The following is a 452038-nucleotide window of genomic DNA, read 5'->3' as shown; positions in this document are numbered from 1 at the left end:
CCGCCGAGCTACACGCCGTTCGGAAAGATCGACGCGGCCGGCCTCCAGGTGGTCAAGGACGTGGCCGCCGCCGGTGTCACGGGCGGCGCCACGGACGGTGCCCCGAAGAAGGCCGTCACCGTCGAGAAGGCGACCGTCGCGAAGAAGTGAGCCGGGCGTCCGCACGCACGCGTGAACGTGAATCTCGGTCGCGCTGAGTGCGGACAGCCGGGCCGCCGTTCGCCTAGATTGGCGTTGTGCAGCGTTGGGCCGTCGGCCGCGCTGCGGAAGGCGGGCGAGGCCCGCCGGGAAACTGTGGACGATGCCCGGGGGGTACGACCCCGCGACGGCATCATGGTGAGGAGGCGCTGTGAGCAGCGACCCGTGGGGCCGCGTCGACGAGACGGGCACCGTGTACGTGCGGACGGCCGAGGGCGAGAAGGTCGTCGGATCGTGGCAGGCCGGCACCCCTGAGGAGGCCCTGGCCTACTTCGAGCGCAAGTACGAGGGCTTGGTTGTCGAGATCGGCCTCCTCGAGAAGCGGGTGAGGACCACCGACCTCTCGGCGAAGGACGCCACCGCGGCGATCGAGCACATCCGGCAGCAGGTCGACGAGCACCACGCCGTCGGCGACCTGGCCGCGCTCGCGACCCGCCTGGACAAGCTCGTCGAGACGGTCGACTCGCGCCGCGAGGAGCGCAAGGCCCAGAAGGCCAAGCAGACCGACGAGGCGCGCACCGCCAAGGAGAAGCTCGTCACGGAGGCCGAGGAGCTGGCCCAGAGCGAGCAGTGGCGCTCCGCGGGCGAGCGGCTGCGGGCCCTCGTGGACACCTGGAAGGGCCTCCCCCGGCTCGACCGCAAGTCCGACGACGAGCTGTGGCACCGCTTCTCGCACGCCCGCTCGGCGTTCTCGAAGCGCCGCAAGGCCCACTTCGCCTCGCTGGACGCCCAGCGGGAGGACGCTCGCAAGGCCAAGGAGCGTCTGGTCGCCGAGGCGGAGTCGCTGTCGAACTCCACCGACTGGGGCACCACGGCGGCCCGCTACCGCGACCTGATGACGGAGTGGAAGGCGGCCGGCCGCGCCCAGCGCGAGCACGAGGACGACCTGTGGAACCGCTTCCGCGGCGCCCAGGACGTCTTCTTCGCGGCGCGCGGCGAGGTCTTCGCCGAGCGGGACGCGGAGCAGACCGAGAACCTCAAGCTGAAGGAGGAGCTCGCGACCGAGGCCGAGAAGCTGCTGCCGGTGTCGGATCTGAAGGCGGCCCGCGCGGCCTTCCGTTCCCTCAACGAGCGGTGGGAGGCCATCGGCCACGTGCCGCGTGACGCCCGTCCCAAGGTCGAGGGCCGGATGCACACGGTGGAGCGGGCGATCCAGGAGGCCGAGGAGGCCGAGTGGCGCCGGACGAACCCGGAGGCACGCGCGCGTGCCGCGGGTCTGACCGGCCAGCTCCAGGACGCGGTCGAGAAGCTGCGCAAGCAGATCGACGCGGCCCGTGCCGCCGGCAACGACGCCAAGGCCGACAAGCTCGCCCGTGAGCTGGAGGGCCGCCAGGCCCTGCTCGACCAGGCCATGAAGGGCCTGGAGGAGTTCGGCGGCTGATCCGCGGATACGAGAGGCGGCTCCGGTACGTACGTACCGGAGCCGCCTCTCGTATCCGCTGTTACGGCCTGCGGGCCGAGGTCACGCGGTAGACGTCGTAGACGCCCTCCACGCCCCGTACGGCCTTCAGGACGTGGCCCAGGTGCTTCGGGTCGCCCATCTCGAAGGTGAAGCGCGAGGTGGCCACCCGGTCGCGGGAGGTCTGGACGGCCGCCGAGAGGATGTTCACGTGCTGGTCCGAGAGGACCCGGGTGACGTCCGAGAGCAGCCGCGAGCGGTCCAGGGCCTCGACCTGGATGGCGACGAGGAAGACCGAGGACTGGGTGGGCGCCCACTCGACCTCCAGGATCCGCTCCGGCTCCCGGGAGAGCGACTCCACGTTGACGCAGTCGCTGCGGTGAACCGATACGCCACTGCCGCGGGTGACGAAGCCGATGATCGGGTCGCCGGGCACGGGGGTGCAGCAGCGGGCCAGCTTCACCCAGACGTCCTCGACGCCCTTGACGACGACACCGGGGTCGGCGCTGGAGCGGCGCTTGGAACGGCCGCGGCTGGGCGGTGCGACCTCTTCGATGTCCTCGGTGGCCGCGTCCTCGCCGCCGAGCGCCTGCACCAGCTTCTGCACGATGGACTGGGCGGTGACGTGGCCCTCGCCGATCGCCGCGTACAGCGAGGAGATGTCGGTGTAGCGCAGCTCGTGGGCGAGGGTGACGAGGGAGTCGCCGGTGAGGATCCGCTGGATCGGCAGGTTCTGCTTGCGCATGGCCCGCGCGATGGCGTCCTTGCCCTGCTCGATGGCCTCGTCGCGGCGCTCCTTGGAGAACCAGGCGCGGATCTTGTTGCGGGCGCGCGGGGACTTGACGAAGCCCAGCCAGTCGCGGGAGGGCCCGGCGCCTGCGGCCTTGGAGGTGAAGACCTCGACCAGGTCGCCGTTGTCGAGGGTCGATTCGAGCGGTACGAGCCGCCCGTTGACCCGCGCCCCTATGGTGCGGTGGCCGACCTCGGTGTGGACGGCGTACGAGAAGTCGACGGGGGTGGCCCCCGCCGGCAGCGCGATGACGTCGCCCTTGGGCGTGAAGACGAACACCTCGTTGCGGGAGAGGTCGAAGCGCAGGGACTCCAGGAACTCGCTGGGGTCCTCGGTCTCCTTCTGCCAGTCGAGGAGCTGGCGCAGCCACGCCATGTCGTTGAGGTGGTCGTCCTTGCCGGTCCTCTTCGGGACGTCGGCGCGGACCTTGGAGGCACCGGCGACGGCCTCCTGCTTGTACTTCCAGTGCGCGGCGATGCCGTACTCGGCGCGCCGGTGCATGTCGAAGGTGCGGATCTGCAGCTCGACGGGCTTGCCGTTGGGTCCGATGACCGTCGTGTGGAGCGACTGGTACATGTTGAACTTCGGCATCGCGATGTAGTCCTTGAACCGGCCGGGGACCGGGTTCCATCGCGCGTGGACGGTGCCGAGGGCGGCGTAGCAGTCCCTCACGGTGTCGACGAGGACACGGATGCCCACCAGGTCGTAGATCTCCGCGAAGTCACGGCCGCGGACGATCATCTTCTGGTAGACGCTGTAGTAGTGCTTGGGGCGGCCGGTGACGGTCGCCTTGATCCGGGCGGCGCGCAGGTCGGTCTGGACCTCGTCGGTCACTATGGCGAGGTACTCGTCCCGCTTGGGGGCGCGCTCGGCGACGAGCCGGACGATCTCGTCGTACATCTTGGGGTAGAGGATCGCGAAGGCGAGGTCCTCCAGCTCCCACTTGATGGTGTTCATGCCCAGGCGGTGGGCCAGGGGCGCGTAGATCTCCAGGGTCTCGCGGGCCTTCTTCTCCTGCTTCTCCCGCTTGAGGTAGCGCATGGTGCGCATGTTGTGCAGGCGGTCGGCGAGCTTGATGACCAGGACGCGCGGGTCCTTGGCCATGGCGACGACCATCTTGCGGACGGTCTCGGCCTGCGCGGCCTCGCCGAACCTGACCTTGTCGAGCTTGGTGACGCCGTCGACGAGCAGGGTGACCTGGTCGCCGAAGTCACGGCGCAGGTCCTCCAGGCCGTACTCGGTGTCCTCGACGGTGTCGTGGAGGAGCCCGGCCATCAGGGTCGCCGGGTCCATACCGAGCTCGGCGAGGATGGTGGTGACGGCGAGGGGGTGCGTGATGTACGGGTCGCCGCTCTTGCGCTTCTGGCCGCGGTGCCAGCGCTCGGCGACCTGGTAGGCCCGCTCGACCTGGCGCAAAGTCGCCGTTTCGATCTTCGGGTCGTTGGATCGGACGATCCGCAGCAGCGGTTCGAGGACCGGGTTGTACGGGGAGGAGCGCTGCACGCCGAGCCGGGCCAGGCGGGCGCGGACGCGGTTGGACGAGCCGCCCGAGCGTGCGGGGGCGGCGGGCGCGGGCCGCGCGGGCGCGGGGGCCTCGGAGGCCGGTGCGGGCGTGGGCGCGGCAGGCGGGGGCCCGGTCTCCGCAGGCTTGTTCTGGGGCGTGCCCGTCCCCGGCGCGGCCTTTTCGGCCTTCGGGTCGGGCTGCGCGGCGGAGAGTGACTGGGCCTCGTCTGGCAAGAGCGCTCCTCTGGGGTCCCCCCGGACGCAGTCTGGGGGAGGTACCGGGTCCCCCGGTCAGGCCCGGAAAGGCCATGGTATCGAGCCACGCGTCGCGGTGCGCACGCGGTGGCCACTCGCCCCGGGAGAGCGGGGGTCGCGCGGCCCGCGACCCCCGCCACCGGCCGGCCGTCAGTTCCAGCGGAGCAGGGAGGGCCCGCCCTTCACCTGGATCTCCTTGGTCGCGGCGACATTGCCCCAGTGGATCTTGAGGGAGCCGCTCTTCCCGCACAGGGGGTCGGACCAGAACTCCTTGCGCCGGGCGTCGAAGCCCTTGGCGCGGATACAGATGCTGCCGCCCCGGTAGACCTTCCAGGCGTAGCCCATCTTCATGCCCTCGGCACCGAAGTGGCCGCAGGCGTCACTTGCCTTCGTCCACTTCAGGGGCGCGCTTCCGGCGTTCTTCCAACCGACGCACGAATCGGCCGCGGCCCCGGGGGCCGCCGCGGGGGCCTGTGCCGGGCGGCCCGCGCTCGCGGGGTTCACGGCGGTCCCGAGCGCGGCGAGCGCGATCAGGGAGACGACTCCGGCGACGGTCTTCCGCGACATGTCCATACGACTTCCTCCTGGCAGCGTGACAACGTCCGGGAACGACGAAGGGCGCCTCGGGAGGTCCCGGGCGCCCGTCGCCGTATCCCTCGACCGTTATCGGGCGGGAGATCGTCGGACTTGAAGCATCACACTCGGATGAGTGCCGTGAGCGGCGCCCCGTTCAGGGCGGGCTCCAGTCGGGCGCGGCCCGGCAGGAAGCCCAGCTCCATGAGGACCGCGACGCCCGCCACCTCGGCGCCCGCGCGGCGGATCAGCTCGATCGAGGCCTCGGCCGTCCCGCCGGTGGCGAGGACGTCGTCGATGACCATGACGCGGTCGCCCGCGGCCAGGTCCTCGGCGTGCACCTCGATCTCGGCGGTGCCGTACTCCAGCTCGTACGCCTGCTTCAGCGTGGCTCCGGGGAGCTTGCCGGCCTTGCGGACCGGGATGAAGCCCAGGCCCGCTCGGACGGCCACCGGGGCGGCCAGGATGAAGCCGCGCGCCTCAAGGCCGACGATCTTCGTCGCGCCGTGCGCGGTGCACAGCGCGGCGAGGGCGTCGGTGAGCGCCGTGAACGCCTCCGGGTCCGCGAGCAGCGGCGTGATGTCCTTGAACAGCACGCCCGGCTTCGGGTAGTCCGGTACGTCGCGGATACGGCTGAGCAGGAGGTCGCTGACGTCCTGGGCCTCGGCGGTCATCCTCGCTGCTCCGAGGAGCGGCCGCGACGGCTCGCCCGCGGGCCGACGACGGCGATCTCGTTGTCGTCGACGGACCGGTCGTCCGACCCGTCGTACGACTCGCCCTTGGCGGCCGCACCGGCCCGCTTCGCCATGATGCGCTTCTTGAGTGCCCTGATCGCCGGCTCGCGCTCCTTGAGGTCGGCGACGAGCGGGGTGGCGATGAAGATCGACGAGTACGCACCGGCGGCGAGACCGACGAACAGCGACAGCGAGATGTCGTTGAGCATGCCGGCGCCGAGGACGCCACCACCGATGAAGAGCAGGCCGGCGACCGGCAGCAGCGCGACGACGGTGGTGTTGATCGAACGGACCAGGGTGCCGTTGATCGAGCGGTTGGCCAGCTCGCTGTACGTGAAGCGGGTCTGCTTCGTGATGTCCTTCGTCTGTTCCTTGAGGGAGTCGAAGACGACGACTGTGTCGTACAGCGAGTAACCGAGGATCGTCAGCAGACCGATGACCGTACCGACGGTGACCTCGAAGCCGACCAGCGAGTAGATGCCGACCGTGATCGTGAGGTCGTGGATCAGCGCGATGAGCGCCGCGACCGCCATTCTCCACTCGAAGGCGATGGCCAGATAGATCACCACGAGGATCATGAAGATCCCCAGACCGGTCCAGGCCTTGGTGGCGATCTGCTCACCCCAGCTGGGGCCGACGAGCTCGGCCGCGATCTTGTCCTCGGCGACGTTCAGGTCCTTGGCGAGCTCCGAGCGGACCTGGTCGGACTGCGCGGTGTCGAGGCCGCCGACCTGGATGCGCAGGGAGCCGTTGCCGAGCTGCTGGACGATCGCGTCGTGGCCGGAGGCCTCTTCCGCGTACTCCTGGGCCTGGCTGACGGAGACTTCCGACTTCGGGGTGGTGAAGACGGCACCGCCCTGGAACTCGATGCCCATGTTGAGGCCGCGGACGGCCAGGGCGACGATGGCGGTGATGGTGATCAGGATGGACAGGCCATACCAGATCTTGCGGTTGCCGATGAAGTCGTAGCCGACCTCACCGCGGTGGAGCCGGGCGCCGAGATCGCCGAGCTTCGACATCTCACGCCTCCTTCGGGTCGACAGGGCCAGCGGCAGAGGCATTGGCACGACGGGTGCGGCGCAGCGGCGGCTTGGCGCCGAGTCGCTTCGGGTCCAGGCCGGACCAGGCGTGGCCGTCGCCGAAGAACTTGGTCCGCGCGAGGAGCGTCATGACCGGCTTGGTGAAGAGGAACACCACGACGACGTCGAGCAGGGTGGTCAGGCCGAGCGTGAACGCGAAGCCCTGGACCTTGCCGACGGTGACGAGGAAGAGCACGGCCGCGGCCAGGAACGACACGAAGTCGGAGACCAGGATGGTGCGGCGGGCGCGCGGCCAGGCGCGCTCGACGGCCGGGCGGAGCGTGCGGCCCTCGCGGAGCTCGTCGCGGATGCGCTCGAAGTACACGATGAACGAGTCCGCGGTGATACCGATGGCGACGATGGCGCCACAGACGGCCGGCAGGTTCAGCGCGAAGCCGATGGCCGGGCCGAGCAGGGCCATGATCACGTAGGTGAGGAGCGCGGAGACGCCGAGGCTGAGGATGGCGATCAGCGACAGGCCGCGGTAGTAGGCCACCAGGTAGATGATGACCAGAGCCAGGCCGATGGCGCCGGCGATCAGACCGGCCTCCAGCTGGTCACCACCGAGCGCGGCGGTGACGGTGTCGACGCTCTGCGTCTCGAAGGAGAGCGGCAGGGCACCGTACGACAGGATGTTGCCGAGGTCCTGGGCGGACTGCTGGTTGAAGCTGCCGGAGATCTGCGCGCTTGCGCTCAGCGTGGTCTGGACGCGGGGCGCCGAGACGACCTCGCCGTCCAGGACGATCGCGAACTGGTTCTGCGGCTCGGTCTGCTGCGAGAGCTTGCTGGTGATCGACTGGAACTTCTTCGAGCCGGCGCTCGTGAACTCCATGTCCACGATCCACTGGCCGGTCCGCTGGTCGATCGCGGCCTTGGCGTCGTCGACGTCCTTGCCCTCGACCTCGGCCGGGCCGAGGAGGTACTTCTCCCACTCGCCGATCGCGTTCGTGCCGCAGGCCACGGCCGGGTCGGTGGGCTTGACGCCCTCGCCGGCGGCCGTCCGCTGCTTGGGGTCGAGGCAGTTCAGGGTGGTGAACTTCTGCTGGAGCGCCGCGGTGGCGGCGTCGGGCGTCTGGTTCGCCTTGGGGGTCTCCGAGGCCTTGGGGGTCGCGGAGGGGGTGGAGCTCCCGGTGGGCGTGGGCTTCGGGGCCTTGAGGGCCTCGGTGAGCGCACGGCCCTGGGTGGAGGCGGTGGCCGTGGCCGTCGGGGTGGCCGACTTCTCGCCCACCGTCGCGCCGGAGGCGGAGGAGGACGGCTTCGGCGAGGCCGACGGGGAGCCGGAGGAGCTGGCGCTCGGCGCCGGCTGCGGCGCGGCGGCCGCGACGGCGAGAACGGGCCGGAAGTAGAGCTGGGCGGTGGTACCGACCTGCTCCCGGGCCTGCTTCTCGTTCGTCCCGCGAGGGATGTTCACGATGATGTTCTCGCGGCCCTGCGTCTGGACCTCGGCCTCGGAGACACCGAGACCGTTGACACGGCGCTCGATGATGCCGACGGCGGTGTTCATGTTGGTCTCGTTGACCGCCGACTCCTGGCCCGGCTCAGCCTTGGCCTTGAGCGTGATCGACGTACCGCCGGCGAGGTCGATGCCCAGGCGCGGGGTGGTGTGCCCCGACCAGAACATGCCGCCGGTGAGCGCGACCATGGCGATCAGGATGAGTGCCAGGGCGCGGCCCGGCCGGCTCTGTCCCCCCGCCGGCCTTCGGCCCTTCTTCGGTGCTGCCACCTGTCGTATCTCCCTGTCCAACCGTCTCGCGCCGGGTATGCGTGAGACGGCCACGAAGTGTGTGTGGGGACCTGCCCCCGCAGACGTGGAACCGTTCCGGGGACCGCGCGCGCCGGTGGGCGTGCGCGGTGTCCCCGGCCGCGACTACTTCGCGTCGGCCTCGCCGTCGGCCTTGCCGTCCTTCTGCCCCTCGGCCGCGGCGTCGGCCGCGTCCGCCTTCTTCGTCAGGTCGGCCTTCGGCGCGTCCTCGACCTCGGTGGCCTCCGCGGCCTCGGCGGCCTCGGTCAGCGACGAGGCGTCGTCCGGGACGACGGTGTCGGAGTCCGAGTCCTCATCGTCACCGTGGACGATGCGGTTGTACTCGGAGTCCTCGAGGACGGCGCCGATCGCGTTCTTCGCGTAGACGGCGTGGACGCCGGGCGCGACCTCGAGGAGGACGGTCTCGTCGCCGATCTCCTTGACGGTGGCGTACATCCCCCCGATCGTCCGTACGCCGGTGCCGGGCTGCATCTCGTTGCGCATCTGCGCCGCCGCCTGCTGCTTCTTCTTGGCAGAGCGGGTCATCAGGAACATGGCCCCGATGAGGACGATGAAGGGGAGGAGGGTCACGATGCTCACGGGACGGGTTTCCTTCGCACGGTCGCGGAGAACCCGCGGCCTGATCTTCGGGGGTGGGCGCGCCGACCAGAAAGGGCGGCATCGGCGGAGTCTAGGCGAGTCCGCATCGATGGAACAACGTCCAGCATCGCACCCTGGTTCCTGTCCGGGCGAGTGTCAGCACCGTCACGCCCCGAAGAGCCCCTGTTGTCCCATTCCCGTGCCGTTCCCTGCGCTCCCCGGGCCCGCAGCCTGCGGCGGAACGAGTCCGAGGTGCGCCCATGCCGCGGGAGTCGCGACCCGACCACGGGGCGTACGGGCCAGCAGACCTTCCCTTACGAGGAAGGGTTCGGCGACCTCCTCGACGGTCTCGCGCTCCTCCCCCACCGCGACCGCGAGGGTGGAGAGGCCGACCGGGCCGCCGCCGAAAAGCTTGAGCAGGGCCTCCAGGACGGCACGGTCGAGCCGGTCGAGGCCGCGGCCGTCGACCTCGTACACGCTGAGGGCCGCCTCCGCGATCTCCCTGGTGATGTTTCCGTCGGCCCTGACCTGCGCGTAGTCGCGGACGCGGCGCAGCAGACGGTTGGCGATACGGGGGGTGCCGCGGGACCGGCCGGCGATCTCGGCGGCGCCCGCCGGGTCGATCTCGACGTCGAGGAGTCCGGCGGAGCGGTGGATCACCCGTTGGAGCTCGGCCGGGTCGTAGAACTCCATGTGCCCGGTGAAGCCGAAGCGGTCGCGCAGCGGCGGCGGCAGGAGTCCGGCCCGGGTGGTGGCGCCGACCAGGGTGAACGGCGGGAGTTCGAGCGGGATCGCGGTGGCGCCGGGGCCCTTGCCGACGATGACGTCGACGCGGAAGTCCTCCATCGCCATGTAGAGCATCTCCTCGGCGGGCCGGGACATGCGGTGGATCTCGTCGAGGAAGAGGATCTCGCCCTCCTGGAGGGAGGAGAGGATCGCGGCGAGGTCTCCGGCGTGCTGGATGGCGGGGCCCGAGGTGATGCGGATCGGCGCGTTCATCTCCGCGGCGATGATCATCGAGAGGGTGGTCTTGCCGAGGCCGGGGGCGCCGGAGAGCAGTACGTGGTCGGCGGTGGCGCCGCGCTGGCGGGCGGCCTTGAGGACCAGGTCGAGCTGCTGGCGCACCTTCTCCTGGCCGACGAACTCACTGAGGTCCTTGGGCCGCAGCGCCGCCTCGACGGCCTGGTCGTCCCCCTCGGCGGAGGCCCCGACGATACGTGCCTCGTCGTCGCCGGTGGTCTCGTCGTCCCAGTTCACGGATGTTCTGCCTTCTCGGGTGGTGGTGCGGTGGTGAGGTTCGGCCCCGCCGGCGTGTGAGGTGCGGGGCCGGGGCGAGCCCCGGCCTCGGGAAGGCGCGGGGGGAGGTCCCCGCGCGGTGGTTCGGCGTCAGCGCGCGCGGTTCAGGGACTGCAGGGCCGCGCGCAGCAGCTGCGGCACCGGCGCCGAGCCGCCCGCGGCGATCGCTTCCTCGGCCTGCGGGGCCACCGCGGCCACCGCCTCCTCCGCCTCGCGCGACGCGTAGCCGAGGCCGATGAGGGCGGCGGACAGCTGCTCCGTCCACGGCGCGGGCCCTGCGGCCGCCGCGCGCTGGGCTCCGACCATGCCGCTGCTGCCGAGCGGCGCGCCGAGCTTGTCCTTCAGTTCGAGGAGGAGTTTCTGTGCGCCCTTCTTGCCGATGCCGGGGACGGCCATGAGGGCCTTCTCGTCACCGGTGGACACGGCGATGCGCAGCGCGTCCGGGCTGTGCACGCCGAGCATGGCCTGCGCGAGGCGGGGCCCGACGCCGCTGGCCGTCTGGAGGAGCTCGAAGACCTGCCGCTCGTCGTCGTCGGCGAAGCCGTACAGGGTGAGGGAGTCCTCGCGGACGACGAGGGAGGTGGCGAGCCGGGCGTCCTCGCCGATCCGCAGTCCCGCGAGGGTCCCCGGGGTGCACTGGACGGCCATGCCCACGCCGCCGACCTCGATGACGGCCGTGGTGGGGGCGAGCGCGGCGACCGGGCCGCTGACGAAGGCGATCATCGGGTTCGGCCTTTCACTGCGGCCGCCTGCCGGGCGACCGCCTGCTGGAGACGGTTCTCGGCGACGGCCTGCTGGAGACGGTTCTGGGCGGGTGCCCGCCAGATGTGACAGATGGCGAGGGCGAGGGCGTCGGCGGCGTCGGCGGGCTTCGGCGGCGCGGAGAGCCGGAGCAGCCGGGTCACCATGGCTCCGACCTGCGCCTTGTCGGCGCGACCGCTGCCGGTGACGGCGGCCTTGACCTCACTGGGGGTGTGCAGGGCGACGGGGATGCCGCGGCGCGAGGCGCACAGCATGGCGACGGCACTGGCCTGGGCGGTGCCCATCACCGTACGCACGTTGTGCTGGCTGAACACCCGCTCCACGGCGACGAGTTCGGGCGAGAAGCGGTCGAGCCACTCCTCGATGCCGCGCTCGATGCCGACGAGGCGCACACCGATGTCGTCGTCCGCGGCCGTCCGCACCACGCCCACGCCGAGCATGGTGAGAGGCCGTCCGGCGACGCCCTCGACGACGCCGACGCCGCACCGGGTCAGACCCGGGTCCACCCCGAGAACACGCACGCCGCACCCCCTCCTCGCTCACCTGTTTGTGCAGGCTATCCGCTGCCACCGACAACGCCGCACGAACGACAGCGGGCCGACGGGGGTGTGTCCCCGTCGGCCCGCTGCGGAACCGCCTCGGTCGACGACCGCGATCAACGACCGCGATCAGGCGTCGACCTTCTCCATGACCTCGTCGCTGACGTCGAAGTTGGCGAAGACGTTCTGCACGTCGTCGCTGTCCTCCAGCGCGTCGATCAGCTTGAACATCTTGCGCGCGCCGTCCTCGTCGAGCTCCACCTGCATGGTCGGCACGAAGCTGGACTCGGCGGAGTCGTAGTCGATACCGGCCTCCTGGAGGGCGGTGCGGACCGCGACCAGGTCGGTGGCCTCGCTGATGATCTCGAAGGACTCACCGAGGTCGTTGACCTCCTCCGCACCGGCTTCGAGCACCGTCTCCAGGACGTCGTCCTCGGACAGCTCGCCCTTGGGGAGCACGACGACGCCCTTGCGGTTGAACAGGTACGAGACCGAGCCCGGGTCGGCCATGGAGCCGCCGTTGCGGGTCATGGCCACGCGCACGTCGGAGGCGGCGCGGTTGCGGTTGTCGGTGAGGCACTCGATGAGCACCGCGACACCGTTCGGGCCGTAACCCTCGTACATGATCGTGGCGTAGTCGGCGCCGCCGGCCTCGAGACCCGCTCCGCGCTTGAGCGCGGAGTCGATGTTCTTGTTCGGGACCGACTGCTTCTTCGCCTTCTGGACGGCGTCGAACAGCGTCGGGTTACCGTCCAGGTCGGCGCCGCCCGTGCGGGCCGCGACCTCGATGTTCTTGATCAGCTTCGCGAAGAGCTTGCCGCGCTTGGCGTCGATCACGGCCTTCTTGTGCTTCGTCGTAGCCCATTTAGAGTGGCCGGACATCTGCCTGTCTCCTTCGCGTAACCCATTTCTGAACGAACCCCAGAGATCCTACCGGGATCGGATCAGCGTGCCGCGCGCACCATGTCGACGAACAGGGCGTGAATCCGGTGATCCCCGGTGAGTTCGGGGTGGAACGAGGTCGCCAGCACCCGGCCCTGCCGCACGGCGACGATGTGACCCTCGTGCTCGGCGAGGATCTCGACCTCGGCGCCGACCGACTCCACCCAGGGGGCCCGGATGAAGACGCCCTCGACGGGGCCGTCCTCGATGCCCGCGACGGTGACGCCGGCCTCGAAGGACTCGTTCTGTCGCCCGAAGGCGTTACGGCGGACGATCATGTCGATGCCGCCGAAGGTCTCCTGGCCCGAGCGCGGGTCGAGGATCTTCTCGGCGAGCATGATCAGACCGGCGCAGGTGCCGTAGACCGGCAGGCCGGCGGCGATGCGCTCGCGCAGCGGCTCCGCCATGCCGAACAGCTCGGCCAGCTTGGAGATGGTGGTGGACTCCCCGCCGGGGATGACCAGACCGTCGATCTCGGCCAGCTCTTCGGGGCGCCGGACCGGCCTGGCCACGGCGTCAGCCGCGGCCAGGGCGATCAGGTGCTCCCGTACGTCGCCCTGGAGTGCCAGGACACCGATCACGGGTGTGCTCATGAGTGATTACCAGCCGCGGTTGGCGTAGCGCTCGGACTCGGGGAGGGTGTCGCAGTTGATGCCGACCATGGCCTCGCCCAGGTTGCGGGAGGCGTCCGCGATGATCTTCGGGTCGTCGTAGAAGGTGGTGGCCTTCACGATGGCGGCGGCGCGCTTGGCCGGGTCGCCCGACTTGAAGATGCCGGAGCCGACGAAGACGCCCTCGGCGCCGAGCTGGCGCATGAGCGCGGCGTCGGCGGGGGTGGCGACGCCACCGGCGGAGAAGAGCACCACGGGGAGCTTGCCGAGCTCGGCGACCTCCTTGACGAGCTCGTACGGGGCGCGCAGGTCCTTGGCGGCGGCGAACAGCTCGTTGTTGTCGAAGCCGCGCAGGCGGGCGATCTCGTTCTTGATCTGGCGCAGGTGGCGGACGGCCTCGACGACGTTGCCGGTGCCGGCCTCGCCCTTGGAGCGGATCATGGCCGCGCCCTCGGCGATGCGGCGCAGGGCCTCGCCCAGGTTGGTGGCACCACAGACGAAGGGGGTCGTGAAGGCCCACTTGTCGGAGTGGTTGACCTCGTCGGCCGGGGTGAGGACCTCGGACTCGTCGATGTAGTCGACACCGAGGGACTGCAGGACCTGGGCCTCGACGAAGTGGCCGATGCGGGACTTGGCCATGACCGGGATGGACACCGCGCCGATGATCTCTTCGATCATGTTCGGGTCGGACATGCGGGCCACGCCGCCGTCCTTGCGGATGTCCGCGGGGACCCGCTCCAGGGCCATGACGGCCACGGCGCCGGCGTCCTCGGCGATCTTCGCCTGCTCGGCGTTGACCACGTCCATGATCACGCCGCCCTTGAGCTGCTCGGCCATGCCGCGCTTCACACGGGCGGTGCCGGTCTCGGGGGACTGGGGGGAAACGGAAGGCGTGGTGGACACGGGGACCTCACTCGTGACAACGGGGGTTGACGACTAGGTTGAGGAAACAGTCCACCTGCGGTCCACAGCAAGGGCCAATGTGGACCCGGTGGATCGTTTTCGCAGGCTATGGGCGTCAGGCCGGACGATCAGCAAGGGCCACCGGCGGCTCGTCGTCCATTTCGAAGGCCAGCGGGAACGGCGCGTGGCCCGCGAGCCGGAACCAGCGGACCTTGCGGTGACGCCGCAGCGCGCGGGCGGCGCGTACCGCGTCGTTGTGGAAACGCCGGGCCATCGGCACCCGCCGGACCGATGCCGCCAGTTCTTCCGCGGCCTCCACGCCACCGGGAGCCTCCCGTACGAGCTCCACCTGCTCGGGCTCGCCGAACACGACCCGCAGGGCCTGGCTCAACTCGCTCTCGGCGACCTCACGATGGTCCTCCTCGGCCTGCCGTGCGGCGTGCGCGGCCTCGTACAGCACGATCGAGGCGGCCGGATCGAGGACACCGGAGGTCGCCAGCTCCTGGGTGACCGAGGCCCGGCGCAACAGCTGAGCGTCGAGGGCCGCGCGGGCGGCGTCGATACGGGAGTGCAGCCGGTCGAGCCGTCCGGCGGTCCAGCTGAGATAGACGCCGATGAGAATCAGCGCGACGACGGTCCAGATCAGGGTTTCGGTCACGGGCGGAAAGGCTACCGGGGCGGTGGCAGCACCCCTTCCCAAAGGTCACGGTCATGGGCGAACAGGACACGCGCGGGTCGGCCCGCGGCGAGTTCGGCGAGCCGGTCGAGCCAGGGTCGGTACGGCGTCCCGAACTCGGCCGCGAAGTCGTACGCCTGCCCGGCGAGGACGGTCACCCGGTCGCCGTGGTCGAGGAGGAGCGACTGGTGGCCTTCGGTGTGCCCCGGTGTCGGCACGATCAGTACGCCGGGGGCTATCTCGTGCTCGCCGTCGATCTCCTCGTACCGGACGCCCGGGAGGAGCGAATCGATGGTGTACCCGCCGGCGCGGGCGGTGGCGAGCTCGGTGCGCTGGACGAGGACGGGGGTGGCGGGGAAGCGCTGGTTGCCGCCGATGTGGTCGAAGTGGAGGTGGCAGTTGACGACGAGGTCCACGTCCGCGGGGCCGACCGTGAGGGGGTGCCGGACGGGCCGGTAATGGGCGTCCGTCTCCGGGGACCCGGTCCCCATGCCGGTGTCGAAGAGCAGGCTCCCGCGGGCGTGCCGCACGAGATACCCGAGGACGGGCTCCACGCGTGGGTGGGGGCCGCCCCACTCGTCGGCGGGACGGGTGAAGTACCCCAGGTCGAGCCGGGTGACAAGGATCATGGCGCCAGCCTGCCCGAACGCGCCCTCCACAACCCCCCGTTGCGCACACACGTCCGAACGCAGCCCCCGCCCGGCTCCTCGCGGCGGGAACGGCGCCCCCTGCCGGGCGGGGGCTGCGTTCGGACGGGGTCGGGCAACGGCCCGCACGGCGCGGGTGGGCGCGGCCCGCACGGTGCGGGGCGCAGGCTCTACAGGCCCAGCCTTGCGCGTAGGCCCACTCGTTCGTCCGTGTCCACCGCCGCCGCGCCGTCCGTGACCGTCTCGTAGACCGCGAGGATGTCCGCGCCGACCGTGGTCCAGTCGAAGCGGCGCACATGGGCGGAGCCCCGGGCGCTGAGGCCAGCACGCCGGTCCTCGTCGCCGAGGAGCCGGATCGCCGCGTCCGCGAGCGCGTCCGCGTCCTCGTTGGTGAAGAGGTCGCCCGCCGCCCCCTGGTCGAGGACCTGGGCGAAGGCGTCCAGGTCGGAGGCGAGGACCGGCGCGCCGGCGGACAGCGCCTCGACGAGGATGATGCCGAAGCTCTCGCCGCCGGTGTTGGGGGCCACGTACACGTCGACGCTGCGCAGCAGCCGCGCCTTGTCCTCGTCGCTGACCATGCCGAGGAACTCCACCCGGGAGCGCATCTCGCGCGGCAGCGAGGCCACCGCCTCCTGCTCGTCCCCGCGCCCGGCGACCAGGAGCCGCGCACCGGGGCGCTCGTTGAGGATCCTGGGCAGCGCCCGCATGAGGACGGGCAGGCCCTTCCTGGGCTCGTCGATCCGGCCGATGAAACCGAGGGTCTCGCCCTGCCACTCCTTCTTCGGCTCGGCGCGTGCGAAGAAGTCCACGTCGACCCCGTTGGGGATGACGACGGCGTCTCCGCCGAGGTGCTCGACGAGGGTGCGGCGCGCGTACTCGCTCACCGCGATGCGGGCGCTGATCTTCTCCAGGGCCGGCTGGAGGATCGGATACGCGGCGATCATGGCCCGCGAGCGCGGGTTCGACGTGTGGAAGGTGGCCACGATCGGCCCCTGTGCCGCCCAGCAGGTGAGCAGCCCCAGCGACGGCGAGGTCGGCTCGTGGATGTGGACGACGTCGAAGGTGCCGTCGTGCAGCCAGCGGCGCACCCGCGCGGCGGAGAGGAAGCCGAAGCTGAGCCGGGCCACCGAGCCGTTGTACGACACGGGGACGGCCCGGCCCGCGGAGACGACGTACGGCGGCAGCGGGGTCTCGTCGTCGGCGGGCGCGAGGACGGAGACCTCGTGGCCGAGCCGGATGAGGTGCTCGGCGAGGTCGCGGATGTGGAACTGGACACCACCCGGCACGTCCCACGAGTACGGGCAGACGATCCCGATCTTCACTCGCCGCGCTCCCCGCCCCGCTCGGCGCCCGCGGTCCCGACACCGTCGGTCGCGGCGCCCGCGGTCCCGACACCGTCGGTCGCGGCGCCCGCGGTCCCGACACCGTCGGTCGCGGCACCCGCGGTCTCCGCGCCCGGGGTCCCGGCGACCGCGCCGGTGTCCGGGCGTTCCTCCAGGTCCGAGAGCCACAGTCGTTGCAGCATGTGCCAGTCCTCCGGGTGGTCCGCGATGCCGCCGGCGAAGACGTCTGCCAGCGCCTGTGTCATCACGGACGTCTTCTCGGCCCGTGTACCTGACTCGGGTACGTCGACGGGTCCGTGGATCCGCCCCTTCATGACCGGCGTGTCGTCGTACCAGAGCGTCACCGGGAGGAGCAGCGCGCCCGTCTGCTGGGCGAGGATCGCGGGTCCCGCCGGCATCCGCGCGGTGTCCCCGAAGAAGGTCACCTCGGTGCCGGAGGCCGACAGGTCGCGGTCGGCGACCAGGCAGACCAGGCCGCCCGCCCGCAGGCGCCGCGCCAGCGTGCCGAAGGCGGAGCCGCCGACGTGCGGCAGGACCTCCATGCCGAGGGACTCGCGGTAGGCGACGAAGCGGTCGTACAGCGTCTCCGGCTTGAGCCGCTCCGCGACCGTCGTGAACGGCACGCCGAGTGAGCGGGTCACCCACACGCCCGCGAGGTCCCAGTTCGCCAGGTGCGGCAGGGCCAGGACGACCCCGCGTCCGGAGGCGAGGGCCTCCCGCAGGTGGTGGACGTCCTTGATGTCTATCCCGCGCTCGACCCGCTCCTTGCTCCAGGTCGGCAGCCGGAAGGACTCCATCCAGTACCGCATGTACGAGCGCATGCCGGCCTTCGACAGCTCGGCGAGCCGCTCGGGCGTGGCGTCCGGCACCACGCGCGCGAGGTTGGCCTCAAGGCGCAGGACGCTCTTCCCGCGCCGCTTCCACGCGAAGTCGGCGATCCGCCGGCCGAGGCCCGCCGCCACCGGCTCGGGCAGCTTCTTGACCGTCGCCCAGCCGGCTCCGTACAGCCCGTCGCTCAGCCTGTCCTTCAGCGTGCTCATGTCGCCGCCCCGTTCCCCCCGGCCGCGGCGGCGTCCGCCTCGGCCGATTCCCGTCGTACGGTCACCACGCGCTGACCCAGGGTGACGGCGCTGCCGACGGCCACGATCCACAGGGCGATCGGCAGCAGGACCTCGACCCCGGGGACGCCGAACGTGTGGAGCCCGGCGAGGCCGGCGGCGACCAGCGAGATCACCAGGCGCTCGGCGCGTTCGATCAGACCGTTGACGGCGACGGGCAGGCCAATCGATTCACCACGTGCCTTCGTGTACGACACGACCTGACCGCTCGCCAGGCAGAAGATCGCCACTGCGCACAGCACGTTGTCGTCGCCCTTGCCCGCGTACCAGAGCGCGAAGCCGCCGAAGATCGCGCCGTCGGCGACCCGGTCGAGCGTCGAGTCGAGGAAGGCGCCCCAGCGGCTGGAGATCCCCGCCTGCCGGGCCATGTTGCCGTCGACGAGGTCGGAGAAGACGAAGAGGGTGATGACGATGGTGCCCCAGAAGAATTCCCCGCGGGGGAAGAAGACCAGCGCACCGGCCATCACTCCCGCCGTGCCGATGAGCGTGACCGCGTCGGGGCTGACGCCCCTGCGGAGCAGAAACGCGGCGAACGGTGTGAGGACACGCGTAAAAAATGCACGCGCGTACTTGTTCAGCATGGCCTTCCCGAGGTTCGGTGGGCCGCGCGGCCCCTACGACCACCGGCTCACCCATCGTAGTCACGCGCGCCCCGGCGTACGGGCGGGCACCCGCCCCGCCGCGTCGGCGTCCCTCCGAGGGCCCTCCCGAGTAGGACGTTTGGGCGTGTCGGGGCGCCGGAGAGGGCCTCGACAAGGCCCGCCGGCGTACGACGTATGGACGCCTCCTTGCGTCGGTGCAAAGCTCGAAGGACCACCGCGGGCATCCGCCGGAGCCGTACCGCGACACACCACTCCCCCGCGCCCGCGTCCCGCAGCGTCGTGCGAGCAGTCGGGAGGAACACATCATGGGTGACAAGGCGAACGCGGCAGCCGGAGCCGCCGGCAGGGCTTTGACGGCCGACCGGCCCACGGCCGTACGGAACGTGGTGCTGGTCGGCCACAGCGGATCGGGCAAGACGACCCTGGTCGAGGCACTCGCGCAGACCGCCGGGGCGCTCAACCGGGCGGGCCGGGTCGAGGACGGCGGCACCGTCTCCGACTACGACGAGATCGAGCACCGCCAGCATCGCTCCGTACAGCTCTCCCTCGTCCCGGTCGGCTGGGACGGGTACAAGATCAACCTCCTCGACACCCCCGGGTACGCCGACTTCGTCGGGGAGCTGAGGGCCGGTCTGCGTGCGGCGGACGCGGCCCTCTTCGTCGTCTCGGCGGCCCAGGAGGCCGACGCCGTCGCCGCCTCCACCCGGATGATCTGGGAGGAATGCGCCGCCGTCGGGATGCCCCGCGCCATCGTCGTGACCCACCTCGACACCGCCCGCACCGACTTCGGCGAACTGACCGCCGTCTGCGCCTCCCTCTTCGGCCACGACGACCCGGACGCCGTCCTCCCCCTCTACCTGCCGGTGCGCGGCGACGAGGGTGCCGACGGGCACGCGCCCGCGACCGGTCTGGTCGGTCTGCTCTCGGAGCGGATCTTCGACTACTCCACGGGGGTACGGAAGGAGAGCCCGCCCGACGAGGACCAGCGGGAACTCATCGCGGAGGCCCGAGCCCGGCTGATCGAGGGGATCATCGCCGAGAGCGAGGACGAGACCCTCATGGACCGCTACCTGGGCGGCGAGCCGATCGATGTGAAGACGCTCGTCGACGACCTGGAGAAGGCCGTCGCCCGGGGCGCCTTCCATCCGGTGCTCGCGGCCGCGCCCGCCGCCGACGGCGGTACGCAGGGCCTCGGCACCCTCGAACTCCTCGAACTCATCACCGGCGGCTTCCCCTCCCCCCTGGAGCACGAGCCGCCCGCCGTGACCACCCCGGACGGCCGGCCCCGGCCCCCGATCACCTGCGATCCCGAGGGCCCCCTGGTCGCCGAGGTCGTGAAGACCGCCGCCGACCCCTATGTGGGCCGGGTCTCCCTGGTCCGGGTCTTCTCCGGCACCCTGCGCCCCGACGAGACCGTGCACATCTCGGGTCACGGCCTCGCCGACCGGGGCCACGAGGACCACGATGTCGACGAACGCATCGGCGGTCTCACCTCTCCGTTCGGCAAGCAGCAGCGGCCCATGTCCCACTGCATCGCCGGGGACCTGGCCTGTGTGGCCCGGCTGGGGCGCGCCGAGACGGGCGACACGATCTCCGCGAAGGACGATCCGCTGCTGATCGAGCCGTGGACGATGCCGGAGCCGTTGCTCCCGCTCGCCGTCCAGGCCCACGGGAAGGCTGACGAGGACCGGCTCTCGCAGGGCCTGGCGCGGTTGGTCGCCGAGGACCCGACGCTGCGTCTCGAACAGAACCAGGACACCCGGCAGGTGGTCCTGTGGTGCCTGGGCGAGGCCCACCAGGACGTCGTCCTCGAACGCCTCCGGGGCCGGTACGGGGTCCAGGTGGACGCCGTGCCGTACAAGGTGTCGCTGCGCGAGACCTTCGGCGGCGCCTCGGCCGGCCGCGGCCGGCACGTCAAGCAGTCCGGCGGCCACGGCCAGTACGCCATCTGTGAGATCGACGTGGAGCCGCTCCCGCCGGGCAGCGGCATCGAGTTCGTCGACAAGGTGGTCGGCGGGGCGGTCCCCCGCCAGTTCATCCCCTCGGTCGAGAAGGGCGTACGGGCGCAGGCCGCGCGGGGGGTCGCCGCGGGCTATCCGCTCGTCGACATCCGGGTGACGCTGCGGGACGGCAAGGCCCACTCGGTGGACTCCTCGGACGCCGCCTTCCAGACGGCCGGGGCGCTCGCGCTGCGCGAGGCGGCGGCCGAGGTCGCCGTCCACCTCCTGGAGCCGGTCGCCGAGGTCCAGGTCCTGGTCCCCGACGAGTACGTCGGTCCCGTGATGAGCGATCTGTCGGGGCGGCGCGGCCGGGTCGTCGGCACCGACCAGGCCGGACCGGGGCGGACTCTGGTCAGGGCCGAGGTACCGGAGATCGAGATCGGGCGGTACGCGATCGATCTGCGGTCCGTTTCGCACGGCACCGGCCGGTTCGACCGTACGTACGCCCGGCACGAGCCGATGCCGCCGCATCTCGCCGAGAAGATCCGTGAACAGGCCTGAAACAGCGCCTGATTGACGGAGTGACAGCTGTTCCCGTTCGCCCGGCGCATGCCGGGCGAACGTCATTCGGCCGTCGGCATCCACAGGCGGTGACGCAGACGACGGTCCCCGGTTACGCTGTGGTGCCCAGCTCAGAAGGTGTGCGGGGCGCGGCAGTTGGGAACAGCCCGCACAGATACTCGCGCGCGATGGGGGCGGCAGTGGCGATCGATGGCTTCGGACCCGGGGCGCAGGTCCCCCTCACGGGCTCCGGCGGTGGCACGGGGGCGACGAACGCGCTCGCGTCCGCCGCGTACCGGGACAGCCCGCTCAAGACGATTCAGGAGGCCGACAACGACCTCTACAAGACGGCCGTCAAGGGCGGGAAGTGGGAGAAGCTCTTCCGTCCCGACCTCGGTGAGGCCTTCTCCCGCGCCGTCCAGGTCCGCATGCTCGGCGGTGGCCGCAAGGCCCTGATCCAGTCCTTCGGCGCGGAACCGCAGCCGGTGGTCGAGCACGCGCTCGCGGCCACCCACATCCGTCGGCAGCGCGATGCCCGGCTGACCATGGTCACCTTCGTCTTCGGTGTCCTCTTCCTGCCCGGTCTGCTGCTCTGGCTCGGCGTCGTCCACCTTCGCCGGATGGCCGCCGGCTCCGAGAACAAGCGGACCAGCGTGGTCGGCTCGGCCCTCCTGTGGGCGGCAGGCATCTTCGCCGTGCTCGTCCTGCTCAAGCTGCCCTTCGACGGGATCCTGCCGAACTATCTGCGGGCGATGATCGTGGCGCCGGTCGTCGGCTGGTTCCTCGCCCGCCGGATCTGCGAGAGGTCCGCGGTCGACCTGCGGGAGCGCTGGGCCGCCCTGCTCAGCGGCGGCGGCGTCGGCCCCCAGGTGCCGAAGTCCGTTCCCCACGACCCCGCCGAGAAGTCGGCGGAGGAGCTCCGGCTGAACCTGGAGAAGCTCTCCGCCGAGCAGCAGTCCAACATCGCCTTCTACGCCGGTGGCAAGGGAATCCTCGGTCTGGGCACCCGCTGGGGCAGCTGGACGCTCGCCGAGGAACTCGTCCCCCAGGCCGGCCGGGAGATCCACGACTTCCGCGCCTGGGACGTCGTCCGCAAGATCCACGACCAGCTCGCGCTCCTGGAGCGCGGTTCCCTCAAGACCGGCTTCCCGAAGCCGACGGTCAAGCACTGGATCGTCTCCGCGGTCGGCGAGGGCGCCGACGAGGTCACCCGCCCCGAGGGCGACAACATCGTCCACTTCCAGGTCAAGCCGCACGAGATACAGCGCATCTGCAACGACCAGCAGTTCGGCGCGGGCAACCGCCACTACCTCGGCGTGCAGTTCACCCTCTGGGACGGGAACCTCGTCCTCACGATGATGGTGACGGTGACCTCGCTCCATCACACGCTCCGGGTCGAGGTCACCGGCCACGCGCTGGGTCCCGTCCACGGCCTCTTCACCACGAAGCCGAAGGCGAAGACCAAGGAGGTCTCCAAGACCGTCCGCTTCTGGGAGACGAAGGAGATCCAGCAGCCGCTCCTCGAAACCGACGACATCGTCCGGCTCGCGGTGCGCGCCCCGCTCACCTGGTACCCGCCGGTCCTGGAGTTCCTCGGCGGCAAGATGGTCCTGCCCGAGCCCTTCGGGCTGCGGCACGTCTGGGCCGGTCCGCTCTGGAAGAACCGGTTCATGGCCGACGACGCCATACGGATGGCGACGCCGGTGCTCCGGGCGGTCCACTCCGCGACCGTCAAGATGCTCGACGACCACGGCGTGGACACCGAGCGCTTCACCAACCGCTCGCTGTTCCTCAGCGGCGCCGTCCAGGACCCGGGCCCGAAGAAGGCCGACGTCTACGACGCGTGACGGGCCGTACGGCGAAGGGCCCGGGTCCACCACGGTGGCCCGGGCCCTTCGCCGTACGGATCAGATACCGGACGGCCAGGCGTCGGCCAGCATCTTCCGGGTGTCCGCGAGGAGCTGCGGCAGTACCTTGGTGTGACCGACGACCGGCATGAAGTTCGTGTCCCCGCCCCAGCGCGGCACCACGTGCTGGTGCAGGTGCGCGGCGATCCCGGCACCGGCGACGGCGCCCTGGTTCATGCCGATGTTGAAGCCGTGCGCACCGGAGGCGGCCCGCAGCGCGACCATCGCGCGCTTGGTGAAGTCGGCCAGTTCCGCCGTCTCCGCCGCGTCCAGGTCCGTGTAGTCGGCGACGTGACGGTAGGGGACGACCATGAGGTGACCGCCGTTGTACGGGTACAGGTTGAGGACCGTGTACACGCTCTGGCCCCGGGCGATCACCAGCCCGTCCTCGTCCGACTTCGACGGAATCGAGCAGAACGGACAGCCGTCCTCGGCGCCCGGTCCGGTCGGCTTGTTCTCGCCCTGGATGTACGCCATCCGATGAGGCGTCCACAGGCGCTGGAACGCGTCCCGCGTCCCCACTCCGATCTGCTGCTCCGGCTCAGTCGTCATGCTGTGCAGCATATTGCGTCGCCCGTTCGGAACGTGTCGTCGGGGCGGAAGATCCATGCAGCGGCCATGCTGATCCGATGAGCGACAGGTCACCGAAACCGCCCCGGCAGGAGCGCTGGGACCGCCGCATGGAGGTGCCGCTCGCCGTGGCGTCCGCCACCTTCCTGGCGGGCTACGCGATCGTCGTCCTCGGCCACGGCACCCTCTCCCAGGCCTGGCTCGACCTCTGTCTCGCGGTCGCCCTCGCCTCCTGGGCCGTGTTCGTCGTGGACTACGCGGTACGGCTCCGGCTCAGCGGCCTGGGTCCGCTCCGCTTCCTGCGCACCCATCTCCTCGACACGGTGGTCGTGCTCCTGCCGCTGCTGCGGCCGGTGCGGATGGTCAGCATCTACGACCGCGTCCAGCGCCGCCACGACAAGCCGCGGCTCGGCCTCTACGCGCGCGTGATGACCTACTCGGGACTCACCGTGGCCCTGCTGGGCTTCGCGGGCGCGCTCACGGTCTACCGCTACGAGCGGGACGCCCCGGGCGCCACGATCCGCACCTTCGGGGACTCCGTCTGGTGGGCGTGCGAGACGCTCGCCACGGTGGGGTACGGGGACGTGACACCGGTGACCCCGATCGGCCGGGTGACGGCGGTGGGCGTGATGGCCTGCGGCCTCGCGCTGCTCGGCGCGGTGACGGGTTCGTTCTCGTCCTGGCTGATCCAGGCGTTCCGGCGGGAGGACGAGCAGGGCGACGAGCGGAGGCCCCCGGGGGATTCCCCGGGGGCCTCCTGAGCGGCTCCGGCCGACGGTTCGGACGACCTCAGCTCGACGGCTCGGCTCGGACGACGCTCACCGCGGCGGCTCAGCCCGACGACGCGGGCCGTCAGACCTGGACGCGGTCCTCGACGATCTTGGCGATCTTGGCGATGGCCTCGTCGGCGGGGATGCCGTTCTCCTGCGAACCGTCGCGGTAGCGGAAGGAGACGGCGCCGGCGGCCATGTCCTCGTCACCCGCGATGATCATGAACGGGACCTTCTGCTTCTGCGCGTTCCGGATCTTCTTCTGCATCCGGTCCGAGGAGGAGTCGACGTCCACCCGCAGGCCCTGCTTCTTCGCCTTGGCGGCGAAGTCGTGCAGGTAGTCGACGTGCGCGTCGCCGATCGGGATGCCGGTCGCCTGGACGGGCGCCAGCCACGGCGGCATCGCACCCGCGTAGTGCTCCAGGAGCACCGCGAAGAAGCGCTCGATCGAGCCGAACAGCGCGCGGTGGATCATGACCGGGCGCTGCTTGGTGCCGTCCGGCGCGGTGTACTCCAGGTCGAAGCGCTCCGGCAGGTTGAAGTCGAGCTGCACGGTCGACATCTGCCAGGTGCGGCCGATGGCGTCGCGCGCCTGCACCGAGATCTTCGGGCCGTAGAACGCGGCGCCGCCCGGGTCGGGGGTCAGCGGGAGGCCCTGCTTCTCGGCGACCTGCTGGAGGACCGCGGTGGCCTCCTCCCAGATCTCGTCCGAGCCGACGAACTTCTCCGGGTCCTTGGTGGACAGCTCCAGGTAGAAGTCGGTCAGACCGTAGTCGCGGAGCAGGTTCAGGACGAAGGTGAGGGTCTTGTCGAGCTCCTCCGCCATCTGCTCCTTGGTGCAGTAGATGTGCGCGTCGTCCTGGGTGAAGCCGCGGGCGCGGGTCAGGCCGTGCACGACGCCGGACTTCTCGTACCGGTACACGGTGCCGAACTCGAAGAGGCGCAGCGGAAGTTCACGGTACGACCGGCCGCGCGCGTCGAAGATCAGGTTGTGCATCGGGCAGTTCATGGGCTTGAGGTAGTAGTCCACGCCCTCGTCGAGCTGCATGGGGGGGTACATGCCCTCGGCGTACCAGTCGAGGTGGCCCGACTTCTCGAACAGCTTGCCCTTGGTGGCGTGCGGCGAGTAGACGAACTCGTAGCCCTCCTCCTCGTGGCGCTTGCGCGAGTAGTCCTCCATGACCCGGCGGATGATGCCGCCCTTGGGGTGGAAGACGGCGAGGCCGGAGCCGATCTCGTCCGGGATGGAGAAGAGGTCCAGCTCGTTTCCGAGCTTGCGGTGGTCGCGCTTCTCGGCCTCGGCGAGGAAGTCGAGGTGGGCCTTCAGCTCTTCCTTCGACGGCCAGGCGGTGCCGTAGATGCGCTGGAGCATCGGGTTCTTCTCGCTGCCGCGCCAGTAGGCGGCGGCGTTGCGCATCAGCTTGAACGCCGGGATGTTCCGGGTGGTGGGCAGGTGCGGACCGCGGCAGAGGTCCTTCCAGCACAGGTCGCCGGTCTTGGCGTCGAGGTTGTCGTAGATGGTCAGCTCGCCGCCGCCCACCTCGACGTTGGCGCCGTCGTCGGTCGACGCGGAGCCCTTGATGCCGATGAGCTCCAGCTTGTACGGCTCGTCCGCCAGCTCGGCGCGGGCGTCCTCGTCGGTCACCACGCGGCGGGCGAAGCGCTGGCCGCGCTTCTGGATCTCCTGCATCTTCTTCTCGATGACCTTGAGGTCCTCGGGAGTGAAGGGCTTCTCGACGTCGAAGTCGTAGTAGAAGCCGTCCCGGACCGGCGGGCCGATGCCCAGCTTGGCCTCGGGGAAGAGCTCCTGCACGGCCTGGGCCATGACGTGCGCGGTCGAGTGACGCAGGATGTCGAGACCGTCCGGGGAGGAGATCTCGACGCCCTCGACGACGTCGCCGTCGGAGAGCTCGTACGACAGGTCCTTCAGGTCGCCGCCGACACGGGCGGCGATGATGGTGCGGTCGTCGGCGAACAGGGCGCCGGCGGTGGTGCCCGCGCTCACCGCCCTCTCCTCTGCTTCCGAGGCGGACTGGACGGTCACACGGACTTCAGACACGGGTACTCCGTACATAGGGGCGCCAGCAGACACGAGGTGCCGGCGCCGGCGATGCGCGACAGAGACGAGGTGCCGCGCACCGCTGATCCTACCGAGGGGACCGACCCGCCCGCGAAAGGGTTTCCCCCAGGTCGTGCCGGGTCCGGTGCTATCCCTCGTCCGGACCGCACGCCTCCTCGAAGAAGTCCGCGTCCTCGATGCTCCCCTGGAGGGACTTCATCAACCGGTCCCGTTCCGTCTCGTCGACCTGGACGGGTACGACCCCGGACGCGTCGGTGAGGCGGCGGAAGCCACCCCGGCTCTCCAGGCGGCCCACCACCCGGATCGGGAGCCCGACGAGATGGGCGTGCCCGGCGGTGCGGTACGCCTCCTCGTCCAGACGGACACGGACGTGCGGGACCTCGGCGCCGCCGAGCACCCGGAGGCGTACGGTGCCCTCGCCGCGCGGCCCGGAGCGGCGCATGCGGACGACGGCGCCGGTGAGCCGGACCGGCACGGACGGCTCGTCGGTCAGGTAGCGGGCACTCGCCTCGCGCAGGGCCGGAAGGTCGCCCGGTGAGAACTCGACCGGTTCGGGCCGGGCGGCGCAGCCCGCGGGCGCCCCGGCGGAGGGGGCCCACTCCAGGGCGATCCGGGCGCCCTCGGTGCCGCGGACGAGGGCGACGAGGGCCTCGGTGAGTTCTCGGCTGACCCCCGCCTCGACGGCGGCGTCGAAGGCCTCCATGCCGCCGGTGGCCCGCTGGTAGTCGGTGGCCTCCCGGGCCGCGTGGAGCGCGTGGTAGAGCCGGACGGCGATCGGGCGGCCCGGTTCGACGGGCAGGAAGGCGGTGAGGCCGCGCCCGCCGGGTGCCGCGCCGACGACGACGGTCTCCAGGGAGGTCTGGGCGGGGCGCCGGTGCCTGGCCCCGTAGTAGCCGGCCCGGCCGCGTACGGCGAGGGCGCCGGCGAGGAGCAGTTGGCGGGCGGCGGACCTGAGCTGTTCCTGCACGGTCCAGGGGACGGTGCCGGCCGGGCCCGGGGGCACGTCCCGCCACCAGCGGATCTCGTCGCTGGGCACGGCGAGGCCGGTGAGGACCTCGCGGGCGGAGGGCGTGGCGCTGTGGGCGAGGGCGGTGAGCGCCTCGCCGAGCAGGTCCTCGCAGTCCGGGAAGGCGCGGCTCTCCGGGACGAGGAGGCTGGTGCCGGTGCCGCTGCCGGGCGGGGTCCAGCGGCTGTAGCGGCCGGCCGCGCCGCCGCGCCGCCGCCACCCGTGGCGGGCGAGGAGGGCGCCGAGGACGCGCGGGTCGACCCTGCCCGGGTCGGGCGCGCCCTGGCTGTCGGCCCAGGGGCCGGTGGGCGGACCGGGGACGCCGGTCCACGGTCCCGGGGTCTCGCCGGGCGCCGGGTGGGGCCGGTAGGGCGGCGGAACGGCGACGGGGCCGTGTCCGGCCCCGCCCCCTTCGTCCCCGAACCTCGGTTCGTCGATCGGTCGGTGCATCAAGGTCTCCCTCCCACGCCGACCCGGGTCATGATCTCGCAGAGCGCCCGGTCGTCGAAGATCCGTGTCGTCGGTATGCGCACGGTGGTCCGGCGCTGTCCGGTGACCGGGTGTCCGGCCAGGTTGATCCAGTAGCAGCAGTGCCGCAGGTCGAGCCGGTCGTGACTCGCTCTCAGCCAGTCGTCCTGTGACCTCGGGACGAGCATCACGACGAGGATCTTGTGTACGGACACCGGGGTCCTGGCGAGTTTCACCAGGTGGTCGTTGTCGAGGGTGAACGAGAACGCCGCGGACGTGCTTCCGGCCTGGCGCGGCGGTACCTGGTAGGTGCACTTGAGCTGCACCTTGATGGTCACTTCGTCGTCGACGGCGTGGCCGGGAGAGCCGTGGCTCACGTGCCAGTCGATGCCGTTGTCCGGAAAGGGCTGGGACAGCGAGCAGCCGGCCGCGGCGGCGACGGCGTGCAGGTATCCCACCTGGAGGGTCTCCATGCAGGCGGTGGTGGCGAGTGAGCCGCGCGTCGGTGCCAGCCGCTGGGGCGGCAGCCCTCCCGACTCGGGCTGGGCGAGCGCCATGTCGATTTCCTTCCCCGTCCCTTGTGTTGTGACCGGTCCGCGTACGGCGCAAACAGTCCGGGTATCACCGTTTCGGGGCAGGGGGTTGGCCATCTGCCGCACGTGTGCAGGGAGTTCAGGGATGACGATGCACTGGTACGAAGGGCCCCTGGCCGCTTTCGACACGGAGACCACAGGAGTCGACGTCGAGGGCGACCGGATCGTGTCCGCCGCCCTCGTCGTACAGGACACGGCCGGGGCACGTCCGCGGGTGACGCGGTGGCTGGTCAATCCGGGCATACCGGTGCCCGAGGGAGCCACCGCCGTGCACGGCCTGACGGACGATCACCTCCAGCGGAACGGCCGGTGGCCGGCTCCGGTGATGGAGGAGCTGGCGCGCGCACTGGCCGAGCAGATCGCGGCGGGGCGTCCGCTGGTGGTGATGAACGCGCCGTTCGATCTGACGATCCTCGACCGCGAGCTGCGCAGACACCGGGCGTCCACGCTCGGCGACTACCTGGCGAGCACCCCGCTGTGCGTCCTCGACCCGCGGGTCCTGGACAAGCATCTGGACCGCTACCGGAAGGGCCGTCGGACGCTGACGGACCTGTGCGCGCACTACGAGGTGGAGCTGGCGGGGGCGCACGACGCGGCGGCGGACGCGACGGCGGCGCTCGATGTCGTACGGGCCGTGGCGCGGCGGTTCTCGTCCCGGCTCGAACGGCTGACGCCGGCGGAGCTCCACACCCTGCAGTCGGTGTGGCACGCGGCGCAGGCGCGGGGGCTCCAGGCGTGGTTCACCCGGCAGGGGACGCCGGAGACGGTGGACCCGTCGTGGCCGCTGCGGCCGGAACTGGGCACGGCGGCCTGAACTCGGCAGGGCGGCCCGACACATGACAGAGGCCGGTCCGTCTTTCGACGGACCGGCCTCTACCCGGTGGGCGATACTGGGATCGAACCAGTGACCCCTTCGGTGTGAACGAAGTGCTCTCCCGCTGAGCTAATCGCCCGGGAACGGGTTGAACCATACAGGCCTTCGCGCCCTTCGTTCAAACCCGTCGCAGGTGGGTGGCGAGTCCGCGTCTCCCCCCGCGCATCATCAGGGCGTGGTTGGCACGGAACACGGGCCGTCCGGGGACGGCGAGGACGCGCAGCAGACGGGCGCGGACCTCGACCTCCTGCTCGTACAGGGCGCGGGTGCCGGCGCCGTCCGGGACGAGGGTCCAGCGGGCCCAGCCCTCCAGGTCGCCGCCGAGCCCGACCTCCAGGACCCGGGCCGCGGGGTCGCGGCGCAGGGCGCGGGCGGTGACGACGATGTCGTACGGGAGCAGGGAGCGGAAGCGGGCGGTGCCGGTGATGTCGTCGACGGGGACGACCTCGCGGACCTGGGGCCACCAGCGGGGGTACTCCTCGGCGCGTGCGAGCACGGCGTAGACGGCGTCGGGCGGGGCGGCGAGCCGCCAGACGCTGCGGAAGCGGTACCGGCACCAGTCCATGCCCCCAGTGTGGACGTACTCAGACCGCCGGAGCCGGAAGATGAGTACCCGGACGCATTCCCGCCGGCTGTGGCCGGAGCCACACTCCTGGCATGAACAACTCCCTGCCGCCCGCGGACGAGCTGGTGCTCGTCGACCGTGAGCTGGCCCAACTCGACGCACGCCGGTCCCAGTTGCTGACCCGGCGCGCCTGGCTGGTCCAGGTGCTGTACGCGCCGGCCACCTCGGTGGCGCCGCGGCCCCGCCCGCCGGTGGCGGACTCGACGCCGCGGAGCGCGCAGAACGTCCTGCTGACGCTCGGCGGCACCCTGCTGACCATCGCGGCGGTGGCGTTCACCCTGGTGAGCTGGGGCTCGATGGGAATCGGCGGCCGCGCGGCGGTCCTGTTCGCGGTCACCTCGGCAGCCCTGGCGGCCCCGGTGGCGCTGCTGCGCCGGAGCCTGGTGTCGACGGCCGAGTCGGTGGCGGCGCTCGGGCTGGCCCTGATGGTGCTCGACGCGTACGCGCTGCACCGGGTGGCGCTGCCGGAGACGGACGGCCTCGGGTACACGGCGGTGGCCGCCGGAGTCCTCGCGGGCGCGTGGACGGCGTACGGCTCGGTCCTGTCCCGGCTGCGGATCCCGCTGCCGGCCGCCGTGGTCGCCGGGCAGCTCCCGCTGCCGCTGGGCGTGCTCGCGGCCGGGGGCGGACCGACGGCCTTCGCGTGGGCGGCGCTCGTCACGGCCGCGGCCGACGGGGCGATCGTGCTGTGGACCCGGCCGGTGGCGGTCCGGATCACGGCGGCAACCGGTGCGACGGCGCTGGGCGGCTGGGCGCTCCTGACGGGCGGCCGGCTCTCGCTCACCTCGCCGTGGAGCGGCGCGCCGCTGCTCCTGGCCGGTGCGGCGGTGACGCTGTACGTGGCCCGGCGGACGCCCGCGCTCGCGGTGGCGGCCTCGGCGATCGCGGGCCTGGCGACGGTGACGGCGCTGGGCGGCCTGCTGCGTGCGGCGGTGCCGACGGACTGGACGGTGCCGGCGTACGTGCTGTGCGGGCTGGCCCTGGCGTCGGTGTGGCGCGTGGGAGCGGCTTCGGCTTCGGCTTCGGCTTCGGCTTCGGCTTCGGCTTCGGCTTCGGCTTCGGGATCAGGCCACACCTCGGACTCCACCGTGTCGCGACTGCTGCCGAACGGCGTCCGGCTGGGGCTTGCCGGTGCGGGGGCCGGAGTGGCCGCGCTCGGGGTCGTCTGGGCGTTGCCGCCGGTGGCGATGGGGCTCCTGGGGCCGGTGGCCCGGACGACCGAGGTCTGGTCGGGCGAACACGCCGAACGCGCGCTGACCTCGTACCCGGGGACGGCCGTCCTGGTCCTGGCGGTGGCCGCCGCCGTCCTCGCGGCGCTCCCCCGGCTGTGGGCCCGCTGCGGGGCGCTCGCCCTGGCCTGGGCGCTCCTGACCGCCCTGCCGGTCTCCCTCGGCCTGCCGTACGCGGCGACGCTCACCCTGCAGCTCCTGACGACCGCGGCGGCGCTGGCGTGCGCCGTCCGCCCGAGGCCGCTGACCCGCGGCCTGCCTCGCCCCGGGACCGGGACGGCCGGAACGGCCGACGCCCCCGGCGCACCGGCGGCGGACAAGCCCGCCGCAGACGCCCCGGCCGCCGAGACGACCTCCGCCCCTTCCGGTCCGCCCACGCCCGGCGCCCCCTGGCCCGGCTGGGCACCCTCTCGGCCCCGCCCTCAGGCTCGCGCCACGGAGCCCGGGACCGTCCTCGGCCTGCTCGCGTACGCCGGCGGTCTGGCCTCGACCCTGAGCGCGGTGGCGCTCGCCCTGGACGTCCGGGGGGCCACGTTCACCGCGCTCGGGATGATGCTCGGGCTCTTCACGGCGGTCGCCTGGCTCGGTACGGACGTACGCCGGACGGTTTCGGCCTGCGGAGCCGTGCTCGCGGCGACGGGACTCGTGTTCGCGGTGGCCGCCGCCGGGGGGTTCGAGGACCACTGGACGGCGCTGGCCCTGCTGCTCGTCCCGGCGGCCACGGCGGTCGTCGGCGCGAAGGCCCGCCCGGTGGCCCTGGCGGTCGAGATCACCGGCGGGACCGTGGGACTGCTCGCCCTCGGGATCGCGGCGTCCCGGCCGGCGTTCCTGGCGCTCGCCCTGGCCCTCGGCGGGGTGATCGCGGCGGCGACGGCGGTGCGGCCCGAGCGGCGGCGGTTCGCCTCGTGGACGGCGGCGGTGCTGTTCCTGCTGGCCACCTGGGTGCGGCTCGCGGTGTGGGAGGTCACGACCCCGGAGGCGTACACGCTGCCCGTGACCGTGCCCGCCCTCGTCGTCGGGTTCCTGCGGCGGCGCCGGGACCCGGAGGCCTCGTCCTGGACGGCGTACGGCCCCGGTCTCGCGGCGACGCTCCTGCCGAGCCTCGTGGCGGCCTGGACGGACCCGGAGTGGCCGCGCCCGCTGGCGCTCGGCGTCGCGGCCCTGGCGGTGACGCTGCTCGGCGCCCGCTTCCGGCTCCAGGCGCTCCTGGTCCTCGGCGGCACGGTGCTCGCCCTGGACGGGCTGCACGAGCTGGCCCCCTACGTGGTGCAGGTGGTGGGCGCGCTGCCGCGCTGGCTGCCGCCGGCCCTCGCCGGGCTCCTGCTGCTCGCGGCGGGCGCCACCTACGAGCAGCGGCTGCGGGACGCCCGGCGCCTCAGGGACCGGGTCGCACGGATGCGGTGATCCACCGCGCGGTAACACGCCGAAGGCCCGAGACGGTGTTCCGTCTCGGGCCTTCGGACCGGGTGGTGGGCGATACTGGGTTCGAACCAGTGACCCCTTCGGTGTGAACGAAGTGCTCTCCCACTGAGCTAATCGCCCGGCGCACCGCAAACATTACCGCATGTCAGCGGCGCTCCCGAACCACCCGAGGGTCACTCGTCGATCTTCCACGGCATGACGAAGCCGAACTTCCAGAGGTAGACACCCAGCAGTGCGGCGATGATCACCAGACCGATGGTGGTGAGGATGATGTTCCGGCGGCGGACCTTGGGGTCGAGGGCACGCTGGGCGGCCTCGGTGACCTTGCGCTTGGTCCAGCGGAGCACGAGCTGGGCCCAGACGAACTCGGTCGCCCAGATCGCCATGCCGCCGAAGATGACCAGCCAGCCGGGCCCCGGGAGCGGCAGCATGACCACTCCGGCGCCGACCACGGCGAGTCCCACGATGAAGACGCCGACCTGCCAGCTCAGATGCAGGCCTCGCCGGGACTTGATGAACTCCGGTGCGCGGGATCCCAGTTCGGCATCTTGGCCGTCTGCGGACTCCCCGGTGCGCTCGTCACTCTCCGCATTCATGGCTCCCAACTTACCGGACGCGGAGCCGCCACCGGAATGGCGGTATTACCCCAGGTCACACGCGCCCATACGAGCTACCTGAACGATCACAAAACCGACAGAGGGGTTTACAACGGCACTGGAGGTGGCATGTCGATTTCGCCGACGTGCGAATCCCCGAGCGCACACTGAGCGAAAGGCCCTGGCGCTTATGAACACCACGGTCAGCTGCGAGCTGCACCTGCGCCTCGTTGTGTCGAGCGAGTCCTCACTGCCTGTACCCGCGGGCCTGCGGTATGACACGGCCGATCCCTATGCCGTGCACGCCACCTTCCACACCGGAGCCGAGGAGACGGTCGAGTGGGTCTTCGCCCGCGACCTTCTCGCCGAGGGGCTGCACCGGCCCACCGGCACGGGCGACGTCCGCGTCTGGCCATCCCGTAGTCACGGTCAGGGAGTCGTCTGCATCGCGTTGAGTTCTCCCGAGGGAGAAGCCCTGCTCGAGGCCCCGGCGAGGGCCCTGGAGTCGTTCCTGAAGCGGACCGACGCCGCGGTGCCGCCGGGCACCGAGCACCGGCACTTCGACCTCGATACGGAGCTCTCCCACATCCTGGCCGACAGCTGAGCCAGGCCGAGAGCCGCACAGCGCCGTCCGACTCGGGGCGACGGCGCCGCGCGGGCAGTCACATAGGCACGACACCGGCGCTCCCCACCGCGCAGCCGGCGCGGTGGTGGGCGCCGTTGTCCTTTTCCCGGTCGCGCTAAAGTCAGCGCCATTCCGCGGGCGCCCGCCCGCGGCCGGCCAGGGAGCGAATCGTGCTGATCCCTCACGACACCCGGATCGCCCTCGACACCGTCGTCGATCTGATGAACACCGCGCCCCAGGGCGACCGCGCCGACGAGCTCGCGGACATCCCGGGGCTGGCGACCTTCGTCCACGCCCACAAGATCAGCGGCGTGGGCGAGCTGGGCCCCGACGACCTGCGGGCCGTGCGCGAGGTGCGCGAGAAGTTCGCGGCGGTCTTCTCGGCCCCCGAGGCCCGAATCGCGGCCCCACTGATCAACCAGCTGGTGGCGGGTGCGGGCACCACGCCCCAGCTCACCGACCACGACGGCTACGACTGGCACGTGCACTACTTCGCGCCGGGCGCCTCGGTGGCGGACCACCTCGCGGCCGACTGCGGCATGGCGCTGGCGTTCATCGTGGTGGCGGGCGAGCAGGAGCGGCTTCGGCGCTGCGAGGCGCCGGACTGCGGCCGGGCCTTCGTCGACCTGTCCCGCAACCGCTCGCGCCGCTACTGCGACAGCCGCACCTGCGGCAACCGGCTGCACGTGGCCGCCTACCGGGCGCGCCGCAAGGAGGCCGCGGGCTGAGCCGGGGTCCGGGACCATAGCCGGGGCCTGGTTCGGGTTGGGGGTCCGTGTCGTCACAGCACGAAGAGATCGTGCACCGCGGCCATGAGCAGCAGACACCCGATCACCCCGAGAAAGATCATCAGCGGGGGCTGGGAGAGCGCGAACAGACAACCGCGCGGCTCTTCGGCAGGGGCATCGGCGGCGGGGACGGTCTCCCGCGAGGTATCCAGCATCTCGGGGGGATGATGGCGCACGCGGGACGCGGGAAATCCCGCAACACGCCCCACGACAGAGGGCGTTCATCCCTTCCCGTGGATCATGGGAAGGGGAAACCGCCAGAAGCGATCAGATTCCGTGCTTCTTCAGAATCGCCTCGATGTCGCTGAAGTCGTCGCCGGGGGTCTTGCCGGCCTCCGGCTTCGCCGTCACGGCACGCGAGGGCGACGACGCCGCCGGAGCCACGGCACTCGGTTCGGCCCCGCCGGTGGTCTCCTTGCGGCCGCCACGGCGCCGCTCCACGGCCCGGGTGGACAGGAAGAGCAGCCAGGCGACACCGAGGACACCGAAGCCGGCCCAGGCGACCGGACTGAACGCCGTGTCCGCGATCCATTCGACGGCACCCGTCATCACCAGACCGAGCGGCACCAGGGCGTAGGCCGCGATCCGGGCGGCGGACAGGAATCGCTTCCGGTACGCCATGATCGCGGCGATGCCCAGGCCCGCCGCGGACACCGCAGAGCAAATGGTCTCGGCGATCATGCGGTCCTCCAGGTCCCGGGTGATAAGTCCCTTCCATCCTGCACCGCCGACGCCGTCGGGGGCCATGCCCCGGGCCCGGTCTCAGGGAGATCTCCGGGTCACCCCCTCCGGATCTCCTCCCCAGGTCCCGGTGGGGAGACGCCCGCCCCTCCCCGTGAGGGAGACTGCTGTCATGAGTGACTCCACCACCGCACCCGCCTCCCCCGTCGTCCTGGAGGCGTGGTTCGACCTCCAGTGCCCCGACTGCTTCCAGGCTCTCGACGACGTCCGCGCGCTCCGCGAGAAGTACGGCGACCGGCTCGACGTACAGCTGCGCCACTTCCCGCTCGCGAAGCACAAGCACGCGTACGCGGCCGCGCAGGCCGCCGAGGAGGCCGTCGGGCAGGGCAAGGGCTGGCCGTACGCGGAGGCGCTGCTCGCCAGGACCGCGGAGCTGGGCGAGCGCGGCGAGTCGGTGCTCATGGAGGTCGCCACCGAACTCGGTCTGGACGCCGAGGAGTTCGACACCGCCCTGATCGACGGCCGGCACCTCCTGACCGTCGACGCGGACGAGGCCGAGGGCAAGGCGATCAAGGTCACCGGCACGCCGACCTATGTCATCGACGGCGAGCGTCTGGACGGCGGCCAGAGCCAGGACGGCCTGCGCGAGCGCATCGAGGAGATCGCCGACCGCCTCCTGAAGGCCTGACCGCCGGACCGCCTGCTCGACCGGGCCCGGGGCCTGATCGGCAGGACACCCCGGGCCGGCCCGATCCGACGGGAAATGCCGGACAGGCCCTGGAGAGTGTCCGCCAGGCGGGACATTCCGGACACGGCCTAGCGCAGTTCCTTCGCGCTGTTGACGTAGGTCGTGCGGTAGCCCAGCGACTCGTAGAGCCGGATCGCCGGGGTGTTGCCCGCGAAGACGTGCAGTCCGAGCAGGGTCTCCCCGGTCTCCCGCGCGACCCGCTCGGCGAGCAGCATGAGCGCCCGGCCGTAGCCGCGCCCGCGGTTCTCCTCGCCGACCTCGATGTCGTACACGAAGGCGGCCCACTGCCCCGGTTCCAGTTCGATCCGGCCGGTCCACAGGAAGCCGGCGGGCCGTCCGTCCCGGACGACCACGTGGATCGCCGTGCCGGGGGTGGCCAGGCCCTCGGGGAGGTACTTGGCGTGGCTGCTCTCGGCCTTGGCGCGCGCCTGCTCCTCGGGGACGCCGCGGTCGATCCAGCTCTGCGCGAAGCCCTGCTTGGCCCGCGCCACCCACGCCACGTACTCGGTCTCGGTCATCGGCCGGACCTCGACGCCCTCCGGCAGGACCGGCGGCTCGTCAGACAGCTCCTTGACCATGTTCCTGCTGCGCTCGGTGTAGCCGAGCGAGCGGGCCATCCGCAGCGCCGCCTCGGCGTCGGCGGGGACCGAGATCTGCACCTCGGCGCAGCCCCAGCCCCGCAGCACCTCCTCGGAGGCGAGCGCGGCGACCGTGCCCCGTCCCCGTCCCCGGTCCGGCGCGTCGACCCGGAGCCGGCCGATCGCACCGGAGGCGGCGCCGAAGCCCGGGTCGGTGGAGAGGTGGACGGAACCGACCCGGCGGCTGTTCACGCACACGTCGTAGGTGCGGGAACGGCCGCCGTCGGGCGTCTGCTGAAGCGGCTCGGCCGGCCGCAGAGTGGTGGTCATCAGTGGTGTTCTACCCACCCGGGGGCCGTCCGTCATCAGGTTTTACGGGAGGCGCGGATCCCGGTCCCGTGCGGCGTTCTCGTCGAAGATCCGCATGGCCTTGGCGGTGACCGGGCCGGGCGCCGACGACAGCTCGCGCCCGTCGACGCGGTGCACGGCCTGGACGTCGCGGAGGGTCGAGGTCAGGAAGATCTCCTCGGCGCTCTCCAGGACGTCCAGCGGCAGGTCGGTCTCCCGCGCGCCGGTCCACTCGACGGCGAGGGCGCGGGTGATGCCGGCGAGGCAGCCGGAGGAGACGGGCGGGGTGAGGATCCGGCCGTCGACCACGACGAAGACGTTGGAGCCGGTGCCCTCGCAGAGCTGTCCGACGGTGTTGGCGAACAGCGCCTCGGTGGCGCCCTGCTCGCGCGCCCGGGCGAGGGCGACCACGTTCTCGGCGTACGAGGTGGTCTTGAGTCCGGTGAGGGCACCGCGCTCGTTGCGGGTCCAGGGCACGGTGATCACGGCGGTGGAGTCGGCCCGGCGGCCGGTCTCCCCGAGACCCACGACCAGGCTGGTCCCCGCGTCGCCGCGCTCCGAGCCGAGCGGGGAGAGGCCGCCGGTGTACGTGATGCGGAGCCGGCCGAGCTCCATCGGGTTCGCTCCGATGACGGCGGCGCAGGCGCGGCGGACCTCGTCGAGGTCCGGGTCGGGCAGGCCGAGACCGCGGGCGGAACGGGTGAGGCGCTCCAGGTGGAGGGTGAGAGCAAACGTTTCTCCCCGCTCGACCTTGACCGTCTCGAAGATGCCGTCGCCGACGGTCAGTCCGTGGTCCAGCACGGAGACCAGGGCGGTCTCCGCGTCGTGCAGCCCGCCGTTGACCCAGAGTTTCATCGAGAAATGGCCTTTCCACTCGCCTCAAGGGCGCCTGACTCGTAGGCGCCCGACGCTATCGCGACCAGCCGGGCCGCCTTGAGCTCGGTCTCCTGCCACTCGCGCTCCGGGTCGGAGCCCCAGGTGATCCCGGCGCCGGTGCCGAAGCGGAGCACGTTCTCAGGGCGGTCGATCCAGAAGGTCCGTATGCCGACGGCCAGCTCGGCGGTGTCCGCGTCGGCGTCCACCCAGCCGATGCCTCCGCAGTACGGACCGCGGGGGGCGGTCTCCAGGGCCTCGATGATCCGCAGCGCGCTGGACTTGGGTGCTCCGGTGACGGAGCCGGGCGGGAACGTGGCGTCGAGCAGCTCGGGCCAGCCGGCGTCCTCGCGCAGCAGACCGGTGACCGTGGAGACTAGGTGGACGAGGCCGGGGTGCTCCTCCAGCGCGCAGAGGGCGGGGACGGCGACGGAGCCGGTCTCGCTGACGCGTCCGAGGTCGTTGCGGACCAGGTCGACGATCATCACGTTCTCCGCGTGGTCCTTGGGGAGGAGATCGGCGGCGGTGCGACCGGTCCCCTTGATGGGGCCGGAGGTGATCAGGGCCCCTTCCTTGCGGAGGTAGAGCTCGGGGGAAGCGGTGGCGATCTCCACTCCGTGCGCGGGCAGGCGGATCGTTCCGGCGTACGGGGCGGGGTTGCCTCGGGCGAGGAGCGCGGTGAGGGCGTCGACGTCGGCGGCGGCCGGGTCCGGCAGCGGCGCGGTCAGCACCCGGCAGAGGTTCGCCTGGTAGACCTCGCCGCGCGCGATGTGCTCGCGCACGCGCCGGACACCCGCGGTGTACGCGGCGCGGTCGAGGGAGGACGTCCAGTCACCGGCTGCGGGGCCGAGCCAGCCGCCGGGGACGGGCGAGGGGACGGGGTCGGGCCGCACGTCGCCGAAGCGCGCGCAGGTCAGACGCCCCTCGAAGTCCGCGCAGACGGCCCAGAAGCCGGCGGAGTCCAGGGCTTCGGGGTCGTGGGTGACGTCCCGGAGGTCGGTCGCGAGGAGGCCGCCGAAGCGGGCCAGCGGAGCAAGGTCGTGCACGCATCGAGTCTAGGTCCGCCGGAGGGGGGACACCGGGGGCGCGTGCACGGGGGCTCCCCGCGACCTCGGGGACACGGCGAGTGAACGTGGCGCGAACCCTCCGGGACGCCGTGCCGGGCGCCCGGATCGGCGCGCAGGTCAGCACGCTGCGGAAACGCGTTTTTGTGCTGGCCCAGGAATCCGCTAGAGTTCAACACGTCGCCGGGACGCGCAAGCGAAACGGAAACGACAAGCGGACGTGGCTCAGTTGGTAGAGCATCACCTTGCCAAGGTGAGGGTCGCGAGTTCGAATCTCGTCGTCCGCTCGATGTGGGGGATCTTCCCGAACCCCTGTATTCACTCCTGGTGGAGTGGCCGAGAGGCGAGGCAACGGCCTGCAAAGCCGTCTACACGGGTTCAAATCCCGTCTCCACCTCCAAGCGCGATTAGCTCAGCGGGAGAGCGCTTCCCTGACACGGAAGAGGTCACTGGTTCAATCCCAGTATCGCGCACGCAGAACAACCGAAGATCCGGTCCGTACGGACCGTCCCGCGCGATTAGCTCAGCGGGAGAGCGCTTCCCTGACACGGAAGAGGTCACTGGTTCAATCCCAGTATCGCGCACGCAGCACCCAGTACCTCCGGGTACGACGTGTGCACCACCCGCGCGATTAGCTCAGCGGGAGAGCGCTTCCCTGACACGGAAGAGGTCACTGGTTCAATCCCAGTATCGCGCACCACCAAGAAGCCCCCGGCCGCATCTCGCGGACCGGGGGCTTCCTCGTACACCGGCACATGCGCCGGTTCGTGCACCGGGCGGGAGACCCGGTGCACCTCCGGTCAGGAGGAGAAGAGCATCCGGCCGAAGCCGCGCTGGCGGTAGTGACCGCCGCCGTGGTGACCGCCGTGGTGCGGGGCGCCCCAGGCGGGAGCGGCGGGGGCGGGCTGCGCCGGGTAGGCCTGCGGGGCCGGCGGGGCGGGCGGCGCCTGCTGGACCCACTGGGACTCCAGGCGGGTCAGGGACTCCAGCTCGCCGTAGTCCAGGAATATCCCGCGGCAGCCGCTGCACTGCTCGATCTGGACGCCGTTGCGGTTGTACGTGTGCATGGCCGCATGACACTTCGGACACTGCATGCTCGGCTCAACTCCCTGACTTCGCCGTTCGAATGGTCCTTCACCTTACGTGGACGCCGAAGGGGCGGAGTCGGTTCGATGTCCGGCGATACGGGCGCAGGTGTCGATCATCACGTCCTCCACCTCGTCGAGCGGCCGGCCCTCCCCCGTCGACTTCGCGAGGGCCAGGGCCGCCGTCTGGACCGTCAGGGCGCGGGCGGGCACGTCGAGTCGGACCCACGGATCGGCGCCCACGGCCGGGCCGCCCGCCTCCACGTACGCGCCGAGGAAACGGGACCAGACCTCCGGGGGCAGGATGCCGGCGGCGAACCAGGCGGCGGGGCGGGCCAGATCCCATGCCGGGTCCCCGAGACCCAGGTCGTCCACGTCGATGAGACGCCAGGGGCCGTCGAGCCGGGAGCCGGTGTCTCGGACCAGTTGGCCGAGGTGGAAGTCGCCGTGGCAGAGGAGGCGGGTCCCCTGGGCGGGATTGCCGGCGCCCGGCCGTCGGGCGTCGCCGGGGACGGATCGCCACGCGGCGAGGACGGTCGCGGTGGCCGGGTGGTCCGGGGCCGCGCGGAGCATCCGGTCCACGGCGAGGGCCGCCTTGACCGGGGCCCGCATCTCCGGGAGCCGGTCCGCCGACCCGGGCGGAGGCGGGGTGCCGTGGAGGAGCGCCAGGAGCCGCGCGGCCTCCTCCCAGGGGGCGGCGTCGGGGTCCACCGGGTCGACGGGCGGGCCGTACGGCCAGAGGGTGACGGGACGGCCGTCGAGCTCGGCGGGCACGGTCGCGGGTGCCGGGAGCGGCGGGAGGAACACACCGGAGACCGCCGGGTGCGCCGCGAGGGCCAGCCGTGCGCGGTGCGCCTCGGGGTCGGTGCCGGGGGCGTGCGCCTTGGCGACCAGTCCACCGTGGCGCACGACGGTCCCGTCGTCCCGGTCGGCGAGCACCCCGACCAGGGCACTGGGACAACGGCAAGGGGCGCCGGGGCGGTGAGCGGCGGCGTGTGCGACGGCCGCGAGTCGGGCCGGCGGGAGCCGGGCGGGGCGGTCGTCCGTGCGGGGCGGGGCGGTGGGGTCCACGCCCGGAGCGTACGGGGTGGGAACGCGCGAAGGCCGGTCAGCTCCCCAGCTGACCGGCCCCACGCTGCCGTCCGCCGCACCCCCGTCCCCACGGGGTTGAAGGCCGGATGTCCTGACCCGGGCCGCTCTCCCGGGTCCGGAGCGCCTCTCAGCGCCCCAGCATCACGCCCACGGACGACGCCTGTGTGGCCACCGCGTCCCAGCCGCCGAAGGCGAACAGGAGCAGGGCCGCGAGAGGGAGGACCATGGCGGTGGCCACCAAGGGGTGCCGTCGGCTCGAAGGCCGGGCGCTCGTCCGCGATGCCGTGAAAGCCATGGTTCCTCTCCTGTCGTGAATGGCGCGGCGGGTGCTTGACCTCGGGGGACGAGTGCTGCACCCGCCGCTTGACATCAACATTAGGGAGCGCGGGGCGGCTGGACGTCATGCCCGCGTACCGACTTGCGGGCCTCCCGGAGGATGACGCCCGACCGTACGGCGTACTCCCCTGGGTGGAGACGGAGTCTCGGAACCCGGGGTCTTCCCTGAGGGGTTCCATGAGGGCCGGCGGAGGGGCGGCCCGGACGTGACTTCGCTCACTTCGCGGGGCGTCGCGCGAACGCCCTGGTCCCGGGGCCTCTCGGGACGCCTCCGGGCCCCTCTGAGCCGGCTATCGACAGATCGTCAACTGGGTTGTTGGGGCGGGTGGTTGGAAGGCCTCCACCGTGATCGTCTCCGTCGCTCGTACCCCTCAGCACTGACAATCGATCCCGGTGCGAGGGCGCGGCCTATGAGCACGTACGGGCGCCCTTACGTAAGCTGTGCCACGTCGAACGGACGAGGGGACGGACATGGCGATGATGCGGCTCCGGCGCGAGGATCCGCGGATCGTCGGGTCGTTCCGACTCCACCGCAGGCTGGGGGCCGGCGGGATGGGAGTCGTGTACCTGGGGTCCGACCGGCGCGGCCAGCGGGTCGCGCTCAAGGTGATCCGGCCCGACCTGGCCGAGGACCAGGAGTTCCGGTCCCGGTTCGCCCGCGAGGTGTCGGCCGCCCGGCGGATCCGCGGGGGCTGTACGGCCCGGCTGGTGGCCGCCGACCTGGAGGCCGAGCGCCCCTGGTTCGCCACCCAGTACGTGCCCGGCCCCTCGCTGCACGACCGGGTCGCCGAGGAGGGCTCGCTGCGCGCCGCCGACGTGGCCTCGATCGGGGCCGCCCTCTCGGAAGGCCTCGTCGCCGTCCACGAGGCCGGGGTCGTGCACCGGGACCTCAAGCCCTCGAACATCCTGCTCTCCCCCAAGGGCCCCCGCATCATCGACTTCGGCATCGCCTGGGCCACCGGGGCCAGCACCCTGACCCATGTCGGTACGGCCGTCGGCTCGCCCGGCTTCCTCGCCCCCGAGCAGGTGCGCGGCGCCGCCGTCACCCCCGCCACCGACGTGTTCTCCCTCGGTGCCACCCTGGCGTACGCGGCCATGTCCGACTCCCCCTTCGGGCACGGCAGTTCCGAGGTCATGCTCTACCGGGTCGTGCACGAGGAGCCGCAGTTGCACGGGGTGCCCGACGCGCTGGCGCCGCTCATCCGGGCCTGCCTGGCGAAGGACCCCGAGGACCGTCCCAGCACCCTTCAGCTGTCGATGCGGCTCAAGGAGATCGCGGCGCGCGAGGCGCAGGGGCTGCCGGTGTCGCGGCCGCCCGTACAGCGGGAACGGGCCGAGGAGCGGAACACCGTACGGCCGACCGAGCGGTACACCGAGCGGGACGTGCCCGGTCGTGGGCCCGAGCGGGGTGCGGAGCGGGGCGGTGAGCGGGCCACGGAGCGCGGCGCCGACCGGGGTACCGAGCGGGACCGCGGCGGGCGCGGGCCCGGACCGGCCTCCCGGCCCTCCGGCGGGCCGCGGACCGGTGGCCGTCCGGCGACCAGGCCGGGTGCCCGCTCGACGTCCACGGGCCGCCGCCCCGCCAACCCGCGGCTGCTGCGGCAGCGGCTCTTCGTCTTCGTGGTGGTGACGCTGGTGGTCGCCCTGGGCATCGCCGCCGCCCAGGCCCTTCAGGGGTAGGTCGGGTCCGGAAAGGACTGCCGTCCGCCCGCGGGCCGGGCGGAACCTTCCCGATACGACCACCCCGGCGGGTGGGCACCGGGCTTGAGCCGGTGCCGGTGGGGACCTCTCAGGACTGCGGGCGGCCCGTCGCCACCGCGTAGAAGGCCACCGCCGCCGCCGCGCCCACGTTCAGCGAGTCGACGCCGTGGGCCATCGGAATACGGACCCACTCGTCCGCGGCGCGCAGCGCCTGCGTGGACAGGCCGTCGCCCTCCGCACCCAGCATCAGGGCCACCCGCTCCATGCGGTGCGGCGCGGCCTCGTCGATCGACATCGCCTTCTCGGCCGGCGTCAGCGCGAGGAGCTTGAAGCCCGCCTCCCGTACCGCCTCCAGGCCACGCGGCCAGGTGTCGAGACGGGCGTACGGGACGGAGAACACCGCGCCCATCGACACCTTCACCGAGCGCCGGTACAGCGGGTCCGCGCAGTCCGGCGACAGCAGCACGGCGTCCATGCCGAGGGCCGCCGCGCTGCGGAAGATCGCACCGATGTTGGTGTGGTCGTTCACCGACTCCATCACGACCACCCGGCGGGCGTCGACGAGCAGTTCGGCGGCGTCCGGGAGCGGCTTGCGCTGCATGGAGGCGAGGGCGCCACGGTGCACGTGGTAGCCGGTGACGCGTTCCGCGAGGTCCGGCTGGATCGCGTACACCGGCGCCGGGACCTCGTCGATGACGTCCCGCATCACATCGACCCACTTGGCGGAGAGCAGCATCGACCGCATCTCGTACCCCGCCTGCCGGGCCCGGCGGATGACCTTCTCGCCCTCCGCGATGAACAGGCCCTCGGCCGGCTCCCTTCTGCGGCGGAGTTCGACATCGGTCAGACCGGTGTAGTCGCGCAGGCGCGGGTCGTCGGGGTCGTCGATCGTGATGAGTTCGGCCACGAGGTGATACTGCCTTGTCCGGGGTGTGGTGCCAATGTGTGTGCGGCCGTGCGTCGGCCGCCGCGTCGCCCGCTCCTGAGCGGTGTCACCTGACCAGGCGGTCCGGGCCTTCCGTCACCACGTCGCCGATCACGATGACCGCCGGCGGGCGGACCTCCTGGGCCTTGACGGTCTCCGCGACCGTCGCCAGCGTCGCGTCCACCCGGCGCTGGGAGGCCGTCGTGCCCTCCTGGACCAGGGCGAGCGGCGTCTCCGGGTTCTTGCCGTGGGCGATCAGCGCCTCGGCGATCTTCCCGATCTTGTCCACGCCCATCAGGATCACGAGCGTGCCGGTGAGCTTCGCGAGCGACGCCCAGTCGACCAGCGAACGCGGGTCCTCCGGGGCCACGTGCCCGCTGACCACCGTGAACTCGTGCGCCACGCCCCGGTGCGTCACCGGGATGCCCGCCGCGCCCGGGACCGAGATCGAGCTGGAGATGCCCGGCACCACCGTGCAGGCGATGCCCTCGACGGCGAGCGCCTGCGCCTCCTCCATGCCCCGGCCGAAGACGAACGGGTCGCCGCCCTTGAGCCGTACGACGGACCTGCCGGCCTTGGCGTGCTCGATCAGCGCGTTGTTGATGGCCTCCTGGGCCATGAACCGGCCGTACGGGATCTTCGCCGCGTCGATCACCTCGACGTGCGGGGGCAGCTCGTCCAGGAGGTCGCGGGGGCCGAGCCGGTCGGCGATGACCACGTCCGCCTCGGCGAGCAGCCGGCGGCCGCGCACCGTGATCAGGTCCGGGTCGCCGGGGCCGCCGCCGACCAGGGCGACGAAGGGGGTACGCGCGCGGTGCTGCGGGGCGGCGATCGAGCCGTCCCGCAGTCCCTCGACGATCGCGTCGCGCACGGTGGCGGAACGGCGCGGGTCGTGGCCGGTGAGCACGGCGACGGTCACGCCCTCGCTGCGGCCGGTCGCCGGGGTCCAGGCGGTGGCCGCCTCGGCGTCGTCGGAGCGTACGCACCAGGTCCTGGTCCGCTCGGCCTCCGCGGAGGCGGCGGCGTTCGAGGCCGGGTCGGTCGTGGCGACCAGGGCGTACCAGGCGTCGGCGAGGTCACCGTCCTCGTACCGCCGCTTGGTCCAGGTGATCTCGCCGGCCTCGGCCATCGCCTCGACCGAGGGGGTCGCGGAGGGGGAGATCAGCGTGATGTCGGCGCCCGCGGCGATCAGCGCGGGGAGCCGGCGCTGGGCGACCTGGCCGCCGCCGAGGACGACTACGCGGCGGCCGGCCAGGCGCAGGCCGACGGGGTAGGCGGGGTGCGTCGTCGGCTGGGCGGTGTGATCGGCGTGCTCGGCCATGGGTGAGCGGCTCCTCGGAGGGCGGGTGCTGGCCGCTGCTGCGGTGAAGCGGCTGGTGGGGCCACGATATCGGTGGCGGTGCTCCGTCACGTTGTGACGGATCTCCCGGGGGCTGAGCCGGGTTGCTCGGTTGAGCCTCGGGGGCTTCCCGTGGGGCCTGTGCCCGGTGGGCCCCGTGCGTGGGGGCCGCTCCGGGACCGTTTTCGGGACCGCATGATTCACGGCGCGTGCTGCGGCTTGAGACTGCGGCCTTCTTCTACGCGCCGCACATCGCGCTTCACGTCCCGAACACGGTCCCTGCGCGTCCCCCACTTCCGTGCGTGGGTGGGGGACGCGCCCGGGTGCTACTTCTCGGTGACGCCCGCCGAGTCGAACGTGGCCACCTCGTGCATCGCGCGGGCCGCGCTCTGCACCAGCGGGAGGGCGAGCAGTGCGCCCGTGCCCTCGCCGAGGCGGAGGTCCAGGTCGACCAGGGGGCGCAGGCCCAGCTTGTTGAGCGCGGCCACATGGCCCGGCTCGGCACTGCGGTGACCGGCGATGCAGGCCGCGAGCGACTCCGGTGCGATCGCCCGGGCCACCAGGGCCGCCGCGCCGGTGGACACGCCGTCGAGGATGACCGGGGTACGCAGGGAGGCCGCGCCCAGGATCAGGCCGACGAGGGCCGCGTGCTCCAGGCCGCCGATCGCCGACAGGACGCCGATCGGGTCCGCCGGGTCCGGCTTGTGCAGGTCGAGGGCACGACGGACGACGTCCACCTTGCGGGCGTGCGTCTCGTCGTTGATGCCCGTGCCGCGGCCGGTGACCTCGGTCGGGTCGACGCCCGTGTAGACCGAGATCAGGGCGGCGGACGCGGTGGTGTTCGCGATGCCCATCTCGCCCGTGAGCAGGGCCTTGTTGCCGGCGGCGACCAGGTCCCTCGCCGTTTCGATGCCCACCTCGATCGCCGCCAGCACCTCGTCGCGGGTCATCGCGAGACCCGTGGTGAAGTCGGCGGTGCCGGGGCGGACCTTGCGGGGCAGGAGACCGGGGGTGGCCGGGAGTTCGGAGGCCACGCCCACGTCGATGACGCAGACCTCCGCGCCCACCTGGTTGGCGAAGGCGTTGCAGACCGCTCCCCCGCCGAGGAAGTTGGCCACCATCTGGCCGGTGACCTCCTGCGGCCAGGGAGTCACGCCCTGGGCGTGGACGCCGTGGTCGCCCGCGAAGATCGCGACGGCCGCCGGCTCCGGGATCGGCGGCGGGCACACCCGGGAGAGTCCGGAGAGCTGCGCCGCGATGATCTCCAGCATGCCGAGCGCACCGGCGGGCTTGGTCATCCGCTTCTGGCGCTCCCACGCCTCGCCGAGCGCCTTGGCGTCCAGCGGGCGGATGTTGGCGATGGTCTCCTGGAGCAGGTCGTGCGGCTCCTCGCCGGGCAGGGCACGGCGGCCGTACGTCTCCTCGTGGACGACCCAGGCCAGCGGGCGCCGCTTGGACCAGCCCGCCTGCATCAGCTCGGGCTCCTCGGGGAACTCGTCGACGTAGCCGACGCAGAGGTACGCGACCACTTCGAGGTGCTCGGGGAGGCCCAGGGTGCGGACCATCTCGCGCTCGTCGAAGAAGCTGACCCAGCCGACGCCGAGGCCCTCGGCGCGGGCGGCGAGCCAGAGGTTCTCGACGGCGAGCGCCGAGGAGTACGGGGCCATCTGCGGCTGCGTGTAGCGGCCGAGGGTGTGGCGGCCGCCGCGCGTGGGGTCGGCCGTCACGACGATGTTGACCGGGGTGTCGAGGATGGCCTCGATCTTCAGTTCCTTGAACTGCTTCGCCCGGGCCTTCGGCAGCGACTTGGCGTAGGCCTCGCGCTGTCGCTGGGCCAGCTCGTGCATCGTCTGCCGGGTCTCGGCGGAGCGGATGACGACGAAGTCCCAGGGCTGCGAGTGGCCGACGCTGGGGGCCGTGTGGGCGGCCTCCAGGACGCGGAGCAGCACCTCGTGCGGGATCGGGTCGGAGCGGAAGCCGTTGCGGATGTCGCGGCGCTCGCGCATCACGCGGAGGACGGCCTCGCGCTCGGCGTCGTCGTAGCCGGGGGCCGGGGCCGAGTTCGTGGCCTGGTCCGCGTCGTCGTCTTCGCCTTCGTCTTCGTCTGTGGTGGCCGGGGTCGTCTCCACCTCAAGGGCGGGGGCGGCTTCCGTGGTGGCTGCGTCATCCTGGAGCGCCTCAGGGGCGTCCGTGGGAGCGTCCGTCTGTGCGTCCGTGGATGCGACGGGCTCTTCCGCCTCGGCCTGCGGTGCCTCGACGGCGGGGACCGCCTCGGCCTCCGGCGTCTGCTCGGGCAGGGCGTCGGGGGCGTCTTCCTCCGGGACGAACGGGATCTCCTCGGCGACCGCCTCCACGGGGGCCTCCTCCGGGAGCTGCTCCGTGAGGATCTGCTCCTCGGCGGGCTGCTCCTCGGCGGCCTGCCCCTCGGGGATCTGCTCCTCCGCCACGGCGGACGGCTCGGCCGGGGCCTCGGGGGCGGCTTCGGCGGCGGGCTCCGTGGGCTCGTCCGGCTGCGGCTCGGCCACCGGGGCCTGCTCTGCCTCGGGGGCCTGCTCGGCTTCCGGGGCGTGCTCGGCCTCAGGTACGGCGACGGGCTCTTCGGGCTCCGCCGTCGCGGGCTCGGGGGCCTCGGCCGTCGGCTCGCCCTCACGCGGGGCGGGGACGGTGACCTGGGCTTCGGGCGTCTCCACCGGGGCCTCGGGTGCGGGCTCCGTGACCGCGACCTGGGCCTCGGGGGCCGTCTCGGGCTCGCCCGGCTCGTCCTGCTCGGGCGCGGGAGCCGCCTCGGGCGCCGGGATCGGGGCCAGGTGGGGGGTCGTCGGGACATTGCCCTCGACCTGGACGAACTGCCCGCTCTGCGGGACGACCGTTTCTGCGGGGAACGCGGCGGCCTGCGGGGCCACGGGCTCCTCCGGCTGCGGGGCCCACGGCTCGGGGCTCTGCGGCGCGAGCTGCTGATCCTGCGCGATCTCGAAGTACTCGGGGCCGGTGGTGGGCGGGCCCGGGTTACGCACCGGCATCGGCGCGGGGCCGGTGGCCACGAGCGACTCGGGGACGGGTGCGGGCAGCGGAGCCGGGGCGGGCGCCGCGGCGGGGCCGCGGTCGGCCAGCGAGAGCACGACACCGCCGGCCTCGGGCACGGCCGGACCCATGTGCAGCGGGCGGCGCGCGGGCTGCGGGGCGGGGGCCGGGGCGGGCGGGGGCACCCGGACGCCGCCGAGGTCGACGGAGCCGGAGTCGCGGCCCGCGGCCTCGTGCGCGCCGGTGTCGAGGATGCCGGGCTCGTAGCCGTGGTCGGTGTGCGTCGCCGGCTCCTGCGGGGCCACGGGGACGCCGTGGGCGGGGGTGCCGGTGAGCTGGTCCAGCGGAACGCCGTGGGCGGGGGTGCCCGTCGTCTGGTCCACCGGGACGCCGTGCGCCGGAGTGCCGGTCGCCTGGTCCAGGGGGACGCCGTGCGCCGGGGTGCCCAGCGGTACGCCCTGCGGCGGGGTCTGGTGCTGGGGGGCCGTGAGGACGTCGGCGAGGGCGACGGAGTCCAGCGGTGCCGTCAGCGGGTCCGGCAGGGGGTCGGTGAGCGGGTCACTCATCGCCGGCGCCTCCTGGTGCGGGGCGGCCGGGTGCGGCGCGCCCTGATGGGGTACCGACTGGTTCGGGACCATGGGTGCCGCCGGCTGCGGCACGGCGACCGGCGGTGCGGGCGCGATGCCCGGCGGGTGCTCGCTCCAGGCGCCCTGGGCGCCCGGCATCAGGAGCAGGTCGTCGTCCTCGGTGGTGTGCTCGGAGGGGTCCAGGAAGGTGTACGCGCCCGGTGCGGGGATGCCCGGCTGCTCGACCATGCCTGCGTTCTCCGGCAGCCCCTCGCCCGGGACCTGGCCGGTGTCCGTCATGCGTACCCCTCGCCCATCGCTTGTGCTCCTTCAGACCTGCGCCCATCGACAAGAACGAGCGCGTGCGCCGCGCGGCACGAAGGACACGCGGACACCCACACATTGTCGCGGCCCCGGGCCTCCGTGGCATGGAGATTCGCCACGGTGCGCTGTGGACTGCGCCACGTCGCGCGGTCCCCCCTTGTCGCGTACCACGTCAGCGGCGCAATGTGGCCACCAATTCAGGACATTGACGAACGAAGCGCCGAACATCCGGATGCGGTACAACAATCGGCCAGCCTACCTGGCCCGGCGGGCGGCCTGGTCACGGGTGGGGTGGCCCCCCTAGGCGTGGGGGGTGTCGGTCCTGCGGCCGGAGAGCAGGAAGACGACCGAACGCTCGCGTTCCGACCAGTCGTGCGGGTCGAGCCCGACGGTCTGGAGGAGGAGGGTCTCGACGGTGTAGCCGCCGTCGGCGAGGGCGGTGCCGATCGCCTCGGCCTCGTCGCGGGTGGAGGCGTGGGCGACGATGCGCTCGGGACGCCGGTCGGTGCAGGCTGTGACGACGGGAACCCCGCCGGCCGCGATCCGTACGACATCGGGTTCGGGCAGGTTCTCCAGGACGTGCGGGGCCCGGCCGGGGACGGTCTGGAGAGGTACGCCGTGGCGGCGGGCGGCCTGCTCGGTGCGGGTGCAGGCGGCCGGGTCGATGTCCACGGCGATGACGGCGGCGCCGAAGCGGGCGGCCTCGACGGCGAAGGCGCCGCCCGCACAGCCGATGTCCCAGACGAGGTCGCCGGTGCGGGGCCCGAGGCGGGCGAGCTGGGCGGCACGCAGGGACGGGTCCTCGCCCGCGCCGGTCCGGGCACCGCCCGCGGCCGGGTCGTACTCCGCCGCGGGCAGGCCCCAGCCGCGGACCGGGGGCGCCGCCGGGTCCTGGCCCATCAGCCAGGGGGCGGCGGGGGTGCCGCCCGCGGTGCCGCCGATGACGAGGACGACGTTCGGGTCGCGCCAGACGTGGTCGGCGGCCTTGTCGGAGGTGAGGACGGAAACCTGTTCGCGGTCGGTGCCGAGTTCCTCGCAGACGACGAAGGTGCGGTGGACGCCGTCGAGGAGGAGCGCGAGTTCGGCGGGTCCCGCGCCCGGCGAGGTGAGGACGGCGACCTTGGGGTGGGCGCGGCAGACGTTGACGGCGCGGCGCAGGGTGCGCTGGTGGGCGACGACGATCCGGGCGTCCTCCCAGGGCATCCCGGCACGGGCGAAGGCGGCGGCGACGGAGGAGACGGCGGGGACGACCTCGACTTCGAGGCCGTGTTCGGGGGCGCGCAGGGTGCGGACGACGCCGAAGAAGCCGGGGTCTCCGTCGGCGAGGACGACGGCGGTGCCGCGGTGGCCGGCGATGCGGCGGGCGGCGAGGTCGACGCTGCCGAGGCGGATGCGTTCGGCGCCGGGCGGGACCTCGGGCAGCGCCAGGTGATGGGCGGCGCCCGCCACCAGGGTGGCGGCGGAGAGCGCGGACCGGGCCGCCGCGGTGAGGGGCGAGCCGTCCCAGCCGATCACCGTGACGCGGTCGGCCATTCGTCGTCTCCTGGTGTCGTCGCAGGTCGGGGGCGTGCCGAGCGTACCCCGGGTGGCGGTCCGGGGCTCAGCTCCAGTCGGTGTACGAGGAGTATCCGGCCTCGGCCATCTGGTCGGCGACGCCGTCGAGGTCCTCGGGGAGGAGGCCCCACACGATGTAGTCGGTGCGCAGCTCGGTCCAGCTGCCGTCCTCGGTGCGGGTGCGGGCTATGCAGGCGTTGCGCAGGACGCCCTCGCTGATGCAGCCGATCTTCTGGGCGACCTGCTGGGAGGCGGTGTTGTCGGCGGCGGTGCGCAGTTCGAGGCGCTCGAACTTCTGGTCGCCGAAGAGCCACTGGGCGGTGGCGAGGGCGGCTTCGGAGGCGTATCCCTCGCCGCGGGCCCAGGGGGCGACGATGTAGGAGATCTCGGTGGAGCGGACCTTCCAGTCCGTCTTGGCCAGTTGGACGATGCCGACCAGGCGCTGGGTGAGGAACTCGGTGACGGCGAGGTCGATGCCCCGGCCCGCGGCGCGTTCGGCGGGCGCGTACTCGGTGATCCAGCGGCGGGCGGCGGCCTCGGTGTAGGGCTGGGGCACCGCGGTCCAGGCGCCGACGAGTTCGTCGTTCATCATCTCGGCGAGGGCGGGGGCGTCCCCCTCCTCGAGCGCGCGCAGCACCAACCGGTCCGTGTTGATGGAGATGTCCGGAAAGGTGGTAGTCATGCGCAGCTCCATGCCGTGGACCGTCCGAATCGACCGTGAACGCACAGCATGCAGCATGCGGGCGCCGGTGCGCATGGCCGGGTCGGTGTCGGGTGGGGGGTGTGGCGAAGGCCCCGCGCACCGGACGGGGTGCGGGGGCCTTCTCCTCAAGGACTGTACGGGGGAACCGGTCTGACGGTCCCTCGGACTCCGGAGCCTACTTGGTGGCGCCGAAGGCCGGGATGACCGAGCCCTTGTAGGTGTCCTCGATGTACTTCTTCACCTCGGGCGAGTTGAGGAGCTCGGCGAGCTTCTGCACGCGGGCGTCCTTCTCGTTGCCCTCCTTGACGGCGAGGAAGTTGGCGTACGGGTTGCCTTCGGCCTTCTCCAGGGCGATGGCGTCCTTCGCCGGCGAGAGCTTGGCCTCGATGGCGTAGTTGCCGTTGATGACGGCGGCGTCCACGTCGTTCAGGGCGCGGGGCACGGTGGCGGCCTCCAGCTCCTTGAACTCCAGGCCCTTCTTGTCGGTGATGTCGGAGATCTTGGCGTTGGTGCCGACACCCGGCTTGATGGTGATCAGGCCGTTCTCGGCGAGCAGCTGGAGCGCGCGGCCGCCGTTGGTGGTGTCGTTGGGGACGGCGATGGTCTGGCCCGCCTTGATGTCCTTCACCGACTTGATGTTCTTGGAGTACAGGCCCAGCGGCTCCAGGTGGACGTTGACCACCGGGACGATGTGGGTGTTGTTCTTCTTGTTGAAGTCGTCGAGGTACGGCTTGTGCTGGAAGAAGTTGGCGTCGACCTGGCCGGTCTCGGTGGCGGTGTTCGGCAGGACGTAGTCCGTGAACTCCTTCACCTCCAGCTTCAGGCCGGCCTTCTCGGCCAGGTTGTCCTTGACGTAGTTGAGGATGTCGGCGTGCGGCGTCGGGGACGCGGCGACGACGAGGGCCTTGGAGGCGTCTCCGGAGCCGGCCGAGTCCTTGGACCCGGGGTCCGAGGAGGTGCCGCAGGCGCTGAGGCCGAGGGCGAGGGCGGCTGCGGTGGCGATACCGGCGGTGAGCTTGATGTTCTTACGCACGAAGAGTGCCTCTTTCCGGTGGAGCGGTGGTCGCCTGGACAACAAGTCCGGGCTGTTCTTCGAAGGACGAAGTCTGGGGTGGCCGGGGGGCGTTACGCGGTACGGCCCCGGCGGGCGAGGAGTCGTACGACTCCGTCGCCGATGAGCTGGACGACGGTCACGATCAGGACCAGGACGACCACGGTGACGAGCATGAACGTGGTGTCGAAGCGCTGGTATCCGTAGGTGACGGCCTTGGAGCCGAGGCCCTCGCCGCCGACCGCGCCGGCCATCGCGGAGTAGCCGATGAGGACGATGACCGTGGTGGTGACGCCCGAGATCAGCGAGGGCAGGGCCTGCGGGAGCAGCACCTTGCGGACGATGGTGGGGATGCCGCCGCCCATGGACTGGACGGCTTCGACGAGCCCGTGGTCGACCTCGCGGATCGAGGTCTCGACGAGGCGCGCGAAGAAGGGGATGGCGCCGATGGCGAGGGGCACGATCATCGCGGTCGGGCCGATGAAGGTGCCGACGACGAGGGTGGTGAACGGGATCAGGGCGATCAGCAGGATGATGAACGGCAGCGAACGCCCGATGTTCACGATCGCACCGACGACCTTGTTCACCGGCAGGTTCTGCAGCAGTCCGCCCTTGTCCGTGAGGACGAGGAGGATGCCGAGCGGCAGGCCGCCGAGCACGGTGACGACGGTGGCCCAGAGGACCATGTAGAGGGTGTCGACGGTGCCCTGCTCCAGCAGTGGCTGCATCTCGGACCAGGTCACTTGGCACCTTCCTTCACGAGCAGGGTCGCCGCGTCCTGGACAACCGTTTCTTCGGTGAGCGTCTCCTCGACGACCTCGACCTGGAGGCCCTGCTCGCGCAGGAAGCCGACCGGGACGACGTTGTCCTCGTACCGCCCGGGCAGCTCGATCCGCATCCGGCCGATCTGCTTGCCGCCGACGGTGTCCATCGCCGCCCCGAGGATCGAGATGTCGATGTTGTACGTGCGGGAGAGCTGCGAGATGACGGGCTGGGTCGCGGCGTCGCCGTGGAAGGTGACGTCGACGACCGTGCGGTCGGGGCCGGTGTGGGCGCCGCTGACCGGGAAGAGCTCGGCCGCCAGCTGGGAGCCGGGGGTGGCGAGCAGTTCGCCGACGGTGCCGGACTCGACGACGCGGCCGTGCTGCATGAGCGCGGCGGAGTCGCAGATCGTCTTCACGACGTCCATCTCGTGGGTGATGAGCAGGACGGTGAGGCCGAGCTGCTGGTTGAGGTCGCGCAGCAGCTGGAGGATGGAGCGGGTGGTCTCCGGGTCGAGGGCGCTGGTGGCCTCGTCGGAGAGCAGGACCTTGGGCTTGCCGGCGAGGGCGCGGGCGATGCCGACGCGCTGCTTCTGACCGCCGGAGAGCTGGCCGGGGTAGGACTTGGCCTTGTCGGCGAGGCCGACCAGGTCGAGGAGTTCGAGGGCGCGGCGGGAGCGCTCGGCACCGGAGACGCCCAGGATCTCCAGGGGAAGTTCGATGTTGTCCTTCACCGTGCGGGAGGACAACAGGTTGAAGTGCTGGAAGACCATGCCGATGCTGCTGCGCGCCCGGCGCAGGTCCTTGCCCGCCCGGCGGCCCTTGCCGGCGAGTGCGGTGAGGTCGACGCCGTCGACGGTCACGGTGCCGGAGGTGGGACGCTCCAGGAGGTTGACGCAGCGGATGAGCGAGGACTTGCCGGCGCCGCTCTGGCCGATCACGCCGAACACCTCGCCCTCGCGGACGTGGAGGTCGACACCGTCCAGAGCGGTGACCTGGCGGCCGCGCGACTCGTAGACCTTGGTCAGGCCCGAAGTGGTGATCACAGGGGTTTCCGTCACTGTCGAGTGCGCGACGCGGGGTCCGTCGTGCACGGGGCATTCGTCTTCGGACAGTCAGGCGCACGGAGGCCGCTCCGGCCGGGTGGCCGGGAGTCTCGGCGGTGCGCGGGGCGGGCACGGTCCATCGCCGGAAGGCGGGAGGAACGGCACAGCCGTCGGTCTCGCTTCGGGGCGCGAGACTCAGGCGGGGGCCCTCAGAAGGCGCACATTCGACACATACAACGAGCACCGGGCGTGGGGATCGCCTCGGTCGCAAGGGTGCGGCTGCTCGTCGTGGTCATGTCTGCAAGTAAAGCATGCGCAGGTGCGAACGAAAGGGGGCTGTCCGAATAGCGGACGGCATTGAGACGTCATGCGGACACTTCGGAGGCCCTCGTTCCGCTCGCTCTCCCTGTGTAGCCTGCGGGGACGCGCACCCTCACCGGGACCCGTGGGGGTCCGGCGGGGACGTCACGGACGCCGGCTGTGGCCAAGGCCACGGTCCGCGCGCGTGGCCGCGGCGGCGGCGCGGGGGGCGAGCGCATCGGGCCTTTCGGACCGTAATACCCTCGGGCGCATGCTTGACGCCCTGACGGTCGCGGTCTCCGTGGCCGCGCTCGCCCTCGCCGCCTGGTGCGGCTACGCCGCCTTCCGTGACCAGTCGACCAAGGACTGGCACTTCATCGGCATGGCCGTGGTGTCCTTCCTCGTCCTGGTCCAGCTGATCGTCGGGATCGTGCAGCTGACGCGCGGCGAGAAGGCCGAGGAGGGCGCGACGATCTTCGTCGCCTATCTGCTCGGGGCCCTGTGCGCGGTGCCCATCGCCGGGTTCATGTCGCTCGCGGAGCGCAGCCGGTGGGGTTCGGCCACGGTGGCCGCCGGCGCGGTCGTCCTGGCCGTGCTCGAAGTGCGTCTCTACGACATCTGGACGGTGGGCTGACCATGACCGAGACGCAGGAAAAGGCCGCACGGGGCGCGAAGACCCGTCTCGTCACGGGCCCCGGCATCCTGCTGGTCTGGCTGTACGGCGTGATGTCGGTCGGCGCGGTCTCCCGCTCGATCTACCAGATCGCCACCGAGTTCGACCGGGCGCCGCTCGCGTACGCCCTGTCGGCGGTGGCCGCCGTCGTCTACGCCTTCATCACCTACACCCTGGTGCGGGGCGGGGAGACGGCCCGCAGGGCGGCGCTGGTGTGCTGCGCCGCCGAGCTCGCGGGCGTGCTGATCGTCGGGACCTGGACGCTGGTCGAGCCGTCCGCCTTCCCGGACGCGACGGTCTGGTCGGACTACGGCTACGGCTATCTCTTCATTCCGGTCCTGCTTCCGCTGACCGGCATCTGGTGGCTGCGCCGGTCGCGGACCCTCACCGCCGCCTGAGTCAGGCGGCGGCCTTCTCCAGGGTCACCAGGGTGAGCCTGGGGCCGAGCTCGCGGGTGGCGACCTGCGCGTACCCCTTGCTGCGGTAGAGGCGCAGGTTGCCCTCGCTGCGGTGGCCGGTGAAGAGCTGGAAGCGCTTGGCGGACGGGGCGGGGAGCTGCTCCGCAGCGGACGCGAAGTGGCGCTCGATGCCGTCGAGGAGCCGGCCGCCGAGGCCGTGGCGCTGCATGCGCGGGTGCACGATCAGCTTGGCGATCCGTACCGTGCCGTCCTCGTCGAGCCGGGCCCGTACGGAGGCGACGACCTCGTCACCGAGCCGGGCCACCAGACCGTGCCCCTCGGCCAGTTCGGCGCGCAGGGCGTCGAGCGACTGGGTGAGCGGTTCGATGGACCAGTCCCCGTAGAGCTCCGCCTCGCTCTGGTAGCAGAGGTACTGCAGCTTCAGGATGTGCTCCGCGTCCTGCGCATCCGCCGCTGAGATGGTCACACTCAGGCCCATGTGTGCACGCCTCCCGCTCATCTGGTCGATCATCGGTTTACCGCACCCTTCCCCGTCGGCCGGGGGCGGGAACCTCTGCAGCCAGCATTCTGCGCAGGCATCCCAGGCAACGGGAACGCATCGGCCCCAGACTGCCCTGTGAGATACCCAACTCTCCTGCGATTTCCCGGTACGTGGGGTCCTCGGGATCGAGCATCGCGGTCAGCACCCGGGGGCAGCGGCCGGGCGTCCTGGTGACGGCGGCGCGCAGGGTGCGGCTGCCCTCGGCGACCATCAGCGAGTGTTCCGGGGAGCCGTGGGGCCCGGAGCCGCCCGGATCCTGGGCGGGTTCGTCCCGGTAGGGGCGCTCGCGGTCGCTGGTCCTGCGGGCACGGCGGGCCTCCGCGCGGACGGCGCGGCGCAGCCATTCGGCGGGGCGCTCGGGGGCGGCCCCCGTCTCCTTGAGCTGCTCCAGGAGACGGAGCCAGACGGCCTGTTCCAGGTCGCCCGGGTCGACTCCGGCGGCCGGCGCCTCGGCGTCCGACTCGGCGGCGAGCAGCGGGGCGAGGGCGGCGAGGAGCCCGGGGGTGGCGGTGTCGTCGACGGCGGGGGCGGCGGTGTCGTCGAGGGTCGTGGTGCCGGAGGTGGTGGTGCCGGGGGCGGTGATGCCGGGGGTGGTCATGAACCGCACGATGCCGGGGCACGCGGGCGTGGTTGCGGTACGGGGCGTAAACCACCCGGGAGGAGGTCGTGCGGGCCCGATGGCCGGACCCGCACGGGTGTCCGGACTCAGCCGCGGGCGGTGAAGTCCGCCGCGCCCAGCAGGGCGGTGTCCGGGTTGTCGGAGAAGATGCCGTCGATCCCCGTCTCCAGGTACCGCTTCAGGGCCCCGAAGGAGTCCCCGTACGCCGTCGGGTCCGTGCCCCTGCGGAAGTCCGCGGGCAGGAAGGAGTTCTCGTTGCGGTGGGTGTACGGGTGGAGGATCAGGCCCTCCGCGTGCGCGTCGCGGACCAGGGTGGTCGGGTCGCCGAGGCGGCCGCTCGCGTCCTTGGGGATCACCAGGTCGAGGGTGGGTCCGATGCCCTTGGCGTACGAGGCGATCCAGCGCAGGCCCTCGGGCGTGACCAGGTCGGCGACCGTGCGCGGGTCCCCTGCCTGGACGAAGTCCCAGGGGCGGCTGCTCGCGCCGGAGAGCAGCACCACTCCCGGCGAGTCCACCAGCTTCGCGAGCCGCTGGATGCTGCCGGGCTCGAAGGACTGGAGGAAGACCGGGGAGTTCGCGCGGTGGCGGCCGTACCGGCGCAGCAGCTTGGCGAGGCGCTCCTCCAGGCCCAGGCCGAGGGAGCGGAAGTACGTGGGGTGCTTGGTCTCGACGTGCAGCCAGATCTCGCGGCCCCGGCGACGGCCCTCCTCCTCGGCCCAGCGCAGCACCTCCTCGAAGGTGGGGATCGTCCAGCGGCCGTCGTAGAGGGTGTTCTCCTGGCGGACGGCCGGAATGCGCTCCTTGGCCCGGAGGGACTTGAGCTCGGCGAGCGTGAAGTCCTCGGTGAACCAGCCGGTGAGGGAGACGCCGTCGACGCTCTTGGTGGTCTTCCGGGAGGCGAACTCGGGGTGGTCGGCGACGTCGGTCGTGCCGGTGATGTCGTTCTCGTGGCGGCAGACGAGGTGCCCGTCCTTGGTGGGGACGAGGTCCTGCTCGATGACGTGGGCCCCGAGGTCCAGGGCGTGCCGGTAGGAGCCGAGGGTGTGCTCGGGGCGGTAGCCGCTGGCGCCGCGGTGGGCGATGACGGTGGGGACGGGCAGGGAGCGGTAGCCGCGGCCGTGACCGTGACTCCGGCCCGACGCCGCGGACGGGACCTCGGCGGTCCCCGACGCCGCCGCCTGTGCCACGCCGCTGCCCGCGGCGAGGGCCGTGGAGGCGCCGAGGACGGTGGCGCCCGCCGCTCCGAGAACCGTGCGCCGGGCCGGGATCCGGCGTTCGCCCTGGGTCATGTGGTGTCCTCCTGTGTCATGTCCCGCACCTGTCGACGGGTGCCCCCGACGCTAGGCATCGGGGCCCTACGGGCGGCAGACCTACGCCGAACATGGCGGAAACACACGTCAACACTGCGTATCCACTCGGTGAACCCGATGTGCGCACGGGCGTGACCCGCGAGTATCGTCGCCAGCTGCACCGTCAGCTCGACTGACCCGCGTCCCACCGGAGGAACCGTTGTCCCGTCTCGCGATCATCAAGGCAGTGCTCGGGCCGGTCATGCGCCTGATGTTCCGCCCCCGCGTGGAGGGCGCCGAGAACATCCCGGGGACCGGTCCCGTCATCCTCGCGGGCAACCACCTGACCTTCATCGACTCGATGATCATGCCGATCTGCCTGGACCGTCCGGTCCACTTCATCGGCAAGGACGAGTACGTGACGGGCAAGGGCGTCAAGGGCCGGGCGATGGCCTGGTTCTTCACCAGCGTCGGCATGATCCCGGTGGACCGGGACGGCGGCCGCGGCGGTGTGGCGGCCCTGATGACCGGCCGTCGGGTCCTCGAAGAGGGCAAGATCTTCTCGATCTACCCGGAGGGCACTCGCTCCCCCGACGGCCGGCTGTACCGGGGCCGTACGGGCATCGCGCGACTCACCCTGATGACGGGCGCGCCGGTGATCCCGTTCGCGATGATCGGCACCGACAAGATCCAGCCGGGCGGCGCGGGCTTCCCGCGTCCGGGCAAGGTGACGGTCCGCTTCGGCGAGGCGATGGAGTTCTCGCGGTACGACGGGATGGACCGCGACCGCTATGTGCTGCGGGCGGTGACGGACTCGGTGATGGCCGAGGTCATGCGGCTCTCCGGGCAGGAGTACGTGGACATGTACGCCACGAAGGCGAAGGCCGCGTAGTCCCCCGGGCCGCGCAGTTCCCGGGGCCGCCCGGCCCCGCGCACACGTGACGGTGCCCCGTACGGCCGCTCGGCCGTACGGGGCACCGTCATGTCCGCCGGGCGTCAGTGCTCGACGCCGTCCTCCAGCTTCTGGCCCCTGAGCAGGAACCAGGCCGCGACCGCCGTCGCGAGGAGGACCGCCGCGCCGACGCCCGCCGCGATCCGCAGGCCGTCGACGAAGGCCTCCTGGGCGGCCGACACCAGGGCCGTCGCCGTGTCCGGGGCGAGGGCGCCGGACGCCTCGACCGCGCCGCCGAGCGACTCGTGCGCGGCGGACGCGATCTCGGAGGGGACATCGGCCGGGGTGGCGAAGTCCCGGTAGACACCGGTGACGATCGAACCGAGGACGGCGATGCCGAGCGCCGCACCCAGTTCGTATGCGGTCTCGGAGACCGCGGAGGCGGATCCGGCCTGTTCCTTCGGGACGCTGGAGAGGATCACGTCGGCGGTGACGGTGAAGGCGAAGCCCGCACCCACACCCACGACGAGCAGGGCCGCACCGAGCAGCGGGTAGCCGGTGTGCTGGTCGAGCGTCGTCAGGACGGCGAGCGAGAGGCCGACCGCCGCGAGACCGCCGGCCACCACGGACCGTACGGAGAAGCGACGGGCCACCAGACCCGCGATCAGACCGGCCGTGACCGCGCCGACCGCTGCCGGGAGTTCGGCGAGTCCGGCCTCCAGGGGCTGCCGGCCCTGGACCAGCTGGAAGAACTGGGACAGGAAGAACACCAGGCCGGAGAGGCCCAGGATGGTCAGCAGGTCGGCGAGCACGGCGCCCGAGAAACCGCGGTGACGGAACAGGCGCATGTCCAGGAGCGGCGCGGGCAGGGTCAGCTGCCTGCGGACGAACCAGGTCAGGGCCGCGGCTCCGAGGAGGGCGGCGACGCCCGCGTCGAGGGAGATGCCGTGCGAGGCCAGTTCCTTGATCGCGTAGACGATGCCGATCAGGCCGACGAGGGAGAGGGCGACGCTCGGCAGGTCCCAGGGGCCCGGGTTCGGGTTCTTGGACTCGGGGATCAGCTTGATGCCGACGAGAACGAGGACCGCCATGACGGGCAGGTTGATGAGGAAGACCGAGCCCCACCAGAAGTGCTCCAGGAGGAACCCGCCGACGACCGGTCCGACGGCTGCGCCGGCCGAGGCCATGGCACCCCAGATGCCGATGGCGAGGCTGCGCTCGCGCGGGTCGTGGAAGAGGTTCCGGATGAGCGCCAGGGTGGACGGCATCAGGGTCGCACCGGCGACACCGAGCAGGGCGCGGGCCACGATCATCATCTCGGGGCTGGTCGCGTAGGCGTTGAGCACGGAGACGGCGCCGAAGGCGGTGGCACCGATCAGGAGCAGCTTCTTGCGGCCGATGCGGTCGCCGAGGCTGCCCATGGAGACCAGGAGTCCGGCGATGACGAAGGAGTAGACGTCGCCGATCCAGAGGAGCTGGGTGCCGGAGGGCTTCAGGTCCTCGGAGAGGAAGGGGGTGGCGAGGCCGAGCACCGTGGCGTCGACCGCCACGAGGAGGACGGCCAGGACGAGAACGGAGAGGGCGAGCCACCGGCCGGGGCGGTGCACGCCCTCGGTATGGCCCGCGGTCTTGAGGGTGCTGGTGGTCACTTCTCCACGCTCCTGCGCGCTCCGCCGAGCAGCAGCTCGGCGATCATGTACTGGAATTCCTTGGCGGCGACCCGGCCGTCCTGCACGGCCCAGGCGCCGGAACCGACGAGCCCGTAGAAGGCCTCGGTGAGCCAGGCGGGGGTCAGGTCGATCCGGAAGACGCCCCGTTCCTGTCCGCGCCGGAAGAGCGCGGAGACCCGGGCGTCGAGGCGGGACCAGCCCTCGTTGAGCTGGTCGCCCTCGAAGAGCTGGTTCTCGGTGTAGAGGAACGACAGCAGGGGGGCGACGTCCTCGACCTCGGCGACGAGCCGTCGTACGGCCTCGTCCTCGGGCCCTTCGTCGAGCGCGGCCCGGTCGAGGGCCGCCTCCATCTCCTGCAGCCCGAGCTCTTCGAGCGCCCGCACCAGGGCGTCCCGCCCGGCGAAGTGCCGGTGCAGCGTGGCACGGCCGATACCGGCGGCGCGGGCGACCTCGTCCAACGTGGCGGTCGCCTTGCGGGTGAGCAGGGCGGCGGCTGCGTGGAGCACCTGGGTGCGATCGACTGACATGAGACGACCATACACCGAATGAGACATCAATGTCTCATTAGATAAATCAACGCCTCACCAGGGCGGGGACGGAATGCTGTGAACATGACGAAGCCACTGCTGCTGATCGATGTCGACGGGCCACTGAATCCGTACGCGGCGCAGCGCGAGCGACGTCCGGAGGGGTACGCCACCCATCGGATGCGGCCGGGCGGCTGGTTCGAGACGAAGCCGCTGCGGGTGTGGCTGAATCCCGCACACGGGGGCGAGCTGCTCGCACTGGCCGAGGTGTACGAGCTGGTCTGGGCGACGACCTGGAAGGGCGAGGCGAACGACTGGATCGGGCCGCACCTCGGACTGCCCGAACTGCCGTACATCGACTGGCCCCAGATGCACGGAAAGGCCCCTCGCGGGACCTTCTGGAAGACGCAGTACATCCTGGAGTACGCGGCCGGGCGGCCGTTCGCCTGGGTCGACGACGACATCACCGCGTACGACCACGAGTACGTGGAGCGGAACCACCTCGCCGCCGCCCTGTTGCTGCACGTCGACCCCCGGATCGGGCTGATCCGGCCGGACTTCGACGCGCTCGCGGACTGGGCGGCGGCGCTGTGACCCTCTGAGAGGTGGGGCTACTTCTTGGCGGTGGCCCAGGCGTGCTGGATCACCAGGTCGGCCTTGACCTCGACGAGCTGGGTGGCGACCGCCGAGGGGGCGGTGCCGCCGCGGCCGTTGCGGGAGGCGAGGGCGCCGGGGACGTTGAGGACCGTGCGGACCTCGGGGGTGAGGTGCTCGGAGATCTTGGCGAACTGCTCGTCCGTCAGCTCGTCCAGCTCCTTGCCCTCGGACTCGGCGACCTTCACGCACTCGCCGGCCACCTCGTGCGCCACCCGGAACGGCACGCCCTGCTTGACCAGCCACTCGGCGATGTCGGTCGCGAGCGAGAAGCCGGCCGGGGCCAGCTCCTCCATGCGCTCCCGGTTGACGGTCAGCGTGGCCATCATGCCGGTGAAGGCGGGCAGCAGGACCTCCAGCTGATCGCAGGAGTCGAAGACCGGCTCCTTGTCCTCCTGGAGGTCGCGGTTGTAGGCGAGCGGGAGCGCCTTGAGCGTGGCGAGGAGGCCGGTGAGGTTGCCGATGAGGCGGCCGGACTTGCCCCGGGCGAGCTCGGCGATGTCCGGGTTCTTCTTCTGCGGCATGATCGACGAGCCGGTGGAGAAGGCGTCGTGGAGGGTCACGAAGGAGAACTCCTTCGTGTTCCAGATGATGATCTCCTCCGCGATCCGCGAGAGGTTGATGCCGATCATCGCGGTGATGAAGGCGAACTCGGCGACGAAGTCACGGGAGGCCGTGCCGTCGATGGAGTTGCCGACCGACCCGCGCTCGAAGCCCAGGTCCTTGGCGACCGCCTCCGGGTCGAGCCCGAGGGAGGAACCGGCGAGGGCGCCGGAGCCGTACGGGGAGACCGCCGTACGGGTGTCCCACTGCCGCAGCCGCTCGGCGTCCCGGGAGAGGGACTGGACGTGGGCCAGGACGTGGTGGGCGAAGAGCACCGGCTGGGCGTGCTGGAGGTGCGTACGGCCGGGCATGGCGACGTCCGGGTGCGCCTCGGCGAGGCCGACGAGGGCGTCCTGGAGCTCCGCGACGAGACCGCCGATGATCCGGGCGTGGTCGCGCAGGTACATCCGGAAGAGGGTGGCGACCTGGTCGTTGCGGGACCGGCCGGCGCGCAGCTTGCCGCCGAGGTCCGGGCCGACGCGCTCCAGGAGACCGCGCTCCAGGGCGGTGTGGACGTCCTCGTCCGCGATGGTGCCGACGAGGGTGCCGTCGGCGACGTCCGCCTCCAGCCGGTCGAGACCGGCGAGCATGCGGGTCAGCTCGTCCTCGGTGAGCAGCCCGGCCTTGTGCAGCACGCGCGCGTGGGCACGGGAACCGGCGATGTCGTACGGCGCGAGACGCCAGTCGAAGTGGACCGACGCGGACAGCTTCGCCAGGGCCTCGGCGGGGCCGTCGGCGAACCGTCCGCCCCAGAGCCGGACGTCACCGTTGTTGCTGCTCACAGCTGCTGCTCCTCGGGAGAGTGGGTACTACCGCCACCGCCTCGTCCCGGAGGCGGGACGGGAGGTGACCTGTTCAACGGGGGCGGGTCACGCCAGGTTCGCCGGCGCGGCCGGCGACATCCTGACGTAGGCATAACTATGCAATCCACCGTATGGTTTGTCAACGCGCTGCTCCGGGGCCGGAGGGAGGACCGGGGACTGCGCGCCGAGTGCCGCACGCCGCCGATCAGCCGCGTCGCGCGCGCGTGGTGCACGGCGCGGCCCCTAGCCTCGCGCCCATGCGCACCACGCTCCCCCGCACCCTTCTCGTTCTCGGCGCCGCCCTGATGTCCCTCGGCGCCGCGCCCAGCCCCGTACCGCTGCCCGCGGGCATGGCCGACACCGGTGGCGGCTCGCAGCTGATCACCGCCGTGGCCGCCGGTGCCGGCTCCACCACGGGCACCCTGACCTGGTGGGACCGGCGCGGCGGCCGGTGGGTGGAGGCGGGCTCCGCGCCGGCCCGGTTCGGGGCGAAGGGGCTCGTCGAGGGCGAGCGGCGCCGGCAGGGCACGAACACCACGCCCACCGGGCTCTACCGACTGCCGTACGCCTTCGGGATCGAGCCCGCGCCCGCGGGGACCTCGTACCGCTACGCGCGCGTGACCGAACGGTCCTGGTGGTGCCAGGACGACGACTCCCGCGCGTACAACCGCTGGGTCGAGGGGCTGCCCCGGGACTGCCGGCCCGCCGAGGCCGAGCACCTGGTCGCGTACCGACGCCAGTACGCGTACGGGCTCGTCATCGGTTTCAACTACGACCGACCGGTACGCGGGCGCGGGGCCGGGATCTTTCTGCACGTCGACGGGGCTGGGGCGACCGCCGGTTGCGTCTCCGTACCGGCGGACGCGATGCGCGCGGTGCTCGCCTGGGCGGACCCCGCGCGCCGACCGCACATCGCCGTCGGAACGCGGGGCGGTCCGACGGCGATCACGCGCCACTGAGCTCGCGACGGCGTCACGGGCAAGGCCGCTGTCAGTCCCCGGTGCGATCATGGTGTTCTGCTGTGATGGGGGGAAGCGGATGGCAGAGCATCGCACCGCACTGTTGATCGCCGTGGCGTCCGCGCCGGAAGCGGCGCATCGGTTCGAGGCCCTGGAAGAGGCGGTCGCGGCCGACCAGCGGGAGCTCGAGGCGGCGCTGCGCGCCTCGGGCTATGCCGTGGTGACCCTGTGGAACGCGACCCGTGCCGACATCAGCACGAAGATCCACGAGGTGTCGCGCGACGTGCCGCCGGACGGGACCCTCCTCGTCCACTTCTCCGGGCACGGCGTCCGGATCGGGGACACCGACTACCTGGTCCCCTTCGACGCCCGGGCCCCGCGGGACGACACCTGGCATCAGCCGTACGTCGACACGCTCTTACCCGCCGACATCAGCCCGTCCCTGTCCGTGTGCGCGGCGGGGACCGTGCTCTGGCTGATCGACGCGTGCCGGAGCGATCCCGACGCGGCCCGGCCGCTCTTCGCCAGCAGCATCCTCAAAGGGCAGCCGTCGGGCCGGTTCGTGCTGATGACCTCGTGCGCCGCGGGTCAACGGTCCGGCTGCACCCCGGAGGGCAGCTTCTTCACCCTCGCGCTCGCCGAAGCCCTCGGCCCGCTGACCCGGGCACGGACGACCGAAGAGGTCTACGAGGCCACGAAGCGGCAGACCCTGCGCCTGGCTCATCGGCACCGACGGGAACGCCAGGAGCCCCAGGTGCGCTACGGCTCCGAGATGGAGGCCGAGGCCCGGGCCACCGTGATCTGCGAAGGCCGGCCGCTCCTGGAGGCCTGGCGTGCGGCCGCCCGGGACACCGAGGTGTGGCACCGGGTCGCCCGAAGCGACCCGGAGCGGATCGAGGAGCTCCGGGAACAGCTGGCGGCCCTCGCCGAATCGTGTGCCGCGGTGGTCCATCAGGCCCGCGCGCGGATGCCCGACCCGTGGGCCGACGACTCGTATCCCGTACGCCTCCTCCTCCATCGCCTTCCCGGTCTGTTGCCCGCCCCCGCGGAACTGTCCGAGGTCGAGGCCGCCGCCCTCGTCGCCGCTCCGTTCCTCCACGAGGCCGCCTGGGCGCGACGGCTCAGCCAGGCGCGCGATGTCGAGCCGTACGGGGTGCACCGCCAGGAGGACGGCGACGCGCGCCGACGCCACTACGAACAGGTCGCCGAGCACCATCCCCACATCGCGCGCAAGCTGACCGATTCCTGGTTGGGGGGCAAGCACGAGGAAGCGGTCGACATCGCGCTCTGGCTGGTGCACCGGTGGATCACGGAGCTCTTCGAGACGGACGAGGAGCCCGTCCCCGACACGGAAGCCGGGGCCCTGGCCTCCGCGCTCATGAACGGAACCCCGGGCGGCGACCGGGTGGGCGTCCTGGCCCGGGCCCTGCGTACGGTCGCCGCCGGCATCGCCCTGGGCGCACCCGAGGAAGCGGCCGCGCCGGAGAAGCCGGCCAGGATCCTGCTGCCCGCCGGTCATCAGACGCTTCGGGTGCGGGAGATCGCGGCCCTGTTGCGGCTCGCGGCCGTGCTCTCCCTGGATGTCCGCGCCCTGCCCGACGTGGTGGCCGAGCATCTGGCCGTCTCGGATCCCGTGACACCGGCGGACCTCATCGACGCCGCTCGCACGGCGGCCTGGGACCGGGACGCCCGCGGTCTGCACCTGGACCTCGCGTGCGCGCACCCGGCGACGCACGCGGCGTTCGCCGCCACCGTGGAGCAGGCGGACGAACTCGCCCGTACGCTGCGGGAGTCCGCGCATCATCTGCCGCCCGGACAGGCGGCACTCCTCGACGGGGTGCCGGAGCGGGTGACGGACCGTTCGCTGCGACCGCGCTCGGACAGCGGCGACGCCGCCTACGACGTGCCCCTGCTCCGGTTCAGCCTGGCGCAGACGGAGGTGCGCGACCTCCTCATGGGCGAGCGGCTGTACGACGACGAACCGGCTCTCGCCCTGCGCGAGCTGTACCAGAACGCCATGGACGCCTGCCGCTACCGGGCGATGCGCTGGCGGTATCTGAGCGGCCGAGGCTGCGAGCCCGCGGCATGGCAGGGCCGCATCTCCATCGAGGCGGGCGAGGACGAGCGCGGCCCCTTCGTCGAGTGCCGGGACAACGGCGTGGGCATGGACGTGGAACAGCTCACGAACACGTTCACGCAGGCCGGGCGCCGCTTCGGACAGACACGCTCGTTCCGCCGCGAGCAGGCGGCCTGGCTGCGGCACGACCGGGAACTGCGCCTCTACCCCAACAGCCGTTTCGGTATCGGCGTCTTCAGCTACTTCATGCTGGCCGACGAGATGTCGATCGTCACCCGGCCGGTCAGCCCGGAGGGCAGCCTCGCCCACCGGGCGCTGAGGGTCGACATCTCCAGCAGCGGCAGCCTGTTCCGTGTCCAGGAGTCCGGCTCCGCCGAGTCCGGGCTGCCGGAAGGTGGCACACGGGTTCGCCTGTACCTCCGAGGCGCCTCCGTCGCAACCGGCCTCTCGTGCGTGGCGACGCTCCGCAGACACGTCCTCGTCAGCGAGTTCGATCTGCGTGTGCGCGACGCGTCGGGGCACAGCCATCATTGGCTGCCGGGGCAGCTGCAGTTCGACGCCGGCCACGGCGGAACGGTGGAGGCCGTTCCCGGTGTGCTGTGGTGGGTGCCGGGAAGGGGAGCGGTGCTCTGCGACGGGATCGTCACCGACCAGGCGCCGTTCGGCCATGTGCTCAACCTGTCCGGGAGGCACGCCGGGGACCTGAGCATCAACCGCAAGAAGCTGACGTCCTACGACCGTCGTTGGGCCGCCTCCGCATACCGCGACGGAGCGGAGAGACTGGCGGGCTGGCCGGGGCTGACGTTCGACTGGCTCTGGTCACTGGAGTCGAACCACCCTTCGGCGGCAGGCCAGATCTGGGAGGCGTGGCGTGGCAGGGGCCTGCGGGTGAAGAGGCAACCCTGGGAGCCCGATGCCTCCCTCGACACCACGGGCTGGTTCACCTGGGACGCGCACATCCTGCAGCGAGAACCGGCGCCCTACCGGAACAAGGACCGCTGGGCCTACACGCGCGCATGGCGTGCCGCGGCCCTGGACGAGCCGTCCCTCTCCCGGGACGAAGCGGTGCCCGCATCCCTCGCCGGTTACCCGATACCCGCACCCGGGTGGGCGACTGTCGTGTCCACGATGACCCGTGACTGGCGCACCGCGGTCCAGGCCGCCCAGTACCGTGGAGTCCCGGTGGCGGCCGTGCTGCGCACCGCCCGAGCGTTGCGGGTGGCCCATGCACGGCTCGCGCCTCCCCCGGTCCTGAGCGCGGACGGTCTCGACTGGACTCCGGACCGGACTGACGCGGAGATCATGAAGGGGCTGCTGGGGGACGAGTCGGACGTGTGGTCGGCGCCGAAGGAGAACGACTACCGGCACGCGCCGGACGACTTCGGTGGCCTCGTACGAGCCTCGTACGCCGGGTACCGGCCTCTCGGCGAGCTGACGGACCACTGCACCAGGTACGCCCCGTTCCTCAGGCACCCGTTGCCCACGGTTCCACCCCACCACCGGGACCATGTGTGCGACAAGAACGACCTCGACATGCTCTACGTCGAGGAGCACGGAACGTGGCGCCGTACCCGATGGCCCTGGGACGTGGTACGGGCGGCACGGGGACTCGGTACGGACCCGCTCGCGCTGCGGGACCGGATGGCCGGCTTCGCCTGGCTGGGGTGGACGGTCCCCTCCGCCGAGGAGGTCGAACGATGGAGCGAGGTACCGCACGACATCGGCCCCGTGCTGGAGAGTTATGTCCGGGAGGACGCCGACGGGACGGTGGAACTCACCTGGGCGGCGACGGTCGAATGCGCCGAGCGCAGGGAGACGACGCTGCGTTCGGCGGAGAGGGAACTGGCCCGCTGGGTCGCGTACCTGGGCTGGCGTCACCATCGCCGCTACCGCGGCAAGGCCTCGAAGGGACTCGCCCTGGAAACGGAGGCCTCCCGCATCCTCGCCCCCGCACCGGCTTCGGGCATCCGGCCGGAGCTCGGCCTGACCCTACGGGACCTGGCCTACCTGCGACCGCACTCCGTCGACTGGGCGGAACTCTCGTACATCATCGAGGATCTGGCGAAGGCCGGCTTCGAGGTGCCGCCGGCGGGAGCTCTGATGAGGGCCTGGGACGGGCTGTCGCTGGCGGAGCAGTGCCTGTTCTCGGGCCAGGATCCGTCCTTCGTCGGTGCCGACTATCCGGTGCTCCCCACCGAGGACGTTCTCTTCTCGGCGAGCGTCATGCTGAGGACGTCCCTCGGCAGCACGTGGAAGAAGGCCCGCCGCGAGGCGAAGAAGGCCGGCCTGACCGTTCCCCCGCTCCCCGAGGGCCTGGCCGGGCTTCGGCCCGGCCGGGAGGCGAGCTGGGCTCTGCTCGACCACGGCGTCGAGGACGAGGACGGTTCGTTCCACGGCGAGTGGTTCGAGCCACCCCGATGGACCCCGCTGACAGGTGCCCGCCTGGCCCGCTACGCGCAATCCCTGCGCATCGGTGTCCGCGAGGCCTACCGACGTCTGGATCCCCTGCGCGCGCTCGGCGCACTCGTACCGGCGTTGACCGACGCCGAGGTGGTCGGCCTTCCCGAGCGGGTACCCACGGGCGCGGACATCGCCGCCCTGAGCTCGGAACATCATGTCTCTCCCGAGGGAGAACCGCTCTGCCCGCTCGATCTCCTGAGCATCGCCGCCCGGCTCGGAGAGCCCATAGGCAGCACGTGGCAGCGTCTCGTGCCCTATCTTCCGCTGCAGGCCTCGTGGGGATCCCGGCCGCCACACCTGTCGGAGGTGTCCGAAGCGGTGCCCCTCTGGCAGGACCTGATCGCGCTGTCCGTACACGGGGACGGCATGCTGCCCGCGCTGCACGGCCGGGTCGACGCGGACCGGATCGCCTTCGCGGCTCGCGCCACGGGCGAGAGCGAGGCCTGGACGGCGGAGCGCCTCCGGCTGTACGCACCACTCTTCGCACTCGAACCCGACTCCCCGGAAGGAGAGGACGACGGTGACTGAATCCCGTACGGCCGCTCACGACGCCGAACTCCCGTATGCCGAGACATCGCTCGGGGAGCTGTCGCTCGCCCTCGCCCAGCACATCGCGTCCGACGGCCGCACCCTCTCGGTCTCCGGGGTGTGTCCGCGCTGCGCCGGACCCACGGTCTCGGAGTACGCGTACGGCCTTCCCGGAATCGGCACCAAGGCACCCTGGCCCTTCCGCGACCGACGGGCCGAGGACAGCCCCGATGTCGTGGGCAGCGAGGTCCACTTCTGCGAGTGCGGTCACCCCCATCCGTCGATGCCCCCGGACGCCGCGTTCATCGGGTGCGGAGCCAGTTGGCGTGTGAGAACGGCAGAGACAGGAGACACGCCGTCATGACCGATCGCTCGGACCGGCGTTGGGCGGAACTCGCACGTGAGCTGGAGTTCAGTCAGTTGCCGGAGCTGCGCCGGCAGGCCGAGGGCTGGCGGACCGGACTGACCGGGCTGACGGCGCTCCTCGGCGTGCTCACCGTCGTCAAGGGTCAGGATCAGCTGTCGGGTCTCCCCGGGGACACGGCCCGCTGGGCGGCCTCCCTGGTGCTCGCGGCCTTCGTCGTGCTGGTCTGGGGAACCCTGCTCGCCGTGAGGGCTGCTCATGGCCGCCCCGAGAAGGAGATGGTGCTGGGCGGGCAGGCGCTGCGCCGTTGGACCTCGGACGAGGTGCGGCGCGTCGGACATCGGCTCCGCTGGGCCGCCGTGTGCTGTGTGTCCGGTCTCGCGCTGGCGGTCACCGCGACCGCCGTGATCTGGTCGGCGACCCCGTCACCCGCGTCGTCCATGGTCCGGCTCAGCACCCCGTACGAGGAGCTGTGCGGGGAACTGGTGGGAGCCGATCCGCGGGGGTTCGCCCTACGGACGGGACGGGGCACGGCCAAGACCCTGCGCGTGGTGCCGCACACGTCTCTGGTGACCCTGACACCGGTCAGCGCCTGCTGACCGGTGCCTCTGTCGGGGTTCGAGCACGGGCCTCGGCGGTCCTGCCGAGTCCCGCTCCCCTGCCGCGTACCGCCGGCTACTTCTGCGCCAGCTTCAGCAGGTGGTCCGCGAGTGCCTGGCCGCCCGCCGGGTCGCGGCTGATGAGCAGCAGGGTGTCGTCTCCCGCGATCGTGCCGAGGATCGCGCGGAGTTCGGCCTGGTCGATGGCCGACGCGAGGAACTGGGCGGCGCCCGGCGGGGTCCGCAGGACCACCAGGTTGGCGGACGCCTCGGCGGAGATCAGCAGTTCGCCGGAGAGGCGCCGCATGCGCTCCTCCTTGGCGGACTCGCCCAACGGGGCCTGCGGGGTGCGGAATCCGCCCTCGCTCGGCACCGCGTAGATCAGCTCGCCGCCGGTGTTGCGGATCTTCACCGCGCCCAGCTCGTCGAGGTCGCGGGAGAGCGTCGCCTGGGTGACGCTCAGCCCGTCGTCCGCGAGGAGCTTGGCGAGCTGGCTCTGCGAGCGCACCGGCTGCCTGTTGAGGATGTCGACGATCCTGCGGTGGCGTGCGGTGCGGGTCTGCGGAACGGACGGCCCGCCGTGCTCATTTTCCTGCGCGTCGGTCATCGTCGTCTCATTCTCCGGTTCGTCCTTGCCCGTTCGCCACGTCGAGGACTCCGGGCAGGGCCTGGAGGAAGGCGTCCGCCTCGGCGTCGGTGAGGACCAGCGGAGGCATGATCCGTACGACATCGGGGGCGGGCGCGTTCACCAGGAGGCCGGCGTCCTGAGCCGCCTGCTGCACCTGGGGTGCGAGGGACTCCGTGAGCACGATACCCAGCAGGAGGCCCGCACCACGGACGTGGGAGACCAGCGGGTGGCCCAGACCCTCGATTCCCTGCCGCAGCCGCTCCCCGACCGCCTTCACGTGGTCGAGGGCCGCGTCGGCGCCGAGGGTGTCGAGAACGGCGAGTCCGGCGGCGCAGGCGACCGGGTTGCCGCCGAAGGTGGTGCCGTGGTGACCGGGCCCGAAGAGGTCCGCGGCAGGGCCGAAGGCGACGGTCGCGCCGAGCGGGAGGCCGCCGCCGAGGCCCTTGGCGAGGGTGACGACATCGGGCTCGACGCCCTCGTGGGCCTGGTACTCGAACCAGTGGCCGCAGCGACCGATGCCGGTCTGCACCTCGTCGAGGACGAGGAGGGTGCCGGTGGCGCGGGTGATCTCCCGGGCCGCCTTCAGATAGCCGACGGGCGGGACGACGACGCCGTTCTCGCCCTGGATGGGCTCGATGATCACGAGGGCGGTGTCCTCGGTGACGGCGGCGCGCAGCGCCTCCACGTCCCCGTACGGCACATGTGTCACGTCGCCGGGCAGCGGCAGGAACGGGGTCTGCTTGGCGGGCTGGCCGGTGAGCGCCAGGGAGCCCATGGTGCGGCCGTGGAAACCGCCCTGGGTGGCGACCATGTGGGAGCGGCCGGTGAGCCGGCCGATCTTGAAGGCGCCTTCGACGGCCTCGGCACCGGAGTTGCAGAAGAAGACCTTGCCGGGCCGGCCGAAGAGGGCGAGGAGCTTCTCGGCGAGGGCGACGGGCGGCTCGGCGACGAAGAGGTTGGAGACGTGGCCGAGGGTCTGGATCTGCCGGGTGACGGCCTCGACGATCGCCGGGTGGCCGTGGCCGAGGGCGTTGACGGCGATGCCGCCGACGAAGTCCAGGTACGCGTTGCCGTCGGCGTCCCAGACCTTGGCGCCCTCACCGCGGACGAGGGGCAGCCGGGGGGTGCCGTAGTTGTTCATCAGCGAGCCCTGCCACCGCTGGGTCAGCTGCTCGTTGCCGGTGCCGCTCATCAGTCCCCCTGTCCGTCCGGCACGACCATCGTGCCGATGCCCTCGTCGGTGAAGATCTCCAGCAGGATCGAGTGCTGGACCCGGCCGTCGATCACGCGGGCCGTGGTGACCCCGTTCCGTACGGCGTGCAGGCAGCCCTCCATCTTGGGGACCATGCCGCTGGAGAGCTCGGGCAGCAGCTTCTCCAGCTGGCTCGCGGTGAGCCGGCTGATGACCTCGTCGCTGTGGGGCCAGTCCTCGTAGAGGCCCTCGACGTCGGTCAGGACCATCAGCGTCTCGGCGCCCAGCGCCGCAGCGAGTGCCGCAGCCGCCGTATCAGCATTGACGTTGTAGACATGTCCGTCGTCCTGGGAGCGGGCGATGGAGGAGATGACCGGGATCCGGCCGTCCTCCAGGAGCGCCTGGATGGCGCCGGTGTCGATGGCGGTGATCTCGCCGACCCGGCCGATGTCGATCTGCTCGCCGTCCACGACCGGCCGGTGCCGGGTGGCGGTGATGGTGTGGGCGTCCTCGCCGGTGAGACCGACGGCGAGCGGGCCGTGCTGGTTGAGCAGCCCGACGAGCTCGCGCTGGACCTGGCCGGCGAGGACCATCCGTACGACGTCCATGGCGTCCTCGGTGGTGACCCGCAGGCCGGCCTTGAACTCGCTGACGATGCCGTGCCGGTCGAGGGCGGCGCTGATCTGGGGGCCGCCGCCGTGCACGACGACCGGCTTGAGGCCGGCCTGGCGCAGGAAGACGACGTCCTGGGCGAACGCGGCCTTGAGGTCCTCGTCGATCATGGCGTTGCCGCCGAACTTGATGACGACGGTCTTGCCGTTGTGCCGCGTCAGCCAGGGCAGGGCCTCGATGAGGATCTGGGCCTTGGGGAGCGCGGTGTGCTTCCGGGTGGTGCTCTCGGCCGGCGTGCCCCCGGGGTTCTTGGGGTCGCTCATGACGAGTACGCGCTGTTCTCGTGGACGTAGTCGGCGGTGAGGTCGTTCGCCCAGATCACGGCGGACTCGGTGCCGGCGGCGAGGTCGGCGGTGATGGTGACCTCGCGGTAGCGCATGTCGACGAGGTCGCGGTCCTCGCCGACGGATCCGTTCTTGCACACCCAGATGCCGTTGATGGCGACGTTCAGCTCGTCGGGCTCGAAGGCCGCCGCCGTCGTGCCGATGGCGGAGAGCACCCGGCCCCAGTTGGGGTCCTCGCCGTGGATGGCGCACTTGAGGAGGTTGTTACGGGCGATGGACCGGCCCACCTCGACGGCGTCGTCCTCGGTGGCGGCGTTGATCACCTCGATGCGGATGTCCTTGCTGGCGCCCTCGGCGTCGCCGATGAGCTGGCGGGCGAGGTCGTCGCAGACCTCCCGCACGGCCTCGGTGAACGCGTCCTGTGCCGGGGTGGTGCCGGAGGCGCCGGAGGCGAGGAGGAGGACGGTGTCGTTGGTGGACATGCAGCCGTCGGAGTCGACCCGGTCGAAGGTGACACGGGTGGCGCCCCGGAGGGCGCTGTCCAGGCCCTTGGCGTCGACGTCGGCGTCGGTGGTGAGGACGACGAGCATGGTGGCGAGGCCGGGGGCGAGCATGCCGGCGCCCTTGGCCATGCCGCCGACCGTCCAGCCGTCCCTCGTGACGACCGAGGTCTTGTGGACGGTGTCGGTGGTCTTGATGGCGATGGCGGCCTTCTCGCCGCCGTGCTCGGACAGTTCGGCCGCGGCCTTCTCTACGCCGGGGAGGAGCTTGTCCATGGGGAGCAGGATGCCGATGAGGCCGGTGGAGGCGACGGCGACCTCGCCGGCGCCGACGTCCGCGCCCTTGGCGCTGAGGACCTCGGCGACCTTCTCGGCGGTGGCGTGGGTGTCCTGGAAGCCCTGGGGGCCGGTGCAGGCGTTGGCGCCGCCGGAGTTGAGGACGACGGCGGTCAGCTCGCCGTCGGCGAGGACCTGCTGGGACCAGACGACGGGGGCTGCCTTGACGCGGTTGGAGGTGAAGACTCCCGCGGCGGCGCGGCGGGGCCCGGTGTTGACCACGAGGGCCAGGTCCGGGTTGCCGTTCTGCTTGATCCCGGCGGCGATGCCCGCTGCCGTGAATCCCTTCGCTGCGGTGACACTCACGGCGCCACTCCAATCGTGGAAAGTCCGGTGCTCTCGGGGTAGCCGAGGGCGATGTTCATGCTCTGCACCGCGCCGCCGGCGGTGCCCTTGGTGAGGTTGTCGATGGCGCTGATCGCGATGATCCGGTTCGCCGCCGCGTCATACGCGACCTGTACCTGAACGGCGTTGGAACCGTAGACGGACGCGGTCGCGGGCCACTGCCCCTCGGGCAGCAGATGGACGAAGGGCTCGTCCGCGAAGGCCTTCTCGTACGCGGCCCGTACGGTCTCGGCGGTGACGCCCGGCTTCGCGGTGGCGGTGCAGGTGGCGAGGATGCCGCGGGGCATCGGCGCCAGGGTCGGCGTGAAGGAGACGGTGACCCGCTCCCCCGCCGGTCCGCTGAGGTTCTGGATCATCTCGGGGGTGTGGCGGTGGCCGCCGCCGACGCCGTACGGGGACATGCTGCCCATGACCTCACTGCCGAGGAGGTGCGGCTTGGCCGCCTTGCCGGCGCCGGAGGTACCGGAGGCGGCGACGATCACGGCCTCGGGTTCGGCGAGCCCGTTCTCGTACGCGGGGAAGAGCGCGAGCGAGACGGCGGTGGGGTAGCAACCGGGCACCGCGACACGCTTGGACCCCTCCAACGCAGCGCGGGCACCCGGCAGTTCGGGGAGGCCGTAGGGCCAGGTCCCGGCGTGCGGGGAGCCGTAGTACGCCTCCCAGTCCGCGGGCTCCTTGAGCCGGAAGTCGGCGCCCATGTCGACGACGAGGACGTCCGGACCGAGCTGCTCGGCGACGGCGGCGGACTGCCCGTGCGGCAGGGCGAGGAAGACGACATCGTGCCCGGCGAGCTCTTCGGCGGTGGTGGGCACGAGGACGCGGTCGGCGAGCGGCAGCAGATGGGGCTGCAGGGCCCCGAGTCGCTGGCCTGCGTTGGAGTGGCCGGTCAGGGCGCCGATCTCCACGTGGGGGTGGGTGAGAAGAAGACGCAGGAGCTCTCCACCCGCGTATCCGCTCGCACCCGCCACTGCTACTCGTACCGTCATCGAAACCCTCCTCATGGATGGCATGACTATACGTGTCGCCGCAGTTTTATGCAACGACATGCCGGAGGTGCGGGCGCGAAGGCGCGAGGGCGTCACCCACCTCCACCCCCATTTTCGCGCGCGCCCGCCCTTCACTCCCGGCCGCACCCGTGCGCCCCGCACCCCTGGGAGCGCCGCGGGGCCCGTCGGGGCGGGTGCACCCACGGACAACGGACAGGGATGCGAGGACACCGGGCGAGCCGACCCCGATCCACGACCGGGTGCGCCGAGCGCCGCAAGCGCGCATGCTGGCCCTACGGTCAGCAGACGCATTCGTCGGCTCGACAGTGGGCGATCTCGCGCGCCGGAGGCCTGCAACCGGCGACGGTCCCGCGCCGCACCGACCACCGCCGACCGACTCGACCGCACCTTCGCGCACGTGCCCGTGCGGGGAGTGGATGCAGCACGGGCAGCCCTCCCCCCTCGCGCTTGGGCAGGTCGACCGGCACGCCCGGCCCGGAGGAACGGGCCTCACGGGGCGCCGGACGAGGCGGTTCCACACTCGCTCACCGACATCCCTTTGCATGACCATGCGAGATGATGCATACTCTTCCTATGTCCAAGGTCCTCACCTCCCTGCCCGCCGGCGAGCGCGTCGGCATCGCCTTCTCCGGCGGCCTCGACACCTCCGTAGCGGTCGCATGGATGCGCGACAAGGGCGCCATCCCGTGCACCTACACCGCCGACATCGGCCAGTACGACGAGCCCGACATCGCCTCAGTGCCCGGCCGCGCCAAGACCTACGGTGCCGAGATCGCGCGCCTGGTCGACTGCCGCGCGGCGCTGGTCGAGGAGGGTCTTGCCGCACTCACCTGCGGGGCGTTCCACATCCGCTCCGGCGGCCGCGCCTACTTCAACACCACCCCGCTCGGCCGTGCCGTCACCGGCACCCTCCTCGTCCGGGCGATGCTCGAGGACAACGTCCAGATCTGGGGCGACGGCTCGACCTTCAAGGGCAACGACATCGAGCGGTTCTACCGCTACGGTCTCCTCGCCAACCCGCACCTGCGGATCTACAAGCCCTGGCTGGACGCGGACTTCGTGACGGAGCTCGGCGGCCGCAAGGAGATGTCGGAGTGGCTGGTCGCCCACGACCTGCCGTACCGCGACAGCACCGAGAAGGCGTACTCCACCGACGCCAACATCTGGGGTGCCACCCACGAGGCCAAGACGCTGGAGCACCTCGACACCGGCGTGGAGACCGTCGAGCCGATCATGGGCGTGCGGTTCTGGGACCCGTCGGTCGAGATCGAGACCGAGGACGTCACGATCGGCTTCTCGCAGGGCCGGCCCGTGTCCATCAACGGCAAGGAGTTCGCCTCCGCCGTCGACCTCGTCATGGAGGCCAACGCCATCGGCGGCCGCCACGGCATGGGCATGTCGGACCAGATCGAGAACCGGATCATCGAGGCCAAGAGCCGCGGCATCTACGAGGCGCCCGGCATGGCCCTGCTGCACGCCGCGTACGAGCGGCTGGTCAACGCGATCCACAACGAGGACACCCTCGCCCAGTACCACAACGAGGGACGGCGTCTCGGCCGACTGATGTACGAGGGCCGCTGGCTGGACCCGCAGGCACTGATGGTGCGGGAGTCGCTCCAGCGCTGGGTCGGCGCGGCCGTCACCGGCGAGGTGACGCTGCGGCTGCGGCGTGGCGAGGACTACTCGATCCTCGACACGACGGGCCCGGCGTTCAGCTACCACCCGGACAAGCTGTCCATGGAGCGCACCGAGGACTCGGCTTTCGGTCCGGTGGACCGGATCGGCCAGCTCACCATGCGCAACCTCGACATCGCCGACTCCCGCGCCAAGCTGGAGCAGTACGCCGGTCTCGGCCTGATCGGCACCGGCAGCCCCGCCATCGGTGCCGCCCAGGCGGCCGCGGCCGGACTGATCGGCACCCTGACCGAGCTGCCGGAGGGCGGCGCGGAGGCCATCGCCTCCCGCGGCGAGGCCGCCGAGGACGACGAGATGCTGGACCGCGCCGCGATGGAGTTCGGCACGGACTGACCCGCCACTGCCGAGCACGGCGCTCGACACCTCCTCCGAACGCCGTGCTCGGCACACCCCGTCGAGCGCCCTGTGCTCGCGACACCCCGTCGAGCGCACCGCTCGGCACCCTCCGTCGAGCGCCACGCTCGACGCCCCGGAAGGCCGGCCCGACGTCCCCCGCGTCGAGCCGGCCTTTCCGTCGTCCCGGGCCTCGCCTCGCCGAGGTCCGGCGGAGCGTCGCCCGGGAGCTCGTGCGGGGGCTGACTCCGTCGCCGGCGAACGGCCGGTTCTGTCACATCGCGGCGGGCCCTCACGTCAAGGCGGTGACGGACCCGACGAGGAGTGAGGCGCCATGTACGACGACACCTTCCTGACCGCCCTGACCGGGCGCTTCGACGTCCACGAGGAGCAGTTGCGGCATGTTGCGCTGCGGATGACGGGCTCGCCGGCCGAGGCCGAGGAGGCGCTCGCGGCGGCGCGGGCGGACCTGGGACGGGACGACGGGGCGTCGGTACGGGTCTGGCTGACCGCGCTGGTGGCGCAAGAGTGTGTGCGGGTGCTCCAGGAGCGGCAGGCGGGCGGCGGGCCCGGCCGTCGGCGCACGGCCGGAGAAGCGTCCGGGGCGGCGGCGGGGGCCGGGCTTGAGGCCGCATGGCTGGCGCTGTTCTTCGTACTGGAGTCCCTGGAGGTCGAGGAGCGGCTCGCCTACGTACTCCACGACGTGTTCGGGTTGCCGCCGTACGAGACGGCGCGGATCACCGGCGGTTCCCCCGAGGAGGTGGCACGGCTCGCCCGGCGGGCCCGGGAGCGGGTCCGGGGCCAGGGGGCCGCCCGTACCGAGGGGGGCGCGGGGCGGCAGCGGGCGGTGGTGGACCGGTTCCTGGCCGCCGCACGCGCGCGTGACGCCCGCGAGCTCGCGGCCGTCCTCGACCCGGACGTGATCGCCTATTCCGAGCGCGGCCCCGTCCACGGCGCCCCGGCCGTCGCCGAGGGGGCGGCCGCCTTCGCGCGGTTCGCGGACGTGGCCCGGCCCGCGCTGGTCGACGGGGCCGTCGGAGCCGTCGCCTTCGTCGGCGGACGGCCGGTCTCCGCCGTGGCGTTCACCCTCCGCCGGGACCGGATCGTCACCGTCTCCGTCACCACCGGGGAGGACCGGGTGCGTGCGCTGGACCTGACCTTTCCCGATGGGTGACGGGGGGCGGAGTGAGGACCCCGGGGCTCGGGACAGAATTCCGGTGCGCCCGAGGACCCTCCTCCGCTAGCCTCGACGGCATGTCTACGCCCCGAATCTCCTAGCTGAGGACCCACTCCCACGCCACCCGTGTGTCCTCAAGCTTTTTCGGAGCGTTACCCCATGATCACCGTTCGTGGTGCCGACGTGCGCGTCGGCGCCCGGCTCCTGCTGTCCGGCGTCTCCCTCCACATCGCCCCTGGCGACCGGATCGGTCTCGTCGGCCGCAACGGCGCCGGAAAGACCACCCTCCTCGACACCCTTGCCGGGCTGCGCGCACCCGCCGCCGGCACCGTCACCCGTACCGGCTCGATCGGGCATCTCGCCCAGGATTCGCGGGCCGCCGACCCCACCGTGACCGTCACCGACCGGATCCTCTCCGCACGCGGTCTCGACCGGGCGGTCAGGCGGCTCGCGGAGGCCGCCCACCGGCTCGGTGAGGCACCCGACGCGCGGGCGCTCGCCGCATACGACCGGGCCGAGTCCGCCTTCGAGGCGGGCGGCGGCTACGCGGCAGAGGCGGAGGCCGCACGGGTCGCCGCCGGTCTCGGCCTGCCCGCCGATGTCATGGACCGGCCCGTCGGCCGGCTGTCCGGCGGCCAGAAACGCCGGGTCGAGCTGGCCAGGATCCTCTTCGCAGGTCACGGCCGGGAGGACACCCTGCTCCTCGACGAGCCGACCAACCACCTGGACGCCGACTCGATCGGCTGGCTGCGTGGCCACCTCGCCGCCCACCGGGGCGGACTCGTGCTGATCAGCCATGACGTACGGCTCCTCGCCGACACCGTCAACCGGGTCTTCCACCTCGATCCGCAGCGTGCCGCGCTCGACGTCCACAACACCGGCTGGGAGGTCTACCTGACCCAGCGGGAGACCGACGAGCGACGCCGGGTGCGGGAGCGCGCCAACGCCGAGCGCAAGGCCGCGTCCCTGCACGCGCAGGCGGACCGGATGAAGTCCCGGGTGGCGACGGCGACCACGGCCCGCAGCATGGCGCGCCGGGCCGACCGGTTGCTGGCCGGGCTCGACGCGGCGCGGCAGGCCGAGCGGGTCGCCCGCATCCGGCTGCCCGAGCCCGCGCCCTGCGGGCGGATGCCGCTGGGGGCGGTCGCGCTGACCAAGGCGTACGAGGCGCGCCCGGTGCTCGACGGGGTGGACCTCGCCGTGGACCGGGGCAGCCGGCTCGTCGTCCTCGGTCTCAACGGGGCGGGAAAGACGACCCTGTTGCGGATCCTCGCCGGGCAGGAGACGCCCGACTCCGGGCGGGTGGTGCGCGGGCACGGGCTGCGGCTCGGCTACTTCGCCCAGGAGCACGACACGCTCGATCCGGGCCGCACGGTCCGGGAGAACCTCGCCGACGCGGCTCCGCACCTGACGGACGGCGAGGTACGGGCGGTCCTGGGCGCGTTCCTGTTCCGGGGCGACGACGCGGACAAGCCGGCCGGGGTGCTCTCCGGCGGCGAGAAGACCCGGCTCGCGCTGGCCGCGCTGGTCCACTCGGGCGCGAACGTCCTGCTCCTGGACGAGCCCACGAACAACCTGGATCCCTCCTCCCGAGACGAGGTCCTGGCGGCCGTGGGCACGTATCCGGGCGCGATCGTGATGGTCACGCACGACGAGGACGCACTCGACGCGCTGCGCCCCGAGCGGGTCCTGCTGCTGCCGGACGCGGACGAGGACCTGTGGAGCGAGGAGTACCGGGGGCTCGTGAGCCTGGCCTGAGGGTCGGCCGGACCGTAGACCCCGACCCGCGCGTCGGGGTCGAGCCCCTGGGAAGGCAGGGGTTCCCTGAGAGTCGGCGGAGGTGGCACGGCCCTGGGCCGGGTCCGGAAAGTCCCGCCCGGCCTGATCGACAGGACACCCCCTAGCCTGGAGACATGATCATCGATGCGCAGACCCATGTACGGATCGCCCGCCCGTCGCGGGACCTGGCCGCCGCCGAGCGGTTCTACGTCGACGGGCTCGGGCTCGACGTGCAGTGGCGGACCACCGAGCGGGTGTCGGGCAAGCACGATCTGCTCATGGTCGGCCCCAAGGGCGGCGGTTGGCACTTCGAGCTGACCCGTGATCCCGAGCATCCCGTGGAGCCGGACCCGACCGTCGAGGACCTGTTCGTGGTCTATCTCGGGGCGCCCGTCGAGGAGGAGCAGGTGGAGCGGCTGCTCGCGGCCGGTGGCACGCGGGTGGCGGCACACAACCCGTACTGGGACGAGTACGGCGTGACCGTCCAGGACCCCGACGGCTATCAGCTCGTCCTGTGCTCGCGCACCTGGGGAGGATGACGGCGGGGCGCGGCCGGAAAGGCCGCGCCCCGGTCCCGGGTCCTGTGGACCTAGGCCTTCCGCACCGCACGCAGGACGACGAACTTGGAGTCGCTCGCGACGAGTTCGCTGTTGCCGAAGATCCGGCGCAGGGTGACGTGGTAGCCGAGGTGGCGGTTGCCGATGACCCACAGTTCGCCGCCCGGCCGCAGCGCGCGCCGCGCGTCGCTGAACATGCGGCGGGCCGTGCGGTCGGTGGTGGCCTGGTGGGTGTGGAACGGCGGGTTGTTGAGGACGAGGTCCACCGAGCCGTCGGGCACGTCGGCGAGCCCGTCGCCGACGAGGAACTCGGCCTTGCGTCCTTCGCCCACGTGGGTACGGAAGTTCTCCTCGGCGGAGGCGACCGCCTGGTACGACTCGTCGGTGAAGATCAGTTCCGCGTCGGGTTCGTGCAGCGCGATGGCGAGGCCGACCACGCCGTTGCCGCAGCCGAGGTCGGCGACGCGGACCCGGCCGATGCCGCCGGGCAGGTTCGCGAGGAGGAAGCGGGTGCCGATGTCGAGGCGGTCGGCGCAGAAGACCCCGGCGTGGTTGGTGACGGTCAGACCGGGGAGACCGGGCGCGGGGGTGTCCGCTGGAAGGTCGTACCGGTGCGGCCAGGGGTTCGGACGCGGGGTGATGGCGGGGTCGGGCGTGGTGTGGATCAGCCGCGCCTTCTTCACCGCGAGCGAGGTCCGGGTGGGCCCCAGGATCCGCTCGAAGAGTCGCAGCGTGGAGGTGTGGATGTCCTTGACCATGCCGGTGCCGACGACCACGGTCCCCTCGTGCACGGCGGGTGCGAGCCGGTGCAGCTGGTCCTCCAGGAGCGCGAGGCTCTTGGGGACGCGGACGAGGAGGACGTCGATCCGCTCGGGCGGCGGGTCCTGGGTGGTGAGGAGCCGGACGGCGTCCGGGGCGGCGCCGGCGCGCGCGAGGTTGGCCCGCGTGGCCTGGCGGCCGAGGTACGAGTCGGAGATCTGGACGAGCTCCCCGGGCCCGGCGGCCTGGAGTGCGGTGACGAGGGCTCCCCAGCGGTCGCCGAGGACGGCGACGGTGCCGGACAGGTCGGTACCGCTCTCGGCCAGCTGGCCCAGGAGGTACTCGTCGGACGCGTCCCAGGCGCGCAGCTGATCGCGCGGGTCCTCGGGATGGCGGGTCAGCGTGAAGGCGCCCCATGACGTGGTCAAACGGTTCATCGTGCCCTCAGGCTAGCCGGTCCCGGCCGCTCTCTCCCCCCGCGACGTGCTCGTCGGCGGCCGCGGCGCCTCCCTCGCGGCGCGCGACGGAGGGGTTCCGGGCGTCGGGGCCGCGTCGGGGCCGCGGTGGCGGACGGTTCAGCGCAGGGCCGCGTCGAGCTGGAGGTGCCAGAGGCCGGGGCGGCCGGTGAGGGTGACGGTGGAGAGGGGGCGGACGTCGACGTTCCAGTACGTGGCGGGCGGCGCCTTCAGGGCGTACACGAGGGCGGCCCGTACGACGGAGGGTTCGGCGACGGCGACGATGGCGCCGTCGTCGGCGGGGCGGGTGTCGAGCCAGTTCCCTATCCGGGTGATGAAGGCGAGGAGCGGTTCGCCGCCGTGCGGGGCGGTGCGGGCGTCGGTGAGCCAGGCGTCGACGGCGGCCGGTTCGAGGGCGGCGACCTCGGCGAGGGTCAGGCCCCGCCAGCGGCCCATGTCGCAGTCGCGGAGGGCGGGCTGGGCGAGGGGCGCGTAGCCGAGGGCGGTGCCGGTGGCGCGGCTGCGCGGGGTCGGGGAGCAGTAGCGCAGTTCGGCGGCGCCGAGCGGGATGAGCGCGGGCGCGGCCTGCTGCACCTCGTACCAGCCGGCCTCGTCCAGTGGCCGGTCGTCGTCGAAGCGTTCGGCGAGCAGGGAGGAGCTGCGTGCCGCCGTGACGAGCGTCACCCGAAGACTCATGGGCGCGATCGTGAGGCCGAAGGCTCCGCAGGTCAAGGGGTCATTCCCCGGGGCGGGAGGGGCTCCGCTTCACTGCTGCCCGAGAGCCATCCACTTGTCCGGATTCTGAAGTGGCGTGAAACCGACCTTCTCGTACACACCGTGCGCGTCGGCGGTCGCGAGCATGATGCGGCGCAGTCCGTACGGCGAGAGGTGGTCGCGGACGGCGGTGACGAGCGCGGTCCCGAGGCCGGTGCCACGGGCCGGGCGGTCGACGTAGACGTCGCAGAGCCAGGCGAAGGTGGCGTAGTCGGTGACGACGCGCGCGTAGGCGGCCATCTCGCCGCTCTCGCGGTCGTAGGCACCGAGGTTGAGCGACCCGGCGATGGCCAGGTCCTGCTTCTCCCGAGGTCGGCCGTGGGCCCAGTAGGAGTCCGTGGACAGCCAGTGGTGCACGCGGGCGGCGTCGATCCGCGCAGGGTCGGCTGAGATCTCGTACGTCCCGTGCATGACGGGGTTGTCCGCGGGCGCGCTGTCGCTCATGACCGAAGCGTTCCAGTGACTCCGGGGCTTGTCAGGTGAATTTGCCGGGGGCCGGGGGGCGGGCAAGGCCGCCGGGGACGGGCGAAGTCCCCCGCGCGGCCCGCCCCCGCCGCTCAGGCGGTGAGCTCGTCGACCGCCGCCCGCAGGCGGCGCACGCCCTCGGCGATCTCGGTGGGGCCCGCGACACCCGCGAAACTCAGCCGGATGTGACCGGCAGGCGGTTCCGCGCAGAAGTACGGGCGGCCGGGAGCCGCGGCCACGCCGGTCCGCAGGGCGGTGGCGAGGAGGGCCGCCTCGGGGACGTCGTCGGGGAGGCGCGGCCAGAGGTGGTAGCCGCCGTAGGGAATGTGCGGCAGGGCGAACGTGGGGAGCTGGTGGGCGACGGCGCCGGCCAGCACGTCGCGGCGGCTCTTGAGCTCCTGGGCGACGGCCCGCAGATGGCGGTGCCAGGCGGGCGAGCCGACGAGTTCGAGCGCGGCCTCCTGGAGCGGCCGCGGGACGAAGAAGCTGTCGACGACCTGGATGGCGCGGAGTCGCGCCAGGACGGGGCCGCGGGCGGCGAGGGCGCCGACCCGCAGGTTGGGCGAGGTGGCCTTGGTGAGCGAGCAGACGTGGACGACGACGCCGTCGGGGTCCTCGGCGGCGAGCGGTGCGGGCAGCGGCGGCGCGTCCTCGTGGACGAGACGGCGGGCGAAGTCGTCCTCGACGACGAAGGCTCCGGCGGCCCGGGCGATCCGGACGACCTCAAGGCGCCGCTCGGGGGCGAGCACCGCGCCCGTCGGGTTCTGGAAGAGCGGCTGGCAGACGAAGACCCGGGCCCCGGTGGCTCGGAACGCGGCCTCCAGGAGCTCGGGGCGGACTCCGTCGGCGTCGACGGGTACGGGGACGGGGCGCAGTCCGGCGGCGCGGGCGACGGCGAGCATGCCCGGGTAGGTGGGCGACTCGACGAGGACCGGGGTGCCGGGCGGGGCGAGGGCGCGCAGGGCGGTGGTGATGGCGGACTGGCCACCGGCGGTGATGAGGAGGTCGGCGGCCGTGACGCTGCCGCCGATCTCGCGGGCGAACCACTCGCGCAGCTCGGGCAGGCCGTCGGTGGGCGGCCTGCCCCAGGCTCCGGGGCGGCGTCCCGCTCGGGCGAGGGCGTCGGCGAGGGCCCGCTCGGGCTGGAGGGAAGGGTGGAGGTAGCCGCCGTTGAACTCGATCACGCCGGGCGGCGGCGTGGCCAGGGTGACGAGGACGCCGGAGGCGTCGACGGCCCGGGGAACGAGTTCGGTGGCCGTGTCGGCGCTGAGGGCGACCTCCTGCCAGGAGGTGTCGCCGACGACGGGGGTGGCGGCGCGGGGCTCGGCGCGGAAGGCGCCGGCGCCGGGGCGGGTGACGACGAGCCCCTCGGCGGCGAGCTGCGCGAGGGCCCGGGTGACGGTCACCGGGGAGACCCGATAGCGCTCGACGAGTGCGCGACTCGACGGCAGCTTTCCACCGGGTGAGTAGCGGTTGAGCTCCGCTCTCAATGAATGCGCCAGTTCCGCGACACTGCTACGCTCGATCATGAGAGCACAGGATAGCGCTACTGCCGCCACGACGATAGCGGTCACCACGACGGACGGAAGCACCGCCGATCACGGCGCAGGCGCCCGCACGGCAGGCACCGGCGGCTCCACGGTGAGCACCCCCGCCGGGACCGCCCCGACCGCCCCCACCGGCAGCCGTACCGACCCGCTCCCCCGTGGCACCCTGCTCGCCGTCCTCGGCGTGGTCTCCTTCTCGCTCACGTTCCCGTCGACCGTCTGGGGCCTGGAGAGTTTCGGACCCTGGAGCCTCGTGGCCGTGCGTTCCACGCTCGCCGCCCTCATCGCGGGCGCGTTCCTCCTCGTCGGCCGGGTGCCGCTGCCGGAGCGGCGCCACTGGGCGGGCCTGGCCGTGGTCGCGGGCGGAGTCGTCATCGGCTTCCCGCTCCTGACGACCCTGGCACTGCAGACCTCCACCACCTCGCACGCCGCCGTCGTCGTCGGTCTGCTGCCGCTCACCACGGCGACCTTCGCCGCCCTGCGGACCAAGCGCCGGCCGTCCCGCACCTTCTGGTTCGCGGCCGTGTCGGGCGCCGTCGTCGTGCTCGCCTTCACCGTCCAGCAGAGCGGCGGGGCCGTGTCGCAGGGCGATGTGTACCTCTTCGGCGCACTCCTCGTGTGCGCGGCCGGATACACCGAGGGCGGCCGCCTCGCCCGGCTCATGCCGGGCTGGCACGTCATCGGCTGGGCCCTGATCCTCTGCCTGCCGCTGATGGTGGTCGGCTCGGCCGTGGCGCTGTCCGTGGAGCCGGTCAGCCTGAACGCCCACGGCGTGATCGGCCTGGTCTGGGTCGCGGCCGGCTCCACCTTCTTCGGCCTGTACGTCTGGTACCGGGGCATGGCCTCGATCGGCATCCCCAAGGCGAGCCAGCTCCAGCTCGCGCAGCCGCTCCTCACCCTGTTCTGGTCGGTGGTCCTGCTCGGCGAGACCCTGCCGCTGGCGGCCCCGGTCGCGGCGGTGGCGGTACTCGTCTGCATCGCGGTGACCCAGCGGGCGAAGAGCTGACCCGGCCGGCGAAGAGCCGACCCGGGGAGCCGAAGAGGCGACCCGGGAAGACGGGGGCCGGCGCGACGGATCGGGGTGACTCACGTCACAATGGCAGACATAGACCCCGAACAGCACACGCCGGGTCGCGAGGAGGACACCCCGATGCAGGCGAACGTGGGCGACAAACTGCTGGTGCACGGCCGGACCGTCGGTCACCACGACCGTACGGCCCAGGTCCTTCAGGTACTGGGGGAGAACGGCACGCCCCCGTACCGCGTGAAGTTCGACGACGACGGTCACGAGGCCCTGATGTCACCGGGCCCCGACACCGTCGTACGCCATCACCCCGAGGCAGGCGCGAGCTGAGCCCCTCCCCAGGTCAGCCCTGCCTCGGCGGCCGGACCCTGGTCGGGTAGTGATCGGCCACCACGGTGGTCATCGCCCCGATCGGGTCCGCTGCGACCTCCTTCGCGGAGAAGTAGCAGTGACCGCCGACCGCCCGGTAGCCGGCGGCCAGCTCCAGGTGCCGTGACAGCTCCTTCGGGTCCTGCCAGGCCGCGGGGTGGGCGGGATCACCCGCCTTGTAGAGGGCCTCGCCGATGTAGAGGCCGACGCCGGTTCCCCGTACCACCGCGTCCCACCAGGGCAGCAGCTTGGCGTAGTCGGCGGCGGGCAGGCCGATGTTCCAGTACAGCTGAGGTACGACGTAGTCGATCCAGCCCTCCCGGATCCATTTCCGGGTGTCGGCGTACAGGTCGTCGTAGGTCTGGACACCCGCGCGGGTGTCCGAGCCCTCCGGGTCGGTGGCGATGTTCCGCCAGACCCCGAAGGGGCTCACTCCGAAGGCCACCTGTGGCTTGAGCGCCTTGATCCGGGCCGCGGTCTCGGAGACCAGCAGATCGGTGTTGTTCCGCCGCCAGGACGCCTTGTCGGGGAAGTCCCCGCCGTACCGCGCGTACGCCTCGTCGTCGGCGAAGACCTGCCCGGCCACCGGGTACGGGTAGAAGTAGTCGTCCCAGTGCACGGCGTCGATGTCGTAGCGCCGCAGCGCGTCGAGCATCGCGTCCTGGACGAACGCCCGGACTTCCGGCAGCCCGGGGTTGTAGTAGAGCTTCCCGCCGTAGGGCAGCACCCACTCGGGGTGGAGCCGGGCCGGATGGCCGGCGACGAGCCGGGTCGGGTCCGTGTGATTCGCCACTCGGTACGGGTTGAACCAGGCGTGCAGTTCGAGGCCCCGCGCATGGGCCTCCTCGACGGCCGTGCCCAGCGGGTCCCAGCCGGGATCGCGGCCCTGCGTCCCCGTCAGGTACTGCGCCCAGGGCTCGTACGGCGAGGGCCAGAGCGCGTCGGCGGTCGGCCGGACCTGGAGGACCACGGCGTTGAGCCGGCGCTCGACGGCGGTGTCGAGATGGGCGACGAGCTCGGCGCGCTGCTCCTCGGCGGTCAGGCCGGCACGGGAGGGCCAGTCGCGGTTGGCGACCGTGGCGATCCACATCCCCCGGAACGCGCACCGGGGATGCGGTCGCCTCGGCGCCCGGGCGTCCCGCGCCTCCGGTACGGCGGCGGCGGCCGTACCGCCGCCCGTCAGCGCTCCCGCACCCGTCACCGCTCCCCCGCCCGTCACCGCGAGCGCCGCTCCGGCCGCCCCCGTCACGAAACCTCTTCTGCCGATAGGCCGCACTTGTACCCCTCCCGTGTCGGATACGTCACACGCACCCGGACAGCATGCCCGCCCCGGACGATCGATCATCGGTTAATGAGCGGTAACGTCGTGGGGTCGAGGCGGACGCACCGGAATCACACGGGGGCCCCGCCGCCAGAGAAGAGCGAAAGGCACGAGGTGACGGACTCCATGGCCGACATTGAGCGCGTCGGAGTGGTGGGCTGCGGCCAGATGGGCGCGGGCATCGCAGAGGTGTGTGCCCGGAGCGGCCTTGAGGTGAAGGTCGCCGAGACCACCGGCGAGGCGCTGGAGATCGGCCGCACACGGCTCTACAACTCGCTGGCGAAGGCCGCCGAACGCGGCAAGATCAGCGAGGAGGAGCGGGACGCGACGCTCGCCCGCCTCAGCTTCACCACCGACCTGGGCGAGTTCGCCGACCGCGACCTCGTCATCGAGGCGGTCGTGGAGAACGAGCAGGTCAAGACCGAGATCTTCCAGGTCCTCGACCAGGTGATGACCCGGCCGGACGCCATCCTGGCCTCGAACACCTCCTCCATCCCGCTGGTGAAGCTGGCCGTGGCGACCTCCCGCCCCGACCAGGTCATCGGCATCCACTTCTTCAACCCGGCCCCGGTGCAGAAGCTCGTCGAGCTGATCCCGGCCCTCACCACCTCCGAGGGCACGATCAGCCGCGCCCAGGCCTTCGCCGAGAAGGCCCTCGGCAAGCACGCGATCCGCGCGCAGGACCGCTCCGGCTTCGTGGTCAACGCCCTGCTCGTGCCGTATCTGCTCTCCGCGATCCGGATGTTCGAGTCGGGCATCGCGAGCCGCGACGACATCGACAACGGCATGGAGTTCGGCTGCGCCCACCCGATGGGCCCGCTGAAGCTCTCGGACCTGATCGGTCTGGACACGATCGCCTCGATCGCGGACTCGATGTACGCCGAGTTCAAGGAGCCGCTGTACGCCGCTCCCCCGCTGCTCCAGCGCATGGTGGACGCGGGCCGGCTCGGCCGGAAGACGGGCTCGGGCTTCTACCCGTACGCCTGATCTCCCAGGACCCCGGACGGCCCGTACACACGCACAGGTACGGGCCGTCCGGCATGTCCGCGGCCAGGAGGTCAGCCCAGCCGCAGATGGTGGAGCATCAGCAGCCCGGCGGCCATGTTGGCGGCCGGGATCTCGCCCCGGGCGATCATGTCGGGGACCTGTTTCAGCGGCACCCAGGCCCGCCGTGAGGACTCGAAGGCGTCCTCGGGCGGTCCGGTGTACGTGGCCTGCTCGGCCCAGTAGAGGTGGTGGCGGGCGTCGGTGAGGCCGTTGGACGGCTCGACGGTGAGGAGATGGCGCAGCGGCCCCGGCCGCCAGCCGGTCTCCTCCTCCATCTCACGGGCGGCGGCGGCCTCGATGTCCTCGCCGTCCTCGACGACACCGGCGGCCAGTTCCCAGCCCCAGCTGTCGGTGATGAAGCGATGGCGCCAGAGCATCAGGACTTCGTCGGCCTCGTTGAGGGCGGTCGCGACGGCGACCGGACGGAGCCGGATCAGATAGTGGTCGAGGTGGCGGCCGTCCGGGAGTTCGACGTCCGCGAGGTTCACCCGGAACCAGCGATTCTCATAGACAGAGCGTTCGCTCAGTTTCGTCCACTGCACGTTCTTGCCACCTTCCGACTGGTCGGTGCTTGTTTGGTGGCAATATCGCAGCAGTTCGATGCTCACAGGGGAACGCGTAGCGCCCCGTCAATAAGCGCCGCCGCCTCCCGGGCATCGCCTCCGCCACTCGCGAGGAGGTGCTCCCGCACCTGCCGCAGCCGGTCCCGCAGCCGCCGCGACTCCATCCCCCGCGCCCGCTCGGTCATCTCGACGGCCGTACGCGCCGCCCCGTCCACCTCCCCCCGCCGTAGCTCGATCTGACACAGCATGGCGAGCCGGTGCACCCGGCCCCGGTCGTGCGAGGGCGTCCCGACCGCCATCGACGCGTGCTCGTGGGCGGCGGCGAGATCACCCAGACTGAGCAAGGCCTCGGCGACCTGGACGTTGACGAGCCCCGGCTGGACGTAGCCCGTCTCCGCCGGTTCGTCCCCCGGGCTGATCCGCTCCGCCGCGATCTCGGCCCGCCGGATACAGGCCAACGCGGCCGCCCCGTCGCCCAGATGCGCGTACGCCTTCGCCTGCATCGCCGTCAGATCGGCGGCAAGCGCCGGAGTGATCTGCCGTCCGGCCGCCCGCAGCGCCGCCTCCGCGAACGCCACCGCCTGCCGGTACTCCCCCATGAACAGCGACTGGTTGACGAGGAGCGCGATCACATAGGCGCCGAGCCCCCGGTCCCCGCTCGCCTTCGCGAGCCGCAGCGCCTGGTGGAAGTAGCGCTGGGCGAGACCGTGCGCGTCGGCGTCGTACGCGCAGATGCCGGCCACCGCCACCAGTCCGCCGGTGGCCCGGTGCAGCCGCCGGCCGAGCGCGTCGCTGTACGAACCCCGCAGCAGCGGCGCGGTCTCGGTGGTGAGGAAGCCGACGATCCGGGCGCGGGTCGCGATGCCCCCGGCCTTGCGGTACATCTGCTCGTAGTGCGAACGAGCGGCGCTCAGCACGCTGATGTCGGCGGCGGAGACCGTCGTCCGGCCCGCGCGGGAGACGTCCACGTCCTCCGGCGGGTTCTCCCACTCCCACACGGGCATCACCGCCGGGGTCCCGGTCACGGCGGGAGCGGTCACTATGTGCGGCCGCTGCTGCTCGTCGGAGCGCCACAGGGCGGCCGCCCGCTCCACGAACCCGCACAGCGGCGAACCGACCGCGAGGACGGGCCCGTCCGGCATCCCGAAGCCGATGTCGTCCAGGGTCACCTGCCGGTGCAGCCGTGCGGCGAGCACCTCGCAGATCAGGTCGGGCACCTGGCCGCGCGGCCGCTGGCCCTTCAACCAGCGGGCCACGGCGGTGTGTTCGTAGCGCAGGGTGAGACCCCTGGTCCGGCCTGCCCGGTTCACATGGGCGGCAAGGCCGGCGTTCGAGACGCCCGCTTCGTCGAGCAGGGCGTCGAGCAAGGTGTTGGGCTGCATGACCGCTCCGGTCGCTCGGCTCGAGCTCGGTGAACTCAGCGTAGCGGTGGCCGATTTCGTACGGGCCGAACCACTGCGGAGAACCCCCTTCGGGTCAACCCCCGCACGACGGCATCGGCCTGGAACGGGACGATTTCGCACGGGGTGTGAATGAAGTACTCGTTCTCCCGGTCCGCGTACTCTGCCGTGCTCGTCCCCGTACCGCTTGACTGTGCTTCTCGCCGCAAGGCGACGACCGGGCCGCCGGCTCCCCCCTCAAACAGTGCGGCCGCCCGGTCAGCGTCGCCCGCCCCGCTGATCTGCCCGACACTCCGTGGCGGGGCGGGCGACGCCGGCCCCGACCTCCTCCGCTCAGCAGTGGGAGGAGGGGGCGGGCCGGGGGCGGCGCAGCCCGGGTTCGGCGGGCTGCGCCGGCACCCGGACGCGGTCGTTGCGTACGACGAGCAGCGCGACGTCGTCGTCGAGCCGGCCGCCCGTGTGGCGCAGCAGAGCGGTGTGGACCCGGCGGACCATGGCGGCGGGCGCCTCTCCGGACATCCCGGCCAGGGCGGTGTCGAGCGCGAAGAACCGGCCACGGTGGTCGCGGGCCTCCTCCGCGCCGTCGGTGTGCAGGACGAGGGTCTCGCCGGGCATCAGCCGGGCCGCGGTGTACGGCGCGAGGGCGCCGGGCAGCGGCAGGACGCCGAGCGGGGGCAGCGGATCGCCCACCGGGAGCCGCTCCACCGTCCGCCCGAGCCGGTACGGGCCGGGGTGGCCGCAGTTGAGCACGGAGAGCCGCCCGTCCGACCGGACCTCCAGAAGCAGCAGGGTCACGAACTCCTCCGCCGCGGGGTGCGCGGGTTCCACGCCCGACCTCGCCGGGTGCTCGTCCCGCGCCCGCTCCCGCAGATGCCGCTCCAGGGCCCGCTCGAGACGCCGCAGCACCCCACCGAGTTCGGCCTCGTCGTGGGCGGCCTCGCGAAAGCTCCCCAGCACGGCGACCACCGCACCGAGGGCGGCGAGGCCGTGCCCCCGGACGTCCCCGATGACGATCCGCACCCCGTAGGGGGTGGCCACCGCCTCGTACAGATCCCCGCCGACGGAAGCGCCCCGGGAGGCGGACAACTGCCCGGCGGCCAGCGCGAGTCCGTCGAGGCGGGCGGGCGGCGGGCGCAGCAGCACCTGCTGGGTGGCGTCCGCGACGGCCCGCACGGCCGCCAGCTCCCGCGCGAACCCGCGCCGCAGACCGAGCACGAGGCCGGTCCCGACGGTGAGGAAGACGACACTCGTGGCGATCCTCATCGGCAGCCCCGGCTGCCGGGCCAGCGGACAGCCGAACTTCCACGCCACGGCCACCGCACCCCACACGGTGGGGAGAGCCAGCGGGCCCAGCCGGCGGAGCCGGGAGCCATCGGAGACGAACGACCTCGTACGGATCATGCACGGCCCTTCCCGAGCCCCGACAGCGCCCGAAGGCCCTGGGGCACACAGGTCCGCCCCTGCGGCCGCGTCGATTCTGTCGACCGCACACCCCACCGGGGAACACCCCGGGACGATCTCACCCGAAGGAGTGAGCACCCCTCACGCGCCGCCCTCCGCCAGGGCTCCGCCACGCGTACGCGTGGTCGGACCCCGGCCACATGTACGCCCTTGTGGGGTGCGGAAACGGCGGAGGGCCGCCCCGGGGAATCCCCGGGGCGGCCCTCCTGGTGCTGCTGCGCTACGGCGCTCAGGCGCCGCGCAGGACGGCGCCCGTGCGCTCGGACGCCAGGGCCACCGCCGCGTCGCGGGCCGCGGTGGCCTCGTCGACGGTGAGCGTGCGGTCCTCGGCGCGGAACTTCAGCGCGTACGCCAGGGACTTGGTGCCCTCGTCGAGCTGGTCACCCGTGTAGACGTCGAACAGCCGGATGGACTCCAGGAGTTCACCCGCGCCCTCGGCGAGGGCGGCCTCGACGTCGGCGGCCGGGACGTCGCCCGCGACGACCAGGGCGACGTCCTGGGTGGCGACCGGGAAGGAGGAGATACGGGGGGCCTTGAGCGGGCCCTCGTTCGCCTTCTCCAGGAGGTCCAGGTCGATCTCCATCGCGCAGGCGCGGGCCGGCAGGCCGAACGCCTTCACCACGCGCGGGTGGAGCTCGCCGGCGTGGCCGACGAGGACCTTCTCGCCGTCCACCTCGACGTGGAACGCGGCGCAGCGGCCCGGGTGCCACGGGGCGTGCTGGTCGGCGCTGATGATCAGCTCGACCCCGGCCTCGGCGGCCACGGTCCGACCTGCCTCGACCGCGTCCGCCCAGTCGGACGGACGGCCCTTGCCCCACCAGCCGGCCTGCTCGCGCGCACCGGCGAGGACGACGGCGGCGCGGCGCGGCTGCGCGGGCAGCACGGCGTTGACCGCGGCGATCTCCTCGTCGCTGGGGCGACGGTCGACGGGCAGCCGGACGGCGACGCCGGGCTGTCCCTCCGGCCGGAAGACCAGACCGGTCTCGAAGAGCGCCAGGTCGTGGCTGCCACGGCTGTCGTTCCGGCGGAGCGCACCGAGCAGGCCCGGGAGCAGCGTCGTGCGGAGCGCGGGCTCCTCGTCCGAGAGCGGGTTGACCAGCTTCACGAGCCGACGACGGGCGTCGTCCGCGTCGAGACCGAGGTTGTCGAGGGCCTGCTCGCCGATGAACGGGTAGTTCAGCGCCTCGACGTAGCCGGCGCCGGCCAGCGCGCGGCCCACCCGGCGGTGGACGCGCTGGCGCTCGGTGAGCCCGCGGCCGGCCGGGGGCTTCGGCAGCGTGGAGGGCAGGTTCTCGTAGCCCTCCAGCCGGATGACCTCTTCGGCGAGGTCGTTCGGCTCGTTGAGGTCGGGGCGCCACGAGGGCACGGTGACGACGAGCTCGTCCTGGCCGTAGACGTCGCAGCCGACCTCCTGGAGGCGGCGGACGACGGTCTCGCGGCCGTAGTCGACGCCCGCGACCTTGTCCGGGTGGTTCGCCGGCATGGTGATCGTGCGCGGCGCGGACGGGGCGCTGATCTCGGTGACACCGGCCTCTGCCGTGCCGCCCGCGAGCAGCACGAGCAGGTCGACGCAGCGCTGCGCGGCGGCCGCGGCGGCCTGCGGGTCGACGCCGCGCTCGAAGCGCTTGGACGCCTCGGAGGACAGCTTGTGGCGGCGCGCGGTGCGGGCGATCGAGATCGCGTCGAAGTGCGCGGCCTCGATGACGACCTCGGAGCTGCCGGTGACGATCCCGGTCTCCGGGTCGGTCTCCGGGTCGGCGATCTCCGTGTTGGCACCGCCCATGACGCCCGCGATGCCGATCGGACCGCGGTTGTCGGTGATGACGAGGTCCGCGGCGTCCAGGACGCGCACGGTGCCGTCGAGGGTGGTGATCTTCTCGCCGGCCTCGGCACGGCGGACGCCGATCGGGCCGTCGAGAAGGCTGCGGTCGTAGGCGTGGATCGGCTGACCGAGCTCCAGCATCACGTAGTTGGTGACGTCGACGGCCAGCGAGATCGGACGCATGCCGGCCTTCTGGAGGCGGCGGCGCAGCCAGATCGGGGACCGGGCCTCGGGCTGCAGACCGACGACCGTACGCGCGGTGAAGCGGTCGCAGCCGATCGGGTCGGTGACCCGGACCGGGTAGCCGTACGAGTTCGGCGCGGGCACGTCGAGGAGCGCCGGGTCGCGCAGCGGCAGGCCGTACGCGGTGGCGGTCTCGCGGGCGACGCCGCGCATCGAGAGGCAGTAGCCGCGGTCCGGGGTGACGGCGATGTCGAGGACCTCGTCGTACAGCTCCAGGAGCTTCGTGGCGTCGATGCCGATCTCGAGCTCGGGCGGCAGCACGATGATGCCGTGCGTGCCGTCGTCGCCCATGCCGAGCTCGTCGCCGGAGCAGATCATGCCCCGGGAGACCCGGCCGTAGGTCTTGCGCTCGGCGATCCGGAAGTCACCGGGGAGGACGGCGCCGGGCAGGGCCACGACGACCTTGTCGCCGACGGCGAAGTTCCGGGCGCCGCAGATGATCTCCTGGGGCTCGCCGGTGCCGTTGGCCTGGCCGACGTCGACGGTGCAGAAGCGGATGGGCTTCTTGAACTCCGTCAGCTCCTCGATGGTGAGGACCTTGCCGACCACCAGCGGGCCGGTCAGGCCGGCGCCGAGCTGCTCGACGGTCTCGACCTCGAGGCCTGCCGAAATGAGCTTGGCCTGGACGTCGCGGCCGGTCTCCGTCGCCGGCAGGTCGACGTACTCCCGCAGCCAAGAAAGCGGGACCCGCATCAGATCTCCATCCCGAACGGCCGGGTGAACCGGACGTCACCCTCGACCATGTTTCGCATGTCGTCGACGTTGTGGCGGAACATCAGCATCCGCTCGATGCCGAACCCGAAGGCGAATCCGCTGTACTTCTCGGGGTCCACACCGCAGGCGACGAGCACCTTCGGGTTGACCATGCCGCAGCCGCCCAGCTCGATCCAGCCCTCGCTGCCGCAGGTGCGGCAGGGGCGGTCCGGGTTGCCGACGGACTCGCCGCGACAGACGTAGCAGAGCATGTCCATCTCGGCGGACGGCTCGGTGAACGGGAAGAAGTTCGGGCGCAGCCGGGTCTTCATGTCCGGGCCGAAGAGCGCCTGGACCATGTGGTCCAGGGTGCCCTTGAGGTCGGCCATGGTCAGGCCCTCGTCGACGGCGAGCAGCTCGATCTGGTGGAAGACCGGGGTGTGCGTGGCGTCGAGCTCGTCGGTGCGGTAGACGCGGCCGGGGCACACGACGTAGACCGGGGGCTCCCGGTCGATGAGCGTGCGGGCCTGGACCGGCGAGGTGTGCGTACGCAGCACGACACCGGACTCGTCGCCCGTGGTGGCCTTGCCGTCGGGGGAGGTTCCCTCGACGAAGAAGGTGTCCTGCATCTGGCGCGCCGGGTGGTCCGGGACGAAGTTGAGGGCGTCGAAGTTGAACCACTCGGCCTCGACCTCGGGACCTTCGGCGACCTCGTACCCCATGGAGACGAAGACGTCGGAGACGCGCTCCATGAGCGTGGTCAGCGGGTGCCGGGCGCCGGCCGGGACGCGGTCGTACGGCAGGGTGACGTCGACGGCCTCCTCGACGAGGACGCGCGCGTCACGCTCGGCCTCCAGCTCCGTCTGGCGGGCGGCGAGCGCCTTGGAGACGATGCCGCGGGCCTGGCCCACGACCTTTCCGGCGGCGGCCTTGGCCTGCGGGGGCAGGGCACCGATCTCCCGGTTGGCGAGCGCCAGCGGCGAGGTGCCACCGGTGTGCGCGGTCTTCGCGTGTGCGAGCGCGTCGAGGTCGCCCGCGGCGGCGAAGGCGGCGAGCGCCTCGTCCCGCATGCGCTCGATCTCTTCCGGTTTCAGTGCCTCGACCTCAACCGGGTCGTACGACTTATTGGGTGCGGACATCTCTTCCCGTGCTTCCGTTGGCTTGGCTGGGCGGCCCCGCTCGACGTCAAGGGCGCAAACGTGCCAAAGGACGAGTCTAACGGGGTGAGGGGACGCGAATGAGCCCGTGGGCAGGCCGGGCGGCTCTGTATCTCGCCTGATCCTGTCGGATTCCTCTCGGATTCCTGCTGGATCTCGTCAGATGAGATGGGCCGGGGTGCCGACGGGCAGGATAAATCGGAACTCGGCCCCGCCTCGGGGGCCCCTTCCGACGGTGATCGTTCCGCCGTGGGCCTCGACGACGCCCTTGACGATGTAGAGGCCGAGTCCGGTGCCGCCGCGCTTGCTGCCCCGCCAGAAGCGGGTGAAGACGCGGCTCATCGACTCCTCGGGGATGCCGGGGCCCTCGTCGCTCACGGTGACCTCCGTCCCCTCTTCGCCGTCGTCGCCCGTCCGGGCGGGTGCCACCTCGATGGTGACGGTTCCGTCCCCGTGGCGCACCGCATTTTCGAGGAGGTTCCCGAGGATCTGGTCGATCTTGTCGGGGTCGGCCCAGAGCGCGGGCAGCTGGGGCCTGATCCGTACGAAGAAGCGGTCCGGGGACTGGCCGCCGGTGGTGTGCACCTGGACGTGCCGGCCGATGGCGGCGGCGATGTCGACGGGCTGGCGGCGCACTTCGAGCCGGCCGGAGTCGATCCGGGAGATGTCGAGGAGTTCGGCGATGAGCCGCTTGATGCGGCCCGCGTCGGCGTCGACGGTCTCCAGCATCAGCCGCTTCTGCTCGTCGTTGAACCGCTCCCACTTTCCGAGGAGGGTGGCGGTGAAGCCCTTGACGGAGGTGAGCGGGGAGCGCAGTTCATGGGCGACGGTGGCGATGAGTTCGGCGTGGCTGCGCTCGGTGCGGCGGCGGGCCTCGGTGCCGCGCAGGCTGACCACGACCCGGCGGACCGGCCCGGTGGGGCGCTCGCGGACGTACCGGGCGGAGACGAGGACCTCACGGCCGCCGGGCAGCAGCAGATTGCGCTCGGGCTGGCCGCGGCGGGTGGCGAGTCCGCCGTACGGGTCGGTCAGGGCCCACCAGCGGCTTCCCTTGAGGTCTTCCAGGGGGAGTGCCTCGTCGAGGGGGAGGCCGAGGGCCCGGTCGCCGGGGACGGCGGTGATACGGCTGGCGGCGGCGTTGAAGCAGACGACCCGGCCGGTCTCGTCGGCGACGACGAGACCGTCGGGGAGGTCGTCGGGATTGACCCCGGCGAAGGCTTCGAACGCGGCGGACGCGGAGGACGCGGGGGAATCGCCGGCCCCGGCGGAGGCGGTGGTCCCGTCCGCGCCCGGTGATTCCTGTGCGCCCGGGTCCGGCGGCGGTTCCGGGGCGTGCGGCGCGGCGCTCCGTGCCTGTGCGGGACTGTCCGTGCCGACCGTCATCCCCGTACCCCACCCCTCCGTGTAGCGCAGTGGGCCCCCGAGTGCGTCACTCTACTGGGCGGGGAGGGCGGAATGGACCCCTCAGGCGGAGGTTCGGGGCCGCTGGGCGCGGGCGGAGGCGTACAGGCAGACCGCGGCGGCCGTCGCGAGGTTGAGGCTCTCGGCCTTGCCGTGGATCGGGACGCGGACGACGGCGTCGGCGAGGGCCCGGGTCTCCTCGGGCAGTCCCCAGGCCTCGTTGCCGAAGATCCAGGCGGTGGGACCGCCCATGGTGCCGGCGTCCAGCTCCGCGTCGAGGTCGTCCTGGCCCGCCCCGTCGGCGGCGAGGATCCGTACGCCCGCGCTCTTCAGTCCCGCGACGGCCTGCTCGACGGGGACGCCGACGGCGACCGGCAGGTGGAAGAGGGAGCCGACGGAGGCGCGGACGGACTTGGGGTTGTACAGGTCGACGGAGGCGTCGGTGAGGACGACGGCGTCGGCGCCGGCCGCGTCGGCGCAGCGCAGCACCGTGCCTGCGTTCCCGGGGTCGCGTACGTGAGCGAGGACGGCGACCAGCTTGGGGCGGGCCGCGACGATCTCCTCGAACGGCGAGTCGAGGAACCGGCAGACGCCGACGAGCCCCTGCGGGGTGACGGTCTGGGAGACCTCGGCGAGGACGGCGTCGGAGGCGTGGTGGACGCGGGCGCCGGCGGCGAGGGCGGCTTCGATGATGGCGCTGTAGCGCTCGGCGGCCTCGACGGTGGTGAAGAGCTCGACGAGCGTGGGCTCTCCGGTGGAGCCGCGGTGCTCGACGGCCTCACGGACGGCCTGCGGGCCCTCGGCGATGAAGAGGCGGTCCTTGCCCCGGAAGTTGCGCTTGGCGAGCCGCCGGGCGGCGACGACGCGCGGGGAACGCGGGGAGATCAGCTCGGGGGTGACCATGAGGTGCGGCGGTTCTCTCTTCGGTGCCGGGGGCTTCGGGATCCGGGGCTTCGGTGACCGGTTTCAGCGTCGGGCTTCGGTGACCGGCCTCAGCGGCCGGCTTCGCGATGACCGGTGTCGGTGACCCGTGTCGGTGGCCGGTCTTCGTGACGGGGCTTGGTGACCGGCGCGGATTCGGTGACGCGGATTCGGTGACCGGGGACGGCGGCTTCGGGCCTGTGCGGCCCACCTCCACCGAACACCCTCCAGGGGGCAGACGCACCCGGACCCGCCGACGCGTGCGCGCCTGCGGGTCCGGGCAGAAGTACTGCGGCCTGGAAGATCAGGCGGCGGCCTTCGGGGCGTTGACGTCGGCCGGCAGAGCCTTCTGCGCGGCCTCGACCAGCGCGGCGAACGCGTTGGAGTCGTTGACGGCCAGCTCGGCGAGGATCTTGCGGTCCACCTCGATGTTGGCGGCGTTCAGACCCTGGATGAGGCGGTTGTACGTCATGCCGTTCTGGCGGGCAGCGGCGTTGATGCGCTGGATCCACAGCCGACGGAAGTCGCCCTTGCGCTTCTTGCGGTCGTTGTAGTTGTAGACCAGGGAGTGGGTGACCTGCTCCTTGGCCTTGCGGTACAGGCGCGAGCGCTGACCGCGGTAGCCGGAGGCCGCCTCGAGGATCGCCCGGCGCTTCTTGTGGGCGTTGACTGCCCGCTTGACGCGTGCCACTTGTTAACTCCTTGTAGCGGGGTCGTGGTGGTCCTCACACGACCCGAAAAACGGATGGTTCCCGGTCTTGGCCGGAAGCTCTCGTCGCCGAGAGCGGGAGATCAAACTCAGATGCCCAGCATCTTCTTGATCTTGGCGGCGTCACCCGGGGCCATCTCGGCGTTGCCGGTGAGGCGACGCGTCAGCTTGGACGACTTGTGCTCGAGCAGGTGGCGCTTGCCGGCGCGCTCGCGCATGATCTTGCCGGTGCCGGTGACCTTGAAGCGCTTCTTGGCACCGGAGTGCGTCTTGTTCTTCGGCATCGCGCCGTATCTCCTCGTCAGTGGCGCTCCCCCGGTGCGGGCACCGGACATCCGGGAGCGTCAATTCTTCGTGTGGTGGTTCCGGGCGGGGCCCAGGGCTGCCTGGTTGGCAGCCCGTCGGGTCACGCCTCGGGGGTCTCGACCGGAGCCTCGGCGGCCTCGGCCTCGACGACCGGAGCCTCAGCGGCCTCGGTCTCGGCGGCCGGAGCCTCGGACGTCTCCTCGGAGGCGACGCCCTGACGCTCGGCCTTGCGTGCGGCCTGGGCCTCACGCGCCTCGGCCATGGCCTCGGTCTTCTTCTTGTGCGGGCCGAGAACCATGATCATGTTCCGGCCGTCCTGCTTCGGGTTGGACTCGATGAAGCCAAGCTCCTCGACGTCCGACGCCAGCCGCTGCAGCAGCCGGAAACCAAGCTCGGGACGGGACTGCTCACGACCACGGAACATGATCGTGATCTTGACCTTGTCACCCTGCTTGAGGAACCGGACGACGTGACCCTTCTTGGTGTCATAGTCGTGCGGGTCGATCTTCGGCCGGAGCTTCATCTCCTTGATGACCGTGTGCGCCTGGTTCTTGCGCGCCTCACGGGCCTTCATGGCCGACTCGTACTTGAACTTCCCGTAGTCCATGAGCTTGCACACGGGCGGACGGGCGTTCGCCGCGACCTCGACCAGGTCGAGGTCGTACTCCTGTGCGAGCTCCAGGGCCTTGGCAAGCGGAACAATCCCGACCTGCTCGCCGCTGGGTCCGACAAGTCGCACCTCGGGAACGCGAATCCTGTCGTTGATGCGGGGCTCGGCGCTGATGGATCCTCCTCGGTAGCACCACGCGACCGCCTGGCGGACGGACGCGCATGTCTGTTTCTTTGGACCAACCGAGCCGAAACGCAAAAAACGCCCCGGACGGGACACAGGCGGGGCTCCACGGAAATACCGGAGCACCGCCGCGGTCAACCGCGGGGCGCACATCGGGCGGCTCCATCGTCCGTACGGAACGATGGTCGCCACCTGACCGGTGACCCGCCACCCGTGAGGGTGGTCAGGTGGGAGTACGGAGCCTCCACTTGTGGGCCGGGCACACAGGTGTCCGGCCGGTCGTTACACAAGGTTAGCAGGACCCGGCGGTCTCCGCTAACCGAGGACCGGCATATCGTATGAGGCATGAGCGAGACGCCCCAGAACGAGTCCCCGGACTCCCCCGACTCCGCCGAGTCCCCCGACTTCGACGCCATGACCCGCGACATCGCGGAGGTCCCCGCGGTCGAGGTGATCGTGACCGTCGCCGTCAACCTGATGAGCGCCGCCGCGGTGAAGCTCGGGCTCACCGAGGAGGGCGACAAGTACAAGGACCTCGACGAGGCCCGCAAGCTGGTGCACGCACTCGCGGGCCTGCTGGACGCCGGTGCGACGGAGGTCTCCTCCTTCCACGCGGCTCCCCTGCGGGACGGCCTGAAGTCCCTCCAGCTCGCCTTCCGCGAGGCGTCCTTGATCCCGGACGAGCCGGGCCAGGGACCGGGCGAGAAGTACACGGGGCCGGTGTACGGCTAGGACCCGGTGTACGTCTTACCTCTTTACGTAGAAGGGCTCGCCCGGAGGCGTGGCCGAGGCCGGCAGGAGTGCCAGGTCGAGGCCCCGCACCAGGCGGGCCCTCAGTGTTTCGTCGGCGGCCAGGGCGCGGGCCACGCGCTGGGCGGCCTCCGCCGGGGAGCCGCCCTCGGCGAGGACCAGGGCGAGGGTGCCGTCGGCGGCGCCGGGGCCCAGATGGGCGCGGAGCACCGCGGGCTCGGCGGCGACGGCGGCCCGTACCGCTTCCCGTACGGCGGGGTCGTCGAGCGGGTCGGCGCTGGTACGGCCCTCGGCGAGGGCGAGCAGGGCCGGTCCGGTCAGCTGGTACGGCACCGGGCCCGCGAGGTCCAGGACGACCGTGTCGGCCTTCTCGTGCGCGGCGGCCTGGAGCGCCTGGTGGAGCGGGACGGCCACGGGCCGGGCCTCCGGGTCCCACAGGGCGAGCGAGGCGATCGAGGTGAAGGCGGGCAGGGCGCGCCGGTCACCGGCCGTGAGCGTGGGGACCGCCATGTCGCTGGTCTTCTCGCGGCGCAGGCCGTTCTCGTCGGTCTCGACCTCGCCGAGGACGGCGACCACGGGGACGAGCAGCCGGGCCTCGCGCAGCGCGTCGAGGACGGGGCCGTGGGCGGTTCTGTCCTCCGCCCAGGCCGCGAGGGCCGCGGCGAGCCGCGGGTCGGCGGTGCCGTCGTCGTCGGAGAAACCGGGGTCCGGGATGTTCTTGAGCGCCACGCGACGAGCCTAACCGCCGTGCGGGGAGGCTCGGCCCGCCGGGTCCTCAGGAGGTCCGGCGGGCGCGCCGGAGGATCACCGCGGTGAGGAGGAGCAGGGCGCCGAGGCCGCCCGCGAGGGGGGCGAGGAGGCCGATGGGGCGGCTCTCCTCGGGGGCGGGCAGCGGTCCCGGGCCGAAGTACCGGCCCTGGTAGCCGGTGGCCGTGTTCTTGGGGTCGCCGCCCTTGATCTTCGCGCCGGCCTCGATAGCGGCGGCGGGGTCGACCGTCCCGTACCCCTTGGCGTCGCTGCGGCCGTCCTTCGGCCGGTTGCGGGCGGTGTCGATGAGCAGCCGCTTGACCTGGGCCGGGGTGAGGTCGGGGTGCGCGGAGCGGACGAGTGCGACGGCTCCGGAGGCGAACGCGGCGGCGGCGCTGGTGCCCCAGCCCTCGTAGTAGCGGCGGTCGGGGTCGGCGATGGCGATGTCGACGCCGGGGGCGCTGACGGTGGCGTACCAGCGGCGGGTGGAGAAGGAGGCGTGGGTGCCGTAGCGGTCGACCGCGGTGACGGCGATGACGCCGGGGTAGGCGGCCGGGTAGGAGATGTGGTCGCCCTTCTCGCCGCCGTTGCCGGCGGAGGCGACGACGGAGACGCCCTTCGAGAGCGCGTACTGGACGGCGGCGTCCTCGCCCGCGTCCGGGTGGGCGGACTTGGAGTCGTCGCCGAGGGACATGTTGATGACGTCGGCGCCGTGGTCGGCGGCCCAGCGGATGCCTTCGGCGAGGGCGGTGCCCCGGGTCTTGCGGGCCTTGTCGCGGGACTTGTCGGCGCCTTCGAGGATGACCCGGACGGGCAGGATCTTCGCGTCCGGGGCGATGCCGAGGACGCCGTCGCCGCCGTCGGGGCCGTGGCCGTGCCCGGCGATGATCCCGGCCATGGCGGTGCCGTGCCGGGCCCAGGCGCGGTCGCCCCGGGAGGCGCCGAAGCCGATGAGGTCGCGGCCGGTGAGGACCGAACCCGCCAGGTCGGGGTGTTCGGCGTCGACGCCGGTGTCGAGGACGGCGACCGTGACGCCCTCGCCCTTGGTCGTACGCCAGGCCTCCGAGGTGTGCATGGCTTCGAGGCCCCACTGACGGGCCCGGATGGTGTCGGCGTACGCGGGCGTGGCGGTGGCGGGCAGCACGGCGAAGGCGGTGGCGAGGAGGACGGCCGCGGGCGTACGGAGGCGGGTTCGGGGACGGATCACCGGGCGTCCTTCTCCTTGGCCGGCGGGGCGACGGCCGTGCGCAGCAGCTGTTCGAAGCGGACGGTGATGTTCTTGGCCTCGTGGCCGAGGCCGGACTGCGCGGTGGCGTCGGTGCGGCCCTGGGCCATGGCCCGGTCGGCCGGCTGAGGGCCGTCGACGGCCCTGCCGTCGGCGAATCCGGAGACGGCGGTGACGACGACGGGGAGGTCGACGGGGGCGTTCAGCCACCAGCTCGCGCGCTGCTTCGCGCCGAATCGGGCGGCGACGGTGCCGGGGCCGGGGAGCGCCGGGGGGACGTCCGCGCCGACGCGGGCGGTGAGGCCCTGGCCGAGGGTGCGCTGGGTGGTGGCGTCGGCGCGGGTGAAGACGAGGCCGACGGTGATCACGCTGCTGGCGGTGGCGTCGGTGTACGTGGCGCGCAGGACGCGCTCGCAGCCGAGCGGCCGGAGGGTGGCGAGCAGGTTCTTGGCCAGGACGGCGGGTGTACAGGCGGTGTCCGGGGCGACGACGATCCGGGTCCAGGTGCGCGCGGCGGCGCCCGGGCCGGCGCCGGGGCCGGCCAGGGTGCGGGGGAAGAGGGTGTCGACGGGGGCGTTGTGCCAGAGGTCCTTGGCCTCGGTGTACCCGGCCGGTTCGGCGGGCTCCCCGGGCTCGGCGGCGGCCAGCCACACCCCGGCGAACGCGCCGCCGATGAGCCCGATCCCGAGCACGGCGCAGACGCCGACGGCGATGGCCCGCCCGGTCCGCCGCTCCCGCACGGGCCGCAGCCGCGTGGTGGTCTCGACGGGAGCCTCGGGCGGCAGGGCGACGGCCCGGTGACCGTGGGTGTGGCCGTACGGGGTGACGGACCGCGCGTGATGCGGAACGGTCCGCGCGGCGGGCGCCGGGGCGGCGGCGGGGAGGGGACCGGCGGGTGCGTGACCCGCATGCGCGGGAGCGGGGACCGCGGGCGCCGGAGGCACGGGGCGGGGTGTCGACCGGGGCGGGGCGGGGGCTACGGGCGCGGAGGGTGCCGTCGACGCGGTCCCGGGGCGGGGCGGAGTGGCGGGCGCCTGGCGGGGCGGAGTCGCGGGCACCGGAGCCGCGGGGCCCGACGCCGGACGGGACGAAGCCGGCGGCGCCGCGGTCACCCGCGGCGGAGCCACCGGGCCGGACGCGGGCCGGGACGGTGCCGCCGGAGGGGTTATCGGGCGGGACGGGGACACGGGCGAAGCCGCGGGCCCGGACACCGGAGGAAGCGGAACCCCGGGCGCCGGAGCCGCCGCGCCGGAGGCCGGACGAGACGGTGACGCAGCCGCCGCGCCGGAGGCCGGAGCCTTCGCGTCGGGCGTCGGGCGGGGCCGCGCCGTCGGCCTCGGGGGTGCCACGTCGTCCGGGCCGATCGCGCGCAGGCGGGTGGTGGTCTCCAGTTCGGACGGTTCCGGCGTGGGGTCCGGGCGGAGGCCGGGAAGCAGGGCTTCCGTGATGCGGGAGGTCGTGCCGGGGCGCTGTTCGCCGGTCATCCCCGTCCCCCCGCTCGTGTCGACAATGCCCGTCACTCTACGGGCTGTTCCCCCTGGCACGGGAACTCAGGGGCTACCCACTCGTAAACCTGTCTGGCAAGCTCGGGCCATGACTCCCCGTGCCGCCGACCGGGCCCGATACGACCGGGCCACCGCTCATCTCGACGCGCCCGTGGCGATCGTCGACCTGGAGGCCTTCGACGCCAACGCGGCGGACCTCGTTCGCCGGGCCGGCGGCAAGCCCGTCCGCGTCGCGAGCAAGTCCGTGCGGTGCCGGGCGCTCCTGGAGCGGGTGCTCGCGCGGGAGGGCTTCGCCGGGATCATGTCGTTCACGCTCGACGAGTCGCTGTGGCTGGCCCGCGCCGGGTTCGAGGACGTTCTCCTCGCGTACCCCTCGGCGGACCGCTCCGGGTTCGGCGAGCTGGCTCGGGACCCCAAGCTGGCCGCCGCCGTGACCGTGATGGTCGACGACGTGGCCCAGCTGGATCTGATCGACGCCTCCCGAGCGGGCGGCACCGAGGAGGTCCGGGTCTGCCTGGAGCTGGACACCGCGCTCAGTCTCCTCGGCGGCCGGATACGGGTCGGTGCCCGCCGTTCCCCGCTGCGCGAGCCCGCGCAACTGGCGGAGCTGGCCCGCTCGGTGGTGCGCCGCCCCGGGTTCCGGCTGGTAGGGATCATGGCGTACGAGGGGCATGTCGCGGGGGTCGGGGACGCGGTCGCGGGTCGGCCGCTGCGTTCGCGGGCGATCCGGCTGATGCAGGCGGCGGCCCGCCGGGAGCTGGCCGAGCGCAGGGCGGCCGTGGTGCGGGCCGTCCGGGCGGTGGCGCCGGACCTGGAGTTCGTGAACGGCGGCGGCACCGGCAGTGTGCAGCACACGGCCGCCGAGGACGCGGTGACGGAGATCGCCGCGGGTTCGGGGCTCTTCGTGCCGCGGCTCTTCGACAACTACACCTCGTTCAGTGGCCGGCCGGCCGCGCTCTTCGCGCAGCCCGTCGTCCGTCGGCCGGGGGTCGGGGTGGTGACCGTCCTCGGGGGTGGCTATCCGGCGTCCGGGGCTGCCGGGCCCGACCGGCTGCCCGTGCCGTATCTGCCCGAGGGGCTGAAGTACGACCCCCAGGAGGGTCCCGGCGAGGTGCAGACCCCGCTGATCGGCTCGCCGGCCGACGATCTGCGGATCGGCGACAAGGTGTGGTTCCGACACGCGAAGGCCGGCGAGCTGTGCGAGCGGTTCGAGAGCCTGCGGCTGATCGAGGGCGATCGGATCACGGACACCGTGCCGACGTACCGCGGCGAAGGCCAGACCTTCCTCTAGGAGACGTTCAGAGGACCTGGGCCGGCGGGAAGACCTTGTCCTGCTGGTCCGGGATCACGCTTCCGTCGGACCGCCGGACCGGTTCCGCCGTGCCGTCGCTCGCCGTGTAGCCGGTGGTGGCGCAGGGGTACGGGGTGGCTTTCCGCTGCTTCGGCTCGATGAACATGGGGTTGACGATCCAGCGGCCGTCGCCGTTCTCGTACGCCCGGCACATGAGTTCGTTCTTGTTGCGGTTGAGGACCAGACGCAGGCCGGTGGCGTCTCGCAGGAACGAGATGTCGGTGTCGGAGTCCCCCGCTGCGAACACCTGGCGCCGGGACGCGGGCTGTACGCGCTCGGCGGCGGGGCCGCGGACGCCGAAGATCTCCTGGTTGATCCAGCAGCGCTTGCCGTCGATGTAGGTGATCGTCGTGTCTTCGCCGTCCCGTACCGTCCCACAGCCCTTGAGGTGGGCGGTGAGCCGGCCGTGGTCGGTGGTGTTGCGGATGCCGAGGGCGTGGGAGGGCGCGACGCCGACGCCCTCGGCCCAGACGTCGACGACGGGTTCGGGTGAGGCGGAGACGATCCAGACGTCGAAGCCGGCGTCCTGGAGGGTACGGATCAGGTCGCGCTGCTGTGGGTAGTAGCGGACCCAGCCGGTGACCTGGGCGGTGCCGACGCGCTGGGTGGCGCCCTGCGGCGCCGCCAGGTTCTCGGCGCGGGCGGCCGCGGCGAACGACTCGACCTGGCGGGTGGTCCAGCCGCGCAGGAGCTGGGCGAGCCAGGCGTACTGGGGTTCCATGCGGCGGCGGTCGTACCCCGCGAAGGCGCTCTTCCCGGCGCTGGTGGCGCCCGAGCCGTAGACGGAGAGGAGCTCGTCTGCGCAGCGGGTGTCCGTGGAGGTGGGCAGCGCCCGTACGCCGGTGGGGCAGGCGCCGGCCAGGGAGGCCGCGGCCTCCGGGGTGAGGTGGCGACTGGTGGCGGACCAGTCGCCGTGCCGGGGAGGGCGTATGCGGTCGTTGCGGAGGAGCCAGTAGAAGGTGGCGTCGCCGACGTCGTTCTTGATGACGGTGTTGTCCCAGTCGAAGACCGCGACGGGCTTCCTCCCCTTGGCCCCCTTGGCCCCCTTGTCCCCCTTGTCCCGGCAGTGGTCGGCCACGAGGGCGTCGATGCGGGCCTTGTTGTCGCCGTACCAGCCCTCGGAGGTCTTCAGGGTGGGGCAAGGGCGAGGCGTGCGGTGCTCCCGGGGCTCGGCCTCGGCGGTGGTGGCGGAGACGAGGCTCGTCGCGGCGAGGGCGAGGGCGGCGGTGACGACGGATGTACGGAGCCGGGCACGCTGGTTCATGATCACTCTCCTGTCGGGGGCTGCTGCGGACGCCGGACAGCCGGGCGCCTTGCGACGCCCGGCTGCCGGGTGGGGATGTGGGGGGGGTGTGGGGGGTGTGGCGGCGGTCTAGAGCGGGGTCACGTACGCGCCCGCGATGCCTCCGTCGACCAGGAAGTCGCTGGCGTTGACGAAGGAGGAGTCGTCGCTCGCGAGGAAGGCGACCGCGGCCGCGATCTCCTCGGGCTCGGCGAAGCGGCCGACGGGGATGTGGACGAGGCGGCGCGCGGCCCGCTCGGGATCCTTGGCGAACAGTTCCTGGAGGAGCGGGGTGTTGACGGGCCCGGGGCAGAGGGCGTTGACGCGGATGCCCTCGCGGGCGAACTGGACGCCCAGCTCGCGGGACATCGCGAGCACGCCGCCCTTGGAGGCGGTGTACGAGATCTGGCTGGTGGCCGCGCCCATGATCGCGACGAAGGACGCGGTGTTGATGATGGAGCCCTTGCCCTGGCGGCGCATGTACGGCAGGGCGGCCTTGCAGCACAGGTAGACCGAGGTGAGGTTGACGTCCTGGACGCGCTTCCAGGCCTCCAGGCCGGTCTCCAGGATGGAGTCGTCCTCGGGGGGCGAGATGCCGGCGTTGTTGAAGGCGATGTCGACGGAGCCGTAGGTGTCGAAGGCGGTCTTGAACAGCGCCTCGACCTGCTCGGGGTCGGTGACGTCGACCTTGACGAAGGTTCCGCCGACCTCCTCGGCGGCGGCCTTGCCGGCCACCTCGTCGATGTCGCCGCAGACGACGTTGGCGCCCTCGGAGGCGAAGCGGCGGGCGGTGGCGAGGCCGATGCCGCTGCCGGCTCCGGTGATGACGGCGGTACGGCCGACCAGGCGGCGGCAGACGTTCTCTTCGGTGCTGGTCATGGGTGCTCAGGCCTCCGTGCTGATGAAGACGTTCTTGGTTTCGGTGAAGGCGGTCAGGGCGTCGGGGCCGAGTTCGCGGCCGAGGCCGGACTGCTGGTAGCCGCCGAACGGGGTCCAGTAGCGGACGCTGGAGTGGGAGTTGACGGAGAGGTTGCCGGCCCGGACGGCTCGGGAGGCGCGCAGGGCGCGGCCGACGTCCCGGGTCCAGATGGAGCCGGACAGGCCGTACTCGGTGGCGTTGGCGAGGCGGATCGCGTCGGCCTCGTCCTCGAAGGGGAGGACGACGGCGACGGGTCCGAAGATCTCCTCGACGGAGCAGGGGGCGTCCTCCGCCACGCCGGTGAGGACGGTCGGCGGGAACCAGAAGCCGGGGCCCTCGGGGGCCTTGCCCCGGATGCCGGGGAGGTCGTCGGTGACGTAGGAGCGGACGCGGTCGAGTTGGGCGCGGGAGATGAGCGGGCCCATCTGGGTGCGCTCGTCGGCGGGGTCGCCGACGACGATCTCCTCGATCGCGGGGGTGAGGAGCTCCATGAAGCGGTCGTACGCGCTCCGCTGGACGAGGATGCGGGTGCGGGCGCAGCAGTCCTGGCCGCTGTTGTCGAGGAAGGCCATCGGCGCCGCGGCGGCGGCCGCCTCGATGTCCGCGTCGGCGAAGACGATGTTGGGGCTCTTGCCGCCGAGTTCGAGGGTGACCCGCTTCACCTGGTCGGCGCACTTCGCCATGATCGACTTTCCGACCCTGGTGGAGCCGGTGAAGACGATCTTGGCGATGCCGGGGTGCTCGACGAGGGCGTTTCCGGCGACCGGGCCGGTGCCGGGGAGGACCTGGAAGAGGCCTTCGGGCAGACCCGCCTCCAGGGCGAGTTCGGCGAGCCGGAGCGCGGTGAGCGGGGTGGTCTCGGCGGGCTTGAGGAGGACGGCGTTGCCGGCGGCGAGGGCGGGTGCGGTGGCCCAGGCGGCGATCGGCATGGGGAAGTTCCAGGGGGCGATGACGCCGACGACCCCGAGCGGTTCGAGGATCGTGATGTCCAGGCCGCCGGCCACCGGGATCTGCCGTCCGTTGAGGCGTTCCACTCCCCCGGCCGCGAAGTCGAGCAGGTCGCGGACGTTGCCCGCCTCCCAGCGGGCGTTGCCGATGGTGTGGCCGGCCTCGGTCACTTCGAGCCGGGCCAGTTCCTCGACGTGCTCGTCGACGACGGCGGCGAAGCGGCGGAGCAGCCGGGCCCGGTCGGCGGGCGCCGCGGCGGCCCAGCCGCGCTGGGCGGCGGCGGCCCGTGCGACGGCGGCGTCCACGTCGGCGGCGGTGGCGGCGGGGACGGTGGCGACCGGCTCCTCGGTCGCCGGGTTCAGTACCTGGAGCAACTCAGTCCTCTCAGAGGCGTACGCGGGGGAGGTCCGGATCAGTGGCGTTCGAAGGAGCGGCGCAGTTCCCAGTCGGTCACGGCCGCGTCGAAGGCATCGAGTTCGACGCGGGCCATGTTGCGGTAGTGGGCGACGACCTCGTCCCCGAAGGCGGCCTTGGCGATCTCGCTGGTCTCCCAGAGTTCGGCGGCCTCGCGCAGGGTGGTGGGCACGTGCGCGTACTCGGCGGTGTAGGCGTTCCCGGTGCAGGGCTCGGGGAGTTCGAGCTTCTGCTCGATGCCGTACAGACCGGCGGCGACCAGGCCGGCGACGGCGAGGTACGGGTTGACGTCGCCGCCGGGGAGGCGGTTCTCGAAGCGGGTGGAGCGGCCGTGGCCGACGACCCGGAGCGAGCAGGTGCGGTTGTCGTGGCCCCAGGCGACGGCGGTGGGCGCGAAGGAGCCGGGCTGGAACCGCTTGTAGGAGTTGATGTTGGGGGCGTAGAGGAGGGAGAAGTCGCGGAGGGCGGCGAGCTGTCCGGCGAGGAAGTGCCGCATGGTCGCGGACATGCCTCCCCCAAGCTCTCGGCTTCGCTCGAGCAGGGGGGACCCCCCTGCGTCGTCCCCTGCCATCACGTTCGTCCCCTCGGCGTTCTGGAGGGAGAGGTGGATGTGGCAGGAGTTGCCCTCGCGCTCGTTGTACTTCGCCATGAAGGTGAGCGAGTAGCCCTCCTGGGCGGCGATCTCCTTGGCGCCCGTCTTGTAGACGGCGTGCCCGTCGCAGGTGGCGAGGGCCTCGTCGTATTTGAAGGCGATCTCGTGCTGGCCGGGGTTGCACTCGCCCTTGGCGGACTCGACGGTGAGTCCGGCGCCGGTCATCTCGTTGCGGATGCGGCGCAGAAGGGGTTCGATGCGTCCGGTGCCGAGGACGGAGTAGTCGATGTTGTACTGGTTGGCGGGGGTGAGGCCGCGGTAGTTCGCGTCCCAGGCCTGCTCGTAGCTGTCCTGGAAGACGATGAACTCGAGTTCGGTGCCGACGTGGGCGGTGAAGCCGTGCTCCGCGAGGCGCTCCAGCTGGCGCCGGAGGATCTGGCGGGGCGCCGCGACGACGGGGGTGCCGTCGCCCCAGGCGAGGTCCGCCGTCACCATGGCGGTGGCCTCGTTCCAGGGGAGGCGGCGGAGGGTGGTGAGGTCGGGGTGCATCGCGAAGTCGCCGTAGCCGCGGTCCCAGGAGGACATCTCGTAGCCGTCGACGGTGTTCATCTCGGTGTCGACGGCCAGAAGATAGTTGCAGCCCTCGGTGCCGTGGCCGAGTACCTCGTCCAGGAAGAACGGGGCGGCGAACCGCTTGCCCTGGAGCCGTCCCTGCATGTCGGGGAAGGCCAGGACGACGGTGTCGATCTCGCCGCTCGCGACGAGGGCACGGAGCTCCTCGACGGTGAGCGGGGGTTTGCGGTCTGCCACGGGATTGCTCCTCCTTCGGCCTGCCGGAAGCCATAAGGTATTGCGGAAGACCATTGCTTGGGAAGTGCTGACGAAGGGGAATCGAGAACGTGGCCAGTACGAGTGAATCGGCGGACCGGCTGACGCCCGTGCTGCGGCCGGTCCGGGCGGGCAACGGCTTCGAGGAGGCCCTGGAGCAGATCCTCCAGGTGGTACGGCTCGGACTCGTGCCCGACGGGGAGCGGCTGCCCGCCGAGCGGGAGCTGGCCGACCGGATGGGGATCAGCCGGGTCACCCTGCGCGAGGTGCTGAAGGTCCTCCAGGAGCAGGGGCTCGTGGAGAGCCGGCGCGGCCGCTACGGCGGCACGTTCGTACTGCCCCGCGTCCAGACCGCCGACGAGGACGAGCTGCGCCGCCGGATCGCCACCGTCGACATGGAGGACACCCTGCGCTTCCGTGAGGTCCTGGAGGTGGGGGCCGCCGGGCTCTGCGCGGCGCACGGCCTCGACGCGGCGGGCGCCGAGCGGCTGCGGACGGCCGTGGCGGCGACCCATGACGCCCCGCTGGCCGATTACCGCCGCCAGGACACCCTGCTCCACCTGACGCTGGCCGAGCTCTCCGGCTCGCCGACGCTCACCGCCCAGTACGCCGCCGTCCGGGCGACCGTGAACGACCTGCTCGACTGCATCCCCCTGCTCGTACGCAACCTGGAGCACTCCCAGCACCAGCACACCGCGGTGGTGGAGGCGGTCCTCGACGGGGACGCGGACGCGGCGCGTGAGGTGATGCGGGAGCACTGCTCGGGGACGGCGGCGCTGCTGCGCGGGTTCTTGACATGAGGCGTGCGTCCCCGGGTACGTAACCCGAAAGTAACGCAGGGGGGTTGCGCTCTCACCTCGGCACCGCAAAGGTATGGCTCCAATCCATTGGGCCCGTTTGCGGGGAGCTGACGCTGCCATGACGCTCGAAGAAACCACCGGGAGCACCACCCCACCGCAGGACGACTATCTGGAGCGCCGCGCCCTGCGCCGCGGCAGCGCCGGGTGGCTGCTGCTCACCGGGCTCGGCGTCGCCTACGTCGTCTCCGGGGACTTCTCCGGCTGGAACATCGGCCTCTCCAAGGGCGGCTTCGGCGGACTCGCCGTCGCCACCGTCCTGATGGGCGCGATGTACGCCTGTCTGGTCTTCGCCCTCGCCGAACTCTCCGCCATCCTGCCCACCGCGGGCGGCGGCTACGGCTTCGCCCGCCGGGCGCTCGGCACCTGGGGCGGGTTCCTCACCGGCACCGCGATCCTCATCGAGTACATCCTGGCGCCCGCCGCGATCTCGATCTTCATCGGCGACTACGTCGAGTCCCTCGGCCTCTTCGGCCTGGAGTCCGGCTGGCCCGTCTACCTGGTCTGCTTCGCGCTCTTCATCGGGATCCACCTCTGGGGCGTGGGCGAGGCCCTGCGCTTCAGCCTGATCGTGACGGCGATCGCGGTCGCCGCGCTCGTCATCTTCGCGCTCGGCGCCTTCACCGACTTCCACGTCGACGGACTGAACGACATCCCCGTCGACGGCGAGGCCTTCGGCGCCAACTCCTGGCTGCCGTTCGGTCTGCTCGGGATCTGGGCCGCGTTCCCCTTCGGCATGTGGTTCTTCCTGGGCGTCGAGGGCGTGCCGCTCGCCGCCGAGGAGGCGAAGGACCCGGTGCGCTCGATGCCGAGGGCCCTCGCGATCTCCATGGGCATCCTGGTGCTGCTCGCCGTGATGACCTTCTTCGCCGCGACCGGGGCGCGCGGCTCGGCCGCCGTCCAGGAGGCGGGCAACCCGCTGGTCGTGGCGCTCCAGGGCGACGGGGACCCGACGGCGCTCAGCCGGTTCGTGAACTACGCGGGCCTCGCCGGCCTGGTCGCGTCCTTCTTCTCCCTCATCTACGCGGGCTCGCGCCAGCTCTTCGCGCTCTCCCGCGCGGGCTATCTGCCCCGCTTCCTCTCCCTCACCAGCCGCCGCAAGTCGCCGTACCTGGGGCTGCTCATCCCGGGCGCGATCGGCTTCGCACTCGCCGCGGGGACCGGGGACGGGGCCCGGATGCTGAACATCGCCGTGTTCGGCGCCACCATCTCGTACGCCCTGATGGCGCTCTCCCACATCGTGCTGCGGCGCCGTGAGCCGGGCCTGCACCGGCCGTACCGCACGCCGGGCGGCGTCGTGACCTCGTCGGTGGCGTTCGTCCTCGCACTGTCGGCCCTGGTCGCGACCTTCCTGGTGGACCGGACGGCGGCCTTCATGGCACTCGGGGTGTACGCGATCGCCCTCGCCTACTTCGCGTTCTACAGTCGACACCATCTGGTGGCCAGGGCGCCCGAGGAGGAGTTCGCGGCACTCGCGGCCGCCGAGGCCGAACTCGAACGCGACTGACCGCCCGTACCCGCCCACTCCCCCACAACCCCGCTCCCGCCCACCCCGCTCTCCCGGAGGACGTTCCGTGCCCAAGCCGCTCATCGGCGTGACCACCTACCTGGACCAGGCCCGCTGGGGCGTGTGGGACATGCGGGCCGCGCTGCTCCCCGCGCCGTACCCGCGGCTCGTCCAGGCGAGCGGGGGGATCGCGGTGATGCTGCCGCCGGACGATCCGGAGGCCGCCGCGGCGGTCGTGGCCCGGCTCGACGGGCTGGTGATCGCGGGCGGAGCGGACGTGGAGCCCGTACGGTACGGGGCCGAGCGCGACGACCGGACCGGCCCGCCGGCCCGGGAACGCGACGCGTGGGAGCTGGCCCTGATCGACGCGGCCCTGGCCTCCGGGACCCCGTTGCTCGGCATCTGCCGGGGCATGCAGCTCCTGAACGTGGCCCTGGGCGGGACGCTGGTCCAGCACCTGGACGGGCACGTCGAGGCGGTCGGGGTGATCGGCCGGCATGCGGTGAAGCCGGTGCCGGGAAGCCGGTACGCCTCCCTGGTGCCCGAGCTCACCGAGGTCCCGACCTACCACCACCAGGCCGTGGACCGGCTGGGCACGGGGCTCGCGGTCTCCGCCCACGCGGAGGACGGCACGGTGGAGGCCGTCGAGCTGGCCGCCCCGGCCTGGGCCCTCGGCGTCCAGTGGCACCCGGAGATGGGCGAGGACCTGCGGGTGATGCGGGGCCTGGTCGAGGCGGCGGGGGTACGCCGGGACTGACGGTCCCCGCGAGGCACCGGTCCGCGGTGGTGGAGCGCGCACCGCCCCCCGTCGTCAGCCCCGGGGCGCGGTGAGCGGGGTCCAGGTCTCCCGCCCCGCCGAGCAGGGGCCGCCGTCGTGCACCAGGAGGCGCCGCTCGGCGGGGTCGACGGCCACGGTGGCGAGGGTCGCCCACCGGCTGCCGAGACGGCCTTCGGCCGGGGCGTGACAGCACACCTCGGCACCGTCCTCCCTGTGGGCGGTGAGCAGGCCGACGAGCGCGTCGGCATCGGGTGTCTCGCCGTCGTGCCCGAGCGCCCGTGCGGTGAGCAGCCGGTGGCGGTCGTACGTCTCCGGCTCCCGGTGGCCGCGCAGTTCTCCGGCAGCGAGCGCCGGGGCGAGGAAGTGGTTGGTGCGCACCAGCCAGCCCCGGTCGTCCGGAGCGATCACGGCCGAGCCGCCCGGGGCGAGTTCCACGGACGCGGCCCGGTCCGCGGTGACCACGGTGATGACCGTGGAGGCCGAGACGGGTGCGCCGGTCAGCATGCCGACCGCCTCCGCGAACGACCCCGCCGTGCCCAGCACCTGACGGGCCACCAGATGGACGGGGACACCGGTCGCGGCGTCGTCCGCGTGGCCGAGGATGTTGAAGAGCACACCCACCCCGGCCTCGTTGACGCCGATCTTCGCGAGGATGCCGTGCTCGGTGATCCCGGCGAAGCCCCGGACGTCCCCGGTCACGGTCTGGAGGTGCCAGGCGTCGGCGAGTTCCCGGTGCCAGTCCCAGCACTGTCCGCCGGTGGTCCGGGGACCCGTGCGGACGAGGGTGGAGCACTCGCCCGTGCGGGGCGCGCCCGCCTCGGCGAGGATCTCGGTGCGGGCGTTGAGCGCGGCGATCGTCCAGAACGGCGTTCCGGCGCCTTCGGCGACCCCCTCCATCTCCTCGACGAGTTCCGGCGCCCAGGCCCGGGTCGCGTGGACGGTGCGGAGGGCGAGTGCGGGTACGTCGAGCGTCCGGCCGTTGCCGGCGGCGACGGTCTCGAAGAGCTCCTCGTACACCCGCCACGCGCGCGTGATGCCGGCGCGGGCCTGCCGGCCCCGGTCCTCGCCGCGGCGGCGGGGTGTGTCCCCCGCGATCCGGAGGGTCGTACGGCGAGGGCTGTTCACGCCTCCGCCCGGGCGGCGAGCAGGGTGCGGTCCTTGCGCATCAGGAGGGCGTAGAGGGTGGCGGCGACGACCATGCCGACGGGGAGGGAGAGGTCGACGCCGTCGAGGGCGGCGGCGCCCGGGCCCGTGTAGAGGGTGTTGACGCAGAGGGCCGCCGCGGTGACGCCGGCGACGAGCGCGAGGGCACCGGCCGGGTTGACGCCGGCGGTGTACCAGAAGGGGCTGCCGGGGGTCTCGTCCGAGAGCGCGAGGCCGTCGTAGCGACAGCGGCGGAGCAGGACGTCGGTGGCGTAGACGGCCATCAGCGGGCCGATCAGGACGGTGATGACCTGGAGGGCGTTGCTGACGGTGTCGAGGAAGTTGGAGACGAGCAGCCCGTAGAGGGTGAGGGCGACGGCGACGGCCCCGTCGAAGAGGACGCTGACGGAGCGTCGGATGCGGAGGCCGACGGCCTGGAGCGCGAGTCCGGCGCTGTACGCGGTCAGGGCGTTGATGGAGATGGTGCCGAGGACCAGGGCGAGCAGGAAGACCGGGACGAACCAGCCGGGCAGGATCTCCTGGAGCGCGGTCTGCGGGTCGGTCATGTCGACGGCGGTGGCGGCGAAGGCGCCGAGCGAGCAGACGACGACGCTCGGCAGGAAGGCGCCGAGCGCGTTCCACCCGATGATCGCCTTCTTGGAGGCGGTACGGGGCAGATAGCGGGAGAAGTCGGCGCTCGTGGTGTACGAGAGCGGGCCCGAGGCGATCATCGTGGTGCCGGCGAGGAGCAGGGCCCAGAGCTCGACTCCGCCGGGCTGCTGGGCGGGGGCGTACGAGAAGTCGGCGTGCTGCAGGACGGCGAACGCGACGACGGTGAAGGCCGCCGCGAGGACCAGGGTGATCGGCAGGTACAGCTTGATGATCAGGCCGTGCCCGTAGACGCTGATGATCAGCGTGAGCGCGGCGATGACCACGATGACGGCCACCTTGACCGGGGTGGTGGCCGTGATGCCCGCGTTCTCGACGAGCGCGAAGGCGGCGGTGGCCGCGGCGGCCAGGTTGAGCGCGAAGTAGCAGACGGAGACCAGCCAGCCGCCGACCGCGTTGTTCACGCGGTTGCCGAGGACGCCGTAGACGGCCCGGGTGATCACCTCGCTGGGCGCGCCGGCGGCCGGTCCCGAGGTGGCGAGGAGGCCCGGGAGCAGCCAGAACAGGTTGCCCACGACGGTCACGGCGACGGCCTGCCAGAGGTTCAGGCCCATCAGGACGAGGGCTCCGCCGACGACGAGGCTGAGGTAGTTGACGTTCGCCGCCGCCCACACGGAGAAGAGCTCGCGGGGGTGGCCGTGGCGCTCGGACTCGGGGATGTGGTCGATGCCGTGCGCCTCGATGCGGCCGGGCCGATCGATGTCCTGCAAGGCGACCTGTGCGCCCTGAGGGCCTGGGAGCGGGTCGGGGATCGTGGAAGCCATGCGGCCCTCCGGATGCGTGTGGTGCCCACCTGGTTGCTTATTGGTCGCACACTCAATAGCATCGCGGTTATGTCGTCAAGCGTCCAGCGCAAGAGAGTTCGGAAATCACCCGAAGCCCGGCGGGCGGAGATCGTGGAGACCGCCGCACGCGTGGCCCTGACCGAGGGGCTCGAGTGCGTCACCCTGCGGCGGATCGCCGAGGAGCTCGCCGTACGACCCGGTCTGATCAGCCACTACTTCCCCTCGGCGGAGGATCTGGTGGGCGAGGCGTTCAGCGTGGCCGCCACCGGCGAGCTCGACGCGCTGCTGCCCGCGGAGCGCCCCCACGGGACGCCCACGCAGTGGCTCGCGCGCTACTTCGCCCTCTCGGCGGGCGAGGCGTACGACGACATCAGCCGCCTGTGGATCAACGCCCGGCACCTCAGCCGCTACCGGCCCGTCCTGCGCGACCGTGTCACCGAACAGGAACTCGCCTCCGACGACCGCCTGGAGCAGCTCATCCGCGAGGGCGTCGCACGCGGCGAGTTCCGCACGGACGACCCTCGTGCCGCCGCCATCCAGATCCTGGTGGTGCTCGACGGCCTCGGCGCCCACGCCAACTCCGACCGGACCGACCGGCCGGACGCCGTGACCCGGATGGCCCTGACCACGGCGGAACGCGAACTCGGACTGCCGCACGGCGCGCTGACCGACGTACCGGCGCCCACCGAGCCCGCCTGACCGTCCCTCTCCCCCGAGGCCCGCGGGCCTCTTCTCCCCGTCCCCTTCCTGGAGCCCTGGAGCCACCGTGCGCACCCGACTCGTCCTGCTCTCCGCCCGTCTGCTCGACCCCGGCACGGGGGCGTTCCTGCCGGAGACCGCGCTCGCCGTATCCGACGACGGCCGGATCGCCGCCCTGGGCGACGACCGCGAGATCCGAGCGCTCGCCGGCCCCGCCACCACCGTCGTGGACCTCGAGGGAGCCGTCGTCACCCCCGGTCTCGTCGACGGGCACATCCACCCGGTGTCCGGCGCCGAACTGACCCACGGCCTCGACCTGTCGTACTGCACGGACCTCGACGACGTACGCGAGGCCCTCGCCCGCGAGATCCGGAACCTCGGCCGGGGCGACTGGCTCTTCGGCTGGGGCCTCGACCCGAACGTCTTCGGAGACCGGCCCGTCGGCATCGCCCCCTTCGACCCCGTACTCGACGGGATCCCGGCCTTCCTGCTGCTCTTCGACGCCCACTCGGCGCTCGCCAGCCGGCGGGCGCTCGAACTCGCCGGGGTCGACGGGCCCCGCGCCTTCGACCAGGCCTCCGCCGAGGTCGTCTGCGACGCCGCCGGGCGCCCGACCGGACTGCTCCAGGAGGACGCCGCCTGCGAGCTGGTCGAACGGGTCGCCCCGCGTCCGACGCCCGAGGAGAGCCGGCAGCGGCTCGCGGCGGCCCTTCGGTCGATGGCGGCGGCCGGACTCACCGGCGGTCACGCCATGGACGCCAACGGCGAGAGCCTCGCGCTGTACGGGGAGCTCGACGCGGCCGGTGAGCTGGCGCTGCGGCTCCGCGTGGCCCCCTGGTGCCAGCCCGGCACCGACGCGGACGGCGTACGGGCCCTCATCGCGGGGCAGGGCACGGGCGGGGCCCTGTGGCGTGTCGCGGGCGTGAAGCTCTTCATGGACGGGACCATCGACAACGGCACCGCGTGGCTGGAGCACCCCGACTGCCACGGCGAGTCCACGCACGCGTTCTGGCCGGACCCCGACGCGTACACCCACATCGTCGGGGAGCTGCACCGGGCGGGGATCGCGACCGCGACGCACGCCATCGGCGACGCGGCCGTCCGGCACGTCCTCGACGCCGTCGAGAAGGCGCGCACGGCCGGCGGGAGCGAGGTGCGGCACCGGGTCGAGCACATCGAGACCGTGCCCGACGACACCCTGCGCCGCTTCGCGGACCTCGGCGTCCTCGCCTCCATGCAGCCCACCCACTGCTGCGACTTCACCCGCGCCGACCACACCGACAACTGGTCGCGCCGCCTCGGCGAGGAGCGCGCCTCGCGCGCGTGGCGCTGCCGGGACCTGGCGGACGCCGGGGCCACGGTGGTGCTCGGCTCCGACTGGCCGATCGCCCCGTTCCCGCCGCTCGGCGTGATGGCCGGGGCCCGGCACCGGCGCCCGAGCCGCGACCTCGGCCAGGCGCCGCACGGCCCCGAGCAGGCACTGACGGCGCTCGAAGCGCTGCGGGGCATGACGACGGCACCGGCGTACGCGGCGGGCGAGGAGCACGAGGCGGGCCGTCTCGCGCTCGGCTTCCGCGCCGATCTGACGGTCTTCGCGGACAGCCCGCTGACGACAGCCGCGACGGACCTGCCGGACCTCCCGGTACTGCTCACGGTCCTGGACGGGCGGATCACGCACCGGGCGGCGGGGGTCTGACCCGCCCCCTCCGGCCGCTCCCGACCCGTGTTTCAGCCCGTCGGGCGGGCCCGGGTCAGTGACAGCAGGTCGCGGGCCGGGCCCGTCGGGCGGTGGCCGGTGGGCCAGACGGCCCGGAGGTCACGGCGCAGCCGGACCCCCTGGACGGGGATCTCGACCAGTCGGCGGGAGGCGAGCTCCTCGGCGATCGCCAGTTCGCTGAGGACGGCCGGGCCCGCCCCGCTCACCGCGGCGGCCTTCACCGCGGTGGTGGAGGCCAGTTCGAGGAGCGGCTGCGCGAGGCCGCCGTGCCCGGAGAGCGCCGCGTCCAGGACCTGCCGGGTGCCGGAGCCGCGTTCCCGCAGGACCAGCGGAGTCGCCGCCAGCTCCGCCGGGTCCAGCGGGCTTCGGCGGCGGGCCCACGGGTGCGAGGGTGCGGCGACGATCGCGAGCCGGTCGTGCGCGACGACGACCCCGTCGAGGCCGTCCGGCACGGCGAGCCCCTCCACGAAGCCGATGTCCGCCTCGTTCGCGAGGAGCCGTTCCGCGACCACCGCCGAGTTCCCGGCCTGCAGCGACACGGCCGTGTCGGGGCGCTCGGCGCGCAGCGCGATCAGCCAGCCCGGCAGCAGGTACTCGGCGATCGTCATCGACGCCGCCACCCGCAGCCGGGAGTCCCGCCGCCCGCGCAGCGCCTGGGCACCCGCGTCGAAGGCCTCGGCCGCCTCCACGATCCGGCGCGCCCAGTCGGTCACGAGCGCGCCGGCGTCGGTGAGCCGTGAGCCGCGCGGCGAACGGTCGACCAGGGCCACGCCGAGCTGCCGCTCCATCGAACGGATGCGGCTGCTGGCGGCGGGCTGGGTGATGCCGACCTCGCGGGCGGCGGCGCCGAGGCTCCCGTGCCGGGCGACGGCGAGGAGCAGTTCGAGCGCGCCCAGGTCCGGGACCCGGTGGTGGAGCTGGGCCCTGACCTCGGCACCGTACGCCTCGGCCCGGCGCCCGCCCGTGGGCTGCTCCCCGTACTGATCCCCGTGCCGCTCCCCGTTGCTGCTCATAAAGCCAGCTTATGACGTCATAGCCGCAAGATCCCTGGTGGGGGCAGCGGAATCGGACGACGGTGGAGCCATGGCAAGCCTCGCACCTCCCCTTCCGGCCGTCCGCGCCACCACCCCCGGCGCCCGGCCGACGGCCTCACCGGCCCGTTCCGTCCGTCACCTCGGACCCAACTGGTACGCCTCCGTGATGGGTACCGCCATCGTGGCCAACGCGGGCGCCGCGCTCCCCCTGGACCTTCCCGGCCTCCGTGCCGCCTGCGCCGCGGTCTGGGCGCTGTCCCTCGCGATGCTGCTCGTCCTGGTCGCCGCACGCACGGCGCACTGGATCCACCACCGCGACCAGGCCCGGGCCCACCTCCTCGACCCCGCCATGGCGCCGTTCTACGGCTGCCTCTCCATGGCGCTGCTCGCGGTCGGCGGCGGGGCGATGATCGTCGGAAAGGACTGGATCGGCCTCCCGGCGGCCGTAGCGCTCGACACCGTCCTGTTCACCGCCGGAACCGTGATCGGCCTGGTGGCCGCGGTGGGCATCCCGTACCTCATGGTCGTGCACCACCGAATCGAGAACGCGTCCCCCGTGTGGCTGCTGCCGGTCGTCGCCCCCATGGTCTCCGCCGCCCTCGGCCCGCTGCTCGTGCCCCATCTGCCCGTCGGCCAGGCTCAGGAGACCCTGCTCCTCGCCTGCTGGGCGATGTTCGGCGTCAGCCTCCTCGCCACCCTGGTCATGCTGCCGCTGGTCTTCGGCCGGCTCGTCACCGGCGGCCCGCTGCCCCTCGCGCTCACCCCCACCCTCTTCCTCGTCCTCGGCCCGCTCGGCCAGTCGACGACCGCCGCGAACAAGTTCGCCGATGTGGCCCCGGGCGTGCTCCCCGCCCCGTACGCCCACGGCTTCGCCTCCTTCGCCGTCCTCTACGGCGTGCCCGTCATGGGCTTCGCGCTGCTCTGGCTGGCACTCGCCGGGGCGATGGTGCTGCGGGCCCGCCGCCAGGGCATGGGCTTCGCGATGACCTTCTGGGCCTTCACCTTCCCGGTCGGCACGTGCGTGACCGGCGCCGAGGGGCTCGCCCAGCACACCGGTCTCGCCGCCTTCCGGTGGCTCGCGATCGGCCTGTACGTGTTCCTCGTCGCGGCCTGGCTGGTCGCCGGGACCCACACGATGCGCGGCCTGGTCAGCGGTGCGCTGCTCGCAGGGCCCGCGCCAGCGCCCGCGGCGCTTCCGCGAGCGACGGCCCGTACCAGGTGAGGTGACGACCGTCGACGAGCGCGGCGGCGGTCCCGGGGAACGCCTCGGGGCCGTCGTCGCGCGTGAAGCGGTACGGCTCGTCGGGCAGGACGACCAGGTCGGGCGCGGCGGCGCGGAGCTCGTCGAGCGGAAGGCGCGGGTAGCGCTCCGGGTGGTCGGCGTACAGGTTCCGGACGCCGAGGCGGGCGAGCAGGTCACCTGCGAAGGTGTCGCGGCCGAGGACCATCCAGGGGCGGCGCCAGATCGGCACGACGGCGGTGTACGTCCCCTCCGGGGTCACCGCCGCCCACGCGGCTTCGGCCTCGTCGAGCCAGCGGGGCCGCCGGGGCCCGCCGCAGGCGGCGAGGACCCGCTCCAGCTCGCGCAGGCCCTCGTCGAGGGTGCGGATCTCGGTGACGAGGACGTCGATCCCGGCGGCCCGCAGCTCGGCGAGGTCGGGGGCGCGGTTCTCCTCCTCGTTGGCGAGGACGAGGTCGGGGCGGAGCGCGACGATCGCGCGGACGTCCGGGTTCTTGGTGCCGCCGATCCGCACGACGTCGAGGTCGGCGGGGTGGGCGCACCAGTCCGTGGCGCCGACGAGAACGCCGGGCGCGGTGACGGCGACGGCCTCGGTCAGGGACGGCACGAGGGAGACGATCCTCCTCACCGTCCCGCGACCCGCGCTCATTCCTCTTCGGCCTCGACGTGCTCGGCGACGGCGACGACGAGCAGCCGGGTGCCCGCCTCGGTGGCCCGCCAGCGGTGCCGTACCCCGCCGGAGAGGTAGAGGGTGTCGCCTCGGCCCAGCCGGTACGCGCGGCCCTCGGCCTCGACCTCGGCGGCGCCGTCGGCCACGTACAGCAGCTCGTCGTTGCGGTGCTGGAACTCGCGTCCGGCGTCCTGCTCGCCGGTGAACTCCAGAGCGTGCAGCTGGTGGCGGCCGCGGACGATCGCCCGGACGCCCGGGGGCAGCGCCGGGGAGAGCTCCTCGGCCCGTACGACGTCGACGGTACGGGAGGCCTCGGCGGCGGCGAGGAGTTCGCCGGCGCTGGTCTCCAGGGCCTCGGCGACGAGTTCCAGGGAGCGGTGACTGGGTCTGGCTCGGTCGTTCTCGACCTGGCTCAGGAAGGGCACGGAGAGACCGCTGCGGGAGGAGACGACGGCCAGGGTGAGCTGGAGCGCTCTGCGACGCCTCTTGACGGCCGCGCCCACGCGGGGTGCTTCCTTCTCGTCCATGTCGGCTCCCTCCCTCGTACCTCGTGCGTACCCGTACCGGGCGGTTACCTGAACCTTACGCAGCTTTGGGGCGGGGTTTCGCGTCGTGACGAAAAGGGGTGGTCGCCGAACACGTTCGGCGACCACCCCTTTTCGGACAGGAACCGCTCACCGGTCTCCGTCCGTCGTCGTGCGGCTACTGCGGGGCGAGCTTCTCCGCGAGGCCGGGGTTGCCGTCCAGCCAGGTGCGGACGGCCTGCTGCTCCTTGCCCTTGCCGGTCTCCTGGATGACGGCTTCGAGGTCCGTGAGCTGCTTCTCGGTCAGCGAGAAGTTCTTCAGCCAGGCGCCGACCTCGGGGTTCTCGGCGGCGAACCCCTTACGGGCCAGGGTGTGGACCCCGTCGCCCTTGCCCCAGGAGCCCTTGGGGTCGGCGAGCTTCTTCAGGTCGTGGGCGGAGTAGGCCCAGTGCGGCGACCAGAGGGTGACGACGACCGGTTCCTTGCGCTCGTACGCCCGCTTCAGCTCGGCGAGCATGCCGGGCGTGGAGCCGTCGACGACCTTGTACTCGCCCTCCAGGCCGTACTCCTTGAGGACCTTGTCCTTGAGGATGCCCATCATTCCGGCGCTGGGCTCGATGCCGATGATCCGGCCCTTGAACTGTCCGGCCTTGCCCTTGAGGTCGTCGAGGGAGTCGACGCCCTTCACGTACGAGGGGACGGAGAGCTCCAGGGAGGTGGGGCCGAACCAGGAACCGAGGTCCTCCAGCTTGTTCTTGTACTTCTCCCAGTACTGGGCGTGGGTGACGGGGAGCCAGGAGTCGGTCTGGAAGTCGAGCTGGCCGCCGGCCAGGCCCGTGTAGAGGGCACCGGCCTCCAGCTGCTTGGTGTCGACCTCGTACCCCCGGCGCTCCAGGAGTTCCTTCCAGAGGTACGTGGAGGCGATGCCCTCGTCCCAGGGGATGTAGCCGATGCTGATCTTCTTGCCGTGGCCGCCCTTCGGACCCGAGGCGGTGGTGGAGCTCGCGCCGCCGGAACCGAGGAAGCCGGTACCGCCGGCGACCAGGGCGAGGACGACGACACCGACGAGGGCGGTGACGGGCTGCGGGCGGTGCGCCCAGATCTTCGCCCCTGGCCGCTTCGCGCTCAGCGCGGCGCGGGCCTTGGCGGCGGCGCGGCGGCCGAGCGGGGAGACCTGGCGGCCGAGGGCGCCGGTCATCCGGTCCAGGTACATGGCGAGGACGACGATGGAGACGCCGGCCTCGAAGCCGAGGCCGATGTCGACGTTGCCGATGGCGCGGTAGACGGCGCCGCCGAGCCCGCCGCCGCCGACCATGCCGGCGATGACGACCATGGAGAGGCCGAGCATGATGACCTGGTTGACACCGGCCATGATCGTCGGCAGGGCGAGCGGCAGCTGCACGCGCAGCAGGGTGTTGCGCGGGGTGGTGCCGAACGCCTCGGCGGCCTCGACGAGTTCGCCGTCGACCTGCCGGATGCCCAGCTCGGTCATCCGGACGCCCGGAGGCAGCGCGAAGACGATGGTGGCGATGATGCCGGGGACGACACCGACGCCGAAGAAGATGATGCCGGGGATGAGGTAGACCATCGCCGGCATGGTCTGCATGAAGTCGAGCACCGGCCGCAGCACGGCGCTGACGGTCTTGGACCGGGCCGCCCAGATGCCGAGCGGTACGGCGATCACGAGGGTCACCAGGGTGGCGACGAGGACGAGCGAGAGCGTCGCCATGGCCTCGTCCCACAGCTGGACCGAGTCGACGAGCGCGAAACCGGCGAAGGCGAGGACACCGGCGGCGAGCCCGCGCAGCCACCACGCGACGACGGCGAGGATGCCGGCGAACAGCAGCGGCTGGGGCGCGGACAGGACGGCGTCGATGCCGTCGTAGAGACCGGTGACACCGGTGCTGATGGCGTCGAACAGCCAGGAGAACTGGGCCTGGAGCCAGTCGACGGAGCTGTCGACCCACTCGCCGAGGGGGAGCCTAGGCACGGGCGGTCACCTCCTGCGCGTCCTTGGCGACCCGCACGGTCTTGGGGTCCTTGGCGACCTGCACGGTCCTGGGGTCCTTCGCGTCGTCGGCGGTCCGCGCGCCGAGCCCGCCCATGACGGCGAGCAGGCGCTCCGTCGGTACGACTCCGAGGACGGCGCCGTCGGAGTCCTCGACGGTCACGGGGTGCGGGGCGCGGGCGGCGACGGCGCACAGGTCGGCGACGAGCGTGTCGGGCCCGACGGTCTGGCAGTCGCAGTCGGCGGGGCAGTCGGCCGGGGTGGCGCCGCCCGTCATGACGGCGGAGGCGGTGAGCACCCGGGAGCGGTCGACGTCCTGGATGAAGGAGGCGACGTAGTCGTCGGCGGGGCGGACCAGGATGTCCTCGGCGGTGCCGAGCTGGACGATCCGGCCGTCGCGCATCACGGCGATCCGGTCACCGAGGCGCATGGCCTCGTTGAGGTCGTGGGTGATGAAGACGATGGTCTTCTTCAGCCGCTGCTGGAGGACGAGGAGCTGGTCCTGCATGTCACGGCGGATGAGCGGGTCGAGCGCGCTGAAGGACTCGTCCATGAGGAGCAGGTCGGCGTCGGTGGCGAGCGCGCGGGCCAGGCCGACGCGCTGCTGCATGCCGCCGGAGAGCTCGTCGGGCCAGGACTTCTCCCAGCCGGCGAGGCCGCACAGTTCGAGGGCCTCGGTGGCCCGGGTCTCGCGCTCGGCACGCGGGACTCCCTGGACCTCCAGGCCGTAGGCGGCGTTCTCCAGAACGTTTCGGTGCGGGAACAGCGCGAAGTGCTGGAAGACCATGCTGATCTTGGTGGAGCGGACGGCGCGCATCTCGCGGGGGGAGAGCGCGGTGAGGTCACGTCCGTCGAAGAGGACCCGGCCGGCGGTGGGTTCGAGCAGGCCGTTGAGCATGCGGAGAAGGGTGGACTTGCCGGACCCGGAGAGCCCCATCACGACGAAGATCTGGCCGGGTTCGACGGTGAAACCGGCGTCCACGACGGCTGCTGTCGTCCCCTCGGCGCGCAGCTCCTCGCGGTCGGCACCGGCGGCGAGCCTGCGGACGGCTTCGTCGGGTCGTCTTCCGAACACCTTGTACAGGTGGTCGGCCTGGAGCCTGGACACATAAACCTCACGGGTAGCGACGAGAACGGCCCCCGCCACCCCCGCGTGGTCGGGCCGTGGAGCGGGCGGGATCTGCCCGCGGGCCCGTCGCGTACGGGGATCCTTTTGTTGAATCCCGTACCGGGTTCCGCTCCGGGCTCGCGCCTGCCCGGCTTCACAACGTGCAAACGCAAAGGTGACGGGGGTCACGTACGAGGGTGGGGTTTGACCCGCTCCGGGGGTTCACGGGGCGGGGCCCGGGGGTTCGCGGGGCTGAGCCCGGGCGGCCGCGGGGCGGGGCCCGGGTGGCCGCGGAGCGGGCCTGCGCCCCGGTGCGAAAGCGCCCCGGGGGCGGCCCGAGCCCTAAAATCAGGGAGGTGACTCGACGCCTGATGCTCCTCGACACCGCCAGCCTCTACTTCCGCGCCTACTTCGGCGTGCCGGACTCCGTCCGGGCCCCCGACGGTTCACCCGTGAACGCCGTGCGCGGGCTGCTCGACTTCATCACCCGGCTCGTACAGGACCACCACCCCGACGATCTCGTGGCCTGCTGGGACAACGACTGGCGGCCGCAGTGGCGGGTGGACCTGATCCCCTCGTACAAGGCGCACCGGGTGGCCGTGGAGACGGAGACCGGCCCGGACGAGGAGGAGATCCCGGACACGCTCTCCCCGCAGGTGCCGGTGATCGAGGAGGTCCTGGCGGCGCTCGGCATCGCGCGGATCGGCGCGGCGGGCTACGAGGCGGACGACGTGATCGGGACGCTCGCGGGACACGCCTCGGGGCCCGTGGACATCGTCACGGGCGACCGGGACCTGTTCCAGCTGGTGGACGACGCGCGGGGCGTACGCGTGCTGTACCCGCGCAAGGGCGTCGGCGACTGCGACCTGGTGGACGCGGAGCTGATCCGGTCCAAGTACGGAGTGCGCCCCGACCAGTACGCGGACTTCGCGGCGCTGCGCGGGGACGCCAGCGACGGCCTCCCCGGGGTGAAGGGCATCGGCGAGAAGACGGCCGCGCAACTGATCACGGAGTACGGGGATCTGGCGGGGGTGCGGGCCGCGGCCGAGGACCGGACGTCGAAGCTGACACCGGCCAAGCGGCGCGGGATCGTGGAGGCCGCCGCGTACCTGGACGTCGCGCCGACGGTGGTGCGCGTCGCCGGGGACGTACCGCTGCCGGAGTTCGACGCGACCCTGCCGAAGACTCCCCGCGACCCGGCGGCGCTCGACGCCCTGGTGAAGCGCTGGGGTCTCGGCGGAGCGGTCGGCAGGCTGCTGCCGGTCCTGGAGCGCTGACGGGAACACCGGCGGGACGGCGACCGGAGCACCGGCGAAAGCCGGCTGAGTACCGGCGAGAACAGGCCACGCTGGGTCGACACGGCTTCGGGATGCTAGCTTAGGCATACCTAAGTACGTCGAGTCAGGAGAGCCCCTCGTGGCAGATCAGCCCCGCAAGGCACCGAAGGCCACCGAAGCGCGTGTGGTGCGCACCGAGCGCATCACCCCGCACATGGTGCGGGTCGTCCTGGGCGGCGCGGGTCTCGACGCCTTCGAGGTCGGCGCGTACTCCGACCACTACGTGAAGCTGCTCTTCGCCCCCGAGGGCGTCGCCTACCCGGAGCCGTTCGACATGGACCGGATCCGGGAGGAGTTCCCCCGGGAGCAGTGGCCGACGACCCGGACGTACACCGTGCGGGCCTGGGACCCGGTCCACCGCGAGCTGACCATCGACTTCGTGGTCCACGGCGACGAGGGCCTCGCGGGCCCGTGGGCGGCGCGCGCCCAGGCGGGCGACACGATGCGCTTCCTCGGCCCCGGCGGCGGCTACACGCCGGACCCGGCGGCGGACTGGCACCTGCTCGCGGGCGACGAGAGCGCGCTCCCGGCGATCGCGGTGGCCCTGGAGCGCTTGCCCGCGGGGGCGTGGGTGCACGCGTTCGTGGAGATCTCGGACGCCGCCGAGGAGCAGAAGTTCGCGACGGAGGACGGCGTCCACGTCACCTGGCTGCACCGGGGCGACCGACCGGCGGGCGAGGCGCTCGTCGAGGCCGTGCAGACCCTGGACTTCCCGGCGGGCGACGTGCACGCCTTCGTCCACGGCGAGGCGGGCTTCGTGAAGGACCTCCGCCGCCACCTCCGCCTGGACCGCGAGATCCCGCGCGAGCGGCTGTCGATCTCGGGCTACTGGCGCCAGGGGAAGTCGGACGAGGCGTGGCGCGCGATCAAGCGCGAGTGGAACGACCAGGTGGAGCGCGAACAGGAGAACTGAGGCGCTGAGCCCGGAAGATGCTTGAGGTGCGTGGGGCCCGGGGGTGAACCCCCGGGCCCCACGCCGTTCCCGGGCCACACGCCGCACCCGGGCCACACGCCACTCCCGGGCCGTCAACGCCTTGGCTACGTCGCCTGCCCGTACATGCGGTCCGAGGTGTCCGTCTGGGCCAGGCGCCGCAGCGCCGAGAAGACCGCGTCGCCGATGACCGTGCCGACGACCACGCTCTCCACGAGTTTCTCGCGCTCGACATTGCGCGCCACGTACTCCAGGTCGGCTCGCGCCACCCGTTCCGCCGCGTCCGCGTACGTGTCCAGGACCTCTGCGAACGTGCCGTGCCCGGCCTCTTCGACAGCCGCGAGGGCCACGGCCAGCGCCTCCGCGGCGGGGCTGCCCGGGTTCGCGCGCCAGCCCCGCGCGACGATCAGCTCCGCGACCTGCTTCCGCGCCTCCTCGATGCCGGCACCCGGCTCGCGTGCGTAGCGCGGGACAAGCCCGGAGGACACCGTGCCCAGCAGCTTGTGCACCGACCGCTCGGGGTCGTCGACCGCGACGATCACCTCGCGGATGCTCGCGACCGACAGGCCGCCCACATCGAGGAGCGCCCGGATCAGGCGGAGGCGCTGCACATGCGCCTCCCCGTACGAGGCCTGGTTCGGGCTCGTCAACTCCCCGGCCGGCAGCAGTCCTTCCCGTACGTAGAACTTGATCGTCGGCACGGACACCCCGGTCCTGCGACTCAACTCTCCGATGCGCACCGCGTATTCACCTTCCTGGTCTTGCAACGGCCTTGCCGACCGACGCCCCCATCATAGATAGTGGCGCTATCAGATAGCGGCTAGTGCCGCTATCCATACTTCACGGGGGATCCGTATGTCCTCGCTCAACCCACTCACCACCCGGCTCCACCGGCCACTGGTCTGGTTCGCCGTCTCCATGGGCGCGCTCGCCCTGGTCTCCGCCGTCGGCATCTTGGTCGACGACCGCGTCCTGGTCGGCGTACCGATCTGGACCAAGCCGTTCAAGTTCTCGGTCTCGTTCGTCGCGTACGCGCTGTCGCTCGCCTGGATGCTCTCGTTACTGCCCCGGGGCCGCAGGGTCGGCTGGTGGGCCGGGACCGTGGTCGTCGTCGCCAGCGTCGGCGAGATGGTGCTCATCACCCTCCAGGTGATCCGCGGCCGGCAGAGTCACTTCAACCAGGCGACTCCCTTCGACAACGCCGTCTTCCAGGTCATGGGCGCCACCGTCGCGGTGCTGTGGCTGGGCGCGCTGGTCATCGCGGTCCTCCTGCTGCGCACGAAGATCCTCGACCGGGCCATGGCCTGGGCCGTCCGGCTGTCCTCGCTAATCGCCCTGGCGGGCGCCGCCGTGGGCTTCCTGATGGTCCAGCCGACCCCCGAACAGCTGGCGGTCGACGACTCGCCCGTCATCGGCGCGCACGCCGTCGGAGTACCGGACGGCGGCCCGTCGATGGGACTGACCGGCTGGGCGAGCAACGGCGGCGACCTGCGCATACCGCACTTCTTCGGTATGCACGCCCTCCAGCTGCTCCCGCTGCTGCTGCTCGTCCTGGGCGCACTCGCACCGCGCTTCGCCCGCCTCGCGGACGAACGGGTACGGCTCCGGCTCACCCTCACGGCCTCGGCCGCGTACACGGCGACCTTCGTCCTGCTGACCTGGCAGGCACTGCGCGGCCAGGCGCTGTTCGCACCGGACGGAGCGACGCTGGGGGGCGCGGCCGCGATCGTGCTGCTCGGCGGAGCAGGCGCGGCACTCTCCCTCCGGAGGCCCTCCCCCTCCCCCTCCCCCTCCCCCTCCTCCCCTCCCGCCCCGGCCTCCCCCTCGCCCTCGCGCGTCCCCTCGGAGGACGTCACCTCATGACAGGCTTCCTCTTCGAGCTGACGTTCTTCCTCGCCGCGCCGGTCTGGCTGCTGATGATCCTCGCGCCGGCGTGGCGGATCACCGAACGTGTCGCGGGCTCGCCCCTGACCGTGCTGCCGATCCTGGTCGTCTGGGCGGTTCTTGCCGCCCCGGTCACACCCGAACTGTGGGCGGCGGTCAGCAGTCCCGACATCGACACCTTCCGCGATCTGATGGGCGACGCGAACGGCGCCGGGGCGATCTGGGCCCAGATCATCGCCTGGGACCTGCTGCTCGGTCAGTGGATGTACCGAGAGGCCCGTCGTCTCTCGGTCCCATCCCTGCTGATGGCTCCTCTCCTCGTCCTGACGATCCTTCTCTCCCCCATCGGTCTGCCCCTGTTCCTGGTGGTCCGGGCGGTGTGGACGACCAAGGCGCGGCGACGGCCCGAACCGGCTGTTCTACGCTGACCGGATGCGAGACACCGACCGGTCCGTGGGCGCCGTCCTCGGCTCCGCCGCGGGCGACGCCCTCGGCGCCCCCTTCGAGTTCAGGCTCCCGGGGGTCTTCCGGGAGCACTTCCCGGACGGCGTCGGGGAGTTGTGCGGGGGCGGCGGCTGGGACCCGGGCGAGGCGACCGACGACACTCAGATGGCCGTCCTCGTCGGCGAGTCACTTCTCGAACAGGGCGGCCTCGACCTGCCGGACATCTTCGACCGGTTCCGCCGCTGGGCCGCTGCCGACCCCAAGGACATCGGTCTCCAGACCGAGCAGGTGCTGCTCGGCGGTGACCCCTGGGACCTCGCCGCCGCGATGCACTTCCAGATCAACGCGCGGGCCGCGGGCAACGGTTCGCTGATGCGGGCCTCGACCTCCGCCGTGTACTTCGCGGCCCGTGGACGGGCGGAGACGATGGTCGCGGCCCGCCGGATCAGCGCGCTGACCCACGGCGACGGCGCCGCCTGGGAGGGTACGGCGATCCTCCACGAACTGATCCGTGTCGCCCTCCTCGGCGAGGACCCGGTCACCGCCCTGCCCGCGATCCTCGCCGAGGTGGCCCCGGCGCACCGGCAACGCTGGGCGAAGGTCCTGGCACCCGGCTGGCATCCGGACGATGCCACCGAGTTCAACGGCGCGGTCTGGCCCTGTCTCGGTTCGGCGGTGTGGGCGCTGCGCACGACGTCCACCTTCGAGGAGGCCGTCGTGGCGGCGGTCGACCTGGGCGGGGACACCGACACGGTCGCGGCAGTGACCGGCATGCTGGCCGGCGCCGTCCACGGTGCCGCCGCGATCCCCGCCCGCTGGACGTCCACCCTCCACGTTCCCCTGCCCGGCTTCGGCGACCGGGTCCTGTCGGCCGACGACCTCCGGGACCTGGCCACGGCCCTGGCGAGTCACGGTGGTGCGGCGGGGACTCTCTAGACGGTCGAGTCCCGCGTCCGGGTGGGGCGGCGTGCACTCACGCTGCCTGCCGAGCCGTCCTGGAGCACGCCTACCGCAGCGTCATCAGGCCCTGGGACAGGGGCCGGCAGCTCCCGTTCCGTCAGCCGCGGCGGGCGGCCCGTCCCTCGGTCCCGCCCCCGGAGTCCGTGCCCTTCCGCGCCGTCAGGTGGAAAAGTCGCGCGGTGCGCATGTACGGCGCGTCAGCCCCGTGCCCGCACCGTCGCCAGGACGTCGCGGTCCGGTTGGAGGGTGAGGCTCGGGACCGGGAGGATCTCGTCGGTGGTGAGGTCCAGGTGGTAGCGGCGGGCCAGGACCGCGAGGACCAGGACGGCTTCCACCAGGGCGAAGCGGGTGCCGAGGCAGACGCGGGGGCCGCCGCCGAAGGGGAACCAGGCGTACTCGGGTATCTCCTCGGCGGGTTCGCCGTCCCGTTCGATCCAGCGCTCGGGGCGGAACGCCTCGGCGTCGCCGTACCAGCGGGGGTCCCGGTGCGTGGCCCACTGGCTGGACCAGACGCGGGTGCCTGCGGGGACGGGCGTTCCGCCGAGGGTGGCGCCTTCCTTCGCGAGGCCGGTGATCAGCCAGATCGTGGGGTAGAGGCGGAGGGTCTCCTTGATGACCGCCTGGGTGTAGGTGAGGGAGGCGTAGTCGTCGTAGCCGGGTTCGTGGTCGGCGAGGACCCGGTCGAGTTCCTCGGTGAGGGCGTCGCGGACCTGGGGGTTCCGGGAGAGCAGGTACCAGGCCCAGACGAGCGTGGAGCTGGTCGTCTCGTGGCCGCCGATGTAGAGGGTGACGGTCTCGTCGCGGATCTCCTGGTCGGAGAGGGGTGCGCCGGTCTCGTCGCGGGCGGCGAGCAGCCGGCTGAGGAGGTCGGGGCGTTCGGTCTCGCCGTCGCGGTGCCGGGAGACCACGCGGGAGACCTCGGCGTCGATGACGGCGGTGGCGCGCTTGATGCGGGCGCGTCCGGGGGTCGGAAGCCAGTCGGGCAGTACGGCTCCGATGCCGCTGAACTCGGCGCCGATCTCCTTCTGTGCGACCTCCATGGCCTGCCCGATGGCTTCGGCGTCGGCGGCGGTGTCGACGCCGAAGATGGTGCGGACGGCGATGAGTTGGGTGAGGGCCGCCATCTCCTTCTTGATGTCGATGGGCTGCCCGTCGGTCCACCGGTCGGCGAGTGCGACGGCGCATTCGGTCATGGTCGAGGCGTAGGAGCGGACCTGCTTGGGCCGGACGGAGGGCTGCACCAGGGAGCGCTTGCGGCGCCAGTCGGCCCCTTTGGAGACGATGACACCGTTGCCGAGGAGGGTGCGGAAGGCGATGCCGAGGTCCGGCTGGTCGAAGGAGCGCTCGACCTCGGTGAGGAGTTCGCCGACGGTGTCGGGGTGGGCGATGAAGAGGGAGGGCTTGCGGCCGAAGCGCCAGCGGACGAAGTCGCCGCGGTCCCGGAGCTGTTCGAAGAAGGCCAGCGGGTTCTTGCCGAAGGCGGGCAAGCTGCCGAGGAGGGGCACGCCTCGTGGCCCGTCGACGACAACCGGAATCGCTGCCGGCGCCACTGCCCGCGCCTCCGTCGGCTGCCCCTCGCCCTGTGTTCCGGCATGCGGATGACCGGCTTGCGTGGTCATGAACGTCCCCTCCCCAACTGACCTTCGCTGCTTGTGAGTCCATGCAATCGGAATGCCCCTGCCCGCGCCACCCCTGTGGACGACGGCCTGTGGACAACCGCGTCCCGGCGTCCGGAAAAGGCCGAGTGCCCGTGGCGTGATCGCCACGGGCACTCGGCCTGAAGGGAGGGAACGGGAGCCGTCAGCCCACCGAGCTGTAGGCGACGACACCTCGCAGCAGCGCGTCCACGGCCTTCCGGGCGTTCTTGGCGACGGTGCTGTTCTCCCTGGGCGCCGCCGCGGCGATCTGTCCGAGGACGTCGATGACCTGCTTGCACCAGCGGACGAAGTCACCGGCGGGCATCTCGGCCTCGCGCAGTACCTCGTCGAGGCTCTTGTCGGAGGCCCACTGGTAGGCGGCCCAGGCGAATCCGAGGTCGGGTTCGCGCTGGCCGACCCCCTCCGCCTGGTTGATCTTGAATTCCTCTTCGAGGGCGTCGAGACGGCCCCAGATCCTGACCATCTCGCCGAGCGCCGCCTTGGCGTTGCCCGCGGGCAGCTTGGGCGCGACGGCGTCGTCGGACTGGCGCGCCTCGAACACCAGCGCCGAGACGCAGGCGGCCAGTTCGGCCGGGGTCAGGCCTTCCCAGACACCGTCGCGGAGGCATTCGCTGGCGAGCAGGTCGAGTTCGCCGTAGAGCCGGGCGAGCCGCTTGCCGTTCTCCGTGACGTCGTTGCCGCGCAGGTAGTCGAGCTCGGTGAGGAGCGCGACGATCCTGTCGAAGGTGCGCGCGATGGTGTTGGTGCGGCCCTCGATGCGCCGCTCCAGCTGCTGGGTGTCGCGCTGGAGACGGTGGTAGCGCTCGGCCCAGCGGGCGTGGTCCTCGCGCTCGTCGCAGCCGTGGCAGGGATGGGCGCGGATCTCGGTGCGCAGCCGGGCGATCTCGCGGTCGTCGGCGGCGGCCGAGCGCTGCTTGTGGTGGCGCTCGGGGTTGATGTGTCCGGCCTTGCTCCGCAGCGCGGAGGCGAGGTCGCGACGGGACTGCGGGGAGCGCGGGTTGAAGGACTTGGGGATCCTCATCCGCTCCAGCGCCTCGACCGGGACGGGGAAGTCGATGGAGGCGAGCCTCTTGACCTGCCGCTCGGCGGTGAGGACGAGGGGGCGTGGCCCGTCGTGGTGTTCGAAGCCGCGGTGGCCGTTGGTGCGGCCGGCCGGGATGCCCGGGTCGAGGACGAGGGCGAGTCCGGCGAACTTGCCGGTGGGGACGTGGATGACGTCGCCGGGCTTGAGCTTCTCCAGGGAGCCGGCGGCCTGGGCGCGGCGCTGTGCGGCGCCCTGGCGGGCCAGTTCGGTCTCGCGGTCCTTGAGGTCGCGGCGGAGCCGCGCGTACTCCTCGAAGTCTCCGAGGTGGCAGGTCATGCCCTCGCGGTAGCCGTCGAGGCCCTCTTCGTTCTTCTGCACCTGCCGGGAGATGCCGACGACGGAGCGGTCGGCCTGGAACTGGGCGAAGGACGTTTCGAGGAGCTCGCGGGAGCGGTGCCGGCCGAAGCCTTCGACGAGGTTGACCGCCATGTTGTACGAGGGCTTGAAGCTGGAGCGCAGCGGGTACGTGCGCGTGCCGGCGAGTCCGGCGAGGTGGTCCGGGTCGAGGCCGCGCTGCCAGAGGACGACGGCGTGGCCCTCGACGTCGATGCCGCGGCGGCCGGCGCGGCCGGTGAGCTGGGTGTACTCGCCGGGGGTGATGTCGGCGTGCTGCTCGCCGTTCCACTTGACGAGCTTCTCCAGGATGACGGTGCGCGCGGGCATGTTGATGCCCAGGGCGAGCGTCTCGGTGGCGAAGACGGCCTTGACGAGGCCCTTCACGAAGAGGTCCTCGACGACCTCCTTGAAGGTCGGGAGCATGCCGGCGTGGTGGGCGGCGATGCCCCGCTCCAGGGCTTCGAGCCACTCGTAGTAGCCGAGGACGTGGAGGTCCTCGCTGGGGATGGCGGCGGTGCGCTCCTCGACGATCTCGCGGACGCGGCGGCGCCCCTCGTCGTCGTTGAGCCGGAGTCCGGCGTAGAGGCACTGCTGGACGGCGGCCTCGCAGCCGGCGCGGCTGAAGATGAAGGTGATGGCGGGCAGGAGCCCTTCGGCGTCGAGGCGCTCGATGACCTCGGGGCGGCCGGGGGTCCAGATGCGGGAGCGCTGGCGGCGCTCGCGCTCGCGGTCCGCCTCGCGGACCATCTTGCCGCGTCGCCGGTCGCGCGGGTTGTACGTGCGCGTGTTCTCGGTGCGGGCGAGGCGCTGGAGGTCGGGGTTGACCTCGCGTCGGGAGGCGCCGCGGCCGCCGTGGTCGGTCTCCTCCTCGAAGAGGTCGTACATCCGGCGTCCGGCGAGGACGTGCTGCCAGAGCGGGACGGGGCGGCTCTCGGAGACGATGACCTCGGTGTCGCCGCGGACGGTGTCGAGCCAGTCGCCGAACTCCTCGGCGTTGGACACGGTCGCGGAGAGCGAGACGAGGGTGACCGACTCGGGGAGGTGGATGATCACTTCCTCCCAGACGGCGCCGCGGAAGCGGTCGGAGAGGTAGTGGACCTCGTCCATGACCACGTAGCCGAGGCCGGAGAGGGCCTGTGATCCCGCGTACAGCATGTTGCGGAGGACTTCGGTGGTCATGACCACGATGGGCGCATCGCCGTTGACGCTGTTGTCACCGGTGAGCAGGCCGACCTTGTCGTTGCCGTACCGCTTGACGAGGTCGGCGTACTTCTGGTTCGACAGTGCCTTGATCGGGGTCGTGTAGAAGCACTTGCGGCCCTGGGTGAGGGCGAGGTGGACGGCGAACTCGCCGACGATGGTCTTGCCGGAGCCCGTGGGCGCGGCGACGAGTACGCCCTTGCCCGACTCGAGCGCCCGGCACGCCTCGATCTGGAAGGGGTCCAGATCGAACTCGTACATCTCGCGGAAGGGGGCCAGCGCGGTGGCCGCTTCGGCGTTGCGGGCTTTCGCGGCCGCGTACGCCTGGGCTGGTGTGAGGTCCTCTGTCATCTTGATATCGAGCCTACCCGCCCCCTGTGACAGTGACGCGATCTTTATCGAGGGGATGTGGAGGGCTCGACTCCGGGGTCCTCAGACGCGGGAGATCGTGCCGTCGCCGCCGTCCTCGCCGACGGCGACGAGGGCTCCGGTGCCTGCGGCGGCGGCTTCACGCGCGCGTGGCAGGGCGTCGGCGGCGGCGTGTCCGAGGACGGTACGGACGGGGAACCGGCGTCCCGGAGGACGCGGGTGGCGGCGTGGGCGCCGCGGGCCGCGGCCCGCTGTGGGGTTGAGGAGAAGGGTGAGCTCGCTGGTCATGGGGATCCCCCCGGACGGATTCCGGGGGGACCCTACAAGATCAGGTGATGTCGTCGTAGCCGTTGGCCCGGTGCGCGATGCTCCCGCCCGGCTCTCCGGTGGCCTGCTCGGGCAGGGCCCGGGAGGCGCCGACCGGTTCGATGGCCCCGACGGTCTCGGGGGTCAGGTCCAGCGCCGAGGCCTCGTCGTCGTCGAGTTCGGCGTCGGGGTTGTTGCGCTTGCGTCGCCGGTCGTTGAGGAGGGCGAAGCCGACGGCCCCGAAGTACAGCACGGTGATGGGCCCGGCGAGGGCGATCATGCCGACGGGGTCGGTGGTCGGGGTGATGACGGCACCGAAGACGAAGACGCCCATGATCACGCCGCGCCACCAGCCGGCCATCCGGCGTCCGGTGAGGACACCGGTGAGGTTGAGCATCACCAGGACGAGCGGCAGCTCGAAGGCGAGGCCGAAGACGAGCACCATGCGCAGGGTGAAGTCGAGGACGTCACCGAGCGAGAGGAGGTTCGCCGAGCCTGCGGGCGTGAGGCTGATGAGCACCTTCACGCTGATGGGGAGGATCAGGTACGCGAGGTAGGCGCCGGCGGAGAACAGCGGCACGGCCGCGCCGACGAAGGCGTACGTGTACTTCTTCTCGCTCTTGTGCAGTCCGGGCGCGACGAAGGCCCACAGCTGGTAGAGCCAGACGGGGCTGGCGATGACGAGGCCCGCGGTCAGCGACAGCTGGATCGTCGTGCTGAAGGGGGCCATCAGCGTGTTGAAGACGACCTGCGCGCAGTTGCCGCCGTCACTGGTGACGCCCGGTGGGCACTTGGGCACCGGATCCGCCAGGAACTGCATCAGCTCCTCGCTGTACACGAGGGCCACGATCGTCACCGCGGTGATGGCGAGGAGTCCCTTCGCCATGCGGTTGCGGAGTTCGCGCAGGTGTTCCACGAGGGGCATCCGGCCCTCGGGGTCCTTCTCCTGCTTGCGGGCAGACTTGGGCAACCCACGTCCTCATCTCGTGCGGCAGGCCGCCGCGGGGTGCGGCGGCCGCGGCGGACCGGGTCAGCGCTTGGTGGTGTCCGAGGGCTCGGTCACGGGACGCGAGCTGGTCACGTCGCCGGGAGCGGCCTGGATGGTGCGCGCGGCGGGCTGGTCCTGGGCGGTCGTCCCGGTGCCGGCGTGCGGCGGGTCGGCGGGGGCGCTCTGCTGGTCGTCCGACTTCATCGCCTTCGCCTCGCTCTTGAGGATGCGGGCGGACTTGCCGAGCGAGCGGGCCATGTCCGGAAGCTTCTTGGCGCCGAACAGCAGGATGATGACGACGAGGATGAGAATGATCTCGGTGGGGCCGAGCCTACCCATAGCTGTTTACCTTCTTCACCGAGGCGACATGGAGTGCGGTGCCCGGCGGGTCGGACAAGCGTCCGGCCACCGCGCTGTCTGCGATCGTAACCCGCAGGAGTAAACGCAGGGCAATGCCCGTGCATACTCCCGATTGCGTCCCGCGAGCCCGGTTCAGGGCCACTTCAGGCAGCGTACGGCACCGATTCAGCGCAGGGACTCGCCGGTTCGGGCCAGTCCGGTGGCGGCTGTCTCGAGGTCCTCGGCGGCCTGGTTGATCCGCTGTGTGGTGCGGGCCACTTGACGGCCGAGGCGCTGGACCTCGACGAAGACCCTGATGGCGAGGACGCCGAGGACGGCGATGCCGAGGAACCCGAGGGCGATGGCGAGCATGGGCCAGAACATGAGGTGAGCCTAGACGTTGGGCGCGGCGGACCCGGCGGCCGGGCCGCGCGCTCAGACGGTCGTGTGGAGCCTCAGGGTCCGGACGCCGCCCCCGGTGAGGAGTTCGACGATGCGCTCACCGGCGGGCTTGCGGACGGAGCTGCCGCACTCGGGGCAGGTGAAGGAGTAGAAGGTGGTGCGGCGGCTCGCCCCGATGGCGAGGCGCAGGGCGCTCGCGGAGAGTTCGAAGCGGGAGCGGCAGTCGGGGCAGGCGGCCTTGAAGAGGACCGGGGCCATCGCCGCCGAAAAACCGTGCATCACGGACATTTCCCTCATCTCTCGACTCCCGCGACCCCGTACGTCCACGCCCGCCTCGGTGCGCCGCGTCCGTCTCCGGGCCGGTCACTACGTCAGTAACAGCGTCCCCGGAGCGGGGAACGTCACTCGCCCTCGTACGCGGCCAGCGCGGCGGCCGCCGCCGTTCTGGCGTTGTCGGCGAGCTCCTGCGGCGCGACGATCCGCCCGTCGCTGCCCAGCCGCAGCGCCAGCCGGCGCAGCGAGGCCGGGTCCGGCGTGCGCAGCGTGATCCGCAGCCCGCCGTCGGCCAGCTCCTCGGCCCGGTCGTGCGGGTAGTACTCGGCGACCCAGCGCCCGCCGGGGCCGACCTCGACCACCACCTCGGGGTCGTCGGCGGAGGGCTGGACCAGCCCCGCGGAGAGGTCGCGCAGCTCCAGCTCCGGCGGCGCGGCGTGCTCGTCGAGGATGCGGATCTCGGCCACGCGGTCGAGCCGGAAGGTGCGGCGCGCCTCGGAGAGCCGGCACCACGCCTCCATGTACGTGTGGCCGACGGCGAACAGCCGGATCGGGTCGACCTCGCGCTCGGTGAGCTCGTCACGAGCGGGCGAGTAGTAGCGCACCCAGAGGCGGCGGCGCTCGGAGATCGCCCGGTCGACCTCGGCGAAGACCCCGCCCTCGGACTCGAAGGTCACGGAGAGCCGGGAGCTGGCCCCGGCGGCCTCGCCGGCGGCGGCCTCCAGCTTGGCGGTGGCGCGCAGCAGCGCCTCGCGGTCGCTCTCCCGGAGCCCGGGGAGGGTGGCGACGGCGCGGGCGGCGACCAGGAGGGCGGTCGCCTCGTCGGCGGCGAGCCGCAGCGGCGCGGCGACGTCGTCGGGGTTGTGCCACCAGATCCGGTCGCCGTCGGTGTCGATGTCGAGGAGGTCGCCGCCCCGGAAGCTGGTGCCGCACATGGGCAGCACGTCCAGGTCGGAGATCAGCTCGTCCTCGGTGATCCCGAAGGCGCGCGCGACATCGGCGACGTGGGCGCCGGGGCGCTCACGGAGATAGGTGACGAGCGAGAGCATCCGCCTCGTCTGGTCGATCGCGTTGGCAGCCATGCGGTACGTCTCCCCCTCAGCCCTTGGCCACGGCGCGCAGCCGGTCGACCACATCGGCGCGCAGATCGGCCGGTTCCAGTACGACGACATCGGGGCCGAACTCGACGAGCCAGGCGTCGAGCCCGTGCCCGTACGGGATCTCCAGCTCGTCCCAGCCGTCGGTGCCCTCGCTCACGGACTGGGCGCGGGCCCGCAGCGGGTAGCCGCAGCCGGCGCGCAGCCGGATCCGGGCCGAGCGGGTGGCGGTCTCGCCCGCCCAGCTCTCCACGGTCTCCCGGACGGTGACGACATCGGGCACGGGTGCGGTGAAGGCGCCGGCCCGGGAGCGGACCTTGCCGGTGATCCGGGAGAGCCGGAAGACGCGCTCGGCGCCGCGGTCGCGGTCCCAGCCGGCCAGGTACCAGTGGCCGCGCCAGCATTCGAGGGTCCAGGGCTCGACCTGCCGGGCCTCGGGGCGGGCGGCGTTGGCCTTGCGGTAGTCGAAGGCGACGGGCCGCCGGTCGCGGCAGGCCAGCATCAGCGGCTCGAAGGCGGCCTCGTGGACGGGGATCCGCGGTTCGAGTGCGCTGGGCTGGGTGTCGTACGAGTCCTCCGCCTCCGGCATGCCGGCGGCGCGGAGCTTCTGGAGGGCGCCGCTGGCGGCGCCGGCCAGGCGGGCCTGCTGCCAGACCTTGGCGGCGAGGCCGAGCGCAGCGGCCTCTTCGGCGTCCAGGGTGATGGCCGGCAGCCGGTTGGAGTCGCGGCGGGCGAGGTAGCCGGTCTCGCCCTCCAGGTTCTCGACGGTCTCGATGACGAGGCCGAGCTCGCGCAGATCGTCCTTGTCGCGCTCGAACATGCGGTTGAAGGCGTCGTCGCCGCTCGCTTCGAGGTAGGCCTCGATGGAGCCGCGGAGTTCCCGCTTGCTCAGGGGACGGCGTGTCCCGAGCAGGCACAGCGCGAGATTCATCAGCCGCTCGGACTTGGCAATCGCCATCGACGCCCTGCACCCTTCCGCCGGATCCACTTCTCGGACGTCCGACCGTACCGCCCCGGGGTGTCGCGGCCAAAGCCGAGGGCCCCCGCCAAGGATGGCGGGGGCCCTCGGAGGACCTTCACCGGCCGGGACGGCGCCCGGCCGGTACAGGGTCAGCGCTTCTTCACGTCCACGAGGTCGCAGACGAAGATCAGCGTCTCGCCCGGGGCGATCTTGCCGCCGGCGCCGCGGTCGCCGTAGGCGAGGTGCGCGGGGATGACCAGCTGGCGGCGGCCGCCGACCTTCATGCCCTGGACGCCCTTGTCCCAGCCCTGGATGACCTGGCCGGCACCGAGGTGGAAGTCGAGCGGGGCGCCACGGTTCCAGGAGGCGTCGAACTCCTCGCCGGAGTCGAAGGACACACCGACGTAGTGGACCTTCACGAAGTCACCGGCTTCGGCGAGCTCGCCGTCGCCCTCCCAGATGTCCTTGATCTCCAGGTCCTTCGGCGGCTCGCCACCCGGGAAGTCGATCTCGGGCTTCTCGATGCTCACTGAACTGCTCCTCATACTGATGAACTACGCGATCGGGACAGTCTTACATCTTCGTCAGGATGTCCACGGCGAACACCAGCGTGGAGTTCTTGGGAATGCCCTGCTTCTCCTCGTTGCCGAACGCCAGGGCCGGCGGGGCGACGATGAGGACGCGGCTGCCGATCTTCTTGCCGACGAGACCGTCCTTGAGGCCCTTCAGCGTGAGCTGCGGGAGCGGGAAGTTCGCGGGCTTGCCCGTGGCGTACGTCGAGTCGAAGACCTTGCCGTCCTTCCAGAGGGCGGCGACGTAGTTCACGACGACCGTGTCGGTCGCCTTCACGACCTCGCCCTTGGACTCGAGCACGTAGTTCGAGACGAGCTTGGTCGGCGGGTCGACCTTGGGAACGGTCAGCGAGGGCGCCTTGCCGTCGGTGTTCGTCCCGACCTTCGGCAGGTCCTTGTTGTCCTGCGCGACCGGGGTGCCCGTGGCGGACTTCGGGATCGTGACGGACTTCAGGATGTCCACGACGAAGACGAGGGTGGCGTTGGGCTTGATGTCGCCCTGGCCCTGCGCGCCGTAGCCGAGCTCCGGCGGGATGCCGATCTCGACACGGCTGCCGACCTTCTGACCCACCAGGCCCTGGTCCCAGCCCTTGATGACCTGGCCGGCGCCGAGGGTCAGGTCGAACGGCTGACCGCGGTCGAAGCTGTTGTCGAAGGGGGTCGTGGAGTCCCAGGCCTGCCCCAGGTAGTTCACCTGGATCGCGTCGCCCTTCTTCGTCACCGCGCCCTTGCCCTCGCTGATGACGTTGACCTTGAGTTCCTTGGGCGGGTCGCCCTCGCCCTTGGCGAGGGTCGGCTTCTCCCCGAACTTCTCACCCGCGGTGATGGCGGGCAGTCCGTTCTTCATCGAGGCGGAATCGGAGCCCTTGTCGTCGCTGCCGCACGCCGCTGTCGAGAGCAGCAGCAGCGGGACGACGAGAAGGCCGGCAAGTCGGCGCACGTGTTCCTCAGATCTCAGACGGCACAGTAGTTGTCCCGACACTCTAGGGGACCCTCCTGTCACGCCGAAGGGCTCCGCACGTTTGACGTGCGGAGCCCCATGACCGGTATGACCTGCTTACATTCCGGCGATCAGCTTTTCGACCCGGTCGTCAACGGAGCGGAACGGGTCCTTGCACAGCACCGTCCGCTGTGCCTGGTCGTTCAGCTTGAGGTGGACCCAGTCGACGGTGAAGTCCCGTCGCTGCTCCTGGGCGCGGCGGATGAAGTCGCCGCGGAGCCGGGCCCGAGTGGTCTGCGGGGGCACCGACTTGCCCTCGAAGATCTTCATGTCGTTGCAGATCCGGGCCGCCTGGCCGTTCTTCTGCAGCAGGTAGTAGAGCCCACGACGGCGGTGGATGTCGTGGTAGGCGAGGTCTATCTGCGCGACCCTCGGGTTCGACATGGTCATGTTGTGCTTGGCCCGGTAGCGCTCGATGAGCCGGTGCTTCATGACCCAGTCGATCTCGGTCTCGATCTTGTCGAGCCGCTCGCTCTCGATCGCGTCGAGCGTACGGCCCCACAGCTCCAGGACCTGGGCGACGGTGCCGGACCGGATCCCGCGGCGGTCGACGAAGTCGACGGCCTTCTCGTAGTACTCGCGCTGGACCTCCAGGGCGGAGGCCTCGCGGCCGCTGGCGAGCCGGACCTTGCGCTGGCCGGTGATGTCGTGGCTGACCTCGCGGATGGCCCGGATCGGGTTCTCCAGGGTCAGGTCGCGCATCACCGTGCCGGCCTCGATCATGCGGAGCACCAGGTCGGTGGCGCCGACCTTGAGCAGCATGGTCGTCTCGGACATGTTCGAGTCGCCGACGATGACGTGCAGTCGGCGGTAGCGCTCGGCGTCCGCGTGCGGCTCGTCCCGGGTGTTGATGATGGGGCGCGAGCGGGTGGTCGCGGAACTGACGCCCTCCCAGATGTGCTCGGCACGCTGGGAGACGCAGAACACCGCGCCCCGCGGGGTCTGGAGGACCTTTCCCGCGCCGCAGATGAGCTGGCGGGTGACCAGGAACGGAATGAGGATGTCCGCGAGCCGGGAGAACTCTCCGTGCCGGGCGACGAGATAGTTCTCGTGGCAGCCGTAGGAGTTTCCGGCCGAGTCCGTGTTGTTCTTGAAGAGGTAGACGTCGCCCGCGATTCCCTCCTCGTGCAGGCGGCGTTCGGCGTCGACGAGCAGGCCCTCGAGAATGCGCTCACCGGCCTTGTCGTGGGTGACCAGTTCGGTCACGTCGTCGCATTCCGGTGTGGCGTATTCCGGATGCGATCCCACGTCCAGGTACAGGCGGGCGCCGTTCCGCAGGAAGACATTGCTGCTGCGGCCCCATGACACGACACGGCGGAAGAGGTAGCGCGCCACTTCGTCAGGAGACAGTCGGCGCTGTCCCCTGAACGTGCACGTGACGCCGTACTCGTTCTCCAGCCCGAAAATGCGGCGGTCCATGTCTGAACATTACGCCTGACGGCCTGTGCTGAAACCGGGTTGGACGTTCCCGTTTCGATCATTTTCCGATCAGTGCGTGTTCTTTTCGCTGTGTACGGAGGTGGGGGCGCCTGCTCCGACGGCGTGTCGCGGCTCGGTCCCGGGGGTTTCCGGGGCGGCGGGCGCGGCGAGGACGCGGCCGGTGGCGAGCAGGACGAGGAGGGCGACCAGACCGCCCACCCCGGCGACGGCGAATCCCGCGACCGTCCCGGCGAGTTCGACGGCGGGTCCGGCCACGGCGGAGCCGAGGGCCGAACCGACACCGAAGGTGGTGACGAGCCAGGAGAAGGCCTCGGTGACGGTGCCGCGCGGCGCGTGCCGGTCCACGACGATGAACGCGCAGGCGAGGACGGGCGCCAGGAAGAGGCCGGAGAGGGCCGCGAGGCCGGTCATGGCGACGGGGCCGGGCGTGAGCACCAGCGGCAGGTAGCAGACCGCGAGCAGCAGCACGAGGACGCGCAGCCGCCGCTCGGGCGGTCCGGACCACCGGCGGGCGCCGTAGGTGACACCGCCGAGGAGGGCGCCGAGGCCGAGCGCGGCCATCAGCCAGCCGTAGACGGACGGGTTGCCGCGGTCGTCGGCGTACGCGACGGCGGCGACGGTGATGGAGCCGAGCGCGAGGCCGACGAAGAAGAACGAGCCGAGGAGGGCGAGGAGCCCGGGTGAGCGCAGGGCGCCCAGCCAGTGGGCCTCGCGGGGCGCGGAGCGCCAGGTCCGGGAGGGCTCGGAGAGGACCACCGCGAGGGCGCCGAGGACGCCGAGGACGTTGATGACGAGCAGGGCCGCGGCGGGCGACCACAGGGAGACCAGGAGGGTCAGCAGCAGCGGGCCGACGGTGAACATGACCTCCTGCGCGACCGCGTCCATGGCGTACGCCCGGTGGACCCGGTCCTCGCTGCCCAGGACGCTCGGCCACAGGGCGCGGAGGCCGCCCTCCAGGGGCGGTGTGAAGAGCCCGGCGACGACCACGGCCACGTAGGCGAGGCCGAGGTGGCCGATGCCGGTGAGGGCGAGCAGGGCCATGCCGAGGGCGGAGAGGACCGCGGCGGGCAGCTGGACCCGGGGCTGGCCCTTGAGGTCGACGGCACGGCCGAGGAGGGGCTGGCCGACGGCGGTGGCGACGCCGTAGGCGGCGATGAGGCCGCCGGCCAGGGTGTAGCTGCCGCCCTGGTCGCGGACGAAGAGGGTGATGGCGATGGGACCGACGCCGTTGGGCAGGCGCCCCACGAGGGTGCCGGCGAGCAGCCGGGCGGCGTGCGGCGCCCGGAGTATGTCGAGATAGCCGCCTCGTGCCGGGGCCTCGGTGGCCATGTGGTCTCCCCTCGCCTCGGATCACCCCGAGGTTTTACGTATAACTTCCGGGGTCATACGTACCATGTCAGCTGTATCCCGGTCCACCCCGCGTACAGTGACCGGCTCGTGGACCGCCCGACGCGGAGGCTTGTGTGCAGACCCCGGAGCCGCTCGGCGGCACCCGCCCCACCAGCCGGGACGTCGCCCGGACCGCCGGCGTCTCCCAGGCCACGGTCTCCCTCGTCCTCGGCGACAAATGGCGCGGCCGTGTGTCGGAACGCACGGCCGGGACCGTGCGGGAGGCCGCCCGGGCCCTCGGCTACCGGCCCAACCTCGCCGCCCGCAACCTCCGCCTCGGCCGCACCCGGACCGCGCTCCTGGTCGTCCCGGCCCTGACGAACGAGTTCTTCGCCCGGGTCTACACCGGCGCGGCCACCGTCGCCGCCCGGCACGGCTTCGGGGTGGTGCTGTACCCCTCCCCCGATGGCGTCGGCCCCGCCCGGGACCCCTTCGCCTCCGCCCGCGCCGCCCTCGACGGCGTCATCGCCTCCTCGATGGCCTCCGACGCCCTCAAGGCCTTCCGGGGCACCGACCTGCCCCTGGTGATGCTCGACAGCGACCCGGCGGACAGCGGGGCCGCCGCCCACGTCAACCTGGACATCGCGGACGGCATGCGCCAGGTCACCGGGCACCTGCTCGCCCTCGGCCACCGGCGCTTCGTCCACCTCGCGTCGGCCGTGCCCTCCTGGACCTTCGACGTCCGGGCCGCCGCGCTCGCCGAGTGCCTCGCCGGGGTCTCCGTACGGACCGTCCGGGCGCCCCTGGACGTGCACGGCGCCATGGCCGCCACCGAGCGCGCCCTCGCCGCCCCCGGCCCGCGCCCCACCGCCCTCGTCTGCGACGACGACATCCTGGCGGCCGGCGCCTGCAAGGCCCTGCGGCGCCTCGGGCTGCGCGTCCCCGAGGACGTCTCGGTCACCGGCTTCGACGACCTGGCACTCGCCACCGCCGTCGAACCCGAGCTGACCACCGTCGCGCTGCCCGCCGAGCGCATCGGGGAACGGGGCATGGAGGCCCTCCTCGCCGTTCTGACGGGCGAACCCGGACGTCCGGACCAACTCCCCGTCACCCTGGTCGAACGCGGCTCCTCGGGCCCGGCACCGGCCTCGGACGACTGAGCCGCCGGAAACGGCACAGGGCCCCGGTGCGGGAAAACGCACCGGGGCCCTGAGGCGGAATCGGGGACTACTCCTCGGGAGCCTCGTCCGAGGGCTCGTCCGTCTTCGTGACCGCCGCGTTGTCCGCCTGCAGGAGACGCGACAGCTGACGGCCGACGATCCGCTTGAACTTGCGCTGCTGCGGGCGCGTACGGTCCAGGACCGCCACCTCCAGGCGCTCCGCGGGGATCTCCCGCTCGCTGCCGTTGGTGTCCCGCGACAGGGCCTGTACGGCCAGCTTCAGCGCCTCGGCGAGGGACATGCCGTCGCGGTGCCGCTGGTCGAGGAAGGTGCTGATCTGCTCCGCGTTTCCGCCGACCGCGACCGAGCCGTGCTCGTCCACGATCGAGCCGTCGTGCGGCAGCCGGTAGATCTGGTCGCCCGACGGCTCGGTGCCGACCTCGGCGACGACCAGCTCCACCTCGTACGGCTTCTCCCCCGCGCTGGAGAAGATCGTGCCCAGCGTCTGGGCGTACACGTTGGCCAGGCCGCGCGCGGTGACGTCGTCCCGGTCGTAGGTGTAGCCCCGCAGGTCGGCGTAGCGCACACCGCCGATGCGGAGGTTCTCGTACTCGTTGTACTTGCCGGCGGCCGCGAAGCCGATCCGGTCGTAGATCTCGCTGAACTTGTGCAGTGCGCGCGACGGGTTCTCGCCGACGAAGACGATTCCGTCGGTGTACTGGAGGACGACAAGGCTGCGGCCTCGGGCGATGCCCTTGCGGGCGTACTCCGCCCGGTCGGCCATGGCCTGCTGGGGTGAGACGTAGAACGGAGTGGACACCGGCGGTCCGTCCCTTTCTTCTGGGCTTCAGTCGGGCGACGAGTGGTCAGAGCAGGGCGGCGCGGGGCCCGTCGGGCTCCTCGAGACGCCGCTCGGTGACCGACCGGGCCAGCGCGGAGGACTCGTCCTCCGTGAGCCTGCGGTAGCCCTCGTCCGTGATGACCGTGATGATCGGGAAGATCCGGCGCGCCATGTCCGGACCGCCGGTCGCCGAGTCGTCGTCCGCCGCGTCGTAGAGCGCCTGCACGACCAGCGTGGTGGCCTGCTGCTCGGTCAGATCGGCACGGTAGAGCTTCTTCATCGAGCCGCGCGCGAAGATCGAGCCGGAGCCGGTGGCGGCGTACCCGTGCTCCTCGGAGCGGCCGCCGGTCACGTCGTAGGAGAAGATCCGGCCCTTCTCCTTGCCCTCGTCCCAGCCCGCGAAGAGCGGCACGACGGCGAGACCCTGCATGGCCATGCCGAGGTTGCCGCGGATCATGGTGGAGAGACGGTTCGCCTTGCCCTCCAGGGAGAGGGTGACGCCCTCCACCTTCTCGAAGTGCTCCAGCTCCAGCTGGAAGAGCTTGACCATCTCCACGGCGAGTCCGGCGGTGCCGGCGATGCCGACGGCGGAGTACTCGTCCGCGGGGAAGACCTTCTCGATGTCCCGCTGCGCGATCATGTTGCCCATGGTGGCCCGCCGGTCACCGGCGAGCACGACCCCACCGGGGAACGTGGCCGCCACGATGGTCGTCCCGTGCGGCGCCTCGACGATCCCCTCGGGCAGCTTTCGCCCGCCCGGCAGCAGATCCGGCGAGTGGCTCGCCAGGAAGTCGAGGAACGAGGACGAGCCCGGCGTCAGGAAGGCCGCCGGCAGACGCCCGGTGCTACGAGGGTTGGCTTCCACGCGATTCCTTCCGGGTGGGAGAGTCGGCCCGCCGTGGGAAGCGCCGGCCGATCTTGCTTGCTGTGCACGGACCTTACCCGTGCCACCGCTTGTCATCCGTCCCCGGGCCCACGGCTTTCGCCGGGGCTCCGGGGACGGAGACGACAGACGCGTGGGGCGACTACTCGCCGCCCTTTTGCACAAATGACCGAACGAAGTCCTCGGCGTTCTCCTCGAGGACGTCGTCGATCTCGTCCAGGACGGAGTCCACGTCCTCGCTCAGCTTCTCCTGGCGCTCCTGGAGGTCTGAGCTCGCCTCCGTGGTGGTCTCCTCGACCTCCTCCGTGGAACGCGTCGCCTTCTGCTGTCCGCCGCCGGTGTCCTTGGTCGCCATATCCCTCACCCCGCTCGAATCGGCCCGCTCGGTTGAGTCCGTACAAGATCAGACCCTATAGGGCGGGTCCGATATCGGCCCCGCAGTTTCCACAACGTCCGAGCACTGTTTCCATGATTCCCAGCGCCGGAGCATTTCAGGCCCGTGTCGAGCCCCCGATCAGCCGCCGGACAGCACCCGCACCAGTTCCTCGGCCGTGCGGCAGCGGTCCAGGAGCGACTTCACATGGGCCTTGGTGCCGCGCAGCGGCTCCAGGGTCGGGACGCGCTGGAGCGAGTCCCTGCCCGGCAGATCGAAGATCACCGAGTCCCAGGAGGCCGCCGCGACGTCGTCGGCGTACTGCTCCAGGCACCGGCCCCGGAAATAGGCCCTGGTGTCCTCGGGAGGCGACGTCTCGGCCCGCTCCACCCCGGTCTCGTCCAGGAGCCGCTTCATGCGCCCACGGGCCACCAGGCGGTTGTAGAGGCCCTTCTCGGGGCGTACGTCCGCGTACTGGAGGTCCACCAGGTGCAGGCGCGCGGCGTCCCAGTCCAGGCCGTCCCGGCGCCGATAGCCCTCCATGAGCTCCCGCTTGGCGATCCAGTCGAGCTCGCCGGCCAGGCTCATCGGGTCGTTCTCGAGCCGGTTGAGCGTGTCCTCCCAGCGGATCAGGACGTCCTTGGTCTGCTCGTCGGCGTCCGCCCCGTACCGCTCCTCCACGTACTTCCTGGCCAGCTCGAAGTACTCCATCTGAAGCTGCACCGCGGTGAGTGTCCGGCCGCTGCGGAGCGTGACCAGGTACTGGAGGGTCGGGTCGTGCGAGACCTGGTGGAGGGTGCGCACCGGCTGGTCGACGGCGAGGTCCACGGTAATGAACCCGTCCTCGATCATCGAGAGGACCAGGGCGGTGGTGCCCAGTTTGAGGTAGGTGGAGATCTCCGAGAGGTTCGCGTCGCCGATGATCACGTGTAGCCGGCGGTACCTCTCGGCGTCGGCGTGCGGCTCGTCCCGGGTGTTGATGATGGGCCGCTTGAGGGTGGTCTCCAGGCCGACCTCCACCTCGAAGTAGTCGGCGCGCTGGCTGATCTGGAAGCCGTTCTTCCGACCGTCCTGGCCGATGCCGACGCGCCCCGCGCCGGTCACGACCTGACGGGAGACGAAGAAGGGGGTGAGGTGGCGCACGATGTCCGAGAAGGGGGTCTCCCGCTTCATCAGGTAGTTCTCGTGCGTGCCGTAGGACGCGCCCTTGTTGTCCGTGTTGTTCTTGTAGAGGTGGATCGGCTGGGCCCCGGGGAGCTGGGCGGCCCGCTCGGCGGCCTCCGCCATGATCCGCTCGCCGGCCTTGTCCCAGAGGACGGCGTCGAGGGGGTTGGTGACCTCGGGCGAGCTGTACTCGGGGTGCGCGTGGTCCACGTAGAGGCGGGCCCCGTTGGTGAGGATCACGTTGGCCAGGCCGATGTCCTCGTCGGTGAGCTGGCTGGAGTCTGCGGCCTCGCGGGCGAGGTCGAAGCCGCGGGCGTCCCGCAGCGGGTTCTCCTCCTCGAAGTCCCAGCGGGCGCGGCGCGCCCGGTGCATCGCCGCCGCGTAGGCGTTGACGATCTGGGACGAGGTGAGCATGGCATTGGCGTTCGGGTGTCCCGGGACGGAGATCCCGTACTCCGTCTCGATGCCCATTACTCGCCGTACGGTCATGCGGCCCTCCTTGCCCGGCGGCGCTCACTGTGCGCGACTCGGCGGTACCGATGAGCCTAGAGCGGCTCCGCGCTGGTGGGGAGATCAGTTTGCGTATTTCCCTGTGATGCCGGGGGAAATGCTGGATGAAAGCGTCGGCTGCGGATGCCCGGTTTCCGGACATCCGCAGCCGGTGGGCGTTTTACAGGTACTGACCGGTATTGGCCACCGTGTCGATGGAGCGTCCGGTGTCCGCGCCCTGCTTTCCGGTGACGAGCGTGCGGATGAACACGATCCGCTCGCCCTTCTTTCCGGAGATTCGGGCCCAGTCGTCGGGGTTGGTGGTGTTGGGCAGGTCCTCGTTCTCCTTGAACTCGTCCACGCACGCCTGGAGGAGGTGGGAGACCCGGATGCCCTTCTGGTTGTGGTCGAGGAAGGCCTTGATGGCCATCTTCTTGGCTCGGTCGACGATGTTCTGGATCATCGCGCCGGAGTTGAAGTCCTTGAAGTAGAGGACTTCCTTGTCGCCGTTGGCGTACGTGACTTCGAGGAAGCGGTTCTCCTCGGATTCGGCGTACATCTGCTCGACGACGGACTGGATCATTCCGTGGGCGGCGGCGGCCTTGGAGCCGCTGTGCTCGGAGATGTCGTCGGAGTGCAGCGGCAGGGTGGCGGTGAGGTACTTCGCGAAGATGTCCTTCGCGGCCTCGGCGTCCGGACGCTCGATCTTGATCTTGACGTCGAGCCGGCCGGGTCGCAGGATCGCGGGGTCGATCATGTCCTCGCGGTTGGAGGCGCCGATGACGATGACGTTCTCCAGGCCCTCCACACCGTCGATCTCGGCGAGCAGCTGGGGGACGATGGTGTTCTCCACGTCCGAGCTGACTCCGGAGCCGCGGGTGCGGAAGAGGGATTCCATCTCGTCGAAGAAGACGATGACGGGGGTGCCCTCGCTCGCCTTCTCCCGGGCACGCTGGAAGACGAGGCGGATGTGCCGCTCGGTCTCACCGACGTACTTGTTGAGGAGCTCGGGGCCCTTGATGTTGAGGAAGTAGGACTTCCCCGCGGGCTGGCCGGTCACCTCGGCGACCTTCTTGGCCAGGGAGTTGGCCACGGCCTTCGCGATCAGCGTCTTGCCGCAGCCCGGCGGCCCGTAGAGCAGGATGCCCTTGGGCGGCCGCAGTTCGTGCTCCTTGAAGAGGTCCGGGTAGAGGTACGGAAGCTCGACCGCGTCGCGGATCAGCTCGATCTGGTTGCCCAGACCGCCGATCTTCGTGTAGTCGACGTCCGGGACCTCTTCGAGAACGAGCTCTTCGACCTCGCTCTTGGGGACCACTTCGTAGACGTAGCCGGACCTGGAGTCGAGCAGCAGGGCGTCGCCGGGGCGGATGGTCACGTCCAGCAGAGGCTCGGCGAGCCTCACCACCCGCTCCTCGTCGGTGTGCCCGACCACCAGGGCGCGCTCGCCGTCCTCGAGGATCTCCTTGAGGGTGACGATGTCCCCGGCGCGCTCGTACTCCATGGCCTCGACCACGTTGAGCGCTTCGTTGAGCATGACTTCCTGGCCGCGCTTGAGCTCTTCGAGCTCGATGCTCGGGCTGACGTTCACCCGGAGCTTGCGGCCCCCGGTGAAGATGTCGCACGTGCCGTCCTCGTTGGCCTGCAGGAAGACACCGAAGCCGGCCGGCGGCTGTGCGAGCCGGTCGACCTCTTCTTTGAGGGCCACGATCTGGTCGCGGGCCTCACGGAGCGTGTTCGCCAGTCGTTCGTTCTGCGCGGACACGCCGGCCAGGTTGGTCTGCAGCTCGACGATCCGCTCTTCGAGAATCCTCGTGTGTCGCGGAGAGTCGGCGAGCTTGCGGCGCAGGACGGCGATTTCCTGCTCGAGATAGGCAACCTGACCGGCGGGGTCTTCAGACCCCCGCCCCGGCCGGATGCCGCGGTTGATGTCGTCGTCGTGGGCTGCCACGGTCCTCACCTCCTCCAAGGGGAGCTGGACGCTTCCTGACCCTACCTGCGTGGGTGGTGATTGAAACCCCTAGATCAAAAAGACTCCGAGGTGTGTCCGATCTTCACCCTTGCGCTTCCCCTGTCGACAGGGGAATACCCACCCTTCACCGCTTGAAAGCGGGCGGTTGTATCGTCGTCATGGGTCAACACCCGTCAGAGGTGGCCCGACTTACCCGCGAGAAGCGATACGAGAAGCAGAAACGGCAGGAGATATGACCGTGCAGCACGAGGCTCCGTCCACGGGCGCCGCAGAGGCGCTGGAGGTCTGGATCGACCAGGACCTGTGCACCGGGGACGGGATCTGCGCGCAGTACGCTCCCGAGGTCTTCGAGCTGGACATCGACGGGCTCGCGTATGTGAAGAGCGCCGACGACGAGCTCCTTCAGGACGCCGGTGCCACGACGCCGGTCCCGCTGACGCTGCTCCAGGACGTGGTGGACTCGGCGAAGGAGTGCCCGGGCGACTGCATCCATGTGCGCCGGGTCATGGACAAGGTCGAGGTGTACGGCCCCGACGCGGAGTGACGGTTCAGACGCCGCGCGCGTCGGCCTGTCCGGCGCGTACGAAGGCGCCGCCCTTCCAGCGCCAGCTGACCTGCTCCTTCTCGTCGGGGCAGCAGCTGGGGACGTCGGGGGACGAATAGCCGAGCAGGGTGGCGTGCACGGCTCCGTCGCGTACGGCGAAGTCGGTGACGGTCTTGAGGAGCTCGGGTGCGACGAGCGTGGCCACCACGCGCGCGGGTGCCCCGGCCTCCTTGCCCCGGGTGAGGACGTAGACGCCGCTCGGCGGGGTGCCGGAACCCGCTTCGCAGTGCACGACCGCAACGGTCTCGGGGTTCCCGTCCCCGTCCAGGTCCCCCGTGGCCCGCTTGGCGACCTTGTGGGCCACTCCCCCGCAATCGATGGGGTAGTCGGCTCCGGTGGCCTCGGGGGCGGGTGCGGGGCGCGGGGCGGCGGTCGGGGCCGTGCCGGCTCCGGCGAGGCCGGGCTGCAGCAGGCCCGCGAGGGCGACGACCGCGGCGGTCGCGGTGGCGGTGGCCAGCCAGTGGGCCGGCCGGGCGTGGGTGTGTGCGAGGTCCGCGAGGTCCGGGGCGGCGGAGGGCTGCACGCGAGACGTCTCCTGTGGGGGTGGTGCGGCGGGTTTCCGGCATCGTGCCACACGTCACAGGGGGACGGAACAGCTGGGGTCGCCCCGTACGAGGGAGACGCCCGCCGAACCCGCACGGCGCCTGCCGAACACGCACGTCCCCTTCCGAACAGGCACGGCGCTCGCCGAACATGAGGACGCCGCCGTCGAGTTCCCTCCCGTGGGTGGGGAACTCGACGGCGGCGCACCGTGGGTGTCGGGACGTCAGCCCTTGTTGGGGCCTTCGTAGTCCTCGCCGTAGGCGCCCTTGGCGGGGCGGCGGCGGCGCATCGGGGGCTCGACGCCGTCCGCGAGGCGGCGGGCGGTGACGAGGAAGCCGGTGTGGCCGATCATGCGGTGATCGGGGCGGACTGCCAGGCCCTCGACGTGCCAGTTGCGGATCATGGATTCCCAGGGCTGCGGCTCGGCGTAGCAGCCGAACTCGCGGATGGACTCCACGGTGCGGGCGAGCTGGGTGGTGGTCGCCACGTAGCAGCAGAGGATGCCGCCGGGGACGAGGGCCTTGGAGACGGCCTCCAGGCACTCCCAGGGAGCCAGCATGTCCAGGATGACGCGGTCGACGTCCGTGTCGGACAGGTTGTCCTGGAGGTCGCCGACGGTCAGCTGCCACGCGGGGTGGGGGCCGCCGAAGTAGCGCTCGACGTTGCCCTTCGCGATCTCGGCGAAGTCCTCGCGGCGCTCGTAGGAGTGCAGCATGCCGCTGTCTCCGATGGCGCGCAGGAGGAAGCTGCTCAGCGAGCCCGAGCCCACCCCGGCTTCCACGACGCGGGCGCCGGGGAAGATGTCGGCGAAGGCCAGGATCTGCCCCGCGTCCTTGGGGTAGACCACGGCGGCGCCGCGGGGCATGGACAGGACGTAGTCGGGGAGCAGGGGGCGCAGCGCGAGGTAGGCGACGTTTCCGGTGGTGCGGACAACGCTGCCCTCGGGGGCGCCGATCAGTTCGTCGTGCGGGAAAGAACCCTTGTGGGTGTGGAAGTTCTTTCCCTCTTCGAGCGTGAACGTGTAGTGACGGCCCTTGGGGTCGGTCAGCTGAACCTGGTCCCCGACCTTGAAGGGCCCGCGTCGGCGGGCGGCACCGGTCGGTTCGGACATGTGACCAGAGTACAAGGACTACGAGGAGGGTCGTGCCATGGCCTGGACGAAGGCGCGCTCGACGTCGGTGGTGGAGAGGACTCCGTAGATCTCGCCGGTCTCCTCGACGACCAGGTATTCGGTGGCCGGGCTGGCGCGGAGGTGGTCGAGGAGGGGCTGGCCGGTGAGTTCGGCGGGGACGCGCATGCCGGCGGCGATGTCCTGGGCGAGGGTGCTGACGGCGACCCAGGGGCGGCGGTGCTGGGGGACGGCGGCGATGGCGGCCTCCCGGACGATGCCGGTGGGGTCGCCGGTGGGGTCGACGACGACGAGGGCGCGGGCGCCCGCCTCGTTGGCGCGGCGGAGGGCCTCGGAGAGCGGGGTGGCGGGTTCGACGGGGATGGCGCGGCGGGTGAGGCTGCGGGCGCGGAGCTCGGGGAGGTGTTCGCGCAGCCGTGCCATGCGGAGGCTGTTGCCGGCGCCGGTCCAGATGATCGCGGCGAGGATCGCGGCGAGCAGGGCGTCGGTGACGGTGTCGAGGCCGCTGATGTCGTCGGTGGAGTTGCCGAGGAGGCCGGTGCGGGTGAGCAGGGGCAGTCCGACGAGGACGAGGACGGCGAGGGCGCGGCCGACCCAGGCGGCGGCGATGGTGCCGCTCATGGGCTTGCCGGTGATCTTCCAGACGACGGCGCGGAGCATGCGGCCGCCGTCGAGAGGGAGCCCGGGGAGCAGGTTGAAGATCGCCACGATGAGGTTGGAGATCATCAGGCCGGCGAGGAGGACGCCGGGGACGGTGCCGGGCTCGACGGCGTACATGGAGAGATAGAACACGCCGGCGAGGGCGAGGGAGAGGAGGGGGCCGACGAAGGCGAGGACGAATTCGCGGCCGGGGGTCTCGGTCTCCTTCTCGATCTCGGAGACGCCGCCGAAGAACTGGAGCTGGATGCGGCGCACCGGGAGTTTGAAGCGGAGCGCGGCGATGGTGTGGGCCAGTTCGTGGACGAGCACGGAGGCGTAGAAGGCGACGGCGAAGAACAGGGAGACGAGGTAGCGGGCGGCGCCGAGTTCGGGCAGGACGCGCTCGATCTGGTCGCCGAAGACCCAGGTGATGAGGGCGGCGACGAGGAACCAGCTGGGGGCGACGTAGACGGGCACGCCGAAGGGCCGGCCCATGAGGATCCCGCCGCCGGGCTCCTCGGTCCGCTGCGGCTTGGGCTCGTCCTGGTTCACGGGTTCCTTTCGTCGCGAGGTGTGACCCACGTCGGTGTGTCACGGTTCGATCATGCAGTGCGACGGGGTCCCAGGTCGATGGTATTCCGCTCGCTGTCGGTGGCGGGTCGTAGGGTCTTCGTCATGAGTACGAGCGAGCAGGTGCCGGCGGAGCCCCGGGCGCCCATGTCGTTGTCGCCGTCGCGGGCGAGCGATTTCATGCAGTGTCCGCTGCTGTACCGGTTCCGGGTGATCGACCGGCTGCCGGAGAAGCCGAGTGCGGCGGCGACGCGGGGCACGCTGGTGCACGCCGTGCTGGAGCGGCTCTTCGACGATCCGGCGGTGGAGCGGACGGCTCCGCGGGCGCGGGCGATGGTTCCGGGGCAGTGGGACCGGCTCCTCGAGTCGAAGCCGGAGCTGGGCGAGCTGTTCGCGGAGGACCCGGACGGCGAGCGGCTCGCGGGCTGGCTGGCGGAGGCGGAGCGGCTGGTCGAGCGGTGGTTCACGCTGGAGGACCCGACGCGTCTGGAGCCGGCCGAGCGTGAGCTCTTCGTGGAGACCGAGCTGGATTCGGGGCTGCGGTTGCGCGGAGTGATCGACCGGATCGATGTGGCGCCCTCGGGCGATGTGCGGATCGTCGACTACAAGACGGGCAAGGCGCCCCGGCCGGAGTACCGGGACGGCGCGCTGTTCCAGATGACGTTCTACGCGCTGGTGGTGTGGCGGCTGAAGCAGGTGATCCCGCGGCGGCTGCAGCTGGTGTATCTGGGCAGCGGGGAGGTGCTGTCGTACGACCCGGTGGAGGCGGATCTGCTGCGGGTGGAGCGGAAGCTGCTCGCGCTGTGGGAGGCGATCCGGCTGGCGACGGAGACGGGTGACTGGCGGCCGCGTCCGACGAAGCTGTGCGGCTGGTGTGATCACCAGGCGGTGTGTCCGGAGTTCGGGGGGACTCCCCCGGTCTATCCGCTGAAGATCGTTCCCGCGCGCCCGCCGGAGTCGGGCGAATCGGGTCAGGGCAGAATGGACCTGGCCCCGCCGGCGCCTTAGCGCCGGCGTACCTCGTGAGCTCAGGTCCTCTGAAGGAGCCCTTGTGACGATCCGCGTCCTCTTGGTCGACGATCAGCCGCTGCTGCGCACCGGCTTCCGGATGATTCTGGAGGCGGAGCAGGACATCGCGGTGGTGGGTGAGGCCGGGGACGGTCTCCAGGCGCAGGACCAGGTGCGGGCGTTGCAGCCGGACGTGGTGCTGATGGACATCCGGATGCCGCGGATGGACGGGGTCGAGGCGACCCGGCAGATCACGGGGCCGGGCCGGGACGGTCCGGCGAAGGTGCTGGTCCTGACGACGTTCGACCTGGACGAGTACGTGGTGGAGGCGCTGCGGGCGGGGGCGAGCGGTTTCCTCCTGAAGGACGCCCCGGCGAACGAGCTGGTGCAGGCGATCCGGGTGGTGGCGGCGGGTGAGGCGATGCTGGCGCCGTCGATCACGCGTCGGCTGCTCGACAAGTACTCGGCGCATCTGCCGACGGGCGAGGAGCAGATGCCCGACACGCTGAACACCTTGACGGACCGTGAGGTCGAGGTGCTGAAGCTGGTGGCGCGGGGTCTGTCGAACGCGGAGATCGCGGCGGACCTGTTCGTCAGCGAGACGACGGTGAAGACGCATGTGGGGCATGTGCTGACGAAGCTGGGCCTGCGGGACCGGGTGCAGGCCGCGGTGTACGCGTACGAGAGCGGTCTGGTGCGGCCGGGCGCCAACGGGCAGTAGTCCTGACGGGTACGACGAGAGGGGCCCGGTGCGCGTGACGCGCACCGGGCCCCTCTCGTCGTGTCCTGGGGCGGGTCAGCCCTTGCGGATCTCCCAGAAGCGGAAGACCGTCGAGGAGTCGAGGGTCCATTCCAGGCCCGTGACGTCCTGGCGGGCGACGGCGTACTGCTTGCCCTGCCAGAGCGGCAGGAGGGGCAGCTGCTCGGCGACGAGGTCCTGGAGCTTGCCGTACTCGTCGGCGGTGGCGGCGCGGTCCGTGACGGCGGCGGTCCCGGGGAGGAGGCTGCCGGTGATGGTGGCGTTCTCGTAGTGGTTGCCGAGGACGTTGCCCTTGCCGAAGAAGGGGGCGGTGAAGTTGTCGGCGTCGGGGTAGTCGGGGACCCAGCCCTTGACGTAGACGCCGTACTTGCCGGCCGCGATGTCCTTCTCGTACTGGTCGTAGGCGACGGACTTGACGTCGGCGTCGAAGAGGCCGCTGGCGTTGAGCTGCTCGGCGATGGCCTTGAGCTCCTCGTCGGTGGACGGGCCGTAGCGGCTGGGGGTGGACCAGAGGGTGAGCTTCACCTTGTCGGTGATGCCGGCCCCGCGCAGGGCCTTCTTGGCCTTCGCCTTGTCGGGGGTGCCGTAGGTGTCGAAGAAGGCGGTGTTGTGTCCGGCGATGCCGGCCGGGACGATCGAGTACAGCGGCGTGGCCGTCGACTTGTAGACGCCTTCGACGAGGGCCTCGCGGTCGACGAGGTGGGCGATGGCCTGGCGGACGCCGAGCTTGCCGACGACCGGGTCCTTCATGTTGAAGACGAGGTGCTGGACCTCGGCGCTGCTGCCCTGGATGACCTGGATGCCCTTGTCGTCCGTGGTCTCGGAGGTTTCGAGGGCGGCGATGTCCTCGGCGGAGAGGCCTCGGTAGGCGACGTCTATCTCTCCGTCGGTGAGGGCCTTGGAGAGGGCGGAGCGGTCGCCTCGGTAGAGCTTGAGGGTGATGCCGTCGTTCTTGGCCTTCGCGGTGCCCCGGTAGCCGGAGTTGGCGGAGAAGGTGGCCTCGGTGTCGCCGATGGAGTCCAGCTTGTAGGGGCCGGAGCCGGTGGCCTTGCCGTCGGTGCGCAGGGCGTCGGCGGGGTACTCGCGGTGGTCGACGATGGAGCCGGCGCCGGAGGCGATCTTGCTGGGGAAGGTGGCGTCGGGGACCTTGAGGTGGAAGACGACGGTCCGCTCGTCCGGGGTCTCGATGCTCTTGATGGTGGAGAGCAGCGGCGCGGGGCCGGAGGGGTCGGCGATCTTGAGGGCCCGCTCGAAGGAGAACTTGACGTCCTCCGAGGTGAGCTTGTTGCCGTTGGAGAAGGTGAGGCCGTCCCGCAGGGTGCAGGAGTACACCGTGCTGCCGGTGGCGAAGCCGCACTTGTCCGCGGCTTCGGGCTCGGGGACGGAGCCGCCCTTGGGGAAGGCGAGCAGGGACTGGAAGACGTTGTTGAACAGCAGCCAGGAGCCGGGGTCGTAGCCGGCCGCCGGGTCGGTGGCGAGGATCTCGTCGGACATGCCGACGCGTACGCCGTTGACGGAGTCGCCCGAGCCACCCTGCTCGGTGCCGCAGCCGCTGAGGAGGGCGGCGGACAGGCCGGCGGCGAGGGGGGCCGTCAGCCACTTGTTGTGCGTCTTCACAGAACGTGCCTCGTGATCTCTTGTCAGGCCGGCCGCGCGCGGGTGCGCGGCCGGTGTAACCGATCCAGTCGACGGGGTTATGCGGTACCGCGGCCCAGTTCCCAGAGCAGGAGGTCGGAGGACGTGTTGAGGGCGTACTCGACTCCGTTGAGGTCGTCGCGGGCGGCGACGTACTGCTTGCCCTGCCACAGGGGCAGGACGGGTACGTCCTTGGCGACGATCTTCTGGATCTGGTTGAAGACGGGGCTCGCGGCGGTGCGGTCGGCCTGTCGGCGCGAGCGCGGGATGAGCTGGTCGCGGACGACCTTGTTCACGTACGGGGTGTTGAGGAAGTTGTCGCTGTCCAGGAACGGCGCGATGTAGTTGTCCGGGTCCGGGTAGTCCGGGAACCAGCCGAGTCCGTAGACGGCGTAGTCGCCGCGCTTCTGGGCGGTGCGGAACGTCGACCACTCGGCGCCCTGGACGGTGGCGTCGAAGAGTCCGCCGGCGCCGAGCTGCTTCTTGAGCGCCTCGAACTCCTTTGCGGTCTCGGCGCCGTAGTGGTCGGTGGTGTAGTTCAGGGTCAGCTCGACCGGGGTCTTGACGCCCGCGTCCTTGAGGAGCTTGGCGGCCCGGGCGTGGTCGGGCTCGCCGTACTCGTCGAAGAAGGGGGTGGCGTGGCCGGTGATGCTGGAGGGGATCAGCGAGTACAGCGGCTCGGCGGTGGGGCCGTAGACCCCGTTGACGAGGGCGCCGCGGTCGACGACGGCGGCCATGGCCTGGCGGACGGCCTTCTCCTTGACGGAGGGGGCGTCGGTGTTGAAGCCGAGGTAGCGGATCTCCAGGCCGGGGACCTCGGAGACCTTGATGCCTTCCTTGGGCTTCTCGGTGAGGTCCTTGATCTGCTGCCGGGTCAGGGAGCGGGCCATCATGTCGATGTCGTCGCTGTCCAGGGCCTGGCCCATGGCGTTCGCGTCGGCGTAGGGGCGCAGTTCGACCTTGTCGTTGCGCAGGGTGATGTCGCCCTTGTAGGCCGGGTTCTTGCTGAAGACGAAGCGGGTGGCCTTCTCGCCCTCGCGCTCGACCTTCATGGTGTACGGGCCGGAGCCGTCGACGTCGAAGCCGTCGCGGAGCTTTCCGGCCTCGTACTTGTTCTTGCTGAGGATGCCGGCGACCGGGGTGGAGAGCTTGTACGGGAAGGTGGCGTCGGGGGTCTTCAGGTGGAAGACGACCTCGTCGGCGCCCTTGGTCTCGACGGTGTCGATGTTCGCGAGGAGGGCGGCGGTGCCGTTGTCCGACTTGATCTTCAGCACGCGGTCGATGGAGAACTTGACGTCCTCGGCGGTGATCGGGGTGCCGTCGGAGAAGGTGAGTCCGGCGCGGAGCTTGCAGCGGTAGCTCTCGCTGGCCTTGTCGGAGAATCCGCAGCTCTGGGCGGCCTCGGGGACGGGCTCGCCGCTCTCGCGGGGCACGTGCATCAGGGTCTGGACGGTCTGCCGCAGGATGTTCCAGGCGCCGGTGTCGTAGGCGAAGGCCGGGTCGAGCGGGGCGGGGGCGTCCGCCGTGGCGATGAACTGGTCCGTGGTGCCGACGACGATCGCTCCACCGTCCTCCGTTCCGCCACAGGCGGCGAGCAGGGGGGCGAGCAGTCCGGCCACGGCCGGCAGCACCAGGGTCTTGCGGTTCATCAGGGACGATCTCCTCATCCGGCACTGGGATACAGCGGTCAGTGGAACTCCGCCGCCGGCCGCCCGGTCGGGGCGGGAGCGATCGGGCCGGGTGTTGCGATCGGTCCTGTGTTCACGGCGACTTGGGTGTGCGCCGGTGCACGCGGGTTATGCGGCGAAGTACTCGCGAAAGATTAGTGGGCGGCGCCGCTATTGCCGGACCACGGGTGGCCACGGGGGTAATCGCAGAGTGATCATGAATGCGGGTGCCTCGATAGTCATGCGCCGGATGATGCGGACGGCGGCGTCCGAATCGGGACACAAGGGGGCGCCGAAACATGCACTTTCCGGTCATGGAACGCGCGAAGGCCACCCGCCGTCAGGCACTCTGCGTGACCAAGGTCACGCAGGGGCCTTTTCGGCGAATGGCCTGATCGTTTTCCCCGGGCGAAAGCGCATTCCGCGGGGGAACCTCAGATAAAGCTCAGATTCCGGTGATCAGTGTGCGGAGGAAGGGCACGTCGACCTCTTCCAGGGAGCGCACGACGACCCGGCCCGGGGAGGCCGCGATCGGGGCGACGGAGGGCACCGCGACGACCCGGCAGCCCGCCGCCTCCGCGGCCGCCACCCCGGTCGCCGTGTCCTCGACGACGGCGCACAGCGTGGGGTCGGCCCCGACGCCGCGGGCGGCCGTCAGATACGGCTCGGGGTGGGGCTTGGTCCGGACGACCTCGTCCCCGGCGATCGTGAGGGTGAAGCGGTCACGGCCGAGCGAGTGGAGGACCCGGTCGATGATCCGCCGGTGCGAGGCGGAGACCAGTGCGGTCGGGATGGAGTGCCGGGCCAGCTCGGCGAGCAGCCGCTCGGCGCCCGGCATGAGGGGCACTCCGCGCGTGATGCGCTGCTCGAACTTCTCGTTGAGCAGGACCGTCAGCTCGGCGATCGTGATGTCGGCGCCGGTGGACTCGATGAGGTAGCCCGCGCTGCGGGTCATCGGGCCGCCGACGACGATGTCCTTCCAGGCCTCGTCCAGCCGGTGCCCGAGGTCGGCGAAGACCTCCACCTCGGCGTCCCACCAGAAGCCCTCGGTGTCGACGAGGGTCCCGTCCATGTCGAGGAAGACCGCCTGCAGGGCGGAGCTGCCGTTGGTACGGAACAGGGACGCGGGGACCGTACTGGTCATCCGGCACACCTCCATGGAGGGACGAGAAGGCCGGCCCCCCTCCCCGGTACGGGGAGGAAGACCGGCCTGCACTGGACCGATAAGTGTACGTCCGGATCACCGAAGAAGCGCGGATTTACCCTGGCGGGTGTCTTCTCCGGTCACCGAGCGTGTCGACGAGGGTGCCGACGGGCATGTCACCGGGCGTTGAAGTACTTCGCCTCGGGGTGGTGGATCACGATGGCGTCGGTGGACTGCTCGGGGTGGAGCTGGAACTCCTCCGAGAGGTGCACACCGATCCGCTCCGGGCGCAGCAGCTCCGCGATCTTCGCGCGGTCCTCCAGGTCCGGGCAGGCGCCGTAGCCGAGCGAGAAGCGCGCGCCGCGGTACTTGAGGTCGAACATGTCCTCCACGTTCGCCGGGTCCTCGCCGCCGAAGCCCAGCTCGGCGCGGACGCGCGCGTGCCAGTACTCGGCGAGGGCCTCCGCGAGCTGCACGGAGAGGCCGTGCAGCTCCAGGTAGTCGCGGTAGGAGTCGGAGGCGAACAGCTCGGCCGTGGCCTCGCCGATCCTCGAACCGACGGTGACGACCTGGAGGCCGACGACATCGGTCTCGCCGGACTCCTCCGGGCGGAAGAAGTCCGCGAGGCAGAGGCGGCGGCCCCGGCGCTGGCGCGGGAAGGTGAAGCGGGTCTGCTCGTTCCCGGCCTCGTCGAGGATGATCAGGTCGTCGCCCTTGGAGACGCACGGGAAGTAGCCGTGGACGACGGCCGCCTCCAGGAGGTTCTCCGTGTGGAGGCGCTCCAGCCAGCCGCGCAGCCGCGGTCGGCCCTCGGTCTCGACGAGCTCCTCGTACGAGGGTCCGTCGCCGGCCCGGTTCTGCTTGAGGCCCCACTGGCCCTTGAAGAGGGCGCCCTCGTCGAGCCAGGAGGCGTAGTCCTTCAGCGGGATGCCCTTGACGACCCGGGTGCCCCAGAACGGCGGGGTCGGCACCGGGTTGTCGACGGAGACGTCGGAGCGGCCGCCGGGCTCCGGTTCGGCGACCTGGAGGGCGGCGGTGTCCCGCTTGACGACCCGGCGCTGCTTGAGCTCGGGGAGTACGGCCCCGGGGACGCCGCGCTTGACGGCGACGAGGGCGTCCATGAGGCGGAGGCCTTCGAAGGCGTCCCGGGCGTACCGCACCTCGCCCTGGTAGATCTCGTGGAGGTCCTGCTCGACGTACGCCCTGGTGAGGGCGGCGCCGCCGAGGATCACCGGGTACTTGGCGGCCAGCTCGCGCTGGTTCAGCTCCTCCAGGTTCTCCTTCATGATCACGGTGGACTTCACGAGGAGGCCGGACATGCCGATGACGTCGGCCCTGTGCTCCTCGGCGGCTTCGAGGATCGCGGAGACCGGCTGCTTGATGCCGATGTTGACGACGTTGTAGCCGTTGTTGGAGAGGATGATGTCGACGAGGTTCTTGCCGATGTCGTGGACGTCGCCGCGGACGGTGGCGAGGACGATCGTGCCCTTGCCGTCGGCGTCCGTCTTCTCCATGTGCGGTTCGAGGTACGCGACCGCCGTCTTCATGACCTCGGCGGACTGCAGCACGAACGGCAGCTGCATCTGGCCCGAGCCGAACAGCTCGCCGACCGTCTTCATGCCGTCGAGCAGGATCTCGTTGACGATCTCCAGGGCGGGACGGACCGTCAGGGCCTCGTCGAGGTCGGCCTCCAGGCCGTTCTTCTCGCCGTCGACGATCCGCCGCTTGAGGCGCTCGTCCAGGGGCAGGGCGAGGAGCTCCTCGGTCTTGCCGGCCTTCATCGACTTGGTGTTGACGCCCTCGAAGAGGGCCATCAGCTTCTGCAGCGGGTCGTAACCCTCGGCGCGCCGGTCGTAGATCAGGTCGAGCGCGGTGGTGACCTGCTCGTCGTCGAAGCGGGCGATCGGCAGGATCTTCGAGGCGTGGACGATCGCCGAGTCGAGGCCGGCCTTGACGCACTCGTCGAGGAAGACGGAGTTGAGGAGGATGCGCGCGGCCGGGTTCAGGCCGAAGGAGATGTTGGAGAGTCCCAGGGTGGTCTGGACGTCCGGCCGGCGGCGCTTCAGTTCGCGGATCGCCTCGATCGTGGCGATGCCGTCCTTGCGCGACTCCTCCTGACCGGTACAGATGGTGAAGGTGAGGGTGTCGATGAGGATGTCGGACTCGTGGATGCCCCAGTTGCCGGTGAGGTCCTCGATGAGCCGCTCGGCGATGGCGACCTTGTGCTCGGCGGTACGGGCCTGGCCCTCCTCGTCGATGGTGAGGGCGATGAGCGCGGCGCCGTGCTCCTGGGCCAGCCGGGTGACCTTGGCGAAGCGGGACTCGGGGCCGTCGCCGTCCTCGTAGTTGACCGAGTTGATGACGGCCCGGCCGCCGAGCTTCTCCAGGCCGGCCCGCAGGACCTCCACCTCGGTGGAGTCCAGGACGATCGGCAGGGTGGAGGCGGTGGCGAAGCGGCCGGCGAGCTCCTCCATGTCGGCGACGCCGTCGCGGCCGACGTAGTCGACGCAGAGGTCGAGCATGTGCGCGCCCTCGCGGATCTGGTCGCGGGCCATCTCGACGCAGTCGTCCCAGCGCGCCTCCAGCATGGCCTCGCGGAACTTCTTGGAGCCGTTGGCGTTGGTGCGCTCGCCGATCGCCATGTAGGCGGTGTCCTGGCGGAACGGCACGGTCTGGTAGAGCGAGGCGGCGCCGGGCTCGGGGCGCGGGTCGCGGGTGCCGGGGGTGAGGTCCCGGACGCGCTCGACGACCTGGCGCAGGTGCTCGGGGGTCGTACCGCAGCAGCCGCCGATCAGGGAGAGGCCGTACTCGCGGACGAAGGTCTCCTGGGCGTCGGCGAGCTCGCCGGGGCCGAGCGGGTAGTGGGCGCCGTCGGAGGTGAGGACGGGCAGGCCGGCGTTGGGCATGCAGGAGAGCGGGATGCGCGAGTGGCGGGCGAGGTAGCGGAGGTGCTCGCTCATCTCGGCGGGGCCGGTGGCGCAGTTCAGGCCGATCATGTCGATGCCGAGCGGCTCCAGGGCCGTCAGGGCGGCTCCGATCTCGGAGCCCAGGAGCATCGTGCCGGTGGTCTCGACGGTGACGGAGACGATGAGCGGCAGGTCGATGCCGAGGACGTCGAGGGCGCGGCGGGCGCCGATGACGGAGGCCTTGGTCTGGAGCAGGTCCTGGGTGGTCTCGACGAGCAGCGCGTCGGCGCCGCCGGCGATGAGGCCTTCGGCGTTCTGCTGGTAGGCGTCGCGCAGCAGGGGGTACGGGGCGTGGCCGAGGGTGGGGAGCTTGGTGCCGGGGCCGATGGAGCCGAGGACCCAGCGCTGGCGGCCGGTGGTGGCGGTGAACTCGTCGGCGACCTCGCGGGCGATGCGGGCGCCGGCCTCGGAGAGTTCGTGGACGCGCTCGGGGATGTCGTACTCGCCCAGGGCGGCGTGGTTGGCGCCGAAGGTGTTGGTCTCGACGCAGTCGACGCCCGCGGCGAAGTACTCCCGGTGCACCGAACGGACGATGTCGGGCCTGGTGATGTTCAGGATCTCGTTGCAGCCTTCGAGGTTCTGGAAGTCCTCGAGGGTGGGGTCCTGTGCCTGGAGCATGGTGCCCATGGCGCCGTCGGCGACGACGACTCGGCTGGCGAGTGCTTCGCGGAGGGCTGCGGCGCGGTTCCGGCTGTCAGCGGAAGGGGTCGGCAACGAGGCCATGGATGAGCTCCCTGGGATGCGACGGCTGTCGGCTTTGCACCTTCGGAGGAGGGTGCACGGGGTCAGCGTAACCGCGCACGGGCCGGGGTGGACACGGCGTCTCGCGGGGCGGACGGCATCCTGTGTGCGGGGACTCCCGGTTCGGTCCGTTCTTGACTGACACTGTCAGGTGTAACGCAAGGTCGGCATCGACCGATAGTGTTCAGCATTGTCGAACAGCGTGAGAGGGAGAAGGGGTCGGGCGATGGCGAAGAACATCCAGTCGCTTGAACGGGCGGCGGCCATGCTGCGACTGCTCGCGGGCGGCGAGCGCCGGCTCGGACTGTCCGACATCGCGTCCTCGCTGGGGCTCGCCAAGGGGACGGCCCACGGCATCCTGCGCACCCTCCAGGCGGAGGGCTTCGTGGAGCAGGAGGCGGCCTCGGGCCGCTATCAGCTCGGAGCGGAGCTGCTGCGGCTCGGCAACAGCTATCTGGACGTGCACGAGCTGCGCGCGCGGGCGCTCGTCTGGACGGACGACCTGGCGCGGTCCAGCGGCGAGAGCGTCCACCTGGGGGTGCTGCACCAGAAGGGCGTCCTGATCGTGCACCACGTCTTCCGGCCGGACGACAGCCGCCAGGTCCTGGAGGTGGGGGCCATGCAGCCGCTGCACTCCACGGCCCTGGGCAAGGTCCTTTCGGCGTACGACCCGGTGGCCCACAGCGAGGTCCTGGAGGTCGAGCGGGAGGCGTTCACGCCCCGCACGACCACGATCCTGGGGGACTTCGAGTCCATGCTCGACATGACGCGGGCCAAGGGCTGGGCGGCGGACGTGGAGGAGACCTGGGAGGGCGTCGCCTCGGTGGCGGCGCCCATCCACGACCGGCGGCGGATGCCGGTGGGCGCGGTGGCCGTGACGGGCGCCGTGGAGCGGCTGTGCCCGGCCGGGGAGCTGCGTCCCGAACTCGTCGCGGCGGTACGGGACTGCGCCCGCGCCGTCTCCCGGGATCTGGGAGCCGGGCGCTTCTGACCCTGCGCGACCACGCCCCCCGACCTGAGTGAACCCGCCGGTAACGATCGCGTTATCGGCGGGTTTTTCGCTTCCCGGGGCCTTGACGTGCTGTTAACCCGAGGGCAAAACTTCCGTTCATCGGTCGGCAATGCCGAACACCTAACGGCAATAGACGCTAGAGTGTGGCAGTGCCAAGGGCCGGAAACAGCCCTCACACGAGGGTGCGGACCTCCGGAGGGACCCGGGGTTCGCCGTTCCCCTGGACGAAGGACAAAGGAGTCGCGGGTGTCCAGCTCCGACATCTTCCTCGGCGAGACCATCGGTACCGCCGTTCTGATTCTGCTCGGCGGCGGCGTGTGCGCCGCCGTCACGCTCAAGGGCTCCAAGGCCCGCAACGCGGGCTGGCTCGCGATCACCTTCGGGTGGGGCTTCGCCGTCATGACGGCCGTCTACATGACGGCTTCCCTCTCGGGCGCCCATCTGAACCCCGCCGTCACGGTCGGAATCGCGATCAAGGACGGCGTCTGGGACAACGTCCCCGTCTACATCGCGGGCCAGATGCTCGGCGCCATGATCGGCGCGGCACTGGTCTGGGTGGCCTACTACGGCCAGTTCCAGGCCCACCTCACCGACGCCGAGGCCGCCGCCAAGACGCCGATCGAGGGCCCCGGCCCGGTGCTCGGCATCTTCTCCACCGGCCCCGAGATCCGGAACACCTGGCAGAACCTGGCCACCGAGATCATCGGCACCGTGGTGCTCGTCCTGGCCGTGCTCACCCAGGGCCTCAACGACAGCGGCAAGGGCCTCGGCGTCATCGGCGCCCTGATCACCGCGTTCGTCGTGGTCTCCATCGGCCTCTCGCTCGGTGGGCCGACCGGCTACGCGATCAACCCGGCACGTGACCTCGGCCCGCGCATCGTGCACGCCCTGCTCCCGCTGCCGAACAAGGGCGGCTCCGACTGGAGCTACGCCTGGATCCCGGTCGCCGGTCCGCTGATCGGTGGAGCCATCGCGGCGGGTATCTACAACATCGCGTTCGCCTGAGCCGTCCTTCTCCCAGACCTCCCTTGGAGCACACCGTGACCGACGCACACACCTCCGGCCCGTTCATCGCGGCCATCGACCAGGGCACCACGTCCTCGCGCTGCATCGTCTTCGACAAGGACGGCCGGATCGTCTCGGTCGACCAGAAGGAGCACGAGCAGATCTTCCCGAAGCCGGGCTGGGTCGAGCACGACGCCGCCGAGATCTGGACCAACGTCCAGGAGGTCGTCGCCGGCGCCCTGACGAAGGGCGGCATCGCCGCCTCCGACGTCAAGGCCATCGGCATCACCAACCAGCGCGAGACCACGCTGCTCTGGGACAAGACCACCGGTGAGCCCGTCCACAACGCCCTCGTCTGGCAGGACACCCGCACCGACGCCCTCTGCAAGGAGCTCGGCCGCAACGTCGGCCAGGACCGCTTCCGCCGCGAGACCGGCCTGCCGCTGGCGAGCTACTTCGCCGGCCCGAAGATCCGCTGGATGCTCGACAACGTCGAGGGCCTGCGCGAGCGCGCCGAGGCCGGCGACATCCTCTTCGGCACCATGGACTCGTGGGTCATCTGGAACCTCACGGGCGGCACCGACGGCGGAGTGCACGTCACCGACGTCACCAACGCCTCGCGCACCATGCTGATGAACCTGCACACGCTGGCCTGGGACGAGAAGATCGCGGAGTCGATGGGGGTTCCCCTCAACGTCCTCCCCGAGATCCGGTCCTCCGCCGAGGTCTACGGCCACGTCAAGGACGGCGCCCTCGCCGGTGTCCCGGTCGCCTCGGCGCTCGGCGACCAGCAGGCCGCCCTGTTCGGCCAGACCTGCTTCGCCGAGGGCGAGGCCAAGTCCACGTACGGCACCGGCACCTTCATGCTGATGAACACCGGTGACAAGATCATCAACTCCTACAGCGGCCTGCTGACCACGGTCGGCTACCAGATCGGCGACCAGAAGCCGGTCTACGCCCTGGAGGGCTCGATCGCCGTCACCGGTTCGCTGGTGCAGTGGATGCGCGACCAGATGGGCCTCATCAAGTCCGCCGCCGAGATCGAGACCCTCGCGTCCTCGGTCGAGGACAACGGCGGCGCCTACTTCGTGCCGGCCTTCTCCGGCCTGTTCGCCCCCTACTGGCGCTCCGACGCCCGCGGTGTGATCGCCGGCCTCACCCGGTACGTCACCAAGGCGCACATCGCCCGCGCCGTCCTGGAGGCCACCGCCTGGCAGACCCGCGAGATCACCGACGCCATGACGAAGGACTCCGGCGTCGAGCTGACCGCGCTCAAGGTCGACGGCGGCATGACCTCCAACAACCTGCTGATGCAGACCCTCTCGGACTTCCTGGACGCGCCCGTCGTGCGTCCGATGGTCGCCGAGACCACCTGCCTCGGTGCCGCCTACGCCGCCGGCCTGGCCGTCGGCTTCTGGCCGGACACCGACGCCCTGCGCGCCAACTGGCGCCGCGCGGCGGAATGGACCCCTCGCATGGACGCCGACAGGCGTGACAGCGAGTACAAGAGCTGGCTCAAGGCCGTCGAGCGGACCATGGGCTGGATCGAGGACGAGGAGTAGATCGACATGACCACCCTGCAGAGCGTCCCTGCCCTTGGGACGCACCCGGCGTCCGGCTCCCTCCCGAGCCGCGCCGAGACCCGGGACCAGCTTTCCAAGGCGACGTACGACCTCCTGGTGATCGGCGGCGGCATCCTGGGCATCTCCACCGCCTGGCACGCCGCACAGTCGGGCCTGCGGGTGGCCCTGGTGGACGCCGGCGACTTCGCCGGCGCCACCTCCTCCGCCTCCTCGAAGCTGCTCCACGGCGGTCTGCGCTACCTGCAGACCGGCGCGGTGAAGCTGGTCGCGGAGAACCACTTCGAGCGGCGTGCGGTCTCCCGTCAGGTGGCACCGCACCTCGCCAACCCCCTCACCTTCTACCTGCCCGTCTACAAGGGCGGCCCGCACGGCGCGGCCAAGCTCGGTGCCGGTGTCTTCGCCTACAGCGCCCTCTCGGCGTTCGGTGACGGCGTCGGGCACCTGCTCTCCCCCGCCAAGGCCGCACAGGACGTGCCGGAGCTGCGCACCGACAACCTCAAGGCCGTGGCCGTCTACGGCGACGACCAGATGAACGACGCCCGCATGGCGCTGATGACGGTCCGCGCGGCGGTCGACGCCGGTGCCACCGTCCTCAACCACGCCGAGGTCACCGGGCTGCGCTTCACCAAGGGCCGGGTCACCGGTGCCGAGCTCAAGGACCGCACCAGCGGCGATGAGTTCGGCGTCACCGCCCGTCTCGTGCTCAACGCGACCGGCCCGTGGGTCGACCACCTGCGCAAGATGGAGGACCCGAACGCGGCCCCCTCCATCCGCCTCTCCAAGGGCGCGCACCTGGTCCTCAAGCGGACCTCGCCGTGGAAGGCCGCCCTGGCCACCCCGATCGACAAGTACCGCATCACCTTCGCCCTCCCCTGGGAGGACATGCTGCTGCTCGGCACCACCGACGAGGAGTACGAGGGCGACCCCGGCCAGGTCGAGGTCACCGAGAAGGACACCGCCCAGATCCTGGACGAGGCCGCCTTCTCCATCCGCGACCAGCAGCTGTCGCGCGATCTGATCACCTACGCCTTCGCCGGTCTGCGGGTGCTCCCGGGCGGTCCCGGCGACACCTCCAAGGCCAAGCGCGAGACGGTCGTCACCGAGGGCCGCGGCGGCATGCTGTCGGTGGCCGGCGGCAAGTGGACGACCTTCCGCCACATCGGCCGTACGGTGATGAAGAAGCTGGAGCAGCTCCCCGGCCACCCGCTGGGCGAGGACTACGAGTCGGTGTCGACGCTGCCGAAGCGGCTGCCGCTGCCCGGCATCGCCAACCCGAACGCGGTCGCGCACCGGCTGCTCGTCGACGGTCCGGCGCCCGGCCCGCGGATGGCCGCCGACACCGCCAAGCACCTGGCGACGCACTACGGCTCGCTCTCCTTCGACATCGCGCGCATGGCGAACGAGAACCCGGACCTGGCCCGCCGCATCCACCCGGACGCGCCCGAGATCTGGGCGCAGGTCGCCTACGCCCGTGACCACGAGTGGGCCGAGACGGCGGACGACGTGCTGCGCCGCCGTACGACGCTGACCATCCGGGGTCTCGCGACGGACGAGGTCCGCGCCGGCGTCGAGGCGATGCTGCAGAAGTAACTCCTCCGGTTTCAGGGGCGGTTCCTCTTCGAGGAGCCGCCCCTGAGGCGTGCCACACGCTGTCCACACCGCCGCAACACTCGGCACGCAGAGTGGAACGCATGAAGTTTCAGGTGCTCTCGATCGTCCACCACTCCCCGCACCCGCTGACCGGCGAACTCCTTTCCGCCGCCGACCGGTTGGAGCAGGTCGTCACGCTCGGCGAGACCGCCGAACGGTTCGGCTTCGACGCGTACGCGGTCGGCGAGCGGCACGCGGGCGCGTTCCTCTCCTCCGCCCCGACCGTGCTGCTCGCCGCGCTCGCCGCCCGCACCACCCGGATCAGGCTGCTCACCGGCGTCACCGTGGTCGCGATCCTCGACCCGGTCCGGGTCGCCGAGGACTACGCCACCCTCGACCAGCTCTCCCGAGGCAGGCTCGAACTCGTCGTCGGCAAGGGTGCGGAGGCCGGCCACTTCGACCTCTTCGGCCTGGACGAGGAGCGTCAGTGGGACCTGCAGCAGGAGAAGTACGAGCTGCTCCGCAGGCTCTGGACGGAGGAGGACGTCGACTGGGAGGGCGAGTTCCGGCCCCCGCTGAAGGGCGTCACCACGGTGCCTCGCCCGTACGCGGGTGCGCCCCGGATCTGGCACGGCTCGGCCACGAGTCTCCACTCCCCCGAACTCGCGGCGAAGCACGGCGATCCGCTCTTCACCGCCAACGCGATCCAGCCCCGTGCGGCGTACGCGAAGCTCATCGCCCACTACCGGGAGAAGTTCGAGGAGTACGGGCACGACCCGGCCCACGCGCGCGTGGCGGCCGGTTCCGGGGGCCTGCTCATCGCCGACACCGCCGAGGAGGCGGTCTCCCGCTACAAGGACCTGTACGAGGCGAAGGTACGGCAGAGCTTCAAGCCGCATCTGGAAGGAAAGGCCGGCTACAACACCCCGTTCCGCACGATCGAGGACGCCGTCGCGGACGGTCCCCAGCTGATCGGTTCGCCGCAGCAGATCATCGACAAGATCCTCGGCTACCACGCCCATTACGGGCACGACCTGCAGTCCGTCACGGTCGACACCTTCGCCCAGTCGACGGCCGAGCAGATCGAGACGCTCCAGCGCTTCGCCGAGGAGATCGCGCCGGTGGTCCGGAGGGAGGCGCCGAGCACCCTCTGGGAGGAGTGAGACCGCCGTGTGCGGAGGCGAGTTCCTGGGTAGTCGATCAAGGCCGCACGGGTTTTCGGGGATGTCCGGGGGCTGCGGACGGACCTGAAGAAAGCCGTAAGGTTGGTCCGTACGACAGGAACTTCGAAAAGGAGGCGCTGGGTGATCGAGCTCGAGGGGGTACCCGAGCTGATCGACCCGGTCATGGTGGCCGCGTTCGAAGGCTGGAACGACGCCGGCGACGCCGCCTCCACCGCGGTCGCCCACCTGGACCGGGAATGGAAGGGCGAGGTGTTCGCGGCGCTCGACGCCGAGGACTACTACGACTTCCAGGTCAACCGGCCCACGGTCTTCCTGGACAACGGCGTCCGGAAGATCACCTGGCCGACGACCCGGCTCTCCGTGGTCCGGGTCGGCGGCGACAAGCCCCGTGACCTGGTGCTGGTCCGCGGGATCGAGCCGTCGATGCGCTGGCGCTCCTTCTGCAACGAGATCCTCGCCTTCGCCCACGAGCTGGGCGTGGAGATGGTCGTGATCCTGGGCGCGCTGCTCGGGGACACCCCGCACACACGGCCGGTCCCGGTCAGCGGAGTGACCTCCGACCCGGACCTGGCGCGCACGATGGACCTGGAGGAGACCCGGTACGAGGGCCCGACGGGCATCGTGGGCATCCTCCAGGAGGCGTGCACCCACGCGGGCGTGCCGGCGGTGAGCCTGTGGGCGGCGGTTCCGCACTACGTGTCGCAGCCCCCGAACCCGAAGGCGACCCTGGCGCTGCTCAACCGTCTTGAGGACCTGATCGGTCTGCGCATCCCGCTGGGCGAGCTGCCCGAGGACGCGCGGGCCTGGCAGGTGGGCGTGGACCAGCTGGCCGCCGAGGACAGCGAGGTCGCCGAGTACGTGCAGACGTTGGAGGAGGCCCGGGACACGGCGGAGCTGCCGGAGGCCTCGGGCGAGGCGATCGCCCGGGAGTTCGAGCGGTATCTGCGGCGGCGCGAGCCGGGCACGGGGCCGGGCGGCCCCGGGGTGGCGATGGAGGGCGGCGACACGCCGTTCCTGCGGGACACCGGGAGCGGCCGTACGCGCCCGCCTAAGCCCGAACGGCCGGGACCGGAGGCGGTACCGGGGACGGACGCCGCCGAGGGCGCCGAGGAGCCGGAGGGAGCGGAGACCGAGCCGACCGCGGACGCCCCGGAAGCCCCGGAAGCAGCCTCCGACGCCGTCGACGGGGACACCGACACCGACACGGACGGCGAGTCCGAGAAGTAGCGGCGCGCAGCAGGCAGGACGGAACGGGAGGGGTGCCTCGAAGGCACCCCTCCCGTCGTCGCGTCAGACGCGGATCATGTGTCAGGCGCAGCCGAACCGGGCCGCCGCCCAGTCCCCGTGGTCTCCGCTCTTGGACCCGTTGGTGTCCGTGATCTTCAGCCGCACGTGCCGCGCGCCGGTCACGTCGACGTTCACGGGCAGGGTCGCGGAGGCGCCGGTGAGCCGGGGCGAGGTCCACAGGACCTTGCCGTCGGCCTCGACGGAGAAGGCCACGTCGCCGTAGCCGTTGATCTCGTCGTCGATGCCGACGTCGGCGGTGAAGGTGGTGCAGCGGCCGCCGAGGTAGACCTCGATGTCGGAGTCGGCGTGGCCGCCGATGCCCTTCTCGTAGGTCGTCCCGCCCAGGGTGAGGGTCCTGCCGTCGGTGGCGCCGGACTCGCCGTTGGAGCGGTCGCGTTCGGGCGGGCCCCAGCCGTTGGTGGAGCGCAGCCAGACGAGGTCGCTCGCCCAGGCGTCGCCGGTCGGCGGCGGGGGCATCACGCCGACCGCGAACCGCTGGGTGGCGGTGCGGTCGGTGCCCGCCGCGCGGTGCCGGACGGTCGCGGTGAGGGTGGCCTCGCCGGGCTTCGCGTCCGGGGCGGGGGTGACGGTGACCTCGACCCGGCGGGTGGTGCCGGCCGGGACGCGGCCGATCGGTGCCGCCGGGGTGACCTGCCAGCCGGCCGGGGCGTCCAGGGAGACCCGTACATCGGTGGCATCGCGGGTGCCGGCGGTGACGTCCACGGCGACGGTGCCGGGGGCTCCGGCGCCGAGCTCCTGCGCCGAGGGGACGGCGAGGGCCGCGGAGGCGCCCGGTACGGCGCCGCCGACCGCGCTGGTGTCGGTCAGCTTCAGTTCGAAGCCTCGGCCGGTGGACAGGACGGCCGTCTTGACCCGGACCACTCCCCCACGCTCGTCGCGGTCGTACCACCAGCCCTGGGTGGCGGCGTCGAAGTCGGCACGGGAGGCGAGGGCGGGCAGCTTGCGCCCGTCGAGCTTCACGTTGCCGGGGGCGTCGCCGGTGTGGACGGTGAAGGCGTACGGCCGGGCGGCCGGCTTGCCGGTGTACGAGCCCTTGCTCGCGCCGATGCGGACGGTGACGTCGCCGGGGCCGCCGTTCGGGGCGCTGACCTCGGCGCGCTGGGTGGCGTACCGGCCGGTGCGGTGTTCGCGGGTGACACCGTCGTCCTCGTACAGATCGAAGGAGGAGCTGCCCTTCGGGTAGACGTCCCAGGCGATCGGGTCCCCGGGAGCGCGGTCGGTGTACGAGCGGATGTCGCCGGGCCACATCGGGACGGTCGCTCCGGCCCGTACGAAGAGGGGCAGGGTGTCGAGCGGGGCGCTGTAGTCGTCGACGGTGACGGGACCTTGGTAGGTGCGGCCGGACCAGTAGTCGATCCAGGTGCCCTCGGGGAGGTAGATGCCGTCGCGCTCCACGGCGTCCTGGTAGACGGGGGCGACGAGGAAGTCCTCGCCGCTGAGGAACTCGTACTTGGCGGCGTCGGTGGAGGCCTTGGGGTCGTCCGGGTACTCCAGGGCGAGCGGCCGGGCGAGGCCGACGCCGGTCTTCGTGGCCTGGTGGGCGTGGCTGTAGATGTACGGGAGCAGGGCCTCGTGGAGCTTGAGGGATGCGCGGTTGATGCTGGTGTAGGGCTCGCCGTAGCGGAAGGGCTGCTTGTCGTTGGCGGCCCAGCCGTCCATGGTCATCGTGACCGGCAGGAAGGTCTTCCACTGGAGGTCGCGGGTGTACGTCTTGGCGCTGCCGCCGAAGATGCCGTCGACGTCGCCGGTGGTGTAGGCGAGTCCGGACATGGAGGCGCCCGCGTAGGTCGGGATCTGCCAGCGGATGTACTCCCAGGTGCCGGACTGGTCGCCGGACCACTGGACGCCGCAGCGCTGGGCGCCGGACCAGCTCTCGGGGGCCCAGGTGAAGCCGCGGGCGTCGCTGTGGGCCTCGATGCCGGCGTGGGCGTCCTTGCAGCCGTCGAGGGCGAACTTGTAGCCCTCGCCGACCCAGGCGACGTCGAGCTTGGCGACCCGCTGGCCGGCCTTGACCTGCTCTTCGAGCTTGTCGATGCCGTCCTCGGTCCACAGGCCGAGCTTCATGCCGCGCTCGCCGAGTCCGGCGGAGGCCTCGGCGAGGTTCTCGTAGCCACAGCCGTAGCCGTCGTTGACGAGCATCCAGCCGTTGGGCATGTCGTTGGCGACGTAGCCGTCGGCGACCTTCAGGGCGTCGAGGGTGCGGCGCTCGCCCCGGTTGGCGTTGTGGAGGTAGCAGTCGGCGTCGCCGATCTCCAGGCCGTACACGGGCGGCATGAAGGGCTTGCCGGTGAGCCGGGTGTACTGGCCGATGACGTCCTTGGCGGCGTCGCCGCCGGTGCCGGCGAAGTAGTAGGCGTCGAAGCGCTGTTCCGCGGCGCTGGTGGTGACGGGCTCGGTGAAGGCGTAGGTGTTCGGCGCGTAGGTGTTGCGGTAGACGCCGTATCCGGCGGAGGAGAGGTAGAAGGGGACGGAGTTGGGGTGGCCGCCGTCGTTCCAGTTGTAGTCGACCCCGACCTCGACGGTCTTGTCGCGGTGGGAGGTGTTGCCGCGGCCGTTCTGCATGCCGGCGCCGTAGAACTGCTCGTCGGCGCCGCGGGCGAGGGTCTGGGTGGTGCGGTCGGCGGTCCAGCTGAGGCCGCGGGCCTCGCTCCAGAGCGGGGTGCCGTCGGCGCGTACGGCGGCGAAGCGGAGCGGTGACTTGAAGGCGCGCAGGGTCACCTGACTGCTGCTCAGCTCGTAGCGGTCGCCCAGGTCGCGCCAGCGGGTGGCCGGGGGCGGGCCCTGGGGCAGCGTGATGTCGGTGCCGGTGGGGTCGGTGAACTTCCCGTCGGGGGCGAGTTCGATGCGGAAGGTGTCGGCGGTGACGAAGCTGACCCGGGCCTGGGCCAGGCCGGCGGTCAGCCGGTAGACGGACCCGTCGGCGGCGAACCCGGTGAGGTCGCCGACCGTGGTGTCGGGCTCCTGTGCCGTGGTGTCGGCGCTGTCGGTGGGGAGGGCCGACGCGGTGGTGCCGGGTCCCGCGAAGGCCGCGAGGAGCCCGAGGACGGCTCCGGCAAGTGCAACTTTCATGCGTGATGATGATTGCATGGAGCTTATTTAGCGCAGGAACGAGCATCCCCGCCAGGACAAAACGGAACCGCCCTTGGACTTCGGCAAGAAGTCCAAGGGCGGTTGCCTGAAACGGAGTTGTTCGGTAGTGCTCGTTACAGGGCCACACCGAGCAGAGCGTCGACGGCACGGGAGACGAGACCGGGGGCGGAGTCGTCGGTACCGCCCTCGGCCGTCTGGAGCGCGGCCCAGCGGTCCACCGCGGCGAGCGCGGTGGGGGTGTCGAGGTCGTCGGACAGGGCCTCGCGGAGCTCCTCGACGAGCGCGTCGGCGGACGGGCCGTCGGGGCGCGAGACGGCGGCACGCCACCGGCCGAGGCGCTCCAGCGCGTCCTGGAGGACCTGGTCGGTCCACTCCCAGTCGTCACGGTAGCGGTGGGAGAGGAGCGCGAGCCGGATGGCGGCCGGGTCGACGCCGTCACGGCGGAGCTTCGAGACGAAGACCAGGTTGCCGCGGGACTTGGACATCTTCTCGCCGTCGAGGGCCACCATGCCGGCGTGGACGTACGCCTTGGCCATGGGGAACTCGCCGGTGAGCGCCTGGGCGTGGGAGGCGCCCATCTCGTGGTGCGGGAAGATCAGGTCGGAGCCGCCGCCCTGCACGTCGAAGCCCATGCCGAGGTGGTCCAGGGCGATGGCGACGCACTCGATGTGCCAGCCGGGGCGACCCGCGCCGAGGCTCGCGCCGTCCCAGCTCGGCTCGCCCTCGCGGGCGGCCATCCAGAGCATCGGGTCGAGCGGGTTCTTCTTGCCGGGGCGCTCCGGGTCCCCGCCGCGCTCGGCGGAGAGGTGGCGCATCAGCTCGGCCGTGTAGTTCGAGACCTGCCCGAAGTGCGGGTCGGCGTCGACGGAGAAGTAGATGTCACCTTCGAGCTCGTAGGCGGCGCCGGCGTCCCGGAGTCGCTCGACGAGCGGGACGATGCCGGGTATGGCTTCGACGGCGCCGATGTAGTGCTGCGGGGGCAGCATCCGCAGGGCGGTCATGTCCTCGCGGAAGAGGGCGGTCTCCCGCTCGGCGAGGCCGACCCAGTCGATGCCGTCGCGGATCGCGCGCTCAAGGAGCGGGTCGTCCACGTCCGTGACGTTCTGGACGTAGTGCACCTGCCGCTTGGTGTCGAGCCACACGCGCTGAACGAGGTCGAACGCGTTGTAGGTCGCCGCGTGACCCATGTGGGTCGCGTCGTACGGCGTGATGCCGCAGACGTAGATACGGGCGACGGGGCCGGGGGCGAGGGTGACTCGTCCGCCGGTCGCGGTGTCGTGGATCCGGAGGTCGCGGCCCTTGCCAGGAAGGGCGGGGACCTCAGAAGCGGGCCAGGCATGCATGACCCGAGCGTAACCGGACAGGTGTTCCGGATACGAACCGGATCCGGGATCTTGACCGATTAGGCGCTCTTGCGGGTCGGAGGCTTGCATGCATACCCCCCAGGGGTGCATGACCCTCGGTGAGGGGTTGGCCGAAAGCTTTCGGCCCGGTCAGACCGGCGGCCAGGGGATCGACGGCCACTGACCCGAGGGCTCCGGGTGCCGTCCGGTGGCCCGCAGCGCCTCCACGCGGGCGCGTACGGCCGCGACCTCGGCATCGGTGAGCAGTTCGGCCAGACGGGCGGCGAGGGGCTCTCCCGGGGCCAGGGAGCGGTAGAGGGCGTCGAGCACCCCGGCCGCCTCGGCGGGCAGCTGCTCGCCCGCCCAGCCCCACAGCAGGGTGCGCAGCTTGTCGTCGACGTGGAAGGTGACCCCGTGGTCGATGCCGTAGAGGTGGCCGTCCGGGGCGGGCAGCAGGTGCCCGCCCTTCCGGTCGCCGTTGTTGATGACGGCGTCCAGGACGGCGAGCCGGCGCAGCTCGGGGGTGTCCGCGTGGACGAGGAGCGCGGTGCGGTCCTCGTCGACCTGGGCGGGTCCGACGGCCTTCCAGCCCTCGCCCGCCTCGTCGTCCTCGGTGAGGGCGAGGAGACGCGCCTCGGGGTCGGCCTCGATCCACAGCTGGACCATGCCCTCCCCGTACGGCCCGTCGCGGAGCACGGTCGGCGGGACCAGGCCCCAGCCGGTGGCCTCGGAGATCTCGTACGCGGCGACCTCGCGCTGGGCGAGCGTGCCGTCGGGGAAGTCCCACAGCGGCTGCTCGCCCGCGACCGGCTTGTAGACGCAGGCCGCTTCCCGTCCCTCGTAGGCGACGGAGCAGTAGAGCACGGCGTTGGAGGCCTCGCGGACCCGGCCGCGCACGGTCAGTTCACCGTGGGCGAGCAGCTCGGCGTCCGGGGGCGTCGTGGGGCTGCTGCTCATGCTCCGCGGCGGTATCCGTTCTGGCGCGGGCAGACGTGGCCCTCGGGGTCGAGCGGCAGGCTGCACAGCGGGCAGGGCGGCCGGCCGGCGTTGACGACGTCCAGGGCGCGCTTCGCGAAGGCGCGGGCCGCGGCGCCGCTGAGGCGGACGCGGAGCATCGGCGGGCCGTTCTCCTCGTCCTGGAGCAGCCGCTCCTCGGCCTCGGCGAGGTCCTCCTCGGAGTCCACGTCGAGTTCGACGAGCGCCTGCGCCTCGACGATCATGCGCTGCTCCTCGCCGTCCCAGGCGAGGGCCATGGTGCCGACCCGGAACTCCTCCTCGACGGGGACGTCGAGGGGGGCGGTGTCGGAGACCTCGGCGGGGGCGACGGCGGGGACCGGCGCGTTGCCCCCGGTACGGCGGACGACCTCGTCGAGGAGTTCGTCCATGCGCTCGGCGAGGGCGGCGACCTGTGTCTTCTCCAGGGCGACGCTGGTGACCCGGCCGCCGGCGGACGCCTGGAGGAAGAACGTACGGCGACCAGGCAGCCCGACCGTACCGGCCACGAAACGCTCCGGTGGGTCGTAGAGGAACACCTGACGGGACACGTTTCCCGGCTCCCTTGCGTCTCGACAGTCGTACTACAGCGGCGCGTCCACCCTACTGCGCGAAGGGATCACGGTGCGCCCGCACCACCCCCGACCTCGGCGGTCCCACTGGTGTCGGGGTGCTCGCGGGGCGCGAAACCGGCGAAGTCCCCGGTGTCGCCGAGGCGGACGAGGAAGGGACGCAGGCGCGTGTAGCGGATCACGGTGACCGAGCAGGGGTCGACGTGGATGCGCTGGAAGAGGTCGAGGTGGAGTCCGAGCGCGTCCGCCACGATCGACTTGACGATGTCGCCGTGGGAGCACATGACGTAGGCGGCGTCCTCGCCGTGCTCGGCCTCGATCCGCGCGTTCCAGTCGTGCACGGCGCCGACGGCGCGGGCCTGCATCGCGCGCATGGACTCGCCGCCGGGGAAGGCCGCGGCGGAGGCGTGCGCCTGGACGACCTCCATCAGCGGTTCGTCGTTGAGTTCGGCCAGCTTGCGGCCCGACCAGTCGCCGTAGTCGCACTCGTTGATCCGGTCCTCGACGTGCAGCGGGAGGTCCGGCCGGGCGTCGAGGAGGGGCCGCACGGTCTCCCGGCAGCGCTGGAGGGGGCTGGAGACGACGGCGGCGAGCGGGACGTCCGCGAGGCGCCCGGGAAGCGCGGCGGCCTGGGCGGCACCCCGCTCGTCGAGGGAGACCCCGGGCATGCGCCCGGCGAGGACCCCGGAGGTGTTGGCGGTGGAGCGTCCGTGCCGGACGAGGATCAACGTGGCCATGCCGGCCAGCCTAGGCGGTGCCCCGAGGAACCCGGCGGGTCCGGCCGGATGGGGTCGGACGGCCTCGGACCGGATCCACGCGTGCGTGGTGGGGCCGTTCGATGGAGAATACGGCCCGTGATCGTGGACTCTGCCATCTATCGGGACGGGCGCCGTACGGACGGACCCGCCGACCTCTCCGACGCCCTCGACGAGGCGCGGGCCACCGGCGACGCCTTTCTGTGGGTGGGGCTCCACGAGCCCACGGAGGCCGAGTTCGACCATGTCGCCTCGGAGTTCGCGCTGCACCCGCTGGCCGTCGAGGACGCCCTCAAGGCCCACCAGCGCCCCAAGCTCGAGGTCTACGACGACTCCCTCTTCGCGGTGCTCAAGCCGATCGTCTACGAGCCGGAGAGCGACCGGGTCTCCTCCGGCGAGCTGATGCTGTTCATGGGCGACTCCTTCGTGGTGACGGTCCGGCACGGCGAGGGCGCGCCCCTCGCCGAGGTGCGCCGACGGCTCGAAGCCGATCCCGAGGTGCTGAAGCACGGTCCGACGGCGGTGCTGTACGCGGTGAGCGACGCGATCGTGGACCACTACCTCGATGTGACGGGCGAGCTCCAGGTCGACCTGGAGGAGCTGGAGGCGGACGTCTTCGCGCCCACCGGAGGCAATCCGGCGAACACCGCGGAGCGGATCTACACGGCGAAGCGGCAGGTCCTGGAGTTCCGGCGGGCCAGCGGTCCGCTCGCCGGACCGCTGGCCCGGCTCACGGCCGGTTCGGTGCCGTTCGTGAACAAGGAGGCGCACCCGTTCTTCCGGGACGTCAACGACCATCTGCTGCGCGCCAACGAGCAGGTGGAGGGGCTCGACCGGCTCCTGTCCGACGTGCTGTCGGCGCATCTCGCGCAGATGGGGGTCCGGCAGAACGACGACATGCGGAAGATCTCGGCGTGGGCGGCCATGGCCGCGGTCCCCACGATGGTCGCGGGCGTCTACGGCATGAACTTCGAGCACATGCCGGAGCTGCACTGGGTGGCGTCGTACCCGGTGGTGATCGTGGTGATGGCGGGCATCGTCATGACCCTCTACCGGATGTTCAAGCGGCGCGGCTGGATGTGAGACCCGGCCCCGCCCGGAAGGCAGGGCCGGACCGGGGGCGGGACAGGGGCCGGACCGGGGACAGGGGCCTCTCGGAAGGTCTCAGAAGGCCGGAGCGGGGGTCGCGGGCCCGCCGAGGGCGTCGAGCCGTTCGGGCATCTTCAGGCCGACCATCCGGTGCCAGCCGGCGGCGCGCTCGTACGCGTACATCCCGCGGATGCCCGCCGCGAGGACGGCCGCCTTGGGCCGGGGCCAGCGCAGGATCCGTCCCATGTGACCCATCACGGCGAGGCTGACGTCGCGGTAGACCTGGATCTCGACGAGGGCGGATTCGCGCAGGGTCCGCTGGATGAGCCGGCCGTGTCCCGCCCGCGCGAGGCGGAGCAGTTCCTCGTGGCAGTAGGCGAGGTGGTTCGCCTCGTCGTTGTCGATCATGTGGATGGCCTTGCCGAGTTCGGGGTGGTCCCCGAAGTACGTGACGAGCATGTCCATCTGGTCGGCGGCCCGCTGCTCGGTGACGCGACTGTGGGCGAGGTAGACGATCACGTCGTCCTCGGTCAGCGGCTCGTCGCGGCGCAGCTTGTCGTGCGCGAGGCCGATGCCCCGCTGTTCGAGCAGCATCGTGTAGTCGGTGCCGGGCGGTACGGGGACGGGTTCGAGGCCGCGCTTCTTCATCAGGGCGTTGAAGATCCGGCCGTGCTTGTCCTCGTCGGCACCGTGCCGGGTGATCTTGGGGGTGAGCTCGCTCATGCCGGGCGCGACGAGGGCCGCGATCCGGCCGTTCTCCCAGCCGCCCTGGGTCTCGCCGCTCGCCGCGATCGAGCAGAAGAGCCGGAAGGACTCGTCGTTGTCGATGATTTCCTGGAACAAGCCCTTGGCCGTGAGCATCGCCGCCACCTCCGTGCGCATGTCCGCACTCCGTCCGGCCCCCGGGACAACGAGTCAAATGCGGTCCGGGGCGAGGGGCAACAGGAGGGCCGGGCGACTCGGCCGAAAGAGTGAGTCCCCAGGGCGTAACCGGGGGCCCCGTGGAGCCGTTGTGCTGCATGACGGCCGTGGCGGGGAAGACCCCCGAGCCCCCACCACGGCCGCGGAAACCTCTCGGTCCCGCCGACGGCGGAAGCGCTACGCGAGGCCCGCCCGCTCGGCCGCCTCCACGCCCGCCCGCAGGGCCGCCAGCCGCTCGTCCAGGGTGAAGCCGGCCGGGGCGAGGGTCAGGGTGGTGACACCGGCCTCCGCGTAGGCCGTCATCCGCTCGGCGATCCGCTCGACGGAGCCGAGCAGCGAGGTCTGGTCGATCAGGCTCTGCGGTACGGCCGCGGCGGCACCCGCCTTGTCGCCGGCCAGGTACTTGTCCTGGATCTCGGCGGCCTCCTTCTCGTAGCCCATGCGCTGCGCGAGCTGGTTGTAGAAGTTCTGCTTGCGGCTGCCCATGCCGCCGACGTACAGCGCGGTGTACGGGCGGAACACGTCGGCGAGCGCGTCGACGTCGTCCCCCAGGGCGAGCGGGACGGTGGGACAGACGTCGAAGCCGTCCATCGTCAGCCCGGCCTTCTCGCGGCCCGCGCGGATGTGCCGGAGCGCCGTCTCCTCCAGATGGGCGGCGGAGGGGAAGATCAGCAGCGCGCCGTCGGCGATCTCGCCGGTCTGCTCCAGGTTCTTGGGACCGATCGCGGCGATGTAGAGCGGGATGTGCTCGCGCTCGGGGTGCACGGTGAGCTTGATCGGCTTGCCGGGGCCGCCGGGGAGCGGCAGGGTCCAGTGCTCGCCCTCGTAGCTGAGGCGCTCCCGGGTCATCGCCTTGCGGACGATCTCGACGTACTCGCGGGTCCGGGCGAGCGGCTTGTCGAACTTCACGCCGTACCAGCCCTCGGAGACCTGCGGTCCGGAGACGCCGAGGCCGAGGCGGAAGCGGCCGCCGGTGAGCGAGTCGAGGGTGGCGGCGGTCATCGCCGTCATCGCCGGCTGCCTGGCCGGAATCTGCATGATCGCGGAGCCGACGTCGATCCGCTCCGTCTTCGCCGCGACCCAGGCGAGCACGGTGGGCGCGTCGGAGCCGTAGGCCTCGGCGGCCCAGCACACGTCGTAGCCGAGGCGGTCCGCCTCCTGGGCGACGGCGAGGTTGTCGCCGTCCATGCCCGCACCCCAGTAGCCGAGGTTGATGCCGAGCCGCATGTCCACGCACCCCTTACCCATCGGTAACGTCCTTGTGGGCGGGACTCTAGCGCGCGGTCGGGGCTTCCGTCAGGACGCGGTTGTCCACAGGCTCTCTCCGCGTGGTGCCTTGGCCAGTAATCTCGCGCCCATGGAGCAGAGGCATCTCGGACGTACCGGCCTGCGTGTGTCGCGCATCGGACTCGGCACCCTCACCTGGGGCCGGGACACCGACGAGCACGACGCCGCCGAGCAGTTGAAGGCGTTCTGGGACGCGGGCGGCACGCTCGTGGACACCGCCGACGTGTACGGCGGGGGCGAGGCGGAGTATCTGCTCGGGCGCCTCATGGAGCGGCTCGTGTCCCGGCAGGACCTCGTCCTGTCGACCAAGGCGGGCAGTGTCCCGGACCCCGACCGGCGCACGGACGGCTCGCGCGGGCATCTGCTCGCCGCGCTCGACGCCTCCCTCGCCCGGCTCGGCACGGATCACGTGGACCTGTGGCAGCTGCACGCCTTCGACCCGTACACGCCCCTTGAGGAGTCCCTCCAGGCGCTGGACATCGCCGTACGCAGCGGGCGCGCCCGGTACGCGGGCGTGGCGAACTTCTGCGGCTGGCAGCTCGCCAAGGCCGGCACCTGGCAGCTCGGCGGCGACCGGACCCGGCTCGCGGGGGCGCAGCTCGAGTACTCGCTGCTCCAGCGGGGCGTGGAGCGCGAGGTGCTGCCGGCCGCGCAGGACCTCGGGATAGGCCTGCTGCCGTCCTCGCCGCTCGGGCGCGGGGTCCTGACGGGCAAGTACCGCAGCGGGACCCCGTCCGACTCCCGGGGCGCGTCCGAGACCATGGCGCCGTTCGTGGAGCCGTACCTGGACGAGGCGGCGAGCCGGATCGTGGACGCGGTCGCGACGGCGGCCGACGGGCTGGCGACGACCCCGCTGCACGTGGCGCTCGCCTGGGTCCGCGACCGGCCCGGGGTGACCGCCCCGATCGTCGGCGCGCGCACGGCGCGGCAGCTCACGGCCGCGTTGTCGGTGGAGACCCTTAGTCTTCCTGACGAGATCTGTCGGGCGCTGAACGATGTGTCGGCGCCCGTGCACCGCTATCCGGATCACGACTGGAGCACCTTGTGACCGAGCCTTCCGGGGAGACCGCGCCCGAGGCACCCGAGGACGTGGAACCCACCGAGGACGTCCAGGAGGACGTACGGGAGGGAGCCGCCGAGCCCGAGGGGCCGGGGACGGCCGAGGAGTCCGCGCCGGCCGAGGAGCCGGCGACGGCTCAGGAGCCCGACGCGGCCGAGGCGTCGGAGGAGTCCGGCACGGCCGAGCCGCCTCAGGGGCCCGAGGCCGCCGAGAAGCCCGAGGAGCCCGAGGAGTCCGCCCCGGCCGATTCTGCCGACGCCGACGCCGACGAGGAGTCGGGCACGGCGGGCGAGGCCGACGCCAAGGGCTCCGACACGCCCGAGTTGAGCGACGCGCAGGCCGAACTCGCCGCGCAGCGGGAGCTGCGGGCCAGGATCGAGGCGCGGAAGGCCGAGAAGGAAGGGCCCCTGGCGAGCGGCGCCAAGCTGAGCGGCACGGCGGCCGACCTGCTCGCGGCCGTCCGGGCCGTGGAGGGCGGCGCGTCCTCGGGCAGCACGTTCTACGAGGCCCCCGAGCCCGCACCCCGGCGCCCCGCCCCCGAGACGGCCCAAGCCGTGACCGTGCGGCCCGCCGTACCGGCGCAGGCGCCCGTACCGGCGCCCGGCACCACCGCCGCCGTGCGGGAGGTCCTGGCCAAGGGCGGCGCTCCCGAGACGCTGGCGGGGCAGGTCGCCGCCGCGCTCGGCGAGGGCGCGGCCCAGGCTCTGCTCGACGACCCCTGGCAGCTGCTCGCGGTACCGGGGGTGCGCCCTGAGCAGGCCGACGGCTTCGCGCGGGCGTCGCTCGGCGCCGCGTGCGGCCCCGACGACCCGCGCCGGACGGTCGCCCTGACGGTGTGGCTCCTGGAGCGGGCCGCGCTCCAGGGACACACGGCACTGGAGATCGGGACCGTACGCGCCGGACTCGCCGGGCACGCGGTGCCCGATCCGGAGTCGGCGGTCGACGAGGCCGTGTCCGCGGGCGCCGTCCTCGTCTTCCAGGAGGAGGAGGCCGAGGAGGAGCCCGAAGGGGACGAGGAGCCGACGGAGGCCGCAGAGGCGGTCGCCGAGGAGCCCGCCTCGCCCGTGCTGCTCGGACTCGACCGCTACGCGATGGCGGAGGAGAGCCTCGCGGACGGCCTCGCACGGCTGGTCAAGACGGCGACGGCGGACACCTGGGAGGGTTCCGAGCTCGAACGCGCCGCCGGTGCGCACGGACTGGTCCTGCACACGGGCGGCGAAGCCTCCCGCGTCGAGCCGGTGGCACTGGCCACCGCGGCCCGCGCGCGCGGGCTGCGCGCCCTGGTCGCCGTCCACGCGGACGGTGGGCGGCACGCGCTGGGCCCCGCGGGGGCGGACGCGGTGACGGTCGCCGCGCTGCTCTCCGGGTCGGCCGGGCCCGGCCGCGACGAGGAGGGCGCGTTCGCCCTGGACGTCCTGGTGGTGCTCGACGCGCCGCAGCTGGACGTGGAGACGGCCGCGGTGCTCGTGGAGTCGCTGCCCGACGGCTGCCGTCTGGTGCTGAGCGGCGACCCGGCGGTGCTGGGCGCGCCCGGTGCGGGCCAGGTCTTCGCCGATGCCCTGGCGGCCAGGGTGTGCCCGCGGATCGCCTCGCGGGTGCCCGACCCGGGGCCGCTCGGCGAGCTGGTCTCGGGCATCGGCGCCGGGGAGCTGAACCAGGTCGAGGCCCCCGGCAAGGAGATCGTGATCGTCCCGGTGCGGGACGCCGGCGAGGCCGTGCACCGTACGGTCCAGCTGGTGGCCGACTCGGTGCCGCGGGCGATCGGCGTGCCGTCCGAGCAGACACAGGTCGTCACGGTCGGCCACGGCGGTTCGGCCGGCACGCGTGCGCTGAACGCGGCCCTCAAGCAGCGGCTGAACCCCGGCCCCGGCCGGTTCGGCGGCTACGACCCCGGGGACCGGGTGGCGTACGCGCCCGTGCCGGGGCGGACGGTGACGGGCACGGTCCTGTCGGCCGACGCCGAGGGGCTGCGGCTGCGGTGCGGGGACGAGGAACTCCTCGTACCCAAGGAGCGGGTGGAGTCGGCGCTGCGGCACGGCTGGGCGCTCACCGCGCACCAGGCGGCCGGGGCCCGCTGGCCCGCGGTGGTCGTGGTGCTGCCGGGGGACGCCGCCGGCGGTCTGAGCAGGCCGTGGGTGTACACGGCCTTCGGCCGGGCGGAGCGCCATCTGTCGGTCGTGCACGGCGTGGACCAGGCATTGGCCCGCGCGGTGGCCGAGGGCGTGGCTCCGGAGCGCACGACACGGCTGCGGCCGCTGCTGGAAGCGCTGCTCGCCGTGCCCGAGGAGTAGGGGCCCGGAGAGCGGAACGGCGGAGGGCCGGGACACCGATCGTGGTGTCCCGGCCCTCCGCCGTCTCCCCCTCAGGAGTCGGAGCCGCCGGCCCCTTCCTCCTCGTGAACGTCGTCGCCGTCGCCGTCGCCGTCACCGTCACCGTCTTCGTCCTCGTCCTCGTCGAAGACGGAGCTCACGTCGAAGCGGCAGATGATCCGCTCCGGATCGGCGTGCTCGAAGGGGGTGTTGAGCCACTCCCCCGGTTCCGGAAGCTCCTCGGACGCGGTGACCCAGAGCGTGGAGTCGCCCTCCTCCAGGCCGAACTCCTTGTGCCGGGAGGCGATCTCGTCCGGTTCGTACTCGCCGAAGAGCACCCCGAGCGCGGCGAGCGGCGAGACCCCGGCCCTGGCGGCGGGGCCGGTGGTGTCCGCCTCGCCGTCGATCTCGGCGACGCGGCGGGCCTGGGCGAGCAGACGTTGCGGTTCCGCCACGGCGTAGTCGCGACGGATCAGCAGGCTGAGGGCATGGGGTTCGTCAGGTCCGGCGTACGGCGGCAGCGCGCCGTCCGCTCCGGGGATCTCGAAGGGAGTGACCTCGTCGTAGCGGTCGTAGAGGATCTCGTCGTACTCCTCGGCCGCCGCGGCAAGGGCGTTGAAGGCTTCGTAGACGGCCGTGTCGTCGTCCCCCGTGCGGCGTTCGACCGCCGCGAGGTGACGGTCCAGTGCGGCTTTGACCGCCTCGGCGGCGGCACGTACCTCGGCAGCGGTGGGCTGCGCAGCATCAGACATGGGACGCACGCTATCCGTAGCGGGCCGGTGCCCGCACAATAGATGCGATGCCGGAATACGAATTTGTCGACGTGTACGTGCCGCGCGGTGTCTCCCGCAAGGAGGCGACGCGGCTGCTGACCGACCATGCCGAGTACGGACACTGGGAGTTGGACCGTCTGAGCCTGCACCGGGACGGGAGCCGCAGAGTGCGGTTGAAGCGGCGGATCATCCGCCAGGTCCGGGCGACCTGGTAGGAGCGACGAGAAGGGGCCCCGCGGTCTGCGGGGCCCCTGTGCGTGGTGCGTCGTACGGGTTCGGTCGTACGGGGTGTGCCTCGACCGCCCGTCGTGCGCCTCGGCAGGCGCGACGGGTCAGGCGGCGCTGCGGGCGCGGCGGTAGATCAGCGAGCCGGCGAGCAGCAGACCGGCGCCGGCGGGGACGATCACGCCGAGCGGACCGGAACCGGTCTCGGCGAGCTCCTCGACGGCACGGGGCGGAGTGACGCTGTGCTCGCCCGGGGTGTTCGGCCCGCCCTCGTCGCCGGGGGTGCCGGGAGTGCCCGGGTTACCGGGGGTGCCGGGCGTACCGGGGGTGCCGGGCGTACCCGGGGTCGTGGGCGTGCCGGGGTTCCCAGGAGTGCCGGGGTTGCCCGGATTCCCAGGGTTACCGGGGTTGCCCGGGTTTCCCGGATTGCCGGGGTTACCAGGATTCCCAGGGTTACCGGGATTGCCCGGATTCCCAGGGTTGCCCGGATTCCCGGGGTTGCCCGGGTTCCCCGGATGCGTCGGCTCGATGCCGCTGCCGCAGCTGTTGCCCGCGGCGGCGTTGCCCAGGCCGATGCCCGTGACGCTGTTGCCGCACACGTTGACCGGGGCGTCGATCGGCACCTGGACGGTGTTGCCCGAGCCGACCCCGGGAGAGTTGCCGGTGTGCCCACCGGCGGAGGAGCCGCCGCCCGGCTTGCCCGGCTTGGAGGTGTTGGCGCACTTGTTGCCCATCGCCGGATTGAGCAGTCCGACGACGTTGACGGTGTTTCCGCAGGCGTTCACCGGTACGTGCACCGGGACCTGGACGGAATTTCCGGACGCGACGCCCGGGGAATTCGTGGCCGCACCGTTCGCACCGGAATCGGCGTGCGCATAACCGCCGCCCACAGCGGCGAAAACGCCTCCGGCTGCCGCAAAGGTGACCAGACCCTTGCGCGTGACCTGTCGCATAGCTTGTTCCCTGCCTGCTCGGCTTCCAAAGAGTGCCACCGGGCGGAACACCCGGGGCGGAAATGGCCACCGGCCCCGGAGTGCATGGCACGCACTCCGGGGCCGGACCGGCTCACACCCTCACGGGGCGAGGCACAACGTCAGGCGTTGACGCAGGTGTTGCCGAAGGCGGGGTTCAGCAGGCCGATCACGGAGACCGTGTTGCCGCACAGGTTCACCGGGACGTGAACCGGCACCTGGACGACGTTGCCCGAGAGGACACCGGGGGAACCGATGGCGGCACCCTGGGCACCCGCGTCGGCAACGGCCATGCCCGCACCCGCGAGAACGAGACCGCCAGTGGCAGCCGCAGCAGCGACGACCTTCTTGATCATTATTCCTCCTAGTTGGCAATGCGGCCCCAGCCGCGGACCGCACCACCTGTAACGAGGGGGAATGGAGGGGGCTACGAGCCCCCGAGTTCATTCACTCTTTCCGGGCACATGCAAACGCGCGGACGAATTTCAGCAGGCGTCGATGAAACGGTCCAGGACGCGGGCGCCGAACTTCAGGCCGTCCACCGGAACCCGCTCGTCCACGCCGTGGAACATGCCAGCGAAGTCGAGCTCCGGCGGCAGCTGCAGCGGGGCGAAGCCGAAGCAGCGGATGCCGAGGTCGTCGAAGGACTTCGCGTCGGTACCGCCGGAGAGCATGTACGGCACGGCGCGGGCGATCGGGTCCTCGGCGCGCAGCGCCAGCTGCATGGCGTCGACCAGGGCGCCGTCGAAGCTGGTCTCCAGGGCCTTGTCGCCGTGCACGTCCTCGCGCTTCACGTTCGGCCCGAGGATCCGGTCGAGGTCGGCGAGGAACTCCTGCTCGTACCCGGGCAGGAAGCGGCCGTCGACGTGCGCGGTGGCCTGGCCGGGGATCACGTTCACCTTGTAGCCGGCGCCGAGCATGGTCGGGGCGGCCGAGTTCCGCAGGGTGGCTCCGACCATCTTGGCGATGCCGCCGAGCTTGGCGAGGGTGCCGTCCATGTCCTCGGGGTCGAGGGGGGTGCCGAGCGCGTCGGAGAGCTCGTCCAGGAAGGAACGGACGGTCTTGGTGACCCGTACCGGCCACTGGTGGCGGCCGAGCCGGCCGACGGCCTCGCAGAGCTCGGTGATGGCGTTGTCGTCGTTGGTCATCGAGCCGTGGCCGGCCGTGCCCTCGACGGTCAGGCGCATCCAGTGCATGCCCTTCTGGGCGGTCTCGACCAGGTAGAGCCGCAGGTTCTCGTTGACGGTGAAGGAGAAGCCGCCGACCTCGCCGATGGCCTCGTTGACCCCGTCGAACAGGTCCCGGTGCTTGTCGACCAGGTGCCGGGCGCCGTAGGTGCCGCCGGCCTCCTCGTCGGCGAGGAAGGCGAGGACGATGTCGCGCGGGGGCTTGCGGCCGCTGCGCAGCCGGTCCCGTACGACCGCGAGGGTCATCGCGTCCATGTCCTTCATGTCGACGGCGCCGCGGCCCCAGACGCAGCCGTCGGCGATCTCCCCGGAGAAGGGGTGGTGGGTCCAGTCCTCGGCGTTGGCCGGGACGACGTCGGTGTGCCCGTGGATGAGCAGGGCGGGCCGCGACGGGTCCTCACCCTCGATGCGGGCGACGGTGGAGGCCCGCCCCTGGTGCGACTCGATGATCTTCGGCTCGAGTCCGACCTCCGCGAGCTTCTCGGCGATGTACTCCGCCGCCGCCCGCTCGCCCGGGCCGGAGTGGTCGCCGTAGTTGCTGGTGTCGATGCGGATGAGGTCGCGACAGAGGTCCACTACCTCGTTCTCGGCGGTGACGCTTCGGCCGGTGTTCGACTCGCTCACGCTGCTTCCTCCCACTACGTGCCCCACGTGATTGCTTCGGTGCTCGTCCCATCCTCCCGCGTGCCCCCCTCCCTACCCAAGGGCGGCCCTCGGCCGACATGCGGCTGTCACACGACGAGGGCGACCGGGGGTGGTGATCGGCCACCCCGAATGTTTGCTATGGTTTTCCTCGTCGGAAGGGCCCAGCGGCACGGAAGACAGACACCTTGTCCGGGTGGCGGAATGGCAGACGCGCTAGCTTGAGGTGCTAGTGCCCTTTATCGGGCGTGGGGGTTCAAGTCCCCCCTCGGACACCACACGAAGTCCCGGTCGATCTCATCGACCGGGACTTTCGGCATGAGTACGTGCAGTCATGAGGCGGAGCCGTGAGACGGAGAGCGAAGGCGCCGGTCGCGCCGTTGCCGCAGCGGGACGGGGTCGATCCCGTGCGGCTGCGGCTGCCGGAGGACCCGGGCGGGGTCTGGGGGACCGTACGGGAGCATCTGCTGGAGCGGTACGGGGCGGCCGTCGGGGTCGGGCGGGTCGAGGAGATGCTCGGCGAGGGCCGGTTCGTCGGGGTCGACGGGCCGGTGGCCGGGGACGATCCGTACACCGTGGGCCGGTACCTCTGGTTCCACCGGGACTTTCCCGTGGAGGAGCCGGTGCCGTTCCCGATCGGGGTGGTGCACCGGGACGAACGGATCGTCGTCGCGGACAAGCCGCACTTCCTCGCCACGATGCCCCGGGGGCGTCATGTCACGGAGACGGCGCTCGCGCGGCTCCGGCGGGAGCTGGGGCTTCCGCACCTCCAGCCCGCGCACCGGCTGGACCGGCTGACGGCGGGGCTGGTGCTCTGCGTCGTACGGCCGGAGGACCGGGGGGCGTACCAGACGCTGTTCCGGGACCGCCTGGTCGGCAAGGAGTACGAGGCGGTGGCACCGTACGACTCCGGGGTGGAGCTGCCGGTGACGGTGCGGAGCCGGATCGAGAAGGAGCGCGGGGTGATGGCCGCCCGGGAGGTGCCGGGCGAGCCGAACAGCGAGAGCCGGATCTCGCTCGTGGAGCGGCGGGGCGGGCTCGGGCGGTACCGGCTGGTGCCGGAGACCGGGCGGACGCATCAGCTGCGGGTGCACATGAACGCGCTGGGGCTGCCGATCCTGCACGATCCGATCTATCCGGTGGTCCGTGAGGACGGGTCGGAGGACTTCGGGCGTCCGCTGCAACTGCTGGCGCGGACGCTGGAGTTCACCGACCCGTTCACGGGTGCGGAGAGGCGTTTCGAGAGCCGGCTGGCTCTCAGTGGCCTCGGTTGATCCACTCCTGGAGGTGCGGGGCCTCGGCGCCGATCGTGGTGCTGTCGCCGTGGCCGGTGCGTACCACCGTCTCCGGCGGCAGGGTGAGGAGCTTCTCGCGGATCGAGTCGACGATCGTCGGGAAGTCCGAGAAGGACCGGCCGGTGGCGCCGGGGCCGCCCTGGAAGAGGGTGTCCCCGGTGAAGACCGTGCCCAGGTCCGCGGAGTACAGGCAGACGCCGCCGGGGGCGTGGCCCGGGGTGTGGAGGACCGTGAGGTCCGTGCCGGCGATGGTGAGGACCTGACCGTCGGCGAGTTCGCCGTCGGGGCTGTGGTCGGGGTGGGTCTGCTTCCACAGCGGCTGGTCGGCGGAGTGGAGCAGGATGCGGGCGCCGGTGGCGGCCGCGAGCGCCGGGGCCGCGTCGATGTGGTCGTTGTGGGCGTGGGTGCAGACGATGGCGCGCAGGGCGCGGCCGTCGAGGGCGGCGAGGATGGCGTCGGCGTCGTGGGCGGCGTCGATGACGATCGCCTCCGTGTCGTCGCCGACGATCCAGACGTTGTTGTCGACGTCCCAGGTGCCGCCGTCGAGGCTGAAGGTGCCGGAGGTGACGACGTGGTCGATGCGGGCGGCCATCAGAACACCACCACCGAGCGGAGGACGTCGCCCTCGTGCATGCGGGCGAAGGCCTTCTCGACCTCGCCGAGGCCGATGGTCTCGGTGACGAAGGCGGCGAGGTCGATGCGGCCCTGCTGGTGCAGGTCGACGAGCATCGGGAAGTCGCGGGAGGGCAGGCAGTCGCCGTACCAGGAGGACTTGAGCGCGCCGCCGCGGCCGAAGACGTCGAGGAGCGGGAGTTCGAGCTTCATCTCGGGGGTGGGGACGCCGACGAGGACGACGGTGCCGGCGAGGTCGCGGGCGTAGAAGGCCTGCTGGTAGGTCTCGGGGCGGCCGACGGCCTCGATGACGACGTCGGCGCCGAAGCCGTCGGTGAGTTCGCGGATCGCCTCGACGGGGTCGGTGGAGCGGGAGTTGACGGTGTGGGTCGCGCCCATCGCCTTCGCCGTCTCCAGCTTCCGGTCGTCGATGTCCACGGCGATGATCTTCGCGGCTCCGGCGAGGCGGGAGCCGACGATCGCGGCGTCGCCGACGCCGCCGCAGCCGATGACGGCGACGGTGTCGCCGCGGCCGACTTCTCCGGTGTTGATGGCGGCGCCGATGCCGGCCATCACGCCGCAGCCGAGGAGGCCCGCGACCTCGGGGGCGACGGCGGGGTCGACCTTGGTGCACTGGCCGGCGGCGACCAGGGTCTTCTCGGCGAAGGCGCCGATGCCGAGGGCCGGGGAGAGCTCCGTGCCGTCGAGCAGGGTCATCTTCTGCTTGGCGTTGTGGGTGTCGAAGCAGTACCAGGGGCGGCCGCGCCGGCAGGCGCGGCACTGGCCGCACACCGCGCGCCAGTTGAGGATCACGTAGTCGCCGGGCTCGACGTCGGTCACGCCCTCGCCGACCGACTCGACGACTCCGGCGGCCTCGTGGCCGAGGAGGAAGGGGAACTCGTCGTTGATCGCGCCCTGCTTGTAGTGGAGATCGGTGTGGCAGACGCCGCAGGCCTGGATCTTCACGACGGCCTCACCGGGGCCGGGGTCGGGGATCACGATCGTCTCGACGCGTACGGGTTCGTTCCTGCCGGGGGCGATGACCCCCTGGACGTGCTGCGGCATCGCGAACTTCCCTTCCTCCGACCGGATCTTGTAAGGCTCTTGCGTACCACTATCTCCTGACAAAAGGCGAGTCCCCCGCAGGCCGTGCCTGCGGGGGACTCGCCGTTCCCGTGGGGGGAGGTCAGTCGCGGTGCGCCGCGGCGGTCGTACGGACCCGCTTGCGGACGAGGAACCAGCCGCCGACGAGGGCCGCCGCGATGAGCGGCAGGCAGTTGACGGTGGTGCGGCTGATGCCGCCGTCCATCCACATGAGGACGAGGACGGAGCCGAGGAAGACCAGGGTCACGATCTGGGTGTACGGGGCCCAGGGGAGGTTGTAGCCGGGGCGGGTCAGCTTGCCCTGCTGGGCGTTGCGCCAGAAGAGGAGCGAGCAGACCATGATCATGGCCCAGGTGCCGATGATGCCGATGGAGGCGAAGTTGAGGACGAGCTCGAAGGCCTCGCCGGGCATCACGTAGTTGAGCGCGACACCCATGACGCCGAAGGCGGCGGTGAGCAGGATGCCGCCGTAGGGGACGCCGCCCTTGTTCATGACGCCGGTGAACTTGGGGGCGGAGCCGGAGAGCGACATGGAGCGCAGGATGCGGCCGGTGGAGTAGAGGCCCGAGTTGAGGCTGGAGAGCGCGGCCGTCAGGACGACGAGGTTCATCACGCCGGCGGCACCGGGGATGCCCAGCTTGTCGAAGACGGTGACGAAGGGGCTCTGGTCGCCGGAGTACGCGGTGTACGGGAGGATCAGGGCGAGCAGGACGACAGAGCCGACGTAGAAGAGGCCGACGCGCCACATGATCGAGTTGATCGCCTTCGGCATGATCTTCTCGGGGTTCTCGGTCTCGCCGGCGGCGACGCCGCAGAGCTCGACGGAGGCGTAGGCGAAGACGACGCCCTGGATGAGCAGCAGCATCGGCATCATGCCGTTGGGGAAGATGCCGCCGTTGTCGGTGATGTTGGCGAGGCCCGGGGTGCTGCCGCCGACGTCGTGCGAGGTCACGACGAGGAAGATGCCGATCAGCATGAAGGCGACGAGGGCGCCGACCTTGATGATCGCGAACCAGAACTCCATCTCGCCGAAGTACTTCACGGAGATGAGGTTGGCGGCGAGGACGACCGCGAGGGCGATCAGGGCGAGAATCCACTGCGGGACGTCGCTGAACATCGACCAGAAGTGGGCGTACGTGGCGGCCGCGGTGATGTCGGCGACGGCGGTGGTCGACCAGTTGAGGAAGTACAGCCAGCCGGCCGTGTAGGCGCCCTTCTCACCCATGAACTCACGGGCGTAGGAGACGAAGGCGCCGGACGAGGGGCGGTAGAGCACCAGCTCGCCGAGGGCCCGCACCACGAAGAAGGCGAAGACGCCGCAGACCGCGTACGCGATGAAGAGGGAGGGGCCCGCCTGGGACATCCGGCCACCGGCGCCCAGGAAGAGGCCGGTGCCGATCGCGCCACCGATGGCGATCATGTTGATGTGGCGGGACTTGAGGTCCTTGCGGTATCCGGCGTCGCCGGCGTCGACGTGGGGGGCGGCCGGGTTCGCCTTGGCGGCGGACAGCGGGTCGGCCGCGATGACGCGGTCACTCATGGAGTTGTTCGCCTTCGTGAGGGGGCTGTGCGGTACCCGGCCGTGCCTGGTGGGGGGGGTCACCCCGGCACGGCCAGCGCACATCCTCACGGCAAGGGACGGGAACTGACTGTGGCGCATGTCACTGAACGCCCATATTTGAGCTAGTTCAGAGCTTTACCGGCGCTTTACGGAGTGGTTTGCGGGTGTTCCCCCGCGCGCTCCACCTCGTGCCCCACGGCGCGCCTCACGGAGCGAGGACGTCCAGCTCCTGAAGGGCGCCGACCGCGATCTGGCGGGTCAGCTCCTCGGCACGGGCCGCGTCCCGCTCCCGCACGGCCTCGGCGACCTGGACGTGGAGCGTGACGGCGGCCGGGTCGGGGTCCTCGAACATCACGTGGTGGTGGGTACGGCCGGTGAGGACCTCCGCGACGACGTCGCCGAGGCGGGCGAACATCTCGTTCCCGGAGGCGTTGAGCACGATCCGGTGGAAGGCGACGTCGTGGACGAGGTACTCCTCAAGACGCCGGCCGCGCGAGGTGGCGACCATGCCGAGGGCCTGCTCGGTCAGCTCGCGGCACTGTTCGGGGGTGGCGTTCACGGCGGCCAGGCCCGCGGCGACGGGTTCCACGGCCGAGCGGAGCACGGTGAGCGAGCGGAGCTGGCGGGGGCGGTCGGCGCCGGCCAGCCGCCAGCGGATGACCTGGGGGTCGTACACGTTCCAGCTGGCGGTGGGGAGGACGGTCACGCCGACGCGGCGGCGGGACTCGACGAGGTGCATGGACTCCAGGACCCGGACGACCTCGCGGATCACGGTCCGGGAGACGTCGAAGCGCTGGGCGAGCTCGTCGGTGCGCAGCACGGTGCCGGGCGGATACTCCCCCGCGGTGATCGCGAGACCCAGGGTGGCGAGGACGTGCGAGTGAAGCCCCTGGGCCGGTGTCGTCATGGTGGCAAGCCTATGCGCGCTCGCGCGGGTGATCACATCGGGAATTAAAAGTACTACTTTTACGTCACAGTCTCTTGAATACGTCGTACCCAATGGGTTTCATGGGCGCGACGGATCGATGTCGAAGAAGACAGCGAGGCACCACCCATGAGCACCACCCCCCAGCCCAGGACGAGGGCAGTCGTCGTCGTGATGGGCGTCGCCGGGACCGGCAAGACCACGATCGGCCCGCTGGTCGCCGAAGCCCTCGGCCTCCCCTACGCCGAGGGCGACGACTTCCACCCGGCGGCGAACGTGGCCAAGATGTCGGCCGGCGTCCCCCTGGACGACAGCGACCGCGAACCCTGGCTCGACGCCATCGGCACGTGGGCGCACGACCGGGCCGGGCTCGGCGGTGTGGTGAGCAGCTCCGCGCTGAAGCGCAGCTATCGGGACCGGCTGCGCGCCGCGGCCCCCGGTGTGGTCTTCCTCCATCTGACCGGTGACCGGGAGCTCATCGAGCAGCGCATGGGGGCCCGCAAGGGCCACTTCATGCCGACGGCGCTCCTGGACTCCCAGTTCGCCACCCTGCAGCCGCTGCAGGAGGACGAGGCCGGCGTCGCCGTCGACGTCTCCGGCACTCCCGAAGAGATCTCCGACCGGGCCGCCGCCGCGCTGCGCGCCCTCGCCGGCTGATCTCAGTCCCCGTCCCCCGATCCCCCCGCTCGTACGAAGGACTCCACCTTGACCAGTCTCAGCGTCGAGATCCTGGCAGCGGACGCCGCCGAACCGATCACCTCGGCAGGCAACGCCCAGCTCGGCATCGCCGTACTCGCCGGCATCGCCGTCATCGTCGTGCTCATCACCAAGTTCAAGCTGCACGCGTTCCTGGCGCTGACCATCGGGTCGCTCGCGCTCGGCGCGTTCGCCGGTGCGCCGCTCGCGGACACCATCAAGTCCTTCACCACCGGCCTCGGCAACACCGTCGCCGGCGTGGGCGTCCTGATCGCCCTCGGCGCGATCCTGGGCAAGCTGCTCGCCGACTCGGGCGGCGCCGACCAGATCGTCGACACGATCCTGGCGAAGGCCGGCGGCCGGGCCATGCCCTGGGCCATGGTCCTGATCGCCTCGGTGATCGGTCTCCCGCTCTTCTTCGAGGTCGGCATCGTCCTGCTGATCCCGGTCGTCCTCATGGTCGCCAAGCGCGGCAACTACTCCCTGATGCGGATCGGCATCCCGGCCCTCGCCGGACTGTCCGTCATGCACGGCCTCATCCCGCCGCACCCCGGCCCGCTCGTCGCCATCGACGCGGTCGGCGCCAACCTGGGCGTCACCCTCGCCCTCGGTCTCGTCGTCGCCATCCCGACCGTGATCATCGCCGGCCCGGTCTTCTCCCGGTACGCCGCCCGTTGGGTGGACATCCAGGCCCCCGAGAACATGATTCCGGCCCGGCCCTCCGAGGACCTGGAGAAGCGTCCCGGCTTCGGTGCCACCGTCGCGACCGTGATGCTGCCCGTCGTCCTCATGCTGGTGAAGGCGCTCGTCGACATCGTCGTGGACGACCCGGAGAACGGCGTCCAGAAGGTCACCGACGTCATCGGCTCCCCGCTGATCGCGCTGCTCGCCGCCGTCATAGTCGGCATGTTCACCCTGGGCCGGGCGGCCGGTTTCACCAAGGAGCGGCTGTCCTCGACCGTCGAGAAGTCCCTCGCCCCGATCGCGGGCGTCCTGTTGATCGTCGGCGCGGGCGGCGGCTTCAAGCAGACCCTCATCGACATCGGCGTCGGCCAGATGATCCTGGACTTCTCCGAGAACTGGTCCATCCCGGCCCTGCTGCTCGCCTGGCTGATCGCGGTCGCGATCCGGCTGGCGACGGGCTCCGCGACGGTGGCGACGATCTCGGCCGCCGGGCTCGTGGCTCCGCTGGCGGAGGGCATGTCGACGAGTGAGTCGGCGCTGCTCGTCCTCGCGATCGGTGCGGGTTCGCTCTTCTTCAGCCATGTCAACGACGCCGGCTTCTGGCTGGTGAAGGAGTACTTCGGCATGAGCGTCGGCCAGACGATCAAGACCTGGTCGGTGATGGAGACGATCATCTCGGTGGTCGGGATCGGGTTCGTGCTGCTGCTGTCGCTGGTGTTGTAGCCCGGCTCCTCGCGTACGGCTCCGAGGGCCGGTCGTGGCTGACAGACTGTCGGCCATGACCGGCCCTCACGCGCTCAAGCCCTTCCTCCTCGCCTTCCCCGGGCCCCTGCGGGACCAGCTGGTCGCGGCGGTCCTGTCCGGCGAGAAGGTCGCCACGACGGGGCTGCTGGCCGAATGGCAGGTCGAGAACGAGGAGCTGCCGGAGGTCGGCGAACGCTCGGCGCTCATCGACTCCGACGGACGCGAGGTCGCGGTCGTGGAGATCACGGAGGTCGAGGTCCTGCCCCTGGGCGCGGCGGACCTGCGGCTCGCGCTCGACGAGGGCGAGGGCTTCCTGTCGGTCGCGCAGTGGCGCGAGGCGCACGAGCGCTTCTGGCACGGCGAGGAGATGCGGGAGGCCTTGGGCGCCCCCGGGTTCGTGGTGGACGACTCGACGTTGGTGGTCGTGGAGCGGTTCAGGGTGGTGGAGTCGATTCAGGGGGGCAGGTGAGAGGGCGCCGGACCGAGGCCCCCTCCGCTGTCCGGCGCGCCGTCCGCCGTGCGAGGAGTGGTGGCGGCCGGCGGGGTGTTCCTACCGCCGCCGGTCCTGATCACCACGTCCGTCAGCTCACCGCCCTGGCCGCCGCCCTGCCCGCCGCGCGGCCCGAGAAGATGCAGCCGCCGAGGAAGGTGCCTTCGAGGGAGCGGTAGCCGTGGACGCCTCCGCCGCCGAAGCCGGCCGCCTCGCCCGCCGCGTACACGCCCTCCAGGGGTTCGCCGCCTTCGGTGAGGACGCGGGAGTCGAGGTCGGTCTCCAGGCCGCCGAGGGACTTGCGGGTGAGGATGTTGAGGCGGACGGCGATCAGCGGGCCCGCCTTGGGGTCGAGGATGCGGTGCGGGGGCGCCGTGCGGATGAGCTTGTCGCCGAGGTACTTGCGGGCGCCGCGGATCGCCGTGACCTGGAGGTCCTTGGTGAAGGGGTTGGCGATCTCGCGGTCGCGGGCGGTGATCTCGTGGCGCAGGGCGGTCTCGTCGATCAGGTCCTCGCCGGTGATCCGGTTCATGCCGCGGACGAGGGCGGAGAGGTCGTTCTCGACGACGAAGTCGACGCCCTTGTCCATGAACGCCTGGACCGGGCCCGGCACGTCGGCGCGGGCGCGGCCGATCACGTCGCGGACGGACTTGCCGGTGAGGTCGGGGTTCTGTTCGGAGCCGGAGAGGGCGAACTCCTTGCCGATGATCCGCTTGTCGAGGACGAACCAGGTGTGGTCGTGGCCGGTCCGCATGATGTGTTCGAGGGTGCCGAGGGTGTCGAAGCCGGGGAAGAGCGGGACGGGCAGCCGCTTGCCGGTGGCGTCCAGCCAGAGCGAGGACGGGCCGGGGAGGATGCGGATGCCGTGCTTGGCCCAGATGGGGTTCCAGTTCTCGATGCCCTCGGTGTAGTGCCACATCCGGTCTCGGTTGATGTGGTGGGCGCCGGCCTTCTCGGCGATGCCGAGCATCAGCCCGTCGACATGGGCGGGCACTCCGGAGAGCATGCGGGCGGGCGGGGTGCCGAGCCGCTCGGGCCACTGGGCGCGGACGAGCTCGTGGTTGCCGCCGATGCCGCCGGAGGTGACGATCACGGCCTGGGCGCGCAGCTCGAAGGTGCCGGTGGCCTCGCGGCCGCTGGCGGTGCCGCGCTCGGCGGTGGAGGGTTCCAGGATCTCGCCGGTGACGGTGTCGACGGCTCCGGCGGTGCGGCCGAGGGCGGTGACCCGGTGGCGGAAGCGGAGCTGGACGAGGCCGCGGGCGACGCCCTCGCGGACCTTCCGCTCGAAGGGGGCGACGAGGCCGGGGCCCGTACCCCAGGTGATGTGGAAGCGGGGGACGGAGTTGCCGTGGCCGTTGGCGTCGTAGCCGCCGCGCTCGGCCCAGCCGACGACGGGAAAGAACCGCACCCCGCGCGCGTGGAGCCAGGAGCGCTTCTCTCCGGCGGCGAAGTCGACGTACGCCTCGGCCCACTTCTTCGGCCAGTGGTCCTCGGTCCGGTCGAAGCCGGCGGTGCCGTACCAGTCCTGGAGGGCGAGGGCGTGGCTGTCCTTGACGCGCATCCTGCGCTGTTCGGGGGAGTCGACGAGGAAGAGTCCGCCGAAGGACCAGTGGGCCTGGCCGCCGAGGGACTGTTCGGGTTCCTGGTCGAGGAGGATCACGGTGCGGCCGGCGTCGACCAGCTCGGCGGTGGCGACGAGGCCGGCGAGACCGGCCCCGATCACGATCACATCTGCGTCGTAGGACATGGACCGCATCTTGGATACACGGATGTATCGAGTCAACCTTTTCGCCGTGCCGTCCTGGATCCGCACCCCCTCCCACTTTCTAATGTTGGGCATTAATATGGATGCATGGCGAGGACATCGGGGCCCGAGACCCGGGACAGACTGATCCGCGCGGCCGAGGAACTCTTCGCCGCCCAGGGCGTCCACGGCGCACAGCTGCGGGATGTCGTGGCCCGTGCCGGCCAGGCCAATCCCTCCGCCGTGCAGTACCACTTCGGCTCGCGCGCCGGGTTGCTCGACGCGGTCATGGCCGGCCGCCAGGCCCGTACAGAGGACGTCCTCGCCCCGCTGCTCGCGGCCGCGCCCGACGAGCTCCACGCGCTGATCGCGGCCCTCGTCACGGCCGAGGCGAGCGAACTGCGCACCGACCGGGGCCGCCGCTGCCTGCGGATCTCCGCTCAGCTCAGCCATGAGAGCGGTGTGCGCACCCGCACCCCCCATCCCACGCTCGCCGGCACCGGTTACTGGCGCCTGATCGAGCGGATCGCCGACCGGCTGGCCGCCGACGGGCTGCCCGAGCCCCTGCTCCTGGAGCGCCTCGACCTGGCGCTGACCGTGGTGGGTGCGGCGATGGCGGACCGGGCCCGGCAGTACCTCGACGGCACCGAACCCCTCACCGGTGAGGCGCTCTTCCTCGCCGATCTGGTCGAGACGACCACCGCGCTTCTCCGGGCCGCACAGCCCCGGAGCGTCTGAAGAACCCGAAGGGACCTTTCATGAACGACCTCACCGGCAGGACCGTCCTCATCACCGGCGGCGCGCGCGGGCTCGGCGCCGAGGCGGCCCGGCAGGCGGTGGCGGCCGGCGCGAACGTCGTCGTCACCGACGTCCTCGACGAGGAGGGCAGGGCGACCGCCGAGGCGCTCGGCGAGCGGGCGCGCTACTTCCACCACGACGTGACCTCCGAGGAGGAGTGGGCGGCGGCCGTCGCGTACGCCGTGGCGGAGTTCGGCGGGCTGCACGGCCTGGTGAACAACGCGGGCATCTCCACCGGCGCCTTCCTGGAGACGGAGTCCGTCGAGCACTTCCGCAAGGTCCTCGACATCAATCTGACCGGTGTCTTCATCGGCATGAAGGCCGCGATACCGGCGATGAGGGAGGCCGGCGGCGGCTCCATCGTCAACATCTCCTCGGCGGCGGGCCTGATGGGCCTGGCACTGACCGCCGGGTACGGCGCCTCCAAGTGGGGCGTGCGCGGTCTGACGAAGATCGGCGCGGTGGAACTCGGCACGTCGAGGATCCGCGTCAACTCCGTCCACCCGGGCATGACGTACACCCCGATGACGGCCTCCGTCGGCATCGAGCGCGGCGAGGGCAAGTACCCGAACACGCCGATGGGCCGGGTCGGCGAGGCCGACGAGATCGCCGGCGCGGTCGTCTTCCTGCTGTCGGACGCGGCCTCGTACGTGACGGGCGCCGAGCTGGCGGTCGACGGCGGCTGGACCACCGGGCCGACGGTCAAGTACGTCATGGGGCAGTGAGCCCGCTCCCCCGTCGGCCGGTCCTGCTTGGATGGCGGGATGAGTTCCGCTGAAGAGATTCTCGATGTCGTCGACGAGCACGACCGGGTGATCGGGCAGGCCCCGCGCGGTGAGGTGTACGCGCGGGGCCTCATCCACCGCTGCGTCTTCATCCGGGTCCGGGACGCCGAGGGCCGGATCTTCGTCCACCGCAGGACGCCGACCAAACTGGTCTTCCCGTCCCTGTACGACATGTTCGTCGGCGGGGTCGTGGGCGCGGGCGAGTCCTACGACGAGGCCGCCCTGCGCGAGGCCGAGGAGGAGCTCGGGGTGCGGGGGCTGCCCCGGCCCGAGCCCGTCATGACGTTCTTGTACGACTCCGCGGGCGTGGCCGGCAAGTGGTGGTCGGCGGTCTACGAGGTGCGGTGCGAGCTGCCGGTCAACCCGCAGGTGGAGGAGGTCGCCTGGCATGCCTTCCTCACCGAGGAGGAGCTGGCCGCGCGGCTCGGCGACTGGGAGTGGGTGCCGGACGGGCTCGCCGCGTACGAGCTGCTGCGGGCGGACGGGGCCGCGGGCGACGGGGACCGGGCGGGCCGATCACCCGAACGCTAGGGTGCGCATGTGAGCGATTTCGTACAGAGCCTGCGGCTGTGGTTCGCACCGCAGCGGATCCGCGACGAGGGAGAGACCCCCGACTACCGTTTCTCCCTCGCCAACGAGCGGACCTTCCTCGCCTGGATCCGGACCGCGCTCGCCCTGGTCGGCGGGGGCTTCGCCGTCGACCAGTTCCTGCCGGACCTGCGCTGGGGAGTCCGGGTCGGGCTCGCGCTCGCGCTGCTCGCGGCCGGGGTGCTGTGCGCGCTGCGGGCGGTGAACCACTGGGTGCGCTGCGAGCGGGCGATGCGGCGCGGCGAGGACCTGCCGGGATCCCGGTTCCCCGCGGTGCTGAGCCTGGTGGTGGCGGTGGTGGCCGTCGCCATGGTGGTGGTCGTGCTCTTCGGCTGGGCGGGGCGGTGACCGAGGCCGCCTCCGGGATCGACGCGCGTGATCCCGGGCTCCAGCCGGAGCGGACGCGGCTCGCGTGGCGGCGGACGACCCTGTCGTGCACGGTGGTGGCGGTGCTCGCCGTCAAACTGGCCGTGAGCGACGAGATCACCGCCGTCAGGCTCACCGGGCTCGCGCTGTCGGCGCTCGTGTGGATCGGCTTCCTCGCCGTCGCGCACCGCCGGATCCGCTCCCTGAGCCCGGCCAGGCCGCAGCCCCTCTCCCACCGGGGCGCGCTGCTCGCGGCCTTCTGCACGATCGCGCTGGCCGTCTTCGGGGCGGCGATGATCTGGTGACCGGCCCCGGGCGTTGCGGGGCGCGCTTCAGGGGACGGTGACGACGACCTTGCCGTTCAGACCGCCCGCGGCGTTGGCACGCTGGGCGTCCGCCGCCTGTTCCAGCGGGAACGCCCTGGCCACCCGTACGGTGAGAACGCCCTCGTCGACCAGGTCCGCGAGGGCCGCGAGGTCGACCGGATCGGGGCGGACCCAGAAGTAGCGGCCGCCGAGCGCGAGGACCTCGCCGTCGGCGATCGAGGCGAGCCGGCCCTGGGGGGCGAGCAGCCCGGCGGAGATCCGCAGGAACGGTCCCCCGATGGTGTCGAGGACGGCGTCCACGCCCAGCGGGGCGAGGGCCCGGACCTGGTCGGCGAAGGTCGCCTCGTCGTAGCCGACCGGTTCGGCGCCCAGCTCGGCGACGCGTTCGAGGCCGGCGTCCCGGGCGGCACCGATGACCCGGCAGCCCAGGTGGCGGGCGATCTGCACGCCCATGGAGCCGACCCCGCCGGCCGCCGCGTGCACCAGGACGGTGTCGCCGGGGCGGACCGCGAGGGCCTGGTGGAGCACCTGGTAGGCGGTGAGGCCGACGAGCGGCAGCGCGGCAGACTCCTCGAAGCCGACGGAGCGCGGCTTGCGGGCGAGGGTGCGGACGGGGGCGGCGACGTACTCGGCGAAGGTGCCCCGGGAGAGGAAGTCCTCGCGGACGTAGCCCATGACCTCGTCGCCCTCGGCGAACTCGGTGACGGAGACGCCGGGCCGCACGACGACACCGGAGACGTCCCAGCCGGGGATGACGGGGAACACCGCGTCCATCATTCCGTCGAGGTACCCGGCCTGGCACTTCCAGTCGACCGGGTTGACCGCGGCGGCCCGCACCTTGAGCAGCACCGCGTCGGGTCCGATCTTGGGGTCGGGCAGCTCGCCGTACTCCAGGACCTCGGGGCCGCCGTACCGGCTGTAGCTGATCGCCTTCATACCCCGACCCTCGGTGCAGCGGTGTCCGCCCGCAAGCCGGGGAGGTGCGTGCGGGTCAGCGGTCGAACGCCCGTGCAGTCGCCTTTCCCCCGGTCCCTGCCAACTGGCACTCTTCCCCTGTCCAGTTGGGCTCTCACCCGGGGGAATCCCTTGTCTGCCACCGATCCCTATGTCGTCGCGCTCGCGCCGAACGTCCACGCCTTCGTCCAGCCCGACGGCGGCTGGTGCCTGAACAACGCCGGCTTCCTCGGCGACGCGCGCACATCACTGCTCGTCGACACCGCCGCCACCGAGCGCCGGGCCCGGCTGCTGCGGGAGGCGGTCCTCGCGGAGGGCCTCCCGCTGCCGGGGACGATCGTCTCCACCCATCACCACGGCGACCACACCTACGGCAACGGGGTCTTCCTGCCGGAGGCGCGGATCGTCGGCCACGAGAACTGCCGGAGCGAGCAGCTGGCGGCCGGACATCAGCTCCATCTGCTGTGGCCGCAGACCGACTTCGGGAAGGTCGACATCCTGCCGCCGTCCGTGACGTACCGCGAGCGCCTGACCCTGTACGTCGGGGACACCGAGGTACGGGTGATCCACCCGGGGCCCGCGCACACCACCGGCGACTCGATCGTGCACCTTCCGGAGCACGGCGTCGTCTTCACCGGTGACCTGGTCTTCCACGGCGGGACGCCCTTCCTGCCGATGGGTTCGCTGGCCGGGTCGCTGCGGGCGCTCGACCTGCTGCGCTCGCTCGACGCGCCGACGGTGGTGCCGGGGCACGGCCGGGTGACCGACCCGTCGGCGTACGACGCGACCGAGCGGTATCTGCTCTGGGTGCGCGAGCTGGCCGCGGAGGGGTACGCGAAGGGCGCGACGCCGCTGGAGACGGCGCGGCGGGCGGAGCTCGGCGAGTTCGCCGCGTGGCGGGAGAGCGAGCGCCTGGTGGCCAACCTGCACCGGGCGTACGGGGAGCTGGAGGGCCTGCCGGAGGCGTCGCCGCTCGACCCCGTCACGGTCTTCGGCGACATGGCGGCGATGAACGGCGGGGTGCCGGTGGCCTGCCACGCGTAGCCCTTGGGCGGGCGGCGGGGCGGTGGTGGTGCGGACCGCGTGCGGGCGGGCCTCGCACGGCGGGACCTTGCGAGTGCGGGCCTCGTGCGGCGGGGCCCCGCGCGGCTACCAGCGCGGGACCTTCGGCGTGTGCCAGTTCGGGTTCGCCACGCGCATCGCCGCCGCGTCGTCGCGGTCCCGCAGGCTGCCGTCGTCGTCGAGCCAGCGGCGGTGCAGGGCGTCGAGCGCGGCCCGGTCGAGTGCGACGCCGAGGCCGGGCGCGTCGGAGACGGTCAGCCGCCCGTCCCGGAAGACGGGGCGGGTGGTGACGACGTCCTCGGTCTGCCACGGGTAGTGGGTGTCGCAGGCGTGGTGGAGCTCGGGCAGGGTGGCGGCGACCTGGGTCATGGCGGCGAGGCTGATGCCCAGGTGGGTGTTGGAGTGCATGGAGAGCCCGACGCCGTACGTCCGGCAGAGCGCGGCGAGTTCGCGGGTGCGCCCGAGGCCGCCCCAGTAGTGGTGGTCGCAGAGGACGATCCGTACCGCCCCCTTCGCGAAGGCCTCCGGGACCTCCTCGAACGTCGTCACGCACATGTTGGTGGCGAGCGGAACCTCGGTGCCGGCGGCGATCTCGGCCATCGCGTCGATGCCGCCGGCCGGGTCCTCCAGGTACTCCAGCACGTCCTTGAGTTCGCGCGCGACGGCGAGGGAGGTCTCCACGGACCAGGCGCCGTTGGGGTCGAGGCGGAGCGGGCGGCCGGGGAACGCCTCGGCGAGCGCGCGGATCGCCGCGATCTCCTGCTCCGGCGGGAACACCCCGCCCTTGAGCTTGAAGGACCGGAAGCCGTACGCGCGGTCGAAGCGGCGGGCCTGGGCGACGATGCCCGCGGGGTCGAGGGCCGCGCCCCAGTCGTCGACGGGGCCCGCGGCCGGGTGGGTGGCCCAGCGGTAGAAGAGGTAGGCGCTGTACTCGACGGTGTCGCGGACCTTGCCGCCGAGGAGGGCGTGGACGGGCAGGCCGAGCGTTTTGCCGAGGGCGTCCAGGCAGGCGGTCTCGAAGGCGGAGACGACCGAGAGTCGGAGCTTGTCGGCGGTACGGACTCCGCGCAGGCCGCCGGCGTCGACGCCGCTCGCCTCGCCCGAGCCGGTGGTCGGATCGGGCGCCGGCCCGGTGGTCGGATCGGTGGTCGAGCCAGTGGCCGGATCGGCGGCTTCCGCGAGCGCGAAGAGGTCGTTCACGTCCGTGACCGAGCGCCCCCGGAGCGCCTCGGCAAGGGGGCGCGCCAGGTCCAGGTAGACGCCGTCGCCGTACGTCTCCCCCAGGCCGCTCACCCCTCCCCTGGTGATCACCTCGACCACGAGTCGGGGCGTGTACGGCTGGTGAACCCCCTGGACGTTGAGGAGAGGCGGGTCGGAGATGAGGATCGGGGTCAGCCGGACTTCGTCGACGATCAGCTTCGCATCCATATGTGAACCCTATTCATGGATGGGATCGATGACCAGAGGGCGTAGGACCGTTTCACGACTCCCCTCTGGACGACATACCGACTGGTCGGTCATCATGAACGCCGACCGAAGCCGATCCGGAGGTACGCACGTATGAGTTCCGCCCCGCCGCCAGGTCTCGACCCCGAGCAGCTGCGCCGCTTCCTCGACCGCGAGCGCCCCGGCCTGGTGTCCGGCCCCCTCGAAGCCCGGCTGATCGAAGGCGGCCGGTCGAACCTGACGTACGTCGTGACCGACGGCACCGGCCGCTGGGTCGTCCGCAGGCCGCCGCTCGGCCACGTCCTCGCCACCGCCCACGACATGCGGCGTGAGCACCGCGTCATCAGCGCCCTGCACACCACCGACGTGCCCGTGCCGGAGACGCTGCTGCTCTGCGAGGACGACTCCGTGCTCGGAGCGCCCTTCTACGTCATGGAGTTCGTCGACGGGACGCCGTACCGCTCGGCCGGAGAACTCGCCGCGCTCGGCCCCGACCGCACCCGCGCCGCCGTCCTCGGCCTCGTCGACACCCTCGTCGACCTGCACGCCGTGGACCCGGCCGCCGTCGGGCTCGGCGACTTCGGGCGCCCCGAGGGCTTCCTCGACCGGCAGCTGCGCCGCTGGGGCAAGCAGCTCGACGCCTCGCGCGGCCGTGAACTGCCCGGGATCGACGAGCTGCACGCCGCCCTCGGCCGCGCGCTGCCCGAATCGCCGACGCCCACCGTGATCCACGGCGACTACCGGCTCGACAACGTCCTCATCGACGGCGACGACCGCATCAGGGCCGTCCTCGACTGGGAGATGTCCACCCTCGGCGACCCGCTGACCGACCTCGGCCTGCTCGTCATGTACAGCACGCCGCTCGACCTGCCGGGCTCCCCCATCTCCACCACCGCCACGGCCCCCGGTCACCCCACCGCCGCCGAACTGGTCGAGCGCTACGCCGCCCGCTCGGGCCGCGACACCTCCGGCCTCGCCTGGTACACCGCCTTCGCCTGGTTCAAGCTCGCCGTGATCCTGGAGGGCATCCACTACCGCTGGACCCTCGGACAGACGGTCGGCGCGGGCTTCGACCGCATCGGCGAGCTCGTCCCCGTCTTCATCGAGCACGGCCTGACCACCCTTCAGGAGGGCTGAACCACCATGGACTTCGCCTACGACGCACGCACCGAGGAACTCCGCGCGAAGCTCCTCGCCTTCATGGACGAGCACGTCTACCCGGCCGAGCGGACCGCCGAGGAGCAGCGCGCTCTGCTCGCCTCCCCGTGGGACACCCCGGCGGTCGTCGAGGAACTGAAGGCCGAGGCCAAGCGGCAGGGCCTGTGGAACCTCTTCCTCCCGGACGCGGAGTACGGTGCCGGGCTGACCAACCTCCAGTACGCGCCGCTCGCCGAGATCACCGGCCGCAGCCCGCACCTGGCCCCGACCGCCCTCAACTGCGCCGCCCCGGACACCGGGAACATGGAGCTGCTCGCGCAGTTCGGCGACGAGGCGCAGAAGAAGCAGTGGCTGGAGCCGCTCCTCGCGGGCGAGATCCGCTCGGCGTTCGCGATGACCGAGCCCGAGGTCGCCTCCTCCGACGCGACGAACATCGAGACCCGGATCCAGCGGGACGGCGACACGTACGTCGTCACCGGACGCAAGTGGTACATCTCCGGGGCCATGAACCCCGACTGCAAGATCTTCATCGTGATGGGCAAGACCGACCCCGACGGGGCCGACCCGCGCCGCCAGCAGTCGATGATCCTCGTGCCGCGCGACACCCCCGGCGTCGAGGTGCGGCGGGCGATGCAGGTCTACGGGTACGAGGACCACTCCCACGGCGGCCACGCCGAGGTGGTCTTCGACGACGTCCGCGTCCCCGCCGCGCACCTCATCGGCGAGGAGGGCGGCGGCTTCGCCATCGCGCAGGCACGGCTCGGCCCCGGCCGCATCCACCACTGCATGCGGCTCATCGGCATGGCCGAGCGGGCCGTCGAGCTGATGTGCCGCCGCGCGGTCTCCCGTACCGCCTTCGGCAAGACGCTCGCCCAGCAGGGCGTCGTGCAGAACTGGATCGCGGACGCCCGGGTGCAGATCGAGCAGCTGCGGCTCCTCGTCCTCAAGACGGCCTGGCTCATGGACACCGTCGGCAACCGGGGCGCGCACACCGAGATCCAGGCCATCAAGATCGCGACCCCGCGCGCGGTCGTCGACATCATCGACAAGGCCGTGCAGGCGCACGGGGCGGGCGGGGTGTCGCAGGACTTCCCGCTGGCCGAACTGTGGGCGGCGGCGCGGACGCTGAAGCTCGCGGACGGGCCGGACGAGGTGCACCAGCGGTCGCTGGCGCGGCGGGAGCTGAAGAAGTACCTGTAGCGCGGGTACGGCGGCGGGTGCCCTCAGCCGAGCCGGAGGACGAGGGGGCCCGTCGCCGTCAGGACCGCCAGGTGCGTGTCGTCGACCCACTCGATGTCGTGCACCTCGCAGCCGAGCCGGATGCGGAGCAGCACCTCGGTGGTGTCGGCCGTGAACAGGGTCAGCGTGCCGTCGGCGGTGGCCGTCAGGACGGTGGGTCTGTCCTGCCGGGTCTGCAGCCGGAAGGCGCTGATCGGGGCTGTGTCGGGGCGCTTCACGGCACGTTCCGCACCGAACGTGACGCCCTCGCCGCCTTCCCGGGTTCGTACGGTGAGGACGGCGTCGGCGAGGACGCCGAGTGCCGGGCCGCCGGGCCAGAGGCCGAGCTCGAAGGGGACGGGGTCGAAGGTCGCCTCGCTCGCGCCGTATGTGCGCCTGACACCCAGCTGTTCCTCGTACGAGATGCTCCCGGGCAGGGAGAGAGCCACCAGACCGTTTCCCGTGGTGGTGAAGTCCTCGCTGCTTGAGACGAGTTCCCCTTCGGGACCGGGTTCCAGGACGATGCTGGACTTGGTGACCGCGTGCGTCCCGGTGAACGCGACGACGACTCCCCGCCCCACCGGGACCGCCTTGACCGGGCTCCGCCTGGAGAAGTCGGTGTGCGTCGGGCCGGCTCCGGACTCGCCGCCCCCGTCCAGGGCGAAACGGCTTCCGCCGCGCCCGTGATCACGGAGCACGGCGGCACGACGTGCCTTTCCGGGAAGGCCGACGACCCAGTCACGGGGGCTCCGTACGGTGACGCTCCGCTTCCCCCTCGGCCTGCTCCCGGGTCGCCACACCTCCACGTCCTCCCGCGCGGCGGCCGGAACCCTCCACCGCAGCACGGGCATCCCGGGATGCGCGGAGACCTCCCACAGGGCGTCGGGGTCGTCCTCCTCCGCCAACGACTCGCCGCTCACCCCGTCCCGCATCCGCAGGCCCGTGGCCGTGCGGGTGATCACGACCGGCTTCCGGTCCGCGAGGCCGGTCCAGAGGGACAGCACCCGACTGCCCGGGGCATCGTCGGGCTCACCGGAGGAGGCCGGGGGCCACACCTTGGCCGTCAGGGCCTCGTGCCCGAGGGAGACGAGCAACGGCGCATGGCCGTCGGAGCCCTGACGCACCGCCAGCAGCAGGCGGACGGGGTCGTCCGTCCTCGTGCTGCCCACCCCCGTGCCCTGCGCGTCCCAGGTCTTCACGGAAGACGCGGTCGCCTGGTGGCAGAGCGGATCGCCGCCCGACTCGTCCGGCGGCCCGAGAAGCAGCACGGGAGCGGCGCCGAAGCCCACCCACTCCACGACGCGGAGCCCGTTCGCTTCGGTCGTCCTCACCGTGTGCCCGTCCTCGCCACGGGGCGAGGGGCCGCCGACCGCGACGACGGAGCCGTACACCTCCAGGGCGGTCGCACCCCTCGTCCTCAGACGTCGGCGGAGCACGCGGCGCGCCGCGAAGCCCGATTCCACGGCGTCGTCCGGGGAGACGTCCCACGCGTTCAGGCGGGCCCGCCACCGTCGCCCGCGCCCCAGGACCACCGCCACCAGCAGGCCGCCGTCGTTCCGCTCCGCCACGGCGAGACGTTCGCCGCGCAGGACGCGCCCGCCCGGCAGGACGAGCGGGGCCCGGTCGGACGTCACGTGATGCAGGGTGACCCCGCCGCTCCGGTCGAGCACGGCGAGCACGCACGCTCCGGCATGGTCCGCCAACGCCCAGTCGGCCGCGTCGCCCCTCGCCGCGGCGCCGATCACGTCGCCGCTCTCCACGTCGCACACGAGGACGCTCTCGGCGGTCCCGAGCGCGACCCACGGCCGGGACCGGTGGCCCCGCACCGTGTCGACCGAACCGAACCCGGCGGGGAACTCGGCGCGGAAGCCGCCGCCCTCGACGTCCCAGGCCCGGACGAGGCCGTCCTTTCCGACGCCGACGAGCGTGGGCCCGCCGTGCACCGGGACGACGACGGCCTCGGTGACGGGGTGCGGGAAGGTGCCCACGGTCGCGTACGACACCGGCTCCACGTCCGCCCACTCGGTGTCCCAGGGAAGCTCCGGGTAGCGGTCCCGCACGGCGGCGGCGAGCTCGCCCGCGCCCGACTGGAAGGCGGAGAGGCGCAGATGGGCGGCGCGGACGCCGGGGTCGGTGTCGCTGTGCAGAACGGCGGCGCAGTGCGCGACCGTTCGGGCGGTGGTCGGCGCGGGGCCCGTGGCGGCCCGGTTGAGGACGCGCTGGAGGGCGGGCAGGTCGGCGGTGAGCAGGTACTCCGGGTCCAGGGCGAGGGTGTCGAGCAGAGCTGTGCCTTCGGCGTGCTCGGCCAGGTGGCGCCGGAGGTAGGGGGGCGCCTCGCCCCAACGCGGGCCGCGCGGGCCGTCGGGGACGACGGTGGCGAGGTGGTCGGCGACCCGCTGCCGGACACCGGAGTCGAACGTGCCGCGCAACGCGTCCGCGTACGCCTGGTGGTAGAGGCGGTAGACGGAGCGGCCGTCGGAGTCCAGGTCCTCGACGAGGTACTCGCCCGCCGTGTCGAGCAGCCAGGCCAGGTCCTCCCAGGCGAAGGCCGTGCCGGGTTCGGGGTGGCAGGCCGCGGCGACCGCGCGCCAGACCTGGTCCGGGGGCAGGCCGGCGCCTTCGGACAGGGCGAGGGCCCCCAGGAGGGCGAAGCCTCGTTCGGCGTCCGGGCCCAACTGGTGGCGGAGGACCCGGAGGAAGGTGTCGCCGGGGCTTTCGCCGACCTCCGGTACGCGGGTGCGCCAGTCGGGGGCGGTCGTGTCGATGGCGCGGGCCGCGCGGCCCAGGTAGCGGGCGGCGATGCGGGCGGAGAGGAAGCCGCCGTGGACGCGGGCGGCGATCTCCTCGGCGACCGTCCTGGCGGTGGCGTCGTCGTACGGTCCCTTGCTGGCGGGGCCGTCGGGGGCCTGGAGCAGGCGGCAGGCGTAGTCGGCGACGTCCCGGGCGCTGCGCTCCCGGGTGGTGTCGAGGTCCAGGACCGCCGGGTCGTCGCCCTCGAACGCGTCCACGACATGGGGGCGCATGCCGACGAGGAGCCGTACGCAGGGAATCCGGAGCAAGGGGCTCAGCAGGTCCTGTGCGATCCGCCGGGCCTCGGTGTCGTCGTCATGGGCCTCGCCGGCCTCGTCGAGGGCGTCGACGATCAGGTGGAGCGGGGCCCTGCGGGTCGCGAGGGAGCCGAGGAGTGCCTGCGGAGTGGCGGCGGTGATCCCCGCGGCGTCGGCGACCGCGGCCACGAGGTCTTCGAGGTAGCGGTGCCGGGCGTGGATGGCGGTGGGGGCGGGGGCGTTCGCCGTACGGCCACCGGAGCGCAGCAGCAGCTTGCCGAGGAGGGCCGACTTGCCGACGCCGGGGCCTCCGGTGATGATCAGGCCCCGGCGCCACTTGGCGTCGCCGTGGGCCAGCCAGCCGCTGATGCGATCGATTTCTTCGGTCCGGCCGATGAAGTAGGAGGCGTGCCGTCCGGGCGCGGTGTGTTCGAAGCCCTGGCCGCGCGGGGCGAAGTGGGTCTCCAGGTCGGCGCGCCTGCGCTGCGCCTCGGCGCCGTCGCCCGTGGCGGCGAATCGGGCGGCCAGTTCGGCGACGTCGCCCTCGTCGTACCGGGCCTCGGGGCGGTAGCCGGTGTTCTCGAAGCGGAAGAAGGAGTGGCTCTCGCTCTCGACGGTGCCACGGGCCCTCTGGCGGATCCGGGCCTCCTCGAAGATCTGGTTGACGGTATCCACGACCTGGCTCACCGAGAGGTACTCCTGCTTCTGGGAGACGGCGAGCCGGGCGAGGGCCGTTTCGAGGGCGGAGGCGAAGACCATCGAGGAGGCGGGTTCCCCGGCTCGGGCGACGGCGATCGCCGCGAAGTCGGTGAGTCGACGGCCGTCGGAGCCCGGGCGGCCGCCCAGGCGTTCGACGGCGCCTCGCTTGAGTGCGGCGTGCAGCTGTTCGGCGACGGCGGCCGCGTCGGTGCCGCCCTGTCCCGCGTCGCAGGTGTCGACGACGAGCAGGACCCGTTCGGCGCCGGAGTCCAGGACGATGCGGGTGAGGTCCTCGGCGGCGAGTGCCGTGCCGACGAGCCGGTCGTGGTGGCTGTCGGCGCAGAGCAGGTAGTGACGGTCGGCGGTGCCGATGCCGTGCCCCGTCCAGTACAGGACGACGGAGGTGCCGGTGCCGTCGGTTCGGTAGGCCCATTCGGCGAGCCGGTCCCGGGTGGTGGCGAGGTCGGCGTCGGTGACACGCTCCTCGATGTGGTGTCCGAGGCCGCCGAATACGTGGACGGCGACGCTCAATTCCTCTGGAACCAAGGGAAGTTCGGGCTCGTGTCGGTATTTCGAGGTGCCGACGACGACGAGCCTGCGGTGGATCCCGACCGCCCCGCCGTCTGCCGGGTTCTCGCCGCCCGCCCCGGCCGTTCCGTCCGCTCCGCGCACCCCGACCACCCCGCTCACGGGGCCAGTTATACCCCGAAGTCCCGGGGGCCCGAAGGCCTCAGGGCCGCAGTGCCCGCAGCAGCAGGTCGGCGAGGTGGCCGGCGACCTGCTGGGGGGTGAGGGGGCCGTCCGGGCGGTACCAGGTGGAGAGGTGGTGCACCGAACCGAAGTGGTAGTCGACGACCAGGTCGGCGGGGGTGGCCGAGGAGAACACCCCGGACCGCTGCCCCTCCTCGATCAGGGCGCGGAACCGCTCGTGGTAGTGCCGCCGCTCCGACCGGACCTGCTTGTTCTTCTCCGGGCTGAGGTGGTGCATGGAGCGGAAGAAGATGGCGGCGTCGTCGAGGTTCTCGATGGTGGTGACGACGACGTCGGCGGCGGCTTCGCGCAGCCGGTCCTCGATGGGCGCGTCGGCGTCCGCGAAGGCGTCGAGGCGCTCCTGCTGGAGGCGGAGGACGCGGGAGTAGACCTCCTGGAGGAGGTCCTCCTTGGAACCGAAGTAGTGGTAGAGCGCACCCTTGGTGACCCCGGCCGCCTCGACGATCTCCTGGACGGAGGTGCGGTCGTACCCCTGCTCGGCGAAGAGCCGGGTGGCGGCGGCGAGGAGCCTCTGGGGGACGGGTGTGCCGCCCCCGTCCGTCGTCCTGGCCATGCTCCGCCGCCTTCCGGTCGTTCTCGATGGTCGTTCTCGGTGGTCGTTCTCGGTGATGGTGCTCGGTGATTGTTTTCGGTCAAGGGAACGCGTTCCCGCCGGTAGATCTTCGCATCCGCCGGGGCGTTTGCTAACGGGTGCCCGTCTCCCAGGTCTGCTGGACGTGGTTCATGGTGCCGAGCCAGCGCTCGGGGTCGGCGGCCCGGTTCCGGTAGTAGCCGGCCACCTCGGGGTGCGGGAGCACGAGGAAGCGGTCGGCGGCGATGGCGTCGAGGAGGGCGTCGGCGACGTCCTCGGGCTCGATGGCGGTGGGGGCCAGGACGAGGTCGCCGGCCGTTCCGGCGGCCGTGAGCATGTCCGTACGGACACCTTGCGGGCAGATGGCGTGGACGGCGAGGCCGCGGTGCCGGTAGGTGAGGGAGAGCCATTCGGCGAAGGCGTACGCGCCGTGCTTGGAGACGCTGTACGGCGCCGCGCCGATCATGGTGAGCAGTCCGGCGGCGGAGACCGTGGACACGAACCGGCCGCTGCCGCGCTCCAGCCAGTCGGGGAGCAGGGCGCGGGCCGCGCGGACGTGGGCCATGACGTTGACGTCCCAGGCGGCGGCCCAGACGTCCTCGTCGGCGAAGGCGTCGCCGGGCGAGGAGAGTCCGGCGTTGGCGCACCAGATGTCGACGGTGCCACCGAGGGCCTCGCGGGCCTCGTCGACGACGGCGGAGGCGTCTCCGGGGACGGCGAGGGCACCGATCTCCTCGGCGACGGCCTTGGTACGGACGGGGTCGAGGTCGTTGACGACGACCCGGGCCCCTTCGGCGACGAACCGGCGCGCGAGGGCGGCACCGATGCCTCCGCCCGCTCCCGTGACGACGACTCCGGCGCCCTGGACCTGGTTCGTGCCCTCGCTCATGGACCCACCTCTCCGTATGACGCCTCGACGACCCGCGGCGACCTGTGACGACCCGTGACGACGCGGACAGACTAACCAGTCGGTATGGAAAGACGGAAGGGTGTCGGCCGCATGCCTCGTTCCCGTGGGCGGTCAGGACCGCTAGCGTGCGTGCCCATGTCACGTGCCCCGGCCGGGGACGGCGATCGAGGAGGTTTCGCATGGGCCTGTCGCGACGGAGTCTGCTGGCCGCCGGGGGCGCCCTCGGGGCAGTGGCGGCCACCGCGCCCACCGTCGCGGCGGGACAGCCGCAGGGGCACGGGCGCGTGCGGACCGGCTTCGAGCGGCTCGCCGACGACGGGTACGCCCTGCTCGCCGGCGAGCGGGTGGGCATCGTCACCAATCCGACCGGCATCACCCGGGACGCCCGGCACGTCGTGGACGTGATGCACGCCGACGAACGGGTGGACCTGGTCGCCGTCTTCGGCCCCGAGCACGGCTTCCGGGGCACCGCGCAGGCGGGCGGCTCCGAGGGGCGGTACGACGACCCGGCGACCGGGCTGCCCGTCTACGACACGTACCTGAAGAGCGGGCAGCCGCTCGCGGACGTCTTCACCGCGTCCGGTGTGGACACGGTCGTCTTCGACATCCAGGACGCCGGTGCCCGCTTCTACACCTACATCTGGACGCTGTACGACTGCATGGCGGCCGCCGCCCTCGCCGGGAAGCGGTTCGTGGTCCTGGACCGGCCGAACCCGGTGACCGGCCGGGCGGCGCTCGGCCCCGTCCTGGACCGGGCGTTCGCCACCTTCGTCGGACGCGAGCCGATCGCCCAGGCGCACGGCATGACGGTGGCCGAACTGGCCCGTCTCTTCAACGGCGAGTTCCTGGCGTCGCCGGTCGCCCTGGAGACCGTACGGATGACGGGCTGGCGGCGCACCGACTTCTTCGACGCGACCGGCCTGCCCTGGGTGCCGCCCAGCCCCAACATGCCGACCCCGGACACCGCGCTCGTCTACTCCGGGACCTGTCTCTTCGAGGGGACGAACCTCTCCGAGGGGCGGGGCACCACCCGCCCCTTCGAGCTCCTCGGCGCCGAGGGGATCGACCGGCGGTGGGCGGAGGCGGCGAACGCGCTCGCGCTGCCCGGGGTCCGGTTCCGCGAGGCGTACTTCGCGCCGACCTTCTCCAAGTTCCAGGGGAAGACCGTGGGCGGGGTGCAGCTGCACGTCCACGACCGGGAGTCCTTCGATCCGGTGCGGGCCGGGATCGGGCTCCTGGTCACCGCCCGCAGCTCCTGGTCCGGCTTCGCGTGGCGGGCGGACAACTGGATCGACAAGCTGACCGGTTCGACCCGGGTGCGGACGCTGATCGACGCGGGCGCGGGGGTGGACGAGGTCGTCGGGGCGTGGCAGGCGGACCTGGCGTCCTTCCGGGCGGTGCGGAAGGAGTATCTGCTGTACCGCTGACGGGGGTTGTCCCCCCGCTCCACCGGGGTGAAGGCCGGATGTTCCCGAGGATGTCCGGCCGACCACGCTTGCCCCATGAACCTCGCCACTCCTTCCTTGCCCTCCTCGCCCTCCTTACGGCGCCGTCTGCCCCTCGTCGGGCTGCTCGTCGCCGCGTGCCTCGGCGCCCTGGCGCCCGCCGCCGGGGCGGCCGGCACCCCGACCGCTCCCGATCCCGCGCGCGAACTCGCCCGCACCGCACAGCCGTTGACCGATCTGCGCCCGCTCGACCGGATGATCGGCTCGGCCAAGGTCGTCGGCATCGGCGAGGCCACCCACAGCTCTGCGGAGTTCTTCACCACCAAGCACCGGATCTTCGAACACCTCGTGGAGCGCAAGGGCTTCACCACCTTCGCCCTGGAGGCCAACTGGTCCACCGGGCTGCTCGTCGACGAGTGGGTGCGCACCGGCCGCGGCGACATCCGGGCGATCATGCGGGACGAGTTCCAGGAGTCCTACCGGCTCTGGAACACCGAGGAGTACCTCGACCTCTTCCGCTGGATGCGGCGGCACAACCAGCTCCACCCCGACCACCAGGTCCGCTTCATGGGCAACGACCTCGGCTACGCGGGATCGAACCTCTTCGACGAGGTGACCTCCTACGTGGCCCGCACCCACCCCGCGCTCCTCCCCCGCTTCCAGGAGCTGTACCGGACCTCGCGCCCCACGGGCGAGGTCGAGGCGTGGATGAAGGGGTACATGACCAGGCCGCGCCCCGAACGGCAGCGGATGGCCGCCGATGTGAACGCCGCTCTCGCCCTCCTGGAGCGGCAGCGGCCCGGGAAGGGCGCACGCGCGCGTGAGGCGGCGGAGTGGGCGGTGCAGCACGCGCGGGCCGTCGCCCAGGTCGGCACCGAGTTCGCCCACGACCTGTTCACGGACGCCGGAGCCGCCGCGGCGATGCTCTACCGCGACCGGGTCATGGCCGAGAACACCGTGTGGTGGCAGCGGCGGACCGGGGACCGGATCGTGCTCTCCGCGCACAACGGGCACGTCGGCTACGAGACCACGAAGCCCGAGCAGTACCCACGGCTCCAGGGCGCCTTCCTCCGCGACGCCCTCGGCCGGGACTACGTGAGCGTCGGCGCCTCCTTCGGACAGGGCTCCTTCAACGCGCACGACACCGAGGCCCCCGGCGAGCCGCTCCGGGCCTTCACCGTCGGACCGCTCGGCCCCGACAGCAGCGCCCACACCCTGGATCGGGTCTCGCCCGGCGCCTTCTACCTGGACCTGCGGCACACGACGCCGGCGGCGCGCGACTGGCTCGGCACGCACCGGACGAGCCGGGTCATCGGGACGGCGTACCCCTGGGTGGGCACGGAGGCGCAGGTGCGCCTGTCCACGGCGTACGACCTGCTCGTCCACTTCCCCCGGATCACGGCGGCGCGGCTGCGCTGAACGGGGCACGCGCGCGTGGCCCGGCCGGCCGCCGGCGGGGCACGTACGCGTGACGCCGCTGCGCCGAGTGGGGCACGCGCGCGCCGTACGGCTGCGCCGACGGAGGTACGGGCCCCGGTCGAGGTCTGACCGGGGCCCCGTCCGGGCATGCTGGCCCTTGGAGCCGCCGCCCGCGCGGAGCGCGCCCTGGGCGCGGCGGCCACCTCGACGTGGAGGGACGGTCGGGCCGTGACCGGGATGAGTGTGGAGCCGTACCGGGAGATCACCTTCGACAAGGAGGGCGACGGGCCCGCGGGGCAGTCCGCCGCCCTCGCCGCACTGGCCCGGCAGGGTCTGACCGACCTGGTGGTGTTCGCGCACGGGTGGAACAACTCGCCTTCCGGCGCCACCCGGCTCTACTCCGACTTCTTCGAGCCCTTTCCCGGTCTGTTCGCTCCCGGGGTGGAGGTCGGGTACGCGGGAGTGATCTGGCCCTCGATGATGTTCACGGGCGAGCCGGTCCCGGACTACCGGGCCCTCGTGTCGGTCCTGCCGGAGAAGGAGCCCGTCCTCGACCGGCTCACGGAGCTCCTCGTGACGGAGCCGGCGGAGGAGGCCGCGTTCGCCGAGTTCGGGGAGCTGCTGCGGGAGCTGACGGACGTGTCCGCCGGTGGTGACGACCGGGAGGGCGCCGCCGGGGCCCGGGAGCCGGTGCCGGAGTTCCTGGTCGGGGATCCGGTGGAGGTGTGCGCCCTGTTCACCGAGGCGCTCGGGGCGGACGCCGTCCCGCCGGAGGGTTTCGGCGAGGGGCTCAAGCGGTACTGGAAGGGGGCCCGCGAGGCCCTGCGGCAGGCCACGTACTACCTGATGAAGAAGCGGTCCGGGCGGGTCGGCGAGTTCGGCCTCGGGCCGCTGCTCGGCGAGGTCGCCCGTGCCGCCCCCGGTCTCCGCGTCCACCTGGTGGGTCACAGCATGGGTGCCCGGCTCGTCGCGTTCGCGCTGAAGGGGCTGCCGTCGGGTGCCCGTCCGGTCGCCTCCGTGACCCTCCTCCAGGGCGCCTTCTCGCATTACGCGTTCGCGGCGCGGCTGCCGCACGACCCCGGCCGGCCGGGCTCGCTGCGGGACATGCAGCAGCGGGTCCGGGGGCCCGTGGTGGCCTGCTACTCGCGGCACGACACCGCGCTCGGGGTGATGTATCCGCTGGCGTCCCGGCTCGCGGGCGACGACTCCGAGTCGTTCGCCGCGACGGCCGGTCTGCTCGGCACGGACGATCCGCGCTGGGGGGCGATCGGGCACGACGGCGTCCAGGCGGTGCCCGGGACGGTGGTTCGGAACCTTGCGGCGGTCCTGCGCGAGGGAGTGCCGGCCTCGGGGTGTGTGAGCGTCGACACGGCGGACGTGGTCCGCTCGCACAGCGACATCCGCCGGGCCGAGCTGGCCCGGGTGGTGGTGTCGGCGGCGACGACCGGCAGGTAGACGGGGTGCGGGACCTCCGCCCGCCCCCACCCGGACCTCGTCCGCACCCCAGCGGACTCTTCGGTTCCGCCCGCCCTCGGGGGCCTCTCGCGCACCGCTGATGGCTGCCATCGGAATTTCGATGGAACACGGCGGGGCGCTCGTTCGTCCCTCTGATATCGCGGAAGGACCAGCGGCGGAGGTGGCGGGAGATGGCCGGTTTCCGGAGTCTCGCGAGACAGGTGCGCGATCCGGGGTGCGACACGGCGCTGCGCAGGTACTCGCTGCGCAAGTGTCTGGAACGGTTCGCGCCGTACGGGCACCGGGCTACGTGGGACCACCTGTGCCGCAGGCACAGGTTCGGACCCGAGGACCGGGAGCTCGATCCTGGGCGGCTGATCGCCGCGCTCGACGAGCTGGAGGAGGCGCGGGCCGTGTGGCTCGCGTACGAGGAGGAGTTCGCCGCCCGGCGGCGGCGCGAGAAGCACGAGGGGCTGCGCGGGCTCGGCGCGGTCGACGACTGGCACCGCCGGGTCTGGGGCGGCAACGGCGTGGTGCGGTGCGGCGATCCGGCCGTGCATCCGTCGGACCCGCTGCCCGAGGTGCTGCGGCGGCTGATCACCGCCCTCGAACAGGGACCGGGCGAGCGGTGCCCGGTGTGCGAGGGACCGCGCATCGAGTGGGCCGGTCCCGGCGACACGTACGAACCGTGGCTGGGCCCCGTCTGCGGGGACTGCGGGGTGGGTGTGCCGCGTGCGGTGCTCACCTCGGGAGCGCTGGCCCGTGCCCGCGGGGAGCGGAACCGGTCGCTGGCGTCGGCGGCGTGAACCCTCGGGGAACCGACGGGCTTCCGGCGCCCCACGTACTGCGGGCGCCCCCGGTGCTGCCGGTACTGCAGGTCTGCCTCAACGGGTCACGGGGGCCCGGAGATTCGGCCGCGGTTCCGATGTCGCCCGAGTCGCTCGCGGAGTCCGCGGCCCGGGCGGTGGCGGCGGGTGCCGGGGAGGTGCGGGTGCATCCCCGTACGCCGTGCGGGGGTACGTCGCTCTCGCCCCGGGTGCTCGGCCCGGTCCTGATCTCGGTCCGGGCGGCGGTGGGCACACCCGTGCGGGTCACGACCGCCATGGCCGCCGAGACCGATCCGGGGCGCCGGGTGGAGCGGATCGGCTGCTGGGACGTGCTGCCCGATCTGGTGTCGGTCGACTGGCACGAGCCGGACGCGGAGGAGACGGCGGCAGCGCTGCTGGAGCGCGGGATCGGGGTCGAGGCCGTGCTGTGGTCCCGTACGGACGGCCCCGCCCGATTCGCGCGCTCGCCGCTCGCGCCCCGGGTACGACGGGTCCTCGCCAAGGTCCCGGACGCACAGTCTGCGACCCGGGCCGAGGACGAGGTCGGGGACACGGCGCGCTCGCTCCTGTCCGCGCTCGAACTCCCGCCCCTCATGCCCACGTTGCTCCACGGCGAGAACGCGGGTGCGTGGCCGGTGCTGCGGCTCGCCCGCCGTCTCGGCCTCGCCGCCCGGATCGGCCTTGAGGACACCGTGCTGCTTCCGGACGGCACACGAGCGCGCTCGAACGCGGAGCTGGTGACCGCGGCCCTGTCCGGCTAACCGTCGCCGTCGGCCGGGGCGGGGTTGCGCACGGGCAGCAGGCGGGAGCCCGCCATCCGCTCGCCGAAGGCGTCGTCGGGGTTGGACAGGACGCAGGTCTCCAGGGAGAGGCAGCCGCAGCCGATGCAGTCCGTCAGATGGTCGCGGAGCCGGCCGAGCTGCTTGATGCGCTCGTCCAGTTCGGTGCGCCAGGCCGCCGAGAGCCGGGCCCAGTCCTCGTTCGTGGGCGTGCGCTCCTCCGGGAGCTGGGCGAGCGCCTCGCGGATGGTGGCCAGCGGGATCCCGACCCGCTGGGCGGCGCGCACGAAGGCGACCCGGCGCAGGGTGTCACGGCCGTAGCGGCGCTGGTTGCCGCTGGTGCGACGGCTGCTGATGAGCCCCTTCGCCTCGTAGAAGTGGAGGGCGGAGACGGCGGCCCCGCTACGGGCGGAGAGCTGGCCGACGGTGAGCTCGTGGATCTTCTCTGGAATCTGCGGCACCCCGCGACCCTACTGGTCCGTTGACAGCGGCCCGCTCACCCCACATGCTGAGCAAGCGCTTAGATACCGACCGTTGGGTATGTCGTACCAGAAGGGAAACAGGAACATGGCCGAGCCGAGGATCTTCACCTCCGCCGAGGAGCTGCGCGCGGGGGTCGGCGAGCAGCTGGGGCACAGCGACTGGGTCGAGATCGACCAGAAGCGGATCGACCTCTTCGCGGACGCGACCGGGGACCACCAGTGGATCCACGTGGACCCGGAACGCGCCGCCGACGGGCCGTTCGGCACCACCATCGCGCACGGCTATCTGACCCTGTCGCTGCTCCCGCTGTTCGTTCCGCAGGTGCTGCGGGTCGAGGGCATGAAGATGGGCCTCAACTACGGCACGGAGAAGGTGCGCTTCCCCGCCCCGGTCCCGGTCGGCTCGCGGCTGCGCGCCACGGCCGTCCTGACGAAGGTCGAGGAGGCGGGCGGCGGCGTGCAGGTGACGGCGGCCGTGACGGTGGAGCGCGAGGGCTCCGAGAAGCCGGTCTGCGTCGCCGAGTCGGTCTCCCGTTACTACTTCTGAGCGCCGACCATCCTGAGGACGAGGTCGGCGTAGAGTGCGCCGACCTCGTCGGGCGTCCGGCGGCCCTGGGTGGTGAACCAGCGCGAGACGTCGATGCAGAGCGAGAGCACGGCGACCGTGGTGCCGGGGACGTCCGGCACGTCGAACTCACCGGCCGCCACACCCTCGTTGATGATGCCGCGCACGGCCGCGTCGGACTCGCGGCGCAGCTCCACGATCTCGGTGCGGTGGTCGGGGCCGAGGGCGTCGAGCTCGTACTGGACGACCCGCGCGGTGGTGTGGCGCTCGGCGTGCCAGCGGACGAAGGACCGGACGGCGTCGGCGAGGCGCTCGGCGGCCGTGCCGTCGCCGTCGGCCGCGGCCCGGAGGATCTCCAGGGCCTTGTCGTGACCGATGCGGCTGATCCGGTGGAGCAGCTCTTCCTTGGTCTTGTAGTGGATGTAGAGCGCGGCCGGGCTCATCCCCGCGCGGCCGGCGATGTCCCGGGTGGTGGTGGCGTGGTAGCCGCGCTCGGCGAACGCCTCGACGGCGGCCACCAGCAGTCGCCGGGCCGCCTCGGGCGTGACCTCGCCCCAGGGCATGTCCTCGCCCCCGGGCGTCTCCTCCGCCGCGCTCATCCCACACTCCCTCTCGGTCCCCGTCAGAACGAACACCATACAACGAGGGTGAGCAAGCGCTTAGCGATCTCCGGCTCCGGAAATCGGCGACGGCTGGATCGGTGGCTCCGGAGGTCGGTGGCTCCGGAGATCAGTGACTCAGAGCTTCTGGAAGGGGTCGTGCTCGGCGAGCAGCTTCTCCAGCCGGGCCTGGTCGACCCGACTGACGATCTGCCCGGCCTCCTGGCGGTCGCGGACGACCTTGGCGAGCGTGAACGCCGAGGTGGTGAGGTAGAGGACCGCGACGGCGAGGAAGGCGCGGACCCAGGCACTGGCCTCCAGCTGGAAGATGCCGATGGCCACGGCCGCGAGGGCGATCCCGAAGGAGAGGACGGCCTGCATGTAGTAGGCCGCGGTGTTCTGCTGCTTGACCGGTGTGTCGCTCATGGGCACAGCATCGGCCGAACGTGGCGGGTGCCACATCCGCCCGCGTACTCAGAGACGTACTCAGGTCAGAAGGCGGAGACCCCCGTCAGCGCCCGGCCGATGATGAGCTTCTGGATCTGGCTCGTGCCCTCGTAGAGGGTCATCACGCGCGCGTCGCGGACCAGCTTGCCGACCGGGTACTCGTCGATGTAGCCGTAGCCGCCGAAGACCTGCAGGGCGTTGTTCGCGGCGCGCACGGCGGCCTCGGAGGCGTACAGCTTGGCCTTGGAGGCGGCGGTCGCGAAGTCCTGGCCCCGGTCGATCAGATCGGCGACCCGCCAGGTGAGCAGCCGGGCGGCGTCCACGTCGACGGCGATGTCGCTGATCAGCTCCTGCACGAGCTGATAGGAGGCGATGGGCTTGCCGAACTGCTCCCGCTCCCCCGCGTACCGCACGGCCGCGTCGAGGGCGGCCTGCGCGATGCCGACACAGCCGGCCGCGACGGACATGCGGCCCTTGGCGAGGGCGGACATGGCGACGGCGAAGCCCTTGCCCTCGGGGCCGAGCATCGCCGCGGCCGGGACGCGGACGTCCTCCAGGACCAGTTCGGCGGTGGCCTGGCCGCGAAGGCCGAGCTTGCCGTGGACGGGGCGGCGGGTGAGGCCGGGGGTGTCGGTGGGGACGAGGAAGGCGGAGACGCCCTTGTGGCCGGGGGTGTCGTTGGTGCGGGCGAAGAGCAGGACGACATCGGCCCAGGTGCCGTTGGTGATGAACATCTTGGTGCCGTTGATCATGTAGTCACCGGTGCCGCCGTCCCGCACCGCGCGCGTGGCGAGGTTCCCGGCGTCGGAGCCGGTGCCCGGCTCGGTGAGGCCGAAGCAGCCGAGCGCCTCGCCGGAGGCGAGCCGGGGCAGCCACTCCCGCTTCTGCTCCTCGCCGCCCCAGGCGGCGACGGTCTTGGCGACCAGGCCGAGGGAGACGGAGACGATGCCGCGCACGGAGGAGTCGCCGCGGCCGAGCTCCTCGGTCACCAGGCAGTACGCGAGGTGGTCGCCGCCGGAACCGCCGTACTCCTCCGGGATCGTGAGCCCGAGGAAGCCGACGGCACCGAGCTTCTTCACGATCGCCCGGTCCACCTCCTCGGCGCGGTCCCACGCCGTGGCGTGCGGGGTGACCTCGCGTGCGACGAAGTCCTCGGCGAGCCGCCGTACGGCTTCCTGCTCCTCGCTGAGTTCCAGATTCATGCGGCGCCCACCTCACCCGACCATTTAATTACCACTGCTAGTTTTCGCGGTGCAGGCCTACTATGTGCGCCATGGCCCGACCGCGCAAGCCCCTGCTCAGCCGAGACCGCATCGTCGAGACGGCGGGCGCACTCGTGGACGCGGAGGGCCTCGGGGCGCTCTCGACCCGACGGCTCGCGGCCGAACTCGGGGTGAGCGGGCCCTCGCTCTACAACCACTTCCGCACCAAGGACGAGATCCTCGACGCCGTCGCCGACGCGGTGAGCACGAAGATCGATCTGTCGATGTTCGCGGAGGACGACGGCCGCGACTGGCTGACGGCGCTGCACGACTGGGCCGTCTCCTACCGGGCCGCCCTCGCCGACCACCCGCACATCGTCCCGGTCCTGGCCCAGGGCCCCGGCCGTCGTCCGGCCGGCCTGCGCGTCGCGGACGCCGTGTTCGGCGCGATGGTCCGCGCGGGCTGGCCGCCGGCCCAGGCCACCTCCATCGGCGCGCTGATGCGGTACTTCATCACCGGCTCGGCCCTCGGCTCCTTCGCCCGTGGCTTCGTCGACGACGAGACGGCCTACGATCCGGCCGACTACCCCCACCTCGGCCAGGCGCACCGCCTCGCCGAGCACCGGCAGAAGGTCGACGAGGGCGCCTTCGACACGGGCCTGCGGGCGCTGCTCGACGGGCTGCGGCTCCAGTACGAGGCCCGGACGCGGGAGCCCGCGGCTCCGCACGACATGTCGGCCACCACCGAAGCGTGAGTGCGGGACGCTGGACGCATGGCAGCCAGTGACCTCGCCGCACTCGCGGCGCTCTTCGCGGACGAGACCCGCGCCGCGTTCGTACTCGCCCTGCTCGACGGACGGGCCTGGACCGCCGGGGAACTCGCCCGGCACGCGGGCGTGGCGCCGTCCACCGCGAGCGAGCACCTCGGAAAGCTCGTCACCGGCGGGGTGCTCGCGGAGGAACGCCAGGGGCGGCACCGGTACGTGCGCCTCGCCGACCCCGGGATCGCGCATCTCGTCGAGGACCTGGCCACCCGGTCCGAGCCCGCGGTGGCCTCACCGCCGCGCTCGTTGGGCGCCGCGAACGCCGGGCGGGCGATGGCCCGGGGGCGGACGTGTTACGACCATCTCGCCGGGCGGCTCGGCATCGCGATCACCGAGGCGATGACGGTGCGCGGGCTGCTGCGCCAGGACACCGGGTTCGCGCTCACGGACCGGGGTCTGGCCTGGTTCGACCAGCTGGGCATCCCTCTCGTACGCCGGGGGCGGCGGCCCGTCGCGCGCGGCTGTCTCGACTGGACCGAGCGGCGGCCGCACCTCGCGGGGATCGCGGGAGCCGCGCTGTGCCGACATGCGCTGGACGCCGAGTGGTGCGTACGGATCGGGTCCGAGCGGGCCGTGAAGGTGACCGGGCGGGGCGAGAGCGAGCTGTACGCGCACCTGGGCATCGCGCCGGAGGAGCTGCGGTGAGACCGGTGCCGCCCGGCGGCTCCCGGCCGGGCCCCCGCCCCGACCCCGGCGCCCGCCCCCACCCCGGCCCCGACCCCGCGGATATTGCGGTGAGCGCCGAAGGGTCCGCGTCCTACGGTCGGGGCATGCAGAAGCAATCCTCGCGGCTCGCGCTCGCCGCCGCCGGTGTCACGGTCGTCCTGTGGGCCTCCGCCTTCGTCTCCATCCGCAGCGCCGGAGAGGCCTACTCCCCGGGCGCGCTCGCGCTCGGGCGGCTGCTCGCCGGGGCCCTGGTCCTCGGGGCCGTCCTCCTGGTCCGGCGGGAGGGGCTGCCGCCCCGGGCGGCCTGGCCGGGGATCGTGATCTCGGGCCTGCTCTGGTTCGGGGTGTACATGGTGGTGCTCAACTGGGGCGAGCAGGAGGTCGACGCGGGCACGGCGGCGATGGTGGTGAACATCGGACCGATCCTGATCGCGCTGCTCGGCGCCCGGTTCCTGAAGGAGTCGCTGCCACCCAGACTGCTCGCGGGCATGGCGGTGTCCTTCGCGGGCGCGGTGGTCGTGGGCCTCTCGATGTCCCGCGCCTCCGCCGGCGCACACGCCTCGCTGCTCGGGGTCCTGCTCTGCGTCCTCGCGGCGATGGCGTACGCGGGCGGGGTCGTGGCGCAGAAGCCCGCGCTCGCCCACTGCAGCGCGCTGCAGGTGACGACCTTCGGGTGCCTGGTGGGCGCGGTGGCGTGTCTGCCGTTCGCGGGGCAGCTGGTCGAGGAGGCGGGCCGGGCCCCGCTGTCGGCGACCCTGAACATGCTCTACCTGGGGGTGTTCCCGACCGCCCTCGCGTTCACGACCTGGGCCTACGCCCTGGCCCGTACGACCGCGGGAAGGATGGGCGCGACGACGTACGCCGTGCCCGCCCTCGTCGTGCTGATGGCGTGGCTGTTCCTGGGCGAACTGCCGGGGCTGCTCACCCTCGCCGGGGGCGCGCTGTGCCTGGCCGGTGTGGCCGTGTCCCGCTCGCGTTCGCGGGCCGCCGCCGGCGCCGGAACGGCCGAATCCACCTGACAGGGCATGGCCCCGGTTCCGGTCACTTCACACACGTCCGACGCCGGGTGTGCGCCCGCGACCTGGAGCGGACATACCCGTCAAGCCCCAGTTCCGGCCGGTCGGACGAGAAGGCACGTTTCGTGGGCTCCCGGCCGGATAGTTTCGAGTCGGTCACAGGCGCGGGCCGGAACATCACGCTCCGGCACCTTCTCGCAAGCCGACGGGGGAGCTCATGGCGATTCAGCAGCGGGCGGAACGTACTAGACAGGAGATCCTGTCGGCGGCCGCGAGGGTGTTCGACGGGCAGGGCTACGACCGGGCGTCGCTGGCCAGGATCGCCGGCGAGGCCCGGGTGACCACCGGCGCGCTGGTCTTCCACTTCGCGACGAAGGCCGATCTGGCCACGGCGGTCAGGGGAAGGGCCCGAGCGGTCACCCGGATCACGGTCGAGTCGGCCTGCCTGTCGACGGAGGGGGTCGGCGGCACGGCCATCGACAAGCTGGTGATCGCCACGCACGCGCTGATCCGGCTCTTCGAGACCGACCCCATGGCACGGGCCGGCGAACGCCTCGCGCGGGAACTCCAATTGACCGACCCCGGGCTCTCCGGGGACTGCCCCTGGCGGCGCGAGGTGGCGCGCCTGGCGCGCTTCGCGGAGGCGGAGAAGGCCCTGCGTCCCGGCGTGGACGCGACGGCGGTCGCCGCACTGATCGGCTATGTGATCACCGGGGTCGAGCTGGAGATGCGCTGCCCGAACGGCCCGACCGGCGAGAGCTGGCCGCCGGACGAGCCGAGGACGACCGAGAACGGCGCCCTGCGCGGGCCCGCCGAGCAACGACTCGACCGCATCTGGAAGTTGATCCTGCCGGGCCTCGTCCATCCGGCCGGGCGGCGGCGCGGCGCCTGAAGCGTGTCGCGGGGGGCACGGGCGCCGGCCATTGACGGATCGTCACCCGGCTCTGCCGGACACCGGCCATGAAGACGGCCGCCCCGACCGGATCCCCTTACGGGGGTGACGGCCACCGTAGGTCGTGCGCGCCAGGCGGCGCGGGCCAGGCGGGACTTTCCGGACACGACCTGGCCCGATCCGCGCCCGCGGTGACGGCCGGAGCCGCGCCGCCGCCGACCGGCCGCGCCTCACTCCCCCGAACGCAGGAGCTGGCGGGCGAAGTCCGCCAGGGAGCGGCCGATGCGCTCGGTCGACAGCCCGAGTTCGTGCCGCTGGAACTGGAACAGTTCGGGTGACAGCGGGCTGAGCGCGATGTCGATCAGCGGGTCCGGGTCCTGGATCCCGTGGTCGACGAGCAGCGTACGGACGTGGACGCGCCAGAAGCCGTAGGCCCCCGTCCGGAAGCGCGCGGGGCCGGTCTCCGCCCCGAGGGCCAGCGGCAGATGGCGTTCGAGCAGATCGAGCATCGCCAGGTAGAACGCCGCCAACCGCTCCCCCGCGGGTGCGCCGGGACCGAGCGGCGGCGGGCCGTAGATGAGCTGGCCCTGGAGCAGGCGCTCGTGCTCGTCGAGCAGCGCGACGGCGACCGACGACGGATCGGGGAAGCTCCGGTAGAGCGTGGCGCGGCCCACCCCGGCGGCCTTGGCGATCCCGTCCATGGTGACCGTCCGCGGATCCTGCTGGGCGAAGAGCTGCTCGGCCGCGGCCAGGATCTGGGCCCGGTTGCGTTCCGCGTCCGCGCGTCTGCGCGGGGCGACCGGCTGGTCGTCCACGGCCTGAAGATCGCCGAGGAGCCCGCCGACCCGGTGGACGGAGGCGGCTCCACGACCCCGCTGCTCGTCGTCGCTCATGGACCAGACCTTACTTCCCTCGAGGCTAAGTGGACACCTTGTCCGTTTGCCATGCCCCGTGGCATGCTAAACGGACTCAGTGTCCACTTAGCCTTTCGCCTTCCCGCCCCAGGGAGATCAAGATGCACACCGCGCTCCTCGCCGCGGCCCTGCTGGTCGGCTGCCTCCTGGCCGTCCAGGCCTCGGTGAACCTCCAGCTCAACTCGGCCGTCGGCACCCCGTACGGCGCCTCGACGATCCAGCTCAGCGTCGCGACCGGTCTGCTGACCGTGCTCGCGGTGGCGGCCGGAGCGCTCGGCGCGCTCGGCAAACTGCCCGACGTCGAGCCCTGGCAGCTCCTGGGCGGACTCGCCAGTCCGCTCTACATCACCAGCGGCATCCTGCTCTTCCCACGGCTCGGCGCCCTCGCCGCCGTCGGGCTCTTCGTCACCGGCCAGATGTTCGCCTCGCTCGCGCTCGACCTCTTCGGCCTCCTCGGCCTCGAACAGCAGGACCTGAGCGTCGGGATCGTCGTCGGCGCCGTGGCCGTGCTCGCCGGCATCGTCGTGATCATCCGGGGCATGAAGGCCGCGGCTCCCCCCGGCGCACCGAAGATGTCGAGCGCCGGCCGCGCCGGCTGGCTCGCCCTCGGCGTGCTCGCCGGAGCCGTGCTGCCCGTGCAGGGCGCGGTCAACGCCCAGCTGCGCGCCCAGCTCAAGGAGCCCGTCACCGTCGCCGTGATCAGCTTCGCCGTGGCGACCTTCACCATCGCCGTCGTCCTGCTCGTGCTGTACGCGACCCGGAAGACGCCGAAGCCCAAGATCGCCCCGCTGAAGAAGATGCCCTGGTGGGGCTGGCTCGGTGGCGCCTGCGCCGCCGCCTACGTCACCGGCACCTTCCTGCTCATCCCCGAGATCGGGGCGGCGGTGACCATCGCGCTCACCGTGACGGGCCAGCAGCTCACCTCGGCCCTGATCGACCACAAGGGCCTCTTCAAGCTCCCCCAGCGCTCCCTCACCAAGGCGCGCACCCTCGGCCTCGCCCTGCTGATCGCCGGCTCCCTGACCATCCAGCTCGTCTGACGGCCGGCTCCCCGGCCATCCGGCTCGCCTGACGGCCGGCTCCTTGACCGTCCGGCTCGTCCGACCGTCGGCTCCTCGACCGTCCAGTTCGTCCGACCGCCGGTTTCCCCGACCGAAAGGTGTGTCATGAAAGCGTCCTACTCCGCCGGGCCGGACCTCCACGTCCTCCCCTCGGCGCTGCCCATCCCGGGCCTCGGCGACCAGCCGGTGAACGCCTTCCTCCTCCGGTCCGGCCAGCCGCTCCTCGTGGACACCGGCATGCCCGTCGACCGGGAGGGCTTCCTGGAATCCCTCTGGTCGCTGATCGAGCCGGCCGATCTGCGCTGGGTCGTCGTCACCCACGACGACCGCGACCACACCGGCGCCCTCGCCTCGATCCTGGAGGCCGCGCCGAACGCGAAGGTGCTCGCCAACGCCATATCGCTGACGCGAATATCGGAAGAGTTCGCCATTCCGCAGGAACGGGTGGTCACCGCGAACCCGGGAAGCCGCGTGAAAGTCGGCGACCGCGAGCTGAGTTTTCACCGGCCTCCCACGTTCGATTCGCCCGGAACCCTCGCCGTGTTCGACCATTCCGATGGAACGCTCTACAGCTCCGACAGCTTCGGGACCGTCGTCGAAGAAATCAGCCAGGACTTCGCCGACCTTTCCGAGGAGGAATTCTTCCACGGCTTCGATGTCCTGAACCGGGCGATAGCACCGTGGACCGCGCTCGTCGACGAGGCGAAATTCCTCCGGCCGGTGCGCGAACTGGCCGCCCTGCGCCCCGCGAAGCTGCTCAGCGCCCATGGGCCGACCGTCCGCGAGGAGGCCGTACCGCGCCTCTTCGAGGCGATGGCCCGCATCCCCTCCCTGCCCGCCTGGCTGCCCGACGCCGACCTCGACCTGGAGGCGGCGCTCGACGCCGTCGAGTCCCCGGCCGCCTGAGCCGGTCGAGTCCCCGACCGGCCGGGCCCCCGCTCCGCCCGTGTACGAACCGAGGAGAACCATGTTCGACCCGACCACCACCGACCTGACGCCCCCGCGCGGAGTCGTCACCGTCTTCTCCGACATCTGGTGTTCCTTCGCGCACATCGCGATCCACCGGCTGCACACCACCCGGGCCCGCCTCGGCCTGGAGGAGCAGGTCTCCTTCGACCTGCGCGCCTTCCCGCTCGAACTGCTCAACGACGCCCCGAGCCCCCGCCCCGGCACGGACAGCGAGGTCGCCCGGATGGGCAGCCTGGAGCCGGCCGCCGGCTGGCAGCTGTGGCAGGCCAAGGACTGGCTCTACCCGTCGACGACCCTGCCCGCCCTGGAGGCGGTGCTCGCCGCCAAGGAGCAGAGCCTGAACGCCTCGGAGCAGCTCGACCTCGGGCTGCGCCGGGCCTTCTGGGCCGAGTCGCGCTGCATCAGCCACCGCAAGGTGATCCTGGACGTCGCCGCGGAGACCGGCGCCGTCGACGTCGACGCCCTCGCCGAGGCCCTGGACGACGGGCGCGCGCGCCGGGCGCTGGCGGACCAGGCGGCGCTCGCCAAGAGCGACCGGGTGAACTGCAGCCCCCATCTGTTCCTGCCCGACGGCTCCGACCACGCCAACCCCGGCATCGACGTGGGCTGGGAAGGCGCGTACGGCATCGGCTGGCCGGTGATCGGCTCGGACGACCCGAAGGTGTTCGAGGACATCCTGCTGAGGGCCGCCACTGAATAGTTGAAAAGGCCCCCAAAAGGCGGCCGTGAAACCGGAACGACGGCCAGGCATTCCTGTACGAGGAATGCCTGGCCGTCGTTCCTTTTTTTCGTCGGCAGAACATCGCGGTGATTATTAATTGCGTGACCCGGCCGTTATTCGCAAGGCCGGTCGAAGCTCCTACAGTCATTCACGCCGCCGGAATTCCGGACGGAGATTCGTATCGACAGCGGGAGTTCTTCATGTCGTTGACCGACAAGGCAGACGTCAGCACGTTCGTCGACCTCACCCAGCACGAGATCGAAGCCCTGAAGACCCGGTTCAACCTGGCCGACGCGCACACCCACCAGCGTCAGTCCACCTCCCAGGAGCGGATCGTCTCGCGGCTTCCCGAGCTGTGGCACGAGTCCGAGTCGAAGCAGCAGGCGCACTTCGAGCGGCAGTTCCTGGACGCCTTCTTCCGGCTGCACCAGCAGCCCACCGCCCGTGCGATGGGCCGCACGCTCCTTTCGTACTCCGCGAGCGTGTCGACCATGGTCGCCGGCATGTTCCTCAAGCAGCGCGGGATGTCGGTGCAGTTGGTCGAGCCCTGCTTCGACAACCTGGTCGACCTGCTGCGCAACATGCAGGTGCCGATCGCCCCGTTCGCCGAGTCGGCGCTGCACGACAAGGACGCGATCTACGAGCGGCTCGTCGAGGAGATCACCGCGGACGCGATCTACCTCGTCGACCCCAACAACCCGACCGGGTTCACCCTGCTCGCCGAGAAGCTGGAGGGCTTCCGCGAGGTCGTCCGCTACTGCGTGGACCACGACAAGGTCCTGGTGATGGACTTCTGCTTCGCGTCCTTCGCGCTCTGCGACGAGGGCGTCGGCCGGGTGGACATCTACGAGCTCCTGGAGGAGTCCGGCGTCACGTACATGGTCATGGAGGACACCGGCAAGACCTGGCCCATCCAGGACGCCAAGTGCGCCATGATCACGGCCAGTCGGGACATCCAGGAGGAGGTCTACAACCTCCACACCAGCGTCCTCCTGAACGTCTCGCCGTTCGTCCTCAACATGGTCACCCAGTACGTCGAGGACTCCATCACCGACGGCTTCGCCTCGGTGCGCGACATCATCCGCACCAACGGCGAGGCCGCCCGCCACGCCCTCAGCGGCACCATCCTGGAGTTCCAGGAGCCGGTCGTCGGCACCAGCGTCGCCTGGTTCCGCATCAAGCCGGAGCACCTGACGGCCACCCAGCTGCAGGCCGTCCTCTTCGACGAGGAGGTGTACGTCCTGCCGGGCACCTTCTTCTACTGGAACACCAAGGAGAAGGGCGAGCGCTTCGTGCGCCTGGCCCTGGCCCGCGAGCCGGAGCTGTTCGCCGGCGCGATGGAGCGGATGCGGAAGGTGCTCGAGCGCTATGCCGTCTGACGCGAACCCGGTGGTGTTCATCGACGCCACGCTCTTCATGGGCATGCACAGCGAGGACGACGGCGTCCGCCTGGCCGCCAAGGCCTTCTTCGCGGGCCGGCTGGCCGCGGGTGAAGCGGGCGGGGTCGTCATGAGCTGGGAGCAGGTCGGCCGCTGCGACGACCTCGTGTGGGGATACGAGCGAGGGGTGCAGGACGACTACTACCCCTTCATGGACGTCCTCCACACCGACCTGGCCATCGAGCGGGCCGCCTACGAGGAGGCGGACGTCCGCCGGGCGTTCACCACGCCGGAGCTCGAAGGCCTGCCCACGCACGAGCGTCTGCTGCTCGCCCAGGTCATCGGCCGCGGGGGTGTGCTGCACACGGCGAGCCCGCGGCTGCTCCGGACGACCGGCCTGCCCGTCGTACCGATCGGCTCCGGCGAGGAGCACTCGTTCCCGGCCTATCTGGAGGACCTCTACCAGCGCTCGCTGGTGCTGACGGTCGACTCCGAAAGCCTCTGAAGAACCCTCCGAAGAACCTTCTGAAGACCTCCGAAGGCCCCTCCGCAGACCCCTCTGTAGACATTCCGAAGGGCACCCCTCTCATGCCTGGCACCTACTCCGGGACCGTCGTCCCGCTGATCACCCCCTTCGACGAGCACGGCGTCGTCGACGAGCAGAGCGTCGTCCGTCTCCTGGACCACATCCGCGCCGAGGTCAACGGCCTCATGCCGGCTCTGACCTCCGGTGAGGGCTGGAAGCTCGACGCGCGGCAGTGGCAGGACGTCGTGACCTACACCGTGCGGCACTCGGGCGGCCTGCCCGTGCTCGCCGGCATCCAGCTCCCCGACACCGCCGCGGTGATCGACCGGGCCCGTACCGCGGCCGCGATCGGCGCCGACGCCGTCGTCGTCACCACGCCGTTCGGCGCGGACGTGACGCAGGACGGGATCGTCGAGCACTACGAGGCGATCCGCGCGGCCCTCGACATCCCGATCTTCCTCTACAACGAGGAGGCGCTCTCGGGCAATCGGATCGAGTTCGAGACCCTGATCCGGATCTGCGAGGAGATACCCGGGATCGTCGGCATCAAGGAGTCCAGCGGCGACGCCGCGTTCACCCGGAAGATGGCCGGGGCCGGCACCGGCATCCCGGTCTTCGAGGGCTGGGAGAACCTCCTCGTCGACGCCACCGGCATCGACGGCTTCATCGGCCCGCTGGCCAACCTCGAACCGGGCCTGTGCAACGCGATGCTCGTCGACCCGACCCCGGACCGCCAGACGGAGATCAACACCGTCTGCGAGCGGTACGGCGTCTTCAAGGACGACTGGTACCGCTGGGTCAAGAAGGAACTGCACCGGCGCGGCGTGATCGCTTCCCCCACCGTGCACGAGGAGGCGAAGGCCGCATGAGCGCCACCCCCGCCGCTCCCTCCGCCGTCCCGGTCGCCGCGCACTCGATCACGGCCCCGGCCGCGACCGCGCAGCGCGAACTGCACAGCCTCTACCGGCGGGTTCCCAACCTCGGCGACTACGGTTCGATGGCCGCGATCGAGGAGCGGTGGATCCTGCCCAAGGCGCGGGCGTACGAGTCCTCCGCGCCCCGGTTCGGCTCGGCCGGCGAGCTGCTCCAGGCGCTCAAGGAGTTCCTCGCCGAGGAGGAGGCCTCGCTCCCGGAGAGCGCGACCTTCCTCGCCGAGCACGCGACGCTCGACCAGTTCAAGGTCGTGGTGCGGCAGTTCGCGCTCGACGGCCTCACCGAGTCCGAGTCGCTGCTGCCGGTCGTGCCCCGGCTGCCGTACCGCTCGGCGATGGCGGTCTTCCGCGTCCTCATCGACGAACTCGGCTGCGGCAACGAGGAGAAGGCGCACTCCCAGCTCTACCGCGACCTGCTCACCGAGCTCGGCATGAGCCTCCGCCTCGACGACTACCTCGACGAGACGTCCCCGGAGTGCTTCGCCTACGTCAACATGTTCCACTGGCTGGCGAGCCGGGCCCCCTCGCCCCAGTACTTCCTGGGCGCGTACGCCTACTTCGAGACCAGCGTGCTGTACGCCTTCCAGAGCTTCGCGCGGGCGGCGCGGCGGCTCGGGATCGTCCACGACGCCTACTACACCGAGCACCTCTACATCGACGCGTACCACAGCAGTCATATGCGTACGGCGATCCGCGCGCTCGAAGAGCCGGACCTCGCGAAGATCTGGGCGGGCGTACGGCTGGCCTCCGACATCGTCGGTACGGCCACGGAGACGGCCCTCGCGCGGGCGCGGGAGACCGTCGCATGACGGCCGTGCCCGCGGGGCGGCGGCGGGACTCCGACGAGCCCACCGTCCGCCAGGTGACCGAGGAGCTGGTCCTGGTCGAGGTGGGCGGCCGCAAGGTCCTCGCGGCCGCCGTCTGCCCGCACCGCGGGGGCCGGCTCAAGTACGGCAGGGTCGACGGGGACAGGCTGCGCATCACCTGCCCCCTGCACCACACGACCTTCGACCTGACCAGCGGGGAGCGCCTGTCGGGCGCGGCGTGCGCGGCGCTCCGGGTGGTCGACGTACTGCCGGGGGACCTCTCCGTCCCGGAACAGCGCGACCCGGCGCACGACAGAGAGGTCGCGCCGACCTCGGGAACCGCCCCCGCCGGGGGCGCCTCATGACCACCACACCGACCGGGGCGGCGTCCACCGTGACGCCGCCCCGTGCGGCAGTCGACCACGACGGCATAGCTCCGGTGCCCGAGGCCGAACGCACCTCGACGCCGGGCGACTTCGGCTGGATCTGGCCCTCCGCGCAGTTCTCCTTCGGCACGGTCGTCCTCGGCGCGCTGCCCGTCGTCTTCGGCCTCGGCTGGTGGGCCGCGGCGGGCGCGATCGCCGTGGGCGTCGCCGTCGGCACGGCACTGCTCGCTCCGCTGGCCCGGTTCGGCGTCCGCACCGGCACCAACGATCCCGTGGCGAGCGGGGCGCACTTCGGCGTCCGGGGCAGGGTCGTCGGCAACGTCCTCACGGTGGTGACCGCGCTCGGCTTCTTCGCGATCGCCGTGTGGACGGGCGGTACCGCCGTCATGGTCGCCGGCCACCGGCTGCTCTCCACCCCCACCGGCCCCGGCGCGCTGACCGCCGCGATGTTCGTGACGGCGGCGGCGGTCGCGCTGGTCGCCGTACGCGGCCACGAGACCCTGGTCCGTACGTACCGGGTCACGGCGGTCACCGGCGGCGTGGTCCTGCTCGGCACCGTGCTCGTCCTGGCTCCGGACTTCGACGCGGGATACGCCGGCGGGACACTCGCCCTCGACAGCGCCCTGCACACCTGGCTGCTCGCGGCGACCGCGTCCGCCGCCGTGCCCCTGTCGTACGCCACCTTCCAGGGCGACTACACCCGCTTCATGCCCGCCTCCACCCCCACCGGCCGGGTCGTGCGGGCCAGCGGGATCTCCATGTTCCTCAGCAGTCTCGCCGCGCTGCTCACCGGCGCGTACGTGACGACCCTCTTCCCCGTCCCCGACGCTCCCTGGCTCCAGGGCCTGACGGACGCGGTGCCCGGCTGGTTCGCGGTCGCGGTCGTGGTCTTCGGCTTCGCGGGCACCCTGCCGCAGGCGGGGCTCTGTCTGTACGCGGCCGGGCTGTCGGCCAACTCGGTGTTCTGGCGCTCCTCGCGGGCCGCCGTGACCACGGTGGTCGCGCTGCTCGCGGCTGCCGTGCTGTACCTCGGGGCGGTGGTGTACGACGCGATGGACGCGATGTCGGCGTTCGTGACGCTGCTGCTCACGGTCGTCGCCCCCTGGGCGGCCGTGCTCTTCGTCGGATACGTGCTCCATCGGGGCCGGTACGACGCCGAGGCGCTGCGTACGTTCACCACGGGCGGCGGCGGGCGGTACTGGTACACCGGCGGGGTCAACCCGCGGGCCGCCGCGGCCTTCACGGTCGGCTCGGCCGTCGGGGTCCTGTGGGTCAACAATCCGCTCTACACCGGCCCGTTGACCGAGCTCACCGGCGGCGTCGACCTGAGCCTGCCGGCTGCCTTCGTGGTCGCCGCCGTGCTGTACGGGGCGCTGTGCCGGGTGTGGCCGGAGCCACTGCTGCCGCCGTCGCGAACTTCGAGGTGACGCATGTCCACTGACCTACTCACGGTCCGGCTCACGGTCCGGTCGGTCGTCCGGGAGGCCGAGGGCGTCCGGGGGCTCGTACTCGCCGATCCCACGGGCGCCGCGCTGGCCCCGTGGGAGCCCGGCGCGCATCTGGAGGTGACGCTGCCGTCCGGTGCGGTCCGGCACTACTCGCTCTGCGGGGACCCGGCGGACCGGAGCACGTACCGGCTCGGGGTGCTGCGAGAGCCCGACGGCCGCGGCGGATCGGAGGAGATCCACACCTCCGTCGGCGAGGGCACGGTCCTCGCGGTCCGGGGTCCTTTCAACCGCTTCCCGCTCGTGTCCGCCGCGCGGTATCTGTTCATCGCGGGGGGCATCGGCATCACCCCGCTGCTGCCGATGGTCCGCTCCCTGCCGCCGGGGTCGTGGTCGCTGCTGTACGGCGGCCGGAGCCTGGCGGCCATGGCGTACCGCGAGGAGCTCTCCGCGCTCCCCGGGGTCACGCTCGTCCCGCAGGACACGGCGGGGCTGCCCGACCTGGACGCCGTCCTCGCCGGGATTCCGGCGGAGACGGCCGTGTACTGCTGCGGCCCGGAGGGGCTGCTGCGGGCGGTGGAGGAACGGTGGCCCGGTTCGCTTCACACGGAACGGTTCCGCGCGGCGCCGGCACGGGACTCCGGGGGCGGCGACGGCTTCGAGGTGGAGCTGCGGCGGAGTGGGCGGACCGTGCGCGTCGCGCCCGGGCGTACCCTGCTCGACGCGGTTCGCGAGGTGGTTCCCGGTGTCGCGTACTCCTGCGAGGAGGGCGTCTGCGGTACCTGTGAGACGAAGGTGATCGCCGGGACGCCCGAGCACCACGACTCCGTCCTCGGCGAGGACGAGAGGGCCTCGGGGACGACGATGATGATCTGCGTGGGCCGCTCGCGCGGCGACCGTCTCGTGCTGGACCTGTGACGCGGGGAAGCCCGTACCGGTACGCCGGTACGGGCTTCCCCGCGTGCGCGCTGTCAGGGGAAGACCACCAGGGCCCGGCCGCCCTTGCCCGCGAGCATGTTCTCGAAGGCGCCCGGGATGCCGTCCAGGGTGATCCGCTCGGTGACGAGGGCGCCGAGGTCGAGCCGGCCGGCCCGGATGTGTTCGGCGAGGACCGGGAGGTCGACGGCCGGGTTCGAGTTGCCGTAGACGCAGCCCGCGAGGGTGCGGCCCCAGTGGAAGAGCTCCAGGGCGTTGAAGGTGACCTGCTGGTCCTTGCCGCCGATGCCGACGACCGTGGTGCGACCGCCGCGCCGGGTGGAGTCCCAGGCGGTACGGATGGTGACGGCGCGGCCGACGCATTCGACGGCCACGTCCACGCCCTGGCCGCCGGTCAGCTTCCGTATCTCCTTCGCCGTGGTCTCGGAGGCGACGACGTACTCGGTCGCGCCGGCCGCCCGTGCGAGCGCCTCCTTCTCCGGTGAGACGTCCACGGCGACGATCGTCGAGGCGCCCGCGATCCGAGCGGCCTGGAGGGTGGCGAGGCCGACCCCGCCGACTCCGAACACCGCGACGGTCTCGCCCTCGCGGACCCGGGCGGAGTGGTGGACCGCGCCCCAGCCGGTGAGGACGGCGCAGCCGAGCAGGGCGGCGTCGGTGAGCGGTACCCCGTCGGGCACCGGGAGGACGCAGCCGGCGGCGACGACCGTCTCCTCGGCGAAGGCGGCGACGTTGAGTCCGGGGTGGAGTTCGGTGCCGTCCTGGGTGCGGGCGTGGATGTTCGCGGCGCCGGTCAGGGCGTTGGCGCAGAGCCAGACCTCGCCGAGCGAGCAGGGGTGGCAACTGCCACAGGAGGGAGCCCAGTTGAGCACGACTCCGTCGCCGGGGGCGACATGGGTCACGCCCTCGCCGACGGAGACGACGGTGCCGGCGCCCTCGTGGCCGAGGACGGCGGGGACCGGGACCCGCATGGTGCCGTCGGAGAGCGAGAGGTCGGAGTGACAGACCCCGGCGGCGGCGAGCCGGACCCGGACCTGACCGGGGCCGGGCTCGGGGAGTTCGATGCCGGTGATCTCCAGCGGAGAGCCGACGGCGGGCAGGACGGCGGCGCGGATCACGCTCGTTGCTCCTTCTGCGCTCGGGAGGGGAGGACTCAGAACTGGAGGGACTTGGTCTGCAGGTACTCGGAGAGGCCGTGCGTACCGAGTTCCCGGCCCACGCCGGACTGCTTGTAGCCGCCGAAGGGGGCCAGCGGGTTGAACCGGCCGCCGTTGATGTCGACCTGGCCGGCCTCCATCCGGCGGGCGAAGGCGACGGCCTCCTCGGGGTCGCCCCAGACCGCTCCGGCGAGGCCGTAGACGGTGCCGTTGGCGATGGCGAGGGCCTCGTCCTCGTCCTCGTACCGGAGGAGCGAGACGACGGGTCCGAAGATCTCCTCCTGGGCGATGGTCATCTCCGGGGTGACGTCGGCGAAGACGGTCGGGGAGACGTAGTAGCCGGTCCCGAGCGGGGCTTCGGGGCCGCCGGCGACGAGCCGGGCGCCCTCCTCGACGCCCTTCTCGATGTAGCCGCGGACGCGCTGCTGCTGCTTGGCGTTGACCAGCGGGCCGAGGCGCTCACCGGGGACGTACTTGGTGACGGCCTCGGCGGCGAGCGCCACCGCCTCCTCGTAGCGGTCCGCGGGGATCAGCATGCGCGTCCAGGCGCTGCACTTCTGTCCGGAGTTGGACATGACGTTGGCGATGCCGACGGAGACGGCCTGGGCGAGGTCGGCGCTCGGCAGGATCACGTTGGCGGACTTGCCGCCGAGTTCGAGGGCGACGCGCTTGACGGCGCCGCCCGCGAGCGCGCCGATGCGGCGGCCGACGGCGGTGGAGCCGGTGAAGGAGACGAGGTCCACGTCCGGGTGCTCGGCGAGGGCCTGGCCCGCGACCGGGCCGAGGCCGGTGACCAGGTTGAACACGCCGGCGGGCAGGCCCGCCTCGTGCACGGCCTCGGCGAAGAGCTGGGCGGTGAGCGGGGTGTCCTCGGCGGGCTTGAGGACGGTGGTGCAGCCGGCGGCGAGGGCCGGGGCGATCTTGGCGACGACCTGGTGGAGCGGGAAGTTCCAGGGGGTGATCGCGGCGACGACGCCGACGGGCTCGGCGTAGACGGTCGAGTTGCCGACCTCCTCCTCGAAGGGGTGGGTCGCGGCCATGTCGGCGTACGTGCCCGCCACGATGATCGGCAGTCCGGCGTGCACGACGGCGGCGAGCTGCGGCGGGGCGCCGAGCTCGGCGGTGACGGTGGCGGCGATCTCCTCCGCGCGGGCGGCGAGCGCGTCGCGCAGGGCGGCGATCCTGGCGCCGCGCTCGGCGGGCGGGGTCGCGGCCCAGCCGGGCAGCGCGGCACGGGCGGCGCGTACGGCGGCGTCGACGTCTTCGGCGGTGCCGGCCGGGACGTGGCCGATGACCTGCTCGTCCGCCGGGTTGATGACGGCGATCGTGTCGGGGCCCGCGGCGGGGCGCCACTCCCCGCCGATGTACATCGCGTCGTGCGCCTTCATCCGCTGTCTCCTCACGCTGCCGACCGGATCGTCGCCGGCCGGTCGGTCACCGGCCGGTTCGCCACCGGCCGGTACGTCGTCCACCAAACTAGCGCTGTTAGTTTTCTGGCGCCAGGACTTCGGAACGTGCCCCCCGTCTCAGTCCCGGGCCGCACAGGGAGCCTCCGGGCCGTCGAGCAGCGAGCCGCGTACCCAGCCGATCGTGCCCCGCCCGCCCCGGCGATGTCCACGGGCACCCCTGACAGCCGGACACCCCCCGAACTGACAGAAGCCTCCTTGCCCTTCGGTCATTCCCCGGTAAGGGCCCGGTCCCGGCGGCCACCGACCGCCGGGGGAGGCGGATCCGGAACCGCGGCCGGGGCGGGAGCGCGGGCCGGTGGGAGCGAGCCGCTCGAACGGGCCGAGCGGACGGCGCCGCCCCAGGACGCCCTTCAGGCCGTGTTCGAGGTGCGATCGGCGCGGGCCCGAGCCGGCGCCGATCGGGAGGGCCGGCCGACCGGCCGGAGGAGATGCCGCGGCTGTCGGCCGAGTACCGGGAGGGCGGCACCGCGCATCCGGCTGCCTGGGCACTGCTGTCGCGGGGGCGACCCGAGGAGGCCGTCGAGGTGGCGCGCGCGCTGGCCGAACGGGCGGAGCGGGCGGAGCGGGCGGAGCGGGCCGGGGAACGGCACGCGGAGCCGGAGGTCCTCTGGTGTGCGGCGCCGCCGGGCTCGCGTGGCCGGGCTCGCGTGGCCGGGCTCGCGTGGCCGGGCTCGCGTGGCCGGGCTCGCGGCGTCGGGCCGGGACCGGGAGCCCGCGGAGGGCTTCGACCGGGCGGCGGTGCTCGCGGCGGAGTCGCCCGTGTCCGGCGGGCGCACGCCGGGTGGCGCGGGCCCGCCGGGGCGGGCAGAACGGCGGACGCGGCTGGGGTCCGCCGTTCAGATCTTCCGGGCGATATCGGTGAGGTGGGCGAAGACGACGATGTTCGCCTCGTAGCCCGTGCTGCGGTCGAAGGCTCCGCCACAGGTGAGCAGCCGGAGTTCGGGCCGCCCGGTGGAGCCGTACACCTCCTTGTCGGGGAACTCGGCCTTGGCGTACGTACGGACGCGGTCGACCGTGAAGACGGCGACCTTGCCGTCGGCGCGGGCGACCCGGACCGTGTTGCCGGGGCTGAGCGAGTCGAGGTTGAGGAAGACGGCGGGCCCGGTGCGGGTGTCGCGGTGGCCGACGACGACGGCGGTCCCGCGCTCACCCGGGGTGGCCCCCTTCGCGTACCAGCCGGCGACCTGGGGGTTGTCGACCGGCGGCGTGGCGAGGCGTCCCGCCGCGTCGAGGCCGAGTTCGATCACCGGGGCCTCGACGGTGATGGCCGGTACGGCGACGGTGGTCGGACGTGAACGGGCCAGCGGTGCGGGCGGGGGCGACGGCCGGGGCGAGGGTACGGCCTTCGGCCGCGCCCTGGGCTTCGCCTTGTGGTCGAGGGCGGCCGGCGCTCCGGCCCCCGCTGCCGCCCCGGCCGACCCGGAGGCGGCCGCCCCGGAGACGGCCGGGGCGGACGCGGGGCGGCCGGGAGCGGCCGGGCCGGCGGCGAGCACCGGTTCGGCCGGTTCCTCGTCTCCGGCCCACCAGACTCCGCCGGTCACCAGGACCACGGTGACCGTCACGGTCCTGGCGAGCCGGAACAGGCGGCGGCGCCGGCGCGTGAGGCGGGAGGACCTACGCCGCGCCATCGGTGCGGCGGCGCGAGCGGCGGATCAGGACCAGTCCGGCCGTACCGGCGAGGCCGGCGGCGACGGCCGCTCCGATGCCGAAGTTGGAGGAGTCGTCGGCGGCGATCTCCGCGCTGCCGCCGCCACCGGCACCGACCGGGCCGTGCGGGGGCCTGCCGTGGCCGTGGCCGCCGTTGCCACCGTTTCCGTTCCCGCCGTTGCCGTTGCCTCCGTTCCCGTTGCCGCCGTTGCCGTTCCCGCCGTTGCCGTTGCCGCCGTTCCCGTTTCCGCCGTTGCCGCCGTCCGGGCAGGTGACCCGGAAGACCTTCGACTTGGCCGCGCCGTTCTGGCCCACCCACGTCCATTCGACCTTGTACATGCCGGACGGCAGGCCGGTGATGTCGTCCGTGTGTCCGTCACCGGTGCTGTTGACGGCGATGCTGCCGTTCTTCAGCGACGGGTCCTGGTTGCCTGGCAGGCCAGGCTGCTCGTAGATGTTCCACTGGATGCTCTGCAGGCCGTCGAAGTTGAAGGCCGCGAAGCGGAAGATGCATCCGACCTGGGGCTGGTTGGCCTCGCTGGTGTCGGGGGTGCCCTGACGGTGGACCTTGACGTCACCGTTGTCGCCGGGCGCGGCGAAGGCCGTCGGAGCGCCGGCGAGGGTCACGCCGCCGAGCGCCAGGGTGGCCAGCGCCGCGCGGAGCAGAGTGCGGGTGGGGGGAGTCGTCATGGTGTGGGTCCTCCAGTCGTGAGCACGTCGGATACTTAGTGCGATAATCCGACTATCTGTCACGAGATGGACGCGAAGAGTGGCGACAGGGCCGCGCCACCCTCCGGCTCCACCCGTCCGGCCCACCCTCCGTCACCGCGCGCCACCGGGCCCGGGTCGGGTCAGGCCGCGTCGGGAGCCCGGGGGCGGATCAGATGATGCCGAAGAGGATCCCCGACGCGAGGACGACCAGCGAGGTCAGCGCCGCCCACTTCACCGTGAACTTGGTGTGGTCACCGAACTCCACCTTCGCCATGCCGACGAGGACGTACACGGCGGGGACCAGCGGGCTCGACATGTGCAGCGCCTGGCCGACCAAGGAGGCCCGAGCGATCTCCAGGGGCGAGACGCCGTGGGCGGCGCCCGCCTCCGCGAGGACCGGGACCACGCCGAAGTAGAAGCCGTCGTTCGACATGAAGTAGGTGAGCGGGATGCTGAGGACACCGGTGACCAGGCCCATGTGCGGCCCCATGCCCTCGGGGATGGCCCCGACGAGCCAGTCGGCCATGTGCTTGACCATGCCCGTACCGGTGAGGACACCGGTGAAGACGGCGGCCGCGAAAACCATGCCGGAGACGTTGAGGACGTTGTCGGCGTGGGCGGCGATGCGCGCCTTCTGCTCGGCCATCTTCGGGTAGTTGACGGTGAGCGCGAGCGCGGCGCCGAGGAGGAACAGCACCGGGATCGGCATCAGTTCGAGGATCATCGCGGCGAGCAGCGCGACCGTCAGACCGGCGTTGAACCAGTACAGCCTGGGCCGGAGGGTCGCCCGGTTCGGGTCGAGCCCCTGGAACCCCTCGTCCTCGCCCGCACCGGAGACCTTGTCGGAGCGGGTGGCGGCGCCCTGGGCCGCGCCGGGCGCGTCACCGGCACCGCCGACCGGCTTCTTGGTCAGGTCCACACGGCCGCCGCCACCGCCACCGGCCGTGACGAGCACCGTGTCGGTCTCGGGCACCAGGACCTCGTCGAGCGTGAGGTAGCCGATGCGCTTCCGCTCGCGACGCCCGAGGACGTACGCGAGGACGAAGACGAACAGCAGACCCATGCCGAGCGCGGGGATCATCGGCACGAAGACGTCCCCGGCGTCCAGCTTCAGCGCGGTCGCGGCGCGGGCCGTGGGGCCGCCCCAGGGCAGGGTGTTCATGACGCCGTTCGCGGTGGCGGCGACACCCGTCATGACCACCAGGCTCATGCCGAGCCGCTTGTAGAGCGGATACATCGCCGAGACGGTGATCATGAAGGTGGTGGAGCCGTCGCCGTCCAGCGAGACGATCGCGGCCAGCACCGCCGTACCCACGACGATCCGCACGGGGTCCGCCTTGCAGAAGCGCAGGATGCCCCGGACGATCGGGTCGAACAGGCCGACGTCGATCATCACGCCGAAGTAGACGATGGCGAACATCAGCATCGCCGCCGTCGGTGCCAGCTTGCCGACGCCTTCGATGACGTAGTCGCCGAGCTGGGCCCCCTGCCCCACCACCACACAGAAGAGCGCGGGGATCAGCACGAGCGCCGCGATCGGCGACATCTTTTTCATCATGATCAGGACCAGGAAGGTCGCGATCATGGCGAAGCCGAGGACGGTCAGCATGGAGGACACCTCACGTTCACCGTTGAACAGCCGCCGAGCGGCGGTCCGGATGACGGTAGGTGCCCTCTTCTGCCGTTAACAAGATGTTGACGCGTGAGCAATACGAGCAAAACCCCAGGTCAAGGCATGGGTGACACGTCGACGGGGAAGCCGTTCAGGACGGCGGTGCCCGACAGGGGGTCGAGCCGGGAGCCGTCGAGCAGCTGGTTGACGTTGACTCCGGGGCGGGCGGACGCCACGGACAACCGGGTGCCCGGCCGGTCGTGGCCCCAGCCGTGCGGAAGGCTCACCACCCCCGGGCGCACCCCGTCGGTGACCTCGACCGGCACCTCCAGCTCGCCGCCCTCGCCCTTGATCCGGGCGAGGCCGCCGTCGGCGAGCCGCAGCCGGGCGGCGTCGTCGGGGTGCACCTGGAGGGTGCACCGGTTGGAGCCGCCGCCGAGTGCGGGGGTGTTGTGCAGCCAGCTGTTGTTCGAGCGCAGGTGGCGGCGCCCGACGAGCTGGAGGGTGCCGGGCTCGGGTACGGCGTCGAGCGCGGCGCGCAGCCTGGGCAGGTCGGCGGCGAGCGGCGCGGGGCACAGTTCGATCCGTCCGCTGCCGGTCTTGAGCAGCTGGGGCACGCGCGGCTTCAGCGGGCCGAGGTCGATGCCGTTCGGGTGGGCCCGCAGCTCGTCGAGCGTGAGCCCGTACGGGCCGAGGCGCAGCATCAGGTCGAGCCGGCGCTCGGGTCCGGTGTCCCCCGTGAGCCGGGCCGCGAACTCCTTGGGGTCCGCCCCGTACGCCGGTGAGTGTTCCTGGGTCACCGCCTTGGCGAGGGTGGTGTCGATCGCGAGCTGGTCGACGGCGGACGGCGGAGCCCCGTGCATCCCCGAGACGGCGAGGATCAGCCGGGCGTGGATCTCGCACTCGTCCATGCGGCCCGCTTCGACGGGGAGGACGGCCGGGGTGTAGCGGGCCTGGTCGCGGACCGCGAAGCCGTTGAAGGCGAAGTCGAAGTGGGGGCTCTGCGAGGGCGGGGGCGGCGGGAGCAGGACGTCGGCGTGGCGGGTGGTCTCGTTGAGGTACGGGTCGACGGCGATCATGAGGTCGAGGGAGCCGAGTGCCGCGTCCAGGCGGTGTCCGTCGGGCGCGGACAGGACGGGGTTGGAGGCGACGGTGATCAGCGCCCGGATGCGCCCCTCCCCCGGTGTCTCGATCTCCTCGGCGAGCGCGACCATCGGCAACTCCCCTTTGACCTCGGGGTGGTGCGAGACCCGGCTGTGCCGGCGGCCGAGGGCGAAGCCCCTGCCGGGTCCCGCGGGGCGCGGGGCGGGCGCGGTGGCGGAGAGCGGGAAGAGGGCGCCGCCGGGCCGGTCGAGGATACCCGTGAGGATGTTGAGGACGTCGACGAGCCAGTTGGCGAGGGTGCCGTACGCCACGGTGGAGCTGCCCATCCGCCCGTAGACGGCGGCGGTGGGCGCGGCGGCGAGTTCCCTGGCGAGGGCGCGGATGGTGTCCGCGTCCACGTCACAGGCGTCGGCGACCGCCTCGGGGCTGAACTCCCGTACCCCGGCCCGCACCTCCTCGACCCCCTCCACATGGGCGACGAGCGGGCCGAGGTCGGTGAGCCCCTCCTCGAAGAGGGTGTGGACGAGCGCGGCGAGGAGGAACGCGTCGGCGCCGGGGCGGATCGCGACGTGCCGGTCCGCGAGGCGTGCGGTGCGGGTGCGCCGGGGGTCGACGACGGTGAGGGTGCCGCCGCGTCGGCGCAACGCCTTGAGCCTGCCGGGGAAGTCGGGGGCGGTGCACAGACTTCCGTTGGAGTCCAGCGGGTTGGCTCCGAGGATCAGCAGGTGATCGGTGCGGTCCAGGTCCGGGACGGGGATCGCGAAGGGGTCTCCGAACAGCAGGCCGCTGGAGACGTGCTTGGGCATCTGGTCGATCGTCGACGCCGTGAAGAGGTTCCGTGTGCGCAACGCGCCGATCAGCAAGGGCGGGTAGAGAGCGCCGGCGATGGTGTGCACATTGGGGTTGCCCAGGACGATACCCACGGCATCCGGCCCGTACTCCTCGATCAACGGACGAATTCCGGCGGCGATCGTGTCGAACGCCTCCTCCCAGGTGGCCTCCTGGAGCCGGCCGTCCTTCCTGACCAGGGGGCCGCGGAGCCGGTCGGGGTCGGAGTCGACCTGGGGGAACGCGGCGCCCTTGGGGCAGATGAACCCCTGGCTGAAGACATCGTCGCGGTTGCCGCGCGCCGCGGTGACCCGGGCCCCCTCGATCGTCAGCGTCAGTCCGCAGGTCGCTTCGCAGAGGGGGCAGATGCGCAGGGCGGTGGACATGGCGTCTCCCTGGGGCGGCGTCGGGTGGCGCCGAGCATACCGACCGGTAGGCACGTGCGGGAGGGGTCTGCGGGAGGTTACGAGAGCGAGGGCGCCAGATACGCGTAGAGCAGCTGACGGGTCTCGTCGACGATCGCCGGATCGCCGGCGGGGTCGGTACGGAAGGCGAGCCGGACGAGGGCGTCGGCGGTCTCGACGCCGATCAGCACCTTTCGCCGCAGGTCGTCGTCGGCGGGTCGGTCCAGGTGGGTGGCGAGGAGGGCGCAGAGCCGTTCGGCGACCAGGCGGTTGGGGTCGTCGACGGCACTCGCCGCCATGTCCTCGCCGTGGTCCGCACCGTCGTCGGCGCCGCCACCGTCTCCGCCACCCTCGCCTCCGCCGCCCCCTCCGCCGCCCGCGCTCTCGCCCGGTGCGGCGGCGGGCACACCGAAGTCGACGAGGGCAAAACCCGGGACGGTCCGCTTCATCTCGATGAACTCGTCCAGGACGCCGTCGATGGCCCCGTGGGGGTCGAGGCGCGGCTCGGCGGCGAGACGGGCGGAGACCCGCTGGGCGTACTCGTCGAGGTTGCGGTGCGCGAGGGCGGCGACCATCGCCCGCTTGTTGCCGAAGAAGCGGTAGACGGAGCCGATGGGGACTCCGGCGCGGACGGCGACGGCACGGGTGCTCAGCTGCTCGTAGCCGGTCTCGTCGAGGAGTTCGGCGCAGGCGCCGAGAATCCGGGCGAGCCGCTCGGCGCTGCGCTGCTGGACGGGGGCCCGGCGGAGCGCGGACGGGGACTGGGGGCTGGTCTGGGGCACGGGGACCATGATGCCGCTCCGGTCGGGCTCAGGCGATCAGCAGGCCGATGCCGCCGAGGGTGTAGGCGATCATCAGCGCGAACAGCGGGAGTTGACCGGCGACCGCGCGGTCGGGCGGGAAGAGGCGCACGGACCGGTCGTGGGCGGCGACGACACCGAGGACGTGACCGGTGACGATCGCGGCGACCTGGAGCGTCGCGAGGCCCCCGGGACCCAGGAACGGGGCGGGTGCGAGGGCATTGTCAGACCCCCCTGCCATCATGACTGTGCGTGGCCCTTCGGTGACGAAGAGCGAGAAGTAGTGGGCGACGAGATAGCCGAGCGCGATGGGCAGGAGCGAGTGGGCGAAGGAGGTGAGGGGGGTGGTGAGGGCTCGGTTCATCAGGCGGAGGGCGCCCGCGCAGAGTCCGTAGCAGGCGGCGACGAGGGCGACGGCGGCGAGGAGGCCGAGCGTGGCGGTGAGGGTGGGGTCGAGGGGTGAGGTCTGGAGGGTGGTGATCCAGCGGGGGTTGTCGGAGAGGCCGTCGTAGGCGGTGGAGCCGAGGAGGACACAGACGGTGGCGACGAGGCCGGGGGTCTGCGGGGTGGCGTCCAGGCCGTGGAAGGGGGAGCGCAGGACGAGACGGCCGTCGGCACGGCGGCCCAGCGGCGAGAGCCGGGCGAGGAGGGAGGAGTAGACCTCGAAGGGGTCGGCGTGGGCGAACCATCGGTCGCCGTAGCGGGCGGCGCCGATGAGCAGGACGCCGGTGGGGACGGCGGCGGCTATCAGGAGGGTGGTGGTGGAGGTGTTGTCGGGGGCGACGAGTTCGAGCCAGGTGAAGAGGAGGAGGCCGAGGGCGGCGGGGCGGATGCCGACGGCGGCGGGCAGGGGGCGGGGGTTCCGGGGCGGGTGCAGGGCGTGGAGGGCGCGCAGGGGGTTGAGGAGGCGCCAGACGGGGCCGAGGAGGAGGGAGGCGGGGACGAGTCCGACCCAGAGCAGGACGTAGAGGGCGCCGGGGGCGGGATTGCGGTCCGGGTCGTCCGGACCGAGAAGGAGGTGGAGGAGGAAGACGAGGGCAGCGACGGCACCGAGCAGCCGGAGCGCCGTGCGGGTGGCAGGGGCGTCGGCCGCCCGCTGGAGGGCGGCGGGGAGCGGGCGTCCTGACAGATCGCCGCGGAAACGGGAGGAGGACCAGAGCAGTCCGAGGGCGAGGAAGGAGATGAGGAGCGCGGCGAAGGCGCCCGCGTAGGCGTAGAAGGGCGAGAGGGGGAGGTCGTGCCGGGAGCCCACGCCGTGGGCGAGGGGAAGCCCGAGACCGAGACCGATATCGGGGACGTGGGCGTGGGCGGCGTCGGCGGGGATGTCGGTCATCGGACGACGAGTTGGGTCAGGAGGAGTCCGGACTCGTGGGTCTCCACCTCGAAGAGGCCGGTGCGGTCCGCGGTGAGGGTGAGGGTCGCGGGTGTGCCGGGAGAGAGGGGCAGTTCACGGTCGTAGCCGTGCACATGGAGGGTGTCGGCGCGGTCGCCGGTGACATGGAGGGTGAGGCGTTCGCCCTTCTTCAACTCGATACGGGAAGGGGGTGGCGAGACGGTCTTGCCGGTGATGGTGAGGGTGACGGTCCGTCCGGGGTCGGGCGTGCGGGAGTCGTTCGGGCGGGGGGTCGCGGGCGGCGCGGGGGTACCGGTACTCGCGGGGGCGGATGAGGCGGGGGTGCCGTCCAGGCGGACGGTGGCCTGGACGGGGGTGCCGGCGGCGGCCCAGACCGTGTGGTCGTCCGCGTGGAGCCGGACGGTCAGGGTGCGGGCGCCCGCCGGTACGTACCCCCACGGGCCGTAGAGACGGGTGGTCTCCCGGCCGTCGATCAGGAGGCGGGCGTGGCCGCGGCCCGGAAGGGCCGCGCCGCCGGTGCTCTCGGGGGTGAAACGGAACCTCTCCACCGTGAGGTGGACGTTCCAGCCGCCCTCGCTGTCGGGGCGGGCCTCGGCGCGGACGGTGGGCGCGTCCGCCGCCGGAAGCTCCCTGAGCCGATGCCCGCCCTCGTCCCGGGCCGTGAGCAGGGTCCCGCTGCTCCCGGTGGCCTCCTGGTGGCTGGTGCCGGGCTTGTGATGGGTGGTGGCCCGGCCGCCGCAGCCCGCGAGGGCGAGGGCGGCGGCCAGGACCAGGGCCAGGGGCGCCACCGGGACCCGGAGCGGCTTGGACGGGTGCGTCACGCCGCCCACGCCGTTCGCCACGTTCACGCCGTCTACGCCGTCCACGCAGTTCGCCACGTCCACGCCGTCCACGCCGTTCGCCGTTTTCACCTCGTCCACGCCGTTCACGCGGGTCCCTCCCCGTGCGACCGCGCCTCGGTGGCCGGTTCGGGCTCGGCGCTCGGTCCCGACTCGGGCTCCTGGTCTCCACCGGCCGGGTGCGGCTCGCGGGCTCCCGCCGCGACCACCGCCCACAGGACCCAGACCACGCCCAGCAGGAGGCGGAGCCAGGCCGGGCTCAGGGGGATGCCGGGGACCATCAGGACCGCCTTGTCGAAGGCGTCGAGGAGGGTGAGGGCGCCGAGGACCACGGTGGTCCAGGCGAGGACGGGGCGGGTGGGCCGGAGGGCCAGACCGAGGAGGGTCCACCAGATGCCGGTGAGCAGCAGCGCGAGGGCCGGGACGACGGTCGGGGTGAGGGCGAGGGTCGAGCCGGCGACATCGAGGGCGAGGCCCGCGAGGCCGATGAAGGTGGCCGCTCCGGCGAGGCGGCTGCCGCGCAGGCGGCGCCACCAGAGGGCGAAGCCGGCCAGGGCGAGGACGAGGGAGCTGCCGAGGGCGAGTTGGGTCTCGACGCGCTGGAGACCACGGGCGCCGTACCAGTCGCAGCCTGCCGGGAGGCGGCGCGCCTGGACGTTGTAGTCGGCGCAGACGAGGAGCTGGGCGAGTTTGACGGGTTCGCCGATGAGCCGGTCGGTGTCGCCGGAGACGTCGCCGCGGCGTGCCCCGCAGTCGGGCAGGGCCCCGGGGGTGGCGGCGCCGGTGTCGGACTGCCAGCAGTTGCCGCCGCCCTGGCCGTCCCACCACACGTCGCTGCGGTTGGGGCGGGAGGCGCCGGACTTGTCGACGCCGAGGTGGTTGGCGGCGTAGCGGTTGTGGTGGGAGGTGTCGGTCTGCTTGCCCCAGGCGGACTCGCCGCGGATGAAGGCGGGGACGGCGCTGAGGTAGAAGGCGGTGCGCTGGTGGCCGTAGACCCAGTTGTTCTCGTAGAGGTTCCAGTTGCCGCCGGCGGTGATGATGCCGGTGCCGGGGGGCATGGAGATCTGGGGGCAGACGACGCCCTGTTCGTAGCCGCGCTCGACGGGCGGCTTGGCGCAGGTGCCGTCGGCGACGTACGGGTAGTAGTTCTGGTTGTTGTCGTGGATCAGGTTGCGTTCGAAGCGGGCGTGGTTCTGGGGCAGTCCGGGGTGGCCGGGGAAGGCGGAGTCCATGGAGGCGCCGCCCATGTTGTGGTCGAACTCGTTGTCGTGGACGTAGACGGAGTCTCCGGCGGTGCCGGAGTAGCCGACCATGTTGTGGTGGCTGCGGCAGCCGGTGATCTCGATGGAGTAGCGGGGGACGTCGTAGCCGCGGCCGTCGTTGATGTCGGAGGCCGAGCCGGGGTAGATGCCGGAGTCGCCGTTGCCGTAGGACTCGCAGTTCTTGTAGAGGCCGTGGTCGGAGGCGAAGGTGAGGAAGCCGTACTCGTCGTTCCAGCGGGTGAGGACGTCGTCGATGACGAAGCCGTCGGCGGCGAGCACGTACAGCGAGTTGAAGGTGGTGCGCTGGGCGGTGAAGTTGCGGAAGTAGACCCCGTCGGTGCCGTCGGCCCGCAGGGCGTTGAGTTTCCGGTACTTGGCGTCGATGACGACGTCGAGGCGGGAGGCTCCGGTGCCCTCGATCTGGAGGTTCTTCTTGCCGAGGATGGCGACGAGGTTCTGGTTGTGCGGGCACTGCCGCTGCTGCTCGTAGCTGAGGATCTGGTAGCCGAGCGAGGATTCGGGCGCCTTGAGCGTGGCGCAGGCTCCGGTGGGCGGCGGCAGCGAGGGCTCCTCCTCGTACAGGCCGGGGAGGATCGCGATGGTGAGTCCCGGCCGGTCGACGGCGTCGACGGCCTGCTGGAGGTGGCGGTAGCCGTCGCGGGCGCAGCGCTCGTGGAGGGTGAGGTTGCGGGCCTTGAGGGTGGCCGGGAAGCCGGAGATCCGGCGTTCGAAGTCGGCCCGGTCGGTCTTGCAGACGAGGAGGTCGGGTTCTCCGGTGCGGAGCTTCGGCACGGTGCCGGAGCCGTCGGGGAAGGTGACGGGCCGCTCCTCGTGGGCCTGGGCCCCGGGAGCGGCGAGCAAGGCCGCGGCGAGTGCCGCGAGCACGACCGTGAGCGCGAGGACGAACCTTCGGGTCCAGGACATGCGCGTGAGAGTAGAGCATTGTTCATCTTTTTTGACCCCCTCGCGCGGCACCCGGTTTCCGGGCGCCCCGCCACCGGAGGCAGCTGCACCGTTGACGGAAGGCGCGCGGAATCCTACGGTCATCCATAGGATTCCCTTGTGGGCTTCCCTTGTGGGCTCAGGACAGGAGCGGGCGATGACCACGGAGCAGGCCAGGAAGACGGCCGATGCGCTCAGCTACAGCACCGGTTTCGGCAACGAGCACAGCTCGGAGGCGATCCCGGGCGCACTGCCGCACGGCCGTAACTCGCCGCAGCGCGCACCCCTCGGTCTCTACGCCGAGCAGCTCAGCGGCAGCGCCTTCACCGAGCCGCGGGCGCACAACCGCCGCTCCTGGCTCTACCGGATCCGCCCCTCGGCCGCGCACCCGCCGTTCACCCGGATCGACAACGGGGCGCTGCGCGGCGCCCCCTTCACCGAGACCGTGCCCGACCCCAACCGGCTGCGCTGGAACCCGCTGCCCGAACCGGCACCCGGCACCGACTGGCTGGCCGGTCTGTGGACCCTCGGAGGCAACGGCGACGCGACCCAGCGCGCCGGCATGGCCGTGCACCTGTACCACGCCAACGCCTCCATGGAGCAGGTCTTCGGCGACGCGGACGGCGAGCTGTTGATCGTCCCGGAGCGCGGCGGCCTCCTGCTCCGTACCGAGCTGGGCCTGCTCGCCGTCCACCCCGGCGAGGTCGCGCTGATCCCGCGCGGGGTCCGCTTCCGCGTGGAGCTGCTCGACGAGACCGCCCGCGGGTACGTCTGCGAGAACTACGGCGCCCCGTTCCAGCTCCCCGACCTCGGCCCGATCGGCGCCAACGGCCTCGCCAACGCCCGTGACTTCCGGGCCCCGGTCGCCGCCTACGAGGACGTCGAGGGTCCCGTCGAGGTGGTCAACAAGTACTGCGGCAACCTCTGGTCGGCGACGTACGGCCACTCCCCGCTGGACGTCGTCGCCTGGCACGGCAACCACACGCCGTACGTCTACGACCTGCACCGTTTCAACGTCATCGGGACGATCTCGTACGACCACCCCGACCCGTCGATCTTCACGGTCCTCACCTCGCCCTCCGACACCCCGGGGCTCGCGAGCGTGGACTTCGTGGTCTTCGCCCCGCGCTGGCTGGTCGGCGAGGACACCTTCCGGCCGCCGTACTTCCACCGCAACGTGATGAGCGAGTACATGGGCCTCATCGAGGGCGCCTACGACGCCAAGGCGGAAGGCTTCGTGCCGGGCGGCGGCTCCCTGCACAACATGATGTCCGCGCACGGCCCGGACCGGGAGACCTTCGACCGGGCCAGCGCCGCCGAGCTGAAGCCGCAGAAGATCGACGACGGTCTTGCCTTCATGTTCGAGACCCGCTGGCCGGTGACCGCGACCCCGCAGGCCGCGGACGCCGACCACCTTCAGAAGGGGTACGACGACGTATGGCAGGGTCTTGAGCGCCACTTTCGGCCGTAGTGTCTCGGCCGTAAGCCCGTAGCCTTCGTACGGAGAACCCGTGACCGCCTTCGCTCCCGACTCGCTGGTCCTGAACCGCAAGCTGCCGCTCTGGTATCAGGTCTCGCAGTCGCTGCGCGCCTCGATACTGGGGCGCACGCCCGACGCCTCGCTGCGGCTGCCCACCGAGGAGCAGCTCGCGGCCCACTACGGCGTGAGCGTGCTGACCATGCGCCAGGCCCTCAAGGAACTCGAGGAGGAGGGCCTGATCAGCCGGCACCGGCGGCGCGGGACCTTCATCGAGCCGGGCGCCCGGCGCTCCACCCCGCGCCGGCTGCTGGGCTCGATCGACGCGATCGTGGCCCAGCAGTCGGGCGAGCGGACGACGGTCCTCGGGCACGGCACCGAACCGGTGCCGGGTGAGCTCGCCGAGTACTTCCCCGACCTGACGGAGATCGTGGCGTACCGGCGGCTGCGCCGCGACGGGGAGAGCGGCGAGCCGACGAACTGGGCGGAGAACGCGGTCCTTCCCGAGCTCGCCGCGGCGATCGACCCGGCCGATCTGGAGCGCTGGCCGATGACGAAGGTGCTGCGGGACGTCGTCGGGGTGCGGATCAGCCGCATCACGGACACGGTCGAGGCGCGCCTCGCCGACCCGGAGACGGCGGCCCTGCTCCAGGTCCCGCTGCTCTCGCCGATCCTCCACTACACCGGCGTGACCTACGACGCGGACGGCCGGGTCGTCGACGTGGCGCGCATCCGGTACCGCGGCGACCGCTTCTCCTTCACGGTGACGGTCGAGGCCCAGTAGAAGAGGCGCCTCGGCGCTGGAAGCCCACGGACGGCGGTCGTTAGCATGCGGGGCGTGACGGAAGCCCCCGGAGCGAACGACGCCGACCCGCCCCGCCTCGACGGCCCGGCCCCCGTCGACGACCTGCCCCTCCTCGACGACCTCATGCCGTGGTCCGTCGCGCCGCTTCGCTTCGGCCGTACGTGGATCGTGGCGCCGGACGCGCGGACGCTGCGGTCCCGCTGGGACCGTCTGCTGGCCGCCGAGGGTGCCGAGCGGGAGGCCCTGTTCCGGCCCAGCCGCGCGCGGACCCCGGCGAGCGCGGTGGCCGCGCTGCCGGGGCAACGGACCGGGACCGTGCGCTGGGCCCGCGAGTCGGGGCCGTGCCCCGCGCCCGTACGGGTCGCGCGCGGGCCGTTCGACGAGCAGTGGCTGCTGCCCGACCACCGGCTGATCGACACCGCCCGCCCGGAGCTGTGGCGGGTCGCCGGGGAGCCGCAGCTCTTCGCCGTCGAGCAGGGGTACGTGCCGGGTGCGGCCGGTCCCGCCCTCCTGGTGACGGCCGCGCTTCCCGAGGGCCGCTCCCCCGCCGGCCGACCGGGCCGGATCCGCCCGCTGTTCCGGCGCCCCGGGGGCCTGGAGCCCAATCTCGCCCCCGGTCTCCTCGATTTCCTCGGGGAGCGGTACGGGCACGAGGTCGACGCCCTGGAGTGGCTCGCGTGGACGGTGGCGGCGGCCCGGCCCTCCCCCGCGGGGTGCCGGGTCCCGCTCCCCGAGGACCCGGAGGTCTGGGCGGCGGGCGTGGCGCTCGGCCGGGACCTCGTCGACGTACAGGTGCGGGGTGCGCTGACCGGGACGAAGCCGAGGCTGCCGGGCGGGCGCCGCCCCTATGTGCGGGCCGCCGTCCCGCCGCGCCCCCGGGCGATGACGTACGACGCCGGGGACGAGGCCCTGTGCCTGGACGAGGGCCGCATCTCACCCGTACCGGCGGAGGCGTGGGAGTTCAGCGTCGGCGGGACGCGGGTCCTGGAGCAGTGGTTCGCGCACCGGACCGCCCCGGCGGAGCCCGGCTCCCTTGAGGCGATCGGCCCGGCGGACTGGCCGCAGGAGTGGACCTCGGAGCTGCTCGACCTGGTCACGGTGCTCGCGCTGCTCGGGACGAGGGAGGCGGAGCGGGCCGCGTTCGCTCCGGAAGGAGAGGAACCCACGGGCCCGACGAAGGGACCCGCGGGCCGGACGAAGGGATCCGCTGGCCAGGCGGAGCTGCGGGCGGCGGGCGTGCTGCCCCCGCCGCCCGGGTCCCGCCGCCCCGCCTCCGTCCTCGACCATCAGGAGGAGGGCCCGGAGGGCCAGTTCATGCTCCTGTGACCGGGGCGGCCGGCGGCTCGAAGGAGTCGAGGAGCCGGCCGATGGTCAAGGTGAAGATCTCGTCCGCGTCGACGGGCGCGGCGGGGGCCTCGGCGAGCAGTCCGGCGAGGTGCGGGTACCGTCCGCTCGCCACCTGCCCCATGAGGTAGGCGCCGCGCACCGCCTGCTCCTCCGCCTCGGACCAGGGCAGTCCGCGGGCCCGTTCGGCGATGGCCTGCTCGTTGGCGACGGTCGCCATGACCGTGCCGTTGACCATGGCGATCAGCTGCATCTTCAGCCCGGCGGGGACGTCCAGGGGGACGAGGCAGCCGAGGCACCACTCCAGGAAGCGCAGGGCGTTGGGGCTGAACCCGTAGGCGGTGGTCATCACCCGGGCCAGCCAGGGGTGCCGGTACATGATCGCGCGGCTCTGGTGGGCGATCATGGTCATGTCCGCGCGCCAGTCGCCGCTGGGCGTCTCGGGGAGTTCGTACTCGCCGCTGACCGCGTCGACCATCAGCTCGTACAGGTCCTCCTTGCGGGGGACGTAGTTGTAGAGCGACATGGTGCCGCAGCCGAGTTCGGCGGCGACGCGCCGCATGGAGACCGCGTCGATGCCGTCCGCGTCGGCGATGCGGACGGCGGCTTCCACGATGTCCCGCCGGCTGTACGCCGGTTTCGGGCCTCGGCCCGCGCGCTCGGGGCGCGCCCAGATCACTTCCGGTTCGGCCGATCGGCCCGCCATGGATCATCACCTCGCTCTCCATCGTAGTTACGTACGCCGTACGTAGTGGGGTATGGTCACGCCATGACGACTACGTACGCTGTACTTAGTGAGGGTCTGCGGAAGCGATACGGCGACGTGCACGCCCTCCGGGGCCTCGACCTCGCCGTCCCCGAAGGCTCGGTCTGCGGCGTCCTCGGCCCCAACGGCGCCGGAAAGACCACCGCCGTCCGCGTGCTCACCACCCTCGTCAGGCCCGACGCGGGCAGCGCGCTCGTCGCGGGCCACGACGTGGTGCGCGACCCGGCGGGGGTGCGGAAGCGGATCGCGGTCACCGGGCAGTACGCCTCGGTGGACGGGGACCTGACCGGCGCCGAGAACCTGCGGCTCTTCGCCCGGCTGCTGCGCGCCCCGCGTGCCCGCGCCGACGAACTCCTGGAGCAGTTCGGCCTCGCCGCGGCCGCCGGACGCCCCGCCCGCACCTACTCCGGCGGCATGCGACGCCGGCTCGACCTGGCGGCGAGCCTGCTCGTACCGCCCCGGGTCCTCTTCCTCGACGAGCCGACGACCGGGCTCGACCCGCACAGCCGCAACGGGATCTGGGACGCCGTACGGGGGTTGGCGTCCCGGGGCACGACCGTGCTGCTGACCACGCAGTACCTGGAGGAGGCCGACCAGCTCGCCGACGACATCGTCCTGATCGACGAGGGACGCACGGCCCAGCGCGGCACTCCGGCCGAACTCAAGGCGCTCGTCGGAAGCTACGCCGAGGTCGTCGTCGCCGACCCCTCGGCCCTCGACGCGGCCGCGGCCGTCCTCGACCGGCTCACCGGCTCGGCGCCGGTCCTGGACGCCGAGCGACGCACGGTCGGCGCGGTGACCACGGACACCACGCTCACCCTCCCCCGGATCGTCCGCGAGGTCGACGCGGCCGGGGTCCTCATCGTCGACGCGTCCCTGCGTCCGCCCACCCTCGACGAGGTGTTCCTGCGCCTCACCGACCGGAAGGAGCTCGTCGCATGACCACCGCGCTCGTCCCCGAGGACGAAGCCCGTCGCACGGGCACCGCGCTCGTCCACGACGGGGCCGCCGTCCTCGGCCGTCACCTCCAGCGCATCCGGCACGCGCCCGCGATCACCGTGATGACGCAGACGATGCCGATCGTGTTCCTGCTGTTCTTCGGGTACGTGTTCGGCAGCGCGCTCGCCATGCCGGGTGCCGAGTACCGGTCCCAGCTGGTGCCGGGACTGCTCGTGGCGACGGCCGCGGGCGGTCTGATGACCGGCATGTTCCAGGCCGCGCAGGACTCCCACCGGGGTGTCATGGACCGCTTCCGGACCATGCCCGTGAGCCGGTCCGCCGTCCCGCTCGGCCAGGCGCTCGCCGACCTGGTGGCCAGTGCCGTCGGCACCGTCCCGCTCATCCTGGTCGGGCTCGCGATGGGCTGGCGGATCGAGGGGACGGCGGCGGAGGCCCTGGGCGCCTTCGGACTGCTGCTGCTGTTCCGCTTCGCGACCACCTGGGTGGGCATCCTGCTCGGCCTCGCGTCGAAGAGCGAGGAGGCGGCGGGGCAGCTGGGGAGCGCCACGTTCATGCTGCCGCTGCTCTCCAACGCGTACATCCCGACCGACGGCATGCCGGACTGGCTGCGGACGGTCGCCGAGTGGAACCCGATCTCGGCGGTCACGACGGCGGTTCGGGTCCTCTTCGGCAACGCCCCCGTCCCGGCGGACGCGGCCTGGCCGGTGGCCCACCCGGTCGCCGGGGCGCTCCTCTGGTCGCTCGGCCTGATCGCCCTCTTCGCCCCGCTCGCGGTCCGCCGCTACACCCGGGGCTGACGATCCCGGCACACCACGCGGGGTGACATACCCCCTGGTGACAAGGAGCGGTCCCGCAGGGTAGGCAGGGCTTCCATGAGCACCCAGCCACTCCCCCTCGACGGGATCACGGTCGTCGCCGTCGAGCAGGCCGTCGCCGCCCCCTTCGCCACCCGGCAACTCGCCGACCTCGGCGCCCGCGTGGTCAAGATCGAGCGCCCCGACGGCGGCGACTTCGCCCGGGGGTACGACACGGCCGCCCGGGGCCTCGCCTCCCACTTCGTGTGGTGCAACCGCGGCAAGGAGTCCGTGGCGGTCGACCTCAAGGACCCGCGGGGTCTCGCCCTGGTCCGACGGATGGTGGCCGGCGCCGACGTCTTCGTGCAGAACCTGGCCCAGGGGGCGGCGGCCCGGCTCGGTCTCGACGCCGCCGCCCTGTGCGCCGAGCACCCGCGGCTGATCGCCGTGGACATCTCCGGGTACGGGGCGGAGGGGCCGTACGCGCACAAGCGGGCGTACGACATGCTCGTCCAGTGCGAGGCGGGCCTGGTGTCGGTGACGGGGACGCCGGAGCAGCCGGTGAAGTCCGGGATCCCGGCGGCCGACATCGCCGCCGGGATGTACGCCTTCTCGGGTGTCCTCGCCGCTCTCGTCCGGCGCGGCACCACCGGCCGGGGCGGTCCGGTGGAGGTCTCGTTGTTCGACTCGCTCGCCGAGTGGATGGGGCATCCGTTGCACCATGGGTTGCACGGGGGCACACCCCCGGCGCGAACGGGGCTCGCGCACGCGGTGATCGCGCCGTACGACGCCTATCCGACGGCGGACGGGGGCCTGGTGCTGCTCTCCGTGCAGAACGACCGGGAGTGGCGGCGGCTCGCCGAGCGGGTCCTCGGCCGGCCCGAGCTGGCCGAGGACCCGGCCTTCGCGACGAACACGGCGCGGGTGGCGGGCCGCGCGGCGACGGACGCGGCGGTCGCGGAGGCACTGGCCCCGCTGACGGCTCCCGAGGCATTGGCCCGGCTCGACGCGGCGGGCATCGCCTGCGCCCGGCTCAACTCGGTCGCCGAGCTCGCGGACCATCCCCAGCTGACGGCCCGTGACCGCTGGCGGGAGGTGGAGTCGCAGGTCGGGCCGCTGCGCTCGCTGCTGCCGCCGATCGTCTTCCCGGACGCGCCGGAACCGCGCATGGACCGGATCCCCGCCCTCGGACAGGACACCGACGAGGTGCTCGCCGGGCTCGGAGTGCCGGAGGCGGAGGTGAAGGTACTGAGGGGTGCGGGAGTGATCGCCTGACCCGGCGTGCGGCGTCGGGCCTGATCACACGCCTGGTGCGGGTCGGCCTGATGCGGGTCCTGGTCCTGGGTACGACTGAGCGCCGGACGGGCGGGGACACGTCCGGCGGTGTCGCAGTCGTCACGGCCGACGCAGCCGTGACGGGCGTGACAGTCGAAGTCGTGCGGTCCACCGGGCAACCGGGCGGAAGCGGGCGGGAACCTCGGGGGTACTCGGCCCGGTGCGCCCGGCTCCTAGCGGCGCGTCCCGAAGAGGGAGCGACGCAGGCGGCGGAGCGGGGCGAAGAGCGAGACCCGTGCGCTGCGGCTGCGGTGACCGTGCACCGGAACCTCGGGCGTACGCGATGTCAGTTCACGCATCAGCAGCGTCGCCTCGGCCACCTCACGCTGAGGCACGGCGGGGCCGCCGAGCACCGCGAGATGACGGTCGAGCCGCGAACTCGTCGCGCTGCTCCCGCAGGTGATGGCAGGCACTCGCGGCCTGCTGCGCATTGCTATCTGTTCCATGTCACTCCCCACCCGTACAAGGGCACCCGACCCAGGGCAGGTTAACCCTATCGCCCCGTGGTGACACCCGTGTATCCCGGCGACGGGATTCACGGCACTCGTACGGGGGTTGACGGTCACCGTCCGAATCCATCTGATTCCAGGGCGAGTTGGACAGGATTCGAACACCTGCCGAACCGTCACGAACCATCCTGCCTTCCGGACCCTCATCCATGAGCATCCAGACCTGTGTGATCTCCACCACCAAGATCGTCCCTGCCGCCCCGCCGCCGGAACGGAGCCAGGACGACCCCCCTCGGCTACCGTGGATCCATGACGGTGATCGCGGGTCGTTACCGGCTTCTGGACGTCCTCGCCGAGGGGGCGACGGGCACCGTCTGGCGCGCCCTGGACGAGACGGACCGCCACGAGGTGGCCCTCAAGGAGTTCAAGGCCCCGGACGGACTGCCGGCCGACGAGGCACTCCTCCTGTACGCGCGGCGCGAGCGCGAGGTGCGGGCCGCCGCCCGGATCTCCCACCCCGCCGTCGTGCGGGTCCTCGGGGTGGCCACCGAGGACGGCCGGCCCTGGGCCGTCATGGAGCTCGTACGGGGGCTCACTCTGGCCGAGACGCTGGAGGCGGCCGGTCCGCTGCCTCCGCGCGAGGCCGCCCGCGTCGGCGCCGAGGTCCTCGCCGGACTGCGGGCGGCGCGCGAGGGGGGTGTCCCGCACCGGGGCGTGGATCCGGAGCACGTGCTCCTCGCCAACGACGGACGGATCGTCGTGACCGGCTTCGGTACGACCCCGGGGGACGATCCGGGTCCGGCGGCGGAGCTGCGCGCCCTGGGGGCGCTCCTCGACGCGACGGCCTCGGCCCTGCCGTCGGCGCCGCCCTCGAAGGACGACCGGGCAGGGGCACTCCACACTCTGGTCGAAGGGCTGCTCCACGAGGACCCGGAGCACTCTCCTGACACGGAGCGGGTCGAGCGGGAACTGCGACGGTTGACGACGGGCGGTGCCGGACCCGCGCGGAGCGAGGCGCGTCCCGGTGCGCCCTCCGTTCCGGCGGACGCACCGACGGACGCGCGGACGGACATGCGGACGAATGCTCCGGTGGGAGGCGAGCCGGGTCGGCGGAGCGGGAGCACGGGCGGCAACACCCCTGCGGAAGACATGAGTTCGCTGCGGAGATCCCGTGGGACCAGGGCACCTCGCCGGGCCCACGTCCTCCTCGCCGGACTGATCGGCGCGCTCCTCATCGCGGGAGCGCTGGCGTACCACCTCGCCCGGGACGACGAGCGAGGCGCCGGGCCCGGGCCGGGCGGTGTCACGAGCACCGCTCCGGCCGGCCCCGGCGCCACGGACGGCGCGGGTGGGGGTCCGGTCAGACCGCGTTCCTGAAGCTGGGGAGGTAGCCGCCGGACTGCCCGGAGGCCGTCGGGTGGTAGGACTCCCCGATGTTGAGCCAGTTGACGCTGTGCAGCCATGAGGAGCTGGAGCAGATCTCGTGTCCGGTGAAGGCCGGCACGACGCTGGAGAAGGTGTAGCCGTGGTCGGCTGCACGCTTGGCGACGGCCGCGTTGAGGTAGTCGGAGGCTCCGTTGATGGCGCTGCGCTCGTTCTCGCTGAGGCCGGCGATGCAGCCGCCGCCCAGTTGGTAGAAGCGCGGGTAGCCGAGGACGACCACGTGGGCGGCGGGTGCCTTGTTCCTGATCGCCGTGTAGACGGAGTCGAGTTTGCCGGGCAGCGTCGTGTCGACGTAGCTCTTGGCCTGATTCACGCGGCTGATGCAGGTGGCTTCGGACTGCAGCACACAGGTCGTCATGACGTCGGCGAAACCGGCGTCATTTCCCCCGATCGTGATGGAGACCAGGTCAGTGGCGGACGTGAGCGGTCCGAGCTGATTCGCGGTCACATCACCCGTTCGGGCGCCCGAGCAGGCGGTGAACGAGAAGGACGAGGGGGCGTTCGCGTTCTTCCACAGGACCGGGAACGCCTTCGTGGAGCGCTTGCAGTCGCCGCTGGCGCTGTCGTAACTCCCGGAGCCGACGCCGGAGGAGTACGAGTCGCCAAGGGCCACATAGTCGAGTGCGGCGGTCTCCGCGGCCTGGGCGGCGCCCGCCCCGGTGAGGGCGAGGACGGCGCCGAGGAGCAGCGAGGACGAAAGGGCGGCAAAGCGGGACAGTCTCATGGAACCTCCCTGTAGCAGGATCTCTGCGCTACCAGGTAGTAGCATCGGATCCGCCGCACCGGAAGTGTTCATGTCAAAACTGAGGATGAACGTCGTCCGATCCTCCGTCAGCGACCGTCAGGATCCGGCCATCATGGGAAGCGGAAGTTCCGGTCCCGCCAAACGATCGAACGCGGTCGCGACACATTCACACAACAAAACACAGAAGTGTGATCCCGAATCACTGTTCCCTGCACGCAAACGGATTGATCGAATCCGATCGGGACGCTTGCACATCTGACCGTCGAAGCTTCGCCAAACTACGGAAAAGCGGGCCACAGATCCGGGACTTGCCATACAGTCCCATTCATCAATACCGTCGTACATCTCACCCGCACCGGTCCATCACGCACAGCGGCTCAGGGGAGGGCTCTAGCGTCGCTGATGGTCCCGGAGCGGGGCGCGGTAGGGGGGTGCCGTGCTCGGTGTTCGAACGTGCGCCGAGTCGCGGGTACCGCGCGGCCAGACATGCCAACTCGCCGATCCCGCAAGGAGATCGTTTCTGTGCGGGCGGGGCGAGAACCCCCCTTTCGAACCGGACACACCATCGGACCGCCCAAGGGGTGGGCGGCCCACCGGACGAGAGGGAAACCAGACCCATGAGCTCGTTCCTGCGCCCATCCACCTCGGGCCAAGAAATGACCGAGCCGAGTCGAATAGCCGCCCAGTACCGGGCCATCACCTCACATCTGGCGATCACTCCGCCGGTGAGTGTCGTCATTCCCGCGATGAACGAAGCCGAAAATCTTCCGTATGTGTTCAAGACACTGCCGGAATGGATTCACGAAGTCGTCCTCGTCGACGGAAATTCCACCGACAACACGGTGGACGTCGCCCGTGAACTCCGGCCGGACGTCAAGGTCGTCAAGCAGGTCGGAAAGGGCAAGGGCGACGCCCTGATCAGCGGCTTCGCCGCCTGCACGGGCGACATCATCGTCATGGTCGACGCGGACGGCTCGGCCGACGGCCAGGAGATCGTCTCCTATGTCTCCGCCCTCGTCGGGGGTGCCGATTTCGCCAAGGGCTCCCGTTTCGCCAACGGCGGCGGCACGGACGACATGACGACCATCCGCAGACTGGGCAACTGGGCCCTCTGCTCGCTCGTCAACCGCAAGTTCGGCGCCCGGTACACCGACCTCTGCTACGGCTACAACGCCTTCTGGCGCCACTGCCTCGACAAGATCACCCTCGACTGCACCGGATTCGAGATCGAGACCCTGATCAACATCCGGGTCGTCACGGCCGGCCTCAAGGTGCAGGAGGTGCCGAGCCACGAGTACAACCGCATTCACGGCGTCAGCAACCTCAACGCCGTCCGCGACGGCATCCGGGTCCTCAAGGTCATCCTCAAGGAGAAGGCCGTCAGCAAGGCCGCCCGCCGCCGGCCCGCCCCGTTCTCGGTCAACGTCCCCCGGGGAGAGGTGTCTTGAACGACCGCACGTCCCCGCACGGCTTCTCCGTGGTGATCTGCGTCTACACGGAGGAGCGGTGGGAGGACATCCTCGCCGCCGTCGACTCCGTACAGAAGCAGTCACTGCCCGCCCTGGAGACACTGCTCGTGGTCGACCACAACGAGCGGCTCCTCTCCCGGCTGACCGAGGAGTACGCGGAGCAGCGGCTCGGCGGCGAAGTGCGAGTGCTCGCCAACGCGGGCCCCCGCGGCCTCTCCGCCGGCCGCAATACCGGAATCGCCGCCGCCCGCGGCGAGTTCGTGGCCTTCCTCGACGACGACGCCGTCGCCGAGCGGGACTGGCTCCACCACTTCGCCGCCGCCTACGACGACCCGCGCGTCATGGCCGTCGGCGGCCGGACCCTGCCCGCCTGGGAGTCCGGCGGCCGCCCGGCCTGGTTCCCGGAGGAGTTCGACTGGGTCGTCGGCTGCACCTACCGGGGCCTGCCCCCGGGCCGCGTCCCCGTGCGCAACGTGCTCGGCGGCAACGCCTCCTTCCGCCGTACGGCCTTCGACGCGGCCGGCGGATTCGCCACCGGCATCGGGCGGGACGGCGACCGGCGGCCCCTCGGCGGCGAGGAGACCGAACTGTGCATCCGGCTCTCGAAGGCGCTGCCCGAGGCGATCCTGCTCATCGACGACCGCGCGGTCATCCACCACAAGGTGCCCGCCGCCCGCCGGCGCTTCGGCTACTTCCGCACCCGGGTCTACGCCGAGGGCCTCTCCAAGGCGCTCGTCGCCCGCAGCGTCGGCGCGCAGAAGGGCCTGGAGGCCGAACGGCGCTACACCACACGGGTGTTGCCCGCCGGAGTGCTGCGCGGAATGCGCGACGCGCTGCTCGGACGCGCCGGCGGCGCGGGCCGGGCCGGGGCGATCGTGACCGGCGTGACGGTCGCGGCCGGCGGCTACGCGCTGGGTTCGCTGCGGGCCCGGAGGAGCGGGACGACGTTCTCCTGGGGGCCGATCGAGCGGAACGGATCCGAGGAGACGGATCCGGTCGACGCCGGGGCTCCCGAAGGAGCGGCCCGATGACGGAGACCGCGGCCGGGCCCGCCGCCGTACCCGTCCTCATGTACCACGCCGTCGACCCGGACCCCGCTCCCGCGACCCTCGGGCTCTCCGTCACCCCCGAGGCCTTCGCGGCCCAGATGGAGGTGGTCGCCGAGCGGGGATTCACCCCGCTGACCACAGCGGCGCTCGCCGCCGCATGGCGCGACGGCGGGCCGCTGCCCGCGCGGCCGCTCCTCGTCACCTTCGACGACGGGTACGAGGGGGTGCACCGGTACGCCCTGCCGGTGCTCGCCAAGCACTCCTTCGCGAGCACCGTCTTCGTCTCCACCGGCTGGCTGCGCGGCAGGCACGGGACCGGCGGGGCGCTCGACACCATGCTCGACTGGGCGCAGGTGCGCGAACTCGCCGACGCGGGCACGGAGATCGGCGGACACAGCCACACCCACCCCCAGCTCGACCAGCTCGACGCCCGGCGGCTCCGGTTCGAGACGCTGCGCTGCCGGGAGATCGTGGCCGAGGAACTGGGAACGGCCCCGGCCTCCTTCGCGTACCCCTACGGGTACTCCAGCCGCCGGGTCCGCCGGACCGTCCGGGAGGCCGGCTTCACCCAGGCGCTCGCCGTCGGCAACGCGCTGGCCAGGCGCAGCCAGGGGCCGTACGCCCTGGAGCGGGTGACCGTGCGCCGGTCCACCGGAGTCGAGGAGTTCACACGGCTCGTGGAGGGCAGGGCGATCGCCCGGAACTTCGCGGCGGACCGGGTCATGACGAAGGGGTACGCGCTCGCGCGGCGCGCCCGGGGAGCGGTGCGGGGACACTGGATCTGAAGCCGCTGGTCCGGCTCCGGGACGCGGCCGTCCGAGGAAAGGTCCCGTTCAAAACCCGGTGCACGGAATGCCCGGTTGCCGGATCATGGGCGCCATGGCTGACACCCCACCGGTACCGTCCGAGCCGCAGCGGTCGCTGCCGATCCGGCTCAACCTCGACGACAGCGACTCGCCCTCGGACGTCGTGGACGCGCTGTTCCTCGGCCGTTTCGCGACCGGGGAGCAGCCCCACTCGCACAGCACCACCGTGGACCGGGTCAAGCCCGAGGCGACGCTGCTTCCCGCCGGGGCCACGGTCCTGCGGGCCGCGAAGGACGACGACCGCAGCGCCGTGCTCGCCGAGGGCGAGGGCTGGACGCTGCTGATCTCCCGCTGGAACCGGGGCGCGGACGTCACCGTCACGGCCGCCGACGCGGACCTCGCCGAGCGGGTCCTGAAGGAGGCCACCGACGGGGCCAAGGACGAGCCGGAGCCCCAGCCGGAGAACGTGACGATGGGGTTCTGGTACGTCTCCCCCCGGCGCGGCCCGCACCGGACGACCCGGCAGATCAGCGCCGGGACCTGGGACGAGGTCCGGCCCAACTACTCGGCGCCGGTGGCCGATTCCATGGACCGGCTGATGAAGGTGACGCCCGACTCGATCGCCGGCCGCCTCCTGCTGCTGCACGGCCCGCCGGGGACGGGCAAGACGTCCGCGCTGCGGACCCTGGCGCGGTCCTGGCGGGACTGGTGCCAGGTGGACTGCGTCCTCGATCCGGAGCGGCTCTTCAACGACGTCGGCTATCTGATGGACATCGCCATCGGGGAGGACGAGGGCACCGCGAAGGGGCGCTGGCGGCTGCTGCTCCTGGAGGACTGCGACGAGCTGATCCGGGGCGAGGCGAAGCACACGGCGGGTCAGGCCCTGTCGCGGCTGCTGAACCTGACGGACGGTCTGCTCGGCCAGGGGCGCAACGTCCTGGTCGGCGTCACCACCAACGAGGACCTGGAGCGGCTCCACCCGGCCGTGGTCCGGCCGGGCCGCTGCCTGGCCCGTATCGAGGTGGGACCGCTGAGCCGGGCCGAGTCCGTGGAGTGGCTCGGACGCGAGGAGGACGTGCCGCGCGAGGGCGCGACGCTGGCGGAGCTGTTCGCCCTGCGCCGCGGCACGCCCCCCACGGAGCTCCCGGAACCCCGCACGGCGGGGGCGGGCCTGTACCTCTGAGGAAGTCCGGGCGGGTCAGCTGTCGTACGCGGCGCGCAGGGCTTCGCTGAGCGCCGCCTCGGCCGCCTCACGGCTGAGACCGAGGCGGCGGGCCTCCTCGGCGTACTGGGCGGCGGCGGTGGCGGCCCGGCGGGTCGCCGCGTCCCCGGCGGCCGCGACGAAGGTGCCGTGACGCCCACGCGTCTCGATCACCCCGTCCGCCTCCAGCGCCTTGTACGCCTTGGCGACCGTGTTCGCGGCGAGGCCCAGCTGCTCCGCGAGCCCTCGTACCGTCGGCAGCTTGTATCCGACCGGCAGTCTGCCCGACCGGGCCCGCTCCGAGATCTGGGCACGCAGCTGTTCGTACGGAGCGGTGGTGGATTCGTGGTCCACGGCGATGGTGAGTGTCACCCCGCCGATTCTGCCCCCACCCCACCGGAAAATGGGAGGCGGCGGCGCACCCCCGGCCCGTAGCGTGCGACCACATGACTGTGATCGTCCGTGATGTACACGCCGAGGACGCCGAGGGTTTCGCCCGCGTCCGGCGGGCCGCCCTCCCGTTCATGCTCGCGACCGCCGAGCAGCTCGTGTTCGACTGGGCGCACGCCCATCCCGACAGCCACTACCGCCCGCTCGTCGCCGTCACCGAGGCCGGCGGGATCGTCGGAACCGCCCAGGTCGGCATCGCGCACGACGCGGCGGAGCCCGGGATCGGCTACGCCAACGTGTACGTGGACCCCGCGCACCTCGGGTACGGCGCGGGCACCCTGCTGCTGCGCGCCGCCGAGGAGCACCTGGCCGAGCGGGGGGCGCGGACCCTGTACAGCTGGGTCCTGGACGCGCCGGAGAACCTCGCCTGGGCCGCGCGGCGCGGGTACTCCCCCAGCCGTTCCGCCTACTTCCTCCGGCTCGACCTCAGCACGGCCGAGCTGCCGCCGCTGGAGGCGCCGCCGGCCGGTGTCGAGCTGCTCACGGCCGCGGACTTCGCGGCCGATCCTCGGCCGCTCTTCGAGCTGGACGCGCTGACGACGGCCGACGAGCCGGGCGACGTGGGGGCGGAGCTCGACGACTACGGGCACTGGCGGGCGACCGTCTGGGAGCACCCTCTCTTCGATCAGGCGCTGACGACGGTCGCGGTGGTGGACGGCGTACCGGCGGCGTTCAGCGCGGCGCAGACGGACGGCCTCGGCCGGTACAACTCCGGGATGACGGGCACCTCGCCCGACTTCCGGGGCCGCGGGCTCGCGAAGCTCGCCAAGAACACGTCGCTGCACCGGGCCCGCGCGGCGGGCTGCACGGAGGCGTTCACCGGGAACGACACCGGGAACGAGCCGATGCTGGCGATCAACAAGTGGTTCGGTTACGAGGTAGGAGCACGGGAGGTACGGCATGTCCGGACGATCGGTTGAGGTCACTCTGACGAAGGCGGGCCGGACGAAGATCCGCTACCCGGCGGAGGTGCTCACGGAGGACGCCGCCCGGCTCTCGGTGCGCGCCCCGTGGGCGGCGGAGGGCGTACGGGACTTCGGCTTCGTGCGGTTCGAGCCGGGCGACGTCTTCGTGGAGCACTTCTGGCGCGACCGGTGGTTCACGGTCAAGGAGGTGTGGTCCGCCGACGGCGCCCTGAAGGGCTGGTACTGCGACATCACCCGGCCGGCCGTGATCGACGGCTCGGGGGTGGTGGTCGAGGACCTGGACCTGGACCTGTGGGTGTCGGCGGACGGCAGCGAGGTGCTGCGGCTCGACGAGGACGAGTTCGCGGCGAGCGGGCTCGCCGCCTCCGATCCGGAGGCGGCGGCGTGCGCCGTGGTCGCCCTCGACGAGCTGGAAGTGCTGGGGCGCGAGGGCCTGATCGCGCTGCTGGGCTAGGTCGTGTCCGGAAAGTGCGCCGTCTGCCCGCAGGGCAGAGCCTGTCGGACAGGCCCTAGCGCAGTTCGACGTCCGACTCCTCGACGGCGAGGAAGTCGGGCGTCGGCAGGCCCGTCCCGCCGGTCGTGAGCTGCATGAGCGTGGCCTGCACCCTGGCCGTGCCCTGCCGGTAGGCGGGGTCCTTCACGACGGAGGTGTTGACCCACTCGTGGAGGTGCCCGTCGCAGACGGCCCGGGTGCCGCCGATGCCGGCGGAGCGGTCGCCCTGGACGAGGGTGGAGCTGACGAAGACGGGGCCGGCGCTGTCGTCGAGGCAGCGGTACGTACCGGAGAGGGTCACGGTGCTGTCGTCGGCGACCGTTCCGTATCCGAAGACGGAGAGGCCGTCGGCCCCGTCCGAGGCGGAGAAGACGTCGGCCCCTCCCGCGTGGGCGAGAGGGGCGACGGCGGCGGAGGCGAGCAGAACGCCTGCGGCGAGGACGAGTCGGGCGCGCATGAGCGGGGTCCCTTCGGGGTGGGGGATGGTGCTGCCCGCCAGGGATACCGGATCAGGCCGCCGCGCGGCCGAAACTCACCCTATTGGGGGCGAGTTGAGGGCCTTTCGGTAGGGGATACGGTCGTACGGTCCGTCCACGCGACGCCTGACGGCCTCGGAGCCGTACCGCTCGTGGTCCTGTGTCATGCCGACACGTGGCGACGTCCGGCGATCACCTTCCTCACCAGCGGCCAGGCGAGCAGGAGCACGACGACCGCGTACACGGTGAGCGAGAACGGGGTGTTCACCAGGCCGGTGAGGGAACCGTCGCTGATCTGCAGGGCGCGGCGCAGCTGCTGCTCGGCGGCCGGGCCGAGGATGACCCCGATGACGGCCGGCAGGACCGGCAGTCCGTAGCGTCGCATACCGAGCCCGATCAGGCCGATGACCAGCAGGATGACCAGGTCGAGCGCCTCGCCGCCCACCGCGTACGCGCCGACGGCGGCGAAGAAGAGGATGCCGGCGTAGAGGTACGGGCGCGGGATGCGCAGCAGCTTGGCCCAGACGGGTGCGAGCGGCAGGTTGAGCGCGAGCAGCAGCACCATGCCGACGAACAGCGAGGCGATGAGCCCCCACACCAGGTCGGGCTCCCGCTCGAAGAGCAGCGGGCCGGGCTGGATGCCGTACTGCTGGAACGCGGCCAGCATCACGGCGGCGACGGCCGTCGTGGGCAGTCCCAGGGTCAGCATCGAGACGAGCGTCCCGGCGGCCGAGGCCGAGGCCGCCGACTCGGGTCCCGCCACACCCTCGATGGCGCCCTTGCCGAACTGCTCCTTGTGCGGGGAGAGACGCTTCTCCGTGACGTACGAGAGGAAGGTCGGGATCTCCGCGCCGCCGGCCGGGATCGCGCCGAACGGGAAGCCGATGAGGGGCCCGCGCAGCCAGGACTTCCAGGTGCGCTTCACATCGTCCCCGCCCAGCCAGGGGCGGCCGACGGGAATGGCCTCCCCCGCCGTGCGGCGCAGGTGCGCCGCGACCCAGAGGGCCTCGCCGATGGCGAAGAGTCCGACCGCGACGATGACGACGTCGACGCCGTCGGCGAGCTGGAGCGAGCCGAAGGTGAGGCGCTGCTGCCCGGTCATCTGGTCGAGGCCGACCAGACCGATCGTGAGGCCGATGAGCAGGGAGGCGAGACCGCGGATGCGGGAGGAGCCGAGGACCGAGGTCACCGCGATGAAGGCGAGGACCATCAGGGCGAGGTAGTCGGGGGCGCCGATGTCGACGGCGAGGGCGGCGACCGTCGGGGCGAGGACGACCAGCAGGATCGTGCCGATCATGCCGCCGGCGAAGTGGCCGATGGCGGCCGCGGCGAGCGCCTGCGCGCCCCGGCCCGCCTTGGCCATCGGATTGCCCTCGATGGCGGCGACGACGGCCGCGCTCTCCCCGGGGGTGTTGAGGAGGATCGAGGTGGTGGAGCCGCCGAACATGGCGCCGTAGTAGATGCCCGCGAACATGATGAACGCGCCGGTCGGTTCGAGTCCGTAGGTCACCGGGAGCAGCAGGGCCACGGCCATGGCGGGGCCGATGCCGGGCAGGACGCCGATGGCGGTGCCGAGGAGCACGCCGATGGCGGCCCAGAGCAGGTTCATCGGGGTGAGGGCGGTGCCGAAGCCGTCGATGAGGGAGTTCAGGGAATCCATGGGTCAGATCACTCCCATCAGCGGACCGCCGGGCAGCGGGACGCCGAGCAGCTTGTCGAAGACGACGTAGGTCAGGAGCGAGAGGGCGGCCGCGATCAGCGGGTCGCGGTGGTGGTGGCGGCTGCCGAGGGCGTAGGCGGCGCCCCAGAAGAGGAGCGCTCCGGCGACGGGGAAGCCGACGGGTCCGATGAGGACGGCGAAGGCGAGGAAGACCCCGGCGAGGAGCAGGACCGTGCGCCAGTCGGCGGGCTCGGTCAGGTCGACGTCCTCGCCGGCCTCGGCCTCGCCGCGGCCGCCGCGCAGGACGTCGACGGAGAGGAGGACGGCGACCACGAGCAGTCCGCAGCCGACGACGAGGGGGACGGTGGCGGGGCCGACGGGGCCGCGGCCCGCGAGGTCGGCGTCGAGGGTGAGGGCGTCGGTGAGGACGAGCACGCCGAGGGCGAACAGCAGGACCCCGACGCCGAGTTCGGACCGCTCACGCAGCCAGGACGCGACGTTCTCCCTCTTGGCGCCCGAGGACGGGGTGTTCACGGATTCGGTGCTCGCGGATGCGTCGTTCGCGGATTCGGTGCGTGCAGATGCGTTGCTCGCGGATTCGGTGCTCACAGGCCGAGCTCCTTCAGTACGGAGCCGACGCGGCGGTCCTGCTCGGCGAGGAAGGCTCCGAACTCCTCGCCGGGCAGGAAGGCGTCGTTCCAGCCGTGGGTCTTCAGCGACTCGCGCCACTGCGGGGAGTCGTGCAGTTCCGTCACCAGGGTGACGAGCTTGTCGCGTTCGGCGTCGGAGAGGCCGGGCGGGGCGACGATGCCGCGCCAGTTGGTGAACTCGGTGTCGAGACCCGCCTCGCGGAGGGTGGGGGCGTCGAGCCCGGGGACCCGCTTCGGTCCGGTGACGGCGAGCAGGCGCAGCTCGCCCGCCTTGATCTGGTCGAGGTACTCGCCGACGCCGGAGACGCCGAAGGCGACCTTGTCGCCGAGGATCGAGGCGAGGAGCTCGCCGCCGCCGTCGAAGGGGACGTAGTTGACGTCCTTCGGGGCGATCCCGGCGGCCTGGGCCATCAGCATCGGGGCGAGGTGGTCGGGGCCGCCGGGCGAGGAGCCGCCGCCGACGGGGAGCTTGCCGGGGTTCTTCTTCCAGTCCGTGAGGAGGTCCTGGATGGTCTTGTACGGGGAGTCCTTGCCGACCACGACGATGTCCTGCTCTTCGGTGAGCCGGGCGATCGGGGTGGTGTCGGCGAGGGTTCTGGGGGTCTCGTTGGTGTGGACGGCGCCGACGACGCCGAGGCCCATGGACATGGCGAGGCGGCCGTTGCCGCGTTCGCCGACGAGCCGGGTGAGGCCGACGGTGCCGCCCGCGCCGGGCAGGTTGAAGACCTCGATGTCACTGGTGAGGCCGGCCTCCTCGGCGTTCTTGGCGGCGGTGCGGGCGGTGATGTCGTATCCGCCGCCGGGGGTGTTGGGGACCATGAACCGCAGGCCGGGTATCTGGGTGCCGGTGTCGGAGCCGCTGCCGGGACTGAGCAGTGGCGGACCCGCCAGCACCAGGAGCGCGGCCCCGAGGAGGGCGAAGGGGGTGCGCAACCGCACGTGTGCCGCCTCTCAGGTTGAAGGGAAATGGGGGTGTGAGGTGGCCCACATGTTGCCCTCGCGTTAAGAAGCTGTCTCTCTTCCGCAATCAACGGACGTTGTGGTCGTTGTGGTCGGGACCTAGCGTGGGTCGTCGTGACGAACGTGCTGGTGGTGGACGACGACTTCATGGTCGCCAAGCTGCACTGCCGCTATGTGTCGGCGGTGGCGGGCTTCACGGTGTCCGGGGTCGCGCACAGCGGCGCGGAGGCGCTGCGGGCGGCCGAGCGGCTCAGGCCCGACCTGGTGCTCCTCGACGTCTTCCTGCCGGACATGGACGGCATCCAGGTGCTGCGGGAGCTGCGCGCGGCGGGCCTGGGCATGGACGCGCTCTTCATCACGGCGGCGCGGGACGTGGGCACCATCCGCGAGGCGCTGCGGGCGGGGGCGCTGCACTATCTGATCAAGCCGTTCAGCCAGGCGGCGCTGCACGAGCAGCTCCGCCACGTGGCCTCGCTCCGCAGCCGCCTCGACGAACTGGACGAGGCCCGCCAGGAGGACGTCGACCAGATCTTCGGCACCCGCCCCCGCGGCTCCCGGGAACTCCCGAAGGGCCTCGCCGCCCACACGGCCGACCTGGTCGACTCCGTGCTGCGCGCGCATCCGGAGGGCCTGTCGGCCACGGAGTGCGCGGAGGCCGGCTCGCTGTCCCGGGTGAGCGCCCGCCGCTACCTGGAGTACTTCGCGGAGACGGGCCGCGCGGAGATCACGCTGCGGTACGGGGGGACGGGGCGGCCGGAGCGGCGGTACCGGCGACTGGGCTGACGCCCGCCCCGCTGTGCGTCACTCCTCGGGGGCGAGGCCGAAGCGGAGGTTCCTGGGCCGGGTCTCGTCCTCGCGAAGGTCCTCGGCGATCCGCTCGCGGGTCTCCTCGTCCACCTCCGGGTCCACGGCGAGGGCGTTCAGGGCCGCACGGGCCGAGTCCAGGGTGCGCACGTTGAGGAGGGCGAGGGTCGCCTGCTCGACGGCCATCCGCCGCCGGATGTGGAGCGCGGCGAGCTCGGGGAACCAGGGATCGAGGGCGTCCACGTCGTCCGCGAGGCCGCACCAGTACAGGGCCGGTTCGACGATCCACCCGGCGATCCGCCACTTCCAGCGGCCCTCCCGGAAGTCGGTGGTGTCCAGGCCGTCGGCGGCGCAGGCGGCCTCGACCTCGGCCAGCCGGCCGACGGTGAGACGGGGCAGGTCCTTCACCTTCTCGCGCAGGATCTCGTGGCAGAACCAGTCGTCCGGCGGGACCTCGTCGTCGGCGAACATCTTCAACTTCTCGTAGACGCGCGGCTCCGGCTCGTCGAGCCGGGCGGGCGGCAGGCCCGCCTCCAGGACGCCCCGGACCAGGGCCCAGCGTTCGGCGGTCTCCTCGTCGGGCCAGTGGCCCCAGGTCCTGGGGAGCGCCCTCAGCCCCTCGGGGAAGATCGGGGTGTCGTCGGTCATCCGGCCTCCTCCCGGCGGGGTCCGGGGGCTGTTCCTCAGCCGCCTCTTACCTCCGCCTTAAAGCGATCCTAAGGATCGCCGTCTCCCGCTCTCCAGCGGGTTTTTCGCGGATCCGGGCAGCTAGTTTTCTGGGCAACCCCCCACACCACCCTCGTGAAGGAGCTGTCCCCCCATGACTTCTCGCCGTACCGCCGCCGTCACCGCCACCGCGGTGCTGGCCCTCTCCGGGCTCGCCTCCGCGCCCGCGTTCGCGCACGGGTCGATGACGGATCCCGTCAGCCGGGTCTCGGCCTGTTACGCGGAGGGGCCCGAGGCGCCGAAGTCGGCGGCGTGCAAGGCGGCCGTGGCGGCGAGTGGTGCGCAGGCGTTCTACGACTGGAACGCGGTGAACATCGCCAACGCCGCCGGCAAGCACCGCGGGCTGATCCCGGACGGCAAGCTGTGCAGCGCGGGCAACGACAAGTACCGGGGGCTCGACCTGGCGCGGGCCGACTGGCCGGCGAGCAGCATGAACTCCGGTGCGCACACGTTCCGTTACAAGGGGACCGCGCCGCACCGGGGTTCGTTCGAGCTGTATGTGACGAAGGACGGGTACGACCCGTCGAAGCCGCTGAAGTGGTCGGACCTGGAAGCTCAGCCGTTCGCGACGGTCACCGACCCGCGGATGGAGAGCGGCGACTACGTCTTCCAGGGCACCGTGCCGAAGAAGTCCGGCCGGCACCTGATCTACTCGATCTGGCAGCGCTCCGACTCCCCCGAGGCCTTCTACACCTGCTCGGACGTGGTGTTCGGGAAGGACAGCGGCGGTACGGCCCCGGCGCCGACCGCGTCCGCCCCGAGCGACGAGCAGATCGAGGAGGGTCAGGACGAGTCCTCGGTCGAGCACGGCGGGCACGGGGACGGTGACGCCTCCACGGGCGCGGGCACCGAGGAGACTTCGGCGGCGCCCGAGCCGAGCCGGGAGCCGAGCCGGCCGGCCGAGCCCGAGGGCGTCGAGACCTCCTCCGCCGCACCCAACGCGCCTGCTCCCGCCGCCGGTTCGGACGCCGGCTCCGGCGAGGTGCTCGCCGAGACCGGTGGCGACGCCACCACCCCGTATCTCGCGGTGAGTGGCGCCGCCGTGCTGGCGCTCGGTGCGGCCGTGCTCTTCGGGTCCGCCCGGCGGCGCCGCACCCAGGGCTAGGACAGGCCCTGGTACCGGGGCCGGAAGGCCTAGCCGATCACCGAGAGGCAGGTGGTCGGGGTCGCGTGGGCCGGGTCGAGGGCGTTGGCCACCTCGTGGAAGGTGACCCGGTCCACCGTGCCGATCGCCACGTGCTCGGACAGGTCGAGCGCGCACTTGTCCTGGATGAGGACGTTGGTGACGTTCGGGCCGGTGAGGAACTGCGAGCGGTACGGGGTGACCACCTCGTCGTACTGGGTCGCGATGACGTGGTAGCGGACCCCGGGCACGGTGTCGCCGCCCTCGTTGAGCTTGGTGATGAACGGCGAGCCGGCGATCTGATCGGCGAGGCCCGGGGTGTTGGCCTTGATCAGGTCCTCCGCGCCGGGGAAGTACGGCAGGAGCTTGGTGAGGCCGAGCAAGGTGGTGCCGTGGTTGTCGGGGGCGATCCCGACGAGTGCGTTCACCTTCTCGGCCCCGCCGAGGAACTTGAGGTACCAGCGGGGCATCATGCCGCCCTGCGAGTGTCCGACGATGTCGGCCTCGGGGGCGCCGGTGGCGGCGAGGACCCGGTCGACGTAGGTGTCGAGCTGTCCGGCGGACGCGGCGATGGGCCCGAGCCCGTGGAAGAACGGCACGTTCGGCAGCTGGCCGTAGTCGAGCGAGAAGACGCAGTAACCGCGGTTGACCAGGTAGGGCGCGAGCGCGAGCCAGTTGTCTACGGAGTTCCCGAGGGTTCCGTGGACGAGGACGACGGGGCGCGGGTGCGCGGCGGAGGGCTTGCAGGAGTAGTCGTTCCAGCCCCGGCTGGTGGTGGCGGTCTCGGCCTGGACGGAGGCGGAGGCCGAGGCGGCGGTGGTCGGGGCGAGCGTGGCGGCGGCGGCCAGCAGCAGGACGGACAGCGCTCTGACGGCGTGTTTCCAGGGCAGCATCGGGCGATCTCCTTGCGGCTCAAGGGGATGGTGGGGGTGCTACGCCCTGCGGTCCGGACCACAAGTGGGGATGCGCGATGGGGATGCGCTTCAGCCAAGCTACGCACGGGTAGCCTTGGCTGGGAAGTTACGCGTCGGTAAAAAGTGATGTGTCGTCATGAGTGCCTGGTGAAACGACCGTCGGGCCGTGTCTCGGGGCGCCGGTGCAGGTTGCCGGGCCTTGCCCCGGGTCGCCGGCGAGCCGTTCGACACGGCCGTCGGGCCGTCCTCCAGGCCGTCGGCGAGCACCGAGGCGCCGCCCGTGGGCCGGATCTCGTGGGGTCAGGCCTCGGCCAGGGCCGCCGATGCGCCGTCCGTCTCCCGGAGGGAGGCCGACAGGGCGCGGGCCTCGTGCTCGGTCATCCGGGGAGTGTCGTACGGCACGGCGTTGACCCAGCGCTGGGTCAGCCGGGCGATCCGCTCGCCGTACCGCTCCGCGGTGATCAGGTCGCCGCGCGATCCGGCGTCCTCCGGCCCCTGGTCGGCATGGCTCTGGCTCATCAGACCCAGCCACGAGCCCAGCCGGTTCACATCGTCGCGGGAGCCACCGCTCCAGTTGTTGCCCGGCATGTCGCCCACGCCGATCCACTGCATGCCCAGCTGCGCGCCGAAGACCGCCAGCTGTTCCAGGACCGCCAGCTTGTCGCCGCTCTGCGAGGCGGACATGGTGAACCCTCCGGCCAGCTTGTCCTTCCACGCCTGCGTGACGAACGGCGTGAACGCCGCCTCCATGAAGGCCTTGAACACCGCCGACACGCTGCCCATCAGCGTCGGGCAGCCGAGGACGATCGCGTCGGAGCGGTCGAGCAGCGCCAGTACCTCCGCATCGTGCCAACGGCCGGCGACGACGTCCTCGGGCCGGATCTCGACGAGATGCACCCGGGCGCCCGGCACGAGGCGCGCCCCGTCGGCGAGGCGCTCGGCCAGGACCCGGGTGTGCCCGTGCACCGAGTGGTAGACCACCGTCACCGTGGCCGTCGGCACCGCGGCCGTCGATGCACCCTGCTCACGTTCAACGTCATTGACTGTCATGTGCTGTTCGCCGCTTCCGGTCGTGGGGAGATCCCTGCTTGCCCTGCCATCACAGCCTGCGGACGGCACGGCATCAACGCCGAAGATCGGCACGCAGCGATCGGTCACACCGATCGATCGCGTTAGCCTGGCCCCGTGGACAGGATGGAACTGGAAGCATTCGTGGCCGTCGCGGAAGAGCTCCACTTCGGCCGCGCCGCCGCGCGCCTGCACCGGGGGCAGCCCACCGTCAGCGACGCCGTCAAGCGACTGGAGGGCACTTTGGGCGGGCGGTTGTTCCACCGCACCAGCCGCCGGGTGTCACTGACCGATCTCGGCGAGGCGCTGCTGCCCGACGCCCACGCCACCCTCGCCCAGCTGCGCCGCTTCAAGGAGCGCGGGCGCTCCCTGGCCGCCGGCGACCGGAGCCGTACCACCCTCGTCGTCGCCCACGCCGAATACACCGGCCACCAGCTGCTGTTGCGCTGTCTGCCGCAGCTGCGCGACCGTTTCCCCGACGTGACGATCGTGCCGGAGACCATGCCGACCACGGCCCAGCTCACCGCCCTGCGGGCGGAGACGATCGGGCTCGGCATCGGCTGGGCGACCGGCGACGTGAACGGCGTGAACGCGCGGGTGCTGTCCACCGAGAGGTTCATGGCGCTCGTCCCCGAGGCCCACCCGCTCGCCGGGTACGCCGAGCTGAGCGCGTCCGAACTGTCCACCGCCGGCCTGCTCACCTGGCCCCACCAGATCAACAGCGGTCTCTGCGACCGCCTGCTGTCGGCCTTCCGGATCGGCGGAGCCGACCTCCGGATCATCAGGACCGCCGACAGCGTGCACGCCATCGCCGCTCATGTCGCCGCGGGAACGGGCATCGGCATCACCGTCGAATCCGCACTCGACCACCGGCCGCCCGGCCTGCGGATCATCCCCCTCACCGGCCCTTCGACCACCGCCGACCAGGTCGTCCTCACCTCCACCGACCCGTCGGACACCGCCACGGCACTGCGCGACCTGCTGCTGCGCGCCTCGGCAGAGCTGCCCTAGGAGGCCGGGGGCGCGGTGGAGGGGGAGCCAGGGCTACGCCGCGGGGCGGAACGTGGCGGCCGGGCGCACCGCGTGGGCTCCGAACCGGGCGTTCGCGCAGTCGACCGCCGCCTCCACCGCCAGACGGGCTTCGTGCGCGGGGTCCAGCGACATCTGCCGGGCCACGCACTCGGCCCCGACGAGCTCCTCGGCACGCAGCACCATGCCGGTCAGCCGGGCCCGCTGCAGCCCCGCCGCGTCCATCAGCTGATACGTCACGGCCCGCAGGTCCTCGTTGTGCGCGGACGGTTCCGGGAGCCGCCGGGTCTTCTCCCACTGCGGGCCGCCGGCGAACTGCAGCCTCAAGGACAGGCCCCGGGCCGCCTGTCCACGGTTGCGCAGCATCGCCCCCAGCCGCACCACCAGACCGAGAAGGGCCGCCCTCGCGGAGCTGCCGTCGAGTTCCTGCCGGGAGAACCTGTGCCTGACACCGGCCGACAGCGGCAGGTCCTTCGGCACGACCTGGCGTACGTCGATGCCGCGGGCACGCTGTGCGGCCAGCCGCCCGGCTCCCCGCCCCAGGACCCGTTCGACAACGCTCTGCGGAGCCTCGGCCAGCGCGCCGATGGTGTGCAGGCCGTACTTCCTCAGCAGCTCCGCCTGCCGGGGGCCGATGCCGTGCAGCGTCTCCACCGGGAGCGGGGCCAGGAAGGCGCCCACCGCGTCATCGGGCACGGCCAGGACGCCGCCGGGCTCCGTCATGTGGCCGGATGCCATCGCCGCCACCGTCTGCGTCCCGGCAACCCCGACGCGTACATCCGTACCCAGCCGAGCCAGTGCGCGAAGCCGCACCAGCTCCGCGATGTGTTTGGCGTCCGCTCCGAAGTACCGCTGCGCGCCTCGTACTTCCACCAGCGCCGCCCCGGGCGGAACGGCCTGGACGAGGGGGGAGAACTCGCGCAGCAGCTCCAGCACCGCCCGATAGCCGTCCTCCGGCAGCCGTGGGGCGCATCGCACGTGCAGGATGCTCGCCGAGTCGTCGCGCCGCCCGACATCACTCACGGGTATCTCTCCTCTCCCGCATCCGCATCCACATCCGCATGCAGGTTTGCCCCTTTATGCCCCTACCTGCCCTCCCACCCTAAAGCATGTTCGAATATTTGTGCGAGTCGATTGAGCCGAAGCCCGCCTCGCCACACCCGTCAACCAAGGTTGACGCGAGAGTGGATGTCAACGTAAGTTGACGACATGACCGATGCGACCGATCTCGCCGCACGGGCGGGCGACCGCGACCCCCGGGTCGGGCTACGGGCCGTCTCCGCCCTGCGGCGACTGCTGGAACAGCTGGAAGCCGTCCAGGTGCGCAGTGCGCGCAACCAGGGATGGTCGTGGCAGGAGATCGCGACCGAACTGGGAGTAAGCCGACAGGCCGTCCACAAGAAGTACGGGAGGCAGTGATGTTCGAACGGTTCACGAAGGCCGCACGCGCCGTGGTGAAGGGGGCGGTCGAGCACGCGGAGCGGGGTGGCGCGACGGTCGTCACCGAGGAGCACCTGCTGCTCGCCCTGCTCGACGGGGAGGGCACCCGGGCGTCGGACGCGCTGCGCACGCTGTGCCCGCCGGACCGCCGCCCGTCCCTGGTGGCAGCCCTGACCGACGCCCGGCGCCGGGCGGGACTCTCCCGGGCGGACGAGGAGGCCCTGGCGGACCTCGGCATCGACGTCGGCGCGATCGTGGCGCGGGTGGAGGAGACCCACGGCGCGGGCGCGCTGGCGGGTGACCGCAAGGACTCCGGGTGGTGGTCCGGCCGCCGGTCCTTCTCGCGGGCGGCCAAGACCGTCCTGGAGAAGTCCCTCCGGGTGGCACTGGCCCGCAAGGACCGGGAGATCGGCGACGAGCACATCCTCCTGGCGCTCACCACGACCGGCGGGGTCGTCTCGGAGGCCCTGGCCGACCACGGCGTGACGTACGCCTCCGTCGACACGGCGGTCTCCGGCGCGACGGCCCCCTGACCCCCGCCCGCGCTGCCCGAGGCGCCCCCGGCGCTCCCGGCGCCCGGGGAGCGGCTCAGCCCGCGCTCCCCGGGCTGCTGTGCCACAACTTCCGCCCGCTCGGGGCCCCTTCGCCCGCCGGCTTGAGGTCGGCCCAGGGGTTCATCTCGTAACCGGTGGACATCCTGATGCGGCGACCGGAGTCGCCGTTCGCCCCGGCCGGGGCGGGTTCGGCGAGCAGGTCCCCCACCGCGCCCAGGCCGCCGGACGCCCGGAGTTCGACCAGTTCGGCGAGGTTCCAGGCGGCGGCGCCGACCACGCTGACGCTGCGGGGGCCGCGCCGCTGGACCACGCCCCTGACCAGGAGCAGCCAGGAGTGGAAGACGGTGTGGGCGCAGCGCTCGTGGGCGTCGTCGAAGAAGGCGAGGTCGACCAGGCCGGTGCCGTCGTCGAGGGTGGTGAAGATGACCCGCTTGCCGGAGCGGATGGGCGGGGTCTGGGTGGCGGCTTTGGCGCCCGCGACGAGGACGGTCCTGCCGTGCGGGGTCTCGCGGAGGCGCTGGGCGGAGACGACGCCGAGTTCGCGGAGGAAGGCCTGGTGGTCGCCCATGAGGTGGCGGGAGGTGTCCATGCCGAGGATGCCGAGTTCGGCGCTGAGGCGTTCCGTCTCGTCGAGGTCGGGCAGGCCGACGGGTGCGGTCTTCCCGCCCTGCGCGAGCGGGAGTTGACCTCCGTGGGAGGCGGCTCCCCGCTGGACGCGGCGGAGTTCGGTGAGGTGCAGGAGGAGGTCGCGGCGGTTGGCGCCGAAGGCATCCAACGCGCCGACCTGGGCGAGCCGTTCGGCGACGGGGGTGCGGGGGCGGGCCCGTTCCCAGAAGTCGAGGAGGGAGGCGTACGGCTGCCCGGCCTCGATCCGGGTGCTCTCGGCCTCGCTGATGCCGTGCACGTCGGTGAGGCCCAGCCGGAGCCCCCACCGCTCAGGAGAATCAGACACCAGTTCGATACGATGGGCGACCGCCGACCTGTTCACATCCAGCGGCAGCACCGCCACCCCCCGCCGCCGCGCGTCCGCGAGCAGCAGCCGCTTGGGGTACATGCCGGGGTCGTGGGTGAGCAGCCCGGCGTAGAAGGCGGCCGGGTGGTGCGCCTTGAGCCAGGCCGACTGGTACGTCGGCACGGCGAAGGCCACGGCGTGCGCCTTGCAGAAGCCGTACGAGCCGAAGGCCGCCACGATCCCCCAGGTACGGGCGACGACCTCGTCCCCGTATCCGCGCGCGGAGGCCTGCCGGGCGAACCAGAGCTTGATCCGGCCCTGCGATTCGGCGTCCGAGAGTCCGCGTCGCACCTGGTCGGCCTCGTCTCGGCGGCAGCCGGTCATGATCCGTACGATCTCGATGATCTGCTCGTGGAAGACGACCACGCCGTACGTCTCCCGCAGGGTCTCCTCCAGGTCGGGATGCGGGTAGCGGACGGGGGCGCGGCCGTGCCGGGCCTCGATGAAGGGGCGGACCATGTCGGCGGCGACCGGGCCCGGCCGGAAGAGCGAGATGTCGACGACGAGGTCGTGGAAGGTGGCGGGCTGGAGCCGGCCGACCAGGTCGCGCTGGCCCGGCGACTCGATCTGGAAGCAGCCGAGGGTCTCGGTGGAGCGGATGAGCCGGTACGTCTCGGGGTCGCCCTCAGGGACCGCGTCGATGTCCGGGCGGGTGCCGGTGGCCCGTTCGACCTCGGCGACGGCGTGGGCCATCGCGGACTGCATGCGGACCCCGAGGACGTCGAGCTTGAGCAGCCCGAGGTCCTCCACGTCCTCCTTGTCGAACTGGGACATGGGGAACCCCTCGCCGCTGGTGGGCACCACGGGGGTGCGGGCGAGCAGCGAGGCGTCCGAGAGCAGGACCCCGCAGGGGTGCATGGCGGTGCCGCGCGGCAGCGCGTCGAGGGCTTCGACCAGCTCCCAGAGACGTCCGAACTTCTGGCGCTCGCCCGCGAGTTCGCGCAGTTCGGGCAGTTCGTCGAGGGCGGCGAGCGCGTCGCGGGCGCGGATGTGCGGGAAGGCCTTGGCGAGCCTGTCGATCTCGGCGGGGTCCATGGAGAGGGCCGCGCCCACGTCCCGTACCGCGTGGCGGACCCGGTAGGTCTCGGGCATGGAGACGGTGGCGACGCGTGCGGTGCCGAAGCGGTCGATGATCGCCCGGTAGACCTCCAGGCGGCGGGCGGACTCCACGTCGATGTCGATGTCGGGCAGGGCGGTGCGGCGCTTGGAGAGGAAGCGTTCCATCAGGAGGCCGTGCTCGACCGGGTCGGCGTGTGCGATGCCGAGGAGGTGGTTGACGAGGGAGCCGGCGCCGGAGCCGCGGGCGGCGACCCGGATGCCCATCTTCCGGACGTCGTCGACGACCTGGGCGACCGTCAGGAAGTAGGTGGCGAAGTGGTGGTGGGCGATGACGTCCAGTTCGCGGTGCATCCGGTCCCAGTAGGCGCCGCGCCTCTCGTACCCCTTGAGGATCATGCCGGCGGCGGCCCGGGAGGTGAGGACGCGCTGGGCGGTGCGGTGCTCGGCGCCGACGAGGTGCGGTTCGGGGAAGTGCGCGGAGCCGATGCCGAGGTCGTCCTCGGGGTCGACCAGACAGGCGGCGGCGACCGTCGCGGTCTGTTCGAGGAGCCGGTGGGCGGTGTCCCGGCGGAAGCCGGCGGCCTCGACGATCCGTTCGGCGGCGGCCAGCATGTCGTCGGCGCCCTTGAGCCAGGCCTCGCCGCTGTCGAGCTCCTTGCGGGGGTCGACGGGGACGAGGCGGCGGGCGGAGTCGAGGACGTCGGCCACCGGGCCCTGGCCGGGGTCGGCGTAGCGGACGGAGTTGCCGATGACGGGCCGGACGCCCTGTTCGGCGGCGAAGCCGACGGTACGGGCGGCGAGCCGCAGGGAGCCGGGCCCGGTGCCGGAGCGCCGGTGGTCGACGGCCGCGAGGCGCAGCGCGTCGCCGTACCGCTCGCGCCAGGGGGCGAGCAGTCGGACGGCCCGGTCGGGGCGGCCGGCGGCGAGGGCGCGACCGACGTCGGAGTCGGGGCCGAGGAGGACGAAGACGTCCTCGTCGCACAGGGCGGACCGGGGCAGCAGGGGCCGCTCCCCTCCCCCGGCGTGGGCGGCGGTGATCATCGCGCAGAGCGAGGCCCAGCCGGTGCGGGAGCGGGCGAGGAAGAGGGCGCGGGGCGCGGACTCGTCGACGAAGGCCCCGCCCCTGACGGGCGCCCGCCGTACGTCGCGCGTACCCTCGGGCCCCGGCATCCGCCCCGGGGCCGGGGCCGGCACCGTCGCCTCGTACGCGAGGTCCACGCCGAACAGCGGGCGGATGCCCTCCTTCGCGCATGCCTTGGCGAAGCGGATCGTGCCCGCGAGGGTGTCGCGGTCGGTCAGGGCGAGTGCGTCCATGCCGCGCTCGGCGGCACGTGCGGCCAGTCGTTCGGGGTGGGAGGCGCCGTAGCGCAGGGAGTAGCCCGACGCGGTGTGCAGGTGCGTGAATCCCGGCATGGCGCACCTCCCGGCTCCCGCATTGAAATCGTACGTATGTTCCCACCCCCTCGTCCTTCACTTTAGCCCATTTCGAACGTCCGTACGATAACCGTGCCGGGCCGTCCTCCGGTCAGCCATTCGGGCGCATCCCACCTGCGGAAACACCCCCTGCACCCGAGCGTGGGGGCATGAGCCTCGTCGACGAACTGAAAAGCGCCGTCACCCCCCGAGCCGCCCTCCTTGTCGTCGGCGTCCTCGCCCTCCAGCTCCTCTTCATCACCTCGTACGTCGGGGCCCTGCACCACCCCAAGCCGAGGGACGTCCCCTTCGGCGTCGTCGCGCCCCCGAGGGTCTCCGCCCAGCTCGTCGAACAACTGGACCAGCTCCCCGGCGCCCCGCTCGACCCCCGTACGGTCACCGACGAGGCCACGGCACGGGACCAGATCCTGAACCGGGACATCGACGGCGCCCTGATCGTCAACCCCGCCGGCCGCACCGACACCCTGCTCGTCGCCTCCGGCGGCGGCACCGCGCTCTCCCGCACCCTGGAGGCGATCTTCATCAGCGTGGAGGAGGCCCAGCAGCGCACCGTACGGACCGTCGACGTGGCCCCCGCGTCGAGAGAGGACTTCAACGGGCTCTCGGCCTTCTACCTCGTCGTCGGCTGGTGCGTCGGCGGCTACATCTGTGCCGCGATCCTGGCGATCAGCGCAGGCTCCCGGCCCGCCAACCTCGAACGAGCGATCATCCGCCTCGGGGTCCTCGCGCTCTACTCGGTCCTCGGCGGACTCGGCGGCGCGATCATCGTCGGCCCGATCCTGGGCGCCCTGCCCGGCAGCGTCGCCGCCCTGTGGGGCCTGGGCACCCTGGTCGTCTTCGCCGTCGGCGCCGCCACCCTCGCCCTGCAGGCGGTCTTCGGGATCGTCGGCATCGGCCTGGCGATCCTGCTCATCGTGATCGCGGGCAACCCCAGCGCGGGCGGCGCGTTCCCGCTGCCGATGCTGCCCCCGTTCTGGAACGCGATCGGCCCCGCCCTGCCACCGGGCGCGGGCACCTGGTCGGCGCGCTCGATCGCGTACTTCAAGGGCAACGACATGACCGGCTCGATGCTGGTCCTCTCGGCCTGGGCGGTCGTCGGCACGGTGATCACCCTGGTGATGTCCTCCCTGAAGCGCAAGCCCGAGTCGGAGCCGATCGCGGAGGAGCTGGACCCCGCGAACGGCGCGCCGACCCGCTGAAGCCCAAAACCCCTGGCCCAAACCTTCCCCGGCCGTTACGTTCGCGGGGCACCACCCCACCACCCCCGAACCGACAAGGCTCTCCGTGACATTCGTCCGCCCCGCCCGTCCCGACGAACTCCCCGCCCTGGTCGAACACCCCGACGCCCCCGAGCGCAACGCCGCCACCCGCGCGTACCTCACCGAGCTCCTCGACAACGGGTGCACCCGGCCCGAGTGGTGCCTGGTCGCCGAGGACGGCGACGGACGGCTCACCGGCAGCGTGGTGCTGTGGACGATCCCGGGGCACGAAGTCCCGCTCGCCTTCGTGCTGTTCGAGGCGCCGGAGGACTCGACGGAGACCGGGGCCGCGCTGCTCGACGCGGCGGCCGCCAAGGCCCGGGAGCTGGGCGCGACGGAGCTGGAGCACGTCGTCGACTCCCCCGCCCAGGCCCCGCAGTTCCAGCGGGACCCGGAGCGCCGGGGCGAGCTGCTGCGCGCATCCGGATTCGAAGCGGTCCGCGACGGGCGCCGGTTCAGCCTCCACACCCCCGGCACACCGGACGGGCCGCCCGCCGACGACCCCCGGCTCACCTTCCGCTCGCTCGCCGAACTCGGCCCCGAGCCCTTCGTCGCGGTCCTCGCCGAGCTGCTCGCGGACACCGCCGACGCCCGGCTCGCGGCCGACGTACGACAGCACGGCGCCCGCCGCGCGGCCGAGCTGCTCTTCGAGGAGACGGCCGAGCTGAAGCACGAGCCCGAGTGGTGGGAGCTCGGCTACGACGCGGACGGCACCGTCGCCGTGATCAGCCTCCCCGCCGAGAACCCCAGCGTTCCGGTGATCGGCTTCGTCGGCGTCGCGCCCGCCCACCGCGGCAAGGGGTACGCCACCTCGGTCGTGGTCCGGGGCACGCGTGTCCTGGTCTCCGCCGGGGCGACCGAGATCCGCGGGGACTGCGACGCCGCGAACGTGGCGATGGCCAGGGCCTTCGAGCGCGCCGGATACGTGAACTTCGCCGACCGGCTGGAGTTCGCCCGCACCCTCTGAGCCGTACGTACGGCATACGGCACGAGGACGGAAGCGGGCCGGCGGGGAGGGACGGGAAGCCCCTTCGCGAACACATCCGCGAAGGGGCTCCGGTCCGGGTTTCCCGGTTCGGCTAGTAGACGCTGACGCCGTAGGCGCTCAGCGCCTCCGTCACGGGCTGGAAGAAGGTCGTCCCGCCCGAGGAGCAGTTGCCGCTACCGCCCGAGGTGAGGCCGATCGCGCGGCTGCCCGAGTAGAGCGGGCCACCGGAGTCGCCGGGCTCGGCGCAGACGTTCGTGCGGATCATGCCGTAGACGACGTCCCCGCCGCCGTAGTTCACGGTGGCGTTGAGGCCGGTGACCGAGCCGCTGTGGGTGCCGGTGGTGGAGCCCCGGCGGGTGACCGACATGCCGACCGTGGCGTTGGCGGCGCTGGTGATGTCCACGCTGCCGACGGTGCCGGACTTGGTGACGGTGCTGTTGGTGTAGCGGACGATGCCGTAGTCGTTGACCGGGAAGCTCGACCCGGCCGTACTGCCGAGGACGGTGGTACGGGAGGAGTTGGAGTACCAGCTGCCCGCGCCGTCGGTGCAGTGGCCGGCGGTCAGGAAGTAGTAGTTGCCCGCGCTGTCCCGGACGTTGAAGCCCAGCGAGCAGCGCCAGCTGTCGGCGTAGATCGCGTCGCCGCCGGAGATCAGCTTGCTGAACTTCCCGGGGGTCCGCTCGACCCTGATGGCGCCCGCGTTCGCCCCGGCCTGGCGCTTGATCTTCGCGATCTCGGCCGGGGAGACGGTGGAGTCGGCGGTGACGACCACCGATCCGGTGGCGGTGTCGACGTGCCAGGCGGTACCGGCCACGTCGGCGGCGAGCACGGCGTCGCCGGTCGCCGAGAGGGCGGCGGCGTCGTAGACGCGTGCGCTCTGTGCGGTGTCGGCGCTCGCGGTGGGGACGGCGAGCGCCGCGGCGGCGGCGAGTCCCGCCATGACGGCAAGCAGCCGGACGGTTCTCGTGGGGGTGGTGCGCGTGGTCCTCACTTCTGTTCCTCCCGAGGGGAATCGGGGGACCGCCGTGGGGTGACGGGCCCGTGAGGCGCGGCCAGGGGCCTGCGCTGTGGGGGAGTCTCGGGCCGTACGACTTCACGCCGCAAGGGCGCCTTTCAGCCGTACAGCCCTCAACTACCCGACATCCCAACGGAGTTGAGCAGGCCTCAGACCTCGTTCAGCCGCCGCTCGCCCGCCGCGACGGCGGTGTCCAGCGTGTTCCCCGGCGGCGGGAACGGGCAGATGAAGTGGTCGGCGAAGGCGCACGGCGGCAGCAGCGCGCGGTTGAGGTCGACGGTCACCGAACCGTCCGCCGCCGGGGCCGCCGGACGCAGGAAGCGGAAGCGGTAGCTGTCCCGGCCGCTGGTGGCGTCCGCGAAGACCGCCCACAGGGAACCGTCGTCCTCGACGGCCACCTGAAGGGTGTGCTCGCCGCCGTGCAGGTCGAAGACCAGCTCCCCGGCGAGCCCGAGACCGCGTTCGACGCCGTCGGCGTTCTCCACCCGTACGCTGCGCGTCTCCTCGTACGGCCGGAAGACGCCGGGCACCACCCAGCGCTCGTCGTACGAGGTGGCCTCGATGCCCCGGAAGGCGCTGCGGGCCTCCGAGCCGGGATCGAAGTCCCGTACGGCCCAGAGTCCTTCGCGCCGCAGCACCACGAGCCGCCGGCCCGCCGACTCGACCCGGGACTCGTGGATCGGGCCGTGGTCGGCGGTGAGCCGGACCGTGCCGGTGAAGGGCTTTCCGTCGACGGTGACCCCGTCCTCGGCGCCCGCGCTGAGGAGCACCTCGTCGCCGTCCTCCCGCCACTCCCCCGGAACGGCCGGAATACGCCCCTCCGGGTGGTCCGAGAGCCAGTGGGTGCCCGTGAGGGAGAGGGGACCGTACGAGGAGGAGACCGCGGCCTCCCGCTGCTCGTGCCAGCGCTGCCACTCCTGCCGGGGGTCCGTGCCCGTACCCGCGTCGGTGTCGTTGTGCGTGCTCATGGTGCTCAACCCTTCCATACGGGCTCGGGAAGCCCGAGGTGCGACCGCAGCGTCGTGCCGGAGTACTCCGTACGGAAGACTCCGCGCTCCTGGAGCAGCGGGACCACCCGGTCGACGAAGTCGTCGAGGCCGCCGGGGGTGAGGTGCGGGACCAGGATGAAGCCGTCGGCGGCGTCCGTGACGACGAACTCCTCCAGGGCCGCGGCCACCGTCTCCGGGCTGCCGACGAAGGACTGCCGGCCGGAGGTCTCGATCACCGTCTGACGGATCGACAGGCCCTTGGCCTCGGAGAGCGCCCGCCACTTCCTCGCCACCGCCACCGGGTCGGCGACCCGCACCCGGCCCTGGACGAGCGTCGAGTCGGGATCGGGGTCGACGTCCGGGAGCGGTCCGTCCGGGTCGTAGCCGGACAGGTCGCGGCCCCAGATCTGCTCCAGGGCGAGGATCGCGTTCTGCGGGGAGACCTGCTGGAGACGGATCTCGGCGGCCAGTTCCTGCGCCTCGGCGTCGGTGTCGCCGAGCGCGTACGTGACCGCCGGCATGATCTTCAGGTCCTCGGGCGCGCGGCCGTACCGGGCGAGCCGTCCCTTGGCATCGGCGTAGAACTCCCGGGCGGCCTCCGGGGTGGAGTGCCGACTGAAGATCACGTCGGCGGCCGAGGCGGCGAACTCCCGGCCCTCCGCGGAGTCCCCGGCCTGGATGACGACAGGATGCCCCTGCGGGGAGCGCGGGACGGTGAACTCCCCCTCGATCCCGAACTGCGGCCCGTCGTGGGCGAAGGGGCGCCGCTCCCCGCCCGGGGTCCAGGAGTCCCACAGCTCCCGGGCGGTGGCGAGGAACTCGGCGGCCCGGGTGTACCGGTCGGCCCGGTCCAGATAGCCGCCGCGCCGGAAGTTCTCGCCGGTGAAGGCGTCCGAGGAGGTGACGACGTTCCAGGCGGCCCGGCCCGCGCTGAGGTGGTCGAGCGAGGCGAGCCGCCGGGCCAGTTCGTACGGCTCGTTGAAGGTGGCGTTGACCGTACCGGCCAGGCCGAGCCGGTCGGTGACGGCGGCGAGCGCGTTGAGGACGGTGATCGACTCGGGCCGGCCGACGACGTCGAGGTCGTGGATGCGCCCGTTGTGCTCGCGCAGCCGCAGCCCTTCGGCCAGGAAGAAGAAGTCGAACAGGCCGCGCTCCGCGGTCCTGGCGAGGTGCTCGAAGGAGGAGAAGTCGATCTGCGAGCGGGAGCGCGGATCGGCCCAGACGGTGGTGGAGTTGACGCCGGGGAAGTGCGCCGCGAGGTGGATCTGCTTCCGTCCCTTGTGGGTGCTCACGCGTGCGCTCCCGTCGTCGCGTACTGGCTGACCGGGCGGGTGAGCCCCAGGTGGTCGCGGAGGGTGGCACCCTCGTAGGTCTCGCGGAAGAGCCCGCGGTCCCGCAGCCGGGTCACGGTCTCGGCGGTGAACCGCTCCAGGTCCCGTTCGGGCACGGCCGGCACGAGGTGGAAGCCGTCGACCGCCCCGCCGCCGTGCCAGCCCGCGATCAGTGCGGCGAGCGCCCCGGGCCCGCCCTCGTACGCGTCGAGGTCGACGGTCGCCGAGAGCAGGACGCGCAGCTGACCGGGGTCCCGGCCGTGGGCGCGGGCCCCCTGGCGCAGTTCGGCGCGCAGGGCCGCGGCCTCCTCGGCGGAGGAGGCCCGGATCAGGGCCACGTCGGCGTGGTGGGCGGCGGTGTCCCGGGCGTCGGGGCGGGTGGCGTCGACGACGGTCACCGGATTGCCCTGCGGGGGCCGGGGGACGATCGAGGGGCCCTTGACCGAGAAGGTCGAGCCCTGGAAGTTCACGTGGTGCAGCTTGCGGCGGTCGATGAACCGCCCGGTCGCCACATCGCGTATCTCGGCGTCGTCCTCCCAGCTGTCCCACAGCTTGCGGGAGACCTCGGCGACCTCGCCCGCCTCCTGCCAGAGCTCGGCGGTGGGCGGGACCGGGCGGCGGCCGAAGAGCCGGGCCTCGGCCCCGTTCGGGGAGACCGCGATCCGCCAGCCCGCCCGGCCCCGGCTCACCCAGTCGAGGGTGGCGACGGCGGCCTGGACGTGGAAGGGCTCGGTGTGGGTGGTGGTCACGGTCGGCACGAGCCCGACGGAACGGGTCTCGGGGGCGACCCGGGCGAGGACGGCGAGCGCGTCGAGGCCGGGCCGGGCGAAGGAGTCGTCGTGGGTGAGGAAGTCGAGCCCGGCGGCGTCGGCGAGCCGGGCGAGCGCGACGGTACGGGCGGCGGTGTCGGCGACGGAGTGCGCGGCCGTGCGGACGGCGGCGGAGGACGCGGACGTGGGCGGGAAGTCACCGGATCCCGGGGCGAGTTCGGCTGCCAGGTGGAGCGTTCGGGTGCTGGTCATGCGGTCTCTCTCGAAGCGACGTGAAGCGAACGGAGCGGCGGACGGGTCAGTTCTCGGTACGGGGCAGCCCGGGCGGGTTGATCTCCGACTTCGTCACGGCCTCGCCGTCGAGGCCCCACCGCTTGAGGACCTGGGCGTAGGTGCCGTTCTCGACGAGGTGGTCGATCGCGGCGGCGTAGGCGGCGACGAGTCCGCTGCCCTTCTTCGTGGTGGCCGCGATCTTGCCCTGGAGCCCGGCGCCCGCACCGGAGAACGTGCCCACGATCTCGGTCTGTCCGGCGGAGAGCACGTGGTAGGCGGCGACGGGATTGGGGCCGAGGTAGCCGTCGATCCGGCCGGACTGGAGCGCCAGGTAGTAGTCCGAGGTGTTCTGGTAGTACTTGATGTCGACCGGCTCGCGGCCGGCCTTCTCGTTCTGCGCGGACCAGTCGACGAGGATCTTCTCCTGGTTGGTGCCGGAGCCGACGGCGATCACCTTCCCCGCCACGTCCTCGGGGCCCTTCACCGTCCAGCCGGAGCCCTTCTTCGCCTCGAAGGCCAGGTCGTCCAGGCGGTAGGTGGCGAAGTCGTACTTGTCCTTGCGCTCCTCGGTGACGGTGACGTTGTTGAAGACGGCGTCGTACTTGCCGCTGTCGAGGCCGACGAAGAGGTTCTCCCAGGAGACCGGGTCGAACTCGGGCTTCAGACCGAGGGCGTCGGCGACCAGGGTGGCGAGGTCGACCTCGACGCCGATCAGCGTCTTGTCGTCGGTGGCGTGGAAGGCGAGCGGCGGATTGCCGGTCGCGGAGACGCCGAGGATCAGGGTGCCTCTCTTGCGGACGGCCTCGGGCAGCCGGGCGGCGAGGGCGTCGACCTTGGGGGTGTGGACACGGTTCTGCTCGGGGCTCAGGTTGATGCCACCGGCCGCCTTCTTCCCCTCGGGCTTGATCGTTTCGGTGGTGGCGTCACCCGAGCCGCAGGCGGTGAGGACCCCGAGGGCGGTGAGCGAGGCGAGGGCGGCGAGGACGGGACGACGGGTCTTCATGGCAGTGCTCCTGAAAGGGAGAAGGGGGTGGTCAGAGGACCTTGGAGAGGAAGGCGCGGGTGCGTTCGTGGCGCGGGCTGTCGAGCACCTCGGCCGGCGGTCCCTGCTCGACGATCCGGCCCTCGTCCATGAAGACCACGGTGTCGGCGACCTCGCGGGCGAAGCCGATCTCATGGGTGACGACGATCATGGTGGTGCCGGAGGCGGCCAGGTCCTTGATGACGTCGAGGACCTCGCCGACCAGTTCGGGGTCGAGCGCGGACGTCGGCTCGTCGAAGAGGAGCAGGCCGGGTTCGAGGGCGAGCGCGCGGGCGATGGCGACCCGCTGCTGCTGTCCGCCGGAGAGCTGCTTGGGGTACGCCTCCGCCTTGTCGGCGAGTCCGACGCGTTCGAGCAGGGCCCGGGCCGCGGCCTCGGCCTCCTTGCGGGGGCGCTTCAGGGCCGAGACGGGGGCCTCGACGATGTTCTCCAGGACGGTGAGGTGGGGGAAGAGGTGGAAGTTCTGGAAGACGAAGCCGATCCGGGTGCGCTGCTTGAGGATGTCCCGCTCGCGCAGCTCGTAGAGCTTGTTGCCGGAGCGGCGGTAGCCGACGAGGGTGCCGTCGACGCTGACGGTGCCGCTGTCGACCTTCTCCAGGTGGTTGATGGTCCGCAGGAGGGTGGACTTCCCGGAGCCCGAGGGGCCGAGGACGACGGTGACCTCGCCGGCGCGGACGTCGAGGTCGATGCCGCGCAGTACGTGGAGGGGGCCGAAGGTCTTGTGGACCGAGCGGATCTCGACCTTGGCGGTGGCGGTGGCCGCGGATTGGACGGCCGGGTCGGCGGTGACGGAGCTCATCGGGTGCTCCCCTTCGCGTAGTGGCGTTCGACGTAGTGCTGGACGACGGAGAGCGCGGTGGTGAGCAGGACGTACCAGGCGGTGGCGACCATCAGGAGCGGGACGACCCGTCCGTTGCGGCCGTAGACGACCTGGACCTGGTAGAAGAGTTCGCCGATCGCCATGACGGAGACGATCGAGGTGCCCTTGAAGAGCGAGATGATCTCGTTGGCGGCGTTGGGCAGGATCGAGCGCATGGCCTGCGGCAGGACGATGCGCCGCACCTGGCGGAGCCGCGGGATGCCGAGGGAGGCCGCGGCCTGCAACTGGCCCTCGTCCACGGCGAGTACACCGCCGCGGACGATCTCCGCCGCGTAGGCCGCCTGGTGCAGGGCGAGTCCGAGGACGGCGGCGCTCATCTCGCCGACCAGGCCCATCGTGTCGAAGGAGAGGAAGCTCGGCCCGAAGGGGATGCCGATGCTCAGCTCCTTGTAGAGGTAGGCGAGGTTGAACCAGAAGAGCAGCTGGACGATGAGCGGGATCGAGCGGAAGGCCCAGATGTAGCCGAAGGCGACGGACCGCAGGAACGGGCTGGCCGACAGGCGCATGAAGGCGAGCACGATGCCGATCGCGAAGCCGAGGGCGGTGCCGTGGAAGGTGAGCTGGAGGGTGACCCAGACGGCCCGGAGGACCGTTTCGGTGGTGAAGAACGCGGCGAAGACGTCCCACTCCCAGCCGGGGTTGGTGACGAGCCCGTGGACGAACTGGATGAGCAGTACGGCGGTGACGGCGACGGCCACCCAGCGCCAGGGGTGACGCACGGGGACGACCACGAGCTCGGGGCCGGCTGTCGGTTCCTTCACGACGGCGGCTCTGGTGACGGGCGGATCGCTGGTGAGAGACATGGCGGTTCCTCGGAAAGGGGTCGGGCAGCGGGAGCGGGGCGGGGATCAGGCGCTCAGCGGCGCCGGATGCCGACACTCCCGGTCGCGCAGGAACGTCAGCGCGGCCCGTGCGGTGACGTCGTTCTGCCGGAAGACGACCCCGCCCGTACGGGGCCGGGTGAAGGCGCTGTCGCTCCGCGCGGTGGTGTGCGGACCGAGCGCGAAGCGGCGCGGGTGCGGGCGTCCGTCGTGCTCCAGGACCCGGCCGTCGGCGGGGTCGACGACGAGGAGACCGCTGGTGGTGGCCCGCGCGCCCTCCTCGTGCAGGGCACGGAGGAGCGGGCTGCCGGTGAGTTCGAGGGTGGGGTCGGGGAGCCGGGCCTCGACGAGGGCGCGGGCCTCGGTCCACTCCCCCGGTACGGCGGCGGACGCGGCCCGGAAGACTCCGCGTTCCCCGTCGGCCTCGACGGTGACCTGGGGACCGAGGAAGCGGACGACTCCGGCGCGGGAGAGGGCGAGGAGCTGGCGCAGCCGGGGTCCGGGCGGCCCGGAGGCGAGATAGCTGAAGAAGCCGTGCCACCAGCCGCCGGGGTCGACGCGGTCGCCGAGCCGCAGGAGCTGTCCGTAGACGGAGAGCAGGCCGGCGAAGACGGCGGCGTCGGAGCTGTGGGCGGGATCGTGACGGCGGGTCAGGTCGTCGGTGATGTAGTCGCGCAGACCGTGCTGGAGGGCCTCCTTCGAGGTGAAGCGGATGCCGTCCAGGGGGTGGTCGAGGGCGTCCAGGTCGAGCCGGTCGGCGGGGTCGGGGACGGCCGCGGCGACGACGGCGGCGAGTTCGGCCCCGCGCGGCGGCGCTTCCTCGTAGGCCCGCTCGAAGTCGGACCAGGCGAGCGTGGTCCGCTCGGGATGGGCGGAGAAGAGCCGGTGGTAGTGGGCCCAGCCGAGTTCCTTGTCGACGAGGGGCCACACATCGCGTCGGAAGTCGATCGGTCCGGTCCTCCGCAGCAGGGCGTCGGTCTGCTCCGGGCCGAAGAAGCGGGGCAGCGGGGGGCGTTCGCCGTCGAGGGCGTAGCCGAGCTTGGAGTGGTACGGGACTCCCCGCCGCGATCCGACGTGCAGCACCGGCTCCTTGCCCGAGGGCAGGTAGACGAGCGTGTCGCCCTCGCCCTCGTACCGTCCGCCGCGGCCCTCGGTGAGCAGCACCATCAGGTCGACGAAGGCGAGGCCGAAGCCCCGGACGATGACGGGCTCACCGGCGGGCAGTGCGCCGAGGTCGCTGTCGGCGGTGAAGTCGGGCGGCAGGTGGACGAGGCCGTGGCGGGCGGCGAAGCCTGCCAGGGCCTGTTGCTCAGGGTCGGGTTCGGCGTCGAGGTGGCCCACGGTGAGGACGACGAGGTCGGCGAGGAGGGGTGCGGCGGTGCCTTCCAGCCAGACCCGCTGGCGCCCCTCGCGGGGGCCGCTGATCCGCACGGCGGTGGTGCGGTGTTCGTGGACGGTGACGGAGGCGGGCAGCGCGGCGCGGGCCCGCTCGTACACCCAGCGCAGATAGGCGCCCTGCTGGGGGCGGGTGGGGAAGGTGCGGCCGTCGATGCCGGCCCATTCGGCGACGGTGGGTCCGGGCCGGACGGGGCCCGCCAGGTCCACGGTCTCGTCGGTGAACATGGTGACGTCCTCGGCCCGGGAGTTCATCCAGAGCAGCGGGGACTGTTCGGTGCGCCAGATCCGGCCGGGGCCGGGCGGGTGCGGGTCGACGAGGTGGACGTCGAGGGGGCCGTCGCCGTACACCTCGGGCAGGTTGGCGGCGAGCCGTTCGAGGAAGCCGGTCCCCCGCGGCCCGGCGCCCACGATCACGATCGAGGGACGGAGGCTCATCGCGCACCGGCCGTACCGCGGGCGTAGTGCCGCTCGACGTAGTACTGCCCGAGGCTGAGGACCGAGGTGACGGCGACGTACCAGAGCGTGGCGACGAGGAGCAGCGGGATGATCTCGTACGTGCGGTGGTAGACGAGCTGGGTGGAGTAGAGCAGGTCCTGGACGGCGATCACGGAGACGATCGAGGTGCCCTTGAGGGTGCCGATCAGCATGTTCCCGGCGGGCGGGACGATGGCCCGCATGGCCTGCGGGAGCACGATCCGGGAGAGCCGGCGCCACCGGCCGAGTCCGAGGGACTGGGCGGCCTCGATCTGGCCGCGGTCGACGGAGAGGATGCCGCCGCGCACGACCTCGGCGGCGTAGGCGGCCTCGTGCAGGGTGAGGCCGATGACGGCGACGGAGACGGGGCCGAGGAGGTTGACCGTGTTCACGCCGAGGATCTGGGGGTAGAGCGCGCCGATGTTGAACCAGAAGAGCAGCTGGACCAGGATCGGGGTGGATCTGAAGAACCAGACGTAACCCCAACTGACCGCGCGGAGAACGGGGTTGGCGGAGAGTCTGAGTACGGCGAGCAGGGTCCCGAGGACGAAGCCGAGGGCCATGACGAGGGCGGTCAGCCACAGGGTGAGGCCGAGTCCGCGCAGGACGGAGGCCGAGGTGAAGTACTCGGCGACCACGTCCCACTGGAAGGCCTTGTTGCGGACGACCGAGACGAGGCCGAGGGCGAGCAGGACGAGGACGAGGCCCGCGGCGGTCCACTGCCCGGCGCGGCGGGTGGGGACGACGCGGGGCGGCGGTTCGGCCGGCGGGGCCGTGGAGGGGGTTTTGACCAGGGTCGCGGACATGCGAAGACTCCGTGGATGCCAGAGGCGGATCGAACACGGGGGTGCGCCTTCACACGCACTGAGCACGGAACCGGGCCCCTCAGCCCGATCCGCCCTTCGAGGCTATGCGGTCAACACGCCCTGTTGTCAAGGGTGTCCGCACTGTGAGCCGTACGTCTCATCGTGGTTGACGCGGGAACGGATGCCTGTTCCACTGAGGCCATGCATTCGCAGCAGCTGGTCACGCGCTCCCACATCGACTTCGGTCGCGTGTGGTCCTCTTCCTGTTGAGCCGACCCTCTGCTCGATGAGCCGGCCTCCGGCTCCGCTCCGCCCGCGTGCTGCTTTCCGCGGCGCCTTCACACACAGGCCCCTCGTGGATGCCTGAGCTCTGCCCTCCCCTCGCTCTGCCGCGCCGCCCTCCTTCGTTCTGAAGGGCTGCCCTCCTTCGCCCTGAAGGACCGTCATGACCTTCGCGTTGTCCGTTCACCGGACCACGACCACCGACCCTTTGGCGCGCCCGCTCCTCGACGAGCTGGCGCACGAGTACACGACCCGGTACGGCTCCGCGCACGATCTGAGCCGCTACCCCGCGGAGGAGTTCGCCCCTCCCCACGGCGCCTTCCTGCTTCTCCTCGAACAGGGCCGGCCCGTGGCGGGCGGCGCGTACCGACGCTACGACGACGACACCGCCGAGCTGAAACGCATCTGGACCCACTCGGCGCACCGCAGGCGCGGACTCGCCCGCCGGGTCCTGACCGTGCTCGAACGGGAGGCCGCCACCCGCGGCTACTCCCGCCTCTATCTCACGACCGGACCGCGCCAGCCGGAGGCCAGGGGCCTCTATCTGGCGAGCGGCTACCGCCCGCTCTTCGACGTGTCCGCCGATCCCGAGTCGATCGGCCCGCTGCCGTTCGAGAAACTCCTGGAGAACCCGAAGCCATGACCACGCGCACGCGTCCCGGCACCGCTCGCTCCACCGTCGTCTTCGCCCTCATCACGGGCGCCGCACTCGCCCTCACCGCCTGCGCGGGCGGGGACCCCGCGACGGCCCCGGCCGGAGCGTCGGGGGCGCCGGCCGCCGCGAAGGGCGCGCTGCCGACCGAGGACCTGGTGTCGGCGGTGAGGAAGAACGAGGCCGCGGCGAAACTGCTGCCCGCCGAGGTCCGGCAGCGGGGCAGCTTCACGATCGCCTCCGCCGTCGCCACCCCGCCCAGCTCGGCGTATCTGCCCGACGGCAAGACGGTCGTGGGGGTCGACGCCGACTTCGCCGCGGCCGTGGCGAAGGCCCTCGGCCTGGAGCTGAAGCGGGAGGTGGTCGGCTTCGAGGCGATCCTGCCGGCGCTCGGCAGCGGCAAGTACGACGTGGGCACCGGGAACTTCGGCGTGACCGAGGAGCGGCTCAAGGCCATCGACTTCGTGACGTACATCAACGACGGCCAGGGCTTCGCGAGCCGCGCGGACAGCCCGCTGAAGGCGGTCACCGACCTCACCCAGCTGTGCGGTCTGAACGTGGCGGTGAACGCCGGCACCACCTTCGAACGGACCCTGGAGCAGAACAAGGGCCGGTGCAAGGAGGCGGGCAAGCAGCCGTACGAGGTGAACGTCTACAGCGAGACCGGGGCGGTCTGGATGGCGCTCCAGCAGGGGCGCAGCGATGTCGTGATGAACACGATCAACGGCGTGCGCTACGCGGTGACGCAGCAGAAGAACGTGAAGTTCCTCAACGAGTACCGGCGGCTCGACGTCGGCTTCGCCTTCAAGAAGGGCACCCCGCTCGCGCCCGCCTTCCAGGCCGCGGTGAACGGCCTGAAGGCGGACGGGACGTACGACCGGATCCTGAGGAAGTGGGGGGTGACGGGATCGGGCATCGCCACGTCGCGGATCTCCCCGCCGGAGCTCCCGGCACCGAAGAAGTAGCGGGACGGGGCTCCGGCGAGGGGGGTCCCGTGGGCCGGCGGTCCGTCAGCAGCCGTCGCAGGGGCAGCAGCAGTCACAGCCGCCGCAGTCTCCATTGCCGCAGTCGCAGTTCTGGCAGCAGCCCTCGCGCTTCTTGCGGGACCAGGGACCCTCGTACTCCTTGGCGCAGCAGATCTGGCAGGTGCAGAAGAGCCAGGTGAACATGGCGCACCCCGCGAGGAAGCCGCGCGGCTTGGGTGCCTGCGGGGCGCCGCCGCCGAACTGCGGCGGCAGCCCGCCGGGACCGCCCGGTCCGCCGAAACCGCCGCCACCGCCGTGCGGGTTCCCTCCACCGCCGTAGGGGTTCCCGCCGACACCGTAGGGGTCGTACGGGCCCGGGGTCCCGCCCGCGTACGGGTTGCCCGGCACCGGACCCTGGCCCGGTCCCGGTGCGCCGTGGGCGCAGCGCGTCGTGCCGAAGGCGCGGTCCACCGAGGTGCGCAGTTCGTGGGCGAGCAGGACGTGGGCGAGCTTGCCGTCGGCGAACTCGGCGTCCCTCAGGGCGAGGCGGATGCCGTGCAGGGCGTCGTCGGCGAGCCGGCGGGCCTCCTCGCGGGAGGTGCCGGTCGCGGTGAGCGGGTTCCAGGCGCCGCTCTCGGCGTCGGCGGTCTGGTCCTCGACGGCGTCCAGGAGGTGGGCGAGCCGGCCGAAGAGCCGGCCCGCCTCGGCGAGCGGCTCCGCGTTCCCGGGCCGTCCGGCGAGGACGGCGGTGTGCGCGAAGGCGGCCGCGGTCGCGGTCTCGGTCGGTTCGGTGACGGCGAGCAGGGAGGTGCCGGGCCCGGCGAGGGCCTCGATCCCGGTCTGGCGGTCGACGGCGTCGACGAGGAGGGCGGTGTCGAAGCCGAGGGCGCGGCCGGTTCTGGCTCCCGCCTTGTCCCAGGAGCGGGCGACGCGGCGGGCCGCGGCGGCGACGGGCCTGCGGGCCAACAGGCCGTCCCGGTCGGCGACGTGGTCGCGCACCTTCGCCGAGGCGAGGACGAGCGAGACGGTGGCGGCGAGCCGGGCGCCCTCGCCCCGCGCCACGGGGGCGGTCCGCATCCCGCGCAGCGGGCAGGGTCCGGCGGTGCGACGTCCGCTCTCCACCGCACCGGTCTGAGCCTCCGTCAGCACGGAGACGATGAGTCCGTCGTAGTTGGTGACGACCCGGGCGAACTGGCCGTGGTCGGCGCGAAGTGCCAGGCAGAGGCCGCAGAGGTGGGCCATCCACTCGGTCTTGAGGCCGTCGGTGAGCCGATGGGTGCAGGGTCTGACGATTCCGAACATGGACTCCCCCGTGAGTCGTGAATCTGGGCCGGGCTATGGACCGCCGGGCGGCCTCGCGGCATCGTAGCGAGCGGGCCCGTTCACCCGTACGCGCCCATCGTCACCCTTGTGACCCGACTTTCATATTTTCAGCTACATGGCCCTCCCTCAGGCCCCGCATACCGCAAGTTTCCTGACGAATCGCCAGGAAAGGGTGCTCACGTTCTGCACCAGTACCGTCACGAATCCCCTGCGCGCCGACTATCCACTTGGCGCGCGATCCGCATCATGAAGGACGATAGGGATTGCGGAACCACAAGTGACCGCGCTGAAAGGAGGCGTCCATGGGATCGGTGCGCAAGGCGAGTGCCTGGCTGGGACTCGTCGAGGACAACGACGAGCGTTACTACGACGACGAGTACGCCGACGGTGCCGAGGGCGGCGACGCCTGGGTGACGGACCCCCGGGTCCGGGTGGCCACGGACACCGCCGAGGAGCGGGGCCGCCGGATCGCCACCGTCTCCCCCGACGGCTTCCGGGACGCCCGGGGCATCGGCGAGCTCTTCCGTGACGGCGTCCCGGTGATCGTGAACCTGACCGCGATGGAGGGGAACGACGCCAAGCGCGTGGTCGACTTCGCCGCCGGTCTCGCCTTCGGTCTGCGCGGTTCGATCGAGCGCGTGGCGACGCGGGTCTTCCTGCTGACCCCCGCCGACACCCAGATCATCACCGGCGAGACGGGCCGGCGCCGGCAGGACGGTTTCTTCAACCAGAGCTGAGCGGGTCCGCCAGCTCGGCCGGGCACCACCCGAGGGATCGGGTCAGTGTGCCGGACGCCCCGAGCCGGCGGGCTCGATCGCTTCCCGGGTCGCGGGCACCCGCGGCTCGGACGGATCGGCGAGCGGGGAGAACCCCGGGGCATCGGCCTGCTTCGACAGCACCGCCGGCTCCGCCGCGACCGGGGCGGACGCCGCCCCCGCCATCTCCGCCGTTTCCGTCGTCTCCGCCGTTTCCGTCGTCTCCGCCGGCCCCTCCGGATCCGCCGGGCACTCCATCACCCGGGGCAGCCGCCGGGCCATCGCCGCACCGATCAGCAGCAGCCCCGCGCTCACGAAGAGCGTGATGTGCAGCCCGTGCACGAAGGCGTGCCGGGCGGCCTGGTGCAGTGCGCCGCCCGCCGCGCCGCCGAGCTGTTCGGCGACCTGATAGGCCTCGCCGAGCGAGTTCGCGGCGGCCCTGCTCGCCTCGGCGGGCACACCCGGGACCGCGGCGAGCCCGGGGGCGTACGCCGCGTTCATCACACTGCCGAGCAGCGCGGTGCCCATGCCCGCGCCGAGCTGGTACGAGGTCTCGCCGATCGAGGCCGCGGCGCCCGCGCTGCGCTGCGGCGCCTCGCTGAGCATCGACTCGTACGCCGAGAAGAGCGTGGTCTGCAGCCCGAAGCCGAGCAGCACGAAGCCCACCGTGAGCAACAGCGGCCGGTCGTGCTGCCCCATGAAGGTGAGCAGCAGCACGGCGGCGGCGGTGAGGACGAAGCCCCAGCCGACCATCCGGCGCGGCCCGATCCTGCGCAGGGTGTACGAGCCGGTGGCACCGGCGGCCATGGCGGCGAAGGTGAGCGGAAGGAGCCGGAGCCCGGTCTCCAGGGGGCTCAGGCCGAGGACCAGCTGGAGGTACTGGACGGCGATGAGCTGCAGGCCGACCAGGGCCAGCATGGCGAGCACGATGCAGCCGACGGAGGTGGTGAAGGCCGCCCGGGAGAAGAGCCGCATGTCGATCAGCGGGTGCGGGCGCCGCTTCTGCCGTCGTACGAAGAGGACGAGGAGCACGGCGCCGATCAGCAGCGGCCCGGCGGTCGGGAGCACGAGGAGCGGTTCGCCGGCCCCGGCGCGCTTGACCCCGAGGACGCAGCCGAGCACACCCGCGGCGGCCATGAGCGCGCCGAGGACGTCCCAGGGCCCGTCGGCGGCGCCCCGGGATTCGGGGAGGAGGCGGCGGCCGAGCGGCAGGATCAGCGCCATCAGCGGGATGTTGATGAGGAAGACGGAGCCCCACCAGTAGTTCTCGACGAGGAAGCCGCCGAGGACGGGGCCGGTGGCGGCGCCGATCGCGGCGGTCGCGGTCCAGATGCCGATGGCGGTGGCGCGCTCCCGCCGGTCGGGGAAGACCGCCCGGAGGATGGAGAGCGTGGCGGGCATGATCATGGCGCCGCCGACGCCGAGCAGCACCCGGGCCCCGATGAGGACCGAGGGTTCCGTGGCGAGCGCGGCGACCGCGGAGGCGACGCCGAAGAGCGCGTAGCCGAGGAGGAGGACCCTGCGCCGCCCGACCCGGTCCCCGAGGGTGCCGAAGAGGATCAGGAGCGAGGCGCAGACGAGGGGGTAGGCGTCGACGATCCAGAGCAGCGCGGTGGAGCTGGGGCGCAGGTCCTCGGTGAGCGAGGGGATCGCGACGTGAAGGATGGTCGCGTCGAGGGCGACCACGAGAAGGCTGACGCAGAGGACGACGAGGACGACCCAGCGGTTGGCTCCGCCACCGGCGGCGGAGCGCGGTCGTGCTGGGGCCGTGTTCGTCCGCGACATGTACGTACCTCCCAGTGAAGCTCTCGCGCTCGGCGGTCCCCGACCAGGGCTTATACCCCTGGGGCGGCCCGGCATCGACGGGCGAGTGAGCCGTCAGCGTACGCGAGTTCAAGGCCCGAGCGCGTGGTGCAGCTCTCACCCCGGCGGGGCTCGGGGTGTGGCGTACGCCACTCGGGGCGGGCCGTGCGTCGCATGGAATTCCGTACGGACACGTGTTTGAAGCAATTCCCGCACGTTCAAACACGCTTCCGGAATCGCCCCCGCGAAAATAGGGCGGAAGGTCATCGGATTTCCCGACGGACGCCGGGAATAGGCCACCGACTGAGACCTACTCCACATCACATCAACATCACGAACAGAGCGGATCGCCCGGGTCGGCTACTCACTCCCTGTAACGTCGATTGGGTGCGTACCGACATCTTTGCCCGGCTGGACCGGGAGCCGGAACCGCCGAAGATAGAGGTCCCGCGGATGACCCGCACGCGTCTCGCCCTCTTCGGCGGGACATCGGCGTTCTATCTCGCCATGGTCGTCGCCGTGCTGCTCTCGACGTGGCTGGTGACCCTCGACTGGAAGATCATGCTCTTCCGGCCCTACCAGCAGTGGCCGGAAATCCACGGCTTCCTCGACTACTACGTCGTCCTCGGCCAGCGCGGCCCCACGGCCGTCATGGTGGCCGCCTGGCTGGGCTGGCGCTCCTGGCGCCAGCACACCCTGCGCCCCCTGCTCTGCCTCGGCGCCGCCCTGCTGCTGCTGAACGTCACGGTCGGCGCGGTCAAGCTCGGCCTGGGCCGCCTCGGACCCCACTACGCGACCGAGGTCGGCTCCGCCGAGCTCTTCGCGGGCGGTGACATATTCCCCTCGGGTCACACCGCGAACGCGGTCGTGACCTGGGGCATCCTCGCCTATCTGGCGACCACTCCGAGGGCCAGGCGCTATCTGTCGGCGCTCTCCGCCGTGGTCGCGCTCGGCGTCGGACTCACCACCGTCTATCTGGGCACCCACTGGCTGAGCGACGTCCTCCTCGGCTGGGCCGCCGGGCTCCTGATCCTGCTCGCGCTGCCCTGGTGCGAGCCGGCCCTCGCCGTGGCGGAGTCCTGGATCCTCGCCGCACGCGACCGGGTACGGGACCGGCTGCGGGACCGCCGCCGCCTGGTGCCCTCGCTGCCCGTGGCCTCCGGAGGTCCCCGCCCGGGGTACTTCCCGCAGCGACCGCCCGGCTCCGAGGAGCCGGTCCGGGGACCCGCGGGAGTGGCCGGTGGCCGCGCTCCCGCGACCCGCACGGGAGTGGCCGGCGGCCGCGCCCCGGCGACCCGCGGCTGATCGCCAGCACCTGCCCCCCACGTACGCGGAAGGGCCCCGGCCGATGTCGGCCGGGGCCCTTCCGCGTGCCCGGGTACGGGCGCCCGAGTTCGGCGGCAGCCCCTGCGCGCCGCCGCTGCGCCCGGTACGTCCCGCGCCGGCCTCTCAGCCGATCCAGCAGCGGGTGACCGTGTCGTTCTCGACCTCGAAATTGATGCGTCCGGCGAGGTACTCCATGGTGATGATCGAGCCGGGCGGGAGCGACCTGACGGTGCTCCAGCCCCGCGTCCTGGCGAGCCGTGCGGCGCCTTCCGCATCGAGGCCCACATAGGACTCGGGAGCGTCGCGGGGCGGTTCGGGAGTGCGCGAAGTGGGTGCCATGGCCCTCACGTTAGTCCCTTGGCGGTCACGCTTGTGTCACAAGTTCTCGACATATGTTTGGCATGACCTCGGTCACTCGGCGAGACGGATTCCGGCCGTTTCTCCAGTAATTCCGAAGCGCATCCAGCAGTTCGCACGAAGGGGCCGGAACTCCCGATAGGGCGCGGGTAATTCCCGCTTCCCGGGCCGCCCGCCCCGAATTGCCTCGGCGACGCGCACGCGAGCCGCTCACTCTTCCCTTACACAATGCTTACGCTGTCCGAACGCCCGGAGACGCGGAGCCGGGACGACGGCGAGGCGGAGGCAGCGGGATGGGCAACGGGACAGCGACCGCGACCGTCGAATCGGCCCGTGAGCGGCACGGCAGGGTGCTGATCGACTGGCTCACCACGACCGACCACAAGAAGATCGGCCACCTCTATCTGGTGACCGCGTTCGTCTTCTTCCTCATCGCCGGACTGATGGCGATGCTGATGCGGGCCGAGCTGGCCCGCCCGGGACTCCAGCTGCTCACGAACCAGGAGTTCAACCAGGCCTTCACCCTGCACGGCACGATCATGCTGCTGCTCTTCGCGACGCCGACCTTCGCCGGGTTCGCCAACGAGCTGGTGCCGCTGCAGATCGGCTCGCCGGACGTCGCCTTCCCGCGGCTGAACATGTTCTCGTACTGGCTGTTCCTCTTCGGCAGCCTGATGGTGCTCGGCTCGCTGCTCACCCCGACCGGCCCGGCCGCCTTCGGCTGGACCGCCTACGCCCCGCTCAACAGCCTGGAGCGGTCCCCCGGCGTCGGCGTCGACCTGTGGATCACGGGGCTCGCACTCTCCGGCTTCGGCACCATCCTCACCTCGGTGAACTTCCTCGCGACCATCATCGGGATGCGGGCGCCCGGCATGACCATGTTCCGGATGCCGATCTTCACCTGGAACGTGCTCTTCACGGCGGTCCTGGTGATCGTCGCCTTTCCCGTGCTGGCCGCCGCCCTGCTCGTCCTGGAGGCGGACCGGCGCCTCGGCTCGGTGGTCTTCCAGCCCGAGAACGGCGGCGCGCTGCTCTGGCAGCACCTCTTCTGGTTCTTCGGCCACCCCGAGGTCTACATCATCGCGCTGCCGTTCTTCGGGATCGTCAGCGAGATCATCCCCGTCTTCGCCCGCAAGCCGATCTTCGGCTACACCACGCTGATCGCCGCCACCATGGCGATCACCGGCCTGTCGGTGGTCGTCTGGGCCCACCACATGTTCGCGACGGGCGCGGTGCTGCTGCCCTTCTTCTCGCTGCTCTCGTTCCTCATCGCGGTGCCCACCGGGGTGAAGTTCTTCAACTGGACCGGGACGATGCTGCGGGGTTCGCTCTCCTTCGAGACCCCGATGCTGTGGTCCGTCGGCTTCCTGGTGTCGTTCCTCTTCGGCGGCCTCACCGGAGTGATCCTCGCCTCGCCTCCGATGGACTTCCAGGTCACCGACTCGTACTTCGTGGTCGCCCACTTCCACTACACGGTCTTCGGCACGGTCGTCTTCGCGACCTTCGCCGGCTTCTACTTCTGGTGGCCCAAGTTCACCGGCCGGATGCTCGACGAGCGCCTCGGGAAGATCCACTTCTGGACCCTCTTCATCGGCTTCCACCTGACCTTCCTGGTTCAGCACTGGCTAGGCGCCGAGGGCATGCCCCGCCGGTACGCCGACTACCTGGAGGCGGACGGCTTCACCGCGCTCAACACCGTGTCGACCATCGGCGCCTTCCTGCTCGGCGCGTCCACACTGCCGTTCCTCTACAACGTGTGGCGGACGGCCCTGTACGCGCCCGAGGTCGACCTGGACGACCCGTGGGGCTTCGGCCGCTCCCTCGAATGGGCCACCTCCTGCCCGCCGCCCCGGCACAACTTCGACGCCGTGCCCCGGATCCGCTCCGAGTCGCCGGCCTTCGACCTGCACCACCCGGAGTTCGCGGCCTACGAGCGGATGCGGATCACGAGCCCCCCGCCGGAGCGCCGGCCGACCGGTCGAGGGACCGGGACAACAGGTCTCTGAGCGCCCGCACCCGGTCGACCAGCTCGGGCGGGTCGAGCACCTCGAACTCGAAGCCGATCAGCGACACGTGGATCACCATCACGTCGAGGCTGTGGGCGCCGGTGCGCAGCAGGCAGGCGTCCTCCCCGTCCGCCGTCAGGACGCCGTCGGCGGCGCCGACGGCCGCGGCGGCCTCGGCGAGCGGCACATGCAGCCGGATCGTCGCCTCGGTCGCGTACGCGGCGGTGGACACGCCCTTGGACACATAGGCGGCCAGATCCTCGGCGGGCGGCTCGCGTGGCGGGAAGCGGGGGCCGTGCGGCGGTGTCGGCACGATCCGGTCGGCCCGGAAGGTCCGCCAGTCGGCCCGGTCCACGTCCCAGGCGACCAGGTACCAGCGCCGCTCGCTGCACACCAGGCGGTGCGGCTCGACGGTCCTGCGGGTGGTGGCCCCGCCGTGGTCCCGGTACTCGAAGCGCAGCCGCTCGGTGTCCCGGCAGGCGTTGGCGAGATCGGTGAGCACCGCCGGGTCGATCCGGTCGCGCGGGGTGCGCAGCATCGGCACGGTGAAGGCGTTCAGGGCGCTCACCCGGCGCCGCAGTCGCCCGGGCAGCACCTGCTCCAGCTTGGCGAGGGCGCGTACGGAGCTCTCGCCGATGCCCTCGACACCCTGCCCGGCGGCGGCGCGCAGGCCGACGGCGACCGCCACGGCCTCCTCGTCGTCGAGGAGCAGCGGCGGCAGCTCGGCCCCGGCGCCCAGCTGGTAGCCGCCGCCGGTCCCGGGGCTCGCGTTGACCGGATACCCGAGCTCACGAAGCCGGTCGACGTCCCGCCGTACGGTGCGGGGCGTGACCCCGAGCCGGTCGGCGAGGTCGGCACCGGACCACTCGCGGTGGGCCTGGAGCAACGAGAGCAGACGCAAGAGCCGTGCGGAGGTCTCCAACATGGTCCGAGTCTGTCAGCCCTCGCGGACGACTTCTGTCCTCGATGCGCGGGGTACGCGGGGTGCACGGCGATCCACGAGCCTCGCGCCGACGCACGCGGAACGCGGTCGTCAGCGGAAGCGGCGGACCAGCCGGCCGACCTTCGCCTTCAGGCTGTAGACCGCGTCGATCGCCCGCCCGGCCCCACGGTGGAACGTCACCCGGCCCTGGGGGTGGGCGCGTCGACCGGCGCCCCGCTCGACGAGTTCCGTCCAGAGCGCCTCGTGCCGGGCGGCGATCCGGACCGGGTCGAAGCGCTCGGACGCTTCGAGCGCCGCCCGTGCCGTCTTGGCGCGCAGCTCGTCGTCCTCCACCAGCCGGCGCAGCGCCCGCGCGAACGCGGCCACGTCGTCGACCGGCACCAGGAACCCGTCGACCCCGTCCTCGATGATCTCGCGCGGTCCGTGCGGGCAGTCGGTGGAGACCACCGGGAGTCCGCAGCGCATCGCCTCGACGATGGTCATGCCGAAGGATTCGCGCTGTGAGGTCACGGCGGCGATGGAGGCCTTGACCAGCTCGGGCTCCGGCGGGGTCACCGAGCCCATCAGGAAGACCTGCCCGCCGAGGCCCCGGTCCTCGATCTGCCGGGTCAGCGGCCCCCTGAGGTTCTGGACGGCGTCGCCGCTGCCGTAGATCCGCAGCTTCCAGTCGGGGTGGTCGGCGGCCACCTCGGCGAAGGCGTCGATCAGCACGTCGTACCGCTTGACCTGGGTGAGCCGGCCGGCCGCGACGACGGTCTTCGCCGCGGGGTCGGCGGGCGGCACCGGGGGCGCGGGGACGCTGTTGGGCACGGATTCGATCCATACGCCGGGCAGCCCCAGCTTCCGGTAGGCGCGGGCGTCCGCCTCGGTGACGGTGGTGACGGCGTCGAGGAGCGCGTACTCGTGCCGGATGTCCCGGCGCAGCCGGAAGGTGTGGCCGTCCAGGATCAGGTGCTCCTGGCCGACGAGGACCGGCCCCCGCCGGGCCTGTCGGGCGAGCTGCACGTTGAGCCCGGGCCGGGTGCCGACGAGGACGTCGGTCTCGACCCCGCGCAGGTGCTCCCCGATCCGGGCGTCGGTGAGCGCGCTGTACTGCTTCCAGCGGCCGTCGCCGCGCGGGAAGACCTCGGCGGGGCGGTGGAAGTCGGGGTGGTCGCCGTCGTATCCGGGGCTGTCCTTGCGCAGGTCGACGAGGTGGCGCAGGGTCACCCCTGAGGGCAGGCCGAGGAGCGGGCGGTCGCGGTGGCGGAACACCGAGACGATCTCGACCTCGTGACGTTCCGCCAGTTCCTCGGCCAGGGTGAATGTCGTCCGGATCGTGCCGCCGTAGTGATAGCCGTTGTGGAGCAGAAAGGAGATACGCATCGCGCTGCCGGTTCCCCCCGGTCAGTTGATCGGTCGCCCGACTGTACTGCCGGTGACGAGCCGCCGTTCACGGGCGGTAGCCGAGCTGGGGCACGGTCGCGCAGTTCTCCGTCATCTCGCCCTGGCTCACCCAGCCCCGGCCGTCCTGCCAACGGGCCACGGACAGACAGGTGTTCCGGGTCGCGGGCGGTCGCGCCAGCTGCTCGTAGCGGACGGGGAGCAGCAGCCCGCGCGCGGTGTACGGCTCCGGTCGGTTGATGAACTCCTCGACGCACGCGCGCGTGAGCCCGCCTTCGGCGAGGCAGGAGCGGGCCGCGTCGGTGAACCACATCGCCGCCGCCCACCCCTCCAGCTGCCACTGCGACAGCGGCCGGTCCCCCATCGCCGCCCGGAACTCGCGGACGGCCGGCTGCCCGGTGTCCTGGTGGTTGCGGCTGGATCCGGTCACCCAGAGTGCGTCCCGGCAGCCGGGCGCGCGGGCGTAGTCGCGGGCGACGGACGAGGACCAGTTCTGCACGTTGGTGACCTTGGCGTCGACCCGTACGCCGAGGGTCTCCATCGCCTCGCAGAGGCGCACGTTGCCGTGGGTGTCCATGGCGTCGAAGAGGACGTCGACGTGCTGGGCGCGCAGATCGGCGGCGACCGCGCGGAAGTTGGGCAGGGTGAAGTCCACCTGTTCCTCGACGACCCGGTAGCCCTCGGCGCGCAGGCCCCGGGTGACCAGCCGGGCGTACCCGGCGGACGCGGCCTGGTTGTAGGAGACGACGGCGGCGGTCCGTGCCCCCTGCTTCTCCTTGAACCAGCGGTAGACCTCGGTCCCGCCGTACAGCACCCCGCCCCAGCCGGGTTCCTTCCCGGTGCGCGGGGCGGAGCTGCCGTAGATCCCGTAGAGGTGCGGATAGGTGTCGTAGGCGGGGGTGAGGGGCTGGCCGCCGATGTCGGGGACGCCGGCGCGGGAGACGAGGGGCGCGCCCGCGTAGTTCAGGGCGGTGGTGGCGACGAGCGCGAAGACCCGGCGCTCGTCGATGAGCCGGTGCACGCACGCGTTGTTGCCGACGCCGCTGCCGCCGTCGTCGCAGGTCTCGACCTCGATGCGGCGGCCGTCCAGGCCACCGCGCGCGTTGAGGGCGTCGAAGTAGGCGCGGGCTCCGTCGCGCGTGCCCGTGAAGGCCTGCCCGCCGACGGGGCTGGTGACGCTGGTGATGATCCCGACGCGGAGCGGCTCACCGCCGGAGGGGTTGGCGGTGGGCCGCGTCTCGAAGGCGCGCTCCGGGAGCCGGCTGCCGCAGGCCGTGAGGAGAAGGAGCAGCAGGGCCAGGAGCAGCGCCGCTCCCGCCTCAGCAGCCCGGAACGGTGACACCGCTCAGCTGGACCAGGCCGCACAGCGTCTTCACGGTGACCTTCCAGGTGTCGTTCTGGAGGACGGACGTGCCCTGCGAGTCGGGCAGGGCGGGGGCTCCGCCGACCAGCAGGTCGTACGTCACGTTGGCCTCGGTGGCGGAGGTGAACTCGACGCCGGTGACCTTCGCCGAGGTCATGGCGGCGTTCTTGTCACCGCCGAAGGCGCCGAGGATCTCCTGCATCTGCTCCCCGTTCTCCAGGAGCTTCACCCGCTCGGCGGCGGGGGTCTCGGGGTCGAAGAACGCCGTCCAGTTCTCGGTGATCTCGGCCCGGGCGGCGGCGGGGTCGTCGGGTTCGTCGGCCGCCGTGGACGGGGCCGAGGTCTCGGTGCCGTCGTAGCGGCCCTCTCCGCCGCCCGCGCCGTCGTCGGAGCAGCCCGCGACGGCGGGGGTGAGCACCAGGACCGCGGCGGCGGCGAGGGCGGCGAGCCGGGGGCGTCGGCCGAGTCGTGCGAAATCCATCTGGCTCACCACCGGGTGTCCCTCCGGGCCCTGTGCCCCGATGCTTCCAGGGTGGGACGGATCGGGACATAGTGCAAGATCGGGGCATAGGCAAGAGAGATGACGAGGGAGGCCGCTGTGCCGACATCCCGGATCCTGCTGTGGAGCGGTCTCGCGGCGGCCGCCGGGGGCGCGGTGCTGTGCGTCCTCGGCTGGTACGGGATCTCCGGCGAGCGGTTCGCCGAGCGGCAGCTGCCCTATCTGGCCTCGTGCACGGTGCCGGGAGCGGCACTGATCGTGGCGGGCGCGGTGCTCGTCGTGGCGGCGTACGCGCGTGACGTACGCCCTCCGGAACCGCGCCCCGCGGCCGCGGCCGCGGGGGAGGCTCCCCCGCAGTCGTCCCCGTCCGCCGAGGGCCCGCTCCTCCGGGTCCCGGGCGGATCGCTCGCGCACCGCCCGGACTGCCCGCTGATCGAGGGCAAGCCGGAGGCGACGGAGGTGGGGGAGGCAGCCCTGGCCCCCTGCCCGGTCTGCGAACCCTGGCCTCCCTGATGGCCTCCCTGACGTACGAGTTGACGCTCGCCGGCCTCGCGGTCGGCAGCGCCGCCGCGCTCACCGGGATCGGACTGATCGTCACCCACCGGGCGACCGGCGTCCTGAACCTGGCGCACGGCGCGGTGGCCATGATCTGCGCGTACGTGCTCCGCCAGCTGGTGGTCGTGTGGGGCTGGCCGCTGCCGACGGGCGCCCTCGTCACCCTCCTCGTCGTCGCCCCCGGCCTCGGGCTCGTCCTGGACCTCGCGGTGTTCCGGCCCCTCGCACGGCGGGAGGCGAATCCGGCGCAGTCCCTGGTGGCCTCCATCGGCGTCTTCGTCCTGCTCGTGGGCGCGGCGGTGCTGCTGTGGGGGCCCGGGGCGCGGGACGACGTGCCGGTGCTCCTCGGCGACGATCCCTGGGCGCAGCTCGGGGCGGTGATGGCGCTCGCCTGCCTGGTGGGGGCGGTGACCCGGTGGACCCGGTTCGGGCGGAAGCTGCGGGCCGTGATCGACAACCGGCCGCTCGCGGTGCTCTCCGGGATCGACGCGGACCGGGTCGCGGCGGCCGGCTGGGCGTTCGGCTCGTTCACGGCCGGACTCACCGGGGTCCTCCTCGCCCCGTACGTACGGCTCGACCCCTACGGGATGCCGCTGCTCGTCGTCGAGGTGATCGCGGTCGCGGTCATCGCCCGGATGAGGTCCCTGCCGGTCGCGGTGGTGTCCGCGCTCGCGATCGGCGTGGCCCAGGCCCAGCTGACCCGGCTGCACCCGGAGGGCTGGGCGGGACCGCTGCTCCAGGCCGTCGGGGCGAACCTGTTCGTGGTGGCGCTGCTCGTCGCGGCGCTCGTCCTGCCGGGGATCGGCGGCAAGGGCCGGGACGCGCTGCCGCCGCCGGTGCGCTCCGGGCGGGTGCCGGGGGCGGTGTGGCTCGTCGTGGGCGTCCTGTTCCTCCTCCCGCTCGGCTTCGCGGGCTCCGACCTGCACACCGCGATCCAGGTCCCGGCCCTGGCGGTGATTCTGCTGTCCCTGGTCGTGGTGGCGGGGCGGGGCGGCCAGATCGCGCTCGGGCAGGCGGCGTACGCGGGCCTGGGCGCCCTGTTCACGGCGCTGCTCGCGGCGGGCGGGGTACCGGGTCTCCTGGCCCTGGGCCTCGCGGTGCCGCTGGTCGGGGCGGTGGGGCTGCTCACGGGCCGGCCGGCGATCCGGCGGCACGGTCTGGCGCTCGCGCTCGTGACGCTCGCGACCGGGGTGGCGGTGAGCCGCTTCGTCCTCACCCAGCCGTACGCCACCGCGGGCCTGTCCCTCGGCCGCCCGGCGGGCTTCTCCGACGACCGCGCCTTCTACGCCCTCGAACTGGTCGTCCTCGCGGGCTGCCTGGTCCTGGTCGCCGCCCTGCGCCGGGGCCGCACCGGCCGGGCGCTCGCGGCGCTGCGGGACCACGAACGGGGCGCGGAGGCGGCGGGCGTCGCCGTCCCCGGCCTGAAGCTCCTCGCCTTCGTCCTGGGCGCGGCCCTGGCCGCCCTGGGCGGCGGCCTCCTCGGGATGGGCCTGCGCGCCTTCGACCCGGAGGCGTACGACCCGGTCCGCGGCCTGCTCTGGTTCGCCGCGGTCCTGGTCCTGGGCGCCGACAGCCTCCTCACCCCGCTGGCGGCGGCAGCCCTCCTGACCACCCTGGACGCGGGCCCCCACACGGGCGCGGCGGCGGCGGCCCTGGGCCTCCTGGCCGCGATGACGGCCAGAATCCCCCCACTGATGAACCTGCTCCCCCAGAAGTCGCCCGCCCCGAAGGCCGCCGACGGCGTGCGGCCGCCCGCGGGAAGACCGGCGCTTCTCCCGCTCTCCCGCGCGGGCGGCGCCAAGGCGAACCCGCCCGCGGCCGCCGACGGCGCCGCACCCGCTGCAAGACCCCCGGTCCCCCACCTCCGCGCGACCGGCCTCACCCTCACCTACCCCGGAGGGGTCACCGCGCTCGACGACATCACCCTCGACCTCGCCCCCTCCCGCATCACCGCCCTCGTCGGCCCCAACGGCGCCGGCAAGAGCACCCTCTTCGACTGTCTCGCGGGCACCCTCCGCCCCCGCGAGGGCCGGATCACCCTCGCCGGCACCGACATCACCCACCGCTCCGCCCACGCCCGCACCCGGCTCGGCATCGCCCGCACCTTCCAGCGCCTCGCCGTCTTCCCCTCGCTCACCGTCGAGGAGAACGTCCGCCTCGGCGAGGAGCGGGGCCATGTCCGAAGGGACCCCGCCGCGGTCGAGCGGAGCCTCCGCCTCCTCGGTCTCGCCGGACCCGTACGGCACGCGACGGCGGCGGACCTGCCCACCGGGACCCTCCGCCGGGTCGAGCTGGCCCGCGCGCTGGCGGGGCAGCCGCACACCCTGCTCCTCGACGAGCCGGCCGCCGGTCTCGACGCCGCGGAGACGGCCGTGCTCGCCCGGGTCCTCGCCGCCCTGGCCGCCGACGGCCTGACCGTCCTCGTCGTCGAGCACGACCCGGACCTCGTCGCCGGGATCGCCCACCGGGTGCACACCATGGAAGGCGGCCGGATCGTGTCATGAGGGCCGCACCATGAGCATCGAGATCGTCCTGCGCGCCGCCCGGGTCCGCTACGGGCCCCTGGAGGCCCTGCACGGCCTGGACCTGCCCGTCCCGGCCGGCACGGTCACCGTGCTCCTGGGCCGTAACGGCTCGGGCCGTACGACGGCCCTCCGCGCCCTCGCCGGCACCGTGCGGCTCTCGACGGGCCGGGTCCTGTGGCGGGGCGCCGACGTGACCCGCCTGTCGGCGCACGAACGGGCGCGCCGGGGCCTCTGCTTCGTACCGGACCGTCAGGCGGTGTACGCGAGCCTCACCGTCGCCGAGAACCTCGCGCTCACGACGCCCGGGGCCCCGCCCCCGTACCCCGAACTCGTCCCCCTCCTGGAGCGGACCGCCGGAACCCTCTCCGGTGGGGAGCGCCGCATGCTGGCCCTCTCCCGCGCCCTGCTCGCGGCAGACGCCCGCGCACGCGCACGCGTGGTGCTGGTCGACGAGCCGTCGCTCGGCCTGGCCCCGCCGGTCGCGGCCCGTACGTACGACAGGCTCGCGGCGCTCGCCGTGGAGGGCGGCGCGGCCGTGGTCCTGGCGGAGCAGCGCGTCCCGGACGGACTGCCGACCGGGACGCTCGTACACGAGCTGCGGCGCGGCTCCCTCGCGTTCAGCGGGGAGCCCGCCGAGCTCGCCTGACGGGGGCGAGGACCCTCACAGCCGGTCGATCCGCAGCATCGTCCCGACGACGACCCGGTTCGGGTTCGGCCCGATCAGGCTCCGGTTCGCCGCGTACAGCGCCTGCCAGCCGCCCTTGATCCCGAAGCGGCGGGCGATGGAGCTGAGGGTGTCGCCGGTCTGGACGGTGTGGACGCGCCCGCTCAGCCCGTACCGCTTGGAGCAGACGGGCCAGGCCCCCCACCCCTGGGTGCGGAGCACCTCCTCGGCGACGGTGATCTGCTGCGGCCGGGTCGCCAGGTCGGCGCGCGGGGCGTAGCGCAGTCCGCCGTGCTCGACCCAGGTCGGGTGCCAGAACTGGAGCCCGCCGTAGAAGCCGTTGCCGGTGTTGATGTGCCAGTCGCCGCTGCTCTCGCACTGGGCGACGCAGCCCCACGGCCACTGGTCCGCGGCGCAGGCGTACGAGGGCACGGCGGCGGCCGCGCGAAGCCCGTCGGCCACGTCCAGAAGGACGGCGGACGTGTTCCGGGGCCCCGTCGGCACGTCCCGGGCCTGCGCGGGTGCCGGAGCCAGGGTCAGCAGCGCGGCCGCGGACGCCGCCACGAGAGAACCGGCTGTCCAAAATCGGATCTTCGACATCGGGGCAGGCTAGGCAGCCTCCCGACGCCCCCGGCCCGTGCCGCGCGGAACAGTGTTCACACCCCACCCGGTCGGAGTCACCGGCCCCGCCGCACGAGCCGGTGGCAAGTTGCCTCGCTTCCACGCGTGACCCCGGCCGAGCCTGACCCGTTGAACTCGTCATGAGACGACCGGGAACGGCCCGGCGTCCCCCCGTACCGAGTCCAGGGAGCCCCCCGTGCCGCGCATGCTCGACGTCAGCGAGGACGTACGCGCCGAGATCGGCGACGAAGAAGCGGACCGGCTGCTCGCCGGCGACAACGCCCCGGGCAGCTACGACTGCACCTCCTGCCGCACGCAGGGGGACTCCGAGCAGGAGCGCACCAGCACGGTGCTGTTCGTCGGCGACGAGACCGCGGTCCTCGCGTTCGCCCACGCCAGCTGCATTCCGTCGCAGGTCGTCCGGGTCGCCGAGGAGCAGCTCCAGGGCGCCGTCGCCTCCATCACGGCCTCGGACACCGCCGACGCGCTGTCCGCCGCCCACCCCGAGCAGGCCGTGCTCGGCGTCACCAGCGGTCTCGTCCTGATCGAGGGCGAGCTCCACCCGGCCCTGGTCGTGGAACCGACCGCCCCGGTGGCCCGCCCGGGTTCGGACGGTCTCACCGACGAGTTCCTGCCGCTCCTGGCCGACCAGGGCTTCCACCAGGTCATGAACCTGGACGAGAAGCCGGCGGTGCTGCCCGGCTGGTCGGTCCTGGTCGCCATGGGCCAGCTGCACTCCGTCCTCCAGCCGGGCCCCGGCGGCGCCGGGCAGGCCGCCTGGTGGCAGGCGCACCAGCCGCTGCAGGTCACCGAGGGCTGGCGCGCGGCGGCCAACAAGTCGCACACGGTGCTGGTCTTCGCCGCCCCGGTGGGCTCGATCGGCCAGCAGCCGCGCGAGGACCTGCTGCGTGACGCCCTCGAGAAGGCCGCGGCGAACGGGCGGCTGGTCGCCGCCGCGATGCCGCTGGCCGGTACCTGATGAACGAGGGGCGGCCGGGCATAGGGTGGACGCGGGTCCCCGGTGTACCGACGGGGCCGACGGGCTCCGCGGGACCTGCGGGACCTGCGGGACCTGCGGTCCCGACCGTGCTACGCCCCCGGCCTGCACCTCTTTCGGAGAGCCGCCCGCATCCGACGGGCGGCGGGGTCGTTGGCACCTACGTGCACGCATACGACCCCTTCCTCCAGCCGTATCCGAGTCAGATCCCTTCGATGCGCCCGGCGCAGGACGTCTCGGCGGGGGCCTCGCCCACGCCGATCTACGACGCCCTGTACTCGGAGTACCGCAGGTCGTTCCGCACGCTGCCGGGTGACCGCAGCGGCGAGGAGGAGCTGACGTTCCGGGCCTTCGGTACGGCGGTGAGCACGGGTGTGTACGGACACGGGCAGGGCCACCGGTACGGCACGTCGTCGTATCCGACGGCGTGGTCGGCGCAGTACCCGCCCACCCCGACGCAGGTGGCACTGCCGCCGGGGCCCCGCAGGGGCTTCTAGGGGCACGGGGGAACGGCGGAGGGCCGGGGCGCGATCGCCCCGGCCCTCCGCCGTGTCTCACCCCGCGGGGTCACTTCTTGCGGCTGCGCTTCTCTCGCACGCGCACCGAGATGTGGATCGGGGTGCCCTCGAAGCCGAACTCCTCGCGGAGGCGGCGCTCGATGAAGCGGCGGTAGCCGGCCTCCAGGAAGCCCGAGGCGAAGAGCACGAAGCGGGGCGGCTTGGTGCCCGCCTGCGTACCGAAGAGGATGCGGGGCTGCTTGCCGCCGCGGATCGGGTGCGGGTGGGCCGCGACGATCTCACCGAGGAAGGCGTTCAGCCGGCCGGTGGGGACGCGGGTCTCCCAGCCGGCGAGCGCGGTCTCGATGGCCGGGACCAGCTTCTCCATGTGGCGGCCGGTCTTGGCGGAGACGTTGACCCGGGGCGCCCAGGCGACCTGCTGCATCTCGGTCTCGATCTCGCGCTCGAGGTAGTAGCGGCGCTCCTCGTCCAGCTCGTCCCACTTGTTGTAGGCGATGACGATGGCGCGGCCCGACTCGACCGCCGTCGTGATGATGCGCTGGTCCTGGACCGAGATGTTGTCGGTGGTGTCGATGAGGATGACGGCCACCTCCGCCTTCTCGATGGCGGCCGCGGTCCGCAGGGAGGCGTAGTAGTCCGCGCCCTCCTGGAGGTGGACCTTCTTGCGGATGCCGGCCGTGTCGACGAACTTCCACGTCACACCGCCGAGCTCGATGAGCTCGTCGACCGGGTCGCGGGTGGTGCCGGCCAGCTCGTTGACGACGACCCGGTCCTCGCCCGCCACCTTGTTGAGCAGGGAGGACTTGCCGACGTTCGGGCGGCCGATGAGGGCGATGCGGCGCGGGCCGCCGACGGCGTTGCCGAAGCGCTGCTCGGGGGCCTCGGGCAGCGCCTTCAGGACCTCGTCGAGGAGGTCGCCGGTGCCGCGGCCGTGCAGCGAGGAGACGGGGAACGGCTCGCCGAGGCCCAGGGACCAGAGCGTGGTGGCGTCGGCCTCACCGGACTGTCCGTCGACCTTGTTGGCGGCGAGGACGACCGGCTTGCCGGAGCGGCGGAGCAGCTTGACGACGGCCTCGTCGGTGTCGGTGGCGCCGACGGTGGCGTCCACGACGAAGAGACAGGCGTCGGCGGCCTCGATGGCGTACTCGGCCTGGGCGGCGACGGAGGCGTCGATGCCGAGGACGTCCTGCTCCCAGCCGCCGGTGTCGACGACCTTGAAGCGGCGCCCGGCCCATTCGGCCTCGTAGGTGACGCGGTCGCGGGTGACGCCCGGCTTGTCCTCGACGACGGCCTCACGGCGGCCGATGATGCGGTTCACCAGGGTCGACTTGCCGACGTTCGGGCGGCCGACGACGGCGAGGACGGGAAGCGGGCCGTGGCCGGCCTCCTCGATCGCGCCCTCGACCTCTTCGACGTCGAAGCCTTCTTCGGAGGCGAGCTCCATGAACTCCGCGTACTCGGCGTCGCCAAGTGCCCCGTGGTCGTGCTGGTCGTTCATGAAGTCCGTTCCTTGATCATTCGTGGTCGGTGGGTCCCCGGGCCGCGGGGCCCACTACTGAAAGTCTCGCTCAGCGCCCGGTGAGGCGCCTGGCGTTTTCCAGGTGGTCGGTGAGCTTCCCCTGGATTCGTACGGTGGCCTCGTCGAGCGCCTTGCGGGTGCGCCGGCCGGAGCCGTCCCCCGCGTCGAAGGCGTCACCGAAGACGACGTCGACGCGGGCGCGCAGCGGAGGCAGTGCTTTGACCAACCGTCCGCGGCGCTCCGTGCTTCCCAGCACGGCGACCGGGACGATCGGCGCGCCGCTGCGGACGGCGAAGTACGCGAGGCCCGCGCGGAGCGAGGCGAAGTCGCCGTCGCCCCGGGTTCCCTCGGGGAAGATCCCGAGGACGCCGCCCTGCTCCAGGACGCCCAGGGCGTTGCCTATCGCGGTGCGGTCGGTGCTGTCGCGGTCCACCTTGAGCTGCCCGATGCCCTCCAGGAAGCTGCCGAGCGGGCCGACGAACGCCTCCTTCTTGATGAGGAAGTGCACGGGGCGCGGTGCGGTGCCCATGAGCATGGGGCCGTCGATGTTGTGCGCGTGGTTGACGGCGAAGATGGCGGGGCCGGAGGTCGGCACCCGCCAGGCGCCGAGGACGCGCGGCTTCCAGAAGCCGTACATCAGTCCGATGCCGATGCGTCGGCCGACGGCGGCGCCCTTCTCGGAGGGCACGGTCACTTGGCGGCTCCGCGCTTCTCGTCCACCAGGGTGACGACGCACTCGATGACCTGGTCGAGCGTGAGCTCGGTGGTGTCGACCTCGACGGCGTCGTCGGCCTTGGCGAGCGGGGAGGTCTTCCGGCTGGAGTCGGCCGCGTCCCGCTTGATCAGGGCTTCCTTCGTCGCGTGCACGTCGACGCCCTTGAGCTCGCCGGAGCGGCGGGCGGCGCGGGCCTCGGGCGAGGCGGTGAGGAAGATCTTCAGGTCGGCGTCGGGGAGGACGGTGGTGCCGATGTCCCGGCCCTCGACGACGATGCCGTGCTCGGCGCCCTTGGCGATGGTCCGCTGGAGGTCGGTGATGAGCTCCCGCACCTCGGGGACGGCGCTGACGGCGCTGACCTTGGAGGTGACCTCTTCGGTACGGATGGGGCCGGCGGCGTCGGCTCCGTCGACGGTGATGGTGGGCCGCGCCGGGTCGGTGCCGGAGACGATGACCGGCTTCGCGGCGGCGTTGGCGACGGCTTCGGCGTCGTGGACGTCCACGCCGTTGCTGATCATCCACCAGGTGATCGCCCGGTACTGGGCGCCGGTGTCGAGGTAGCTCAGACCCAGCTTGGCGGCGACCGCCTTCGAGGTGCTGGACTTGCCCGTGCCGGAGGGCCCGTCGATGGCGACGATCACGGATTCCACGGTGGGAACACCTTCCTGGGGTGAGTGGCAGGACCCGGCGGGGATGCAAGGGACCTCCCCAAGGTTACCGAGTCCCACGCACCCGTTCGGCCCAGCCCGTGCCGGGGCCGGGCGGAGGCGCCCCCTGGGCGCTCCCTCGCCCCCGCCAGAGCCCCGCCGTCAGCTCGTCCGCAGGGCCCAGCCCCGCTCCTGGAGGGCCGCGCCGAGGACCGGGGCGGCCGAGGGCTCCACCATGAGCTGGACGAGACCCGCCTGCTGGCCGGTCGCGTGCTCGATGCGGACGTCCTCGATGTTGACCCCCGCGCGGCCCGCGTCGGCGAAGATGCGGGCCAGCTCGCCCGGCTGGTCGCTGATGAGGACGGCGACGGTCTCGTAGACCGTGGGGGCGGCGCCGTGCTTGCCGGGGACGCGGGAGCGGCCGGCGTTGCCGCGGCGCAGGACGTCCTCGACGCCCAGGGCGCCGTCCCGGCGCTTCTCCTCGTCGGCGGACTGGAGGGAGCGCAGGGCGCGGACGGTCTCGTCGAGGTCGGCGGCGACACCGGAGAGCACGTCGGCGACGGGTCCGGGGTTGGCGGAGAGGATGTCGATCCACATGCGCGGGTCGGAGGCCGCGATCCGGGTGACGTCCCGGATGCCCTGCCCGCAGAGGCGTACGGCCGACTCCTCGGCCTCCTCCAGGCGCGCGGCGACCATCGACGACACGAGCTGCGGGGTGTGGGACACCAGGGCGACCGCCCGGTCGTGGGCGTCGGCGTCCATGACGACGGGGACGGCCCGGCACAGCGCGACGAGCTCCAGGGCGAGGTTCAGGACCTCGGTGTCGGTGTCCCGGGTCGGGGTGAGGACCCAGGGCCGCCCCTCGAAGAGGTCCGCGGTCGCGGCGAGCGGGCCGGAGCGCTCCTTGCCGGCCATGGGGTGCGTACCGATGTACGGGGTGAGGTCGAGGCCCAGGGCTTCCAGCTCGCGCTTGGGGCCGCCCTTGACGCTGGCCACGTCGAGGTAGCCGCGGCCGAGCCCGGCGGTCATGGCCTCGGCGAGGGTGGCGGCCACGTGCGCCGGGGGTACGGCGACGATGACGAGGTCGACGGGGCCCGCGGGCTCCTCGTCGGTGCCGGCGCCGATGGCGGCGGCCGTGCTGGCCCGCGCCGGGTCGTGGTCGCGCAGATGGACGGTGACGCCCCGGCCGGCGAGGGCGATCGCCGCGGAGGTGCCGATCAGGCCGGTGCCGATGACGAGCGCTGTTCTCACTGGGCGATGTCCTTGCGCAGAGCGGCCGCGGCGCCGAGGTAGACGTGCGCGATCCGTGACTTGGGGAGTTCGGTCTCGACGTGGGCGAGGAGCCGGACGACCCTCGGCATGGCGCCCTCGATGTCGAGTTCCTGCGCGCAGATCAAGGGGACGTCGACGATGCCGATCCGGCGGGCCGCGGCGGCGGGGAAGTCGCTGTGGAGGTCGGGGGTGGCCGTGAACCAGATGCTGATGAGGTCGTCGGCGCCGAGCCCGTTGCGTTCGAGGACGGCGGTGAGCAGCTCTTCGACCTGCTCACTCATGTGCCCGGCCTCGTCCCGCTCCAGCTGGACGGCTCCTCGGACCGCTCGTACCGCCACGTCGTGCTCCTTCGCCTGCGTCAGTGCTCCGATCAGCCTAGTCAGCGGTGGGGACGGGGCGTCGCGGCGCCCGCCCTCCGAGACGGAGGGCGGGCGGCGGGCGCGGTCAAAGCTGCTGCTGCCGGATGATGTCCTCCAGGGAGCCCTGGGGCACCGAGCCGTTCGGGGTCAGTTTGTCGACGGCCTGCGGCAGCGACCGGGCGATCTGGTCGGCGGCCTCCTGCGGGCTGACGCCGGCGTCGGCCGCGACCTTCTGGAGGGTGTCGTCCGGGAGGGCCTCGGCGATCTGGGCGCCGCTGACGGACTGGTTCTCACCGGTGCCGACCCAGGACCGGGTCTGGTCGCTGAGGCCCGATCCGGTGAGCATGTCGAGGAGTCCGCCGAGCGGGTTCGTCGAGCCGCCCGCACCGCCGCCGCCCTGACCGCCGGCGAGGGCGCCGATCAGGGAGCCGAGGATGCCGCCGGCACCGCTGCCGCCGCTCTGCCCACCGGAGCCTCCGAGAAGGCTTCCGAGGAGACTGCCGAGGTCGTTTCCCGCCATGGTTCTGCCTTTCGTCCGGTTCGGAACACGCTCAATGTCACTCGAACCGGGGCGTTCCGCCACTCGGGGTACATCCCCGGCCACGGAACCTCACGGTAGAAAGGTCGGCATGTTGCTGCACGTCGTACCGCTGGCCGACTGGTCGGCCGCCCCCGATGCCCCGTACGCCCCGCCGTCCCTCGCCGCCGAGGGCTTCGTCCACTGCTCGCCGGACGAGGCCGCGGCCCTCGCGATCGCCGACGCCCGCTACCGGGACGTGCCGGGCCCGCTCCTGGTGCTGGTGATCGACGAGGAGCGGCTGGCCGGGGAGGTCCGCCGGGAGGGCTCGGGGGAGGTGCTCTTCCCGCATGTGTACGGGCCGATCGAGCGGGACGCGGTGACCTCGGTCCTGGAGGTACGGCGGGACGCGGACGGCCGTGCGAGGGAGCTGACGCCCCGGGTGTAGGCGTGTTGCGGGACCCGGCGGCCCGGCGGCGCCAAGGTGGCCGTATGACTTCACGCGTCACCAACCTGACTGCACGCGCCACGAACCGCCGTACCGTCCTGGTCGCCGCCGCGGCCCTGACGGCGGGCTGCGGCTCGGACGACGGAGGCGACGGCGGTACGACCACCAGCGCCCCGGCCACCCCGGGCACCGCGGGCACGAGCGCGTCGGCCACCCCCGGCACGAGCGCGCCGGCCACCCCGAGCGCCCCCGCCGAAACGAGCGCCTCCGCCGGCGCGCCCAGCGGTAAGGCCCTGGCCAAGACCGCCGACATCCCGGTCGGCGGCGGCACGGTCTTCAAGGCGGAGAAGGTGGTCGTCACCCAGCCCACGGCGGGTGAGTTCAAGGCGTTCTCCGCGATCTGCACCCATCAGGGCTGTCTGGTGAACAAGGTCGCGGACGGCACCATCGACTGCCCCTGCCACGGCTCCAAGTACCGCATCACCGACGCCGCGGTGGTGGCCGGACCGGCTCCCCGCCCGCTGCCGGCCGAGCAGATCACCGTCTCGGGGGACTCGATCACCCTGACATAGCCCTGTCAGAGCCCTGACGTAGCCTGACCGGCATGACTCCGGACGAGCTGGTGCGCGACCACACGATCTACTCCTGTGTGATGGGCTCGCGCGCCTTCGGTCTCGCGACCGAGGGCAGTGACACGGACGTCCGGGGCGTGTACCTCGCCCCGACGCCGTTGTTCTGGCACTTCGACAAGCCCCCCGCGCATGTGGAGGGGCCGGGCGAGGAGCAGTTCAGCTGGGAGCTGGAACGCTTCTGCGAGCTGGCGCTGCGCAACAACCCGAACGTCCTGGAGTGCCTCCACTCCCCCGTGGTCGAGCACGTCGACGACCTCGGCCGCGAACTGCTCTCGCTGCGCGGCGCCTTCCTCTCCCGGCAGGCCCATCAGACCTTCGTCCGTTACGCGGGCGGGCAGCGCCGCAAGCTCGACGCGGACGTGCGCCAGTACGGCCACCCGCGCTGGAAGCACGCCATGCACCTGCTGCGCCTGCTGACCAGCTGCCGGGACCTGCTGCGCTCGGGCGAGCTGCGGATCGACGTCGGCGAGGAGCGCGAGCGCCTCCTCGCGGTCAAGCGCGGCGAGGTGACCTGGCCCGAGGTCGAGTCCTGGATGAACCGACTCCAGGAGGAGGCCGACCACGCCCTCGACGCGACTCCGCTCCCGGCGACGCCGGACCACGCGCGCGTGCAGGACTTCCTGATCCGCGCGCGCCGCGCCTCGGCGACGGACGTGCTCTAGCGGCTCTTCGACCGGGCCCGTACGACCAGATCGTGCAGCAGGTCGTGGGCCCGTGCCGCCGTCTCCCCCAGAGCGGACGCGGCCTGCGCCTCGTCCAGGATCCCGCGCAGGACCTCGGTCTCCGCCCGTACGTCCTCGATCGCCAGGTCCGCGAGCCCGTGTTCCGCCGCCGCCTTCGCCTCGACGAGGTCGGGCAGCCGGGCCGGCGCCTCGGCGACCTCCTCGACCAGGGTCGGCAGATGGGCCTGCACCTCGCCCGACCGCATCAGGTGGATGCCGGTGAGCAGCGCCCGGTAGGTGTAGAGCAGCGGCTTGAGCTCCCCGCTGCTCTCGAAGAGCCGCCACTGCGTCCCCGCGAAGCCCCGGTAGTGGTGGGCGTGGTGGGAGGTGAGCACCTCGGGCACGAGGGAGACCAGCTCCGCGTGGGTCTCCGTGGTGTGCGCGACGAGCGGGGAGGTGAGCTGCTCCAGGACGTAGCCGTTGCGGCGCAGCATCAGCCGGGCGAACTTCCGCAGGTCGTGCGTGACGAGGTCCATCTCGACGCCGTCCCGGTCCCACATCCGGCTGCGGGTCTCCTCGGGTTCGCGCAGCCCGATCAGCGCGTCCACCGGCAGCAGGTGCGCACCGCGCAGGTCCACGTCCGAGTCGCGGGACGGGAATCCGTACAGGTGCGCGCCGGAGACCGTCGCGAAGAGCAGGGGGTCGGGCTGCTCGGCCACGACGGCGGTGAGGTCCACGTGCTGTGAGGGATCGAGAGTGAGCGTCATGGATCAAGCGTCCCAGAGCGCGCCGAAGGTCAGCAGGTCGCTCCGGTACTCGATGTGCTCCTCCCACTCCTTCGGCCAGGCGTCGGCGCCGAGATGGGCGCCGGCGAAGGCGCCCGCGAGAGCGGCGATCGAGTCGGAGTCGCCGCGGGTGCAGGCGGCCCGGCGCAGGACGGTGAGGGGCTCGTCGGGGAAGAGCAGGAAGCTGAGGAGCCCGGTCGCGAGGGCCTCCTCGGCGATCCAGCCGTCACCGGTGTACGTACAGGGGTCGAGCTCCGGGTCCGCAGTGCGCTGGACGGCGTCAAGCCGCTCCAGGACGGCCAGGCACTCGTCCCAGCCGCGCTCGACGAAGTGCCGGGCGGAGGGGTCCTGGGAGCGGGTCCAGAGGTCGCCGAGCCAGTGCTCGTGATAGCGGGAGCGGTTCTCGTACGCGTACGAGCGCAGCTGTCCGACCAGTCCGGCCGGATCCACGCCCTGGGCGAGGAGGTGGACGGCGCGTGCGGTGAGGTCGGAGGCGGCGAGCGCGGTGGGGTGACCGTGGGTCAGGGCCGCCTGGAGCTGTGCGGCACCGGCCCGCTGCTCCTCGCTCAGCCCGGGGACGAGCCCGATGGGCGTGACCCGCATGTTGGCGCCGCAGCCCTTGGAGCCGATCTGGCTCGCGTCCTGCCAGAGCCGGTCGCCGCCGAGGAGCGCACAGGCGCGGAGGCAGGTGTTGCCGGGGGCGCGGTTGTTCTCGGGCGAGTGGTACCAGGCGACGAACTCGTCCCGTACGGGCCTGGTGAGGCCCAGCGGGGCGAGGACTCCGTGGTCCATCGCGGTCCGGATGCCCCGGGCGAAGGCGAGCGCCATCTGGGTGTCGTCGGTGACGTACGCCTTTCCGTCGCGGACGGGCAGCGGCATCTCCCGCCAGGGCCCGACCTTCGCGAGGATCGAGGGCACGTCGTTGAACTCGGTCGGGAAGCCCAGCGCGTCGCCGAGCGCCAGCCCGATCAGGGAGCCGGTCGCGGCCTGCTTGACGGCGGTGCGGGTGAGGTTCACGTGGATCGTCCTTCCGGTCGCAGGAGGGGCGGGTGGAGGGTGGTGGCCCCGCCCGCCCGGTAGAGAGCGGCCGGTTTCCCCCGTCCGCCGGTGAGGCGCGGCGGTCCTTCCACGGCCTGGACGAAGCCGGGCGTGGTGAGGACCTTGCGCCGGAAGTTGGGGCGGTCGAGCTCGACGCCCCAGACCGTCTCGTAGACCTTACGCAGCTCGCCGAGGGTGAACTCGGGCGGGCAGAAGGCGGTCGCGAGGCAGGTGTACTCCAGCTTGGCGCCGACCCGTTCGTGGGCGTCGGCGAGGATGCGGTCGTGGTCGAAGGCGAGCGGCCCGTGCGTCCCGTACGGCATCCACCGCGCCTGGGCCGCGTCGCCGCCGCCGCGCGGCTCGGGCGGATCGGGTACCAGCGCGGTGAAAGCGACGGAGACGACCCGCATCCTCGGGTCGCGGTCCGGCTCGGTGTAGGTGCGGAGCTGTTCGAGGTGGAGTCCGGCGACGGTGGCCTCGGAGAGTCCGGTCTCCTCGGCGAGTTCGCGGCGGGCGGCCCGCTCGGCGGACTCGCGGGGCAGGACGAATCCGCCGGGGAGCGCCCAGGACCCGGCGTACGGCTCCTGGCCGCGCTCGACCAGCAGGACGTGGAGGCGCTCCTCGCGGAGGGTGAGGACGGCGAGGTCGACGGTGACGGCGAACGGCTCGAAGGCGTACGGGTCGTAGCCCTCGGGCACACCTGCCGACACCCGCTCGCCGTCCTCGGCCCCGCCCGTCGGCACCCGGTGGCCGGTCATCGTCGCTCCGGCAGCGGGTCGGTGAGGTGCCAGCCCTCGTCGAGCAGCCCGTCCACGGCGGCGACCGCGGCCGCGAGGCGTTCCTCGTGCGGGCCGCTGAGGACGGCCGTGCGGCGGCCGCTGTGGGTGAGCTGGGTGAGGAAGCGGGCGGTCATCCAGGGCCGCAGGTGCTCCCCGTCGCGGAGTCCGTCGTCCTCGAAGGCGACGCCCCGGTGGTCGGTGAGCAGCCAGAGGTGCTGCCGGCCGTGGGCGGCGATCTCGCCGGTGGCGGGGCTGGTGGTGCCCATGTAGCGCTCGTGCCAGATGGTGGTGGCGAAGGCGTCGGTGTCGCAGAAGAGGACGGGCGAGCCGTCGCGGGCCGCCTCCTCCTCCAGTTCGGCCTGGCGCTGCGCGATGACGGGGAAGTCGGAGGAGTGGAAGGTGACGTCGGCCCAGTCGGCGCCGGGGCGTTCGGCACGGAGCTCGGCGAGCTTGAGTTCGCTGTACTCGCGCCCGTACTCCGGTACGTACCGGGTGCGGGCCCAGACGCCGCCGCGCCGCCGGTAGTGGTCGGCGAGGGCGAGGGCCATGGTGGTGGTGCCGGTGGACTCGGCGCCGAGGACGACGACGCGCCGGGTGAGCGCGGAGCGTACGGGCGGCTCCAGGAAGTCCCAGCAGCCGACGGGGTCCGCGCGGACGGCGGTGCCGGAGACGGGGTGGCAGGTGCGCTCGGGATCGACGCAGACGGGCTCGGCGCCGAACCGGCGGGCGAGTTCCTCCCCGTACGGCTCCGAGGTGAAGACGGCGTCGACGTGCTCGGGCACGGCGGCCCGGAAGACGGCCATGTGGGCGTCCCACACGTCGGGGTCGTGGAGGTCGACGGGGATGTCGTCGACGGCTCCGACGACGAGGGCGTCGGGGTGGATCTCGCGCATCCAGGCGACGCGCTCGTCGAGCGGGAGGGACTCCACGGAGGAGGCGCAGACGAGCACGGTGAGGCGTTCGCAGCGGTCGAGGGCCGTGCGGACGAGATGGTGGTGGCCGGCGTGCGGCGGATAGAACTTGCCGAGGACGAGGCCGTGTCCGTAGCGCTTCATGCCGCCGCCTCCACCTGGAGGGCGCGGCGCGCGGCATGGTCCTTGGTCCAGCCGCGCAGGCCGAGGACGCAGAGCGCCATGAAGCCGACGTACAGCAGGGAGGTCAGGTACAGCTCCTTGTACGCGTACAGCGGTACGTAGACCACGTCGGCGGCGATCCACAGCCACCAGGACTCCAGGCGCTTGCGGCACTGGCCGTAGGTCGCCATGAGGGAGAGCGCGGTCGTCAGGGCGTCCCAGAAGGGGACCGTCGAGTCGGTGGCGCGGTCGAGGAGCAGGGTGAGGGCGAGGGTCCCCACCACCCCCGCCGTGATCAGCCACGTCCACTCGGTGCGCGTGGTGCGGCGCACCGGGAGGGCGTCGGAGCCTGGTCCACCCCCGTGGGTCCAGGTCCACCAGCCGTACACGGCGAGGGTGATGAAGACGATCTGGAGGCCGGCGTCGGCGTAGAGCCCCGCCTGCGTGAAGAGCAGGACGAAGAACAGGTTGTTGGCGATGCCGATGGGCCAGTTCGCGAGGTGCTGGCGGGCGACGAGCCAGACGCAGAGCGCCCCGCTGCCGAATCCCAGGACCTCGGTCCAGCTGACCGGGGTGTCCAGGACGGTGAAGAGCGGCTGCTGCAGGGGTTCGAGGATGCTTGCGAGGCTCACGCCCGCCTCCTTAAGAGTCATATTGACTATAAAGGGGGCAGGCTCCGGCCACAAGACGGAAAAGCGGGGAGCACGACGGGGAGCACGGACCAGAGCGCGAGAACGGACACGAGAACGGACACAGACACGGACACGGGCGCGGACACGGAGAAGCCCGTGACCGGCGAGCGGTCACGGGCTTCTCGGGTAAAGCGGGCCAGGGGCCTTACATGCCGACTTCCTTCATCAGCATGCCGACCTCCGTGTTGGTGAGCCGGCGCAGCCAGCCCGACTTCTGGTCGCCCAGACCGATCGGCCCGAAGGCCGTACGGACCAGCTTCTCGACCGGGAAGCCGGCCTCGGCCAGCATGCGGCGCACGATGTGCTTGCGGCCCTCGTGCAGCGTGACCTCGACCAGGTAGTTCTTGCCGGTCTGCTCGACCACGCGGAAGTGGTCGGCCTTGGCGTAGCCGTCCTCCAGCTGGATGCCGTCCTTGAGCCGCTTGCCGACCTCGCGGGGCAGCGGGCCGGTGATGGCGGCCAGGTAGGTCTTCTTCACGCCGTACTTCGGGTGCGTGAGGCGGTGGGCCAGCTCACCGTGGTTGGTGAGCAGGATGATGCCCTCGGTCTCCGTGTCGAGCCGGCCGACGTGGAAGAGGCGCGTCTCGCGGTTGTTGACGTAGTCGCCGAGGCACTGGCGGCCGTCCGGGTCCTCCATGGTGGAGACGACACCGGCCGGCTTGTTCAGCGCGAAGAACAGGTGCGACTGGGTGGCGACGGTCAGGCCGTCCACCTTGATCTCGTCCTTCTCCGGGTCGACGCGCTTGCCCTGCTCCAGGACGATCTCGCCGTTGACCTCGACGCGGGCCTGCTCGATGAGCTCCTCGCAGGCACGTCGCGAGCCCATGCCGGCGCGGGCGAGGACCTTCTGCAGCCGCTCGCCCTCCTGCTCGGCGCCCGGGAAGGTCTTCGGGGTCTTGATCTCCGGGCGGTTCTCGTACCGCTCCCGGTTGCGCTGCTCGATCTTGGCCTCGAGCTCGCGCGAGCGGGCCGGGGCCTGCCGCTGGCCGTGCGGGCCACGACGGGGCGGCATACCGCCCTGAGGGGCCTTGGGGCCGCCCTTGGCGCCGCCGCGGGCCGCGGAGCCGCGACCCTTCTTCGGGGCCTCGGCAGGGGGGCTCACGTCGTAGGAGCGCTCCTCCGGGCGAGGCCGGCGCGGGTTGCTCGGGCTCTTCTGGCCGTCACGGCCGCCGCCACCCTGGTAGCCGCCACCGCTGCCACCACGACCGCCACCGCCGCCGCCCTGGTAGCCACCGCCACCGGAGCCGCCACGGCCACCGCCGCTGCCACCGGAGCCGCTGCCGCCCCGGTAGCCACCGCCACCGCTGCCGCTGCCGCCACCGGAGCCCCGGTAGCCGCCACCGCCGGCGCCGCTGCCACCGCGGCCGCCACCGCTGCTGCCGCCGCGGCCGCCGCTGTTGCCACCACGGCTCCCGCCGTTGTTTCCGCTGCTGTTCCTGCCGCTGCTGCTTCGCATCAAACTTCCGTCTTGTCGTCGTCGTCCTCACGATCCGGTGCATCCGGATCGAACGACGGGACCCCTTCCAGTGAGTCCGGCTCGACCGCCTCCGCCTCGGGGAGGAAGGGCGCGAGCTCGGGGAGCTCGTCCAGGCCGCGCAGGCCCATCCGCTCCAGGAAGTAGTTCGTCGTCCTGTACAGGATCGCACCTGTTTCGGGTTCCGCGCCCGTCTCCTCCACCAGACCCCGCTGGAGGAGGGTCCGCATCACGCCGTCGCAGTTGACTCCGCGGACCGCGGAGACCCGGGAACGGCTGACCGGCTGGCGGTACGCGACGACCGCGAGGGTCTCCAGGGCCGCCTGGGTGAGCCGGGCCTGCTGGCCCTCCAGGACGAAGGCCTCGACGGCCGCGGCGTGCTCGGCGCGGGTGTAGTAGCGCCAGCCGCCGGCCACCTGCCGCAGCTCGAAGCCTCGGCCCTGGACCGTGTACTCGTCGGCCAGCTCGCGCAGGGCGTCGGCGACCTCGCGGGGGGTGCGGTCCAGGACCTTGGCGAGATGCGCCTCGGTGGCGGGCTCGTCGACGACCATGAGGACGGCTTCGAGAGAGGGCTTGAGGTCGCTCATGCGGTGGTCTCCTGGTCGAACTCGTCGGTCACGGCCCCCGAGGGATCCGTCTCCCCGCCGGTCCAGGAGACCGTGAGGTCCCCCAGGGCGGTCTCCTGGTCGAGGGCGACGGCCTTCTCCCGGTAGAGCTCCAGAAGGGCGAGGAAGCGGGCCACGACGGTGAGGGTGTCGTCCCCGACGTCCTCGATCAGCTCCCGGAAGAGCGCGGTCCCGCGCTCCCGCAGCAGCGAGACGACCACGGCGGCCTGCTCGCGGACGCTGACCAGCGGGGCGTGGATGTGGTCGACGTACACCTGGGGCTCGGCCTTGGGCTGCATGGCCTTGACGGCCAGCCTGGCGAAGCCCTCGGCGCCGATGGAGATGACGACCTCGGGGAGCAGCTCGGCGTGGTGCGGTTCGAGGCCGACGGTACGGGGATGGCGGCGGCCCTCGGCCTCCCAGCGCTCCTCGAAGATCGCCGCGATGCGTTTGTACGCGCGGTACTGGAGGAGCCGGGCGAAGAGCAGGTCGCGGGCCTCCAGGAGCGCGAGGTCGGCCTCGTCCTCGACCTCGGCGGCGGGCAGCAGCCGGGCGGCCTTGAGGTCGAGCAGGGTGGCGGCGACGACGAGGAACTCGGTGGTCTGGTCGAGGTCCCCGTCGGGTCCCAGGGCACGCAGGTGCGCCATGAACTCGTCGGTGACCTGGGAGAGGGCGACCTCGGTGACGTCGAGCTTGTGCTTGGTGATCAGCTGGAGCAGCAGGTCGAACGGCCCCTCGAAGTTCGAGAGCCGCACGGTGAACCGCCCGTCCCCGGCCTCCGCGGACTCAGCGGACTCCGCGGACGCGGCGGACTCGGCAGACTCCGCGGAGCGACCGGCCTCACCGGGGTCACCGGCCTCGTCGGACTCACCGGACTCGTCTGCCGGAGGGCCGTCGGCAACCGCATCGGCCTCGGGCTCGGGCTCTGCCCCGGGCTCGGCCCCGGGCCCTGCCGCTTCCTCCCCCGCCCCCGCGACAGGTGCGTCGGCGGGCGGGGCAGGAGGCGGCGGGACGGCGGCGGCCTCCTCCGGCTCGCCCGGGCCGCGGCCCAGAAGGCGGCGGTGCGGGCGGGACGTTTCGTCAGAGGCGTGGTGCATGGAGGTCCAGGGGAACGGGGAGCGCGGCAGCCCGCAGGCTACCGTCAGCGGCCGCGCAGGCGGCGCACGAGGATGCTCGCGTCGCCGCGGGACTCCAGGTCGGCCAGGACGACCGCGACGGCCTCCCGGACGATCCGGCCCCGGTCCACGGCCAGGCCGTGCTCGCCCCGGAGCACGAGCCGGGCGTGCTCCAGGTCCATCAGCTCCTCGGCGGAGACGTAGACCGTGATCTTCTCGTCGTGCCGCTCACGGCCGCTGGGCCGCCGGTTCGGGGCCCGGCCGCCGCGCCGCCGGGCCGCCGCGGGGGCGGGCACCGCGGCGGAGGGCGCGGACTTCGGAGCGGCACTCTCGGGCTCCGTCGTCCGGGCGCGGGGTTCCGTCGCCTCGGAGTCCGCCGCCGTGTGCTCCGCGGAGCCCTCGGCCGCCGTCGTGTCGCTCTCGCCCGCGGGTGCCGGGACGGCCCGGCGGGGTGCGGACGCCTGGAGCGCCGTCCCCCCGGTCGTACGGAAGAGTTCGTCGGCGCCGGGCAGACTCACTCGGCGTGACACCGGGCGAGCACCTCCCTGGCGAGCTGACGATAGGCGGCGGCACCCACGGAGTTGGAGGCGTACGTGGTGATGGGCTCGCCGGCGACCGTGGTCTCCGGGAAGCGCACCGTCCGCCCGATGACCGTGTGGTAGACGTGGTCGTCGAAGGCCTCGACGACGCGCGCGAGCACCTCACGGCTGTGCACGGTCCGGGAGTCGTACATCGTGGCGAGGATGCCGTCGAGCTCCAGCTCGGGGTTGAGCCGCTCCTGGACCTTCTCGATGGTCTCGGTCAGCAGCGCCACTCCGCGGAGCGCGAAGAACTCGCATTCCAGCGGCACGATGACCTTGTGAGCCGCCGTCAGGGCGTTCACGGTCAGCAGGCCGAGCGAGGGCTGACAGTCGATCACGATGTAGTCGTAGTCGTTCATCAGCGGCTTCAGGGCGCGCTGGAGCGTCGACTCGCGCGCGACCTCGCTGACGAGCTGGACTTCGGCGGCCGAGAGGTCGATGTTGCTCGGCAGCAGGTCCATGTTGGGTACGGCGGTCTTGAGGAGGACCTCGTCCGCCGACATGCCCCGCTCCATGAGCAGGTTGTAGACGGTGAGGTCGAGCTCCATCGGGTTCACACCGAGACCGACCGACAGGGCTCCCTGCGGGTCGAAGTCGACGAGCAGCACCCGTCGTCCGTACTCCGCGAGCGCGGCACCCAGGTTGATGGTCGACGTGGTCTTGCCGACGCCGCCCTTCTGGTTGCACATCGCGATGATCTTCGCGGGTCCGTGGTCGGTCAGCGGACCCGGGATCGGGAAGTACGGCAGGGGCCGTCCGGTGGGGCCGATCCGCTCGCGGCGCTGCCGGGCAGCGTCGGGTGCGAGGGTGGCCGCGTACTCCGGGTCGGGCTCGTACTCGGCGTCGGGGTCGTAGAAGTGCCCCTCGGGCACCTCGTCAAAGGCGGCGAAGTGGGTGGACTCTCGGCCCATCTCGTTGCCGGCCGTGGCGTTCACGTGTAGGCCGTCCATCGTCTTCATCGTGTGGGCTGTCGTCATGGGCTGGTGCGTCGCGAAGGTCCGCACCGCGACGGAGCCGATCGGAGCACCTGGCGCACCGCTCCCGGGAGTAATTGTCGACTCATTCACAAGTCGTCTTACCTCCTTGGATGTCACCAGGAACATTTATCGATAGGTCAGCGTGGCACCATGCCGACGGTTGGCGACTCTATGGCGTGTCACCGCTCCGCAGCAACACAATCCGCCGGACCCGGCCCGATGTGTCGGCAACCGAACACCTCTCTGTCAAGGGTGCGCAGGCATGCATCCACACGTTTCAGGGGTGTGCGAAACGGTTAAAGGGTTACGTTCGAGGCGAGTTGGCCGAACGTTCCGCCGGGTCCGGACACACATCCGGCCGGACCTTGTCGAACAAGGTCCGGCCGGGTGTGTGGCATTGACGGCACGCGTTGACGGCGGTGCCGCGAGGGTCAGCCCAGGAGGGTGCTCAGCTCGACGTGCTCAAGGCCGTGCGCCTCGGCGACCTCCTTGTAAACCACCTTGCCGTCATGGGTGTTGAGGCCCAGACCGAGCGCGGCGTCGCGGCGCAGCGCCTCGACCCAGCCGTTGTTCGCCAGCGACACGATGTAGGGCAGCGTGGCGTTGGTGAGGGCGTAGGTGGAGGTGTTCGGGACCGCGCCGGGCATGTTGGCGACGCAGTAGAAGACCGAGTTGTGGACCTGGAAGGTCGGCTCGGCGTGGGTGGTCGGGTGCGAGTCCTCGAAGCAGCCGCCCTGGTCGATCGCAATGTCGACAAGGACACTTCCGGGCTTCATCTTGGCGACGAGCTCGTTGGTGACCAGCTTCGGGGCCTTGGCACCCGGGATGAGGACGGCGCCGATGACGAGGTCGGCCTCGATGACGGCCTTCTCCAGCTCGTAGGCGTTGGAGACGATCGTCTGCACCTTGGTGCCGAAGATCTTGTCGGCCTCGCGGAGCTTGTTGATGTCCCGGTCGAGCAGGGTCACGTGGAAGCCCATGCCGACGGCGATCTGGGTGGCGTTCCAGCCGGAGACGCCGCCGCCGATGACGACGGCCTTGCCGGCGTGGGTGCCGGGCACGCCGCCGGGGAGGACGCCACGGCCGCCGGCCGAGCGCATCAGGTGGTACGCGCCGACCTGCGGGGCCAGGCGGCCCGCGACCTCGGACATCGGGGCGAGCAGCGGGAGCGCGCGGTTCGCGGTCTCGACGGTCTCGTACGCGATGGCGGTGGTGCCGGACTCCAGGAGGGCGTCCGTGCACTCCTTGGAAGCGGCGAGGTGCAGGTAGGTGAAGAGCGTCTGGTCCTTGCGGAGACGGTGGTACTCCTCCGCGATCGGCTCCTTGACCTTGAGCAGCAGGTCGGCGGTGGCCCAGACCTCGTCGGCGGTGGGGAGGATCTCGGCGCCGGCGGCGACGTACTCCTCGTCCGTGATCGAGGAGCCGACACCGGCGTTCTGCTCGACGAAGACCTGGTGGCCGTGGCGGACGAGCTCGTGGACACCCGCAGGGGTGATGGCCACGCGGAACTCGTTGTTCTTGACCTCGCGGGGGATGCCGACCTTCATCGTCGATCACGGTCCTTGAATCAGGGGGGATACATGGGGCACTGCGATACATACCCGGATGCACTGCGGCGCACCGGGGCAGACCACGTTCGAACGCGGCGCACCCAGTCTAATGAAGGAGTTCCCGCTGTCTAGCCTTTCAAAGTACTAATCTTCGACGGACCCACTGCGGATTTCGTAGGCTGATCGTTCCGTTTCCAGCAGTCTCTCGGCCGCAGACCGGTGCAGCCGGGCCGCGGCGGGGTCGCCGAGCCGGTCGAGGGTGTCGGCGAGCCTCAGCTGGAGCGCGGCCTGGAGCCGGGTGTCCTGGGCCCGCCGGGCCCACTCCACCGCCTCCTCGCAGGTCCGCAGCGACTCCTCGGGCCGCCCCGCGTACTCCTGGACCCGGGCGGCCTCGCTCAACGCCCGTGCGTAGCCCGGGAGATCGTCGAGCCGCCGGTAGCCGGACGCGGCGGCGCGCCAGTTCCGCAACGCCTCGCCGTACCGGCCCGCGTAGGTCTGGACGGCGCCCAGCCGGGCATACAGCCTGGCCTGATCGGCCCGCTCGTCCCGGGCGAGGCGCTGGGCGAGCGCCCTCCCGTACCAGTCACCGGCCCGCTGCCAGTCCCCCAGCTCCTGATAGGAGCCACCTACGGATTCCATCGCGCGACCGGTCGCGTACGGGTCATTTGCTGCGCGTCCGGCGTCCAAAGCCGACCGATATCGCACCAGAGCGTCCTTCGTCCTGCCGGTACGGGCATCGAGATCGGCCAGATTCAGCAGGGCGGCGGCCCGCTCACGGTGCAGTCCGCGCCGCTCGGCCACGTCCAGGACCAGCTGGTGCAGCCCGTACAGCTCGGGCGCGGCGGCCTCGGCACCCCGGTGCGCGGCGAGCGCCCTGACCAGGGAGGCGACCAGCCGGCGGGCCAGGGTGTCGAGCTCCCCGTCGGCGACGGCGAGCCGGGCGGAGGCCAGCAGGAAGGACTGCCGGGAGCGCAGCCAGACGGCGCCGGCGGCGGCGTTGGGGAAGCGCAGGGCGCGCGGCAGACCGGCCAGTTTCCTACGGGCCGGCGAGCCCTCGGGTTCGGTGACCGCACGGCAGGACTGGAGGAGCCGTACGGTCCGCTCCAGCATCCGGGCCCGCGCGAGCTGCACCTCGGCGGGCCGGTCGCGCTCCTCCAGCTGAGCGCGAAGGAGAGGGACGAGATGGCCGGGAACCTCGTACTGACCGTCTTCCCCGGCCGAGACGAGCCCCAGGGCGGCGAAGTCGGCGAGGGTGGTCTCGGCGGCCGAGACCGAGCAGCCGGCCAGGGCGGAGGCGGTGTGGGCGTCGGCCCGGCCCAGCGGGGCGAGCACCAGGAATCGCAGTATCCGGGCGGCCGTCGCCGGCAGCGCCTCATGGGCGAGCAGGAAGGCGCGGGTGAGCGGGTCGCCGCTGAGCGCGCGGAGCCGCTTGGCGAGGTCGGCGACGGAGGCCTTGGGCCGGGTGGAGAGCCAGCCCCCGGCGAGAACGACCGCGGCGGGCAGCCCGCCGCACTCCTCCACCAGACTCTCGGCGGCCTGCGGATCGACGGTGATGCGTACGGAGCCGGTGAAGGCGGTGAGCAGCTCGATGGCCGATTTGGGGTCGAGCCCGCCGAGGGTGCAGGGCCGTACGTCGGGGATGCCGGTGAGCGGCCCGCGGGCGACGCCGACCACCAGGGAATCGGGGTTGTCGGGGATGAGCGGATCGGCGTGCTCGGCATCCACGGCGTCGTCCAGGACCAGGACGGCCCGGCGCTCGCCGAGCGCCGCGCGGACCAGCTCGGTCAGCTCGTCCTCGGCGGCGCCGGGGGGCTCGGCGACCCCGAGCGCGGCGAGGAGTTCCTGGGCGACGCGGGCGGTGGGGACGGGGTCGCCGCCGGGCTCGGTGAGCCGGGCCCGGAAGATCCCGTCGGGGTACCGGTCGGCGAGTCCGGCGGCCAGTTCCTCGGCGAGCGCGGTACGTCCGGAGCCGGGCTTCCCGGCGATGAGCAGGACACGGGCCCGGGGCGCCTTGCGGCCGGTGAGGGTGTCGAGGCCGGTCCGCTCGATGTCGGCGCGCAGGGCCTTCAACTCCCGCTGCCGGCCGAAGAACTGCCGGCTGCCGGCCGCCGCCACCGCCTGATCCGTCACGGGCCACGCTCCCGTCCACCTGCGCACGAGCCGATCCCGCGGGGGTCTCCGCACGGGCGATTCCGAGCGTAGTTCAGGGCATGCACCGCACCTTGCGGAGCAGGGCGGACAGTTCCCCCGATCGGATCAGCCGATCGTCAGACTGCCCGCCCACCCCGCGTGGGCACATCGCCCCGCGGGGCGGGACGGGCGGGCACAAGGGGAGGGGCGGGCCCGCAACACCGCAGGCGCGGCTACGCCTCGAAGGGGCGGGCCGGCCAGGGCGCGGTCGCCGGGCGGAGCGACTCCAGCCCCTCACCCCCGCGCACCGCGGCGAGCGACAGCACCCCCACCACCAGGCAGTTGTTGTGCAGCTCCCCCGCAAGCACCCCTCGCACCAGATCCGCCAGCGGAACCCGCGCGAGCTCCATGTCGGCCTCCTCCTCGGAGACCTCGAAGCGCTCCCCCTCCGCCTCCGAGAGACCGCGCGCCAGGAAGATCCGTACGGCCTCGTCGCAGCCGCCCGGGGTGGTGTAGACGTCGGTCAGGACCCGCCAGTCCTCGGCCTTGACGTGCGCCTCCTCGTACAACTCGCGCTGGGCGGCGTGCAGCGGGTTCTCGCCGGGCACGTCGAGGAGTCCCGCCGGGATCTCCCAGAGCTTCTGCCGCACGGGGTGCCGGTACTGCTTGAGCAGCAGGACCCGGTCCTGGTCGTCGAGGGCCAGGACGGCCACCGAGCCGGGGTGGACCTGGTAGTCGCGGCGCGCGACCGTGCCGTCCGGCATGACCACGTCGTCCGTGCGGACACTCGTCTTGTTTCCCTGGAACGGGGTCGTCGTCGCGACGACCCGCCACTCCTCCGGGGTGTCCTGCAACTCCATGAGCTGTCCTCCCACATACGAAAACCGGGGTACGGGTCCGTCAGGACCCGTACCCCGGCAACGTTAACGCGCGGCGACTACTTCGCCGGCTTGCCCGTCTTGCGCTCGACGGCGGCCTTCACCAGGCCCGCGAAGAGCGGGTGCGGACGCGTCGGACGCGAGCGCAGCTCCGGGTGCGCCTGGGTGGCGACCAGGTAGGGGTGGATCTCGCGCGGGTACTCGACGTACTCGACGAGCTTGTTGTCCGGGGAGGTGCCGGAGAAGACCAGGCCGGCCTTCTTCTCCAGCTCCGCGCGGTAGGCGTTGTTGACCTCGTAGCGGTGACGGTGGCGCTCGTCGACGTACGGCTGGTCGTCGTAGACCTCACGGACGATCGAGCCCTCGGCGAGCTTCGCCGGGTACAGGCCCAGGCGCATCGTTCCGCCAAGGTCGCCGGCGCCCTCGACGAACGCCAGCTGCTCCTCCATCGTCGAGACGACGGGGTGCGCGGTGGCCGGGTCGAACTCGGTGGAGTTGGCCTCGGGGATGTCGGCGAGGTTCCGGGCGGCCTCGATGACGATGCACTGCAGACCGAGGCAGATGCCGAGCAGCGGCACCTTGTTCTCGCGGGCGTACTGGATCGCGCCGACCTTGCCGCTCACACCGCGGTCGCCGAAGCCACCGGGGATGAGGATCGCGTCGACGTCGCCGAGCTGCTTCTTGGCCCCGGCCGGGGTCTTGCAGTCGTCGGAGGTGACCCACTTGACCTTGACGCGCGCCTTGTTGGCGAAGCCACCGGCCCGCATGGCCTCGGTGACCGAGAGGTACGCGTCGGGCAGGTCGATGTACTTGCCGACGAGCGCGACGGTGACCTCGTGGTCGGGGTTGTGGACGCGGTCGAGCAGGTCGTCCCAGGTGGACCAGTCCACGTCGCGGAACGGCAGGTCGAGCTTGCGGACGACGTAGGCGTCCAGGCCCTCGGTGTGGAGCACCTTGGGGATGTCGTAGATCGACTTGGCGTCGATCGCGGCGACGACCGCGGCCTCGTCGACGTCGCACATCAGCGAGATCTTGCGCTTGATGGAGGTGGGGACCTCACGGTCGGCGCGCAGCACGATCGCGTCGGGCTGGATGCCGATGTTGCGCAGGGCGGCGACGGAGTGCTGGGTCGGCTTGGTCTTCAGCTCGCCGGAGGGGCCGATGTAGGGCAGCAGCGAGATGTGCACGACGAAGACGTTGTCGCGGCCGACCTCGTGGCGGACCTGGCGGACGGTCTCCAGGAACGGCAGGGACTCGATGTCGCCGACCGTGCCGCCGACCTCGGTGATGACGACGTCGACGTCGTCGGTCGCCATGCGGCGGATCCGGGACTTGATCTCGTTGGTGATGTGCGGGATGACCTGCACGGTGTCACCGAGGTACTCGCCGCGCCGCTCCTTGGCGATGACCTGCGAGTAGACCTGGCCGGTGGTGACGTTGGCCGAGCCGTCGAGGTCGACGTCGAGGAAGCGCTCGTAGTGACCGATGTCCAGGTCGGTCTCGGCGCCGTCGTTGGTGACGAACACCTCACCGTGCTGGAAGGGGTTCATCGTGCCCGGGTCGACGTTCAGGTACGGGTCGAGCTTCTGCATCGTGACCCGCAGGCCCCGGGCCTTGAGGAGCGCACCCAGGCTGGAGGCGGTCAGGCCCTTGCCGAGGCTGGAGGCGACACCCCCGGTGACGAAGATGTGCTTGGTCGTCGTGGTTTTGGGCGGCATCGCCAAGAGGGGGCTCCCGTGGTCGCGTTTGGAGGTGCGTACCGGCGTCCCCTCCGGAAGAATCGGGGGGTGCCGTCGCTGCGGTTTCGGGGTCCTCGGCTGTCGCCGTTTCCCACCGGTCCACGGGGTACCAGGGTATCAGCGACATCGGGAGACCGCTTCCGGCCACACGCGGCAGTCGGGTGTACACGGACGGCGACGTGCGGGCGGGCCGGCCTCCCAGCGGGCAGGGACCGGCCCCCTCCCACCGGACGGGAGGACGGGCCCCACAGGACGGGAGGACGGCCCCACAGGGCGGCGGGACGGGCCCCCGCGGGGTGGGCGGACCGACGTCCCACCAGCGGCGGACCGGCCTCCCGCCGAGCGAAGGGAGGAGCTCCCACCTGCGAACGACGGACCCTTCACCGACGATGGACGGACCTTCCACCGACGAACAGGACCCGTTCACCCGATCGGAGCAACGCCGTTACCGGCGTGATCACCGGGTCACTAGGGTGCGACGTATCCTGCTCGGACATTGCCCTCCGAGCCGGCCGGCCAGCGGCATCACCCCGCCCGTCATCCGGACCAAGAGCTCGTCGAAGACCCTTGACCGCTGACACACGCAGACCCGGCTGACAACCAGCCGGCGCATCTGAGCAAGCGCCCCGCGGGGCGGACGTGGCCGTTCGACTGGAGTGAAGCACGTGGCCGGGCGCATCGAGGATTACGCACTCATCGGAGACATGCAGACCGCCGCCCTGGTCTGCCGGGACGGCAGCGTCGACTGGCTGTGTCTCCCCCGATTCGACTCCCACGCGATCTTCGCCGGGCTGCTGGGCACCGAGGAACACGGGTTCTGGCGGGTGGGCCCCGCCGGGCCCGCCGACGCCGAGCCGTCCCCGGCCGACCGGCGCCGCTACCGGGGCGACTCGCTCATCCTGGAATCCGAGTGGGACACCGACCGCGGCACGGTCCGGGTGACCGACTTCATGCCGCCGCGCGACGGCGCCCCGCAGCTGATCCGGATCGTGGAGGGCGTCTCCGGCCGGGTCCGGATGCGTTCCTCGCTGCGCATGCGGTTCAGCTACGGCCGGATCGTGCCGTGGGTCCACAAGGTCGGGGAGCGCACGGTCGCCGTCGCGGGACCCGACTCGGTGTGGCTGGACACCGACGCCGAGACGCACGGCAAGGACCTCACCACGTACTCCGACTTCACCGTGAACCCCGGTGACCGGGTCACCTTCACGCTCTCCTGGCAGCCCTCCCACAAGGAGCCGCCGGCCCTTCCGGACCCCGAGGGCTCCCTGGAGGCGACCGCCGACTTCTGGCGCGACTGGGTCGAGCACTGCACGTACCACGGCCCCTACCGGGAGGCCGTGATCCGCTCCCTGATCACCCTGAAGGCGCTGACGTACGCGCCGACCGGCGGAATCGTGGCCGCGCCGACCACCTCGCTGCCCGAGGAGATCGGCGGCGTCCGCAACTGGGACTACCGCTACACCTGGCTGCGGGACGCGGCGATCACCCTCTCCTCGATGCTGCGCACCGGCTACCGCGAGGAGGCCCGCGCCTGGCGGGACTGGCTGCTCCGCGCGGTCGCCGGCGACCCGGAGAACCTGCAGATCATGTACGGCATCGCCGGCGAGCGGGAGCTCGGCGAGGCGGAACTCGACTGGCTCCCGGGGTACGAGAGCTCCGGCCCGGTCCGGGTCGGCAACGGCGCCGCCAACCAGCTCCAGCTGGACGTCTACGGCGAGGTCACCGAGGCCCTCCACCTCGCGCACATGACGGGCCTCTCCCGCAACGACTACGCCTCGCTCCTCCAGATCAAGCTGATCAACTACCTGGAGAAGCACTGGGACCAGCCCGACGAGGGCATCTGGGAGGTCCGCGGCCCGCGCCGCCACTTCGTGCACTCCAAGGTGATGGCCTGGGTGGCCGTCGACCGCACGATCAAGCTCATCGAGTCCGGGGACGCCGACGGCCCGCTGGAGCGCTGGCACGCGCTGCGCGACGAGATCCACCGGGACGTCTGCGAGAAGGGCTACGACCCCGAGCGGAACACCTTCACGCAGTCGTACGGCTCCAAGGAGCTGGACGCCTCGCTGCTGCTGATCCCGCAGATGGGCTTCCTGCCGCCGGACGACAAGCGGGTCATCGGCACGATCGAGGCGATCCAGCGGGAGCTGTCCACGGAGGACGGTTTCGTGCTCCGCTACCCCACCTCCGGCGAGGAGGCAGGCGTCGACGGCCTGGAGGGCGACGAGGGCGCGTTCCTGGCGTGCTCGTTCTGGCTGGCCGACGACCTGGCGATGATCGGCCGGGTGGACGAGGCACGCTCGCTCTTCGAGCGGCTGCTCGCGCTCCGCAACGACCTGGGGCTGCTCGCCGAGGAGTGGGACCCGAGGCTCCAGCGGCAGGTCGGCAACTTCCCGCAGGCCTTCAGCCACGTGCCACTGATCGACACGGCACTGCGGCTGACGGCGAGCGGGGCGTACGGCGGCTGAGGCGGCCCCGCGCGGGGGACGGCACCCGGACCTACGATGAGAGGGTCCTGTCCCCCCGTACGGAAGGGGGGGCTCCCATGGCTCCCCACGTCTCCGAAAGCGCCCTCGCCGGACTGGTCGAGGATCTGGCCGGTGAGGTGATCACCCCCGGCGGTCCGGGCTACGACGAGGCGCGTGCCCTGCACAACGGCATGATCGACCGGCGCCCGTCGGTGATCGCCCAGTGCGCCACCCAGGCCGACGTGTCCAACGCGATCCTGTTCGGCCGCGAGACCGAGCTGCCGATCGCGGTACGCGGCGGCGGGCACAGCGTCGCCGGGAGCTCCATGATCGACGGCGCGCTCATCGTCGATCTGCGCCGGATGCACGGTGTCGTCGTGGACCCGGAGGACATGACGGTACGGGTCGAGGGCGGGGCGACCATGGCCCACCTGGACCACGCGTGCCAGCCGTTCCATGTGGCGACCACCGGCGGGCGGGTGTCCACCACCGGCGTCGGCGGCTTCACACTGGGCGGCGGCTCGGGCTGGCTGGAGCGGAAGTTCGGTCTTGCCAGCGACAACCTGCTCGCCGCCGACCTGATCACCGCCGAGGGCAAGCACGTGCACACGGACGCGGAGGAGAACCCGGAGCTGTTCTGGGCGCTGCACGGCGGCGGCGGCAACTTCGGGGTGGCGACCTCGCTGACGATGCGGCTGCACCCGCTGCCCCGGATGAGCGTCGCGATGCTGTTCTTCCTGCCCGACAACGCGCCCCAGGTGGTGCGCACCTTCCGCGATCTCGGTGCCGGCGCACCCGACGAGGTGGGTGGCGGCGCCATCTACATGCCCGCGCCCCCGGAGCCGTTCATCCCGGAGGACCTGGTCGGCAAGCTGGTCTGCGGGGCGCTGTTCACGTACACCGGCCCGGTCTCCGAACTCCGCGAGTTCGCGGCGCCGCTGTTCGCGCTGAAGCCCGTGGTCGAGATCGTCACGGACATCCCGTACGTGGACCTGCAGACGATGCTCGACGACCCGCCGGGGCTGCGGAACTACTGGTCGGCCGAGTACCTGCGGGACTTCTCCGACGAGGCCGTGGACGTCTTCTGCGACCGGGGCGCGCGGATCCCGGCGTCGACCGCCACCCAGCACGTGCTGTTCCTGATGGGCGGGGCCGTGGCCGCCGGGCCCTCCCGGTACCCGCAGCCGTGGCGCACCGCGCCGTGGGCGGTGCACCCGTTCGCGACCTGGGAGGACCCCGCGTACGACGAGCAGGCGAAGCAGTGGGTGCACGACGTCCGGGACGACGTACGGCCGTGGGCACTCGACGCGACGTATCTGAACTTCATCGGCGCCGAGGGCGAGCAGCGGATCGTCTCCTCCTTCGGCGAGGAGAACTACCGCCGACTCGCCGCCGTGAAGGCCGAGTACGACCCCGACAACGTGTTCCGCTTCAACCAGAACATCGCACCGGCCGGCTGAGCCGGCTCATCGCAGGACGGCGATCACCTCCTTGGCGGCTCGCTCGCCCTCGGTCGCCCCGCCTTCCATGAAGCCCTGGAAGTCGTAGCTGCAGTGCTCACCACCGATGTGGACGTTCCCCTGGGCGGTGCCCTCGTAGCCCGCGTACCGGTGGAGATAGCCGACCGGCCAGCAGGAGTAGGCACCCAGCGAGTACGGGTTCCGGTGCCAGGCGGAGAGCTGGGCGCGGCCCGTGTACGCCCGTGAGGTGCCGGGGTAGAAGGCGTCGATGCCCGCCAGGTGGCGGGTGACGAGGTTCCGTACGTACGGGTCGGACTCGGTGGAGAAGGGCCCGGCAGGCGTCAGCGACCTGGCGAGGCTGCCGCCGCCGTACTGGAGGAGGATGCCGCCGGTCCCGCCCTGGATCTTGGTGGTGTCCCAGGTCTGCTGGACCTCGGTGTCGGTGAAGCAGTCACCGGCCGAGACGCCCGGCCAGGCGCCGGTGCCGCGCCAGGGGCGGGTGCCGAACTGCATGTTGAGCTTGGTGCAGTGTCCCATCCGCGCGTCCCGCAGCAGGTTCCTCATGAGCGGGTCGAAGGCGGCCCGGGCCAGGTCGAGCTGCTGGAGGACCGGCAGCGGGAGGCAGAGGATCGTGTGGTCGGCGGTGACGGTCCTGGTGGCGCCGGCCTCGGTGAAGGTCAGCGTCTGGGTGCCGTCGGCGTTGGCCCGTACGGCGGTCAGGGACCAGCCCGGGCGCAGGGTGCCCGGGGCGAGGGCCCCGGCGACGGCGTTCGGGAGCCGGTCGTTGCCGCCGACGATGTGGTACCGCTCGTTGGACAGGCCCCAGACGTTGAAGTTGCCGGGATTGGTCTGGTAGCCCATGAGCAGCACCAGGGCGAGCGAGGACTGCTCGGTGGTGTCGGCCCCGTACTCGACGTTGTAGGCGACGTCGAGGAAGCGGCCGAGCGGCGAGGAGTGCCCGCCGGGGACCCGGGTCTCGATCCACTCGTGGATCGACATGTTGTCGAGCGCGGTGCCCGTGGGGGTGGTCTGGTTCCAGAAGACCTCCCCCGCGTCCGAGAGGTCCCGGCGCAGCAGCTGGTAGACCGCCTTGAAGTCCTCGTCGGCCTGGGCACGGGAGTAGTACGCGCCGTTGAACCAGAGGACCTCCTCCGCTCCGTTGGGCCCGCCGCCGAGGAAGTCCTCCACGGGGAGGTCGAAGCGGCGGCAGAGCTCCAGGATCTTCTTGTGGCTGGTGTCGATCAGCTCGCCGCCGATCTCGGAGGTCTGTCCGTACGCCCAGTGGGTGCGCTGGGTCCACATGCGGCCGCCGACCCGGGTGGGGTTCGCCTCGTAGAGCACCGGGGTGAGGCCGGCGTCCTGGAGGGTGAGGGCGGCGGTGAGGCCGGAGATCCCGGCGCCGACGACGGCGACCCGGGCGGTGCTCTTGACCGGCGGGTCCGGGGTGGCGGCGCGGGCGGGCACGGCCCCGCCCAGGCCGGCGGCCCCGGCCGCGCCGACGGCGACACCGGCGGCGGCGGCGTACTTGAGGAGGGAGCGGCGCCCGAGGGCGTCGGCTCTCATGCCGCGGAGCTCGTCGACGGGGAGGTTCAGCCGCCGGGCGTCGGCGTGCTCGGCGGCCAGTTTCTTCAGGAGGTGCATCGGGTTGGTGCGTGCCATGGGGCGCTCCTGGAGGGGAGAAGGGGATTCAGCTCTGCGGTACGGCGGCGGGGGCGGGGGCCGCTGTCTCTTCGGCGGGGCGCTCGGCGGCGTCCTCCAGGACGATCCGGCCGATGATCTCGTAGCGTGCGGGCCGCTTGGCCTTGAGATAGAGGCCGAGGCCGAGGCCGCCGAAGAAGACCGCACCGACGATCCAGGGGATCGCCTTGAAGAACAGCGAGTCGGCGGCGAGACCGGCGGCGGTCTCCATGTTGACGACCAGCAGGACGACGACGGCGATCATGCCGACACCGCCGAGGAGCGGGGCGGTGAGGGTCCTGAACCAGTGCCGGTCCTCGGGGTGGTTCTTGCGGAAGTAGCCGATGACGGCGAAGGAGCAGAGGGTCTGGACGATGAGGATCGCCATCGTGCCGAGGATCGCGAGCAGCGTGTAGAGGTGGATGTAGGGGTCCTGGCCGGTGAGCCAGAAGGCGCCGACCAGGGCGACGGCGATCGCGCTCTGCACGTACGAGGCGATGTACGGCGAGCCGTGCCTCGCGTGCGTCCGGCCGAGCGCCGGGTGGAGGAAGCCCTCGCGCCCGATGGCGTACAGATAGCGCGAGGCGCACTGGTGGAAGGCCATCCCGCAGGCGAAGGAGCCGGTGAGCAGCAGCCACTGGAAGGCGTCGACGGCCCAGGCGCCGATGAAGCTCTCGGTGGGCGAGAAGAACAGGTCGAGGGGCGAGGCGGAGGCGGACAGCTTCACCGATCCGGCGAGGCCGTTGCCCGCGATCGTCATCCACGACACGTAGATGTAGAAGAGGCCGACGCCGATGACGGAGATCAGCGTGGCGCGCGGGATGACCCGCTTGGGGTCGCGGGACTCCTCGCCGTACATCGCGGTCGACTCGAAGCCCACCCAGGACCAGAAGGCGAAGAAGAGTCCGAGGCCGGCGGAGGTGCCGGTGAAGGCGTTCCTGGGGTCGATCGGTTCGACGGGGATGCCGTCGGGGCCGCCGCCGGCGATCAGGACGGCGGTGGCGACCGCGAAGAGGACCGCGATCTCGGCGATGAGCATCACCCCGAGCGCCTTGGCGGTCAGGTTGATGTCGAAGTACGAGAGGGCGGCGGTGACGGACAGCATGACGGCCGCGTACAGGATCCACGGCAGGTCCACACCGAGCTGATCGGCGACGGTCGTCTTGGCGAAGTACGCGAAGACACCGACGATCGAGGCCTCGAAGACGACGTACGCGAGGACGGCGAGCATGCCGGAGGCCATACCGGCGATCCGGCCGAGGCCGTGCGAGATGTAGCCGTAGAAGGCGCCGGCGGCGGTGATCCGCTTGGCCATGGCGACGTAGCCGACCGAGAAGACGGTCAGGACGAGCGTCGCGAAGAGATAGCCGGCGGGTGCGCCGGTACCGTTGCCGAAGCCGACGGCGATGGGGAGGTTGCCGGTCATCGCGGTGATCGGTGCCGCGGTGGCGACGGCCATGAAGACGACGCCGACGAGCCCGACCGAGTTCGCCTTGAGCCGGTGGACCTCTGGGGTGGGGTTCTCTGCCATGGCGCGAGAGCATCCTCCCGAGTGACGTAGGCCACAATCGACAGGCGGTCACACAATTCCCGCCAGGGGACGACGAGTTGTCGCCCCTGCGTGCGAACCGTCCGGTCCTGTGACCGTGGGGTGATGTCGCCGGAACACGGACGCGGGTAGCGTCCGGCCCCATGGACAATCAGGGCGGGATCACCGTGCAGCGGGCGCTCGAACTCCCGGGCCTGCGCAGCGGGCTCCCGGAGGTCGTGGCCGGCGCGGACCGGCTGCACCGCACGGTGCGCTGGGTGCACGCGGGCGAGGTGCCGAACATCGCGTCGCTGCTCAAGGGCGGCGAGCTGCTGCTGACCACGGGCCTCGGGCTCGGCACCCGGCCGGCCGAGCAGCGCGCCTTCGTGCGGCGGCTCGCCGACCGGGGCATCGCGGCGCTCGTGGTGGAACTCGGACCGCGTTTCGCCCGCCTCCCGGCGACGATAGTGGAGACCGCGAGGGCCGCCGGCCTGCCCTTGGTGCAGCTGCACCGCGAGGTCCCCTTCGTGGCCGTCACGGAGGAGATCCACACCGAGATCGTCAACGGCCACTACGCGCTCCTCCGGCAGGCCGAGGAGGTGCACCGGCAGTGCACGGAGGCACTGCTCGGCGGCGGCGGGGTCCCGCAGGTCCTGCGCATCCTCTCGGACTTCGCCGCCAACCCCGTCTTCCTGGAGACCGCCGACGGCCAGCTGCTGTACGCGGCGGGCACCGAGTCCGCGCCCGCCGACCCGCTCCAGGTATGGGACGGGCTGCGCGGCCAGCGGGCGGCCCGCGAATCGGGCCCGCCCACCGGCACGGTGCTGGTCGACGTGCCCGGCGGCGGCCCCGGTACGTCATCGGTACGGGCCCGTCTCGTCCTCCTGTCGGTCTCCGGCGCCCTCTCCCCCGTCCACCGGATGGCGGCCGAGCGCGCGGCGGGCCTCCTCGCGGTCGTCCTCATGCAGGCGCGCCAGGAGGAGGAGCTGGCCGCACGGGGCCGGGGCGACTTCCTGACGGACCTGGCGGAGGGCCGGATCACGGCCGAGGACGCCCCGGCGCAGGCCCGGGTCCTCGGCTTCAAACCGGGCGACGGTCCGCTCCTGCCGGTGGTGATGCGCCTGGCCTCGGAGCTCTCCCCCTCGGGGAACTGGGCCCTGCTCGCCCGCGCGGTCCTGGAGGAGCTCGCCTCGGTCGGAGTCCCGGTCCTCCTGGGCGTCCGCCCGGTGGAAGGCCGTGTCCCCCTCCTTCTGGGCCTGCGCTCGGAATCGGAACGCACGGCGGTCGCGGACCGGGTCGCGGCGGCCCTGCGCGCGGGCGTGGAGCGGGCGGGCCTCGAACGCGCCGGGGTGCACCCGCCGGTGGTCGTGGTGGGCGTCGCGGGCAGCTGGGCCGCGGCCTCGGCGGGCCTGCGGCACGCGGCTGAGACGGCGACGGCCGCGCAGGGCCTGTCGGACCTGCCCTGGTACGACGCCCGGCGCCTCGACATCGACCTGTTGCTGTGGCGGCTGCACTTCCACGGGGACACGGTCCTGGCGGCGTTCGTGGACCGCGCGATCGGCCCGCTGCGGGACCACGACCGCACGTCCCGTCCCCCGCTCCTCCCGACCCTGGAGACGTACCTGGCGCACGCGGGCCGCAAGGCGGAGACGGCCCGGGAACTCCACCTGAACCGCCAGACGCTCTACAACCGCCTGGCCCGCATCTCCGAGCTCCTGGGCACGGACCTGGACGACCCCCAAACGGTCCTGGCCCTCTCCCTGGCCCTGAGAGCCCGCCGCCACACGCCGTAGGCCCCTCCCTGCCGCACCCGCCCCGGCCCCGCCCGCCCCCGTTGTGGGCATTCGTTCCGCCGGGGCGGAACGGGTGGGCACAACGGAACGGCGCCCTGGGCGGCGCCACCGCCCCTTGTGCCTGGCCCCGCACCACCGGGCACGGCGCACGGGGGCCGGTCACAGGGCGAAGGCCTGGGCCCGGCGAGAGACGCCGTACCGCTCGCTACCGCCCCACCAACTCGTCATACACGCTCAGAACGTGCGCCACCGTCTCGTCCTCCGTAGGCCAGGACCCCGCCTGCACCCGCCCCGCCGCCGCCAGATCCATCCGCCGCTCCACGTCCTCCAGCAGCCCCCGCACCGCCCCGGCGAGCGCCACCGCATCCCCGTACGGCACCAACTCCGCTGCATCACCCACGAGTTCCGGCACTCCGCCCACAGCCGTGGCGACGAGCGGCACCCCGAGCCGCAGCGCCTCCTGGGCGAGCAGGGACCGCGCCTCCCACCGCGACGGCAGCACCGCGACGTCCGCCGCCGCGAGCAGCTCCGCGACGTCCTCGCGCCGCCCGATCAGCCGCACCGGCAGCCCTTCCGCCACGATCCGCCGCTGGAGGGCGGCCCGTTCGCGCCCCTCCCCCGCGATCACGAGCAGCGGCTGGGGATCGAGCTCCCGCCATTCCCGCGCAGCGTCGAGCAGGGTCCGGTACCCCCGGCCACGCTCAAGCGCCCCTACGGCCATCAGCAACGGCCGGTCGACGGCGCCCAGTTCGGCCCGCGCCTTGCCGTCGTGGAGGCATACGGGCCCCCGCGCGGCCGGCACGGTGACGGGTGCGAGCCGGGCGTCCCGGGCTCCGCGCCGCCGGGCCCGGTCGACGAGTTCGGAGGACGTGGCGAGGACAACGGTCGTGGCCCGCACGGTCCTTCGCTCCAGAAGCCGCAGCATCCCGCCCCGCGCCCCGTGGACATGGTGCCGGCTGTCCCAGGTCGTCACGAGCGGAGCCCGGCCCCCACGCTCTCCGCCGGACAGCGCGAGCGCGGCCCGCACGGACGCCTGCAACCCGTGCGCGTGGACCACGTCCGCCCCGATGCAGGCGTTGCGGAGCGCGGCGACCGTCGCGGGGTCGCCGAGGCGCGGCAGCGGCACGAAGTCGGCACCGGCACCCAGGTAGTCGTAGACGCGGTCGAGTTCGGCCGGGGCGCACACGGTCACCCGCACGCCCCTCGCCACCAGCCCCGAGGCAAGTGATCGGACGTGAGCGCTGCTGCCCGCGCTGCCGCCGCCCAGCACTTGGACCGTACGGAGCTGTGTCACGCGCCCAAGGATGCCAGCCCGTGCCCCCGACCGTACGCACGTTCCGGCACCGAAGTGGCGTCGTTCCCCTGTACGGAAGGCGTACGGCTCCGTGACCCACCCCCCGGGTTCACCCACTCGGGTGAGCGCGCGAGGACACCTCACGCTCCCCCAGGTCACGCCTCTGCTCCCCCGAACCCGGCCGACGCGCCCCCGGACCGGACCGGCGCTCCCTCATACCCGGCCGGCGCACCCCCGCAGCAGGCCGGCGCTCCCTCTTACCCGACCGACGCTGCCCCAGATCCCGAGGACGCGCCCCCGAGACCCTCGTTCCACTCCGCCCACGCCGCGGCGCCGACCAACCCGGCCGCATGGACGGCGAGTCCGATCCGCCCGTTCCCGACGGCGATCGCACTGCCGACGGCCGCGCCGAGCGCGTGCGCACCGGTGTCGCCGAGCATGGTGCGCTCACCGAGGTCGTCCCCGAGGACGGCCGTGACGGCCCCCATCGGGGCTGCGGCGAGCGAGCCGCGCAGCAGCCCCGGAGCGCCGAGCGCGAGCACGGTCAGCCCCGCGCGCCCGGGCCGTACGTCCACCAGATTGACGAGATGGGCGGTTCCGGCGATGACGACTCCGGCGAGGACCTTGTCGACGGCCCGCTCCTTGAGCAGCGCCCCGGCCACGAGCGAGGCCGCACCGATCCCGAGCAGCTTGACGGCCCCACTGGTCACCTCGCCGCCCCGCAGCGCCGCGAGATGCGCCCGGAAGCCCCGCCGATGGTCGCCCTTCACATCGTCGTACGCCCCGCACGCCCCGGCGGCCAGCACGGCGAACGCCGCGGGCCCGCTCCCCGCGCCGACGGCGGCCCCGACGGCCACCGCGGGCCCGGCGAACAGATCGACGGCCCGCCCCGCGTAGTTGACCCGCGTCCAGGGCCCGTCACCCGGCTCCCCGTGGCCGACCGGCCTCCCCCGCCCCTCGGCCGCACGCCGCCGAAGCCCCTCGTAAGCCACCCGGGTGACCCCCGCGGCGAGGGCGAATGAGGCGATCCTGCCCGCTGTCCCGATCATGGCCCCAGCCTAGCCACGCTGTCAGCGCCCTCCGCCGGGCCCCGGCCCGGCGAGCACCCGCAGCGGACAGCCAGGGCGCGGATCGACTACGCGGAGCCGCGGAACAGCCCGGTCAGGGAGTGGCGGCACGCCTGCCCTCTCCCTGACCGCTGAAGGACAGCCGTCACCCGCTGAAGGTCAACCGTCGCCCGCTGAGGGTCAGCCGTCCGCCCGAGCCGTCGCGAGCAGCTCCTCGGCGTGCGCCCTGGCCGTCTCGGAGTCCTCCTGGCCCGCGAGCATCCGGGACAGCTCCCGCACGCGCTCCTCGCCCTCCAGGACCGTGACGCCGGACCGTGTCACCGAGCCGTCGTTCGTCTTCTCGACGAGCAGCTGCCGGTCGGCGAAGGCCGCGACCTGCGGCAGGTGGGTGACGACCACGACCTGCGCGGTCTTGGCGAGTTTGGCGAGCCGCCGGCCGATCTCGACCGCCGCCTTGCCGCCGACACCCGCGTCGACCTCGTCGAAAAGGTACGTCGGCACCGGGTCGACCCCGGCGAACACGACCTCCACCGCGAGCATCACCCGGGACAGCTCACCACCGGACGCGCCCTTGGCGATCGGCCGCGGCGGGGCCCCGGGGTGCGGGGCGAGCAGCAGTTCGACCTCGTCGGCCCCGGAGGGGCTGTAGGCGACCCGGCGGCCGCCGACCTCGACGCCGTCGGGGTCCTCGGTCTGCCGGATGTCGAAGGACACCCGCGCGTGGGGCATGGCGAGCGAGGCGAGTTCGGCGGTGACCGCGTCGGCGAACCGGTCGGCGGCCTCCGTACGGGCGTCGGTGAGCCGCTGGGCGAGCACCGACAGTTCATCGCGCAGCCGGTCCCGCTCGGCGGTGAGTTCCTCGACGCGGTCGTCGTCGCCGTCCAGCTCGCCGAGCCGGTTCGCGCTCTCCTCCGCCCAGGCGAGGACGGCCGCGATGTCGGCGCCGTACTTCCGCGTCAGCTGCGTGAGCGCCGCCCGCCGCTCCTCGACGGCGGCGAGCCGCAGCGGGTCGGCGTCGAGGTCGTCGGCGTATCCGGCGAGTTCGGTGGCCACGTCGCCGAGGAGGATGGAGATCTCCCCCATCCGGTCGGCGAGCGCGGCGAGCGCCGGGTCGTGCGACCGTACGGCCTCCAGGGCCCGGCCGGCGCCCGCGACGAGGGTCGTGGCGTCGACGGACTCGGGGTCCTCGGGAACGCCCGCGAGCGCGGCGTGCGCGAGCGCGGCCGCGGAGGCGAGGGCCTCGGCGTGCCCGAGCCGCTCCGCCTCGGCGGCGAGTTCGGTGTCCTCCCCGGCTCGCGGGGAGACGGCCTCGATCTCACCGAGCCCGAACCGCAGCAGATCCGCCTCCTGGGCCCGCTCACGGGCCCGCGTGGTGATCTCGTCCAGTTCGCCGGTGACGGCGCGCAGCCGCCGGTACGCCTCGGCGTAGACGGCGAGCGGTACGGAGACGGCCTCGCCCGCGTACCGGTCGAGCGCCCCGCGCTGCCGGGCGGGCTTGAGCAGCCCCTGCTGGTCGGTCTGGCCGTGTACGGCGACGAGTTCGTCGGCGAGTTCGGCGAGCAGCCCCACGGGCACGGAGCGCCCGCCCAGGTGGGCCCGCGAGCGTCCCTCGGCGGAGACGGTACGGCTGACCAGCAGCACCCCGTCCTCCAGCTCCGCCCCGGCCTCCTCGGCGCGCAGGGCGGCGGGCGCGCCCGCGGGCACGCTGATCCGCCCCTCGACGACGGCCGAGGCCGCGCCGATCCGCACGAGGGCCGGGTCGGCCCGTCCACCGAGCAGCAGGCCCAGGCTGGTCACCACCATGGTCTTGCCCGCACCGGTCTCACCGGTCACCGCGGTGAAGCCGGGCGACAGCTCGACCACCGCGTCGTCGATGACCCCGAGCGACCGTATCCGCATCTCCTCCAGCACGCCCCAGACCATACGAGGTTTCCCTGGTGCGATGCGACATCACCCCCGGGCGTAACTCTCCGGCGCGCCGATCGTTCCGTGCCCCGGGGAGCCGGAGGTACGCCCCCGCGGCCGCCCCGAACGACGGGCCTCGGCCCGCCTCGCGCGCAGGTGCGTCAGCGTGCCCCGCCCCGCCACCCCGACACCGGGAGGGCGAACTTGGCGACGAGCCGGTCCGTGAAGGAGGCGTGGTGGAGCCGGGCGAGCCGGACCGGCACGGCACCCCGCCGCACCTCGACCCGCGCTCCCGCCGGGAGTTCCACGGTCCGCCGCCCGTCGCACCACAGAACCCCGTGCGGGGTGTGCGGCTCGACCTCGACGGCGAGCACGGACTCGGGGGTGGTGATCAGCGGCTTGGCGAAGAGGGCGTGGGCCCCGATCGGGACCATGAGCAGCGCCTCGACCTCGGGCCAGACGACCGGCCCGCCCGCCGAGAAGGCGTACGCGGTGGAGCCCGTCGGTGTCGCGCAGATCACCCCGTCGCAGCCGAAGCCGGTCACCGGGCGCCCGTCGATCGCGAGGACGACCTCCAGCATCCGTTCCGGGGACACCTTCTGCACGGCCGCCTCGTTGAGCGCCCAGTCGCGGTGCAGGACGTCGCCGTTCTCGTACACGACGACGTCGAGGGTCATCCGCTCCTCGACCTCGTACGCCTTCGTCACGACCCGGTCGACGACCTTGTCGAGGTCGTCGCGCTCGGCCTCCGCGAGGAAGCCGACCCGGCCGAGGTTGACGCCGAGCATGGGGACGCCGGAGGCGCGGGAGAACTCGGCGCCGCGCAGCAGGGTGCCGTCGCCGCCGAGGACGACGAGGAGTTCACAGCCGTCGAGCGCGTCGGAGCAGGCCTCCGGCACCCTCTCGACAGAGGGCGGCAGCGGCAGGTCCGCCGCCTCGGCCTCCAGGACACGGACGCCGATGCCGCAGCGCAGCAGCCCGAGGACGACCAGTTCGGCGCTGCGCACGGCGGCGGGCCTGCCGGTGTGTGCGAGCAGGAAGACGGTACGTGGTGCGGTCTCTGGTGCTGCTGCCGTTGAGCTCAACGAGGTCCTTCCGCCACGGCGCGGTCGACATCCGCCGGATCCAGCGCGGGCGCGCCTGCCCGCAGCCACAGAAAGTACTCGACGTTGCCGGAGGGACCGGGCAGCGGGCTCGCGGTGACGCCCAGGACACCGAGCCCCAGCTCGGCGGCCCGCCGTGCCACGTTCTTCACGGCGTCGGCGCGGAGTTCGGTGCTCCGGACGACTCCGCCCGTGCCGAGCCGCTCCTTACCCACCTCGAACTGCGGCTTCACCATGAGGACGAGGTCGGCGTCGGGCGCCGTGCAGGCCGCGAGGGCGGGCAGGACGAGGCCGAGGGGAATGAACGAGAGGTCACCGACGACGAGGTCGACGGGGACGCCGTCGATCGCTTCGAGTGTCAACTCGCGTACGTTCGTACGGTCCTTCACGGTGACCCGCTCGTCGCTCTGCAGCGACCAGGCGAGCTGCCCGTAGCCGACGTCGACGGCGACGACATGGGCGGCCCCGGCGCGCAGCAGCACGTCGGTGAAGCCGCCGGTGGAGGCTCCGGCGTCCAACGCCCGCCGGCCCTCGACCTTCAGCCCCAGCGGGACGAAGGCGGCGAAGGCCCCGGCGAGCTTGTGGCCGCCGCGCGAGACGTAGTCGGGATCGTCGTCGTCCTGGACGACGACAATGGCCGCGGCGGTCTCGACCTGGGTGGCGGGCTTGGTGGCGACGGTCTTGCCGACGGTCACCCGGCCCGCGGCGATCAGCTGGCTGGCGTGCTCGCGCGAGCGCGCGAGCTTGCGCCGGACCAGCTCGGCGTCGAGACGGCGGCGTGCCACTCCTGCCACGTTCGGTTCAGCTCCTGTTTTCGTACGGACGAGGGGCGGGGTGCGCGTCGAGCGAGGTCAGCTCGGCACGCAGTCCACGGTGTACATCCTCGTACACCTCCAGGTGTCCGTCCGCCGGGAGGTGGTCCACCTCGGCGAGACGCGCCAGGTGGACGTCGACGCCGGGGTGCCCGGTGAGCTCCCGCTCGACCCCGAGCGGCGAGGCTCCTGCGGGCTCGTGGGCAGCCTCCGGAGCCGCCGCGTCCACGGACTCCGGTACGGACCTCGCGCCCGCGGGCTCGGGCATCGCGTCGTTCATGCTCCCGACGCTACCGCGAACCCCTGGGGTACGGTCGACGGCGATGGCGACGATCACGGAGTGCCGCGACGCACTCGACACACTCTCGGACAACCTCGCGCGGGCGAACGGCGACGTGCGCGGCGCGGCCGCGCTCGACCGCACCCTGAGCTGCCACGTCACCGATCTGGACACCACGTTCACGGGCCGCCTCGCGGACGGCCGGATCGAGGTCGAGTCCACGGTGGCAGGCCCGCCGCCGGCCAAGGCGCAGATCCGGCTGGCGATGACGGGCGACGACCTGGTGTCGATGGTGGGCGGCGACCTGAACTTCGCGAAGGCCTGGGCCTCGGGCCGGGTCAGACTGGAGGCGGGCTTCCGCGACCTGCTGCGCCTCCGCTCCCTCCTCTAGCCCACTGGCTCACGCCTCCGGCTCACTTGCGCAGGACGGGCTCCGGCGAAGCCGTGGCGGGCCGCGGGACGCGGGCCTTGCGCCCGGCCGGGACGACCAACGGCGTCCCCGTCTCGGGGTCGTCGATGACCTGGCAGCGCAGCCCGAAGACCCGCTCGACCAGCTCGGCGGTCACGACCTCGGACGGCGGGCCCTCGGCGACCACCTCGCCGTCCCGGACGGCGATGAGATGGGTCGCGTACCGGGCCGCGTGGTTGAGGTCGTGGAGCACGGCGACGAGTGTCCGGCCCTGGGTCTCGTGCAGTTCGGCGCACAGGTCGAGGACGTCGATCTGGTGCTGGATGTCGAGGTACGTCGTCGGCTCGTCGAGCAGCAGCAGCGGGGTCTGCTGGGCGAGCGCCATGGCGATCCAGACGCGCTGGCGCTGACCGCCGGAGAGCTCGTCGACGTACCGCTCGGCCAGTTCGGCGACACCGGTCGCCTCCATGGACTCCCGGGTGATGCGCTCGTCCTCCGGGGACCACTGGCGCAGCAGCCCCTGGTGCGGGTAGCGACCACGGGCGACGAGGTCGGCGACGGTGATGCCGTCGGGTGCCACGGAGGTCTGGGGCAGCAGGCCGAGGGTCTTGGCGACCTTCTTGGCGGGCAGCGAGTGGATCGACTGCCCGTCGAGCAGGACCCGCCCCTGGCTGGGCTTCAGCATCCGGGAGAGGGCGCGGAGCAGGGTGGACTTGCCGCAGGCGTTCGGCCCGACGATGACGGTGAAGGAGTTGTCGGGGATCTCGACGGACAGATCGCGGGCGATGACCCGCTGCTCGTACGCCAGGGTGACCGATTCCGCGCTCAGCCGCTGCTGCCGACCATCCATGCCCGTACTCCCGTGCCCTCAACCCCAATGAAGTTAGGTTAGCCTACCCAATTTCAGAGCCCGAGCCGCGCCAGCGCCTTCCCCGCGTCCGGCACCCCGCCGCCCACGGCGTCGGCCGCCGACCAGGCGGCCCCGCACAGCGCCCGCACGGCGTCCATGAGGTCCATGGGATCCACCGCCCCGGCCACCGCCTCCACCGGCCCGTCGAGCACCAGCTCGCCCCCGCTCACCGAGGCCCGCACGCCCCCGCACACGAAGCTCCCGTCCGCCTCCGCGACGACCTCCGGCTGCCCCACGAGCAGCCCCCTCAGATCGGCGTCCACATACGTCGGCCGGTGCTCCGGCACCGCACGCAGCAGCTGCGCCACGTCCGTCACACCGGTCAGGACGAGCAGCGAGTCCACCCCGCCGTTGAACGCCCCCTCGATGTCCGTGTCCAGCCGGTCCCCCACCACCAGCGGCCGCCGCGCCCCCGTCCGCAGCACCGTCTCCCGGTGCATCGGCGGCAGCGGCTTCCCGGCGACCTTCGGTTCCACACGGCCGCCCGTGGCGATCCGTACGACCTCCACCGCCGCCCCGTTCCCCGGCCCGATGCCCCGCGCCCCGGGAATCGTCAGGTCGGTGTTCGAGGCGTACCAGGGAAGCCCCCTCGCCACCGCGTAGCTCGCCTCCGCGAACCGCCCCCACGGCATCTCGGGCCCGCCGTACCCCTGCACGACCGCCACCGGCCCGTCCTCGGCCGAGTCCACCGGCACCAGGCCGCGCTCGCGCAGCGCCACGCGCAGCCCCTCGCCGCCGATGACGAGCACCCGGGAGCCGGGCGGCACGTCGTCGGCGATCAGCCGGGCCACCGCCTGCGCCGAGGTGATCACGTCACCGGCCTCGGTAGGCACGCCGAGTTCCGTAAGATGCCCGGCCACCGCGTCGGGCGTCCGCAGCGCGTTGTTGGTGACGTACGCCAGGTGCATCCCGCCGGCCCGGGCGACCCCGAGCGCCTCGACGGCGTACGGAACGGCCTCCCCGCCCGCGTACACGACACCGTCCAGGTCGAGCAGCGCCGTGTCGTACGCCTCGCTCAGCGCCACCGCGCTGCCGCCCGGCCGATTCCTGCCGACGCCCTGCTGCCCCTGGCCGTTCCGCACCGTCACCGCACACTCCTCGCATCACCGGGTGATTCCCCCGCTCCCCCGATCATCGCTCATGGCCACCGCCCACATACGATGACGAGATGAACACCTCAGGTCACGCGGCCGATGACGTCCGCGACGACGCGGCGGGCCTGCGCCTGACGCCGTTCCGCGGGCTCCGATACGTCCCCGAACGGGTCGGCAGCCTCGCCGCCGTGACGTCTCCCCCCTACGACGTCGTCGTCCGACCTGACGGACTCCTCCATCTCGAGTCGGCCGACCCCCACAACATCGTCCGGCTGATCCTCCCCCAGGCGATCACCGCCGGCACCCGCCACCGCAAGGCCGCCGTCACCCTCGACCGCTGGCTCGCGGACGGCGTCCTCGCCCCGGACCCGGAGCCCGCGCTCTACGTGTACGAGCAGCACGGCGACGGCATCCTCCAGCGCGGCATCATCGGGGCCCTGGAGCTCTCCACCCCGGCCGAGGGGGTCGTCCTCCCCCACGAGGACGTCATGCCGCACGTGGTCGAGGACCGCGCCGCCCTGATGCGGACCACCGCGGCCAATCTGGAGCCCCTGCTCCTCACGTACGTCGGCGACGGCGACGGCGCGGGCGAGGTCGTCGAACGCACGGTCCAGCGCCCCCCGTTGCTCGCCACCACCACGGAGGACGGCTTCCGCCACCGCCTCTGGTCGGTGACCGACCCGGCCGAGCAGGCCGCCGTCGCCGCCGAGCTCGGCCGCCACCAGGCCCTCATCGCCGACGGCCACCACCGCTGGGCCACCTACCTCCGCCTCCGCGAGGAGCACCCCTCTCCGGGCCCCTGGAACTACGGCCTGGTCCTCCTCATCGACACCGCCCGCTACCCCCTGCGGGTCCGCGCGATCCATCGTCTCCTCAACCGCCTGCCGGTCGCCGACGCCCTCGCGGCCCTGGACGGCTCGTTCCGGGTCCGCCGCGTCGAGCGCCCCCTGGCGACGGCCCTGGAGGCCCTCGCGGAGGCCACGACCGAAGGCAACGCCTTCCTCCTGGCCGGAGACGGCGGCTTCCATCTCGTCGACCGCCCGGACCCCGCCCTCCTCGACCGTACGATCCGCACGGACCGCCCCGAGGCCTGGCGCACCCTGGACGCGACGGTCCTGCACTCCACCCTCCTGGAGCACGTCTGGCACATCCCGGACGCCCCCGAGGACATCGCCTACATCCACGACACTGCGGCCGCGGTCGAGCAGGCGGAACGCCGCGGCGGTACGGCGGTCCTCATGCACCCGGTACGCGAGGAGGTCGTACGGGACCTGGCCCGCCAGGGCGTCACGATGCCCCGCAAGTCGACCTCCTTCGGCCCGAAGCCGGCGACGGGCCTGGTCCTGAGAAGCCTGGCGCTGGACTGAGAGCACCCCGGAAACAGCACCCCGGAAACGCAGAAGGGCGGCACCCTGTGGGTGCCGCCCTTCTCACATGTCAACCGAGTCAGCTCTTGTCGCCGACGCTGTCGTCACTGTCGTCCTCGTCGAAGTCGTCGTCCTCGTCGTCGAGATCGACATCACGATCGACATCGGCATCGACGTCGACGATGTCGTCCGACTCCGCCTCCGGCTCGTCCTCGTCCTCGTCGAACGCGTCGACGAACTCGACACCGTCCATCTCGGCCAGCCGGTCCGAGGCGTCCGTGGCCCCGTCCTTGTCGGACTCCAGAGCCTTGGCGAACCACTCGCGCGCCTCGCGCTCACGGCCGGCGGCGAGCAGCGCGTCGGCGTACGCGTACCGCAGTCGCGCGGTCCACGGGTGAACGGCGCTGGAAGCGAGCTCGGGGCTCTGCAGCGTCACGATGGCCGCGTCGAGCTGACCCAGGTCGCGGCGGGCGCCGGCGGCCACGAGCCGCATCTCGACCTGTCCGGCCTTGTCCAGCTTCTGCACCTCGGGCTCACCGGCCATCGCGAGCGCACGCTCGGGACGGTTGAGACCGCGCTCGCAGTCGGCCATGACGGGCCACAGCTCGACGCCACCGCTCATCCGGCGGGCGGCACGGAACTCGGCCAGCGCCTCGGAGTACTTCTGCGTCGCGTACGCGGCGAAGCCGGCGGCCTCGCGCACGGCGGCGACACGTGAGGCGAGCCGCAGAGCGACCCGCGAGTACTCGTAGGCCTTCTCCGGGTCCTCGTCGATCAGCTGAGCGATCATGACGAGGTTGCGCGAGACGTCCTCGGCGAGCCCCTTGGGCAGGCTCATGAGCTCCTGACGCACGTCCGGGTCGATCTCCTCACCGGTGACCTCCGGCGGGATCGGCAGACGCTTGATGGGCGCACGGTCGCTCCGCTCGCGGTCGTCACGACGCCCGCCGTACGACCCACCCCGGTCGTCCCGACCCCGGAACCCGCCACGGCTGTCGCCCCCGCGGTCGTCCCGACGGAAGCCACCGCCACGGTCGTCCCGGCGGAAACCGCCGCCACCGCGGTTGTCGTCCCGACGGAACGACGAGGGACGCTCGTCCCGACGGTCGTCACGACGGAAGCCACCGCCGCCACCGCCACGGTTGTCGCCACCGCGGTCGTCACGCTGCGGGTACGAGGGCCGGTCATCACGACGGAACGACGAAGGACGCTCGTCACGACGGTCGTCACGGCGGAAGCCACCGCCGCCACCGCCGCGGTTGTCGCCACCGCGGTCGTCACGCTGCGGGTACGACGGCCGGTCGTCCCGACGGAACGACGAGGGACGCTCGTCACGACGGTCGTCACGACGGAAGCCACCGCCGCCACCGCCACGGTTGTCGCCACCACGGTCGTCACGACGGAAGCCGCCACCACCACCGCGGTTGTCACCACCACGGTCATCGCGACGGAACCCACCGCCGCCACCGCGGTTGTCACCACCACGGTTGTCGTCGCGACGGAAGCCACCGCCACGGTTGTCGCCGCCACGGTCGTCACGGCGGAAGCCACCGCCGCCACCACCGCGGTTGTCGCCACCACGGTCGTCACGCTGCGGGTACGACGGCCGGTCATCACGACGGAACGACGAGGGACGCTCGTCACGACGGTCGTCACGACGGAAGCCACCGCCGCCACCGCCACGGTTGTCGCCACCACGGTCGTCACGACGGAAGCCGCCACCACCACCGCGGTTGTCACCACCACGGTTGTCGTCGCGACGGAACCCGCCGCCACCACGGTTGTCACCACCACGGTTGTCGTCGCGACGGAAACCGCCACCGCGGTTGTCGCCACCGCGGTCGTCACGCGGGAACGAAGGCCGGTCATCACGACGGAACGACGAGGGACGGTCGTCACGACGGAAGCCACCGCCGCCACCGCCACGGTTGTCGCCACCACGGTCATCGCGACGGAAGCCGCCACCACCGCGGTTGTCACCACCGCGATCGTCACGACGGAACCCACCGCCGCCACCACGGTTGTCACCACCACGGTTGTCGTCGCGACGGAAACCACCGCCGCGATTGTCGCCGCCACGGTCGTCACGGCGGAAACCGCCGCCACCACCGCGGTTGTCACCACCACGGTTGTCGTCGCGACGGAAGCCACCCCCACGGTTGTCGCCACCGCGGTTGTCGTCACGGCGCGGACCACGGAAGCCGCCCCGGTCACCGCCGGCGCCGGCACCGTCCCTGCGACGCGGCTCGCGCTCCGGACGGTCGTCGGGAGAGTTGGTGGACATCGACGTGACTCCTGTCTTCGGGTACTGCAGTCATTCTCGCGCAGCCGGCACTCGGCCGCGCATCGGAAAAGGTCAAGCAAAAAACAAAAGGACCCCTGGTCCCAGCGTGAACGCTGGGACCAGGGGTCCTGAAGAATTGTTCGGCGGCGTCCTACTCTCCCACAGGGTCCCCCCTGCAGTACCATCGGCGCTGAAAGGCTTAGCTTCCGGGTTCGGAATGTAACCGGGCGTTTCCCTAACGCTATGACCACCGAAACCCTATCGGTTTCGAGCGAACAAGCACACTCTGTAGTTATGTTCTAGCTCTAGAAACCAGCAACCGTTCGTTGCTTCAGAACTAACACAGTGGACGCGAGCAACTGAGGACAAGCCCTCGGCCTATTAGTACCGGTCAGCTCCACCCATTACTGGGCTTCCACATCCGGCCTATCAACCCAGTCGTCTACTGGGAGCCTTACCCTCTCAAGGAGGTGGGAATACTCATCTCGAAGCAGGCTTCCCGCTTAGATGCTTTCAGCGGTTATCCCTCCCGAACGTAGCCAACCAGCCATGCCCTTGGCAGGACAACTGGCACACCAGAGGTTCGTCCGTCCCGGTCCTCTCGTACTAGGGACAGCCCTTCTCAATATTCCTGCGCGCGCAGCGGATAGGGACCGAACTGTCTCACGACGTTCTAAACCCAGCTCGCGTACCGCTTTAATGGGCGAACAGCCCAACCCTTGGGACCGACTCCAGCCCCAGGATGCGACGAGCCGACATCGAGGTGCCAAACCATCCCGTCGATATGGACTCTTGGGGAAGATCAGCCTGTTATCCCCGGGGTACCTTTTATCCGTTGAGCGACGGCGCTTCCACAAGCCACCGCCGGATCACTAGTCCCGACTTTCGTCCCTGCTCGACCCGTCGGTCTCACAGTCAAGCTCCCTTGTGCACTTACACTCAACACCTGATTGCCAACCAGGCTGAGGGAACCTTTGGGCGCCTCCGTTACCCTTTGGGAGGCAACCGCCCCAGTTAAACTACCCATCAGACACTGTCCCTGATCCGGATCACGGACCGAGGTTAGACATCCAGCACGACCAGAGTGGTATTTCAACGGCGACTCCACCATGACTGGCGTCACGGCTTCAAAGTCTCCCACCTATCCTACACAAGCCGAACCGAACACCAATATCAAACTGTAGTAAAGGTCCCGGGGTCTTTCCGTCCTGCTGCGCGAAACGAGCATCTTTACTCGTAGTGCAATTTCACCGGGCCTATGGTTGAGACAGTCGAGAAGTCGTTACGCCATTCGTGCAGGTCGGAACTTACCCGACAAGGAATTTCGCTACCTTAGGATGGTTATAGTTACCACCGCCGTTTACTGGCGCTTAAGTTCTCAGCTTCGCCCTGTCGAAACAGAGCTAACCGGTCCCCTTAACGTTCCAGCACCGGGCAGGCGTCAGTCCGTATACATCGCCTTACGGCTTCGCACGGACCTGTGTTTTTAGTAAACAGTCGCTTCTCGCTGGTCTCTGCGGCCACCCCCAGCTCACGGAGTAAATCCGATCACCAGACGTGGCCCCCCTTCTCCCGAAGTTACGGGGGCATTTTGCCGAGTTCCTTAACCATAGTTCACCCGAACGCCTCGGTATTCTCTACCTGACCACCTGAGTCGGTTTAGGGTACGGGCCGCCATGAAACTCGCTAGAGGCTTTTCTCGACAGCATAGGATCATCCACTTCACCACAATCGGCTCGGCATCAGGTCTCAGGCTATGTGCTGTCCGGATTTACCTGGACAACGCCCTACACCCTTACCCCGGGACTACCACCGCCCGGGTTGGACTACCTTCCTGCGTCACCCCATCGCTTACCTACTACCACCTTGGGTCAGCGGCTCCACCACTTTCCTTTCCCCGAAGGGTCCGGAACGGCTTCACGGCCTTAGCATTAATGGGCTCGATATTGGGCGTTTCAAAGCGGGTACCGGAATATCAACCGGTTGTCCATCGACTACGCCTGTCGGCCTCGCCTTAGGTCCCGACTTACCCTGGGCAGATCAGCTTGACCCAGGAACCCTTAGTCAATCGGCGCACACGTTTCTCACGTGTGTATCGCTACTCATGCCTGCATTCTCACTCGTGAACCGTCCACAACTCGCTTCCGCGGCTGCTTCACCCGGCACACGACGCTCCCCTACCCATCACAGCGGGCGTTGGCCCTATTGCTGCAATGACACGACTTCGGCGGTACGCTTGAGCCCCGCTACATTGTCGGCGCGGAATCACTTGACCAGTGAGCTATTACGCACTCTTTCAAGGGTGGCTGCTTCTAAGCCAACCTCCTGGTTGTCTCTGCGACTCCACATCCTTTCCCACTTAGCGTACGCTTAGGGGCCTTAGTCGATGCTCTGGGCTGTTTCCCTCTCGACCATGGAGCTTATCCCCCACAGTCTCACTGCCGTGCTCTCACTTACCGGCATTCGGAGTTTGGCTAAGGTCAGTAACCCGGTAGGGCCCATCGCCTATCCAGTGCTCTACCTCCGGCAAGAAACACACGACGCTGCACCTAAATGCATTTCGGGGAGAACCAGCTATCACGGAGTTTGATTGGCCTTTCACCCCTAACCACAGGTCATCCCCCAGGTTTTCAACCCTGGTGGGTTCGGTCCTCCACGAAGTCTTACCTCCGCTTCAACCTGCCCATGGCTAGATCACTCCGCTTCGGGTCTTGAGCGCGCTACTGAATCGCCCTATTCGGACTCGCTTTCGCTACGGCTTCCCCACACGGGTTAACCTCGCAACGCACCGCAAACTCGCAGGCTCATTCTTCAAAAGGCACGCAGTCACGACCCATTGAGTAAACTCAATGAGCGACGCTCCCACGGCTTGTAGGCACACGGTTTCAGGTACTATTTCACTCCGCTCCCGCGGTACTTTTCACCATTCCCTCACGGTACTATCCGCTATCGGTCACCAGGGAATATTTAGGCTTAGCGGGTGGTCCCGCCAGATTCACACGGGATTTCTCGGGCCCCGTGCTACTTGGGTGTCTCTCAAACGAGCCGTTAATGTTTCAGCTACGGGGGTCTTACCCTCTACGCCGGACCTTTCGCATGTCCTTCGCCTACATCAACGGTTTCTGACTCGTCTCACAGCCGGCAGACTGTGAAAGAGAGATCCCACAACCCCGCATGCGCAACCCCTGCCGGGTATCACACGCATACGGTTTGGCCTCATCCGGTTTCGCTCGCCACTACTCCCGGAATCACGGTTGTTTTCTCTTCCTGAGGGTACTGAGATGTTTCACTTCCCCTCGTTCCCTCCACATGCCCTATGTGTTCAGGCATGGGTGACAGCCCATGACGACTGCCGGGTTTCCCCATTCGGAAACCCCCGGATCAAAGCCTGGTTGACGGCTCCCCGGGGACTATCGTGGCCTCCCACGTCCTTCATCGGTTCCTGGTGCCAAGGCATCCACCGTGCGCCCTTAAAAACTTGGCCACAGATGCTCGCGTCCACTGTGTAGTTCTCAAGCAACGACCAGCCACCCATCACCCCACCCGACAAGCAGATGAGTTCACTGGGGCCGGCATCGCGAAGATACAAACCTTACGGCCGTACCCTCAGATACCCAACAACGTGCCAAGCACAGTCCGTTCCTCGAAGCTCGTTTTCCACGCCGAAGCAGTACTAACGATTTCTCGGAGAGAGACTGTGCCAACTAATCAACGTTCCACCCATGAGCTGACCGTGCAGAACATTTGCCTGCAATCGGTGCTGTGCTCCTTAGAAAGGAGGTGATCCAGCCGCACCTTCCGGTACGGCTACCTTGTTACGACTTCGTCCCAATCGCCAGTCCCACCTTCGACAGCTCCCTCCCACAAGGGGTTGGGCCACCGGCTTCGGGTGTTACCGACTTTCGTGACGTGACGGGCGGTGTGTACAAGGCCCGGGAACGTATTCACCGCAGCAATGCTGATCTGCGATTACTAGCAACTCCGACTTCATGGGGTCGAGTTGCAGACCCCAATCCGAACTGAGACCGGCTTTTTGAGATTCGCTCCGCCTCGCGGCATCGCAGCTCTTTGTACCGGCCATTGTAGCACGTGTGCAGCCCAAGACATAAGGGGCATGATGACTTGACGTCGTCCCCACCTTCCTCCGAGTTGACCCCGGCGGTCTCCTGTGAGTCCCCATCACCCCGAAGGGCATGCTGGCAACACAGGACAAGGGTTGCGCTCGTTGCGGGACTTAACCCAACATCTCACGACACGAGCTGACGACAGCCATGCACCACCTGTATACCGACCACAAGGGGGGCACTATCTCTAATGCTTTCCGGTATATGTCAAGCCTTGGTAAGGTTCTTCGCGTTGCGTCGAATTAAGCCACATGCTCCGCTGCTTGTGCGGGCCCCCGTCAATTCCTTTGAGTTTTAGCCTTGCGGCCGTACTCCCCAGGCGGGGAACTTAATGCGTTAGCTGCGGCACCGACGACGTGGAATGTCGCCAACACCTAGTTCCCAACGTTTACGGCGTGGACTACCAGGGTATCTAATCCTGTTCGCTCCCCACGCTTTCGCTCCTCAGCGTCAGTAATGGCCCAGAGATCCGCCTTCGCCACCGGTGTTCCTCCTGATATCTGCGCATTTCACCGCTACACCAGGAATTCCGATCTCCCCTACCACACTCTAGCCTGCCCGTATCGGATGCAGACCCGGGGTTAAGCCCCGGGCTTTCACACCCGACGTGACAAGCCGCCTACGAGCTCTTTACGCCCAATAATTCCGGACAACGCTTGCGCCCTACGTATTACCGCGGCTGCTGGCACGTAGTTAGCCGGCGCTTCTTCTGCAGGTACCGTCACTTTCGCTTCTTCCCTGCTGAAAGAGGTTTACAACCCGAAGGCCGTCATCCCTCACGCGGCGTCGCTGCATCAGGCTTTCGCCCATTGTGCAATATTCCCCACTGCTGCCTCCCGTAGGAGTCTGGGCCGTGTCTCAGTCCCAGTGTGGCCGGTCGCCCTCTCAGGCCGGCTACCCGTCGTCGCCTTGGTAGGCCATTACCCCACCAACAAGCTGATAGGCCGCGGGCTCATCCTTCACCGCCGGAGCTTTCAACCAGCTCCCATGCGGAAGCCGGTGTTATCCGGTATTAGACCCCGTTTCCAGGGCTTGTCCCAGAGTGAAGGGCAGATTGCCCACGTGTTACTCACCCGTTCGCCACTAATCCACCCCGAAGGGCTTCATCGTTCGACTTGCATGTGTTAAGCACGCCGCCAGCGTTCGTCCTGAGCCAGGATCAAACTCTCCGTGAATGTTTTCCCGACTGTGCTTACTAGAAGCGCGGGTGACACTCGCGTTGAGCGGGACAGTCAGGCCGGAATAAGGCCGACTGTCCACAGCGTCCTCGCTGTGTATGTTGCCTACCCGCCACAAGGGCCGGCAGGACTTTCAAAGGAACCTCGCCATCCGAAGATGGACGGGGTATCAACTAATCTGGCGTTGATTTTTGGCACGCTGTTGAGTTCTCAAGGAACGGACGCTTCCTTTGTACTCACCCTCTCGGGCTTTCCTCCGGGCTTCCCTTCGTGTTTCCAACCTTACCAGATCGTTTTCCGTTCCGTTTCCGGTTCGGAGTTTGCATCCGGTGGCCTGTTGGCTGCCTTTTGCCTTTCGGCGTGTTCACTACATTAGCTGACTTCTTCGGCGACTCATAATCGAGCAATCGAATTCGAATTCCGGCATGCCGAAATAAGCCCCTGCTGGGGAGTCGTCTTGAGTAGTGGGTGGCAGCTGCGGGGTGCTTGAACAAGCAGGCCCGTAACCAGCTGCTCGGGCTACGTTAGGCGGTCGGACGTCCTGCGTCAAGTGTGCGCCTCCGGGGCGTATGAGGACGATACGGACTCACCGTCGGGTCCTGGTCGATCCAGAAGCGCCAGGGGTGCGGGGCGCCGTCGCCGCCGACTCCCGTGCGGGGGCCGTTGCGGATGTGGTCGGGGGCGGGTGGGGTGCCGGTGAGGAGGGTGAGGGGGGCGTCGGGGCCGGCGCACGTGTCGGTGCCGTTCAGGGAGAGGCCGATGTCCAGGGCCGTGGCCAGGCGGGCGGGGCCCTTGGCCAGCTCGCGGTCGTACCGGGCCGAGCGACGGCGGGGACGGGCCTGCTCGGCGCCCCGCAGGATTTCGCCCGCTCGGAGCAGTACGCCGCTCGCCTCGCCCTCGGGGCCGCACACCAGGTTGAGGCAGTGCCACATGCCGTAGGTGAAGTAGACGTACGCGTGCCCGGGCGGGCCGAACATGACGGCGTTGCGTGCCGTACGGCCCCGGAAGGCGTGCGAGCCGGGGTCGATCGCGCCGGCGTACGCCTCCACCTCCGTCAGACGCAGTTCCATCACTCCCCCGGGTGAACGGCGGACGAGTGTGCGGCCGAGGAGGTCGGGTGCCACGTCGAGGACCGGGCGGTCGAAGAAGGTCCGTGGGAGCGGCGTACGGTCGGGGCTCTCGCTCATGGCGCCCGAGCGTAGTGGGGGTCCGGTGGGGAACCGACTACGGTCGTCGCGCGTATGTAGGGGTCAGGACTGAGAAGGAGTGAAGGTCATGGGATTCAAGAAGCTGCTCGCGAGCCTGGGTGCCGGTGGGGCCACCGTGGAGACGGTGCTCACCGAGGAGAACGTGGTTCCGGGCGGTGTCGTCCAGGGTGAGGTCCGGATCCAGGGCGGCAATGTCGACCAGCAGATCGAGGGGCTCTCCGTCGGCCTGCAGGCGCGGGTCGAGGTCGAGGGCGGCGACCAGGAGCACAAGCAGGACATCGAGTTCGTCAAGGTCCGTCTGGGCGGCGCCTTCGAGGTGAAGGCCGGCGCGGTGCACGTGGTGCCGTTCGGTCTGGAGATCCCGTGGGAGACGCCGGTGACCTCGGTCTCCGGGCAGCAGCTGCGTGGCATGAACATCGGTGTGACCACCGAGCTGGAGATCGCCCGCGCGGTGGACTCCGGTGACCTGGACCCGGTCAACGTGCACCCGCTGCCGGCGCAGCAGGCGATCCTGGACGCCTTCCTCCAGCTGGGCTTCCGTTTCAAGAGCGCGGACATGGAGCGCGGGCACATCCGGGGGACGCGGCAGAAGCTGCCCTTCTACCAGGAGATCGAGTTCTTCGCGCCGCAGCAGTACCGGGGTCTGAACCAGGTCGAGGTCAGCTTCGTCGCGGACGACCGTGAGATGGACGTCGTCCTGGAGATGGACAAGAAGCCGGGTCTGTTCGGTGAGGGCAGCGACTCGTTCCGCGCCTTCAAGGTGGGTCTGCACGACTTCCACACCACCGACTGGGCGGCTTACCTGAACCAGTGGCTCGCCGAGGTCGGCGGCCGTCGCAACTGGCTCTAGGCTCGGGCCCGTAAAGGCTGCTGAGGCAGTACGGGCGATACGGAGGTTCGACGTGTCCGAGGGCAAGAGGGCGCCGCTCCCGCATGACTTCCATCCGCCGGTGGCGGCGTTCACGGTGGTGAGCGACGACATCGCGCCGGGCGGGGTCCTGAAGGACGCGCAGGTGTACGCGGCGGGGAACACCTCGCCGCAGCTGCGCTGGGAGGGGTTCCCGGCGGAGACGAAGAGCTTCGCCGTCACCTGCTTCGACCCGGACGCCCCGACGGGCAGCGGGTTCTGGCACTGGGTGCTGTTCGACATCCCGGTGTCGGTGACCGAGCTGCCCGCCGGTGCCGGGTCGGGATCGTTCGAGGGGCTGCCGGCCGGGGCCGTGCACGTCCGGAACGACTACGGCTCGAAGGACTTCGGCGGTGCCGCTCCCCCGGCGGGTGAGCAGCACCGCTATGTGTTCACGGTGTACGCGGTGGACAGCGAGAAGCTCGGTCCCGACGGCGATGTGTCGCCCGCGGCGGTCGGCTTCAACCTGCGGTTCCACACGCTGGGGCGTGCCCAGTTGATCGGTGAGTACGCGGCTCCTGCGGCGGTCTGATCGTTCGTTTGTTGTTTGCCCGCTTCTGGTCTTGGAGAGATCAGAAGCGGGCATCTTTTGTTGCGCGGGAAATATTGCGTTGTCCGACCCCGGCCGGCCCGGCCATCGTTGATCCAGGCCCCACCGCCCCGCTCCGGGGCCGGGCCTGCACACGGGAGGTGGGCACAATGCGGGACACGCTGGTACTCAACGCGAGCTTCGAGCCGCTGTCGACGGTCTCTCTCAACCGTGCGGTGGTGCTTGTCCTGACGGACAAGGCCGTCGTCGAGCACGCCCATCCCGATCTGCGGGTGCGAGGTGCGGCCGTCGATCTTCCGGTGCCGCGGGTGATCAGGCTCTGCCGGTACGTCCGGGTGCCGTTCCGAAGACAGGCACCGTGGTCGAGGAGGGGGGTCCTCGTGCGGGACCAGCACCGGTGCGCGTACTGCGGGCGGCGGGCGACGACCGTCGACCACGTGGTGCCGCGTGCCCAGGGCGGTGGGGACAGCTGGCTGAACACGGTCGCCTCGTGCGCCGAGGACAACCACCGCAAGGCTGCCCGGACGCCGGAGCAGGCGGGGATGCCGCTGCTGTTCCAGCCGTTCGAGCCGACGCCGGCGGACGCGATGCTGCTCGCGATGCGGGCCAGCGAGCGCTCCGAGCTCCCGGAGTGGCTGTCGAAGGCGGCCGCGTAACCCTGGCTCGCCCTGCTCGTACGGAAGGGCCCGCCTCCCCCGGTGTGGGGAGGCGGGCCCCTCCGTCGTTCCGGCCGACGGGGCCTAGCGGAGCGTCAGTTGGAGGATGGCGATGACGCCTACGGCGATGATCACTCCGCGCAGGACGGTGGGCGACAGCTTGCGGCCGACCTTGGCGCCGATCTGGCCGCCGATGGTGGAGCCGACGGCGATGAGCAGCACGGCCGTCCAGTCGAACTCGGCGACGAAGAGGAAGAAGACGGCGGCGACGCCGTTGACGAGGGCGCCGAGGATGTTCTTGACGGCGTTGATCCGCTGCAGGGTGTCGTGGAGCAGCAGGCCCATCAGGGAGAGGTAGAGCACCCCTTGGGCGGCGCCGAAGTATCCGCCGTACATGCTGGCGAGGAGGAGGCCGACGAGGAGGGCGGGGCCGCCGTCGGGGTGGGCCTCGGTGCCGGTCTGTTCGCGGCGGCGCTTGACGGCGGCGGAGATCCGGGGCTGGAGGAGGACCAGGACGAGCGCGAGGCCGATGAGGACCGGAACGATCGCGTCGAAGGCGTCGGACGGCAGTGCGAGGAGCAGGATCGCGCCGATCAGGCCGCCGATGAGGGCGACGCCGCCGAGGCGGATGATGCGGCGCTTCTGGCCCTTGAGTTCGGCCCGGTAGCCGATGGCTCCGCTGATGGAGCCGGGGACGAGTCCGAGGGCGTTGGAGACGTTCGCGGTGATCGGGGGCAGTCCGGTCGCGAGAAGGACCGGGAACGTGAGGAGCGTTCCCGATCCGACGATGGTGTTGATGGTGCCGGCGCCGATGCCGGCGGCGAAGACCGCCAGGGCTTCCCAGATGGACAACGCCATCTCCTTACATGGTCAGTGAGTCGCCTCCCCGCCCTGAGGTCGTCGGGGTCGAGGGGCTCGCACCGATCATGCACGAGAATTACGTGTACGTGTCAGTCAACCGGCGGTTCGTCTCGCCTTTCGGGCCCTGCGGCCTTGGTGTTGAAGCCGGGGACGCTGCCGTCCTTGTTGCCGAAGGCGCCCGAGAGGCCCTTCAGGGCGTCGCCGATCTCGCTGGGCACGATCCAGAGCTTGTTGGCGTCGCCCTCGGCGATCTTCGGGAGCATCTGGAGGTACTGGTAGGAGAGCAGCTTCTGGTCCGGGTCGCCGGCGTGGATGGCCTCGAAGACCGTGCGGACGGCCTGGGCCTCGCCCTCGGCGCGCAGGGCGGCGGCCTTGGACTCACCCTCGGCGCGCAGGATCGCGGACTGCTTCTCGCCCTCGGCGGTGAGGATCGCGGACTGGCGGGTGCCCTCGGCGGTGAGGATCGCGGCCCGCTTGTCGCGCTCGGCGCGCATCTGCTTCTCCATCGAGTCCTGGATGGAGGTGGGCGGCTCGATGGCCTTGAGCTCGACGCGGTTGACGCGGATGCCCCACTTGCCGGTGGCCTCGTCGAGGACGCCCCGGAGGGCCGCGTTGATCTCCTCGCGGGAGGTCAGGGTCCGCTCCAGGTCCATGCCGCCGATGATGTTGCGCAGGGTGGTGACGGTGAGCTGCTCGATCGCCTGGATGTAGCTGGCGACCTCGTAGGTCGCGGCCCTCGCGTCGGTCACCTGGTAGTAGATGACCGTGTCGATGTTCACGACGAGGTTGTCCTGGGTGATCACCGGCTGCGGCGGGAACGGGACGACCTGCTCGCGCAGGTCGATCCGGTTGCGGATCGAGTCGATGAACGGGACGACGATGTTCAGTCCGGCGTTGAGCGTGCGGGTGTAGCGGCCGAAGCGCTCCACGATCGCCGCGCTCGCCTGCGGAATGACCTGGATCGTCTTGATCAGGGCGATGAAGACGAGCACCACCAGAATGATCAGGACGATGATGACTGATGACATCGTGTTCCCCGTGCCCTTCGCTGCCGGTTGTCTGCCGGGTGGCTTTCGATGATCGAGTTTCCCAGATGGCGGAGCGTCATGGGCGAGGTTCGGTCACATGACGACGGCGGTCGCCCCGTCGATGTCCACCACGTCGACCTGTTCGCCCGGTTCGAAGCTCTGTCCGATGTCGAGCGTGCGGGCGGACCAGATCTCTCCGGCGAGCTTGATGCGGCCTCCGTTGCTGTCGACCCGTTCCAGGACGACGGCCTGACGGCCTTTCAGGGCGTCGATTCCGGTGGCGAGTTGAGGTCTGCCGTCGCGGTGGCGGGCGGCGATCGGGCGTACCACCGCGACGAGCGCCACCGAGACCACGACGAAGACGAGCACCTGGGGGACGACGCCGAAGCCGAGGGCCGCGGTCACCGCACCCGCGATCGCTCCGACGGAGAACATGCCGAACTCGGGCATCGCGGTCAGGACCAGCGGAATGCCGAGCCCCACCGCGCCGATCAGCCACCACACCCATGCGTCGATGTCCACATGGTCATGGTAGGGCGGGTGGGGTGCTCCGGGACAGGGTGCGGGCGGCTGTGCGGGACGCCGGCGCTTCGTCCGCTACTTCAGGGGCAGGCCGTGGGCGGTCCAGCGGTCGCCGACGCGCTCGACGACGAGCGGCAGGCCGAAGCAGTGCGAGAGGTTGCGGGAGGTCAGCTCCATCTCCACCGGACCGGCCGCGAGCACCTTGCCCTGACGGATCATCAGGACGTGGGTGAAGCCGGGCGCGATCTCCTCGACATGGTGGGTGACCATGATCATGGAGGGGGCGTACGGGTCACGGGCGAGGCGGCCGAGACGGCGGACGAGGTCCTCGCGGCCGCCGAGGTCGAGGCCGGCGGCGGGCTCGTCGAGGAGGAGGAGCTCGGGGTCGGTCATCATCGCGCGGGCGATCAGGGTGCGCTTGCGCTCGCCCTCGGAGAGGGTGCCGAACTTCCGGTCCAGGTACTCGCTCATGCCGAGGCGGTCGAGGAAGGCCTTGGCGCGCTGCTCGTCGACCGGGTCGTAGTCCTCGTGCCAGGTGGCGGTCATGCCGTACGCGGCGGTGAGGACGGTCTCCAGGACGGTCTGGCGCTTGGGGAGCTTCTCCGCCATGGCGATGCCGGCCATGCCGATGCGGGGACGGAGCTCGAAGACGTCGGTGCCGACGCCGCCGAGCTGCTCGCCCAGGATGTGGGCGGTGCCCTTGGTGGGGAAGAGGTAGCTGGAGGCGATGTTCAGAAGGGTGGTCTTGCCGGCGCCGTTGGGTCCGAGGATCACCCAGCGCTCGCCCTCCTTGACCGACCAGGAGACCTCGTCCACCAGAGCCCGTCCGTCGCGGACCACGGATACGTCCACCAGCTCCAGTACATCGCTCATGAGCGCGTTGTCTCCCCTTGCGGTCGAGTCGTGTCGTCGCCTTGCGCCGATGGGCGCGGCGTCCAGGGGAAAACCTACGTTATCGACGGAGCGGGCCGGTCCCTAGGGCTTCCTTTGAGTCCCCGGTGCGCCCCCTAGTCTTGGGGGATGCTTTCGGAACCACGCTCAGGACGCCTGGCCGCTTGGGGCAACGCCCTGCTGGCCGGGGCGGTGTCGCCGGACGAGGCGGCGCTGGCCATTGTCGGGGAGGACGCGGTGCACCGCGTCGAGGGGCTGCCGGGTGAGGCGCGGCCGGTGGGGCTGACGCTCGCGCTGGGCCGGCTGCGGCGGCTCGGGGTGACCGGGTGGCGGGTGGCGCTGCCCGCGCCGGGGCATCCGCTGGGGCTGAGCGGACCGCCGGACTTCAACGCGCGTGCGTTGGAGGCGGAGGAGGCGGTGGTGGGCTACGGCGCGCCGTACGGTCTCGTGCCGGAGGTCTCGGAGGCGGGGCCGGCGGGTGACGTCCATGTGGAGGTGGTCTGGCGCTGTCTCGCGGTGCGGCAGGCGCCGCCCGCGGACGTGCCGTCGCTCGGCGAGGCCGAGCGGGAACTGGCGGAGGCGCTGCGGGACGCGACGGCGGTGCTGACCCGGCTCGACGTGGCGGGCTCTGGCCCGACGGCGGACGCGGCCCGGGAGGCCTACCGGGCGCGGGCGGAGGTGGGGCGTGAGGTCCTCGCCCCGGGGTACCCGCCGCGTGCGGTGCGGGTCCTTGAGCTGGCGCAGCGGGTGGGGCTGCTGGTGGACCTGGCGTACGACCACGGGCACGGGGGCGCGGTGAGCGCGTCGGAGATGGCGGCGCGGGGCGCCGCGCTGCGCCCGGTGGAGCGGGTGGCGCGGCGGGCGCAGGTCGCCGCGTACAACGCGTATGTGGAGGAGAGGGAGCGGGACCGGGGGTTCTGAACCCCGGGCGACACCCGTCGCCCTGGCCGGCGGACGGAGTCCGGCGCAGCGGTCCGAAGCCCGGGAGGCGCCCCGGCGCCGAGCGGTGCGAGGGCCGCGTACGAAAAAGGGGACCGGCCCCCGGGGGATCGTCCGGGGGCCGGTTGGTTTGTGCGGCGGTCAGCCGTTGAGGGCGTGGTTGCCGAAGGCCGGGTTGAGCAGGCCGATCACGTTGACCGTGTTGCCGGAGACGTTCACGGGGACGTGGACCGGGACCTGCACCAGGTTGCCGGAGGCGACGCCCGGCGAGTTGAGGGCCTTGCCCGTGGCCTCGGCGCCGTGGGCGGAGGCGACACCCGCGCCGGCGGCGACGATGCCACCGGCGACCATGGTGAGGGCAGCGGCCTTCTTGAGGTTCTTCACTTGGTACATCCTCCTGGTCATCGCTGCGGCCGGTCAGCCGCAGCACGCCATGGAGAACGCCGCGCTCCCCGGCAGGTTGCGCCGAACGGGGGACATACACACGACGGTATGAAGGACTGAACGGTCGTGCGCCCGGCGCGCGCGGGGGGCGTGTCAGTTGGTGAGGCCGTGCCGGACCGCCCAGAGGGCCGCCTGGGTGCGGTCCGCGAGGTCGAGCTTCATGAGGATGTTCGAGACGTGCGTCTTGACCGTCTTCTCGGAGAGGACGAGCGCGCGGGCGATCTCCCGGTTGGACCGGCCGTCCGCGATCAGTCCGAGCACCTCGCGCTCGCGCTCCGTGAGGGTCGAGCCGCGTCCCGTACCGCCGTGGGAGTCGTCCTGGGCGAGGAGCGCGCCCGCGACCTCGGGCTGGAGCAGGACGTGCCCCGCGTGGACGGAGCGGATCGCGCCCGCGAGCGCGTCGGGGTCGATGTCCTTGTAGACGTATCCGGAGGCGCCGGCGCGGAGCGCGGGGACCACCGTCCGCTGCTCGGTGAAGCTGGTGACGACGAGGACCTTCGCGGGGTTGTCGAGCTCGCGGAGCCGCTTCAGCGCCTCGATGCCGTCCGTACCGGGCATCTTCACGTCCATGAGGACCACGTCGGGGCGGAGCTCCTCGGCCCTGGCGACGCCCTCGGCGCCGTCGGAGGCCTCCCCCACCACCTCTATGTCGTCCTGCACCTCCAGGAAGGTGCGCAGGCCTCTGCGGACGACCTGGTGGTCGTCGACCAGCAGGACACGGATCTGTCTGTCAGCCACCGGGAACCTCCATCTCGATCGTGGTGCCCTCGCCACTGGCCGAGGTCACGGTGAGCGATCCGCCGACGCCGCTCGCCCGGTCCCGCATGGAGACCAGGCCGAGGTGGCGCCCCGCCTTGCGGACCGTACGCGGGTCGAATCCCTTTCCGTCGTCGGTGACGGTGAGCCGCGCGCCCTGGCCCGCGCGGGTGAGGGAGACGGTGACGAGCTCCGCGTCCGCGTGCCGCAGGGCGTTGTGCAGGGCCTCCTGGGCGACCCGGAGCACGGCTTCCTCCTGTGCGGCGGGCAGCGCGCGCGTCCCGGGGCTCTCGAAGGTGACCCGGGCGGTGTGGGCGCGGTCCAGGACCTGGATGTGGGTACGGAGGGTGTGGACGAGGCCGTCCTCGTCGAGGGCGGCGGGGCGGAGCTCGACGACGGCGGCGCGCAGCTCGTCGGCGGCCTCGGCGGCGAGCGCGGCGACCTGCTGGAGTTCGCCCTTGGCGCGGGCGGGGTCGCGGTCGACGAGCGCGGCGGCGGCCTGGGCGGTCAGCCGGAGCGAGAAGAGCTTCTGGCTGACGGCGTCGTGCAGCTCGTGGGCGAGGCGGGAGCGCTCCTCGGCGATGGTCAGCTCGCGGCTGCGCTCGTACAGGCGGGCGTTGGTGAGGGCGATGGCCGCGTGCTGGGCCAGGATCGAGAGGAGTTCCTCGTCCTCGGCGGTGAAGCCACAGCTTCCCGTCTCCTTGGGGCAGCGTTTGTTGGCGAGGAAGAGGGCGCCCAGGATCTCGTCGCCGTCCCTGACGGGCAGGCCGAGGAAGTCGGACATCTCGGGGTGGGCGTCCGGCCAGCCGCCGAAGCGGGGGTCCTCGCGGACGTCGGCGAGCCGCTCGGGTTCGGCCTTGTGGAGCATCGCGGCGAGGATGCCGTGCTGCCGGGGCAGCGGGCCGATCGCCTTCCACTGCTCGTCGCTGACGCCGTCGACCACGAACTGGGAGAAGCCGCCGTGGTCGTCGGGGACGCCCAGGGCCGCGTACTCGGCGTCGAGCAGCTCGCGGGCGGAGGCGACGATCGTCTTGAGGACGTCGCGGACCTCCAGATGGCGGCTCATCGCCAGGAGGGCGGTGCTCACGGCGGCGAGGCCGGAGCTCGGTCGATGGCTCATGTGTTCACCGTACCGGCGGGTCGTGACGGTCCGTATCCGTCCGAAGACCGCGAAGGAGGGGGACCGGGGACCTAGGTCGTAGTGCCCGAGAGCCCCTGTCCCCCTTCAGGAGGAGGGGACTTACCGTGCGCATTGCTCACGCAACCCCTGGTGAGTTCGTTATGTGCCCGATGTGAGCCCGCGCATAGGACCCAGGTCACTTACGAAGTCCCCTAGTGGACGCGTAAACGGGGGGCAGGGTGGGGTGAGCCCGACATTAGGGCGCTTCTGTGGTCCGTGCACGGGCCCCTGATCCACTACCCGGGATCGTACGTCACACCTTTGCCACAGGATTTTGCTGCCGCTAAGAATTGCCCCCGTCGCCGCCGAAGCAGGCGCAACGCCATCCCGGCGAGCGACCCCCAGCGATTCGAAGAGGTAGTCCGTTATGTCTGCGAACACCCCTGGCCACAGTCGTGGTCTCAAGAAGACCCACAAGGCCATGATCGCCGGCGTCGCCGCTCTGGGCGCCGCTGCGCTCACCCTCTCCCTCGTCCCCGGCAACGGGTCCACCGAGACCGAGCCGCAGGCTCTCTCCGGTACGCAGCAGGTGGCCTGGTCGTACAACGCCAGCAGCCCGCAGGCGAAGGCCCTCGCGGCCAGCATCAACGAGCAGCAGACCACCGTCGGCCTGAAGGCCAAGCAGGAGGCCGACGCGAAGGCGAAGGCCGCTGCCGCCGCCAAGGCCAAGGCCGCGGCCGCGGCCGCGGCGAAGGCGAAGGCCGACGCGAAGGCCAAGGCGGACGCCCAGGCCAAGGCCGCCGCCAAGGCGAAGGCCGCGGCGAAGGCCAAGGCCGACGCGAAGAAGCGCGCCGCGGCGAAGGCGGCCGCGAGCCGTTCCGTCGCCCGTACCCCGGTCTTCGCGAACAACCTCGACGGTTGGATCCGCGAGGCGCTGTTCATCATGGACAAGCACAACATCCCGGGCAGCTACAACGGCCTGCACAAGAACATCATGCGCGAGTCCAGCGGTAACCCGCGGGCCATCAACAACTGGGACATCAACGCCATCAACGGCGTCCCGTCCAAGGGTCTGCTCCAGGTCATCTACCCGACCTTCAAGGCCTACCACGTGCCCGGCACCGCGTTCGACCAGTACGACCCGGTCGCCAACATCGTCGCCGCCGCCAACTACGCGGCCGACCGCTACGGCTCGATCGACAACGTCAACAGCGCGTACTGATCGCACTCGGTCCGCTGTGCCACGCCGAAGGGCGGCACCCCCGCACAGGGGGTGCCGCCCTTCGGCGTACCGGTGCTCCGGCTGACTACTTGCGCATGACCTCGGGCTCGTGGCGGCGCAGCAGCCGCGCCACGGCGACGCAGCAGACGGCGGCCATGAACAGCTGGATGCCGAGGTCGAGGCTCCACTGGCCGACCGTGTGCTCCCACAGCGGGTCGGTGTCGGTGGGGTTCTTCGGGTCCCACGGCGGCATGAGGCGGCCGAGGTCGAGGGTGGTGCCGGCGCCGGCGATGCCCCAGCGGGAGGGCATGAGCCAGGCGAACTGCTCCAGGCCGGGCGAGCCGTACACCTGGAAGAGGATGCCGGTGAACACGACCTGGATGATCGCGAACATGACCAGGAGGGGCATGGTCTTCTCGGCGGTCTTCACGAGCGCGGAGATGACCAGGCCGAACATCATCGAGGTGAGGCCGAGGGCGATCACCTGGATGCACAGCTCGACAGCCGGCGGCATGAACAGGCCCTCGGCGGGCAGCTCGCGGGTCGAGAAGCCGATGCCGCAGATGATGACGCCCTGGAAGGCCGTGATCACGCCGAGCACGATGACCTTGGACATCAGGTACGCCGAGCGGGACAGGCCGGTGGCCCGCTCCCGTTCGTAGATGACCCGCTCCTTGATCAGCTCACGGACCGAGTTGGCCGCGCCGCTGAAGCACATGCCGACCGCGAGGATCAGCATGATCGTGCCGGCGTCGCCGTTGAAGCGGGACGGGGGCTTCGGCGAGCCCAGGCCGAAGTCGGCCGGGATGACCACCGAGACCGCGCCGAGGACGGCGGGCAGGATGACCATCAGGCCGAGGAAGCCCTTGTCGGAGGCGATGACGGAGACGTAGCGGCGGATCAGGGTCCACAGCTGGGAACCCCAGCCCTGCGGCTTCGGCGGCCGGGACATCGCCTGCTGCGGCACCTGGACGGGCTGCGCGGCGACGGCGTCGATGTCCGCGGCGTACATCTGGTAGTGCTGCGAGCCCTTCCAGCGGCCCGCCCAGTCGTAGTCGCGGTAGTTCTCGAAGGCGGAGAAGACATCGGCCCAGGTGGAGTAGCCGAAGAAGTTCAGCGCCTCCTCCGGCGGTCCGAAGTACGCCACCGAGCCGCCGGGGGCCATCACGAGCAGCTTGTCGCAGAGGCCGAGCTCGGCCACCGAGTGGGTGACGACGAGGACCGTGCGGCCGTCGTCGGCGAGGCCGCGGAGCAGCTGCATGACATCGCGGTCCATGCCCGGGTCGAGGCCGGAGGTCGGCTCGTCCAGGAAGATCAGCGAGGGCTTGGTGAGGAGTTCGAGCGCGACGGAGACGCGCTTGCGCTGGCCACCGGAGAGGGAGGTGACCTTCTTCTCCTTGTGGATGTCCAGCTTGAGCTCGCGCAGCACCTCGTCGATGCGGGCCTCGCGCTCGGCCGTGGCGGTGTCGCCCGGGAAGCGGAGCTTGGCCGCGTAGCGGAGCGCCTTCTGGACGGTCAGCTCCTTGTGCAGGATGTCGTCCTGCGGGACCAGACCGATGCGCTGGCGCAGCTCGGCGAACTGCTTGTAGAGGCTTCGGTTGTCGTAGAGGACATCGCCCTCGTTGGCCGGGCGGTAGCCGGTCAGCGCCTTGAGCAGCGTGGACTTTCCGGAGCCGGACGGGCCGATGACACCGATCAGCGACTTCTCCGGGACGCCGAAGGAGACGTCCTTGAGGATCTGCTTGCCGCCGTCGACCGTGACCGTGAGGTGGCGGGCCGAGAAGGAGACCGAGCCGGTGTCGACGAACTCCTCGAGCTGGCCGCCGACGAGGCGGAAGGTCGAGTGACCGACACCGACGATGTCCTGCGGGCCGAGGAGGGCGGTGCCGCCCTTGGTGATCGGCTGACCGTTGACGTACGTGCCGTTGTGCGAGCCGAGGTCGCGGATCTCGAAGCGTCCGTCGGGCGTCGCGTGGAACTCGGCGTGGTGCCGCGAGACCTGGAGGTCGGAGACGACCAGCTCGTTCTCGAGGGCACGGCCGATGCGCATGACGTGGCCGAGGGCCAGCTGGTGGAACGTGGTGGGGCTGCGGTCGGCGTAGGCCGACGACGCCCCCGCGGCGGAGCCGGGCCCGTTGGGCGCCTGCTGGTGCGGGACCTGCTGGTGCGGGACCTGCTGCACGGGCGGCGGTGCCTGCTGCCAGTTCTGCTGCGGCGGCGGGGCCTGGTGGGTGACCCACTCGGCCTGCGCGGCCTGCTCCGCGGCCTGATGGGCCGGCGCCTGGTGGACCGGTGCCTGGTGGACCGGCGCCTGGTGGGCTGCCTGAGCGTGCTGCTGGGCCGGGGCTCCGGCGAGATTCAGCCGGGGGCCGTCGGTGGCGTTGCCGAGGTGGACCGCCGAGCCGGGGCCGATCTCCACCTGATGGATCCGCTGCCCCTGCAGGAACGTGCCGTTGGTGGAGCCGTGGTCCTCGATGACCCAACTCCGGCCGCCCCAGCTGATGGTGGCGTGGCGCCACGAGACCCTGGCGTCGTCGATCACCAGGTCACCCTGCGGATCACGGCCCAGGGTGTACGACCTGGACGGATCGAGCGTCCAGGTCCTGCCGTTCAATTCCAGTACGAGTTCTGGCACTCCATGCCCCACTACTTGTCCCCCGATGTACCCCCGTCGCTGGGAGTCCAGGGATGGCGAATCATCCTGGGGAACTATTTCAGGCCCGGTCCCGTATCGGAAAGTCGGGCCGTGTGAAGACCCGGCGTGCAAGCGCGCGGACCCGCTTCGGACGGCTGCCGGGGCCGCTCCGGGGCCCGCCGGGGGACGAGGGCGCGACCACTCGGGTGTCCGCTGGGCGGGACGGGGGGTCGGGTGGCACGCGGTGCCCGATACGGTGGAAGCACCATGAGCGCATCGCAGACCTCAGACGTTCCCACCCTTCTCGTCAAGATCTTCGGGAAGGACCGTCCCGGGATCACCGCGGGACTCTTCGACACCCTCGCCGCCTACTCCGTCGACGTCGTGGACATCGAGCAGGTCGTGTCCCGCGGCCGGCTCGTCCTGTGCGCGCTCGTCACCGAGCCGACCGTCGCCTCGCAGGGCGAGCTCCGCGCGACCGTGCACAGCTGGGCCGAGTCGCTGAAGCTCCAGGCCGAGATCATCTCCGGCACCGGCGACAACCGTCCGCGCGGGGAGGGGCGCTCGCACGTCACCGTGCTGGGCAACCCGCTCACCGCGGAGCAGACGGCGGCCATAGCGGCCAGGATCGCGGAGTCCGGCGGCAACATCGACCGCATCTTCCGGCTGGCGAAGTATCCGGTGACGGCCGTCGAGTTCGCCGTCTCCGGCTGCGAGACGGAGCCGTTGCGGACCGCCCTGGCCACCGAGGCGCACACCATCGGCGTCGATGTGGCCGTGGTCTCCGCCGGGCTGCACCGGCGGGCCCAGCGGCTCGTCGTCATGGACGTCGACTCGACGCTGATCCAGGACGAGGTGATCGAGCTCTTCGCGGCCCACGCCGGCTGCGAGGACAAGGTCGCCGAGGTGACGGCCGCGGCGATGCGCGGTGAGCTGGACTTCGAGCAGTCCCTGCACGCACGCGTGGAGCTGCTGGCCGGCCTGGACGCCTCGGTGGTCGACAAGGTCCGTTCCGAGGTGCGGATGACACCCGGGGCCCGGACCCTGATCCGGACGCTCAAGCGGCTCGGCTACCAGGTGGGCGTCGTGTCCGGCGGGTTCACTCAGGTCACGGACGATCTGAAGGACCGGCTCGGGCTGGACTTCGCCTCCGCCAACACTCTGGAGATCGTCGACGGCAAGCTCACCGGGCGGGTGACCGGCGAGATCGTGGACCGGGCGGGCAAGGCGCGGCTGCTGCGCCGGTTCGCCGCGGAGGCGGGCGTGCCGCTGGCCCAGACGGTGGCGATCGGCGACGGGGCGAACGACCTGGACATGCTGAACGCCGCTGGCCTCGGCGTGGCGTTCAACGCGAAGCCGGTGGTGCGCGAGGCCGCGCACACGGCGGTGAACGTGCCCTTCCTCGACACCGTGCTGTATCTGCTGGGGATCACCCGCGAAGAGGTCGAGGCCGCGGACGTCGGCGAGGACGACCTGCAGCACTGAGCCACCTGGGAAAGGGCCCGGCCGTCAGTCGACGGCCGGGCCCTTTCCCGTACGGATCAGTCGTGCGGGGTCCAGAAGTCGACAAGCCGTCCGGCGCCGTGCTCAAGGGACTTCCAGGAGCCGTTGAACGTGAGGACGGCGAAGGCGGAGGTCGGGAAGCCGCTGCGGGTCATCCGGGGCAGCACGTCGCCTTCGGACTCGCCCGCGAGGGCGTCGGCGAGGGCGTGCATCCCGGGGTTGTGGCCGATGACCAGGAGGTCGGACACGTCCTCCGAGGTCTCGTTGAGCAGGGCGATCAGCTCGCCGAGCGAGGCCTCGTACAGCCGGTCCTCGTACACGGTCCTGGGGCGCTCGGGCAGTGCCTGCACGGCCAGCTTCCAGGTCTCGCGGGTCCTGGTGGCGGTGGAGCAGAGGGCCAGGTCGAAGCCGATGCCGGTCTCGGCGAGCCTGCGGCCCGCGACGGGGGCGTCCGCGCGGCCTCGCTCGGCGAGGGGGCGCTCGTGGTCGGACTCCTCGTTCCAGTCCGCCTTGGCGTGTCGGAGCAGCACGATCCTGCGGGGTGTGTCGACGCTCATGGTCATCAGCTTCGCACGAAACGGCTCACGCCGACTCAGAGAGAGAGCGTTTGCTGGATCCGCTCCAGGACCCCTCCGACCCCCGGGTCGCCCGCCGCCGCGTGGGCCCCACCGGGCCCGGTCATCAGCAGCAGGAGGGCGACGAAAGCGGCCGCCGGAAGGACGAGGGCCCACCACGGCAGCCGGGTGTCGACGCCGGTCGTGTCCGGTCGGACGCTGGTGTACGTACGGGCCGTCATGACCGCCTCCGTGGGTGGGTGCTCCGCTTTCCCTGTCGTCTCCAACGTAGAGATCGCGGGCCCGTCGGCCCATCCGGTGATCCACCCACTTCACCCTGACGCCCGCCCCCTAGGGGATGCGGGGGTCAGCCCTACCTCGGGCCGTGGTGAGCGGACGTCACGGGGAGGCGACCGAGGCGATGACGGAGATGACGACCGTGATGCCGAGCATCGCGCCGAGCACGATGAGCAGTTTCTTCTGGCCGTTCGGGGGGTTGGGTTCGAGAACTGGCATGCCGACAGTCTCGCATCTCAGGATTCGTCCTCGACCGTCCGGTCCCGGCCCGCCAGCGTTCCGACGATCATCTGCGGCACCATGAGCCCGCCCATGAGGACGATCGGCAGTCCCCAGCCGCCGCTGTGCTGGTAAAGGACGCCGACGAGGAGGGGGCCGGGGATGGAGATGAGGTAGCCGACGCTCTGCGCGAAGGCGGAGAGCCGGACGACTCCGGCGCCGGTGCGCGAGCGCATGCCGATCATCGTGAGGGCGAGCGGGAAGGAGCAGTTGGAGATGCCGAGGAGCACGGCCCAGACCCAGGCTCCGGCGGCGGGGGCGAGGAAGAGGCCTGTGTAGCCGGCGAGGCCGCACAGGCCGAGCGCGACGACGATCGGGCCCTGGTTCCTCATCCGGGTGGCGAGCCGGGGGATCACGAAGGCGAGCGGGACGCCCATGACCATGGTGACGGCGAGGAGCACGCCCGCGGTGGAGGCGGGGACGCCCGCGTCGCGGAAGATCTGCGGCATCCAGCCCATGGTGATGTAGGCGCCGGTGGCCTGGAGGCCGAAGTAGCAGCCGAGGGCCCAGGCGGTGCGGCTGCGGGTGATGCGCGGGGCGGCGCTCTCCGTCGCGGCGGTCGTGGCGCCGCGCCCCTTGTCGCCGCGGTCCTCGGAGGCGCGGTCCCGGTCGCGTACCAGCGGGATCCAGGGCAGCACGGCGAGTGCGGCGATGGCCGCCCAGACGCCGAGACCGATGCGCCAGTCGCCGCCGAGGGCCGCGGTCATCGGGACGGTCGCGGCCGCGGCGAGGGAGGTGCCGAGGGCGAGCGCCATGGAGTAGAGGCCGGTCATGCTGCCGATGCGGTCCGGGAAGTACCGCTTGACGATGACCGGCATCAGGACGTTGCTGACGGCGATTCCCATGAGGGCGAGGGCGCTGGCGGCGAGGAAGCCGACGGTTCCGCCGGCGAAGGGCCGGAGGATCAGGCCGGTGAAGATCGCGGCCATGCCCGCGCAGACGACGGCGGCGGGGCCGAAGCGGCGGGCGAGGCGCGGGGCCGTGATGCCGAAGATCGCGAAGCAGAGCGGGGGTACGGAGGTGAGGACGCCGGCGACGGTGCCGCTCATGTGCAGGTCCGCGCTGACCTCTTCGAGGAGGGCGCCGAGGCTCGTGATGGCGGGGCGCAGGTTCAGTGCGGCGAGGACGAGTCCGACGGTGACGAGGCCGAGGGTCCAGCGGTGCGCCCGGTTCGGCGCGGGAGAATCGGCGGCGACGGCGGCTCCACGCGGGCCCGTGGTGGCCGCCGGAGCGGTGGTCGTCGCCGGGCGTGCGGCGGGGTCGAGGGTCTTCGGCTCGTCAGGCATGGAGCCATCATAGAATCATGGGATGATTGGTTGTCCAATCTCGAACGACGTGAGCGACTCGAACCACGTGAGCGACTCGAACGAATGGGAAGGTGCTCCATGGCCCTCGGCCACCCCCGGCGCGCAGGTCTCTCCGATCAGGTGATCGCCGAGCTGCGGAACCAGATCACCTCCGGCGAGTGGCCGGTGGGTTCGCGCATCCCCACCGAACCCGAGCTGGTCGAGCAGCTGGGAGTGGCCCGCAACACCGTGCGCGAGGCGGTGCGGGCGCTCGCGCACAACGGACTGCTCGACATCCGCCAGGGCTCCGGGACGTACGTCATCGCCACCAGCGAGCTGGCGGGCGTCATGCACCGGCGCTTCGCCGGCTCCGACCCCCGGCACGTCGCCGAACTGCGCTCGACCCTGGAGTCCTCCGCGGCGCGGCTCGCGGCCGAGCGGCGCACCGAGCGGGACCTGAAGCAGCTGGACACCCTGCTCGTACGGCGCGAGGAGGCGTGGGAGTCCGGTGACGCGGAGCGGTTCGTGAGCGCCGACGCGACCTTCCACCACGCGGTCGTCGCCGCCTCGGGCAACGAGGTGCTCACCGAGCTCTACGCGGACCTGGGAGATCTGCTGCGGGACTGGCTGCGCGACGACGTGGGGCAGGAGCTGCGGCCGGAGAACCACATGGACCACGCGCGGCTCGTGGACGCGATCCGGGACGGCGACGCCGAGCGGGCCGGTGCGGAAGCGGCCGGCTACCCCTACATGTGCCTCAGGAGCCCCGGACCGGAGTCGGGGCGGGAGCCTGGTCCGCCGGCTGGTGAGTGATCCAGGCGGACCTGACCTCCTTCCAGCAGCGGCCGGTGACCTTGCCGTAGTCGGCGGGGCCGACGTCCACGGGGGCACTGTCGGAGTCGATGTCCCACCAGCGCTCGCACTCGACGTGGAGGCGGACCCGGTCGGTGCGGGGGTACGGGTTCTGGCAGTGGGCGGTGACGCTGGAGCCCTCGACGACGGTGCGGCAGGAGGCGCCGAAGTTCTCCGGCTCCTCGGCCGCCGGGGCGGTGACGGGGAGTTGCTCGGCCGGGGCGGGCGCGGCCCGTACCTCGGCGGCGACGGCTGTTCCGGTGAGCAGTACGGCGACGGAGGCGAACGCGCCGAACCCGCTACGTATCGCGCGCATGCCCGTACCTCCTCCCCGTCAGCAGCAGAAGCATCACGCTCTGCCCCAGTCTGGAGTGGTTCGCTCGACTTTTCGAGTCGGGCAGGAGTTGCGGAACGGCGAGGGCCGTGCGCCGCCCCCTGAGGGGCGGGCACACGGCCCTGATGCTCCCGGCGGGAAGCGGTTACGCGCCGATGGCGTGCAGGCCGCCGTCCACGTGGATGATCTCGCCCGTGGTCTTCGGGAACCAGTCCGAGAGCAGCGCGACGATGCCGCGGCCGGCCGGCTCCGGGTCCGAGAGCTCCCACTCCAGCGGGGAGCGGCTGTCCCACACGGACGCCAGCTCGCCGAAGCCCGGGATGGACTTGGCGGCCATCGAGCCGAGCGGGCCCGCCGAGATCAGGTTGCAGCGGATGTTCTGCTTGCCCAGGTCACGCGCCATGTAGCGGCTGGTGGCCTCCAGGGCGGCCTTGGCCGGGCCCATCCAGTCGTACTGCGGCCAGGCGAACTTCGCGTCGAAGGTGAGGCCGACGACCGAGCCGCCCTCGCTCATCAGCGGCAGCAGCGCCATCGTCAGCGACTTCAGGGAGAAGGCGGAGACGTGCATGGCGGTGGCCACGGACTCGAACGGCGTGTTGAGGAAGTTGCCGCCGAGCGCGTCCTGCGGGGCGAAGCCGATGGAGTGCACGATGCCGTCGAGACGGTCGCCCAGGTGCTCACGGACCTGGCCCTCCAGGCGGGCGAGGTGCTCGTCGTTCGAGACGTCGAGCTCCAGGACCTTGACCTTTTCGGGGTGGGGCAGCTTCTTGGCGATGCGCTCGGTCAGCGTCGGCCGCGGCCACGCGGTGAGGATGATCTCCGCACCCTGCTCCTGGGCCAGCTTCGCGGCGTGGAAGGCGATGGAGGACTCCATCAGCACACCGGTGATGAGGATGCGCTTGCCCTCGAGAATTCCGCTCATGGTGATCAGTGACCCATGCCCAATCCGCCGTCAACCGGGATGACGGCTCCAGTGATGTACGCGGCGTCGTCCGAGGCGAGGAACTTCACCGCAGCGGCGATCTCCTCCGGCTGGGCGTAGCGGCCCAGCGGAACCTGGGACACGATGCCCGCGCGCTGCTCGTCGGTGAGCACCGCGGTCATGTCGGTGTCCACGAAACCGGGGGCGACGACGTTGAAGGTGATGTTGCGGGAGCCCAGCTCGCGCGCGAGGGAGCGGGCGAAGCCCACCAGACCGGCCTTGGAGGCGGCGTAGTTGGCCTGGCCGGCGGAACCCAGCAGACCGACGACCGAGGAGATCAGGACGACGCGGCCCTTCTTGGCGCGCAGCATCCCGCGGTTGGCACGCTTGACGACCCGGAAGGTGCCGGTGAGGTTGGTGTCGACGACGGAGGTGAAGTCCTCCTCGGACATGCGCATGAGGAGCTGGTCCTTCGTCACGCCGGCGTTGGCCACGAGGACCTCCACCGGACCGTGCTTCTCCTCGATCTCCTTGTACGCCTGCTCCACCTGCTCGCTGTCGGTGATGTCGCACCTGACGGGCAGGCATCCCAATTCGGTGAGGGCGGCCGGCGGCTCGCCGGAGCGGTACGTGATCGCGACCTTGTCGCCGGCCTCGGCGAACGCGCGGGCGATGGCGAGGCCGATGCCCCGGTTTCCTCCGGTGACGAGAACCGAGCGGCTCAACGGATCACCCTTTCGATAGCGGTCTGGTAGCCGAAAACCTATCGGTATCGCCCCCGACATGAGGAATCGACCTCCGACAGTGGCGCCCGGGTGTCACTGTCGGGTCCCTACAGCTCAGGGGGGCGACGTGGGTAATGCGCCGACCCCGGTGCCCGTCCCGTGATTGACTTCCGGGGCAGATCAACCGCCGCCTTCCGATCACCGAGAGCGAGGCCGCTCGTGGTCCATCAGATCGACCCTTCGTTCGTCGCGCTGCCCCTGCGGGCGCTCGCCGACGCCGCGCTCGCCCGAGCGCGCGCGCTCGGTGCCGAGCACGCGGACTTCCGCCTGGAGCGGGTGCGCAGCGCCTCCTGGCGGCTTCGCGACGCCAAACCGTCCGGCTCTTCCGACACCACCGACCTCGGCTATGCCGTGCGGGTGGTGCACGGCGGGGCCTGGGGCTTCGCCTCCGGGGTCGACCTGACCATGGACGGGGCCGCGCGGGTCGCCGGGCAGGCCGTGGCCATGGCCAAGCTGTCGGCGAAGGTGATCGCGGCGGCCGGTTCCGACGAACGCGTGGAGCTCGCGGCGGAGCCGGTGCACGAGGAGCGCACCTGGGTCTCCTCGTACGAGATCGACCCCTTCTCGATTCCCGGCGAGGAGAAGAGCGCGCTGCTCGCCGACTGGAGTTCCCGGCTGCTGCGGGCCGAGGGCGTGGCGCATGTGGACGCCTCGCTGCTCACCGTCCACGAGAACAAGTTCTACGCGGACACGGCCGGCACCGTGACCACCCAGCAGCGGGTCCGGCTGCACCCGCAGCTCACCGCGGTCGCCGTCGACGAGACGACCGGTGAGTTCGACTCGATGCGGACGATCGCGCCGCCGGTCGGGCGGGGCTGGGAGTACCTGACGGGCACCGGCTGGGACTGGGACAAGGAGCTGGACGAGATTCCGGCGCTGCTCGCCGAGAAGATGCGGGCGCCGAGCGTCGAGGCGGGCCGGTACGACCTGGTCGTCGACCCGTCGAACCTCTGGCTGACGATCCACGAGTCGATCGGGCACGCCACCGAGCTGGACCGGGCCCTCGGCTACGAGGCGGCGTACGCCGGCACCTCCTTCGCGACCTTCGACCAGCTGGGCAAGCTGGCGTACGGCTCCTCGATCATGAACGTGACGGGCGACCGGACCGCCGAGCACGGGCTCGCGACGGTCGGGTTCGACGACGAGGGCGTCGAGGCGCAGAGCTGGGACCTGGTGAAGGACGGCACGCTCGTCGGCTACCAGCTGGACCGGCGGATCGCGAAGCTCACGGGGCTGGGCCGGTCGAACGGCTGCGCCTTCGCCGACTCCCCCGCGCACGTGCCGGTGCAGCGGATGGCGAACGTCTCGCTGCAGCCGGACCCGGGCGGTCTGTCGACCGAGGACCTGATCGGGGGTGTGGAGCGCGGTATCTACGTGGTCGGTGACCGGTCCTGGTCGATCGACATGCAGCGCTACAACTTCCAGTTCACCGGACAGCGCTTCTTCCGCATCGAGAACGGCCGGCTCGCCGGGCAGCTGCGGGACGTGGCCTACCAGGCGACGACCACCGACTTCTGGGGCTCGATGGAGCAGGTCGGCGGCCCGCAGACGTACGTCCTCGGCGGCGCCTTCAACTGCGGCAAGGCCCAGCCGGGCCAGGTCGCCGCGGTCTCCCACGGCTGCCCCTCCGCCCTCTTCCGGGGCGTCAACATTCTCAACACGACGCAGGAGGCCGGACGATGAGCCGCGTCAGCAAGCCGTACGAGATCGTCGAGCGGGCTCTTGAGCTGTCCCGGGCCGACGGGTGCGTCGTCATCGCCGACGAGGAGTCCTCGGCGAACCTGCGCTGGGCGGGCAACGCGCTCACCACCAACGGCGTCACCCGCGGCCGTACCCTCACGGTCATCGCCACCGTCGACGGCGCGCAGGGCACCGCCTCCGGTGTCGTCTCCCGGTCCGCCGTGACCGTCGACGAGCTGGAGCCGCTGGTGCGGGCCGCCGAGGCCGCCGCGCGCGCCGCCGGGCCGGCCGAGGACGCCCAGCCGCTGGTCACGGACGTGCCCTCGTCGCCCGACTTCACGGACGCGCCCGTGGAGACCTCCTCCGCCGTGTTCGCCGACTTCGCTCCGGCGCTCGGCGAGGCCTTCGCCCGCGCACGGGCCGGCGGGCGTGAGCTCTACGGTTTCGCCAACCACGAGCTGACCTCCACCTACCTGGGGACGTCGACGGGGCTGCGGCTCCGCCACGACCAGCCCAACGGCACCCTGGAGCTGAACGCCAAGTCCCCCGACCGCTCGCGCTCCGCCTGGGCCGGCCGGTCGACGCGGGACTTCAAGGACGTCGACCCGGCGGCGCTCGACGCCGAGCTCGCGACCCGGCTCGGCTGGGCGGAGCGCCGGATCGAGCTGCCCGCCGGGCGGTACGAGACGCTGCTGCCGCCGACGGCCGTGGCCGACCTGCTGATCTACCAGCTGTGGTCCTCCACGGCCCGGGACGCGGTCGAGGGCCGTACGGTCTTCTCCAAGCCCGGCGGCGGCACCCGGCTCGGCGAGACCCTCTCCCCGCTGCCGCTGACCCTGCGCAGCGACCCGAACGAACCCGGCCTGGAGTCCGCGCCGTTCGTGATCGCCCATTCCTCGGGCGACGACTCCTCCGTCTTCGACAACGGTCTGCCGATCGCGCCGACGGACTGGGTGCGCGACGGGAAGCTGGAGCGCCTGATCACCACCCGGCACACGGCGGAACTCACTCGCCTGCCGGTGGCTCCCGGAGCGGGGAACCTGATCCTGGACGGCGGCGGCGAGCGCTCCCTGGAGGAGATGGTCGCCTCGACGGAGCGCGGTCTGCTCCTCACCTGCCTCTGGTACATCCGCGAGGTCGACCCGGCGACGCTGCTGCTCACCGGTCTGACCCGGGACGGCGTCTACCTCGTCGAGAACGGCGAGGTGGTCGGCGAGGTGAACAACTTCCGGTTCAACGAGTCGCCGGTGGACCTGCTGTCGCGGGCCTCCGAGGCGGGGCGGACCGAGAAGACGCTGCCGCGCGAGTGGAGCGACTGGTTCACCCGGGCCGCGATGCCCGCCCTGCGGATCCCCGACTTCAACATGAGCTCGGTCAGCAAGGGGGTCTGACCCACCTAGACTGAGACAACTATTTCCCACCCGCATCACAAGGAGACGGACGACGTGACCGACATCGTCGATGAGCTGAAGTGGCGTGGGCTCTTCGCCCAGTCCACCGATGAGGACGCACTGCGCAAGGCTCTCGCGGACGGTCCCGTCACCTTCTATTGCGGTTTCGACCCGACCGCGGCCAGTCTCCACGTCGGCCACCTGGTCCAGGTCCTCACCGTCCGCCGGCTCCAGCAGGCCGGGCACCGGCCGCTGGCGCTGGTCGGCGGGGCCACCGGGCAGATCGGTGACCCGCGGCCGACTGCCGAGCGCACCCTGAACGACCCCGAGACGGTCGCGAACTGGGTGAACCGGCTGCGGACGCAGATCGAGCCGTTCCTCTCCTTCGAGGGGGAGAACGCCGCGGTCATGGTGAACAACCTGGACTGGACCGCCGGCATGTCGGCGATCGAGTTCCTGAGGGACATCGGCAAGCACTTCCGGGTCAACAAGATGCTGACCAAGGACTCCGTCGCCCGGCGCCTGGAGTCCGAGCAGGGCATCAGCTACACCGAGTTCAGCTACCAGCTGCTGCAGGCCATGGACTTCCTGGAGCTGTACCGCCGCTACGGCTGCACGCTCCAGCAGGGCGGCTCGGACCAGTGGGGCAACCTGGTGGCCGGCCTCGACCTGATCCACCGCCTGGAGCCGGGTGTCGAGGCGCACGCGCTCGCGACCCCGCTGATGGTCAAGGCGGACGGCACCAAGTTCGGCAAGACCGAGGGCGGGGCCGTCTGGCTCGACCCGGAGATGACCACGCCGTACGCGTTCTACCAGTTCTGGCTGAACGTGGACGACCGGGACATCTCGACGTACATGCGGATCCTGTCCTTCAAGTCCCGCGAGGAGCTGGAGGAGCTGGAGGAGCAGACCGCCGAGCGTCCGCAGGCCCGTGCCGCCCAGCGTGCGCTGGCCGAGGAGCTCACCGCTCTGGTGCACGGGGCGGACCAGTGCGCGGCCGTCATCAACGCCTCCAAGGCGCTGTTCGGTCAGGGCGACCTGGCGGAGCTGGACGAGGCGACGCTGGCCGCTGCCCTGTCCGAGCTGCCGCACGCGCGCGTGACGGAGCTGGGCCAGGTCGTCGACCTGTTCACCGAGGTCGGTCTCGCCCCGAGCAAGTCGGGGGCGCGTCGCACGGTGAAGGAGGGCGGGGCGTACGTGAACAACGTGAAGGTCACCGCCGAGGACGCCGAGGTGTCGGCGGACGAGCTGCTGCACGGCCGCTGGCTGGTGCTGCGGCGCGGCAAGAAGAACCTGGCGGCGATCGAGTTCGCCGGCGCGTGACATGGACGCGCGGAACCCGGGAGGCCCGGTACGGCACTTGATGTGCTGTACCGGGCCTCCCGGGTTTTCCGGGCTTCCGGGCTTCCGGGCTTCCGGGCTTCCGGGCTTCCGGGCTTCCGGGCTTCCGGTGAGCCGCTAGGCCCGCTGTTTGTTGCCCTTGATCGAGGCCCACAGCATGTCGCCCACGCCCACGACGACGATGGCGCCGATCAGCTGGAGCAGGTGGCGGGTCCAGTCGATGCCCTTGGTGTCGTTGACTCCCATCCAGGTCGCGACGGCGTTGCCGAGCACGCTGCCGAGAATGCCGAACACGGTCGTCAGCCAGAGCGGGATCTGCTGCTTCCCGGGAAGGATCGCCTTCGCGATCAGACCCAGGACGAATCCCACGATGATCGCCCACAACCAACTCATCGCCGCCTCCTTGTACGCAACTGCGCCCAGTCTCGGCCCATCCGCCATACGGCGCATGTCGGACAGCTCCATCCGTGCCCCGGTCTCGTCGGCCCGGGAGGGCGGGCGTACGGTGGAGCGAGGTCCGGACCGGGGAGGGTCCGGCGCGACCGGTGGGTGGTGGACGGCGATGGCGAAGCGTGGCGAATCCGAGGTCTTCCGGATCACGGGGGCCCGGCAGGGGCTCGCGGACGACGTCCGGGGCAGGCAGCGGCGCTACGTCATCTCGATGACGGTCAGGACGCTGTCCGTGATCGCGGCCGCGGTGCTGTGGAACGTCGAGCGGCATGTGGCGATCGTGGCGCTGGCCCTGGGCATCCTGCTCCCCTATATCGCCGTGGTCATCGCGAACGCGGGCCGAGAGTCCGCTCCGTCGCTTCCCTCCACCTTCGTACCGGCTCCGGTGCGGCCCGCGCTCGGTGTCGCCGAGGCCTCGGTGGACGCGGACACGGAGCGACCGCACGGCCGGAATTGATCACGGACAGTGGCCGGAAAGCTCAAGAAAAGCTCAGATCAATCGTGAAGTTCCAGTGCACCCGACCCCATGTGCCGTGACATACTGCCTACGCGCTCCGCATCCCCCGTCGGAGCGACGGACCGATGCCGGGCAGCTCCCCCCGTGGCTGCCCGGCATCGCCCTTGCTGGACAATGATCAGGTGAGCGAAGAGAAGCCGATCTGTTCCGCCAAGGGCTGCCGCGCCGACGCCGTCTGGGTGCTCGCGTGGAACAACCCCAAGCTGCACACTCCCGAGCGTCGCAAGACCTGGCTCGCGTGCGACGAGCACCGGGAGCATCTGTCCCAGTTCCTGGGTGTACGGGGCTTCCTCAAGGACGTCGTGCCACTGGCCGACTGGGAGTCCGACGAGACCTGAGGACTCCCCCCTCAGCCGCCGATCGCCGACATCGGGCGGTCGGGCTGCAGGAAACTCGGGTCGTCGAGGCCGGAACCGGCCTTCTTGCCCCACATCGCCTGCTTCCAGATCCGGGCGACCTCGTCGTCCGGCGCGTCCGAGCGGAGCGTGGCCCGCAGGTCCGTCTCCTCGGTGGCGAACAGACAGGTCCTCACCTGGCCGTCGGCGGTGAGCCGGGTGCGGTCGCAGGCCCGGCAGAACGGGCGGGTGACGGAGGCGATGACGCCGACCGTGTGCGGTCCGCCGTCCACGACCCAGCGCTCGGCGGGGGCCGAGCCGCGCTCGTCGGCGCCTTCGGGCGTCAGGGTGAAGCGGGTGCGCAGGGACTCCAGGATGTCTCCGGCGGTGATCATGCCGTCGCGCTTCCAGCCGTGCTGGGCGTCGAGGGGCATCTGCTCGATGAAGCGGAGCTCGTAACCCTCCGTGACCGCCCAGGCGAGCAGGTCGGGGGCCTCGTCGGCGTTGAGCCCGGGCATCAGGACGGCGTTGACCTTGACCGGGGTGAGGCCGGCCTCGCGGGCCGCGGACATGCCGTCGAGGACGTCCTGGTGGCGGTCGCGCCGGGTGAGGGTCTTGAAGACCTCGGGGCGCAGGGTGTCCAGGGAGACGTTGACCCGGTCGAGGCCGGCGGCCTTGAGCGCGGCGGCCGTGCGCTTGAGCCCGATGCCGTTGGTCGTGAGGGACATCCGGGGGCGGGGCTCCAGGGCCGCGCAGCGCTCGACGATGCCGACGAGTCCGGGGCGGAGCAGCGGCTCGCCGCCGGTGAAGCGGACCTCGGTGACGCCGAGGTCGGTGACCGCGATCCGGATCAGCCGGACGATCTCGTCGTCGGTGAGGAGATCCGGCTTCGCGAGCCACTGGAGGCCCTCTTCCGGCATGCAGTACGTGCACCGCAGATTGCAGCGGTCGGTGAGCGAGACGCGCAGGTCGGTGGCCACTCGGCCATAGGTGTCCAAGAGCACTGTGGGCCCCCTCCCCGTCATGTGGTTGCGTGTGGTTCGAGCCTACGTGAGCACTCGGACAACGAGCAGGGCAGATTGTCACGAGGACCGACGCGGCCGCGTCGTAGAACCCTACGACGCGGCCGATGGATCGCTGCGGAACGTATACGACCGACTGCGTTCCGGTCAGTGCTTGACCGCGGCGGCGACCCCGACGCCGGTGAGGGACTTGACCTCCAGCTCCGCGTACTTGCCCGCGTCCGGCTCCTCCTTGGAGAAGAGCGAGCCGAGCCAGCCCAGGAGGAAGCCGAGCGGGATCGAGATGAGGCCGGGGTTCTCCAGCGGGAACCAGTGGAAGTCCACGCCCTTGAACATCGAGGTCGGCGCGCCGGAGACGACCGGCGAGAAGAGGACGAGGACGACGGAGGAGATCAGTCCGCCGTAGATCGACCAGAGCGCGCCCTGGGTGGTGAACCGCTTCCAGAAGAGCGAGTAGAGGATCGTCGGCAGGTTGGCCGAGGCGGCGACCGCGAAGGCGAGGGCGACCAGGCCGGCGACGTTGAGGTCGCGGGCGAGGGCGCCGAGCGCGATCGACACGATGCCGATGAGGACGGTGGACCAGCGGGCGGCCCGCATCTCCTCCTTCTCGGTGGCCTTCCCGCGCTTGATCACGTTCGCGTAGATGTCGTGCGCGAAGGACGAGGACGAGGCCAGCGTCAGACCGGCGACGACGGCGAGGATGGTGGCGAAGGCGACGGCGGAGATGACGGCGAGGAGGATCGCGCCGCCGGTGGAGTCGGCGCCACCGCCGACTTCGAGGGCTGTGAGCGGGGCCGCCGTGTTGCCCGCCTTGTTGGACGCCTTGATGGTGTCGCCGCTGAGCAGGGCGGCGGCGCCGAAGCCGAGGACGATCGTCATCAGGTAGAACCCGCCGATGATGCCGATGGCCCAGTTGACCGACTTACGGGCGGCCTTGGCGGTCGGCACCGTGTAGAAGCGGATCAGGATGTGGGGCAGGCCGGCGGTGCCGAGGACGAGGGCGATGCCGAGGGAGAGGAAGTCGAGCTTCGACAAGGCGCTGGCGCCGTACTTGAGGCCGGGCTCCAGGAAGGCGTCGCCCTTGCCGCTGTTGGTGGCGGCGGCGCCGAGCAGCTGCGAGAGGTTGAAGTCGAACTTCAGCAGGATGAGGAAGGTGATGAGGAGCGTGCCCGCGATGAGCAGGACGGCCTTCACCATCTGCACCCAGGTGGTGCCCTTCATGCCGCCGATCGTCACGTAGACGATCATCAGGACGCCGACGAGGGCGACGATCCCGATCTTGCCGCCGTCGCTGGTGATGCCGAGCAGCAGCGAGACGAGCACGCCCGCGCCCGCCATCTGGGCCAGCAGGTAGAAGATCGAGACGACGATGGTGGAGGTGCCGGCGGCGGTACGGACGGGCCGCTGGCGCATCCGGTAGGCGAGGACGTCTCCCATCGTGAACCGGCCGGAGTTCCGCAGCGGTTCGGCGACCAGGAGCAGGGCGACGAGCCAGGCGACCAGGAAGCCGATCGAGTAGAGGAAGCCGTCGTAGCCGTAGAGGGCGATGGCGCCGCTGATGCCGAGGAAGGACGCGGCGGACATGTAGTCGCCGGAGATCGCGAGGCCGTTCTGGAAGCCGGTGAACTGGCCCCCTCCGGCGTAGAAGTCGGCGGCGCTGCGGGTCTGCCGGCCGGCCCAGATCGTGATGATCAGGGTGGCGATGACGAAGGCGCCGAAGAGGGCGATGATCAGCGGTCGGTGCTCGCTGGTGGCGTTGCCCGCCGCGAGCAGGACGGGGGTGCTCATGCGTCGCCCTCCATGCGCTTTCTGATGGCGTCGGACTTGGGGTCGAGCCGGTTCGCCGCGTGCCGCGAGTAGAGCCAGGCGATGAGGAAGGTGGTGGCGAACTGGCCGAGGCCGAGGACGAGGGCCACGTTGATGTTGCCGAAGACCTTGGTCCCCATGAAGCCGCCCGCGTAGTTGGAGAGCAGCACGTACAGCAGGTACCAGGCGATGAAGGCCAGGGTGAGCGGGAAGGCGAAGGAGCGGTACGTACGGCGCAGTTCGCCGAACTCCGCGCCTTCCTGCACCTCGACGAATTGTTCCGTCGTGGGCGCTACGGGACCTGACGCGGTCTCCGTCCCGTTTCTGGGCGGCGGCGGTGCTTCGGTAGCCACGGAATCTCCTCGTGACGCGGGGACGGACGGCATGGTCAAGGGGGCCTCACCAGGGGTGCGGTAGCGGGGACTCCGACTGGAGCCCCTCCCCTGCACAACGGCACGGAGCGAGAAGCGAAGCGGTTCACGCGAGGGATTTATTCGCACAGATCTTCATGAAGTCTTCTCAACTCATTGAAGCGCCGGGAAGATCAGCGATAGCTTCACTCGTCATGCACCTGTCCGCGCGTAAACCCGCGCGCGGACAGTACATACGGATGATGTGGAGAACCCATGGCTCATCTGGGATCGAGGCGCGGCCGAGCTCTTGCTCTGCCGGTTGGTCTCGCACTCACGGCCTCGCTCGGCTTCCTTCCCTCCGGCGCCGCCTCCGCCGCGGAACTGAGCGACGCACCGGCGGCCGCCGTGGCGACGAACGGCCCGAAGCTGTCGTACGTCGTCAACATCGCGGGTGGCCGCTGGACCGCCGCCTCGGTGAAGAAGGCGATCGCCGCCGCGGGTGGCGAAGTGGTCGTCTCGTACGACCAGATAGGCGTCATAGTCGTCCACTCGCAGAACCCCGAGTTCGCGAAGACGATCCGCACGGCCCGTGGTGTGGTGTCGGCCGGTTCGACCCGTACCGCCCCGCTCTCCGTGCAGACCGACAACTCGGTCGGCGGCGGCACCCAGGAGCTGTCCGAGGCCGAGGCCAAGGCCGCCGCGGCCCGGGCGACGGACGAGCAGGACGCCCTTGAGCCCCTGCAGTGGGACCTCCCGGCGATCAAGGCCGACAAGGCCCACCAGCGGACGCTGGGCAGCAAGCGCGTCACCGTCGGTGTCATCGACACCGGTGTCGACGACACCCACCCGGACCTGGCGCCGAACTTCGACGCCAAGGCCTCGGCCAACTGCGTGTCCGGCAAGCCGGACACCACCGCCGGCTCGTGGCGTCCGAACCCGGGCGAGAGCGACCACGGCACCCACGTCGCCGGTACGATCGCGGCCGCCAAGAACGGCATCGGCATCACCGGTGTCGCCCCGGGCGTCAAGGTCTCCGGCATCAAGGTGTCCACCCCGGACGGCTTCTTCTACACGGAGGCCGTCGTCTGCGGCTTCGTGTGGGCGGCCGAGCACGGCGTCGACATCACGAACAACAGCTACTACACCGACCCGTGGATGTTCGCCTGCAAGAACGACGAGGACCAGAAGGCCCTCATCGAGGCGGTCACCCGTGCGACCCGCTACGCGGAGCGCAAGGGCACGGTCAACGTCGCGGCGGCCGGCAACTCCAAGTTCGACCTGGCGGCCGACGAGATCCTCGACAACAGCAGCCCGAACGACACGACGCCCGGCGACCGGGTCATCGACCCGAAGGAGTGCCTCGACTACCCGGCCATGCTGCCGGGTGTCGTCACGGTCTCCGCGACCGGCGCCAAGGGCCTGAAGTCGTCCTACTCGAACTACGGTCTGGGTGTCATCGACATCGCGGCGCCCGGCGGCGACAGCACCAGGTTCCAGACCCCGGACGCCCCGGCGGTCAACGGCCTCATCCTGTCGACCACGGTCAACGGCGGCTACAACTACAAGGCCGGCACCTCGATGGCCTCGCCGCACGCGGCGGGCGTCCTCGCGCTCATCAAGTCGACGCACCCCCACGCGAGCCCGGCGGCCCTCAAGGCGATGCTGTACGCGCAGGCCGACAAGCGCTCGTGCACCAACCCGTACGACATCGACGCCGACGGCAAGATCGACGCCGTCTGCGAGGGTGGCAAGAACAAGAACGGCTTCTACGGAGCCGGTCTGATCGACGCGCTGGACGCCGTCCGCCGCTAGTCGACGCATGAGTGAACGAGGGCCCTGGTGTGGTGTGCCACACCAGGGCCCTTTGCATGGCACCGAGTGCCATAGTGCGGTCCATGGACAACACAGTGCGTACCGGTACGGAGTTGTTGTGGTCGGCCCTCGGCGGTGATCCCGCCCAGGTGGACCGGGTGGAGTACGGCGGGCCCGCCGGGCTGCTGTCCGCGCGGCTCCCGGTGATGGAGCTGGCCCGGGCGGCCGTCGCGGTCTGCTCACTCGCCGCGGTGGAGCACGCGGGCCTGCCGGGACCGGTACGGGTGGACGACGGGGCGGTCGCCACCGCCTTCGTGAGCGAGCGTCATCTACGGGTCGACGGGCGGGCGCCGGTGAACTTCGCGCCGCTCTCCCGCTTCTGGCGGTCGGCCGACGGCTGGGTCCGTACCCACGCCAACTACCCTCACCACAAGGTGGGGTTGCTCGCCGCGCTGGGTGTCTCCGACTCCGTCGAGGCCGTCGGGGCGGCGATCGCCGAGCGGAAGGCCGTGGAGATCGAGACGGCGGTGTACGCGGCCGGGGGCCTGGCCGTCGCCCTGCGCACGCCCTCGGAGTGGGCGGCGCACGAGCAGGGCCGGGAGGTGGCGGCGCGGCCGCTGCTGACCCGGGAGCGGCTCGACGAGGCCCCGCCCCGGCGCCGTAGCGGCCCGCTGCGGGTCCTGGACCTGACCCGAGTGATCGCCGGGCCGGTCGCGACCCGGACGCTCGCGCTGCTCGGCGCGGACGTGCTGCGGATCGACCCGCCGGGCAATCCCGAACTGCCGGACCAGCACGCGGACACGGACGTCGGCAAGCGGACCGCCGCCCTCGATCTGGACCGCCCGTCGGACCGGCGTACCTTCGACGAGCTCCTGGACTCCGCCGACGTGCTGGTCACCGGCTACCGGCCGGGTGCCCTCGACCGCTTCGACCTCCACCGCCCGGGGCTCGTCACCGCCCGGCTCTCCGCGTGGGGCGACCACGGGCCGTGGGCCGGACGGCGCGGCTTCGACAGCCTGGTCCAGGTGGCGACCGGGATCGCCACCGTGGAGGGCTCGGCGGAGCAGCCGGGCGCGCTGCCCGCACAGGCCCTGGACCACGGGACGGGCTATCTGCTCGCGGCGGCGGTGCTGCGGTCGCTGACCGAGCAGGACCGGGACGGGGGCACGCGGCTCGTCCGGCTCGCCCTCGCCCGGACGGGCCACTGGCTGACGCACACACTGCCCCGGTACGAGCCGGAGCGGTACCTCACCGAGTCGGAGGGACCCCTCGGGCGGCTGCGGCACGCGCTGTCGCCCGTCGCGTACGAGGGCGGCCCGACGGGCTGGTCACGCCCGCCGGGCATCGCGGGGGCCGACGCCCCCGTCTGGACTACGGCTTGACGAGGACCTTGAGCGCGGTGCGCTCGTCCATGGCCTTGTAGCCGCCCGGGACGCCGTCGAGGTCGACGGTCAGGTCGAAGACCGGCGACGGGTCGATGGTGCCGTCGAGGACGTCCGCGAGCAGCTCCGGGATGTACGCGCGCACGGGGGCGACGCCGCCGCGCAGCGCGATGTTCCGGTCGAACATCACGGAGAGGTCGAGTCCGGTGCCGCTGCCGTGCGGGACGCCGACGTAGCCGATGGAGCCGCCGTCGCGGGCGATGGCGACGGCCGTGCGCATGGACTGCTCGGTGCCGACGGCCTCGATGACTCCGTGGGCGCCCTGGCCGCCGGTGAGCTCGCGGACGGCGGCCTCGGCGGCCTCGCCGCGCTCGGCGACGACGTCGGTGGCGCCGAAGAGGCGGGCGATGTCGGTACGGGTGGTGTGCCGGCCCAGCGCGATGATCCGCTCGGCGCCGAGGCGCTTGGCGGCGAGGACACCGCAGAGGCCGACGGCGCCGTCGCCGACCACGGCGACCGTGGAGCCCTTGCGGACCCCGGCGCCGAGGGCGGCGTGGTGGCCGGTGCCCATGACGTCGGAGAGCGCGAGGAGCGCGGTCAGCAGGTGGTCGTCGGAGGCGGCGTCGGCGGGGAGCTTGACGAGGGTGCCGTCGGCGAAGGGCACGCGGACGGCCTCGCCCTGGCCGCCGTCGGAGCCGACCGAGCCCCAGAAGCCGCCGCTCGGGCAGGAGGTCTGGAGCCCCTCGGCGCAGTAGTCGCAGGTGCCGTCGGACCAGACGAAGGGGGCGACGACGAGGTCTCCGGCGGCGAAGCCGGTGACCTCGGAGCCCGCCGCCTCCACGATGCCGAGGAACTCGTGGCCGATGCGCTGGCCGGGCTGTCGGGCGGACTCGCCGCGGTAGGCCCACAGGTCGCTGCCGCAGACGCAGGCGCGCAGGACCCGGACGACGACGTCGGTGGGGTGCTGCACCACCGGGTCGGGCACGTCCTCCACGCGCATGTCGAAGGGGGCGTGGATGGTGGTGGCGCGCATGGCGGACGGTCCTTGCTGTCAGACGGTTGTACGACGTTCACCGTACATCGCGTGGAGCGCTCCCGCCGTCAGCAGGTACTGCGCCGCGATATAGGTCAGCATGACCCAGAAGTCGGGCAGCGGCAGCTGCGGCCACTCGGCGACCCCGGTGGCGATGAGGGTGTCGGACAGCAGGAACAGGGCGCCGCCGAGTCCGGTCAGGAGCCCGAGGGCGCTCGAACGGTACGCCATGGCCGTCAGGAGCAGCGAGTACCCGGCGACCGGGATCCGCAGGCCGGCGGGGAGGTCGGGCCAGAGGAGCAGGACGGTGCCGACGAGGGCGACCGCGTACAGGGCGCCGAGCAGCGGTGACGTACGCCGTCGGCCGAAGAGGACGAGGTAGCAGACGTGGCCGGCGGCGAAGGAGCCCATGCCGACGAGGAAGGCCCATTCGGCGTCGGAGAGCAGGAGGACGTCGCCGCCCCAGCCGAAGAGCAGTGCGGCGGTCAGCGGTTTCGGGGCGCCCCGGGTGACGGCGTACGCGGCGAGCAGGGGCATCAGGAACGGCTTGGCGATCTGGTGGCCGAGCTCGGCGCCGGCGAGCAGGGAGATCAGGTCGACGGCGGTCGCGAGCCCGAAGGCGGCGAGCAGCGCGCGGGAGAGTCCGGGCGGGGAGGCCTTCACGCGGCTGCCTCCGGGGCGGTGGGGCCGGGGACCCGGGTGTCCGCGGGCGCGGGCTGCCAGCCGGGGCCGCCGAAGACCCGTCCGGCGCGCTCGCGCCAGTCCTGCGCGGCCTTGAGGTCGCGGGCGATGGCGGCGTACTCGTGGGTGGCGACGCGCAGCGGGTTGTACGTCTCGATGTTCTTGGTGAGGCCGTAGACGGGCTGGTCGGTCTCGCCGACCCAGGAGCCGAACATCCGGTCCCACACGATGAGGATGCCGCCGAAGTTCCGGTCCAGGTAGCCGCCCTGGGAGGCGTGGTGGACGCGGTGGTGCGAGGGCGTGTTGAGGACGTACTCGAAGGGCCGGGGCAGCTTGTCGACCCGCTCGGTGTGGATCCAGAACTGGTAGACGAGATTGACCGAGTAGCAGAAGGCGAGGGCCGCCGGGTGCACGCCGAGGGCGATCATCGGCAGGTAGAACGGCCAGGAGGTGGCGCCGGTCCACGGCTGGCGCAGGGCGGTGCTGAGGTTGAACTTGCGGCTGCTGTGGTGGACGACGTGGCAGGCCCAGAGGACGCGGACGACGTGGTGCCCGCGGTGCTGCCAGTAGTAGAAGAAGTCCTGTGCGAGCAGCATGAGCGGGATCGTCCACCAGAGGACGGGGACGCGGAGCGGCGTCAGCTCGTAGACGGCGGTGTAGATCGCGACCACGGGGATCTTCCACAGCGCGTCGAAGCCCAGGCTCCCGAGCCCCATGCCGAGGCTGGTGGCGGTGTCCTTGGTCTCGTACCCGGCGGCGTCCTCGTCGGGATGGATCCGGTGGCTGACCATCTCGATGACGGTGAGCAGGACGAACGCCGGTATGGACCAGAGCACGACATCGGGCAGGTTCGGCATGCCGTTGACGGTAGGTGCGCAGGTCGGGGTGCGGCTAGACGTGGTTACCAACAAGTATGCGAGACGACTTGTCAGCAAGCCTTGGCACCTTCTGACAAGGGGCCTCCGTAAGGCACCCCTGGACGCCCGTCGCTTAGACGCCCGTCGCTCCCAGCAGTGAGCCCGCACCGTAGGTGACCGCCATCGCCAGGGCGCCGCCCGCCACGTTGCGGAGGATCGCGCGGCCCGCCGGGGCCTCGCCCAGGCGGGCGCTCCACCAGCCGGTGAAGGCCAGGGCCGCCAGGACCGAGACGACCGTGACCCAGAGGCGGGCGGAGGCCGGGGGAAGGACGATCGCGAGGAGCGGGAGCAGGGCGCCGACGGTGAAGGCGAGGAAGCTCGCGGCGGCCGCGTGCCAGGGGATCGTGAGCTGGTCCGGGTCGATGCCCAGCTCCACGCGCGCGTGGGCGCGCAGGGCGTCGCGGGCGGTGAGCTGCTCGGCGGCCTCGCGGGCCACGTCGGCGGAGAGGCCGCGGGCCGCCAGGAGGCCGGTCAGTTCGGCGAGTTCCGCTTCCGGATCCTCGCGCAGTTCGCGTTTCTCCTGGGCGAGGGCGGCCTGCTCGGAGTCGCGCTGGGTGGAGACGGAGACGTACTCCCCCGCCGCCATCGACATCGATCCGGCGAGCAGCCCCGCGAGACCGGCGGTGAGCAGCGCCGCCTGGGACTCGGTGGCGCCGGCGACGCCGACGACGAGGCCCGCGGTGGAGACGACTCCGTCGTTGGCTCCGAGCACGGCCGCCCGGAGCCAGTTGAGACGGGAGCCGAGGCCTCCGCCGTGGGCCTCGTGTTCGGGGGCGTCGGCCACCTCGGGTGCGTCGGTCACCTCAGGAGCGTCGCACCCGGCCGGTCACCAGACGCGGACCGACCCGCCCGGAGCGAAGGCCGGGCTGGTGGCGCCCGCGGGGACCTCCTTCAGGGGTTCGGCGATCTCCTCGACGCGCGGACCGTGGACGGCGGCGAGGGGGTCGAGCAGACGGAGGTCGAAGCCGTAGACACGGGCCGCGTTGCCGCCGACCATCGCCGCGACCTCCTCCTTCGGCAGCCCGGCATAGGCGATCCGGAGGCCTTCGCGGGAGTACGGGGTGGTGCCCTCGTCGTGCGGGTAGTCGCTGCCCCACATGATCTTGTCGAGGCCGATCCGGTCGCGCAGCGGCACCTCGTGGGGGCGCATGAAGCTCGCGCCGACGAAGCAGTTGTCGCGCCAGACCGCGCTGGGGCCCTTGCCCATGGCCTCGGCGAGGCCCGCGCCGAACTTGGACTCCGCCGTGGAGGCCTTCGTCGCGGCCGACACCAGGCGGCCGTGGTAGTAGTCCAGCATGTCGAGCACGCCCGGGATCCAGCCCGAGCCCTGCTCGGTCAGGACCAGTTTGAGCCCCGGGTGGCGCCGGAAGGCGCCGCCGAAGACCAGGTGCCACAGCGCCCGGTGGGAGAACCAGGTGGTCTCCACCATGAAGACCGCGCGGGCGGCCGGTTCGTCGCCCAGCGGCGGCGACGCCGAGCCGCCGTGGTGGTTGACGGGGACGTCGAGCTCGGCGCAGACCGCCCAGATCGGGTCGTACGCCTCCGAGTACAGCTCGGGCACGGGCGAGCCGGGCGGCACCCCGGGCAGCAGGATGCCCCCGGTGAGTCCCGCCTCGCGGACGCGGCGGATCTCGGCGACCGCCCCGTCGACGTCGTTGAGGAGGATCTGCGCCACGCCGGCCCTGCGCCCCGGTGCGGCCGCGCAGAAGTCGGCCAGCCAGCGGTTGTGCGCCTGGAGTCCGGCCCAGCGCTGCTCGTACTCGGCCGCGCTGGGCGGCTGCGCCATCAGGGAGGCCTTGGGGAAGAACGGCGGGACGGTGTTGGGGAAGACGACCTCGGCGACGATGCCGTCCGCCTCCAGCTCGCGCAGCCGGCGCTCGGAGTTCCAGTTGCGGTCGGCGGTGTCGGCGAGCAGGTCCTCGTACGGGTTGACGTAGGAAGCCGCCCAGGCGTCGAAGGCCTCGTGGTGCTTCTTCTCCAGGTAGGGGCGGTAGTCGAGGAGGTCGGCGCCCGCGTGGCAGTCGGCCGAGATGACCGTGTAGCGCTCCTCGCTCATGGCGTGACCCCCAGGGTGGGGAAGTCGTGGTCCGTCAGCCAGTGGCGGCCGACTTCGCGCGAGCGGGCCCAGGAGGCCTCCACGGCGGCCTGGTCGGCGGGCTGGCCGAGGTCGGCGGGGGTGGGGCCGATGCGACGGGCGATCGGATCCAATATTCGAGTATCGAATCCGAAGACCTCGGCCGCCGCCAGGCCCAGCATCCGACGCGTCTCCGCCACCGGGATGTCGTGGAAGGTCTTCCGGAGCCACGCGCGCGTGTCGGGCCAGGTCCCCTCCGGGTGCGGGAAGTCCGAGCCCCACAGGATGTTGTCGACGCCGATCTCATACCGCTGGGCGAGTTCGCGCCGCTTGGTGTTGGTGGCGCAGATGAAGACCTGCCGGTCCAGATACTCGCTGGGCGGCCGCTTCAGCTCCGCGAACGGGGACAGCTTCTTGCCGCCGTGCGCGCCGAGGTAGAGCCGGTCCATGAACCAGAGCAGGTTCGGCAGCCACCAGCAGCCGGACTCGGCGACCCCGAACCGCAGTCCGGGGTGGCGCTCGAAGACGCCCGACCAGAGCAGGAACCACAGCGGCCTGGCCGGCCACCAGGTGACCTCGGAGACGTAGATGCCGAGGTGGTCGCCGTACTCCTCGCGCGGGGCCGCGCCCGAGTGGGTGACCAGCGGCATCCCGGTCTCGGCGGCGGCCGCCCAGACGGGGTCGTAGCGCCGGTCGTGGTACGGCTCCTTGTCCACCCACATGGAGGGGATCATCAGCGCCCCGAGCCCCGACTCCTTGGCCCGGTGGATCTCGGCGACGACCTTCGCCGGCTCGGCGGTGATCGGCAGCAGCGCCACCCCGCAGTGCCGCTCGGGGTTCTGTCCGACGAACTCGGCGAGCCAGCGGTTGTGCGCCTGCGCGCCCGCCATGCCGAGCTCCGGGTCCTGGTCGCCGGAGAGGCCGAGGCCGACGCCGAAGGGAGCGGCGGTGCGGCTGTCGACGGCGTCCGCGTCGGGGAAGACCACCTCGGCGGCGACCCCGTCGCCGTCGAGCTCCTTGAGCCGCTGCCCGGCGTCCCAGCCGCCGCGCAGGCCCTCCTCGTTGTCGTGGAACCACTTGTCCGCGAAGGCCTCGTTGCGGACCCCGAGCCGGGTCATGGCCTCCCGGCGCGCCTCGCGTCCGGCGAGGAACTCGTCGAACGCGCGGTGGAAGCGGGAGTCGAGATAGGGCCGGTACTCCTCGGTCGGCAGACCGGCGTGACAGTCGGAGGAGATGATCAGATACGGGTCGTTCGGATCGGCCATCACGGCCCCCTCAATCGAGAATGAAGCTCTCCAGGTACGACGGGTTGGCGCGGTCGAGCATCGACCGCGAGCGCGCCCTGATCTGCCGGTCGCTGTGCTCGCTCTCCGGCAGCATCCAGAAGCGGTCGGCGCGGATGCCGTCGACGACGTGCTCGGCGACCTCCTCCACCGGGGTGAAGGCGACCTCGTGACCGGCCTCCTTCATGGCGGCCTCCCACTGGTCGAGGCTGCGGTACGGGGTCCTGCGCGGCCGCTCCTTGGCGTACCGCTCGGGCCGGTTGCGGTGCGACTCCCAGAGGCCAGTGCGGAGCATGTGCGGTCCGGGGAAGAGCACGGAGGCGCCCACGCGCGCGTGCTCGGCCCTGAGATGGGCGTAGAGCGACTCGGTCATGGTGACGACGGCCGCCTTGGTGACCGCGTACACGGAGGCGGTGGGCAGCGGGGCGATGCCGCCGTCGCCGGAGGAGGTGTTGACGACATGTCCGGGCTCACCGGACGCGATCATGCGGGGGACGAAGGCCTGGATGCCGTGGAAGACGCCCCAGACGTTGACGGAGAAGGCCCACTTCCAGTCGTTGGGTTCGTGCTCCCACATACGGCCCTCGGCGCCGGAGCCGACGCCCGCGTTGTTGCAGAGGACGTGGACGGCGCCGAAGGTGTCGTACGCGGCGTCCGCGAACGCCCGCACCTCGTCGGGGTCCGAGACGTCGACCGTCCGGGCGAGGACCTGTGCCCCGTCCTCCATCAGCTCGTCGGCGGCCTCCGCGAGCGCGCCCGCCTCGACGTCCCCGAGGACGACGGCCAGGCCCTCGGCGGCGAAGCGACGGGCCATGGCGCGCCCGATGCCGCTCGCCGCGCCGGTGACGACGGCGACCTGTCCCCCGCGGAGCTCCATCAGGCGCTCCCTTCCGGCGGGCCGTCGAGGATCTGCTGCGGGTCGTCGTACCGCTGGTGGATGTACGGCAGGAGGGCCTGCGCGGAGACCCGTTCGGCGACCGTGCCCCTCTGGTCGGTGGTCTTCTCGCCGATGGTGATCTCGACGAGCCGGCGTACGGGGAGGTCGGCGACCGGGTCGTACATCGACTCGCGCAGGACCACGTCGCCGGTGATCCGCTCCAGCTTGCGCACCTTCTCGTTGCGGACGCAGTGGACGAGGACGGGCTCGGCGTCGAAGCCGGAGCCGTCGACGCCGGGCAGGAACTTGAAGTAGAAGTCGGTCTTCTCGACCGGCTCCGGGAGCGGCAGCGGTCCGGAGACCGCGCCGCGCACCTCGACGAAGTCGATGCCGTGCCGCCCGAGCGAGGCGCGGACGACGAGCCCGTCGCGCTCGACGACGACCTCGCCGAGCTTCTTCGGCTCGCCGAAGACCTCACGGCCGCCGACCAGGGCGCGCTCGTGGGTCATCGGCATGACCAGCGGGTACCAGCCCTCCCGGTCACCGTGGGCGGCGGCGACGGCCACCGAGCCGGCGCCGAGGGGATAGCCGGGCAGGTCGACCTTGCTGATGTTGGCGCGGACGAGGGGCCGCGCGGTGGGTTTCAGCGGGGGCGGCAGGACGGCCGCGACGACATCCGGGTCGGTCTCCCAGACGGCGACCACTCCGGTGGACCAGATGTCGGGGAGTTTCGCGCTCTTCGTCCGGGCCGCCGCGATCTCGGCGTCGGTGCGCGCCCCGTACCGTACTCGTGCCATGACGTACCACCCTTCATGGGGTCGGGTCTGTAACAGAGTTACACCGACGGCGATGAAGGGTAAAGACCCGTGCGGGCAACAGAGTTGGGGGATCGGATGGCGCGCGCCGCACTCACCCGCGAGGAGGTCCTGGAGACCGCCGCCGCCCTGGTGAGACAGCACGGCCCGGACGCCCTCACCATGCGCAGGCTCGCGGCCGAGCTGGGCACCGCGGTCACCTCGATCTACTGGCACGTCGGCAACCGGGAGTCCCTGCTCGACGCGCTGGTCGAGCGGACGGTCGACGACCTCGACACGATCCGGCCGCGCGGCGCGACCCCCGCCGACCGCATGGTCTCGGTGGCCCGCGCCCTGCGCCGCGCCCTGCGCGAGCGTCCGCACCTGGTGGCGATGGTCCACGAACGGGGCCTGACGGAACGCATGTTCCTGCCGGCCCAGCGCGCCCTGGTCCACGAGGCGCACGCGGCGGGGCTGCGCGGGGCACACGCGGCGCGTGCCGTCCGAGCGGTGCAGTTCCAGGTCGTGGGCTTCGTCCTGGTGGAGCGCAACCGAGAGCGCGCGCCGGCGCAGTCGCCCGCCGAGGAGGAGCTGTGGCGGGGCGAGGACGCGGAGGCCGACGACCCGCTCGCCCGCGCCCTGGCCGCCCCGATCGACACCGAGCGTCTGTTCGTCGACTCGGTGCGCGCTCTGGTGGACGGGCTTCTCGGCGGGGCTTCCGGGGACACCGGGGACGGAGTTGTCCGTCGCGGGCCGTATTCTCAGTGACCGTGCTTGACGACCGTACGACAGCAGCGACGTGGCCGGCCGCCTACCCGCAGGGGTACGCGGTCGTCGACGTGGAGACCACCGGACTCGCCCGCGACGACCGGATAGTGTCGGCTGCCGTCTATCGGCTGGACGCCCAGGGGAACGTCGAGGACCACTGGTACACGCTGGTCAACCCCGAGCGTGATCCGGGACCCGTCTGGATCCACGGGCTCACCACCGACGTCCTGGAGGGCGCGCCGCTCTTCCCGGAGATCGCGGCGGAGTTCGCGGCCCGGCTCGACGGGCGGGTGCTCGTCGCGCACAACGCGATGTTCGACTGGCAGATGATCGCCCGGGAGTACGCGCGCGCGGAGTCCGCCGCACCCGTGCGGCAGCGACTGTGCACGATCGCGCTCGCCAAGGAGCTGTCGCTTCCGCTGCCCAACCACAAGCTGGAGTCGCTCGCCGCGCACTTCGGCGTGGTGCAGCAGCGCGCGCACAACGCGCTCGACGACGCGCGCGTGCTGGCCGAGGCGTTCCGGCCGAGCCTGCACGCGGCGGCCGAGCGCAACGTCCGGCTGCCGCTGCTCGAATGCCGGCCGCTGACCGAGTGGGCCTCGTCGCCCGCGCAGCCCCGGATCGGCCAGCAGGCCTCGTACGCCTCCTCGTACCGGGCGGGCAGCTGGCGCCCCTCGCGGAAGCGTCCGCCGTGCCCGTACCCCAACCCCGGCCGGTACGAGAAGGACAAACCGCTCAAGCAGGGCATGCGGGTGGCCTTCTCCGGGGACACCTCCGTCGACCGCGAGCTGCTGGAGGACCGTACGGTCGACGCCGGTCTCCATGTGGCCGGGAGCGTCTCCCGGCTGACGAGCCTGCTCGTCACCAACGACCCGGACTCCGCCACCTCCAAGACCGTCAAGGCCAAGTCCTTCGGCACGCCGGTCGTCGACGAGGCCGCGTACACCCAGCTGCTCCGCGACGTGGCCCCGGCAGACGGGTGACACCCCCGGCCCTGCGTGCGTGCCGAGCTGCGCGCGCCCGCCGGGAGCCTCACCCTGTGGCGCATGGCACGTTGTGAGGTCTGCGGAAACGATTACGGCATGTCCTTCGAGATTCATGCCCAGGGCGCGATCCATGTCTTCGATTGCTTCGCCTGCGCCATCCATCGCATGGCGCCCATCTGCGAGCACTGCCGGGTCCAGATCATCGGACAGGGCGTCGAGGTCGACGGAAGCTGGTACTGCGGCGGTCACTGCGCCCGCGCGGAAGGAAAGGTGGGCATCGTCGACAGGGTCTGAGGAAACGATCCTTGGCTCGCCCGGGGCGAGCCGAACCCCACTGCGTGCACCCCATGGACCGAGTTGTACGGTCATGGGGTGTACCGCTTCCTGTTGTCCCGGCAGTGGGTGATCCTCACCCTCATCGCCCTCGTCCTCGTCCCGACGATGATCGAGCTGGGCTTCTGGCAATTCCACCGGCACGAGCGCCGGGTCGCCCAGAACGCCCTGATCGCGGACAGCATCGCGGCCAAGCAGGTCCCGGTCGAGGAGCTCACCTCCCCCGGCCACACGGTCCCGCGCTCGGACTACTGGCGGCCCGTCACCGCCACCGGCACCTTCGACACCGCCCACGAGGTGGTCGTCCGCCGCCGCACCTCCGCCGACGAGCGGGTGGGCGTCCACATCCTGACCCCGCTGGTCCTCCGGGACGGCCTGGTCGTCCTGGTCAACCGCGGCTGGGTACCGGCCGCCGCCGACCAGCACTCCTTCCCGCCGGTGCCGCCCGCCCCCAAGGGCGAGGTCACCATCACCGGCCGGCTCAAGGCCGACGAGACGACCGGCGCCAGCGGCATCAAGGACCTGAAGGGCCTGCCGGACCGCCAGGTCATGCTCATCAACAGCCGGCAGCAGGCCGAACTCATCGGCCGCGAGGTGCTCGGCGGCTACCTGGAACAGATCACGCCGGAACCCACCGGGGACACCCCCGAGCTGATCCCCGAGCCCGACCACGATTCGATCGGCGCCCACATGGCGTACGCGGTGCAGTGGTGGCTCTTCGCGGGCGGGGTACCCGTCGGCTGGGTGATCCTGGTCCGGCGGGAGAAGCTGGACCGGAAGGCCGCCGCCTCGTCCGACACGCCTGGAAACGACGCCCCCGGGACCCCGGAAAGGGACCCCGAAGCGATCCAGGCCACTCCGTCCCTCTGATTGACCGCCACCGCTTCCGGGAACAGCCCAAAGCGTGACGCAACGTATCGACGACTACGCCCTCATCGGCGATCTCCAGACCGCCGCGCTCGTCGGCCGCGACGGATCGGTCGACTGGCTGTGTCTGCCCCGCTTCGACTCGGCGGCCTGCTTCGCGTCGATCCTCGGCGACGAGAACAACGGCCACTGGCGGATCGCCCCCAAGGGCGCCACGACCTGCGCCCGCCGCCGGTACGCCGAGGACTCCCTCGTCCTGGAGACCTTCTGGGAGACCCGTACGGGCACGGTCAAGGTCGTCGACTTCATGCCGCAGCGCGACAAGGCCCCCGATCTGATGCGGATCGTGGAGGGCGTCAGCGGCAGCGTCGAGATGAGCGCCGTGCTGCGGCTCCGCTTCGACTACGGCTCCGTCGTGCCCTGGGTGCGCCGCGTCGACGGCCACCGGGTCGCGATCGCCGGTCCCGACTCCGTCTGGCTGCGCAGCGAGCCGCCCGTGAAGACCTGGGGCCAGCAGTTCTCCACCTGCTCCTCGTTCACCGTCGCCGCCGGCGAGAAGGTGGCCTTCGTACTGACCTGGCACCCCTCCCACGAGCCGCGCCCCGACCTCGTCGACCCCTACGAGGCCCTGGAGCAGTCCCTCGCGGACTGGCGGGAGTGGTCGGCCCGCTGCACCTACCGGGGCCCGTACCGGGAGGCGGTGCTGCGCTCCCTGATCACCCTCAAGGCCCTCACGTACGCCCCGACCGGCGGGATCATGGCCGCCCCCACCACCTCCCTGCCGGAGGAGGTCGGCGGCGTACGGAACTGGGACTACCGCGCCTGCTGGCTGCGCGACTCCTCCCTCACCCTCGGCGCGCTGCTCGCCGCCGGATACGTCGACGAGGCCTGCGCCTGGCGGGACTGGCTGCTCCGTTCGGTCGCCGGCGACCCGGCCGACCTGCAGATCATGTACGGGCCCGCCGGGGAGCGCCGGCTCCCCGAGACCACCCTGCACTGGCTGCGGGGCTACGCCGACTCGGCGCCGGTACGCACCGGGAACGCGGCGGTGGACCAGTTCCAGCTCGACGTGTACGGCGAGGTCATGGACTCGCTCCACCGCGCGCGTGAGGCCGGGATCCCGGCGGAGCGGCACGCCTGGAACCTCCAGCTGAGCCTGCTCGGCTTCCTGGAGTCGACCTGGCGCGAGCCCGACGAGGGGCTGTGGGAGGTGCGGGGCGCGCGCCGCCACTTCACCCACTCGAAGGTGATGGCCTGGGTGGCGGCCGACCGGGCGGTCCGCACCCTGGAGGCGGACCCCTCGCTGCCGGGGGACGCGGCACGGTGGCGGACGATGCGGGACGAGATCCACGCGCAGGTGTGCGCCAGGGCCTACGACCCCGTCCGGAACACCTTCACCCAGTCGTACGGCTCGGCGGAACTGGACGCGGCGACCCTGCTGATCCCGCAGGTCGGCTTCCTGCCGCCGGACGACCCCCGGGTGGTGGGCACGGTGGACGCCGTACGGGCGGAGCTGATGCACGGCGGCTACGTCCGCCGCTACAGCGCCGACTCGGGCGCGGTGGACGGCCTGCCGGGCCAGGAGGGCACCTTCCTGGTCTGCTCCTTCTGGCTCGCGGACGCGCTCCGGCTGACCGGCAGGCCCGACGAGGCCCGGGAGCTGTTCGAGAGCCTCGTGGCCCTGAGCAACGACGTGGGCCTCCTCGCGGAGGAGTACGACCCGGTGACCGGCCGCCAGCTGGGCAACTTCCCGCAGGCCTTCAGCCACATCGGCCTGGTGGGCACGGCGCTCGCACTGGCAGGCGAGGATCAGGACCCGGCAGGATAGGGCCATGGATCTTGGACTGAAGGACCGTGTGTACGTGGTGACCGGGGCGACGCGGGGGCTCGGGCGGGCCTCCGCAGAGGCGCTGCTCGCCGAGGGGGCCAAGGTGCTCGTCACCGGGCGCGAGGAGAAGACCGTCGCCGAGGCCGTGGCCGAGCTGGGGCCGGGCGCGTCCGGGATCGCCGCGGACAACACCGACCCGGGGACCCCGGCGCGGCTCATCGCCGAGGCGCGGGCGCGGTTCGGCGGCTTCGACGGTGTCCTGATCAGCGTGGGCGGTCCCGCCCCCGGTTTCGCGGCGGACAACACCGACGAGCAGTGGGCGGCCGCCTTCGACACCGTCTTCCTCGGCGCCGTACGGCTGGCCCGCGCGGCCGCCGAGACGCTCGGAGAGGGCGGCGTCATCGGCTTCGTCCTGTCCGGTTCGGTCCACGAGCCGATCGCCGGTCTGACCATCTCCAACGGACTGCGCCCGGGTCTCGCCGGCTTCGCGAAGTCCCTCGCCAACGACCTGGGACCACGCGGTGTGCGGGTCGTCGGGCTGCTGCCGAGCCGGATCGACACCGACCGGGTGCGGTCCCTCGACGCCCTCTCCGGCGACGCGGACGCCTCCCGGGCGGCCAACGAGGCCACGATCCCGCTGCGCCGCTACGGCACCCCGGCGGAGTTCGGGCGGACGGCGGCCTTCCTGCTGTCGCCGGCCGCCTCCTACCTGACGGGCCTGATGCTCCCGGTGGACGGCGGGGCGCGCAGCGGCTTCTGACCCTCAGCTGACCCTGCGGGCCCGGTGCTTCACGGCCCGCAGGCGCGCCTCGGTGGGCAGGGCGGACAGGCCCGTGGAGGCGCGCGCGTGGGCGAGTGCCTGGGTGCTGAGCGTGTTCAGGGCATCGCCCGGGGAGGCGTACGGCTCCAGGAGGAGCGCGACGCGGGTACGGGGGGCGCCGCGCCGGCCCGTGAGGGAGACCCGGGCCCGGGCCACGCCCTCCTGGGCCGCGGCGTCCGCCTCCAGGACGCCTTCCAGGGCCCGGCCGCGCAGGATCGCCTCCTCGCCGTCGCCGCTGTCGACGACGACCTCGGCGAGCCGGGCCCGCCGGAACTGGGCGAGCAGCCACCACAGGGCGAGCAGGACGACGAGCCCGAGGACGGCGATGACCACCGGCCACCACCAGCCCTCCTCGCGCCATCGCTGCCGGTCGGCGGTGGAGAGCAGCACGTCCGAGGGGCCCGACCAGGGCCACCAGGACGGTACGGAGAGGTCGAGGGCGGCGGCGAGGACCGCTCCGCCGCCGATGACGAGGAGCAGCCCGGCAAGCCCGAGCAGGGCGCGGTTGACGCGCCGGAGGACCACCCTCACCGGATCACCGCTTCCTGGCTCATGGCTCACTTCTTCCTGGGCGGCCGGGCCACCCGTACCGTCAGCGCGGGCGGGTGGGCGAGACCCAGCTCGTCGATGCCCGTGGCGAGGGCGGTCTCCACGTCGGTGCGGACCTCGTCGAGCGCCCGGAAGTGCGAGGCGGCCCTCACCGACACCTTGGTGCGGCCCATCCGCACCCGGACGGCCTGCACCCCGGAGACCTCCATGGCGCGGTCCCGCAGGGCGAGGGCCGCGGCCTCCCGGTCGAGTCCGGCGCGTACGTCGGCGTGTTCGCGGCGCATCGGGAGGACGGCGCGCAGGCCGGGGGTCGCGGCCAGGATCAGGAGCCAGATGCCGAGGACGACCGCGACGGCCGCGCCGACCACGACCCAGGTGTCGTCGAGCGGCCGGGTCGAGAGGCCGTCGGCCAGCTCCCGCCGCCAGGCCATGGCGGTGCGGTCGGCCCGGACGGCCGCCACGTCGTAGAGGAGGAGCCCGGCGCCGCCGAGGACCAGGGCCGCGAGTACGCCGGCCGGGATGCGGCGGACGGCCCAGAAGCGGCGGACCGGGGGTGTGGGGGCGGCGTCGGCCAGGACGGGGACGCCGCCGGGGGCCGGGCCGGTCGGCTCGGCGCGGGCGTCGGGCGCGGGTTCCGGTGGGGTCGTCATGACAGGCGGTCCCTCGGGGTGGCCTGGCGGGTGAGCGGGGAGTGGAGGCGTTCCACGTGGACGGTGACCTCGTGGACCTCCATGCCCACCAGCTCCTCCACCTGGGTGCGGACCCGGCTCCGAACGGCCCCGCACCGGCGTCCGATGTCGGTGGGGTAGTCGAGGTCGAGGCTCACCGCGACCCGGGCGACGTCCCGGTGGACGACGACGGAGGCGTGCGGCTTCGAGCCGCCCCGGGGGACGGTGCCCACGGCCTCCCTCGCCGCCTGGGCGGCGATCTTCGCGACGACCCGGTCGGCGATCGATGTGGCCCCCCGGTCCCGCACGGGGTCCCGGGAGGCAAGGTCAGCGGCCACCCCGGGTCACCGGGGCCGGTCGCCGCGGTCGCGGCCCCGGAAGAGGTCGCCGGGTTCGAGGTCGCCGTCGAGGAAGCGGCCGGCCACGAAGCCGATCCCTCCCAAGGCCGCGACCAGCACAAACGCTCCGAAGCCGCCGAAGTATCCGGCGAAGCCGAGAGCCATGCCGGCCACCAGGCCGACCACTGCCATGCTCATTCCTGACCCCTTTCCGAGTCCTCCTGAGCCCCCTGTGTGCAGCTGTCAGCGGCTACTGGAGCCGTGACTCCGGCTCCTCGTCCTCTTCGTCGGGCAGTTTCACGTCGCTGACCGCGATGTTGACCTCGACGACCTCCAGTCCGGTCATCCGCTCGACGGCCGCGATGACGTTCTCGCGGACGTCGCCGGTGACGTCGGCGATGGAGACGCCGTAGTCGACGACGATCTCCAGGTCGAGCGCGGTCTGCACCTCGCCGACCTCGGCCTTCACGCCACGGGTGACGCTGGACTTGCCGCCGCCCCCGCCGGGCACCCGGTCGCGTACGGCGCCGAAGGTGCGGGAGATCCCGCTGCCCATCGCATGGACGCCGACGACATCGCGGGCGGCCAGACCGGCGATCTTCTCGACGACGCCGTCGGCGATCGTGGTCCGGCCCCGGGAGGCCGGGTCGCCGCCGCCCCGTTTGGTGACCGAGGTGCGGCGCGGTTCGTCGGTCGAGGAGTCGCCGGTGTGAGTGGTGTCCGCCATCAGATTTCGCCCCTTCTGGGTTAATTCGGGGTTCTTCGCCCACACTAAGGGCGGTTACCCCGTTCCGCCCCGGGGATACGGCAGGCTGGGGCAATGACGACGGCTGAGGGTTGGACGGCGGCGGTCCGGGACCGCCTCGCCCCGGGCAGGCTGCTGCCGCTCGGAGCGGCGGCGGAGGGGGCCTGGATCACCGAGCGGGCGGTGCGCGGGGTACTGGGCCGGGCGGCCGCGGACGTACGGGGCGTGGTGCCGGGCAAGCTGCGGATCGGTCCGGCGGACACGGCCGGAGAGCCGGAAGCGGGTGCCCTGCTCGTCACGGCCTCGTTCGGCGCGATCGCCGGACGGCCTCTGCCGGAGCTCGCCGAGGAGCTGCGGGCGGTGCTGCTCACCGCCGCCGAGGACGGGATCGGGCTCGTGGTCGGGGCCGTGGACCTGCGGGTGACGGACCTGCTCGACGCGGCGCCGCCGCAGCCGGACGCGGGTGCGACACCCCCGCCGGGCCTCACCTCACCGGCGACGGACGATCCCGCGGCGCTCACGGCGCTCGGGGTGCCGGGTGTCGCGGGGGTGACGGACGCGCTGGGCCCGCCGGTGCGCCGGGGACCCGACGGGGTGCGGGTGGAACTGGCGGTGACCGCCGGGGCCCGCCCCCTGGACGTGGCCCGCGCCGTGCGCGCGGCCGTGACCGCGGCCACCCCGGAGGCGGACGCGGTCACGGTCGTGGTGTCGGAACTGCGCTAGGACGTCAGTCGCCGAGGCCCGCGAGGTCGCGCAGGCGGCGGGCCTGGGCGGCGCGCTCGGCGGTGCGCTGCTCCTCGTACGAGCGGCCGGAGGCAGCCTGGAGGAGCGCCTTGGTCTCGGTGACCGCGTCGCGCGGCGCCGCGAGCAGGGCGGCGCCGAGGTCCCGTACCGCCGCGTCGAGCTCGTCGACGGGCACGGACAGGTTGGCGAGACCGATGCGCTCGGCCTCCTCGGCGTGGACGAAGCGCCCGGTGGCGCAGATCTCCAGCGCGCGGGCGTAGCCGACGAGCGAGACGAGCGGGTGCGTCCCGGTCAGGTCCGGGACGAGGCCCAGGCTGGTCTCGCGCATGGCGAACTGCACGTCCTCGGCGACGACCCGCAGGTCGCAGGCGAGGGCGAGCTGGAAGCCCGCGCCGATGGCGTGCCCCTGGACGGCCGCGATCGACACGAGGTCGCTACGGCGCCACCAGGTGAACGCCTCCTGGTACTCGGCGATGACCGCGTCGAGGTTCTCGTCGGAACCGCGCGCGAGATCGATGAAGGACGGCTCTCCGTCGAAGCCCTCGGGCGTGAACGCCTGCCGGTCGAGTCCGGCGGAGAAGGACTTTCCCTCGCCGCGCAGGACGACGACCCGCACGCTGCCGGGCAACGACCGGCCGGCTTCTGTCAACGCCCGCCACAGAGCGGGAGACTGAGCGTTGCGCTTCGCCGGATTGGTCAGGGTCACCGTGGCAACGGCGTCCTCGACGGTGAGCCGTACACCGTCCTTGTCGAATACGAGCTCAGAGTCGTCGAGCGTAGTCATGGGGGCGCCTCCGATTACGGTGCAGCACTGCATGCGAAATGCTAAGTGACTGCACAGTAACCACCTGGCCGGCACGAAGACCGACCGGGTGGCCACCGAGAGACCCGGTGGCCCGGTCGAGGCGTCCCGATGTCAGGCCGAGGCGGCTTTCTTGCCCCGTGTCGCTCCGCCGCGTCCACGCAGCGTGACTCCGGACTCGCTGAGCATCCGGTGGACGAATCCGTAGGAGCGGCCCGTTTCCTCGGCCAGCGCCCGGATACTCGCACCGGAGTCGTACTTCTTCTTCAGGTCTGCCGCGAGCTTGTCGCGCGCGGCGCCGGTCACCCGGCTGCCCTTCTTCAGAGTCTCGGCCACCCGTGCCTCCTCATGGGAAGTGCGCTCTGGACTTCTCATGATCACCCCTCCCGTCCGTCCTGGCCACCCATTCGACAAGGTCCATGCCGCCGGGTTTGTGGACGAGCGCACCTTCGTCACGACCGGAAGCTGGAATTCCGCTGGGCCGGAAACACGGCTCCGCACCGTGGGGCACGGGAACCAGCAGGTCAGCGATACAGGGGGAACACACGTACGGCGCGGGCCTGCCGGAAGGATTCGGCAGAGCACCGCGCCGGGGGGTACGAGACGCCCTCACTCAGATGAAGGATCACCCATGAGCCGAATGATCCAGCCCGGAATGATCACTCCGGGCCGCTCGGGGGCCCTCCCGGCGGATTCCGGGGCGCTCCCGGGCCGCCGAGGGGCGCCGCCGGGTCAGGCCAGCGCCACCAGGTCCGCGTAGTCCGGGCCCCACAGGTCCTCGACGCCGTCCGGGAGCAGGATGATCCGCTCCGGCTCCAGCGCGTCGACCGCGCCCTCGTCGTGGGTGACCAGGACGACGGCGCCCTTGTAGGTGCGCAGGGCCCCGAGGATCTCCTCGCGGCTCGCCGGGTCGAGGTTGTTGGTGGGCTCGTCGAGGAGCAGCACGTTCGCCGAGGAGACGACCAGGGTGGCCAGGGCCAGACGGGTCTTCTCGCCGCCGGAGAGGACCCCGGCCGGCTTGTCGACGTCGTCGCCGGAGAAGAGGAAGGAGCCGAGGGTCTTGCGGACCTGGACGAGGTCGAGGTCCGGCGCGGCCGAGCGCATGTTCTCCAGGACGCTGCGCTCGGGGTCGAGCGTCTCGTGCTCCTGGGCGTAGTAGCCGAGCTTGAGGCCGTGGCCCGGGGTCACGTCTCCGGTGTCGGGCTTCTCGGCGCCGGCGAGCAGCCGGAGCAGCGTGGTCTTGCCCGCGCCGTTGAGGCCGAGGATGACGACGCGGGAGCCCTTGTCGATCGCGAGATCCACATCCGTGAAGATTTCGAGCGAGCCGTAGGACTTGGAGAGTCCCTCGGCCGTCAGCGGGGTCTTGCCGCAGGGAGCGGGGTCGGGGAAGCGGAGCTTCGCGACCTTGTCGGAGGCGCGCACCGCCTCCAGGCCGGAGAGCAGTCGCTCGGCGCGCTTGGCCATGTTCTGCGCGGCCACGGTCTTGGTGGCCTTGGCGCGCATCTTGTCGGCCTGCGAGTTGAGGGCGGCGGCCTTCTTCTCGGCGTTCTGGCGCTCGCGCTTGCGGCGCTTCTCGTCGGCCTCGCGCTGCTGCTGGTAGAGCTTCCAGCCCATGTTGTAGACGTCGATCGTGGAGCGGTTGGCGTCCAGATAGAAGACCTTGTTGACCACGGTCTCGACGAGGTCGACGTCGTGAGAGATCACGATGAAGCCGCCGCGGTAGCTCTTCAGGTAGTCGCGCAGCCAGACGATGGAGTCGGCGTCGAGGTGGTTGGTCGGCTCGTCGAGCAGGAGCGTGTCGGCGTCCGAGAAGAGGATCCGGGCGAGCTCGACGCGGCGGCGCTGACCACCGGAGAGGGTGTGCAGCGGCTGGCCGAGGACCCGGTCGGGCAGACCCAGGGCGGCGGCGATGGTGGAGGCCTCGGCCTCGGCCGCGTAACCGCCCTTGGTCAGGAACTCGGTCTCCTGGCGCTCGTACTGCCGCATCGCCTTGTCGCGGGTGGCACCGGCGCCGGTGGCGATGCGCTCCTCGTTCATCCGCATCTTCTTGAGGAGGACGTCGAGGCCGCGGGCGGAGAGGATGCGGTCGCGGGCCAGCACGTCGAGGTCGCCGGTGCGCGGGTCCTGCGGGAGGTAGCCGACCTCGCCGGAGCGGGCGATCTGGCCGGCGGCGGGGACGCCCTCGCCCGCGAGGCACTTGGTGAGGGTGGTCTTGCCCGCTCCGTTGCGACCGACGAGGCCGATGCGGTCGCCCTTGGCGACGCGGAAGGAAGCGGACTCGATGAGGACTCGGGCGCCGGCGCGCAGCTCGATGCCGGAAGCGGTGATCACGGACAGACTCCAGGGCGATGGGAAACGGCGGAAGGACGGCTGGTGAAGGGCTTCGACGCCGCTAATGCACGGGGAGAATGGCCATACGGCCAGTCTAACGGGCCCCTGCAACTGCTTTTAGGCCATGCGGGGCTCCGGAGCCGGATCGGAGCTTTCTCACATCTCCGCCCATGATTCACAAAAGGGGCGAGAGGTATGAGATGAGCCGATACTCGGCGCAGGGCGGCGGCCACTGCCGCGGCAGTGACGCGAAGGGTGGTGGACCGTGCAGTTCGACGACGACGCCGATCTGGACACCTCGGAGGTCAAGGACGTCCGGAACAGCCGCATCCCGGGCGGCAAGGCGACCGTCGGCGGCGGGATCATCGGCCTCATCGCCCTGGTCCTGGGCCTGCTCTTCGGGGTGGGGCCGGACCAGCTCGGACTCTCCTCGGGCGGCGACGAACCGGCGGCCAGCTCCTCCTCGGCGGCCCAGGTGGCCCAGACCTGCAAGAAGGGTTCGGACGCCAACGCCCGTGAGGACTGCCGCATCGTCGCCGTCGTCAACAGTCTCCAGGACTACTGGCGGAGCGAGTACGCGCGCCGGGGCGGCACCTACGGGAGCGCCGCCACCGTGATGTTCAGCCAGCGGGTCCCGACCGCCTGCGGCTCAGCGACCTCGGCGGTGGGGCCCTTCTACTGCCCCGGCGACCGGCAGGTCTATCTGGACCTGGGCTTCTTCGACGAGCTGCGCACCAAGTTCGGGTCGAGCGGCGGGCCGTTCGCCCAGGCGTACGTGGTGGCGCACGAGTACGGCCACCACATCCAGAACCTCATGGGGACCCTGAGCCGCGCCCAGGACGGCCGGACCGGCGCGAACTCCAACGCCGTGCGGGTCGAGCTCCAGGCCGACTGCTACGCGGGCGTGTGGGCCCGGCACGCCACGACCACGCCCGACGACCGGACGGGCCGACCGCTGCTCACGAAGCTGACGGACGAGGACATCCGGGACGGCCTCGACGCGGCGGCCGCGGTGGGCGACGACCGGATCCAGGAGCGGTTCCAGGGCCGGGTGACCCCGGAGAACTGGACCCACGGCTCGGCCGCGCAGCGCCAGCAGTGGTTCTACGAGGGCTACCGGACGGGCGACATGGCCCGGTGCAACACCTTCCGCTGATTGTCGGTGGTGACTGCCAGACTGAGACCCGGGTCACATTCGACTGAATCGAGAGGAAGTGATCGGGATGGCTGAGGCACCCCATATCTGTCCGACGCTGACGTACGAGGACGCGAAGGCGGCGATCACCCTGCTCACGGAGGGCTTCGGCTTCCGTGCGACCGCCGTGTACGAGGCCGAGGACGGGCGCGTCGCGCACGCCGAGCTGTCGTACGGGAACGGCATGGTGATGCTGGGCAGCAAGGGGACGGGCAGCGAGTTCGACAAGCTGATGGCCGACGCCGGCCCGGTCGGCGTGTTCGTGCACGTGGACGACGTCGACGAGCACCACACGCGCGCGGTGGCCCACGGCATCGAGATCGTGATGCCGCCCAAGGACCAGGACTACGGCTCGCGGGACTACACGGCCCGGGACCACGAGGGCAACATCTGGAGCTTCGGGACGTACACCCCCGGCGCCGCGGAGTAGCCGGGCGCCGGGCGGGGGTGCACGCCGCTCGTCACGCTCCCCCGGTGTGGACCTGGAAGGCGGCCCGGCGGACCGCCTTGGCCAGGGCCGGGTCCGGGTGGGCGGCGGCGAGGGCGACCAGGACCTGGACGGTACGGGGGTGGCCCACGGCCCTGATCTCGTCGAGGAGCGCCGGGACGGTGCCCTGCACGGCGGAGTCGAGGTGCCGGACGAGCAGCTCGCTCTCGCCGTGGTCGGCGACCGCGGCGGCCGTGTCCACCCAGAGCCAGGTGGACTCCTCGCGGGTGAGGACCTCCTGGGCGTCGTCGGGGTCGGCACCCTCGTACTCGGCGAGCCAGAGCAGCGCGTACGGCCGCAGGGACGGTTCGGCCACGGTGGCCCGTACCTCGGCCTCGGCGGGGGCGCCGACGACCCGGAGCGCCTCGAAGGCGAGCCCGCGCAGCAGCGCGTCCTCGCCGCGGGCGACGGCCAGCAGTTCGGTCACCGCGCTGGAGAGGGTGCGGGCCGCGAGCCAGGCGCGGTACTCGGCGCGGGCCGGGCCGGGGGTGAGCCGGGCACAGCCGCGGAGCATGTCCTCGGCGGACTGCTCGATGTTGCCCGCGGGACTCTGCGCGGCGACGCAGATCTGCTCCAGCTTGACCCAGACCGCCCAGTTGCCGAGCGGGGTCAAAGTGGCGTGACGCCCCTCCGCGCCGGGGTCCAGGGTGAGCGCGCCGACGGCTGCCAGGCCTTCGAGGGCCCAGTCGAGCAGGGCCGGGAGCCCGTCGGTGCCGTCCGCCTCGGGCGCGTCGGCGGCCTCGGGGGCCTCCTCGCCCACCGGGACCTCGCAGCGCTCCTCGCGCAGCTCCTCGACGCGCTGGCCGAGCAGGTCGAGGAGGGCGGGGACGAGGACCGGGCCCTGGGAGAGCTGAAGCAGCGACAGGACCTGCGGGAGGGCCTCGACGACCTCCGCGACGGCGCTCGGCTCGACCCCCTCGGCGGCCGGGTGCACCAGGGACCAGGCGTCGAAGAGGGCGACCCAGCCGCGCAGCACGGCGGAGTCGTCGCGGTCCCAGGCGTGCAGCCGCCAGCCGGGGCGGGCGGTGTCGCCGTGGAGCTCGACGAGTCCGGCGAGCCGGGCCCGGTCCCAGCCGGCCCGGATCTGGCCGGGCGTCAGGTTCAGTGCGACGGCGGCCCGTTCCTCGGCGGGGACGGCTCCCGGGCCGGTGCGGGGTGCCGCCACGGCACCGCGCTCGACGGCGGCCCAGCGGGCGATCCGTACGGCGTCGGCGAGGACGTGCCGGGCCTGGCGGGCGAGCTCCGCGCGGGGCGGAGTGCCCTCGGGCGGCCGCGGCGCCGGCCGGGTGCGCCGGGTCGTCACGGCCCGTCGGGCGGTGGCCAGCGCCCGCGGGCGGACGAGTCGGAGTCTGGAGTTGCGCGCCAATGGTTCATCGGGCTTTCGAGACGTCACGGGGGCAGTCTTCCCGCTGACGGCCCGAAAGCCCAATCGGAATCGGCCGCCCCGTCCCGACGGGCCCGGGAGCAGGCGCGGAAAGGCCTGCTGAAAGGTCCTGGGCGGTGTCTTGTCGGTCGGGTCGGATCAGGGGGCGGGCGTCTGGTGCATGGGGTCTCCCCGGCCCGCAGGGGCCGAGGGGACGCAGCGCAAGGCGGAGGAGGGGGCATGACGGTGGGTCGTGTCCGGAAAGTCCCGCCTGGCCCTACTTTCCGGACACGACCTAGAGGAGCGGGGTGAGGAAGCGGCGCAGGGCCTCCTCGTAGCGGACCGGGTCGGCGTTCCACATCGACGCGTGCGGGGCGTGCCGCACGGTGTGGAGGGTGACCAGATCGGGGCGGCGGGCGGCGAGTTCGACGGACGGCTCGTAGGGGGCGATGGTGTCGTCGGGCCCGTGGAAGAGGAGGACGGGGACGCGCAGGGCGTCCGGTGCCGAGGCGGCCCGGAGCAGGTCGCCGTGCGGCCCGGTCCGGCCCTGGGCGGCGCGGACGGCGAGCGGGAGCAGGGGGCCGGGGACGTGGCGGGCCGAGGCGAGGTTGCGCAGGGTCGCCTCCCAGTCCAGGACGGGTGAGTCGAGGACGAGGCCGCTGATCCGGTCGCGCACCCCCGACTCGGCGGCGGCGCGCAGGGCCATCGAGGCCCCGGTCCCCCAGCCGTGCAGCACGATCTTCGACGCGCCCCGGTGGACGGCGTAGCGGATGGCGGCGTCGACGTCGCGCCATTCGGAGTCGCCGAGGTGGGCGAGGCCGTCGGGTGAGGCGGGTGCTCCCGCGTCACCGCGGTAGGCGGGGACGAGGACGGGGATCTTGCGGCGGTTGAAGAAGGGGACGACGTTCAGCGGGTGCTCGCGGGTGGTGCCGAGCCCGTGCAGGGCGATCACCCAGGTGGTGCGGGGGGCTGCCACCAGCCACGCCGGCAGGGGGCCGAGCTCGCCGGGGATCTCGACGTCCTCGTGGGCGAGCCCGAGGGCGCTGATCGGCGTGCCGATGTGCAGCTGGGGGGTGAACCGGACGCGGGAGCCGGGACCGATCACCCCGAGCTCGACCCGTTCGAGGCGCCGGACGACGGTGTCGGCGGTGTGCGGGACCCGGTCGAGGACGGGGCCGACGACGGCGTGCTGGCCGTGGCCCTCGATGCCGTACGTACCGGGGCGCAGCGAGGCGAGGCTGCGGGTGAGGGTGATGCGGTCGGGGCCCGTGGCGTGCACGGTGAGTTTGGGATCTCCGGGCAGGGGACGTCCGGACGGCGCCTTGAGGGCGACGTCGCTGGCGTACCGGCCGACCGCGATCGCGGCCGCGCCGACACCGAGCAGGGTGGTGACGGCCGCTGCCGTCGCTGTAGCCGGGCGCACGCTCCCAGTCTCGACAGGGTCCGGGCGGACTGCCACCGGACGGACCCGGACGGCCCCCGGAGGCCCTGCCCGGCGGGAGCCCCCTCGGAAGCGCGACGGGCCCCTCGGGAGAGTGACATGGGTCTCCTCGGCGGGGTCCTCCGTGCGGATGGTTCGGTCCGGGGAGCGGAACCGGGTGCCGGAGGAGAAACCGGGTCAGGTCGCATGTGCCCGGCGATGGCCCGGATTACCCGGGGTTGCGGGGTGACCGCATCGTGGACACCTGCCCGGGACGAGGGCTAAGCGGAATGCCTTGACACCGGATAGGGACACCACGTCGCCCGGCCCAGTTCACCTTCCGTTCACCCAGGTTGCCTACGTTCGGCTTGCCACTGACGTCAAACGATTGCCTGGGTAAATGGAACACATCACGCTGCTGCTCGCCATTGTGGTCGTGACAGCTCTCGTGTTCGATTTCACGAACGGTTTCCACGACACCGCGAACGCGATGGCCACGACCATCTCGACCGGTGCACTCAAGCCGAAGACGGCGGTGGCCATGTCCGCCGTGCTGAACCTCGTCGGCGCGTTCCTGTCCGTGGAGGTCGCCAAGACGATCTCCGGCGGGATCATCAACGAAGAGGGCATTCGTACAGAGGTGATCTTCGCCGCGCTGGTCGGCGCCATCCTCTGGAACCTGCTGACCTGGCTGCTCGGACTGCCGTCCAGCTCCTCCCACGCCCTCTTCGGCGGACTCATCGGCGCAGCGGTCATGTCGGCCGGCTGGTCGGCGGTGAACGGCTCCACCATCGTCACCAAGGTCCTCATCCCGGCCGTCGCCGCGCCGCTCGTCGCCGGCCTCGCCGCGATGCTGGCCACCAAGCTGACGTACCGGATCGGCGCCAAGACCGACGAGAAGCACACCGCCAAGGGCTACCGGGTCGGCCAGATCGCCTCCGCCGGTCTCGTCTCGCTCGCCCACGGCACCAACGACGCCCAGAAGACGATGGGCATCATCACCCTGGCCCTGGTCACCGGCGGCGTCCTCGCCCCCGGCTCCAACCCGCCGATGTGGGTCATCGTCTCCGCCGGCATCGCGATCGCCGCCGGCACCTACCTCGGTGGCTGGCGCATCATCCGCACCATGGGCAAGGGCCTCACCGACCTCCGGCCGCAGCAGGGCTTCGCCGCCCAGACCAGTGCCGCGACGGTCATCCTGGCCTCCTCGCACCTCGGCTTCTCCCTCTCCACCACCCAGTCCTGCTCGGGTGCCGTGATGGGCGCCGGTCTCGGCCGCAAGGGCGGTGTCGTCCGCTGGTCGACCGCGACCCGGATGTTCGTCGCCTGGGGTCTGACCCTGCCCGCCGCGGGCCTGGTCGGCGCCGGTGCCGAGTTCCTCACCAAGCAGGGCCCCTGGGGCATCGCCGCCGTCGCGGTCCTGCTGATCGCCGGCTCGGGTGTCATCTGGTCGCTGTCCCGCCGCAAGCCGGTCGACCACAACAACGTCACCGCCGACGACCTCGACGACGAGCCCGCGGGTGTCGTGACCACCGCCATCGCGGCCGTCACCCCGCCGCCGGCCGCCGGTTCCGTCGCCGCCGTCGCGGACGAGGACCTGAAGACCACCATCCCCGCCCCGGCTCCCACCGACCCGGCCGCGCCCTCCGCCCCCGCCGCAGCGGTGTAAGGAACGAACGACATGAAGATCGACTGGGCAGCTCTCGGCTCCGTCTTCGGAGTCAGCCTCGTGGCGACCGTCGCCCTGGTGGGCCTCTTCACCCTCGGCATCATCGGCCTCTCCAAGCAGGAGCAGGCCGCCGCCCAGGGAGGCTCCGCCACCCTGGCCCGCACCGGCGCCTACGCCTGCTTCGCCCTCTGCCTCTCGGCGGTGGCGTACGGCATCTATCTGATCGTCGTCTGACGGTCCGAACTCACGACGGCCGGGCGGTCCGCACCTTCGGGTACGGACCGCCCGGCCGTCGTATGTTCGGCGCCGTGTTTGTGGTGCTTCGCACAGTGACCCGATGCAGGTCAAGGGTGAGTTGACGGGTGTTCTCGGGCCGTGGTGGACTGCCGAGGCCATTACGGCGGCAGTAGAGGAAGTCCGGTGCGAATCCGGCGCGGTCCCGCCACTGTGACCGGATCCGAAGGGTCCGGGAGTCAGGAACTCTCGCCGCCGGTCACGTCGATCCAGGGCGCGGACCCTGAGTGAGGACATGCGCCATGCCCGGCCGCAGCAGAACCAGCCGCCTTTCCCCGGACGGATTCGCGTACGGAGCGGCCGCGGGTCTCGCCGTCGATCTGCTCGTCGGCGACCCCCGCCGCGGACATCCCGTCGCCGCGTTCGGCCGGGCCGCCGCCGCCGTCGAGGAGCGCCTCCACCACGACCACCGCGGCTGGGGTGCCCTGCACACCGCCGTCTGCGCCGGCTCCGCCGTCGCCCTCGGAGCGCTCGCCACCCGGGCCGTACGCAACCGCCCGGCCGCCTCCGTCGCGCTGACCGCCGCCGCCGTCTGGGCCGTCGTCGGCGGTACGACCCTGGGCCGGGAGGCCCGCGCGATCGGCGGGGCGCTCGCCGCCGGGGACCTGGACGTGGCCCGGGAGCGGCTGCCGCATCTGTGCGGGCGCGACCCGCAGTCCCTGGACGGCCCCGCGATGGCCCGGGCGGTCGTCGAATCGGTCGCCGAGAACACCTCCGACGCCGTGGTCGGCGCCCTCTTCTGGGGCGCGGTCGCGGGCGTACCCGGCCTCGTCGGCTTCCGGGCCGTCAACACCCTCGACGCGATGGTCGGCCACAAGTCCCCGCGCCACCGCCGCTTCGGCTGGGCCTCGGCCCGCCTCGACGACGTGGCCGGCTGGCCCGGCGCCCGGCTGACCGCCGTACTCGCGACCGTCGCCGGCGGGAACCCGCGGGGTGCGCTGAAGGCCTGGCGGGCGGACGCGGGCAAGCATCCCAGCCCCAACGCGGGCCCGGTCGAGGCCTCCTTCGCGGGCGCGCTCGGCGTACGGCTCGGCGGCACCCTGTCGTACGGCGGACGGGTCGAACACCGCCCCGTGCTCAACGGGGACGGCCGGGCCGTCGACGTGGCCGACATCGACCGGGCCGTACGGCTCTCGCGACGGGTCACCGGACTCACTCTGGCCGCCTGCGTGGGCGGCCGCCTGATCATCGGCGCCCTGGGGGCCCGGAAGCGGAGGAACGCATGAGGGGTGGGGGACTGCTCGTCGCCGGGACCACGTCCGACGCCGGCAAGAGCGTCGTGACGGCCGGCATCTGCCGCTGGCTGGTCCGCAAGGGGCTGAAGGTGGCGCCGTTCAAGGGACAGAACATGTCCCTCAACTCCTTCGTCACGAGGGAGGGGGCCGAGATCGGGCGCGCGCAGGCCATGCAGGCGCAGGCGGCGCGGGTGGAACCCACCGCGCTGATGAACCCCGTCCTGCTCAAGCCCGGCAGCGACCGCTCCAGCCAGGTCGTCCTGATGGGCAAGCCGGTCGGCGAGCTGAGCGCCCGGGGCTACCACGGGGGACGGCAGAAGGAGCTCTTCGAGCCGGTGCTGGCCTGCCTGGAGGAGCTGCGGAGCACCTACGACGCCGTGATCTGCGAGGGAGCGGGAAGTCCCGCCGAGATCAACCTGCGGCGCACCGACATCGTGAACATGGGGATCGCGCGGGCCGCGCGGCTGCCCGTCGTCGTGGTCGGCGACATCGACCGGGGCGGGGTCTTCGCCCAGTTCTTCGGGACGACGGCGCTCCTCTCTCCCGAGGACCAGGAGCTGATCGCGGGCTACCTCGTGAACAAGTTCCGCGGCGACGTCACGCTGCTCGAACCCGGGCTCGACATGCTGCACGGGCTGACCGGGCGGCGGACCTTCGGCGTCCTGCCGTACGCCCACGGGCTCGGCATCGACGAGGAGGACGGCCTGCGGGTCTCCCTGCGGGGTGCGGTCCGTGAGTCGGTCGTCGCGCCGCCGGTCGGTGAGGACGTGCTGCGGGTCGCCGTCTGCGCGGTGCCGCTGATGTCCAACTTCACGGACGTGGACGCGCTGGCCGCCGAGCCGGGTGTCGTCGTGCGGTTCGTGGACCGGGCCGAGGAGCTCGTCGACGCGGACCTGGTGGTCGTGCCGGGCACCCGGGGCACCGTGAAGGCGCTGGCCTGGCTGCGGGAGCGGGGCCTCGCCGACGCGCTGGCGCGGCGCGCCGCCGAGGGACGGCCGGTGCTCGGGATCTGTGGCGGCTTCCAGGTGCTCGGTGAGCACATCGAAGACGAGGTCGAGTCCAGGGCGGGGGCCGTCGACGGCCTCGGGCTGCTGCCCGTACGGGTCCGCTTCGCGCCCGAGAAGACCCTCGCCCGGCCGGTCGGCTCGGCGCTCGGGGAGCGGGTGGAGGGGTACGAGATCCACCACGGGGTCGCCGAGGTGCTGGGCGGGGAAGCCTTCCTGGACGGGTGCCGGGTGGGGGCCGTGTGGGGTACGCACTGGCACGGCTCCCTGGAGAGCGACGGGTTCCGGCGGGCGTTCCTGCGCGAGGTCGCGGCGGCTGCGGGGCGGCGGTTCGTACCGGCGCCGGACACGTCGTTCGGGGCGCTGCGGGAGGAACAGCTGGACAAGCTGGGGGATCTGATCGAGGAGCACGCGGACACGGACGCGCTGCTGCGGCTGATCGAGGAGGGGGCTCCTTCGGGGCTGCCGTTCGTGCCGCCGGGCGCGCCGTGAGCGCGGGGCGGCGTGTCGAGAATCCCGCGGGTGGCCCCCGTGGGGCCCTGCTCACCGTTGGCGGCCTCGGGTCGTCGTTCGAACATTCGCGATCTGAAGGAGTGACCAGCCGATGAGTTCCCGGTATCCGTTCACCGCCGTCGTCGGTATGGACGACCTGCGGCTCGCGCTGCTGCTCAATGCCGTCAGTCCGGCCGTGGGCGGTGTGCTCGTGCGGGGTGAGAAGGGGACCGCCAAGTCCACCGCCGTGCGCGCGCTCGCCGAGTTGTTGCCCGCCGTGGCGGTCGTCGCGGGGTGCCGGTTCAGTTGTGATCCGGGCTCGCCCGACCCGGGCTGCCCCGACGGGCCCCACGAGGCCGTCGGCGCGGACACCCGGCCCGCACGCATGGTCGAGCTGCCCGTCGGCGCCTCCGAGGACCGGCTGGTCGGCTCGCTCGACATCGAGAAGGCGCTCTCCGAAGGGGTCAAGGCCTTCGAGCCCGGACTGCTCGCCGCCGCCCATCGGGGCATTCTCTACGTCGACGAGGTCAACCTGCTCAGCGATCACCTCATCGATCATCTGCTCGACGCCGCCGCCATGGGGTCCTCCTACGTCGAGCGCGAAGGCGTCTCCGTCCGACACGCCGCCCGCTTCCTGCTCGTCGGCACCATGAACCCCGAGGAGGGCGAGCTCAGGCCCCAGCTCCTCGACCGGTTCGGACTGACCGTCGAGGTCGCCGCGTCGCGCGACCCGCAGCAGCGCGTCGAGGTCGTCCGTCGGCGGCTCGCCTTCGAGGACGACCCCGCCGCCTTCGCCGACCGCTGGGCCGGGGACGAGGCCGCGCTGCGGGCACGGATCGTCACCGCCCGGGCGTTGCTGCCCCAGGTGACGCTCGGCGACGCCGTCCTGCTCCAGATCGCCGCCACCTGCGCCGCCTTCGAGGTCGACGGCATGCGTGCCGACATCGTCATGGCCCGCACCGCGACCGCGCTCGCCGCCTGGGCCGGCCGCACCGAGGTCACCTCCGAGGACGTACGGCAGGCCGCCCTCCTCGCCCTCCCCCACCGGCGGCGCCGCTCCCCCTTCGACGCCCCCGGCCTCGACGAGGACAAGCTCGACGAGACCCTGGAGGAGTTCAAGGGCCAGGACCAGGAGCCGGACGAGGATCCCGAGCCCGACGGGCCCGGGGACGGCGGTCCCGGTGGGGGTGTTCCGCCGCAGAGCGACGGGCCCGCCGCGGAGAACTCCCCCGCTCCCGAGGAGACTTCCTCGCCCGCGCCGGCTCCCGAATCCGCTCCCGCACCCGCTCCCCAAGGGGCCGGTTCCGGTGAGCGGGCCGCCGTCGCCGCCTCCGAGCCCTTCCGTACGAAGGTGCTCAGCGTCCCCGGGCTCGGCGAGGGTGCGGCCGGACGCCGCTCTCGGGCCCGTACCGAGCACGGCCGTACCACCGGATCCGTACGCCCCCGGGGCGCGCTGACCAAGCTGCACCTGGCCGCCACCGTGCAGGCCGCCGCCCCGCACCAGAAGGCCCGTGGGCGGACCGGGCCGGGCCTGGTCGTCCGCCGGGACGATCTGCGGCAGGCGACCCGGGAGGGACGCGAGGGGAATCTGGTGCTCTTCGCCGTGGACGCCTCCGGTTCCATGGCGGCCCGGCAGCGGATGAGCGCCGTCAAGGGCGCCGTGCTCTCCCTGCTGCTCGACGCCTACCAGCGGCGCGACAAGGTCGGCCTCATCACCTTCCGGGGCCGGGACGCCGAGGTCGCGCTGCCGCCGACCTCGTCCGTGGACGCGGCCGCCGCCCGGCTCGACAAGCTTCCGACCGGCGGCCGTACGCCGCTGTCGGCCGGACTGCTCAAGGCCCACGACGTGCTGCGTATCGAGCGGCTGCGGGACCCCTCGCGCCGCCCGCTGCTCGTCGTCGTGACCGACGGACGGGCGACCGGCGGCGGCGCCGACCCGGTGGCCCTCGCCGCCCGCGCGGCGCGGCTGCACGCCGCCGAGGGCACCGCCTCCGTCGTCGTGGACTGCGAGACCGGACCGGTGCGGCTCGGGCTCGCCCGGGAGCTCGCCCGTGAACTCGGAGGCACCGCCGTCACCCTGGACGAGCTGCGCGCCGACTCGATCGCCGGCCTCGTCAGGGACGTTCAAGGAAACCGTAAGACCACTGCCAGGAGGGCCGCTTAATGCCGCAGGGACAGCCGACCGCCGTACCCGACGACGGTCTCACCACCCGTCAGCGCCGCAACCGCGCACTCGTGATGGTGCACACGGGCGTCGGCAAGGGGAAGTCGACCGCCGCGTTCGGCATGGCGCTGCGCGCCTGGAACCAGGGCTGGCCGATCGGGGTGTTCCAGTTCGTCAAGTCCGCCAAGTGGAAGGTCGGCGAGGAGAACGCCCTCAAGGCGCTCGGCGAGACCGGCAAGGGCGGCACCGTCACCTGGAACAAGATGGGTGAGGGCTGGTCCTGGATCCAGCGCGAGGTCGCCGAGGGCGAGCAGTCCCACGAGGAGAAGGCCCGCGAGGGCTGGGAGCAGGTCAAGCGGGACCTCGCCGAGGAGAAGTACAAGTTCTACGTCCTCGACGAGTTCGCCTACCTGCTGCACTGGGGCTGGATCGACGTCGAGGAGGTCGTCGAGGTGCTGCGCGACCGTCCAGGGCACCAGCACGTCGTCATCACCGGCCGCAACGCGCCGCAGGAGCTCGTCGACTTCGCGGATCTCGTCACCGACATGTCCAAGGTCAAGCACCCGATGGACGCCGGTCAGAAGGGCCAGCGGGGCATCGAGTGGTAGCACGTCTCGTCATCGCCGCGCCCTCCTCGGGCGCGGGCAAGACCACGGTCGCGACCGGTCTGATGGCCGCGTTCTCCGGCCGTGGTCTGGCGGTCTCGCCGCACAAGGTCGGACCGGACTACATCGACCCGGGCTACCACGCGCTCGCGACGGGGCGGCCGGGCCGCAACCTCGACGCGTACATGTGCGGTACGGGGCTGGTCGCGCCGCTCTTCGAGCACGGGGCCCGCGGCTGCGACCTGGCGGTCGTCGAAGGTGTGATGGGCCTGTACGACGGGGCCGCCGACCAGGGCGAACTCGCCTCCACCGCACAGGTGTCGAAGCTCCTCAAGGCACCGGTGGTGCTCGTCGTCGACGCGTCGTCGCAGTCGCGGTCGGTGGCGGCGCTGGTGCACGGGTTCGCTTCGTGGGACCCGGAGGTGCGGATCGGGGGCGTGATCCTCAACAAGGTCGCGACGGATCGGCACGAGCATCTGTTGCGGGAGGCGCTCGGGGAGTCCGGGGTTCCCGTGCTCGGCGTCCTGCGACGGGCCCCTGCTGTTGCGACTCCCTCGCGGCATCTGGGGCTTGTGCCGGTCGCCGAGCGGCAGGCCGCAGCCGTGGAGGCGGTTGCCGCGCAGGCGGAGCAGGTCCTCCGAGGGTGCGACCTCGATGCGCTTCTGGCCCTCGCGCGCAGCGCGCCGGAACTGCACGCCGAGGCCTGGTCGCCGGAGGTTGTCGGGCGGCTGCGCGCCGGTGGTCCCGTGGCGCCCACCCTCCCCCGGACCGCGTCCGGGGGGACCCCCACCGCCCTCGCCCTGCGGAACGACGGCCCGCCACGGCCGGTCATCGCCGTTGCCGGGGGCGCGGCGTTCACGTTCTCGTACGCCGAGCACGCCGAGTTGTTGACCGCTGCCGGGGCCGAGGTCGTGACCTTCGATCCGCTTCGGGACGAGGCGTTGCCCGAGGGAACTTCCGGGCTCGTCATAGGTGGCGGTTTCCCCGAGATGTACGGGGCCGAGCTGTCCGCCAACGAGCCGCTCCGTAAGGCCGTCGCCGCGCTCGCCGCCTCCGGGGCTCCGATCGCCGCCGAGTGCGCCGGGCTGCTGTACCTCGCGCGGTCGCTCGACGGCACCCCCATGTGCGGGGTACTCGACGCCGAGGCGCGGATGTCGTCGAGGCTCACCCTCGGCTACCGGGACGCCGTCGCCGTGAGCGACAGTGTGCTCGCGCCCGCCGGGGCGCGGATGCGGGGGCACGAGTTCCACCGCACCGTCATCGAGCCGGGCGCCGGGGCGCAGGCCGCCTGGGGGCTTCGGCAGCCCGAGCGGCGCGTGGAGGGCTTCGTGCAGCAGGGGGTGCACGCCAGTTATGTGCACACGCACTGGGCAGGTGCCCCCGAGGTGGCCGCTCGGTTCGTCGAGCGCTGCGCGGGCGGTCCGGTCGCGTGAGTTCAGCCGCCGGAGACGCCCACCACGAACCAGATGAAGCCGACGCCCGCCACCGTGCACAGCAGGGTGGAGCGGGCGGGGTGTTCGTGGTGGGCCTCCGGCAGGATCTCGGCGGCGGCCAGGTAGAGCAGGGCGCCGCCGAAGAAGCCCAGATAGCTGCCGAGGAGTTCCTCCGGAAGGGTGAACAGCAGGGTGGAGGCCGCGCCGACCAGCGGGGCGACCGCGTCCGCGACGAGCATCGCCAGGGCCTTGCTGCGGGCGTTCCCGTAGAGGCTCGTGATCGTGTACGTGTTGAAGCCGTCGGCGAAGTCGTGGGTGATGACGGCGAGGGCGACGGTGGCGCCCATGCCGCCGCCGACCTGGAAGGCGGCGCCGAGCGCGATGCCGTCCATGAGGCTGTGACCGACCATCGCGGCGGCCGCCGTCATGCCGACCTGGGGGACCCGCTCGTCGGCGGCGACCCCGTGCGCCGCCCGGCGTACGGCGAGGAGTCGCTCCACGACGTGGGCGAGGAGGAAGCCGCCGACGAACAGCAGCAGCGCCTCCGGGACTCCGAAGACCTCGTCGCCCGCGGCCTCCATGGCCTCGGGCAGCAGGTCGAGTCCGACGACGCCGAGCATGAGTCCGCCGGCGAGGCCGAGGACGAGGTGACGCCGGTCGGTGACGCGTCCCGCGACCCAGCCGCCGAAGAGCGTCATGAGGAACGCGCCGAGCGCGACGACTACAGCCATGGGCCTTTGGTATCGGATGGGGTGGCGTCCGCGCACCTCGGCGTCGGTGCGCGGTCGGGGGTCCCGGTGGACGAGGTGCTCGCCCTGATCGAGGCGGTTCTGCGGGAGGCGGGTCTGAGGCGCGCGGACGTCCGGTCGCTGGCCACGCTCGACGCGCGGGCGGCGGAGCCGGGGATCACGGGGGCGGCGGAGGAGCTCGGCGTCCCGGTGCGGGGGTTCACTGCGGCGGAGCTTGCGGCCGTGCCCGTACCGCATCCGTCGGCGCTGCCGTTGGCCGCGACGGGCACGGCGTCGGTGGCGGAGGCGGCGGCGCTGCTCGCCGCCGCGGCGGCAGGCGGGGGAACGGCGGCGGGAGGTGCCGGGCCGACGGGAGGTACGGGGGGCTTACTCCTCGTACCGAAGCGGAAAACCCGGCGCGTAACGTGCGCTCTCGCCACTTCCGTCCCGGTTCGTCCGAACGAAGATGCCCCAGGCGTACGGTTGTTGCGCCGAACTCACGGGTACATCGCTGGCGAGCCTGGCTCACCCCCCACCATCCCCACCCCCCACACGACGGCGGCCATGGACATGCACCTGCATACCGACGCCCACGACCTGCGCCACCACGGTGACGCCGAGGTCCGGGACGAGAAACTCATCGACCTGGCGGTCAACGTCCGGACGAACACCCCACCGGACTGGCTCCGGAGGCGGATCGCCGACTCCCTGACCGGACTCGCCGCCTACCCCGACGGCCGGGCCGCGCGGGCGGCCGTCGCCGAGCGGCACGACCTGCCCTCGAACCGGGTGCTGCTCACGGCCGGCGCGGCGGAGGCCTTCGTGCTGATCGCGCGGGCGCTGCCGGTGCGGCGGCCCGTCGTCGTGCATCCGCAGTTCACCGAGCCGGAGGCGGCGCTGTCCGACGTCGGCCACGAGGTGGGCCGGGTGCTGCTGCGCGAGGAGGACGGTTTCCGGCTGGATCCGGCGGCGGTTCCCGAGGACGCGGACCTGGTGGTGATCGGGAACCCCACGAACCCGACCTCCGTGCTGCACCCCGCCGACTCGATCGCCGCGCTCGCGAGACCGGGGCGGACCCTGGTGGTGGACGAGGCCTTCATCGACGCGGTGCCGGGCGAGCGCGAGTCGCTGGCCGGGCGGACCGACGTGCCGGGGCTCGTGGTGCTGCGCAGCCTCACCAAGACCTGGGGGCTCGCCGGTCTGCGGATCGGGTACGTGCTGGCCGAGCCGGAGACGATCGCGGCGCTCGAACGGAGCCAGCCGCTGTGGCCGGTGTCGACGCCCGCCCTGGTGGCGGCGGAGGCGTGCATGTCGCGGGCGGCGCTCGCGGAGGCCGAGCACGCGGCGCACCGGATCGGGGTGGAGCGGGCCCATCTGCTCGCCGGCCTCGCCGAGTTCGACGAGGTGCGGACGGTGGAGGGGTCGGAGGGGCCCTTCGTGCTGCTGCGGATCGACGGGGCGGACGCGATCCGGGAGCGGCTGCGGTCGCTGGGCTTCGCGGCCCGCCGGGGCGACACCTTCCCGGGGCTCGACCGGAACTGGCTGCGGATCGCGGTCCGGGACCGGGTGACGACGAACCGCTTCCTCCAGGCCCTCGACCAGGCCCTGTTGATGGGCGGCTGAGCCCGGCGGGCGCACAGGGGTCCGGGGAGGGCGACGTCGTCACCGTCGCCCTCCCCGGACCCGTGCTTCCCCCCTTCGAGGCTCCCCCCGGAGCCTCCCGCGCCCCCGCGCGGCCCCCTCGGACCGTCAGCCTCGGGAGCGGGCGCGCGAGCGGGTCAGCGCGAGGGCGCCGCCGCCGGCCACGAGGAGCGCGAGCGCCCCGCCCGCGATGTACGGGGTGGTGGAGCTGCCGCCGGTCTCGGCGAGGTTCTGGGTGGGCGTGGTGCCACCGTTGTTGGTCTTGATGCCGCCGGCGTCGCTCGGCTTCACCGAGGGCTCCTGCGTGGGCTGCTCCGAGGGCCGCTCGCTGGGCTCCTGGGTGGGCTGCTCGGTCGGCTTCTCGGTGGGCCGCTCCGTGGGCTTCTCCGTCGGGGCCGTGCCCTCGGGGGTCTCGCAGGTGGCCTCGGCGAGCGTCACGGTGCCGTTGACCTCGGCGACGCCGAGCTTCAGCGGGTCGACCTCCACCTTGAGTTCGAGGGCGGTCGCCGCCGCCGTACGGGAGGTGGTGGACGTGCGGGAGAGGTCGAGGGTCACCTTGCCGATGCCCGGGACACTGACCTGGGTGCGGCCGCCGGTGGAGAGGGTCGTCCTCTTGCCGAAGACGGTGACGTGGCCGAGGACGTTGGACTCGGCGACCGGCTTCCTGCCCACCTCGCACAGCGCCTTGGAGGTCACCTTCTCGACCTCGATGAGGGAGAGCAGCGGGATTCCGGGGACGTGGACCTGGGCCTTGACGAGGTTCACGTACCCCTCGGCCTTCTTCTCGTCGACGGTGGCCGTCGAGGTGGCGACGTCGGCGGCGAGGATGTCGATCGGCTTGCCCTCCTCGGCCCCCTGCACCTTCACGGAGAGCGCGGTCTCGCTCTCGGTCTGCGGCGCCCTGACCTCGTTGAGCGAGGCCCGCACCGGCACGTCGACCGTCTTGCCGAGGAGCGAGACGTCGAGGCCGGTCCGCAGGACGACGGCGGTGGCGCGCCCTTCGCCGCCCGTGGCGTGCGCCGCGGGGGCCGCGAGGAGGACCGGGCCGACGGTCAGGGCGGCGACGGTCGCGGCGGCCGCGGTGCGGCGCACGGGCATGCGGAAGGTGTTGCTGTTCAAGATGGTGGAACCCCCACAAGAGACACGGCGTCGCCGGCCGCTCACCACGGGGACGGTGGGTCGGCGCGGCCTCGGCGACTTGAGACACCGGAATCTTTACGCACGGAGAGTGAACCGGCAGTCGCCTGACGTGAGTTCACTCCAAAGGGGGGTTTCCGTGTTCATTTTCGATTTTTCTAGACACAACCGTTCCCGGGTGTCCCGCGTCTTTCGCACGCGCGGGTACACAAGGGAACGGTGTGAACGATCCACTCCGCGGCGAAGTAACGGATCGTCAACCCGGCGCGGTCAGCCGGCGCGCCAGTACCCGAGGGCGTGGACGCGCTCCTTGGGGAGGGCGAGCTCCTTGCGCGCGTACGTGGCGAGGGTGCGGGTGGTCGTGGTGTCGCAGGCGATCCAGACGTACGGGTCCGAGTCGGCGAGTCCGGGAAGCTCGGCCTTCACGCGGGCGACGAGATCGGCTCCGTCGTTCCGGCGCGGCACCCGGCGCAGCTCGTGGTGCTCGGGGTCGAGCCGGACGGGCAGCTCCTCGTCGGAGGCGTGCTGGGTCTCGAACCAGACGGTGGCCGGGACGCCCGGGAGCGCGTCGAGCAGGGAGTTGACGGCGGGCAGGGAGGCCGGGTCGCCGACCACGAGGAGCCGTCCGGGGCGCGGCTCCGGCGCCTCGAAGCCGGTGCCCTGGAGGGTGGCCTCCACGGTGTCGCCGGGGGTGCAGGCGCGGGCCCAGCGGCTGGCGACTCCGTCGTGGAGGGCGAACTCCAGGCTGAAGGTGCCGGCCTCCCGGTCGGGGTCGACCAGGGTGTACGCGCGCTGGTGCGGCTTGCCCGCGTTCTCGAACCAGATGCGCACCCACATCGTCGGGTGGACTCCGGCGGCGGCGAGCAGTCCGCCGTCCGTGAAGTGCACCCTGCGGTAGTCCTCGGTGACCTGCTCGGCCCCCGTCACGGTGAACGTGAAGTCCTTGCCCCGCATCAGCTTGAGAACGGCACCCTGCCAGCCGTGACCCACCGCAATCCCCTCCCCTGAACTCCTGTAGATTAATTTAGGTCAGCCTAACCTAAGAAATTCGCAGAAGACATGGCCGAAGACCATGTCGGGTACATGGACGGGATCGGGGTCTGCGTGAGCATCGAGGTCTACCGGGACGCCTGGGGCGTCCCCCATCTGCGCGCCGCGGACCCGGACGAACTCGCCTTCGCCCAGGGCCGGGTCACCGCCCGCGACCGGGCCTGGCAGCTGGAGGTCGAGCGGCACCGGGCCCAGGGCACCACGGCCGCCTTCCTCGGCGCCGCCGAGCTCGGCTGGGACACCTTCGCCCGGCGGTCCCGGCTCGCCGACACCGCCCGCCGCTGCTTCGAGCGGCTCGAACGCGACGACGCGCCGACCGCCGCCTGGGTACGCGCGTACGTGGACGGGGTCAACGACGGCCTGGCGGAAGGGGCCGGACGCGCACCCGAGTTCGAGCGGACCGGCCTCACGCCCGGCCGGTGGGAGCCGTGGACCCCGCTCGCCGTCTGGCTGACCACCCACATCCTGTTCGCCGGCTTCCCCACCAAGCTGTGGCGCGAGGAGGTCGCCCGGCGGCTCGGCGAGGAGTGGACGGAGCTCTTCGCGACCGACGGGCCGGGGACCTCCGGCTCCAACGGCTGGCTGATCGCGGGCGAGCGGACCGCGAGCGGGGCCGCCCTGGTGGCCGGCGACCCGCACCGGTTCATCGAGGCGCCGGGCGTCTACCAGCAGATCCGGCTCGCCTGCCCCTCGTACGACGTGGTGGGCATCGCCGTGCCCGGCATCCCCGGTCTCGCCCACTTCGGCCACACCGGGCCGGTCGCCTGGGCGATCACCAACGCGATGGCCGACTACCAGGACCTCTACCGGGAGCGGCTGCGGCGGCTCCCGGACGGCGGGGTGGAGGCGTACGGCCCCGAGGGCCCGCGCCCGGCGACCACGCACACGGAGACGATCGAGGTCGCGGGCGGGGAGCCGGTCGTCGTCGAGGTGATCGAGACGGACCGGGGTCCGGTGATCATCGGGGTGGACGACGAGCCCGTGAGCGAGCCGGGGACCGGGCCGGGGAGCGAGTCCGCCGGATGGGAGGCCGTCAGCCTTCGGTACCCGCCGCGCGTCACCGGAGAGCTCGGTTTCGGCGTCCTGCCCGCGCTGCTGCGCGCCCGGACCGTCGCCGATGTGGACGCGGCCCTCGACGGCTGGATCGAGCCGGTGAACGTCGTCCTGGCCGCCGACACCCAGGGCGGTCTGCTGCACCGGGTCGCCGGCCACGTCCCCGTCCGGAACCGGGCCAACTCGCTGCGCGTCGTGCCCGCCTGGGACCCGGCCCACGCGTGGGAGGCCGCTCCGGCGCCGCTGCCCCGCGCCGAGGTCGACGGCCACGCCGTGATGGCCAACGCCCGTGGCCTGGCCGGACCGCTGGGGATCGAGTTCGCCCCGCCGCACCGGGCGGCGCGGATCGGCACGCTCCTCGACGCTTCGGCGGACTGGACCCCGGAGACCGTCGCCGCCGTCCACCGCGACACCGACAACCCCTCGGCGGCCCGCCTCCTCGCGGCGGTGGCACGCGTGGGCGACGCCGGGGTCGGCACCGTCCTCTCCCCCGCCGCCTGCGCCGTACGGGACCGGCTGCTCGCCTGGGACCGGCGGATGGACGCGGACAGCACCGACGCCGGCCTGTACGCCGCCGTGCGCGGGGCCGTGGTGCGGCGCCTCGCCGCCCACGAGGCCTTCGCGGCGCTGCGCGAACCCGCCCCGTACCCCGAGGTGTTCCGGCCCTGGCTGGCCCTCGGACCGCGCGTCGCCTACGCCCTGGAGACCCTGCTCGTGGCCGGGCCCGTGCCCGCCGGGGACGTCGACCGGATCGTGCGCGAGGCGCTCGACGAGGTCGGTACCGGTGAACCGCCGGCCGCCTGGGGAGTGACGCACCGGCTCGCGCCCTGGCAGGCGCTGCCCGACGCCGACGACGCGCAGTGGCCCGGGCTCGGCGGGGACCACGACTGCGTGCTCTCCACCTCCAGCGTGCCCGGGTGGACCGACCGCAGCGCCCGCGCCTCCGCCGCCCGTTACGTCTGGGACCTCGCCGACCGCGAACGCAGCGGCTGGATCGTGCCGTTCGGCGCCTCCGGCGTCCCCGGCGACCCGCACCACCGCGATCAGCTTCCGCTGTGGCTGAGGGGCGAGCTCGCCCCCGTCACCACCGACTGGCAGTACCTCACCAAGGAGCAGGGATGACCACCGCAACCGCCGCCCACGTCCAGAGGATCGAGGGCTTCGGCACCGTCACGGTCCGGCCCGTCGAACCCGAGCGCGACGCGCCGGTCCTGCACGCCTGGGTCAACGAGGAGCGGTCCCGCTTCTGGGGCATGGTCGGCACGACCGTCGAGCAGGTCCGGGACGTCTACGCGCACCTCGACTCGCTCACCACCCACCACGGCTTCCTGGTGAGCCTGGACGACGAGCCGATCGCCCTCCTGCAGACGTACGACCCCGAGGCGGACCGCGTCAGCGAGTGCTACGAGGTGGAGCCCGGGGACATCGGCGCCCACTTCCTGATCGCGCCGAACGCGGCCCCGCAGCCCGGCTTCACCGGCACGCTCCTGTCCGTGCTCATCGCCTTCACGCTGCGGGACCACACCCGTGTGGTCGTGGAGCCGGACGCCTCCAACGAGAAGGCGATCGCCCGCATGGTGCGGGCCGGTTTCGAGCTGGGCCCGGAGGTCGTGCTGCCCGAGGTGGACCTGCCGGAGGTCTTCATCCCGGAGAAGAAGGCCCGGCTCGCCTTCCTGCACCGGCGCTAGGACACGCCCAGGGCTGTCCGCCGGACACGACCTAGCCGACCACCCGCCCGTTGACGACGACCCGGCGCGGCGCCGCGAGGACGCGGACGTCCGCGCGCGGGTCCTCGCCGTAGACGACGAGGTCGGCCGGGGCGCCCTCCTCCAGGGAGGGGCGGCCCAGCCACTCCCTGGCTCCCCAGGCGGTGGCCGCGAGCGCGTCGATCGGCGGGATGCCGGCCTTCGTCAGCTCCTCCACCTCCTCGGCCACCAGGCCATGGGCGAGGGAGCCGCCCGCGTCGGTGCCGACGAAGACCGGGACGCCCGCGTCGAAGGCGGCGCGCACGGTGTCGTACCGGCGCTCGTGCAGCCGGCGCATATGGGCCGACCAGCGGGGGAACTTCTCCTCGCCGCCGTCGGCCAGGTGCGGGAAGGTCGCGATGTTGACCAGGGTCGGGACGATCGCGACGCCCCGCTCGGCGAAGAGCGGGATGGTGTCCTCGGTGAGACCGGTCGCGTGCTCGATGCAGTCGATCCCGGCCTCGACGAGGTCGCGGAGCGAGTCCTCCGCGAAGCAGTGCGCGGTGACGCGGGCGCCGAGCCGGTGCGCCTCGGCGATGGCGGCCTCGACCTCGGCGCGCGGCCAGCAGGCGGTGAGGTCGCCTGCCTCGCGGTCGATCCAGTCGCCGACGAGCTTGACCCAGCCGTCGCCGCGGCGGGCCTCGCGGCCGACGTACGCCACGAGGTCGGCGGGCTCGATCTCATGGGCGTAGTTGCGGATGTAGCGGCGGGTGCGGGCGATGTGCCGGCCCGCGCGGATGATCTTCGGCAGGTCCTCGCGCTCGTCGATCCAGCGGGTGTCGGAGGGCGAGCCCGCGTCCCGGATCAGCAGGGTGCCCGCGTCCCGGTCGGTGAGGGCCTGCTTCTCGCTGGTGGCCTCGTCGACGGGGCCGTGCCGGTCGAGGCCGACGTGGCAGTGGGCGTCGACGAGGCCGGGCAGCACCCAGCCCTCGACGGTGACCGTCTCGGCGGCGGGCCGGTCGAAGGTGACCCGTCCGTCGACGCACCACAGTTCGTCCCGTACGTCCTCGGGGCCGACGAGCACCCGTCCCTTCACGTGCAGCACCGCGTGATCACTCATGCCTGCACTGTACGAGGGCGGGTGCCCGGCCGGGACCCCCGATCGGGGGGGGGCACGGGTGATCGCGCCCCTTCCACCGTCACTCGTCGATCGCGGACCCGAAGCGCGCGTCGACGTACGGGCCGCCGAGGCTGCCCACGCTGTAGGTCCACGAGCCGGTGGCGGTCGGCCCGCCCGTACCGGCGGAGAAGACCCACACGTGCCCGTCCGCGGTGTTCTCCCCGGGGGCGGCGGCCAGCAGTCCGAAGCGGCCGTCGGCGTTCGGGTCGACGAGCCGGACCTGGCCGCCGAACCCGTCCCCCTTCTCCACCCCGCCGGGCACGGACGGCGAGTCCTGGGTCCAGGACCGGGCGCGGGTGCCGGTGAGGCCCCGGGCGCTGCCGCGCAGGACGGTGACCATGCCCGCGTCGGCGACGGTGCCGATGTCCTCGCCGGGCGCGCCGATCGCGAGGTCGGCGTAGCCGTCGTGGTCGGTGTCGCCGAGGGAGAGGTCGGCGCCCCAGCCGTCGCCGCGCTCGGAGGCGCCCGGTACTCCCGGGGAGTTCTGGGTCCACCACTGCGGCGGGGTGCCGACGCCGGTGGCGCCCGCGAGGCCGCGCGGGCCGCCCCGGTAGACGCCGACGAGGCCGCCGGTCATGCTCTCGCCGCCGTCGTCGGGGCTGTGCGGCTCGCCGGTGACGAGGTCGTCGTGGCCGTCGCCGTCGAGGTCGCCGGAGGCGGTGACCGGGCCGCCGCGCAGGTCGCGCTGGTGGACGAGGTGGTCGCTCCGTCCGGCGAGGTACCAGGACCAGCCGTGGCCGGGTTCGGCGCCGGTGGTGACGCCGCCGATCACCAGGTCCGCGAAGCCGTTCCTGTCGTAGTCGCCGGTGGTGACGGACTTGGCGACGAGGTCCCGGAGCGGCGGCGCGGCGGCGCGCCCACCGCTTCGCGCGAGGGCGGCGCGGTTCAGCGGCTCGGCGCCGTGCGCGCGGGGGCCGGTGCCGGTGCGCCGCTCGCCCGGCCGGAGGGCGGCGCCGAACAGGTGCCGTTCGGCGGACCGGCGGTCGAGGGCGATGAGCTGGTCCCCGGACGTCTCGGCGGTGAACCGCGCGGCGCCGAGTGCGGAGCCGAAGCGGTTCCCGGCCACCGGGCCGAGGAGGCTCTCGACCCAGCGGCTGTCGGTGCCGACGAGTCCGTGCGGGGAGCCCCACAGGACGATCACGCCGCCGGCGTCGGCGCGGGTGCCGATGTCCTCGCCGGGGGCCCCGATCACGGCGTCGTCGTAGCCGTCGCCGTCGAGGTCGCCGGTGGCGACGGCGGCGCCGAAGGAGTCGCCGGCCTCGGCACCGCCGGGTACTCCCCTGGTGTTCTGGCTGATGACCGTGGCGGCGCGGGTGTCGATGCCGTGCCGTGAGCCGTACTGGACGGTGACGAGGCCGGCTCCGCGCCTGCCGCCGACGGTGGCGCCGGGCGCGCCGACGAGGACGTCGTCGAAGCCGTCGCCGTCGAAGTCGCAGTTGCGGTCGTCGGCGCGGGTGCTGCCGGGCACCCCGGCCCAGGCGGCGGGTGCGGTCGCGATCCCCGCACCGGTGAGAAGGAGGAGCGTCGCCGCGGCGAGGGCGGCGGAACGGTGCTTGCGCATGGAGCGTCTCCTGGAGTCGGAGGGTTCCGGGCGGCTGCGGGGGTGCGCCGGACGGGGCCCGTGCCCGGTCCGTCGTCCTGTTGGACACCTGATGTCCCTTGACGGTTGCACCGGAACGAAGATCCCTTTTGTACGGGTGGGCCGAGGGCGGGGAAGGGGTGCCTCGGTACCCTGATCGGGAGTTCCGCCCGCACCGCACCGAGTCGAAGAAGGCACCGCCGTGACCGTGACACATCCGCTCCTGGACCTGGCCCCGCTGACCGCCACGCATTTCGCGTCGATCGAGCGGCGGGTGGCCGCGCTGCTCTCCACGGAGCAGGACGTGGTGATCCCCCAGGGCGAGGCGCTGCTCCCCCTGGAGGGGTGCATCCGCAGTGGGGCGCGGGCCGGTTCGACCGCGCTGAACGTGGTCACGGGGCCGTACGGGCAGACCTTCGGCAACTGGCTGCGGGACTGCGGCGCGACCGTCGTCGACCTGGAGGTGCCCTTCCACACGGCGGTGACGGCCGCTCAGGTGGAGCAGGCGCTCGCCGCGCACCCGGAGATCGACTTCGTGTCCCTGGTGCACGCGGAGGCGGCGACCGGCAACACCAACCCGGTGGCGGAGATCGGTGAGGTCGTCCGGGCGCACGGCGCGTTGTTCTACCTGGACGCGGTGGCCTCGATCGGCGCCGAGCCGGTGCTGCCGGACGCCTGGGGCGTGGACATGTGCATCATCGGCGCGCAGAAGGCGATGGGCGGGCCGGCGGGCGTGTCGGCGGTGTCGGTGAGTGCCCGCGCGTGGGAGCGGTTCGCGGCCAACCCGGCCGCGCCGCGCCGCTCGTACCTCTCCCTCCTGGACTGGAAGGAGCGCTGGATCGACGGCGGCCGGAAGACGCTGCTGCACGCTCCGGCGCAGCTGGAGATGCTGGCCCTTGAGGCCTGTGTGGAGCGGATCGAGGCGGAGGGCCTGGACGCGTTGATGGCGCGGCACGCCTCCGCGGCGGCCGCTACGCGCGCGGGTGCGCTGGCGCTGGGCGGCGGCCTGGAGCCGTATGTGCACGAGGCGAAGGACGCGGCCCCGGTCGCGACGACGCTGCGCGCGCCGGCCGGGGTGGACGCCTCGGAGCTGGTGGCGAAGGCGCTGGCCGCCGATCCGTCGCTGCCGCTGATCGCGGGTGGCGGGGCGCTGGCCAAGGAGATGATCCGGGTGAACCACTACGGGGTGGACGCGACCCCGGGGGCCGTGCAGTCCTCGCTGGCCGCCCTGGGCGCGGCGCTCGGCGAGACGGGACGCACGGTGGACCTGGAGGGCGCACGCCGGGCGGTCACGGAGGCGTGGACCTGATCCGGCCGCCGGTGCGGGGAGGGGCGGGGGTCCGGTGCCGGACCCCCGCCCCTTTCCGTACGCGGGTTTCGTGCAGGCGAGATTCGTGCAGGCGGGTTCCGCTTGCGCGCGTTTCGCCTGCCGCGACTCACAGCGCCGGGTAGTCGGTGTAGCCGCGGTGGTCGCCGCCGAAGAAGGTCGCGGTGTCCGGGGTGTTGTACGGGCCGCCGGCCCGCAGTCGGGCGGGCAGGTCGGGGTTGGCGATGAAGAGCGCCCCGTAGGCGACGAGGTCGGCGGTGCCGTCCTCGATCAGCGACAGGGCGTCGCCGTCGGTCGGTCCCTCGGTGGACGGGTTGAGGACGAAGGTGCCGGAGAAGGCCTTGCGCAGGGCGAGGGTCAGCTCGCGGACCTCGGGCGTGGGCTCCGTGACGTGCAGGTAGGCGATGCCGACGGGGTCGATCGCGGCGACGAGGGCGGGGTAGAGCTCCTCGGTGTCGGTCTCGGCGATGTCGTTGTAGGTGTTGGCCGGGGAGATGCGCAGTGCGGTGCGCTCGGGGCCGATCTCGGCGGCGACGGCCTTGACGACCTCGACGGTGAGGCGGAGGCGGTTCTCGACGGGGCCGCCCCACTCGTCGGTGCGGTGGTTGGAGCCGGTGGCGAGGAACTGCTGGAGAAGGTAGCCGTTGGCGCCGTGGATCTCGACGCCGTCGAAGCCGGCGTCGACGGCGTTGCGGGCGGCCGCGGCGAAGCCGGCGATCGTCTCCCGTATCTCGTCGGCGGTGAGTTCGCGCGGGGCGACGAAGTCGATGAGGCCGGTGCCGGCGAAGAGCTGTCCCTTCGGGGCGACGGCCGAGGGGCCGACGGGGTGGAGGCCGTCGCCGAGGACGACGGGGTGGCTGATCCGGCCGGCGTGCATCAGCTGGACGAAGATCTTTCCGCCGCGCTCGTGGACGGCGTCGGTGACCTCGCGCCAGGCGGCGATCTGCTCGGCGCTGTGCAGGCCGGGGGTGTTGGGGTAGCCCTGTCCGACGGCGGTCGGCTGGGTGCCCTCGGTGATGATGAGGCCGGCCGAGGCGCGCTGGGCGTAGTACTCGGCGACGAGCGCGGTGGGGGTGCGACTCTCGCCCTCGGCCCGGCTGCGGGTCATGGGCGCCATGGCGATGCGGTTGGCGAGCCGGGTCCCGGCGAGGTCGATGGGGTCGAAGGCGGTGGTCATGGCTGTCCCCTTCACAGATTTATGTGGTCGGCCAACTATCTGGTCCGGATGCCACTGTAACCCATTGATTGGCCGACCAAGGTAATCTGTGGGGAGAGCCTTCCCGAGGAGCCCCGATGCCAGGACCCGACCCCGCCTGTACCGAGCCGACCCCCTCCGCCGCCCGCGGTGGACCCGTCAGCATCGCGCTGGCCCGGGTGGCCCGGATGCACCGGATCGCCGCCGGACGCCGGCTGCGGGAGCTGGAGCTCTACCCCGGCCAGGAAATGATGATGATGCGGCTCTGGGACTGCGGACCGGTCCGCCAGTCCGAGCTGATCCAGTCCCTGGGCCTGGACGCCTCGACCGTGACCAAGATGCTCCAGCGCCTGGAGCAGGGCGGCCACGTCCGCCGCGGCCCCGACCCGGCCGACCGGCGCGCGGTCCTCGTCGAGGCGACGGAGGAGGGGCGGGCGCTGCGCGCCGGCGTCGAGGGCGTCTGGTCGGACCTTGAGCAGGCCTCCCTGAACGGACTCGGCCCGCAGGAGCGGGCGGAACTGGCCCGGCTCCTCGGCCTCGTGGCGGAGAACCTGCGCGAGGAGGCGGGCGAGGCGGGCGAGTGCCCGCCGCCGCCGGGGAACTGCTGAGGACAGGGCGGCCCCTGGGGGGCCTCCCCACGTACGCCCTCCCCCGGCGGCGGTACGGGCCTCAGCCCGCGAGGACGTCCAGGACCCGGTCCACGTCCGCCGCCGTGTTGTACAGGTGGAAGGACGCGCGCAGGTTGCCCGCGCGGGCGGAGAGCAGGACGTCGGCCTCGCGCAGCGCCTCCGCGCGGTCCCCGAGGCCGGGGATCGCGACGACCGTCGAGTCGTCCACGACCGGCTCGTGGCCGAGGGAGACGAGACCCGAACGGAAGCGGGCCGCGAGCCCCTTGTCGTGGGCCTCGATCCGCCCGATGCCGATCTCCTCGAGAAGCGCGAGCGAGCGGGCCGCCCCGTGGTACGAGAAGAAGGCCACGGGCTCGTCGAACCGGCGTGCCGTACGGGCCAGTTCGCGGACCGGGCCGTAGCTGTTCACCCACAGCTCCTCGCCGGTGACCCAGTTGGCGTGGATCGCGAGGAGCGAGTCCTGCGCCTCCTCGGTGACGGTCAGGAAGGACGCCCCGCGAGGGCACAGCAGGTACTTGTATCCGCCGGTGACCGTGTAGTCCCAGTCCCCCGCGCTCAGCGGCAGCCAGCCCGCCGACTGCGTGGCGTCGAGGAGCGTCCGGGCGCCGTGCGCGGCCGCCGCGGCACGGATCGCCGTGAAGTCGGCCGTCCGGCCGTCCGCCGACTGCACGGCGGAGAAGGCGACGAGCGCGGTCTCCGGGCGGACGGACTCGGCGAGCCGCTCCAGGGGCACGAACCGGGTCTTGAGGTCGCCGCGGATCGTGAAGGGGGTGATGACGGAGGAGAAGTCCCCCTCGGGGAAGAGGATCTCGGATCCGGCGGGCATCGACTGGGCGATCATTCCGCAGTGCACCGCGACGGAGCTGCCGACGGCGACGCGCTCGTGCGAGACGCCGGCGAGGCGGGCGAAGGCGGCGCGGGCCTCGTCGACGATGTCGAAGCTTCCGGCACCGTCGGACCGGCCGTCGGCGGTCTCCTCGGCGAGGAGCGTGACCGCCTCGATCGTCCGGCGGGGCAGCAGCCCGCACGCGGAGGTGTTGAGGTAGGTCTTCTTGGGCGCGAACTCGGCGCCGCCGAGCGGCTTTTCCAGGGGTTCCATGACCTCAGCCTGGATTCCCCACGATCACCCGTCAATCGGCCTTGATCGTGGGGAAAACCCAAGCCTGTCTTATCGCCGCAGGTGGGCGGGGGCGCGGGCGGTGGGCCGGCGTCCGGAGACGGGCCCTCAGGCCCCCGGCACCTCGCAGCTGCCGTCGGTGTCGCAGACCGCCGCGTCCCCGCCGATCGGCTGGAGGACCCGGCCCTGCCAGGCCTGCTCCAGGGCCTGGGTGAAGACCTCGGCGGGCTGGCCGCCGGAGATGCCGTAGCGGCGGTCGAGGACGAAGAAGGGCACGCCGTTCGCGCCGAGTTCGGCGGCCTCGCGCTCGTCCTCGCGTACGGCGTCGGCGTAGGCGGAGTCGTCGGCGAGGACGGCCCTCACCTCCGCCTCGTCGAGGCCGGCCTCGACACCGAGCGTCACCAGGGTCTCCGTGTCGAAGACCGAGCGCTCCTCGGCGAAGTTGGCGCGGTAGGCCAGGTCCAGGAGCTCGTTCTGACGCCCTCGGTCCTTGGCGAGGTGGAGCAGCCGGTGGATGTCGAAGGTGTTGCCGTGGTCGCGGCCCTCGGTGCGGTAGCCGAGGCCCTCGGAGTGCGCGTTGGACGCGACGTGCGCCTCCATGGCGCGCGCCTCGTCGAGGGTGCGGCCGTACTTCTCGGCGAGCATCTCCAGGACGGGGCCGGTGTCGCTCTTGGCGCGGTTCGGGTCGAGCTCGAAGGAGCGGTGTACGACCTCGATGTCGTCGCGGTGGGCGAAGGCCGCGAGCCCCTTCTCGAAGCGTGCCTTGCCGATGTAGCACCAGGGGCAGGCGATGTCGCTCCAGATCTCGACGCGCATGTGACTTCTCTCCGAGGGTTGCCGGTGGGGTGTTCGTCCGGGGAACGCCCCCACCGGTCCGAATCATTCCGTTTCCGGCCCCAGTGTGAGCCGGAGCACCAGGTGATCGCCGTCGCGCGGGGTCTCCGGGTCGGGGGCCCAGCCGTGGGCGGCGTAGAAGGCCTGGGCGCGCTCGTTCTTGTCGAAGACCTCCAGGCGGGCCGTGGTCACCCCGGCGGCGCGCCAGGTCTCCACGCAGGCCGCGTGCAGCTCGGCGCCGATGCCAGCGCGCCAGCGGGCGGGGAGGACATGGAGCTGGGTGAGGTGCATGAGGCCGTCCCGCTCGCCATGGGCGGCGATGCCCACGACCTCCCCGTCGCGTACGGCGCAGAGGACCGCCCCGCGGTCGATGGCGCCCGCCCAGCCCTTGCGGGCGCGGGCGACCTCCTCGGGGCCGAGGAAGTCCGCGTCGGGGAGGTGGCCGCGGTAGTAGGTGGCCCGGGCCTCGGTGTGGAGGGCGGCGACGGCGTCGAGATCGGCTGCGGTGGCGAGTCTGATCATGACTCTTCAGGACGCGCGGGAGGGTGGGACGGTTGCGGACCCGGCAGGTGCCGTCGCGTGCCCGACGGAGGACAGGTGGCCGGAGGGGGACGCGTGGCCGAAGGAGGCGCGGTACGCGCTCGGGGTGAGGCCCGTGCGGCGCAGCAGGTGCTGCCGCAGGGAGTCCGCCGTGCCGAGGCCGCTGGCGCGGGCCACCCCGTCCATGCCGAGCGAGGTGGTCTCCAGGAGCTCCTTGGCCCGCTCCACCCGCTGGTGCAGCAGCCACTGGAGCGGGCTGACACCGGTCTCGGCGTGGAAGCGGCGGGAGAGCGTGCGGACGGAGACGCCGGCGTGCCGGGCCAGGTCGGTGAGGCCGAGGGGTTCGTCGAGGTGTTCCATGGCCCACGCGCGCGTCTCGGCGAACGAGGCCCCTCGCTCGGGCGGCAGCGGGGTCTGCGTGAACTGGGTCTGACCCCCGGGGCGTACGGGCGCGACGAGGGCGAGACGGGCGACGGTGTTGGCGACGGCGGCGCCGTGGTCGGTGCGGATGACGTGCAGGCAGAGGTCGATGCCCGCCGCGTATCCGGAGGAGGTGAGCACGGGCCCGTCCTGGACGAACAGGACGTCGTCCTGGAGGTCGACGGCGGGGTGGCGGGCGGCGAGCAGCGAGCGGTACGCCCAGTACGTCGTCGCGGCCCGGCCGTCGAGCAGCCCGGCCTCGGCGAGCGCGAAGGCGCCGGTACAGATGGAGGCGATGCGCTTGCCCGCGGCCGCCGCGGCGCGCAGCGCGTCGAGGATCCGCGGGTCGGGGTCGGCGGAGGAGCCGCCGCCCGCGAGGACCACGGTGTCGGCCTCCTCCACCGCGTCGAGGCCCCGCGGGACGAGCAGGTCCAGGCCTCCGGCGGTGGTGACGGGCCCGGGGTCGGGGGCGCAGATGACCGTCTCGTACCCGGGTGCGCCGTCGATCTCGACCTTGCCGAACAGCATCTCGGGGATGGCCAGGTTGAACATCGAGACGGGCGGGGCGGCGATCACGGCGACGCGTCGGACGCGGGACGGGGGTGCGGACTCGGCTGTCATCTGGCCAGAACCTCCGGGCATATGGCATTCGGGCCACTACTGTACGGCTCCGCCGATCATGAAGCTGGAGGCATGTCCTCAACCGACCTCGTACAAGCCGCTGTTGCCGTTCCCTCCCCCGCGAGCGCCCCGGAGCGCCCCGCCTCGCCGGGCCCCGCACTGGCCGCCGCCATGCTCGGGTTCGCCCTCATCACCCTCGACACCTCCGTCGTGAACGTCGCCCTGCCGGCGATCGGCACCGACCTGCGGGCGGGGATGTCGGGGCTCCAGTGGGTGGTGGACTCGTACACGCTGGTCTTCGCCGCGCTGCTGCTGTCCAGCGGGGCGCTGGCCGACCGGATCGGTGCGAGCCGGGCGTACGGCACCGGGGTCGTCGTCTTCGTCCTGGCCTCCGCCGCCTGCGGCCTGGCCCCCGGCCTTCCGTCGCTGCTCGCGGCCCGCACCGTGCAGGGCGCGGCGGCCGCGGTGATGCTGCCGGCCTCGCTCGCGCTCGTACGGGAGGCGTACGGAGATCCGGGGCGGCGGGCCCGCGCGGTGTCGCTGTGGGCGGCGGGCGGCACGGTCGCGGTGGCGCTCGGTCCGGTCGTGGGCGGGGCGCTGACCACGGCGTGGAGCTGGCGGGGCATCTTCTTCGTGAACCTGCCGCTGGGCCTGCTCGCGCTCGCCCTGCTGACCCGGGTGGCGCGTTCGGCCCGCCGGCCCGCCCCGCTCGACCTGCCGGGGCAGCTGACGGCGATGACGGCGCTCGGGGCGCTCACCTTCGCCGCCATCGAGGGCGGCACGGAGGCCTGGTGGGCGCTGGGTGTCGCGGCTGTCGCCTTCGCCGCGTTCCTGGTGATCGAGACGCGGCGGCGGCACCCGGTGGTGCCGCTGGGTCTGTTCCGGAACACGACGGTGGCGGTCGCGGTGGCGGCGGGCTCGGCGAACAGCGTGGCCTTCTACGGAATGCTCTTCGTCTTCAGCCTCTTCTTCCAGCAGGTGCTCGGCCTCTCGCCGCTGGCCGCCGGGCTGATGTTCCTGCCGATGACGGGACTCCTCGCCGCGGTGAACATCCTGTCGGCGAAGGTCGCGGCGCGGTACGGGGCGAGGCTGCCGATCGTCGTCGGCCAGGCGGTCGCGGTGGCGGGCCTGCTCGGGCTGCTCACGGTGGACGCGGACTCCTCCCGGGCGGCGCAGGCGCTGCTGCTCGTACCGCTCGCGCTCGGGGCGGGCTTCTCGCTGCCGCCGCTGATCGCCTCGATGATGGAGGCGGTCCCGGCGGATCGGGCGGGCACGGCCGCGGGCCTCCTGAACGCGGTCCGGCAGACGGCGGGCGCCCTCGCGATCGCGGTCTTCGGCTCGATGGCGGCCGAGTCCATGGAATCGGCCCTCCGCGCCGGCCTCCTGATCAGTGCGGGCCTCCTGACTCTGACGGCCCTGGCCTCCCTCCGCCTGCCGGGCCGCAGGGCCTGAGCTCCGGCTTCAGGCGCCCTTGCGGTACTGGCCCGGGGCCACGCCGTACTCCCGTTTGAAGGCCTTGGCGAAGGCGAACTCCGAGGAGTAGCCGGAGCGTTGGGCGACCGTGCGGAGCGGAAGGTCGTCGGAGCGGAGCAGCCGGCCCGCCGCGGTCATGCGCCACCAGGTGAGGTACGAGAGGGGTGCGCGGCCGACCAGGGCGGTGAACCGGCGGGCGAAGGCGGCCCGGGAGAGGCCGCTCAGGGCGCCGAGTTCCTCGACCGTCCACGCACGCGCGGGGTCACCGTGCAGGGCGCGGAGGGCGACGGCGACCGCCGGGTCGCCGAGGGCGGCCGACCAGCCGGTGGAGCGGTCGGCGCGTTCGGTGAGCCACCAGGTGCGCAGCAGGTAGAGCAGCAGGGTGTCGAGCAGGGCGGGAACGATCGCGTCGGATCCCGGCTGGGGTTCGGCGAGTTCGGCGCCGAGCAGGTCGACGGCGGCGCGCAGCCGGGGGTGGGCGCCGACCCGGGCGGGCAGGTGCACGTACGGGGGCAGATCGGTGAGGAGCGGGTGCGCCCGGGCGCGGCTGAGCTGGTAGGCGCCGCAGAGGAGCAGGGTGTCCTCGGCGCCGATCGGGCCCCGGTCGGGCGGGGTGGGCCAGGAGCCGTCGGGGGCCGGCAGGGCGTCGACGAGGGGCGTGTCGGGCCGGTCGGCGAGGCCGTGGCCGGTGCCGTGGGCGAGGAGGACGACATCGCCGGGGCCGAGTCTGACGGGGGCGGCGCCGTCCGGGGGCAGCAGCCACGCGGTGCCCTGGAGGACGACATGGAATCCGGCGCCCTCGCTCGGGGGGAAGCGGAGGCCCCAGGGGGCGAAGCGGACCGTGCGGGAGGAGTGGGGGCGCCCGGTGCGCATGGCGGCGATGGCATCGCTCAGTACGTCCATCCCGGCACCGTACTCCTCGTCGAGACGGGCGAGACGATCGGACATCGACGGGAGCTGTCGGGACATGGATCGTCTCACCGCGCGCTCGTAGCGTCTTGTTCATGACGACAACGGACATGACCACCAGGGCAGTTCTCTTCCATCGGACCGGCGGGCCCGAGGTCCTCACCGTGGAGGAGGTGCCGCTGCCGGCCCCCGGGCCCGGCGAGGTGCTCGTACGGGTCGAGGCGATCGGGCTCAACCGGGCCGAGGCGCTGTTCCGCGCGGGTGCCTACTACTACCCGGCGACGCTGCCGGGTTCGCGGCTCGGCTACGAGGCGGCGGGCGTCGTGGAGGCGGTCGGCGCGGGGGTCACCGCGTACGCGCCCGGAGATCCGGTGATGGCGGCGGCCAACTTCGACTTCGGGGTGTACGGGGTGCACGCGGAGCGGGTGGTGCTGCCCGAGGAGTACGTGGTGGCCCGGCCCGAGGGGGTGGACGCGGTGACGGCGGCGGCGGTCTGGCTGACGTACTTCACGGCGTACGGCGGCATGGTGCTGACCGGCGGCCTCGGCCCCGGCGACCACGTGGTGATCACCGGGGCGTCCAGCGGGGTGGGGACGGCCGCGATCCAGACGGCGCTGCGCGTCGGGGCCGTGCCGATCGCCACCACGCGCGGCGAGGGCAAGCGGAAGCGGCTTCTGGAGCTCGGGGCCGCTCAGGTGATCGCGACGGACACCGAGGACCTTGTGGCGGAGGTGCGGCGGATCACCGGCGGGGCGGGCGCCGATCTCGCCTTCGACGCGATCGGCGGGCCCGGGTTCGCCCGGCTCGGGGACGCGCTGCGGCCCGGGGGCACGGCCGTGCTGTACGGCTGGCTCGACCCGCGGCCGGTGGCCCTGTCGACGAACTGGCCGCAGACGGTCCACACGTACGCCAACGGGGCGCTCGCCAGGACCGCGGAGGGGCGCCGCCGCGCGGCCGGGTTCATCGGCTCGGGGCTGCGCGACGGTTCCCTCGCGCCGGTGATCGCCGAGACCTTCGACGGTCTGGAGCGGATCACCGACGCCCATCGGCTGATGGAGTCCAACGAGCACCTCGGGAAGATCGTGGTGCGCGTCGGGGAGTGAACCGGGACGGCCGGGACTCAGTGGCGGGGCAGGCCCAGCGGGTTGTCGTCGCGAAGCTCCGGCGGGAGCAGGTGGCCGGGGGTCGACTGGTAGGTGACCGGGCGCAGCCAGCGCTCGATCGCGGTCGCGCCGACCGAGGTGGCGGTGGAGGTGGTGGCCGGGTAGGGGCCGCCGTGGTGCTGGGCGGCGGCGACGGCGACGCCGGTGGGCCATCCGTTGACGAGGACGCGGCCCGCGAGCGGGGTGAGTTCGGCGAGGAGCGGGGCCGCGTCCTCGTCCTGGTCCCGCTCGGCGATCTGCAGGGTGGCGGTGAGGTTGCCGGGCACCCGGGAGAGGACCTCGGTGACCTCCGTACGGGAGTCGTAGCGGACGACGACGGTGACCGGGCCGAAGACCTCCTCCACGAGGCCGGGGTGCGGGCCGTCGAGCAGGGTCTTGGCGTCGACGGCCAGGAAACCGGCCTTGACGGTGTGCGGCCCCCCGGCGGCGGGCCGGACCGGCGCGGTGACGCCGGGGATCCGGGCCATCCCGTCGGTGCCGGTGAGGAAGTGGTCCCGCATCCGGTGGTCGAGCATCACGCCGGGCTCGGCGTCGCGCAGGGAGTCCGTCAGCGCGTCGACGAAGCGGTCGCCCGCGTCGCCCGAGGGGGCGAGGACGAAGCCGGGCTTGGTGCAGAACTGGCCCTGCCCCAGCGTCATGGAGCCGGCCAGGCCGGCTCCGATCTCCTCGGCCCGCTCCTCGACGGCGGCCGGGGTGATCACGACCGGGTTGAGGGAGCCGAGTTCGCCGTGGAAGGGGATGGGGACGGGCCGGGCGGCGGCCGCGTCGAAGAGGGCCCGGCCGCCGCGGACCGAGCCGGTGAATCCGGCGGCCGAGACGAGCGGGTGGCGGACCAGCTCGACACCCGCGTCGAAGCCGTGGACGAGGACGACGACGTCCTCGGGGAGGCCTGCCTCCGCGGCGGCCCTGCGGAGCAGCGAGGCGCAGAGTTCGGAGGTGGCCGGGTGGTCGGGATGGGCCTTGATCACCACGGGGCAGCCGGCCGCGAGGGCGCTCGCGGTGTCGCCGCCGGGGACGGAGAAGGCGAGCGGGAAGTTGCTGGCGGCGTAGACGGCGACGACGCCGAGCGGGATCTTCCAGCGGCGCAGGTCGGGCCGGGGCGGGATCGCCGCGGGGTCGGGCAGGTCGATCCGGATGTCGAGGAAGGAGCCTTCCTCGACGACCTCGGCGAAGGCCCTCAACTGGGCGACGGTGCGGGCGAGTTCGCTGGTGAGGCGGACCGGCCCGAGGGCGGTCTCGGCATCGGCGGTCTCGACGATCTCTCCGCCCGCCTCGTGGAGGAGGCCGGCCGCGGTACGGAGGAAGGCGGCCCGCACGGTCCGGTCGGCGAGGGCCTCGCGGACCGCGTGCGCGGCCCGTACGGACCGGTCGACGTCCGCCGCCGTCGCCTCCACCGCGACCCGCTCGCGCGGCTTCCCCGTCCGGGGGTCCACGCTCCACACTGGTTCTGCCGCCACCGCCACGCCCCTGTTCGCTATTCTGAACACAGTTCCCGTAGATGAACGCATCTGTACGGGACTTTAGGGACGGCCCGGCCGTCTCCACAAGGGGCCCCGTTCGGCCAGGTGGCCACGGGACGACCGGACGACGGAAAAGGGGCGAGGGTCATGGCGACTGCCGACGCGGGCGGAGCGCAGGTGAAGTCCGCGGTGCGGACCGTGGAGCTGCTCGAATACTTCGCCGGGCGCCCGGGGATGCACTCGCTCGCCGCGGTCCAGGAGGCCGTCGGCTACCCCAAGTCCAGCCTGTACATGCTGCTGCGCACCCTGGTCGAGCTGGGCTGGGTGGAGACGGACGCGACCGGTACCCGGTACGGCATCGGCGTACGGGCGCTGCTCGTCGGCACCTCGTACATCGACGGCGACGAGGTGGTGGCCGCCTCCCGGCCCACCCTGGACCGGCTCTCCGACGACACCACCGAGACCATCCACCTGGCGCGGCTCGACGGCACCAACGTCGTCTATCTGGCGACCCGCCAGTCCCAGCACTACCTGCGGCCGTTCACCCGGGTCGGGCGCCGGCTGCCCGCGCACTCGACCTCGCTCGGCAAGGCGCTGCTCGCCACCCACACCGACGAGCAGGTGCGCAAGCTGCTCCCGGAGACCCTCCCGGCCCTGACCGAGCACACGATCACCGACCGCGAGCAGCTCATCGAGGAGCTGCGCGTCATCCGTGAGCAGGGCATCTCGGTGGACCGCGAGGAGAACACGCTCGGGCTGCGCTGCTTCGGCGTCGCCATCCCGTACCGGACCCCGGCGCGGGACGCGATCAGCTGCTCGGTGCCGGTGGCGCGGCTCACCCCGGCCCACGAGCAGATGATCAAGGACGCGCTCTTCGACGCCCGGGACCGGCTGACGCTGGCGACCCGCCGCCTCTGAGCCTCCCGCCGGGAGGTCAGGCACACGCGAGCCTCCCGCCGGGGGCAGCCGCGCGTGAGCCTCCCGCCGGGGGATCAGCCGCGCTCGGCGAGCGCCTTCTGCCAGACCGGGCTGTCCACGTAGTGGTTGTCGTACTGCTCCGAGGAGGCCTTGATCTCCTCGAAGCTCGCCTCGCCCCGCATGACCCGGCCGAGGAGGCGCAGGTAGTCGAAGCGGGCCATGCCGGGCGTGAAGACGAACAGCACGTCGGCCTCGGCGCCGGGCGCCGCCGCGAAGGCGTGCGGGGTGTGCGGCGGGACGAGCAGGAAGTCGCCCTTCTCCAGGACGGACAGCTCCTCGTCGACGAGGACCTGGAGCGAGCCGTCGATCACGTAGAACATCTCCGACGCCTTGGTGTGGAAGTGCGCCGGGGCGCCGACCGCTCCCTTCGCGAAGGTGGAGCGGTAGCTGGTGAGCTGTCCGCCGGTGGTGCCGGAGTCGGCGAGGAGGGTCATGACGCTGCTGGGGTCCGCGGTGGTCTCGGCGGTGGCGGCGCGGGTCAGGAGCGGGGCGAAGGGCGCGTTCTCGTTCATGATCACTACTCTAGGGCCTCATTGACCCTTGGGAAGGGTTCAATTGATCTACAGAAACGTGGGTCAATTCACTCCGCCCGAAGCCGTCGCACGGCGTACCGCGTCACACCCCGGGGACGAGGGCGCCTCCCCCGCGCGGCGGAGGCGGATCACCGGTCCGCAGGAGGTGGCGCCGGGGGTCCGCGCGGGAGCGTGGAGCCATGACACGGACCGCTCACCTCCCCGCCCCGGCGCCCGGCGCCGACCACGGAACCACGGACGACCCCGGAACCGCCGGAGACCGCCGGACCGGCGGCTTCCGCCGCGCCCTGCGCGTGCTGGCGATCCTCGCCTGCCTCCCTTACGTCTCGCTCAAGGTCGCCTGGGTGGCCGGCAGCGAGATCGGCATCCCCGCCGGGAGCGTGCTCCTGGAGCACCGGCAGCTGCTGATCGTCGCCAACTCGGTCACGGTGGCGGCCGACGCCCTGGTGGTCGTCCTCGCCCTGCTCCTCACCCGGCCCTGGGGACAACGGGTGCCCGCCTGGCTCCTGGCGCTGCCGATGTGGGCGGCGACCGGGCTGCTCGCCCCGATCATGACCGGCTACCCCACCCAGCTCGCGGTCGCCCTCTTCACCGGCGACGAGCAGGCCGCCGCTCCCGCCGAACCCTTCCTGGACTCCTGGGTCTTCGCCGTCGTCTACGGCGGCTTCATCCTCCAGGGCCTCTCCCTGGGCACCCTTTTCGTGCTGTACGCGCGCGACCGCTGGGGCCGGCTCGTGCGCGGCCGCCTCGGTGAGCTGTC

Annotated in this window: 415 protein-coding genes, 8 tRNA genes, 3 rRNA genes, 1 pseudogene and 1 riboswitch (2 of these 428 running past the window's edge); of the genes and pseudogenes, 168 read left to right on the top strand and 259 right to left on the bottom strand. The window is 71.9% G+C overall.

Annotated features, from left to right (window positions below):
• Both OG259_RS33470 and OG259_RS33465 read left to right on the top strand, forming a co-directional pair.
• On the top strand, positions 1 to 150 hold the 3' end of the coding sequence (locus OG259_RS33470; RefSeq protein ID WP_328945636.1) for a peptidylprolyl isomerase. The gene continues 657 nt to the left of window position 1, outside the view; 150 of the gene's 807 nt are visible here — the last part of the coding sequence; its start codon lies beyond the left edge, outside the window; the stop codon is at positions 148 to 150.
• Between the two features lie 199 nt (positions 151 to 349).
• Entirely contained in the window at positions 350 to 1579 is a 1230-nt protein-coding gene (locus tag OG259_RS33465; RefSeq protein WP_328945635.1) for a DUF349 domain-containing protein, read from the top strand.
• A 61-nt stretch (positions 1580 to 1640) separates the two neighbouring features.
• Here the strand turns inward: OG259_RS33465 and OG259_RS33460 are convergent, their stop codons facing one another.
• From OG259_RS33460 to pgsA, 17 genes are all read right to left on the bottom strand, one after another.
• Positions 1641 to 4124: a RelA/SpoT family protein gene (locus tag OG259_RS33460; protein WP_328945634.1), complete on the bottom strand. Its 2484-nt coding sequence runs from the start codon at positions 4122 to 4124 to the stop codon at positions 1641 to 1643.
• A gap of 171 nt (positions 4125 to 4295) precedes the next feature.
• Positions 4296 to 4718, bottom strand: a complete 423-nt coding sequence (locus OG259_RS33455) for a hypothetical protein (RefSeq protein WP_328945633.1) — start codon at positions 4716 to 4718, stop codon at positions 4296 to 4298.
• Between the two features lie 122 nt (positions 4719 to 4840).
• Positions 4841 to 5392, bottom strand: coding sequence for an adenine phosphoribosyltransferase (locus OG259_RS33450; RefSeq protein WP_328945632.1), 552 nt, complete (start codon positions 5390 to 5392; stop codon positions 4841 to 4843).
• Positions 5389 to 6471, bottom strand: coding sequence for a protein translocase subunit SecF (gene secF, locus OG259_RS33445; RefSeq protein WP_328945631.1), 1083 nt, complete (start codon positions 6469 to 6471; stop codon positions 5389 to 5391). The genes OG259_RS33450 and secF overlap by 4 nt, the downstream gene beginning before the upstream one ends.
• A 1-nt stretch (position 6472) precedes the next feature.
• Complete coding sequence (secD, locus tag OG259_RS33440; RefSeq protein WP_328945630.1) at positions 6473 to 8254, bottom strand: protein translocase subunit SecD; 1782 nt, start codon at positions 8252 to 8254, stop codon at positions 6473 to 6475.
• A gap of 144 nt (positions 8255 to 8398) precedes the next feature.
• The gene (yajC, locus tag OG259_RS33435) at positions 8399 to 8872 is read right to left on the bottom strand and encodes a preprotein translocase subunit YajC (protein WP_328945629.1); all 474 of its coding nucleotides are present in this window, start codon (positions 8870 to 8872) and stop codon (positions 8399 to 8401) included.
• 165 nt (positions 8873 to 9037) lie between these two features.
• Positions 9038 to 10129, bottom strand: coding sequence for a Holliday junction branch migration DNA helicase RuvB (gene ruvB / locus OG259_RS33430; RefSeq protein ID WP_328945628.1), 1092 nt, complete (start codon positions 10127 to 10129; stop codon positions 9038 to 9040).
• A gap of 129 nt (positions 10130 to 10258) precedes the next feature.
• Positions 10259 to 10891, bottom strand: coding sequence for a Holliday junction branch migration protein RuvA (gene ruvA / locus OG259_RS33425; protein WP_328945627.1), 633 nt, complete (start codon positions 10889 to 10891; stop codon positions 10259 to 10261).
• Positions 10888 to 11451 (bottom strand): crossover junction endodeoxyribonuclease RuvC, encoded by a 564-nt coding sequence (ruvC, locus tag OG259_RS33420; protein WP_073914711.1) that lies wholly within the window; start codon positions 11449 to 11451, stop codon positions 10888 to 10890. Before ruvC ends, ruvA begins: the two co-directional genes overlap by 4 nt.
• A gap of 147 nt (positions 11452 to 11598) precedes the next feature.
• Positions 11599 to 12351 carry a YebC/PmpR family DNA-binding transcriptional regulator gene (locus OG259_RS33415; protein ID WP_266889710.1) on the bottom strand — a complete coding sequence of 251 codons (753 nt, stop codon included), beginning with the start codon at positions 12349 to 12351 and terminating at the stop codon, positions 11599 to 11601.
• A 62-nt stretch (positions 12352 to 12413) separates the two neighbouring features.
• Entirely contained in the window at positions 12414 to 13004 is a 591-nt protein-coding gene (pdxT, locus tag OG259_RS33410) for a pyridoxal 5'-phosphate synthase glutaminase subunit PdxT (protein WP_063886646.1), read from the bottom strand.
• A 6-nt stretch (positions 13005 to 13010) separates the two neighbouring features.
• On the bottom strand, positions 13011 to 13925 hold the full coding sequence (pdxS, locus tag OG259_RS33405) for a pyridoxal 5'-phosphate synthase lyase subunit PdxS (RefSeq protein WP_030204560.1): 915 nt from the start codon (positions 13923 to 13925) through the stop codon (positions 13011 to 13013).
• Positions 13926 to 14040: 115 nt separating this feature from the next.
• Positions 14041 to 14583, bottom strand: a complete 543-nt coding sequence (locus tag OG259_RS33400; RefSeq protein ID WP_266889716.1) for a hypothetical protein — start codon at positions 14581 to 14583, stop codon at positions 14041 to 14043.
• 11 nt (positions 14584 to 14594) lie between these two features.
• Positions 14595 to 15230, bottom strand: coding sequence for an N-acyl homoserine lactonase family protein (locus tag OG259_RS33395; RefSeq protein ID WP_328945626.1), 636 nt, complete (start codon positions 15228 to 15230; stop codon positions 14595 to 14597).
• Positions 15231 to 15418: 188 nt separating this feature from the next.
• A complete protein-coding gene (locus tag OG259_RS33390; protein ID WP_328945625.1) occupies positions 15419 to 16570 on the bottom strand; it encodes a glycosyltransferase family 4 protein in 1152 nt (383 codons plus the stop codon).
• Complete coding sequence (locus OG259_RS33385) at positions 16567 to 17631, bottom strand: phosphatidylinositol mannoside acyltransferase (protein WP_328945624.1); 1065 nt, start codon at positions 17629 to 17631, stop codon at positions 16567 to 16569. The genes OG259_RS33390 and OG259_RS33385 overlap by 4 nt, the downstream gene beginning before the upstream one ends.
• Positions 17628 to 18290 (bottom strand): phosphatidylinositol phosphate synthase, encoded by a 663-nt coding sequence (gene pgsA / locus OG259_RS33380; RefSeq protein ID WP_266889725.1) that lies wholly within the window; start codon positions 18288 to 18290, stop codon positions 17628 to 17630. Before pgsA ends, OG259_RS33385 begins: the two co-directional genes overlap by 4 nt.
• A 326-nt stretch (positions 18291 to 18616) precedes the next feature.
• Between pgsA and OG259_RS33375 the strand changes: the two genes are divergently transcribed.
• Positions 18617 to 20812, top strand: coding sequence for an elongation factor G-like protein EF-G2 (locus OG259_RS33375; protein WP_328945623.1), 2196 nt, complete (start codon positions 18617 to 18619; stop codon positions 20810 to 20812).
• Positions 20813 to 21000: 188 nt separating this feature from the next.
• Positions 21001 to 22659: a hypothetical protein gene (locus tag OG259_RS33370; RefSeq protein ID WP_328945622.1), complete on the top strand. Its 1659-nt coding sequence runs from the start codon at positions 21001 to 21003 to the stop codon at positions 22657 to 22659.
• A 60-nt stretch (positions 22660 to 22719) separates the two neighbouring features.
• Here OG259_RS33370 and OG259_RS33365 read toward each other — a convergent pair whose 3' ends face one another.
• On the bottom strand, positions 22720 to 23283 hold the full coding sequence (locus tag OG259_RS33365; RefSeq protein WP_266889733.1) for an HIT family protein: 564 nt from the start codon (positions 23281 to 23283) through the stop codon (positions 22720 to 22722).
• 65 nt (positions 23284 to 23348) lie between these two features.
• On the opposite strand from OG259_RS33365, the gene OG259_RS33360 reads away from it, so the two are divergent.
• Positions 23349 to 24050 (top strand): potassium channel family protein, encoded by a 702-nt coding sequence (locus OG259_RS33360; protein WP_328945621.1) that lies wholly within the window; start codon positions 23349 to 23351, stop codon positions 24048 to 24050.
• A 91-nt stretch (positions 24051 to 24141) separates the two neighbouring features.
• On the opposite strand, the gene thrS is transcribed toward OG259_RS33360, so the two are convergent.
• The 3 genes from thrS to OG259_RS33345 all read right to left on the bottom strand — a co-directional run bounded on the left by thrS (position 24142) and on the right by OG259_RS33345 (position 28170).
• The gene (thrS, locus tag OG259_RS33355) at positions 24142 to 26118 is read right to left on the bottom strand and encodes a threonine--tRNA ligase (protein WP_328945620.1); all 1977 of its coding nucleotides are present in this window, start codon (positions 26116 to 26118) and stop codon (positions 24142 to 24144) included.
• Between the two features lie 148 nt (positions 26119 to 26266).
• The gene (locus OG259_RS33350) at positions 26267 to 27595 is read right to left on the bottom strand and encodes a hypothetical protein (protein WP_328945619.1); all 1329 of its coding nucleotides are present in this window, start codon (positions 27593 to 27595) and stop codon (positions 26267 to 26269) included.
• Positions 27595 to 28170, bottom strand: coding sequence for a DUF4365 domain-containing protein (locus tag OG259_RS33345; protein WP_328945618.1), 576 nt, complete (start codon positions 28168 to 28170; stop codon positions 27595 to 27597). Before OG259_RS33345 ends, OG259_RS33350 begins: the two co-directional genes overlap by 1 nt.
• Positions 28171 to 28291: 121 nt before the next feature.
• On the opposite strand from OG259_RS33345, the gene OG259_RS33340 reads away from it, so the two are divergent.
• Complete coding sequence (locus OG259_RS33340) at positions 28292 to 29020, top strand: 3'-5' exonuclease (RefSeq protein WP_328945617.1); 729 nt, start codon at positions 28292 to 28294, stop codon at positions 29018 to 29020.
• Between the two features lie 67 nt (positions 29021 to 29087).
• Here the strand turns inward: OG259_RS33340 and OG259_RS33335 are convergent.
• Positions 29088 to 29159, bottom strand: a tRNA-Val gene (locus tag OG259_RS33335).
• Positions 29160 to 29198: 39 nt separating this feature from the next.
• Complete coding sequence (locus tag OG259_RS33330; protein WP_328945616.1) at positions 29199 to 29645, bottom strand: SRPBCC family protein; 447 nt, start codon at positions 29643 to 29645, stop codon at positions 29199 to 29201.
• A gap of 92 nt (positions 29646 to 29737) precedes the next feature.
• Here OG259_RS33330 and OG259_RS33325 point away from each other — a divergent pair, with 92 nt between their 5' ends.
• Positions 29738 to 32338 carry an SCO7613 C-terminal domain-containing membrane protein gene (locus OG259_RS33325; RefSeq protein ID WP_328945615.1) on the top strand — a complete coding sequence of 867 codons (2601 nt, stop codon included), beginning with the start codon at positions 29738 to 29740 and terminating at the stop codon, positions 32336 to 32338.
• 63 nt (positions 32339 to 32401) lie between these two features.
• Here the strand turns inward: OG259_RS33325 and OG259_RS33320 are convergent.
• Both OG259_RS33320 and OG259_RS33315 read right to left on the bottom strand, forming a co-directional pair.
• Positions 32402 to 32476 (bottom strand) — tRNA-Val (locus OG259_RS33320).
• A 53-nt stretch (positions 32477 to 32529) separates the two neighbouring features.
• Positions 32530 to 32952: a TIGR02611 family protein gene (locus OG259_RS33315; protein WP_328945614.1), complete on the bottom strand. Its 423-nt coding sequence runs from the start codon at positions 32950 to 32952 to the stop codon at positions 32530 to 32532.
• A 190-nt stretch (positions 32953 to 33142) separates the two neighbouring features.
• On the opposite strand from OG259_RS33315, the gene OG259_RS33310 reads away from it, so the two are divergent.
• Together OG259_RS33310 and OG259_RS33305 are read left to right on the top strand one after the other, a co-directional pair.
• Positions 33143 to 33556 carry an SsgA family sporulation/cell division regulator gene (locus OG259_RS33310; RefSeq protein WP_015032345.1) on the top strand — a complete coding sequence of 138 codons (414 nt, stop codon included), beginning with the start codon at positions 33143 to 33145 and terminating at the stop codon, positions 33554 to 33556.
• 191 nt (positions 33557 to 33747) lie between these two features.
• Positions 33748 to 34305: a CGNR zinc finger domain-containing protein gene (locus tag OG259_RS33305; protein ID WP_266889754.1), complete on the top strand. Its 558-nt coding sequence runs from the start codon at positions 33748 to 33750 to the stop codon at positions 34303 to 34305.
• A gap of 53 nt (positions 34306 to 34358) precedes the next feature.
• On the opposite strand, the gene OG259_RS33300 is transcribed toward OG259_RS33305, so the two are convergent.
• Positions 34359 to 34520 carry a hypothetical protein gene (locus tag OG259_RS33300; RefSeq protein ID WP_328945613.1) on the bottom strand — a complete coding sequence of 54 codons (162 nt, stop codon included), beginning with the start codon at positions 34518 to 34520 and terminating at the stop codon, positions 34359 to 34361.
• Between the two features lie 112 nt (positions 34521 to 34632).
• Positions 34633 to 35046: a hypothetical protein gene (locus OG259_RS33295; protein WP_328945612.1), complete on the bottom strand. Its 414-nt coding sequence runs from the start codon at positions 35044 to 35046 to the stop codon at positions 34633 to 34635.
• 172 nt (positions 35047 to 35218) lie between these two features.
• Between OG259_RS33295 and OG259_RS33290 the strand changes: the two genes are divergently transcribed.
• Positions 35219 to 35734: a DsbA family protein gene (locus OG259_RS33290; protein ID WP_328945611.1), complete on the top strand. Its 516-nt coding sequence runs from the start codon at positions 35219 to 35221 to the stop codon at positions 35732 to 35734.
• A 128-nt stretch (positions 35735 to 35862) separates the two neighbouring features.
• Here the strand turns inward: OG259_RS33290 and OG259_RS33285 are convergent, their stop codons facing one another.
• From OG259_RS33285 to OG259_RS33275, 3 genes are read right to left on the bottom strand one after another with little or no spacing between them, the layout of a single operon-like run.
• Positions 35863 to 36702 carry a GNAT family N-acetyltransferase gene (locus OG259_RS33285; RefSeq protein WP_328945610.1) on the bottom strand — a complete coding sequence of 280 codons (840 nt, stop codon included), beginning with the start codon at positions 36700 to 36702 and terminating at the stop codon, positions 35863 to 35865.
• Positions 36703 to 36744: 42 nt separating this feature from the next.
• A complete protein-coding gene (locus OG259_RS33280; protein WP_328945609.1) occupies positions 36745 to 37575 on the bottom strand; it encodes an aminotransferase class IV in 831 nt (276 codons plus the stop codon).
• Positions 37572 to 38639, bottom strand: a complete 1068-nt coding sequence (locus OG259_RS33275; RefSeq protein WP_328945608.1) for a chorismate-binding protein — start codon at positions 38637 to 38639, stop codon at positions 37572 to 37574. The genes OG259_RS33280 and OG259_RS33275 overlap by 4 nt, the downstream gene beginning before the upstream one ends.
• A 232-nt stretch (positions 38640 to 38871) precedes the next feature.
• Between OG259_RS33275 and OG259_RS33270 the strand changes: the two genes are divergently transcribed.
• The 5 genes from OG259_RS33270 (at position 38872) to OG259_RS33250 (ending at position 39357) form a co-directional block, all read left to right on the top strand.
• Positions 38872 to 38944: transfer RNA gene (locus tag OG259_RS33270), tRNA-Gly, on the top strand.
• A 39-nt stretch (positions 38945 to 38983) separates the two neighbouring features.
• Positions 38984 to 39057: transfer RNA gene (locus OG259_RS33265), tRNA-Cys, on the top strand.
• Between the two features lies 1 nt (position 39058).
• Positions 39059 to 39130, top strand: a tRNA-Val gene (locus tag OG259_RS33260).
• A gap of 39 nt (positions 39131 to 39169) precedes the next feature.
• Positions 39170 to 39241 (top strand) — tRNA-Val (locus OG259_RS33255).
• Between the two features lie 41 nt (positions 39242 to 39282).
• Positions 39283 to 39357: transfer RNA gene (locus OG259_RS33250), tRNA-Val, on the top strand.
• Positions 39358 to 39457: 100 nt separating this feature from the next.
• Here OG259_RS33250 and OG259_RS33245 read toward each other — a convergent pair.
• The 3 genes from OG259_RS33245 to OG259_RS33235 form a co-directional block, all read right to left on the bottom strand.
• Positions 39458 to 39751, bottom strand: coding sequence for a TFIIB-type zinc ribbon-containing protein (locus OG259_RS33245; protein ID WP_266889767.1), 294 nt, complete (start codon positions 39749 to 39751; stop codon positions 39458 to 39460).
• 45 nt (positions 39752 to 39796) lie between these two features.
• A complete protein-coding gene (locus OG259_RS33240; RefSeq protein WP_328945607.1) occupies positions 39797 to 40813 on the bottom strand; it encodes an aminoglycoside phosphotransferase family protein in 1017 nt (338 codons plus the stop codon).
• Between the two features lie 148 nt (positions 40814 to 40961).
• Positions 40962 to 41129 (bottom strand): hypothetical protein, encoded by a 168-nt coding sequence (locus OG259_RS33235; protein WP_266889771.1) that lies wholly within the window; start codon positions 41127 to 41129, stop codon positions 40962 to 40964.
• Between the two features lie 512 nt (positions 41130 to 41641).
• Here OG259_RS33235 and OG259_RS33230 point away from each other — a divergent pair.
• Positions 41642 to 42850, top strand: a complete 1209-nt coding sequence (locus tag OG259_RS33230) for a serine/threonine-protein kinase (RefSeq protein WP_328945606.1) — start codon at positions 41642 to 41644, stop codon at positions 42848 to 42850.
• 109 nt (positions 42851 to 42959) lie between these two features.
• Here OG259_RS33230 and OG259_RS33225 read toward each other — a convergent pair whose 3' ends face one another.
• The 8 genes from OG259_RS33225 to OG259_RS33190 form a co-directional block, all read right to left on the bottom strand.
• A complete protein-coding gene (locus OG259_RS33225; RefSeq protein WP_328945605.1) occupies positions 42960 to 43778 on the bottom strand; it encodes a TrmH family RNA methyltransferase in 819 nt (272 codons plus the stop codon).
• Between the two features lie 85 nt (positions 43779 to 43863).
• Entirely contained in the window at positions 43864 to 45117 is a 1254-nt protein-coding gene (gene cobA, locus OG259_RS33220) for a uroporphyrinogen-III C-methyltransferase (protein WP_328945604.1), read from the bottom strand.
• Between the two features lie 344 nt (positions 45118 to 45461).
• Positions 45462 to 49022 (bottom strand): nicotinate-nucleotide--dimethylbenzimidazole phosphoribosyltransferase, encoded by a 3561-nt coding sequence (gene cobT / locus OG259_RS33215; RefSeq protein WP_328945603.1) that lies wholly within the window; start codon positions 49020 to 49022, stop codon positions 45462 to 45464.
• Positions 49023 to 49346: 324 nt separating this feature from the next.
• Complete coding sequence (gene cbiE, locus OG259_RS33210; protein WP_328945602.1) at positions 49347 to 50579, bottom strand: precorrin-6y C5,15-methyltransferase (decarboxylating) subunit CbiE; 1233 nt, start codon at positions 50577 to 50579, stop codon at positions 49347 to 49349.
• A gap of 67 nt (positions 50580 to 50646) precedes the next feature.
• Entirely contained in the window at positions 50647 to 51282 is a 636-nt protein-coding gene (locus tag OG259_RS33205) for a GNAT family N-acetyltransferase (RefSeq protein ID WP_328945601.1), read from the bottom strand.
• A gap of 196 nt (positions 51283 to 51478) precedes the next feature.
• Complete coding sequence (locus OG259_RS33200; RefSeq protein WP_328945600.1) at positions 51479 to 52336, bottom strand: MetQ/NlpA family ABC transporter substrate-binding protein; 858 nt, start codon at positions 52334 to 52336, stop codon at positions 51479 to 51481.
• Positions 52337 to 52428: 92 nt separating this feature from the next.
• Positions 52429 to 53097: a methionine ABC transporter permease gene (locus tag OG259_RS33195; protein WP_328945599.1), complete on the bottom strand. Its 669-nt coding sequence runs from the start codon at positions 53095 to 53097 to the stop codon at positions 52429 to 52431.
• Positions 53094 to 54161 carry a methionine ABC transporter ATP-binding protein gene (locus tag OG259_RS33190; RefSeq protein ID WP_328945598.1) on the bottom strand — a complete coding sequence of 356 codons (1068 nt, stop codon included), beginning with the start codon at positions 54159 to 54161 and terminating at the stop codon, positions 53094 to 53096. Before OG259_RS33190 ends, OG259_RS33195 begins: the two co-directional genes overlap by 4 nt.
• Before the next feature lie 571 nt (positions 54162 to 54732).
• Here OG259_RS33190 and OG259_RS33185 point away from each other — a divergent pair.
• Positions 54733 to 55095, top strand: coding sequence for a hypothetical protein (locus tag OG259_RS33185; RefSeq protein WP_266889792.1), 363 nt, complete (start codon positions 54733 to 54735; stop codon positions 55093 to 55095).
• A 2-nt stretch (positions 55096 to 55097) separates the two neighbouring features.
• On the top strand, positions 55098 to 55532 hold the full coding sequence (locus OG259_RS33180) for a hypothetical protein (RefSeq protein ID WP_328945597.1): 435 nt from the start codon (positions 55098 to 55100) through the stop codon (positions 55530 to 55532).
• Between the two features lies 1 nt (position 55533).
• Here OG259_RS33180 and OG259_RS33175 read toward each other — a convergent pair whose 3' ends face one another.
• From OG259_RS33175 to OG259_RS33165, 3 genes are all read right to left on the bottom strand, one after another.
• Positions 55534 to 56031, bottom strand: a complete 498-nt coding sequence (locus OG259_RS33175) for a GNAT family N-acetyltransferase (protein ID WP_328945596.1) — start codon at positions 56029 to 56031, stop codon at positions 55534 to 55536.
• 37 nt (positions 56032 to 56068) lie between these two features.
• Positions 56069 to 56692, bottom strand: coding sequence for a sigma-70 family RNA polymerase sigma factor (locus OG259_RS33170; RefSeq protein WP_328945595.1), 624 nt, complete (start codon positions 56690 to 56692; stop codon positions 56069 to 56071).
• A gap of 107 nt (positions 56693 to 56799) precedes the next feature.
• On the bottom strand, positions 56800 to 58002 hold the full coding sequence (locus OG259_RS33165) for a glycerophosphodiester phosphodiesterase (RefSeq protein ID WP_328945594.1): 1203 nt from the start codon (positions 58000 to 58002) through the stop codon (positions 56800 to 56802).
• A 220-nt stretch (positions 58003 to 58222) separates the two neighbouring features.
• On the opposite strand from OG259_RS33165, the gene OG259_RS33160 reads away from it, so the two are divergent.
• Positions 58223 to 58894 carry a lysophospholipid acyltransferase family protein gene (locus OG259_RS33160; protein WP_328945593.1) on the top strand — a complete coding sequence of 224 codons (672 nt, stop codon included), beginning with the start codon at positions 58223 to 58225 and terminating at the stop codon, positions 58892 to 58894.
• 104 nt (positions 58895 to 58998) lie between these two features.
• On the opposite strand, the gene OG259_RS33155 is transcribed toward OG259_RS33160, so the two are convergent.
• Complete coding sequence (locus OG259_RS33155; protein WP_328945592.1) at positions 58999 to 60543, bottom strand: MFS transporter; 1545 nt, start codon at positions 60541 to 60543, stop codon at positions 58999 to 59001.
• Positions 60540 to 61091 (bottom strand): TetR/AcrR family transcriptional regulator, encoded by a 552-nt coding sequence (locus OG259_RS33150; protein ID WP_328945591.1) that lies wholly within the window; start codon positions 61089 to 61091, stop codon positions 60540 to 60542. Before OG259_RS33150 ends, OG259_RS33155 begins: the two co-directional genes overlap by 4 nt.
• Positions 61092 to 61175: 84 nt before the next feature.
• Here OG259_RS33150 and OG259_RS33145 point away from each other — a divergent pair, with 84 nt between their 5' ends.
• Positions 61176 to 61685, top strand: a complete 510-nt coding sequence (locus OG259_RS33145; RefSeq protein ID WP_328945590.1) for an HAD domain-containing protein — start codon at positions 61176 to 61178, stop codon at positions 61683 to 61685.
• Between the two features lie 17 nt (positions 61686 to 61702).
• On the opposite strand, the gene argH is transcribed toward OG259_RS33145, so the two are convergent.
• Positions 61703 to 63130, bottom strand: coding sequence for an argininosuccinate lyase (gene argH, locus OG259_RS33140; protein ID WP_328945589.1), 1428 nt, complete (start codon positions 63128 to 63130; stop codon positions 61703 to 61705).
• A 278-nt stretch (positions 63131 to 63408) separates the two neighbouring features.
• Between argH and OG259_RS33135 the strand changes: the two genes are divergently transcribed.
• The 4 genes from OG259_RS33135 (at position 63409) to OG259_RS33120 (ending at position 70138) form a co-directional block, all read left to right on the top strand.
• A complete protein-coding gene (locus OG259_RS33135; protein WP_328945588.1) occupies positions 63409 to 64110 on the top strand; it encodes a L,D-transpeptidase family protein in 702 nt (233 codons plus the stop codon).
• A gap of 79 nt (positions 64111 to 64189) precedes the next feature.
• On the top strand, positions 64190 to 69175 hold the full coding sequence (locus OG259_RS33130; protein WP_328945587.1) for an HD domain-containing protein: 4986 nt from the start codon (positions 64190 to 64192) through the stop codon (positions 69173 to 69175).
• A complete protein-coding gene (locus tag OG259_RS33125) occupies positions 69168 to 69539 on the top strand; it encodes a hypothetical protein (RefSeq protein ID WP_328945586.1) in 372 nt (123 codons plus the stop codon). The genes OG259_RS33130 and OG259_RS33125 overlap by 8 nt, the downstream gene beginning before the upstream one ends.
• Complete coding sequence (locus OG259_RS33120) at positions 69536 to 70138, top strand: hypothetical protein (protein WP_328945585.1); 603 nt, start codon at positions 69536 to 69538, stop codon at positions 70136 to 70138. The genes OG259_RS33125 and OG259_RS33120 overlap by 4 nt, the downstream gene beginning before the upstream one ends.
• Positions 70139 to 70214: 76 nt before the next feature.
• On the opposite strand, the gene OG259_RS33115 is transcribed toward OG259_RS33120, so the two are convergent.
• From OG259_RS33115 to argC, 5 genes are read right to left on the bottom strand one after another with little or no spacing between them, the layout of a single operon-like run.
• Positions 70215 to 70745 carry an arginine repressor gene (locus OG259_RS33115; protein ID WP_266889818.1) on the bottom strand — a complete coding sequence of 177 codons (531 nt, stop codon included), beginning with the start codon at positions 70743 to 70745 and terminating at the stop codon, positions 70215 to 70217.
• 7 nt (positions 70746 to 70752) lie between these two features.
• Positions 70753 to 71958: an acetylornithine transaminase gene (locus OG259_RS33110; protein ID WP_328945584.1), complete on the bottom strand. Its 1206-nt coding sequence runs from the start codon at positions 71956 to 71958 to the stop codon at positions 70753 to 70755.
• Positions 71958 to 72893, bottom strand: coding sequence for an acetylglutamate kinase (gene argB, locus OG259_RS33105; RefSeq protein ID WP_328945583.1), 936 nt, complete (start codon positions 72891 to 72893; stop codon positions 71958 to 71960). The genes OG259_RS33110 and argB overlap by 1 nt, the downstream gene beginning before the upstream one ends.
• Positions 72890 to 74056, bottom strand: coding sequence for a bifunctional glutamate N-acetyltransferase/amino-acid acetyltransferase ArgJ (argJ, locus tag OG259_RS33100; RefSeq protein ID WP_328945582.1), 1167 nt, complete (start codon positions 74054 to 74056; stop codon positions 72890 to 72892). Before argJ ends, argB begins: the two co-directional genes overlap by 4 nt.
• On the bottom strand, positions 74053 to 75081 hold the full coding sequence (argC, locus tag OG259_RS33095) for an N-acetyl-gamma-glutamyl-phosphate reductase (RefSeq protein ID WP_328945581.1): 1029 nt from the start codon (positions 75079 to 75081) through the stop codon (positions 74053 to 74055). Before argC ends, argJ begins: the two co-directional genes overlap by 4 nt.
• A 594-nt stretch (positions 75082 to 75675) precedes the next feature.
• Between argC and argG the strand changes: the two genes are divergently transcribed.
• The 4 genes from argG to OG259_RS33075 all read left to right on the top strand — a co-directional run bounded on the left by argG (position 75676) and on the right by OG259_RS33075 (position 80625).
• A complete protein-coding gene (gene argG, locus OG259_RS33090) occupies positions 75676 to 77130 on the top strand; it encodes an argininosuccinate synthase (protein ID WP_328945580.1) in 1455 nt (484 codons plus the stop codon).
• Positions 77131 to 77464: 334 nt separating this feature from the next.
• Positions 77465 to 78304, top strand: coding sequence for a sigma factor-like helix-turn-helix DNA-binding protein (locus tag OG259_RS33085; protein ID WP_328945579.1), 840 nt, complete (start codon positions 77465 to 77467; stop codon positions 78302 to 78304).
• 162 nt (positions 78305 to 78466) lie between these two features.
• The gene (locus OG259_RS33080) at positions 78467 to 80065 is read left to right on the top strand and encodes an ABC-F family ATP-binding cassette domain-containing protein (RefSeq protein WP_328945578.1); all 1599 of its coding nucleotides are present in this window, start codon (positions 78467 to 78469) and stop codon (positions 80063 to 80065) included.
• A 155-nt stretch (positions 80066 to 80220) separates the two neighbouring features.
• On the top strand, positions 80221 to 80625 hold the full coding sequence (locus tag OG259_RS33075) for a VOC family protein (RefSeq protein ID WP_328945577.1): 405 nt from the start codon (positions 80221 to 80223) through the stop codon (positions 80623 to 80625).
• Positions 80626 to 80675: 50 nt separating this feature from the next.
• Here the strand turns inward: OG259_RS33075 and OG259_RS33070 are convergent, their stop codons facing one another.
• From OG259_RS33070 to OG259_RS33055, 4 genes are all read right to left on the bottom strand, one after another.
• On the bottom strand, positions 80676 to 81839 hold the full coding sequence (locus OG259_RS33070) for a methyltransferase (protein ID WP_328945576.1): 1164 nt from the start codon (positions 81837 to 81839) through the stop codon (positions 80676 to 80678).
• 138 nt (positions 81840 to 81977) lie between these two features.
• Positions 81978 to 82553, bottom strand: a complete 576-nt coding sequence (locus tag OG259_RS33065; RefSeq protein WP_266889847.1) for a histidine phosphatase family protein — start codon at positions 82551 to 82553, stop codon at positions 81978 to 81980.
• A 69-nt stretch (positions 82554 to 82622) separates the two neighbouring features.
• Entirely contained in the window at positions 82623 to 83075 is a 453-nt protein-coding gene (locus OG259_RS33060) for a GNAT family N-acetyltransferase (protein ID WP_328945575.1), read from the bottom strand.
• Between the two features lie 113 nt (positions 83076 to 83188).
• Positions 83189 to 84625 carry an aminotransferase-like domain-containing protein gene (locus OG259_RS33055; protein ID WP_328945574.1) on the bottom strand — a complete coding sequence of 479 codons (1437 nt, stop codon included), beginning with the start codon at positions 84623 to 84625 and terminating at the stop codon, positions 83189 to 83191.
• Between OG259_RS33055 and OG259_RS33050 the strand changes: the two genes are divergently transcribed.
• Both OG259_RS33050 and OG259_RS33045 read left to right on the top strand, forming a co-directional pair.
• Positions 84624 to 85649 (top strand): DMT family transporter, encoded by a 1026-nt coding sequence (locus OG259_RS33050; RefSeq protein ID WP_328945573.1) that lies wholly within the window; start codon positions 84624 to 84626, stop codon positions 85647 to 85649. The two genes, OG259_RS33055 and OG259_RS33050, sit on opposite strands and share 2 nt — an antisense overlap.
• Positions 85650 to 85793: 144 nt before the next feature.
• Positions 85794 to 85997 (top strand): DUF1918 domain-containing protein, encoded by a 204-nt coding sequence (locus OG259_RS33045; protein WP_328947253.1) that lies wholly within the window; start codon positions 85794 to 85796, stop codon positions 85995 to 85997.
• Between the two features lie 13 nt (positions 85998 to 86010).
• On the opposite strand, the gene OG259_RS33040 is transcribed toward OG259_RS33045, so the two are convergent.
• Positions 86011 to 87312 (bottom strand): glycoside hydrolase family 10 protein, encoded by a 1302-nt coding sequence (locus OG259_RS33040; protein WP_443052060.1) that lies wholly within the window; start codon positions 87310 to 87312, stop codon positions 86011 to 86013.
• 171 nt (positions 87313 to 87483) lie between these two features.
• Here OG259_RS33040 and OG259_RS33035 point away from each other — a divergent pair, with 171 nt between their 5' ends.
• Positions 87484 to 88344 carry a 3-hydroxybutyryl-CoA dehydrogenase gene (locus tag OG259_RS33035; protein WP_328945571.1) on the top strand — a complete coding sequence of 287 codons (861 nt, stop codon included), beginning with the start codon at positions 87484 to 87486 and terminating at the stop codon, positions 88342 to 88344.
• A gap of 71 nt (positions 88345 to 88415) precedes the next feature.
• On the opposite strand, the gene OG259_RS33030 is transcribed toward OG259_RS33035, so the two are convergent.
• The 10 genes from OG259_RS33030 to infC all read right to left on the bottom strand — a co-directional run bounded on the left by OG259_RS33030 (position 88416) and on the right by infC (position 99864).
• Positions 88416 to 88946: an NUDIX domain-containing protein gene (locus OG259_RS33030; protein WP_266900708.1), complete on the bottom strand. Its 531-nt coding sequence runs from the start codon at positions 88944 to 88946 to the stop codon at positions 88416 to 88418.
• A 62-nt stretch (positions 88947 to 89008) separates the two neighbouring features.
• On the bottom strand, positions 89009 to 90349 hold the full coding sequence (locus OG259_RS33025) for a transcriptional regulator (RefSeq protein ID WP_328945570.1): 1341 nt from the start codon (positions 90347 to 90349) through the stop codon (positions 89009 to 89011).
• A gap of 351 nt (positions 90350 to 90700) precedes the next feature.
• Entirely contained in the window at positions 90701 to 91768 is a 1068-nt protein-coding gene (locus tag OG259_RS33020; RefSeq protein WP_328945569.1) for a PP2C family protein-serine/threonine phosphatase, read from the bottom strand.
• 289 nt (positions 91769 to 92057) lie between these two features.
• Positions 92058 to 94586 (bottom strand): phenylalanine--tRNA ligase subunit beta, encoded by a 2529-nt coding sequence (gene pheT / locus OG259_RS33015; protein WP_328945568.1) that lies wholly within the window; start codon positions 94584 to 94586, stop codon positions 92058 to 92060.
• On the bottom strand, positions 94586 to 95725 hold the full coding sequence (gene pheS, locus OG259_RS33010; protein ID WP_328945567.1) for a phenylalanine--tRNA ligase subunit alpha: 1140 nt from the start codon (positions 95723 to 95725) through the stop codon (positions 94586 to 94588). The genes pheT and pheS overlap by 1 nt, the downstream gene beginning before the upstream one ends.
• 177 nt (positions 95726 to 95902) lie before the next feature.
• Entirely contained in the window at positions 95903 to 97126 is a 1224-nt protein-coding gene (locus OG259_RS33005) for a sensor histidine kinase (RefSeq protein WP_328945566.1), read from the bottom strand.
• A gap of 81 nt (positions 97127 to 97207) precedes the next feature.
• The gene (locus tag OG259_RS33000; protein WP_030316091.1) at positions 97208 to 98047 is read right to left on the bottom strand and encodes a TrmH family RNA methyltransferase; all 840 of its coding nucleotides are present in this window, start codon (positions 98045 to 98047) and stop codon (positions 97208 to 97210) included.
• Positions 98048 to 98369: 322 nt separating this feature from the next.
• The gene (gene rplT, locus OG259_RS32995; RefSeq protein WP_328945565.1) at positions 98370 to 98756 is read right to left on the bottom strand and encodes a 50S ribosomal protein L20; all 387 of its coding nucleotides are present in this window, start codon (positions 98754 to 98756) and stop codon (positions 98370 to 98372) included.
• A 107-nt stretch (positions 98757 to 98863) separates the two neighbouring features.
• Positions 98864 to 99058, bottom strand: coding sequence for a 50S ribosomal protein L35 (rpmI, locus tag OG259_RS32990; RefSeq protein ID WP_024760685.1), 195 nt, complete (start codon positions 99056 to 99058; stop codon positions 98864 to 98866).
• Positions 99059 to 99180: 122 nt separating this feature from the next.
• Positions 99181 to 99864, bottom strand: a complete 684-nt coding sequence (gene infC, locus OG259_RS32985; protein ID WP_328947252.1) for a translation initiation factor IF-3 — start codon at positions 99862 to 99864, stop codon at positions 99181 to 99183.
• A gap of 354 nt (positions 99865 to 100218) precedes the next feature.
• Between infC and OG259_RS32980 the strand changes: the two genes are divergently transcribed.
• Positions 100219 to 100605 carry a DUF1844 domain-containing protein gene (locus OG259_RS32980; RefSeq protein WP_266889881.1) on the top strand — a complete coding sequence of 129 codons (387 nt, stop codon included), beginning with the start codon at positions 100219 to 100221 and terminating at the stop codon, positions 100603 to 100605.
• Between the two features lie 15 nt (positions 100606 to 100620).
• Here the strand turns inward: OG259_RS32980 and OG259_RS32975 are convergent, their stop codons facing one another.
• Genes OG259_RS32975 through OG259_RS32965 form a run of 3 tightly spaced genes read right to left on the bottom strand, consistent with a single transcriptional unit; the run spans position 100621 to position 103539 of the window.
• Positions 100621 to 101352 (bottom strand): SseB family protein, encoded by a 732-nt coding sequence (locus tag OG259_RS32975; protein WP_030316081.1) that lies wholly within the window; start codon positions 101350 to 101352, stop codon positions 100621 to 100623.
• Between the two features lie 46 nt (positions 101353 to 101398).
• On the bottom strand, positions 101399 to 102577 hold the full coding sequence (mycP, locus tag OG259_RS32970; protein ID WP_328945564.1) for a type VII secretion-associated serine protease mycosin: 1179 nt from the start codon (positions 102575 to 102577) through the stop codon (positions 101399 to 101401).
• Complete coding sequence (locus OG259_RS32965; RefSeq protein WP_328945563.1) at positions 102574 to 103539, bottom strand: hypothetical protein; 966 nt, start codon at positions 103537 to 103539, stop codon at positions 102574 to 102576. The genes mycP and OG259_RS32965 overlap by 4 nt, the downstream gene beginning before the upstream one ends.
• A 649-nt stretch (positions 103540 to 104188) precedes the next feature.
• On the opposite strand from OG259_RS32965, the gene OG259_RS32960 reads away from it, so the two are divergent.
• Positions 104189 to 105391 (top strand): amino acid deaminase/aldolase, encoded by a 1203-nt coding sequence (locus OG259_RS32960; protein ID WP_328945562.1) that lies wholly within the window; start codon positions 104189 to 104191, stop codon positions 105389 to 105391.
• 7 nt (positions 105392 to 105398) lie between these two features.
• Here the strand turns inward: OG259_RS32960 and OG259_RS32955 are convergent, their stop codons facing one another.
• The 4 genes from OG259_RS32955 to OG259_RS32940 form a co-directional block, all read right to left on the bottom strand.
• The gene (locus tag OG259_RS32955) at positions 105399 to 106715 is read right to left on the bottom strand and encodes an HAD family hydrolase (protein WP_328945561.1); all 1317 of its coding nucleotides are present in this window, start codon (positions 106713 to 106715) and stop codon (positions 105399 to 105401) included.
• A gap of 108 nt (positions 106716 to 106823) precedes the next feature.
• On the bottom strand, positions 106824 to 107612 hold the full coding sequence (locus tag OG259_RS32950; RefSeq protein ID WP_328945560.1) for a 3-oxoacyl-ACP reductase: 789 nt from the start codon (positions 107610 to 107612) through the stop codon (positions 106824 to 106826).
• Positions 107613 to 107618: 6 nt separating this feature from the next.
• Positions 107619 to 108974: an aldehyde dehydrogenase family protein gene (locus tag OG259_RS32945; RefSeq protein ID WP_328945559.1), complete on the bottom strand. Its 1356-nt coding sequence runs from the start codon at positions 108972 to 108974 to the stop codon at positions 107619 to 107621.
• Positions 108975 to 109012: 38 nt separating this feature from the next.
• Complete coding sequence (locus tag OG259_RS32940) at positions 109013 to 110416, bottom strand: glutamine synthetase family protein (RefSeq protein ID WP_328945558.1); 1404 nt, start codon at positions 110414 to 110416, stop codon at positions 109013 to 109015.
• A gap of 89 nt (positions 110417 to 110505) precedes the next feature.
• Between OG259_RS32940 and OG259_RS32935 the strand changes: the two genes are divergently transcribed.
• The 3 genes from OG259_RS32935 (at position 110506) to OG259_RS32925 (ending at position 113555) form a co-directional block, all read left to right on the top strand.
• Positions 110506 to 111234 carry a FadR/GntR family transcriptional regulator gene (locus OG259_RS32935; protein WP_328945557.1) on the top strand — a complete coding sequence of 243 codons (729 nt, stop codon included), beginning with the start codon at positions 110506 to 110508 and terminating at the stop codon, positions 111232 to 111234.
• A gap of 118 nt (positions 111235 to 111352) precedes the next feature.
• The gene (gene eat, locus OG259_RS32930) at positions 111353 to 112798 is read left to right on the top strand and encodes an ethanolamine permease (RefSeq protein WP_328945556.1); all 1446 of its coding nucleotides are present in this window, start codon (positions 111353 to 111355) and stop codon (positions 112796 to 112798) included.
• Positions 112799 to 112865: 67 nt separating this feature from the next.
• Positions 112866 to 113555 carry a gamma-glutamyl-gamma-aminobutyrate hydrolase family protein gene (locus OG259_RS32925; protein ID WP_328945555.1) on the top strand — a complete coding sequence of 230 codons (690 nt, stop codon included), beginning with the start codon at positions 112866 to 112868 and terminating at the stop codon, positions 113553 to 113555.
• A gap of 54 nt (positions 113556 to 113609) precedes the next feature.
• Here the strand turns inward: OG259_RS32925 and OG259_RS32920 are convergent, their stop codons facing one another.
• Both OG259_RS32920 and OG259_RS32915 read right to left on the bottom strand, forming a co-directional pair.
• Positions 113610 to 114701, bottom strand: a complete 1092-nt coding sequence (locus tag OG259_RS32920; protein ID WP_328945554.1) for a C45 family peptidase — start codon at positions 114699 to 114701, stop codon at positions 113610 to 113612.
• Positions 114698 to 116152, bottom strand: a complete 1455-nt coding sequence (locus OG259_RS32915) for a purine-cytosine permease family protein (RefSeq protein ID WP_328945553.1) — start codon at positions 116150 to 116152, stop codon at positions 114698 to 114700. Before OG259_RS32915 ends, OG259_RS32920 begins: the two co-directional genes overlap by 4 nt.
• Before the next feature lie 69 nt (positions 116153 to 116221).
• Between OG259_RS32915 and OG259_RS32910 the strand changes: the two genes are divergently transcribed.
• On the top strand, positions 116222 to 116872 hold the full coding sequence (locus tag OG259_RS32910; RefSeq protein ID WP_328945552.1) for a TetR/AcrR family transcriptional regulator: 651 nt from the start codon (positions 116222 to 116224) through the stop codon (positions 116870 to 116872).
• Positions 116873 to 116939: 67 nt separating this feature from the next.
• On the top strand, positions 116940 to 118568 hold the full coding sequence (locus tag OG259_RS32905) for an amidohydrolase (RefSeq protein ID WP_328945551.1): 1629 nt from the start codon (positions 116940 to 116942) through the stop codon (positions 118566 to 118568).
• Positions 118569 to 118600: 32 nt separating this feature from the next.
• Here the strand turns inward: OG259_RS32905 and OG259_RS32900 are convergent, their stop codons facing one another.
• Positions 118601 to 119602, bottom strand: a complete 1002-nt coding sequence (locus OG259_RS32900) for a LysR family transcriptional regulator (protein ID WP_266889913.1) — start codon at positions 119600 to 119602, stop codon at positions 118601 to 118603.
• Positions 119603 to 119672: 70 nt separating this feature from the next.
• Here OG259_RS32900 and OG259_RS32895 point away from each other — a divergent pair, with 70 nt between their 5' ends.
• On the top strand, positions 119673 to 120845 hold the full coding sequence (locus OG259_RS32895) for a TDT family transporter (RefSeq protein WP_328945550.1): 1173 nt from the start codon (positions 119673 to 119675) through the stop codon (positions 120843 to 120845).
• Here OG259_RS32895 and OG259_RS32890 read toward each other — a convergent pair.
• From OG259_RS32890 to OG259_RS32875, 4 genes are all read right to left on the bottom strand, one after another.
• Entirely contained in the window at positions 120772 to 121512 is a 741-nt protein-coding gene (locus OG259_RS32890; protein ID WP_328945549.1) for a helical backbone metal receptor, read from the bottom strand. The two genes, OG259_RS32895 and OG259_RS32890, sit on opposite strands and share 74 nt — an antisense overlap.
• The gene (locus tag OG259_RS32885) at positions 121509 to 122060 is read right to left on the bottom strand and encodes a helix-turn-helix domain-containing protein (RefSeq protein ID WP_328945548.1); all 552 of its coding nucleotides are present in this window, start codon (positions 122058 to 122060) and stop codon (positions 121509 to 121511) included. The genes OG259_RS32890 and OG259_RS32885 overlap by 4 nt, the downstream gene beginning before the upstream one ends.
• Before the next feature lie 175 nt (positions 122061 to 122235).
• Positions 122236 to 124047, bottom strand: coding sequence for an ABC transporter permease/substrate binding protein (locus tag OG259_RS32880; protein WP_328945547.1), 1812 nt, complete (start codon positions 124045 to 124047; stop codon positions 122236 to 122238).
• Complete coding sequence (locus OG259_RS32875; RefSeq protein ID WP_328945546.1) at positions 124040 to 125173, bottom strand: quaternary amine ABC transporter ATP-binding protein; 1134 nt, start codon at positions 125171 to 125173, stop codon at positions 124040 to 124042. Before OG259_RS32875 ends, OG259_RS32880 begins: the two co-directional genes overlap by 8 nt.
• 371 nt (positions 125174 to 125544) lie before the next feature.
• Here OG259_RS32875 and OG259_RS32870 point away from each other — a divergent pair, with 371 nt between their 5' ends.
• Together OG259_RS32870 and OG259_RS32865 are read left to right on the top strand one after the other, a co-directional pair.
• Positions 125545 to 126450, top strand: a complete 906-nt coding sequence (locus tag OG259_RS32870; protein ID WP_443052153.1) for a 5'-3' exonuclease — start codon at positions 125545 to 125547, stop codon at positions 126448 to 126450.
• 139 nt (positions 126451 to 126589) lie between these two features.
• Positions 126590 to 127423 carry a siderophore-interacting protein gene (locus tag OG259_RS32865; protein ID WP_328945544.1) on the top strand — a complete coding sequence of 278 codons (834 nt, stop codon included), beginning with the start codon at positions 126590 to 126592 and terminating at the stop codon, positions 127421 to 127423.
• Positions 127424 to 127548: 125 nt separating this feature from the next.
• Here OG259_RS32865 and OG259_RS32860 read toward each other — a convergent pair whose 3' ends face one another.
• A complete protein-coding gene (locus OG259_RS32860) occupies positions 127549 to 128181 on the bottom strand; it encodes a MerR family transcriptional regulator (RefSeq protein WP_328945543.1) in 633 nt (210 codons plus the stop codon).
• Between the two features lie 115 nt (positions 128182 to 128296).
• Here OG259_RS32860 and OG259_RS32855 point away from each other — a divergent pair, with 115 nt between their 5' ends.
• Genes OG259_RS32855 through OG259_RS32845 form a run of 3 tightly spaced genes read left to right on the top strand, consistent with a single transcriptional unit; the run spans position 128297 to position 130705 of the window.
• Complete coding sequence (locus OG259_RS32855; protein ID WP_328945542.1) at positions 128297 to 129304, top strand: hypothetical protein; 1008 nt, start codon at positions 128297 to 128299, stop codon at positions 129302 to 129304.
• Entirely contained in the window at positions 129301 to 129753 is a 453-nt protein-coding gene (locus OG259_RS32850; protein ID WP_328945541.1) for an ABA4-like family protein, read from the top strand. Before OG259_RS32855 ends, OG259_RS32850 begins: the two co-directional genes overlap by 4 nt.
• Before the next feature lie 4 nt (positions 129754 to 129757).
• Positions 129758 to 130705: an ADP-ribosylglycohydrolase family protein gene (locus tag OG259_RS32845; protein ID WP_328945540.1), complete on the top strand. Its 948-nt coding sequence runs from the start codon at positions 129758 to 129760 to the stop codon at positions 130703 to 130705.
• Between the two features lie 221 nt (positions 130706 to 130926).
• Here OG259_RS32845 and OG259_RS32840 read toward each other — a convergent pair whose 3' ends face one another.
• The 13 genes from OG259_RS32840 to OG259_RS32780 all read right to left on the bottom strand — a co-directional run bounded on the left by OG259_RS32840 (position 130927) and on the right by OG259_RS32780 (position 144083).
• The gene (locus OG259_RS32840) at positions 130927 to 132348 is read right to left on the bottom strand and encodes a cytochrome P450 (protein ID WP_328945539.1); all 1422 of its coding nucleotides are present in this window, start codon (positions 132346 to 132348) and stop codon (positions 130927 to 130929) included.
• A gap of 181 nt (positions 132349 to 132529) precedes the next feature.
• The gene (locus tag OG259_RS32835; protein WP_328945538.1) at positions 132530 to 135358 is read right to left on the bottom strand and encodes a DEAD/DEAH box helicase; all 2829 of its coding nucleotides are present in this window, start codon (positions 135356 to 135358) and stop codon (positions 132530 to 132532) included.
• Between the two features lie 81 nt (positions 135359 to 135439).
• Positions 135440 to 135664: a hypothetical protein gene (locus OG259_RS32830; RefSeq protein WP_443052059.1), complete on the bottom strand. Its 225-nt coding sequence runs from the start codon at positions 135662 to 135664 to the stop codon at positions 135440 to 135442.
• 40 nt (positions 135665 to 135704) lie between these two features.
• Positions 135705 to 136607, bottom strand: a complete 903-nt coding sequence (tatC, locus tag OG259_RS32825) for a twin-arginine translocase subunit TatC (RefSeq protein ID WP_328947251.1) — start codon at positions 136605 to 136607, stop codon at positions 135705 to 135707.
• 105 nt (positions 136608 to 136712) lie between these two features.
• Positions 136713 to 137009 (bottom strand): Sec-independent protein translocase subunit TatA, encoded by a 297-nt coding sequence (tatA, locus tag OG259_RS32820; RefSeq protein ID WP_266889942.1) that lies wholly within the window; start codon positions 137007 to 137009, stop codon positions 136713 to 136715.
• Between the two features lie 186 nt (positions 137010 to 137195).
• Positions 137196 to 137393 (bottom strand): hypothetical protein, encoded by a 198-nt coding sequence (locus OG259_RS32815; protein WP_266889944.1) that lies wholly within the window; start codon positions 137391 to 137393, stop codon positions 137196 to 137198.
• Positions 137394 to 137444: 51 nt separating this feature from the next.
• On the bottom strand, positions 137445 to 137708 hold the full coding sequence (locus OG259_RS32810; RefSeq protein WP_266889946.1) for a hypothetical protein: 264 nt from the start codon (positions 137706 to 137708) through the stop codon (positions 137445 to 137447).
• 104 nt (positions 137709 to 137812) lie between these two features.
• A complete protein-coding gene (locus OG259_RS32805) occupies positions 137813 to 138766 on the bottom strand; it encodes a helix-turn-helix transcriptional regulator (protein ID WP_328945537.1) in 954 nt (317 codons plus the stop codon).
• 16 nt (positions 138767 to 138782) lie between these two features.
• The gene (locus OG259_RS32800; RefSeq protein ID WP_328945536.1) at positions 138783 to 139739 is read right to left on the bottom strand and encodes a helix-turn-helix transcriptional regulator; all 957 of its coding nucleotides are present in this window, start codon (positions 139737 to 139739) and stop codon (positions 138783 to 138785) included.
• A gap of 152 nt (positions 139740 to 139891) precedes the next feature.
• Positions 139892 to 140272 carry an FKBP-type peptidyl-prolyl cis-trans isomerase gene (locus tag OG259_RS32795; RefSeq protein WP_328945535.1) on the bottom strand — a complete coding sequence of 127 codons (381 nt, stop codon included), beginning with the start codon at positions 140270 to 140272 and terminating at the stop codon, positions 139892 to 139894.
• Between the two features lie 43 nt (positions 140273 to 140315).
• Positions 140316 to 141254, bottom strand: a complete 939-nt coding sequence (locus tag OG259_RS32790; protein ID WP_328945534.1) for an FKBP-type peptidyl-prolyl cis-trans isomerase — start codon at positions 141252 to 141254, stop codon at positions 140316 to 140318.
• A 117-nt stretch (positions 141255 to 141371) separates the two neighbouring features.
• Positions 141372 to 142733, bottom strand: a complete 1362-nt coding sequence (gene pafA, locus OG259_RS32785; protein WP_266889956.1) for a Pup--protein ligase — start codon at positions 142731 to 142733, stop codon at positions 141372 to 141374.
• A 69-nt stretch (positions 142734 to 142802) separates the two neighbouring features.
• A complete protein-coding gene (locus tag OG259_RS32780; protein WP_328945533.1) occupies positions 142803 to 144083 on the bottom strand; it encodes an MFS transporter in 1281 nt (426 codons plus the stop codon).
• 134 nt (positions 144084 to 144217) lie between these two features.
• Between OG259_RS32780 and OG259_RS32775 the strand changes: the two genes are divergently transcribed.
• Positions 144218 to 145243: a LacI family DNA-binding transcriptional regulator gene (locus tag OG259_RS32775; protein WP_328945532.1), complete on the top strand. Its 1026-nt coding sequence runs from the start codon at positions 144218 to 144220 to the stop codon at positions 145241 to 145243.
• A gap of 67 nt (positions 145244 to 145310) precedes the next feature.
• Here OG259_RS32775 and prcA read toward each other — a convergent pair whose 3' ends face one another.
• The 5 genes from prcA to arc all read right to left on the bottom strand — a co-directional run bounded on the left by prcA (position 145311) and on the right by arc (position 150941).
• Entirely contained in the window at positions 145311 to 146063 is a 753-nt protein-coding gene (gene prcA, locus OG259_RS32770) for a proteasome subunit alpha (protein WP_306326207.1), read from the bottom strand.
• A gap of 46 nt (positions 146064 to 146109) precedes the next feature.
• The gene (gene prcB / locus OG259_RS32765) at positions 146110 to 146949 is read right to left on the bottom strand and encodes a proteasome subunit beta (RefSeq protein ID WP_328945531.1); all 840 of its coding nucleotides are present in this window, start codon (positions 146947 to 146949) and stop codon (positions 146110 to 146112) included.
• Positions 146950 to 147109: 160 nt separating this feature from the next.
• Positions 147110 to 147322, bottom strand: coding sequence for a ubiquitin-like protein Pup (locus OG259_RS32760; protein ID WP_030213091.1), 213 nt, complete (start codon positions 147320 to 147322; stop codon positions 147110 to 147112).
• Between the two features lie 159 nt (positions 147323 to 147481).
• A complete protein-coding gene (gene dop / locus OG259_RS32755) occupies positions 147482 to 148993 on the bottom strand; it encodes a depupylase/deamidase Dop (protein ID WP_328945530.1) in 1512 nt (503 codons plus the stop codon).
• 181 nt (positions 148994 to 149174) lie between these two features.
• Positions 149175 to 150941, bottom strand: a complete 1767-nt coding sequence (gene arc, locus OG259_RS32750; RefSeq protein WP_328945529.1) for a proteasome ATPase — start codon at positions 150939 to 150941, stop codon at positions 149175 to 149177.
• 253 nt (positions 150942 to 151194) lie between these two features.
• Here arc and OG259_RS32745 point away from each other — a divergent pair, with 253 nt between their 5' ends.
• Positions 151195 to 151506 carry a ferredoxin gene (locus tag OG259_RS32745; RefSeq protein ID WP_328945528.1) on the top strand — a complete coding sequence of 104 codons (312 nt, stop codon included), beginning with the start codon at positions 151195 to 151197 and terminating at the stop codon, positions 151504 to 151506.
• 4 nt (positions 151507 to 151510) lie between these two features.
• Here OG259_RS32745 and OG259_RS32740 read toward each other — a convergent pair whose 3' ends face one another.
• From OG259_RS32740 to OG259_RS32730, 3 genes are all read right to left on the bottom strand, one after another.
• Entirely contained in the window at positions 151511 to 152089 is a 579-nt protein-coding gene (locus tag OG259_RS32740; RefSeq protein WP_328945527.1) for a hypothetical protein, read from the bottom strand.
• Positions 152090 to 152332: 243 nt separating this feature from the next.
• Positions 152333 to 153220: a tRNA (adenine-N1)-methyltransferase gene (locus OG259_RS32735; RefSeq protein WP_015032448.1), complete on the bottom strand. Its 888-nt coding sequence runs from the start codon at positions 153218 to 153220 to the stop codon at positions 152333 to 152335.
• An 18-nt stretch (positions 153221 to 153238) separates the two neighbouring features.
• Positions 153239 to 154372: a site-2 protease family protein gene (locus OG259_RS32730; protein ID WP_328947250.1), complete on the bottom strand. Its 1134-nt coding sequence runs from the start codon at positions 154370 to 154372 to the stop codon at positions 153239 to 153241.
• 180 nt (positions 154373 to 154552) lie between these two features.
• Between OG259_RS32730 and OG259_RS32725 the strand changes: the two genes are divergently transcribed.
• Positions 154553 to 155455, top strand: coding sequence for a RecB family exonuclease (locus OG259_RS32725; protein ID WP_266889980.1), 903 nt, complete (start codon positions 154553 to 154555; stop codon positions 155453 to 155455).
• 43 nt (positions 155456 to 155498) lie between these two features.
• Positions 155499 to 156176 (top strand): response regulator, encoded by a 678-nt coding sequence (locus OG259_RS32720; RefSeq protein ID WP_030315976.1) that lies wholly within the window; start codon positions 155499 to 155501, stop codon positions 156174 to 156176.
• A gap of 75 nt (positions 156177 to 156251) precedes the next feature.
• On the opposite strand, the gene OG259_RS32715 is transcribed toward OG259_RS32720, so the two are convergent.
• From OG259_RS32715 to metH, 4 genes are all read right to left on the bottom strand, one after another.
• Complete coding sequence (locus OG259_RS32715) at positions 156252 to 157832, bottom strand: ABC transporter substrate-binding protein (protein ID WP_328945526.1); 1581 nt, start codon at positions 157830 to 157832, stop codon at positions 156252 to 156254.
• A gap of 77 nt (positions 157833 to 157909) precedes the next feature.
• Positions 157910 to 159499 carry an ABC transporter substrate-binding protein gene (locus OG259_RS32710; protein WP_328945525.1) on the bottom strand — a complete coding sequence of 530 codons (1590 nt, stop codon included), beginning with the start codon at positions 159497 to 159499 and terminating at the stop codon, positions 157910 to 157912.
• A gap of 463 nt (positions 159500 to 159962) precedes the next feature.
• Positions 159963 to 160661 carry an HAD family hydrolase gene (locus OG259_RS32705; RefSeq protein ID WP_328945524.1) on the bottom strand — a complete coding sequence of 233 codons (699 nt, stop codon included), beginning with the start codon at positions 160659 to 160661 and terminating at the stop codon, positions 159963 to 159965.
• A 176-nt stretch (positions 160662 to 160837) separates the two neighbouring features.
• Entirely contained in the window at positions 160838 to 164350 is a 3513-nt protein-coding gene (gene metH / locus OG259_RS32700; protein WP_328945523.1) for a methionine synthase, read from the bottom strand.
• Positions 164351 to 164594: 244 nt separating this feature from the next.
• On the opposite strand from metH, the gene OG259_RS32695 reads away from it, so the two are divergent.
• From OG259_RS32695 to OG259_RS32670, 6 genes are all read left to right on the top strand, one after another.
• A complete protein-coding gene (locus OG259_RS32695; protein WP_328945522.1) occupies positions 164595 to 165359 on the top strand; it encodes an IclR family transcriptional regulator in 765 nt (254 codons plus the stop codon).
• Between the two features lie 267 nt (positions 165360 to 165626).
• A complete protein-coding gene (locus OG259_RS32690) occupies positions 165627 to 166385 on the top strand; it encodes an MIP/aquaporin family protein (RefSeq protein WP_266889997.1) in 759 nt (252 codons plus the stop codon).
• 35 nt (positions 166386 to 166420) lie between these two features.
• Positions 166421 to 167947 (top strand): glycerol kinase GlpK, encoded by a 1527-nt coding sequence (gene glpK, locus OG259_RS32685; protein ID WP_328945521.1) that lies wholly within the window; start codon positions 166421 to 166423, stop codon positions 167945 to 167947.
• A 6-nt stretch (positions 167948 to 167953) separates the two neighbouring features.
• Positions 167954 to 169558 carry a glycerol-3-phosphate dehydrogenase/oxidase gene (locus tag OG259_RS32680; protein ID WP_328945520.1) on the top strand — a complete coding sequence of 535 codons (1605 nt, stop codon included), beginning with the start codon at positions 167954 to 167956 and terminating at the stop codon, positions 169556 to 169558.
• Positions 169559 to 169659: 101 nt separating this feature from the next.
• The gene (locus tag OG259_RS32675) at positions 169660 to 170721 is read left to right on the top strand and encodes an LLM class flavin-dependent oxidoreductase (protein ID WP_328945519.1); all 1062 of its coding nucleotides are present in this window, start codon (positions 169660 to 169662) and stop codon (positions 170719 to 170721) included.
• 141 nt (positions 170722 to 170862) lie between these two features.
• A complete protein-coding gene (locus tag OG259_RS32670) occupies positions 170863 to 171969 on the top strand; it encodes a PAC2 family protein (RefSeq protein WP_328945518.1) in 1107 nt (368 codons plus the stop codon).
• Between the two features lie 81 nt (positions 171970 to 172050).
• On the opposite strand, the gene OG259_RS32665 is transcribed toward OG259_RS32670, so the two are convergent.
• The 5 genes from OG259_RS32665 to OG259_RS32645 all read right to left on the bottom strand — a co-directional run bounded on the left by OG259_RS32665 (position 172051) and on the right by OG259_RS32645 (position 178785).
• Positions 172051 to 175137, bottom strand: a complete 3087-nt coding sequence (locus OG259_RS32665; protein ID WP_328945517.1) for an NPCBM/NEW2 domain-containing protein — start codon at positions 175135 to 175137, stop codon at positions 172051 to 172053.
• A 116-nt stretch (positions 175138 to 175253) separates the two neighbouring features.
• Entirely contained in the window at positions 175254 to 176483 is a 1230-nt protein-coding gene (gene mshC, locus OG259_RS32660; protein ID WP_328945516.1) for a cysteine--1-D-myo-inosityl 2-amino-2-deoxy-alpha-D-glucopyranoside ligase, read from the bottom strand.
• A gap of 150 nt (positions 176484 to 176633) precedes the next feature.
• Positions 176634 to 177473, bottom strand: a complete 840-nt coding sequence (locus tag OG259_RS32655; RefSeq protein WP_328947249.1) for an SCO1664 family protein — start codon at positions 177471 to 177473, stop codon at positions 176634 to 176636.
• Positions 177437 to 178027: a DUF3090 domain-containing protein gene (locus OG259_RS32650; protein ID WP_328945515.1), complete on the bottom strand. Its 591-nt coding sequence runs from the start codon at positions 178025 to 178027 to the stop codon at positions 177437 to 177439. Before OG259_RS32650 ends, OG259_RS32655 begins: the two co-directional genes overlap by 37 nt.
• 68 nt (positions 178028 to 178095) lie before the next feature.
• Positions 178096 to 178785 carry a histidine phosphatase family protein gene (locus tag OG259_RS32645; protein ID WP_328945514.1) on the bottom strand — a complete coding sequence of 230 codons (690 nt, stop codon included), beginning with the start codon at positions 178783 to 178785 and terminating at the stop codon, positions 178096 to 178098.
• 108 nt (positions 178786 to 178893) lie between these two features.
• On the opposite strand from OG259_RS32645, the gene OG259_RS32640 reads away from it, so the two are divergent.
• Positions 178894 to 179886, top strand: a complete 993-nt coding sequence (locus OG259_RS32640; RefSeq protein ID WP_328947248.1) for a magnesium and cobalt transport protein CorA — start codon at positions 178894 to 178896, stop codon at positions 179884 to 179886.
• Between the two features lie 81 nt (positions 179887 to 179967).
• Here the strand turns inward: OG259_RS32640 and OG259_RS32635 are convergent, their stop codons facing one another.
• Together OG259_RS32635 and OG259_RS32630 are read right to left on the bottom strand one after the other, a co-directional pair.
• A complete protein-coding gene (locus OG259_RS32635) occupies positions 179968 to 180753 on the bottom strand; it encodes a ferritin-like domain-containing protein (protein ID WP_328947247.1) in 786 nt (261 codons plus the stop codon).
• A gap of 237 nt (positions 180754 to 180990) precedes the next feature.
• On the bottom strand, positions 180991 to 182040 hold the full coding sequence (locus OG259_RS32630) for an LLM class F420-dependent oxidoreductase (protein ID WP_266900714.1): 1050 nt from the start codon (positions 182038 to 182040) through the stop codon (positions 180991 to 180993).
• 130 nt (positions 182041 to 182170) lie between these two features.
• Here OG259_RS32630 and OG259_RS32625 point away from each other — a divergent pair, with 130 nt between their 5' ends.
• Positions 182171 to 183148, top strand: coding sequence for an aldo/keto reductase (locus tag OG259_RS32625; RefSeq protein ID WP_328945513.1), 978 nt, complete (start codon positions 182171 to 182173; stop codon positions 183146 to 183148).
• Entirely contained in the window at positions 183145 to 185451 is a 2307-nt protein-coding gene (locus tag OG259_RS32620; RefSeq protein WP_328945512.1) for a helix-hairpin-helix domain-containing protein, read from the top strand. The genes OG259_RS32625 and OG259_RS32620 overlap by 4 nt, the downstream gene beginning before the upstream one ends.
• A 71-nt stretch (positions 185452 to 185522) precedes the next feature.
• Here OG259_RS32620 and OG259_RS32615 read toward each other — a convergent pair whose 3' ends face one another.
• Complete coding sequence (locus OG259_RS32615; protein WP_328945511.1) at positions 185523 to 186221, bottom strand: hypothetical protein; 699 nt, start codon at positions 186219 to 186221, stop codon at positions 185523 to 185525.
• A 47-nt stretch (positions 186222 to 186268) separates the two neighbouring features.
• Here OG259_RS32615 and OG259_RS32610 point away from each other — a divergent pair, with 47 nt between their 5' ends.
• On the top strand, positions 186269 to 186457 hold the full coding sequence (locus OG259_RS32610) for a DUF5703 family protein (RefSeq protein WP_015032473.1): 189 nt from the start codon (positions 186269 to 186271) through the stop codon (positions 186455 to 186457).
• Positions 186458 to 186574: 117 nt separating this feature from the next.
• Here the strand turns inward: OG259_RS32610 and OG259_RS32605 are convergent, their stop codons facing one another.
• The 3 genes from OG259_RS32605 to OG259_RS32595 all read right to left on the bottom strand — a co-directional run bounded on the left by OG259_RS32605 (position 186575) and on the right by OG259_RS32595 (position 189249).
• The gene (locus tag OG259_RS32605) at positions 186575 to 187420 is read right to left on the bottom strand and encodes a chaplin (RefSeq protein WP_328945510.1); all 846 of its coding nucleotides are present in this window, start codon (positions 187418 to 187420) and stop codon (positions 186575 to 186577) included.
• A gap of 140 nt (positions 187421 to 187560) precedes the next feature.
• A complete protein-coding gene (gene chpH, locus OG259_RS32600) occupies positions 187561 to 187794 on the bottom strand; it encodes a chaplin ChpH (RefSeq protein ID WP_030218232.1) in 234 nt (77 codons plus the stop codon).
• A gap of 129 nt (positions 187795 to 187923) precedes the next feature.
• Complete coding sequence (locus OG259_RS32595) at positions 187924 to 189249, bottom strand: M20/M25/M40 family metallo-hydrolase (protein WP_266890028.1); 1326 nt, start codon at positions 189247 to 189249, stop codon at positions 187924 to 187926.
• 208 nt (positions 189250 to 189457) lie between these two features.
• Here OG259_RS32595 and OG259_RS32590 point away from each other — a divergent pair.
• Positions 189458 to 189545 (top strand) — tRNA-Leu (locus OG259_RS32590).
• Between the two features lie 69 nt (positions 189546 to 189614).
• Positions 189615 to 190541 (top strand): pseudouridine synthase, encoded by a 927-nt coding sequence (locus tag OG259_RS32585; protein WP_328945509.1) that lies wholly within the window; start codon positions 189615 to 189617, stop codon positions 190539 to 190541.
• Here OG259_RS32585 and OG259_RS32580 read toward each other — a convergent pair.
• The 4 genes from OG259_RS32580 to OG259_RS32565 form a co-directional block, all read right to left on the bottom strand.
• Positions 190525 to 191154: an MBL fold metallo-hydrolase gene (locus OG259_RS32580; protein ID WP_328945508.1), complete on the bottom strand. Its 630-nt coding sequence runs from the start codon at positions 191152 to 191154 to the stop codon at positions 190525 to 190527. The genes OG259_RS32585 and OG259_RS32580 overlap by 17 nt on opposite strands.
• Complete coding sequence (locus OG259_RS32575) at positions 191154 to 192239, bottom strand: S-(hydroxymethyl)mycothiol dehydrogenase (RefSeq protein WP_328945507.1); 1086 nt, start codon at positions 192237 to 192239, stop codon at positions 191154 to 191156. Before OG259_RS32575 ends, OG259_RS32580 begins: the two co-directional genes overlap by 1 nt.
• Before the next feature lie 121 nt (positions 192240 to 192360).
• A complete protein-coding gene (locus OG259_RS32570) occupies positions 192361 to 193818 on the bottom strand; it encodes an amino acid permease (protein ID WP_328945506.1) in 1458 nt (485 codons plus the stop codon).
• A 226-nt stretch (positions 193819 to 194044) separates the two neighbouring features.
• Positions 194045 to 194746, bottom strand: coding sequence for a FadR/GntR family transcriptional regulator (locus OG259_RS32565; protein ID WP_328945505.1), 702 nt, complete (start codon positions 194744 to 194746; stop codon positions 194045 to 194047).
• A 147-nt stretch (positions 194747 to 194893) separates the two neighbouring features.
• Here OG259_RS32565 and OG259_RS32560 point away from each other — a divergent pair, with 147 nt between their 5' ends.
• The 3 genes from OG259_RS32560 to OG259_RS32550 are packed head-to-tail and all read left to right on the top strand — an operon-like array spanning position 194894 to position 197357.
• Positions 194894 to 195421 carry a gluconokinase gene (locus OG259_RS32560; protein WP_328945504.1) on the top strand — a complete coding sequence of 176 codons (528 nt, stop codon included), beginning with the start codon at positions 194894 to 194896 and terminating at the stop codon, positions 195419 to 195421.
• Positions 195422 to 195469: 48 nt separating this feature from the next.
• Positions 195470 to 196867, top strand: a complete 1398-nt coding sequence (locus OG259_RS32555; RefSeq protein ID WP_328945503.1) for a GntT/GntP/DsdX family permease — start codon at positions 195470 to 195472, stop codon at positions 196865 to 196867.
• Positions 196868 to 196922: 55 nt separating this feature from the next.
• Positions 196923 to 197357 carry an ASCH domain-containing protein gene (locus OG259_RS32550; RefSeq protein WP_328945502.1) on the top strand — a complete coding sequence of 145 codons (435 nt, stop codon included), beginning with the start codon at positions 196923 to 196925 and terminating at the stop codon, positions 197355 to 197357.
• 112 nt (positions 197358 to 197469) lie between these two features.
• Here the strand turns inward: OG259_RS32550 and OG259_RS32545 are convergent, their stop codons facing one another.
• A complete protein-coding gene (locus OG259_RS32545) occupies positions 197470 to 199125 on the bottom strand; it encodes an FAD-binding dehydrogenase (RefSeq protein WP_328945501.1) in 1656 nt (551 codons plus the stop codon).
• A 105-nt stretch (positions 199126 to 199230) separates the two neighbouring features.
• Between OG259_RS32545 and OG259_RS32540 the strand changes: the two genes are divergently transcribed.
• Genes OG259_RS32540 through OG259_RS32520 form a run of 5 tightly spaced genes read left to right on the top strand, consistent with a single transcriptional unit; the run spans position 199231 to position 201964 of the window.
• Positions 199231 to 199860, top strand: coding sequence for a TetR/AcrR family transcriptional regulator (locus OG259_RS32540; RefSeq protein WP_328945500.1), 630 nt, complete (start codon positions 199231 to 199233; stop codon positions 199858 to 199860).
• 20 nt (positions 199861 to 199880) lie between these two features.
• Positions 199881 to 200645 (top strand): glucose 1-dehydrogenase, encoded by a 765-nt coding sequence (locus tag OG259_RS32535; protein WP_328945499.1) that lies wholly within the window; start codon positions 199881 to 199883, stop codon positions 200643 to 200645.
• A gap of 39 nt (positions 200646 to 200684) precedes the next feature.
• Positions 200685 to 201236 carry an NUDIX hydrolase gene (locus tag OG259_RS32530; RefSeq protein ID WP_328945498.1) on the top strand — a complete coding sequence of 184 codons (552 nt, stop codon included), beginning with the start codon at positions 200685 to 200687 and terminating at the stop codon, positions 201234 to 201236.
• Positions 201237 to 201245: 9 nt separating this feature from the next.
• Positions 201246 to 201641 carry a YidH family protein gene (locus OG259_RS32525; protein WP_030315896.1) on the top strand — a complete coding sequence of 132 codons (396 nt, stop codon included), beginning with the start codon at positions 201246 to 201248 and terminating at the stop codon, positions 201639 to 201641.
• On the top strand, positions 201638 to 201964 hold the full coding sequence (locus tag OG259_RS32520) for a DUF202 domain-containing protein (protein ID WP_328945497.1): 327 nt from the start codon (positions 201638 to 201640) through the stop codon (positions 201962 to 201964). The genes OG259_RS32525 and OG259_RS32520 overlap by 4 nt, the downstream gene beginning before the upstream one ends.
• Positions 201965 to 201991: 27 nt before the next feature.
• Here OG259_RS32520 and OG259_RS32515 read toward each other — a convergent pair whose 3' ends face one another.
• Positions 201992 to 202921 carry an NADP-dependent oxidoreductase gene (locus tag OG259_RS32515; RefSeq protein ID WP_328945496.1) on the bottom strand — a complete coding sequence of 310 codons (930 nt, stop codon included), beginning with the start codon at positions 202919 to 202921 and terminating at the stop codon, positions 201992 to 201994.
• A 150-nt stretch (positions 202922 to 203071) separates the two neighbouring features.
• On the opposite strand from OG259_RS32515, the gene OG259_RS32510 reads away from it, so the two are divergent.
• Positions 203072 to 203983, top strand: coding sequence for an MBL fold metallo-hydrolase (locus OG259_RS32510; protein WP_328945495.1), 912 nt, complete (start codon positions 203072 to 203074; stop codon positions 203981 to 203983).
• A gap of 105 nt (positions 203984 to 204088) precedes the next feature.
• On the opposite strand, the gene OG259_RS32505 is transcribed toward OG259_RS32510, so the two are convergent.
• Positions 204089 to 205429 (bottom strand): glucarate dehydratase family protein, encoded by a 1341-nt coding sequence (locus tag OG259_RS32505; protein WP_328945494.1) that lies wholly within the window; start codon positions 205427 to 205429, stop codon positions 204089 to 204091.
• A gap of 132 nt (positions 205430 to 205561) precedes the next feature.
• Between OG259_RS32505 and OG259_RS32500 the strand changes: the two genes are divergently transcribed.
• Together OG259_RS32500 and OG259_RS32495 are read left to right on the top strand one after the other, a co-directional pair.
• Positions 205562 to 206584, top strand: a complete 1023-nt coding sequence (locus OG259_RS32500; RefSeq protein WP_328945493.1) for a phosphotransferase — start codon at positions 205562 to 205564, stop codon at positions 206582 to 206584.
• A 6-nt stretch (positions 206585 to 206590) separates the two neighbouring features.
• Positions 206591 to 207805: an acyl-CoA dehydrogenase family protein gene (locus OG259_RS32495; protein ID WP_328945492.1), complete on the top strand. Its 1215-nt coding sequence runs from the start codon at positions 206591 to 206593 to the stop codon at positions 207803 to 207805.
• A 23-nt stretch (positions 207806 to 207828) separates the two neighbouring features.
• On the opposite strand, the gene OG259_RS32490 is transcribed toward OG259_RS32495, so the two are convergent.
• The 3 genes from OG259_RS32490 to OG259_RS32480 form a co-directional block, all read right to left on the bottom strand.
• A complete protein-coding gene (locus OG259_RS32490) occupies positions 207829 to 212259 on the bottom strand; it encodes a hypothetical protein (protein ID WP_328945491.1) in 4431 nt (1476 codons plus the stop codon).
• 40 nt (positions 212260 to 212299) lie between these two features.
• Complete coding sequence (locus OG259_RS32485) at positions 212300 to 212893, bottom strand: TetR/AcrR family transcriptional regulator (RefSeq protein WP_328945490.1); 594 nt, start codon at positions 212891 to 212893, stop codon at positions 212300 to 212302.
• 130 nt (positions 212894 to 213023) lie between these two features.
• On the bottom strand, positions 213024 to 213800 hold the full coding sequence (locus tag OG259_RS32480; RefSeq protein ID WP_266890073.1) for an SDR family oxidoreductase: 777 nt from the start codon (positions 213798 to 213800) through the stop codon (positions 213024 to 213026).
• A 200-nt stretch (positions 213801 to 214000) separates the two neighbouring features.
• Here OG259_RS32480 and OG259_RS32475 point away from each other — a divergent pair, with 200 nt between their 5' ends.
• The 5 genes from OG259_RS32475 to OG259_RS32455 all read left to right on the top strand — a co-directional run bounded on the left by OG259_RS32475 (position 214001) and on the right by OG259_RS32455 (position 219728).
• The gene (locus OG259_RS32475; RefSeq protein ID WP_328945489.1) at positions 214001 to 215248 is read left to right on the top strand and encodes an exo-beta-N-acetylmuramidase NamZ family protein; all 1248 of its coding nucleotides are present in this window, start codon (positions 214001 to 214003) and stop codon (positions 215246 to 215248) included.
• A gap of 75 nt (positions 215249 to 215323) precedes the next feature.
• On the top strand, positions 215324 to 216685 hold the full coding sequence (locus OG259_RS32470; protein ID WP_328945488.1) for an erythromycin esterase family protein: 1362 nt from the start codon (positions 215324 to 215326) through the stop codon (positions 216683 to 216685).
• Between the two features lie 237 nt (positions 216686 to 216922).
• Entirely contained in the window at positions 216923 to 218140 is a 1218-nt protein-coding gene (locus OG259_RS32465) for a serine-threonine protein kinase (RefSeq protein ID WP_328947246.1), read from the top strand.
• 191 nt (positions 218141 to 218331) lie between these two features.
• Complete coding sequence (locus OG259_RS32460; protein WP_328945487.1) at positions 218332 to 218946, top strand: hypothetical protein; 615 nt, start codon at positions 218332 to 218334, stop codon at positions 218944 to 218946.
• A 38-nt stretch (positions 218947 to 218984) separates the two neighbouring features.
• Positions 218985 to 219728, top strand: a complete 744-nt coding sequence (locus OG259_RS32455; RefSeq protein WP_443052152.1) for a 3-keto-5-aminohexanoate cleavage protein — start codon at positions 218985 to 218987, stop codon at positions 219726 to 219728.
• On the opposite strand, the gene soxR is transcribed toward OG259_RS32455, so the two are convergent.
• Positions 219725 to 220207 (bottom strand): redox-sensitive transcriptional activator SoxR, encoded by a 483-nt coding sequence (gene soxR, locus OG259_RS32450; RefSeq protein WP_328945486.1) that lies wholly within the window; start codon positions 220205 to 220207, stop codon positions 219725 to 219727. The two genes, OG259_RS32455 and soxR, sit on opposite strands and share 4 nt — an antisense overlap.
• Before the next feature lie 106 nt (positions 220208 to 220313).
• Here soxR and OG259_RS32445 point away from each other — a divergent pair, with 106 nt between their 5' ends.
• Positions 220314 to 220775, top strand: coding sequence for a MaoC family dehydratase (locus OG259_RS32445; RefSeq protein ID WP_266890083.1), 462 nt, complete (start codon positions 220314 to 220316; stop codon positions 220773 to 220775).
• On the opposite strand, the gene OG259_RS32440 is transcribed toward OG259_RS32445, so the two are convergent.
• From OG259_RS32440 to OG259_RS32430, 3 genes are all read right to left on the bottom strand, one after another.
• The gene (locus tag OG259_RS32440) at positions 220766 to 221392 is read right to left on the bottom strand and encodes a TetR/AcrR family transcriptional regulator (protein WP_328945485.1); all 627 of its coding nucleotides are present in this window, start codon (positions 221390 to 221392) and stop codon (positions 220766 to 220768) included. The two genes, OG259_RS32445 and OG259_RS32440, sit on opposite strands and share 10 nt — an antisense overlap.
• 138 nt (positions 221393 to 221530) lie before the next feature.
• Positions 221531 to 221818 (bottom strand): YiaA/YiaB family inner membrane protein, encoded by a 288-nt coding sequence (locus tag OG259_RS32435; RefSeq protein ID WP_024758619.1) that lies wholly within the window; start codon positions 221816 to 221818, stop codon positions 221531 to 221533.
• A gap of 65 nt (positions 221819 to 221883) precedes the next feature.
• The gene (locus tag OG259_RS32430; RefSeq protein WP_328945484.1) at positions 221884 to 223041 is read right to left on the bottom strand and encodes an acyl-CoA dehydrogenase family protein; all 1158 of its coding nucleotides are present in this window, start codon (positions 223039 to 223041) and stop codon (positions 221884 to 221886) included.
• Between the two features lie 71 nt (positions 223042 to 223112).
• On the opposite strand from OG259_RS32430, the gene OG259_RS32425 reads away from it, so the two are divergent.
• The 4 genes from OG259_RS32425 (at position 223113) to OG259_RS32410 (ending at position 226439) form a co-directional block, all read left to right on the top strand.
• Positions 223113 to 223796: a TetR/AcrR family transcriptional regulator gene (locus tag OG259_RS32425; protein ID WP_328945483.1), complete on the top strand. Its 684-nt coding sequence runs from the start codon at positions 223113 to 223115 to the stop codon at positions 223794 to 223796.
• 18 nt (positions 223797 to 223814) lie between these two features.
• Positions 223815 to 224510: an ArsR/SmtB family transcription factor gene (locus OG259_RS32420; protein ID WP_328945482.1), complete on the top strand. Its 696-nt coding sequence runs from the start codon at positions 223815 to 223817 to the stop codon at positions 224508 to 224510.
• A 125-nt stretch (positions 224511 to 224635) separates the two neighbouring features.
• Positions 224636 to 225550: a DMT family transporter gene (locus OG259_RS32415; protein ID WP_328945481.1), complete on the top strand. Its 915-nt coding sequence runs from the start codon at positions 224636 to 224638 to the stop codon at positions 225548 to 225550.
• Between the two features lie 214 nt (positions 225551 to 225764).
• Entirely contained in the window at positions 225765 to 226439 is a 675-nt protein-coding gene (locus OG259_RS32410; protein ID WP_328945480.1) for a TetR family transcriptional regulator, read from the top strand.
• 230 nt (positions 226440 to 226669) lie between these two features.
• Here the strand turns inward: OG259_RS32410 and OG259_RS32405 are convergent, their stop codons facing one another.
• On the bottom strand, positions 226670 to 227332 hold the full coding sequence (locus OG259_RS32405) for a TetR/AcrR family transcriptional regulator (RefSeq protein ID WP_266890100.1): 663 nt from the start codon (positions 227330 to 227332) through the stop codon (positions 226670 to 226672).
• Between the two features lie 122 nt (positions 227333 to 227454).
• Here OG259_RS32405 and OG259_RS32400 point away from each other — a divergent pair, with 122 nt between their 5' ends.
• From OG259_RS32400 to OG259_RS32355, 10 genes are all read left to right on the top strand, one after another.
• Positions 227455 to 228393 (top strand): DMT family transporter, encoded by a 939-nt coding sequence (locus OG259_RS32400; protein ID WP_266890102.1) that lies wholly within the window; start codon positions 227455 to 227457, stop codon positions 228391 to 228393.
• A gap of 126 nt (positions 228394 to 228519) precedes the next feature.
• Positions 228520 to 229320 (top strand): MBL fold metallo-hydrolase, encoded by an 801-nt coding sequence (locus tag OG259_RS32395; RefSeq protein ID WP_328945479.1) that lies wholly within the window; start codon positions 228520 to 228522, stop codon positions 229318 to 229320.
• Positions 229321 to 229381: 61 nt separating this feature from the next.
• A complete protein-coding gene (locus tag OG259_RS32390; protein WP_328945478.1) occupies positions 229382 to 230083 on the top strand; it encodes a DsbA family oxidoreductase in 702 nt (233 codons plus the stop codon).
• Between the two features lie 221 nt (positions 230084 to 230304).
• Complete coding sequence (locus OG259_RS32385; protein ID WP_328945477.1) at positions 230305 to 231483, top strand: aminotransferase class I/II-fold pyridoxal phosphate-dependent enzyme; 1179 nt, start codon at positions 230305 to 230307, stop codon at positions 231481 to 231483.
• On the top strand, positions 231473 to 231988 hold the full coding sequence (locus OG259_RS32380) for a DUF6190 family protein (protein ID WP_328945476.1): 516 nt from the start codon (positions 231473 to 231475) through the stop codon (positions 231986 to 231988). The genes OG259_RS32385 and OG259_RS32380 overlap by 11 nt, the downstream gene beginning before the upstream one ends.
• 83 nt (positions 231989 to 232071) lie before the next feature.
• Positions 232072 to 232878 carry a dihydrodipicolinate synthase family protein gene (locus OG259_RS32375; RefSeq protein ID WP_266890111.1) on the top strand — a complete coding sequence of 269 codons (807 nt, stop codon included), beginning with the start codon at positions 232072 to 232074 and terminating at the stop codon, positions 232876 to 232878.
• Positions 232875 to 233750 (top strand): iron-containing redox enzyme family protein, encoded by an 876-nt coding sequence (locus OG259_RS32370; RefSeq protein ID WP_328945475.1) that lies wholly within the window; start codon positions 232875 to 232877, stop codon positions 233748 to 233750. Before OG259_RS32375 ends, OG259_RS32370 begins: the two co-directional genes overlap by 4 nt.
• Positions 233747 to 234112, top strand: coding sequence for a Rieske (2Fe-2S) protein (locus tag OG259_RS32365; RefSeq protein WP_328945474.1), 366 nt, complete (start codon positions 233747 to 233749; stop codon positions 234110 to 234112). Before OG259_RS32370 ends, OG259_RS32365 begins: the two co-directional genes overlap by 4 nt.
• Entirely contained in the window at positions 234109 to 235560 is a 1452-nt protein-coding gene (locus OG259_RS32360; RefSeq protein WP_328945473.1) for a purine-cytosine permease family protein, read from the top strand. The genes OG259_RS32365 and OG259_RS32360 overlap by 4 nt, the downstream gene beginning before the upstream one ends.
• A 3-nt stretch (positions 235561 to 235563) precedes the next feature.
• Positions 235564 to 236496, top strand: a complete 933-nt coding sequence (locus OG259_RS32355; protein WP_328945472.1) for a PDR/VanB family oxidoreductase — start codon at positions 235564 to 235566, stop codon at positions 236494 to 236496.
• A 53-nt stretch (positions 236497 to 236549) separates the two neighbouring features.
• Here OG259_RS32355 and OG259_RS32350 read toward each other — a convergent pair whose 3' ends face one another.
• The 10 genes from OG259_RS32350 to OG259_RS32305 form a co-directional block, all read right to left on the bottom strand.
• Positions 236550 to 237632: a Zn-dependent alcohol dehydrogenase gene (locus tag OG259_RS32350; RefSeq protein WP_328945471.1), complete on the bottom strand. Its 1083-nt coding sequence runs from the start codon at positions 237630 to 237632 to the stop codon at positions 236550 to 236552.
• Between the two features lie 35 nt (positions 237633 to 237667).
• Entirely contained in the window at positions 237668 to 239059 is a 1392-nt protein-coding gene (locus OG259_RS32345) for an aldehyde dehydrogenase family protein (RefSeq protein WP_328945470.1), read from the bottom strand.
• 917 nt (positions 239060 to 239976) lie between these two features.
• Positions 239977 to 240768 (bottom strand): class F sortase, encoded by a 792-nt coding sequence (locus OG259_RS32340; protein WP_328945469.1) that lies wholly within the window; start codon positions 240766 to 240768, stop codon positions 239977 to 239979.
• Complete coding sequence (locus OG259_RS32335) at positions 240755 to 241477, bottom strand: hypothetical protein (RefSeq protein ID WP_328945468.1); 723 nt, start codon at positions 241475 to 241477, stop codon at positions 240755 to 240757. Before OG259_RS32335 ends, OG259_RS32340 begins: the two co-directional genes overlap by 14 nt.
• A gap of 190 nt (positions 241478 to 241667) precedes the next feature.
• Positions 241668 to 243107, bottom strand: a complete 1440-nt coding sequence (locus OG259_RS32330) for a CitMHS family transporter (RefSeq protein ID WP_328945467.1) — start codon at positions 243105 to 243107, stop codon at positions 241668 to 241670.
• 119 nt (positions 243108 to 243226) lie between these two features.
• Complete coding sequence (locus OG259_RS32325; protein ID WP_328945466.1) at positions 243227 to 245428, bottom strand: molybdopterin oxidoreductase family protein; 2202 nt, start codon at positions 245426 to 245428, stop codon at positions 243227 to 243229.
• Positions 245429 to 245505: 77 nt separating this feature from the next.
• A complete protein-coding gene (locus OG259_RS32320; RefSeq protein WP_328945465.1) occupies positions 245506 to 246237 on the bottom strand; it encodes a TetR/AcrR family transcriptional regulator in 732 nt (243 codons plus the stop codon).
• A 19-nt stretch (positions 246238 to 246256) separates the two neighbouring features.
• Complete coding sequence (locus tag OG259_RS32315) at positions 246257 to 247579, bottom strand: hypothetical protein (RefSeq protein ID WP_328945464.1); 1323 nt, start codon at positions 247577 to 247579, stop codon at positions 246257 to 246259.
• Entirely contained in the window at positions 247576 to 248388 is an 813-nt protein-coding gene (locus tag OG259_RS32310; protein WP_328947244.1) for a hypothetical protein, read from the bottom strand. Before OG259_RS32310 ends, OG259_RS32315 begins: the two co-directional genes overlap by 4 nt.
• Before the next feature lie 137 nt (positions 248389 to 248525).
• Positions 248526 to 250625: a right-handed parallel beta-helix repeat-containing protein gene (locus tag OG259_RS32305; RefSeq protein WP_328945463.1), complete on the bottom strand. Its 2100-nt coding sequence runs from the start codon at positions 250623 to 250625 to the stop codon at positions 248526 to 248528.
• Positions 250626 to 250800: 175 nt separating this feature from the next.
• Between OG259_RS32305 and hmgA the strand changes: the two genes are divergently transcribed.
• From hmgA to OG259_RS32290, 3 genes are read left to right on the top strand one after another with little or no spacing between them, the layout of a single operon-like run.
• On the top strand, positions 250801 to 252114 hold the full coding sequence (gene hmgA / locus OG259_RS32300; protein ID WP_328945462.1) for a homogentisate 1,2-dioxygenase: 1314 nt from the start codon (positions 250801 to 250803) through the stop codon (positions 252112 to 252114).
• A 40-nt stretch (positions 252115 to 252154) separates the two neighbouring features.
• Positions 252155 to 252904: a GntR family transcriptional regulator gene (locus OG259_RS32295; protein WP_328945461.1), complete on the top strand. Its 750-nt coding sequence runs from the start codon at positions 252155 to 252157 to the stop codon at positions 252902 to 252904.
• Positions 252905 to 252949: 45 nt separating this feature from the next.
• Complete coding sequence (locus OG259_RS32290) at positions 252950 to 254251, top strand: type ISP restriction/modification enzyme (protein WP_328945460.1); 1302 nt, start codon at positions 252950 to 252952, stop codon at positions 254249 to 254251.
• Here the strand turns inward: OG259_RS32290 and OG259_RS32285 are convergent.
• Positions 254238 to 254975 (bottom strand): TetR/AcrR family transcriptional regulator, encoded by a 738-nt coding sequence (locus OG259_RS32285; RefSeq protein WP_328945459.1) that lies wholly within the window; start codon positions 254973 to 254975, stop codon positions 254238 to 254240. The genes OG259_RS32290 and OG259_RS32285 overlap by 14 nt on opposite strands.
• A gap of 63 nt (positions 254976 to 255038) precedes the next feature.
• On the opposite strand from OG259_RS32285, the gene OG259_RS32280 reads away from it, so the two are divergent.
• The 3 genes from OG259_RS32280 (at position 255039) to OG259_RS32270 (ending at position 258064) form a co-directional block, all read left to right on the top strand.
• Entirely contained in the window at positions 255039 to 255977 is a 939-nt protein-coding gene (locus OG259_RS32280; protein ID WP_328945458.1) for an ATP-binding cassette domain-containing protein, read from the top strand.
• On the top strand, positions 255974 to 256792 hold the full coding sequence (locus tag OG259_RS32275; protein WP_328945457.1) for an ABC transporter permease: 819 nt from the start codon (positions 255974 to 255976) through the stop codon (positions 256790 to 256792). Before OG259_RS32280 ends, OG259_RS32275 begins: the two co-directional genes overlap by 4 nt.
• A gap of 75 nt (positions 256793 to 256867) precedes the next feature.
• Positions 256868 to 258064, top strand: a complete 1197-nt coding sequence (locus tag OG259_RS32270) for a CaiB/BaiF CoA transferase family protein (protein WP_328945456.1) — start codon at positions 256868 to 256870, stop codon at positions 258062 to 258064.
• A gap of 233 nt (positions 258065 to 258297) precedes the next feature.
• Here the strand turns inward: OG259_RS32270 and OG259_RS32265 are convergent, their stop codons facing one another.
• The gene (locus tag OG259_RS32265; RefSeq protein WP_266890148.1) at positions 258298 to 258570 is read right to left on the bottom strand and encodes a hypothetical protein; all 273 of its coding nucleotides are present in this window, start codon (positions 258568 to 258570) and stop codon (positions 258298 to 258300) included.
• 312 nt (positions 258571 to 258882) lie between these two features.
• Here OG259_RS32265 and OG259_RS32260 point away from each other — a divergent pair, with 312 nt between their 5' ends.
• The gene (locus OG259_RS32260; RefSeq protein WP_328945455.1) at positions 258883 to 259950 is read left to right on the top strand and encodes a serine/threonine-protein kinase; all 1068 of its coding nucleotides are present in this window, start codon (positions 258883 to 258885) and stop codon (positions 259948 to 259950) included.
• On the opposite strand, the gene OG259_RS32255 is transcribed toward OG259_RS32260, so the two are convergent.
• Positions 259934 to 260740, bottom strand: coding sequence for an SGNH/GDSL hydrolase family protein (locus tag OG259_RS32255; protein WP_328945454.1), 807 nt, complete (start codon positions 260738 to 260740; stop codon positions 259934 to 259936). The two genes, OG259_RS32260 and OG259_RS32255, sit on opposite strands and share 17 nt — an antisense overlap.
• A gap of 638 nt (positions 260741 to 261378) precedes the next feature.
• Here OG259_RS32255 and OG259_RS32250 point away from each other — a divergent pair.
• The 4 genes from OG259_RS32250 to OG259_RS32235 all read left to right on the top strand — a co-directional run bounded on the left by OG259_RS32250 (position 261379) and on the right by OG259_RS32235 (position 265268).
• Positions 261379 to 262209, top strand: a complete 831-nt coding sequence (locus OG259_RS32250; protein WP_328945453.1) for a glycosyltransferase family 2 protein — start codon at positions 261379 to 261381, stop codon at positions 262207 to 262209.
• Positions 262206 to 263261, top strand: a complete 1056-nt coding sequence (locus OG259_RS32245; protein ID WP_328945452.1) for a glycosyltransferase family 2 protein — start codon at positions 262206 to 262208, stop codon at positions 263259 to 263261. Before OG259_RS32250 ends, OG259_RS32245 begins: the two co-directional genes overlap by 4 nt.
• On the top strand, positions 263258 to 264064 hold the full coding sequence (locus tag OG259_RS32240) for a polysaccharide deacetylase family protein (RefSeq protein ID WP_328945451.1): 807 nt from the start codon (positions 263258 to 263260) through the stop codon (positions 264062 to 264064). Before OG259_RS32245 ends, OG259_RS32240 begins: the two co-directional genes overlap by 4 nt.
• Before the next feature lie 85 nt (positions 264065 to 264149).
• Positions 264150 to 265268 carry a DUF5925 domain-containing protein gene (locus OG259_RS32235; protein ID WP_266890159.1) on the top strand — a complete coding sequence of 373 codons (1119 nt, stop codon included), beginning with the start codon at positions 264150 to 264152 and terminating at the stop codon, positions 265266 to 265268.
• Positions 265269 to 265283: 15 nt separating this feature from the next.
• On the opposite strand, the gene OG259_RS32230 is transcribed toward OG259_RS32235, so the two are convergent.
• Positions 265284 to 265658: a GntR family transcriptional regulator gene (locus tag OG259_RS32230; RefSeq protein WP_266890161.1), complete on the bottom strand. Its 375-nt coding sequence runs from the start codon at positions 265656 to 265658 to the stop codon at positions 265284 to 265286.
• 74 nt (positions 265659 to 265732) lie between these two features.
• On the opposite strand from OG259_RS32230, the gene OG259_RS32225 reads away from it, so the two are divergent.
• Complete coding sequence (locus OG259_RS32225) at positions 265733 to 266656, top strand: GNAT family N-acetyltransferase (RefSeq protein WP_328945450.1); 924 nt, start codon at positions 265733 to 265735, stop codon at positions 266654 to 266656.
• A complete protein-coding gene (locus OG259_RS32220; protein WP_328945449.1) occupies positions 266637 to 267116 on the top strand; it encodes a DUF402 domain-containing protein in 480 nt (159 codons plus the stop codon). The genes OG259_RS32225 and OG259_RS32220 overlap by 20 nt, the downstream gene beginning before the upstream one ends.
• A 55-nt stretch (positions 267117 to 267171) precedes the next feature.
• On the opposite strand, the gene OG259_RS32215 is transcribed toward OG259_RS32220, so the two are convergent.
• From OG259_RS32215 to OG259_RS32200, 4 genes are all read right to left on the bottom strand, one after another.
• Positions 267172 to 267612, bottom strand: a complete 441-nt coding sequence (locus OG259_RS32215; protein ID WP_328945448.1) for a DUF6299 family protein — start codon at positions 267610 to 267612, stop codon at positions 267172 to 267174.
• Between the two features lie 182 nt (positions 267613 to 267794).
• The gene (locus tag OG259_RS32210) at positions 267795 to 269291 is read right to left on the bottom strand and encodes a tripartite tricarboxylate transporter permease (protein ID WP_328945447.1); all 1497 of its coding nucleotides are present in this window, start codon (positions 269289 to 269291) and stop codon (positions 267795 to 267797) included.
• A 3-nt stretch (positions 269292 to 269294) separates the two neighbouring features.
• Entirely contained in the window at positions 269295 to 269825 is a 531-nt protein-coding gene (locus OG259_RS32205) for a tripartite tricarboxylate transporter TctB family protein (RefSeq protein ID WP_328947243.1), read from the bottom strand.
• A 71-nt stretch (positions 269826 to 269896) separates the two neighbouring features.
• Entirely contained in the window at positions 269897 to 270880 is a 984-nt protein-coding gene (locus OG259_RS32200; RefSeq protein ID WP_328945446.1) for a Bug family tripartite tricarboxylate transporter substrate binding protein, read from the bottom strand.
• Between the two features lie 135 nt (positions 270881 to 271015).
• On the opposite strand from OG259_RS32200, the gene OG259_RS32195 reads away from it, so the two are divergent.
• Positions 271016 to 271684: a response regulator gene (locus OG259_RS32195; RefSeq protein WP_328945445.1), complete on the top strand. Its 669-nt coding sequence runs from the start codon at positions 271016 to 271018 to the stop codon at positions 271682 to 271684.
• Positions 271685 to 271702: 18 nt separating this feature from the next.
• Here the strand turns inward: OG259_RS32195 and OG259_RS32190 are convergent, their stop codons facing one another.
• A complete protein-coding gene (locus tag OG259_RS32190; RefSeq protein WP_328945444.1) occupies positions 271703 to 272353 on the bottom strand; it encodes a hypothetical protein in 651 nt (216 codons plus the stop codon).
• 172 nt (positions 272354 to 272525) lie between these two features.
• Between OG259_RS32190 and OG259_RS32185 the strand changes: the two genes are divergently transcribed.
• Positions 272526 to 273536 carry a lytic polysaccharide monooxygenase gene (locus OG259_RS32185; protein WP_328945443.1) on the top strand — a complete coding sequence of 337 codons (1011 nt, stop codon included), beginning with the start codon at positions 272526 to 272528 and terminating at the stop codon, positions 273534 to 273536.
• A 29-nt stretch (positions 273537 to 273565) separates the two neighbouring features.
• Here OG259_RS32185 and OG259_RS32180 read toward each other — a convergent pair whose 3' ends face one another.
• Both OG259_RS32180 and OG259_RS32175 read right to left on the bottom strand, forming a co-directional pair.
• On the bottom strand, positions 273566 to 274447 hold the full coding sequence (locus OG259_RS32180; RefSeq protein ID WP_266890177.1) for an esterase/lipase family protein: 882 nt from the start codon (positions 274445 to 274447) through the stop codon (positions 273566 to 273568).
• Between the two features lie 321 nt (positions 274448 to 274768).
• The gene (locus OG259_RS32175) at positions 274769 to 275470 is read right to left on the bottom strand and encodes a flavodoxin family protein (RefSeq protein WP_328945442.1); all 702 of its coding nucleotides are present in this window, start codon (positions 275468 to 275470) and stop codon (positions 274769 to 274771) included.
• Between the two features lie 192 nt (positions 275471 to 275662).
• On the opposite strand from OG259_RS32175, the gene OG259_RS32170 reads away from it, so the two are divergent.
• Positions 275663 to 276547, top strand: a complete 885-nt coding sequence (locus tag OG259_RS32170) for a LysR family transcriptional regulator (protein ID WP_328947242.1) — start codon at positions 275663 to 275665, stop codon at positions 276545 to 276547.
• Positions 276548 to 276580: 33 nt separating this feature from the next.
• On the opposite strand, the gene OG259_RS32165 is transcribed toward OG259_RS32170, so the two are convergent.
• Positions 276581 to 277588 carry a DNA polymerase Y family protein gene (locus tag OG259_RS32165; protein WP_328945441.1) on the bottom strand — a complete coding sequence of 336 codons (1008 nt, stop codon included), beginning with the start codon at positions 277586 to 277588 and terminating at the stop codon, positions 276581 to 276583.
• Positions 277589 to 277774: 186 nt separating this feature from the next.
• Between OG259_RS32165 and OG259_RS32160 the strand changes: the two genes are divergently transcribed.
• Both OG259_RS32160 and OG259_RS32155 read left to right on the top strand, forming a co-directional pair.
• Positions 277775 to 277984: a helix-turn-helix domain-containing protein gene (locus OG259_RS32160; RefSeq protein WP_030315760.1), complete on the top strand. Its 210-nt coding sequence runs from the start codon at positions 277775 to 277777 to the stop codon at positions 277982 to 277984.
• A complete protein-coding gene (locus OG259_RS32155; RefSeq protein ID WP_328945440.1) occupies positions 277984 to 278538 on the top strand; it encodes a Clp protease N-terminal domain-containing protein in 555 nt (184 codons plus the stop codon). Before OG259_RS32160 ends, OG259_RS32155 begins: the two co-directional genes overlap by 1 nt.
• A gap of 55 nt (positions 278539 to 278593) precedes the next feature.
• Here OG259_RS32155 and OG259_RS32150 read toward each other — a convergent pair whose 3' ends face one another.
• Complete coding sequence (locus tag OG259_RS32150; protein ID WP_328945439.1) at positions 278594 to 282043, bottom strand: DNA polymerase III subunit alpha; 3450 nt, start codon at positions 282041 to 282043, stop codon at positions 278594 to 278596.
• Positions 282044 to 282213: 170 nt separating this feature from the next.
• On the opposite strand from OG259_RS32150, the gene OG259_RS32145 reads away from it, so the two are divergent.
• Together OG259_RS32145 and OG259_RS32140 are read left to right on the top strand one after the other, a co-directional pair.
• Positions 282214 to 283263, top strand: a complete 1050-nt coding sequence (locus OG259_RS32145) for a DUF3533 domain-containing protein (RefSeq protein ID WP_328945438.1) — start codon at positions 282214 to 282216, stop codon at positions 283261 to 283263.
• Between the two features lie 85 nt (positions 283264 to 283348).
• Positions 283349 to 284290: a GNAT family N-acetyltransferase gene (locus OG259_RS32140; RefSeq protein ID WP_328945437.1), complete on the top strand. Its 942-nt coding sequence runs from the start codon at positions 283349 to 283351 to the stop codon at positions 284288 to 284290.
• Positions 284291 to 284402: 112 nt separating this feature from the next.
• Here OG259_RS32140 and OG259_RS32135 read toward each other — a convergent pair whose 3' ends face one another.
• The 9 genes from OG259_RS32135 to OG259_RS32095 all read right to left on the bottom strand — a co-directional run bounded on the left by OG259_RS32135 (position 284403) and on the right by OG259_RS32095 (position 294110).
• The gene (locus OG259_RS32135) at positions 284403 to 285302 is read right to left on the bottom strand and encodes a S1 family peptidase (protein ID WP_443052058.1); all 900 of its coding nucleotides are present in this window, start codon (positions 285300 to 285302) and stop codon (positions 284403 to 284405) included.
• A 173-nt stretch (positions 285303 to 285475) separates the two neighbouring features.
• Positions 285476 to 286294 carry a DUF1684 domain-containing protein gene (locus OG259_RS32130; protein ID WP_328945436.1) on the bottom strand — a complete coding sequence of 273 codons (819 nt, stop codon included), beginning with the start codon at positions 286292 to 286294 and terminating at the stop codon, positions 285476 to 285478.
• Positions 286295 to 286299: 5 nt separating this feature from the next.
• A complete protein-coding gene (locus tag OG259_RS32125) occupies positions 286300 to 287607 on the bottom strand; it encodes an NtaA/DmoA family FMN-dependent monooxygenase (protein WP_443052057.1) in 1308 nt (435 codons plus the stop codon).
• Complete coding sequence (locus OG259_RS32120; RefSeq protein WP_328945435.1) at positions 287604 to 288668, bottom strand: LLM class flavin-dependent oxidoreductase; 1065 nt, start codon at positions 288666 to 288668, stop codon at positions 287604 to 287606. The genes OG259_RS32125 and OG259_RS32120 overlap by 4 nt, the downstream gene beginning before the upstream one ends.
• A 46-nt stretch (positions 288669 to 288714) precedes the next feature.
• The gene (locus OG259_RS32115) at positions 288715 to 289692 is read right to left on the bottom strand and encodes an ABC transporter substrate-binding protein (protein WP_328945434.1); all 978 of its coding nucleotides are present in this window, start codon (positions 289690 to 289692) and stop codon (positions 288715 to 288717) included.
• 31 nt (positions 289693 to 289723) lie between these two features.
• Positions 289724 to 290530, bottom strand: coding sequence for an amino acid ABC transporter ATP-binding protein (locus tag OG259_RS32110; RefSeq protein ID WP_328945433.1), 807 nt, complete (start codon positions 290528 to 290530; stop codon positions 289724 to 289726).
• A complete protein-coding gene (locus tag OG259_RS32105) occupies positions 290527 to 291414 on the bottom strand; it encodes an amino acid ABC transporter permease (RefSeq protein WP_328945432.1) in 888 nt (295 codons plus the stop codon). The genes OG259_RS32110 and OG259_RS32105 overlap by 4 nt, the downstream gene beginning before the upstream one ends.
• A 45-nt stretch (positions 291415 to 291459) precedes the next feature.
• Positions 291460 to 293265: an FAD/NAD(P)-binding protein gene (locus OG259_RS32100; protein WP_328945431.1), complete on the bottom strand. Its 1806-nt coding sequence runs from the start codon at positions 293263 to 293265 to the stop codon at positions 291460 to 291462.
• A complete protein-coding gene (locus OG259_RS32095) occupies positions 293262 to 294110 on the bottom strand; it encodes an amino acid ABC transporter permease (protein ID WP_266890206.1) in 849 nt (282 codons plus the stop codon). Before OG259_RS32095 ends, OG259_RS32100 begins: the two co-directional genes overlap by 4 nt.
• 445 nt (positions 294111 to 294555) lie before the next feature.
• Here OG259_RS32095 and OG259_RS32090 point away from each other — a divergent pair, with 445 nt between their 5' ends.
• Positions 294556 to 295035: a GNAT family N-acetyltransferase gene (locus tag OG259_RS32090; RefSeq protein WP_328945430.1), complete on the top strand. Its 480-nt coding sequence runs from the start codon at positions 294556 to 294558 to the stop codon at positions 295033 to 295035.
• Positions 295032 to 296009 carry an ABC transporter substrate-binding protein gene (locus tag OG259_RS32085; protein WP_328945429.1) on the top strand — a complete coding sequence of 326 codons (978 nt, stop codon included), beginning with the start codon at positions 295032 to 295034 and terminating at the stop codon, positions 296007 to 296009. The genes OG259_RS32090 and OG259_RS32085 overlap by 4 nt, the downstream gene beginning before the upstream one ends.
• 45 nt (positions 296010 to 296054) lie before the next feature.
• Here the strand turns inward: OG259_RS32085 and OG259_RS32080 are convergent, their stop codons facing one another.
• Complete coding sequence (locus tag OG259_RS32080; RefSeq protein ID WP_328945428.1) at positions 296055 to 297311, bottom strand: DUF5685 family protein; 1257 nt, start codon at positions 297309 to 297311, stop codon at positions 296055 to 296057.
• Positions 297312 to 297634: 323 nt separating this feature from the next.
• Between OG259_RS32080 and OG259_RS32075 the strand changes: the two genes are divergently transcribed.
• Positions 297635 to 298069, top strand: coding sequence for a cell division protein SepF (locus OG259_RS32075; protein WP_328945427.1), 435 nt, complete (start codon positions 297635 to 297637; stop codon positions 298067 to 298069).
• 42 nt (positions 298070 to 298111) lie between these two features.
• Here OG259_RS32075 and OG259_RS32070 read toward each other — a convergent pair whose 3' ends face one another.
• Positions 298112 to 299872 (bottom strand): MFS transporter, encoded by a 1761-nt coding sequence (locus tag OG259_RS32070; protein ID WP_328945426.1) that lies wholly within the window; start codon positions 299870 to 299872, stop codon positions 298112 to 298114.
• Between the two features lie 405 nt (positions 299873 to 300277).
• Here OG259_RS32070 and OG259_RS32065 point away from each other — a divergent pair, with 405 nt between their 5' ends.
• Positions 300278 to 301195, top strand: a complete 918-nt coding sequence (locus OG259_RS32065) for a phosphatase PAP2 family protein (protein ID WP_328945425.1) — start codon at positions 300278 to 300280, stop codon at positions 301193 to 301195.
• A gap of 144 nt (positions 301196 to 301339) precedes the next feature.
• Here OG259_RS32065 and OG259_RS32060 read toward each other — a convergent pair whose 3' ends face one another.
• A complete protein-coding gene (locus tag OG259_RS32060; protein ID WP_328945424.1) occupies positions 301340 to 301555 on the bottom strand; it encodes an I78 family peptidase inhibitor in 216 nt (71 codons plus the stop codon).
• Positions 301556 to 301866: 311 nt separating this feature from the next.
• On the opposite strand from OG259_RS32060, the gene ctaD reads away from it, so the two are divergent.
• On the top strand, positions 301867 to 303579 hold the full coding sequence (gene ctaD / locus OG259_RS32055) for an aa3-type cytochrome oxidase subunit I (RefSeq protein WP_328945423.1): 1713 nt from the start codon (positions 301867 to 301869) through the stop codon (positions 303577 to 303579).
• On the opposite strand, the gene OG259_RS32050 is transcribed toward ctaD, so the two are convergent.
• From OG259_RS32050 to OG259_RS32035, 4 genes are all read right to left on the bottom strand, one after another.
• Entirely contained in the window at positions 303518 to 304504 is a 987-nt protein-coding gene (locus tag OG259_RS32050) for a helix-turn-helix transcriptional regulator (protein ID WP_328945422.1), read from the bottom strand. The two genes, ctaD and OG259_RS32050, sit on opposite strands and share 62 nt — an antisense overlap.
• Before the next feature lie 108 nt (positions 304505 to 304612).
• The gene (locus tag OG259_RS32045) at positions 304613 to 305887 is read right to left on the bottom strand and encodes a glycosyltransferase family 4 protein (RefSeq protein WP_328945421.1); all 1275 of its coding nucleotides are present in this window, start codon (positions 305885 to 305887) and stop codon (positions 304613 to 304615) included.
• 67 nt (positions 305888 to 305954) lie between these two features.
• A complete protein-coding gene (locus OG259_RS32040) occupies positions 305955 to 307247 on the bottom strand; it encodes an ABC transporter substrate-binding protein (protein WP_328945420.1) in 1293 nt (430 codons plus the stop codon).
• Positions 307225 to 307749 carry a hypothetical protein gene (locus OG259_RS32035; RefSeq protein WP_328945419.1) on the bottom strand — a complete coding sequence of 175 codons (525 nt, stop codon included), beginning with the start codon at positions 307747 to 307749 and terminating at the stop codon, positions 307225 to 307227. The genes OG259_RS32040 and OG259_RS32035 overlap by 23 nt, the downstream gene beginning before the upstream one ends.
• A 117-nt stretch (positions 307750 to 307866) precedes the next feature.
• On the opposite strand from OG259_RS32035, the gene OG259_RS32030 reads away from it, so the two are divergent.
• From OG259_RS32030 to OG259_RS32020, 3 genes are read left to right on the top strand one after another with little or no spacing between them, the layout of a single operon-like run.
• Positions 307867 to 308280, top strand: a complete 414-nt coding sequence (locus OG259_RS32030; protein ID WP_443052056.1) for a hypothetical protein — start codon at positions 307867 to 307869, stop codon at positions 308278 to 308280.
• Complete coding sequence (locus OG259_RS32025) at positions 308280 to 310826, top strand: ABC transporter permease subunit (RefSeq protein ID WP_328945417.1); 2547 nt, start codon at positions 308280 to 308282, stop codon at positions 310824 to 310826. The genes OG259_RS32030 and OG259_RS32025 overlap by 1 nt, the downstream gene beginning before the upstream one ends.
• Positions 310827 to 310836: 10 nt before the next feature.
• A complete protein-coding gene (locus OG259_RS32020) occupies positions 310837 to 311493 on the top strand; it encodes an ATP-binding cassette domain-containing protein (RefSeq protein WP_328945416.1) in 657 nt (218 codons plus the stop codon).
• A 15-nt stretch (positions 311494 to 311508) separates the two neighbouring features.
• Here the strand turns inward: OG259_RS32020 and OG259_RS32015 are convergent, their stop codons facing one another.
• Positions 311509 to 312111, bottom strand: coding sequence for a LysM peptidoglycan-binding domain-containing protein (locus tag OG259_RS32015; RefSeq protein WP_328945415.1), 603 nt, complete (start codon positions 312109 to 312111; stop codon positions 311509 to 311511).
• 217 nt (positions 312112 to 312328) lie between these two features.
• On the opposite strand from OG259_RS32015, the gene OG259_RS32010 reads away from it, so the two are divergent.
• Both OG259_RS32010 and OG259_RS32005 read left to right on the top strand, forming a co-directional pair.
• Positions 312329 to 313111 (top strand): hypothetical protein, encoded by a 783-nt coding sequence (locus OG259_RS32010; RefSeq protein ID WP_266890240.1) that lies wholly within the window; start codon positions 312329 to 312331, stop codon positions 313109 to 313111.
• Positions 313112 to 313344: 233 nt separating this feature from the next.
• Positions 313345 to 313626, top strand: coding sequence for a hypothetical protein (locus OG259_RS32005; protein WP_443052055.1), 282 nt, complete (start codon positions 313345 to 313347; stop codon positions 313624 to 313626).
• Between the two features lie 70 nt (positions 313627 to 313696).
• Here the strand turns inward: OG259_RS32005 and der are convergent, their stop codons facing one another.
• The 6 genes from der to OG259_RS31975 all read right to left on the bottom strand — a co-directional run bounded on the left by der (position 313697) and on the right by OG259_RS31975 (position 318679).
• Entirely contained in the window at positions 313697 to 315145 is a 1449-nt protein-coding gene (gene der / locus OG259_RS32000; protein ID WP_328945413.1) for a ribosome biogenesis GTPase Der, read from the bottom strand.
• A gap of 70 nt (positions 315146 to 315215) precedes the next feature.
• Positions 315216 to 315803, bottom strand: a complete 588-nt coding sequence (locus OG259_RS31995; protein WP_328947239.1) for a lysophospholipid acyltransferase family protein — start codon at positions 315801 to 315803, stop codon at positions 315216 to 315218.
• A 53-nt stretch (positions 315804 to 315856) separates the two neighbouring features.
• Positions 315857 to 316531 (bottom strand): (d)CMP kinase, encoded by a 675-nt coding sequence (cmk, locus tag OG259_RS31990; protein WP_328945412.1) that lies wholly within the window; start codon positions 316529 to 316531, stop codon positions 315857 to 315859.
• Positions 316532 to 316690: 159 nt separating this feature from the next.
• Positions 316691 to 317779: a prephenate dehydrogenase gene (locus tag OG259_RS31985; protein ID WP_328945411.1), complete on the bottom strand. Its 1089-nt coding sequence runs from the start codon at positions 317777 to 317779 to the stop codon at positions 316691 to 316693.
• The gene (gene aroH, locus OG259_RS31980) at positions 317776 to 318138 is read right to left on the bottom strand and encodes a chorismate mutase (protein ID WP_266900721.1); all 363 of its coding nucleotides are present in this window, start codon (positions 318136 to 318138) and stop codon (positions 317776 to 317778) included. The genes OG259_RS31985 and aroH overlap by 4 nt, the downstream gene beginning before the upstream one ends.
• Positions 318139 to 318244: 106 nt before the next feature.
• Positions 318245 to 318679 (bottom strand): YidB family protein, encoded by a 435-nt coding sequence (locus OG259_RS31975; protein WP_328945410.1) that lies wholly within the window; start codon positions 318677 to 318679, stop codon positions 318245 to 318247.
• 109 nt (positions 318680 to 318788) lie between these two features.
• Here OG259_RS31975 and OG259_RS31970 point away from each other — a divergent pair, with 109 nt between their 5' ends.
• Genes OG259_RS31970 through OG259_RS31960 form a run of 3 tightly spaced genes read left to right on the top strand, consistent with a single transcriptional unit; the run spans position 318789 to position 320418 of the window.
• Positions 318789 to 319124: a DUF952 domain-containing protein gene (locus tag OG259_RS31970; protein ID WP_328945409.1), complete on the top strand. Its 336-nt coding sequence runs from the start codon at positions 318789 to 318791 to the stop codon at positions 319122 to 319124.
• Positions 319125 to 319168: 44 nt separating this feature from the next.
• Positions 319169 to 319696, top strand: coding sequence for a Rieske (2Fe-2S) protein (locus tag OG259_RS31965; RefSeq protein ID WP_328945408.1), 528 nt, complete (start codon positions 319169 to 319171; stop codon positions 319694 to 319696).
• Between the two features lie 32 nt (positions 319697 to 319728).
• On the top strand, positions 319729 to 320418 hold the full coding sequence (locus OG259_RS31960) for a nucleotidyltransferase domain-containing protein (RefSeq protein ID WP_443052054.1): 690 nt from the start codon (positions 319729 to 319731) through the stop codon (positions 320416 to 320418).
• On the opposite strand, the gene OG259_RS31955 is transcribed toward OG259_RS31960, so the two are convergent.
• The 14 genes from OG259_RS31955 to OG259_RS31890 form a co-directional block, all read right to left on the bottom strand.
• A complete protein-coding gene (locus OG259_RS31955) occupies positions 320415 to 321185 on the bottom strand; it encodes a nucleotidyltransferase domain-containing protein (protein ID WP_328945407.1) in 771 nt (256 codons plus the stop codon). The two genes, OG259_RS31960 and OG259_RS31955, sit on opposite strands and share 4 nt — an antisense overlap.
• A gap of 3 nt (positions 321186 to 321188) precedes the next feature.
• Entirely contained in the window at positions 321189 to 322220 is a 1032-nt protein-coding gene (locus OG259_RS31950; RefSeq protein ID WP_328945406.1) for an ADP-ribosylglycohydrolase family protein, read from the bottom strand.
• Positions 322217 to 322951, bottom strand: a complete 735-nt coding sequence (locus OG259_RS31945) for an NUDIX hydrolase (protein ID WP_328947238.1) — start codon at positions 322949 to 322951, stop codon at positions 322217 to 322219. Before OG259_RS31945 ends, OG259_RS31950 begins: the two co-directional genes overlap by 4 nt.
• A gap of 44 nt (positions 322952 to 322995) precedes the next feature.
• Entirely contained in the window at positions 322996 to 324075 is a 1080-nt protein-coding gene (locus OG259_RS31940) for an AAA family ATPase (protein ID WP_328945405.1), read from the bottom strand.
• Positions 324072 to 324725, bottom strand: a complete 654-nt coding sequence (gene pnuC, locus OG259_RS31935; RefSeq protein ID WP_328945404.1) for a nicotinamide riboside transporter PnuC — start codon at positions 324723 to 324725, stop codon at positions 324072 to 324074. The genes OG259_RS31940 and pnuC overlap by 4 nt, the downstream gene beginning before the upstream one ends.
• 205 nt (positions 324726 to 324930) lie before the next feature.
• Positions 324931 to 326241 carry a pseudouridine synthase gene (locus OG259_RS31930; RefSeq protein ID WP_328945403.1) on the bottom strand — a complete coding sequence of 437 codons (1311 nt, stop codon included), beginning with the start codon at positions 326239 to 326241 and terminating at the stop codon, positions 324931 to 324933.
• Positions 326241 to 326846, bottom strand: a complete 606-nt coding sequence (scpB, locus tag OG259_RS31925; protein WP_328945402.1) for an SMC-Scp complex subunit ScpB — start codon at positions 326844 to 326846, stop codon at positions 326241 to 326243. The genes OG259_RS31930 and scpB overlap by 1 nt, the downstream gene beginning before the upstream one ends.
• Entirely contained in the window at positions 326843 to 327961 is a 1119-nt protein-coding gene (locus OG259_RS31920; RefSeq protein ID WP_328945401.1) for a segregation and condensation protein A, read from the bottom strand. The genes scpB and OG259_RS31920 overlap by 4 nt, the downstream gene beginning before the upstream one ends.
• Positions 327962 to 328005: 44 nt before the next feature.
• Positions 328006 to 328509: a hypothetical protein gene (locus OG259_RS31915; RefSeq protein WP_266890273.1), complete on the bottom strand. Its 504-nt coding sequence runs from the start codon at positions 328507 to 328509 to the stop codon at positions 328006 to 328008.
• Positions 328494 to 329519, bottom strand: a complete 1026-nt coding sequence (locus OG259_RS31910; RefSeq protein ID WP_037637819.1) for a ParA family protein — start codon at positions 329517 to 329519, stop codon at positions 328494 to 328496. The genes OG259_RS31915 and OG259_RS31910 overlap by 16 nt, the downstream gene beginning before the upstream one ends.
• 449 nt (positions 329520 to 329968) lie before the next feature.
• Positions 329969 to 331084 carry an alanine dehydrogenase gene (ald, locus tag OG259_RS31905; protein WP_328945400.1) on the bottom strand — a complete coding sequence of 372 codons (1116 nt, stop codon included), beginning with the start codon at positions 331082 to 331084 and terminating at the stop codon, positions 329969 to 329971.
• A 147-nt stretch (positions 331085 to 331231) separates the two neighbouring features.
• Complete coding sequence (locus OG259_RS31900; protein WP_328945399.1) at positions 331232 to 333217, bottom strand: tetratricopeptide repeat protein; 1986 nt, start codon at positions 333215 to 333217, stop codon at positions 331232 to 331234.
• A gap of 233 nt (positions 333218 to 333450) precedes the next feature.
• Positions 333451 to 334077 carry an NUDIX hydrolase gene (locus OG259_RS31895; RefSeq protein WP_328945398.1) on the bottom strand — a complete coding sequence of 209 codons (627 nt, stop codon included), beginning with the start codon at positions 334075 to 334077 and terminating at the stop codon, positions 333451 to 333453.
• Positions 334078 to 334154: 77 nt separating this feature from the next.
• Positions 334155 to 335813, bottom strand: coding sequence for a CTP synthase (locus OG259_RS31890; protein ID WP_328945397.1), 1659 nt, complete (start codon positions 335811 to 335813; stop codon positions 334155 to 334157).
• 686 nt (positions 335814 to 336499) lie between these two features.
• Here OG259_RS31890 and OG259_RS31885 point away from each other — a divergent pair.
• Positions 336500 to 338302: a glycoside hydrolase family 15 protein gene (locus tag OG259_RS31885; protein ID WP_328945396.1), complete on the top strand. Its 1803-nt coding sequence runs from the start codon at positions 336500 to 336502 to the stop codon at positions 338300 to 338302.
• 77 nt (positions 338303 to 338379) lie between these two features.
• On the top strand, positions 338380 to 339762 hold the full coding sequence (locus tag OG259_RS31880; protein WP_328945395.1) for an FAD-binding oxidoreductase: 1383 nt from the start codon (positions 338380 to 338382) through the stop codon (positions 339760 to 339762).
• 6 nt (positions 339763 to 339768) lie between these two features.
• On the opposite strand, the gene OG259_RS31875 is transcribed toward OG259_RS31880, so the two are convergent.
• A complete protein-coding gene (locus tag OG259_RS31875) occupies positions 339769 to 341421 on the bottom strand; it encodes a flavin monoamine oxidase family protein (RefSeq protein ID WP_328945394.1) in 1653 nt (550 codons plus the stop codon).
• A 28-nt stretch (positions 341422 to 341449) separates the two neighbouring features.
• Positions 341450 to 342970: an APC family permease gene (locus OG259_RS31870; protein WP_328945393.1), complete on the bottom strand. Its 1521-nt coding sequence runs from the start codon at positions 342968 to 342970 to the stop codon at positions 341450 to 341452.
• Between the two features lie 161 nt (positions 342971 to 343131).
• Here OG259_RS31870 and OG259_RS31865 point away from each other — a divergent pair, with 161 nt between their 5' ends.
• Positions 343132 to 344760 (top strand): PucR family transcriptional regulator, encoded by a 1629-nt coding sequence (locus OG259_RS31865; protein WP_328945392.1) that lies wholly within the window; start codon positions 343132 to 343134, stop codon positions 344758 to 344760.
• A 205-nt stretch (positions 344761 to 344965) separates the two neighbouring features.
• Here the strand turns inward: OG259_RS31865 and OG259_RS31860 are convergent, their stop codons facing one another.
• The 6 genes from OG259_RS31860 to OG259_RS31835 all read right to left on the bottom strand — a co-directional run bounded on the left by OG259_RS31860 (position 344966) and on the right by OG259_RS31835 (position 351221).
• On the bottom strand, positions 344966 to 346054 hold the full coding sequence (locus tag OG259_RS31860) for a glycosyltransferase family 4 protein (protein ID WP_328945391.1): 1089 nt from the start codon (positions 346052 to 346054) through the stop codon (positions 344966 to 344968).
• 257 nt (positions 346055 to 346311) lie between these two features.
• Positions 346312 to 347103 carry a hypothetical protein gene (locus OG259_RS31855; RefSeq protein ID WP_328945390.1) on the bottom strand — a complete coding sequence of 264 codons (792 nt, stop codon included), beginning with the start codon at positions 347101 to 347103 and terminating at the stop codon, positions 346312 to 346314.
• 198 nt (positions 347104 to 347301) lie between these two features.
• Positions 347302 to 349044, bottom strand: coding sequence for a DNA repair protein RecN (gene recN / locus OG259_RS31850; RefSeq protein ID WP_328945389.1), 1743 nt, complete (start codon positions 349042 to 349044; stop codon positions 347302 to 347304).
• Between the two features lie 143 nt (positions 349045 to 349187).
• Entirely contained in the window at positions 349188 to 350111 is a 924-nt protein-coding gene (locus tag OG259_RS31845; RefSeq protein ID WP_266890299.1) for an NAD kinase, read from the bottom strand.
• Positions 350108 to 350923: a TlyA family RNA methyltransferase gene (locus OG259_RS31840; protein WP_266890301.1), complete on the bottom strand. Its 816-nt coding sequence runs from the start codon at positions 350921 to 350923 to the stop codon at positions 350108 to 350110. Before OG259_RS31840 ends, OG259_RS31845 begins: the two co-directional genes overlap by 4 nt.
• 7 nt (positions 350924 to 350930) lie before the next feature.
• Positions 350931 to 351221 carry a hypothetical protein gene (locus tag OG259_RS31835; protein ID WP_328945388.1) on the bottom strand — a complete coding sequence of 97 codons (291 nt, stop codon included), beginning with the start codon at positions 351219 to 351221 and terminating at the stop codon, positions 350931 to 350933.
• A 43-nt stretch (positions 351222 to 351264) separates the two neighbouring features.
• Here OG259_RS31835 and OG259_RS31830 point away from each other — a divergent pair, with 43 nt between their 5' ends.
• The gene (locus tag OG259_RS31830) at positions 351265 to 351612 is read left to right on the top strand and encodes an SCP2 sterol-binding domain-containing protein (protein ID WP_328945387.1); all 348 of its coding nucleotides are present in this window, start codon (positions 351265 to 351267) and stop codon (positions 351610 to 351612) included.
• A 22-nt stretch (positions 351613 to 351634) separates the two neighbouring features.
• Here the strand turns inward: OG259_RS31830 and OG259_RS31825 are convergent, their stop codons facing one another.
• Together OG259_RS31825 and OG259_RS31820 are read right to left on the bottom strand one after the other, a co-directional pair.
• Complete coding sequence (locus OG259_RS31825; RefSeq protein ID WP_328945386.1) at positions 351635 to 352480, bottom strand: ABC transporter ATP-binding protein; 846 nt, start codon at positions 352478 to 352480, stop codon at positions 351635 to 351637.
• Positions 352481 to 352533: 53 nt separating this feature from the next.
• Positions 352534 to 353628, bottom strand: coding sequence for an HAD hydrolase-like protein (locus OG259_RS31820; protein ID WP_443052053.1), 1095 nt, complete (start codon positions 353626 to 353628; stop codon positions 352534 to 352536).
• 80 nt (positions 353629 to 353708) lie between these two features.
• Here OG259_RS31820 and OG259_RS31815 point away from each other — a divergent pair, with 80 nt between their 5' ends.
• Positions 353709 to 355001, top strand: coding sequence for a DUF1015 domain-containing protein (locus OG259_RS31815; protein ID WP_328945385.1), 1293 nt, complete (start codon positions 353709 to 353711; stop codon positions 354999 to 355001).
• Between the two features lie 79 nt (positions 355002 to 355080).
• Here OG259_RS31815 and OG259_RS31810 read toward each other — a convergent pair whose 3' ends face one another.
• The 6 genes and pseudogenes from OG259_RS31810 to OG259_RS31785 form a co-directional block, all read right to left on the bottom strand.
• Positions 355081 to 355899, bottom strand: a complete 819-nt coding sequence (locus OG259_RS31810; RefSeq protein ID WP_443052151.1) for a hypothetical protein — start codon at positions 355897 to 355899, stop codon at positions 355081 to 355083.
• Between the two features lie 9 nt (positions 355900 to 355908).
• A pseudogene (locus OG259_RS41815) lies at positions 355909 to 357285 on the bottom strand (hypothetical protein); the annotation flags it as partial.
• Between the two features lie 138 nt (positions 357286 to 357423).
• Positions 357424 to 357540, bottom strand: a 5S ribosomal RNA gene (gene rrf / locus OG259_RS31800).
• Positions 357541 to 357646: 106 nt separating this feature from the next.
• A 23S ribosomal RNA gene (locus OG259_RS31795) occupies positions 357647 to 360769 on the bottom strand.
• Positions 360770 to 361058: 289 nt separating this feature from the next.
• Positions 361059 to 362584, bottom strand: a 16S ribosomal RNA gene (locus tag OG259_RS31790).
• The 16S, 23S and 5S rRNA genes sit together here, the layout of an rRNA operon.
• Before the next feature lie 527 nt (positions 362585 to 363111).
• A complete protein-coding gene (locus OG259_RS31785) occupies positions 363112 to 363774 on the bottom strand; it encodes a DNA-3-methyladenine glycosylase (RefSeq protein WP_328945384.1) in 663 nt (220 codons plus the stop codon).
• A gap of 88 nt (positions 363775 to 363862) precedes the next feature.
• On the opposite strand from OG259_RS31785, the gene OG259_RS31780 reads away from it, so the two are divergent.
• The 3 genes from OG259_RS31780 to OG259_RS31770 all read left to right on the top strand — a co-directional run bounded on the left by OG259_RS31780 (position 363863) and on the right by OG259_RS31770 (position 365908).
• Positions 363863 to 364645, top strand: a complete 783-nt coding sequence (locus OG259_RS31780) for a sporulation protein (protein WP_328945383.1) — start codon at positions 363863 to 363865, stop codon at positions 364643 to 364645.
• Positions 364646 to 364697: 52 nt separating this feature from the next.
• On the top strand, positions 364698 to 365234 hold the full coding sequence (locus OG259_RS31775; protein ID WP_328945382.1) for a YbhB/YbcL family Raf kinase inhibitor-like protein: 537 nt from the start codon (positions 364698 to 364700) through the stop codon (positions 365232 to 365234).
• A gap of 167 nt (positions 365235 to 365401) precedes the next feature.
• Positions 365402 to 365908, top strand: a complete 507-nt coding sequence (locus OG259_RS31770) for an HNH endonuclease (RefSeq protein ID WP_328945381.1) — start codon at positions 365402 to 365404, stop codon at positions 365906 to 365908.
• An 84-nt stretch (positions 365909 to 365992) separates the two neighbouring features.
• Here OG259_RS31770 and OG259_RS31765 read toward each other — a convergent pair whose 3' ends face one another.
• The 4 genes from OG259_RS31765 to OG259_RS31750 form a co-directional block, all read right to left on the bottom strand.
• Positions 365993 to 366766, bottom strand: coding sequence for a sulfite exporter TauE/SafE family protein (locus OG259_RS31765; RefSeq protein ID WP_328945380.1), 774 nt, complete (start codon positions 366764 to 366766; stop codon positions 365993 to 365995).
• A gap of 92 nt (positions 366767 to 366858) precedes the next feature.
• Positions 366859 to 367797, bottom strand: a complete 939-nt coding sequence (locus OG259_RS31760; RefSeq protein WP_328945379.1) for an SPFH domain-containing protein — start codon at positions 367795 to 367797, stop codon at positions 366859 to 366861.
• A 93-nt stretch (positions 367798 to 367890) separates the two neighbouring features.
• On the bottom strand, positions 367891 to 368319 hold the full coding sequence (locus OG259_RS31755) for an NfeD family protein (RefSeq protein WP_328945378.1): 429 nt from the start codon (positions 368317 to 368319) through the stop codon (positions 367891 to 367893).
• Positions 368320 to 368394: 75 nt separating this feature from the next.
• Entirely contained in the window at positions 368395 to 369192 is a 798-nt protein-coding gene (locus OG259_RS31750; protein WP_328945377.1) for an ABC transporter ATP-binding protein, read from the bottom strand.
• Positions 369193 to 369339: 147 nt separating this feature from the next.
• Here OG259_RS31750 and OG259_RS31745 point away from each other — a divergent pair, with 147 nt between their 5' ends.
• Positions 369340 to 370131 carry a hypothetical protein gene (locus OG259_RS31745; protein ID WP_328945376.1) on the top strand — a complete coding sequence of 264 codons (792 nt, stop codon included), beginning with the start codon at positions 369340 to 369342 and terminating at the stop codon, positions 370129 to 370131.
• A gap of 159 nt (positions 370132 to 370290) precedes the next feature.
• Here OG259_RS31745 and OG259_RS31740 read toward each other — a convergent pair whose 3' ends face one another.
• The 3 genes from OG259_RS31740 to OG259_RS31730 all read right to left on the bottom strand — a co-directional run bounded on the left by OG259_RS31740 (position 370291) and on the right by OG259_RS31730 (position 372469).
• Positions 370291 to 370533, bottom strand: a complete 243-nt coding sequence (locus OG259_RS31740; RefSeq protein ID WP_328945375.1) for a chaplin — start codon at positions 370531 to 370533, stop codon at positions 370291 to 370293.
• A gap of 153 nt (positions 370534 to 370686) precedes the next feature.
• Positions 370687 to 371331: a response regulator transcription factor gene (locus tag OG259_RS31735; RefSeq protein ID WP_328945374.1), complete on the bottom strand. Its 645-nt coding sequence runs from the start codon at positions 371329 to 371331 to the stop codon at positions 370687 to 370689.
• Positions 371324 to 372469, bottom strand: a complete 1146-nt coding sequence (locus OG259_RS31730; protein ID WP_328945373.1) for a GAF domain-containing sensor histidine kinase — start codon at positions 372467 to 372469, stop codon at positions 371324 to 371326. The genes OG259_RS31735 and OG259_RS31730 overlap by 8 nt, the downstream gene beginning before the upstream one ends.
• Before the next feature lie 427 nt (positions 372470 to 372896).
• Here OG259_RS31730 and OG259_RS31725 point away from each other — a divergent pair, with 427 nt between their 5' ends.
• The gene (locus OG259_RS31725; protein WP_328945372.1) at positions 372897 to 373691 is read left to right on the top strand and encodes a transglycosylase SLT domain-containing protein; all 795 of its coding nucleotides are present in this window, start codon (positions 372897 to 372899) and stop codon (positions 373689 to 373691) included.
• A gap of 85 nt (positions 373692 to 373776) precedes the next feature.
• Here the strand turns inward: OG259_RS31725 and OG259_RS31720 are convergent, their stop codons facing one another.
• The gene (locus OG259_RS31720) at positions 373777 to 376338 is read right to left on the bottom strand and encodes an ABC transporter ATP-binding protein/permease (RefSeq protein ID WP_328945371.1); all 2562 of its coding nucleotides are present in this window, start codon (positions 376336 to 376338) and stop codon (positions 373777 to 373779) included.
• Positions 376339 to 376593: 255 nt separating this feature from the next.
• Here OG259_RS31720 and serB point away from each other — a divergent pair, with 255 nt between their 5' ends.
• Complete coding sequence (gene serB / locus OG259_RS31715; protein ID WP_328945370.1) at positions 376594 to 377811, top strand: phosphoserine phosphatase SerB; 1218 nt, start codon at positions 376594 to 376596, stop codon at positions 377809 to 377811.
• Positions 377812 to 377867: 56 nt separating this feature from the next.
• Here serB and OG259_RS31710 read toward each other — a convergent pair whose 3' ends face one another.
• The 4 genes from OG259_RS31710 to OG259_RS31695 all read right to left on the bottom strand — a co-directional run bounded on the left by OG259_RS31710 (position 377868) and on the right by OG259_RS31695 (position 380245).
• Entirely contained in the window at positions 377868 to 378386 is a 519-nt protein-coding gene (locus OG259_RS31710) for a SixA phosphatase family protein (protein ID WP_266890340.1), read from the bottom strand.
• 35 nt (positions 378387 to 378421) lie between these two features.
• On the bottom strand, positions 378422 to 378625 hold the full coding sequence (locus OG259_RS31705; protein WP_266890342.1) for a hypothetical protein: 204 nt from the start codon (positions 378623 to 378625) through the stop codon (positions 378422 to 378424).
• A 157-nt stretch (positions 378626 to 378782) separates the two neighbouring features.
• The gene (locus OG259_RS31700; protein ID WP_266890344.1) at positions 378783 to 378899 is read right to left on the bottom strand and encodes an SGM_5486 family transporter-associated protein; all 117 of its coding nucleotides are present in this window, start codon (positions 378897 to 378899) and stop codon (positions 378783 to 378785) included.
• A 17-nt stretch (positions 378900 to 378916) separates the two neighbouring features.
• Positions 378917 to 380245: a CynX/NimT family MFS transporter gene (locus OG259_RS31695; protein ID WP_328945369.1), complete on the bottom strand. Its 1329-nt coding sequence runs from the start codon at positions 380243 to 380245 to the stop codon at positions 378917 to 378919.
• Positions 380246 to 380344: 99 nt separating this feature from the next.
• Here OG259_RS31695 and OG259_RS31690 point away from each other — a divergent pair, with 99 nt between their 5' ends.
• Positions 380345 to 381058, top strand: a complete 714-nt coding sequence (locus OG259_RS31690) for a FadR/GntR family transcriptional regulator (RefSeq protein WP_328945368.1) — start codon at positions 380345 to 380347, stop codon at positions 381056 to 381058.
• Here the strand turns inward: OG259_RS31690 and OG259_RS31685 are convergent.
• The 3 genes from OG259_RS31685 to fabG form a co-directional block, all read right to left on the bottom strand.
• Positions 381003 to 381413 (bottom strand): hypothetical protein, encoded by a 411-nt coding sequence (locus OG259_RS31685; protein WP_328945367.1) that lies wholly within the window; start codon positions 381411 to 381413, stop codon positions 381003 to 381005. The genes OG259_RS31690 and OG259_RS31685 overlap by 56 nt on opposite strands.
• Positions 381414 to 381576: 163 nt before the next feature.
• Positions 381577 to 382353 (bottom strand): enoyl-ACP reductase FabI, encoded by a 777-nt coding sequence (fabI, locus tag OG259_RS31680; RefSeq protein ID WP_266890352.1) that lies wholly within the window; start codon positions 382351 to 382353, stop codon positions 381577 to 381579.
• Positions 382354 to 382358: 5 nt separating this feature from the next.
• The gene (gene fabG, locus OG259_RS31675) at positions 382359 to 383078 is read right to left on the bottom strand and encodes a 3-oxoacyl-[acyl-carrier-protein] reductase (RefSeq protein ID WP_328945366.1); all 720 of its coding nucleotides are present in this window, start codon (positions 383076 to 383078) and stop codon (positions 382359 to 382361) included.
• Between the two features lie 219 nt (positions 383079 to 383297).
• Here fabG and OG259_RS31670 point away from each other — a divergent pair, with 219 nt between their 5' ends.
• From OG259_RS31670 to tyrS, 3 genes are read left to right on the top strand one after another with little or no spacing between them, the layout of a single operon-like run.
• Positions 383298 to 384821, top strand: a complete 1524-nt coding sequence (locus OG259_RS31670; protein ID WP_328945365.1) for a TldD/PmbA family protein — start codon at positions 383298 to 383300, stop codon at positions 384819 to 384821.
• A complete protein-coding gene (locus OG259_RS31665; RefSeq protein WP_328945364.1) occupies positions 384818 to 386209 on the top strand; it encodes a metallopeptidase TldD-related protein in 1392 nt (463 codons plus the stop codon). The genes OG259_RS31670 and OG259_RS31665 overlap by 4 nt, the downstream gene beginning before the upstream one ends.
• Before the next feature lie 54 nt (positions 386210 to 386263).
• A complete protein-coding gene (gene tyrS, locus OG259_RS31660; protein WP_328945363.1) occupies positions 386264 to 387532 on the top strand; it encodes a tyrosine--tRNA ligase in 1269 nt (422 codons plus the stop codon).
• Between the two features lie 135 nt (positions 387533 to 387667).
• On the opposite strand, the gene OG259_RS31655 is transcribed toward tyrS, so the two are convergent.
• On the bottom strand, positions 387668 to 387943 hold the full coding sequence (locus OG259_RS31655) for a GlsB/YeaQ/YmgE family stress response membrane protein (protein ID WP_328945362.1): 276 nt from the start codon (positions 387941 to 387943) through the stop codon (positions 387668 to 387670).
• 169 nt (positions 387944 to 388112) lie between these two features.
• Here OG259_RS31655 and OG259_RS31650 point away from each other — a divergent pair, with 169 nt between their 5' ends.
• Positions 388113 to 388457 (top strand): DUF3099 domain-containing protein, encoded by a 345-nt coding sequence (locus OG259_RS31650; RefSeq protein WP_328945361.1) that lies wholly within the window; start codon positions 388113 to 388115, stop codon positions 388455 to 388457.
• Between the two features lie 182 nt (positions 388458 to 388639).
• Positions 388640 to 388855, top strand: a complete 216-nt coding sequence (locus tag OG259_RS31645) for a hypothetical protein (protein WP_328945360.1) — start codon at positions 388640 to 388642, stop codon at positions 388853 to 388855.
• An 11-nt stretch (positions 388856 to 388866) separates the two neighbouring features.
• On the opposite strand, the gene moaA is transcribed toward OG259_RS31645, so the two are convergent.
• From moaA to OG259_RS31630, 3 genes are all read right to left on the bottom strand, one after another.
• Positions 388867 to 389856 (bottom strand): GTP 3',8-cyclase MoaA, encoded by a 990-nt coding sequence (gene moaA / locus OG259_RS31640; RefSeq protein ID WP_328945359.1) that lies wholly within the window; start codon positions 389854 to 389856, stop codon positions 388867 to 388869.
• 165 nt (positions 389857 to 390021) lie between these two features.
• A complete protein-coding gene (locus tag OG259_RS31635; RefSeq protein WP_328945358.1) occupies positions 390022 to 391662 on the bottom strand; it encodes a solute symporter family protein in 1641 nt (546 codons plus the stop codon).
• Complete coding sequence (locus OG259_RS31630) at positions 391659 to 392033, bottom strand: DUF485 domain-containing protein (RefSeq protein WP_328945357.1); 375 nt, start codon at positions 392031 to 392033, stop codon at positions 391659 to 391661. Before OG259_RS31630 ends, OG259_RS31635 begins: the two co-directional genes overlap by 4 nt.
• Before the next feature lie 273 nt (positions 392034 to 392306).
• On the opposite strand from OG259_RS31630, the gene OG259_RS31625 reads away from it, so the two are divergent.
• Positions 392307 to 393845, top strand: coding sequence for a S8 family peptidase (locus OG259_RS31625; RefSeq protein WP_328945356.1), 1539 nt, complete (start codon positions 392307 to 392309; stop codon positions 393843 to 393845).
• An 83-nt stretch (positions 393846 to 393928) separates the two neighbouring features.
• On the top strand, positions 393929 to 395227 hold the full coding sequence (locus OG259_RS31620; RefSeq protein WP_328945355.1) for a CoA transferase: 1299 nt from the start codon (positions 393929 to 393931) through the stop codon (positions 395225 to 395227).
• On the opposite strand, the gene OG259_RS31615 is transcribed toward OG259_RS31620, so the two are convergent.
• The 8 genes from OG259_RS31615 to OG259_RS31580 all read right to left on the bottom strand — a co-directional run bounded on the left by OG259_RS31615 (position 395217) and on the right by OG259_RS31580 (position 402889).
• Entirely contained in the window at positions 395217 to 396260 is a 1044-nt protein-coding gene (locus OG259_RS31615) for a zinc-dependent alcohol dehydrogenase family protein (RefSeq protein ID WP_328945354.1), read from the bottom strand. The two genes, OG259_RS31620 and OG259_RS31615, sit on opposite strands and share 11 nt — an antisense overlap.
• Positions 396261 to 396278: 18 nt before the next feature.
• Positions 396279 to 396923, bottom strand: coding sequence for a lysoplasmalogenase (locus tag OG259_RS31610; RefSeq protein ID WP_328945353.1), 645 nt, complete (start codon positions 396921 to 396923; stop codon positions 396279 to 396281).
• Complete coding sequence (locus OG259_RS31605; protein WP_328945352.1) at positions 396920 to 397798, bottom strand: sterol desaturase family protein; 879 nt, start codon at positions 397796 to 397798, stop codon at positions 396920 to 396922. Before OG259_RS31605 ends, OG259_RS31610 begins: the two co-directional genes overlap by 4 nt.
• A 133-nt stretch (positions 397799 to 397931) precedes the next feature.
• Complete coding sequence (locus OG259_RS31600) at positions 397932 to 398660, bottom strand: VIT1/CCC1 transporter family protein (protein ID WP_328945351.1); 729 nt, start codon at positions 398658 to 398660, stop codon at positions 397932 to 397934.
• Positions 398661 to 398684: 24 nt separating this feature from the next.
• A complete protein-coding gene (locus OG259_RS31595; protein ID WP_328945350.1) occupies positions 398685 to 399914 on the bottom strand; it encodes an amidohydrolase family protein in 1230 nt (409 codons plus the stop codon).
• The gene (locus tag OG259_RS31590) at positions 399911 to 401197 is read right to left on the bottom strand and encodes an amidohydrolase family protein (RefSeq protein ID WP_328945349.1); all 1287 of its coding nucleotides are present in this window, start codon (positions 401195 to 401197) and stop codon (positions 399911 to 399913) included. Before OG259_RS31590 ends, OG259_RS31595 begins: the two co-directional genes overlap by 4 nt.
• A 10-nt stretch (positions 401198 to 401207) precedes the next feature.
• The gene (locus OG259_RS31585) at positions 401208 to 402092 is read right to left on the bottom strand and encodes an SDR family NAD(P)-dependent oxidoreductase (RefSeq protein WP_328945348.1); all 885 of its coding nucleotides are present in this window, start codon (positions 402090 to 402092) and stop codon (positions 401208 to 401210) included.
• Positions 402092 to 402889: an acetoacetate decarboxylase family protein gene (locus tag OG259_RS31580; RefSeq protein WP_328945347.1), complete on the bottom strand. Its 798-nt coding sequence runs from the start codon at positions 402887 to 402889 to the stop codon at positions 402092 to 402094. The genes OG259_RS31585 and OG259_RS31580 overlap by 1 nt, the downstream gene beginning before the upstream one ends.
• A 96-nt stretch (positions 402890 to 402985) precedes the next feature.
• On the opposite strand from OG259_RS31580, the gene OG259_RS31575 reads away from it, so the two are divergent.
• The 6 genes from OG259_RS31575 (at position 402986) to OG259_RS31550 (ending at position 408428) form a co-directional block, all read left to right on the top strand.
• Positions 402986 to 403654 (top strand): TetR/AcrR family transcriptional regulator, encoded by a 669-nt coding sequence (locus tag OG259_RS31575; protein ID WP_328945346.1) that lies wholly within the window; start codon positions 402986 to 402988, stop codon positions 403652 to 403654.
• Positions 403651 to 404637, top strand: coding sequence for a DEDDh family exonuclease (locus OG259_RS31570; protein WP_328945345.1), 987 nt, complete (start codon positions 403651 to 403653; stop codon positions 404635 to 404637). The genes OG259_RS31575 and OG259_RS31570 overlap by 4 nt, the downstream gene beginning before the upstream one ends.
• Positions 404638 to 404700: 63 nt before the next feature.
• Positions 404701 to 404934, top strand: coding sequence for a hypothetical protein (locus OG259_RS31565; RefSeq protein ID WP_189830397.1), 234 nt, complete (start codon positions 404701 to 404703; stop codon positions 404932 to 404934).
• Between the two features lie 78 nt (positions 404935 to 405012).
• Positions 405013 to 405843, top strand: coding sequence for an SURF1 family cytochrome oxidase biogenesis protein (locus tag OG259_RS31560; protein WP_328945344.1), 831 nt, complete (start codon positions 405013 to 405015; stop codon positions 405841 to 405843).
• A gap of 34 nt (positions 405844 to 405877) precedes the next feature.
• Entirely contained in the window at positions 405878 to 407668 is a 1791-nt protein-coding gene (locus OG259_RS31555) for a glycoside hydrolase family 15 protein (protein WP_328945343.1), read from the top strand.
• Positions 407669 to 407672: 4 nt separating this feature from the next.
• Positions 407673 to 408428 (top strand): SDR family oxidoreductase, encoded by a 756-nt coding sequence (locus OG259_RS31550; protein WP_328945342.1) that lies wholly within the window; start codon positions 407673 to 407675, stop codon positions 408426 to 408428.
• A gap of 3 nt (positions 408429 to 408431) precedes the next feature.
• Here OG259_RS31550 and amaP read toward each other — a convergent pair whose 3' ends face one another.
• The 5 genes from amaP to OG259_RS31525 are packed head-to-tail and all read right to left on the bottom strand — an operon-like array spanning position 408432 to position 410770.
• Positions 408432 to 409019 carry an alkaline shock response membrane anchor protein AmaP gene (gene amaP, locus OG259_RS31545; protein WP_328945341.1) on the bottom strand — a complete coding sequence of 196 codons (588 nt, stop codon included), beginning with the start codon at positions 409017 to 409019 and terminating at the stop codon, positions 408432 to 408434.
• 26 nt (positions 409020 to 409045) lie between these two features.
• Positions 409046 to 409687: a DUF6286 domain-containing protein gene (locus tag OG259_RS31540; protein ID WP_328945340.1), complete on the bottom strand. Its 642-nt coding sequence runs from the start codon at positions 409685 to 409687 to the stop codon at positions 409046 to 409048.
• Entirely contained in the window at positions 409684 to 410043 is a 360-nt protein-coding gene (locus OG259_RS31535) for an Asp23/Gls24 family envelope stress response protein (protein ID WP_328945339.1), read from the bottom strand. Before OG259_RS31535 ends, OG259_RS31540 begins: the two co-directional genes overlap by 4 nt.
• A gap of 6 nt (positions 410044 to 410049) precedes the next feature.
• Entirely contained in the window at positions 410050 to 410241 is a 192-nt protein-coding gene (locus OG259_RS31530; RefSeq protein WP_266890410.1) for a hypothetical protein, read from the bottom strand.
• Positions 410242 to 410293: 52 nt separating this feature from the next.
• Positions 410294 to 410770, bottom strand: a complete 477-nt coding sequence (locus OG259_RS31525; RefSeq protein WP_328945338.1) for an Asp23/Gls24 family envelope stress response protein — start codon at positions 410768 to 410770, stop codon at positions 410294 to 410296.
• A 93-nt stretch (positions 410771 to 410863) separates the two neighbouring features.
• Here OG259_RS31525 and OG259_RS31520 point away from each other — a divergent pair, with 93 nt between their 5' ends.
• Complete coding sequence (locus OG259_RS31520) at positions 410864 to 411511, top strand: hypothetical protein (protein ID WP_328945337.1); 648 nt, start codon at positions 410864 to 410866, stop codon at positions 411509 to 411511.
• Between the two features lie 4 nt (positions 411512 to 411515).
• On the opposite strand, the gene OG259_RS31515 is transcribed toward OG259_RS31520, so the two are convergent.
• The 3 genes from OG259_RS31515 to OG259_RS31505 form a co-directional block, all read right to left on the bottom strand.
• Positions 411516 to 412316 carry an enoyl-CoA hydratase/isomerase family protein gene (locus tag OG259_RS31515; protein ID WP_266890416.1) on the bottom strand — a complete coding sequence of 267 codons (801 nt, stop codon included), beginning with the start codon at positions 412314 to 412316 and terminating at the stop codon, positions 411516 to 411518.
• A 132-nt stretch (positions 412317 to 412448) separates the two neighbouring features.
• A complete protein-coding gene (locus OG259_RS31510; RefSeq protein ID WP_006123601.1) occupies positions 412449 to 412670 on the bottom strand; it encodes a helix-turn-helix domain-containing protein in 222 nt (73 codons plus the stop codon).
• 396 nt (positions 412671 to 413066) lie between these two features.
• Positions 413067 to 414665 carry an ABC-F family ATP-binding cassette domain-containing protein gene (locus OG259_RS31505; RefSeq protein WP_328945336.1) on the bottom strand — a complete coding sequence of 533 codons (1599 nt, stop codon included), beginning with the start codon at positions 414663 to 414665 and terminating at the stop codon, positions 413067 to 413069.
• A gap of 265 nt (positions 414666 to 414930) precedes the next feature.
• Here OG259_RS31505 and ypfJ point away from each other — a divergent pair, with 265 nt between their 5' ends.
• Complete coding sequence (ypfJ, locus tag OG259_RS31500) at positions 414931 to 415821, top strand: KPN_02809 family neutral zinc metallopeptidase (RefSeq protein WP_328945335.1); 891 nt, start codon at positions 414931 to 414933, stop codon at positions 415819 to 415821.
• A gap of 67 nt (positions 415822 to 415888) precedes the next feature.
• Entirely contained in the window at positions 415889 to 416290 is a 402-nt protein-coding gene (locus tag OG259_RS31495; protein WP_328945334.1) for a VOC family protein, read from the top strand.
• Positions 416291 to 416321: 31 nt separating this feature from the next.
• Here the strand turns inward: OG259_RS31495 and OG259_RS31490 are convergent, their stop codons facing one another.
• Together OG259_RS31490 and OG259_RS31485 are read right to left on the bottom strand one after the other, a co-directional pair.
• Positions 416322 to 417740: a hypothetical protein gene (locus OG259_RS31490; protein WP_443052052.1), complete on the bottom strand. Its 1419-nt coding sequence runs from the start codon at positions 417738 to 417740 to the stop codon at positions 416322 to 416324.
• Between the two features lie 265 nt (positions 417741 to 418005).
• Complete coding sequence (locus OG259_RS31485) at positions 418006 to 419133, bottom strand: alpha/beta hydrolase (protein WP_328945333.1); 1128 nt, start codon at positions 419131 to 419133, stop codon at positions 418006 to 418008.
• 397 nt (positions 419134 to 419530) lie between these two features.
• Here OG259_RS31485 and OG259_RS31480 point away from each other — a divergent pair, with 397 nt between their 5' ends.
• From OG259_RS31480 to OG259_RS31450, 7 genes are all read left to right on the top strand, one after another.
• Positions 419531 to 420799 (top strand): inorganic phosphate transporter, encoded by a 1269-nt coding sequence (locus tag OG259_RS31480; protein ID WP_266890426.1) that lies wholly within the window; start codon positions 419531 to 419533, stop codon positions 420797 to 420799.
• Positions 420800 to 420811: 12 nt separating this feature from the next.
• Positions 420812 to 421033 carry a hypothetical protein gene (locus OG259_RS31475; protein ID WP_266890427.1) on the top strand — a complete coding sequence of 74 codons (222 nt, stop codon included), beginning with the start codon at positions 420812 to 420814 and terminating at the stop codon, positions 421031 to 421033.
• A 128-nt stretch (positions 421034 to 421161) separates the two neighbouring features.
• Positions 421162 to 421301: riboswitch (cobalamin riboswitch) on the top strand.
• Between the two features lie 34 nt (positions 421302 to 421335).
• The gene (locus OG259_RS31470; RefSeq protein WP_328945332.1) at positions 421336 to 422319 is read left to right on the top strand and encodes a cobalamin biosynthesis protein; all 984 of its coding nucleotides are present in this window, start codon (positions 421336 to 421338) and stop codon (positions 422317 to 422319) included.
• A complete protein-coding gene (locus tag OG259_RS31465; RefSeq protein WP_328945331.1) occupies positions 422316 to 423824 on the top strand; it encodes a cobyric acid synthase in 1509 nt (502 codons plus the stop codon). Before OG259_RS31470 ends, OG259_RS31465 begins: the two co-directional genes overlap by 4 nt.
• A 112-nt stretch (positions 423825 to 423936) precedes the next feature.
• Positions 423937 to 425988 (top strand): putative cobaltochelatase, encoded by a 2052-nt coding sequence (locus OG259_RS31460; RefSeq protein ID WP_328945330.1) that lies wholly within the window; start codon positions 423937 to 423939, stop codon positions 425986 to 425988.
• A complete protein-coding gene (gene cobO / locus OG259_RS31455) occupies positions 425988 to 426596 on the top strand; it encodes a cob(I)yrinic acid a,c-diamide adenosyltransferase (RefSeq protein WP_328945329.1) in 609 nt (202 codons plus the stop codon). The genes OG259_RS31460 and cobO overlap by 1 nt, the downstream gene beginning before the upstream one ends.
• Entirely contained in the window at positions 426590 to 428026 is a 1437-nt protein-coding gene (locus tag OG259_RS31450; RefSeq protein WP_328945328.1) for a cobyrinate a,c-diamide synthase, read from the top strand. Before cobO ends, OG259_RS31450 begins: the two co-directional genes overlap by 7 nt.
• 2 nt (positions 428027 to 428028) lie before the next feature.
• Here the strand turns inward: OG259_RS31450 and OG259_RS31445 are convergent, their stop codons facing one another.
• Positions 428029 to 428757 (bottom strand): ZIP family metal transporter, encoded by a 729-nt coding sequence (locus tag OG259_RS31445; protein ID WP_328945327.1) that lies wholly within the window; start codon positions 428755 to 428757, stop codon positions 428029 to 428031.
• Positions 428758 to 428763: 6 nt separating this feature from the next.
• Here OG259_RS31445 and cobC point away from each other — a divergent pair, with 6 nt between their 5' ends.
• A complete protein-coding gene (cobC, locus tag OG259_RS31440; protein ID WP_443052051.1) occupies positions 428764 to 430377 on the top strand; it encodes an Rv2231c family pyridoxal phosphate-dependent protein CobC in 1614 nt (537 codons plus the stop codon).
• 126 nt (positions 430378 to 430503) lie between these two features.
• On the opposite strand, the gene OG259_RS31435 is transcribed toward cobC, so the two are convergent.
• Both OG259_RS31435 and OG259_RS31430 read right to left on the bottom strand, forming a co-directional pair.
• Complete coding sequence (locus OG259_RS31435) at positions 430504 to 431514, bottom strand: SCO1860 family LAETG-anchored protein (protein WP_328945325.1); 1011 nt, start codon at positions 431512 to 431514, stop codon at positions 430504 to 430506.
• 288 nt (positions 431515 to 431802) lie between these two features.
• Positions 431803 to 432522 carry a siderophore-interacting protein gene (locus OG259_RS31430; protein WP_328945324.1) on the bottom strand — a complete coding sequence of 240 codons (720 nt, stop codon included), beginning with the start codon at positions 432520 to 432522 and terminating at the stop codon, positions 431803 to 431805.
• Between the two features lie 69 nt (positions 432523 to 432591).
• On the opposite strand from OG259_RS31430, the gene OG259_RS31425 reads away from it, so the two are divergent.
• Together OG259_RS31425 and OG259_RS31420 are read left to right on the top strand one after the other, a co-directional pair.
• Positions 432592 to 434757: a penicillin acylase family protein gene (locus tag OG259_RS31425; protein WP_443052050.1), complete on the top strand. Its 2166-nt coding sequence runs from the start codon at positions 432592 to 432594 to the stop codon at positions 434755 to 434757.
• The gene (locus tag OG259_RS31420; RefSeq protein WP_328945323.1) at positions 434754 to 435323 is read left to right on the top strand and encodes a GNAT family N-acetyltransferase; all 570 of its coding nucleotides are present in this window, start codon (positions 434754 to 434756) and stop codon (positions 435321 to 435323) included. Before OG259_RS31425 ends, OG259_RS31420 begins: the two co-directional genes overlap by 4 nt.
• A gap of 31 nt (positions 435324 to 435354) precedes the next feature.
• Here OG259_RS31420 and OG259_RS31415 read toward each other — a convergent pair whose 3' ends face one another.
• Positions 435355 to 436440 carry an amidohydrolase family protein gene (locus OG259_RS31415; RefSeq protein WP_328945322.1) on the bottom strand — a complete coding sequence of 362 codons (1086 nt, stop codon included), beginning with the start codon at positions 436438 to 436440 and terminating at the stop codon, positions 435355 to 435357.
• A 79-nt stretch (positions 436441 to 436519) separates the two neighbouring features.
• The gene (locus tag OG259_RS31410; RefSeq protein WP_328945321.1) at positions 436520 to 438061 is read right to left on the bottom strand and encodes an FG-GAP repeat protein; all 1542 of its coding nucleotides are present in this window, start codon (positions 438059 to 438061) and stop codon (positions 436520 to 436522) included.
• Positions 438062 to 438287: 226 nt separating this feature from the next.
• Here OG259_RS31410 and OG259_RS31405 point away from each other — a divergent pair, with 226 nt between their 5' ends.
• Complete coding sequence (locus tag OG259_RS31405; protein ID WP_328947233.1) at positions 438288 to 439388, top strand: pyridoxal-phosphate-dependent aminotransferase family protein; 1101 nt, start codon at positions 438288 to 438290, stop codon at positions 439386 to 439388.
• Between the two features lie 127 nt (positions 439389 to 439515).
• On the opposite strand, the gene OG259_RS31400 is transcribed toward OG259_RS31405, so the two are convergent.
• The gene (locus OG259_RS31400) at positions 439516 to 440583 is read right to left on the bottom strand and encodes an alkene reductase (RefSeq protein ID WP_328945320.1); all 1068 of its coding nucleotides are present in this window, start codon (positions 440581 to 440583) and stop codon (positions 439516 to 439518) included.
• A 116-nt stretch (positions 440584 to 440699) separates the two neighbouring features.
• Between OG259_RS31400 and OG259_RS31395 the strand changes: the two genes are divergently transcribed.
• On the top strand, positions 440700 to 441209 hold the full coding sequence (locus OG259_RS31395) for a MarR family winged helix-turn-helix transcriptional regulator (protein ID WP_328945319.1): 510 nt from the start codon (positions 440700 to 440702) through the stop codon (positions 441207 to 441209).
• 61 nt (positions 441210 to 441270) lie between these two features.
• On the opposite strand, the gene OG259_RS31390 is transcribed toward OG259_RS31395, so the two are convergent.
• From OG259_RS31390 to OG259_RS31375, 4 genes are all read right to left on the bottom strand, one after another.
• A complete protein-coding gene (locus tag OG259_RS31390; protein ID WP_328945318.1) occupies positions 441271 to 442329 on the bottom strand; it encodes an aminotransferase class V-fold PLP-dependent enzyme in 1059 nt (352 codons plus the stop codon).
• A 126-nt stretch (positions 442330 to 442455) separates the two neighbouring features.
• Positions 442456 to 443163, bottom strand: a complete 708-nt coding sequence (locus tag OG259_RS31385; RefSeq protein WP_328945317.1) for a DsbA family oxidoreductase — start codon at positions 443161 to 443163, stop codon at positions 442456 to 442458.
• 63 nt (positions 443164 to 443226) lie between these two features.
• Positions 443227 to 443703 (bottom strand): GNAT family N-acetyltransferase, encoded by a 477-nt coding sequence (locus OG259_RS31380; RefSeq protein WP_328945316.1) that lies wholly within the window; start codon positions 443701 to 443703, stop codon positions 443227 to 443229.
• A gap of 6 nt (positions 443704 to 443709) precedes the next feature.
• On the bottom strand, positions 443710 to 444762 hold the full coding sequence (locus OG259_RS31375) for a GlxA family transcriptional regulator (protein ID WP_328945315.1): 1053 nt from the start codon (positions 444760 to 444762) through the stop codon (positions 443710 to 443712).
• A gap of 72 nt (positions 444763 to 444834) precedes the next feature.
• Here OG259_RS31375 and OG259_RS31370 point away from each other — a divergent pair, with 72 nt between their 5' ends.
• Entirely contained in the window at positions 444835 to 446214 is a 1380-nt protein-coding gene (locus OG259_RS31370) for an MFS transporter (RefSeq protein ID WP_328945314.1), read from the top strand.
• 9 nt (positions 446215 to 446223) lie between these two features.
• Here OG259_RS31370 and OG259_RS31365 read toward each other — a convergent pair whose 3' ends face one another.
• Positions 446224 to 447138 (bottom strand): AraC family transcriptional regulator, encoded by a 915-nt coding sequence (locus OG259_RS31365; protein ID WP_328947232.1) that lies wholly within the window; start codon positions 447136 to 447138, stop codon positions 446224 to 446226.
• Positions 447139 to 447239: 101 nt separating this feature from the next.
• Between OG259_RS31365 and OG259_RS31360 the strand changes: the two genes are divergently transcribed.
• On the top strand, positions 447240 to 448247 hold the full coding sequence (locus OG259_RS31360; protein WP_328945313.1) for a zinc-dependent alcohol dehydrogenase family protein: 1008 nt from the start codon (positions 447240 to 447242) through the stop codon (positions 448245 to 448247).
• A 17-nt stretch (positions 448248 to 448264) separates the two neighbouring features.
• On the opposite strand, the gene OG259_RS31355 is transcribed toward OG259_RS31360, so the two are convergent.
• A complete protein-coding gene (locus OG259_RS31355) occupies positions 448265 to 449764 on the bottom strand; it encodes an aldehyde dehydrogenase (NADP(+)) (RefSeq protein ID WP_328945312.1) in 1500 nt (499 codons plus the stop codon).
• A 150-nt stretch (positions 449765 to 449914) separates the two neighbouring features.
• Here OG259_RS31355 and OG259_RS31350 point away from each other — a divergent pair, with 150 nt between their 5' ends.
• Entirely contained in the window at positions 449915 to 450685 is a 771-nt protein-coding gene (locus OG259_RS31350; protein WP_266890473.1) for an IclR family transcriptional regulator, read from the top strand.
• Between the two features lie 74 nt (positions 450686 to 450759).
• On the opposite strand, the gene OG259_RS31345 is transcribed toward OG259_RS31350, so the two are convergent.
• The gene (locus OG259_RS31345; protein ID WP_328945311.1) at positions 450760 to 451257 is read right to left on the bottom strand and encodes a cupin domain-containing protein; all 498 of its coding nucleotides are present in this window, start codon (positions 451255 to 451257) and stop codon (positions 450760 to 450762) included.
• Positions 451258 to 451457: 200 nt separating this feature from the next.
• On the opposite strand from OG259_RS31345, the gene OG259_RS31340 reads away from it, so the two are divergent.
• On the top strand, positions 451458 to 452038 hold the 5' portion of the coding sequence (locus OG259_RS31340; protein WP_328945310.1) for a hypothetical protein. The gene runs 451 nt beyond the window's last position; 581 of the gene's 1032 nt are visible here — the first part of the coding sequence; its start codon is at positions 451458 to 451460; the stop codon falls past the right edge of the window.

The organism is Streptomyces sp. NBC_00250 (assembly GCF_036192275.1).
GTDB lineage: Bacteria > Actinomycetota > Actinomycetes > Streptomycetales > Streptomycetaceae > Streptomyces.
This window is presented reverse-complemented; position numbering and strand designations above follow the sequence as displayed.

Bases quoted from the DNA above. Each gene is read 5' to 3' on its own strand.
- OG259_RS32915 (WP_328945553.1), bottom strand. From the start codon at position 116,152: ATGGCTTCCACGATCCCCGACCCGCTCCCAGGCCCTCAGGGCGCACAG.
- chpH (WP_030218232.1), bottom strand. From the start codon at position 187,794: ATGATCAAGAAGGTCGTCGCTGCTGCGGCTGCCACTGGCGGTCTCGTT.
- OG259_RS32110 (WP_328945433.1), bottom strand. From the start codon at position 290,530: ATGAGCTCCGTCACCGCCGACCCGGCCGTCCAATCCGCGGCCACCGCC.
- OG259_RS31615 (WP_328945354.1), bottom strand. From the start codon at position 396,260: ATGCGCGCCACCACCATCCACGCCCCCTTCGACATGCGCGTGGAGGAC.
- OG259_RS32855 (WP_328945542.1), top strand. From the start codon at position 128,297: ATGTCCTCGCTCAACCCACTCACCACCCGGCTCCACCGGCCACTGGTC.
- OG259_RS31700 (WP_266890344.1), bottom strand. From the start codon at position 378,899: ATGCCAGTTCTCGAACCCAACCCCCCGAACGGCCAGAAGAAACTGCTC.
- OG259_RS32890 (WP_328945549.1), bottom strand. From the start codon at position 121,512: ATGAGCGCGGGTCGCGGGACGGTGAGGAGGATCGTCTCCCTCGTGCCG.
- OG259_RS31875 (WP_328945394.1), bottom strand. From the start codon at position 341,421: ATGGCACGCACCAACCCGATGCACCTCCTGAAGAAACTGGCCGCCGAG.
- hmgA (WP_328945462.1), top strand. From the start codon at position 250,801: ATGACCACGGAGCAGGCCAGGAAGACGGCCGATGCGCTCAGCTACAGC.
- OG259_RS31730 (WP_328945373.1), bottom strand. From the start codon at position 372,469: ATGAGCCATCGACCGAGCTCCGGCCTCGCCGCCGTGAGCACCGCCCTC.
- OG259_RS33370 (WP_328945622.1), top strand. From the start codon at position 21,001: ATGGGGGCGGCAGTGGCGATCGATGGCTTCGGACCCGGGGCGCAGGTC.
- OG259_RS31400 (WP_328945320.1), bottom strand. From the start codon at position 440,583: ATGACCACCGCCTTCGACCCCATCGACCTCGCCGGGACCCGGCTCGCC.
- OG259_RS31780 (WP_328945383.1), top strand. From the start codon at position 363,863: ATGGGATTCAAGAAGCTGCTCGCGAGCCTGGGTGCCGGTGGGGCCACC.
- OG259_RS32290 (WP_328945460.1), top strand. From the start codon at position 252,950: ATGCGGGGCGTGACGGAAGCCCCCGGAGCGAACGACGCCGACCCGCCC.
- OG259_RS31855 (WP_328945390.1), bottom strand. From the start codon at position 347,103: ATGATCGGGACAGCGGGCAGGATCGCCTCATTCGCCCTCGCCGCGGGG.
- OG259_RS32320 (WP_328945465.1), bottom strand. From the start codon at position 246,237: ATGGTCCCCGTGCCCCAGACCAGCCCCCAGTCCCCGTCCGCGCTCCGC.
- OG259_RS31350 (WP_266890473.1), top strand. From the start codon at position 449,915: ATGGCGACTGCCGACGCGGGCGGAGCGCAGGTGAAGTCCGCGGTGCGG.
- OG259_RS31390 (WP_328945318.1), bottom strand. From the start codon at position 442,329: ATGGAACCCCTGGAAAAGCCGCTCGGCGGCGCCGAGTTCGCGCCCAAG.
- OG259_RS32015 (WP_328945415.1), bottom strand. From the start codon at position 312,111: ATGTCGAAGATCCGATTTTGGACAGCCGGTTCTCTCGTGGCGGCGTCC.
- OG259_RS32830 (WP_443052059.1), bottom strand. From the start codon at position 135,664: ATGACCAGCGAGCTCACCCTTCTCCTCAACCCCACAGCGGGCCGCGGC.
- OG259_RS32375 (WP_266890111.1), top strand. From the start codon at position 232,072: ATGCCTGGCACCTACTCCGGGACCGTCGTCCCGCTGATCACCCCCTTC.
- OG259_RS31470 (WP_328945332.1), top strand. From the start codon at position 421,336: ATGCCCGGCCGCAGCAGAACCAGCCGCCTTTCCCCGGACGGATTCGCG.
- OG259_RS32675 (WP_328945519.1), top strand. From the start codon at position 169,660: ATGAAGTTTCAGGTGCTCTCGATCGTCCACCACTCCCCGCACCCGCTG.
- OG259_RS32215 (WP_328945448.1), bottom strand. From the start codon at position 267,612: ATGCGCGCCCGACTCGTCCTCGCCGCAGGCGTTCTGCTCGCCTCCGCC.
- OG259_RS31910 (WP_037637819.1), bottom strand. From the start codon at position 329,519: ATGAAGACGATGGACGGCCTACACGTGAACGCCACGGCCGGCAACGAG.
- cbiE (WP_328945602.1), bottom strand. From the start codon at position 50,579: ATGGCCGACCGCGTCACGGTGATCGGCTGGGACGGCTCGCCCCTCACC.
- OG259_RS33035 (WP_328945571.1), top strand. From the start codon at position 87,484: ATGGCCGACATTGAGCGCGTCGGAGTGGTGGGCTGCGGCCAGATGGGC.
- OG259_RS32170 (WP_328947242.1), top strand. From the start codon at position 275,663: ATGGAACTGGAAGCATTCGTGGCCGTCGCGGAAGAGCTCCACTTCGGC.
- OG259_RS32390 (WP_328945478.1), top strand. From the start codon at position 229,382: ATGTTCGACCCGACCACCACCGACCTGACGCCCCCGCGCGGAGTCGTC.
- OG259_RS32275 (WP_328945457.1), top strand. From the start codon at position 255,974: ATGACCACCGCGCTCGTCCCCGAGGACGAAGCCCGTCGCACGGGCACC.
- OG259_RS32625 (WP_328945513.1), top strand. From the start codon at position 182,171: ATGGAGCAGAGGCATCTCGGACGTACCGGCCTGCGTGTGTCGCGCATC.
- OG259_RS32100 (WP_328945431.1), bottom strand. From the start codon at position 293,265: ATGAGCCTCCGTCCCTCGATCGTGATCGTGGGCGCCGGGCCGCGGGGG.
- OG259_RS32530 (WP_328945498.1), top strand. From the start codon at position 200,685: ATGAGTTCCGCTGAAGAGATTCTCGATGTCGTCGACGAGCACGACCGG.
- OG259_RS31965 (WP_328945408.1), top strand. From the start codon at position 319,169: ATGACTTCACGCGTCACCAACCTGACTGCACGCGCCACGAACCGCCGT.
- OG259_RS31825 (WP_328945386.1), bottom strand. From the start codon at position 352,480: ATGGATGGTCGGCAGCAGCGGCTGAGCGCGGAATCGGTCACCCTGGCG.
- OG259_RS31575 (WP_328945346.1), top strand. From the start codon at position 402,986: ATGGCGCGCGCCGCACTCACCCGCGAGGAGGTCCTGGAGACCGCCGCC.
- der (WP_328945413.1), bottom strand. From the start codon at position 315,145: ATGAACGACCAGCACGACCACGGGGCACTTGGCGACGCCGAGTACGCG.
- OG259_RS32425 (WP_328945483.1), top strand. From the start codon at position 223,113: ATGGCCCGACCGCGCAAGCCCCTGCTCAGCCGAGACCGCATCGTCGAG.
- OG259_RS32240 (WP_328945451.1), top strand. From the start codon at position 263,258: ATGACGGAGACCGCGGCCGGGCCCGCCGCCGTACCCGTCCTCATGTAC.
- OG259_RS32780 (WP_328945533.1), bottom strand. From the start codon at position 144,083: ATGGCCACCGAGGCCCCGGCACGAGGCGGCTATCTCGACATACTCCGG.
- OG259_RS33315 (WP_328945614.1), bottom strand. From the start codon at position 32,952: ATGAATGCGGAGAGTGACGAGCGCACCGGGGAGTCCGCAGACGGCCAA.
- OG259_RS32070 (WP_328945426.1), bottom strand. From the start codon at position 299,872: ATGTCGCGGACGAACACGGCCCCAGCACGACCGCGCTCCGCCGCCGGT.
- OG259_RS31685 (WP_328945367.1), bottom strand. From the start codon at position 381,413: ATGCGCGCGATACGTAGCGGGTTCGGCGCGTTCGCCTCCGTCGCCGTA.
- OG259_RS31880 (WP_328945395.1), top strand. From the start codon at position 338,380: ATGGCTCCCCACGTCTCCGAAAGCGCCCTCGCCGGACTGGTCGAGGAT.
- OG259_RS31955 (WP_328945407.1), bottom strand. From the start codon at position 321,185: ATGACGCTCACTCTCGATCCCTCACAGCACGTGGACCTCACCGCCGTC.
- OG259_RS33235 (WP_266889771.1), bottom strand. From the start codon at position 41,129: ATGGCTTTCACGGCATCGCGGACGAGCGCCCGGCCTTCGAGCCGACGG.
- OG259_RS32025 (WP_328945417.1), top strand. From the start codon at position 308,280: ATGGCCTCCCTGACGTACGAGTTGACGCTCGCCGGCCTCGCGGTCGGC.
- OG259_RS32635 (WP_328947247.1), bottom strand. From the start codon at position 180,753: ATGCTCACGGCCAAGGGCTTGTTCCAGGAAATCATCGACAACGACGAG.
- OG259_RS32430 (WP_328945484.1), bottom strand. From the start codon at position 223,041: ATGAATCTGGAACTCAGCGAGGAGCAGGAAGCCGTACGGCGGCTCGCC.
- OG259_RS32340 (WP_328945469.1), bottom strand. From the start codon at position 240,768: ATGGCGCGGCGTAGGTCCTCCCGCCTCACGCGCCGGCGCCGCCGCCTG.
- OG259_RS31870 (WP_328945393.1), bottom strand. From the start codon at position 342,970: ATGGCAGAGAACCCCACCCCAGAGGTCCACCGGCTCAAGGCGAACTCG.
- pgsA (WP_266889725.1), bottom strand. From the start codon at position 18,290: ATGCTGAACAAGTACGCGCGTGCATTTTTTACGCGTGTCCTCACACCG.
- OG259_RS32580 (WP_328945508.1), bottom strand. From the start codon at position 191,154: ATGGCCGCCCGCATCGACCACGTCGTCACCTCCGGCACCTTCAGCCTC.
- OG259_RS33350 (WP_328945619.1), bottom strand. From the start codon at position 27,595: ATGCACCGACCGATCGACGAACCGAGGTTCGGGGACGAAGGGGGCGGG.
- OG259_RS32445 (WP_266890083.1), top strand. From the start codon at position 220,314: ATGGCCGAGCCGAGGATCTTCACCTCCGCCGAGGAGCTGCGCGCGGGG.
- OG259_RS31345 (WP_328945311.1), bottom strand. From the start codon at position 451,257: ATGAACGAGAACGCGCCCTTCGCCCCGCTCCTGACCCGCGCCGCCACC.
- OG259_RS33455 (WP_328945633.1), bottom strand. From the start codon at position 4,718: ATGGACATGTCGCGGAAGACCGTCGCCGGAGTCGTCTCCCTGATCGCG.
- OG259_RS32385 (WP_328945477.1), top strand. From the start codon at position 230,305: ATGTCGTTGACCGACAAGGCAGACGTCAGCACGTTCGTCGACCTCACC.
- OG259_RS32695 (WP_328945522.1), top strand. From the start codon at position 164,595: ATGGCGAAGAACATCCAGTCGCTTGAACGGGCGGCGGCCATGCTGCGA.
- OG259_RS31525 (WP_328945338.1), bottom strand. From the start codon at position 410,770: ATGGCGGACACCACTCACACCGGCGACTCCTCGACCGACGAACCGCGC.
- OG259_RS31690 (WP_328945368.1), top strand. From the start codon at position 380,345: ATGGCCCTCGGCCACCCCCGGCGCGCAGGTCTCTCCGATCAGGTGATC.
- OG259_RS32435 (WP_024758619.1), bottom strand. From the start codon at position 221,818: ATGAGCGACACACCGGTCAAGCAGCAGAACACCGCGGCCTACTACATG.
- OG259_RS33450 (WP_328945632.1), bottom strand. From the start codon at position 5,392: ATGACCGCCGAGGCCCAGGACGTCAGCGACCTCCTGCTCAGCCGTATC.
- OG259_RS32415 (WP_328945481.1), top strand. From the start codon at position 224,636: ATGCAGAAGCAATCCTCGCGGCTCGCGCTCGCCGCCGCCGGTGTCACG.
- OG259_RS33130 (WP_328945587.1), top strand. From the start codon at position 64,190: ATGGCAGAGCATCGCACCGCACTGTTGATCGCCGTGGCGTCCGCGCCG.
- OG259_RS31785 (WP_328945384.1), bottom strand. From the start codon at position 363,774: ATGAGCGAGAGCCCCGACCGTACGCCGCTCCCACGGACCTTCTTCGAC.
- OG259_RS32220 (WP_328945449.1), top strand. From the start codon at position 266,637: ATGTCCGGACGATCGGTTGAGGTCACTCTGACGAAGGCGGGCCGGACG.
- OG259_RS31970 (WP_328945409.1), top strand. From the start codon at position 318,789: ATGTTGCTGCACGTCGTACCGCTGGCCGACTGGTCGGCCGCCCCCGAT.
- OG259_RS33150 (WP_328945591.1), bottom strand. From the start codon at position 61,091: ATGTCAGTCGATCGCACCCAGGTGCTCCACGCAGCCGCCGCCCTGCTC.
- OG259_RS32465 (WP_328947246.1), top strand. From the start codon at position 216,923: ATGAGTGTGGAGCCGTACCGGGAGATCACCTTCGACAAGGAGGGCGAC.
- OG259_RS31595 (WP_328945350.1), bottom strand. From the start codon at position 399,914: ATGAGCGAGGAGCGCTACACGGTCATCTCGGCCGACTGCCACGCGGGC.
- OG259_RS31760 (WP_328945379.1), bottom strand. From the start codon at position 367,797: ATGTCATCAGTCATCATCGTCCTGATCATTCTGGTGGTGCTCGTCTTC.
- OG259_RS32960 (WP_328945562.1), top strand. From the start codon at position 104,189: ATGACTCCCCGTGCCGCCGACCGGGCCCGATACGACCGGGCCACCGCT.
- OG259_RS31865 (WP_328945392.1), top strand. From the start codon at position 343,132: ATGGACAATCAGGGCGGGATCACCGTGCAGCGGGCGCTCGAACTCCCG.
- OG259_RS33295 (WP_328945612.1), bottom strand. From the start codon at position 35,046: ATGATCGCCGAGACCATTTGCTCTGCGGTGTCCGCGGCGGGCCTGGGC.
- OG259_RS32250 (WP_328945453.1), top strand. From the start codon at position 261,379: ATGAGCTCGTTCCTGCGCCCATCCACCTCGGGCCAAGAAATGACCGAG.
- OG259_RS31975 (WP_328945410.1), bottom strand. From the start codon at position 318,679: ATGGCGGGAAACGACCTCGGCAGTCTCCTCGGAAGCCTTCTCGGAGGC.
- OG259_RS32545 (WP_328945501.1), bottom strand. From the start codon at position 199,125: ATGTCCTACGACGCAGATGTGATCGTGATCGGGGCCGGTCTCGCCGGC.
- OG259_RS33145 (WP_328945590.1), top strand. From the start codon at position 61,176: ATGACGAAGCCACTGCTGCTGATCGATGTCGACGGGCCACTGAATCCG.
- OG259_RS31425 (WP_443052050.1), top strand. From the start codon at position 432,592: ATGGCCGAAGACCATGTCGGGTACATGGACGGGATCGGGGTCTGCGTG.
- OG259_RS32315 (WP_328945464.1), bottom strand. From the start codon at position 247,579: ATGACCGACATCCCCGCCGACGCCGCCCACGCCCACGTCCCCGATATC.
- OG259_RS32630 (WP_266900714.1), bottom strand. From the start codon at position 182,040: ATGCGGCTCGGCATCAACCTCGGCTACTGGGGTGCGGGCATGGACGGC.
- OG259_RS32150 (WP_328945439.1), bottom strand. From the start codon at position 282,043: ATGCCGGGATTCACGCACCTGCACACCGCGTCGGGCTACTCCCTGCGC.
- OG259_RS33165 (WP_328945594.1), bottom strand. From the start codon at position 58,002: ATGACCCAGGGCGAACGCCGGATCCCGGCCCGGCGCACGGTTCTCGGA.
- OG259_RS31515 (WP_266890416.1), bottom strand. From the start codon at position 412,316: ATGACTACGCTCGACGACTCTGAGCTCGTATTCGACAAGGACGGTGTA.
- OG259_RS33135 (WP_328945588.1), top strand. From the start codon at position 63,409: ATGCGCACCACGCTCCCCCGCACCCTTCTCGTTCTCGGCGCCGCCCTG.
- dop (WP_328945530.1), bottom strand. From the start codon at position 148,993: ATGACCGTACGGCGAGTAATGGGCATCGAGACGGAGTACGGGATCTCC.
- OG259_RS31480 (WP_266890426.1), top strand. From the start codon at position 419,531: ATGGAACACATCACGCTGCTGCTCGCCATTGTGGTCGTGACAGCTCTC.
- OG259_RS33360 (WP_328945621.1), top strand. From the start codon at position 23,349: ATGAGCGACAGGTCACCGAAACCGCCCCGGCAGGAGCGCTGGGACCGC.
- OG259_RS31765 (WP_328945380.1), bottom strand. From the start codon at position 366,766: ATGGCGTTGTCCATCTGGGAAGCCCTGGCGGTCTTCGCCGCCGGCATC.
- OG259_RS32810 (WP_266889946.1), bottom strand. From the start codon at position 137,708: ATGAGGGAAATGTCCGTGATGCACGGTTTTTCGGCGGCGATGGCCCCG.
- OG259_RS32380 (WP_328945476.1), top strand. From the start codon at position 231,473: ATGCCGTCTGACGCGAACCCGGTGGTGTTCATCGACGCCACGCTCTTC.
- OG259_RS32800 (WP_328945536.1), bottom strand. From the start codon at position 139,739: ATGGCGATTGCCAAGTCCGAGCGGCTGATGAATCTCGCGCTGTGCCTG.
- cobO (WP_328945329.1), top strand. From the start codon at position 425,988: ATGCCGCAGGGACAGCCGACCGCCGTACCCGACGACGGTCTCACCACC.
- OG259_RS32085 (WP_328945429.1), top strand. From the start codon at position 295,032: ATGACCACGCGCACGCGTCCCGGCACCGCTCGCTCCACCGTCGTCTTC.
- ctaD (WP_328945423.1), top strand. From the start codon at position 301,867: ATGGGCAACGGGACAGCGACCGCGACCGTCGAATCGGCCCGTGAGCGG.
- OG259_RS33230 (WP_328945606.1), top strand. From the start codon at position 41,642: ATGGCGATGATGCGGCTCCGGCGCGAGGATCCGCGGATCGTCGGGTCG.
- OG259_RS32540 (WP_328945500.1), top strand. From the start codon at position 199,231: ATGGCGAGGACATCGGGGCCCGAGACCCGGGACAGACTGATCCGCGCG.
- OG259_RS31695 (WP_328945369.1), bottom strand. From the start codon at position 380,245: ATGCCTGACGAGCCGAAGACCCTCGACCCCGCCGCACGCCCGGCGACG.
- OG259_RS32280 (WP_328945458.1), top strand. From the start codon at position 255,039: ATGACGACTACGTACGCTGTACTTAGTGAGGGTCTGCGGAAGCGATAC.
- mshC (WP_328945516.1), bottom strand. From the start codon at position 176,483: ATGCATGCCTGGCCCGCTTCTGAGGTCCCCGCCCTTCCTGGCAAGGGC.
- eat (WP_328945556.1), top strand. From the start codon at position 111,353: ATGACGCTCGAAGAAACCACCGGGAGCACCACCCCACCGCAGGACGAC.
- OG259_RS33065 (WP_266889847.1), bottom strand. From the start codon at position 82,553: ATGAGTCTTCGGGTGACGCTCGTCACGGCGGCACGCAGCTCCTCCCTG.
- OG259_RS31590 (WP_328945349.1), bottom strand. From the start codon at position 401,197: ATGGCCGATCCGAACGACCCGTATCTGATCATCTCCTCCGACTGTCAC.
- OG259_RS32725 (WP_266889980.1), top strand. From the start codon at position 154,553: ATGAGTACGAGCGAGCAGGTGCCGGCGGAGCCCCGGGCGCCCATGTCG.
- OG259_RS31585 (WP_328945348.1), bottom strand. From the start codon at position 402,092: ATGGAGCTCCGCGGGGGACAGGTCGCCGTCGTCACCGGCGCGGCGAGC.
- OG259_RS32665 (WP_328945517.1), bottom strand. From the start codon at position 175,137: ATGCAATCATCATCACGCATGAAAGTTGCACTTGCCGGAGCCGTCCTC.
- OG259_RS32370 (WP_328945475.1), top strand. From the start codon at position 232,875: ATGAGCGCCACCCCCGCCGCTCCCTCCGCCGTCCCGGTCGCCGCGCAC.
- OG259_RS31360 (WP_328945313.1), top strand. From the start codon at position 447,240: ATGACGACAACGGACATGACCACCAGGGCAGTTCTCTTCCATCGGACC.
- OG259_RS32090 (WP_328945430.1), top strand. From the start codon at position 294,556: ATGACCTTCGCGTTGTCCGTTCACCGGACCACGACCACCGACCCTTTG.
- OG259_RS32050 (WP_328945422.1), bottom strand. From the start codon at position 304,504: ATGTTGGAGACCTCCGCACGGCTCTTGCGTCTGCTCTCGTTGCTCCAG.
- OG259_RS32210 (WP_328945447.1), bottom strand. From the start codon at position 269,291: ATGGATTCCCTGAACTCCCTCATCGACGGCTTCGGCACCGCCCTCACC.
- OG259_RS31815 (WP_328945385.1), top strand. From the start codon at position 353,709: ATGAACACCTCAGGTCACGCGGCCGATGACGTCCGCGACGACGCGGCG.
- OG259_RS32805 (WP_328945537.1), bottom strand. From the start codon at position 138,766: ATGGCTGCCAACGCGATCGACCAGACGAGGCGGATGCTCTCGCTCGTC.
- OG259_RS32560 (WP_328945504.1), top strand. From the start codon at position 194,894: ATGAGCACCACCCCCCAGCCCAGGACGAGGGCAGTCGTCGTCGTGATG.
- OG259_RS31580 (WP_328945347.1), bottom strand. From the start codon at position 402,889: ATGGCACGAGTACGGTACGGGGCGCGCACCGACGCCGAGATCGCGGCG.
- OG259_RS32550 (WP_328945502.1), top strand. From the start codon at position 196,923: ATGACCGGCCCTCACGCGCTCAAGCCCTTCCTCCTCGCCTTCCCCGGG.
- OG259_RS31830 (WP_328945387.1), top strand. From the start codon at position 351,265: ATGGCGACGATCACGGAGTGCCGCGACGCACTCGACACACTCTCGGAC.
- OG259_RS31365 (WP_328947232.1), bottom strand. From the start codon at position 447,138: ATGGACGTACTGAGCGATGCCATCGCCGCCATGCGCACCGGGCGCCCC.
- OG259_RS31410 (WP_328945321.1), bottom strand. From the start codon at position 438,061: ATGCGCAAGCACCGTTCCGCCGCCCTCGCCGCGGCGACGCTCCTCCTT.
- OG259_RS32470 (WP_328945488.1), top strand. From the start codon at position 215,324: ATGAACCTCGCCACTCCTTCCTTGCCCTCCTCGCCCTCCTTACGGCGC.
- OG259_RS31655 (WP_328945362.1), bottom strand. From the start codon at position 387,943: ATGAGTTGGTTGTGGGCGATCATCGTGGGATTCGTCCTGGGTCTGATC.
- argG (WP_328945580.1), top strand. From the start codon at position 75,676: ATGTCCAAGGTCCTCACCTCCCTGCCCGCCGGCGAGCGCGTCGGCATC.
- pafA (WP_266889956.1), bottom strand. From the start codon at position 142,733: ATGGACCGCCGCATTTTCGGGCTGGAGAACGAGTACGGCGTCACGTGC.
- OG259_RS33110 (WP_328945584.1), bottom strand. From the start codon at position 71,958: ATGAGCGGCACCGGCAACGAGCAGCTGACCCAGCGGTGGCAGGGCTCG.
- OG259_RS32570 (WP_328945506.1), bottom strand. From the start codon at position 193,818: ATGAGTGACCGCGTCATCGCGGCCGACCCGCTGTCCGCCGCCAAGGCG.
- OG259_RS32910 (WP_328945552.1), top strand. From the start codon at position 116,222: ATGTCGTCAAGCGTCCAGCGCAAGAGAGTTCGGAAATCACCCGAAGCC.
- OG259_RS31550 (WP_328945342.1), top strand. From the start codon at position 407,673: ATGGATCTTGGACTGAAGGACCGTGTGTACGTGGTGACCGGGGCGACG.
- OG259_RS31380 (WP_328945316.1), bottom strand. From the start codon at position 443,703: ATGATCAGACTCGCCACCGCAGCCGATCTCGACGCCGTCGCCGCCCTC.
- cobA (WP_328945604.1), bottom strand. From the start codon at position 45,117: ATGGCCGAGCACGCCGATCACACCGCCCAGCCGACGACGCACCCCGCC.
- OG259_RS31930 (WP_328945403.1), bottom strand. From the start codon at position 326,241: ATGCGAAGCAGCAGCGGCAGGAACAGCAGCGGAAACAACGGCGGGAGC.
- OG259_RS32485 (WP_328945490.1), bottom strand. From the start codon at position 212,893: ATGGCCAGGACGACGGACGGGGGCGGCACACCCGTCCCCCAGAGGCTC.
- OG259_RS32095 (WP_266890206.1), bottom strand. From the start codon at position 294,110: ATGTCCGCGACCCTGGTCAAAACCCCCTCCACGGCCCCGCCGGCCGAA.
- OG259_RS32410 (WP_328945480.1), top strand. From the start codon at position 225,765: ATGGCGATTCAGCAGCGGGCGGAACGTACTAGACAGGAGATCCTGTCG.
- OG259_RS32495 (WP_328945492.1), top strand. From the start codon at position 206,591: ATGGACTTCGCCTACGACGCACGCACCGAGGAACTCCGCGCGAAGCTC.
- OG259_RS31995 (WP_328947239.1), bottom strand. From the start codon at position 315,803: ATGTACGGCTTCTGGAAGCCGCGCGTCCTCGGCGCCTGGCGGGTGCCG.
- OG259_RS32400 (WP_266890102.1), top strand. From the start codon at position 227,455: ATGCACACCGCGCTCCTCGCCGCGGCCCTGCTGGTCGGCTGCCTCCTG.
- OG259_RS32190 (WP_328945444.1), bottom strand. From the start codon at position 272,353: ATGACCGACGACACCCCGATCTTCCCCGAGGGGCTGAGGGCGCTCCCC.
- OG259_RS31635 (WP_328945358.1), bottom strand. From the start codon at position 391,662: ATGAGCACCCCCGTCCTGCTCGCGGCGGGCAACGCCACCAGCGAGCAC.
- OG259_RS32760 (WP_030213091.1), bottom strand. From the start codon at position 147,322: ATGGCGACCAAGGACACCGGCGGCGGACAGCAGAAGGCGACGCGTTCC.
- OG259_RS31370 (WP_328945314.1), top strand. From the start codon at position 444,835: ATGTCCTCAACCGACCTCGTACAAGCCGCTGTTGCCGTTCCCTCCCCC.
- OG259_RS31750 (WP_328945377.1), bottom strand. From the start codon at position 369,192: ATGAGCGATGTACTGGAGCTGGTGGACGTATCCGTGGTCCGCGACGGA.
- OG259_RS33000 (WP_030316091.1), bottom strand. From the start codon at position 98,047: ATGGTCACCCCCGAGCTGATCTCCCCGCGTTCCCCGCGCGTCGTCGCC.
- OG259_RS31605 (WP_328945352.1), bottom strand. From the start codon at position 397,798: ATGCCGAACCTGCCCGATGTCGTGCTCTGGTCCATACCGGCGTTCGTC.
- OG259_RS32440 (WP_328945485.1), bottom strand. From the start codon at position 221,392: ATGAGCGCGGCGGAGGAGACGCCCGGGGGCGAGGACATGCCCTGGGGC.
- OG259_RS32130 (WP_328945436.1), bottom strand. From the start codon at position 286,294: ATGAGCACGCACAACGACACCGACGCGGGTACGGGCACGGACCCCCGG.
- OG259_RS33310 (WP_015032345.1), top strand. From the start codon at position 33,143: ATGAACACCACGGTCAGCTGCGAGCTGCACCTGCGCCTCGTTGTGTCG.
- OG259_RS32645 (WP_328945514.1), bottom strand. From the start codon at position 178,785: ATGGCCACGTTGATCCTCGTCCGGCACGGACGCTCCACCGCCAACACC.
- OG259_RS32745 (WP_328945528.1), top strand. From the start codon at position 151,195: ATGACCGTGCAGCACGAGGCTCCGTCCACGGGCGCCGCAGAGGCGCTG.
- OG259_RS33365 (WP_266889733.1), bottom strand. From the start codon at position 23,283: ATGCTGCACAGCATGACGACTGAGCCGGAGCAGCAGATCGGAGTGGGG.
- OG259_RS33020 (WP_328945569.1), bottom strand. From the start codon at position 91,768: ATGATCCGTACGAGGTCGTTCGTCTCCGATGGCTCCCGGCTCCGCCGG.
- OG259_RS32325 (WP_328945466.1), bottom strand. From the start codon at position 245,428: ATGTCCACCGCCCTGCGCATCTGCCCCCTCTGCGAAGCGACCTGCGGA.
- OG259_RS31395 (WP_328945319.1), top strand. From the start codon at position 440,700: ATGCCAGGACCCGACCCCGCCTGTACCGAGCCGACCCCCTCCGCCGCC.
- OG259_RS32605 (WP_328945510.1), bottom strand. From the start codon at position 187,420: ATGCGACAGGTCACGCGCAAGGGTCTGGTCACCTTTGCGGCAGCCGGA.
- OG259_RS33375 (WP_328945623.1), top strand. From the start codon at position 18,617: ATGGGTGACAAGGCGAACGCGGCAGCCGGAGCCGCCGGCAGGGCTTTG.
- OG259_RS31650 (WP_328945361.1), top strand. From the start codon at position 388,113: ATGGCGAAGCGTGGCGAATCCGAGGTCTTCCGGATCACGGGGGCCCGG.
- OG259_RS31385 (WP_328945317.1), bottom strand. From the start codon at position 443,163: ATGCGCGTCGAGATCTGGAGCGACATCGCCTGCCCCTGGTGCTACATC.
- OG259_RS32145 (WP_328945438.1), top strand. From the start codon at position 282,214: ATGAGCCTCGTCGACGAACTGAAAAGCGCCGTCACCCCCCGAGCCGCC.
- OG259_RS33170 (WP_328945595.1), bottom strand. From the start codon at position 56,692: ATGACCACCCCCGGCATCACCGCCCCCGGCACCACCACCTCCGGCACC.
- OG259_RS33085 (WP_328945579.1), top strand. From the start codon at position 77,465: ATGTACGACGACACCTTCCTGACCGCCCTGACCGGGCGCTTCGACGTC.
- OG259_RS31375 (WP_328945315.1), bottom strand. From the start codon at position 444,762: ATGACAGCCGAGTCCGCACCCCCGTCCCGCGTCCGACGCGTCGCCGTG.
- metH (WP_328945523.1), bottom strand. From the start codon at position 164,350: ATGGCCTCGTTGCCGACCCCTTCCGCTGACAGCCGGAACCGCGCCGCA.
- OG259_RS31960 (WP_443052054.1), top strand. From the start codon at position 319,729: ATGACTCCGGACGAGCTGGTGCGCGACCACACGATCTACTCCTGTGTG.
- OG259_RS31620 (WP_328945355.1), top strand. From the start codon at position 393,929: ATGGACAACACAGTGCGTACCGGTACGGAGTTGTTGTGGTCGGCCCTC.
- OG259_RS31725 (WP_328945372.1), top strand. From the start codon at position 372,897: ATGTCTGCGAACACCCCTGGCCACAGTCGTGGTCTCAAGAAGACCCAC.
- OG259_RS33395 (WP_328945626.1), bottom strand. From the start codon at position 15,230: ATGATCCTTGTCACCCGGCTCGACCTGGGGTACTTCACCCGTCCCGCC.
- OG259_RS33070 (WP_328945576.1), bottom strand. From the start codon at position 81,839: ATGAACCGTTTGACCACGTCATGGGGCGCCTTCACGCTGACCCGCCAT.
- OG259_RS32075 (WP_328945427.1), top strand. From the start codon at position 297,635: ATGGGATCGGTGCGCAAGGCGAGTGCCTGGCTGGGACTCGTCGAGGAC.
- OG259_RS31940 (WP_328945405.1), bottom strand. From the start codon at position 324,075: ATGAAGCGCTACGGACACGGCCTCGTCCTCGGCAAGTTCTATCCGCCG.
- OG259_RS33340 (WP_328945617.1), top strand. From the start codon at position 28,292: ATGACGATGCACTGGTACGAAGGGCCCCTGGCCGCTTTCGACACGGAG.
- rpmI (WP_024760685.1), bottom strand. From the start codon at position 99,058: ATGCCGAAGAACAAGACGCACTCCGGTGCCAAGAAGCGCTTCAAGGTC.
- OG259_RS32950 (WP_328945560.1), bottom strand. From the start codon at position 107,612: ATGACCAGCACCGAAGAGAACGTCTGCCGCCGCCTGGTCGGCCGTACC.
- OG259_RS32850 (WP_328945541.1), top strand. From the start codon at position 129,301: ATGACAGGCTTCCTCTTCGAGCTGACGTTCTTCCTCGCCGCGCCGGTC.
- OG259_RS32305 (WP_328945463.1), bottom strand. From the start codon at position 250,625: ATGTCCTGGACCCGAAGGTTCGTCCTCGCGCTCACGGTCGTGCTCGCG.
- OG259_RS32500 (WP_328945493.1), top strand. From the start codon at position 205,562: ATGAGTTCCGCCCCGCCGCCAGGTCTCGACCCCGAGCAGCTGCGCCGC.
- OG259_RS31460 (WP_328945330.1), top strand. From the start codon at position 423,937: ATGAGTTCCCGGTATCCGTTCACCGCCGTCGTCGGTATGGACGACCTG.
- OG259_RS32680 (WP_328945520.1), top strand. From the start codon at position 167,954: ATGACCACCCTGCAGAGCGTCCCTGCCCTTGGGACGCACCCGGCGTCC.
- OG259_RS31475 (WP_266890427.1), top strand. From the start codon at position 420,812: ATGAAGATCGACTGGGCAGCTCTCGGCTCCGTCTTCGGAGTCAGCCTC.
- OG259_RS32345 (WP_328945470.1), bottom strand. From the start codon at position 239,059: ATGAAGGCGCACGACGCGATGTACATCGGCGGGGAGTGGCGCCCCGCC.
- OG259_RS32260 (WP_328945455.1), top strand. From the start codon at position 258,883: ATGACGGTGATCGCGGGTCGTTACCGGCTTCTGGACGTCCTCGCCGAG.
- OG259_RS31665 (WP_328945364.1), top strand. From the start codon at position 384,818: ATGAGCCGCGTCAGCAAGCCGTACGAGATCGTCGAGCGGGCTCTTGAG.
- OG259_RS32535 (WP_328945499.1), top strand. From the start codon at position 199,881: ATGAACGACCTCACCGGCAGGACCGTCCTCATCACCGGCGGCGCGCGC.
- OG259_RS31890 (WP_328945397.1), bottom strand. From the start codon at position 335,813: ATGCCGCCCAAAACCACGACGACCAAGCACATCTTCGTCACCGGGGGT.
- OG259_RS32615 (WP_328945511.1), bottom strand. From the start codon at position 186,221: ATGTCTGATGCTGCGCAGCCCACCGCTGCCGAGGTACGTGCCGCCGCC.
- OG259_RS32955 (WP_328945561.1), bottom strand. From the start codon at position 106,715: ATGAACCAGCGTGCCCGGCTCCGTACATCCGTCGTCACCGCCGCCCTC.
- OG259_RS31710 (WP_266890340.1), bottom strand. From the start codon at position 378,386: ATGAGCGTCGACACACCCCGCAGGATCGTGCTGCTCCGACACGCCAAG.
- OG259_RS33045 (WP_328947253.1), top strand. From the start codon at position 85,794: ATGCAGGCGAACGTGGGCGACAAACTGCTGGTGCACGGCCGGACCGTC.
- OG259_RS32405 (WP_266890100.1), bottom strand. From the start codon at position 227,332: ATGAGCGACGACGAGCAGCGGGGTCGTGGAGCCGCCTCCGTCCACCGG.
- OG259_RS32610 (WP_015032473.1), top strand. From the start codon at position 186,269: ATGCCGGAATACGAATTTGTCGACGTGTACGTGCCGCGCGGTGTCTCC.
- OG259_RS32730 (WP_328947250.1), bottom strand. From the start codon at position 154,372: ATGGGCCGGCCCTTCGGCGTGCCCGTCTACGTCGCCCCCAGCTGGTTC.
- OG259_RS32395 (WP_328945479.1), top strand. From the start codon at position 228,520: ATGAAAGCGTCCTACTCCGCCGGGCCGGACCTCCACGTCCTCCCCTCG.
- OG259_RS32360 (WP_328945473.1), top strand. From the start codon at position 234,109: ATGACCACCACACCGACCGGGGCGGCGTCCACCGTGACGCCGCCCCGT.
- OG259_RS32480 (WP_266890073.1), bottom strand. From the start codon at position 213,800: ATGAGCGAGGGCACGAACCAGGTCCAGGGCGCCGGAGTCGTCGTCACG.
- OG259_RS33245 (WP_266889767.1), bottom strand. From the start codon at position 39,751: ATGCAGTGTCCGAAGTGTCATGCGGCCATGCACACGTACAACCGCAAC.
- OG259_RS31835 (WP_328945388.1), bottom strand. From the start codon at position 351,221: ATGAACGACGCGATGCCCGAGCCCGCGGGCGCGAGGTCCGTACCGGAG.
- OG259_RS32045 (WP_328945421.1), bottom strand. From the start codon at position 305,887: ATGCGTATCTCCTTTCTGCTCCACAACGGCTATCACTACGGCGGCACG.
- OG259_RS31415 (WP_328945322.1), bottom strand. From the start codon at position 436,440: ATGAGTGATCACGCGGTGCTGCACGTGAAGGGACGGGTGCTCGTCGGC.
- tatC (WP_328947251.1), bottom strand. From the start codon at position 136,607: ATGCCCCTCGTGGAACACCTGCGCGAACTCCGCAACCGCATGGCGAAG.
- OG259_RS33325 (WP_328945615.1), top strand. From the start codon at position 29,738: ATGAACAACTCCCTGCCGCCCGCGGACGAGCTGGTGCTCGTCGACCGT.
- OG259_RS32870 (WP_443052153.1), top strand. From the start codon at position 125,545: ATGCTCCTCGACACCGCCAGCCTCTACTTCCGCGCCTACTTCGGCGTG.
- recN (WP_328945389.1), bottom strand. From the start codon at position 349,044: ATGGTCTGGGGCGTGCTGGAGGAGATGCGGATACGGTCGCTCGGGGTC.
- argC (WP_328945581.1), bottom strand. From the start codon at position 75,081: ATGACGGTACGAGTAGCAGTGGCGGGTGCGAGCGGATACGCGGGTGGA.
- OG259_RS32885 (WP_328945548.1), bottom strand. From the start codon at position 122,060: ATGGACGAGAAGGAAGCACCCCGCGTGGGCGCGGCCGTCAAGAGGCGT.
- ald (WP_328945400.1), bottom strand. From the start codon at position 331,084: ATGAAGGTCGGCATCCCCCGCGAGGTCAAGAACAACGAGTTCCGCGTG.
- OG259_RS32255 (WP_328945454.1), bottom strand. From the start codon at position 260,740: ATGAGACTGTCCCGCTTTGCCGCCCTTTCGTCCTCGCTGCTCCTCGGC.
- secF (WP_328945631.1), bottom strand. From the start codon at position 6,471: ATGTCGAAGCTCGGCGATCTCGGCGCCCGGCTCCACCGCGGTGAGGTC.
- OG259_RS32185 (WP_328945443.1), top strand. From the start codon at position 272,526: ATGACTTCTCGCCGTACCGCCGCCGTCACCGCCACCGCGGTGCTGGCC.
- OG259_RS32575 (WP_328945507.1), bottom strand. From the start codon at position 192,239: ATGCCGCAGCACGTCCAGGGGGTCATCGCCCCCGGCAGGAACGAACCC.
- OG259_RS33330 (WP_328945616.1), bottom strand. From the start codon at position 29,645: ATGGACTGGTGCCGGTACCGCTTCCGCAGCGTCTGGCGGCTCGCCGCC.
- OG259_RS32565 (WP_328945505.1), bottom strand. From the start codon at position 194,746: ATGACGACACCGGCCCAGGGGCTTCACTCGCACGTCCTCGCCACCCTG.
- OG259_RS31465 (WP_328945331.1), top strand. From the start codon at position 422,316: ATGAGGGGTGGGGGACTGCTCGTCGCCGGGACCACGTCCGACGCCGGC.
- OG259_RS33300 (WP_328945613.1), bottom strand. From the start codon at position 34,520: ATGCTGGATACCTCGCGGGAGACCGTCCCCGCCGCCGATGCCCCTGCC.
- OG259_RS32815 (WP_266889944.1), bottom strand. From the start codon at position 137,393: ATGTTCTGGCCCATGCTCGCCATCGCCCTCGGGTTCCTCGGCATCGCC.
- OG259_RS31520 (WP_328945337.1), top strand. From the start codon at position 410,864: ATGACGACGGCTGAGGGTTGGACGGCGGCGGTCCGGGACCGCCTCGCC.
- OG259_RS32515 (WP_328945496.1), bottom strand. From the start codon at position 202,921: ATGAAGGCGATCAGCTACAGCCGGTACGGCGGCCCCGAGGTCCTGGAG.
- OG259_RS31625 (WP_328945356.1), top strand. From the start codon at position 392,307: ATGGCTCATCTGGGATCGAGGCGCGGCCGAGCTCTTGCTCTGCCGGTT.
- OG259_RS32845 (WP_328945540.1), top strand. From the start codon at position 129,758: ATGCGAGACACCGACCGGTCCGTGGGCGCCGTCCTCGGCTCCGCCGCG.
- OG259_RS32420 (WP_328945482.1), top strand. From the start codon at position 223,815: ATGGCAGCCAGTGACCTCGCCGCACTCGCGGCGCTCTTCGCGGACGAG.
- OG259_RS33080 (WP_328945578.1), top strand. From the start codon at position 78,467: ATGATCACCGTTCGTGGTGCCGACGTGCGCGTCGGCGCCCGGCTCCTG.
- OG259_RS32365 (WP_328945474.1), top strand. From the start codon at position 233,747: ATGACGGCCGTGCCCGCGGGGCGGCGGCGGGACTCCGACGAGCCCACC.
- OG259_RS32705 (WP_328945524.1), bottom strand. From the start codon at position 160,661: ATGACCAGTACGGTCCCCGCGTCCCTGTTCCGTACCAACGGCAGCTCC.
- OG259_RS33280 (WP_328945609.1), bottom strand. From the start codon at position 37,575: ATGAAACTCTGGGTCAACGGCGGGCTGCACGACGCGGAGACCGCCCTG.
- scpB (WP_328945402.1), bottom strand. From the start codon at position 326,846: ATGAGCGACCTCAAGCCCTCTCTCGAAGCCGTCCTCATGGTCGTCGAC.
- OG259_RS31530 (WP_266890410.1), bottom strand. From the start codon at position 410,241: ATGAGCATGGCAGTGGTCGGCCTGGTGGCCGGCATGGCTCTCGGCTTC.
- fabI (WP_266890352.1), bottom strand. From the start codon at position 382,353: ATGAGCGGAATTCTCGAGGGCAAGCGCATCCTCATCACCGGTGTGCTG.
- serB (WP_328945370.1), top strand. From the start codon at position 376,594: ATGAGCGCATCGCAGACCTCAGACGTTCCCACCCTTCTCGTCAAGATC.
- cobT (WP_328945603.1), bottom strand. From the start codon at position 49,022: ATGACGGACACCGGCCAGGTCCCGGGCGAGGGGCTGCCGGAGAACGCA.
- OG259_RS32225 (WP_328945450.1), top strand. From the start codon at position 265,733: ATGACTGTGATCGTCCGTGATGTACACGCCGAGGACGCCGAGGGTTTC.
- OG259_RS32265 (WP_266890148.1), bottom strand. From the start codon at position 258,570: ATGGAACAGATAGCAATGCGCAGCAGGCCGCGAGTGCCTGCCATCACC.
- OG259_RS32900 (WP_266889913.1), bottom strand. From the start codon at position 119,602: ATGAGCAGCAACGGGGAGCGGCACGGGGATCAGTACGGGGAGCAGCCC.
- OG259_RS31565 (WP_189830397.1), top strand. From the start codon at position 404,701: ATGGCACGTTGTGAGGTCTGCGGAAACGATTACGGCATGTCCTTCGAG.
- OG259_RS32710 (WP_328945525.1), bottom strand. From the start codon at position 159,499: ATGAACCGCAAGACCCTGGTGCTGCCGGCCGTGGCCGGACTGCTCGCC.
- OG259_RS32005 (WP_443052055.1), top strand. From the start codon at position 313,345: ATGCGCCCGGCGCAGGACGTCTCGGCGGGGGCCTCGCCCACGCCGATC.
- OG259_RS33025 (WP_328945570.1), bottom strand. From the start codon at position 90,349: ATGCAGCCCAACACCTTGCTCGACGCCCTGCTCGACGAAGCGGGCGTC.
- OG259_RS32105 (WP_328945432.1), bottom strand. From the start codon at position 291,414: ATGTCTCTCACCAGCGATCCGCCCGTCACCAGAGCCGCCGTCGTGAAG.
- OG259_RS32505 (WP_328945494.1), bottom strand. From the start codon at position 205,429: ATGGATGCGAAGCTGATCGTCGACGAAGTCCGGCTGACCCCGATCCTC.
- OG259_RS33050 (WP_328945573.1), top strand. From the start codon at position 84,624: ATGAGAGCACAGGATAGCGCTACTGCCGCCACGACGATAGCGGTCACC.
- OG259_RS31445 (WP_328945327.1), bottom strand. From the start codon at position 428,757: ATGGCTGTAGTCGTCGCGCTCGGCGCGTTCCTCATGACGCTCTTCGGC.
- OG259_RS32160 (WP_030315760.1), top strand. From the start codon at position 277,775: ATGACCGATGCGACCGATCTCGCCGCACGGGCGGGCGACCGCGACCCC.
- OG259_RS32835 (WP_328945538.1), bottom strand. From the start codon at position 135,358: ATGACAGAGGACCTCACACCAGCCCAGGCGTACGCGGCCGCGAAAGCC.
- OG259_RS33060 (WP_328945575.1), bottom strand. From the start codon at position 83,075: ATGAGCGACAGCGCGCCCGCGGACAACCCCGTCATGCACGGGACGTAC.
- OG259_RS32475 (WP_328945489.1), top strand. From the start codon at position 214,001: ATGGGCCTGTCGCGACGGAGTCTGCTGGCCGCCGGGGGCGCCCTCGGG.
- OG259_RS33075 (WP_328945577.1), top strand. From the start codon at position 80,221: ATGATCATCGATGCGCAGACCCATGTACGGATCGCCCGCCCGTCGCGG.
- OG259_RS31920 (WP_328945401.1), bottom strand. From the start codon at position 327,961: ATGCACCACGCCTCTGACGAAACGTCCCGCCCGCACCGCCGCCTTCTG.
- OG259_RS32840 (WP_328945539.1), bottom strand. From the start codon at position 132,348: ATGACCACGCAAGCCGGTCATCCGCATGCCGGAACACAGGGCGAGGGG.
- OG259_RS33185 (WP_266889792.1), top strand. From the start codon at position 54,733: ATGCTTGACGCCCTGACGGTCGCGGTCTCCGTGGCCGCGCTCGCCCTC.
- OG259_RS32285 (WP_328945459.1), bottom strand. From the start codon at position 254,975: ATGGCGGGCCGATCGGCCGAACCGGAAGTGATCTGGGCGCGCCCCGAG.
- pdxT (WP_063886646.1), bottom strand. From the start codon at position 13,004: ATGAGCACACCCGTGATCGGTGTCCTGGCACTCCAGGGCGACGTACGG.
- tatA (WP_266889942.1), bottom strand. From the start codon at position 137,009: ATGGGTAGGCTCGGCCCCACCGAGATCATTCTCATCCTCGTCGTCATC.
- OG259_RS31705 (WP_266890342.1), bottom strand. From the start codon at position 378,625: ATGACGGCCCGTACGTACACCAGCGTCCGACCGGACACGACCGGCGTC.
- OG259_RS31895 (WP_328945398.1), bottom strand. From the start codon at position 334,077: ATGGAGTTGCAGGACACCCCGGAGGAGTGGCGGGTCGTCGCGACGACG.
- OG259_RS33205 (WP_328945601.1), bottom strand. From the start codon at position 51,282: ATGACTACCACCTTTCCGGACATCTCCATCAACACGGACCGGTTGGTG.
- OG259_RS32235 (WP_266890159.1), top strand. From the start codon at position 264,150: ATGGGCGCCATGGCTGACACCCCACCGGTACCGTCCGAGCCGCAGCGG.
- OG259_RS33385 (WP_328945624.1), bottom strand. From the start codon at position 17,631: ATGAGCACGCTGAAGGACAGGCTGAGCGACGGGCTGTACGGAGCCGGC.
- OG259_RS32035 (WP_328945419.1), bottom strand. From the start codon at position 307,749: ATGGATTTCGCACGACTCGGCCGACGCCCCCGGCTCGCCGCCCTCGCC.
- OG259_RS33180 (WP_328945597.1), top strand. From the start codon at position 55,098: ATGACCGAGACGCAGGAAAAGGCCGCACGGGGCGCGAAGACCCGTCTC.
- OG259_RS31540 (WP_328945340.1), bottom strand. From the start codon at position 409,687: ATGACGACCCCACCGGAACCCGCGCCCGACGCCCGCGCCGAGCCGACC.
- OG259_RS32335 (WP_328945468.1), bottom strand. From the start codon at position 241,477: ATGACGACTCCCCCCACCCGCACTCTGCTCCGCGCGGCGCTGGCCACC.
- OG259_RS33285 (WP_328945610.1), bottom strand. From the start codon at position 36,702: ATGACCACCACTCTGCGGCCGGCCGAGCCGCTTCAGCAGACGCCCGAC.
- OG259_RS32735 (WP_015032448.1), bottom strand. From the start codon at position 153,220: ATGTCCGAACCGACCGGTGCCGCCCGCCGACGCGGGCCCTTCAAGGTC.
- OG259_RS32270 (WP_328945456.1), top strand. From the start codon at position 256,868: ATGAGCACCCAGCCACTCCCCCTCGACGGGATCACGGTCGTCGCCGTC.
- pheS (WP_328945567.1), bottom strand. From the start codon at position 95,725: ATGTCCGCACCCAATAAGTCGTACGACCCGGTTGAGGTCGAGGCACTG.
- OG259_RS32330 (WP_328945467.1), bottom strand. From the start codon at position 243,107: ATGCTGACCGTCCTCGGCTTCGCCATGATCGCGACCTTCCTGGTCCTG.
- OG259_RS32020 (WP_328945416.1), top strand. From the start codon at position 310,837: ATGAGCATCGAGATCGTCCTGCGCGCCGCCCGGGTCCGCTACGGGCCC.
- OG259_RS32115 (WP_328945434.1), bottom strand. From the start codon at position 289,692: ATGAAGACCCGTCGTCCCGTCCTCGCCGCCCTCGCCTCGCTCACCGCC.
- OG259_RS33175 (WP_328945596.1), bottom strand. From the start codon at position 56,031: ATGGGCCTGAGTGTGACCATCTCAGCGGCGGATGCGCAGGACGCGGAG.
- OG259_RS32355 (WP_328945472.1), top strand. From the start codon at position 235,564: ATGTCCACTGACCTACTCACGGTCCGGCTCACGGTCCGGTCGGTCGTC.
- OG259_RS31420 (WP_328945323.1), top strand. From the start codon at position 434,754: ATGACCACCGCAACCGCCGCCCACGTCCAGAGGATCGAGGGCTTCGGC.
- OG259_RS32460 (WP_328945487.1), top strand. From the start codon at position 218,332: ATGGCCGGTTTCCGGAGTCTCGCGAGACAGGTGCGCGATCCGGGGTGC.
- ruvA (WP_328945627.1), bottom strand. From the start codon at position 10,891: ATGATCGCCTTCGTCAGCGGCCCGGTCGCCGCGCTCGCCCCCACCACG.
- OG259_RS31745 (WP_328945376.1), top strand. From the start codon at position 369,340: ATGCTTTCGGAACCACGCTCAGGACGCCTGGCCGCTTGGGGCAACGCC.
- OG259_RS31495 (WP_328945334.1), top strand. From the start codon at position 415,889: ATGGCTGAGGCACCCCATATCTGTCCGACGCTGACGTACGAGGACGCG.
- OG259_RS32180 (WP_266890177.1), bottom strand. From the start codon at position 274,447: ATGCTGCCCTGGAAACACGCCGTCAGAGCGCTGTCCGTCCTGCTGCTG.
- OG259_RS31770 (WP_328945381.1), top strand. From the start codon at position 365,402: ATGCGGGACACGCTGGTACTCAACGCGAGCTTCGAGCCGCTGTCGACG.
- OG259_RS33415 (WP_266889710.1), bottom strand. From the start codon at position 12,351: ATGTCCGGCCACTCTAAATGGGCTACGACGAAGCACAAGAAGGCCGTG.
- argB (WP_328945583.1), bottom strand. From the start codon at position 72,893: ATGAGCGACCCCAAGAACCCCGGGGGCACGCCGGCCGAGAGCACCACC.
- OG259_RS33115 (WP_266889818.1), bottom strand. From the start codon at position 70,745: ATGACCGACGCGCAGGAAAATGAGCACGGCGGGCCGTCCGTTCCGCAG.
- OG259_RS32980 (WP_266889881.1), top strand. From the start codon at position 100,219: ATGAGCGAGACGCCCCAGAACGAGTCCCCGGACTCCCCCGACTCCGCC.
- OG259_RS33120 (WP_328945585.1), top strand. From the start codon at position 69,536: ATGACCGATCGCTCGGACCGGCGTTGGGCGGAACTCGCACGTGAGCTG.
- OG259_RS32080 (WP_328945428.1), bottom strand. From the start codon at position 297,311: ATGTTCGGAATCGTCAGACCCTGCACCCATCGGCTCACCGACGGCCTC.
- OG259_RS33290 (WP_328945611.1), top strand. From the start codon at position 35,219: ATGAGTGACTCCACCACCGCACCCGCCTCCCCCGTCGTCCTGGAGGCG.
- OG259_RS32060 (WP_328945424.1), bottom strand. From the start codon at position 301,555: ATGGCACCCACTTCGCGCACTCCCGAACCGCCCCGCGACGCTCCCGAG.
- OG259_RS32155 (WP_328945440.1), top strand. From the start codon at position 277,984: ATGTTCGAACGGTTCACGAAGGCCGCACGCGCCGTGGTGAAGGGGGCG.
- OG259_RS32120 (WP_328945435.1), bottom strand. From the start codon at position 288,668: ATGACCAGCACCCGAACGCTCCACCTGGCAGCCGAACTCGCCCCGGGA.
- OG259_RS33055 (WP_328945574.1), bottom strand. From the start codon at position 84,625: ATGATCGAGCGTAGCAGTGTCGCGGAACTGGCGCATTCATTGAGAGCG.
- OG259_RS33005 (WP_328945566.1), bottom strand. From the start codon at position 97,126: ATGACGGTCGGCACGGACAGTCCCGCACAGGCACGGAGCGCCGCGCCG.
- OG259_RS32895 (WP_328945550.1), top strand. From the start codon at position 119,673: ATGGCAAGCCTCGCACCTCCCCTTCCGGCCGTCCGCGCCACCACCCCC.
- pheT (WP_328945568.1), bottom strand. From the start codon at position 94,586: ATGCGGGTCCCGCTTTCTTGGCTGCGGGAGTACGTCGACCTGCCGGCG.
- OG259_RS33345 (WP_328945618.1), bottom strand. From the start codon at position 28,170: ATGGCGCTCGCCCAGCCCGAGTCGGGAGGGCTGCCGCCCCAGCGGCTG.